The sequence below is a fragment of the Stenotrophomonas sp. 86428_Sma genome (genome assembly GCF_056481585.1).
The window spans coordinates 1,222,440-1,676,249 of the sequence record NZ_CM151156.1 but is presented as its reverse complement, the minus strand read 5'-3'; the positions used below and the strand labels follow the sequence as shown (position 1 = coordinate 1,676,249).

Annotated in this window: 417 protein-coding genes, 4 tRNA genes and 1 pseudogene (2 of these 422 running past the window's edge); 195 read left to right on the top strand and 227 right to left on the bottom strand. The window is 64.5% G+C overall.

The window, feature by feature from the left end; translation table 11 throughout:
* Positions 1-421, bottom strand: partial view of a helix-turn-helix transcriptional regulator gene (locus ACZK3J_RS07600; protein ID WP_478476715.1) — the beginning only. Its footprint begins 548 nt before the window's first position; the window shows 421 of its 969 coding nt (coding positions 1-421); its start codon is at positions 419-421; its stop codon lies beyond the left edge, outside the window.
* 80 nt (positions 422-501) lie between these two features.
* On the opposite strand from ACZK3J_RS07600, the gene ACZK3J_RS07595 reads away from it, so the two are divergent.
* Both ACZK3J_RS07595 and miaB read left to right on the top strand, forming a co-directional pair.
* On the top strand, positions 502-1,122 hold the full coding sequence (locus tag ACZK3J_RS07595) for a glutathione S-transferase family protein (RefSeq protein WP_012510589.1): 621 nt from the start codon (positions 502-504) through the stop codon (positions 1,120-1,122).
* Positions 1,123-1,323: 201 nt separating this feature from the next.
* Positions 1,324-2,742, top strand: a complete 1,419-nt coding sequence (gene miaB / locus ACZK3J_RS07590) for a tRNA (N6-isopentenyl adenosine(37)-C2)-methylthiotransferase MiaB (protein WP_049463570.1) — start codon at positions 1,324-1,326, stop codon at positions 2,740-2,742.
* A 79-nt stretch (positions 2,743-2,821) separates the two neighbouring features.
* On the opposite strand, the gene ACZK3J_RS07585 is transcribed toward miaB, so the two are convergent.
* The 3 genes from ACZK3J_RS07585 to ACZK3J_RS07575 form a co-directional block, all read right to left on the bottom strand.
* The gene (locus ACZK3J_RS07585) at positions 2,822-3,934 is read right to left on the bottom strand and encodes an ABC transporter permease (protein ID WP_049463571.1); all 1,113 of its coding nucleotides are present in this window, start codon (positions 3,932-3,934) and stop codon (positions 2,822-2,824) included.
* Positions 3,931-4,809: an ABC transporter ATP-binding protein gene (locus ACZK3J_RS07580; protein ID WP_478476713.1), complete on the bottom strand. Its 879-nt coding sequence runs from the start codon at positions 4,807-4,809 to the stop codon at positions 3,931-3,933. Before ACZK3J_RS07580 ends, ACZK3J_RS07585 begins: the two co-directional genes overlap by 4 nt.
* A 65-nt stretch (positions 4,810-4,874) precedes the next feature.
* A complete protein-coding gene (locus ACZK3J_RS07575; protein WP_277779016.1) occupies positions 4,875-5,831 on the bottom strand; it encodes an HlyD family secretion protein in 957 nt (318 codons plus the stop codon).
* Positions 5,832-6,314: 483 nt separating this feature from the next.
* Between ACZK3J_RS07575 and ACZK3J_RS07570 the strand changes: the two genes are divergently transcribed.
* The 7 genes from ACZK3J_RS07570 to ACZK3J_RS07540 all read left to right on the top strand — a co-directional run bounded on the left by ACZK3J_RS07570 (position 6,315) and on the right by ACZK3J_RS07540 (position 12,242).
* Entirely contained in the window at positions 6,315-7,301 is a 987-nt protein-coding gene (locus tag ACZK3J_RS07570; protein ID WP_478476712.1) for a PhoH family protein, read from the top strand.
* A complete protein-coding gene (gene ybeY / locus ACZK3J_RS07565; protein WP_005408831.1) occupies positions 7,298-7,783 on the top strand; it encodes an rRNA maturation RNase YbeY in 486 nt (161 codons plus the stop codon). The genes ACZK3J_RS07570 and ybeY overlap by 4 nt, the downstream gene beginning before the upstream one ends.
* A 62-nt stretch (positions 7,784-7,845) precedes the next feature.
* The gene (locus ACZK3J_RS07560; RefSeq protein WP_478476710.1) at positions 7,846-8,433 is read left to right on the top strand and encodes a hypothetical protein; all 588 of its coding nucleotides are present in this window, start codon (positions 7,846-7,848) and stop codon (positions 8,431-8,433) included.
* Complete coding sequence (locus tag ACZK3J_RS07555; protein WP_478476709.1) at positions 8,433-9,020, top strand: hypothetical protein; 588 nt, start codon at positions 8,433-8,435, stop codon at positions 9,018-9,020. The genes ACZK3J_RS07560 and ACZK3J_RS07555 overlap by 1 nt, the downstream gene beginning before the upstream one ends.
* A 64-nt stretch (positions 9,021-9,084) precedes the next feature.
* Positions 9,085-9,966, top strand: a complete 882-nt coding sequence (locus tag ACZK3J_RS07550) for an HlyC/CorC family transporter (RefSeq protein ID WP_478476707.1) — start codon at positions 9,085-9,087, stop codon at positions 9,964-9,966.
* On the top strand, positions 9,963-11,213 hold the full coding sequence (locus ACZK3J_RS07545) for a lipoprotein N-acyltransferase Lnb domain-containing protein (protein ID WP_049463575.1): 1,251 nt from the start codon (positions 9,963-9,965) through the stop codon (positions 11,211-11,213). The genes ACZK3J_RS07550 and ACZK3J_RS07545 overlap by 4 nt, the downstream gene beginning before the upstream one ends.
* Before the next feature lie 6 nt (positions 11,214-11,219).
* Complete coding sequence (locus ACZK3J_RS07540) at positions 11,220-12,242, top strand: magnesium and cobalt transport protein CorA (RefSeq protein ID WP_012510579.1); 1,023 nt, start codon at positions 11,220-11,222, stop codon at positions 12,240-12,242.
* Positions 12,243-12,382: 140 nt separating this feature from the next.
* Here the strand turns inward: ACZK3J_RS07540 and ACZK3J_RS07535 are convergent, their stop codons facing one another.
* The 4 genes from ACZK3J_RS07535 to ACZK3J_RS07520 form a co-directional block, all read right to left on the bottom strand.
* Positions 12,383-13,747: an NAD-dependent succinate-semialdehyde dehydrogenase gene (locus tag ACZK3J_RS07535; RefSeq protein ID WP_478476705.1), complete on the bottom strand. Its 1,365-nt coding sequence runs from the start codon at positions 13,745-13,747 to the stop codon at positions 12,383-12,385.
* An 84-nt stretch (positions 13,748-13,831) separates the two neighbouring features.
* Positions 13,832-14,674, bottom strand: coding sequence for an ABC transporter permease subunit (locus tag ACZK3J_RS07530; RefSeq protein WP_008267688.1), 843 nt, complete (start codon positions 14,672-14,674; stop codon positions 13,832-13,834).
* Entirely contained in the window at positions 14,671-15,603 is a 933-nt protein-coding gene (locus tag ACZK3J_RS07525; protein WP_049399899.1) for an ABC transporter permease subunit, read from the bottom strand. Before ACZK3J_RS07525 ends, ACZK3J_RS07530 begins: the two co-directional genes overlap by 4 nt.
* Positions 15,600-16,736: an ABC transporter ATP-binding protein gene (locus ACZK3J_RS07520; RefSeq protein WP_032130239.1), complete on the bottom strand. Its 1,137-nt coding sequence runs from the start codon at positions 16,734-16,736 to the stop codon at positions 15,600-15,602. Before ACZK3J_RS07520 ends, ACZK3J_RS07525 begins: the two co-directional genes overlap by 4 nt.
* A gap of 273 nt (positions 16,737-17,009) precedes the next feature.
* Here ACZK3J_RS07520 and ACZK3J_RS07515 point away from each other — a divergent pair, with 273 nt between their 5' ends.
* Complete coding sequence (locus ACZK3J_RS07515; RefSeq protein WP_100437537.1) at positions 17,010-18,410, top strand: flavin-containing monooxygenase; 1,401 nt, start codon at positions 17,010-17,012, stop codon at positions 18,408-18,410.
* Positions 18,411-18,449: 39 nt separating this feature from the next.
* On the opposite strand, the gene ACZK3J_RS07510 is transcribed toward ACZK3J_RS07515, so the two are convergent.
* The 3 genes from ACZK3J_RS07510 to ACZK3J_RS07500 form a co-directional block, all read right to left on the bottom strand.
* The gene (locus ACZK3J_RS07510) at positions 18,450-19,559 is read right to left on the bottom strand and encodes a polyamine ABC transporter substrate-binding protein (protein ID WP_004151739.1); all 1,110 of its coding nucleotides are present in this window, start codon (positions 19,557-19,559) and stop codon (positions 18,450-18,452) included.
* 91 nt (positions 19,560-19,650) lie between these two features.
* Complete coding sequence (locus ACZK3J_RS07505; protein ID WP_049423285.1) at positions 19,651-21,048, bottom strand: glutamine synthetase family protein; 1,398 nt, start codon at positions 21,046-21,048, stop codon at positions 19,651-19,653.
* On the bottom strand, positions 21,045-21,806 hold the full coding sequence (locus ACZK3J_RS07500; RefSeq protein WP_478476704.1) for a gamma-glutamyl-gamma-aminobutyrate hydrolase family protein: 762 nt from the start codon (positions 21,804-21,806) through the stop codon (positions 21,045-21,047). Before ACZK3J_RS07500 ends, ACZK3J_RS07505 begins: the two co-directional genes overlap by 4 nt.
* Before the next feature lie 161 nt (positions 21,807-21,967).
* Between ACZK3J_RS07500 and ACZK3J_RS07495 the strand changes: the two genes are divergently transcribed.
* Complete coding sequence (locus ACZK3J_RS07495; RefSeq protein ID WP_478476702.1) at positions 21,968-23,245, top strand: NAD(P)/FAD-dependent oxidoreductase; 1,278 nt, start codon at positions 21,968-21,970, stop codon at positions 23,243-23,245.
* A 188-nt stretch (positions 23,246-23,433) separates the two neighbouring features.
* Positions 23,434-25,062: an MASE1 domain-containing protein gene (locus ACZK3J_RS07490; RefSeq protein ID WP_180845030.1), complete on the top strand. Its 1,629-nt coding sequence runs from the start codon at positions 23,434-23,436 to the stop codon at positions 25,060-25,062.
* A 159-nt stretch (positions 25,063-25,221) separates the two neighbouring features.
* On the opposite strand, the gene ACZK3J_RS07485 is transcribed toward ACZK3J_RS07490, so the two are convergent.
* On the bottom strand, positions 25,222-25,680 hold the full coding sequence (locus ACZK3J_RS07485) for a hypothetical protein (protein WP_262220668.1): 459 nt from the start codon (positions 25,678-25,680) through the stop codon (positions 25,222-25,224).
* Between the two features lie 517 nt (positions 25,681-26,197).
* Here ACZK3J_RS07485 and ACZK3J_RS07480 point away from each other — a divergent pair.
* The 3 genes from ACZK3J_RS07480 to ACZK3J_RS07470 all read left to right on the top strand — a co-directional run bounded on the left by ACZK3J_RS07480 (position 26,198) and on the right by ACZK3J_RS07470 (position 29,737).
* The gene (locus ACZK3J_RS07480) at positions 26,198-27,751 is read left to right on the top strand and encodes an MASE1 domain-containing protein (RefSeq protein ID WP_134951120.1); all 1,554 of its coding nucleotides are present in this window, start codon (positions 26,198-26,200) and stop codon (positions 27,749-27,751) included.
* Positions 27,752-27,846: 95 nt separating this feature from the next.
* A complete protein-coding gene (locus ACZK3J_RS07475; RefSeq protein ID WP_032127881.1) occupies positions 27,847-29,190 on the top strand; it encodes a diguanylate cyclase in 1,344 nt (447 codons plus the stop codon).
* 85 nt (positions 29,191-29,275) lie between these two features.
* Entirely contained in the window at positions 29,276-29,737 is a 462-nt protein-coding gene (locus ACZK3J_RS07470) for a bacteriohemerythrin (RefSeq protein WP_004151683.1), read from the top strand.
* On the opposite strand, the gene ACZK3J_RS07465 is transcribed toward ACZK3J_RS07470, so the two are convergent.
* Complete coding sequence (locus tag ACZK3J_RS07465) at positions 29,718-31,019, bottom strand: MFS transporter (protein ID WP_478476700.1); 1,302 nt, start codon at positions 31,017-31,019, stop codon at positions 29,718-29,720. The genes ACZK3J_RS07470 and ACZK3J_RS07465 overlap by 20 nt on opposite strands.
* Before the next feature lie 147 nt (positions 31,020-31,166).
* On the opposite strand from ACZK3J_RS07465, the gene ACZK3J_RS07460 reads away from it, so the two are divergent.
* Positions 31,167-31,808, top strand: coding sequence for a hypothetical protein (locus ACZK3J_RS07460; protein ID WP_478476698.1), 642 nt, complete (start codon positions 31,167-31,169; stop codon positions 31,806-31,808).
* A gap of 229 nt (positions 31,809-32,037) precedes the next feature.
* Here the strand turns inward: ACZK3J_RS07460 and ACZK3J_RS07455 are convergent, their stop codons facing one another.
* Positions 32,038-33,534 carry an aldehyde dehydrogenase gene (locus ACZK3J_RS07455; protein ID WP_478476696.1) on the bottom strand — a complete coding sequence of 499 codons (1,497 nt, stop codon included), beginning with the start codon at positions 33,532-33,534 and terminating at the stop codon, positions 32,038-32,040.
* 104 nt (positions 33,535-33,638) lie between these two features.
* Here ACZK3J_RS07455 and aptA point away from each other — a divergent pair, with 104 nt between their 5' ends.
* The 7 genes from aptA (at position 33,639) to ACZK3J_RS07420 (ending at position 42,234) form a co-directional block, all read left to right on the top strand.
* Positions 33,639-34,991: an omega-aminotransferase AptA gene (gene aptA / locus ACZK3J_RS07450; protein ID WP_049463588.1), complete on the top strand. Its 1,353-nt coding sequence runs from the start codon at positions 33,639-33,641 to the stop codon at positions 34,989-34,991.
* A 63-nt stretch (positions 34,992-35,054) separates the two neighbouring features.
* Positions 35,055-35,933: a plasmid replication/partition related protein gene (locus ACZK3J_RS07445; RefSeq protein ID WP_032127886.1), complete on the top strand. Its 879-nt coding sequence runs from the start codon at positions 35,055-35,057 to the stop codon at positions 35,931-35,933.
* 118 nt (positions 35,934-36,051) lie between these two features.
* A complete protein-coding gene (locus ACZK3J_RS07440) occupies positions 36,052-37,338 on the top strand; it encodes a DUF445 domain-containing protein (RefSeq protein ID WP_049463589.1) in 1,287 nt (428 codons plus the stop codon).
* Between the two features lie 291 nt (positions 37,339-37,629).
* Positions 37,630-39,855, top strand: a complete 2,226-nt coding sequence (locus ACZK3J_RS07435; RefSeq protein ID WP_032969404.1) for a TonB-dependent siderophore receptor — start codon at positions 37,630-37,632, stop codon at positions 39,853-39,855.
* A 107-nt stretch (positions 39,856-39,962) separates the two neighbouring features.
* Complete coding sequence (locus tag ACZK3J_RS07430) at positions 39,963-40,277, top strand: DUF3649 domain-containing protein (protein ID WP_032127889.1); 315 nt, start codon at positions 39,963-39,965, stop codon at positions 40,275-40,277.
* Entirely contained in the window at positions 40,274-41,908 is a 1,635-nt protein-coding gene (locus ACZK3J_RS07425) for a PepSY-associated TM helix domain-containing protein (RefSeq protein WP_049463591.1), read from the top strand. Before ACZK3J_RS07430 ends, ACZK3J_RS07425 begins: the two co-directional genes overlap by 4 nt.
* Positions 41,905-42,234 carry a DUF3325 domain-containing protein gene (locus ACZK3J_RS07420; RefSeq protein ID WP_049463592.1) on the top strand — a complete coding sequence of 110 codons (330 nt, stop codon included), beginning with the start codon at positions 41,905-41,907 and terminating at the stop codon, positions 42,232-42,234. Before ACZK3J_RS07425 ends, ACZK3J_RS07420 begins: the two co-directional genes overlap by 4 nt.
* 155 nt (positions 42,235-42,389) lie before the next feature.
* Here the strand turns inward: ACZK3J_RS07420 and rlmKL are convergent, their stop codons facing one another.
* Both rlmKL and ACZK3J_RS07410 read right to left on the bottom strand, forming a co-directional pair.
* Positions 42,390-44,528, bottom strand: a complete 2,139-nt coding sequence (gene rlmKL / locus ACZK3J_RS07415) for a bifunctional 23S rRNA (guanine(2069)-N(7))-methyltransferase RlmK/23S rRNA (guanine(2445)-N(2))-methyltransferase RlmL (protein ID WP_049463593.1) — start codon at positions 44,526-44,528, stop codon at positions 42,390-42,392.
* Between the two features lie 145 nt (positions 44,529-44,673).
* Entirely contained in the window at positions 44,674-45,201 is a 528-nt protein-coding gene (locus ACZK3J_RS07410; RefSeq protein ID WP_049463594.1) for an alpha/beta hydrolase, read from the bottom strand.
* A 72-nt stretch (positions 45,202-45,273) separates the two neighbouring features.
* Between ACZK3J_RS07410 and ACZK3J_RS07405 the strand changes: the two genes are divergently transcribed.
* Positions 45,274-45,840: an N-acetylmuramoyl-L-alanine amidase gene (locus ACZK3J_RS07405; RefSeq protein ID WP_049463595.1), complete on the top strand. Its 567-nt coding sequence runs from the start codon at positions 45,274-45,276 to the stop codon at positions 45,838-45,840.
* A 316-nt stretch (positions 45,841-46,156) separates the two neighbouring features.
* Here ACZK3J_RS07405 and ACZK3J_RS07400 read toward each other — a convergent pair whose 3' ends face one another.
* The 3 genes from ACZK3J_RS07400 to ACZK3J_RS07390 form a co-directional block, all read right to left on the bottom strand.
* Positions 46,157-47,059: a sulfurtransferase gene (locus ACZK3J_RS07400; RefSeq protein ID WP_049421594.1), complete on the bottom strand. Its 903-nt coding sequence runs from the start codon at positions 47,057-47,059 to the stop codon at positions 46,157-46,159.
* Positions 47,056-47,859 (bottom strand): CoA pyrophosphatase, encoded by an 804-nt coding sequence (locus ACZK3J_RS07395; protein ID WP_100437536.1) that lies wholly within the window; start codon positions 47,857-47,859, stop codon positions 47,056-47,058. Before ACZK3J_RS07395 ends, ACZK3J_RS07400 begins: the two co-directional genes overlap by 4 nt.
* Positions 47,860-47,995: 136 nt before the next feature.
* Positions 47,996-48,697, bottom strand: coding sequence for an FKBP-type peptidyl-prolyl cis-trans isomerase N-terminal domain-containing protein (locus tag ACZK3J_RS07390; RefSeq protein WP_032127896.1), 702 nt, complete (start codon positions 48,695-48,697; stop codon positions 47,996-47,998).
* A 167-nt stretch (positions 48,698-48,864) separates the two neighbouring features.
* Here ACZK3J_RS07390 and ACZK3J_RS07385 point away from each other — a divergent pair, with 167 nt between their 5' ends.
* Genes ACZK3J_RS07385 through nth form a run of 3 tightly spaced genes read left to right on the top strand, consistent with a single transcriptional unit; the run spans position 48,865 to position 50,697 of the window.
* Positions 48,865-49,647, top strand: a complete 783-nt coding sequence (locus ACZK3J_RS07385) for an enoyl-CoA hydratase/isomerase family protein (protein ID WP_049463597.1) — start codon at positions 48,865-48,867, stop codon at positions 49,645-49,647.
* A 4-nt stretch (positions 49,648-49,651) separates the two neighbouring features.
* Positions 49,652-50,005: a hypothetical protein gene (locus ACZK3J_RS07380; protein WP_049399879.1), complete on the top strand. Its 354-nt coding sequence runs from the start codon at positions 49,652-49,654 to the stop codon at positions 50,003-50,005.
* Entirely contained in the window at positions 50,005-50,697 is a 693-nt protein-coding gene (nth, locus tag ACZK3J_RS07375) for an endonuclease III (protein ID WP_478476694.1), read from the top strand. The genes ACZK3J_RS07380 and nth overlap by 1 nt, the downstream gene beginning before the upstream one ends.
* A gap of 81 nt (positions 50,698-50,778) precedes the next feature.
* Here the strand turns inward: nth and ACZK3J_RS07370 are convergent, their stop codons facing one another.
* The gene (locus tag ACZK3J_RS07370; RefSeq protein ID WP_032127900.1) at positions 50,779-52,011 is read right to left on the bottom strand and encodes a porin; all 1,233 of its coding nucleotides are present in this window, start codon (positions 52,009-52,011) and stop codon (positions 50,779-50,781) included.
* 552 nt (positions 52,012-52,563) lie between these two features.
* Here ACZK3J_RS07370 and pstS (ACZK3J_RS07365) point away from each other — a divergent pair.
* The 11 genes from pstS (ACZK3J_RS07365) (at position 52,564) to rnt (ending at position 62,241) form a co-directional block, all read left to right on the top strand.
* Complete coding sequence (pstS, locus tag ACZK3J_RS07365; RefSeq protein ID WP_049463600.1) at positions 52,564-53,580, top strand: phosphate ABC transporter substrate-binding protein PstS; 1,017 nt, start codon at positions 52,564-52,566, stop codon at positions 53,578-53,580.
* Positions 53,581-53,989: 409 nt separating this feature from the next.
* Positions 53,990-55,078, top strand: a complete 1,089-nt coding sequence (pstS, locus tag ACZK3J_RS07360) for a phosphate ABC transporter substrate-binding protein PstS (RefSeq protein WP_478476692.1) — start codon at positions 53,990-53,992, stop codon at positions 55,076-55,078.
* Between the two features lie 82 nt (positions 55,079-55,160).
* Complete coding sequence (gene pstC / locus ACZK3J_RS07355; protein ID WP_049421601.1) at positions 55,161-56,129, top strand: phosphate ABC transporter permease subunit PstC; 969 nt, start codon at positions 55,161-55,163, stop codon at positions 56,127-56,129.
* Positions 56,129-56,992, top strand: a complete 864-nt coding sequence (gene pstA, locus ACZK3J_RS07350; protein WP_032127902.1) for a phosphate ABC transporter permease PstA — start codon at positions 56,129-56,131, stop codon at positions 56,990-56,992. The genes pstC and pstA overlap by 1 nt, the downstream gene beginning before the upstream one ends.
* 19 nt (positions 56,993-57,011) lie before the next feature.
* Positions 57,012-57,842: a phosphate ABC transporter ATP-binding protein PstB gene (pstB, locus tag ACZK3J_RS07345; RefSeq protein ID WP_005408788.1), complete on the top strand. Its 831-nt coding sequence runs from the start codon at positions 57,012-57,014 to the stop codon at positions 57,840-57,842.
* Between the two features lie 97 nt (positions 57,843-57,939).
* Positions 57,940-58,647, top strand: a complete 708-nt coding sequence (gene phoU, locus ACZK3J_RS07340) for a phosphate signaling complex protein PhoU (protein WP_008265615.1) — start codon at positions 57,940-57,942, stop codon at positions 58,645-58,647.
* 259 nt (positions 58,648-58,906) lie between these two features.
* On the top strand, positions 58,907-59,263 hold the full coding sequence (locus ACZK3J_RS07335) for an HvfA family oxazolone/thioamide-modified RiPP metallophore (protein ID WP_032127903.1): 357 nt from the start codon (positions 58,907-58,909) through the stop codon (positions 59,261-59,263).
* Positions 59,250-60,125, top strand: a complete 876-nt coding sequence (locus ACZK3J_RS07330; protein ID WP_478476690.1) for an HvfB family MNIO-type RiPP peptide maturase — start codon at positions 59,250-59,252, stop codon at positions 60,123-60,125. The genes ACZK3J_RS07335 and ACZK3J_RS07330 overlap by 14 nt, the downstream gene beginning before the upstream one ends.
* The gene (locus tag ACZK3J_RS07325) at positions 60,118-60,873 is read left to right on the top strand and encodes an HvfC family RiPP maturation protein (protein ID WP_478476688.1); all 756 of its coding nucleotides are present in this window, start codon (positions 60,118-60,120) and stop codon (positions 60,871-60,873) included. Before ACZK3J_RS07330 ends, ACZK3J_RS07325 begins: the two co-directional genes overlap by 8 nt.
* Positions 60,874-60,899: 26 nt before the next feature.
* On the top strand, positions 60,900-61,421 hold the full coding sequence (locus ACZK3J_RS07320; RefSeq protein ID WP_317216878.1) for an HvfX family Cu-binding RiPP maturation protein: 522 nt from the start codon (positions 60,900-60,902) through the stop codon (positions 61,419-61,421).
* Between the two features lie 169 nt (positions 61,422-61,590).
* Positions 61,591-62,241 (top strand): ribonuclease T, encoded by a 651-nt coding sequence (rnt, locus tag ACZK3J_RS07315; protein ID WP_414577569.1) that lies wholly within the window; start codon positions 61,591-61,593, stop codon positions 62,239-62,241.
* A gap of 95 nt (positions 62,242-62,336) precedes the next feature.
* Here the strand turns inward: rnt and ACZK3J_RS07310 are convergent, their stop codons facing one another.
* From ACZK3J_RS07310 to ACZK3J_RS07300, 3 genes are all read right to left on the bottom strand, one after another.
* Positions 62,337-65,363 (bottom strand): two-component regulator propeller domain-containing protein, encoded by a 3,027-nt coding sequence (locus ACZK3J_RS07310; RefSeq protein ID WP_478476686.1) that lies wholly within the window; start codon positions 65,361-65,363, stop codon positions 62,337-62,339.
* A gap of 177 nt (positions 65,364-65,540) precedes the next feature.
* A complete protein-coding gene (locus tag ACZK3J_RS07305) occupies positions 65,541-66,950 on the bottom strand; it encodes an ATP-binding protein (protein WP_478476685.1) in 1,410 nt (469 codons plus the stop codon).
* Positions 66,951-66,956: 6 nt separating this feature from the next.
* Positions 66,957-67,685, bottom strand: coding sequence for a response regulator (locus ACZK3J_RS07300; RefSeq protein WP_005408779.1), 729 nt, complete (start codon positions 67,683-67,685; stop codon positions 66,957-66,959).
* Positions 67,686-67,889: 204 nt separating this feature from the next.
* On the opposite strand from ACZK3J_RS07300, the gene ACZK3J_RS07295 reads away from it, so the two are divergent.
* From ACZK3J_RS07295 to ACZK3J_RS07285, 3 genes are read left to right on the top strand one after another with little or no spacing between them, the layout of a single operon-like run.
* Complete coding sequence (locus ACZK3J_RS07295; RefSeq protein WP_032127909.1) at positions 67,890-69,131, top strand: efflux RND transporter periplasmic adaptor subunit; 1,242 nt, start codon at positions 67,890-67,892, stop codon at positions 69,129-69,131.
* Positions 69,128-71,086 (top strand): MacB family efflux pump subunit, encoded by a 1,959-nt coding sequence (locus tag ACZK3J_RS07290; RefSeq protein WP_032127910.1) that lies wholly within the window; start codon positions 69,128-69,130, stop codon positions 71,084-71,086. Before ACZK3J_RS07295 ends, ACZK3J_RS07290 begins: the two co-directional genes overlap by 4 nt.
* On the top strand, positions 71,083-72,522 hold the full coding sequence (locus ACZK3J_RS07285; RefSeq protein WP_049463608.1) for an efflux transporter outer membrane subunit: 1,440 nt from the start codon (positions 71,083-71,085) through the stop codon (positions 72,520-72,522). Before ACZK3J_RS07290 ends, ACZK3J_RS07285 begins: the two co-directional genes overlap by 4 nt.
* 159 nt (positions 72,523-72,681) lie before the next feature.
* Here the strand turns inward: ACZK3J_RS07285 and rlmB are convergent, their stop codons facing one another.
* The 3 genes from rlmB to rnr form a co-directional block, all read right to left on the bottom strand.
* Positions 72,682-73,425, bottom strand: a complete 744-nt coding sequence (gene rlmB, locus ACZK3J_RS07280) for a 23S rRNA (guanosine(2251)-2'-O)-methyltransferase RlmB (RefSeq protein ID WP_005408775.1) — start codon at positions 73,423-73,425, stop codon at positions 72,682-72,684.
* Between the two features lie 93 nt (positions 73,426-73,518).
* Positions 73,519-74,013, bottom strand: coding sequence for a GFA family protein (locus ACZK3J_RS07275; protein ID WP_049463609.1), 495 nt, complete (start codon positions 74,011-74,013; stop codon positions 73,519-73,521).
* Positions 74,014-74,117: 104 nt separating this feature from the next.
* Positions 74,118-76,583, bottom strand: coding sequence for a ribonuclease R (gene rnr / locus ACZK3J_RS07270; protein WP_478476684.1), 2,466 nt, complete (start codon positions 76,581-76,583; stop codon positions 74,118-74,120).
* Between the two features lie 128 nt (positions 76,584-76,711).
* Here rnr and ACZK3J_RS07265 point away from each other — a divergent pair.
* Together ACZK3J_RS07265 and ACZK3J_RS07260 are read left to right on the top strand one after the other, a co-directional pair.
* Positions 76,712-76,796: transfer RNA gene (locus ACZK3J_RS07265), tRNA-Leu, on the top strand.
* A gap of 164 nt (positions 76,797-76,960) precedes the next feature.
* Positions 76,961-77,045: transfer RNA gene (locus tag ACZK3J_RS07260), tRNA-Leu, on the top strand.
* Positions 77,046-77,123: 78 nt separating this feature from the next.
* Here the strand turns inward: ACZK3J_RS07260 and ACZK3J_RS07255 are convergent.
* Positions 77,124-77,870 (bottom strand): sulfite exporter TauE/SafE family protein, encoded by a 747-nt coding sequence (locus ACZK3J_RS07255; RefSeq protein WP_107433349.1) that lies wholly within the window; start codon positions 77,868-77,870, stop codon positions 77,124-77,126.
* A 99-nt stretch (positions 77,871-77,969) separates the two neighbouring features.
* Between ACZK3J_RS07255 and ACZK3J_RS07250 the strand changes: the two genes are divergently transcribed.
* The 3 genes from ACZK3J_RS07250 to ACZK3J_RS07240 all read left to right on the top strand — a co-directional run bounded on the left by ACZK3J_RS07250 (position 77,970) and on the right by ACZK3J_RS07240 (position 79,607).
* Positions 77,970-78,869: a LysR family transcriptional regulator gene (locus ACZK3J_RS07250; protein ID WP_121503834.1), complete on the top strand. Its 900-nt coding sequence runs from the start codon at positions 77,970-77,972 to the stop codon at positions 78,867-78,869.
* 50 nt (positions 78,870-78,919) lie between these two features.
* Positions 78,920-79,004, top strand: a tRNA-Leu gene (locus ACZK3J_RS07245).
* Positions 79,005-79,328: 324 nt separating this feature from the next.
* Positions 79,329-79,607: a hypothetical protein gene (locus tag ACZK3J_RS07240; RefSeq protein WP_049461950.1), complete on the top strand. Its 279-nt coding sequence runs from the start codon at positions 79,329-79,331 to the stop codon at positions 79,605-79,607.
* A 110-nt stretch (positions 79,608-79,717) separates the two neighbouring features.
* On the opposite strand, the gene emrB is transcribed toward ACZK3J_RS07240, so the two are convergent.
* Genes emrB through emrR form a run of 4 tightly spaced genes read right to left on the bottom strand, consistent with a single transcriptional unit; the run spans position 79,718 to position 84,435 of the window.
* Complete coding sequence (gene emrB / locus ACZK3J_RS07235; protein ID WP_032127920.1) at positions 79,718-81,304, bottom strand: multidrug efflux MFS transporter permease subunit EmrB; 1,587 nt, start codon at positions 81,302-81,304, stop codon at positions 79,718-79,720.
* Between the two features lie 7 nt (positions 81,305-81,311).
* Positions 81,312-82,490, bottom strand: coding sequence for a multidrug efflux MFS transporter periplasmic adaptor subunit EmrA (gene emrA, locus ACZK3J_RS07230; protein WP_049399501.1), 1,179 nt, complete (start codon positions 82,488-82,490; stop codon positions 81,312-81,314).
* Between the two features lie 11 nt (positions 82,491-82,501).
* On the bottom strand, positions 82,502-83,995 hold the full coding sequence (emrC, locus tag ACZK3J_RS07225) for a multidrug efflux transporter outer membrane subunit EmrC (protein WP_197655897.1): 1,494 nt from the start codon (positions 83,993-83,995) through the stop codon (positions 82,502-82,504).
* Positions 83,992-84,435: a multidrug efflux system transcriptional regulator EmrR gene (emrR, locus tag ACZK3J_RS07220; protein ID WP_099523437.1), complete on the bottom strand. Its 444-nt coding sequence runs from the start codon at positions 84,433-84,435 to the stop codon at positions 83,992-83,994. Before emrR ends, emrC begins: the two co-directional genes overlap by 4 nt.
* Positions 84,436-84,607: 172 nt before the next feature.
* On the opposite strand from emrR, the gene ACZK3J_RS07215 reads away from it, so the two are divergent.
* Both ACZK3J_RS07215 and parC read left to right on the top strand, forming a co-directional pair.
* Entirely contained in the window at positions 84,608-85,489 is an 882-nt protein-coding gene (locus ACZK3J_RS07215) for a helix-turn-helix domain-containing protein (protein ID WP_005408765.1), read from the top strand.
* Between the two features lie 60 nt (positions 85,490-85,549).
* Positions 85,550-87,793, top strand: a complete 2,244-nt coding sequence (parC, locus tag ACZK3J_RS07210) for a DNA topoisomerase IV subunit A (protein ID WP_478476682.1) — start codon at positions 85,550-85,552, stop codon at positions 87,791-87,793.
* 503 nt (positions 87,794-88,296) lie between these two features.
* Here parC and bfr read toward each other — a convergent pair.
* Positions 88,297-88,785, bottom strand: a complete 489-nt coding sequence (gene bfr / locus ACZK3J_RS07205; protein WP_004151115.1) for a bacterioferritin — start codon at positions 88,783-88,785, stop codon at positions 88,297-88,299.
* A gap of 123 nt (positions 88,786-88,908) precedes the next feature.
* On the opposite strand from bfr, the gene ACZK3J_RS07200 reads away from it, so the two are divergent.
* Positions 88,909-91,236 (top strand): penicillin acylase family protein, encoded by a 2,328-nt coding sequence (locus ACZK3J_RS07200; RefSeq protein ID WP_478476680.1) that lies wholly within the window; start codon positions 88,909-88,911, stop codon positions 91,234-91,236.
* Between the two features lie 82 nt (positions 91,237-91,318).
* On the opposite strand, the gene ACZK3J_RS07195 is transcribed toward ACZK3J_RS07200, so the two are convergent.
* Together ACZK3J_RS07195 and asnB are read right to left on the bottom strand one after the other, a co-directional pair.
* Positions 91,319-92,704: a cation:proton antiporter domain-containing protein gene (locus ACZK3J_RS07195; RefSeq protein ID WP_478476678.1), complete on the bottom strand. Its 1,386-nt coding sequence runs from the start codon at positions 92,702-92,704 to the stop codon at positions 91,319-91,321.
* Between the two features lie 101 nt (positions 92,705-92,805).
* Positions 92,806-94,497 (bottom strand): asparagine synthase B, encoded by a 1,692-nt coding sequence (gene asnB, locus ACZK3J_RS07190; protein WP_414577134.1) that lies wholly within the window; start codon positions 94,495-94,497, stop codon positions 92,806-92,808.
* Between the two features lie 339 nt (positions 94,498-94,836).
* Here asnB and ACZK3J_RS07185 point away from each other — a divergent pair, with 339 nt between their 5' ends.
* Positions 94,837-95,715, top strand: a complete 879-nt coding sequence (locus tag ACZK3J_RS07185; protein ID WP_478476966.1) for a tetratricopeptide repeat protein — start codon at positions 94,837-94,839, stop codon at positions 95,713-95,715.
* A gap of 66 nt (positions 95,716-95,781) precedes the next feature.
* Here ACZK3J_RS07185 and dapE read toward each other — a convergent pair whose 3' ends face one another.
* From dapE to map (ACZK3J_RS07155), 6 genes are read right to left on the bottom strand one after another with little or no spacing between them, the layout of a single operon-like run.
* Complete coding sequence (gene dapE, locus ACZK3J_RS07180) at positions 95,782-96,918, bottom strand: succinyl-diaminopimelate desuccinylase (protein WP_049463635.1); 1,137 nt, start codon at positions 96,916-96,918, stop codon at positions 95,782-95,784.
* Positions 96,915-97,286: an arsenate reductase gene (locus tag ACZK3J_RS07175; RefSeq protein WP_012510522.1), complete on the bottom strand. Its 372-nt coding sequence runs from the start codon at positions 97,284-97,286 to the stop codon at positions 96,915-96,917. Before ACZK3J_RS07175 ends, dapE begins: the two co-directional genes overlap by 4 nt.
* Before the next feature lie 31 nt (positions 97,287-97,317).
* Entirely contained in the window at positions 97,318-98,187 is an 870-nt protein-coding gene (locus ACZK3J_RS07170; protein ID WP_478476676.1) for a hypothetical protein, read from the bottom strand.
* A gap of 2 nt (positions 98,188-98,189) precedes the next feature.
* Positions 98,190-99,269: a 2,3,4,5-tetrahydropyridine-2,6-dicarboxylate N-succinyltransferase gene (gene dapD, locus ACZK3J_RS07165; protein ID WP_032127931.1), complete on the bottom strand. Its 1,080-nt coding sequence runs from the start codon at positions 99,267-99,269 to the stop codon at positions 98,190-98,192.
* The gene (locus tag ACZK3J_RS07160) at positions 99,269-101,878 is read right to left on the bottom strand and encodes a [protein-PII] uridylyltransferase (RefSeq protein ID WP_478057913.1); all 2,610 of its coding nucleotides are present in this window, start codon (positions 101,876-101,878) and stop codon (positions 99,269-99,271) included. Before ACZK3J_RS07160 ends, dapD begins: the two co-directional genes overlap by 1 nt.
* Before the next feature lie 20 nt (positions 101,879-101,898).
* Entirely contained in the window at positions 101,899-102,741 is an 843-nt protein-coding gene (gene map / locus ACZK3J_RS07155; protein WP_080355365.1) for a type I methionyl aminopeptidase, read from the bottom strand.
* 173 nt (positions 102,742-102,914) lie between these two features.
* Between map (ACZK3J_RS07155) and ACZK3J_RS07150 the strand changes: the two genes are divergently transcribed.
* From ACZK3J_RS07150 to ACZK3J_RS07035, 24 genes are all read left to right on the top strand, one after another.
* The gene (locus ACZK3J_RS07150; protein ID WP_032127934.1) at positions 102,915-103,445 is read left to right on the top strand and encodes a Csu type fimbrial protein; all 531 of its coding nucleotides are present in this window, start codon (positions 102,915-102,917) and stop codon (positions 103,443-103,445) included.
* Entirely contained in the window at positions 103,445-104,194 is a 750-nt protein-coding gene (locus ACZK3J_RS07145) for a fimbrial biogenesis chaperone (protein ID WP_049399527.1), read from the top strand. Before ACZK3J_RS07150 ends, ACZK3J_RS07145 begins: the two co-directional genes overlap by 1 nt.
* Positions 104,195-104,201: 7 nt before the next feature.
* Positions 104,202-106,580 carry a fimbria/pilus outer membrane usher protein gene (locus ACZK3J_RS07140; protein WP_478476674.1) on the top strand — a complete coding sequence of 793 codons (2,379 nt, stop codon included), beginning with the start codon at positions 104,202-104,204 and terminating at the stop codon, positions 106,578-106,580.
* Positions 106,577-107,614: a Csu type fimbrial protein gene (locus ACZK3J_RS07135; RefSeq protein WP_121503843.1), complete on the top strand. Its 1,038-nt coding sequence runs from the start codon at positions 106,577-106,579 to the stop codon at positions 107,612-107,614. Before ACZK3J_RS07140 ends, ACZK3J_RS07135 begins: the two co-directional genes overlap by 4 nt.
* 290 nt (positions 107,615-107,904) lie before the next feature.
* Positions 107,905-108,123 (top strand): hypothetical protein, encoded by a 219-nt coding sequence (locus tag ACZK3J_RS07130; protein ID WP_049463630.1) that lies wholly within the window; start codon positions 107,905-107,907, stop codon positions 108,121-108,123.
* Positions 108,123-108,821, top strand: coding sequence for a fimbrial biogenesis chaperone (locus tag ACZK3J_RS07125; RefSeq protein ID WP_197655699.1), 699 nt, complete (start codon positions 108,123-108,125; stop codon positions 108,819-108,821). Before ACZK3J_RS07130 ends, ACZK3J_RS07125 begins: the two co-directional genes overlap by 1 nt.
* A gap of 219 nt (positions 108,822-109,040) precedes the next feature.
* Positions 109,041-109,847 (top strand): 30S ribosomal protein S2, encoded by an 807-nt coding sequence (gene rpsB, locus ACZK3J_RS07120; RefSeq protein ID WP_005408748.1) that lies wholly within the window; start codon positions 109,041-109,043, stop codon positions 109,845-109,847.
* 126 nt (positions 109,848-109,973) lie between these two features.
* Positions 109,974-110,849, top strand: a complete 876-nt coding sequence (gene tsf, locus ACZK3J_RS07115; protein WP_032127939.1) for a translation elongation factor Ts — start codon at positions 109,974-109,976, stop codon at positions 110,847-110,849.
* Between the two features lie 258 nt (positions 110,850-111,107).
* Positions 111,108-112,646, top strand: a complete 1,539-nt coding sequence (locus ACZK3J_RS07110; RefSeq protein WP_049463627.1) for a GGDEF domain-containing protein — start codon at positions 111,108-111,110, stop codon at positions 112,644-112,646.
* A 121-nt stretch (positions 112,647-112,767) separates the two neighbouring features.
* Positions 112,768-113,496 carry a UMP kinase gene (pyrH, locus tag ACZK3J_RS07105; RefSeq protein WP_032127941.1) on the top strand — a complete coding sequence of 243 codons (729 nt, stop codon included), beginning with the start codon at positions 112,768-112,770 and terminating at the stop codon, positions 113,494-113,496.
* A gap of 96 nt (positions 113,497-113,592) precedes the next feature.
* Entirely contained in the window at positions 113,593-114,147 is a 555-nt protein-coding gene (gene frr / locus ACZK3J_RS07100; RefSeq protein ID WP_032127942.1) for a ribosome recycling factor, read from the top strand.
* A 5-nt stretch (positions 114,148-114,152) separates the two neighbouring features.
* Positions 114,153-114,920, top strand: a complete 768-nt coding sequence (gene uppS / locus ACZK3J_RS07095; RefSeq protein WP_478476672.1) for a polyprenyl diphosphate synthase — start codon at positions 114,153-114,155, stop codon at positions 114,918-114,920.
* Complete coding sequence (locus tag ACZK3J_RS07090; RefSeq protein WP_010486331.1) at positions 114,917-115,753, top strand: phosphatidate cytidylyltransferase; 837 nt, start codon at positions 114,917-114,919, stop codon at positions 115,751-115,753. The genes uppS and ACZK3J_RS07090 overlap by 4 nt, the downstream gene beginning before the upstream one ends.
* A gap of 2 nt (positions 115,754-115,755) precedes the next feature.
* Positions 115,756-116,946, top strand: coding sequence for a 1-deoxy-D-xylulose-5-phosphate reductoisomerase (locus ACZK3J_RS07085; protein WP_049399539.1), 1,191 nt, complete (start codon positions 115,756-115,758; stop codon positions 116,944-116,946).
* 55 nt (positions 116,947-117,001) lie between these two features.
* Positions 117,002-118,360, top strand: coding sequence for an RIP metalloprotease RseP (rseP, locus tag ACZK3J_RS07080; RefSeq protein ID WP_032127946.1), 1,359 nt, complete (start codon positions 117,002-117,004; stop codon positions 118,358-118,360).
* A 74-nt stretch (positions 118,361-118,434) separates the two neighbouring features.
* The gene (gene bamA, locus ACZK3J_RS07075) at positions 118,435-120,798 is read left to right on the top strand and encodes an outer membrane protein assembly factor BamA (RefSeq protein WP_134951416.1); all 2,364 of its coding nucleotides are present in this window, start codon (positions 118,435-118,437) and stop codon (positions 120,796-120,798) included.
* Positions 120,799-121,232: 434 nt separating this feature from the next.
* Entirely contained in the window at positions 121,233-122,255 is a 1,023-nt protein-coding gene (lpxD, locus tag ACZK3J_RS07070) for a UDP-3-O-(3-hydroxymyristoyl)glucosamine N-acyltransferase (RefSeq protein WP_049455670.1), read from the top strand.
* A complete protein-coding gene (fabZ, locus tag ACZK3J_RS07065; RefSeq protein ID WP_032128326.1) occupies positions 122,252-122,710 on the top strand; it encodes a 3-hydroxyacyl-ACP dehydratase FabZ in 459 nt (152 codons plus the stop codon). Before lpxD ends, fabZ begins: the two co-directional genes overlap by 4 nt.
* 16 nt (positions 122,711-122,726) lie before the next feature.
* Entirely contained in the window at positions 122,727-123,518 is a 792-nt protein-coding gene (gene lpxA, locus ACZK3J_RS07060; protein WP_032128327.1) for an acyl-ACP--UDP-N-acetylglucosamine O-acyltransferase, read from the top strand.
* A 53-nt stretch (positions 123,519-123,571) separates the two neighbouring features.
* Positions 123,572-124,774, top strand: coding sequence for a lipid-A-disaccharide synthase (gene lpxB, locus ACZK3J_RS07055; RefSeq protein ID WP_100437555.1), 1,203 nt, complete (start codon positions 123,572-123,574; stop codon positions 124,772-124,774).
* Positions 124,771-125,439 (top strand): ribonuclease HII, encoded by a 669-nt coding sequence (locus ACZK3J_RS07050; RefSeq protein WP_049461544.1) that lies wholly within the window; start codon positions 124,771-124,773, stop codon positions 125,437-125,439. Before lpxB ends, ACZK3J_RS07050 begins: the two co-directional genes overlap by 4 nt.
* Before the next feature lie 218 nt (positions 125,440-125,657).
* Entirely contained in the window at positions 125,658-129,251 is a 3,594-nt protein-coding gene (gene dnaE, locus ACZK3J_RS07045; protein WP_049461545.1) for a DNA polymerase III subunit alpha, read from the top strand.
* Positions 129,252-129,315: 64 nt separating this feature from the next.
* On the top strand, positions 129,316-130,185 hold the full coding sequence (locus ACZK3J_RS07040; RefSeq protein ID WP_049461546.1) for a hypothetical protein: 870 nt from the start codon (positions 129,316-129,318) through the stop codon (positions 130,183-130,185).
* A 113-nt stretch (positions 130,186-130,298) separates the two neighbouring features.
* Positions 130,299-131,258, top strand: coding sequence for an acetyl-CoA carboxylase carboxyltransferase subunit alpha (locus ACZK3J_RS07035; RefSeq protein WP_032128332.1), 960 nt, complete (start codon positions 130,299-130,301; stop codon positions 131,256-131,258).
* A gap of 140 nt (positions 131,259-131,398) precedes the next feature.
* Here ACZK3J_RS07035 and ACZK3J_RS07030 read toward each other — a convergent pair whose 3' ends face one another.
* On the bottom strand, positions 131,399-131,854 hold the full coding sequence (locus ACZK3J_RS07030; protein ID WP_032128333.1) for a CopD family protein: 456 nt from the start codon (positions 131,852-131,854) through the stop codon (positions 131,399-131,401).
* Between the two features lie 149 nt (positions 131,855-132,003).
* Here ACZK3J_RS07030 and ACZK3J_RS07025 point away from each other — a divergent pair, with 149 nt between their 5' ends.
* A complete protein-coding gene (locus ACZK3J_RS07025) occupies positions 132,004-132,594 on the top strand; it encodes a class I SAM-dependent DNA methyltransferase (protein ID WP_478476670.1) in 591 nt (196 codons plus the stop codon).
* Between the two features lie 93 nt (positions 132,595-132,687).
* Positions 132,688-133,995: a polyhydroxyalkanoate depolymerase gene (locus ACZK3J_RS07020; protein ID WP_478476668.1), complete on the top strand. Its 1,308-nt coding sequence runs from the start codon at positions 132,688-132,690 to the stop codon at positions 133,993-133,995.
* A gap of 214 nt (positions 133,996-134,209) precedes the next feature.
* Here ACZK3J_RS07020 and ACZK3J_RS07015 read toward each other — a convergent pair whose 3' ends face one another.
* Both ACZK3J_RS07015 and ACZK3J_RS07010 read right to left on the bottom strand, forming a co-directional pair.
* Positions 134,210-135,199: a sensor domain-containing protein gene (locus ACZK3J_RS07015; protein ID WP_478476666.1), complete on the bottom strand. Its 990-nt coding sequence runs from the start codon at positions 135,197-135,199 to the stop codon at positions 134,210-134,212.
* Positions 135,196-135,561, bottom strand: coding sequence for a PadR family transcriptional regulator (locus ACZK3J_RS07010; RefSeq protein ID WP_032128337.1), 366 nt, complete (start codon positions 135,559-135,561; stop codon positions 135,196-135,198). The genes ACZK3J_RS07015 and ACZK3J_RS07010 overlap by 4 nt, the downstream gene beginning before the upstream one ends.
* 136 nt (positions 135,562-135,697) lie before the next feature.
* Here ACZK3J_RS07010 and ACZK3J_RS07005 point away from each other — a divergent pair, with 136 nt between their 5' ends.
* Complete coding sequence (locus tag ACZK3J_RS07005; RefSeq protein ID WP_478476665.1) at positions 135,698-136,600, top strand: peptidylprolyl isomerase; 903 nt, start codon at positions 135,698-135,700, stop codon at positions 136,598-136,600.
* Positions 136,601-137,184: 584 nt separating this feature from the next.
* Here the strand turns inward: ACZK3J_RS07005 and ACZK3J_RS07000 are convergent.
* Complete coding sequence (locus ACZK3J_RS07000; protein WP_049461770.1) at positions 137,185-138,057, bottom strand: DMT family transporter; 873 nt, start codon at positions 138,055-138,057, stop codon at positions 137,185-137,187.
* 115 nt (positions 138,058-138,172) lie between these two features.
* Between ACZK3J_RS07000 and ACZK3J_RS06995 the strand changes: the two genes are divergently transcribed.
* Positions 138,173-139,117, top strand: a complete 945-nt coding sequence (locus ACZK3J_RS06995) for a LysR substrate-binding domain-containing protein (protein ID WP_478476664.1) — start codon at positions 138,173-138,175, stop codon at positions 139,115-139,117.
* A 68-nt stretch (positions 139,118-139,185) separates the two neighbouring features.
* Positions 139,186-139,479 (top strand): hypothetical protein, encoded by a 294-nt coding sequence (locus tag ACZK3J_RS06990; protein WP_005415831.1) that lies wholly within the window; start codon positions 139,186-139,188, stop codon positions 139,477-139,479.
* A 31-nt stretch (positions 139,480-139,510) separates the two neighbouring features.
* Here the strand turns inward: ACZK3J_RS06990 and ACZK3J_RS06985 are convergent, their stop codons facing one another.
* The gene (locus tag ACZK3J_RS06985) at positions 139,511-140,290 is read right to left on the bottom strand and encodes a DUF4349 domain-containing protein (RefSeq protein ID WP_177179510.1); all 780 of its coding nucleotides are present in this window, start codon (positions 140,288-140,290) and stop codon (positions 139,511-139,513) included.
* 32 nt (positions 140,291-140,322) lie between these two features.
* Entirely contained in the window at positions 140,323-140,679 is a 357-nt protein-coding gene (locus tag ACZK3J_RS06980; RefSeq protein WP_046983156.1) for a GFA family protein, read from the bottom strand.
* A gap of 113 nt (positions 140,680-140,792) precedes the next feature.
* On the opposite strand from ACZK3J_RS06980, the gene ACZK3J_RS06975 reads away from it, so the two are divergent.
* Positions 140,793-142,601 carry a DUF885 domain-containing protein gene (locus tag ACZK3J_RS06975; protein WP_049461768.1) on the top strand — a complete coding sequence of 603 codons (1,809 nt, stop codon included), beginning with the start codon at positions 140,793-140,795 and terminating at the stop codon, positions 142,599-142,601.
* A 141-nt stretch (positions 142,602-142,742) separates the two neighbouring features.
* Here ACZK3J_RS06975 and agp read toward each other — a convergent pair whose 3' ends face one another.
* The 3 genes from agp to ACZK3J_RS06960 all read right to left on the bottom strand — a co-directional run bounded on the left by agp (position 142,743) and on the right by ACZK3J_RS06960 (position 147,608).
* Positions 142,743-143,972, bottom strand: coding sequence for a bifunctional glucose-1-phosphatase/inositol phosphatase (gene agp / locus ACZK3J_RS06970; protein ID WP_478476662.1), 1,230 nt, complete (start codon positions 143,970-143,972; stop codon positions 142,743-142,745).
* 44 nt (positions 143,973-144,016) lie between these two features.
* Positions 144,017-145,849, bottom strand: coding sequence for a multidrug efflux ABC transporter SmrA (gene smrA / locus ACZK3J_RS06965; RefSeq protein ID WP_180844846.1), 1,833 nt, complete (start codon positions 145,847-145,849; stop codon positions 144,017-144,019).
* A 199-nt stretch (positions 145,850-146,048) separates the two neighbouring features.
* Positions 146,049-147,608, bottom strand: coding sequence for a serine hydrolase (locus ACZK3J_RS06960; protein WP_478476660.1), 1,560 nt, complete (start codon positions 147,606-147,608; stop codon positions 146,049-146,051).
* Between the two features lie 110 nt (positions 147,609-147,718).
* On the opposite strand from ACZK3J_RS06960, the gene ACZK3J_RS06955 reads away from it, so the two are divergent.
* The 3 genes from ACZK3J_RS06955 to ACZK3J_RS06945 are packed head-to-tail and all read left to right on the top strand — an operon-like array spanning position 147,719 to position 149,971.
* On the top strand, positions 147,719-148,162 hold the full coding sequence (locus tag ACZK3J_RS06955) for a VOC family protein (RefSeq protein ID WP_049461764.1): 444 nt from the start codon (positions 147,719-147,721) through the stop codon (positions 148,160-148,162).
* Positions 148,159-148,989, top strand: coding sequence for a DUF72 domain-containing protein (locus tag ACZK3J_RS06950; protein WP_478476658.1), 831 nt, complete (start codon positions 148,159-148,161; stop codon positions 148,987-148,989). Before ACZK3J_RS06955 ends, ACZK3J_RS06950 begins: the two co-directional genes overlap by 4 nt.
* A 34-nt stretch (positions 148,990-149,023) precedes the next feature.
* Entirely contained in the window at positions 149,024-149,971 is a 948-nt protein-coding gene (locus ACZK3J_RS06945) for a DMT family transporter (protein ID WP_012479593.1), read from the top strand.
* A 45-nt stretch (positions 149,972-150,016) separates the two neighbouring features.
* On the opposite strand, the gene ACZK3J_RS06940 is transcribed toward ACZK3J_RS06945, so the two are convergent.
* The 6 genes and pseudogenes from ACZK3J_RS06940 to ACZK3J_RS06915 form a co-directional block, all read right to left on the bottom strand.
* Complete coding sequence (locus tag ACZK3J_RS06940; protein ID WP_134951490.1) at positions 150,017-151,177, bottom strand: AAA family ATPase; 1,161 nt, start codon at positions 151,175-151,177, stop codon at positions 150,017-150,019.
* A 117-nt stretch (positions 151,178-151,294) separates the two neighbouring features.
* Complete coding sequence (locus tag ACZK3J_RS06935) at positions 151,295-152,365, bottom strand: sensor domain-containing diguanylate cyclase (RefSeq protein WP_049424582.1); 1,071 nt, start codon at positions 152,363-152,365, stop codon at positions 151,295-151,297.
* A 144-nt stretch (positions 152,366-152,509) separates the two neighbouring features.
* Entirely contained in the window at positions 152,510-153,232 is a 723-nt protein-coding gene (locus ACZK3J_RS06930) for a pseudouridine synthase (protein WP_478476657.1), read from the bottom strand.
* A gap of 34 nt (positions 153,233-153,266) precedes the next feature.
* Positions 153,267-154,931, bottom strand: coding sequence for a sensor domain-containing diguanylate cyclase (locus ACZK3J_RS06925; RefSeq protein WP_478476655.1), 1,665 nt, complete (start codon positions 154,929-154,931; stop codon positions 153,267-153,269).
* A gap of 109 nt (positions 154,932-155,040) precedes the next feature.
* A pseudogene (locus ACZK3J_RS06920) lies at positions 155,041-157,464 on the bottom strand (putative bifunctional diguanylate cyclase/phosphodiesterase).
* 227 nt (positions 157,465-157,691) lie between these two features.
* Positions 157,692-159,638, bottom strand: a complete 1,947-nt coding sequence (locus ACZK3J_RS06915) for a DEAD/DEAH box helicase (RefSeq protein ID WP_032128355.1) — start codon at positions 159,636-159,638, stop codon at positions 157,692-157,694.
* A 266-nt stretch (positions 159,639-159,904) separates the two neighbouring features.
* Here ACZK3J_RS06915 and ACZK3J_RS06910 point away from each other — a divergent pair, with 266 nt between their 5' ends.
* The gene (locus ACZK3J_RS06910; protein WP_010486399.1) at positions 159,905-160,126 is read left to right on the top strand and encodes an RNA-binding S4 domain-containing protein; all 222 of its coding nucleotides are present in this window, start codon (positions 159,905-159,907) and stop codon (positions 160,124-160,126) included.
* A 25-nt stretch (positions 160,127-160,151) separates the two neighbouring features.
* Here the strand turns inward: ACZK3J_RS06910 and ubiM are convergent, their stop codons facing one another.
* From ubiM to ACZK3J_RS06890, 4 genes are all read right to left on the bottom strand, one after another.
* On the bottom strand, positions 160,152-161,330 hold the full coding sequence (ubiM, locus tag ACZK3J_RS06905) for a 5-demethoxyubiquinol-8 5-hydroxylase UbiM (RefSeq protein WP_049461759.1): 1,179 nt from the start codon (positions 161,328-161,330) through the stop codon (positions 160,152-160,154).
* 80 nt (positions 161,331-161,410) lie between these two features.
* Entirely contained in the window at positions 161,411-161,800 is a 390-nt protein-coding gene (locus ACZK3J_RS06900; RefSeq protein ID WP_032128357.1) for an MAPEG family protein, read from the bottom strand.
* 11 nt (positions 161,801-161,811) lie between these two features.
* Positions 161,812-162,357 (bottom strand): DUF4019 domain-containing protein, encoded by a 546-nt coding sequence (locus ACZK3J_RS06895; RefSeq protein ID WP_032128358.1) that lies wholly within the window; start codon positions 162,355-162,357, stop codon positions 161,812-161,814.
* A gap of 58 nt (positions 162,358-162,415) precedes the next feature.
* Positions 162,416-163,579: a COG3904 family protein gene (locus ACZK3J_RS06890; RefSeq protein WP_049461758.1), complete on the bottom strand. Its 1,164-nt coding sequence runs from the start codon at positions 163,577-163,579 to the stop codon at positions 162,416-162,418.
* Between the two features lie 409 nt (positions 163,580-163,988).
* Between ACZK3J_RS06890 and ACZK3J_RS06885 the strand changes: the two genes are divergently transcribed.
* From ACZK3J_RS06885 to ACZK3J_RS06875, 3 genes are all read left to right on the top strand, one after another.
* The gene (locus tag ACZK3J_RS06885; RefSeq protein ID WP_049462404.1) at positions 163,989-165,467 is read left to right on the top strand and encodes a DNA-3-methyladenine glycosylase 2; all 1,479 of its coding nucleotides are present in this window, start codon (positions 163,989-163,991) and stop codon (positions 165,465-165,467) included.
* On the top strand, positions 165,464-165,955 hold the full coding sequence (locus ACZK3J_RS06880) for a methylated-DNA--[protein]-cysteine S-methyltransferase (RefSeq protein WP_049462403.1): 492 nt from the start codon (positions 165,464-165,466) through the stop codon (positions 165,953-165,955). The genes ACZK3J_RS06885 and ACZK3J_RS06880 overlap by 4 nt, the downstream gene beginning before the upstream one ends.
* Before the next feature lie 422 nt (positions 165,956-166,377).
* Positions 166,378-167,628, top strand: coding sequence for an alkaline phosphatase family protein (locus ACZK3J_RS06875; protein WP_049462401.1), 1,251 nt, complete (start codon positions 166,378-166,380; stop codon positions 167,626-167,628).
* 150 nt (positions 167,629-167,778) lie between these two features.
* Here the strand turns inward: ACZK3J_RS06875 and ACZK3J_RS06870 are convergent, their stop codons facing one another.
* Positions 167,779-167,958: a 30S ribosomal protein THX gene (locus ACZK3J_RS06870; RefSeq protein WP_004150462.1), complete on the bottom strand. Its 180-nt coding sequence runs from the start codon at positions 167,956-167,958 to the stop codon at positions 167,779-167,781.
* A 110-nt stretch (positions 167,959-168,068) separates the two neighbouring features.
* Entirely contained in the window at positions 168,069-168,482 is a 414-nt protein-coding gene (locus tag ACZK3J_RS06865; RefSeq protein WP_008264835.1) for a MerC domain-containing protein, read from the bottom strand.
* A gap of 136 nt (positions 168,483-168,618) precedes the next feature.
* Between ACZK3J_RS06865 and ACZK3J_RS06860 the strand changes: the two genes are divergently transcribed.
* The 5 genes from ACZK3J_RS06860 (at position 168,619) to ACZK3J_RS06840 (ending at position 175,192) form a co-directional block, all read left to right on the top strand.
* On the top strand, positions 168,619-170,823 hold the full coding sequence (locus ACZK3J_RS06860; RefSeq protein ID WP_478476653.1) for a TonB-dependent receptor: 2,205 nt from the start codon (positions 168,619-168,621) through the stop codon (positions 170,821-170,823).
* A 229-nt stretch (positions 170,824-171,052) separates the two neighbouring features.
* Positions 171,053-171,619 carry a TetR/AcrR family transcriptional regulator gene (locus ACZK3J_RS06855; protein WP_010483118.1) on the top strand — a complete coding sequence of 189 codons (567 nt, stop codon included), beginning with the start codon at positions 171,053-171,055 and terminating at the stop codon, positions 171,617-171,619.
* Positions 171,619-173,292, top strand: a complete 1,674-nt coding sequence (locus tag ACZK3J_RS06850; protein ID WP_414577155.1) for an MFS transporter — start codon at positions 171,619-171,621, stop codon at positions 173,290-173,292. The genes ACZK3J_RS06855 and ACZK3J_RS06850 overlap by 1 nt, the downstream gene beginning before the upstream one ends.
* A gap of 10 nt (positions 173,293-173,302) precedes the next feature.
* Positions 173,303-174,463, top strand: a complete 1,161-nt coding sequence (locus ACZK3J_RS06845; RefSeq protein WP_134951719.1) for an HlyD family secretion protein — start codon at positions 173,303-173,305, stop codon at positions 174,461-174,463.
* A gap of 75 nt (positions 174,464-174,538) precedes the next feature.
* Entirely contained in the window at positions 174,539-175,192 is a 654-nt protein-coding gene (locus ACZK3J_RS06840) for a hypothetical protein (RefSeq protein ID WP_134951720.1), read from the top strand.
* Between the two features lie 32 nt (positions 175,193-175,224).
* Here ACZK3J_RS06840 and ACZK3J_RS06835 read toward each other — a convergent pair whose 3' ends face one another.
* From ACZK3J_RS06835 to creB, 7 genes are all read right to left on the bottom strand, one after another.
* Positions 175,225-175,716, bottom strand: a complete 492-nt coding sequence (locus ACZK3J_RS06835; protein ID WP_004150412.1) for a Fur family transcriptional regulator — start codon at positions 175,714-175,716, stop codon at positions 175,225-175,227.
* Positions 175,717-175,750: 34 nt separating this feature from the next.
* On the bottom strand, positions 175,751-177,154 hold the full coding sequence (gene gltX / locus ACZK3J_RS06830) for a glutamate--tRNA ligase (protein WP_049462392.1): 1,404 nt from the start codon (positions 177,152-177,154) through the stop codon (positions 175,751-175,753).
* Between the two features lie 153 nt (positions 177,155-177,307).
* A complete protein-coding gene (locus ACZK3J_RS06825) occupies positions 177,308-178,885 on the bottom strand; it encodes a M20/M25/M40 family metallo-hydrolase (protein ID WP_134951721.1) in 1,578 nt (525 codons plus the stop codon).
* Positions 178,886-179,027: 142 nt separating this feature from the next.
* Positions 179,028-179,438 (bottom strand): hypothetical protein, encoded by a 411-nt coding sequence (locus ACZK3J_RS06820; protein ID WP_049399601.1) that lies wholly within the window; start codon positions 179,436-179,438, stop codon positions 179,028-179,030.
* Positions 179,439-179,448: 10 nt separating this feature from the next.
* Complete coding sequence (gene creD / locus ACZK3J_RS06815; RefSeq protein ID WP_032130265.1) at positions 179,449-180,768, bottom strand: cell envelope integrity protein CreD; 1,320 nt, start codon at positions 180,766-180,768, stop codon at positions 179,449-179,451.
* A gap of 81 nt (positions 180,769-180,849) precedes the next feature.
* Positions 180,850-182,310 (bottom strand): two-component system sensor histidine kinase CreC, encoded by a 1,461-nt coding sequence (gene creC, locus ACZK3J_RS06810; protein WP_478476652.1) that lies wholly within the window; start codon positions 182,308-182,310, stop codon positions 180,850-180,852.
* A 3-nt stretch (positions 182,311-182,313) separates the two neighbouring features.
* Entirely contained in the window at positions 182,314-183,039 is a 726-nt protein-coding gene (creB, locus tag ACZK3J_RS06805; RefSeq protein WP_277778625.1) for a two-component system response regulator CreB, read from the bottom strand.
* A 35-nt stretch (positions 183,040-183,074) separates the two neighbouring features.
* On the opposite strand from creB, the gene ACZK3J_RS06800 reads away from it, so the two are divergent.
* The 4 genes from ACZK3J_RS06800 (at position 183,075) to ACZK3J_RS06785 (ending at position 188,848) form a co-directional block, all read left to right on the top strand.
* Positions 183,075-183,932, top strand: coding sequence for a 23S rRNA (adenine(2030)-N(6))-methyltransferase RlmJ (locus ACZK3J_RS06800; RefSeq protein ID WP_014036453.1), 858 nt, complete (start codon positions 183,075-183,077; stop codon positions 183,930-183,932).
* 95 nt (positions 183,933-184,027) lie between these two features.
* Entirely contained in the window at positions 184,028-184,573 is a 546-nt protein-coding gene (locus ACZK3J_RS06795) for a GNAT family N-acetyltransferase (protein ID WP_004150340.1), read from the top strand.
* Positions 184,574-184,721: 148 nt separating this feature from the next.
* Complete coding sequence (gene mfd, locus ACZK3J_RS06790; protein WP_478476651.1) at positions 184,722-188,186, top strand: transcription-repair coupling factor; 3,465 nt, start codon at positions 184,722-184,724, stop codon at positions 188,184-188,186.
* A 44-nt stretch (positions 188,187-188,230) separates the two neighbouring features.
* Positions 188,231-188,848: an HD-GYP domain-containing protein gene (locus ACZK3J_RS06785; protein ID WP_032127517.1), complete on the top strand. Its 618-nt coding sequence runs from the start codon at positions 188,231-188,233 to the stop codon at positions 188,846-188,848.
* A 92-nt stretch (positions 188,849-188,940) separates the two neighbouring features.
* Here the strand turns inward: ACZK3J_RS06785 and ACZK3J_RS06780 are convergent, their stop codons facing one another.
* Positions 188,941-191,034, bottom strand: coding sequence for a M13 family metallopeptidase (locus ACZK3J_RS06780; protein ID WP_197614945.1), 2,094 nt, complete (start codon positions 191,032-191,034; stop codon positions 188,941-188,943).
* 388 nt (positions 191,035-191,422) lie between these two features.
* Between ACZK3J_RS06780 and ACZK3J_RS06775 the strand changes: the two genes are divergently transcribed.
* On the top strand, positions 191,423-192,247 hold the full coding sequence (locus ACZK3J_RS06775) for an IS110 family transposase (protein ID WP_478476650.1): 825 nt from the start codon (positions 191,423-191,425) through the stop codon (positions 192,245-192,247).
* Positions 192,196-193,101, top strand: coding sequence for an IS110 family transposase (locus ACZK3J_RS06770; protein WP_478476030.1), 906 nt, complete (start codon positions 192,196-192,198; stop codon positions 193,099-193,101). The genes ACZK3J_RS06775 and ACZK3J_RS06770 overlap by 52 nt, the downstream gene beginning before the upstream one ends.
* A 61-nt stretch (positions 193,102-193,162) precedes the next feature.
* Here ACZK3J_RS06770 and gpmA read toward each other — a convergent pair whose 3' ends face one another.
* A complete protein-coding gene (gene gpmA / locus ACZK3J_RS06765; RefSeq protein WP_004150217.1) occupies positions 193,163-193,912 on the bottom strand; it encodes a 2,3-diphosphoglycerate-dependent phosphoglycerate mutase in 750 nt (249 codons plus the stop codon).
* Positions 193,913-194,006: 94 nt separating this feature from the next.
* Between gpmA and nfi the strand changes: the two genes are divergently transcribed.
* Entirely contained in the window at positions 194,007-194,690 is a 684-nt protein-coding gene (gene nfi / locus ACZK3J_RS06760) for a deoxyribonuclease V (RefSeq protein WP_478476648.1), read from the top strand.
* 124 nt (positions 194,691-194,814) lie between these two features.
* Here nfi and ACZK3J_RS06755 read toward each other — a convergent pair whose 3' ends face one another.
* Both ACZK3J_RS06755 and ACZK3J_RS06750 read right to left on the bottom strand, forming a co-directional pair.
* Positions 194,815-195,795, bottom strand: coding sequence for a cation diffusion facilitator family transporter (locus ACZK3J_RS06755; RefSeq protein WP_032127521.1), 981 nt, complete (start codon positions 195,793-195,795; stop codon positions 194,815-194,817).
* Positions 195,796-195,975: 180 nt separating this feature from the next.
* Positions 195,976-198,225, bottom strand: coding sequence for a TonB-dependent siderophore receptor (locus ACZK3J_RS06750; protein ID WP_478476647.1), 2,250 nt, complete (start codon positions 198,223-198,225; stop codon positions 195,976-195,978).
* A 289-nt stretch (positions 198,226-198,514) separates the two neighbouring features.
* On the opposite strand from ACZK3J_RS06750, the gene ACZK3J_RS06745 reads away from it, so the two are divergent.
* Positions 198,515-199,930: a GGDEF domain-containing protein gene (locus ACZK3J_RS06745; RefSeq protein WP_032127652.1), complete on the top strand. Its 1,416-nt coding sequence runs from the start codon at positions 198,515-198,517 to the stop codon at positions 199,928-199,930.
* Positions 199,931-200,025: 95 nt separating this feature from the next.
* Here the strand turns inward: ACZK3J_RS06745 and ACZK3J_RS06740 are convergent, their stop codons facing one another.
* The gene (locus tag ACZK3J_RS06740) at positions 200,026-201,243 is read right to left on the bottom strand and encodes an MFS transporter (RefSeq protein ID WP_478476645.1); all 1,218 of its coding nucleotides are present in this window, start codon (positions 201,241-201,243) and stop codon (positions 200,026-200,028) included.
* A 77-nt stretch (positions 201,244-201,320) separates the two neighbouring features.
* On the opposite strand from ACZK3J_RS06740, the gene ACZK3J_RS06735 reads away from it, so the two are divergent.
* From ACZK3J_RS06735 to map (ACZK3J_RS06665), 15 genes are all read left to right on the top strand, one after another.
* Positions 201,321-201,770 (top strand): winged helix-turn-helix transcriptional regulator, encoded by a 450-nt coding sequence (locus ACZK3J_RS06735; protein WP_049399611.1) that lies wholly within the window; start codon positions 201,321-201,323, stop codon positions 201,768-201,770.
* A gap of 73 nt (positions 201,771-201,843) precedes the next feature.
* A complete protein-coding gene (locus tag ACZK3J_RS06730; protein WP_478476644.1) occupies positions 201,844-202,971 on the top strand; it encodes a metallophosphoesterase in 1,128 nt (375 codons plus the stop codon).
* A gap of 134 nt (positions 202,972-203,105) precedes the next feature.
* Complete coding sequence (locus tag ACZK3J_RS06725; RefSeq protein ID WP_008265770.1) at positions 203,106-203,789, top strand: response regulator; 684 nt, start codon at positions 203,106-203,108, stop codon at positions 203,787-203,789.
* Positions 203,786-205,165, top strand: a complete 1,380-nt coding sequence (locus tag ACZK3J_RS06720) for a sensor histidine kinase (RefSeq protein WP_005412674.1) — start codon at positions 203,786-203,788, stop codon at positions 205,163-205,165. The genes ACZK3J_RS06725 and ACZK3J_RS06720 overlap by 4 nt, the downstream gene beginning before the upstream one ends.
* Before the next feature lie 79 nt (positions 205,166-205,244).
* A complete protein-coding gene (locus tag ACZK3J_RS06715; protein ID WP_010483180.1) occupies positions 205,245-206,081 on the top strand; it encodes an alpha/beta hydrolase in 837 nt (278 codons plus the stop codon).
* A gap of 1 nt (position 206,082) precedes the next feature.
* Positions 206,083-206,442, top strand: a complete 360-nt coding sequence (locus ACZK3J_RS06710) for an EamA family transporter (protein WP_012479558.1) — start codon at positions 206,083-206,085, stop codon at positions 206,440-206,442.
* Positions 206,439-206,837, top strand: coding sequence for a DMT family transporter (locus tag ACZK3J_RS06705; protein ID WP_049424527.1), 399 nt, complete (start codon positions 206,439-206,441; stop codon positions 206,835-206,837). Before ACZK3J_RS06710 ends, ACZK3J_RS06705 begins: the two co-directional genes overlap by 4 nt.
* 10 nt (positions 206,838-206,847) lie before the next feature.
* Positions 206,848-208,050, top strand: coding sequence for a DegT/DnrJ/EryC1/StrS family aminotransferase (locus tag ACZK3J_RS06700; protein WP_478476643.1), 1,203 nt, complete (start codon positions 206,848-206,850; stop codon positions 208,048-208,050).
* Between the two features lie 174 nt (positions 208,051-208,224).
* Positions 208,225-208,941 carry an MtnX-like HAD-IB family phosphatase gene (locus tag ACZK3J_RS06695; protein WP_478476642.1) on the top strand — a complete coding sequence of 239 codons (717 nt, stop codon included), beginning with the start codon at positions 208,225-208,227 and terminating at the stop codon, positions 208,939-208,941.
* A gap of 62 nt (positions 208,942-209,003) precedes the next feature.
* Positions 209,004-210,404 carry an aspartate aminotransferase family protein gene (locus ACZK3J_RS06690; protein ID WP_414577360.1) on the top strand — a complete coding sequence of 467 codons (1,401 nt, stop codon included), beginning with the start codon at positions 209,004-209,006 and terminating at the stop codon, positions 210,402-210,404.
* 28 nt (positions 210,405-210,432) lie between these two features.
* Positions 210,433-211,497, top strand: coding sequence for a GNAT family N-acetyltransferase (locus ACZK3J_RS06685; protein WP_478476641.1), 1,065 nt, complete (start codon positions 210,433-210,435; stop codon positions 211,495-211,497).
* A 3-nt stretch (positions 211,498-211,500) separates the two neighbouring features.
* The gene (locus tag ACZK3J_RS06680) at positions 211,501-212,385 is read left to right on the top strand and encodes a hypothetical protein (RefSeq protein WP_049462372.1); all 885 of its coding nucleotides are present in this window, start codon (positions 211,501-211,503) and stop codon (positions 212,383-212,385) included.
* Between the two features lie 206 nt (positions 212,386-212,591).
* Complete coding sequence (locus ACZK3J_RS06675) at positions 212,592-212,951, top strand: bleomycin resistance protein (protein ID WP_049462370.1); 360 nt, start codon at positions 212,592-212,594, stop codon at positions 212,949-212,951.
* A gap of 68 nt (positions 212,952-213,019) precedes the next feature.
* Positions 213,020-213,232: a ParD-like family protein gene (locus ACZK3J_RS06670; RefSeq protein ID WP_005412680.1), complete on the top strand. Its 213-nt coding sequence runs from the start codon at positions 213,020-213,022 to the stop codon at positions 213,230-213,232.
* A gap of 10 nt (positions 213,233-213,242) precedes the next feature.
* Positions 213,243-214,025 carry a type I methionyl aminopeptidase gene (map, locus tag ACZK3J_RS06665; protein ID WP_197655800.1) on the top strand — a complete coding sequence of 261 codons (783 nt, stop codon included), beginning with the start codon at positions 213,243-213,245 and terminating at the stop codon, positions 214,023-214,025.
* On the opposite strand, the gene ACZK3J_RS06660 is transcribed toward map (ACZK3J_RS06665), so the two are convergent.
* Positions 214,022-214,690 (bottom strand): hypothetical protein, encoded by a 669-nt coding sequence (locus ACZK3J_RS06660; protein WP_032127534.1) that lies wholly within the window; start codon positions 214,688-214,690, stop codon positions 214,022-214,024. The genes map (ACZK3J_RS06665) and ACZK3J_RS06660 overlap by 4 nt on opposite strands.
* Before the next feature lie 175 nt (positions 214,691-214,865).
* Positions 214,866-215,486: a LysE/ArgO family amino acid transporter gene (locus ACZK3J_RS06655; protein ID WP_032127535.1), complete on the bottom strand. Its 621-nt coding sequence runs from the start codon at positions 215,484-215,486 to the stop codon at positions 214,866-214,868.
* 106 nt (positions 215,487-215,592) lie between these two features.
* Between ACZK3J_RS06655 and ACZK3J_RS06650 the strand changes: the two genes are divergently transcribed.
* The 5 genes from ACZK3J_RS06650 to ACZK3J_RS06630 all read left to right on the top strand — a co-directional run bounded on the left by ACZK3J_RS06650 (position 215,593) and on the right by ACZK3J_RS06630 (position 221,267).
* Complete coding sequence (locus tag ACZK3J_RS06650; protein ID WP_478476639.1) at positions 215,593-216,486, top strand: LysR family transcriptional regulator ArgP; 894 nt, start codon at positions 215,593-215,595, stop codon at positions 216,484-216,486.
* Positions 216,487-216,564: 78 nt separating this feature from the next.
* Complete coding sequence (locus ACZK3J_RS06645) at positions 216,565-217,965, top strand: TolC family protein (RefSeq protein ID WP_149908606.1); 1,401 nt, start codon at positions 216,565-216,567, stop codon at positions 217,963-217,965.
* Entirely contained in the window at positions 217,958-218,971 is a 1,014-nt protein-coding gene (locus ACZK3J_RS06640) for an HlyD family secretion protein (RefSeq protein WP_032127538.1), read from the top strand. Before ACZK3J_RS06645 ends, ACZK3J_RS06640 begins: the two co-directional genes overlap by 8 nt.
* Positions 218,956-220,143 carry an ABC transporter permease gene (locus ACZK3J_RS06635; protein ID WP_478476637.1) on the top strand — a complete coding sequence of 396 codons (1,188 nt, stop codon included), beginning with the start codon at positions 218,956-218,958 and terminating at the stop codon, positions 220,141-220,143. Before ACZK3J_RS06640 ends, ACZK3J_RS06635 begins: the two co-directional genes overlap by 16 nt.
* Positions 220,140-221,267, top strand: a complete 1,128-nt coding sequence (locus tag ACZK3J_RS06630) for an ABC transporter permease (RefSeq protein ID WP_478476635.1) — start codon at positions 220,140-220,142, stop codon at positions 221,265-221,267. The genes ACZK3J_RS06635 and ACZK3J_RS06630 overlap by 4 nt, the downstream gene beginning before the upstream one ends.
* 127 nt (positions 221,268-221,394) lie before the next feature.
* Here ACZK3J_RS06630 and ACZK3J_RS06625 read toward each other — a convergent pair whose 3' ends face one another.
* Both ACZK3J_RS06625 and ACZK3J_RS06620 read right to left on the bottom strand, forming a co-directional pair.
* Positions 221,395-221,763: a glycine zipper 2TM domain-containing protein gene (locus tag ACZK3J_RS06625; protein WP_032127541.1), complete on the bottom strand. Its 369-nt coding sequence runs from the start codon at positions 221,761-221,763 to the stop codon at positions 221,395-221,397.
* 166 nt (positions 221,764-221,929) lie between these two features.
* Positions 221,930-224,152, bottom strand: a complete 2,223-nt coding sequence (locus ACZK3J_RS06620) for a methyl-accepting chemotaxis protein (protein ID WP_478476633.1) — start codon at positions 224,150-224,152, stop codon at positions 221,930-221,932.
* 280 nt (positions 224,153-224,432) lie between these two features.
* Between ACZK3J_RS06620 and ACZK3J_RS06615 the strand changes: the two genes are divergently transcribed.
* Complete coding sequence (locus ACZK3J_RS06615; protein ID WP_049462356.1) at positions 224,433-224,825, top strand: barstar family protein; 393 nt, start codon at positions 224,433-224,435, stop codon at positions 224,823-224,825.
* A gap of 28 nt (positions 224,826-224,853) precedes the next feature.
* Here the strand turns inward: ACZK3J_RS06615 and ACZK3J_RS06610 are convergent, their stop codons facing one another.
* Both ACZK3J_RS06610 and ACZK3J_RS06605 read right to left on the bottom strand, forming a co-directional pair.
* Positions 224,854-225,846, bottom strand: a complete 993-nt coding sequence (locus ACZK3J_RS06610; protein WP_478476632.1) for a glycosyltransferase — start codon at positions 225,844-225,846, stop codon at positions 224,854-224,856.
* On the bottom strand, positions 225,846-227,123 hold the full coding sequence (locus ACZK3J_RS06605) for an O-antigen ligase family protein (RefSeq protein WP_032127545.1): 1,278 nt from the start codon (positions 227,121-227,123) through the stop codon (positions 225,846-225,848). Before ACZK3J_RS06605 ends, ACZK3J_RS06610 begins: the two co-directional genes overlap by 1 nt.
* 809 nt (positions 227,124-227,932) lie before the next feature.
* On the opposite strand from ACZK3J_RS06605, the gene ACZK3J_RS06600 reads away from it, so the two are divergent.
* From ACZK3J_RS06600 to ACZK3J_RS06585, 4 genes are all read left to right on the top strand, one after another.
* On the top strand, positions 227,933-228,346 hold the full coding sequence (locus ACZK3J_RS06600; RefSeq protein ID WP_478476631.1) for a hypothetical protein: 414 nt from the start codon (positions 227,933-227,935) through the stop codon (positions 228,344-228,346).
* Positions 228,346-230,784: a YadA-like family protein gene (locus tag ACZK3J_RS06595; protein WP_478476630.1), complete on the top strand. Its 2,439-nt coding sequence runs from the start codon at positions 228,346-228,348 to the stop codon at positions 230,782-230,784. Before ACZK3J_RS06600 ends, ACZK3J_RS06595 begins: the two co-directional genes overlap by 1 nt.
* An 85-nt stretch (positions 230,785-230,869) precedes the next feature.
* Positions 230,870-231,412 (top strand): hypothetical protein, encoded by a 543-nt coding sequence (locus tag ACZK3J_RS06590; protein WP_478476628.1) that lies wholly within the window; start codon positions 230,870-230,872, stop codon positions 231,410-231,412.
* A 266-nt stretch (positions 231,413-231,678) separates the two neighbouring features.
* Positions 231,679-232,802 (top strand): IS3 family transposase gene (locus tag ACZK3J_RS06585; protein ID WP_197635070.1). Its coding sequence is split into 2 segments (ribosomal slippage): positions 231,679-231,955 and positions 231,955-232,802, totalling 1,125 coding nucleotides; the frame shifts between segments, so codons are not numbered across the junction.
* A gap of 565 nt (positions 232,803-233,367) precedes the next feature.
* On the opposite strand, the gene mobF (ACZK3J_RS06580) is transcribed toward ACZK3J_RS06585, so the two are convergent.
* The 9 genes from mobF (ACZK3J_RS06580) to ACZK3J_RS06540 form a co-directional block, all read right to left on the bottom strand.
* Positions 233,368-236,085, bottom strand: a complete 2,718-nt coding sequence (gene mobF / locus ACZK3J_RS06580) for a MobF family relaxase (protein WP_478476627.1) — start codon at positions 236,083-236,085, stop codon at positions 233,368-233,370.
* Between the two features lie 83 nt (positions 236,086-236,168).
* Positions 236,169-238,025, bottom strand: coding sequence for a helicase HerA-like domain-containing protein (locus ACZK3J_RS06575; RefSeq protein WP_478476625.1), 1,857 nt, complete (start codon positions 238,023-238,025; stop codon positions 236,169-236,171).
* Positions 238,026-238,194: 169 nt separating this feature from the next.
* A complete protein-coding gene (locus ACZK3J_RS06570; protein ID WP_478476624.1) occupies positions 238,195-239,130 on the bottom strand; it encodes a murein L,D-transpeptidase catalytic domain family protein in 936 nt (311 codons plus the stop codon).
* A gap of 132 nt (positions 239,131-239,262) precedes the next feature.
* Positions 239,263-239,865: a hypothetical protein gene (locus ACZK3J_RS06565; RefSeq protein WP_478476622.1), complete on the bottom strand. Its 603-nt coding sequence runs from the start codon at positions 239,863-239,865 to the stop codon at positions 239,263-239,265.
* A gap of 94 nt (positions 239,866-239,959) precedes the next feature.
* The gene (locus tag ACZK3J_RS06560) at positions 239,960-242,932 is read right to left on the bottom strand and encodes a type IV secretory system conjugative DNA transfer family protein (RefSeq protein WP_478476621.1); all 2,973 of its coding nucleotides are present in this window, start codon (positions 242,930-242,932) and stop codon (positions 239,960-239,962) included.
* A gap of 12 nt (positions 242,933-242,944) precedes the next feature.
* The gene (locus ACZK3J_RS06555; RefSeq protein WP_478476619.1) at positions 242,945-243,463 is read right to left on the bottom strand and encodes a hypothetical protein; all 519 of its coding nucleotides are present in this window, start codon (positions 243,461-243,463) and stop codon (positions 242,945-242,947) included.
* A gap of 78 nt (positions 243,464-243,541) precedes the next feature.
* Positions 243,542-244,345 carry a hypothetical protein gene (locus tag ACZK3J_RS06550; protein ID WP_478476618.1) on the bottom strand — a complete coding sequence of 268 codons (804 nt, stop codon included), beginning with the start codon at positions 244,343-244,345 and terminating at the stop codon, positions 243,542-243,544.
* Entirely contained in the window at positions 244,345-245,049 is a 705-nt protein-coding gene (locus tag ACZK3J_RS06545; RefSeq protein ID WP_478476616.1) for a hypothetical protein, read from the bottom strand. The genes ACZK3J_RS06550 and ACZK3J_RS06545 overlap by 1 nt, the downstream gene beginning before the upstream one ends.
* 18 nt (positions 245,050-245,067) lie before the next feature.
* The gene (locus tag ACZK3J_RS06540; protein ID WP_478476614.1) at positions 245,068-245,490 is read right to left on the bottom strand and encodes a hypothetical protein; all 423 of its coding nucleotides are present in this window, start codon (positions 245,488-245,490) and stop codon (positions 245,068-245,070) included.
* A gap of 525 nt (positions 245,491-246,015) precedes the next feature.
* Here ACZK3J_RS06540 and ACZK3J_RS06535 point away from each other — a divergent pair.
* Positions 246,016-247,131, top strand: a complete 1,116-nt coding sequence (locus ACZK3J_RS06535; protein ID WP_478476612.1) for a hypothetical protein — start codon at positions 246,016-246,018, stop codon at positions 247,129-247,131.
* A gap of 28 nt (positions 247,132-247,159) precedes the next feature.
* Here ACZK3J_RS06535 and ACZK3J_RS06530 read toward each other — a convergent pair whose 3' ends face one another.
* The 6 genes from ACZK3J_RS06530 to ACZK3J_RS06505 form a co-directional block, all read right to left on the bottom strand.
* Entirely contained in the window at positions 247,160-247,711 is a 552-nt protein-coding gene (locus ACZK3J_RS06530) for a hypothetical protein (RefSeq protein WP_478476610.1), read from the bottom strand.
* Entirely contained in the window at positions 247,708-248,295 is a 588-nt protein-coding gene (locus ACZK3J_RS06525; protein ID WP_478476608.1) for a nucleotide-binding protein, read from the bottom strand. The genes ACZK3J_RS06530 and ACZK3J_RS06525 overlap by 4 nt, the downstream gene beginning before the upstream one ends.
* Positions 248,296-248,412: 117 nt before the next feature.
* Entirely contained in the window at positions 248,413-248,961 is a 549-nt protein-coding gene (locus ACZK3J_RS06520; RefSeq protein WP_478476606.1) for a hypothetical protein, read from the bottom strand.
* Positions 248,962-249,392: 431 nt separating this feature from the next.
* Positions 249,393-249,608 carry a hypothetical protein gene (locus ACZK3J_RS06515; RefSeq protein ID WP_478476605.1) on the bottom strand — a complete coding sequence of 72 codons (216 nt, stop codon included), beginning with the start codon at positions 249,606-249,608 and terminating at the stop codon, positions 249,393-249,395.
* 7 nt (positions 249,609-249,615) lie between these two features.
* Positions 249,616-249,837: a hypothetical protein gene (locus tag ACZK3J_RS06510; RefSeq protein ID WP_478476603.1), complete on the bottom strand. Its 222-nt coding sequence runs from the start codon at positions 249,835-249,837 to the stop codon at positions 249,616-249,618.
* Between the two features lie 140 nt (positions 249,838-249,977).
* Positions 249,978-250,619 (bottom strand): hypothetical protein, encoded by a 642-nt coding sequence (locus ACZK3J_RS06505; protein ID WP_478476601.1) that lies wholly within the window; start codon positions 250,617-250,619, stop codon positions 249,978-249,980.
* A gap of 176 nt (positions 250,620-250,795) precedes the next feature.
* Between ACZK3J_RS06505 and ACZK3J_RS06500 the strand changes: the two genes are divergently transcribed.
* Entirely contained in the window at positions 250,796-251,074 is a 279-nt protein-coding gene (locus ACZK3J_RS06500) for a hypothetical protein (protein ID WP_165710289.1), read from the top strand.
* Between the two features lie 253 nt (positions 251,075-251,327).
* Here ACZK3J_RS06500 and ACZK3J_RS06495 read toward each other — a convergent pair whose 3' ends face one another.
* The 7 genes from ACZK3J_RS06495 to ACZK3J_RS06465 form a co-directional block, all read right to left on the bottom strand.
* Positions 251,328-251,681 (bottom strand): hypothetical protein, encoded by a 354-nt coding sequence (locus ACZK3J_RS06495; RefSeq protein ID WP_478476599.1) that lies wholly within the window; start codon positions 251,679-251,681, stop codon positions 251,328-251,330.
* Between the two features lie 544 nt (positions 251,682-252,225).
* Positions 252,226-252,735, bottom strand: coding sequence for a hypothetical protein (locus ACZK3J_RS06490; protein ID WP_478476598.1), 510 nt, complete (start codon positions 252,733-252,735; stop codon positions 252,226-252,228).
* 484 nt (positions 252,736-253,219) lie between these two features.
* Entirely contained in the window at positions 253,220-253,450 is a 231-nt protein-coding gene (locus ACZK3J_RS06485; protein WP_329768700.1) for a hypothetical protein, read from the bottom strand.
* 300 nt (positions 253,451-253,750) lie between these two features.
* Positions 253,751-254,266 carry a Csu type fimbrial protein gene (locus ACZK3J_RS06480; RefSeq protein ID WP_478476597.1) on the bottom strand — a complete coding sequence of 172 codons (516 nt, stop codon included), beginning with the start codon at positions 254,264-254,266 and terminating at the stop codon, positions 253,751-253,753.
* Between the two features lie 93 nt (positions 254,267-254,359).
* Entirely contained in the window at positions 254,360-256,615 is a 2,256-nt protein-coding gene (locus tag ACZK3J_RS06475; RefSeq protein WP_478476596.1) for a fimbria/pilus outer membrane usher protein, read from the bottom strand.
* The gene (locus ACZK3J_RS06470) at positions 256,612-257,250 is read right to left on the bottom strand and encodes a fimbrial biogenesis chaperone (RefSeq protein WP_242885310.1); all 639 of its coding nucleotides are present in this window, start codon (positions 257,248-257,250) and stop codon (positions 256,612-256,614) included. The genes ACZK3J_RS06475 and ACZK3J_RS06470 overlap by 4 nt, the downstream gene beginning before the upstream one ends.
* 132 nt (positions 257,251-257,382) lie before the next feature.
* On the bottom strand, positions 257,383-258,063 hold the full coding sequence (locus tag ACZK3J_RS06465) for an SPOR domain-containing protein (protein ID WP_242885320.1): 681 nt from the start codon (positions 258,061-258,063) through the stop codon (positions 257,383-257,385).
* 138 nt (positions 258,064-258,201) lie between these two features.
* On the opposite strand from ACZK3J_RS06465, the gene ACZK3J_RS06460 reads away from it, so the two are divergent.
* On the top strand, positions 258,202-258,657 hold the full coding sequence (locus tag ACZK3J_RS06460) for a hypothetical protein (protein WP_242885311.1): 456 nt from the start codon (positions 258,202-258,204) through the stop codon (positions 258,655-258,657).
* Between the two features lie 84 nt (positions 258,658-258,741).
* Positions 258,742-259,200, top strand: a complete 459-nt coding sequence (locus ACZK3J_RS06455) for a hypothetical protein (protein WP_242885312.1) — start codon at positions 258,742-258,744, stop codon at positions 259,198-259,200.
* A gap of 87 nt (positions 259,201-259,287) precedes the next feature.
* Here ACZK3J_RS06455 and ACZK3J_RS06450 read toward each other — a convergent pair whose 3' ends face one another.
* The 4 genes from ACZK3J_RS06450 to ACZK3J_RS06435 form a co-directional block, all read right to left on the bottom strand.
* Positions 259,288-260,646: a hypothetical protein gene (locus ACZK3J_RS06450; protein WP_459018331.1), complete on the bottom strand. Its 1,359-nt coding sequence runs from the start codon at positions 260,644-260,646 to the stop codon at positions 259,288-259,290.
* A gap of 78 nt (positions 260,647-260,724) precedes the next feature.
* Positions 260,725-261,483 (bottom strand): hypothetical protein, encoded by a 759-nt coding sequence (locus ACZK3J_RS06445; RefSeq protein WP_478476594.1) that lies wholly within the window; start codon positions 261,481-261,483, stop codon positions 260,725-260,727.
* A 42-nt stretch (positions 261,484-261,525) separates the two neighbouring features.
* On the bottom strand, positions 261,526-262,473 hold the full coding sequence (locus ACZK3J_RS06440) for an SOS response-associated peptidase family protein (RefSeq protein ID WP_100451091.1): 948 nt from the start codon (positions 262,471-262,473) through the stop codon (positions 261,526-261,528).
* A complete protein-coding gene (locus tag ACZK3J_RS06435; protein WP_005408616.1) occupies positions 262,473-262,685 on the bottom strand; it encodes a hypothetical protein in 213 nt (70 codons plus the stop codon). Before ACZK3J_RS06435 ends, ACZK3J_RS06440 begins: the two co-directional genes overlap by 1 nt.
* A 134-nt stretch (positions 262,686-262,819) precedes the next feature.
* Between ACZK3J_RS06435 and ACZK3J_RS06430 the strand changes: the two genes are divergently transcribed.
* Together ACZK3J_RS06430 and ACZK3J_RS06425 are read left to right on the top strand one after the other, a co-directional pair.
* Entirely contained in the window at positions 262,820-263,266 is a 447-nt protein-coding gene (locus tag ACZK3J_RS06430; RefSeq protein ID WP_050550406.1) for a LexA family protein, read from the top strand.
* A 1-nt stretch (position 263,267) separates the two neighbouring features.
* Positions 263,268-264,530 (top strand): Y-family DNA polymerase, encoded by a 1,263-nt coding sequence (locus tag ACZK3J_RS06425; RefSeq protein ID WP_164076421.1) that lies wholly within the window; start codon positions 263,268-263,270, stop codon positions 264,528-264,530.
* A gap of 46 nt (positions 264,531-264,576) precedes the next feature.
* On the opposite strand, the gene ACZK3J_RS06420 is transcribed toward ACZK3J_RS06425, so the two are convergent.
* The 3 genes from ACZK3J_RS06420 to ACZK3J_RS06410 form a co-directional block, all read right to left on the bottom strand.
* A complete protein-coding gene (locus tag ACZK3J_RS06420) occupies positions 264,577-265,005 on the bottom strand; it encodes an H-NS family nucleoid-associated regulatory protein (RefSeq protein ID WP_164076422.1) in 429 nt (142 codons plus the stop codon).
* A 117-nt stretch (positions 265,006-265,122) separates the two neighbouring features.
* Positions 265,123-265,479 carry a hypothetical protein gene (locus ACZK3J_RS06415; protein ID WP_164076423.1) on the bottom strand — a complete coding sequence of 119 codons (357 nt, stop codon included), beginning with the start codon at positions 265,477-265,479 and terminating at the stop codon, positions 265,123-265,125.
* A 71-nt stretch (positions 265,480-265,550) separates the two neighbouring features.
* Positions 265,551-266,564 (bottom strand): ArdC family protein, encoded by a 1,014-nt coding sequence (locus tag ACZK3J_RS06410; RefSeq protein ID WP_478476591.1) that lies wholly within the window; start codon positions 266,562-266,564, stop codon positions 265,551-265,553.
* 781 nt (positions 266,565-267,345) lie between these two features.
* On the opposite strand from ACZK3J_RS06410, the gene ACZK3J_RS06405 reads away from it, so the two are divergent.
* Positions 267,346-267,879 carry a type 4 pilus major pilin gene (locus ACZK3J_RS06405; protein ID WP_313216937.1) on the top strand — a complete coding sequence of 178 codons (534 nt, stop codon included), beginning with the start codon at positions 267,346-267,348 and terminating at the stop codon, positions 267,877-267,879.
* Here the strand turns inward: ACZK3J_RS06405 and ACZK3J_RS06400 are convergent.
* The 3 genes from ACZK3J_RS06400 to ACZK3J_RS06390 all read right to left on the bottom strand — a co-directional run bounded on the left by ACZK3J_RS06400 (position 267,876) and on the right by ACZK3J_RS06390 (position 272,920).
* Positions 267,876-269,741 (bottom strand): DNA primase family protein, encoded by a 1,866-nt coding sequence (locus tag ACZK3J_RS06400; protein ID WP_478476590.1) that lies wholly within the window; start codon positions 269,739-269,741, stop codon positions 267,876-267,878. The two genes, ACZK3J_RS06405 and ACZK3J_RS06400, sit on opposite strands and share 4 nt — an antisense overlap.
* 688 nt (positions 269,742-270,429) lie before the next feature.
* Positions 270,430-271,197, bottom strand: coding sequence for a helix-turn-helix transcriptional regulator (locus ACZK3J_RS06395; RefSeq protein WP_164076427.1), 768 nt, complete (start codon positions 271,195-271,197; stop codon positions 270,430-270,432).
* Positions 271,190-272,920, bottom strand: a complete 1,731-nt coding sequence (locus tag ACZK3J_RS06390) for a tyrosine-type recombinase/integrase (protein ID WP_128990629.1) — start codon at positions 272,918-272,920, stop codon at positions 271,190-271,192. The genes ACZK3J_RS06395 and ACZK3J_RS06390 overlap by 8 nt, the downstream gene beginning before the upstream one ends.
* A gap of 177 nt (positions 272,921-273,097) precedes the next feature.
* On the opposite strand from ACZK3J_RS06390, the gene mutS reads away from it, so the two are divergent.
* The 3 genes from mutS to ACZK3J_RS06375 all read left to right on the top strand — a co-directional run bounded on the left by mutS (position 273,098) and on the right by ACZK3J_RS06375 (position 278,269).
* The gene (gene mutS, locus ACZK3J_RS06385) at positions 273,098-275,713 is read left to right on the top strand and encodes a DNA mismatch repair protein MutS (RefSeq protein ID WP_478476588.1); all 2,616 of its coding nucleotides are present in this window, start codon (positions 273,098-273,100) and stop codon (positions 275,711-275,713) included.
* 195 nt (positions 275,714-275,908) lie between these two features.
* Complete coding sequence (locus tag ACZK3J_RS06380; RefSeq protein ID WP_134951510.1) at positions 275,909-277,552, top strand: catalase; 1,644 nt, start codon at positions 275,909-275,911, stop codon at positions 277,550-277,552.
* A gap of 108 nt (positions 277,553-277,660) precedes the next feature.
* Positions 277,661-278,269, top strand: a complete 609-nt coding sequence (locus ACZK3J_RS06375; RefSeq protein ID WP_134951509.1) for a DUF937 domain-containing protein — start codon at positions 277,661-277,663, stop codon at positions 278,267-278,269.
* Positions 278,270-278,341: 72 nt separating this feature from the next.
* Here ACZK3J_RS06375 and ACZK3J_RS06370 read toward each other — a convergent pair whose 3' ends face one another.
* The 3 genes from ACZK3J_RS06370 to ACZK3J_RS06360 all read right to left on the bottom strand — a co-directional run bounded on the left by ACZK3J_RS06370 (position 278,342) and on the right by ACZK3J_RS06360 (position 280,299).
* The gene (locus ACZK3J_RS06370) at positions 278,342-279,529 is read right to left on the bottom strand and encodes a glycoside hydrolase family 5 protein (RefSeq protein WP_134951508.1); all 1,188 of its coding nucleotides are present in this window, start codon (positions 279,527-279,529) and stop codon (positions 278,342-278,344) included.
* 113 nt (positions 279,530-279,642) lie between these two features.
* Positions 279,643-280,050 carry an RNA-binding S4 domain-containing protein gene (locus ACZK3J_RS06365; protein ID WP_004149153.1) on the bottom strand — a complete coding sequence of 136 codons (408 nt, stop codon included), beginning with the start codon at positions 280,048-280,050 and terminating at the stop codon, positions 279,643-279,645.
* 9 nt (positions 280,051-280,059) lie between these two features.
* Complete coding sequence (locus ACZK3J_RS06360) at positions 280,060-280,299, bottom strand: hypothetical protein (RefSeq protein ID WP_134951507.1); 240 nt, start codon at positions 280,297-280,299, stop codon at positions 280,060-280,062.
* Between the two features lie 62 nt (positions 280,300-280,361).
* On the opposite strand from ACZK3J_RS06360, the gene ACZK3J_RS06355 reads away from it, so the two are divergent.
* Positions 280,362-281,822 (top strand): MATE family efflux transporter, encoded by a 1,461-nt coding sequence (locus ACZK3J_RS06355; protein WP_478476585.1) that lies wholly within the window; start codon positions 280,362-280,364, stop codon positions 281,820-281,822.
* A gap of 69 nt (positions 281,823-281,891) precedes the next feature.
* Here the strand turns inward: ACZK3J_RS06355 and ACZK3J_RS06350 are convergent, their stop codons facing one another.
* The 11 genes from ACZK3J_RS06350 to ffh form a co-directional block, all read right to left on the bottom strand.
* On the bottom strand, positions 281,892-282,302 hold the full coding sequence (locus ACZK3J_RS06350) for a DUF1801 domain-containing protein (protein WP_032127552.1): 411 nt from the start codon (positions 282,300-282,302) through the stop codon (positions 281,892-281,894).
* A gap of 38 nt (positions 282,303-282,340) precedes the next feature.
* On the bottom strand, positions 282,341-282,775 hold the full coding sequence (locus ACZK3J_RS06345; protein WP_125894519.1) for a DUF1801 domain-containing protein: 435 nt from the start codon (positions 282,773-282,775) through the stop codon (positions 282,341-282,343).
* A 79-nt stretch (positions 282,776-282,854) separates the two neighbouring features.
* Positions 282,855-283,235 (bottom strand): DUF6404 family protein, encoded by a 381-nt coding sequence (locus tag ACZK3J_RS06340; RefSeq protein ID WP_049462347.1) that lies wholly within the window; start codon positions 283,233-283,235, stop codon positions 282,855-282,857.
* Between the two features lie 82 nt (positions 283,236-283,317).
* A complete protein-coding gene (rplS, locus tag ACZK3J_RS06335) occupies positions 283,318-283,719 on the bottom strand; it encodes a 50S ribosomal protein L19 (RefSeq protein WP_005408597.1) in 402 nt (133 codons plus the stop codon).
* Between the two features lie 154 nt (positions 283,720-283,873).
* Positions 283,874-284,632, bottom strand: a complete 759-nt coding sequence (gene trmD, locus ACZK3J_RS06330) for a tRNA (guanosine(37)-N1)-methyltransferase TrmD (RefSeq protein ID WP_049462346.1) — start codon at positions 284,630-284,632, stop codon at positions 283,874-283,876.
* A gap of 8 nt (positions 284,633-284,640) precedes the next feature.
* The gene (rimM, locus tag ACZK3J_RS06325) at positions 284,641-285,153 is read right to left on the bottom strand and encodes a ribosome maturation factor RimM (protein ID WP_010483256.1); all 513 of its coding nucleotides are present in this window, start codon (positions 285,151-285,153) and stop codon (positions 284,641-284,643) included.
* A 44-nt stretch (positions 285,154-285,197) separates the two neighbouring features.
* On the bottom strand, positions 285,198-285,458 hold the full coding sequence (rpsP, locus tag ACZK3J_RS06320) for a 30S ribosomal protein S16 (RefSeq protein ID WP_005415733.1): 261 nt from the start codon (positions 285,456-285,458) through the stop codon (positions 285,198-285,200).
* A 131-nt stretch (positions 285,459-285,589) separates the two neighbouring features.
* Complete coding sequence (locus tag ACZK3J_RS06315; RefSeq protein ID WP_149908598.1) at positions 285,590-286,372, bottom strand: aminotransferase class IV family protein; 783 nt, start codon at positions 286,370-286,372, stop codon at positions 285,590-285,592.
* Complete coding sequence (locus ACZK3J_RS06310) at positions 286,369-287,445, bottom strand: NAD(P)H-dependent flavin oxidoreductase (protein WP_049398965.1); 1,077 nt, start codon at positions 287,443-287,445, stop codon at positions 286,369-286,371. Before ACZK3J_RS06310 ends, ACZK3J_RS06315 begins: the two co-directional genes overlap by 4 nt.
* Before the next feature lie 122 nt (positions 287,446-287,567).
* Positions 287,568-288,473, bottom strand: coding sequence for an IS110 family transposase (locus tag ACZK3J_RS06305; RefSeq protein WP_478453963.1), 906 nt, complete (start codon positions 288,471-288,473; stop codon positions 287,568-287,570).
* Between the two features lie 322 nt (positions 288,474-288,795).
* The gene (ffh, locus tag ACZK3J_RS06300; RefSeq protein ID WP_478476584.1) at positions 288,796-290,163 is read right to left on the bottom strand and encodes a signal recognition particle protein; all 1,368 of its coding nucleotides are present in this window, start codon (positions 290,161-290,163) and stop codon (positions 288,796-288,798) included.
* 122 nt (positions 290,164-290,285) lie between these two features.
* Between ffh and ACZK3J_RS06295 the strand changes: the two genes are divergently transcribed.
* A complete protein-coding gene (locus ACZK3J_RS06295; protein ID WP_012510433.1) occupies positions 290,286-291,080 on the top strand; it encodes a cytochrome C assembly family protein in 795 nt (264 codons plus the stop codon).
* A 90-nt stretch (positions 291,081-291,170) separates the two neighbouring features.
* Here the strand turns inward: ACZK3J_RS06295 and ACZK3J_RS06290 are convergent, their stop codons facing one another.
* The 4 genes from ACZK3J_RS06290 to radA form a co-directional block, all read right to left on the bottom strand.
* Positions 291,171-291,635 carry a YqhG/Tai3 family protein gene (locus tag ACZK3J_RS06290; RefSeq protein WP_049462406.1) on the bottom strand — a complete coding sequence of 155 codons (465 nt, stop codon included), beginning with the start codon at positions 291,633-291,635 and terminating at the stop codon, positions 291,171-291,173.
* A gap of 92 nt (positions 291,636-291,727) precedes the next feature.
* A complete protein-coding gene (locus ACZK3J_RS06285; protein WP_049462344.1) occupies positions 291,728-294,034 on the bottom strand; it encodes a tetratricopeptide repeat protein in 2,307 nt (768 codons plus the stop codon).
* A gap of 48 nt (positions 294,035-294,082) precedes the next feature.
* Positions 294,083-295,939: an ATP-binding protein gene (locus ACZK3J_RS06280; protein ID WP_049462343.1), complete on the bottom strand. Its 1,857-nt coding sequence runs from the start codon at positions 295,937-295,939 to the stop codon at positions 294,083-294,085.
* Positions 295,940-296,088: 149 nt separating this feature from the next.
* Positions 296,089-297,465 carry a DNA repair protein RadA gene (gene radA, locus ACZK3J_RS06275; protein ID WP_149909388.1) on the bottom strand — a complete coding sequence of 459 codons (1,377 nt, stop codon included), beginning with the start codon at positions 297,463-297,465 and terminating at the stop codon, positions 296,089-296,091.
* A gap of 149 nt (positions 297,466-297,614) precedes the next feature.
* On the opposite strand from radA, the gene ACZK3J_RS06270 reads away from it, so the two are divergent.
* The gene (locus tag ACZK3J_RS06270; protein ID WP_478476583.1) at positions 297,615-299,675 is read left to right on the top strand and encodes a putative bifunctional diguanylate cyclase/phosphodiesterase; all 2,061 of its coding nucleotides are present in this window, start codon (positions 297,615-297,617) and stop codon (positions 299,673-299,675) included.
* Positions 299,676-299,783: 108 nt separating this feature from the next.
* On the opposite strand, the gene ACZK3J_RS06265 is transcribed toward ACZK3J_RS06270, so the two are convergent.
* The 5 genes from ACZK3J_RS06265 to cyoA form a co-directional block, all read right to left on the bottom strand.
* Positions 299,784-301,018, bottom strand: a protein-coding gene (locus tag ACZK3J_RS06265; protein ID WP_478476581.1) for an IS3 family transposase whose coding sequence is annotated in 2 segments (ribosomal slippage) — positions 299,784-300,667 and positions 300,667-301,018 — 1,236 coding nt in all. Because the reading frame shifts where the segments join, the coding sequence is not laid out codon by codon here.
* A 111-nt stretch (positions 301,019-301,129) separates the two neighbouring features.
* A complete protein-coding gene (cyoD, locus tag ACZK3J_RS06260) occupies positions 301,130-301,471 on the bottom strand; it encodes a cytochrome o ubiquinol oxidase subunit IV (RefSeq protein ID WP_005408584.1) in 342 nt (113 codons plus the stop codon).
* Positions 301,471-302,109 carry a cytochrome o ubiquinol oxidase subunit III gene (gene cyoC / locus ACZK3J_RS06255; protein ID WP_012510428.1) on the bottom strand — a complete coding sequence of 213 codons (639 nt, stop codon included), beginning with the start codon at positions 302,107-302,109 and terminating at the stop codon, positions 301,471-301,473. The genes cyoD and cyoC overlap by 1 nt, the downstream gene beginning before the upstream one ends.
* Positions 302,106-304,103: a cytochrome o ubiquinol oxidase subunit I gene (gene cyoB / locus ACZK3J_RS06250; RefSeq protein WP_049462341.1), complete on the bottom strand. Its 1,998-nt coding sequence runs from the start codon at positions 304,101-304,103 to the stop codon at positions 302,106-302,108. The genes cyoC and cyoB overlap by 4 nt, the downstream gene beginning before the upstream one ends.
* Positions 304,104-304,105: 2 nt before the next feature.
* Positions 304,106-305,146 (bottom strand): ubiquinol oxidase subunit II, encoded by a 1,041-nt coding sequence (cyoA, locus tag ACZK3J_RS06245; protein WP_478476579.1) that lies wholly within the window; start codon positions 305,144-305,146, stop codon positions 304,106-304,108.
* Between the two features lie 352 nt (positions 305,147-305,498).
* On the opposite strand from cyoA, the gene ACZK3J_RS06240 reads away from it, so the two are divergent.
* The 5 genes from ACZK3J_RS06240 to ACZK3J_RS06220 all read left to right on the top strand — a co-directional run bounded on the left by ACZK3J_RS06240 (position 305,499) and on the right by ACZK3J_RS06220 (position 311,055).
* The gene (locus tag ACZK3J_RS06240; RefSeq protein ID WP_279911920.1) at positions 305,499-306,134 is read left to right on the top strand and encodes a GyrI-like domain-containing protein; all 636 of its coding nucleotides are present in this window, start codon (positions 305,499-305,501) and stop codon (positions 306,132-306,134) included.
* Between the two features lie 213 nt (positions 306,135-306,347).
* A complete protein-coding gene (locus tag ACZK3J_RS06235) occupies positions 306,348-307,604 on the top strand; it encodes a tyrosine-type recombinase/integrase (protein ID WP_024957459.1) in 1,257 nt (418 codons plus the stop codon).
* Positions 307,605-307,796: 192 nt separating this feature from the next.
* Positions 307,797-308,558 carry a M15 family metallopeptidase gene (locus tag ACZK3J_RS06230; RefSeq protein ID WP_024957458.1) on the top strand — a complete coding sequence of 254 codons (762 nt, stop codon included), beginning with the start codon at positions 307,797-307,799 and terminating at the stop codon, positions 308,556-308,558.
* Between the two features lie 65 nt (positions 308,559-308,623).
* Positions 308,624-310,441: a YadA-like family protein gene (locus ACZK3J_RS06225; RefSeq protein WP_130519067.1), complete on the top strand. Its 1,818-nt coding sequence runs from the start codon at positions 308,624-308,626 to the stop codon at positions 310,439-310,441.
* A gap of 131 nt (positions 310,442-310,572) precedes the next feature.
* Positions 310,573-311,055: a GIY-YIG nuclease family protein gene (locus ACZK3J_RS06220; RefSeq protein ID WP_024957456.1), complete on the top strand. Its 483-nt coding sequence runs from the start codon at positions 310,573-310,575 to the stop codon at positions 311,053-311,055.
* Between the two features lie 95 nt (positions 311,056-311,150).
* On the opposite strand, the gene mobF (ACZK3J_RS06215) is transcribed toward ACZK3J_RS06220, so the two are convergent.
* The 11 genes from mobF (ACZK3J_RS06215) to ACZK3J_RS06165 form a co-directional block, all read right to left on the bottom strand.
* On the bottom strand, positions 311,151-314,078 hold the full coding sequence (gene mobF / locus ACZK3J_RS06215) for a MobF family relaxase (protein WP_136191679.1): 2,928 nt from the start codon (positions 314,076-314,078) through the stop codon (positions 311,151-311,153).
* 62 nt (positions 314,079-314,140) lie between these two features.
* Positions 314,141-316,051, bottom strand: coding sequence for a type IV secretion system DNA-binding domain-containing protein (locus ACZK3J_RS06210; RefSeq protein WP_024957454.1), 1,911 nt, complete (start codon positions 316,049-316,051; stop codon positions 314,141-314,143).
* A complete protein-coding gene (locus ACZK3J_RS06205) occupies positions 316,029-317,048 on the bottom strand; it encodes an ankyrin repeat domain-containing protein (protein ID WP_149500864.1) in 1,020 nt (339 codons plus the stop codon). Before ACZK3J_RS06205 ends, ACZK3J_RS06210 begins: the two co-directional genes overlap by 23 nt.
* 195 nt (positions 317,049-317,243) lie before the next feature.
* Positions 317,244-317,366, bottom strand: coding sequence for a hypothetical protein (locus tag ACZK3J_RS06200; protein WP_255313069.1), 123 nt, complete (start codon positions 317,364-317,366; stop codon positions 317,244-317,246).
* 270 nt (positions 317,367-317,636) lie between these two features.
* Positions 317,637-318,167, bottom strand: a complete 531-nt coding sequence (locus tag ACZK3J_RS06195; protein ID WP_049419277.1) for a hypothetical protein — start codon at positions 318,165-318,167, stop codon at positions 317,637-317,639.
* 85 nt (positions 318,168-318,252) lie between these two features.
* Positions 318,253-318,867, bottom strand: coding sequence for a TraM recognition domain-containing protein (locus tag ACZK3J_RS06190; RefSeq protein WP_478476964.1), 615 nt, complete (start codon positions 318,865-318,867; stop codon positions 318,253-318,255).
* Positions 318,868-319,676: 809 nt separating this feature from the next.
* Complete coding sequence (locus ACZK3J_RS06185; RefSeq protein ID WP_478476574.1) at positions 319,677-321,266, bottom strand: hypothetical protein; 1,590 nt, start codon at positions 321,264-321,266, stop codon at positions 319,677-319,679.
* A 2-nt stretch (positions 321,267-321,268) separates the two neighbouring features.
* On the bottom strand, positions 321,269-321,763 hold the full coding sequence (locus tag ACZK3J_RS06180) for a hypothetical protein (RefSeq protein ID WP_024957450.1): 495 nt from the start codon (positions 321,761-321,763) through the stop codon (positions 321,269-321,271).
* Between the two features lie 64 nt (positions 321,764-321,827).
* Positions 321,828-322,976: a hypothetical protein gene (locus tag ACZK3J_RS06175; protein WP_049419281.1), complete on the bottom strand. Its 1,149-nt coding sequence runs from the start codon at positions 322,974-322,976 to the stop codon at positions 321,828-321,830.
* Positions 322,977-323,042: 66 nt separating this feature from the next.
* Positions 323,043-323,651: a hypothetical protein gene (locus ACZK3J_RS06170; RefSeq protein ID WP_049419283.1), complete on the bottom strand. Its 609-nt coding sequence runs from the start codon at positions 323,649-323,651 to the stop codon at positions 323,043-323,045.
* 34 nt (positions 323,652-323,685) lie between these two features.
* A complete protein-coding gene (locus ACZK3J_RS06165; protein ID WP_130519073.1) occupies positions 323,686-324,018 on the bottom strand; it encodes a hypothetical protein in 333 nt (110 codons plus the stop codon).
* A 1,085-nt stretch (positions 324,019-325,103) separates the two neighbouring features.
* Between ACZK3J_RS06165 and ACZK3J_RS06160 the strand changes: the two genes are divergently transcribed.
* Positions 325,104-326,153: a hypothetical protein gene (locus ACZK3J_RS06160; RefSeq protein ID WP_478476573.1), complete on the top strand. Its 1,050-nt coding sequence runs from the start codon at positions 325,104-325,106 to the stop codon at positions 326,151-326,153.
* A gap of 21 nt (positions 326,154-326,174) precedes the next feature.
* Here the strand turns inward: ACZK3J_RS06160 and ACZK3J_RS06155 are convergent, their stop codons facing one another.
* The 11 genes from ACZK3J_RS06155 to ACZK3J_RS06105 all read right to left on the bottom strand — a co-directional run bounded on the left by ACZK3J_RS06155 (position 326,175) and on the right by ACZK3J_RS06105 (position 332,147).
* Entirely contained in the window at positions 326,175-326,723 is a 549-nt protein-coding gene (locus ACZK3J_RS06155) for a hypothetical protein (RefSeq protein ID WP_425524961.1), read from the bottom strand.
* 25 nt (positions 326,724-326,748) lie between these two features.
* Positions 326,749-326,871 (bottom strand): (2Fe-2S)-binding protein, encoded by a 123-nt coding sequence (locus tag ACZK3J_RS06150; protein ID WP_425524960.1) that lies wholly within the window; start codon positions 326,869-326,871, stop codon positions 326,749-326,751.
* A 264-nt stretch (positions 326,872-327,135) separates the two neighbouring features.
* Entirely contained in the window at positions 327,136-328,044 is a 909-nt protein-coding gene (locus ACZK3J_RS06145; protein WP_049419290.1) for a toll/interleukin-1 receptor domain-containing protein, read from the bottom strand.
* Positions 328,045-328,555: 511 nt separating this feature from the next.
* Positions 328,556-328,771 (bottom strand): hypothetical protein, encoded by a 216-nt coding sequence (locus ACZK3J_RS06140; RefSeq protein ID WP_024957697.1) that lies wholly within the window; start codon positions 328,769-328,771, stop codon positions 328,556-328,558.
* Positions 328,758-328,976, bottom strand: coding sequence for a hypothetical protein (locus ACZK3J_RS06135; RefSeq protein WP_024957698.1), 219 nt, complete (start codon positions 328,974-328,976; stop codon positions 328,758-328,760). Before ACZK3J_RS06135 ends, ACZK3J_RS06140 begins: the two co-directional genes overlap by 14 nt.
* A gap of 338 nt (positions 328,977-329,314) precedes the next feature.
* Positions 329,315-329,539, bottom strand: a complete 225-nt coding sequence (locus tag ACZK3J_RS06130; protein WP_139726877.1) for a hypothetical protein — start codon at positions 329,537-329,539, stop codon at positions 329,315-329,317.
* A 320-nt stretch (positions 329,540-329,859) separates the two neighbouring features.
* Entirely contained in the window at positions 329,860-330,414 is a 555-nt protein-coding gene (locus tag ACZK3J_RS06125; protein WP_139726876.1) for a hypothetical protein, read from the bottom strand.
* 11 nt (positions 330,415-330,425) lie between these two features.
* Complete coding sequence (locus tag ACZK3J_RS06120; protein WP_139726875.1) at positions 330,426-331,013, bottom strand: ParA family protein; 588 nt, start codon at positions 331,011-331,013, stop codon at positions 330,426-330,428.
* 197 nt (positions 331,014-331,210) lie between these two features.
* Positions 331,211-331,681, bottom strand: coding sequence for a hypothetical protein (locus ACZK3J_RS06115; protein WP_139726874.1), 471 nt, complete (start codon positions 331,679-331,681; stop codon positions 331,211-331,213).
* Positions 331,678-331,923, bottom strand: coding sequence for a hypothetical protein (locus ACZK3J_RS06110; RefSeq protein ID WP_139726873.1), 246 nt, complete (start codon positions 331,921-331,923; stop codon positions 331,678-331,680). The genes ACZK3J_RS06115 and ACZK3J_RS06110 overlap by 4 nt, the downstream gene beginning before the upstream one ends.
* Positions 331,920-332,147: a hypothetical protein gene (locus ACZK3J_RS06105; RefSeq protein ID WP_139726872.1), complete on the bottom strand. Its 228-nt coding sequence runs from the start codon at positions 332,145-332,147 to the stop codon at positions 331,920-331,922. The genes ACZK3J_RS06110 and ACZK3J_RS06105 overlap by 4 nt, the downstream gene beginning before the upstream one ends.
* A 120-nt stretch (positions 332,148-332,267) precedes the next feature.
* Between ACZK3J_RS06105 and ACZK3J_RS06100 the strand changes: the two genes are divergently transcribed.
* Complete coding sequence (locus ACZK3J_RS06100) at positions 332,268-334,196, top strand: type 4 pilus major pilin (RefSeq protein WP_478476569.1); 1,929 nt, start codon at positions 332,268-332,270, stop codon at positions 334,194-334,196.
* Positions 334,197-334,235: 39 nt separating this feature from the next.
* Here ACZK3J_RS06100 and ACZK3J_RS06095 read toward each other — a convergent pair whose 3' ends face one another.
* From ACZK3J_RS06095 to ACZK3J_RS06080, 4 genes are all read right to left on the bottom strand, one after another.
* Entirely contained in the window at positions 334,236-336,188 is a 1,953-nt protein-coding gene (locus ACZK3J_RS06095; protein ID WP_114618598.1) for an ATP-binding protein, read from the bottom strand.
* A 119-nt stretch (positions 336,189-336,307) separates the two neighbouring features.
* Entirely contained in the window at positions 336,308-336,802 is a 495-nt protein-coding gene (locus ACZK3J_RS06090) for a hypothetical protein (RefSeq protein ID WP_478476567.1), read from the bottom strand.
* Between the two features lie 74 nt (positions 336,803-336,876).
* Complete coding sequence (locus ACZK3J_RS06085) at positions 336,877-337,260, bottom strand: hypothetical protein (RefSeq protein ID WP_114618597.1); 384 nt, start codon at positions 337,258-337,260, stop codon at positions 336,877-336,879.
* A gap of 1 nt (position 337,261) precedes the next feature.
* Positions 337,262-338,080, bottom strand: coding sequence for a hypothetical protein (locus ACZK3J_RS06080; protein WP_197593394.1), 819 nt, complete (start codon positions 338,078-338,080; stop codon positions 337,262-337,264).
* 106 nt (positions 338,081-338,186) lie between these two features.
* Here ACZK3J_RS06080 and ACZK3J_RS06075 point away from each other — a divergent pair, with 106 nt between their 5' ends.
* The 3 genes from ACZK3J_RS06075 to ACZK3J_RS06065 all read left to right on the top strand — a co-directional run bounded on the left by ACZK3J_RS06075 (position 338,187) and on the right by ACZK3J_RS06065 (position 341,620).
* On the top strand, positions 338,187-338,573 hold the full coding sequence (locus tag ACZK3J_RS06075; RefSeq protein ID WP_024958708.1) for a helix-turn-helix domain-containing protein: 387 nt from the start codon (positions 338,187-338,189) through the stop codon (positions 338,571-338,573).
* Complete coding sequence (locus tag ACZK3J_RS06070; protein WP_136191685.1) at positions 338,567-338,878, top strand: hypothetical protein; 312 nt, start codon at positions 338,567-338,569, stop codon at positions 338,876-338,878. The genes ACZK3J_RS06075 and ACZK3J_RS06070 overlap by 7 nt, the downstream gene beginning before the upstream one ends.
* A 135-nt stretch (positions 338,879-339,013) precedes the next feature.
* Positions 339,014-341,620, top strand: coding sequence for an AAA family ATPase (locus ACZK3J_RS06065; protein WP_329754820.1), 2,607 nt, complete (start codon positions 339,014-339,016; stop codon positions 341,618-341,620).
* 13 nt (positions 341,621-341,633) lie between these two features.
* Here ACZK3J_RS06065 and ACZK3J_RS06060 read toward each other — a convergent pair whose 3' ends face one another.
* From ACZK3J_RS06060 to ACZK3J_RS06030, 7 genes are all read right to left on the bottom strand, one after another.
* Entirely contained in the window at positions 341,634-341,960 is a 327-nt protein-coding gene (locus ACZK3J_RS06060; protein ID WP_114618594.1) for a hypothetical protein, read from the bottom strand.
* Positions 341,960-342,145 (bottom strand): hypothetical protein, encoded by a 186-nt coding sequence (locus ACZK3J_RS06055; RefSeq protein WP_114618593.1) that lies wholly within the window; start codon positions 342,143-342,145, stop codon positions 341,960-341,962. The genes ACZK3J_RS06060 and ACZK3J_RS06055 overlap by 1 nt, the downstream gene beginning before the upstream one ends.
* Positions 342,117-342,434 (bottom strand): hypothetical protein, encoded by a 318-nt coding sequence (locus ACZK3J_RS06050; RefSeq protein ID WP_478476565.1) that lies wholly within the window; start codon positions 342,432-342,434, stop codon positions 342,117-342,119. The genes ACZK3J_RS06055 and ACZK3J_RS06050 overlap by 29 nt, the downstream gene beginning before the upstream one ends.
* 477 nt (positions 342,435-342,911) lie before the next feature.
* Positions 342,912-343,286: a hypothetical protein gene (locus ACZK3J_RS06045; protein ID WP_197593398.1), complete on the bottom strand. Its 375-nt coding sequence runs from the start codon at positions 343,284-343,286 to the stop codon at positions 342,912-342,914.
* Positions 343,283-343,522, bottom strand: a complete 240-nt coding sequence (locus ACZK3J_RS06040) for a hypothetical protein (RefSeq protein WP_114618590.1) — start codon at positions 343,520-343,522, stop codon at positions 343,283-343,285. Before ACZK3J_RS06040 ends, ACZK3J_RS06045 begins: the two co-directional genes overlap by 4 nt.
* 40 nt (positions 343,523-343,562) lie before the next feature.
* Entirely contained in the window at positions 343,563-343,703 is a 141-nt protein-coding gene (locus ACZK3J_RS06035; RefSeq protein WP_162792537.1) for a hypothetical protein, read from the bottom strand.
* A gap of 858 nt (positions 343,704-344,561) precedes the next feature.
* Positions 344,562-344,948, bottom strand: coding sequence for an H-NS family nucleoid-associated regulatory protein (locus tag ACZK3J_RS06030; protein WP_114618589.1), 387 nt, complete (start codon positions 344,946-344,948; stop codon positions 344,562-344,564).
* 348 nt (positions 344,949-345,296) lie between these two features.
* On the opposite strand from ACZK3J_RS06030, the gene ACZK3J_RS06025 reads away from it, so the two are divergent.
* Both ACZK3J_RS06025 and ACZK3J_RS06020 read left to right on the top strand, forming a co-directional pair.
* Positions 345,297-346,274, top strand: a complete 978-nt coding sequence (locus ACZK3J_RS06025) for a HEPN domain-containing protein (protein WP_114618588.1) — start codon at positions 345,297-345,299, stop codon at positions 346,272-346,274.
* A gap of 149 nt (positions 346,275-346,423) precedes the next feature.
* On the top strand, positions 346,424-347,362 hold the full coding sequence (locus tag ACZK3J_RS06020) for an HNH endonuclease (RefSeq protein WP_114618587.1): 939 nt from the start codon (positions 346,424-346,426) through the stop codon (positions 347,360-347,362).
* 56 nt (positions 347,363-347,418) lie between these two features.
* Here the strand turns inward: ACZK3J_RS06020 and ACZK3J_RS06015 are convergent, their stop codons facing one another.
* On the bottom strand, positions 347,419-347,946 hold the full coding sequence (locus tag ACZK3J_RS06015) for a hypothetical protein (RefSeq protein ID WP_143579325.1): 528 nt from the start codon (positions 347,944-347,946) through the stop codon (positions 347,419-347,421).
* Positions 347,947-348,199: 253 nt separating this feature from the next.
* Here ACZK3J_RS06015 and ACZK3J_RS06010 point away from each other — a divergent pair, with 253 nt between their 5' ends.
* Together ACZK3J_RS06010 and ACZK3J_RS06005 are read left to right on the top strand one after the other, a co-directional pair.
* Complete coding sequence (locus ACZK3J_RS06010) at positions 348,200-348,583, top strand: hypothetical protein (protein ID WP_235648845.1); 384 nt, start codon at positions 348,200-348,202, stop codon at positions 348,581-348,583.
* An 18-nt stretch (positions 348,584-348,601) separates the two neighbouring features.
* Entirely contained in the window at positions 348,602-349,033 is a 432-nt protein-coding gene (locus ACZK3J_RS06005) for a hypothetical protein (protein WP_478476562.1), read from the top strand.
* Here the strand turns inward: ACZK3J_RS06005 and ACZK3J_RS06000 are convergent.
* The 3 genes from ACZK3J_RS06000 to ACZK3J_RS05990 all read right to left on the bottom strand — a co-directional run bounded on the left by ACZK3J_RS06000 (position 349,030) and on the right by ACZK3J_RS05990 (position 352,508).
* Entirely contained in the window at positions 349,030-351,231 is a 2,202-nt protein-coding gene (locus ACZK3J_RS06000) for a fimbria/pilus outer membrane usher protein (RefSeq protein WP_197594878.1), read from the bottom strand. The two genes, ACZK3J_RS06005 and ACZK3J_RS06000, sit on opposite strands and share 4 nt — an antisense overlap.
* Positions 351,232-351,240: 9 nt before the next feature.
* Positions 351,241-351,894, bottom strand: a complete 654-nt coding sequence (locus ACZK3J_RS05995; RefSeq protein WP_197596049.1) for a fimbrial biogenesis chaperone — start codon at positions 351,892-351,894, stop codon at positions 351,241-351,243.
* 116 nt (positions 351,895-352,010) lie between these two features.
* Positions 352,011-352,508, bottom strand: coding sequence for a Csu type fimbrial protein (locus ACZK3J_RS05990; RefSeq protein ID WP_080281884.1), 498 nt, complete (start codon positions 352,506-352,508; stop codon positions 352,011-352,013).
* Between the two features lie 268 nt (positions 352,509-352,776).
* Between ACZK3J_RS05990 and ACZK3J_RS05985 the strand changes: the two genes are divergently transcribed.
* Both ACZK3J_RS05985 and ACZK3J_RS05980 read left to right on the top strand, forming a co-directional pair.
* Positions 352,777-353,133 carry an HNH endonuclease gene (locus tag ACZK3J_RS05985; protein WP_032960326.1) on the top strand — a complete coding sequence of 119 codons (357 nt, stop codon included), beginning with the start codon at positions 352,777-352,779 and terminating at the stop codon, positions 353,131-353,133.
* Between the two features lie 34 nt (positions 353,134-353,167).
* Positions 353,168-354,145: a hypothetical protein gene (locus ACZK3J_RS05980; RefSeq protein ID WP_197599482.1), complete on the top strand. Its 978-nt coding sequence runs from the start codon at positions 353,168-353,170 to the stop codon at positions 354,143-354,145.
* Positions 354,146-354,274: 129 nt separating this feature from the next.
* Here ACZK3J_RS05980 and ACZK3J_RS05975 read toward each other — a convergent pair whose 3' ends face one another.
* The 25 genes from ACZK3J_RS05975 to ACZK3J_RS05855 all read right to left on the bottom strand — a co-directional run bounded on the left by ACZK3J_RS05975 (position 354,275) and on the right by ACZK3J_RS05855 (position 376,933).
* Positions 354,275-354,733, bottom strand: a complete 459-nt coding sequence (locus ACZK3J_RS05975; protein WP_149500840.1) for a hypothetical protein — start codon at positions 354,731-354,733, stop codon at positions 354,275-354,277.
* Positions 354,730-355,188, bottom strand: a complete 459-nt coding sequence (locus tag ACZK3J_RS05970) for a hypothetical protein (protein ID WP_032960331.1) — start codon at positions 355,186-355,188, stop codon at positions 354,730-354,732. Before ACZK3J_RS05970 ends, ACZK3J_RS05975 begins: the two co-directional genes overlap by 4 nt.
* Before the next feature lie 2 nt (positions 355,189-355,190).
* The gene (locus tag ACZK3J_RS05965) at positions 355,191-355,571 is read right to left on the bottom strand and encodes a hypothetical protein (RefSeq protein ID WP_032960332.1); all 381 of its coding nucleotides are present in this window, start codon (positions 355,569-355,571) and stop codon (positions 355,191-355,193) included.
* A 210-nt stretch (positions 355,572-355,781) separates the two neighbouring features.
* Entirely contained in the window at positions 355,782-356,039 is a 258-nt protein-coding gene (locus ACZK3J_RS05960; protein WP_032960334.1) for a hypothetical protein, read from the bottom strand.
* Between the two features lie 75 nt (positions 356,040-356,114).
* Complete coding sequence (locus ACZK3J_RS05955; protein WP_478476559.1) at positions 356,115-358,760, bottom strand: DEAD/DEAH box helicase; 2,646 nt, start codon at positions 358,758-358,760, stop codon at positions 356,115-356,117.
* 2 nt (positions 358,761-358,762) lie between these two features.
* Positions 358,763-360,418 carry a site-specific DNA-methyltransferase gene (locus ACZK3J_RS05950; RefSeq protein WP_197697521.1) on the bottom strand — a complete coding sequence of 552 codons (1,656 nt, stop codon included), beginning with the start codon at positions 360,416-360,418 and terminating at the stop codon, positions 358,763-358,765.
* Between the two features lie 127 nt (positions 360,419-360,545).
* Positions 360,546-361,028, bottom strand: a complete 483-nt coding sequence (locus ACZK3J_RS05945; protein ID WP_024957521.1) for a hypothetical protein — start codon at positions 361,026-361,028, stop codon at positions 360,546-360,548.
* Positions 361,025-361,408 carry a hypothetical protein gene (locus ACZK3J_RS05940; RefSeq protein ID WP_024957520.1) on the bottom strand — a complete coding sequence of 128 codons (384 nt, stop codon included), beginning with the start codon at positions 361,406-361,408 and terminating at the stop codon, positions 361,025-361,027. The genes ACZK3J_RS05945 and ACZK3J_RS05940 overlap by 4 nt, the downstream gene beginning before the upstream one ends.
* Complete coding sequence (locus ACZK3J_RS05935) at positions 361,405-361,719, bottom strand: hypothetical protein (protein ID WP_024957519.1); 315 nt, start codon at positions 361,717-361,719, stop codon at positions 361,405-361,407. The genes ACZK3J_RS05940 and ACZK3J_RS05935 overlap by 4 nt, the downstream gene beginning before the upstream one ends.
* Entirely contained in the window at positions 361,716-362,036 is a 321-nt protein-coding gene (locus tag ACZK3J_RS05930; protein ID WP_024957518.1) for a hypothetical protein, read from the bottom strand. Before ACZK3J_RS05930 ends, ACZK3J_RS05935 begins: the two co-directional genes overlap by 4 nt.
* 295 nt (positions 362,037-362,331) lie before the next feature.
* Positions 362,332-362,916 carry a hypothetical protein gene (locus ACZK3J_RS05925; protein ID WP_024957517.1) on the bottom strand — a complete coding sequence of 195 codons (585 nt, stop codon included), beginning with the start codon at positions 362,914-362,916 and terminating at the stop codon, positions 362,332-362,334.
* Positions 362,917-363,022: 106 nt separating this feature from the next.
* Positions 363,023-364,882 (bottom strand): ankyrin repeat domain-containing protein, encoded by a 1,860-nt coding sequence (locus ACZK3J_RS05920; protein WP_077684467.1) that lies wholly within the window; start codon positions 364,880-364,882, stop codon positions 363,023-363,025.
* 360 nt (positions 364,883-365,242) lie between these two features.
* A complete protein-coding gene (locus tag ACZK3J_RS05915) occupies positions 365,243-366,256 on the bottom strand; it encodes an ArdC family protein (RefSeq protein ID WP_111196844.1) in 1,014 nt (337 codons plus the stop codon).
* A gap of 66 nt (positions 366,257-366,322) precedes the next feature.
* Positions 366,323-366,568: a hypothetical protein gene (locus ACZK3J_RS05910; protein WP_040008462.1), complete on the bottom strand. Its 246-nt coding sequence runs from the start codon at positions 366,566-366,568 to the stop codon at positions 366,323-366,325.
* Positions 366,569-366,630: 62 nt separating this feature from the next.
* The gene (locus ACZK3J_RS05905) at positions 366,631-368,280 is read right to left on the bottom strand and encodes a DNA primase family protein (RefSeq protein WP_008265409.1); all 1,650 of its coding nucleotides are present in this window, start codon (positions 368,278-368,280) and stop codon (positions 366,631-366,633) included.
* A 46-nt stretch (positions 368,281-368,326) separates the two neighbouring features.
* Positions 368,327-368,497: a ribbon-helix-helix protein, CopG family gene (locus ACZK3J_RS05900; protein WP_140222693.1), complete on the bottom strand. Its 171-nt coding sequence runs from the start codon at positions 368,495-368,497 to the stop codon at positions 368,327-368,329.
* Positions 368,498-368,996: 499 nt separating this feature from the next.
* Positions 368,997-369,659: an N-6 DNA methylase gene (locus ACZK3J_RS05895; RefSeq protein ID WP_136191691.1), complete on the bottom strand. Its 663-nt coding sequence runs from the start codon at positions 369,657-369,659 to the stop codon at positions 368,997-368,999.
* The gene (locus ACZK3J_RS05890) at positions 369,652-370,323 is read right to left on the bottom strand and encodes a DNA N-6-adenine-methyltransferase (RefSeq protein WP_024957511.1); all 672 of its coding nucleotides are present in this window, start codon (positions 370,321-370,323) and stop codon (positions 369,652-369,654) included. Before ACZK3J_RS05890 ends, ACZK3J_RS05895 begins: the two co-directional genes overlap by 8 nt.
* 125 nt (positions 370,324-370,448) lie before the next feature.
* Entirely contained in the window at positions 370,449-370,697 is a 249-nt protein-coding gene (locus ACZK3J_RS05885; RefSeq protein ID WP_024957510.1) for a hypothetical protein, read from the bottom strand.
* A gap of 210 nt (positions 370,698-370,907) precedes the next feature.
* Positions 370,908-371,879: a hypothetical protein gene (locus tag ACZK3J_RS05880; protein ID WP_024957509.1), complete on the bottom strand. Its 972-nt coding sequence runs from the start codon at positions 371,877-371,879 to the stop codon at positions 370,908-370,910.
* A 38-nt stretch (positions 371,880-371,917) separates the two neighbouring features.
* A complete protein-coding gene (locus ACZK3J_RS05875; protein WP_478476556.1) occupies positions 371,918-372,361 on the bottom strand; it encodes a hypothetical protein in 444 nt (147 codons plus the stop codon).
* A complete protein-coding gene (locus ACZK3J_RS05870) occupies positions 372,343-372,687 on the bottom strand; it encodes a hypothetical protein (protein WP_478476554.1) in 345 nt (114 codons plus the stop codon). The genes ACZK3J_RS05875 and ACZK3J_RS05870 overlap by 19 nt, the downstream gene beginning before the upstream one ends.
* Positions 372,688-372,834: 147 nt before the next feature.
* Positions 372,835-372,910: transfer RNA gene (locus ACZK3J_RS05865), tRNA-Thr, on the bottom strand.
* A gap of 50 nt (positions 372,911-372,960) precedes the next feature.
* Entirely contained in the window at positions 372,961-373,965 is a 1,005-nt protein-coding gene (locus tag ACZK3J_RS05860) for a 2-hydroxyacid dehydrogenase (protein WP_197655788.1), read from the bottom strand.
* Positions 373,966-374,062: 97 nt separating this feature from the next.
* A complete protein-coding gene (locus tag ACZK3J_RS05855) occupies positions 374,063-376,933 on the bottom strand; it encodes an autotransporter family protein (RefSeq protein ID WP_478476552.1) in 2,871 nt (956 codons plus the stop codon).
* Between the two features lie 286 nt (positions 376,934-377,219).
* Between ACZK3J_RS05855 and ACZK3J_RS05850 the strand changes: the two genes are divergently transcribed.
* The 5 genes from ACZK3J_RS05850 to ACZK3J_RS05830 are packed head-to-tail and all read left to right on the top strand — an operon-like array spanning position 377,220 to position 383,193.
* Entirely contained in the window at positions 377,220-377,699 is a 480-nt protein-coding gene (locus ACZK3J_RS05850) for an RNA polymerase sigma factor (RefSeq protein ID WP_229301228.1), read from the top strand.
* Positions 377,696-378,664, top strand: a complete 969-nt coding sequence (locus ACZK3J_RS05845; RefSeq protein ID WP_478476550.1) for a FecR family protein — start codon at positions 377,696-377,698, stop codon at positions 378,662-378,664. Before ACZK3J_RS05850 ends, ACZK3J_RS05845 begins: the two co-directional genes overlap by 4 nt.
* Positions 378,665-378,675: 11 nt before the next feature.
* Complete coding sequence (locus ACZK3J_RS05840; RefSeq protein ID WP_478476549.1) at positions 378,676-381,474, top strand: TonB-dependent receptor plug domain-containing protein; 2,799 nt, start codon at positions 378,676-378,678, stop codon at positions 381,472-381,474.
* Positions 381,475-381,520: 46 nt separating this feature from the next.
* The gene (locus tag ACZK3J_RS05835) at positions 381,521-382,477 is read left to right on the top strand and encodes a hypothetical protein (protein WP_478476547.1); all 957 of its coding nucleotides are present in this window, start codon (positions 381,521-381,523) and stop codon (positions 382,475-382,477) included.
* Positions 382,474-383,193: a hypothetical protein gene (locus tag ACZK3J_RS05830; RefSeq protein WP_149909383.1), complete on the top strand. Its 720-nt coding sequence runs from the start codon at positions 382,474-382,476 to the stop codon at positions 383,191-383,193. Before ACZK3J_RS05835 ends, ACZK3J_RS05830 begins: the two co-directional genes overlap by 4 nt.
* Before the next feature lie 82 nt (positions 383,194-383,275).
* On the opposite strand, the gene ACZK3J_RS05825 is transcribed toward ACZK3J_RS05830, so the two are convergent.
* From ACZK3J_RS05825 to murJ, 7 genes are all read right to left on the bottom strand, one after another.
* The gene (locus tag ACZK3J_RS05825) at positions 383,276-383,941 is read right to left on the bottom strand and encodes a lysoplasmalogenase (protein ID WP_478476545.1); all 666 of its coding nucleotides are present in this window, start codon (positions 383,939-383,941) and stop codon (positions 383,276-383,278) included.
* On the bottom strand, positions 383,938-385,821 hold the full coding sequence (locus ACZK3J_RS05820; protein ID WP_478476543.1) for a M61 family metallopeptidase: 1,884 nt from the start codon (positions 385,819-385,821) through the stop codon (positions 383,938-383,940). The genes ACZK3J_RS05825 and ACZK3J_RS05820 overlap by 4 nt, the downstream gene beginning before the upstream one ends.
* 201 nt (positions 385,822-386,022) lie before the next feature.
* On the bottom strand, positions 386,023-386,973 hold the full coding sequence (ispH, locus tag ACZK3J_RS05815; RefSeq protein ID WP_032127579.1) for a 4-hydroxy-3-methylbut-2-enyl diphosphate reductase: 951 nt from the start codon (positions 386,971-386,973) through the stop codon (positions 386,023-386,025).
* Between the two features lie 27 nt (positions 386,974-387,000).
* On the bottom strand, positions 387,001-387,525 hold the full coding sequence (lspA, locus tag ACZK3J_RS05810) for a signal peptidase II (protein WP_032127580.1): 525 nt from the start codon (positions 387,523-387,525) through the stop codon (positions 387,001-387,003).
* Complete coding sequence (gene ileS, locus ACZK3J_RS05805; RefSeq protein ID WP_478476541.1) at positions 387,525-390,356, bottom strand: isoleucine--tRNA ligase; 2,832 nt, start codon at positions 390,354-390,356, stop codon at positions 387,525-387,527. The genes lspA and ileS overlap by 1 nt, the downstream gene beginning before the upstream one ends.
* Positions 390,353-391,300: a bifunctional riboflavin kinase/FAD synthetase gene (locus tag ACZK3J_RS05800; RefSeq protein ID WP_032127582.1), complete on the bottom strand. Its 948-nt coding sequence runs from the start codon at positions 391,298-391,300 to the stop codon at positions 390,353-390,355. The genes ileS and ACZK3J_RS05800 overlap by 4 nt, the downstream gene beginning before the upstream one ends.
* 75 nt (positions 391,301-391,375) lie before the next feature.
* The gene (murJ, locus tag ACZK3J_RS05795) at positions 391,376-392,980 is read right to left on the bottom strand and encodes a murein biosynthesis integral membrane protein MurJ (RefSeq protein ID WP_049462332.1); all 1,605 of its coding nucleotides are present in this window, start codon (positions 392,978-392,980) and stop codon (positions 391,376-391,378) included.
* 117 nt (positions 392,981-393,097) lie between these two features.
* On the opposite strand from murJ, the gene rpsT reads away from it, so the two are divergent.
* A complete protein-coding gene (gene rpsT / locus ACZK3J_RS05790) occupies positions 393,098-393,367 on the top strand; it encodes a 30S ribosomal protein S20 (RefSeq protein ID WP_005408560.1) in 270 nt (89 codons plus the stop codon).
* Between the two features lie 206 nt (positions 393,368-393,573).
* On the opposite strand, the gene cgtA is transcribed toward rpsT, so the two are convergent.
* The 3 genes from cgtA to rplU all read right to left on the bottom strand — a co-directional run bounded on the left by cgtA (position 393,574) and on the right by rplU (position 395,394).
* Complete coding sequence (gene cgtA / locus ACZK3J_RS05785) at positions 393,574-394,626, bottom strand: Obg family GTPase CgtA (RefSeq protein WP_049398916.1); 1,053 nt, start codon at positions 394,624-394,626, stop codon at positions 393,574-393,576.
* 177 nt (positions 394,627-394,803) lie between these two features.
* On the bottom strand, positions 394,804-395,067 hold the full coding sequence (gene rpmA / locus ACZK3J_RS05780; RefSeq protein WP_005415704.1) for a 50S ribosomal protein L27: 264 nt from the start codon (positions 395,065-395,067) through the stop codon (positions 394,804-394,806).
* Between the two features lie 18 nt (positions 395,068-395,085).
* Entirely contained in the window at positions 395,086-395,394 is a 309-nt protein-coding gene (gene rplU / locus ACZK3J_RS05775; protein ID WP_005408557.1) for a 50S ribosomal protein L21, read from the bottom strand.
* 339 nt (positions 395,395-395,733) lie between these two features.
* On the opposite strand from rplU, the gene uvrA reads away from it, so the two are divergent.
* The 3 genes from uvrA (at position 395,734) to ACZK3J_RS05760 (ending at position 399,958) form a co-directional block, all read left to right on the top strand.
* The gene (uvrA, locus tag ACZK3J_RS05770; protein ID WP_478476540.1) at positions 395,734-398,727 is read left to right on the top strand and encodes an excinuclease ABC subunit UvrA; all 2,994 of its coding nucleotides are present in this window, start codon (positions 395,734-395,736) and stop codon (positions 398,725-398,727) included.
* Positions 398,727-399,134: an acyl-CoA thioesterase gene (locus ACZK3J_RS05765; protein WP_006424673.1), complete on the top strand. Its 408-nt coding sequence runs from the start codon at positions 398,727-398,729 to the stop codon at positions 399,132-399,134. The genes uvrA and ACZK3J_RS05765 overlap by 1 nt, the downstream gene beginning before the upstream one ends.
* Before the next feature lie 98 nt (positions 399,135-399,232).
* Entirely contained in the window at positions 399,233-399,958 is a 726-nt protein-coding gene (locus ACZK3J_RS05760) for a hypothetical protein (protein WP_049462330.1), read from the top strand.
* Between the two features lie 241 nt (positions 399,959-400,199).
* On the opposite strand, the gene ACZK3J_RS05755 is transcribed toward ACZK3J_RS05760, so the two are convergent.
* A complete protein-coding gene (locus ACZK3J_RS05755) occupies positions 400,200-400,646 on the bottom strand; it encodes a copper chaperone PCu(A)C (protein ID WP_478469419.1) in 447 nt (148 codons plus the stop codon).
* Between the two features lie 34 nt (positions 400,647-400,680).
* Here ACZK3J_RS05755 and ACZK3J_RS05750 point away from each other — a divergent pair, with 34 nt between their 5' ends.
* From ACZK3J_RS05750 to ACZK3J_RS05735, 4 genes are all read left to right on the top strand, one after another.
* Positions 400,681-401,457: an enoyl-CoA hydratase/isomerase family protein gene (locus ACZK3J_RS05750; RefSeq protein WP_032127589.1), complete on the top strand. Its 777-nt coding sequence runs from the start codon at positions 400,681-400,683 to the stop codon at positions 401,455-401,457.
* 127 nt (positions 401,458-401,584) lie between these two features.
* Entirely contained in the window at positions 401,585-402,505 is a 921-nt protein-coding gene (tesB, locus tag ACZK3J_RS05745) for an acyl-CoA thioesterase II (protein WP_004148214.1), read from the top strand.
* Positions 402,506-402,509: 4 nt separating this feature from the next.
* Entirely contained in the window at positions 402,510-403,019 is a 510-nt protein-coding gene (locus ACZK3J_RS05740; protein ID WP_032127591.1) for a pathogenicity-like protein, read from the top strand.
* Positions 403,020-403,182: 163 nt separating this feature from the next.
* Positions 403,183-404,400 (top strand): RNA polymerase sigma factor, encoded by a 1,218-nt coding sequence (locus tag ACZK3J_RS05735; RefSeq protein ID WP_478476538.1) that lies wholly within the window; start codon positions 403,183-403,185, stop codon positions 404,398-404,400.
* Between the two features lie 51 nt (positions 404,401-404,451).
* Here the strand turns inward: ACZK3J_RS05735 and ACZK3J_RS05730 are convergent, their stop codons facing one another.
* On the bottom strand, positions 404,452-405,015 hold the full coding sequence (locus tag ACZK3J_RS05730; RefSeq protein ID WP_049461453.1) for an EF-hand domain-containing protein: 564 nt from the start codon (positions 405,013-405,015) through the stop codon (positions 404,452-404,454).
* A 156-nt stretch (positions 405,016-405,171) separates the two neighbouring features.
* On the opposite strand from ACZK3J_RS05730, the gene ACZK3J_RS05725 reads away from it, so the two are divergent.
* Positions 405,172-405,927 (top strand): arginyltransferase, encoded by a 756-nt coding sequence (locus tag ACZK3J_RS05725; RefSeq protein ID WP_014036368.1) that lies wholly within the window; start codon positions 405,172-405,174, stop codon positions 405,925-405,927.
* A gap of 38 nt (positions 405,928-405,965) precedes the next feature.
* Positions 405,966-407,171, top strand: a complete 1,206-nt coding sequence (locus tag ACZK3J_RS05720; RefSeq protein ID WP_478476536.1) for an endonuclease/exonuclease/phosphatase family protein — start codon at positions 405,966-405,968, stop codon at positions 407,169-407,171.
* A gap of 71 nt (positions 407,172-407,242) precedes the next feature.
* Here ACZK3J_RS05720 and purT read toward each other — a convergent pair whose 3' ends face one another.
* A complete protein-coding gene (gene purT, locus ACZK3J_RS05715; protein WP_149909373.1) occupies positions 407,243-408,430 on the bottom strand; it encodes a formate-dependent phosphoribosylglycinamide formyltransferase in 1,188 nt (395 codons plus the stop codon).
* 137 nt (positions 408,431-408,567) lie between these two features.
* Between purT and ACZK3J_RS05710 the strand changes: the two genes are divergently transcribed.
* Genes ACZK3J_RS05710 through ACZK3J_RS05690 form a run of 5 tightly spaced genes read left to right on the top strand, consistent with a single transcriptional unit; the run spans position 408,568 to position 411,266 of the window.
* Entirely contained in the window at positions 408,568-409,449 is an 882-nt protein-coding gene (locus ACZK3J_RS05710; protein WP_478476534.1) for an SPFH domain-containing protein, read from the top strand.
* Between the two features lie 45 nt (positions 409,450-409,494).
* Positions 409,495-409,674, top strand: coding sequence for a type II toxin-antitoxin system antitoxin (locus ACZK3J_RS05705; protein ID WP_049398902.1), 180 nt, complete (start codon positions 409,495-409,497; stop codon positions 409,672-409,674).
* A complete protein-coding gene (locus ACZK3J_RS05700) occupies positions 409,671-409,850 on the top strand; it encodes a DUF4177 domain-containing protein (RefSeq protein ID WP_032127598.1) in 180 nt (59 codons plus the stop codon). Before ACZK3J_RS05705 ends, ACZK3J_RS05700 begins: the two co-directional genes overlap by 4 nt.
* 3 nt (positions 409,851-409,853) lie before the next feature.
* Positions 409,854-410,447, top strand: a complete 594-nt coding sequence (locus ACZK3J_RS05695) for a PH domain-containing protein (protein ID WP_032127599.1) — start codon at positions 409,854-409,856, stop codon at positions 410,445-410,447.
* Between the two features lie 9 nt (positions 410,448-410,456).
* A complete protein-coding gene (locus ACZK3J_RS05690) occupies positions 410,457-411,266 on the top strand; it encodes a M15 family metallopeptidase (protein WP_149909372.1) in 810 nt (269 codons plus the stop codon).
* Between the two features lie 511 nt (positions 411,267-411,777).
* Here ACZK3J_RS05690 and ACZK3J_RS05685 read toward each other — a convergent pair.
* From ACZK3J_RS05685 to ACZK3J_RS05670, 4 genes are all read right to left on the bottom strand, one after another.
* Entirely contained in the window at positions 411,778-412,149 is a 372-nt protein-coding gene (locus ACZK3J_RS05685) for a DUF423 domain-containing protein (RefSeq protein ID WP_019659313.1), read from the bottom strand.
* 104 nt (positions 412,150-412,253) lie between these two features.
* Positions 412,254-413,327: a polyketide cyclase gene (locus tag ACZK3J_RS05680; protein ID WP_032127602.1), complete on the bottom strand. Its 1,074-nt coding sequence runs from the start codon at positions 413,325-413,327 to the stop codon at positions 412,254-412,256.
* Between the two features lie 234 nt (positions 413,328-413,561).
* Positions 413,562-414,203 carry a response regulator gene (locus tag ACZK3J_RS05675; protein WP_006424175.1) on the bottom strand — a complete coding sequence of 214 codons (642 nt, stop codon included), beginning with the start codon at positions 414,201-414,203 and terminating at the stop codon, positions 413,562-413,564.
* Positions 414,203-415,405, bottom strand: a complete 1,203-nt coding sequence (locus ACZK3J_RS05670) for a sensor histidine kinase (RefSeq protein ID WP_478476533.1) — start codon at positions 415,403-415,405, stop codon at positions 414,203-414,205. Before ACZK3J_RS05670 ends, ACZK3J_RS05675 begins: the two co-directional genes overlap by 1 nt.
* Before the next feature lie 153 nt (positions 415,406-415,558).
* Between ACZK3J_RS05670 and ACZK3J_RS05665 the strand changes: the two genes are divergently transcribed.
* The 5 genes from ACZK3J_RS05665 to ACZK3J_RS05645 are packed head-to-tail and all read left to right on the top strand — an operon-like array spanning position 415,559 to position 418,583.
* Positions 415,559-416,155, top strand: coding sequence for a GNAT family N-acetyltransferase (locus ACZK3J_RS05665; protein ID WP_032127604.1), 597 nt, complete (start codon positions 415,559-415,561; stop codon positions 416,153-416,155).
* Positions 416,101-416,949, top strand: a complete 849-nt coding sequence (minC, locus tag ACZK3J_RS05660; protein WP_149909370.1) for a septum site-determining protein MinC — start codon at positions 416,101-416,103, stop codon at positions 416,947-416,949. The genes ACZK3J_RS05665 and minC overlap by 55 nt, the downstream gene beginning before the upstream one ends.
* Before the next feature lie 35 nt (positions 416,950-416,984).
* On the top strand, positions 416,985-417,794 hold the full coding sequence (gene minD, locus ACZK3J_RS05655) for a septum site-determining protein MinD (RefSeq protein WP_010483375.1): 810 nt from the start codon (positions 416,985-416,987) through the stop codon (positions 417,792-417,794).
* 2 nt (positions 417,795-417,796) lie between these two features.
* Complete coding sequence (minE, locus tag ACZK3J_RS05650) at positions 417,797-418,057, top strand: cell division topological specificity factor MinE (protein ID WP_004148073.1); 261 nt, start codon at positions 417,797-417,799, stop codon at positions 418,055-418,057.
* 46 nt (positions 418,058-418,103) lie between these two features.
* Complete coding sequence (locus tag ACZK3J_RS05645) at positions 418,104-418,583, top strand: hypothetical protein (RefSeq protein WP_049398895.1); 480 nt, start codon at positions 418,104-418,106, stop codon at positions 418,581-418,583.
* 226 nt (positions 418,584-418,809) lie between these two features.
* Here ACZK3J_RS05645 and ACZK3J_RS05640 read toward each other — a convergent pair whose 3' ends face one another.
* The 3 genes from ACZK3J_RS05640 to ACZK3J_RS05630 all read right to left on the bottom strand — a co-directional run bounded on the left by ACZK3J_RS05640 (position 418,810) and on the right by ACZK3J_RS05630 (position 424,453).
* Complete coding sequence (locus tag ACZK3J_RS05640; protein ID WP_032127606.1) at positions 418,810-420,054, bottom strand: DUF819 family protein; 1,245 nt, start codon at positions 420,052-420,054, stop codon at positions 418,810-418,812.
* Between the two features lie 141 nt (positions 420,055-420,195).
* Positions 420,196-422,274: a prolyl oligopeptidase family serine peptidase gene (locus ACZK3J_RS05635; protein WP_107433615.1), complete on the bottom strand. Its 2,079-nt coding sequence runs from the start codon at positions 422,272-422,274 to the stop codon at positions 420,196-420,198.
* A gap of 214 nt (positions 422,275-422,488) precedes the next feature.
* Entirely contained in the window at positions 422,489-424,453 is a 1,965-nt protein-coding gene (locus ACZK3J_RS05630) for an OPT family oligopeptide transporter (protein ID WP_032127608.1), read from the bottom strand.
* A 200-nt stretch (positions 424,454-424,653) separates the two neighbouring features.
* On the opposite strand from ACZK3J_RS05630, the gene ACZK3J_RS05625 reads away from it, so the two are divergent.
* Both ACZK3J_RS05625 and ACZK3J_RS05620 read left to right on the top strand, forming a co-directional pair.
* The gene (locus ACZK3J_RS05625) at positions 424,654-425,802 is read left to right on the top strand and encodes an acetyltransferase domain-containing protein (protein ID WP_197655883.1); all 1,149 of its coding nucleotides are present in this window, start codon (positions 424,654-424,656) and stop codon (positions 425,800-425,802) included.
* A 79-nt stretch (positions 425,803-425,881) separates the two neighbouring features.
* The gene (locus tag ACZK3J_RS05620; RefSeq protein WP_032127610.1) at positions 425,882-427,636 is read left to right on the top strand and encodes a peptide MFS transporter; all 1,755 of its coding nucleotides are present in this window, start codon (positions 425,882-425,884) and stop codon (positions 427,634-427,636) included.
* Between the two features lie 58 nt (positions 427,637-427,694).
* On the opposite strand, the gene ACZK3J_RS05615 is transcribed toward ACZK3J_RS05620, so the two are convergent.
* Complete coding sequence (locus ACZK3J_RS05615) at positions 427,695-429,677, bottom strand: alpha/beta hydrolase family protein (protein WP_197655882.1); 1,983 nt, start codon at positions 429,675-429,677, stop codon at positions 427,695-427,697.
* 167 nt (positions 429,678-429,844) lie between these two features.
* A complete protein-coding gene (locus ACZK3J_RS05610) occupies positions 429,845-430,480 on the bottom strand; it encodes a LysE/ArgO family amino acid transporter (protein WP_005408523.1) in 636 nt (211 codons plus the stop codon).
* Positions 430,481-430,618: 138 nt separating this feature from the next.
* Here ACZK3J_RS05610 and ACZK3J_RS05605 point away from each other — a divergent pair, with 138 nt between their 5' ends.
* The 13 genes from ACZK3J_RS05605 (at position 430,619) to ACZK3J_RS05545 (ending at position 445,070) form a co-directional block, all read left to right on the top strand.
* Positions 430,619-431,524, top strand: a complete 906-nt coding sequence (locus ACZK3J_RS05605) for a LysR family transcriptional regulator ArgP (protein ID WP_010483397.1) — start codon at positions 430,619-430,621, stop codon at positions 431,522-431,524.
* A 182-nt stretch (positions 431,525-431,706) separates the two neighbouring features.
* Entirely contained in the window at positions 431,707-432,153 is a 447-nt protein-coding gene (locus ACZK3J_RS05600; RefSeq protein ID WP_088431600.1) for a GNAT family N-acetyltransferase, read from the top strand.
* 229 nt (positions 432,154-432,382) lie between these two features.
* Positions 432,383-434,083 (top strand): malate dehydrogenase (quinone), encoded by a 1,701-nt coding sequence (gene mqo / locus ACZK3J_RS05595; protein WP_121503932.1) that lies wholly within the window; start codon positions 432,383-432,385, stop codon positions 434,081-434,083.
* Between the two features lie 268 nt (positions 434,084-434,351).
* Positions 434,352-436,559, top strand: a complete 2,208-nt coding sequence (locus tag ACZK3J_RS05590) for a TonB-dependent siderophore receptor (protein ID WP_197655880.1) — start codon at positions 434,352-434,354, stop codon at positions 436,557-436,559.
* Between the two features lie 222 nt (positions 436,560-436,781).
* Positions 436,782-438,425: a malonate decarboxylase subunit alpha gene (gene mdcA / locus ACZK3J_RS05585; RefSeq protein WP_197655879.1), complete on the top strand. Its 1,644-nt coding sequence runs from the start codon at positions 436,782-436,784 to the stop codon at positions 438,423-438,425.
* 10 nt (positions 438,426-438,435) lie between these two features.
* Positions 438,436-438,756: a malonate decarboxylase acyl carrier protein gene (gene mdcC, locus ACZK3J_RS05580; RefSeq protein ID WP_197655878.1), complete on the top strand. Its 321-nt coding sequence runs from the start codon at positions 438,436-438,438 to the stop codon at positions 438,754-438,756.
* Positions 438,753-439,661 (top strand): biotin-independent malonate decarboxylase subunit beta, encoded by a 909-nt coding sequence (locus ACZK3J_RS05575; protein ID WP_197655877.1) that lies wholly within the window; start codon positions 438,753-438,755, stop codon positions 439,659-439,661. Before mdcC ends, ACZK3J_RS05575 begins: the two co-directional genes overlap by 4 nt.
* A 2-nt stretch (positions 439,662-439,663) precedes the next feature.
* On the top strand, positions 439,664-440,368 hold the full coding sequence (gene mdcE / locus ACZK3J_RS05570; protein WP_100437554.1) for a biotin-independent malonate decarboxylase subunit gamma: 705 nt from the start codon (positions 439,664-439,666) through the stop codon (positions 440,366-440,368).
* A complete protein-coding gene (gene mdcG / locus ACZK3J_RS05565) occupies positions 440,361-441,002 on the top strand; it encodes a malonate decarboxylase holo-[acyl-carrier-protein] synthase (protein WP_197655876.1) in 642 nt (213 codons plus the stop codon). Before mdcE ends, mdcG begins: the two co-directional genes overlap by 8 nt.
* Positions 440,999-441,856: a triphosphoribosyl-dephospho-CoA synthase MdcB gene (gene mdcB, locus ACZK3J_RS05560; protein ID WP_317217504.1), complete on the top strand. Its 858-nt coding sequence runs from the start codon at positions 440,999-441,001 to the stop codon at positions 441,854-441,856. Before mdcG ends, mdcB begins: the two co-directional genes overlap by 4 nt.
* Positions 441,853-442,773, top strand: coding sequence for a malonate decarboxylase subunit epsilon (mdcH, locus tag ACZK3J_RS05555; protein WP_197655874.1), 921 nt, complete (start codon positions 441,853-441,855; stop codon positions 442,771-442,773). Before mdcB ends, mdcH begins: the two co-directional genes overlap by 4 nt.
* 104 nt (positions 442,774-442,877) lie before the next feature.
* The gene (locus tag ACZK3J_RS05550; RefSeq protein WP_032127621.1) at positions 442,878-444,245 is read left to right on the top strand and encodes an SLC13 family permease; all 1,368 of its coding nucleotides are present in this window, start codon (positions 442,878-442,880) and stop codon (positions 444,243-444,245) included.
* Between the two features lie 105 nt (positions 444,246-444,350).
* A complete protein-coding gene (locus ACZK3J_RS05545) occupies positions 444,351-445,070 on the top strand; it encodes a GntR family transcriptional regulator (protein WP_012510388.1) in 720 nt (239 codons plus the stop codon).
* 148 nt (positions 445,071-445,218) lie between these two features.
* On the opposite strand, the gene ACZK3J_RS05540 is transcribed toward ACZK3J_RS05545, so the two are convergent.
* Positions 445,219-445,551 carry a hypothetical protein gene (locus ACZK3J_RS05540; protein ID WP_414576680.1) on the bottom strand — a complete coding sequence of 111 codons (333 nt, stop codon included), beginning with the start codon at positions 445,549-445,551 and terminating at the stop codon, positions 445,219-445,221.
* Between the two features lie 152 nt (positions 445,552-445,703).
* On the opposite strand from ACZK3J_RS05540, the gene ACZK3J_RS05535 reads away from it, so the two are divergent.
* Entirely contained in the window at positions 445,704-446,651 is a 948-nt protein-coding gene (locus tag ACZK3J_RS05535) for a nucleoside hydrolase (RefSeq protein ID WP_100437526.1), read from the top strand.
* A gap of 4 nt (positions 446,652-446,655) precedes the next feature.
* On the opposite strand, the gene ACZK3J_RS05530 is transcribed toward ACZK3J_RS05535, so the two are convergent.
* The 8 genes from ACZK3J_RS05530 to ACZK3J_RS05495 form a co-directional block, all read right to left on the bottom strand.
* The gene (locus tag ACZK3J_RS05530) at positions 446,656-447,915 is read right to left on the bottom strand and encodes an MFS transporter (RefSeq protein WP_149908831.1); all 1,260 of its coding nucleotides are present in this window, start codon (positions 447,913-447,915) and stop codon (positions 446,656-446,658) included.
* Between the two features lie 77 nt (positions 447,916-447,992).
* On the bottom strand, positions 447,993-449,006 hold the full coding sequence (locus ACZK3J_RS05525) for a hypothetical protein (RefSeq protein WP_414576704.1): 1,014 nt from the start codon (positions 449,004-449,006) through the stop codon (positions 447,993-447,995).
* Positions 449,007-449,103: 97 nt separating this feature from the next.
* Positions 449,104-449,514, bottom strand: coding sequence for a hypothetical protein (locus ACZK3J_RS05520; protein WP_414576678.1), 411 nt, complete (start codon positions 449,512-449,514; stop codon positions 449,104-449,106).
* A 27-nt stretch (positions 449,515-449,541) separates the two neighbouring features.
* Positions 449,542-450,678 carry a metallophosphoesterase gene (locus tag ACZK3J_RS05515; protein ID WP_414576676.1) on the bottom strand — a complete coding sequence of 379 codons (1,137 nt, stop codon included), beginning with the start codon at positions 450,676-450,678 and terminating at the stop codon, positions 449,542-449,544.
* A gap of 134 nt (positions 450,679-450,812) precedes the next feature.
* Positions 450,813-452,351, bottom strand: coding sequence for a TerC family protein (locus tag ACZK3J_RS05510; RefSeq protein WP_180837924.1), 1,539 nt, complete (start codon positions 452,349-452,351; stop codon positions 450,813-450,815).
* Between the two features lie 43 nt (positions 452,352-452,394).
* Entirely contained in the window at positions 452,395-452,619 is a 225-nt protein-coding gene (locus ACZK3J_RS05505) for a helix-turn-helix domain-containing protein (RefSeq protein ID WP_032127628.1), read from the bottom strand.
* On the bottom strand, positions 452,619-453,086 hold the full coding sequence (locus ACZK3J_RS05500) for a DUF2975 domain-containing protein (RefSeq protein ID WP_032127655.1): 468 nt from the start codon (positions 453,084-453,086) through the stop codon (positions 452,619-452,621). The genes ACZK3J_RS05505 and ACZK3J_RS05500 overlap by 1 nt, the downstream gene beginning before the upstream one ends.
* Before the next feature lie 182 nt (positions 453,087-453,268).
* On the bottom strand, positions 453,269-453,810 hold the 3' portion of the coding sequence (locus tag ACZK3J_RS05495) for an NMCC_0638 family (lipo)protein (RefSeq protein ID WP_049398870.1). 40 nt of this gene lie beyond the right edge of the window; the window shows 542 of its 582 coding nt (coding positions 41-582); its start codon lies off the right edge, out of view — the gene reads right to left on this strand; it ends in the stop codon at positions 453,269-453,271.

Sequence of the window (453,810 nt, the reverse complement as noted above, 5' to 3'; positions counted from 1 at the left end):
CGAGCACGCGCGCATCGGTGGACGGAAGATCAGACAGGGTGGCCGTCGCTGCATGCACCTCGCCGGCCTGCTGGCGACGACGGGTCGGCACCAGCGGGTCGAGCTTGGACAGCAGGCCGCGCGCGGTGTCGTCAATGCCGGCGACGGTGGCCGAGGCCGCGCGCAGGGCGATGGCCAGGGTGGTCGCCTCTTCTTCATCCAACAGCATGGGAAGTACGGGTGCCCCTGCCCCCAGCTGGTAGCCGCCGCCAACCCCGGATGAGGCCTGCACCGGATAGCCCAGTTCGCGCAGGCGCTCGATGTCACGGCGGATGCTGCGCCGGTCCACGCCCATGCGCTCGGCCAACTCGGCCCCGGACCACTGGCGACGGGCCTGCAGCAGGGCGATCAGGCGCAACAGTCGATGGGCGGTATGGCGCATGAAGGATCGAGGACAGAAGTCGTCCGCAATAGTGCCCCAGGATGAGCTCCAGTTCACCACCCACCGCAAGGAGCAACGCCATGACATCCCGCCAGATCACCCTGTACCACGCCGCCCGTTCACGCTCGAGCGGCGCCGTGGCCCTGCTCGAAGCGCTGGGTGCCGACTACCGCATGCAGGTGCTGGACCTGAAGGCCGGCGCCAACCTGGCCCCGGCCTACCTGGCCATCAACCCGATGGGTAAGGTGCCGGCCATCGTCCACAACGGCGCACTGGTGACCGAGCAGGTGGCGATTTACCTGTACCTGGCCGACCTGTACCCGGAAGCCGGGCTGGCCCCGCCGATCGGCGACGCCCTGCGCGGCCCCTACCTGCGCTGGATGGCCTTCTACGGCGCCTGTTTCGAGCCGGCGATGATCGACAAGGCAATGCACCGCGAGCCGCCGCCGCGCCTGATGTCGCCCTACAACGACGCGGAGACGGTGCTGCAGGTGATCGAAGCCCAGCTGGCACAGGGGCCGTACCTGCTCGGCGAGACGATGAGCGCCGCCGACGTGCTGTGGGGCAATGCGCTGGCCTGGACCACCGCCTTTGGCCTGGTGCAGCCGGCGCCGGCAACGGCTGATTACATTGCACGGATGAGTGCGATGACCGCTTTCGACCGTTCGCGGCAGATCGATGCGGAGCTGGCAGCGGCCTGAGGCGTGCCGACGGGCGCGGCCGGGCGCTACCGGGGGGCGGACCCTGAATTCCAGTAGATCCACGCCATGCGTGGATGACCCGCCCGCCGTGCCTGCGGGACGGAAAGCAGCCAGGCATGGCCTGGCTCTACTGGGCCGGCGCACGCGCTGGGATGCGGGTAGAATTGCCCGCTTTCCCGCCACCCGAATGGATTAAGCGCCATGACCGGGACGCCAGACGTCTTTCCGCCCGCCACGCCGGGCGGTACCCCGCTCGTTGCCCTGCCCACCGGTCCGCGCAAGCCCGACCAGGTGAAAGGCAAGCTGTACATCAAGACCCACGGTTGCCAGATGAACGAGTACGACTCGGCCAAGATGGCCGACGTGCTTGCCGCCAGCGATGGCCTGGAACTGACCGACAGCCCGGACGACGCCGACGTCATCCTGGTCAATACCTGCTCCATCCGCGAGAAAGCGCAGGAGAAGGTATTCAGCCAGCTGGGCGTATGGAAGGGCCTGAAGAACAAGGGCCGCGAGGTCATCATCGGCGTGGGCGGCTGCGTCGCTTCGCAGGAAGGCGAGGCAATCATCAAGCGCGCGCCGTTCGTCGACCTGGTGTTCGGCCCGCAGACCCTGCACCGCCTGCCGGAACTGATCCGTGCACGGCGCGAGCAGAAGCGCCCGCAGGTGGACATCAGCTTCCCCGAGATCGAGAAGTTCGACCGCCTGCCCGAGCCACGCGCCGAAGGTGCTTCGGCCTTCGTCTCGATCATGGAAGGTTGTTCCAAGTACTGCTCGTTCTGCGTGGTGCCCTACACCCGCGGTACCGAAGTCAGCCGCCCGTTCGAGGACGTGGTGGTGGAGGTGGCGCAGCTGGCTGCACAGGGCGTGCGTGAGATCAACCTGCTCGGCCAGAACGTCAACGCCTACCGTGGGCCCTATGGGGACGGCGAGTTTGCCGACCTCGGCCTGCTGATCCGCACCATCGCCGAGATCGACGGCGTCGGCCGCATCCGCTTCACCACCTCGCACCCGCTGGAGTTCAGCGATTCGCTGATCGATGCGTTCCGCGACGTGCCGCAGCTGGCCAACTTCCTGCACCTGCCGGTGCAGGCCGGCAGCGACCGCGTACTGTCGGCGATGAAGCGCGGCTACACCGCACTGGAATTCAAGTCGAAGATCCGCAAGCTGCGCGCGGTGCGCCCGGACATCTCGATCAGCTCGGACTTCATCGTCGGCTTCCCCGGCGAGACCGATGCCGATTTCGAGAAGACCATGAAGCTGATCGAGGACATCGGCTTCGACCACAGCTTCTCCTTCATCTATTCGCGTCGCCCGGGTACGCCGGCTGCGGACCTGGAGGACACGATCAGCGATGCCGAGAAGCACGCGCGCCTGTCGCGCCTGCAGGAGCGCATCAATGCGCACGCTGCCGGCATTTCCGAAAAGATGGTCGGTACCGTGCAGACCGTGCTGGTGGAAGGCCCTTCGCGCAAGAACCCGAACGAGCTGACCGGCAAGACCGAGAACATGCGTTCGGTGAACTTCCCGGCGCCGGCACGATTGATCGGCCAGTTCGTGGACGTGGTGATCACCGAAGCGCTGACCAATTCGCTGCGCGCGCGCGTGGTGGCGGAATAAGGCTAGGGTGTGCCGACCAACGGTCGGCACCCACCGGAGTTGATGCCGGCCAGCGGCCGGCACTACCGGATGGCATGCCTCAATCCAATCGCTTGCGGAAACGCAGGATCGCCAGCGTCATCATCACCACGATGAAGGCCAGCAGCGCCAGTGCATCGCGCCACAGCTCCCACAGCGAGGCGCCGCGCAGCATGATGCCGCGCACCAGGCGCAGGAAGTGGGTCAGCGGCAACACCTCGGCCAGCCACTGCACCGGCCGCGGCATGCCGGCGAACGGGAACATGAAGCCCGACAGCAGGATCGACGGCAGGAACAGGAACAACGTCATCTGCATCGCCTGGAACTGCGAGCGCGCGCGCGTTGAGATCAGCAGGCCCAGCGCCAGGTTGGCCAGCACCAGCAGCACCGCGGCCAGATAGATGTCCAGCAGGCTGCCGCGGATCGGCACCTGGAACAGCCAGGTGCCCAGCACCAATACCAGCGTGGTCTGCAGCAGACCGATAGCCGCATAGGGCAGCACCTTGCCGACCATCAGTTCGCTGCGCGACACCGGTGTGGCGATCAGCAGTTCCATGTTGCCGCGCTCGCGTTCGCGCACCACCGCTACGGCCGTGAACATCACCAGGGTCATGGTCAGGATCACCCCGATCAGGCCCGGCACGATGTTCACCGCCGAACGCCGCTGCGGGTTGTAGAAACTGGTCACGCTGATCGGACCACCAGCGATGCTGCCTTCGCGCAGCGGCCGCGTGTTGCTGGCCGGGCGCGTATCCAGCGGCACCTGTGCCAGCTGGATCGCTGCGCTCTGTACAACGGTGTCGCTGCCATCGACGAGTACCTGCACTGCCTCACGGCCATCGAAACGGCGCCGCTCGAAGTCGGCCGGCACCACGATGCCGACACTGATTTCGCCACGGCGCAGCGCCTGCATCAGTTGATCGGGCGTGTACGCCTCGCTGCGCGGCGTGATCACGCCGGTGGCGACCATGTCCTGCACCAGCGCGCGTGACGCCGCGCTGTTGGCCTGGTCGGCGACACCGGCGTTGAGATGGCGCAGGTTGAGATTGATCGCGTAGCCGAACAGCAGCAGCTGCATCACCGGAATGCCGACGATCATCGCCAGCGTGATGCGGTCGCGGCGCAGCTGCCGCAGCTCCTTGAGCATGATCGCCCACAGGCGGCGCAGGTTCATGCCGCCGGCTCCCGGCCACGGCCGCGGGTGGCCGCCACGAACACGTCTTCCAGGTTCGGTGCCACCGCCTCGATGCGGGCCTGCGGATCGGCGCTGGCCAGCGCGCGCCGCAATGCGGCGGCGTCCGCGACATCCTCGCTGCACAATACTCGCAGCTGGGTGCCGATCTGCGCCACGCTCAGCACGCCGGGCAGCTCAGACAATGCACGGCTGGCCTGGCGCGGCTGCGTCGAGGTGACCTGCAGCGTGCGGCCGTCCAGCCGTGCACACAGTTCGGCCGGCGTGCCGTCGGCGACCAGCGCGCCTCGATCAAGGATCGCCAGCCGGTGGCAACGCTCGGCCTCGTCCATGTAGTGGGTCGACACCAGCACCGTCGTACCGGCATCGGCCAGCTCGAACAGGGCTTCCCAGAAATCGCGGCGCGATTCCGGATCGACCGCACTGGTCGGCTCGTCCAGGAACAGCAGTTCGGGCGAATGCACCACGGCACCGGCCAGGGCCAGGCGCTGCTTCTGGCCACCACTGAGCGTGCCAGCCAGTTGTGGCTGGCGGTCCTGCAGCCGGTATTGCTGCAGCAGTTCGTCGACCCGCTGCCGGGCCTGTGCGCGCGGCAGGTCCTGGATGGCGGCGAGGAACTCCAGGTTCTCGCGCACCGACAGATCTTCGTACAACGAGAAGCGCTGGGTCATGTAGCCGATGCGTCGGCGCAGCGCTTCGGCCTGCTCGGGAACCGCCAACCCCAGCACCTCGATCTGCCCTGCGCTGGGTTCCAGCAGGCCGCACAGCATGCGGATGGTGGTCGACTTGCCAGACCCGTTCGGGCCCAGAAAACCGTATACCTGTCCGCGCGGTACGGTCAGGTCGACGTTGTCCACGGCCAGAAGATCGCCGAAGCGGCGCGTCAGCCCGCGTGCGTGGACCGCGATGTCCTCGCCGGTATTCAGAAGCGCACCTGTACCGGCAGCCCGGCCGGAAGCTTCTGCATGTCGGCGGCCGCGTCCACTTCAATCTCGGCCAGATAGCTCAGCCGTTCGACGTCATCGCCGGTCAGTGCGTAGTACGGCGTGAACGATGGTTCGCTACGGATCGCACGTACATGCCCCTTCAGCACGGTGTTGCCGCCTTCCAGCTGTATCTGCGCGGCCTGCCCGACCTTCACCTGCAGACGCAGCGGTTGCGGCAGGTAGACGCGCGCATAGGGGCGCTCGCCGACCAGCATCACTGCCAGCGGCGCACCGATCGGTGCCTGGTCACCCTGCCGGTAGGGCAATGCATCGACTACCCCGTCGCGCGGTGCACGCAACTGCAGCTTCTGCAGGTTCACGCTCTGTACCACCTGCTGTGCCCGTGCGGCATCGGCAGCCGCCTGGCCCTGGGCGATATCCTGCACACGGCTGCCGTGCACCCGCTCCAGCCAGGCCTGCTCGGCAGCACGCACGCTGGCTTCGGCATTGCCGGCGGCGGCGCGTGCTCGATCCAGTTCAGCGGCGGCAATCAAGCGCTGCTGTGCCAACGGCTGGACCCGTCGGTAATAGGCACTTGCTTCGGCAGCCTGTGCGCGCAACGCGGCCAGTTGTGCCTGGGCCTGAGCGATCTGCTCCTGGCGTGGGCCGATCTGCAGTTCTTCCAGCTGCGCCTGCGCACGCGCCGTATCAGCCTGCGCTGCGGCGAACTGCGCGCCTCCCCGCGCCGGGTCCAGCTGCATCAGCACGGTCCCGGCCTTGACCTGCTGGCCCTCGCGCACCTCCACCGTGGCGATCACTTCGGCCGCCGGTGCCGGCACCGTGATCCGGTCCCACTCCAGCGTGCCCAGCGCAGTCGGCGTTGACTGCCCACACCCCACCAGCAGGCCGATGCCCGCCAGTCCGATTCCACGCATCCCGTTGCCGATGCCCATGCCATCCCCTCCTGCGACGGCGACACGGTGCCATGTGCCCCGTGCACCCTCAATGATTCCAATCAGCCCTGACGGTTTTTTCACCACGCCTGGGCAAGCCTTTTGCTGCAAGGCTCCGCACCACCTATCCACAGGTTGATTCGGCATCATTCCACAACCGTTGTGGAAATCCGGCAGGACCCGGCGCTGTTGCTCGCCCGGCAACGAAACCTGCACTGCCATCACGATGAATGCCCCCCGCGCAGGCCACCCGTGGCAGTGCTGCCGTAGCGACCGGCGACCATGACGCTTTTTTCACCAGGACCTCATGGGCCTTGTGGCACAAGCATTGCGAAGGTCTATCCACAGGTTTCCGCGTGCCCCGTCCACACCGGGTGTGGAAAACGCTGTATCGACCGTCTGCTGGCCGTGTGCCCCGCACGCGCGCTACCCTTGTCCTCCCTGAATACACTGCGGTGGAAGGCGTCCGCCCCACCCCAAGCAATGAAAAGCATCGATCATCGAGACTTCACCCTGTCGCCGGAAGACAACGAGCGACTGGCCAACCTGTGCGGCCCCTTCGACGGGCACCTGCGCCAGATCGAGCTGAAGCTCGGCGTGGAGATCGCAAATCGTGGCTTCGTGTTCCGCATCAGCGGCCCCAACGAAGCCATCGTCGAGGCGCAGAAGCTGGTTGAAGCGCTGTACGCCGAAGCCGGCGAAACGACCTTCGACAACCACGCCATCCACCTGCGCCTGGCGCAGGCCAATGTCGAACAGATCGCCGAGCGCTCCTACGAAGCACAGGACGTGGCGATCAAGGTCAAGCGCGGCACGGTGCGCGGCCGCGGCGCCAACCAGGGCCGCTACCTGCACCAGATCGCCACCCACGACATCAACTTCGGCATCGGCCCGGCCGGTACCGGCAAGACCTTCCTGGCCGTAGCCAGCGCGGTCGAAGCCCTGAACGAATCGCGGGTGCAGCGCCTGATCTTGGTGCGCCCGGCGGTGGAGGCCGGCGAGAAGCTGGGCTTCCTGCCCGGCGACCTGAGCCAGAAGGTCGATCCCTACCTGCGACCGCTGTACGACGCCCTGTACGAGATGATGGGCGTGGAAAAGGTGGTCAAGCTGCTGGAGAAGAACGTCATCGAGATCGCGCCGCTGGCCTACATGCGCGGCCGCACGCTCAACGATGCGTTCGTGATCCTGGACGAAGCACAGAACACCACCATCGAGCAGATGAAGATGTTCCTGACCCGCCTGGGCTACGGCTCCACTGCGGTGGTCACCGGTGACCTGACCCAGACCGACCTGCCCAAGCACGTGAAGTCCGGCCTGCGCGACGCCATCGACGTGCTGCGTGAGGTCGAGGGCGTCAGCTTCACCTTCTTCGAATCCCGTGACGTGGTCCGCCACCCGCTGGTCGCGCGCATCGTGAGCGCGTACGACCGCCGCGACCTGAATCAGATCCAACCTGGAGCAACTCCATGACCCGTGGTCCCGTGCGATTGGACGTCGCCGTCAGCTATGCCCTGCCGCGCGCCGGCCTGCCGGCGGCAGTGAGCTTCCGCAAGTGGGTGGCCGCCGCGTTGAAGGGCCGCATCCGCGAGGCCGATCTGGCCATCCGCGTGGTCGATGCCAAGGAAGGACAGTCGTTGAACCGCCATTACCGCGGCAAGGATTACGCCACCAACGTGCTCAGCTTCCCGGCCGAAGTGCCCGAAGGCCTGCCCAAGGGCGTCAAGTTCCCGCTGCTGGGTGACCTGGTGATCTGTGCTCCGGTCGTGGCACGGGAGGCCGACGAACAGGGCAAGGCACTCAATGCCCATTACGCGCATCTGACCGTGCACGGCGTGCTGCACCTGCTCGGCTGGGACCACGAGGACGACAAGGAAGCCGAGGCGATGGAGCAGCTGGAGCGGGAGATCCTGGCCGAGCTGGGCATCGACGATCCATACGCGGGCGAGCGCTGAGCGGGCCACCGCCCGTCGCCAGGAACACGAGAGGAACAAGGATGACCTCGGGAAACGGCTCAATGATGTTTGTGATCGGCGCCACCTTGTTCGCCATGCTGCTGGTGCTGGGTGCCTATACCGTGCGCCGCATCAGCGCCCACGAACCCAGCGGCAGGCACTGGCTGCTGCGCAGCCTGGCCCTGCTCTCGCCCGTGTGCCTGCTGACCGGGCTGGCGATCGGCATGATCGGCCCGCACCTCAGCGGACGGTTGGAACCGGCCCATCTCCCCGGTCTGCTTGAAACGTCGATGGTGCTGACGCTGGTGGGTGCACTGACCCTTCCGCTCCTGTGGCGGATGATCGTGCACCGCCGCCTGGGCCGCTCCGTGAACGCACTCCCGTTCTTCCACGCCAGCCGTACCTCGCTGCTGGTGCTGTTCGTGCTGGCTGTGATCTACATGAAAGTGGGCAGGACCGCCGCAGCGGAACTGATGCCCTGGCTGACCAGCCCGGGCCTGTGGCCGGCGGTGGCGCGCATCGCGGGGCAATCGATGCAGGTCGCCATGCTTGCGGTCGTGCTGACCCTCTCACTGATGCTCGTGCGGCGGGCGATGACCGGTTTCCTGCGCCTTCTCACCGGGCTGTTCCGGCGCTCGCCGGGGCTATGATGGCGGCCCTTCGCCTGCGGAAACCGACCGTGTCACTGCGCTGCTGCCTGCCCCTGCTCTGTGCCCTCGCCGCTCCCGCCGCCTTCGCCACCAGCCTGGACCTGCCGGCCCTGATCGAATGCCGCCAGGGCGTGGCCGAGCAGGCCGCGCTGGCGCCGCTGCTGGCCGATCCGCTGAAGGCCGTGGCCCAGGGCCTGCAGCCGCTGCCGCAGGGCAACCAGTTCATGAGCGAGTTCCGGCTGGCCGGCCCGATCACCGTCTTCGGCCAACAGACCGAGCGGGTGGCGGTGGCCGGCGCCAGCATCATGGCGGTGCTCGACCAGGCCGACCCACGCCCGCTGGCCAAACGGCTGGAATTGGAGACCGGTTACGACCAGGACGGCAAGTTCATGGCCGGCCGCGAACTGGTCAGCCGCGACGTGACCGACCCGAAGACCGGCGAGGCCCAGATCGAGTCGATCATCCTCAGCGTCTCCACCGTGGCCTCCCACCCCGGCAAGACCCTGGCCGGCTGCACCTACAGCCTGGACCTGCCCGAGGAGGAGCCGGCCCCGGCCGCCCCAACCCCGGCCACCGGCAGTCACTGACAGGCCGTCACATCCTGCTAGACTTGGGTCAACGCCCGGCCTGCCGGGTGCCTTTTTTCCAGAGATGTCAGAAGACGACAGTAGTAGCTCCCCTGCGGAGCACAGTGAAAAGAAGCGCGGCTGGCTTGAACGCCTGACCTCCGCCTTCTCCGGCGAACCCCATACCCGCGACGAGCTGGTCGCTGTCCTGCACACCGCGCAGGAAGAGGGTCTGATCGCCGCCGATACCCTGAAGATGATGGAAGGCGCCATTTCGGTGGTCGAGCTGACCGTGGGCGACGTGATGATTTCGCGCTCGCAGATGGTCTCGCTGCCAGTTGAAGCGCCCTTCCTGGAACTGATGAAGCAGGTGGTCGAATCCGGCCATTCGCGCTTCCCGGTGCACGGCGAGAACAAGGACGACATCCTTGGCATCCTGTTGGCAAAGGACCTGCTGCGCGGCGTGGTTGCCGACAACGGCCCGGCAAACGTGCGCGAGCTGCTGCGCCCGGCGGTGCTGATCCCGGAAGCGAAGAAGCTCAACGTGCTGCTGAAGGAATTCCGCCTGTCGCGCAACCACATGGCCATCGTGGTGGACGAGTACGGCGGTGTCGCCGGCCTGGTCACCATCGAGGACGTGCTGGAACAGATCGTCGGCGAGATCGACGACGAACATGACGAGGCCGAGGATCCGTCCGCGCAGATCGCCATCCAGTCCGACGGCCAGTACGTGGTCGACGCGCTGACCCCGATCGGCGACTTCAACGAGCGCTTCGGCGCGACGTTCTCCGACGAGGACTACGACACCATCGGCGGCCTGGTCACCGAGGCCGTGGGCCATCTGCCGGAAGTCGGTGACGAGCTGGCGCTGGATCGCTTCATGTTCCGCGTGGCCCGCGCCGATGCGCGCCGGGTACAGGCCTTCCACGTGACCGTGCTGCCGCCAGACGCGCAGGACGACGCTTGAAGCGCCACGGCCTGATCCTCATGGTGTGGCTGGCACTGTGCGTGCTGGCCATGGCCCTGCCGCTGGCCGCCTTCGCGCAGCCGGTCGCAGCCACACCTGCCGTACCCGCGACCAACGCTGAAGCCCCTGCCCCGCGCATCGGCGTGGTGACCATGCAGCCGGGCACCGTGTTCTTCGAACGCTTCGGCCACGACGCCATCGTCGTGGTCGATCCGGTCAGCGGCGAGGCAACCTCGTACAACTTCGGCTACTTCGATCCGTCCGAGGACGATTTCATCAGCCGCTTCGCACGCGGCGACATGATGTATTACCTGGTGGCGCTGCCGTTGCAGCAGGACCTGTCCTACTACGACGAGACCGGCCGTGGCGCCAGCGTGCAGTGGCTGGACCTGCGCCCGGACCAGGCGCGTGCGCTGGCCGCCGACCTGGCCGAGCGGGCCAAGCCGGAAAACGCGCGCTACCACTACGATTACTACACCGCCAACTGCGCCACGATGGTGCGCGACACGGTGGACAAGGCATTGGGTGGCGGCCTGCAGTCGCAGCTGTCGGGGCGCTCGCGCGGCAACACCTACCGCAGTGAATCGGTCCGCCTGGCGTCGCCGGCACCGTGGATGTGGCTGGGCTTCGATGTCGGCCTTGGGCCGTTCGCCGACCAGCCGCTGTCGCGCTGGCAGGAAGCCTTCGTGCCGATGCGCCTGGCCGATGCGCTGCGCCAGGCACGCAACAGCGATGGCCGTCCGCTGGTGCAGTCCGAACAGGAACTGCTGCCGCACCGTATCGATGCGGAGCCGAAGGAATTCGCGCGCCGCTGGTGGCCATGGCTGCTGCTCGGGCTGATCGTGGCCGGCGGCGTGCTGGCGCTGCGCAACCGCCCGCGCCTGCTGGCCGGGCTGGCCCTGCCGTTCTGGCTGCTGTGCGCCCTGTTTGGTGGCGTGCTGGTGTTCCTGTGGGGCTTCAGCATCCACTACGCCGCGTGGGCCAATCGCAACCTGCTGTTGCTTTCGCCGCTGGCCGTGCTGCTGTTGCCGGGTGCAATCGCCCTGCTGCGCCGTCGCGTGCCGGGCCGCATGTTCAGGATCGTGTTGTGGCTGCTGGCGGTACAGGCGGTGGCCGCGCTGGTACTGCACTGGCTGAGCCTGCAGGCCCAGTACAACGTGCAGTGGATCGTGCTGCTGCTGCCCGTCCACGTCGCGCTGGCATGGGTGCTGGGGCGTACTCCTCACTTGTCCAAAACACAGCCCTGACGCACGATGGCGGGCATGTCATTGCCCGCCTCTGCTGCCGCGCCCGCCTCGGCCAACCCCGCCTGCGTCATCAACTGCGTCCACTACGATGACGAGGGCAAACGCCACGACATCACCCTGGACGCCATCAGCGATGTCATTGCCAGTGGCAACGGCTTCGTCTGGGTCGGCCTGTACGACCCCAATGATGATGTGCTGTTGAAACTGCAGGAAGAGTTCTGCCTGCACGACCTGGCCATCGAGGATGCGCGCAACGCGCACCAGCGGCCCAAGGTCGAGACCTACGGCAATTCGATGTTCGTGGTGGTGACCACCGCGCAGATGGTCGACGAGCGCATCCAGTACGGCGAAACCCATGCCTTCCTCGGCCCGCGCTTCCTGGTGACGGTACGCCATGGCGCGTCGCTGTCCTATGCCCCGGTGCGTGCGCGGGTGGAACGCGAGCCGCAGCTGCTGAAGATGGGCCCGTCGTACTGCCTGTACGCGGTGACCGACTTCGTGGTCGACAACTACCTGCCCATCGTGCACCGCTTCCGCGACACCCTGGAGCTGCTGGAGAAGGACATCTTCGCCGACACCTACAAGCGCAGCACGGTGGTGCGGCTGTACGAGCTCAAGCGCGAGCTGAACAAGATGCGGATGGCGGTGGCGCCGCTGCAGGATGTGCTGGCGCAGCTGCGCCGCTACCAGGGCGAGCTGATCCCCGACGAAGTGAAGCTGTACATCCGCGACGTGCACGACCACGCGGTACGCATCAGCGATGTGATCGACACGCTGCGCGAGATGCTGGGCACCGCACTGAGCGTGAACCTGTCGCTGGTGACGCTGGCGCAGGGCGAGACGGTCAAGCGGCTGGGTGCATGGGCCGCGCTGCTGGCGGCGCCGACGCTGATCACCAGCTGGTACGGCATGAACTTCAGCCACATGCCGGAGCTGAGCGAGCCGTGGTCGTACCCGCTGATGATCGTGGGCGTGGGCGGTGTGTGCGTGGGCTTGTACCGGTTGTTCAAGCGCGCGAAGTGGTTGTGAGGGGTATCGACCAACGGTCGATACCCACCGGACCGGTAGGCCACGACCGTTGGTCGTGGCGCATGGCCCGCTTCTGGTAGTGCCGGCCGCTGGCCGGCAACCAGGCAATGCCGGCCAGCGGCCGGCACTACCGTTCGGCATCAAGCCACGTAGACGGTCTTGATGTTCATGAACTCATGGATGCCGTGGTCGGCCAGCTCCCGGCCGAAACCGGACTGTTTGCTGCCGCCGAACGGAAGCCGCGCGTCGCTCTTGACGATGGCGTTGACGAACGCGGCACCGCATTCCATGCGCTGCGCGAAACGTTCGCCGCGCACCGGATCGCGCGTCCACACGCTGCCGCCCAGGCCGAAGCGGGTGTCGTTGGCCACGCGCAGTGCCTCGGCCTCGTCAGCGACACGGATCACCGCAGCCACCGGCCCGAACAGCTCCTCGTCGTAGGCCGGCATGCCCGGGCCGACCTGATCGAGCACGGTGGCCGGATAGCCGGCATGTGTACCCGCAATCGGCTCACCACCCAGCAGTACCCGCGCACCCTTGGCCACGCTGGCCTGCACCTGCTTGTGCAGTTCGTCACGCAGATCGGCACGGGCCATCGGCGCCAGCGTGGTACCGCGCTCGTTCGGATCACCGTACTGGCGCTCGGCCGCGGCTTCCACGAAGCGCCGGGTGAACTCATCGGCCACCGCCTCGACCACGATGAAGCGCTTGGCCGCGATGCAGGTCTGCCCGCTGTTATCGAAGCGCGACTTCACCGCCGCCGCCACGGTCTTGTCGAGGTCGGCATCGTCGAGCACCACGAAGGCATCGCTGCCACCCAGCTCCATCACCGACTTCTTCAGCTGGCTGCCCGCGTTGGACGCGATCGAGCGCCCCGCCCGCTCGCTGCCGGTCAGTGTCACCGCCTTCACCCGTGCGTCGCGCAGCACCTCGGCCGCCTGGTCGTTGTCGATGTGCAGTACATCGAACACGCCGTCAGGCAGGCCACCGTCACGGCATACCGCCAGGATCAGGTCGGCGCACTGCGGCACGTTGCTGGCGTGCTTGAGCAGGGCCACGTTGCCTGCCATGAACGCCGGGGCGAGGAAGCGGAACACCTGCCAGATCGGGAAGTTCCACGGCATCACCGCGAACACACAGCCGATCGGCTCGTAGCGCACATAGCTGCGCTGGGCTTCGGTGTCGATCAGCTGCGGCTTGAGATAGTCGGCGGCGTGGTCGGCGTAGAACTCGCAGGCCGCCGCGCACTTGTCGACCTCGGCCAACGCCTCTGCCTTGAGCTTGCCCATCTCGTGGGTCATCGCCTGCTGCAGATCGTCGCGGCGCGCACGCAGTTGGCCAGCGATCTGCTTGAGGATCGCCCCCCGCTCCTGCAGCGAGCGCTCGGCCCAACCGGGGAATGCATCGGCGGCGGCCTGCAGGCGCTGCTCGACGTCGGCAGCACCCATCAGTTCATGGCGGTAGGTCACCTGGCCGGTGGCCGGGTCGACAATCTCGACGGTCATGGGGGGGTCTCCATCTGGTAGACCCCCATTGTGCGCCGCCGGCCGTGAGCCGGATGTTGCCGACGCTGTCGACAGACCGTGTGCTCAGCCGTTGTCCTGCCGCGCCAGCTGCAGGTCGCGCTGGCGCCGTTTCTCGGCGCGGGCGTTGATGTACCAGCCGATCACCGCGGCGATCGACACCGCCGACACCAGCAGGGTGGCCAACGCGTTGATCTTCGGGCTGATGCCCATGCGCACCGAGGCGAACACCTTCATCGGCAGCGTAGTCGAGCCCGGTGTGGCGACGAAGCTGGCCACCACCACGTCATCCAGCGACAGGGTGAACGCCAGCAGCCAACCGGCCACCAGCGCCGGCGCGATGATCGGCAGGGTGATGCGCCCGAACACGGTCAGCCGGCTCGCGCCCAGGTCCATCGCGGCTTCTTCCAGCGACAGGTCCATTTCCTGCAGGCGCGAGGACACCACCACGGTGACGAAGCACAGGGTGAAGGTGACGTGGGCGATCCAGATGGTGGTCAGGCCACGCGCCGGGAAGCCGGGAATCGCGCCCATCGAGGCCAGCAGCGCCATCAGCGAGAAGCCCAGGATCACATCCGGCATCACCAGCGGCGCGGTCACCAGCGCGCCGAACAGCGGCTTGCCACGGAAGCGCTTGAAGCGCGTCATCACCATCGCCGCCAGCGTGCCCAGCACAGTGGCGGTACAGGCGGTCCAGAACGCCACCACCAGACTGGTCCACATCGCATCCATCAGCGCGCGGTCGGCGAACAGGTCGCTGTAGGCACGGGTGGAGAACCCGGCCCAGACCATCGCCAGCCGCGAGCTGTTGAACGAATAGAACATCAACAACAGGATCGGCAGGTACAGGAAGGCGAAGCCGAGCAGCAGCACGCCCAGCCCGAGGCCCTTTGCGCTACGCGGGCTCATGCCTGCTTCCCTTCCAGCAGGCGCTGCTGGGAACGGTTGAACAGCAGGATCGGCACCAGCAGCAACAGGATCATCGCCACCGCCATCGCCGAGGCGCCCGGCCAGTTGCGGTTGTTGAAGAACTCGTTCCACAGCTGGCGGCCCACCATCAGCGTCTCCGAGCCACCCAGCATTTCCGGGATCACGAATTCACCAATGGCCGGAATCATCACCAGCATGCAGCCGGCGATGATGCCCGCCTTGGACAACGGCAGGGTGATGCGCAGGAACGCCTGCCACGGCTTGGCACCAAGGTCGTAGGCGGCTTCCAGCAGGCGGTGGTCATGCTTGACCAGATTGGCGTACAGCGGCAGCACCATGAACGGCAGATAGCAGTAGACGATGCCGATATAGGCGGCGGTCGGGGTGTCGATCAGCTGCAGTTTCGGCAGGCCCATCGACGTCATCAGCGTCTGCAGGCCGGTGAACTGCAGGAACTGGTCGAGCAGGCCGTTGCGGTCCAGGATCGCCTTCCATGCATACACGCGGATCAGGAACGAGGTCCACGACGGCAGCACCACCAGCATCATTGCCACGTTGCGTGCGGCGGGCGACAGGCGGGCGATGGCATAGGCCATCGGGTAGCCGATCAGCAGGGTCAGGAAAGTAGAGATCGCCGCGATCTTGATCGAGCTCAGGAACGCCTGCGCATAGATCGAGTCGCGGAACAGCGCCAGGTAGTTTTCCAGGTTCAGCTTCAGCGAGAAGCCGCCGTCCGCATACTGCAGCAGCCAGGTGTACGGCGGCGAGCCGACCCGGCTGAGCGAGAAGCTGATCATCAGCACGATCAGGAACGGCACTGCGAAGAACAGCAGCAGCCACAGGTACGGAATGCCGATCACCGTGGCACGCAGCCCCGGCAGCCAGCGCTTCAGGCCGGCGACGCTCATGAGGTCAGCACCACGCCGTCGTTGTCGCGCCAGTGCACCCACACCTCGTCGCCCCAGGTGAGGCCATCACTGGCCCAGCGCTGCGAGTTGGCGAAGTTGGCCAGTACCTTGGCACCGCTGGGCAGGCGCACGTGGTACACCGAGTGGCTGCCGAAGTAGGCAATGTCCTCGATCACGCCCTGCGCCTTGTTGGTGTGCCCTTCCGGCTCGTCCTTGCCGATCATCACCTTTTCCGGGCGCAGCGCGAACGCGACCGGCTGCCCTTCATAGCCGGTGATGCCATGGGCGATGTAGATCGGCGCCGGGAACAGCGGCGAGCGCACGGTCACGTACTCGGGAAGGTCCTCGTCGATCACCCCGTCGAACAGGTTGACCGAACCGATGAACTCGGCGACGAAGCGGTTGGCCGGCTGCTCGTAGACCTCGTCCGGCTTGCCGACCTGCTGGATCCAGCCGGCATCCATCACCGCGATGCGGGTGGCCATGGTCATCGCTTCTTCCTGGTCGTGGGTGACCATCACGCAGGTCACACCCGACGATTCGATGATGCTGACCAGTTCCAGCTGCATCTGCGAGCGCAGTTTCTTGTCCAGCGCGCCCATCGGCTCGTCCAGCAACAGCAGCTTCGGCCCTTTGGCCAGCGACCGCGCCAGCGCCACGCGCTGCTGTTGGCCGCCGGACAGCTGATGCGGCTTGCGCTTGCCCAGGTGCCCCATCTGCACCAGGTCCAGCATCTCGCCGACGCGCTTGCTGATCGCATCCTTGCCCAGGCCATCCTGCTTCAGGCCGAAGGCAATGTTCTGCTCGACCGTCATGTGCGGGAACAGGGCATAGGACTGGAACATCATGTTGACCGGCCGCTGGTACGGCGGCAGCGCGTCCAGGCGCTGGCCGTCGAGGGTGATGCTGCCCTTGGTGGGCGTCTCGAAGCCACCCAGGCAGCGCAGCAGGGTCGATTTGCCACTGCCGGAGCCACCGAGCAGGGCAAAGATCTCGCCCTTGCGCACGTCCAGATTGACGTCGTCAACGGCGACGAAACCGTCGAATTCCTTGCGCAGGTCACGAATGGAGAGATAGCCGGGCGCACCGGTCGTGTCGACGACGGTGGCTACCGGCTGGGCTTCAACGGGCATGGGGGCTCCGGGAGCGGGCGGTGGACAGCGGCCGCCATTCTAACGGCCGGGGGGCCCAGGGGATATGACGGCGGCAGGCGGAAGCGGCCGCTGGCCAGCCCCGGGGGCCCTGGGAGTGTCGGTTTTCCCCCACCATGGTGGCCTGTCCGCGCAAAGGCCCGGGCTCCCCTGGACGACCCTGCGGTCGTCCCGGCCAGACACCACAGGCGACGCCTCGATCTGCAACGTTTTTCAGAACCGGATCTGTTGATGGCCCGGGGCATTCCCCGCGCAATGGCCCGGATCAAGCCCCTGCATGGACCCACCCTGGTGACTTCCCCGGACCGCCCCTCCCCTTTCCCGCCCCGCCTGCCGGGCTCCCTGCCTGCAACGCTGCCGCTGGTCATCATCGGCGCCGGCCAGGCCGGGCTGTCCCTCAGCGCGCTCCTGCAGGAAGCCGGCGTCGAGCATCGCGTGCTGGAGGCCGAAACCGTGGGCGCCAGCTGGCAGCGGCGCTGGGATTCGTTCCAGACCAACACCGCCAACGCGACGATGGCCCTGCACGGCCATGCCTATGCGGGTGACGACCCGGAAGGTTTCATGGGGGCCCCGGAGGTGATCCGGCGGCTGCGCGACTATGCCGACGAACGTTCGTTGCCGATCAGCGAAGGTTGTGCGGTTCAGCGGGTCACGCCCGAATCGGGTGGCTATGCCATCGAAACCAGCCACGGATTGATCCGGGCTGGGGCGGTTGTGGTCGCCACCGGCGAGTACCGCCGCGCGCGGATGCCCCGGGTCCCGTTCGCGCCCGCGCGGGGTCTGACGGTGCTGCACTCCGGCGACTACCGCAGCCCCCGCCAGCTGCCCGACGGCGGCGTGCTGGTCATCGGTGGCGGCCAGTCCGGCGCGCAGATCGCCCAGGACCTGCGCGACAGCAGTCGCAGCGTGCACTGGTCACTGGCCCAGCGGCATTCGCATACCCGCCGGCTGCGCGGCAAGGACTCGATGACCTGGTGGGACATGGCCGGGCGTATCCACCAGCATGTGAGTGAAGCGGCCGCCGTCCTGGCCGGAGAACCGGATGCACTGCGCAAGGCCCGTACCGCCGAATTCCCGCTGATTTCCGGCAAGGGGCGTGCCGGCCTTGGCAGCTCGATCAGCCTGCTGGCGATGCACCGCGCAGGCATCAGGCTGCTGGGTCGGTTGCAGGGCTTCGATGGAAACGTCGCCCGCTTCGCCGATGTGCGCCCGCAGCTGCGCACCGCGATCGAGGCGACACGGACCGAATATGCCTATCTCGATTCGCTGGCCAGCGCGTACTACGCCACGCGGCCCGAACCGCGCACCGACGATGCCCGCTACATTCCCGAAGAGGTCTATCTGCACTGGGAGCCGGACGCCGCCCCGCGTGAACTGGATCTGCAGGCCGCAGGCATCCGCTCGGTGGTGCTGGCCACCGGCTTCGTTGCCGAATGGCCGTGGCTGGACGTGCAGGGCGTGCTGGACGCACATGGCTATCCGCTCGGCGAGTTCGGCGTTTCACCGCATCCGGGGCTGTTCTTCATCGGCATGCACAACCTGCAGCGGATGAGTTCGTCGTTCCTGTGCAACGGCGGTCGCGATGCACGTGACCTGTTGCCGGCGATCCTACGGCACCTTGACCAGGGCGGCGGTACCGCGCCCGGCCAAGGATGAAGCAATCCGCCGGGCATGGCCCGGCGGCGCCAGACCGGCTTAACGGCCGGTCTTCACCTCGGTCCACAGCCGGGTGTAGAGCTTGTCGGTTTCCGGCGTGTTGATCGAATAGGTGAACATCTTCTCGGCCACGTCGGCCGGCGGGTAGATGGTCGGGTCGGTACGGATCGCCTCATCCACCAGCGGGGTCGCGGTCGGCACCGGGTTGGCGTAGTGGATGAAGTTGGTGTTGGCCGCGGCAACCTTCGGCTGCAGCAGGTAGTTGATGAACGCGTACGCGGCTTCCGGATGCTTGGCATCCTTCGGGATCGCCAGCATGTCGAACCACTGCGGGGCGCCTTCCTTCGGGATCGAGTAGGCCACGTGCACGCCATTGCTGGCTTCCTCGGCGCGGTCGCGGGCCTGGATGATGTCACCCGACCAGCCCACCACCAGGCAGGTGCCGCCATTGGCCAGCGAACCCACGTACTGCGAGGAGTGGAAGTTCTGCACGTACGGGCGGATCGACTTCAGCAGGTCGGCCGCCTTCTGCAGCTCGGCCGGGTCACCGCTGTGCGGGTCCAGGCCCAGGTAATGCAGCGCGATCGGAATCATGTCCGCCGGCGTGTCCAGGATGGTCACGCCGCAGTCCTTCATCTTGCTGATGTTCTCCGGCTTGAACACCAGGTCCCAGCTGTTGGCGATGTCGGTGCTGCCGCCGAAGCGCTGCTTCAGCATCTCCACGTTGTAGCCGATGCCGGTGGTGCCGATCATGTACGGCACGCCGTACTGGTTGCCCGGGTCCTGGGTGGCGATGCGCTTCATCACCGCCGGATCGAGGTTGGCCAGGTTCGGGATCTTGCTCTTGTCCAGCGGCAGGAACACGCCGGCCTGGATCTGGCGACCGAAGAAGTTCAGGGTCGGCACCACCACGTCGTAGCCGCTGTTGCCGGCCAGCAGCTTGGTCTCGACCATCTCGTCGCTGTCGAACACATCGTAGGTCACCTTGATGCCGCTCTCCTTCTCGAAGGTCGGGATGGTGTCCTCGGCGATGTAATCGCTGTAGTTGTAGACGTTCAGGACCTGGCTGTCCTGCGCGCCGCCGTTGCCACCGCTGCAGGCGGCGAGCATGGCGGAGGCCAGGCCGAGCGTGAGGATACGCAGCTTCATCGGGTGCTCCAGAATGCGGAAAGGGGGGCCGGCGGGGCCGGCGACGGGTGCCAGCCTACCCCCCGGCGGCGGATTTTTCTATTCCAGATGCTCAGACGTTCAGCAGCAGGAACTCGCGCTCCCACGAGCTGATGACGCGGAAGAAGGTCTCATATTCCTTGCGCTTGACCGAGATGTAGGCGCGGCAGAAGCGCTCGCCCAGCAGCGCCTGCAGCTCGCTGCACTGCTCCAGCCCGTCCAGCGCTTCGCCCAGCGAGCGCGGCAGGTTGTAGCCCAGTTCCTTGGCACTGCCGGTCACCGGTGCATCCGGTGCCAGCCGCTCGCGGATGCCCAGCAGGCCGCAGGCCAGGGTCGCCGCCATCGCCAGGTACGGGTTGGCATCGGAACCGGCGAAGCGGCTTTCCACGCGCATGTTCTCCGGCGTGTCCAGCGGCACGCGCAGCCCGCAGGTGCGGTTGTCATAGCCCCAGTGCACGTTGCTCGGCGAGACCTCGCCGAACACCAGCCGGCGATAGGAATTCACGTTCGGCGCAAAGAAGGCCATCGCCTGCGGCACGTATTTCTGCAGGCCGCCCAGGTAGTGGCCGAACACCGGGCTGAACTCGCCCTCGGCATGGGTCTCGCCGGCGAACACGTTGCTGCCATCGCTCACCCGCACCAGGCTCTGGTGGATGTGCATGGCGCTGCCCGGCTCGTTTTCCATCGGCTTGGCCAGGAACGTGGCATACACCCCGTGGCGCATCGCCGCTTCGCGCATGGTGCGCTTGAACAGGAATACCTGGTCGGCCAGGTCCATCGCATCGGCATGGGTGAAGTTGACCTCCAGCTGCGCGGCGCCGGATTCGTGGATCAGCGTGTCCACGTCCAGCTTCATCGCATCAGCGTAGTCGTACATCAGGTCGAGGATCGGGTCGAATTCGTTGACCGCATCGATCGAGTACGACTGCCGCGCGGTTTCCGGACGCCCGGAGCGGCCGGCCGGTGGCAGCAGCGGGAAGTCCGGGTCGGTGTTCTTCTGCACCAGGAAGAACTCCAGCTCCGGCGCCACCACCGGGCGCAGGCCCAGCTCGGCGTAGGCCGCCAGCACGCGGCGCAGCACGTTGCGCGGTGCCAGCTCGTGCGGCTCACCGCTCTTGGTGTAGCAATCGTGGATGACCTGCGCGGTGGCATCGGCCGCCCACGGCACCATGCGTACGGTGTCCGGATCGGGGCGCAGCATCATGTCCGAGTCCGACGGCGAGGTCAGGTCGTAGTAATCGTCAGGGAATTCGCCGGTGACGGTGGTGGCGAAGATGCCCTCGGGCAGCCGCGTACCGTAGTCGTGCGAGAACTTGTCGGCAGGAATGATCTTGCCGCGCGCGTTGCCGGTGATGTCCGGCACCAGGCACTCGACCTCGGTGATGCGCCGCTCCTTCAGCCAACGCAGCAGACTGCTTTCCTGCGGTGCGGGGGGCGTAGCCGTCTTGCGCGGGCGCGTTCGGGAACTCATCGGGAATCCAGTCGGTTCTGTTGGTGCTGCCGGCAAGCTTGGCCGAACGCACGGAAAATAGCGTGATAGAACGGCGAATCCATGACACGCCACTCCGGGTGCCACTGTACGCCGAGCACGAAATCATGGTGCAGGCTGCGTGCCGCCTCGACCAGGCCATCATCGGCCACGGCTTCGACCTGCAGCCCCTGCGCCAGGCGGGCGATACCCTGCCCGTGTACCGAATTGACCTGCGTCCGGTCACTGCCGCTCCACCGCGCCAACCAGCCATCAGCGGCCAGGGTGACCGCGTGGGCCGGCCCGTACTGCACCTCCACCGGCGCCTGCGGGTCTTCGCGGTGGTCGGCCAGGCCAGGCACCGCATGCACCTGCGGATGCAGGCTGCCACCCAGCGCGACGTTCAGTTCCTGGAAGCCGCGACAGATCGCCAGCACCGGCAGGTCCAGCGCCAGCGCTTCGCGCAGCAGCGCGAACGCATTGGCATCACGGGCCGGGTCATGCGGATTGCCCGGCCAGCTGCGGCCGCCCTCGTAGTGCTGCGGTTCGATGTTGCTGACCGCGCCGGTCAACAGCAGGCCATCGAGCCCCTGCAGCCATTCGCCAGCCGGCAAAGGAGGCTGCAGGCTCGGCAACACAACCGGGGTCACCTCGGCCGCCTCGGCCAGCGCGCGCACGTACTTCTCGCCGGCCACCGCAAAGCGGTGATGGCCGAGCAGGGTGCTGTCGGTGGGCAGGCCCACCCAGGGCAGGCGGCGCATGGGAAAACTCCTTGGCGTGCCGACACGTTACCCGTCGCCCGGCGAACGCGGCAAGTCGTCGCCGTCACACCATGGCCGTCACGCATCGGCGAAACTAAGGACGTGAACGCTGATCGCCCTCCCCCGCTCCACCCGTCCGTACTGCGCCCGCAAGGCCTGCGATGAGCGCCGCCTTCCCGCCCAGCTGGTATGCCGCCAGCCTGCCCGAGCCGCCCCCACTTCCCTCGCTGCAGGGGAATGTGCAGGCCGATGTCGCAGTGCTTGGCGCGGGCTACACCGGCCTGACCGCAGCACTGGAACTGGCTACGCGTGGCCAGCGCGTGGTGGTGCTGGACGCGCAGCGGATCGGTTGGGGCGCGTCCGGTCGCAACGGTGGCCAGGCGCTGGTGGGCTATGGCTGCGAGGTGGACGAGCTGGAGCGCCAGCTCGGCCACGACGACGCGCGCCACCTGTTCGACTGGTCGCGTGACGCGGTGCAGGCGATGCGCACCCGCATCGATCGCCACGGCATCGACTGCCATTGGGTGGAAGGCCATGCCAGCGTCGCCATCCGCGAACGGCATGAGCGTGAACTTCTGGCCAACTGCGAGCACCTGCAGCGCCACTACGACTACCCGATGCAATGGTGGGACCGTGATGCCCTGCGCGCACAGCTGGACAGCCCGCGCTACCGCGCCGCGATGTTCGATCCGCTCAGCGCGCACCTGCAACCGCTGGCGTATGCACGCGGCCTGGCCGATGCGGCGCGCGCGGCCGGCGTGGTGATCCACGAGAACTCCGCGGTGACCCGCGTGCAGCGGGGACCACAGCCTTCCCTGCATACCGCTCAGGGCAGCGTGCGCGCTGCGCATCTGGTGGTGGCCGGCAACGCCTGGCTGCAGGGCCTGCTGCCCGAGCTGGAACGGCGGATCATGCCGGTGGGCACCTATATCGGCGCCAGCCAGCCGCTGGGTGCTGAACGCGCCCGGGCCCTGATCGGCAACAACATGGCCGTGGCCGACACCGCATGGGCTCTGGACTACTTCCGCCTCAGCCACGACCACCGCCTGCTGTTCGGCGGCCGCGCCAGCTACTCGGCCCTGCCCCCACCGGGCCTGCGCGGGGTGATGCAGCGGCGCATGCACCAGGTGTTCCCGCAGCTGGCCGACGTGGCACTGGACCAGGTCTGGGGTGGTTATGTGGACATTACCCGCAACCGCGCCCCGCATTGGGGCCGGCTGGACGGCAACCTGTACTTCGCGCAGGGGTTCTCCGGCCATGGGGTGGCCGCCGCCGGGCTGGCCGGCGAGGTGATCGCCGCCGCCATTGCCGGCCAGAGCGAGCGCCTGGACGTGTTCCAGCGCCTGCGGCATGCGCCCTTCCCCGGTGGCCGGCTGCTGCGCACGCCGCTGCTGGTGGCGGCGATGTCGTGGTACAAGCTGCGGGATGCGTTGTGGTGAACATCCGGCATTTACGCGTGTATGGAACGTTTTGAAGAACACATCGAAGCGCTCATCGTGCAGCACGCGTCACAGATTTTCACGCAACATCTGTGATGGACGGTTCCTCAGTTTCCTAAATGCGTAGCTGCGCAATTGCATAATCGTTCGCAGACCGATACCGTCCTGAAAACCGGGCCCCGCGGCGAATGGATGCTGACAGGGGACACGTAGGAGAAGGGGACGCGCGATTGGACTGGTGGAAAGAAGGATTGTTGCTGAAGGTGCGCATTCGTCCGGCTGGCCTGATGCTGGCCTTGATCTATGCAGTTGCTTATTGGGCAACCCGACAGTTGTCGCTTGATCAATTCTATTTACCAGCCGGCATCCGGGTGGCAGCCGTGCTGCTGTGCCCGCCGCGACTTTGGCCCTATCTGCTGTTGGGCGAATATGCGTACTTTGCACAATCCCGTGTGCCGATGATCGAGAAGTACGGCCTGACGTGGGTCATCGTTGCCTCCGCGTTCCTCATGCCAGCGGTGATGTTGATTGTGAAGCTGCAACGGCGGCTGATGGCAGAGTCGCAGACGATCGGCCTTTTGCTGGTTGCCGCCGCTTCCAGTGTCGTTATCACTCTGCTCAACCTGAGCTTTTCCCATCTGCTTTGGCCAACGCCCCCATCCACGCCCTTCCTGACCAATGCGGCTCGCTACAGTGTGGGTGACTTCATCGGCATTCTGACGGTGGTCCCCATCGCCATGCTGTGGGCGCGACAGGACGTGGAGCAGCAGTGGAGCGGGCTAAGAAAAGTCCCGATGCTGGCATCACTTTCATTGATGCTGCTGATCGGGATAGCTGCGACTCAACTGCCCACAGAGTGGATTGCATTGAAGGCAACGTTCCTGCTGCTGTTGGCACTCCCAGCGACCACGCTTACCTGCCTGTACGGCTGGAAGGGCGCTGCCCTTGCAGTTCCGGCAATCAACATGGTTATCGGTCTGACCACGCCCAACACCCATCCAACCGCATTCGATCCAGCGGCCTTCATCACTCAGCAGATCATGGCGATCAGCGGCATCGCATTGCTACTGCTCGGGTCACGCATTACCCACTTCTACCACCGCTACAGACTGCGCGAGATGGGAGAAAGGGACGCTATCCATCTTGCCAGGAGCTCGCAATTAGCCAGCGAGATGGAGCTGCGTGAACGCGCCCTGCATCTTCGCAAGCTCGGCGACGGCATCGATACTTCGCTGGTTGAACTGGCCAACTGGCTCATGGCCCAGGGACATCACGCAGTGGCCAGCAGCCTTTTGCATACCTCAAATGTCCATTCGCGGCTGTTTCGCGAACAGACAAGCATGGTCTATCCCTCGGGCTTGGAGCACCTTGGGCTGTACGTGGCCTTGCAGGCTGGTGGCATCCGTGAGTCATGGAAGCTGACGGAGCGCGTTCTTCGCCCGGATCTGAAAGGTGACCCCTGTAACCTGAGCGTGGAACTGCAGCTGGCTGCCTACCGGACACTCATTGATGCGGTCTCCATTCTTCTCAAGCATGAAGGTGGTCAAATTCGCATTCGTGCCAGATGCGGCAGAATGGGCTCAAGGCGCGGAATCCTCATGGTCGTGTCACTACTGGATCCGCATGGGCGCCTTTCCCAGCAGACAACCATGACCGCGTTCGAGCGACTGACCGGGCGAACCCTCGCCTATGACGGGACCGTTGACTGCTATCGCAACCGGGTCAGGATTCTGTTCCTCGACCGCGAAACCAATCTTGAGGCCACGCCCAGCAATCCACCGCCGTACAACTGTCCCTCACCTTCTGCGCTGCAGTAGTGCATTTCACAGTTAAGCGACCGGATCGAGCCAAAACAGTGAAATGGCATCAGGATGTCTCACACCACCCTGTTCCAGGATGTCACGGGCACCCGGCGAGCACCGGGCGCCCATGCAATCCGATGCTGAGGCTCGCCGATATCCCGGCAACAAGCCCTATCAAGGTGCCTCTACCGCCCACAACGTATCAGCTCCGCTCGCATATCTGACGAGCGTGAATGCAGCAGCCCGATAGATAACCGTTCTGGTGCCCTTACTGGGAACAGGCAGGCGCTGTTCCGGCAACGATACCTTTGCGGATGGATCACCTGCAGGCAGTACCCAGAACGTTCCGGCAGCATTGCCGATCACAATGTGCACGCGCCCCGCGAGATCATTCACCTGGAAATAGTCCATGCCATCGCGCTCGAACCCGTAGACCAGCCAACCGGGATCCACGCTCAGGTTTTCCGCCAGCGGAATCGACTGGCCGAGTCCTCGGGCAGCCATCTTGACTCCATGGTCATCACCCGGGGCTAAAGCAAAAACGGACAACGGCACCAACATCAACGCACCAGCAAATGCATGAATTCGTGAATTTCTCACACTGACCTCCAGGTTGGATGCAATTTGCATCATGAAGGATGCTACCCAATTCCATCAGCATATACCGGGGCGCACTCCGTAGTGTCTGTCGGACATAATCCGCTGGGGCCATGCAAACCCATGCCCCAGTTGCGTCCGAAGCCGCCGATACCTGTCCCAAAACATTTGCAATCGAGCTAGCGCCCCAAGCCTGCCGTGCTGTAGGTCGCTATCGATGGCGACCACGGTGCCCCCCGTGTCGGTGAACATCCGGGTGCGTTCGCAGGCATGCTGCTCGCGGCGATAGCACGCCGAACAACATCAACCGCCAAGTATGGTTGGTACAGCGGCTGAAACGCGATCAGAGCGTCGCCACACTGGTTGTGGATGATTCACCGTCCGCACGTGGCCAAGCCGCCACGCTACTGCGCGTTTAAGGTCACGATTTATGAGAAGCGGCCGATGGCAGCTCAGAGGGGGGCCAGACACCTCGATTGCACCTATCTCCAACTGCCGATAGTGTCTGCGGAAGTAGCCAGCCATTATTGGCTGGGAGACGAGAGGTTCGGACTTGGACCGATTCAATAAGGCAATTGAACTGAGCTTCCGGATCCGTCCGGTCGGTCTTGTGCTGGCCGCCGTCTATGCTGCCAGCTGCCTCATATCGCGTCAGTTCTCGCTCGATCAGTTCTTCCTGCCCGCAGGCATCCGGGCAGCAGCACTGCTGATCGTCCCGCCCCGCTTGTGGCCCTACCTGTTGCTGGGCGAATACATCTACTTCGCGACGCTGCGCATCCCCATGATTGATGCCTACGGCTTGGCGTGGGTCATCCTGGCGTCAACACTGTTGATGCCGATGGCGATGCTGGTGGTCCACCTTCACCTCAGGAGAATACCGTCCGAGGCCGCCACCGGTCTCTGGCTGCTGTCGTTGTCGATCTGCACGGCACTGTTCGTCCCGGGTCTCAACCTAAGCATTTCATATGTCCTCTGGTCGAACCCTCCGCCGAGCAACCTGCTGGACGCGGTCGACCGAACGCTCTTTGGTCACTTCGCGGCCATCATTACCCTGCTCCCGCTGGCCTTCCTTTGGGCGCAGCGGCACGCGGATCCCAGGTGGAGCACCCGCTTTGTTGCGCCTACAGCTGCGGCGATCCTGGCGATGCTGATACTGGGGTTGGGCATGCAGCTGACAGACAGTAGCGCACATACCACCCGCACACACCTTGTCCTGCTGGCGGCTCTACCTGCCATCGCCCTGACCTTCATGCATGGCTGGCGCGGCGCTGCCATCGCGATTCCGCTGTTGAATCTCCCACTTCACGGCGCTACGCCCAGTACCGGCCTGCCCTCCTCTTTCGACCTCGGTACGTTCGCCACCCAGCAGAACATGGCGGTGATGAGTGTCGCGCTGCTCGCGCTCGGGTCCAGCATCAGCTACCACCATCAGCGCGCCCGGTCCCGCGGCCTGGCCGAAGAAACGACGCTGCGCCTGGCACGCAGTTCCCACCAGACCAGCGAACGTGAGCTGCGTGAACGGGCCGCCCATCTGAAGCGTCTGGGCGACGGCATGGACAGCTCGCTCGTTGAAATGGTCAGCTGGCTCAAATCGCAGGGCCATCATGCCGTGGCGAACAGCCTGCAACACGCGTCATCCGTGCACTCACGTCTGTTCCGCGAGCAGGCCAGCATGGTCTACCCCACTGGATTGGAACAGGTCGGGTTGTACATCGCGCTGCAAGCAGGCGGCGCATGCGAGATCTGGAACAACACGCATCGCGTCATTCCGCCCAGGCTGGCGGGTAACCCCTGCCTGCTGACTGTGGATCTGCAACTGGCCATCTACCGCTCCTTGATCGAGGCGGTGTCACTGCTGCTGGAGCTGGAGACTGGGCAGGTCTGCGTGCGTGCCCGAAGTGGCCAGGCGGGCGGACGTCGCGGCATCGTTGCTATCGTGAGCCTGCTCGACCGTGGTTGCACGCTATCGGCACGCACCACCGACCAGGCCGTCGAGCGTCTGGCCGGACGGATGCTTGCCTACGGCGGAACGGTCCACTGCCGAGGCAATCGCCTGCGACTGGTCCTGCATGAATCGATCACCCACGCGTCGCCAGCGGCGGCCTGATACGGAATCTTGCCCGGCCCACAGCGTTCGCCTCTAAAGTTACGCCCGAAACCGCCGCTATCCGTGCCGAGCCCTCCTTCGTGAGCCACCGCATCATGCCCGTCCTGCCGCAGGCCGCCGTCGATGGCGACCTGGCCGATCCGCTGCCGCAGCGGATCCTGCTGGTCGAAAACTCCCGCGCCTTCACCGGCATGCTGCGCGAGGCCATCGAGCAGCGCCTGGAACTGCCGGTGGTGATCGCCTCCACCCTGGCCGAGGCCGATCGTCTGCTGAGCGAGGGTGGCGGCTGGTTCCTGGTGCTGACCGGGTTGGTGCTGGCCGACGGCGACCGCGATGCGGTGGTCGAGTTCTTCCTCAAGCGCGACCTGCCGACCGTGGTGGTCAGCGGCGTGTACGACGAGGACCTGCGCAAGCGCGTGCTGCAGCAGCAGATCATCGACTACGTACTGAAGAATACCCCCGGCAGCATCGACTACCTGGTGTGGCTGGTGCAGCGGCTGGAACGCAACCGCCGCATCGCGGCGCTGGTGGTGGACGATTCCCCGTCCGCGCGCGGCTATGCCGCCGCCCTGCTGCGCATGTATGGCCATGAGGTGCACGAAGCGGCCGATGGCAACGAGGGCCTGGCCGCGATCGAGGCGCATCCGGCGATCCGCCTGGCGGTGGTCGACCAGGAAATGCCCGGCATGCAGGGCGTGGAATTCACCCGCCGCCTGCGCACCCTGCGCTCGCGCGACAAGGTGGCGGTGATCGGTATCTCCGGCAACACCGACGCCTCGCTGATCCCGCGCTTCCTGAAGAACGGTGCCAATGACTTCCTGCGCAAGCCATTCTCGCGCGAGGAATTCTTCTGCCGGGTCTCGCAGAACGTGGACCAGCTGGAACTGATCGGCACCCTGCAGGATCTGGCCACCCGAGACTTCCTTACCGGCCTGCCCAACCGCCGCTGCTTCCTGGAACAGAGCCAGCGCCAGTTGCCGCAGCTGCAGCTGCATGGCCAGTGCGTGGCGGTGGCGATGATCGACATCGATCACTTCAAGCACATCAACGACACCCACGGCCACGAGGCCGGCGATGATGCGCTGCGCGCGGTGGCCGGTGCGGTGGCCGCGCATGCACGCAGCCAGGACCTGATCGCACGCTTCGGTGGCGAGGAGTTCTGCCTGCTGGTGCCGGACATGGAACAGGACGAGGCACTGCAGTACTTCGAGGAACTGCGACAGCGCATCGCCGCACTGGAAGTGGACATCGGCACCGCGACGCTTCGCATGACCGTCAGCATCGGCCTGTGCTGCCTGCGCCCGCAGCGTGATGCACTGCATCGGCTGATCTCCGAGGCCGATCGCCAGCTGTACCTGGCCAAGGCCGGTGGCCGCAACCGGGTCAGCTGCACCACGGTGGCCAGCCCGCTGCGCCCGCGCGAGCCTGCGCTACCCTGACCGGCCCGCTTTGATCCAGATCAACGCCGCACCCGCGCGGCGGCTCTACAGTCGGCCCCGACATACGCATGAAGGGGAGCCGGGGATGGCACTACTGGTCTGGCAGGACGATCTGAACATCGGCATCGATGTGATCGACCAACAACACCGCCGCATCATCGAGATGCTCAACCACCTGCACGTGGCCCAGGCCAGCATGCAGCGTGCGGCGGTGGGTGAAGTGATCGACGAGGTGGTGGACTACACCATGTCGCACTTCGCGTTCGAAGAAGAGTTGATGGAAGAAGCGGGCTACCCGTTCTGCGCCGCGCACAAGCGCGTGCATGAGGTCTTCATCAAGCGGGTATCGGAATACCGCATGCGCTTCCAGGCCGGCGAGGACATCAGCGACGAACTGCGCACCATGCTCTCACGCTGGCTGTTCAATCACATCCGCGGTGATGACCAGGCCTATGCCGAACAGGTCAAGGCGCACCTGAACCAGTTCGCCCGCGAGCACCAAGGGGGCGGTTGGCTGGGGCGTACGCTCAAGCGCTTCTTTGGTTGAGCCTCAGGGCGCGCCGGTGTAGTGCCACCAGCGCGCACAGGGTCGCCACCGCAGTCAGGCACAGGTAGTAACCCACCGCGACCAGGCCGAAGCGTTCGGCCAGCCAGGTGGCCAGGTACGGCGCCGGTGCCGCGCCAAGGATGCCGGCCAGGTTGAAAGTCAGCGACGCGCCGGTATAGCGCACCTCCACCGGGTAGATCTCGGCCAGGAAGGTGCCGCAGGGGCCGTAGGTCAGGCCCATCAGGAACAGGCCCAGGCACAGGAAGCCAGTGACCAGCCACAGGCTGTGCGGCTGGAACAGCGGCGCGAACAGCACACCGAAACCGACGATCAGTACGCTTGCGACGATCATCGTGCGTCGCGTGCCCCAACGGTCGCCATAGCGCGCCGACAGCGGGATACCCAGCGCGAAGAACAGCATGCCGGCCATCTGCATCAGCAGGAACTGCTCGCGGCTGTAGCCCAGCACCGCGGTGCCATGGCCGAGACTGAACACCGTCATCAGGTAGAACAGCACGAAGGTGGCGAACGCGCCCAGGGTACCCAGCAGCATCGGTACCGGATGGTCACGCAGCACCGTCCACATCGGCAGCCGCACCGGCGCCTTGCGCTCCAGCGCCTTCTTGAAATCGGGCGTCTCGTGGATGTTCAGGCGCACCCACAGGCCGAGGCCGACCAGCAACGCGCTGGCCACAAACGGGATACGCCAGCCCCACTGCAGGAAGTCATCCTGGCTCAGGCAGCGGCCGAGCACCAGGAAAATGCCGGCCGACAGCAGGAAGCCGAGCGGCGCACCCAGCTGCGGGAACATGCCGTACCAGGCACGTTTGCCCGGCGGTGCGTTCTCGGTGGCCAGCAGCACTGCCCCACCCCACTCGCCGCCCAGCCCCAGGCCCTGGCCGAAGCGGCACAGCGCCAGCAACGCGGGGGCCCATAAGCCAATCTGCGCGTGGGTTGGCAGCAAACCGATCAGCACCGTGGACAGGCCCATGGTCAGCAGCGCGGCCACCAGCGTGGCCTTGCGGCCGATACGGTCACCGAAGTGGCCGAACACTGCCGAGCCCACCGGACGAGCGATGAACGCGACCGCGAAGGTCGCCAGTGACTGCATCAGCGCCGCCTGTTCGCTGCTGTCCGGGAAGAACAGGTGTGGGAACACCAGCACCGCGGCCGTGGCGTAGATGTAGAAATCGAAGAATTCGATGGTGGTGCCGATCAGGCTGGCCAGCAGGACTCGACTGGGGGAATTCACGGACGGCGCGGCAGCGGTGATCGTCGACATCGGCAACACGGGTAACGGCGGATCGCCCGATTCTGCCACGGGCCGGTGGCCGCACGGGGCGATGGTTTCAGCCGACACCGATGCCAACGGAATTTTTCGGGCCACCCGCTAGGCTGCGCCACCGGTCCCTGCATGGATGCTTTGCCGATGACTGCAGTCGCGCTGTCGTGGTCCGATTCGCCGAAGCTGCCGCGCATGGCGGCATGGCTGATGGTGCTGCTGGTGCATGGGTTGATGGCAGTGTGGCTGCTGGGCAGCGGCAGGATCATGCTGCGCAGTAACGACGACGCAAGGATCTCGCTGCGCTGGCTGCCGCCGGAACCGCCGACGCTGGCGCCTCAACAGCCTACCCTGCGCTCCGCACAGGTGACGCGTCCGGCCGCTTCGGCGATGCCACGTCCTGCCCCGGCTGCCCAGACAGATTCCACCCTACCAGCCGCAGAGGAAACGGCCGTTGCGGCGCCGCTGATCCTGGGCCTCCCGGCGGGCAGCATCGACGGTGGCGACGGCATCAGTGCTGCGGGTGTCGCTCCGCGCCTTATTGGTCGCCGCGAGATACACCCGGCATTCGCGCCGCGCCGCAATTACTTCCGGATCCGCCGGCAGATGACGCCGGAGCAGATCGTGCATGGCGTGGCGCAACTGCTGGGTTTGTGGCCACCGGGGTACATCGTCGACCCGTGTGAGCTGGGCCGGCAGGACATGGATTACTTCCAGAATGCCGTCGAAGAAGCCGACCGGGATCTGCTGCGTGCAGCGGTGCTGCAGGTGAGTACCCGCTGCCGGTAGCTCGACAGCTGTCTGCCTTCTGTAGAGTCGAGCTATGCTTGACTGCTCTTCGCGAGAAGCAGCCGAGCATGGCTCGGCTCTACCGAAGAACGAGAAGCAGCCGAGCATGGCTCGGCTCTACCGAAGAACGAGAAGCAGCCGAGCATGGCTCGGCTCTACCGAAGAACGAAAAGCAGTCGAGCATGGCTCGACTCTACAAAGAGCGAACAGCGGTCAAGCAGCCACGTCGTTACAACTGGATCCAGGTGGCCTTGATCTCGCTGTACTTGTCGAAGGCGTGCAGCGATTTGTCCCGGCCGTTGCCGGACTGCTTGTAACCACCAAACGGTGCGGTCATGTCACCGCCATCCCAGCCGTTCACCCAGACGCTGCCGGCGCGCAGCTGGCGCGCAACCCGATGCGCGCGGCCCAGATCGCGTGTCCAGAGACCGGCGGCCAGTCCGTAGCGGCTGTCGTTGGCCACGCGCACGGCTTCGGCCTCGTCGTCGAAACCGAGCACCGCCAGCACCGGCCCGAACACTTCCTCGCGCGCCAAGGCCTGCCCCGGGCGCACCTGGTCGAACACCGTGGGCTGCACATAGCTGCCGCCGGCCTCCACCTCGGCACGATGCCCGCCCAGCAGCAGGCGGGCACCTTCAGCTTCGGCGCGTGCGATATCCCGCATCACCTTGTCCAGATGCGCGGCGTCCACCAGCGCGCCCATCGGCGCGTCGGCGTCCAGCGGATGCTGCGGCTGCATGTGCTGGCCATAAGCAACCACCTGGTGCACGAAATCCTCACGGATCGAGCGCTGCACCAGCAAGCGCGACCCGGCGGTACAGACTTCGCCCTGGTTGAAGAAGATGCCCTGCGCCACGGCCTTGGCCGCCGCGTCCAGATCGGGAGCGTCGGCGAACACCACGTGCGGGCTCTTGCCGCCGCATTCCAGCCAGACCCGCTTGAGGTTGGATCGCCCGGAATACTCCAGCAGCTTCGCGCCGGTGGCAGTGGAACCGGTGAACGCCAGCACATCCACGTCCATGTGCAGGGCCAGCGGTTCGCCAACGCGCGCGCCATGGCCCGGCAGCACGTTCAGCACGCCCTCCGGCAGGCCCGCCTCGGCGGCCAGCGCCGCCAGCCGCAGCGCACTCAGCGGCGACCGCTCGGACGGCTTGAGCACGACCGAGTTGCCCATCGCCAGCGCCGGCGCGATCTTCCAGCAGGCCATCAGCAACGGGAAATTCCACGGCACGATGGCCGCCACCACGCCAGCGGCTTCGCGGGTGACCAGTCCGAGTTCGTGCGGGCCAGTCGGCGCGATCTCGCCATACAGTTTGTCCACCGCTTCGGCGGTCCAGCTCAGGCAGCGCACCACACCGGGCAGGTCGATACGGCGCGCGTCATGCACCGGCTTGCCCATGTCCAGGGTTTCCAGCAGCGCCAGCTCATCGGCGTGCTTCTCCACCAGCGCGGCCAGCGCCAGCAACACGCGCTTGCGATGCGCCGGGCTCGCCTGCGACCAGTGGCCCGCCTCGAAGCTGCGCCGCGCGGCCAGTACCGCGCGTTCGACATCCTGCGCGTCGCAGTCGGCAACCGCGCCCAGCACGCGACCATCGATCGGGCTGATGCAGTCGAAGCGGGCGCCGCTGGCGGCATCGACATAACGGCCATCGATGAAGGCCTGGCCCGGCATCGAGAGCTGAAGGGACAGCGCCCGCCAGTGGCTGCGGTCGGGGAAATCGGCCATGGGAAGCTCCAGCGGTCAACGAGCTTTGGTTATACCGGGACCGCCGCGACTCCACCGTGACGCGGCTGCGCTACATTCGTCGCATCGGACCCGATGGAGCTGGCATGAAGCGTCCCGAAAGCGAGCTGCACGACCTGGCCACCCAGCGCCCCGAGTCACTGGACGCGTACTGGATGCCGTTCACCGCCAACCGCCAGTACAAGGCCGCGCCGCGCATGCTGGTACGCGCCGAAGGCATGCACTACGAGGACGTCGACGGCCGCCAGATCCTCGACGGCACCGCCGGCCTGTGGTGCTGCAACGCCGGCCACGCCCGCCCGCGCATCGTCGAGGCCATCGTCGAGCAGGCACGCACGCTCGACTATTCGCCGGCCTTCCAGATGGGCTCGCCGCCGGCCTTCGCACTGGCGCAGCGGCTGGCCGCACTGGCGCCTGCCCCGCTCAACCATGTGTTCTTCACCAGCTCCGGCTCCGAGGCGGTGGATACCGCGATGAAGATCGCGCTGGCCTATCACCGCCAGCGTGGCGAGGGCCAGCGCACCCGCTTCATCAGCCGCGAGAAGGCTTACCACGGGGTCGGTTTCGGCGGCATGGCGCTGGGTGGGCTGCCCAACAACCGCAGGGCGTTCGGCCTGCAGCTGGGCGGCGTGGACTACCTGCGGCATACCCTGGACCTGCCGCGCAATGCGTTCAGCAAGGGCCTGCCACGCCAGGGCGCCGAGCTGGCCGACGACCTGGAACGGCTGATCGCCCTGCACGACGCCTCGACCATCGCGGCAGTGTTCGTCGAGCCCATTGCCGGTTCGGCCGGGGTGATCCTGCCCGCGCCCGGCTACCTCCAGCGCCTGCGCGAGCTGTGCGACCACCACGGCATCCTGCTGGTGTTCGACGAGGTCATCACCGGTTTCGGCCGGGTCGGCATGCCCTTCGCCGCGCAGCGCTTCGGGGTCACCCCGGACCTGCTGACCTTCGCCAAGGCGGTCAGCAACGGCGCGGTACCGCTGGGTGGCGTGCTGGCCAGCGACGCCGTGCATGCAACCCTGATGCAGGCACCGCCGCAGGCCATCGAGCTGTTCCATGGCTATACCCATTCCGGCCATCCGCTGGCCTGCGCCGCAGCGCTGGCCACGCTGGAGGTCTATGCCGAGGAGCGCCTGTTCGAGCGTGCCATCGAGCTGGGCGAATACTGGCAGGAACGGCTGCACGCGCTGCAGGGCCTGCCCAACGTGATCGACATCCGCAACTTCGGGCTGGTCGGCGCGGTCGAGCTGGCGCCGCGCCGCGATGCCCCCGGCAGCCGTGGCTACGAGGTGTTCCGGCGCTGCTTCCAGGACGGCCGGCTTCTGGTGCGCTGTACCGGCGACATCATCGCGCTGTCGCCACCTCTGATCGTGGACAAGGCGCAGATCGACCAGATCACCAGCACCCTGGGCGAGATGATCCGGGCCACCGCCTGAGCCCGGGCCGGCGGTGGCGAGCGGGTACAATGGGCGGTTCCGCTCCTGCTCGCTGCCGTGCCCATGGATATCGTCGTCAAAGAAGAACTCAAGGCCTACATCGACCCGCTGACCGCGGACGAACATGACGCGCTGGAGCGCAGCATCCTGGCCGAAGGCTGCCGCGATGCGCTGGTGCTGTGGGGTGATGTGCTGGTCGATGGCCACAACCGTTTCGGCATCTGCCAGAAGCATGGCCTGCCCTTCAATACCGTGCAGAACACCCGCTTCCAGAGCATGGAAGACGTACACCTGTGGATGATCGAGCAGCACCTGGGCCGCCGCAGCGTGTCCGACTTCCAGCGCGGCGTGCTGGCGCTGCGCAAGCGCGACATCCTGGCCGCCCGCAAGCAGATCGAGCAGGCGCAGCTGCAACGCGAGAGCGACGGCACCGCCGAAGCCATCGAGGACGCGGGTGAGGACAGCCCGCCGTGGGAACCGGCACCGAAGATCAGCCGCGCCGAGCTGGCCCGCGAGGCCAAGCTGAGCACCAGCCAGGTCGGCATGATCGAACGCATCCACGCCCAGGCCGCGGCCGAGGTGGTGGAAGCGGTGAAGGCCGGCGTGATCTCGATCAGCGCTGCTGCTGCCGTGGCCGACCTGCCGGAAGACGAGCAGCGCGCCGCTGCCGCCGGTGGCAAGGATGAGCTGAAGCAGGCCGCCAAGCGCGTGCGCGAGTCCAAGCGCAAGCCGCGCGCACCGAAGCCGGAAGCAGCCGAGATGGACTTCGAGGAAGCGGACGAAGAGCAGATCGCCAGCCGCGACGCCGAGGTGCTGTCGGCACTGGAGCAGCTGGGCGAGGATGCCCCGGCGCTGCGCCGCCGCGTGGTCGCGCTGACCCGCGAGAACGACACCCTGCGCGCGCAGCTGGCGGCGTTGCGCAAGCAGCTCGAAGCGCTCTGAACCAACGGGTAGTGCCGGCCGCGGGCCGGCAACCCCATGGACGTTCCGGGTGCGTTGCGGATGCCGGCCAGCGGCCGGCACTACCAGATGCTCATGCCGTGCCGGTTAGACTTCCGGCATGACGTCTGCCAACGATCCGCGCCGCGCACAGCTGCGGCGCCTGAAAGCCCTCGCGCTGGGACTGCTGCTGTTGATGCTGGCCGGTTTCGCGGTCAGCCACTGGCAGGGCGAGCGCGGCATCTGGGCCTGGGTCTCGGCCTTCTGCGAAGCAGCGGCCGTAGGCGCACTGGCCGACTGGTTCGCGGTCGTCGCGCTGTTCCGGCGGCCGATGGGCCTGCCGATCCCGCATACGGCAATCATCCCACGCAGCAAGGAACGCATCGGCGACAGCCTGGCCCTGTTCGTGCGCGACCAGTTCCTTGAACCACAGGTCCTCTTGGCAAAGCTGCAGGTATTCGACCCGGCCAGCCGTCTCGGCAGTTGGCTGGCCGACCCTGCACGTTCGCGGATGCTGGCCGACATGGCCCGCGGCTGGGCCCTGCAGGCACTGGACTTCTTCGACGAAACCGCGGTGCGTCGGCAGCTGCACGCCTTCGTGGTGCAGCAGCTGCGGCAGTGGAATGCCGCCGCCACCGCCGGTGAGCTGCTGGCCCTGCTGACCGCCGATGGGCGCCACCAGCGCGTGCTGGACGAGGGCCTGCAGCGCTTGGGGCGCTGGCTGGAGCAGCCGGAAGTGAAGGAGCGCGCCTCGCAGCTGATCGTGCGTTACATCCAGCGCGAGTGGCCGACGCTGTCGAGCACGGTGAACTGGGTCAAGCCGATCGACGAGATCGGCGATAGCCTGGCCGAGCGACTGGCGCGGGCGGTGCTGGAAGAACTGCAGCAGGTGCTGGCCGAGCCGCAGCATCCGCTGCGCCAGGACTACGAGAGCTGGCTGCAGAACTACGTGCAGCGCCTGCGCGAGGACCCGGCCCTGGCCGAGCGCATCGAACAGCTCAAACAGGAAATGATCGATCACCCCGCCCTGCAGGAGTACGTGCAGGGGCTGTGGGCGCGCATCCATGCCAGCCTGCGTGCCGACCTGCAGCGTGAGGATTCGGCGCTGGTCGGGCACCTGCAGCGCAGCCTCGCGTCACTGGGCAGCAGCCTGCAGGCCGACCCGGCCCTGCGCGACGCGCTGAACCAGCATCTTCTGGAGGGCGCCCAGCGCCTCACCGGCCGCCTGCGCGAAGGCGTGACCGCGCACATCGCGCAGACCGTGAAGAGCTGGGACGAACGGCATCTGGTCGAACAGCTGGAACTGAGCGTGGGCCGCGACCTGCAGTTCATCCGCTTCAACGGCACCCTGGTGGGCGGCCTGATCGGCCTGCTGCTGCACGCCGCGACGGTGGTGTTCAGGTTCTAGGCCCCCATCCGGCAGTCGATCCACGCTCTGCGTGGAGACGGAATTCGTCACGCTTGATTAACGAAATGCGAATGCCTATCATTTGCCGATCGGTTGTACGCTTAGCCAAGCGGGGCACGGAAGCACGCACCCACCCGCCCCTTCGCCCGTGTACATCCCCCGACTACCGGGTCGCCCGCACCAAGCGGGTGGCGCACCGTCGATGGGACTCGCTGGGCGACGTGCGCGAAGCGCATGGCTGCTGTGTCTGCGCATTCCATCGCCTGTTTCGTCCTGCATGGAATCGCACCGATGGCAATGCCGTTGAACCACCCTCGTCCCACTCTGCTGGCCCTGGCCGTGACCGCACTGATGATCGCCCCGCTGGCCCATGCCGACGGCACTGCCGATCCTTCCGCGCGCACACTGGATACGGTCCAGGTCACCGCTGACGGCGATATCGTCGACAGCTATACGGTCAAGCGTGCCAGCACGGCCACCAAGCTCGGCCTGTCGCTGCGCCAGACGCCGCAGTCGATGACCGTGGTCACCCGCCAGCGCCTGGATGACATGGGCTTGTTCTCGCTGTCCGATGTGATGGGCCAGGTCACCGGCGTGGCGGTATCGGTTACCGACAGTGAGCGCATCAACTACGTCTCGCGCGGCTACAACATCACCAATTTCCAGGTCGATGGGATGCTCAATACCTTCGGTGGGTACATCAAGACCAACACCGACAGCGTGATCTATGACCGCATCGAAGTGGTGCGCGGCGCAACCGGCCTGACCACCGGTGCCGGCGATCCCTCGGGCACCATCAACTTCGTGCGCAAGCGTCCTACCGACAGCTTCCAGATGAGCGCCAACCTGACCCTCGGGCGTTGGGGCAACCAGCGCCTGGAGGCCGATCTCGGTGGCCCGGTTGCGCTCGACGGCCGCATCCGCGCGCGCGTGGTGGCGGCCAAACAACAGAGTGACTCGTTCCGCGATGTCTACAAACTGGACAAGGACGTGTTCTACGGCATCGTCCAGGCCGACATCACCGACACGACCCTGCTCGAGGCCGGCTACGAATACCAGTCGCCGCGCACCACAGGCGTGACCTGGGGCGTGGTGCCGTACTGGGGGTCCGATGGCCAGCCCGCCAACCTGCCGCGCTCGACCAACCTGTCCGCCCGCTGGAGCAGTTGGCCGATCATCGAAAAGAGCGCATTCGCACGCCTTGAGCAGCAGTTGGGCAACGGCTGGACCGCCAAGGCCGCCTATACCCGCTCCAAGCGCGAAACCGACGGTGCGGTGTGGTACGGGGCCTCCGGCTACCCGAATGCCGATGGCAGCGGCATCAGCGCCTTCGTCGGCAGCTTCGGCGAGAACGGCGACATGCAGGTGTTCGACTTCAACGTTGGCGGTCCGTTCCGGCTGTTCGGCCGGGAACACGAGCTGGTGCTCGGTTTCGGCCAATCGGTGCGCAAGGGTGAAGTGCCTGCCACCGACACTGCTGCCTACCCGGACAGCTACACCCGTGTACCGGATTGGCATCGCTGGAACGGCGACGTCGCGCCGCTGCAGGTCACCCGCCTGGGCTATCTGGCTTCTGAAGACGAACTGCGCCAGCGCGCGGCCTATCTGGCGACGCGCCTGCAGCTGGCCGATCCGTTGACCGCGGTGCTCGGCGCGCGCTACGGCAGCTGGGAAACGCGCACCTGGAACTACACCCATGACGCCGCCGGTCGCCTGACCGATACGCGTCGCGGCGGCTACAAGCCGGACGACTCGCTCACTCCGTATGCCGGCTTCATCTACGACTTCAACCGCTACTTCAGCGGCTACGTCAGCTACACCGACATCTTCCAGCCGCAGAACTACCGTGACCGGGACAACAACTACCTCGAACCGGTGGTCGGTGACATGTGGGAGGCCGGCGTCAAGGCCGAGTTCTTCGACGGTCTGCTGAATGCTTCCGCGGCCGTGTTCAAGGGCCAGAAGGACAACGTTGCCGAGCTCGACGACTCGGTGCCGGAAAACTCGCTGCCGGGTGGGGTCAGTGCCTACCGCTCCACCGGCAAGGGCAACAAGGTCAAGGGCTGGGAGATCGAAGCACAAGGCAGCCTTGGTGAGAACTGGAACCTGGCGGCCGGCTTCACCCACACCGTCAGCCGCAATGCGCAGGGCGTGCGCCAGAACACCGTCGTCCCGGTCGATCTGTTCCGCCTCAACGCCAGCTGGCGACCGGGCGGTGCTGAAGGCCGCTTCTGGCTGGGCGGTGGCGCCACCTGGCAGAGCGGAATCTGGAGCCTGAGCAACAAGCCGCGTGCGGATTTCCTGACCAGCGGCAAGCGCGACCGCGTGGCAATCGAACAGGGCGACATCTACCTGCTCAATCTGTCGGCGGGCTATCGCTTCAACGAGAACTTCACCGCGCAGGTAAACGTGAACAACCTGCTGGACAAGAAGTATTACAACCGCGTCGGTTTCTATGACGGCGTGTTCTGGGGCGAACCGCGCAATGTGACGATGACACTGCGCTGGAAGCTCTGACCCTCGATGGATGGCACCGGTTCTGCGACGGGTGCCCGGCCACGGATGGCCAACCCCGGCGCGCTGCGGTGCGCCGGTTCCTTTTCACTGAAACCTGCAGGAACGCCGTGGACCGCTCGCCCGCAACCGCCAGCCCCCGCACCTTCTTCTCCAACCCGCGCTGGGGCGTGCTGTCACGCTCGCTGGCGGCGATCTTCGGCGGCTACGCGCTGGCTTCCGTGACCAGCGTGTTCTGCGCGGTGGCGCTGCCCGGCGCTCGAGGCCAGACCGTGCTGACCGGCATGCTGCTGGCCATTCTGGTGGCCGCCTGCGCGGCGCTGTGGGCGTTCGCCACGCGCAGTGCGCTGCGTGCGTGGGTCGGCATCCTCGCCCCCACCCTGCTGATGGCAGTCATCGCGCGCATGCTGGGGGCCTGGGCATGAAGAACGGATTCCGCCAGTCGATGGCCTGGCTGCACACCTGGACCGGCCTGCTGGTCGGCTGGCTGCTGCTGCTGATTTTCATGGCCGGCACGGCCAGCTACTACCGCGAGGAAATCAGCCGCTGGATGCGCCCGGAACTGCCCTCCAGCAACGTCAGCATCGACGTCGCCGCGCAGCGCGCAGTGGACTACCTGCAGGCCAATGCCACGCAGGCCGAGAACTGGTTCGTCACGCTGCCGCAGCCGCGCAACCCGGCCATGCAGATGTTCTGGCGGCTGCCGCCGGAGCTGGCCGATCCCAGCCGTGGCCGTCGCGGTGGCTTCGGCGATGCCACACTGGACCCGAACACCGGGCAGGCACTGAAGGCCCGCGAGACCCGAGGCGGTGATTTCTTCTACCGCCTGCATTTCGACCTGCACTACATCCCGGTGCTGTGGGCGCGCTATCTGGTCGGCTTCTGCGCGATGTTCATGCTGGTGGCAATCATCACCGGCGTCATCACCCACAAGAAAATCTTCAAGGACTTCTTCACCTTCCGCAAGGACAAGGGCCTGCGGTCCTGGCTCGATTTCCACAACGTCAGCGCGGTGATGGCCCTGCCCTACCACGCGATGATCACCTACACCGGCATCGTCACGCTGATGATCATGTACCTGCCGTGGGGCGTGAAGGTGGCCTACCCGCAGGACGAGGATGCCTTCTACAGCGAGGCCTTCGGTGGCATGCCGGAGGTGACTGTACCTGCCGAAGGCCGCGCCACGCCGCTGCCGATCGCGCAGCTGCTGGACAGCGCGCGAGCGCATTGGCACGGCGTGGAAGTGGCCGGCTTCACCGTGTCCAACCCGGGCGCGGCCAATGCGGTGATCGACATCCGCCAGCGTGACGGCAAGCGCCTGTCCACCGACACCCCGGCCGTGCGCTACGACATGGTCAACGGCACGCTGCTGGAAGAAACACCGCCTTCCGGTGGCGCCACCGCCACCCGCGGCGTGCTGTACGGCCTGCACCTGGCGCGCTTCGCCGACTGGGGCCTGCGTGCACTGTTCTTCCTGTCCGGACTGGTCGGCTGCCTGATGGTGGCCAGCGGCGTGGTGCTGTGGGCAGTGAAGGAACGGCCCAAGCACGCCAAGAGTGGCCGCATCGGCTTCGGCCTGCGCCTGGTCGATGCGTTGAACATCGGTACCGTGGCCGGCCTGCCGATCGCCTTTGCAGCGTACTTCTGGGGCAACCGCCTGCTGCCGCTGGACATCGCCGAACGCTCCAGCGCCGAGGCCAACGTGTTCTTCTACGCCTGGGGCGCGGCACTGCTGGCCGCCTTCATCTGGCCGAAGCGGATGATGTGGGCCTGGCAGCTGTACCTGGGCGCAGCCGCGTTCGCGCTGGTGCCGGTGGTCAATGCGCTGACCACGCATGCGCACCTGGGCATCACCCTGCGCAACGGCGACTGGGTGCTGGCGGGCTTCGATCTGTCGATGATCGCGTTCGGCGCGATGCTGGCGCTGTGCGGCTGGCGCATGCAGCGCTGGACGCCACCGCTGTCTGCAGCCGAGAAGAAGAAGCGTGCCGCCGCGGCGGCACCCAAGGCCGCGGTGGACGCTGCGGAAACCGCCGAAGCGGAGGCCAGCGCATGATGCTGCTGGCGTTGACCCTGTCGTTCTCTGCGTTCACCGCGTTGTCGCTGGCGATGGAGAAGCACCAGCACGATCTGCACGGCAAGGCTGCAGCCACCCCGGCACGGCGCACGCAGTGGCGGGTGCTGGGCTGGGTACTGCTGGCGGTAGCGTTCGCACTGTGCGTGGTCGACCACGGCTGGGCGATGGGCCCGGTGCTGTGGCTGGGCGTGATGACCGTCGGCGGCGTGGCGTTGTCGTTCGGGTTGTACCCGTACCGGCCGAAATGGATCGCGCCGCTGGCGATCGCGCTGCCCGTGGCCGGGCTGCTGGTGGCGTTGCTGTAACCGCCATCCACGCATGGCGTGGATCTACTGAACAGCCATCCACGCATGGCGTGGATGTACCGGCCAGATATGGGGAGTGCCGGCCGCTGGCCGGCATCCCATGAACCCTCTGCGGATCTGACACCGTTGCCGGCCAGCGGCCGGCATTACCGGACTTACCCCAACCGCTTCAGTTCCCACGCGCGGTGGATGCGCGCGTTGCGCTCGAAATCCGGGCCGATGGTGCGTGCGGTGATCTCGCGGCACTGGGCGAATTCGGCGATGGCGTTTTCTTCCAGCTTGAAGCGACGGAAGTTGTTGGAGAAGTACAGCACGCCACCCGGCGCCAGCCGCGCCACCGCTGCACGCAGCAGTTTCAGCTGCTCGCGCTGCACGTCGAAGTCGTCGGCACGCGCGGAGTTGGAGAACGTCGGCGGATCGCAGAAGATCACGTCGTACTGGCCGCGGTCGCCTTCCAGCCAGGCCATCGCATCAGCCTGCACCAGCAGGTGCTGGTTGCCGCCCTGCCCGTTCAACGCCAGGTTGTCGTAGCACCACTGCAGGTAGGTCGCCGACAAGTCGACGCTGGTGGTGCTGGCCGCACCGGCCACGGCGGCCTGCACGCTGGCCACGCCGGTGTAGCAGAACAGGTTGAGGAAGCGCTTGCCACGCGCCTGCTCGGCCATCATCCGGCGCAGCGGGCGGTGGTCGAGGAACAGGCCGGTATCGAGGTAGTCGAACAGGTTCACCTGCAGCAGCGCATTGTTCTCGCGCACCACGATGAATTCATCACGCTGTTCGAAACGGCCGTACTTGCTGCCGCCCTTGCCGCGCTCACGCGACTTCATCGAGACCTGCTCCGGCGGCACGCCGAACACTTCCCGTGCAGCGGCCAGCAGTTCGTTGCGGCGACGACGCACGTCGTTTTCCGGAATCGCGGCCGGCGCGGCATATTCCTGCACGTGCAGGAAGGTACGGCGCTGGCCACCGTCTTCCTCGTAGACATCGATGGCCGCCGCGTATTCCGGCAGGTCGGCGTCATAGGCGCGGAAGCAGGTGATGTCCTCGCGGGCGCGCCAGCTCTTGAACTTCTTCAGGTTCTTGCGCAGGCGGTTGGCCACCATCTGCGCGCCTTCGCTGAGTTCGCGCGGCTGCGCCGGGTCACGGCCCGGCACGGCGATCGGGTCGCAGACGATCAGCGCGCATTCCAGCGCACCGTTGAACATCTGGTACTTCTTGCCCGCACGCAGGCCGGTGGCAAAGGCCAGTTCGTCGTTGCCGCACAGCAGGCTGGCGCGCCACTGCGGCACCGCCTTCTGCAGGGCATTGCCCAGTGCGCGGTACAGCGCCGGGTCGGCGGCCAGGCGTTCGTCATACGGCGGGTTGCAGACCACCGCACCGATCTCCTGCTCCGGTGCGGCCAGGTCGGCGACGTCGGCGCGGGTGAAGCGGATCGCGTGGGCGACACCGGCCACCTCGGCATTCTCGCGTGCCGCCTGGATCGCGGTCGGGTCGATGTCGCTGCCGTGGATGACCGGCTTCAGCGCGGCCAGGCCAGCCGCTTCGCGGTCACGCGCCTCGCTCTGGATGCTCTTCCAGGCGGCCTTGTCGAAGCCCAGCCAGCGGCTCGGCGGCAGGCTGCCGTGGCGCATCAAGCCGGGCGCGACGTCGGCGGCCATCAGCGCGCCTTCGATCAGCAGCGTGCCGCTGCCGCACATCGGGTCCAGCAGGCCGCCACCGGCGGCGTGCAGCCGCGGCCACTGCGCGCGCAGCAGCAGCGCGGCGGCCAGATTTTCCTTCAGCGGTGCCTCGTGAGCGGCGCCGCGCCAGCCACGGCGATGCAACGGGCCGCCGCCGAGGTCGATCGACAGCGAGGCACGGCCTTTGCGCAGTGACAGGTTGACGCGCACATCCGGCAGGTCGGTGTTGACCGACGGGCGCTCCAGGCCTTCATCACGCATGCGGTCAACGATGGCGTCCTTGATCCGCTGCGCGGCAAAGCGGGCATGGGTGATCTTGTCGCCCGACACGTGCGCGTCCACCGCCAGGGTCATCTCCGGCTTGATGTGCTCGTGCCACGGCAGCGCACGCACGCCGTCATACAGGGCCTGCTCGTCCGGGCAGTCGAACTCGTCGATCGGCCACAGCACGCGGCTGGCCAGGCGCGACCACATCACGATCCGCAGCGCCTGCTCCAGTTCGCCCTCGGCGTTGACGCCGGCAATGGTGGCAGTGGCCTTGCCAAGGCCCAGGGCCGACAGTTCATCGGCAAGCAGGTATTCCAGGCCCTTGGCGCAGGAGACGAAGAATTTCACAGGATCGGTTCGCAGGTGGTCGGGCGCGGCACAGGGGCCGGGCCAGTCGGAAAGGAGGGCCGTAGGCACGGCCGGCAGGCCCGCGCCGGGGGCGGCGGGGCTGCCATTGTAGTCAATGCGGGCGGGCGCGCCGTGCGCCCGGGCTTCACAGTTGCCGCAGCAAGCGCTCGAAGGCCTGCGCGGAGGCCTCCACGTGGTGCTCCAGGCGGTGGCCGTCGTCGACCAGCAGCAGCTGCGCCGAACGCGCCTGGGCCCAGGCGATCACTCCAGCGGCCGGCACCACGTCGTCATGCCAGGCCTGGACCACGGTGGTCGGCACGGCGGCGGCGTCCAGCGCCGGCATCGGGCCCATCGTGGTCGGCGGCACCATCAGGAACAGGCCGGCGACCGGGACCTGCAGCGAGGCGATGGCGGAGATGTAGGCGCCCAGGCTGGAACCGGCCAGCACCACCGGACCCTGCCGGGCGGCGATGGCGGTGCGTTCGACCAGGCGCTGCAGGCGGGTGCGCACGTCTCCCACCCGGCTGACCTCGCTCATCGCATCGAGGTCGGTGTAGTCCGGACGCTCATGGGTCCAGCCCAGGCGCTGCGCCACGTCGGCCAGCGCGGTGACCTTGGTCGCCTCCGGGCCGCTCTCGAAACCGTGGGACAGGATGCAGTGGCCGCGGCTCATGCGCGCGCTCCATGGGAGCGGACCGACGAGGAAAGGGAAGGAAGGTTCATGCCGCAATGCTAGCATCGCCGGATGCCCAACCCGCTCCTGCCCGGCCTGCAGCTGCAGCCCCTGCCCTACGAAGACCGTCTGCCACTGCGCGACCCGGCCACGCTGGAGATGGTGGTGATCCACTGCACCGAGCTGCCCGATCTGGCGATGGCCCGTGAGTACGGCGAGCGCGTGCTGTATGACAGCGGCGCCGGCAACAGCGGCCACTTCTACATCGACCGCGATGGCAGCGTGGTGCAGTACGTGGCGCCGGAGCGCGTGGCCCACCACGTGCGCGGCATGAACGCACACACGCTGGGCATCGAGCTGGTCAACACCGGCCGCTACCCGCACTGGTTCGACAGCCGCCAGCAGGCGATGGACGAGCCCTACACCGAGGCGCAGCTGCAGGCGCTGGAGCAGCTGTTGCTGGCGCTGGTGGCGCGCTATCCGTCGCTGCGGCGGATTGCCGGGCACGACCAGCTGGATCTGGAGCAGGTGCCGGCCAGCGATGACCCGGCGCTGATGGTGGCACGCAAGCGTGATCCGGGGCCGTTGTTCCCGTGGGCGCGGATCCTGGCGAAGGTGCCGTTGCAGCCGGTTGGGTAAGCGGCAGGGCTGCGCCCTGCACCCGCAGAAGCAACATCAACGTCAAGAGCTGGCATTCCGCAGGATGGCGGGGTGGGTCCGGTTGCGAGGGACGCCGTAAACCCGTCCATGGGGCCTGGCCGCGGCATCCATGCCGCGGACACCCTCGCAACCGGACCCACCCCGCCTTCGACAGATCTCTGCTGCTGTTGGTGGGTGTCGACCTTGATCGACACGGGGTCGGATCCCGTTGCTACGCAACGGGCTCTGACCCGGATTTTCAGTTGATGGGGTCAGAGCCGTTTTTCGTTGGAAAACGGATCCGACCCCGCGCGCCTCAGGCGCCGGTCGCCACCGGGCGGCTGCTGTCGCTGACCCAGCCGCTCCAGGAATCGGCGTAGATGCGTGCGCCGGACAGACCGGCCGCTTCCATCGCCAGCAACAGGTGGCAGGCGGTCACGCCGGAGCCGCACATCAGCACCACCTGCTGCGGATCACGGTTGCCGATCACGCCCTGCAGTTCGGCGCGCAGTTCCTGTGCATCACGCAGGCGGCCGTCGGCGACGTTCAACGCAAACGGACGGTTGACCGCGCCGGGCACGTGGCCGGCGACCGGGTCCAGCGGCTCCACTTCGCCGCGGAAGCGCTCACCCGCGCGTGCATCGACCAGCCAACCGGGTGCATGCTTCAAGCGTGCAGTGATTTCATCGGCATTGGCGATCTGGGTGGTGTCGAAACGGCCCGGGTAAACCGGCAGCGCGGTCACCTCATCCTGCCCCGTCGCCAAGGGATGCCCTGCGCCTTGCCATGCGGCGATGCCACCATCAAGCACGGCCACCTTGCTGTGCCCGATCAGGCGCAGCAGCCACCACAGGCGCGAGGCGGCCATGCTGCCATCGCTGCCGTCGTAGACCACCACCTGGGTGTCGGGACCGATGCCCCACTGGCCCAGTTTCGCGGCGAAGGCATCGCTGTCCGGCAGCGGGTGACGGCCGTGGCCGCTGCGGGTCAGATCCGACAGGTCCCGATTGAGGTCGGCATACACCGCGCCCGGAACATGGCCCGCCAGATACTGGCCGTTACCCGCCTGCGGATCGGCCAGCGAGGAACGTGCATCGACCACGCGTACGGCGGTACTGGCAGTAGCACGTGCGTCGACCACGCGAACGCCCTCGCCCAATGCAGCGGCCAGGGTGGCGACATCGACCAGGGTGGTCCACGGCGGATCGATCGGCTTCATTGCACTTGCTCCAGGCGGCGACGCAGGTTGTAGAGGATGGCGGCGGTGGCGCCCCAGATGCGCTGGCCGGGCCAGCCATATTCGAGGACGTGGCGGACGCGGCCGCGATGATTGATTTCGACCTGGCGCAGATTGTCTGCGGCCATCAGGTAGGCCAGCGGCACTTCAAACACTTCGGCCACTTCACTGGGCTGTGGCACCGGCACGAAATCCGGATCGACCACGGCCACCACCGGCGTGACCCGGTAGCCGGTGATCGTCACGAAGGGATCGAGATAGCCCAGCGCCTGCACCTGGCCGGGCGCCAATGCGATTTCCTCCTGGCTCTCGCGCAGTGCAGCGGCCAACGCATCGCGGTCATCGGGTTCGGTGCGGCCACCGGGGAAACCGACCTGGCCACCATGGGTACGCAGGGTTTCGGTGCGACGGGTGAGAATGACCTGTGCGCCGTTGGCGCGCGGCACGATGCCGGCCAGTACGGCGGCTTCCACCGGGGGCCCGGGCGGCAGCAGATCGATCAGTTCACTGCGGTTCCAGCCGTCGCCGGCCGGCGGCTCGGCCAGTGGATGCAGCGCGCGCATCAGGCGCTCGTGATCAGCCAGCGAGCCGCGCAGTGATTGCTGCAGCTGTTCACGCAGAGGTTGCACGCGATGCAGGATGCGGCTGCGTTCCTCGTTGCTCATCGACGACCACCGCGCGATCTCATCGATATGCCGCCCGCAGCCGGTGCATTGCCGGTGCGGATCCAGCGTGCACACTCCGATGCAGGGACTTGCGACAACACGCGCCGTTTTTTCCATTGTTTGCACCCGGCAACAGTAGCGCGATCGGGCTGAATTTGCGCGGGGTCAATATGCAGTGCACGGCAGCGTCGCGCTCCGCGCAAACAAAAACGCGCCGGTGGGATCACCGGCGCGTTTCGTTTACCGCTTCGATTTACTTGACGCTGACCAGCTTGATCTCGAACTGCACAGCCACGTTCGGCGGGAACGGGGTGCGCGGGTCGGCACCGTAGGCCTGGTCCGGCGGCAGGGTGACTTCCCACTTCGAGCCAGCCGGCATCTGCAGCAGGGTCTCGCGCATGGCCTTCATTTCGACTTCGCTGACCTTGATCGACGGAATCTGCTGGGCCGGGCGGGCTTCGGTCGGGCGCTGGCCGTACGGGAACGGACCGGCCACTTCCAGCTGCACGGTGCTGGCCTGGGTCGGCTTCGCGCCCTTGCCGGCTTCGATCACGCGGTACTGGACGCCGCTCGGCAGGGACTGCACGCCGGCCTTGGCCTTGTTCGCCGCGATGAACTGATCGCTCTTGGTCTTGTTTTCGGCAGCAGCCTTTTCGTACTCGGCCTTGGCAGCCTGGGCACGGCCCTGCTCGCGCTTCTGGAACGCTTCAACGGCCGGCTTCAGCTGGTCGGCGGTGATCGCCGGCTGCTTCTTGGCGTAGGCGTCCTGCAGACCCTTCACCACCGAGTTGATGTCCAGCTGCTCACCACGACCGGTCAGCTCCGCCAGGTTGTTGCCGTAGTCGTAACCGAAGTAGTAGCTCAGCTTGCCCTTTTCGGACGAGACGTCCTGGGCGAAGGCATTGCCCGTCAGGGCCAGGGCCGCGACGGCGACCGCGATAGAACGCAACTTCATCAAACAGTTCTCCAGGGGTGGTAACTCAGGGACGTTCTGCGCCGCCCTGAGGCGACGGGTTAGGATAACGGGCACAACGTGTAACCGCTACTCACGATGCAGGCTAAGACCCGTCTGCGTTGGCGGAGTTCAATCTCACTTTTTTTTAACGTTTCAGGAGTTTCCCCGTGGCCGATGCCCTGATCGCTGTCGCCGACGACGGCGCCATCCGCACCGTGACCGTCCAGCGCCCGGACAAGCTCAACGCCTTGAATGCCGCGACCCTGCAGGCGCTGACCGAGGCGTTCAGCGCTGCCGCCGCCGACCCGGACGTGCGCGTGGTGGTGCTGACTGGTGCCGGTCCGAAGGCTTTCGTGGCCGGGGCCGACATCGCCGAGATGAACACACTCAGTGCGGTTCAGGGACGTGATTTCTCCCTGCTCGGCCAGGCCCTGATGCGCCAGATCGAGCGCATGCCCAAGCCGGTGATCGCACGCGTGAACGGCTTCGCCCTGGGCGGCGGGCTGGAGCTGGCCATGGCCTGCCACCTGCGCATCGCTGCCGATACGGCCAAGGTCGGGCAGCCGGAGATCAATCTCGGCCTGATTCCCGGCTTCGGCGGCAGCCAGCGCCTGCTGCGCCTGTGCGGCCGCGCCGCCACCCTGGAGCTGTGCCTGCTGGGTGCACCGATCAACGCCGCGCGTGCGCTGGAACTGGGCATCGTCAACGAGGTGGTGCCCACCGATGCGCTGGACAACCGTGTACAGGACATCGCGCGCCAGCTGGCACGCTCGGCCCCGCTGGCCCTGCGTGGCCTGCTCGACGCGGTACACGTGGGTGGCGAATGCAGCCTGGAGACTGGGCTGGAGTACGAAAGCGCGCAGTTCGGCCTGCTGTTCGCCACCGAAGACATGCGCGAAGGCACCAGCGCCTTCCTGCAGCGCCGCCCGCCGGCCTTCCAGAACCGCTGACGCCATGGCATCCCGACCCAACCCCGCGCAGCTGTTCGCCCGGGTCCAGGCAGACGATCTCGATGGCGCCCTGCAGGCCGGTCTCATGGACTACGTTGCCCGTGCCGGCGACGAACAGCTGCTGCCCGGCCACCCGGACCTTCCACGACGCCTGCAGCAGGCCCAGCAGCAGCTGCACGCGGCCTGGGCCGCACGCGAACGCTACCGTGCCCGTGCCGTGCGCCTGGCGCGCCGCGAGGCCGAACGCGATGCGCGACGCACGCCAGCCCCGGCGCCGGACGTGAAGCCCGCCCTGCCCCCGGCCGCCGCCGCGATTCTCGCCCGGGCCAAGGCCCGCGCCACCGGCAAGGAGCAGTAATGGCCGCTGCGAAGAAGACCCCGCGCGCGCCGGCGCGACGCGGTGGCAGCATGCCGCGCGCCGACGTGGTGGAGATGTTCACCCGCCTGCGCGAACTCAATCCGCACCCGAAGACCGAACTGGAGTACAGCTCACCGTTCGAACTGCTGGTGGCGGTCGCGCTGTCGGCGCAGGCCACCGACGTGGGCGTCAACAAGGCCACGCGCCGCCTGTTCCCGGTGGCCAATACCCCGGCAAAGATCCTCGCGCTTGGCGAGGACGGGCTGAGGCAGTACATCGCCACCATCGGTCTGTTCAACGCCAAGGCGAAGAACGTGATCGCCACCTGCGCGATCCTGCTGGAGAAGCACGGCGGTGAAGTGCCGCGCGATCGCGATGAACTGGAAGCGCTGCCGGGCGTGGGCCGCAAGACCGCCAACGTGGTGCTCAACACTGCGTTCGGTGAGCCGGTGATGGCGGTGGACACGCATATCTTCCGCGTCTCCAACCGCACCGGCCTGGCCCCGGGCAAGAACGTGCGCGAAGTGGAAGACAAACTGGTGAAGGTGATTCCGGCCGAGTTCCTGCTCGACGCGCATCACTGGCTGATCCTGCACGGACGTTATGTGTGCAAGGCGCGCAAGCCGGATTGCCCCGGCTGCGTGATCGCCGACCTGTGCCGGTTCAAGGAAAAGACCACGGCCGAGGCGTGAACGCGTTCGTGGTGTGACAAAACAAGGACGGCGGGCACAGGGCCCGCCGTCTTTGCTTGTAGACAAGAGTGCTTCAGGACATCAGAACGACAGGTCGCCCCAGACGCCGAACTCCTTGGTCTTGTCGTTCTTCTTGTCGCTGGCGTTGGCCAGGTGCGTGTACTTGTACACGGTCGACAGCTTGAGGTTCTTCATGACCGGGAACTCGACGCCGACGTTCCAGTACTTGTCGCTCAGGGTCGGGTCCAGCGTCTTGCTGACGTCGGTGTCATCGTAACGACCGAACACGTTGATGCCGCCGTCGGTGACGCGCACGCTGCCCCACACCGACCAGCCGCTGGTCTTGTCGGTGGCAACGGTCATCACGTTGTTGAGGTTCTTGGCCTGGAAGTACTCGCCACCGACGCGGAAGTCGCTGCTGGCGTAGGCCACCATCGCATTGGCGCGGGTGTAGGTGTTCTCGGCGCTCTGGATGTCGGTTTCCTTGCCCAGCTTGCCACTGTAGCCACCGACGGCAACCACGAAGTTCTCGTTCGGGGTATAGGCCGCGCGGCCTTCCACGTCCATGCCCTTGCTGCGGGTCGGGTTCTTGTAACCGGCGCCGGACACGACCGAGACCGCGTAGTTGAAGTTGTTGCCCAGGTTGCCGAAGCCATGCAGACCCCAGTCGGACGAGTTGCCGTACTTCAGGCGATCGGTCAGGGTGTTCTCGACATAACGCATGCCGTAGAACTTCTCGACGTACGGAATCCACGGCATGTCGGCGGCACCGACGCGCAGGTTGAAGGCCGGGTCGAAGCTACCCTGCACGTAGGCCTTCTTGACGAACAGTTCGGTGTTGCCGATGGCCGAGCTGTACTGGAAGTCGGTGGTCAGGTTGGCCGACCAGATGTCGTTGAACTTGTGGTCGACGGTCAGGTAGAAGCGCTTGACGTCCAGACCGGTGCCGCTGGCGGCGGTGTCCTTGCCGTTGCTGGTCTTGTCGATGTTGGTCAGGTCGAAGAACATGCGACCGCCGATCTTGTTGTCATTGACCAGCTTGGCCAGCTTGTCGACGCTGGTCTGGGTCTTCTGCGCACCTTCCAGGGCCTGGGCCTGGGTGATGTTCACTTCGGACTGCGCATCGGACTGTGCCTGCAGCGCCTGCGAATCGTTCTGCAACTGCTGGACCTGGGCCTGCAGGGCAGCGATCTGCGCCTGCAGCTGCTGCAGCTGTGCCTGGGATACGCCCGTGCTGGCGGGAGCTGCGAAGGCGTCGGCGGAAACCAGACCGAGGCTTGCAACGACCGCGGCGGCGAGCAAATGGGAACGCATTTTGGATTTCTCCAGAGGGTTGGAATGGCTTGGGCAGAACGCCACGCCGGCAGGCCGGTCAAGCGTTTTGCGAACATTCCGTTAAAACCATGACAGCCGAATGACAACCTGAGCACCAACCACAGATTTCTTCGTGCGGTCATGCGTACGACTCATTTGCCGCCACATGCTTGTCGATCCCTTGCGGCATATGGCGTCACGTATCAGCGTCCCGGCCCGGGCCGACCGCCGCGCAGCGCTCACCTGCATTGATGGTTTCGTGTGGATGACGCGGCATCACTGCGGAATGCCAGGCCGGGATGGCATTGACGACCACACCGGGCAGTCCATCAGCGACATGTAGAACGTGATCGCAACCGGGCCACGTCCGTCTCCGGCGCATGGTCATCACGTTGCCCGCAGCACTCAGAACCTTCACGCCCCTGGCTGTGCGGGCGCCGGGCAGCGCTGTAACGGTTGCGTCATACAACGGTCCCTGCGCTGTCATCGAACCGTTATGGAATGTGCGCCGGGCGGGTAACCCCGCATCCCAATCAACCCAGGAGCCACCCCGTGATCCACGCCTTCAAGTCGCGCGTTGCCGTTGCCGTCTTCGCAGCGTCGTCCGTGTTCGCCGCCAACGCCGCTGAAATCACCGGCGCGGGCGCCTCGTTCATCTACCCGGTGATGTCGAAGTGGTCGGCCGACTACAACGCCGCCACCAGCAACAAGGTCAACTACCAGTCGATCGGCTCCGGCGGTGGTATCGCCCAGATCAAGGCCAAGACCGTTGATTTCGGCTCATCCGACGCCCCGCTGAAGCCGGAAGAACTGGCTGCTGCCGGCCTGGCGCAGTTCCCGTCGGTGATCGGCGGCGTGGTGCCGGTGGTCAACGTGGCCGGCATCGCCCCGGGCGCGCTGAAGCTGGACGGCACCGTGCTGGCCAACATCTTCCTGGGCAAGATCAAGACCTGGAACGACCCGGCCATCGCCGCGCTGAACCCGGGCGTGACCCTGCCGAGCGCCAAGATCACCGTCGTGCACCGTTCTGATGGTTCGGGCACCACCTTCAACTTCGTCAACTACCTGTCCAAGGTCAGCCCGGAGTGGAAGAGCTCGGTCGGTGAAGGCACCTCGGTCCAGTGGCCGGCCGGCATCGGCGGCAAGGGCAACGAGGGCGTTGCTGCCTACGTGAAGCAGATCAAGGGCGGCATCGGCTACGTCGAACTGTCCTACGCGCTGCAGAACAAGCTGTCGTACACCGCGATGAAGAATGCCGCCGGCCGCTTCGTGCAGCCGAGCGACGCGTCGTTCGCCGCCGCTGCTGCCAGCGCCGACTGGGCCAGCGCCAAGGACTTCTACCTGGTGATGACCAACGCCCCGGGCGCCGAGTCCTGGCCGATCACCGCCACCAACTTCATCCTGGTGCACAAGAAGCCGAAGAACCCTGCCAACGGCAAGGCCACCCAGGAGTTCTTCCGCTGGGTCTACAAGAGCGGCGACGCCCAGGCCCGCCAGCTGGACTACGTGCCGCTGCCGGACAGCCTGGTCCGCCAGATCGAGACCTACTGGTCGCAGAACCTGAAGTAAGCAAGCGCGTTCCCCCGCAGGAACGGGATCGGCGGGTCCTCTCTCCCCCGCCGATCCCACCCCGGGCGCGAGATCCTCGAGATCTCGCGCCTTTCTCGTTTGCGGCGCACGGGCGTGTAGAGTCGAGCTTGCTCGACTGCTCGCGGTGGACATCAGTCGAGCAAGCTCGACTCTACGAAGGGCCAAAGGCAGTCGAGCAAGCTCGACGCTGCACGGCCAACCGGCGGTCATATCGGTGCGCAGATCCGGGGTCTCCGGGGGTCTCCCGGACCGTGGCCAACCCCGTGAAACCCTTGTCAGAACGTGATCCAGGACACCTCTGTCATGGTCGTAATACGGCTGTAACAAAAACATCATTTCATAGCCGCATCCGCCGACGCCGTCGGCTCTACCCCGCTATGGAGTGACCATGAAACTGCACTCGGCCGGCCTCGCCGCCCTTTCCCTGGCCATCGCCCTGGGCCTGTCGGCCTGCGGTGGCGACAAGCAGGCCGCGCAGCAGCCGGCTGCCGACGGTGCCGCCGCCCCGGCCGCTGCCGGTGCCAAGGTGACCGCCGAAGTGTCCGGCGCGGGCGCGTCCTTCATCTTCCCGCTGGTCTCCAAGTGGTCGGCTGACTACAACACCAGCACCGGCGCCAAGATCAACTACCAGTCGATCGGCTCCGGTGGCGGCATCGCCCAGATCAAGGCCGGCACCGTCGACTTCGGCTCCTCCGACAAGCCGCTGAGCAGCGAAGAGCTGGCCCAGGCCGGCCTGGCCCAGTTCCCGTCCGCCATCGGCGGCGTGGTGCCGGTGGTCAACATCGAAGGCCTGGAAACCGGCAAGCTGCGCCTGAGCGGCGCCCTGCTGGCCGACATCTTCCTGGGCAAGGTCAAGACCTGGAACGACCCGGCCATCGTCGCCGCCAACCCGGGCCTGAAGCTGCCGGACGGCAAGATCACCCTGGTCCACCGTTCGGACGGTTCGGGCACCACCTTCAACTTCTCCAACTACCTGTCCAAGGTCAGCCCGGAGTGGAAGAGCAAGGTCGGCGAAGGCACCTCGGTGCAGTGGCCGGACGGCGTCGGTGGCAAGGGCAATGAAGGCGTCGCTTCCTACGTGAAGCAGATCAAGGGCTCGATCGGCTACGTCGAACTGGCCTACGCGCTGCAGAACGGCATGCCGTACACCGCCATGCAGAACGCGGCCGGCAACTGGGTCGAGCCGAGCGCGGAAACCTTCGCCGCTGCGGCCGCCAGCGCCGACTGGGCCAGCGCCAAGGACTTCAACCTGGTCATCACCAACGCCCCGGGCGAGCAGGCGTGGCCGATCACCGCCACCAACTTCATGCTGATGCAGAAGCAGCCGAAGGATGCCAAGCGCAACCAGGACACCCTGGCCTTCTTCAAGTGGGCCTTCGAAAACGGCCAGGCCCAGGCCAACGAGCTGCACTACGTGCCGCTGCCGGCCGAACTGGTCAAGCAGATCGAGGCCTACTGGGCGACCGACCTGAAGTGATGGACACGACGGTGCCCGCCCCGCGCGGGCACCGCTTCTTCCACGCCGTGCCGCCCCGCCCCTTCCTGGCCCTGCCGTCCCCATGAATGCCATCGCCCAGCCTGTAGCCGCCCCGTCCACGCGTGATGCGCGTGATGCCCGCAACGACAAACTGTTCCGATGGGTGCTGGTCGGCACCGTCATCTTCGTCCTGATCGCCCTGGCCTGCGCCGCGCTGTCGATGCTGTGGGGCGGCCGCCATGCCCTGCAGATGCAGGGCCTGAGCTTCTTCTTCTCCGCCGACTGGAATCCGGTCGAAAACAAGTTCGGCGCCCTCGCTCCGATCTACGGCACCCTGGTCACCGCGCTCATCGCGATGGTCATCGCCGTGCCGGTCAGCTTCGGCATCGCCTTCTTCCTCACCGAAGTCGCGCCGCGCTGGCTGCGTGGCCCGGTCGGTACCGCCATCGAACTGCTGGCGGGCATTCCTTCGATCATCTACGGCATGTGGGGCCTGTTCGTGCTGGTGCCGGTGATGACCGAGTACGTCACTCCGTTCCTCAACGAAACCCTGGGCGAGATGCCGATCATCGGCCCGCTGTTCCAGGGCCCGCCGCTGGGCATCGGCATGCTCACCGCCGGTTTCGTGCTGGCCATCATGGTCATCCCGTTCATCTCCTCGGTGATGCGCGAAGTATTCCTGACCGTGCCGACCCGCCTGAAGGAATCGGCCTATGCACTGGGCTCCACCAAGTGGGAAGTGAGCTGGGACATCGTCCTGCCCTACACCCGCTCGGCGGTGATCGGTGGCATCTTCCTCGGCCTCGGCCGCGCCTTGGGCGAGACGATGGCGGTGGCCTTCGTGATCGGCAACAGCGTGCGTCTGTCGCCGTCGCTGCTGGAACCGGGCACCACCATCGCCGCGCTGATCGCCAACGATTTCGGCGAAGCCACTGAAACCTACCGCTCGGCCCTGCTGCTGCTCGGCTTCGTCCTCTTCATCGTCACCTTCGTGGTGCTGGCCATCGCCCGCCTGATGCTGATGCGCCTGTCCCGCAAGGAGGGCAACTGATGTCCACCACCGCTGATTCGCTGTACCTGCGCCGTCGCATCGGCAACGTCGTTGCGATCACCGCCTCCTGCGCCACCGCCCTGTTCGGCCTGTTCTTCCTGGGCTGGATCCTGTTCACCCTGGCCTCCAAGGGCCTGGCCGGCATCAACTGGGATCTGTTCACCAAGATGACGCCGCCGCCGATGCAGGAAGGCGGTCTCGCCAACGCCTTCTTCGGCAGTGCGGTGATGTGTGCGCTGGCGATCGGCATCGGCACCCCGCTGGGCGTGCTGGCCGGCACCTGGCTGGCCGAGTACGGCAACGCCCGCAAGGCCGGCACCGTGGTCCGCTTCGTCAACGACATCCTGCTGTCGGCCCCATCCATCGTGCTTGGCCTGTTCGTCTACACGCTGTACGTGATGCAGACCGGCGGCAACTTCTCGGCGTTCGCCGGTGCACTGTCGCTGGCCTTCATCGTGCTGCCGGTGGTGGTGCGCACCACCGACGAAATGCTGCGCCTGGTGCCCTCGCAGATGCGCGAAGCGGCCCTGTCGCTGGGCATCCCGCAGTGGAAGGTGATCGTGCAGGTGCTGTATCGCAGTGCGTCGGCCGGCATCATCACCGGCATCCTGCTGGCGCTGGCCCGCATCTCCGGCGAGACCGCACCGCTGCTGTTCACTGCCTTCGGCAACCAGTACTGGAACAACAACATCTTCCAGCCGATGGCCTCGGTGCCGGTAGTGATGAACCAGTTCGCCGGCAGCCCGTATGAATCCTGGCAGGTGCTGGCCTGGGCCGGTGCCCTGGTGCTGACTGTCTTCGTGTTGCTGGTCAGCCTTGCCGCCCGCGGCATCCTGCTGCGCAACCGTATCTCCCATGACTGACCTTTCCGTGGATAACGCCATGAACGACCTTTCCAACGCCGTGCCGATGCAGCGCATCGCCGTGCCGTCCTCGCACGAGAGCCTGCACACGCCGTCGCCGGTGAAGCTGGCTGCGCGTGGACTGGACTTCTACTACGACAAGTTCCATGCCCTGAAGGGCATCAACCTGGAGATCCCGGAAAAGCGCGTGACCGCGCTGATCGGTCCCTCCGGCTGCGGCAAGTCGACCCTGCTGCGCATCTTCAACCGCATCTACGCGCTGTACCCGAAGCTGGAGGCGCGTGGTGAAGTGCTGCTGGACGGCGAGAACATCCTGTCGCCGAAGTACCCGATGAACCGCCTGCGCAGCAAGGTCGGCATGGTGTTCCAGAAGCCGGTGCCGTTCCCGATGACCATCTTCGAGAACGTGGCCTACGGCATCCGGCACCACGAGAAGCTGAGCAAGGCCGACATGGCCGACCGCGTCGAGCAGGCGCTGCGCCAAGGCGCGCTGTGGGACGAAGTGAAGGACAAGCTGGGGCAGAGCGCACTGGGCCTGTCCGGTGGCCAGCAGCAGCGTCTGTGCATCGCCCGCGCCGTGGCCCTGCGCCCGTCGGTGCTGCTGCTGGACGAGCCGACCTCGGCGCTGGATCCGATCTCGACCAGCCGCATCGAGCAGCTGGTGGAAGAGCTCAAGCACGAGTACACCATCGTCATCGTCACCCACAACATGCAGCAGGCCGCGCGCGTGTCCGACTACACCGCCTTCATGTACCTGGGCGACCTGATCGAGCACGACCGCACCGAAGTGATCTTCTCGCAGCCGTCGCAGCGGCAGACCGAGGATTACATCACCGGTCGCTTCGGCTGAAACGGCAGTCGACAGACAGACAATGTCAGTCGAGCATGGCTCGACTCTACAAATCACGCCAGCCAGGCATGGCCTGGCTCTACCCGGATTGCAGACCATGAATCTTCCCAACGACCACATCGTCAAGAGCTACGACGAAGAACAGCAGCGGCTGGTGGCCGAAATCGTGCGCATGGGCGAGATGGCCGTCGCTCAGCTCGAAGCGGCGATGGACGTGATCGAGAAGCGCGACGAGAACGCCGCCCATCGCATCATCGCCAACGACGAAGCGATCGATGCGCTGGAGCAGCAGATCAGCCATGACGTGATGCGCCTGGCGCTGCGTGGGCCGATGGCGCGCGACCTGCGCGAGATCCTGGCCGGCCTGCGCATCCCGGCCGACATCGAGCGCATCGGCGACTATGCGGCCAACGTTGCCAAGCGTTCGATCGCGCTGGGCAAAGTGCCGCCGCTGCCACAGATCCAGGGCCTGCGGGCGCTGGGTCGCCTGGCCGCGCAGCAGGTGCGCCGCGCCATTGCCGCCTACCGCGACAACGATGCCGACGCTGCGCTGGCGCTGCGCGAGGACGACGCCCGCCTGGACGCGCAGTACACCGCGCTGTTCCGCGAGCTGCTGACCTACATGATGGAAGACCCGCGCAACATCACCCCCTGCACGCACCTGCTTTTCATGGCCAAGAACCTGGAGCGCGTGGGCGACCACGCCACCAACATCGCCGAGAACGTGTGGTTCCTGGTGCACGGTGAGCAGCCGCTGCCGCCGCGTGAAAAACGCGACGAAACCTCCAGCACCGGCCAGCCCTGACGCTGCACTGCAACACCGGAGTTGACTCCAAGGTGGCCGCTGTCCTGGTGACAGCGGCCTTCTTGTTTCTGGGCATTCCGGCAATTCATCCACGCATGGCGTGGATCTACCGGAAACCGTGTTCCCCTTCTGTAACAAACCTCACGAAAATTTGAGGTCTTGGCGAGGATTCGTTGAGTAGGATCGCTGCACCATCGCTTCCACCGGCATCCCTGCCGGCGACCCGGGCAACCGCCCACACCACCCAGGAGCACCACCGATGAGCAGTTCCAACAAGACCCTGTCCCTGCTGACTGCTACCGCCCTGGCCGCCGGCCTGGGCATGACCGCCAGTGCCTCGGCCCTGAGCATGAGCGACCTGGCCCAGGGCTATCTGGTCGCTGGCCAGGCCGCCAAGGCCAGCACCGATGCCAAGGCAGCGGACACCAAGATGGCCGCGGACGCGACCAAGCACGCCGAAGGCAAATGTGGTGCCGACGGCAAGAGTGCCGAAGGCAAGTGCGGCGCCGACAAGGGCAAGGCCGCCGGTGCTGCGGCAGGCGCCAAGGCCAAGAGCGGCGACAAGAAGTCGGCCGAGGGCAAGTGCGGCGAAGGCAAGTGCGGTGCCAAGCACTGACGTCCGCGCCAGCGCCGTCCACCAGCGGTCGCCGCTTAGTGCGGCGGCCGCCGGGTTGGGGCTGCGCCGGGCGCTGCTGCAGGATCTGCGCGATGCGCCGGCCGGTGACTTCGACTTCCTCGAATGCGCGCCGGAGAACTGGATCCATGTCGGTGGTCCCGCCGGGGATGCACTGGCCGAACTGGCGCAGCGCCATCCGTTGAGCTGCCACGGCCTGTCGCTGTCGCTGGGCGGCAGCGCGCCACTGGATACGCAGCTGCTGGAACAGGTCGGCCAGTTCCTGGAAAAGCACCGCGTGCCGCTGTACAGCGAGCACCTGAGCTACTGCAGCGACGACGGCCACCTGTACGACCTGCTGCCGATTCCGTTCACCGACGAAGCCGTACGCCATACCGCCGCACGCATCACCCACGTGCAGGACCTGCTGGGTCGCCGCATCGCGGTGGAGAACGTGTCCTACTACCTGGCGCCGGAGCCGGCGATGGACGAACTGGCCTTCACCAACGCCGTGCTCGCCGAGGCCGACTGCGACCTGCTGCTGGACGTCAACAACGTCTACGTCAACGCCTGCAACCACGGCTACGACGCCGACACCTTCATTGCCGGGCTGCCCGCAGATCGCATCGTCTGCCTGCACGTGGCCGGGCACCTGGACGAGGCACCGGACCTGAAGATCGATACCCATGGCAGTGCGGTGATCGACCCGGTCTGGGCGCTGCTGGCACACACCTATGCGCGCATCGGCCCGCGCCCCACCCTGCTTGAGCGCGATTTCAACTTCCCGCCCTACGCCGAACTGCAGGGCGAGCTGCAGACCATCCGCCGCCTGCAGGCGACGCACGGGGGGACCGCACATGACTGACGCTCGCGGCACCCTGCGCGCGCAGCAGCATGCGTTCACTGCCCATCTGCGCGATCCGCAGGGCGTGCCACCGCCGGCTGGGTTGGAGGCACGCCGGGTCACGGTGTACCAACGGCTGCTGTTCAACAATCTGCTCGGCCTGTTGAGCAACGGCTTCCCGGTCTGCGTGCGCCTGCTCGGCGAGCCCGCCTGGAGCGACCTGGTGCGCCACTACTTCGCCACCCATCGCTGCCAGACACCGCTGTTCACCGAACTGGCCGCCGAATTCGTGCAGTGGCTGCGGGCACAGCCGCAGCTGCCGCACCCGGCGTTGGCCGAACTCGCTCATTACGAGTGGGTGGAGACCGCGCTGTACCAGTTGCAGGCCGAGCCGCTGCCGGCACCCGGCGACATCGATCCGCTGCAGGTACCGCTGCAGCGCTCACCCCTGGCGTGGCCGCTGCTGTACCAGTGGCCGGTGCACCGACTGGGTGCCGAGGATGCACCAATGCAGCCGCCCACCGAGCCGACCGGCCTGCTGGTGCGCCGTGAGGCTGACGGCGAAGTGCGCTTCGCCGCACTCAGCCCGCTGGCGGTATACCTGCTGTCCAGCATCGGCGAACAACCCGGCCTCGATGGACATGCCTATCTGCGGCAATTGGCCGCCGCGCACGGCCTGGCTGAGGAGGCGCTGGCCGAACCCGGTGCTGCACTGCTGCAGCAGTTCCTGCAGGCCGGCGTGATCGGCCCGCTCACAGTCCCTGGCTGACGCCCCTTCCCCCCGGAGAACCACCGATGAACCTTCCGACCCTGGCCGCCGCACGCGGCCAGCTGGACCGTCTCGCCCCCTGGTTGGCGCCGCTTGGCCTGCGCCTGCTGCTGGCCTGGGAATACTTCGAATCCGGCCGCGAAAAGCTGCGCGGCCAGAACTGGTTCGCCGACCTGCAGGACGCTTTCCCGTTCCCGTTCGACCAGCTGCCGGCCACCCTGAACTGGCAGCTTGCCACCTGGTTCGAGCTGATTGGCGCGGCCTGCCTGCTGGTTGGCTTCGGCACCCGGTTTGCCGCCGCCAGTCTGCTGGTGCTGACCGTAGTGGCCACTTATGCGGTGCATTGGCCGATGGAATGGAACTCGCTGGCCGACCTGGCCATGGGCTACGCGATCACTGACCAGGGCTTCGGCAACTTCAAGCTGCCGGTGCTGTTCATGGCCATGTTGCTGCCGCTGATCTTCACCGGCGCCGGCAGGCTGAGCGTGGATGCGTGGTTGGCGCGGTGGTCTCCCTCGGCCACGCCTGCACGGCCAGCAGTCCGGTAATCGCCAACCCTGGTCGGCGCACCGTGTGCCAACCAGGGTTGGCAGCTACCGGAATGCTGAGCGCGCGGTGCCCCGGTAGGTGTCGACCTTGGTCGACACACGCCCGCGCAGGGAACGCATGCACCGAAGGCTGGCCGGGCGCTCAGGGTCGCTCTGCTAGAATTCACGCATGACTGACCCCACCCCCGCACCTGCCGCCGCTCCCGATTCCGCAGTCCCCCAGGCGCAGCGCGCGATGTCACAACGCTTCCGCGGCTTCCTGCCGGTGGTGGTGGACGTGGAAACCGGCGGCTTCGACAGCCAGCGCAACGCGCTGCTGGAGATCGCCGCGGTGCCGATCGAGATGGACGAGAACGGCCTGCTCTACCCCGGCCAGACCGCCAGTGCCCACGTGGTGCCGGCCGAGGGCCTGGAGATCGACCCGAAGTCGCTGGAAGTGACCGGCATCATCCTCGACCACCCGTTCCGGCTGGCCAAGGAAGAGAAGGCGGCGCTGGACCACATCTTCAGCCCGGTACGCGCGGCCATGAAGAAGTACGGCTGCCAGCGCGCGATCCTGGTCGGCCACAACGCGCATTTCGACCTCGGCTTCGTCAATGCAGCGGTGGCGCGCACCGGCCACAAGCGCAACCCGTTCCATCCGTTCAGCGTGTTCGACACGGTGACCCTGGCCGGCATCGCCTACGGTCAGACCGTGCTGGCGCGTGCGGCCACCGCCGCCGGGCTGGGCTGGGATGCCAACGAGGCACACAGCGCGGTGTATGACACCGAGCAGACCGCGCGGTTGTTCTGCACCATCGCCAACGCCTGGCCGCGGTAAGCCAGCCAACGGCGCAACCGCATCCACGCAGTGCGGACCAACGGTCCGCACCCACCACTCACCGGACGGTAGATCCACGTCATGCGTGGATGCGATCAACCAATACTCGTACGATCGCGGCCGTCGCTCTTGGCGCGGTACAACGCGCGATCTGCGCGCTGGTACAGCAGTGCCGGGGTGCGGTCGTCGGCATCCAGCTCCACCAGCCCTGCGCTGAAGGTCACGCGCAGTCCGTCCACGCCGGCCCAGTCGGGGTGGTCATGGAACAGGCCGCGCAGGCGCGCGCACAGCTGTGCGGCTTCCTCCAGGCGGGTGTCGTTGAGCAGCAGCGCAAACTCTTCGCCGCCGGTGCGCGCCGGCAGGTCCGAGTCGCGACTGGCGGCGGCGATCAACCGCGCCACCTGCACCAGCACGGCATCGCCGATGCTGTGGCTGTGGCGGTCGTTGACGTCCTTGAAGTGGTCGATATCCAGCACCACCAGGCACAGCGGATGACCGCTGCGCTGCGAACGCGCGAAGTCACGCGCCAGCGTTTCATCGAAAGCACGGCGGTTGGCCAGGCCAGTCAGTGCATCCTCGCGGGCCTGCCGTTCGAATGCCTCGGCCTGGCGTGCGAGGCGCTCGGCCAGTTCGGTCTTTTCCTGGTTCAGCGCCTGCAGGTGCACGGTCTTGGCCTGCAGGTCGAAGGTCGCCTCGTCCACGCGCCGTGCCAGGCGCAGGTTGCTGGCCTTCAGCTGCTGCAGCAGCAGCCGGTACAGCGCCACCAGCGCGGCCAGCAGCAACAGGCCACCCAGCACCTGCACGCTGCGTCGCTGCCACCAGAACGGCTCCACGGTGAAGCTCCATACCGCTTCCTGCTGGCCCCAGCTGCCACCCGGATGGGCAGCGGCCACGTGCAGGATGTAGTCGCCCGGCGGCAGGCCAACGAACTCCACGCTACGCTGCGGGCCGCGTTCGACCCACCCCGTATCCAGGCCGTCCAACCGCGTGCGGTAGCGGATCCGGTCAGACATCAGGTAGCTCAGGCCGACATAACTCACCGCCAAGCGGCGGCCGCCGGGAATGTAGTTGCGGTCCGGGCCTTCCCAATGCACCGGTGCGCCATCCACCTGCACGCTTTCAATCGCTGCCGGCGGTGAAAGACGCTCGCGGAAACGCTGCAGGCGTTGCGGATCGACGGTGCTCAGGCCTCCGGCGGTGACCACCCAGAACGTGCCGTCCTGGCGCAGGATCGCCGATGGCCCGGAGCTGCCGTTGGCCTGCGCGTTGGCCATGCCGTCAATCTCGTTGTAGCGCTCCACCATCACCCGGGGTGCGCGGCCATCGGCCACGGCGTTGAGGGTGGCCATGTCGGTGCGCAGCACGCCGCGGTTGCTGCTGATCCACACGTTGCCAAGGCGATCCGGCACCAGTTGGAACACCGCATCCACCGGCATGCCCTGCTCCAGCCCCACCCGTGCCAGCGTGCCGTTGCGCCAGCGGTACAGGCCACGGTCGCTGCTGATCCACATCGCGTCACCCAGCTGATGGAAGCCGAACACGCTGCGGCCACCGCCCATCGGCGCGAGGTCGATCGACTGCACGTGATCGCCGCGCAGTACGCGGATGCCCTCGATGGTGCCGATCCACAGGTTGCCCTGGTGATCGTGCTCAAGCGCGGTGATCAGGCCGCTGGGCATGCCCGCAACGCTTGATACCTGCACGCGGTCGCCGTCGATGCGGACCACGCCCTTCTGGGTGCCGGCCCAGACCACGCCCTGCGGGTCCACGCTGATCGCGCGGATGTTGCCGCCCGGCATGCCATCGGCGGCGGCATAGTTGTGCCGCAGCCGGCCATCGGGGCCAAGACGGTAGACGCCATCACCGAACGTTCCGACCCACAGGTCACCGTCCGGGCCCTGCGCCAGGCTGAGCACCGAAGGTGCCTTGCCGCCGCGGTTGTGCAGCGGCATCGCGCGGAAGCGGCCATCAGCAGTCTGCAGGTCGAGGCCGCTGGCACTGCCGACCCACAGCTGGCGATCGCGGTCCTCGAACACGGTGCGCACATAGTCGCCACTGAGGCCATCGCGCTCGGTGTAGCTGCTGAACAGTGTTTCGCGCAGGCGGTACAGGCCACCGTTGGCACCCACCCAGATGCTGCCCTCGGCATCCTCGCGCAGGCTGACCACGCGCCCACCCGGCAGATTCAGGCCCGCCGGCAGGCGCTCCAGGCCATGCGCTGAGATCCGCAGCAGGCCCTGGTTCTCGGTGCCCAGCCACAGGTCACCATGGCGATCCTGCAGCATCGAGGTCAGGTGCAGCTGCCCCGGCAGGCGGTGCATCAGCACCAGCTGATCATCCTCCACCCGGTACAGGCGCTCGCCGGCGACGATCCACAGCGCGCCATCCGGAGCGCGGTACGGCCACGACAGGCCACTGCCGGCGCCCAGCCCCCACGTCGCTGGCGCGCGCTTGAGCACGCCATCGTTGTCGCGCAGCACCAGTCCATCCAACGTGCCGACCCAGACCCGGTCCTGCGCATCGACCACCAGCTTGGTGAAGCTCATCGCCATCGGCAGGTCGGCGGCCGGAGCGTGGTAGACGATGCCGGTGTCCGGCGTCAGATAGCCGATGCCCTTGCCTTCATACAGCAGCCACAGGCGGCCCTGGCTGTCCATCTGCATGGACTGGATCAGGACCTGCGGGGTATCGGCCTGGTGCTCCCATACACGCCACTGGCCATCGTTGCCGCGATGGCTGACATTGCCCCGCGAATCACTGATCCACAGCCCACCCTGGCGGTCGACGAACAGCGCGCCGATGCCGTTGTCGCGCAGGCCCGGGCGGGTACTGCGGTCGAACACGGTGAAATCCAGCCCGTTGTAACGCACCAGGCCTTCCCAGGTGGCGAACCAGAGGTGGCCTTCGGGGGTCTGCGCGATGTCGCGCAGCGAGTTGTGCGGCAGGCCGTTGCGCGACGTCCATACATCAATGGCGTAGTCGCGCAGTGGCGGAGCCCCCTCCTGCGCTGCCACCGGCAGTGCAAGGGCCAGCAGCAGCCACAGCAGGCCCTGTCGCAGCCATCGACCGATATCTGATCCGCAGCGCTCCACCCAGCGCCCCATGTCCCCCTGTCCGGCCATCAGTGCAGCGGCGGCGGCCAGGCAGGGCTGCCGGGCCTGGCAGCATGCGGGAACTGCCGGGCAGCGCGGGACGGCATGCCGGCGGGAACGGGCTGGCTCATGGGGGGGGAACTGGGAAGATGCGCAGATGATAGGCCAAACCCGGCCAAGGGCGTCACCATCGCCAGCCGCGAAGGCTCAGCCCGCGCGGCCCGGCGGCGTCACCTGTGCACTGGCCGGCCACTGCACTACCGCCTCCAGCCCGCCTTCGACGCGGTTGCGCAGCCACAGCCGCGCCCCGTCTTTCCCAGCCAGGGCGCGGGCGATGGTGAGGCCCAGACCGGCGCCGCCGGTTTCGCGCGAACGCGAGGTTTCCACCCGCACGAACGGGTCGAACACGGCTTCCAGCTGATCCTCGGCCAGGCCCGGGCCGTCATCGGCCACCACCACGGTGATCGCGCCACCACTACGCTCGACCCGTACCCGCACCCGGTAGGCATACATCACCGCGTTGTCCACCAGGTTGGAAAACAGGCGATGCATGGCCAGCGGACGCAACATCAACACCGCTCCGCTGCCACCTTCAAAGACGACATCTCCGCCGCCCTCGGCCGTGTCTTCAACGATGCTCTCCAGCAGCGAATCCAGGTCCAGTGCGGCGCGCTGCTCGGCGCTCTCCGCGCTGCGCGCCAGCTCCAGGCCTTCGCGCACCAACGCCTGCATCGCGGCCAGATCGCCGATCAGGCGCTCACGCAGCACCTCGTCGCTGACATTCTCCAGGCGCAGGCGCAGCCGGGTCAGCGGGGTCTGCAGGTCATGGGTGATCGCCGCCAGCATCTGCGTGCGCTCGGCCAGGTGCCGCTGCAGGCGATGCTGCATGGCGTTGAAGGCTTCGGCGGCGCGCTGCATTTCGCGCGGGCCGCGCAGCGGCAGTGGATCGCGCTGCAGGTCGTCGCCCAGGTCTTCGGCGGCTGCGGCCAGTTCCTGCAGCGGCGCGCTGGCCATGCGCGCGACGATATAGGCCAGCACCGCAATCGCGAGCACCAGCAGGGTCAGGAACCACGGGTCCACGGCGAGGATCCCGTTGTGTGCCACCGCCGGCGAATCCAGCGCCAGCTTCAGCAGCGTGCCGTCGTTGAGGGTCACGTCGACCGCACGGCACTTGGGCGGGATGAACGCCGGATCACGTTCGCGCGGATGCTTTCGATGCCCCGGTGGCGGCGGGGGCAGCAGGTCCTGCAGCTTGGGAATGCAGGAGCGGAACGAAGCGAAGTGCACATGCGCGCGTGCGACCGGCCCGGGCCGGTCATCGAGTACTTCCATCAACGCGGTATCGGCCCGCCCCAGGCGTGCGCCGGGTTGCAGCGCACGCACGCTCGGCCCACCGATTTCGAGCAGGCGCTCGCGCAGTTCGGGGTTGCCGTCGAGCAGGTTGACGTAGCCCTGGAGGCGGTCGGCGATGCGGTTCAGGTTCTGCCGCTCGAACTCCTGCTGGCGCTTGGAGGTGGCCAGCATGGTCGCGCCGATCGCGGCCACGCTCATGCCCAGCAGCAGGATCACGAACAACCGCCCGACCATCGAGGACAGGAAATGGCGCAGGCGCTTCATCGCGGCTTATTCCAGGTTCACCGAGGAGGCCAGTACATAGCCTTCGTTGCGAACGGTCTTGATCAGTCCGTCCGGGCCACCGTCGTCACCCAGCTTGTTGCGCAGCCGGCTGACCTGCAGATCAATGGCGCGGTCCTGTGCCTCGTAGTTGCGGCCGCTGCTGAGCGCGACCAGCTGCTCGCGCGACAGCACCTTGTTGGCGTGGGCGATGAACACCCGCAGCAGGCGGAACTCGGCGCCGGACAGCACCACCACGCGATCGTCCGGATCGACCAGGTGGCGATGCTCCAGATCGAACACCCAGCGCGAGAAGCGCGCACGGCGCACCGCCAGCGGCTCCAGGTTCGCCGGCAGCGCCTCGGTCCGGCGCAGCACGTTGCGGATGCGTGCCAGCAGCTCGCGCGGTTCGAACGGCTTGGCCAGGTAGTCGTCGGCGCCCATTTCCAGGCCCAGCACGCGGTCGATCGGCTCGGCACGCGCGGTCAGCATGATCACCGGTGTGTTCGAGCGCGCGCGCAGGTCGCGGCACAGGGTCAGGCCATCCTCGCGCGGCAGGTTGAGGTCGAGCACGATCAGGTCCACGTGTTCGCGGTCCAGCAGCTGGCGCATGGCGGTGCCGTCTGCGGCCGTGCTCACCTGGTAGCCGGCCCGGCCGAGCTGTTCGGCCAGCAGGGTGCGGATGTCGTTGTCGTCGTCGACGATCAGCAGTCGATGCATCGTGTTTTCAGTCTCCATGTCGCGATCATCCCGTGTCGGCAGCTGAACCGCATCCGGGGCAATGCGTACCAGTGTATCCAGCCATGGGCGGGATACCTGTGGTTACGCGTATTCACCGACAGTGTTACATAGAGACATACCCCGAGGATTGAGCCGCCCATCGCCCGGTCTTCACAATGCCCACCAACGCCGCCACCGCGGCCCCGAGAGTGAAGCCACGACGTGACGTTCCGCCTGCTGCCCGCGACCCGCCGGGGTCGCCTGATACTGATCGCCCTGCTCGCCCTTGCCGTTGCCGCAGCCGCCTGGTGGCTGCTGCGCAAGCCCGCCGCCCCGGCGGTGGCGACCACGCCGGTCAGCCGCGGTGACATCGAGCAGACGGTGGAAGCCACTGGCGTGATCGACGCCTACAAGCTGGTCAGCGTCGGTGCCCAGGCCTCGGGCCAGATCAAGTCGCTGAAGGTGCAGCTAGGCGACACCGTGAAGGAAGGCGACCTGATCGCCGAGATCGACGCCACCACCCAGCAGAACCAGGTGCTCAATGCGCAGGCCTCGCTGGACCAGGTCACCGCCCAGCGCGCCGTGCAGCAGGCCACCCTGCGCCAGGCCGAACTGGAATTCGCGCGCCAGCAGCAGATGCTGGCCGCCGAGGCCACCTCGCGCCAGGAATACGATGCCGCCGAGGCGCAGCTGAAGACCGCCCGTGCCCAGCTGCAGTCCTACGAGGCGCAGATCAAGGGCCGCGAAACCGAGCTGGGCACCGCCCGCGCCAACCTGGCCTACACCCGCATCACCGCGCCGATGGACGGCACCGTGGTGGCGGTGGTGGCCGAGGAAGGTCGCACCGTGAACGCCAACCAGACCGCACCGACCATCGTCATGCTGGCACGGCTGGACGTGGTCACCGTCAATGCCGAGATCTCCGAGGCCGACGTGGTCAAGATCAAGGCCGGCATGCCGGTGTACTTCACCACGCTGGGCGACCCGGACCGCAAGTACCACGCCACGCTGCGCCAGATCAATCCGGCGCCGGCCTCGATCGCCAACGAGAGTTCGTCCAGTTCCAGCAGTTCGTCCAGTTCCAGTTCCAGCAGCGCGGTCTACTACAACGCGTTGTTCGACGTGGAGAATCCGGATGGCACCCTGCGCATCGACATGACCGCACAGGTCTCGGTATTGCTGAAGCAGGCCAAGGGCGTGCTGATGGTGCCGGCAGTGGCACTGGGGCCGAAGCGCCGTGGCGACGAGCGCATGGTGCGGGTGCTGGACGACAAGGGCCAGCCGCAGCCGCGCAAGGTTACCGTGGGCATCAACAACGGCGCCTCGGCCGAGATCCTGTCGGGACTGAAGGAAGGCGAGCGCGTGGTGGTCGGCGAAGCCGGTGCGGCCGGTGCCAGCGCCGGCGGCGGCAACCGCGGCGGCATGCAGATGCGGGTCGGTGGCCCGGGCATGGGGCGCCGATGAGCACGACGGCGCCGCTGCTGCGCCTGCGCGACCTGCGACGCGAATTCCCGGCCGGCGACGATGTGATCGCCGTGCTGCGCGACGTCAACCTGGACATCCACGCCGGTGAGATGGTGGCCATCGTCGGCCAGTCCGGCTCGGGCAAGTCGACGCTGATGAACATCCTCGGCTGCCTCGATCGTCCCACCCGTGGCAGCTACCAGGTGGCCGGCCGCGAAACCGGGAAGATGGAGCCGGACGAGCTGGCCGAACTGCGCCGCGAGCATTTCGGCTTCATCTTCCAGCGCTACCACCTGTTGGGCGACCTCGATGCGCGCGGCAACGTGGAAGTGCCGGCGGTGTACGCCGGCAGCCCCGGCCCGGTGCGCAACGCGCGTGCCGAGCAGCTGCTGCAGCGGCTGGGCCTGAGCGACCGCATGCACCACAAGCCGGGCCAGCTGTCCGGCGGCCAGCAGCAGCGCGTGTCGATCGCCCGTGCCCTGATGAACGGCGGCGAGGTGATCCTGGCCGACGAACCGACCGGCGCGCTGGACACCAAATCCGGCGAGGAAGTGATGGCGATCCTCGGCGAGCTGCACGCCGAAGGCCACACCATCATCATCGTCACCCACGACATGAGCGTGGCCGAACACGCGCAGCGCATCATCGAGATCCGCGACGGCGAGATCATCGCCGACCGCGCCAACCCGAATGCACCGACCTACCGCGCGCAGCGCGAGGCCAGCACCGGCGTCGCCCGCGGCAACAGCTGGCGAGCCGCGCGCGACCGCTTCACCGAAGCATTCCGCATGGCGTTGCTGGCGATGAATGCACATCGGCTGCGCACCTTCCTGACCATGCTTGGCATCATCATCGGCATCGCCTCGGTGGTCTCGGTGGTGGCGCTGGGCAACGGCTCGCAGCAGCAGATCCTGCAGAACATCAGCGCGCTCGGCACCAACACCATCGATGTCTACCCCGGCCGTGGTTTCGGCGACATGCGCTCGGCCCGCGTGCAGACGCTCAAAGCCAGTGATGCCGATGCGCTGGCCCGGCAGAGCTACGTCGACAGCTCCACGCCCAGCGTGTCGACCTCGGTCACCGCGCGTTACCGCAACCAGTCCTCCACCGCCCAGGTCAGCGGCGTCGGCGAGCAGTTCTTCCGGGTCAAGGGCGTGACCCTGCTCAGCGGCAGCTTCTTCGATGCCGATGCAGTGAAGGGCCTCGGCCAGGTGGCGGTGATCGACGAGAACACCCAGACCCAGTTCTTCCCCGATGTCGATCCGATCGGCCAGGTGATCCTGCTCGGCAACGTGCCGGCGCGCGTGGTCGGCGTGGCCAAGCGCCAGAGCTTCGGGTTCGGCGGCAGCACCAGCCTGAGCGTGTGGCTGCCGTACACCACGGTGATGTCGCGCATGCTCGGCCAGAGCCACGTGTCCAGCATCACCGTGCGCGTGGACGACGCCACGCCGATGGATGCCGCACAGGAAGCGATCACCCGACTGTTGACCATGCGCCATGGCACCGAGGACTTCTTCCTCAGCAACAGCGCCGAGATCCGCCAGACCATCGAGCAGACCACGCGCACGATGACCCTGCTGATCGGCGCCATCGCCGCCATCGCACTGCTGGTCGGTGGTATCGGCGTGATGAACATCATGCTGGTGTCGGTGACCGAGCGTACCCGCGAGATCGGCGTGCGCATGGCCGTCGGTGCACGGCAGAGTGATATCCGCCAGCAGTTCCTGATCGAAGCAGTGCTGGTGTGCCTGCTCGGCGGCGTGCTCGGCATCGGCCTGGCCCTGCTGCTGGGCTCGATGATCGGCCGCTTCGCCAGCGACTTCCAGGTGCTGTTCTCCACCGCCTCGATCGTCGCCGCCTTCGCCTGCTCGACCTTGATCGGCGTGGCGTTCGGCTTCCTGCCCGCGCGTAACGCCGCGCAGCTCGACCCGGTGGAGGCCCTGGCCCGCGAATGAAGATGATGACCCGACTGCCCTTCCCTGCCCCCTCGCGCCTGCTGCTGGCGGGCGCTGTACTGCTCGCCCTGTCCGGCTGCGCATCGATGGGCCGCTATCCGGTGCAGGCCCCCGACGTGGCGGCGACCTACGGTCGTGGCGACGCCACCCTCAATGCGCCGGCCGACGATCCGCGCAGCAGCCTGGATACTCCGGGCCGCGACATCCGCCAGGACACTTGGTGGACCGGTTTCGGCGATGAACGTCTCGACCGTCTGGTGGCGCAGGCGCTGGCCGCCAACAGCGATCTTGCCGCCGCTGGCCTGGCCGTGCAGCGTTCGCGTCTGCAGGCCGGCCTGGCCAGCAACGCGTTGTGGCCGCAGCCTTCGTCTTCAGGTGTGAGTGGTAGCGCCAGCCGCGCCACCGACCAGGCCGACGACTGGCGCCGCAGCTATTCCACCGGCGTCTCGCTGGGCTGGGAAGTGGACCTGTGGGGCCGCCTGCGCACCCAGCGCGACATCGCCCGCTGGGAAGCCGAGGCCAGCGAGGAAGACCGGCAGAACACCGCGCTGCTGGTGATCAGCGACACCATCAACCAATACTGGAACCTGGCCTATCTCAACCAGTCCATCGCCACCGGCCAGGCCAACCTGGAGCGGCTGGAACGTACCCGCGAACTGGTCCAGGCCCGCTTCGACGCCGGTGCAGTATCGCGCCTGGAAGTACGCCAGGCACTGCAGAACCTGCAGTCGCAGCGTTCCTCGCAGAGTGCGCTGGAACAGCAGCGGGTGGAGGCCCGCAATGCACTGACCGTGCTGCTGGACGGCACGCCCTGGCCGCAGCAGGACGAACCGCAGGACCTGCTCGGCGCACGCAGCCCCAGCATCGCGGAGGGCCTGCCGACCGACCTGCTCGGTCGCCGTCCCGACCTGCGCGCGGCCGAACTGCGCCTGCGCAACAGCCTGAAGACCATCAAGGTGACCGCTACCCAGTACTACCCGGCGCTGAGCCTGACCGGCAGCCTCGGCTCCAGTGCAACGTCGCTGGGTGACGTGCTGCGCAACCCGGTGGCCACGCTGGGCGCCGGCCTGTCGCTTCCGTTCCTCAACCTGCAGCGCGCGCAGCTGGATACCGATATCGCCGGCACCGCCTACCAGATCGCCGCGACCAATTTCCGCAAGACGCTGTATACCGCGCTCTCGGAAGTGGACAACGCGCTGTCGGCACGCGAGCAGCTGGCGCGCCAGGTGGCGGCCTCGCAGGCTTCGTACGACGAAGCGGTGGAAGTGGAACGGGCGCAGGAAGTGCGCTACCGCGTGGGTGCCACCGACCTGCGCACCTGGCTGGAAGCGCAGCAGACCCGGCGCGATGCCGAGCTGTCGCTGGCGCGCGTGCGCCAGGGCCAGCTGAACAACGATGTGACCTTGTTCAAGGCACTGGGCGGCAGCGCGGGGTGAGGCGGCAAGAGCGCCAACCAAGGTTGGCGACTACCGGTAGGTGTCGACCTTGGTCGACACGGCCGATCCACGCCATGCGTGAATCGGATCGCCGGTAGCGCCGGGCCATGCCCGGCGAAGCAATCCGCCGGGCATGGCCCAGCGCTACCGGAAAGCCGATCAACCGCGCTGGCGCACGGCCTCGAACAGGCTGACACCGGCAGCGACGGAGACGTTCAGGCTCTCGATCTCGCCCGGCATCGGGATCTTGACCAGGCCATCGCAGTTCTCGCGGGTCAGGCGGCGCAGGCCATCGGCTTCACCGCCCAGCACCAGGGCGATGTTGCCCTTCAGGTCCAGCTGGTACAGCGAGGCGGTGGCTTCGCCGGCCAGGCCGTAAATCCACACGCCCTGCTTCTGCAGGTCCTTCAGGCAGCGCGACAGGTTGGTCACCGCCACCACCGGGATCAGATCGGCGGCACCGGCCGAGGTCTTGCGCACGGTGGCATTGACCGTGGCCGACTTGTCCTTGGGGATGATCACTGCAGTGGCGCCGGCGGCAGCGGCCGAGCGCAGGCAGGCGCCCAGGTTGTGCGGGTCCTGCACCTCGTCCAGCACCAGCAGCAGGGCCTTGCCCTCGGCTGCAGTGACCAGGCCTTCCAGCTCGTTCTCGCTGTAGGTGCGGGCGGCGGCATAGCGCGCGGCCACGCCCTGGTGGCGTACCGAACCGCCGACACCGTCCAGCGCCTGGCTGTTCACCTTGCGCACGTCGATGCCCTTGCGGCGGGCGTTTTCCTCGATCTCGGTCAGGCGCGGGTTCTTCGCACCGGCCTCGACCAGCACTTCGCGGACGTTCTCGGCGTCGTTCTCGATGGAGGAGGCGACGGCGTTGACGCCGACAATCCACTGGCTGTTCTTGCTCATGCGGGCGGGGACCGGAAAGGGGGTGGCTATGGTAGAGCATCGGCGCCGACCGCGCTGCGCGCTCGCCGGGCACGGCCCGGCGCTACCCGCCGCTCAGCCTTCGGCGGAGCGGCTGCGCGGCGGCCAGTGCGGGGTGTCGTGGTCGGGGTGCTGGTGGGACACGATGGTGGCCAGGAACTCCAGCGCCGCGATGTCTTCCTCGGTACGCCGCGCCGGCAGGCTGGACAAACTGTCGACGAACGGCAGCTTGCGCTCCACCCCGTACTGGATGGTCGGTGGCAGGCGTTCCGGCTCGTCGAAGGCACCGGCGGCCACGGCCACGCCATCCGGGGCTTCGTAGGTCAGGGGCGTTCCGCAGTCGGCGCAGAAGCCACGCCGCACCACGTTGGACGACTGGAAATAGCGTGGCTGGCCGCGGGTCCAGCTGAACTGCACGCCGCGCACCGACACCAGCGGCGCATAGTAGGCACCGAAGGCCTTCTGGCACATCCGGCAATGGCAGATCGAGCTGTCGGTCAGCTCGCCTCGCGCCTGGAAGCGGATCGCGCCGCACTGGCAGCCGCCGCTGTATTCGGGTTGGCCCTGCATTGTGAGTTCCTCCGAAACGTCGTGCCAACCAACGGTTGGCACCTACCGGGTGAGGTGGGTGCCGACCGGGTGAGGTGGGTGCCGACCGTTGGTCGGCACACCTTTCAATACTGCTTCTTGGTGCGCTTGGCCGGCTTGCCACGCTCGGGCAGCGGCGGCAGACCATCGCCTTCATCCTCACCCTTGTGCTCGACCAGGCGGAAGTCGATCTTGCGCTCTTCCATGCTGGCCTTCAGCACCAGGATGCGCACGCGATCCCCCAGCCGGTAGCTGCTGCCACGGCGCTCGCCGGTCAGCGTCTTGCGGGTCGCGTCGAACTTGTAATAGTCCTGCGGCAGCTGGGTCACATGGACCAGGCCCTGCACCTTTGACTCGTCCAGTTCCACGAACAGGCCGAAGCTGGTCACGCCACTGATCACACCGTCGAACTGCCCGCCTACGTGCTTTTCCATCCACGCGGCGCGGTAGCGCTCGTCGACCTCGCGCTCGGCCTCATCGGCACGGCGCTCACGCTCGGAGCACTGCAGCGCCAGCGCAGCCATTTCGCGTGCGTTGTAGGTGAACTTGTCCAGCGGCTTGCCGGACAGCGCGTGCTTGATCGCGCGGTGCACCAGCAGGTCAGGGTAGCGACGGATCGGCGAGGTGAAGTGCGCGTACGCCTCCAGCGCCAGGCCGAAGTGACCGTGATTCTCCGGGCTGTAGATCGCCAGACTCTGGCTGCGCAGCAGCACCGATTCCAGCAACGTGGCATCAGGACGATCCCGGATCTTCTTCAGCAGCTTGGTGTAATCGCCCGGACGCACCTTGGACCACGGCGGCAGGCTCAGCTTGAACTCCTTGAGGAATTCCAGCAGGTCGGCGTACTTGGTTTCCGGCGGCTTCTCGTGGATGCGGTACGGGGCCGGCACGTGGCGCGACAGCAGGTACCTGGCCGCCTCGACGTTGGCCGCGATCATGCATTCCTCGATCAGCTTGTGTGCGTCGTTGCGCACCAGCATGCCGGCCTGGGTGACTTCACCGCGGTTGTCCAGCACGAAGCGCACTTCGCTGCTTTCGAACTCGATGGCGCCGCGCTTGGCACGTGCTTTGGACAGCACCTTGTACAGCTGGTGCAGGCGCTGCACCTGCGGCAGCAGGTCGCCCATCCAGGCCTTGGTATCGGCATCGTCCTCGCCCACCGCCTTCCACACCTGGGTGTAGGTCAGGCGCGCGTGCGAGTTCATCACCGCCTCGTAGAAGCGCGAATGCGTGACCAGGCCGTCGCGGTCGATCTGCATGTCGCAGACAAAGCACATGCGGTCGACCTTCGGCATCAGCGAGCAGATGCCGTTGGACAGCGTCTCCGGCAGCATCGGCACCACGAAGCCCGGGAAGTACACCGAGGTGGCGCGCTTCTGCGCCTCCTCATCCAGGGGCGTGCCGGGGCGCACGTAGTTCGAGACATCGGCGATCGCCACCACCAGGCGGAAACCCTCGGCATTCGGCTCGCAATACACCGCGTCGTCGAAGTCCTTCGCATCCTCGCCGTCAATGGTGACCAGCGGCGTGCTGCGCAGGTCGACGCGGTCGCCGATCATCGCCGGCTCGACCACCAGCGGCACCGAGGCGGCTTCGTCCAGCACCTCCTGCGGGAACTCGAACGGCAGCTCGTGGCCGTGGATGGCGGTCTCCACCACCAGCGAAGCGGTCAGCTTGTCGCCGAGCACGGCGATGATGCGGCCGATCGGCGGGCGGCGGCTGTCCGGCGCCTGGGTCAGTTCACAGACCACCAGCTGGCCATCGCGCGCACCACCGGTCTGGTCCGGCGGCACCTGCACGTTGCGCTGCACGCGCTTGTCGTCGGGCACCACGTAGTTGATGCCCATCTCGATGCTGAAGCGGCCGATCAGGCGGGTCATGCCGCGCTCGAGCACGCGGGCGATGCTGCCTTCGCGACGGCCACGATGGTCGATGCCGGTCACACGGGCCAGCACCTTGTCGCCGTGCATGACCTTGCGCATTTCATACGGCGGCAGGAACAGGTCGTCACCGCCCTCGACCGGGCGCAGGAAACCGAACCCTTCCGGGTTGGCAATCACCACGCCGGTGACCAGATTCAGGGTCTGGATCGGGGCGAAACCGCCGCGACGGTTCTGCACCAACTGGCCGTCGCGGACCATGGCACCGAGCCGGCGCGACAGCGCCTCGGCCCGGTCCGGCGCGGTCAGGCCCAGGCGCGCGCCCAGTTCTTCGGCGGTCTGCGGCCCTTCGCAGCGCTCCAGCAGGGCCAGGATGGCCTCGCGGCTGGCGATGGGCTGTTCGTACTTCTCGGCTTCGCGGGCGGCATAGGGATCGTCGATCACCTTGCCGGTCGGCGGCAGCTTGCGGCCCGGGGCCGGGCCCGGAGCGGCGGCATCGGCGCTGCGGACCTTGCGACCACGCGGTGGTGCGCCGCCTTCATTCAATTCGGGGAACCAGCCCGGCAACGGCTTGCCCGGCTTGGTGGTGCGGGCCGTGCCCGCCTTGGCGCCCTTCTTCGGGGCCTGGCTGCGGGAGATGCTCCCGCCCTTGCTTGGTTTTTTGGTAGTCATCGCCCTACATGGTAGCCGCTGACGGCGTGCAGAACGGGTCAGCGGCTGTCTTGAAGGCCTTGCATGAAAAATATTCAGGAAGTCGTTGACAGCCTGCGGATTCATCTTCACAATTGCGCCTCTGGAACGCCCAGGTGGCGGAATTGGTAGACGCACTAGTTTCAGGTACTAGCGGGTAAAACCGTGGAGGTTCGAGTCCTCTCCTGGGCACCAACGAAAAAACTCCTCGCTTCGGCGGGGATTTTTTTTTGCCTGTAATCCGGCCCTGAGGCTCGACTCTTACTCCTCCAGGAAGGAACTCCGACCCGGTATCGGCAATGATCTTCACAAGGGTGTTGACACCCCCGTAACAACACCCCATAATCTCGCTCCTCGACGCCCAGGTGGCGGAATTGGTAGACGCACTAGTTTCAGGTACTAGCGGGTAAAACCGTGGAGGTTCGAGTCCTCTCCTGGGCACCACGTCGAGAATGAGAAAAACCCGCGAAAGCGGGTTTTTTCATGCCCGTGATTCGGCATCGCCGCGACCGGCGGCCGGCATCACAACAGCGGCCGCAGCACCAGCTCCAGCCCGAGCAGCAGCAGGAAACCCAGGAAGCAGGCGCGGAACACCCGCGCACTGATGCGCTGCCGGATCACCTGCCCCAGCCACATGCCCAGCAATGCCGGCAGCACCGCCAGCGTACTCAGCCCCAGCTGCTGGATGCCGAATGCGCCGTGCAGCACCAGGCCAGTGGTCAGCGAAATCGTCGACACAGTGAACGCCAGTCCCAGCGCCTGCACCAGCTCCTCGCGCTGCAACCCCAGCGACTGCAGGTACGGCACCGCCGGCATCACGAACACGCCGGTGGCGCCGGTCACCACACCCGACAACGCCCCCACCAGCGGCCCCAGCCATCGCTCGCGCCGCTGCGGCACGCGGAACACCGGCGCAAGCAGGGCATAGGCCGCATAAACCACCAGCGCAACGCCCAGCGCAACACGCGACCAGGTGCGATCGACCCGCACCAGCAGCGCCGCCGAACCCAGCGTCACCACCACCACGGCCAGCATCATCGGCCACAGGCGCCGCACGATGTGGCCCAGTGAGGGGCCGGACAACAGCTGCCACGCATTGGTGACGAAGGTGGGGATGAACAGCATCGATGCCGCCGCCACCGGCGACAGCGCGCCACCGAGCAGACCCATCGCCACTGTCGGCAACCCCATGCCGGTCACGCCCTTGACCACACCGGCCAGCACGAACACCACCACCAGCAGCACGTAGAAGTACATCGATTCATTCATGCCTTCATTGGATCGGCCGGCCGCTCGGCGCACAATGCGGTCTTCCCGGCCTCGCCTTCGGCTGATCCGAAGGCGCAGGCGTTGCGATGAGGGCATCACATGCGGATGGATATCGCCGACCTGCGCCTGTTCCTGGCCATTGCCGAGGCGGGCAGCATCACGGCCGGTGCCGCGCAGGCAAACCTGGCACTGGGCTCAGCCAGTGAGCGCCTGCGCACGATCGAAGCCGATGCCGGTACCCCGCTGTTGAACCGGCACCCACGCGGCGTCAGCCTGACCGAAGCCGGTGCCGCGCTCGCCCACCATGCACGCTTGATCCTGCAGCAGCAGGCACAGCTGCGCGGTGAACTGCAGGCGTTCGCGCACGGTGCGCGCGGCACCCTGCATCTGTATGCCAACACCGCAGCGCTGACCAACTACCTGCCTTCGCGGCTCGCACCATGGCTGGCCGAACGCCCGCGCCTGCACGTGGAACTGCTGGAGCGCACCAGCCCTGAAGTCGTGCGTGCGATCAGTGCTGGCCAGGCCGAGGCCGGCATCATCAGCGATGCCGTCGACGCTGCCGGCCTGCAGCAGCATGTGGTCGCCGAAGATCCGCTGGTGATGCTGCTGCCCGCAGACCACCGCTTCGCATCGCGGCGCAGCGTGGCCTTCACCGATGTTGCCGGCGAGACCTTCGTCGCACTGGCCGATGGCAATGCACTGCAGACCTACATCGAGGACCAGGCGCGCGACATCGGGCGGCGCCTGGATGTACGCATCCGCATGAAGACCTTCGAAGGCGTATGCATCATGGTCGGCCACGGCATTGGTGTCGGCATCGTGCCGCGGACCATCGCCCGCCAGCATCGGCGCAGCACGCATACCGTCGCCGTACCGCTCGCCGATGCATGGGCACAGCGCCGCCTGTGCGCCTGTTTTGCCGAATGGGCGCAGTTGTCATCGGCAATGCGCAGCCTGCTGCTTCACCTGGGCGTGCAGCCGCAGAAAAAGGTGTGAAATGTTGTTGACACATCCTCTGCCGTACCGCACAATTCATCTCCTGAGTCGCCCAGGTGGCGGAATTGGTAGACGCACTAGTTTCAGGTACTAGCGGGTAAAACCGTGGAGGTTCGAGTCCTCTCCTGGGCACCATGACTCAAGATGATGAAACCCGCGAAAGCGGGTTTTTTCGTTTCCGGGGTTTGGCGAGCCTGGCATCGCATCTACCGCTGGAACTGTCGTATCTCGCACCACCCGGCAGTCGCCTGCTGCTGCATATCTCCTCCCGGCGCGTCGTTACCAGACCTTGAACGGCCCCCTTTTGGGTCGAGTTTCACGTTAGCCGTTCAATTCGTACTTTTCCTAGTCGAGATTTACCCGATTCCTTTTCGGTGGAAGGCAGATTTACAGAAGCCGGTTGCAGGTGTATCGCCACGACCTGACCAGCGCCCTCCCCCTTCCCCAAAGGACGCACCCATGCAGCGCAGCATCATCTGCCCTCACTGCCATACCGGCTCGAACCACGGCGTACGCGTATGCGTGGGATGCCAGGCCGAGGTCCACTACGGCGCATCGAAGGAGGCCGTAATGCTGGTCTTTGTTGCCGCCATCATCTGCGGCGCACTGGTCGGCAGCCGATTGCAGGCCACTGCTGGCTGGCTCACATGCGGCGCCGTACTTGTGGCGGGAATGTGGGCCATCACCCGATTGTTCTGCGATCGGGTGGTGTTCAAGCGCGTCTATCGCACCCGCTGAACCTGCGCCGCGGCACGATCCCAACGGCAGGGCCCGTGCGACCCGCGGTGCACAAACAAAAACCCCGCCTTGCGGCGGGGTCAAAATACAGCACGTGTTTCCAGGGAGTTTCAGTGTCCGCCACCGGCGGCCGCACCTGCGCCTGCGCCAAACGGCGGTTTGGCCAGCCACAGGAACGCGATGATCGCCAGGAAGATCCAGCCCAGCAGGAAGAAGATGTCGTTGAAGCCCATCTGCGATGCCTGGTGGTTGATCATGTTGTTCAGTACCGCTGCGCCATGTTGCAGGTCGCCCTGCCCCATCGCTGTCACCTGGTCCTGCATGCCCGGCTGATAGACCGAGATGTGCTCGGTCAGGTCGGCGTGGTGCACCTGGGTGCGCCGCGCCCACAGCCACGTCGTCAGCGACGCCGCGAAGCTGCCACCCAGCGTGCGCAGGAAGGTGGCCAGGCCTGAGCCCGCCGCGATCTCGCGCCCATCCAGGTCCGACAGCAGGATCTGCAGCACCGGCATGAAGAACAGCGCGACGCCGATGCCCATGATCAGCTGCACACCCGCCACATGGTTGTAGTCCACCTGCAGGTTGAAGTTCGAACGCAGGAAGCTGGTCATCGACAACACAATGAACGCAATCGTAGCCAGCATGCGCATGTCGAAGCGCGATGCATACTTGCCCACGAACGGGGTCATGATCACCGGCAGGATGCCGATCGGCGCTGTCGCCAGGCCCGCCCAGATCGCGGTGTAGCCCATGTCACGCTGCAACCACTGCGGAATCAGCAACGCCACGCTGAAGAACGCCGCGTAGGCCACCACCATCGCCAGCGTACCGGCGCGGAAGTTGCGATGCCGGAACAGCTTCAGGTCGACGATCGGATCCTTGTCGGTCAGTTCCCAGATCAGGAACACCGTCAGCGTGACCACGGCCACACACGCCAGCACCACGATCTTCATCGACGAGAACCAGTCCTCGTCGTTGCCCAGGTCGAGCACCAGCTGCAGCGCACCGACACCGATCACCAGGGTGACCAGGCCGACGTAGTCCATCTTCGGCTTCTCGATGTGCTCCGGGCGCCCCTTCAGCTGGTTGCCCACCACCAGCGCAGCGAAGATGCCCAGCGGCACATTGATCAGGAAGATCCATTCCCAGCTGTAGTTGTCGGTGATCCAACCGCCGAGGATGGGCCCGCAGATCGGCGCCACCACCGTGATCATCGCCAGCAGCGCCAGCGCCTGCCCGCGTTTCTCCCGTGGATAGATCGAGACCAGCAACGACTGCGTGATCGGGTACATCGGGCCGGCCACGAAACCCTGCAGCGCACGCGACAGCACCAGCATGCCCATGCTCTGCGCCAGGCCGCACAGCAGCGAGGTGATGACGAAGGCCAGCGTGGCCCAGACGAACAGCTTGCGTTCGCCGAAGCGGCGGCTGAGCCAGCCGGTCAGCGGCAGCGCGATGGCCGTGCTGACCGCGAACGAGGTGATGACCCAGGTCGCCTGCTGCGAACTGGCGCCGAGGTTACCGGCGATGGTCGGCAGCGAGACGTTGGCGATGGTGGTGTCGAGCACCTGCATGAACGACGCCATCGCCAGGCCCACGGTGCACAGGGCGACGCTGGGCGGCAGGAACCCGGAGGCCGCACCCGGCGCCGCCGGGGCACCCGGAGCACCGGGCGCGGCTGGAGCTTGTGCGGACATGGCGACCTCAGCCCACCTTCGCCTGCTGCGGCAGGTTGCCCTGGATGATCGTGTGGATCACCTCGTCGGCATCATGCAGCTGCTTGGCATACACGTCGGTGTCGAACACCGTGCCCTTGGCCGGGGTGCTCGGCAGCACTTCGCCCTTCTGGTCGCGCAGGCTCACTTCGGCCTTCATCGACAGGCCGATGCGCAGCGGGTGTTCGGCCAGCTGCTTGGCATCGATGGCGATGCGTACCGGCACGCGCTGAACGATCTTGATCCAGTTGCCGCTGGCATTCTGCGCCGGCAGCAGCGAGAACGCCGAGCCGGTGCCCAGGCCCAGGCTCTGGACGCGGCCCTTGTACTTCACGTCACCGGCGTACAGGTCCGACTTCAGCTCAACTTCCTGGCCCAGGCGCATGTGGCGCAGCTGGGTTTCCTTGAAGTTGGCCTCGACCCACATCTGCTCGGTCGGCACCACCGCCATCAGGGCATTGCCCGGCTGCACGCGCTGGCCAACCTGCACCGAACGACGGGCGACGTAACCGGTGACCGGCGCGACGATGCCGGCGCGGGCATTGTTGAGGAAGGCCTGGCGCAGCTGCGCGGCGGCCGCCTGCACGTCCGGCTGGGTGGCGATCACGGTGTCGTCGACCAGCGCGCGGTTGCGCTCGACGGTCTCGCGCGAACCGGCCACGGCGGCTTCGGCAGCGGCCAGCTCGTCACGGGCATGGGCCAGTTCTTCATTGGAAATGGCGCCGGTGGCGGCCAGATCCTTGCGGCGGGCGAAATCGTCGCGCACGCGCTTCAGGGTCACCTGGCGGGCGTTCAAATCCGCCTGTGCGCCTTCCACGCTGCGGTACAGGCCACGGGTCTGGCGCACGGTCTTGGCCAGGTTGGCTTCGGCCTGCTGCAGCGCCACCGACGTGTCGGACGGGTCCAGCTGCACCAGCAGCTGGCCGCGCTCCACGCGCATGCCGTCATCGGCGTTGATGGCGACCACGGTACCGGCCACCAGCGGGGTGATCTGCACCTGGTTGCCCTGCACGTAGGCGTCGTCGGTCTCTTCGAACCAACGGCCGAACATGAAGTACCACAGCGCCAGTGCGGCAAGCAGCAGCACGACGATCACGAACAGGCCGCGCAGCAGGTTGCCGCGGCGGTTGGGGGCGGCCGGGGCCGCAGTGTCTTGGGTCTGGCTCATGGCGGAAGTCTTCAGGAATGCGAGGAATCGGAATGGGAGGCGATCGGTGCGCGGTCGGCGTCAGAGGGCTGGAAACCACCGCCCAGCGCCTTGCTCAGGCGCACCGAGGTCTGCACCTGCTGCGACTGCAGGCCGGCCAGCTGCTGCTGCGACTGCAGCAGGGTGGACTGCGCGGTCAGCACGTCCAGGTAGCTGCCGATGCCGGCGCGGTAGCGCTGCTGGGCCAGGTCGAAGGCCGAACGTGCGGTATCCACCGCCTGCTGCTGCGAATGCGCCTGCTGTGCCAGCGAACGCACCGCGTTGACCTGGTCGGCCACGTCGCGCAGTGCATCGAGCACGGTCTGGTTGTAGTTGGCCACCGCCAGGTCGTACTGCGCATCGGTGTTGGCCAGGTTGGCGCGCAGCTTGCCGCCTTCGAAGATCGGCAGGCTCAGCGCCGGTCCGATGTAGGCGAAGGTCGAACTGCTTTTCAGCAGATCGCCCACGTTCGGTGCGACGACGCCAGCCAGTGCGGTCAGGTTGAAGCTCGGGTAGAACTTGGTCCTGGCGACCTTGATCTGCTTGTCGGCCGCTTCCACGCGCCAGCGCGCGGCAACGATGTCCGGGCGACGACCCAACAGTTCGCTGGGCAGCACGCCCGGCAGCTGCAGCGCCATCGGATTCAACGCCTGCGGGCGCTGGATCGACAGGCCACGGTCCGGACCCTTGCCGACCAGCGCGGCCAGCGCGGTGCGGGCCGCATCGATGCGCTGCTGCGCGGCCTGCACCTGCTGCTGCGCGGCGGGCACGCGGGCCTCGGCCTGGCGCACCTGCAGATCACTGTCGATGCCGGCGCTGCGGCGTTGGCGGGTCAGTTCCAGCGACTTCTGCGAGCGGCCCAGCTCTTCTTCGGCCACGTCATTGAGCTGCCATGCATACGCCAGGTCGGCATAGGCCTGGGTGATGCCGGTGGACAGGTTCAGGCGTGCAGCCTGGGCTTCGACAGTGGCGGCATGGGCGCCGTCCACGGCCGCTTCCCAGGCAGCGCGCTTGCCGCCCCACAGGTCCACGCCATAGCTGAAATCAAACGCGACCTGGCTGCTGCCAGCGTAATGGCCACCCATCTCGCTGCCGGCCATCGACTCGGGCAGGCGCAGACCGGTGTAACCACCGGACACCGACAGGCTGGGGAGGCGATCGGCACGCGCGGTACCGACCTGCGACTGCGCCTGGCGCAGGCGCGCATCGGCAGCGTCCAGGCTCGGGTGGCCGGCCAGGCCCTCGGCGACCAGCGCGTCCAGCTGCGCATCGCCCAGCGCCTTCCACCAGTCCTGCGCCGGGAAGCCGGTGGCGCTGAGGTCGGTGTCGGCCAGGGTGCGTTCGCTGTGCAGGCTGTCCACGTCAAGCATGTGGCCCTGCGGGTTGAGGCCACGACTGCTGGCGCAGGCGGCCAGGGCCAGGGCCAGCGCTGACACCAGCAGCGCGCGCCCGGACCGGCGGAGAGTGGAATGCGGGATCGGGTTCATGGGGTCGTCAGGGAATCGCGGATTCGGGTAAGGAGGGACAGCAGCAGCGTGCGCTCGTCGGCGGAAAGATCACGCAGGGCGTAATCCATCACCGCGTCGCCACGCAGCTTCAACCGCGCCCACAATGCACGGCCTTCATCGGTCAGCACGATCTGCAGCGCACGCCGGTCCTGCGCATGCGGTTCGCGGCGGACGCAGCCCAGCGACTCCAGCTTGTCCAGCAGGCGGGTGACTGCGCTGGGTACCTGGTCGATGGCCTGGGCCAGTTCGTTGGCCGTACACGGGGCCATGTGCGAGAGCACCTTCAACCCGATGTAGTGGGTGAAGCCGATACCCAGGTCTTCTTCAGCCATGGACGCGTCGAGTTGCCGGACCAGGCCGTCGCGCACCTGGCGCAGCAGCAGGCCGAAGCTGGGGGGAGTGGTTGCAGGACAGATCATGGGGGAGCATTCTCTTCCAAAAAAAATATTTCTCAATGGAAATATTCGATCTGGCATCGAATGCTGTGTTGCAGCAGTGGGCTGGATCAATGAAGGCGCCTACCTTAATGATCTGGTCAGGTGGCCCGGTAGTACAATTCAGCCAATGGATGACACATTTCAGCCAGCGGACATGATGAACAAGGCAGAAATTCCCGCTCCCAAGCGCCTGCTCAGGGACGACGCACTGGATTGGTTCGAGCGCAACGATGGCCCACCGGTGGTCGCTTTCCGCTTCGACAGCCCGCAGGGGCTGGTCCGGGAAGTGGACTGGCACCACCATCAGCGCGCCCAGCTGATCTGTGTCGAGCGTGGCCTGCTGACCACCCGCACCTCGCACGGGACGTGGTCGCTGGCGCCGGGTTCGGCCGGCTGGATGCCGCCGCTGGAGCCGCATACGGTGACCCTGGACGGTCCGCTGCGCGGCTGGGGCATGGCGCTGGCCGCGCCGGCCTGCGCCACCCTCCCCGCCGATCCCTGCGTACTGGGCCTGTCCAAGCTGGCGCAGGCGCTGGCCGACCGCATCTGCGAATGGCCGCTGGGCTATGACACCACACCCGAGCGCCAGCACATCATCGAGGTGCTGCTGGACGAGATCCGCACCGCGCCGCGCCAGCGCATGCACCTGCCGATGCCGCACGACCGGCGCCTGCTGAAGATCGCCTCGCAGCTGCTGGCCGACCCCTCCGACGAGCGCAGCCTGGCCGAATGGGCGCATTGGGCCGGCCTGTCGCCGCGCAGCCTGACCCGTCACTTCCGCGACGAGACCACGCTCAGCTTCGCCCAGTGGCGGCAACAGGCCCGCCTGTCCGAAGCCCTGCGCCAGCTGACCGATGGCCGCAGCGTGGCCGACATCGCCCATGCACTGGGCTTCAGCAGCGCCAGTGCCTTCGTCACCGTGTTCCGCCGCCACTTCGGGCTGCCACCGGGGCGTTATCTGGCGCGGGCCGGGCATGGCCTCGAAACCGGGCTGGACCCTGCACGTGGCTTGGCATCCCCCGCCGCATCCGGATAATCACAGGATTGCGAGCGGCGACCGCCGTCGCCGCCTCCCGACAACAGGTAACAACGCCGCATGACCGAACTTGCCCGCCCCGTGTTCCACGGATTCGAACAACTGCCGCTGCGCGAGTACGCCGAACGCGCCTACCTCGACTACTCGATGTACGTGGTCCTGGACCGCGCCCTGCCGTTCATCGGCGACGGCCTGAAGCCGGTGCAGCGCCGCATCATCTATTCGATGAGCGAGCTGGGCCTGAATGCCGCGTCCAAGCCGAAGAAGTCCGCGCGCACCGTCGGTGACGTCATCGGTAAGTACCACCCGCATGGCGACAGAGCGTGCTACGAGGCGCTGGTACTGATGGCACAGCCGTTCTCGTACCGCTACCCGCTGATCGAGGGCCAGGGCAACTTCGGCTCCAGCGACGACCCGAAGTCGTTCGCGGCGATGCGTTACACCGAATCCAAGCTGACCCCGATTGCCGAAGTGCTGCTGGGCGAACTGGGCCAGGGCACCACCGACTGGGCACCGAACTTCGACGGCACCCTGCAGGAACCGACCTGGATGCCGGCACGGCTGCCGCACCTGCTGCTGAACGGCACCACCGGCATCGCCGTGGGCATGGCCACCGACGTGCCGCCGCACAATCTCAACGAGATCGTCAGCGCATTGCTGCACCTGCTGGACAACCCCGATGCCAGCGTGCGCGACCTGTGCGAGCACGTGCAGGGCCCGGACTATCCGTCCAGCGCCGAGATCATCACCGCGGCCAACGATCTGCGGAACATCTACGAAACCGGCAACGGCAGCGTGCGCGCACGTGCGACCTTCAACAAGGAAGCCAACAACATCGTGGTGACGGCGCTGCCGTTCCAGGTGTCGCCGTCGAAGGTGATCGAGCAGATCGCCGCGCAGATGCGCGCCAAGAAGCTGCCGTGGCTGGAAGACATCCGCGACGAATCCGACCACGCCAACCCGGTGCGCGTGGTGCTGGTGCCACGTTCCAACCGCGTCGACGCCGACCAGCTGATGGGCCACCTGTTCGCGACAACGGACCTGGAGCGCAGCTACCGCGTCAACCTCAACGTGATCGGGCTGGACGGCCGTCCGCAGGTGAAGAACCTGAAGATGCTGCTCAGCGAATGGCTGACCTTCCGCAGCAACACCGTCACCCGCCGCCTGCAGCACCGCCTGCAGAAGGTCGAGCGCCGCCTGCACCTGCTGGAAGGCCTGCTGGTCGCCTTCCTCAACCTGGACGAGGTGATCCACATCATCCGTACCGAGGACGAACCGAAGGCGGCGCTGATCGCGCGCTTCGGCCTGTCCGAGGAACAGGCCGAGTACATCCTGGAAACCAAGCTGAAGCAGCTGGCCCGCCTGGAAGAGATGAAGATCCGCGGCGAGCAGGACGAGCTGGCCAAGGAACGCGAGAAGATCCTCGGCATCCTCGACAGCAAGGCCAAGCTGAAGAAGCTGATCCGCGACGAACTGACGGCCGACGCCAAGAAGTTCGGCGACGCGCGCCGTTCGCCGCTGGTGCAGCGCCAGGCCGCGCAGGCCATCGACGAGACCGAGCTGGTGCCGAGCGAGCCGATGACCGTCGTGCTGTCGGAGAAGGGCTGGATCCGTGCCGCCAAGGGCCACGACGTCGATGCGTCCGCCCTGTCCTATCGCGATGGTGACGCCCTGCAGGGCGCGGTGCGTGCGCGCAGCACCCAGCAGGTCGCGTTCCTCGACAGCGAAGGTCGCGCCTACTCGACGCCGGTGCACACCCTGCCCTCCGCGCGTGGCAACGGTGAGCCGCTGACCGGCCGCTTCTCGCCGGCAGCGGGCACCAGCTTCGTGACCCTGGCCAGCGCCGAGCCGGACACCCGCTTCGTGCTGGCCTCCACCCACGGCTACGGCTTCGTCACCCGCTTCGAGAACCTGATCGGCCGCAACAAGGCCGGCAAGGCGATGCTGAACCTGTCAGCCGGTTCGACCGTGCTGACCCCGTCGGTGGTGGCCAACGTCGCCACCGACCGCATCGTGGCGGTGACCAGTTCGGGCAACCTGCTGGCGATCGCCGCCAACGACCTGCCGGAACTGGACAAGGGCAAGGGCAACAAGATCATCGAGATCCCCAAGGCCAAGCTCGCCACCGAACGCGTGGTCGCCATCGTGGCCATCAGCCCGGGGCAGACCCTGCAGGTGCGCAGTGGCCAGCGCACGATGGGCCTGAAGTTCAACGAGCTTGACGCCTACCTCGGCGCCCGCGCCACCCGCGGCCACCTGCTGCCGCGCGGCTGGCAGAAGGTGGAAGGGTTGTCGGTGGAATAAGGGCTTGGGCCCTGCCCCTGGTGGGTGTCAACCTTGGTTGAGGTGGGTGTCAACCTTGGTTGACACGCATTACCCCGGCAAACGCCAACCTCGGTTGGCGTTTTTGATCCCAATGGGGTCAGAGCCGTTTTCGTTGAAAACGGATCCGACCCCGGACACGAAAAAGCCGGGGAATTCCCCGGCTTTTTCGTTGTCGGCTGGCGGGCGGTGGAGCAGCTGGCTGGCGAAGGCTGGCTGGCGGTGCTCCGATGCTGGCGGGCGACAGAACGCTGTGCTTCTTCTGGTAGAGCCGACCGCTGGTCGGCTGTCTTTTGAAGAGCAGCCGACCAGCGGTCGGCTCTACCGGGCGGTGGAGCGGCTGGCTGGCGAAGGCTGGCTGGCGATGCTCCGGTGCTGGCGGGCGACAGAACGCTGTGCTTCTTCTGGTAGAGCCGACCGCTGGTCGGCTGTCTTTTGAAGAGCAGCCGACCAGCGGTCGGCTCTACCCAAAGCGGGGCGCCGGCTCAGTGCGCCGGGGCGCCGTTGCCGTCGATCTTGCTCAGCTGGTACAGCTCCAGGCCGATGCGCTTGATCAGGCCCAGCTGCTGCTCCAGCCACCAGGCGTGGTCTTCCTCGGTGTCCTTCAGCTGCGCCAGCAGCATGTCGCGGCTCACGTAGTCACCCTTCTCTTCGCACAGCTTCATGCCGGCGGCGAGATTGTTCCGGACTGCGTATTCAGTATCCAGATCCTTCTGCAGCATCTCTTCCACGGTCTTGCCCGGCTCGGTGGCATGCGGGCGCATGTCCGGGTCGCCGCCGAGGAACAGGATCCGGCGCAGCAGCGCGTCGGCGTGCTGGGTTTCCTCTTCCATCTCGTGGTTCAGGCGTTCGTACAGCGCGAACAGGCCCTGGTCCTCGTAGCGGCGGGAATGGATGAAGTACTGGTCGCGGGCAGCAAGCTCGCCGCGCAGCAGTTCCTTCAGGCAGGCGATGACGTCCGGGTTGCCTTTCATGGGGGGCTCCTGTGAATCGATGTGGCATAGGGTGCCGCATTTCAAAATGCGGTGATCTAATCGGAATCAGTCGCAGTTGCGCCTGCGGCTACAATCGGCCCACGAGTTCGGAAAGGACGTGCGATGCGACGTACATGGCGTTGGGTGCTGGGTGTGTTGGTCGCCATCGTGCTGGTCACCGCACTGGCCCTGTGGCTGCTGCTGCGCGGAAGCCTGGCCGACCTGGACGGCGAGCATGCGCTGCCGGGCCTGGCCAAGCCGGTCACCATCGAGCGCGATGCGCTGGGGGTGGTAACCATCACTGCCGGCAGTCAGGCCGACGCGATGCGCGCACTCGGCCATGTGCATGCGCAGGAACGCTATTTCGAGATGGACCTGATGCGCCGCAGTGCCGCCGGCGAGCTGTCGGCATTGTTCGGGCCGAAGGCCATTGAAGCTGACAAGCGCATGCGCGTGCACCGCCTGCGCGCCCGCACCGAGGCGCATCTGGATACCGCGCTGGGCGACAACGGCGCGGTCGTGCGCGCCTATGTGGATGGCGTCAACGAAGGCCTTACCGATCTCTCCGTGCGGCCATGGGCCTACCTGCTGCTGCGGCAGTCACCGCAACCGTGGCAGGCCAGCGACAGCGTGCTGGCCGGGCTGGCCATGTACGCCGACCTGCAGGACCCGAACAACCAGACCGAGCTTGCCCTCAGCCGCATCCGTGCGGTGGTGCCGCCGGCGCTGTACGCGCTGATTGCCCACGACGGCACCGAATGGGATGCACCGCTGTTTGGCGAAGCCACCGGCAATGCGATTCTGCCCGATGCCAGCCAGCTCGATCTGCGCACATTGAAGGGAAAGCCGGGCACCGAGCAGGAGGAGGCGGACGTCATCGGCAGCAACAACTTCGCGGTGGCCGGCGCACTCACCGCCGACGGCCGCGCGATCGTTGCCGACGACATGCACCTGGGCCTGCGTGCGCCGGGGCTGTGGTTCCGGGTGCGCCTGCGCTATCCGGACCCGCAGGCTGCCGGCGGCCAGGTCGACGTCACTGGCTTCTCGCTCCCTGGCCTGCCGGCGGTGATCGTCGGCAGCAACGGCCACGTCGCCTGGGGCTTCACCAACAGCTACATCGACACGGCGGACTACCGCACGGAACCGGCCAACGCCACGGTGACCGTGCACGAAGAACGCATTGCGGTGGCCGGCCAGGCCGACGTGCTGTTCCCGGTACGCGAAACCGCCTGGGGGCCGATCCTGCACACCCATGCCGATGGCAGTGGCGATGCCCTGCGCTGGGTCGCACACCTGCCCGGCGCCGTACGCCTGGATTTCGCTGATCTGGCCCGCGCCGGTGACCTGGACGGTGCACTGCACTTCGCCGACCGCGCCGGCATTCCCGCGCAGAACCTGGTGGTCGGCGACCGCAGCGGACGCATCGCCTGGCGCCTGATCGGCGCCCGCCCCGACCGAGGCCCCGGCTGTGCGCCGGCCGGCTTCACGGCCGCCAGCAACCAGGACTGCGCACCGTGGCCGATCCGCAGCGATGCCTCGCCGGCATTGATCGATCCCCCCAACCATCGCCTGTGGACCGCCAACGGTCGCGTCCTCGACTGCGAGGCGCTGGCCAGCGTCGGCAACGGTGGCTATGACCTCGGCGCGCGTGCGCAGCAGATCCGCGACCTGCTCGCCATCCAGGACCGCTTCGACGAACACGACCTGCTGGCGATCCAGCTCGATGATCGCGCCGTGTTTCTGCAGCGCTGGTGGGCGTTGCTGCATGACGTCATCGAACGCAGTGACGACCCAGCACTGAAGCGCTTGAAGGCGGTCAGCCATCAATGGGGCGGCCGGGCCTCGGCCGGCTCGGTCAGCTACCGGGTGGTGCGCGCGTTCCGCACGCAGGTGATGGATACCCTGTCCGATGCACTGCTGGCGCCGGCCAACGCGCAGCTGGGCGATGACTATCTGGACCCGCGCCTGGCACAACTGGAAGGCGTTGCCTGGCCGATGCTGCAGCAACGCCCCGCCAACCTGCTGCCACCGGCCTACGACAGCTGGGACGCGCTGCTGCTTGATGCCGCACGCCGCACCGAGAGCGAGCTGGCCAAGCAGGGCCCACTGGCCCAGCGCACCTGGGGAGAGCGCAACACCGCGGCGCTCTGCCATCCCATCGCGCGTGCATTGCCGGACATCGCCAAGCGCTGGCTGTGCATGCCCGCCGACCCGCTGCCCGGCGACCGTGACATGCCGCGTGTGCAGACGCCGAACTTCGGCGCCTCCGAACGCATGGTGGTCTCGCCCGGCCACGAGGCCGACGGCATCGTGCACATGCCCGGCGGCCAGAGCGGGCACCCGCTTTCGCCGTACTGGGGCGCCGGCCACGAGGACTGGGTGCATGGACGGCCGACGCCCTTCCTGCCCGGCAAGGCACAGCACGTGATGACACTGGTGCCGGCGCGGTAGTGCCGGCCGCTGGCCGGCAACCTCTTGCTGCTGGGCACACCTGCGTGGATGCCGGCCAGCGGCCGGCACCACCGTTCAACGCTCAAGCCCTGCGACGCTCGATCAGGTTCAGCAGCGGCCCGGTCATCGCCGTGGTCACCAGCGCCATGATCACCAGCACCGCGAACAGCCGATCGCCGAGCAGGCCCAGCTCGTAGCCCAGGTTGAGCACGATCAGCTCCATCAGACCACGCGTGTTCATCAGCGCCCCCAACCGCCACGCTTCGCGCGTGGGCATGCCCGCGCTGCGAGCGGCACTGAATGTGCCCAGCAGCTTGCCGGCCGTGGCCACCGCGATCACCACCACGCACAACACGATATCGCTGGCCTGCAGCGCATCGGCGCGCATGCGCAGGCCGGTCATGGCGAAGAACAGTGGCAGCAGCAGGGTCACCGCGAACGGTTCGACGCGGGCCATCAACAGGTCGCGCAGCTGCGCGTTGGACGATACCGCGACGCCCGCAGCGAATGCACCGAACAACGCGTGGATGCCCAGCATCTCGGTGACCAGCGCACTCGCCAGTGACAGCAGCAGGATACCCAGCAACCAACGTCCCTCACGGCCCGGCGCGATCTGCTGGCGGGCAAACCACGGCTTCACCAGCCCCAGCATCAGCGCCACGAACACGACCACGCACAGCAGGTTGAGGCTGGCCGGCAACCAGCCGCTGGCCTGGGCGGCGGCGACGATCAAGGCCAGCAGGCACCAGGCGGTGGCATCGCCCAATGCCGCGCAGGCGATCGCGGTCTGGCCCAATGGCGTCTGTGTGATCCCACGATCGGCAAGGATGCGCAGCAACACGGGGAACGCGGTGATGCTCATGGAGATGCCGACGAACAATGCGAATGCAGTAAAGCCCACACCCTGCGGACCGTGCTGCGGATACAGCCAGATCGCCAGCGCCACGCCGAGCACGAACGGCACTGCAATACCGGCATGGCTGACCGTGAAGGCGAAGCGCCGGCGGCCACGCAGCGCCGCCAGGTCCAGCTCGGCACCGGCTACCAGCAGGAACATCAGCACGCCCAGCTGGCTGAGCATGCCCAGCGGACCCAGCGAGCTGGCCGGGAACAACGCACCATGCAGCTGCGGCAGCAGGCTGCCGAGCACCAGCGGCCCCATCATCAGGCCAGCGGCCATCTCGCCGATCACCGCCGGTTGTCCAAAGCGCTTGAGCAGCGCACCCGCGCCCTTGGCCACCAGCAGCAGCACCAGCAGCTGCAGCAGGAACAGGCCCAGCGGTGAGGCAAGGTGCTGCGCCCAGCTGCCTTCGGCGGCGGTGGCGCGGGCAACCGCCTCGGGCGCCGCCGGCCCGGCATACCGCGCCAGCAGTACGCCAGCCAGCAACGGCACCCCGGCCCAGGCCAGATAACGCCATCCCCATTTCGTGGGCGGCACGTCGCCACCTGCCTGTACGTCCATGAACATTCCCCAATGCGCAGGGGGCGATGATACGAAAAAGGGGACGGAGGGGATTAAGTCGTTTGTGGCAAAAACGACTTAATCCCCTCCGTCCCCTTTTTGGGGGCTTAGGCCAGTGCCTGTTCGTGCACCCCGGCGATCGCGCGGCCCGAGGGGTCCGCCGCCACGGCGAAGCTGGCGTCCCAGGCAATGGCGGCCGGCGACGAACAGGCGATCGACTTGCCGCCCGGCACGGTCTCGGCCGCCGCGCGGCTCGGGAAGAACTGCTCGAACAGGTGGCGGTAGTAGTACGCCTCCTTGGTCTGCGGCGGGTTGTGCGGGAAGCGCTTGTCGGCCGCTGCCAGTACGCGGTCGCTCACCTGTGCTTCGGCATGTGCCTTCAACCCATCGATCCAGCCGTAGCCAACGCCATCACTGAACTGTTCCTTCTGCCGCCACAGGATGCTGTCCGGCAGGTAGCCGTCGAATGCCTCGCGCAGCACCGCCTTCTCGATGCGACGGCCACCAAAGCCGGCACCGACCATCTTGTGCGCAGCATCGAAGCGCATCGCCACATCGAGGAACTCACGGTCGAGGAACGGCACGCGCGGCTCCACGCCCCAGGCCATCATCGACTTGTTGGCGCGCAGGCAGTCGTAGTTGTGCAGCGCGTCCAGCTTGCGCACCAGCTCGTCGTGGAATTCACGTGCATCCGGCGCCTTGTGGAAGTACAGGTAGCCACCAAAGATCTCATCGCTGCCCTCGCCGGACAGCACCATTTTCACGCCCATCGCCTTGATCCGCCGTGCCAGCAGGAACATCGGCGTCGAGGCGCGGATGGTGGTGACGTCGTAGGTTTCGATGTGGCGGATCACTTCCGGCAGCGCGTCGAGGCCTTCCTCGAAGGTGTATTCGAAGCCGTGATGCACGGTGCCAAGAGCCTCGGCAGCGATCGCCGCAGCAGCAAGATCCGGCGAACCCTTCAAGCCGATCGCGAACGAATGCAGGCGCGGCCACCAGGCTTCGGTCTGCCCGCCATCCTCGATGCGGCGACGCGCATAGCGTGCGGCAACGGCCGCCACCAGCGACGAGTCCAGGCCACCGGACAGCAGCACCCCATACGGCACGTCGCTCATCAGCTGGCGCTCCACCGCATGCTCGAAGGCCTGGCGCAGTTCGGCCAGGTCGGCCTGGCGGCCCTGCACGTCGGCGTAGTCGCGCCACGGCTGCTGGTAATAGCGCACCAGCTCACCGCTGGCACTGTCGAAGTAGTGACCCGGCGGGAACTGTGCGACGTCGGCACAGGTGTCGACCAGCGCCTTCATTTCCGAGGCCACGCGCAGGCGCCCCTGGGCATCGTGGCCCCAGTACAGCGGCACCACGCCCACCGGGTCACGCGCCACCAGCACGCGCCCGCTGTCGCGGTCCCACAGCGCGAAGGCGAAGATGCCGTTGAGCTGTTCCAGCCACTGCGCCGGCGAACTGCCCTGGCGATACAGCGCGTTGATCACCTCGCAGTCCGAGCCGGTCTGGAAGTCGTAGGCGGTGGTCAGCGCCGCCTTCAATGCCTGGTGGTTGTAGATCTCGCCGTTCACAGCGAGCGCCAGCTGGCCATCGGCCGACAGCAGCGGCTGCGAACCACCGGCCGGGTCGACGATGGCCAGCCGCTCATGGACCAGCAGCGCACCTTCGTCGAGGTACACGCCGCTCCAGTCCGGGCCACGGTGGCGCTGGCGCTGCGACAGTTCCAGCGCATGGCGGCGCAGGGCGGGAAGATCGTCACCGGCCTGCAGGCCGAAGATTCCGAAGATCGAACACATGGGAGAGCTCCTGTTGGGGGATTTCACGGGTGGGAGGGTGTTCGACCGGCCATCCAGGCCCGGGTGGGGCTGCGCCCGGGCACAAAAAAACCCGCATCGGCTGATGCGGGTTTTCTGGTGTCCGGGCGTGTGTTGCTGTCTATCTACCCAGGGCGCAGTCCCGCATCGGCCGCGCACGATTATTCGCGCGCAGATTATTGCGGTTGTTGTTATTGACGGCGGTGGCCAGGCGGATCGACATGGCATCGACCCTACCCCGGTTTCCGGCACGGCGCAACCGTTGCGTTGGCAACCACTCCCCGGCGCGCATAATGGCCCGCCATGAAACGTGTAATGGAAATGCAACACCGCACTGGACGCAACGCGGCGCTGGCCGCCCTGCTCTGCCTGGGCCTGGCGGCCTGCCAGACCCTGCCTCCGCCCTCCACGCTGCCGCTGGCGCAGCAGCAGGCACTGGAGCAACGCGGCACCGACGGCAGCTTCGACGGAGCCTGGGACACCGCGCAGACCTTCGAACGTTTCAACGATCCGCGCGCCGTTACCTACTACGAGCGTGCTGCCGCGATCACGCCCTGGACCTTCCACAACACCAAAGCGGAAGAAGCACTGGGCCGGATCTGGATCTCCGCCAGGCTGCAGCATGCCGACAGCCCCCACATCAACCCTGCACCTGTCCTGCGCGCGTCCTGGCGACGTGGCGAACGCGCCTATCTGGCGGCTGCCAACCACGGCAATCCCTATGCGTTCTACGGGCTCGCCAAGGCCTACCGCCAGCGAGGCGACGCGCAGCAGGCGCTGCGCTGGGACCTGCGCGGAATGATCTACGAGCGCTACCCGAGTTCGTCGTCGCGACTGCCGGATGCGGTGGCCGCACAGGGTGACACCGTGCATCCGCTGGTGGCGCAGATCCAGCGTCGTGCCGAGCACGGCGACGCCGAAGCGCAGGTCGACCTGGGCGCGCTGCTGGAGAAAGGCATGGGACTGCCGCGCGATCCGGCGCGTGCGCTGCAGCTGTACCAGCGCGCCGGCGAGCAGGGCAATGTGTTCGGCCAGTACTTCGCCGGGCTGCTGCTGGGCCGCGGTGCGCCGGGCGTGGAGAAGGACACCGACGCAGCGGCGCACTGGTTCGCCAGGGCCGAAGCGCAGCACTTCTACATGGCCGCGCCGAGTTACTGGAAAAAAGCGGTCGAGCCGCCGTTCTTCATTTTTTCGGAGTAGAGAAGCGGCCCCGGCGGGAGGGGTGCCGACCAACGGTCGGCACCCACCCTCGCGGGATTCATTCCGTCATGGGGTTCCCACCAGCAGCCGTTCCACCAGGCGCTGGTACAGCCCCGGCAACGCTTCCAGATCGTCCACGCGTACGTTCTCATCCACCTGGTGGATGCTGGCGTTGACCGGCCCCACTTCGATGCACTGCGCACCCAGTGGCGCGATGAAGCGTGCATCTGACGTGCCGCCGCCGGTGCTTTCTTCCGGCGCACGGCCGATGTGCTCGGCCAGCACCGCACGCGCGGTGGCGCGCAGCGTGCCTTCCGGGGTGTAGAACGGCTCGCCGCTGCGGTGCCACTTCAGCGTGTACTGCAGGCCATGGCGGTCCAGCAATGCGGTGATCTCCGCCTCCAGCTTCGGTGCATCCCAGTGCGGGTTGTAGCGGATGTTGAAATCCACCTCCAGCTCGCCGGGAATCACGTTGTTGGCACCGGTGCCGGCATGGATGTTGGAGACCTGCAGGCTGGTCGGCGGGAAACTCTCGTAGCCGTCATCCCAGCGCCGCGCGCTCAGTTCGGCCAGGGCCGGAGCAGCCTGGTGAATCGGGTTGCGCGCCTTATCCGGGTACGCCACGTGGCCCTGTACGCCCTGCACGCGCAGCTTGGCCGACAGGCTGCCACGACGCCCCACGCGCAGCAGGTCACCCAGCGTCGCGGTCGACGACGGTTCACCGGTAATGCACCAGTCGATGCGTTGGCCGCGCTCGGCGAACAGCCGTGCAACGTGACGCACACCATCGATGGCATCGCCTTCCTCGTCGCTGGTCAGCAGTACCGCCAGCGTGCCAGGGTGATCGGGATGTGCGGCGACGAACTGCTCGGCGGCGACCACGAACGCCGCCACGCTGCCCTTCATGTCGGCGGCGCCACGGCCGTACAGCACGCCGTCACGGATCTGCGGCGTGAACGGGTCGCTGGCCCAGGCCTCGCGCGGGCCCGTCGGCACCACGTCGGTATGGCCCAGCAGCACCAGCACCGGCGCGCCCTGGCCATGGGTCGCCCACAGGTTGTCGACCTCGCCCAGGCGCAGGTGATCGCACTGGAACCCGGCCTGCTTCAGGCGTGCCGCCAGCAGTGTCTGGCAGCCAGCATCATCCGGCGTCACCGAGGGTCGTGCGATCAGTTCGCAGGTCAGGTCGAGGACCGCACTCATGCGTCACCCACGCCGAAGCGGGCCTTGAAACCGTTGTCGCTGAAGCCCTGGCTGACCGTGCCATCGGCCGTGACCACCAGCGGGCGCTTGATCAGCTGCGGGTATTCACGCAGCAGCAGCTTCCATTCGGCCTCGGAGTCGGCGGCCTTGCGGTTGTCCGGCAGCTGCCGCCAGGTGGTGGACGACTTGTTGACCATCGCGGCCAGGCCACCCAGCTGCGCCGCCCATGCCAGCAGCGTTTCCGGGCTGGGCTTGTTGTCGCGGTAGTCGACGAAGGTGTACGGCACGCCGAAGCGGTCCAGCCACTTGGTCGCCTTCTTGCAGGTATCGCAGTTCTTCAAACCGTAGACAGTGGTGCTCATGGCCATCTGTGATGCTGGAAAACAGAGGGCCAGAATCTCACAACAGGCGCTCGGACACGACCCGGAACGGTACCCTTGGCAGCCGGAAGGCCAGCCCTTCCTGCAGCGCCAAGCCCATCGCCTGCAGCCGCGGACACTGCTGCTCACCGATCAGGCGCAGGGGCTGCAGGCTGTCGATCTCCACCGGCAGCGCGATGCGGGTGCTGGCCCAGCGGCCGTCGCAGGTACGGGCGATGGCCTCGTCCTGGCAGGTGAGGAAACGCAGCAGGGCCTGGTGGCCGTCCAAGGCCGCCGACCACGCCGCTCCATCCTCCCAGCCTGCAGCGGCCTGCCACTGCAGGTGCAACCTCGGCGCACTGCCCTGCCCGCCTTCGATCAGGGTGTGCCCATCGCCATCGGTGCGCACCACATGCTCGAAGCGTGTGGACAGTTGCGGCTGCATGGCATCGCTGAAAACGCGCGCGCCGGCGACGAAGGCCAGCTGGTCCATCACGTTGCGGTCGAACAGCACCACCGGCGTCCCGTCCGGATCGTCGTCACGACGCAGGTACCAGCGCCAGTTGCTCTGCCGTGGCGACGGCATCAGGGAACGCAGCGGCCCGGCCAGCGCGGGCCCGAAGTGCCCGTGCCGGTAGCTGAGGATGGTGTAAGGCGTGCGTCCGGCATGGACCACGTAATGATGGCCCGGCGGTGGCATTGGTGCGTGACGCACGTCGACCCACCAGCTCACGTAGACCACATCGCGCACGTCACTGACCAGCGCCGGCATCGGCCAGCGCCGCGACAGTGCACGGCGCAGCCGGGTCCAGCGCGGGGCGTGCAGCAGGCGCGGCAGCATCCGCCCGACCAGGGTGTCGGACGGATGCCGGTAGATCGCGGACTGCGCCAGATCCTCCGGCGCAGTCACCTTCAGTCGGCCAGGCCGCGCAGCAGGTCGTTGACGCTGGTCTTGCTGCGGGTCTTGGCATCAACCTGCTTGACGATCACCGCGCAGTACAGCGAGTGGGTACCGTCCTTGCTCGGCAGCGAGCCGGACACCACCACGCTGTACGGCGGGATGTAACCGTAGGTGATTTCGCCGGTGGCACGGTTGTAGATGCGGGTGCTCTGGCTGAGGAACACGCCCATGCCGATCACGCTGTGGTGGCCAACCACCACGCCTTCCACCACTTCCGAGCGCGCACCGATGAAGCAGTGGTCCTCGATGATGGTCGGGCTGGCCTGCAGCGGCTCCAGCACGCCGCCGATGCCGGCGCCGCCGGACAGGTGGCAGTGCTGGCCGATCTGCGCGCAGGAACCGACGGTGGCCCAGGTATCGACCATGGTGCCTTCGCCGACGTAGGCGCCGATGTTGGTGAAGCTCGGCATCAGCACCACGTCCTTGCCGAAGTAGGTGCCGCGGCGGGCGATCGCGCCCGGCACCACGCGCACGCCACCACGGCGGAACTTCGCCTCGTCATAGCCGGCGAAGCGCGATTCGACCTTGTCCCAGAACGGCGCCGGACGGGCGTCGACCACGGCCATGTCATTGACACGGAAGTACAACAGCACGGCCTTCTTCAGCCACTCGTTGACCTTCCAGCCACCCTGGCCGTCCGGCTCGGCAACACGGAACTCACCGCTCTCCAGGCCGTCAATCACGCGGTTGACCAGCGGCTTGGTCGAGCCTTCCAGCTCGTGCAGGGTCAAGGTAGCGCGGCGCTCGAAGGCACTCTCGATGCCGAACTTCAGCTCTTCCACGCCCGGGGCCGACGGCTTGCGCAGCGACTTGCGGGCGATGGTTTCGGCGCGGACCGCTTCGGCACTCTTGGCCGGCGCCGGCTTCTTCACAGCACGCTTCACCGCAGCCGCTTTCTTCGCCGGGGCCGTCACCGCAGCGGCCTTCTTCGGCGCAGGGGTCTTCTTCGCGGCCGGTGCGGCAGCAGCAGGTTTCCGGGCCGCTGCGCTCTTGGGGGTCGCGGCGGTCTTCTTGGCGGGCTTGGTGGCCATCAGGCGGGGTCTCCGGCGTTTCGATCAGGGTCCAGGCAGGCCAGCATCGCGTCATGCAGCTGCTGCCGGGCAGGTTCAGTCAGGGGGAGGTCGTGTTCGTCACTGATCACGAAGGTGTCTTCGGCGCGTTCGCCGAACGTGGCAATGCGCGCATCATGCACGCGCAGGCCCTGATTGCGCAGCACGAACGCCACATCGGCCAGCAGGCCGGGGCGGTCGGGGGCGACCAGGGCGAAACGGGTTGCGCCCGGCTCATCGCGGAATTCGATGCGCGGGGCGAAGCGGAAGTGCCGCAGCTGCCGTGGCACCACCCGGCGTGACGGCCGCAGGCGCGACAGGTCACCACTGAGTGCCTCGCGCAGCGCCGCTTCCAGGTTGGCACTGCTGCCATCGGCGAAGGTATCGGCCGGGTTCACTTCGAAGGTATCGAAGATGGTATCGGCCGGACCGTCCAGCACGCGTGCGCGGTGGATGCCGTAGCCCTTGCGGTCCAGCGTCATCACGATCGCGGCGAACAGGCCGTCGCGGTCCGGCGAATGCACGAAGACTTCCAGCGCGGGGTCGTCGACACTGATCCGGCGTACCTTCACCAGCGCCTGGCCCTGCTTCACCGGCACCAGCGCGGCAGCCTGCCAGGCCAGCTGCTCCGGGCGCAGGCGGATGAAGCCTTCGTCGGGCATCACCGCGAACTGGCGATCGATGGTGGCATCGTCGTAACCCCGCTCGCGCACCAGCGCGCGCACGCTGTCACGCGCTTCGGCCACGCGCTCGGCCGCCGGCACCGGGTGTTCCAGCCCCTCGCGCAGCGCGCGCCGGGTGGCGAAGTACAGGTCGGCCAGCAGGCGGTCCTTCCATGCATTCCACAGCTTGGGGCTGGTGCCGGCGATGTCGGCGCAGGTCAGCAGGTACAGGTAGTCCAGGCGGTCGCGGCTGCCGACCAGGGTGGCAAAGCGGTGGATCACTTCCGGATCGGCGATGTCCTGCTTCTGCGCGGTCACCGACATGCGCAGGTGCTGTTCGACCAGCCACGCCACCAGTTCGGTGTCGGACGTGCTCAGCGCATGCGCCTGGCAGAACGCGCGCGCGTCCACCGCGCCCAGTTCCGAGTGGTCGCCGCCACGGCCCTTGGCGATGTCATGGAACAGGCCGGCCAGCAGCAGTAGTTCCGGCTTGCGCAGGCGCGGCCACACTTCGTGCGCGATCGAGAAGCGCTCGTCGGCACGGCTGCTGGCAAACAGGCCGATGTTGCGCAGGACCATCAGCGTGTGCTGGTCGACGGTGTAGACATGGAACAGGTCGAACTGCATGCGCCCGCTGACCTGGGCGAACGCGGGAATCCACTGGCCAAGCACGCCCAACCGTGCCATGCGCGAGAGCGTATCGACCGGGCGCTGGCCGCGCAGCAGCGCCAGGAACTGCTCGCGTGCATCGGCATCAGCCTGGTCGTAGGCCGGCAGCAGCGGCAGCGCTTCGGCCAGCGCACGCGCGGTCAGCGAATGCAGGCCGCGCACCTGCGGATTGTTGGCCCAGCTGGCGAACAGCGCGAACACCTGGCCGATGTCGCCGCGCGGCCAGTCGGCTTCGTTGGCCGCCAGGTAACCACGGCGCAGGGAAAAACCCACGGTCAGCGGCTCCGGCTGCGCCTCGCCATCGAACTGTTCCTCGAAGCGCTGCAGCAGGCGGTCGCTGATCCGGCGCACGACCAGCGCGGCGCGGTAGAAGCCCTGCATCATCTTCTCGACACCGAGGTTCTCGGCATCGTCTTCAAAGCCCAGGCGTGCCGCCAAGGTCTTCTGGTAATCAAAACGCAGGCGCTCTTCCGGGCGACGCGCGACCAGATGCAGGCCAAAGCGCAGCCGCGCCAGCACCGCACGTTCGCGCTTCAGTGCTGCCGCTTCGTCTGCGCCCAGATGGCCGAGCCCGACCAGCGCCTCCAGGTCACGCACGCCGAACGCACGCAGTGCCATCCAGCCCAGCGTGTTGAGATCGCGCAGCCCACCGGGGCCATCCTTCAGATCCGGCTCCAGGTTGTCGGCGGTGTCGCCGAAGCGCTGGTGTCGGTTGCGCAGCTCTTCCAGCTTGGCCAGGAAGAAGGTGCGCGCCGGCCACAGTTCACGATCGTCGACGGCCTCGCGCAGCGCGCGGCGCGCCACATCATCGGCCAGGATCGGGCGCGCCTCGATCAGCGCGGTCAGCACGGTCTGGTCCGCTGCCGCCTCGCGGCACTGCGATGCAGAACGCACCGCATGGCTGACGGCCAATCCGCAGTCCCACAGCAGCGCGAACAGGCGCGCCAGCGCCGCCTCATGGGCCAGCTGTGCCGGCGGATCGCCGAACACCAGCAGGTCGATGTCCGAACGCGGAAACAGTTCACCGCGGCCATAGCCGCCGACCGCGAACAGCGACAGCCCGCTGTCGGCCGGCAGGCAGCGCTGCCAGGCCAGGCGGATCAGATGGTCGGCAGCGCGCGCGCGCAGTGCCAGCAGGCGCTCGATGTTGTCGCCCTGGTCGAAGCGGCGGTACAGGCGCGCGTCGGCCTGCTGCAGCGCCTGGCGCGCGGCAGCAGCCCAGTCCGGGTCGTTGAGCGACGCGGCCGGCGTGTCCAGCAGCGAACTCGCCGGCAGCATCGTCAGGAGACCTGCGACTCGCCCGGCGACAGGGTCAGCACGTCCACGCCGGTCTCGGTGACCGCGATCATGTGCTCCCACTGTGCCGACAGCTTGCGGTCCTTGGTCACCACGGTCCAGCCATCCGGCAGCACCTTGTTGTAGCGGGTGCCCTCGTTGATCATCGGCTCGATGGTGAAGGTCATGCCAGGCTGCAGCACCAGGCCCTGGCCCGGGCGGCCGTAATGCACCACCTGCGGCTCATCGTGGTAGACCTTGCCGATGCCGTGGCCGCAGTACTCGCGCACCACGCTGAAACGCTCGCCTTCGGCATAGCTCTGGATGGCATGGCCGATGTCGCCCAGGGTCGCGCCCGGACGCACCGCGCGGATGCCGCGCCACATGGCTTCGTAGGTGGTTTCCACCAGGCGGCGGGCCATCACCGACGGGGTGCCGACGAAGTACATGCGGCTGGTGTCGCCGTGCCAGCCATCCTTGATGACGGTGACGTCGATGTTGATGATGTCGCCATCCTTGAGCACCTTCCCTTCGCTGGGGATGCCATGGCAGATGACGTTGTTGACCGAGGTGCACACGGTCTTCGGGAAGCCGCGGTAGCCGACGTTGGCCGGAACGGCGCCCTGCACGTTCACGATGTGGTCGTGGCAGATGCGGTCCAGTTCCTCGGTGGTGACACCGGGCTTGACGTGGGGGGTGACGATGTCGAGCACTTCGCTGGCCATGCGGCCGGCGATTCGCATCATCTCGATTTCCTGCGGGGTTTTCAGATTCACGCTCATGGCCCCCATTATCGCCGATCCGGCCACAATCTGAACGAACGCCACCCAACTGGCGATCCGGGCCATGCACGGTTCCGGCAAGGAAAGTGAAAGCGTGATCGCCGCCCCCCTTTCGTCTCCCTGTTTATCACGGAATACAGACACTTACGCCTCCTAAGCTGGGGTCACCGTCGCCGAAGCGGTGCCGAACGTGCCGCCTTCGCCTTGTTCAACGGACCTTCGGGTCAGGGAGGTTGTCCATGCGATCCGCGCTTCGTTCCCCGCTTGCCTGGGCCTTGGCCGGGGTCCTGCTGTCCGGCCCGGCCCTGGCCGCAGACACCACCACCTTCAATGTCACCCTGGTGGTGACCAAGGCCTGCACGATCACGGCTGCTGCCGCCACCAACGTTGACTTCGGCACGGCGGCCTCGACCACCGCGACCCCCACCTTGGGTCAGGGCACGGTGACCGCCCAGTGCTCGGCACTGACCCCGTACACGATTTCACTGAATGCGGGTGCCAATGCCAGCACCGCGAATGACGTCACCACTCGCCGGATGAAGAACACCAACGCCGCGGTGACCGCCAACAACTACGTCGGCTACCAGCTCTACCAGGACGCCGCGCACACCCTGGTCTGGGGTGCCACCTCCGGCACCAACACCCAGGCTGGCATCGGCACCGGCCTGGCCGTGCCCTACATCGTCTACGGCCAGATCCTGAACCTGAGCACCAACAACCCGGCGACCGGCAACTACCTGGATACGGTTACCGCCACGATCACCTATTGATGGAGCACGCCCGCATGGCCGGACCCCGCCCGTGGCGCGCCACCGGCGTGGCGCTGCTCGTCCTGAGCCTGGTATTCGCCGCCCCGGTCGAAGCCACCAGCCTGCAGGTCGCCCCGACCAGCCTGCAGCTGGAAGCGCGCCAGCGTGCCGGCGAGCTTTGGCTGACCAACAGTGGCACCTCGCCGGTGAAGCTGCAGGTTCGGGTGTTCCGCTGGGTGCAGCAGGACGGCCAGGAGCAACTGTTGCCCACCGATGAACTGGTGGTCACCCCGCCGATGCAGGAACTGGCTGCCGGGCAGCAGCAGCTGGTCCGGGTGATGCGTCCGGACAGGACGCCACCGCCGGCACAGCAGTACTACAGGCTGATTGTCGACGAGGTGCCCGACCTGGCCACCCGCGCCGACGGCATGCAGTTCGTGCTGCGCTATTCGATACCGGTGTTCGTGCAGCCCGCCGCCGGCAAGCTTGCGCCGCAGCTGCAGGCCCGCCTGGTGCAGTTGCCCGATGGCCGCAACGGCGTCGAGGTGGCCAACGCAGGCAACAGCTATGCGCAGATCGCCGATCTTGCGCTGGGCAGCCCCACGCGCCCACGCATCGTGCATCCCGGACTGCTGGGTTACGTGCTGCCCGGGCAGGTGATGCGCTGGCCGATCGAGCGCACGGCGATCGACCGCGACAACGACCAGATCACGGCCAAGCTCAATGGCGAGTCGGAACAGACGCCGCTGTCGCCCCCATCGGCTCGCTGAGGCGTTGATGGGCGCGCTGCTTGCTGCCCTGGCTCCTGCGGCGACCCAAGCCGCCGATGTGTCCGGTGCAGCGGCTACCGCCACCGCCGATGTATCAGGCATCTCCGCCGATGCGATGCTGCCACCGCCCACACGGTTGACCGCCAACCAGACGCTGTACCTCGACGTTTCGCTCAACAGCACCCCACGCGGACTGCTGCCTTTCATCGAGAACCGTGGCCGCCTGCAGGCCAGCCCCGACGTACTGCGCCAGCTCGGCTTCAACGCCCACGGCGATGCACCGGTGTACCTGGACCAGATCAGCGGCGCGGTGGTGCGCTATGACGCACGCCTGCAGACCCTGGCGCTGGACGTGCCACTGGACCAGCTGACCCTGCCAACCACCGTGCTCAGCCGCCCGCAGACACGCGCGCCCGCAGGCAGTGCCTCACCCGGACTGCTGCTCAACTACGACGTGTATGGCAGCCGGGTGGATACGCTGGGCAACCTCAGCCTGAGCTCCGAACTGCGCCTGTTCGGCGTCGGCAACGGCACCTTCGAAAACACCGCGGTCAGCAGGCGCTACCAGCAGCCTGGCGACCGTCGCTGGCGTGGTGAGAGCGTGCGCCTGGATACGCGCTGGAGCCTGGATTTCCCCGACCAGGCGATGACGCTGGAGGTCGGCGATTTCTACAGCGGCTTCGTCGACTGGACCCGTCCGGTGCGCCTGGGTGGCCTGCAGATCGGTCGCAACTACGGCCTGCAGCCCTATCGCGTGCTGACCCCCACGCCCAGTTTCCTCGGCCAGGCGGTGGTGCCGTCCACGGTCGAGCTGTACGTCGATGGCCTGCGCCAGTACAGCGGCCAGGTCCCGGTCGGCCCGTTCCAGCTGGCCGCACAGCCGGGGATCAGCGGCACCGGCAGCGCACAGGTGGTGGTGACCGATGCGTTCGGCCGCATGCAGACCCTGGATTTCAGCTTTTATGGCACCCAGCAGCTGCTGGCCAAGGGCCTGTCGGACTGGTCCGCCGGCATCGGCCACCTGCGTGAGGGCTTCGGCCAACGCTCCTTCGGCTACGACGACCGCACCGTGGCCAGTGCCAGCTGGCGCGGTGGCATCAGTGACACGTTCACCGGCGAGGCTCATGCCGAAGGCGGTGGTGGCCTGGCCCAGGCCGGCATCGGCGGCTGGTGGCTGCTGGGTGGCGCCGGCGTGTTCAACGCCGCCTATGCGCACAGCAGCTACCAGGGCCTGCAGGGCGGCCAGTGGGCGCTGGGTTACAGCTGGAACAACCGCCGCCTCAACGTCAACCTGCGCAGCGTGCGCAGCCACGGCGACTACCGCGACCTGGGCGCACTGCAGGGCAACCTGCCGCCGAGCATCAGCGAACAGGCCACGGTCGGCGCCGACCTGCTGCGGCTGGGCACGCTCAGCGCCAGCTACCTGCGCCTGCGCTACCCCGATGGCGAAGACAACCGCTACGCCAGCCTGTTCTGGTCGCGGACCTGGAGCCAGCGCTGGTCAGCCTACCTCTCGGTGAACCAGAACCTGGACCAGAGTGATGACCGCAGCATCTATCTGTCGGTAACCGCCAGCCTGGGCAACAACCGCCAGGCCAGCCTGTCCAGCCAGCGCAATGGCGACAGCCAGACGTGGGTGGCCGACGTCACCCAGCCGGTGCCCGGCGATGGCAGTGCAGGCGGCATCGGTTGGCGCGCGCAGGTGCGCCACGGCGAGGACGGCAGTGGCGGCCTGGCCGAAGTCGGCATCCTCAATGACGTCGGCCGCTACTCCTTCGGGGCCTCGCGCCAGGGCGGGCTCAACTATGCCTACGGCAGCGCCAGTGGCAGCCTGGTCTGGATGGGCGGGCACGCGTTTGCCACCCGCGAGGTCTCCGATGCATTCGCGGTGATCAGCACCAATGGTGTCGGTGGCGTGCCGGTGCGGCTGGAGAACCGCCTGATCGGCGTCACCGATGATCGTGGCCTGTTGCTGGTCAGCCCGCTGCTGTCCTGGCAGCGCAACCGGGTCTCGATCGACACCCTGGACCTGCCCGAGGACATGCGTGCCGACCGCATCGAGGACTGGGTGACGCCGCGCCAGCGCGCTGGGACCCACGTGACATTCCAGTTGCGCTCGCGGCCCTCTCTGAGCCTGACGCTGCAGAGCATGGACGGGCAGCCGCTGGAAGTGGGCAGCGAAGTGCAGTTGCCCGGCGGACGCCAGGCCACGGTGGGCTATGACGGCCTGCTGTATCTGGAAGACGTCGCTGCCGGCAGCGTGCTGTACATCACCACCAGCCGCGGCCAGTGCCGGGTGAAGGTACCCGAGCCGCCCAAGGTAGTGGCGTCCGGCGCCCGGCCGAAGCCGGCACCGCTGCCGTGCATCCCGGAGGTGGCGCCATGAGAGTGCTGCTGCTCGGCATGCTGCTGTTCGCCGGCCTGCTCGCGGCACTACCGGCCCAGGCGACAGCGGTCTGCACGGCAACCGCGAACCCGACCCTGCCGTTCGGCAACATCAACAGCAACGCTCCCGGCCCTACGGCGGCGACGCTGAACATCACGGTGACCTGCACCACCGCCGCACTGAGCCTGCTGGCCACCACCGGCGTCCGCGTCTGCGTGGGTGTCGGCGCAGGCAGTGGCGGCGGCAGCAGCTCCACCTTCCGCACGATGTCCACTTCCACCAGCGACACCATGAATTTCCAGCTCTACAACAACGCCAGCTACGGCCAGGTCACCGGCCTGGTGCCACGCGGCACGCCGCCGGCGCAGGAACTGACCATGAGCTACAACGTGCCGCTGCTGACCGGCGGCAGCGGTGCGCAGTCCGTGCAGCTGTTCGCGCAGATCCCCGCCAACCAGATCCTCGCTTCGGGTGCTTACAGCAGCACCTTCAGTGGCGCCAACGTGGTGCTCACCTGGGCCTGGAATGAAGTCCTGCTCGGCAACGCCACCGTGCCGGCCGCCTGCAACGGCGGCGCAACCGGCACCAACAGCGCCAGTGCGGCCTTCAGCTTCACTGCCACTGCCAACGTGCTGCCGCAATGCGGCAGCTACGTCACCACCAACATGGACTTCGGCAACGTCACCGGCAGCATTCCCGCCAACATCGACCGGACCGCCACGCTCACGCTGACCTGCCTGAAGAACACCGCCTACCAGATCAGCCTCAACAACGGCCAGAACAACCCCGCCGCCTCCACCACCCGGCGCATGGCCACCACCATTGGCAGCGGCACCTACTACCTCCCCTATGAGCTGTACCGCGACGCCGCGCGCAGCCTGCGCTGGGGCAATACCCTCAACGTCGATACCGTTGGCGGCACCGGAAGTGGCAGCGCGCAGCAGCTGACCATCCATGGCCGGGTGCCGCCGGTCACCGGCCAGCCCCCGGCCGGTACCTACAACGATCTGGTGCAGGTGACGATCACTTACTGACCTGTGTGCCGACCAACGGTCGGCATCCACCGGGATGGATTGGAATGGTCGGCACCCACCGGGGTGGGTTTGGAATGGTCGGCACCCACCGGCGTGGGTTTGGAATCGTCGGCATCCACCGGGATGGGTTTCGGTAGATCCACGCCATGCGTGGATGCGCACATCACTCCTGCGGCAGGACCAGTCGACTGGCAGTCGACCCTACAGATTCGGCCGATCCGGCCGATACCGCGCAACGGGTCCTACAGTACGGTGGATGGCAGGTGGTTCGCGCACTTCTGATCGGGGCGATGCTGGTCGCCAGTACGCCCGCGTGGGCCGATCCCGGCAGCACCTCCCTGCAGATCCGGCTGACTGTGGTCGAGGGCTGCAGCAGTGATGCCGGCAACACCCGATGCTCGGCACCGCACCGGCGCAGCGACGCGCCCGAGCTTCCGCAACAGATCCGCGACCTCGCGCCGCCGGCCGACAGCGACGACGCGGCGCCTGCCGTGACCCTCATCTACTGATGCGCATCCTGCTGAGCCTGCTGGCACTGCTGCTGGCACTGCCCGCTGCGGCGCTGGACCTGGTGCCCACCACCCTGCAGCTGCCCGCCGAAGGGGGGCACGGCGAGCTGTGGCTGTACAACCCCGGGCCCGGCCGCTGGCAGGGCGAGGTTCGGATCCTGGCCTGGGAACAGCAGGTCGATGCGGAAAAGCTGCGGCCCAGCGACCAGATCCTGGCCAGCCCCGCCCGGCTCGACCTCCCGCCCGGCACCCGTCAACGCATCTGGCTGCTGCCTCGGGAGACGTCGCCCGTTGCCGTCGAGCAGGCCTACCGGGTGATCCTGAGCCCCAGCGGACAGGGCCTGCCTCGCTACTCGCTGCCCTTGTTCCGGGGGCATGCGACGCCCCTGGCGCGGCCGGACCTGCATGCCGGGATCGAGCCCGGCACGTCGCAGCCTCTTCTGCGACTGCGCAACGCAGGTTCCGTTCACGCCCGCCTGCACGATCTTGCGTTTGTCGCCGGCGATGGACGCCGCACCCTGCTGCTGCCGGGACTGGCCGGCTACCTGCTGGCGGGCCGGGAACGCCGCTGGGCCCTCCCCGTCCATGCCGACGGCTATGCCGGTGGCCATTTCCAGGCCCGGCTGCAGGACGGCCGCGTGGTCGATCTGACCGCGCCGTACCCGGCAATTGCAGCGAGCGCTCCCAGCGGGCTATAATCGACCGGATTCCTGCCGCCTGCGTGCGCGGGAGACCGTCCACACCGGACGTCACCGGTGAATCCACACCTGCTGCCCCCATCCGTGCCGGGGTGCTCCGCAAGGAGTTCGGCCACGGAGGCAACAGGGAAGCCCAACCCCGGAACCATCCGCGCTTCCACGCGTCCCGCATACCTATCCCGCGGGCGGAATCGCCGGTTCCATATCAGGAGTATTGCAATGCCCCAGGTCACCATGCGTCAGATGCTGGAAGCCGGCGTCCACTTCGGCCACCAGACCCGCTACTGGAACCCGAAGATGGCTCCGTACATCTTCGGCGCCCGCGGCAAGATCCACATCATCAACCTGGAAAAGACCGTCCCGCTGTTCAACGATGCGATGAACTTCATCTCGTCGGTTGCCCAGAAGCGCGGCACCGTCCTGTTCCTGGGCACCAAGCGCAGCGCCCGCGAAACCATCAAGGAAGAAGCCGAGCGTTGTGGCATGCCGTTCATGAACCAGCGTTGGCTGGGCGGCACCCTGACCAACTTCCGTACCGTCAAGCAGTCGGTTGCCCGCCTGAAGGAACTGGAAGCCGGTGAAACCGACGGCACCTTCGAGAAGCTGGTCAAGCACGAAGTGCTGGGCCTGCGTCGCGAGCGCGACAAGCTGGAAGCCTCGCTGGGCGGCATCAAGGACATGAACCGTCTGCCGGACGCCATCTTCGTGATCGACATCGGCCACGAAGACATCGCGATCAAGGAAGCCAAGAAGCTGGGCATCCCGGTCATCGCCGTGGTCGACACCAACTACAACCCGGAACTGGTGGACTACGCCATCCCGGGCAACGACGACGCCATCCGCGCTGTGCAGCTGTACGCCCGCGCCGCTGCCGACGCCGTGCTGGAAGGCAAGGCTGCTGCGCCGCACGCTGCTTCGGTGCGTGAGGAAGAGTTCGCCGAAGCCGCTGCTGAAGGCGAAGAGAAGCCGGCCCGCCGCGCCCCGGCCAAGAAGGCTGCCAAGAAGGGCGACGACGCCCAGGCCTGATCCAGGCCCCGGGGTGGACGCCCGGCGTCCACCCTCCCTGCGCGCAGCCTTTGGCGCGTGACAGGACCGTGTCACACGGGCCGGCCACCATGCCGGCCCAACCCCTTTCTTTCGTGAGGTAATCCCGTGGAAATCACTGCTTCCCTGGTCAAGGAACTGCGCGAGCGCACCGGCGCCGGCATGATGGAATGCAAGAAGGCTCTCACCGAAGCCAACGGCGACATCAACGCTGCTGCTGAAGCCATGCGCAAGTCCGGCGCTGCCAAGGCCGACAAGAAGGCTGACCGCGTGGCCGCCGAAGGCCGTCTGGGCCTGGCCCAGGATGGCGGCAAGGCCGTGCTGGTCGAAGTCAACTCGGAAACCGACTTCGTCGCCAACGATGACAACTTCAAGTCCTTCGTCAATGCCGTCGCCGCTGCCGCCCTGGCATCGGGCGCCAACGACGTCGAAGCCGTGAAGGCTGCCAAGCTGGCCGATGGCCGCACCGTTGAAGAAGCCCGCGCCACCGCCGTGCAGACCCTGGGTGAAAACATCCAGATCCGTCGCATGGTGAAGGTTGATGGCAACAACACCATCGGCGCCTACGTCCACACCAACGGCAAGGTTGGCGTGCTGGTCGACCTGGTCGGCGGCGACGTCGAGCTGGCCCGTGGCCTGGCCATGCACGTGGCAGCCCTGAAGCCGCCGCACAACAAGGCTGCGGACGTCCCGGCCGAGTTCGTCGAGAAGGAAAAGGAAATCGAGCTGGCCAAGATGTCCGAAAAGGACAAGGCCAAGCCGGCCGAGATCCTGGAAAAGATCATCAGCGGCAAGATCAACAAGATCGTCAGCGACGTGACCCTGTACGGCCAGACCTACGTGCTGGGCGACACCACCGTCGAGCAGGTGGTCAAGGCCGCTGGCGCCGACGTGGCTGGCTTCAAGCTGCTGATCGTCGGCGAAGGCATCGAGAAGGTGGTGGAAGACTACGCCGCTGAAGTTGCCAAGGCGATGCAGGTCTGATTCCAGCCTTCCGGCTGTGAAGCGACCAGAAGGAGCCGCGGGAAACCGCGGCTCTTTTTTTATGTATGGGCCAAGGGATGAACCCATGCCCCATCGGCGGGTGTGCACCGTTGGTGCGCACAACCGGCACCTTTGCGTTGCGCGCGAATCAAGCCGATACTCGGCGCAGGGAATCCACAGTCACATAGCAGGAACGAAAATCGCGGACTGTGATGCATTCCTAGGTATTCTTGTCCCAATGGAATTGAACGACCCGACATGCCTCCCGAGCTGACAGCTGCCCTGGCGCTCTGCCGCAACCTGCCCTCGCCACCCGGTATTGCCCTGCGCATCATCGAGCTGGCCCAGGACCCGGAAGCGGACATCGCCACCGCCGCCGACATCATCGCCATCGACATGGCGCTGAGCGCTCGCATGCTGCGCATCGCCAATTCGCCGCTGTACGCCAGCCGCCGCCGCATCGAGAACCTCGGCCAGGCGCTGACCATGCTCGGCCTGAATGCCACGATCAGCCTCGCCCTCGGCTTCACCGTCACCCAGGGCCTGACCGCTGGCGGCGGTGCCGACCACGACCTGCGCCAGCGCGCGTGGAAGCGCAGCATTCTCAGCGCCCTGGCCGCCAGCCAGCTGGGCCAGGCACGCGGCCTGCGCCGGCTGGAGGAACTGATGCTGGCCGGGCTGCTGCAGGACCTGGGCGTGCTGTGCCTGGCCCAGGCCGAATCGGAGCGCTACCTGCCACTGCTGCGCGAAGCCCGTGACAATACCGATCTGGTCGCACGCGAGCGCGAGGAACTGGGCTGCAGCCACGCCGATGTCGGCGCCTGGGTGGCCGAACAGTGGGGCCTGCCGCGCTACCTGGTGGAAAGCATCAGCCACAGCGAGGACGACGACGCTGCCGATTCGCCGTTCCAGGCCTGCGTGCAGCTGTCCGGCGCTGTTGCCGACATCTGGCTGGACGAAGACGCCGATGCCGCCCGCGAACGCGCTCTGCACCAGGTGCATGACCGGCTGGAGCTCGACAGCGCCCGTTTCGATCAGGTGCTGACCCGCATCAGCGATGCCCTTCCGGATATCGCCAGCCTGTTCGAGGCCGGCCTGAACTCGCCCTCGCGGGTCCGGGAGCTGATCGACCACGCGCAGGAACTGGCCACCCTGCGCAACCTGCGCGAGCTGCAGGATGCCGATCAGGCACGCCGCCGCGCCGACGAATTCGAGGCGCGGGCCAAGCGCCTGGCCGACCAGGCCCACCGCGACGCCCTGACCGGCGTGCTCAACCGCCGCCAGCTGGAGGCGGTGCTGGAACAGGAGTTCCTGCGCGCCGGGCGCCAGGGCTGGCCGCTGTCGGTGGCCTTCATCGACCTGGACGACTTCAAGAAAATCAATGATGCCCACGGCCACCTGACCGGCGACGAGGTGCTGCGCGCCTTTGCCGGCAAGCTGCAGGGCCAGCTGCGCAACAGCGACACCGTGGCCCGCTTCGGTGGCGAGGAATTCGTCGCGCTGCTGCCCAACACCAGTGAATCGGTGGCGCTGGACGTGATCCGGCGTGTGCTGGCCAACATCGTCGCCACGCCGATGGCCGAGCTGGAGGGAGGCCCGCTGTTCGTCACCTTCTCCGCCGGCGTGGCCACCCAGGGCGGCTACGAACGCTTTGCCGACGTGCAGGACCTGCTGCGCGCAGCCGACGATGTGCTGTACCGCTCGAAGAACCTGGGCCGCAACCGGGTGATCGCCCGCTCCCCCGGCGCCCTCGGCCACGACGAGCTTTCAGCCACCGCCGGCGCCGAGCTGGGCTGAACGGGACGCCCCGCGTGAGCGGGGCGGACGGCAGGATTTCGCGCCGCAGTGCACAAAACACTTTGGCCCAACGCGGCATGCGCGTAGAATCGCCCGCGATTTCCACGCACCCGAGGTCCCCATGTCCAAGCTCGCCTATCGCCGCATCCTTCTGAAACTGTCCGGGGAGGCGCTGATGGGAGATGAGGACTACGGCATCGACCCGAAGATCATCAATCGCCTGGCCCGTGAGGTCATCGAAGCCCAGCAGGCCGGTGCCGAAGTGGCGCTGGTGATCGGCGGCGGCAACATCTTCCGCGGCGCCGGCCTGGCCGCTGGCGGCATGGACCGGGTCACCGGCGACCAGATGGGCATGCTGGCCACGGTCATCAATGCCCTGGCCATGCAGGACGCTCTGGAAAAGCTGGGCGCCAAGGCCCGCGTGATGAGCGCGATCAAGATCAACGACGTGTGCGAGGACTACATCCGCCGCCGCGCCATCCGCCACCTGGAAAAGGGCCGCCTGGTGATTTTCGCCGCCGGCGTCGGCAGCCCGTTCTTCACCACCGACTCCGGCGCCGCGCTGCGTGCGATCGAGATCGGTGCCGACCTGCTGCTGAAGGCCACCAAGGTCGATGGCGTGTACGACAAGGACCCGAACAAGCACAGCGACGCGGTCCGTTTCGACAGCCTGAGCTACGACGAAGTGATCCGCCGCGGCCTGGAAGTGATGGATACCGCGGCCTTCGCACTGGCCCGCGACAGCGACCTGCCGATGCGCGTGTTCGACATGGGCCAGCCGGGCGAGCTGCTGAAGATCCTCAGCGGCGCGAACATCGGCACCCTGGTCCAGGGCCGCGACCCGGCCTGAGCCTGAGCGCCAGGCGAGCTCCGGGTCGATTCTGGCCCGGCAGCGTCCCGTATTCGCCTATAATCGCCCGATTCCAGTTACACCCAGGACCGGGCGATGCTCAACGACATCAAGAACAACGCGCAGACGCGCATGGCCAAGAGCATCGACGCTCTGAAGCACACCCTCACCTCGATCCGCACCGGCCGCGCCACCCCGGCCCTGCTGGACCGCGTCACGGTCAGCGCCTATGGCAACGCCAGCACCCCGCTGAACCAGGTCGCATCGATCTCCAACGCCGACGCCCACTCGCTGCTGGTCACGCCGTTCGACAAGAGCATGATCAAGGAGATCGAAAAGGGTCTCTACAACGCCGAGTTCACCCCGAACACCCTGGGCACCGCGATCCGCATCAACATGCCGCCGCCGACCGAAGAGCGCCGCAAGGAGCTGGCCAAGCAGGTGCAGAAGGAAGGCGAAGGCGCCAAGATCGCGATCCGCAACATCCGTCAGGACGCGAACAAGGAAATCGCCAAGCTGGTCAAGGACAAGGCGATCAGCGAAGACGAGAAGAAGCGCGGTGAGGACGACATCCAGAAGTTGACCGACACCAACATCAAGGACGTCGACAAGGTCGTTGCCGACAAGGAAAAAGAACTGCTGTCGGTCTGAAGTCGATGCCTTCAGTCCCGCCTCCGTTGCCGGCCGCCCTGCCCCGCCACATTGCCATCATCATGGATGGCAATGGGCGCTGGGCACAGCAGCGCCGTCGTCCGCGCGTGATCGGCCACCGCGCCGGCGCGCGTGCGGTCAACCGCACCATCGAGCGCTGCCTTGAGCTGGGCATTCCGGCGCTGACCCTGTTCGCGTTTTCCAGCGAGAACTGGGGCCGGCCGCAGGAAGAAGTCGATGCGTTGATGAAGCTGTTCCTCGGCGCGCTCGACCGCGAAGTGGACGAGCTGCATCGGCGTGGCGTGCGCGTGCGCTTCATCGGCGAGCGCGAACGCTTCGGTGCCGGGCTGGTCAGCCGCATGCAGCTGGCCGAGCAGCGCACCGCAGACAACATCACCCTGACCCTGTCGATCGCCGCCAGCTACGGTGGCCGCCAGGACATCGCCCGTGCCGCGCGCGCGCTGGCCGCTGAAGTCGCCGCCGGCCGCCTGCTGCCCGAACAGATCGACGAATCGCTGCTGGGCAGCCAGGTCGCCCTGGCCGACCTGCCGCCACCGGACCTGTTCATCCGCACCGGTGGCGACACCCGCATCAGCAACTTCCTGCTGTGGCAGCTGGCGTACACCGAGCTGTGGTTCACCGAGGCACTGTGGCCAGACTTTGATCCCGCCCTGCTGCAGCAGGCGCTGGACGCCTACGGCAGCCGTGAGCGTCGTTTCGGCCTGACCAGCGCCCAGATCGCCGCACTGGCCACCGAGACTTCCAGCCCATGACCAAGACCCGAGTCCTTGCCGCGCTGATCATGGCGCCGGTCGCCATTGCCGCGATCCTGCTGCTGCCGACCCAATGGCTGGCAGCGGCGGCCGCTGCGGTGCTGCTGATCGGCCTGTGGGAGTGGCTGAAGCTGGCCGGCATCGAAGACACCCTGGCGCGCACCGTGCTGCTGGTACTGAACCTGCTGCTGATGGTGCTGCTGGTGTGGGCCGATGGCAGCACGCTGGTGCTGTTCCAGATCACCACATTGGCCGGTGTTGCCTGGTGGCTGGCGGCGCTGGTCTGGCTGCGCTTCTTCAATTTCGGCGCGCAACCGTCGGCACCCTCGCGCATCGTGAAGATGCTGGCCGGTACGCTGGCCATCGTTCCGGCCTGGGCCGCGCTGGTGCTGATCCATGCCGGCGGCGATCCGCCGGGCAAGCAGGGCCACCTGTGGCTGCTGGCTGCGCTGGCACTGGTCTGGGCGGCCGATTCGGGCGCCTATTTCGCCGGCCGTCACTTCGGCAAGCACAAGCTGGCCCCGCGCATCAGCCCCAACAAGACCTGGGAAGGCCTGTTCGGCGGCCTGCTGGCCGGTGTCGCCGTGGCCGTCGGCCTGGGCTGGCTGGCCGGCATCGATACCGCACACCTGCCGGGCCTGCTGATCACTTCGGTGGTGGCCGTGTTCGCCTCGGTGCTGGGTGATCTGTTCGAAAGCCTGATCAAGCGCCACGCGGGCGCCAAGGACTCGGGCCACCTGATTCCGGGCCATGGTGGCGTACTCGACCGTGTCGACGGCGTTCTGGCTGCAGTGCCGGTGTTCGCACTCGGCAAGGAAATCTTCGGGTTCTGACCATGAATGCTGTCGCAGACCTGCGCCGGGTCGCCGTATTCGGCGCCACCGGCTCGATCGGTGCCTCCACGCTGGATGTGATCGCCCGCCACCCGCAGCGCTACCAGGCCACCGTGCTGGCCGCCGGTCGTCAGGTGCAGGCGTTGCTGGCACTGTGCCGCCAGCACCGGCCCGCGCACGCGGTGATCGCCGACGAATCGCTGTTCGCTGAGCTGCGCGATGGCCTGCGCGATGCTGGACTGGCCACCGAGGCGCATGCCGGCCATGCCGCGCTGGACCAGCTGGCCGCCAGCGATGCCTGCGACACCGTGGTCGCCGCCATCGTCGGTGCGGCCGGGCTGTCTTCCACCCTGGCCGCCGCCGCCGCGGGCAAGCGCATCCTGCTGGCCAACAAGGAATCGCTGGTGCTGGCCGGTGAGCTGCTGACCCGCACCGCTGAACGCGCCGGCGCCGAGATCATCCCGATCGACAGCGAACACAGCGCGATCTTCCAGTGCCTGCGCTCGCGCGATGCCAGCGTCGATGGTGCCGGCGTGCGCCGCATCCTGCTGACTGCCTCCGGCGGCCCGTTCCGTGGCCGCAGCCGCGCCGAACTGGCCCAGGTCACCCCGGCCCAGGCCGTTGCCCACCCGAAGTGGTCGATGGGGCCGAAGATCTCGGTCGATTCGGCGACGTTGATGAACAAGGGCCTGGAAGTGATCGAGGCCCACCACCTGTTCGGCATCCCCGGTGAGCGCATCGAAGTGCTGGTGCACCCGCAGAGCCTGGTCCACTCGCTGGTCGAGTTCGTGGACGGCTCGACTCTGGCGCAGATGGGCCTGCCGGACATGCGCACCACACTGGCCGTTGGCCTGGGCTGGCCACAACGCATCGAATCGGGCGTATCCGGGCTGGATCTGCTGGCCCAGGGCCGGCTCGATTTCGAGGCCCCGGACACCGACGCCTTCCCCTGCCTGGCCCTGGCCTGGCAGGCGATGCAGGCCGGCGGCACCGCCCCGGCGGTGCTGAACGCTGCCAATGAAGAGGCGGTTTCAGCGTTTCTTCAGGGCCGGATCGGTTTCCTGACCATCCCGGAGCTGGTTGCTAACGCTCTTTCAACACTGCCGACCCAGCCAGCCGATACACTGGAGGTCCTGTTGTCCGCCGACCAGCGGGCACGCCAGCTGACCCTGAACGCCATCGACGCCGCCTGAACGACCGCCTCGCCCAGCATGACGACGCCGCCCCTGCCCGCCACTGTGAGCCTGCATGACTGACTTCATCGGATCGGTCTGGTGGATGATTGTCAGCCTCGGGCTGCTGGTCACGTTCCACGAGTTCGGGCATTACTGGGTCGGGCGCCTGTGCGGGGTCAAGATCCTGCGCTTCTCGGTCGGCTTCGGCCGGCCGCTGTGGTCGCGCCGGGACAGGCACGGCACCGAGTTCGCCATCGCCGCCATCCCGCTGGGTGGCTATGTGAAGTTCCTGGACGAGCGCGAGGTCGAAGTGCACCCGCACGAGCGCGGCCAGGCCTTCAACCACAAGACCGTCTGGCAGCGCATCGCCATCGTCGCCGCCGGACCGATCGCCAACCTGCTGCTGTGCATCCTGCTGCTGTGGGCGATGTTCGTGATCGGCAAGCAGGATTATTCGCCGACCATCGGCCGTGTCAGCGGCATCGCCGCCAGCGCCGGCCTGACCAGCGGCGACCGCGTGCTGCGCGTGGACGAGCGCCCGGTGGTCACCCTCGGCGAGGCCAGCATGGCGCTGACCGCCGCCGCGATGGACCGCCGCGACGTGAAGCTGGAAGTGCTGGACCCGGCCGACCAGGTGCGCGTGCGCAGCCTGCCGCTGTCGCAGCTGCCCCCCGGCTTCGATGAACGGCGCGTGCCGATCCTGGCTGGCCTGTACTGGCAGTCGTGGCTGCAACCGGCGCTGGTCGAGTCGCTCACCGCGGACTCCGTGGTGGCCGGGCAGCTGCAGCCGGGCGATCTGATCGTAGCGATCGACGGCCAGCGCATCGACGGCGCCGACCAGGTCATCGGCGAGATCCAGACGCTGGGCCGCGCCGGCGGCCCGGGCATGATCGAGGTCCTGCGGGGCGGCGAGCGCCTGGCGCTGGAAGTCACCCCGCGCCAGGGCAAGGATTCAAAGGGCGAGCCGATCTGGCAGATCGGCGTGCAGTTCCCGACCTCGTTCAGCCCTCCCTACGACACCCTGCTGCGCTATGGCCCGCTCGACGCGGTCACCGTGGCCGTGCGCGAAACCGGCCGCCTGGCGGCCGATTCGCTGGGCATGATGGGCCGCATCGTCACCGGCAAAGCCTCGCTGCAGAACGTTTCCGGGCCCGTCACCATCGCCCGGGTAGCCAACATCTCGGCCAAACGCGGCCTGGACTGGTTCCTGCAGTTCCTTGCCCTGCTGTCACTCAGCCTGTGCATCATCAACCTGTTGCCGATCCCGATCTTGGACGGCGGCCACCTGCTGTATTACCTTATCGAGTTGGTCAAGGGCAGCCCGCTGAGCGAGCGTGCCATCGCCGCCGGCCAGTACATCGGCCTGGCGTTGCTGGCCGGGCTGATGGGGTTGGCGTTCTACAACGACATCCTCGGCCTGGTCCCGCGATGAACTTTTCCACGTTGTTGCCGTCTACAGCGTCGGCATCCCGCACCAATGAAATCGACCTTCCTACCGGACGTGACATGACGCGACTCCCCAATCGCCGCCTGCTGGCCCTCGCCCTCGCCGCCGTCACCGGCGCTCCCGCCCTGGCCCAGGCAGCCGAGCCCTTCACTGTCAGCGACATCCGCGTGGATGGCCTGCAGCGCATCAGCTCGGGCACGGTATTCACCTACCTGCCGGTGGAGCGTGGCGAGACGGTCACCGACAACAAGGTCGGCGAGACCATCCGCGCCCTGTACAAGACCGGCTTCTTCGAAGACGTGCAGCTGGACCGCCAGGGCAGCATCCTGGTGGTGACCGTCAAGGAACGCCCGGCGATCAACAAGCTGACCGTGACCGGCAACAAGGACATCAAGTCCGAGCAGCTGCTCAAGGGCCTGTCCGACATCGGCCTGACCGAGGGCGGCACCTTCGATCGCCTGAGCCTGGACCGCGTGACCCAGGAACTGCGCCGCCAGTACAACGACCGCGGCAAGTACAACGTCGAGATCACCCCGACGGTGAGCCCGCTGGACCGCAACCGCGTGGACATCGCGATCGCCATCAAGGAAGGCAAGGCGGCCAAGATCCGTCACGTCAACCTGGTCGGCACCGAGAAGTTCGAGAGCAAGGACATCCTGGAGACCTGGGAGTCCAAGGAGCACAACTGGGCATCGTGGTACCGCCGTGACGACCAGTACTCCAAGGAAAAGCTGTCCGGCGACCTGGAAAAGCTCAATTCCTGGTACCTCGACCGCGGCTATGTCGACTTCAGCATTGATTCGACCCAGGTGTCGATCAGCCCCGACAAGCGCGACATGTTCCTCACCGCCGGCGTGACCGAAGGTGCGCAGTACAAGATCTCCGAGATCAAGGTCAGCGGCGACACGATCCTTCCGCAGGAGGACGTCGAGCGCATGGTGATCCAGAAGTCCGGCGACACGTTCTCGCGTGCGCTGCTGGAATTCAGCTCGGACACCATCACCAACTCGCTGTCCAACATCGGCTACGCGTTCGCCAAGGTGAACCCGATCCCGACCACCAACCGCCCCGACCAGACCGTGGCGATCAACATGCAGGTCGTGCCCGGCCCGCGCGTGTCGGTGCGTCGCATCCTGTTCCGTGGCAACACGCGTACGTCCGACGAAGTGATGCGTCGCGAAATGCGCCAGTTCGAGAACAGCTGGTACTCGCAGGCCGCGATCGACCGCTCCAAGATCCGCCTGCAGCGCCTGGGCTACTTCGAGTCGGTGGACGTTGAAACCCCGGCCGTGAGCGGCAGCAACGACCAGGTCGACGTCGTCTACAACGTCAAGGAAACCACGTCCGGCAGCTTCGTGTTCGGCCTGGGCTACTCGCAGTCCTACGGCATGACCACCTCGGTGCAGCTGTCGCAGAACAACTTCCTCGGCGGCGGCAACCGCGTGTCGGTCGAAGCCTCGCGCAGCAGCTACCTGCAGCGCTACGGCTTCAGCTACACCAACCCGTACTTCACCGATGACGGCGTGTCGCTGGGCTACAACCTGTCCTGGCGCGAACTGGACTACTCCGACTTCAACACCGCGCAGTACAACAGCACCAATGGTTCGGCGCAGGTGGTGTTCGGCGTGCCGATCACCGAGACCGATACCGTCTCGCTGATGTTCGGCATCGACAGCAACCAGATCACCACCTACCAGGGCTCGACCCCGCAGTCGATCATCGACTACATCAACGCCGTCGGTAGGCGCACGTTCCATGCCTGGCGCACCGAGCTGGGCTGGGCGCGTGACTCGCGCAACGACTACTTCATGCCGACCCGCGGTACCTACCAGCGCATCGGCCTGGAAACCACGCTGCCGGGTTCGACCATCGAGTACTACAAGCTGAACTACCAGATCAGCAAGTACTGGCCGATCATGCCGTCGCTGGTGATCAACACCCGTGCCGAAGTGGGCTACGGCGATGCCTATGGCAACGACTACACCCGCACGCTGACCAACCCGGACGGCACCACCCGTACGGTGACCGCCAGCGGCCTGCCGTTCTTCGAGAACTTCTACGCCGGCGGTACCAACTCGGTGCGCGGCTTCGAAGACAACACCCTCGGCCCGCGCGAAGTCACCAACGGCTACCCGGAAGGCCAGCCGCTGGGTGGTTCGCTGAAGACCGTCGGTTCGGTCGAAGCCTACTTCCCGCGCCTGTTCGACAGCCCGTCGGCACGCGTGTCCGCCTTCGTCGACTTCGGTAACGTCTACAACGGCACCAAGAACTTCAAGGCCAACGAACTGCGCGTGTCCACCGGTGTGGCCCTGCTGTGGCGCGCCCCGGTCGGCCCGATCTCGATCAGCTACGCCTTCCCGCTGAAGAAGGAAGACGATGACAAGATCGAACGTCTGCAATTCACGTTCGGTGGCCAGTTCTGAGGAACGTCGTTCCTCAGAACTGATCCACCTCCGGTGAATTGCCCGCGCATTTCACCTATCCCCCGCGCCGCTGGCGCGCCCCCCTTAACAGAAGGGGGGCTCTCCACCAGACGGGATGCGAAGCGCCGGGCTCTGCCCGGCGTTTTCGTTTGGCCTGGATGCCGGAAGCGCCCGCTCTGCTTTTGATCTTTTCTGTTTTTCCGTGGCTGGCACTCGCGCCACGCCCTCGGAGGTCGGACGGGGTGGGGCTGCGGGGGTGTGAGCCGCATGGATGCGGCGACCAAGGCTACATGGACGTACTTGCGCCGCCCCCCGCAGCCCCGCCCCGTCCGACCCAGCCCATGACACTGGCTCTGCCGGCCGCGAGGGGCCCTGCCGTTGGCTGCATGACCGCCCCGCATGACCGCAATGCCGTCACACGTTAAACTCCCGCCGTGAATACTCCCACCTACACCGCCCAGCAACTCGCCGAGCAGTTCGGCCTGCAGGTCCATGGCGACCCCGCCACCGCCATCCATGGCGTGGCCACCCTCGCCCATGCCGGTCCTGGCCAGCTGACCTTCCTCGCCAACCCGCGCTACCGCGCCCAGCTGGCCGACAGCCAGGCCTCGCTGGTGGTCCTGCGTGCCGACGACGCCGAGGCCGCCCCCGGCGCCGCGCTCGTGGCCAAGGACCCGTACACCACCTTCGCCAAGATCGCCGCGCTGTTCGACATCGCGCCGACGCGCCCGCCGGGCATCCACCCCAGCGCCGTCATCGATCCCAGCGCGCAGGTCGCCGCCAGCGCGCATATCGGCCCGTTCGTCTCCGTCGGCGCCCGCAGCGTGGTCGGCGAAAACTGCATCATCGGCACCGGCAGCGTGATCGGCGAAGACTGCAGCCTGGACAACGGCTGCGAGCTGATCGCGCGGGTCACCCTGGTCACCCGGGTCAAGCTCGGCAAGCGGGTTCGTGTGCACCCCGGTGCCGTGCTCGGCGCCGATGGCTTCGGCCTGGCCATGGACGCCGGCAAATGGATCAAGGTGCCGCAGCTCGGCGGCGTGCGCATCGGCGATGACTGCGAGATCGGCGCCAACACCTGCGTCGACCGCGGTGCGCTGGAAGACACCGTGCTGGACGAAGACGTGCGCCTGGACAACCTGGTGCAGATCGCGCACAACGTGCAGATCGGTGCGCACTCGGCCATCGCCGGCTGCACCGGCATCGCCGGCAGCGCCAGGATCGGCCGTTACTGCCTGCTCGGCGGCCACGTTGGCGTGGTCGGCCACCTCGAGATCTGCGACAAGGTCGTGATCACCGGCAAGTCGGTGGTCCGCAATTCCATCCATGAGCCCGGCGAGTACTCGTCCGGCACCCCGTTGACCGACAACCGCACGTGGCGCAAGAACGCCGCGCGCTTCAAGCAGCTGGACGCATTGGCTCGCCGCGTCCTGGCTGCTGGCAAGGAGAAAGAATGAACGACACGCTGCAGCTTCCGATCGACGTCTGCCAGATCCAGGAACTGCTCCCGCACCGCTACCCGTTCCTGCTGGTGGACCGGGTGCTTGAGCTCGACATCGACGCCAAGCGCATCCTTGCGCAGAAGAACGTCAGCATCAACGAGCCGTTCTTCCAGGGCCACTTCCCGGGCCGCCCGATCATGCCCGGCGTACTGATCATCGAAGCGCTGGCGCAGGCCGGTGGCGTGATGACCCAGCTCACGCTCGGCCGTGACTCGCAGTCCAAGCTGTTCTACATGGTCAAGGTGGAAAACGCCCGCTTCAACAAGCAGGTCGTTCCCGGCGACGTGCTGATGCTGGATGTGCAGATGAAGCGCCTGATCCGCAACATGGGCTGGTACTACGGCGAAGCCAAGGTCAACGGTGAAGTCGTTGCCTCGGCCGAAGTCATGTGCGCCGGCGCCAAGGGCTGATCCACTGGAGGCAGGAATGACTGACAACGCACCGCGGATCCACCCGACCGCCGTCATCGACCCGGCCGCGCGCCTGGCCGATGACGTCCAGGTGGGCGCGTTCACCCTGATCGGGGCCGATGTGGAAATCGGTGCCGGCACGGTGATCGGCCCCCACTGCAGCATCCACGGCCCGACGAAGATCGGCCGCGACAACCGCTTCATCGGCCACGCAGCCGTCGGTGGCGAACCGCAGGACAAGAAGTATGCAGGGGAGCGCACCGAGCTGGTGATCGGCGACCGCAATGTGTTCCGCGAGTTCGTCACGCTGAACCGTGGCACCGGCGGCGGCGGCGGCATCACCACCATCGGCGACGACAACTGGATGCTGGCCTACACGCACGTGGCGCATGACTGCCATGTCGGCAACTTCTGCGTGTTCTCCAACAACACCACCCTGGCCGGCCACGTGACCGTGGGTGACTACGTGATCATCAGCGGCTTCGCCGGGGCCCACCAGTTCTGCCGGATCGGCGCGCATGCCTTCCTCGGCATGGGCGCGCTGACCAATGGCGATGTTCCGCCGTTCACCATGGTCGGCACCGATTCGTTGGGCCGCCCGCGCGGCATCAACAGCGAAGGCCTGAAGCGCCGCGGCTTCGACGCCGAGCGCATTTCCGCCATCAAGCGTGCCTACCGCACGCTGTACGTGGCGGGCCTGCCACTGGCCGAAGCCAAGGTGCAGCTGACCGAACAGGCGCGCGACAGCGATGACGTGAAGGCCATGCTGGACTTCATCGAGCACGCCGAGAGGCCCTTGCTGCGATGAGCAGCACGACCGGCCAGGCGCCGGCCGGCGCCGCCGTGATTCCGCTGGCCTCGATGGCCGGCAGCGTCCCCGCGCAGCGGGTGCTCAGCGAGCGCCCGTTGCGGATCGCGCTGGTGGCCGGTGAGGCCTCCGGTGATCTGCTGGGTGCGGGACTGGTGCGCGAACTGAAGGCACGCTTTCCGAATGCCGAGTTCGCCGGCATCGGTGGCGATGCCATGCGCAGCGCCGGCTGCCTGACCTGGCACGATGCCAGCGAGCTGGCGGTGATGGGCCTGACCGAAGTACTGCGCCATCTGCCACGCCTGCTCAAACTGCGTTCCGCGTTCCGCCAGCGTGCGCTGGAATGGCAGCCGGACGTGTTCATCGGCATCGACGCGCCCGACTTCAACCTGGGCATCGAACGCTGGCTGAAGCAGCGCGGCGTGCGCACCGTGCATTACGTGAGCCCCTCGGTCTGGGCCTGGCGCGAGAAGCGCGCCGAGAAGATCGGCAGCAGCGCCGACCTGGTGCTGTGCCTGTTCCCGATGGAACCGCCCATCTATGCCAAGCACGGCATCGACGCGCGTTTCGTTGGCCATCCGATGGCCGATGACATCCCCCTGCAGGGCAACCGCGAGGAAGCGCGCGCCGCGCTTGGCCTGCCGACGTCGGCCAAGGTGCTGGCGGTGTTGCCAGGCAGCCGCCTGGGCGAAATCTCGCGCCTCGGTGAACCCTTCTTCGAAGCCGCCTGGCAGGTCTCCGAGCGCATCCCCGGCCTGCACGTGGTGGTGCCTGCCGCCAACCCCGCATGCAAGCGGCTGATCGAGGAGCAGCTGTCGCGCTCGGCGCTGCCGGTCGCGTACTCGCATGTGCTCGACGGCCAGGCGCGCAACGCCATGATCGCGGCCGACGTGGTGGTGCTGGCGTCCGGTACCGCGACCCTGGAGGCGATGCTGGTGAAGCGGCCGATGGTGGTCGGCTACCGTGTCAACGAGCTGACCTACCGTCTGGTCAAGGCATTCGGCCTGATCAAGGTCGACCGCTTCGCCCTGCCCAACATCCTGGCCGGCCAGGACCTGGCACCGGAGCTGATGCAGCATGACTGCACGCCGGACAAGCTGGCTGCGGCCATCCAGCAATGGTTCGACCACCCGCAGCGGGTGACCGACCTGCAGGACACCTATGCCCGCCTGCATGAGCGCCTGCGCCGCAATGCGTCGGCACGTGCCGCCGACGCCGTCGGCGAGCTGCTGATGCGCGACCAGGCCCAGGCATGAGCCGCCGCCATGCCGCAGCGGCCAGCCTGACCCTGTTCGATGGCGCGGCGGTGGTCGAGCCGGAGCGCCTGGTCGCCGGCGTCGACGAAGCCGGTCGTGGCCCGCTGGCCGGGCCGGTCGCGGTGGCGGCCGTGGTGTTCGACCCGGCACGGCCGCGCATCAACGGCCTGGACGATTCCAAGCAGCTGACCGCGGCGCGCCGCGAGCAGCTGCATGACCGCATCATCGAGCGCGCCCTGGCCTGGCATGTGGTGCTGGTGGACGTGGACACCATCGACCGTCTGAACATCTACCAGGCCACCCTGCAGGGCATGCGCGACGTGGTCGCAGCGGTCGCCCACGTGGCCGGCTTCGCGCGCATCGATGGCAACGTGGTGCCCAAGGGGCTGGTACTGCCGGCGCAGGCGCTGGTCGGCGGCGATGGCATCGACCGCGCGATCATGGCCGCCTCGATCCTGGCCAAGGTCTCGCGCGACCGCTACATGCAGGAGGTGCATGCCCGCCATCCGCAGTACGGCTTCGAGCAGCACAAGGGCTACGGCACCCCGGCCCACCTGGCCGCCCTGCGCGAGCACGGCCCCTGCGTGGAGCACCGGCGCAGCTTCGCCCCGGTGCGCGAGTGCCTGGAAACAGCGCCAGCCCCCGCGATCACAGCCATCGCTTGAACAACGGCTGCCGGGTATCGTCCGGCGCTTTCACGGCAATGTGAACGCCTCCGCTGGCGCCGGGCCATGCCCGGCGACATTCGCGCAATCGGCGCACCGTCAAGTCCTTGTCGCTTCCCCCTGCCCTCGCTACCCTGACCGGGCACTCCAGCGCATCCCGACCCCGGCGACGATCTTCCGTCAGCACCCGGGGCCCGCGCGCTCCAACCTGGTCCGGCATGTCCAACTCCCGCTTCGTACATCTCCACGTCCACACCGAGTTCTCGCTGGCGGACTCGACCATCCGCGTGCCGGCCAAGCCCGACCAGGCGGACCCGAAGAAGGCCAAGCAGGCCAACCTGCTGTCGCGCTCGGTCGAGCTCGGCCTGCCCGCGCTGGCGGTGACCGACCTCAACAACCTGTTCGCCCTGGTCAAGTTCTACAAGGCCGCCGAAGGCGTGGGCATCAAGCCGATCGCCGGCGCCGATGTACTGATCGCCGAGGAAGGCCAGGACCCGTGGCGGATGACCCTGCTGTGCCGCGACCGTGAGGGCTACCTGAGCCTGTCGCGGCTGCTGACCCGCGCCTGGATGGAAGGCCATCGCCCGGAAGGCGGCGTGGCAATCCACCCGGACTGGCTGAAGGCCGGCAACGCCAACCTGTTCGCACTCGCTGGCCGGCAGAGCCTGGCCGGGCGCCTGGCGTTGGACGGCAAGCATGAACTGGCCGAGCAGCAGCTGGCCGACTGGCAACGCGTGTTCGGCGACGGTCTGCACCTGGAGCTGACCCGCACCGGCCGCGAGGGCGAAGAAACCTTCAACCAGTTCGCGCTGATGGCCGCCGGCCAGCGTGGCCTGCCGGTGGTGGCCAGCAACGACGTGCGCTTCCTGTCGCCGACGGATTTCAGCGCGCACGAAGCGCGCGTATGCATTTCCACCGGCCGCGTGCTGGACGACCCCAAGCGCCCGCGCGAATACAGCGACCAGCAGTACCTGAAGTCGGCCGAGGAGATGTGCGCGCTGTTCGCCGACATCCCCGATGCGATCGACAACACGCTGGCGCTGGCCGAGCGCTGCAACATCGAGATGCGGCTGGGCACCTACTTCCTGCCCAACTACCCGGTGCCGGACGACGAGACCCTGGACACCTGGATCCAGAAGATGTCGCGCGATGGCCTGGAAGAGCGCCTGGAGAAGAATCCACTGGCGCCGGGCAAGACCCGCGAAGAGTATTTCGAGCGCCTGGAGTTCGAGCTCAACACCATCATCAAGATGGGCTTCCCGGGCTACTTCCTGATCGTGGCCGACTTCATCCAGTGGGGCAAGAACCAGGGCATTCCGATCGGCCCGGGCCGTGGTTCGGGTGCCGGTTCGCTGGTGGCGTGGGCGCTGAAGATCACCGATCTGGACCCGCTGCCGTACAACCTGCTGTTCGAGCGATTCCTCAATCCCGAACGCGTGTCGATGCCCGACTTCGACATCGACTTCTGCATGGACCGCCGCGACGAGGTGATCGACTACGTCGCGCGCAAGTACGGGCGCGAGCGCGTCAGCCAGATCATCACCTACGGCACCATGGCCGCCAAGGCGGTGGTGCGCGACTCCGGCCGCGTGCTCGGTTTCCCGTACGGCCTGGTCGACGGTGTCTCCAAGCTGATCCCGAACATCCTCGGCATCCACCTGAAGGATGCGCTGGGCAAGGGCAAGGAAGGCCCGGGCTCGGAAATGGCCTCGGCCGAACTGATCCAGCGCTACGAGACCGAGGACGATGTCCGCGACCTGATCGATCTGGCGCTGCAGCTGGAAGACCTGACCCGCAACGCCGGCAAGCACGCCGGTGGCGTGGTGATCGGGCCGGAGCCGCTTAGCGAGTTCTGCCCGCTGTACGCCGAACACGACGAGAACGGCCTCGGCAAGAACCCGGTCACCCAGTTCGACAAGAACGACGTGGAAGAAGTGGGCCTGGTGAAGTTCGACTTCCTCGGCCTGCGCACGCTGACCATCATCGACTGGGCGGTGAAGGCGATCAACAAGCGCCATGAGCGCGCCGGCATTCCGCCGGTGGACATCGCCGCGATCCCGCTGGACGACACGCCCACCTACAAGGACATCTTCGCCAACGGCAATACCGGCGCGGTGTTTCAGTTCGAATCCTCGGGCATGCGCCGCCTGCTGAAGGACGCGCGCCCCGACCGTTTCGAAGACCTGATCGCGCTGGTGTCGCTGTACCGCCCCGGCCCGATGGACCTGATTCCGTCCTTCAACGCGCGTAAGCACGGCCAGGAAGAAATCATCTATCCCGATCCGCGCACCGAAGCGATCCTGAAGGACACCTACGGCATCATGGTGTACCAGGAGCAGGTGATGCAGATGGCGCAGATCGTCGGCGGCTACTCGCTGGGCGGCGCCGACCTGCTGCGCCGCGCGATGGGCAAGAAGGTGCCGGCCGAAATGGCCAAGCACCGCGAGATCTTCCGCGAAGGTGCGGCCAAGGACGGTGTGGACGAAGCCAAGGCCGATGCGATCTTCGACCTGATGGAGAAGTTCGCCGGTTACGGCTTCAACAAGTCGCACGCCGCTGCCTATGCACTGGTCAGCTACCAGACCGCGTGGCTGAAGCGCCACTACCCGGCTGAGTTCATGGCGGCCACGCTGTCCTCGGACCTGGACAATACCGAGAAGGTGGTCGGCTTCCTGGACGAAGTGCGCAACCTCGGCCTGACCGTGCTGCCGCCGAAGGTGAACCACTCGGCCTTCATGTTCGAAGCCGTCACCCCGGACACCATCCAGTACGGTCTGGGCGCGATCAAGGGCGTCGGCCAGGGTGCCTGCGAAGCGGTGGTGGACGAGCGCCTGAAGGGTGGCGACTACAAGGACCTGCTCGACTTCTGCACCCGCGTCGGATCGGCCAAGCTCAACCGGCGCACGCTGGAAGCGATGATCAACTGCGGCGCACTGGATGAGCTCGGGCATAACCGCGCCTCGCTGATGCTGCAGCTGCCGGAAGTGATCAAGGCCACCGACCAGATGGCGCGCGAACGTGCGTCCGGGCAGAACTCGCTGTTCGGCGGCCCCGACCCGAGCGCGACCACGATCCAGCTGGACCTGCCCGAAGCCGAGGAATGGCCGCTGCTGCAGCGCCTGAACGGCGAGCGCGACACGCTGGGCTTCTACCTCAGCGGCCACCCGTTCGATCCCTGGCGCGACGATGTGCGCGACCTGGTCGGCAACGACCTGGGCTCGGTGGAGAAGATCTGGAGCGCCAACAGCGGTGGCGGTGGCGGCGGCGGCGAGAAGCGCTGGCGCCCGGAAGTACAGACCGTGCTGGCCGGCCAGGTGGTCGGCGTGCGCCGCAAGGGCGAGAGCCAGATCTTCATCCAGCTCGAGGATGGCCGCGGCCGCGTCGAGTGCAGCGCATTCTCCGACGCGATGGCCGAGTTCGGCCACCTGATGACCAAGGACCGCATCCTGGTGGTCAAAGGTGGCCTGCGCGAGGACGAGTTCAACGGCGGCTTCGCGCTGCGCATCCGCCAGTGCTGGGACTTCGACGAAGTCTGCGCCAACTACGCCACCCGGCTCTCGCTGCGCCTGGACCTGCGCCAGCAGCGCCCGGTCTGGGAGCGCATCGACGCCCTGCTCGACCGCCATCGCCCCGGCCGCACGCCGCTGCGCCTGGACCTGCTGCTGAAGGGGCCGCACGGCGGCGTCGCCGGCATGCTCGATGTGTCCGGGCAGAGCGCGGTACGCATCGATTCCAAGCTGATGGAGGCGCTGCGCGCCGACCCGGCCGTGCGCACCCTGAAGGTGCGCTACAGCCCGCCGTGGGCCAGCTGAAGCTGGCTCCCTGGTTTTGCTGAACCCCCTGCTTTCCCGTTCCATGTATCAAGGACGATTGCCGATGAAGACCCTGCTGTTCCCGTTCGCCGCCGCGCTGGCCCTGGCCGCCTGTTCGCCCTCGAAGGTCGAGTTCCAGATCGACAACCCGACCGACACGCCGCTGGCACTGAGCATCGATGGCAAGGACCTGCCGGTGGCCGCACAGGGCTCGCGCCCGATTTCGCTGGCCGTCGGCGAACATCGCCTGCACACCGAAAAGCTCGGCGACGTGCGCTTCATCGTCTACGTCGACGGTCGTGGTGGCCTGATCAACCCGACCCTGAGCGAGTACGTGATCGCCCGCGAGATCTACGTCACCGACGAGAGCAAGCTGAAGAACTTCGGCACCGGCAAGGCCGGCATCGAGCTGGGCGGCGTCGACTTCGAAGGCCCGTTCGAGAAGCGCCACGACCTGTTCATCGACAAGACCTGGACCTACGGCGTGCGCGAACCGTTCCCCAAGGAAAAGGTGGTCGCCCACGTCGATTCCAGCGGCGGCCAGATCGTGGCCAAGGTGTTCACTGCGCCAGACTTCATCGCTTACGTGGAAGAAGGCATGGGAGAGCCCGGTGCGTTCAAGCGCGAGCAGCCGGCCGGCTACGTGGCCCCGGCGTTCAGCCTGGAACCGGCCCCGGCCAGCCTGCCGGCGCTGGTGCCGGCCTTCGAGGCGCATGCCGCGCCGCTGCGTGAGGTCTATGCGCGCTGGCTGAAGGCCACCACCGCCGATGAACAGAAGGCCCTGCGCAAGCAGGACTTCGCCGCGCAGATGGCCTTCACCTCGGCCACCGCCACCCTGGGCAGCGGGCTGGGCCGGGAGGCCAACGAGGCCTACAACGACTTCGTTTCCCAGCGCAGCCAGCTGATGGGCCGCAGCGCCCTGGTGGTGCCCTGAGCTGACTGGCGCCCCCTGCCCGGCTGCGCTACCGTCGCCTTCCAGACGAAGGCGTACGGGTGGTTTGCACGCATTCGGCTAGAATTCCCCTCTTCTTTACACGACGGCTTCCGATGAATCCGAACTACCTCGACTTCGAGCAACCCATCGCCGACCTGGAAGCCAAGATCCAGGAACTGCGCAACGCCAGTGCCGGGCCGGCGGTCAATGTCGAGGCGGAAGTGCACGCGCTGCAGGACAAGCTGCGCATGCGCACCGCGCAGATCTTCCGCAACCTGACCTCGTGGCAGGTGCTGCAGCTGGCCCGTCATCCGTCGCGCCCGTACACCGCAGACTACCTCCGCGTCATGTTCGATGAGTTCCAGGAGCTGGCCGGCGACCGTGCCTTCGCCGACGACAAGGCCATCATGGGTGGCCTGGCACGCATCAACGGCCGTGCGGTGATGGTGATCGGCCACCAGAAGGGCCGTGACACCAAGGAAAAGATCAAGCGCAACTTCGGCATGCCCAAGCCGGAGGGCTACCGCAAGGCCCTGCGCCTGATGAAGATGGCCGAGCGCTTCGGCCTGCCGGTGCTGACCCTGATCGACACCGCCGGCGCCTGGCCGGGCATCGACGCCGAATCGCGCGGCCAGTCCGAAGCGATCGCGCGCAACCTGATCGAGATGGCCGAACTGAAGGTGCCGATCATCTGCACCGTGATCGGTGAAGGCGGCTCCGGCGGCGCGCTGGCGCTGGGCGTGGGCGACCGCACGGTGATGCTGGAGTACTCGGTGTACTCGACCATCACCCCGGAAGGCTGCGCCTCGATCCTGTGGAAGGATGCCGGCAAGGCCAAGGATGCCGCCGAACAGCTGGGCCTGACCGCCCCGCGCCTGAAGAGCCTGGGCCTGGTCGACAAGGTCGTGCGCGAGCCGACCGGCGGCGCCCACCGCAACCCGACGCAGATGGCCAAGCGCCTGAAGGCGGTGCTGCTGAACGAGCTGGACGCGCTGGACAAGCTGTCCACCGAGCAGCTGCTGGAACAGCGCTACGCCCGCCTGCGCAGCTACGGCACGTACGAAGCGGCCTAAGCCCGGTAGTGCCGGCCGCTGGCCGGCAACACGCAGGTGATTGCAGAAACGAAAGAGCCGGGCAATCGCCCGGCTCTTTCGTTTGCGCCCTGGCGGCATCCACGCATGGCGTGGATCTACCGGGTGCAGATGACCCCGCGTCAGAACGGCTTGGCCAGCACCAGCCACACGATCGGAATGAACGCCAGCAACGGGATCTCGTTGATCCAGCGCAGCGCGCGCGACGACGGCAGCGCCCTGCCCTTGGCCACGCCCTTGAGCAGGCGCCCGATCCAGCTGAAGTACACCAGCAGCAGCACCACCAGCCCCAGCTTGGCATGCAGCCAACCGGCGCCGCCCGAGGCAACCATCGTCGGGAAATCCGGAATGACCTTGTAGCCCAGCCACAGCACCAGGCCCAGCAGGAATGCCAACCCGAACATCGAGTGGCCGAAACGGTACAGGCGCAGGCCCATCAGCTGCAGGCGCTCGGTCACCGCCGGCTGGCCAGCGGTCTCGGCCAGGTTCACCAGGATGCGCGGCAGATAGAACACCGTCGCCATCCACGCCACCACGAACACGATGTGGAAGGTCTTGACCCAGTAGTAGCTCTGCATGCGCTCGCTCCGGCGGCTGGCGTAGGTTGGCGCCCATTCTCGCATGCCGTGGCCGGGCCACCCCACGCGCCAGCGCCGCGACACATCGACGCATGGCACGCCGCAACGCCGTACGATAAGCGCCGTTTTCCCCGATCGCGCACCGCCCCATGGACAAGACCTACGACGCCGCCTACTTCCAACGCTGGTACCGCCGCGCCGACATCGGCGGCAGCGCCCGCCTGGCACGCAAGGTGGCATTGGCTGTGGCCAGCGCCGAGTACTACCTGGAGCGACCGATCCGCAGCGTGCTGGATATCGGCTGCGGCGAAGGCGCCTGGCGCGCGCCGCTGCTGAAGCTGCGTCCGAAGGTCGAATACCTCGGCTTCGACAGCAGCGAGTACGCTGTGCGCCGCTACGGCCGCACCCGCAACCTGCACCTGGCCCGCTTAGGTGATTTCGCCTGGCTGCGGCCCTGCGCCCCGGTCGACCTGCTGATCTGCTCGGACGTGATGCACTACGTGCCCGACCGTGAGCTGCGTGCCGGACTGGCCGGCGTGGCGGAGCTGACCGGCGGCGTGGCCTTCCTGGAGACCTTCGCCGCCGAGGACGCGTTCGAGGGCGACCACGAGGGTTTCCAGGCCCGCCCGGCGCGCTGGTACCGGCGGACGCTGGCCCGGCACGGTCTGCAGCCGGTAGGGTCGCATTGCTGGCTCGGTCCCGCTCTGGCAGGCGATGCGGCCGCGCTGGAACGGATGTGAATCCGGATTCATTATTTTCAGCCAACTTAACCTGCGGGACACCCGGATGGGATATGCTGCGCGGCAACATATGACCATACATATTCGGTCGTCATGCTCTATCAACTGCACGAACTGACCCGCAACCTGCTCGCCCCCTGGGTGCACCAGGCCCAGGCCAACGCCAGGTTCTTCGCCAACCAGGGCCACTGGTGGTCGCAGATGCCCGGCGCTGATCGCCTGGCGGCGGTCAATGAACTCTTCCATCGCATCGGCAAGGATTACGAGAAGCCCGAGTGGGGCATCAACGAAATCGACGTCGAGGGCGAGCGCGTGCCGATCGTCGTGCACGAGGAAGTGAGCAAGCCGTTCTGCAAGCTGCTGCGCTTCAAGCGCCACAGCAATGAAGCCGACCAGCTGCACACCATGCTCAACCAGCCGTTCGTGCTGGTGGTGGCGCCGCTGTCCGGCCACCACGCCACGCTGCTGCGCGACACCGTGCGCACGCTGCTGCGCGACCACCGCGTGTACGTCACCGACTGGATGGACGCGCGCATGGTGCCGTCCAGCGAAGGCGAGTTCGGCCTGGATGACTACATCGCCTACATCCAGGAATTCATCCGCCACCTCGGCGTGGAGCGCCTGCACGTGGTGAGTGTGTGCCAGCCGACCGTACCGGTGCTGGCCGCGGTTTCGCTGATGGCCAGCCGTGGCGAGCCGACGCCGCGCACGCTGGTGATGATGGGTGGCCCGATCGATGCACGCTGCAGCCCGACCGCAGTGAACAACCTGGCCACTCAGAACCCGCTGTCGTGGTTCGAGAACAACGTCATCCACACCGTGCCGGCCAGCTATCCCGGCGCCGGCCGTCGCGTGTACCCGGGCTTCCTGCAGCACGCCGGTTTCCTGTCGATGAACCCGAGCCGCCACTTCAGCTCGCACTGGGATTTCTACACCGACCTGGTCAAGGGCGACCTGGAAGACGCCGACGCGCACCGTCGTTTCTACGACGAGTACAACGCGGTGCTGGACATGCCGGCCAAGTACTACCTGGATACCATCCGCGTGGTGTTCCAGGACTTCCTGCTGCCGCGTGGCGAGTGGGTGGTCAACGGCGAGAAGGTCGATCCGTCGGCGATCCGCGACACCGCGCTGCTGAGCATCGAGGGTGAGCTGGACGACATCGCCGGCCTCGGCCAGACCGAAGCGGCGCAGGCGCTGTGCACTGGCATCGGCGCGGACCGTCGCGAGCATTTCATCGTTGAAGGCGCCGGCCACTACGGCATCTTCAGCGGCCGTCGCTGGCGCGAAGTGGTGTACCCGAAGGTGCGCGATTTCTTCGCCGCGCATGCCGAAGCACCGGCGGCGAAGGTCACGAAGAAGAAGAGCAACGTCACCCCGTTGCGGCGAAAGGCGGGGTAACTCGCCCAGGGTGGGTGCCGACCTTGGTCGGTACGCCCTGGTAGATGCCAACCTTGGTTGGCGCTCTACCCTGAATCCCGGTATCTGAAGGATTGTGCCAACCAAGGTTGGCACCTACCAAAGCGAATTCCGCCAAGCGCCCCTGCACTGATGGATCGTGCCAACCAAGGTTGGCACCTACCAGAGCGAAGCCTACCGAAGCGTGGATTCCCGCTTACAGCCGCACGAGCAGGTTCTTGGCGATCAGCCCGTGCAGTTTGCCGATGCCGCGTGCCAGATGCATCGTCAGCAGCAGCAGCAGCGCCCCCGCCGCGGCAACCGCGATTGCCACCAGCGGCGAGGCCGCCATCGGCAGCACGTTCACGTCGTTGACGTACACGCCGGGGATGTCGCCACTGAAGATCGCCGCGACCGGCGCCCAGATCAGGCTCAGCGACAGCGACAGCAACGTCACCGCGATGGTGAAGTAGATGACGCCCAGCGGCAGCATCAGCACGAAGTACAGCAGGGTCAGCCAGGTGCGGCCGTCGGTGAACATGTCCCCGATGCGCTGCAGCCAGGTGCGGCTGCGGTCGGTGTAGCGCGGACGACGCGGCATGCGCTCGCCCAGCAGCGCTTCCACCAGCCGCCCTTCCAGCAGCGCCAGCCCGCGCACCGAGCCGAAGAACAGCACGGTCAGCGGGATGCCGATGATCAGGATCAGCAGGCCCAGCGACAGCGACAGGCCAGTCACCACCCAGGTGAAGAAGAAGATGCCGGTGGCCAGCGACAGCAGCATGTAGAACAGCGCACCGTAGGTATGCGGATCCGTCACCACGCCGAAGAAGCGCGCCAGCAGCGAACGCGGCACCGGTACCGGCGGGGGTGCGGCCGGCTCGACACCACTGGCTTCCGCCGCCGCACGCAGCACCGGCGCGGTATCCGCACGCGGTGTACGCAGCGCGCGATTCACCGTCACTTCGGTCTCGCGGTAGATTTCGGCTACCTCGTCCGGCGCGCCATAGCTGCCGGCAACGTCGGCGATCACCTCGGCCTCGCTGCGGCCGGGCTGCGCGGCCAGTTCCGAGCGCAGGTATTCCTCGGCGTCGTACAGCGCGTCCTGCACCATCGCCGGGTCGGCGCCTTCCAGCGCCGCGCGCAGCTGCGCCAGGTACTGCGGGATGGTCGTGGGCAGGGCTCGGCCTGCCAGGCTCGGGTCGTTCATTGTGGTACCCCCTCCAACACGGAATCGACGGAATCGCGTGTGGCCTGCCAGGCTTGGCGCCATTGCGCCAGCACCTCGCGGCCACGTTCATTGATGCGGTAGTAGCGCCGCGGCGGCCCGCTGCTGGACGGCTCCACATGGCTTTCCAGCAGGCCGGCGCCCTCCAGATTGCGCAGCACCGGGTACAGCGCGCTCTGCTTGCCGCTCAGCACGCCCTCGCCCACCCGCTCCAGCTCCTTGGCGATCAAGTAGCCGTACAGCGGCTCCCCGGCCCGGGCCAGCACCGCCAGCAGGGCCAGCGACACCGTTCCGGCGCTGAGCTCCTTCTGGAACTTCTTCAGCTGGACATCGTCCTCGGACATGACCGGCCCTCCACTACGTTGAAGTCCACAGTAGTGCGAAGTTCGGTATAGCGAATGTGTCGTTAGTCACTCTGCCGGTTGGCGTGGCCGGGCCGCTCGCGCAGAATCGAAGCCTCGTTCATGTTCCGGGGTTCCCATGCCGCACCGCCGTCGCCTTGCCCTGACCGCCCTCGCCCTGTCCTGCCTGCTGCCCACCATGGCCAGTTCGGCCACGCCCTACCGCAGCCCGCAGCAGATTCTTGATGCTTCGGCGGCCAGCGACTGGCGCACCCCAGACCCGGCCAACCTGCTTTACATGGACCTGCCGGCCGGGCGGGTGATCATCGAGCTGGCGCCGCAGTTTGCCCCGCGCCATGTCGCCAACATCCAGACCTTCGCCCACGAGCACTTCTGGGACGGCACCAGCATCTACCGCTCGCAGGACAACTTCGTGGTGCAGTTCGGCGATGCCGACGCCGATGACGCGGCCAAGGCCAAGCCGTTCGGCAGTGCCGCGCGCAAGCTGCCGGCCGAGTTCGAGCGCGCCAGCGCCGGCCTGAAGGTCAGCGTGCTGCCGGACCGCGATGGCTGGGCCGCGCAGACCGGATTCGTCGACGGCTTGCCGGTCGGCCAGGACCCGCAGGCCGGCAAGGCCTGGCTGGCGCACTGCTACGGCATGCTGGGCGCCGGCCGCAACAACGAGGAAGACAGCAGCATCGGCGCCGAACTCTATGTGGTGACCGGCCAGTCGCCGCGCCAGCTGGACCGCAACATCACCCTGGTCGGTCGCGTGTTGAAGGGCATGGAACTGCTCAGTGCAACCCCGCGCGGCCCGGCGCCGATGGGTTTCTATGCCGACCCGAAGCTGCGCACGCCGATCGTGTCTATCCGCCGTGCCAGCGATGTGCCGGTGGCCGAGCGCACGCCGATCCAGGTACTGCGTACTGATTCAAAGACGTTCGCCGATACGGTCGAAGCGCGACGCAATCGTGTGGACGATTTCTACAAGCGCCCGGCGGGGCATATCGACCTGTGCAATATTCCGGTGCCGGTGAAGTAACGCCGTCGCGGGTTCTGCGCGTGGCGCGTGCTGAAGGTGCTTCATCGTTCATGGGCGTCACTTTTCTTTTCGCGCGAAAAGAAAAGTAACCAAAAGAAACGCGCCGCCAGGTCGCGAGCCGCCGTGCTTCGCACGCCGGTCCCCTGCGCTTCTCGGTGAATCAGGGGGCGGCGCGAGGAAGTCAGCCGACTAGCAGTCGGCTCTACAGGACATCGGCACCTCTTCGCCCCTGATTCCCCTGCGATGCTCGGCTCGCTCAAGGCGGACTGGAAGGTCAAGATCAACCGCAAAGGCATCCACGCATGGCGTGGATCTACTGGGTGCAGCTGTGGCCTTTGATCTGGGTCCGCCTTGAGCGAGCCGAGCACCGCAGGTCCGGCGAGGGCGAAGAGGCGCGGGTGTCTGAGCGCAGCGAGTTCCCGCGCCGTCCCTCGACGGGCCGAGGAGCGCAGGGCACCGATGCGCAACGCGCATCGGCTCGTGACCGGCGGAACGTTTCTTTTGGTTACTTTTCTTTGCGTACAAAGAAAAGTAACGCCCATGAACGATGAAGCGCCTTCAGCACGCGCCACGTGCAAAACACCTCAACCCTTCTGACTCACCGCCACGCTCCCCAGGATCAACGCACCGGCAATCAGCATCTGCACCGTCACCGCTTCCCCGAGGAACAACCACGCAAACGCCGCGCCGAACAGCGGAATCAGATAGGTCACGGTCGACGCACGCGACGGGCCGATACGGCCGATCAAACGATAGAACATCAGGAACGCCAGCCCGGTGCAGGCCACGCCAAGCGCGATCGCTGCGCCCCAGGCCTTGGCCGGAATCGCCGCCTGCGGCCAATGGCTGACCGCCATCGGCAGCATCCACAGCGAGGCACACGACAGCGTTGCCGCCGCCGCGGCCGCCGACGGCAGGCCGGTCATGTGCCGCTTCACCAGGTTCACGCCCAGGCCGTACAGCAACGAAGCCGCCGCACCGGCCAGCACCGCGGTGCCGATGCTCAGGCCGGAGACCTTGGCCGTGGCCAGCACCACCACGCCGGCGAAGCCGACCAGCAGCGCGCCCGCACGGCGCATGCCGATCTTCTCGCCGAAGAACAGGAACGCGATCAGCGCGGCGAACAGCACCGTCATCGCATTGCAGATCGCACCGATCGCGGCCGGCGCCTGCTCTGCGGCATAGGCGAACAGCACGAACGGCAGCGCCGAGTTGATCAGGCCGATCGGTGCCAGCCACAGCCAGCGCCGCGGCGGGAACTGTGCGCGGGCGCGCCACAGGAACGGCAGCAGCACCAGCGCGCCCAGCACCAGCCGCACCTCGACCAGCGCGAACGGGCCGAACGACGGCACCGCCACCCGCATGAACAGGAACGAGCAGCCCCAGATGGCGCCCAGCAGGGTCAATTCCAGCGGCGTGCGCCAGTCGCGCTCGGCCACCTGTGGGACCGCATTCATGCCCTGCCTCCGTCCATCGTCTGTTCCTCGCCAAGGCAGACAGGATCGGGCGCAGACGCCCGCCGCACAAGCGCGTAGTATCGCTGCCAGCCACAAGTATGGTTTGAGGCTGGACATGCAGCTACGCCCTTCCCTGCTCCCCGCACTGGCCGTGTTCGCGGTTGCAGCGCGCCACCAGAACTTCGCCCAGGCCGCCCAGGAGCTGCACCTGACCGCCAGCGCGGTCAGCCACCACGTGCGCCGGCTGGAGGAGGTGCTGGAAACCCGGCTGTTCCTGCGCCACGCCCGCGGCGTGCGCCTGACTGCCGAGGGCCGGCAGCTGGCCGACGCCGCCAGCGCCGCCTTCTCCGATGTCGCGGCCGTCGCCCATCACCTGCAGCCGGATGCCGACAGCGTGCCGCTGCGGATCACCACGCTGCGCTCGCTGTCCTACTGCTGGCTGCTGCCACGGCTGCCACGCTTCACCCAGGCCCATCCGCACATCCGCATCGAACTGCACACGGGCAGCGGTCTGGACCGCTACGACGACAACGGTCCGGAGGTCGGCATCCGCTATGGCCTGGGCCAGTGGCCGGGCCTGCGTGCACAGCACCTGATGGATGACTACCTGTTCCCGGTCGCCTCACCGGCGCTGGCCGGGGTCGAAACGCTGGTCGATCCGGCGCGCATCGCCGACCTGCCGCTGCTGACCGATCTGTCGCCGCAGGGCTGGCGTGACTGGTTCCGCCATGCCGGCGTGCGCCCACCCTCGCCACTGCCGCCGATGCACACCTTCGCCGACAGTACCGATGCGATGCGTGCCGCGGTGTACGGCATGGGCGCGGTGCTGGCACGTACCCACATCGCGCAGCCCTACGTGCAGCGCTACGAAGTGGTACGCCTGCCCGGCCCGGCACTGAAAGCGCGCTATGCGTATCACGTGGTGCACGCCGAAGGGCAACCGCCGAGCCACGCCGCGCGCCTGTTCATTGACTGGTTGCTGGAGCAGGCGCAGGACGAACGCACGCCGATTCCCGCGTTGCCGGAAAGCCTGCTCGGGCGCCCGGCCACACGCGCCTGACTGCGCCCTCACCCGTTCTTTGCTTCACGCTGGCTAGGCTGCAGGCAACCCCACACCGTATCGACGCCATGGCCATGCTGCGACTGCGCATCACCGGAACCGAAGACGACGCCCGTGCCATCAGCGACCTGCTGCTCGGCCTGGACGGCATCGAACATGTCGAGGAAACCGACGACCTGATGCCGCACATGGACGACGACGATTCCAGTTCGGCCGGGCTGTCCGATGACATCGGCCCGGGCATCCACGAACTGGAGGTGGAAGTCGGCAACGAAAGCACCGCGCAGAAGGTGCGCGATGCCGTGCAGGAACTGGCACTGGAGCTGGACGTGTTCGTCGAGTACGAGACCGACGAGGGCTGATGCCGGCGGGTTGCCGGCATCAACCTTCACCTCAGAGGCTGGGCGGCAGCCTGCGGCGGCGGCGACGCCACCACGCCCGCACACCCCAGGCCGCGATCAACGCCAGCACCGCTACCGGCAACAACGCGGCGGCAGCGCGGATCAGGAACGCCACGCTGGTGCTGAGGATGCTGCCCGATTCACTCAGCGCTTCGCCGATCTCGCTGCGGCTGCGCTGGCCCGAGGTGGTGTCGAAGTGCATCGTCACCAGCTGGGTATCGATGCGCCGGCGCTGCTGCGCAGAATCCTTGTTGGCCTGCTCGACGCCCGCTTCGATCTCCGACAGGCGCGTGGTGATCGCCATCAGGTCTTCGATCTTCAGGTCCTTGCGGTCCTGGTAGGACAGCAGCCGCGCATGTTCCTTCTCCAACCGCGCCTTGGTCAGTGCGGTGTCGGCGACCTGCTGCGCGAGATCTTCGGCGCGCGTGTTACGCGACTGCAGCGTGCCCCCCTCACCGGCCATCGCGATCAGTGGCTCGGTGCCCTTCGGCGCGATGCGTACCTTGACCTCACCGCTGGGTTGCTCGCCACTGCGTTGATCGACCTGCAGCACCGCGCAGTCACCGAACTTCGCGCTCTGGCAGGCCTGCGCCACCTGCTGGATGCGCACAGCGATCTGCGCCGCTTCCAGCTGGATCTGCACGTCATGCTCGTAGGCCAGGAACGCACCTTCCGGCGAAGCGACAGCAGCATCGGCAGCGGCCGCACCCGCCTCCTGCGCCCTCTCGCCGTTCTTGGCACAGGCCGCCAGCGCCAGCAGCAGCACCGGCATTGCCACCACACGCGTCCACGCGCGCAGCGGCGTCACAGTGCCGCTCCGTCGTAGGACATCACCGCCAGCGTGGCCAGGTCCACCTGCGGTACGCAGCGCACGTTCACCGCCACCATCGGCGTACCGGTGCGCGGGTCCACCGCTTCGCTGTAGGGAGCGACGCCGCACTCGCGGCAGTGGTGATGATCGATGTGGGCTTTGTTGAAGTGGTAGGTGGCCACATCCGCGGGATTGGTGCTCAGCTGGAACGCCTCGCGCGGGGCAAACCACAGCAGGCTGCCGCGGCGACGGCACATCGAGCAGTTGCAGTCGATGACGTCGCTGATCGGCGCCTCGGCCTGTACGGTGAATGCGATCCTGCCGCAATGGCAGCTTCCCTGGTATTCCATGTCCTGCGCTCCGCTGGAGGGTCCTTGTCAGTGCCCATGGTAATCCTATGGCACGGGGACAAAGCAGCCCCGGAGGCCTATGCTCGGGAATTGACCCCAGTACAGGAACGCCGATGCGCCCGCATCTTCTTGCCCTCGCCCTGGTCGCCGCCCTGGCCGGTTGCCAGCCGGCCGACGCCCCGACCAACGCTTCCACCCCGGCCGCCAGCCAGCAGGCCGGCGACGCGGCGGTCGATGCCGCCTTCGCCGATCTTTCCAAGCGCGCCCTGGACACCTGGATGCAGCTGTCGCCGGTCAGCGCCACCCAGATCGGTGACCACCGCTACGACAGCGAACTGGATGACCTCAGTGCCGCCGGCCAGCAGAAGACCCTGGCCGCCTACAAGGCGCTGCTGGGCGAGCTGGACAAGATCGAGGTGGCCAAGCTCGGCCGCGAAAACCAGGTGGACGCGGCGATCCTGCGCAACCAGCTGCAGTCCGAGATCTGGAATGCCGAGGTCATGCAGTCCGGCAAGTGGGACCCGCAGCTGTACAACGGCGTGGCCGGCAGCGCGATCTACGGCCTGATGGCCCGTGAGTTCGCACCGCTGCCCGAGCGCCTGAAGTCGGCCACCGCGCGCATGGAGAAGCTGCCGGCGATCTTCGCCCAGGCCCGCGAGAACCTGGATCCGGCCCGCGTGCCGAAGATCCATGCCGAGACGGTGGCCAAGCAGAACAAGGGCATCCTCAGCATCGTCGATACCTTCATCACCCCGCACATCGGCGAACTGCCGCAGGCCGACCAGCAGCGCCTGCAGGCCGCCATCGATGGCCTGAAGAAGGCGGTGGACGAACAGCAGACCTGGCTGGACAAGACCCTGGTGCCGAACGCCAAGGGCGACTTCCGCATCGGTGCGGAAAAGTACGACCAGAAGCTGAAGTTCGCGCTGAACTCGTCGCTGTCGCGCCAGGAGATCGGCGAGCGAGCACGCGCCGAACTCAAGCGCGTGCGCGAAGACATGTACGGCATCGCGCAGACCGTGCTGAAGGACAAGCCGGGCGCACCGGAGATGCCGGCACAGCCGACCGACGAGCAGCAGCAGAAGGCGATCGAGGCCGCGCTGGAGCTGGCCTACGCCGACAAGCCGGCGCGCGACAAGGTGGTCGACGATGCCAAGGCCGCACTGGAGCAGTCCACCGCGTTCGTGCGCGAGCACGACCTGATGACCCTGCCCGACGCGCCGGTGGACATCATCCTGATGCCGGAATTCCAGCGCGGCGTGGCCGTGGCCTACTGCGATTCGCCGGGCCCGCTGGACAAGAACCTGAAGACCTTCTACGCCGTCTCGCCGATTCCGGACGACTGGAACGACAAGCAGGTCGACTCGTTCCTGCGTGAGTACAACTCGCGCATGATCCACCTGCTGAGCATCCACGAAGGCACCCCGGGCCACTACCTGGAAGGCTGGCATTCGGCCAAGTTCCCCTCCACCCTGCGTGCGGTGCTGCGTTCGGGCCTGTTCGCCGAAGGCTGGGCGGTCTACACCGAGCGCATGATGCAGGAGCAGGGTTACCTCAACAACGACCCGCTGTTCCACCTGGTGCAGCTGAAGTTCTACCTGCGCACGATCTCCAACGCGATCCTCGACCAGGGCGTTCACGTGGACAACTGGGATCGCGAGAAGGCGATGCACCTGATGACCCACGATGCCTTCCAGCAGGAAAGCGAAGCCTCGGGCAAGTGGGTGCGCGCGCAGCTGACCTCGGCACAGCTGCCGACCTACTTCGTCGGTGCGCAGGAACACTTCGACACCCGCAAGGCGATGCAGGACAAGCTGGGTGACAAGTTCAACCTCAAGGCCTACCACGACCAGATGCTGTCCTACGGCGCCCCGCCGGTGCGTTTCGCACGCCAGCTGATGCTGGACCAGCCGATCGAGTGATCGCGCCGGTGTGAGCGGAAGCAGAACGGCCCGGGGAAACCCGGGCCGTTTTCTGTTCGGCGTCCCGGGATGGACCCATCCACGCATGGCGTGGATCTACTACCCGCCTGCCAGTAGATCCACGCCATGCGTGGATGGCATTCAATTCACCGCGCGATGCAGCACGCGCTCGAACTGCACGTCACTGCATCCATTCTGCCCACACCCGGGAAGCGCGAGCTCCACCCGAACGGGTGGCTGTACATCGCTCAACGGCAGCGCATCTCGCAGTTGCGCGGTGGTCGGGTAGACGTAGGCCAGGCGGAAGCGCTCGCCACCGCTTTGGCGGTCGCGCCAGCGCTCGAACTGCAGCAGGCCGCCGATCGGTGTCTTCTCATACTGGCCCCGCAACGTGTAGTCCGTGATTCCCAGCGCCGCCAGCACGGAACCGATGTTGGAATCGTGGCCGACCAGCAGGCTCACCTTCGGTGACGCCGGATCTTCGAACAGCCCGTTTATTCTTGCCAAAAGCGGCTCGGCCACGTCCCGCGCCACCTCGGGTGTTCCGAACAGGATGTCCTGGTAGCGGTTGCGGATCTGCGCCAGCGCCTGCCATTTGGCCTCCGTGTTCAATCGGCCCCAGCCTTCGCGGGGGATGCCACTTCCCTGGTAGTGCTCCATCAACAAGGCATCGACCAACCCGCTTGCCAGGGCCAGCGAACCGGAAGTACGCGGTTCTTTGCCCGGCTCTGCGCTGAAAATGGAATCGGCCGGCGTCAGGTGGCATTCGCTGCGGCCTGCGCACGCAGCCGACTGCGGGTAGCGGGTGATCGCCTCCACCGCCGCCAACGCCGGTGCCAGATCCGATGCGGCCTGCGCCTGTTGCATCGCCGACAACGCGCGTTCGCGGAAGGCCGCATCACCGTTGTGGATCACCGGATTGAACAACGGATCCATCGTGCCCAGCGGCATGCGCTGTTCCACCGTCACGTGGCAGCCCGGGAACGCACCGGCAACGAAAAACTGCGCGGTGGCCTGGGTGCGCTGCAGGCTGTTGGCGTGCGCGTGGAAGTCGCTCGGCTGCGGGCAGCCCGTTGCCGGCAGCAACTTTGCCTGCCGCAGCCACTGGCCGATGTAACGGCCCATGTAGATCTCCAGCACGCCGCCCTTGTTGGTCAGCTCGCCGGCGCCTACGTCCCAGCTCGGCCAGCGCTCCGGAGTCGCATTGGCCAACGCGCCCGATGCCACCACCGGTGCGCGCAGGTTGTGGCGGCTGAGAAGGATGACCTGCTCGAGGGCTTCGCCTTCCACTGATGGCGATGCAGCGGCTGCGGCAGTGGCGACCAGTGCCAGTGCCAGCGCCAGCAGCAGGGGGCGTAGAGAACGAATCATGCGGGTCTCCGACCCCAAGGGATGCATCCACGCATGGCGTGGATCTACTGGTCTGCAGCCACAAAACCACCGGTCTGCCGCGCCCACAAGCGCGCGTACAGGCCACCGGCCGCGATGAGCTCGGCATGGGTGCCGGTCTCGACAATGCGGCCCTGGTCCATCACCACCAGCCGGTCCATGCGTGCGATGGTCGACAGCCGGTGCGCGATCGCGATCACCGTCTTGCCGCCCATCAGCTGGTCCAGGCTGTCCTGGATCGCCGCTTCCACTTCCGAGTCCAGTGCCGAAGTCGCCTCATCCAGCACCAGGATCGGTGCGTCCTTCAGCAGCACGCGGGCGATGGCGATGCGCTGGCGCTGACCACCGGACAGCTTCACGCCGCGCTCGCCCACGTGCGCGTCATAGCCACGCCGGCCCTGCCCGTCCACCAGCGTATCGATGAAGGCTGCGGCGCGCGCCTTGGCCACGGCGGCATGCAGCTGCTCGTCAGTGGCATCGGGGCGGCCATACAGCAGGTTGTCGCGGATCGAGCGATGCAGCAGCGAGGTGTCCTGGGTGACCACGCCGATCTGCTGGCGCAGGCTCTCCTGGGTGACATGGGCGATGTCCTGATCGTCGATCAGGATGCGGCCGCTTTCCAGGTCGTACAGGCGCAGCAGCACGTTGACCAGGGTCGACTTGCCGGCACCGGAAGGACCGACCAGGCCGATCTTCTCGCCCGGCTTCACCACCAGGTCCAGTCCGGCAATCACACCGCCCTTCTTGCCGTAGTGGAAGTGGATGTCCTGGAAGTGCACGCCACCACGGGTCACCTGCAACGGCACCGCATCCTCGCGGTCCTGCACGGTCAGCGGCTGGGCAATGGTGGTGATGCCATCCTGCACCGTACCGATGTCCTCGAAGATGCCGTTGATGGTCCACATGATCCAGCCGGACATGTTGTGGATGCGGATCACCAGGCCGGTCGCCAGCGTGATCGCGCCAACAGTGATGTGGCCACCGTTCCACAGCCACAGCGCGAGCCCACAGGTACCGGCAATCAGGAAACCGTTGACGATGGCGATGGTCAGGTCCATGCCGGTGGTGATGCGGGTCTGCGCACGGTGCTTGACCGCCAGTTCCTGGATCGACTCGGCCACATAGGCCTGCTCGCGTCCGCCATGGGCGAACAGCTTCAACGTGGGAATGTTGGTGTAGCCATCAACGATGCGGCCCATCGCCTTGGAACGCGCTTCGGAGGCGATCCATGCGCGTTCCTTCGCGCGCGGAACGAAGTAGGCCAGGATCACTGCATAGGCCAGCAGCCACAGGATCAGCGGCACCATCAGCCGCCAGTCGGCCTGCGCGAACAGGTACAGCGCGGTGCCGGTGTAGACCACGATGTACCACAGCGAGTCGACCATCTGCACTGCCGATTCGCGCAGCGAGGTACCGGTCTGCATCACCCGGTTGGCCACGCTGCCGGCGAAGTCGTTCTGGAAGAAGTTCAGGCTCTGCCGCACCACGTAGTTGTGCATCAGCCAGCGCGAGCGGTTGCTCAGGCCAGGCACGATGGCCTGGTTGACCAGCAGGTTGTGCAGGCCGACCAGGATTGGCCGCGCGATGACCGTGATGAACAGCATCCAGCCCAGCTCATTGGCATGGCGCTTGAAGAAATCGGCCCCCGGCTGCTCGGCGACCATGTCGACGATGCGGCCCAGGTAATCGAACATCGCCACTTCCACCAGCGCCAGCAGCAGGCCGGCGATCAGGGTGGCCAGCAGCACCGGCCACACCGGGCGCAGGTAGTGCAGGTAGAACGGCAGCACCTTGCGCGGCGGCATGCGCCCGTCCACGGGAGGGAACACCGGAATCAGGGATTCAAACCAACGGAACATCGCATTCCCTCGCCATCAATAGCCGGCGGAGTATCCCACGCCGCGTGTGTACGCCAGCCGATGATCACCGCGGTTCCGGTAGTGCCGGCCGCTGGCCGGCCCCCTCGCGACGCTTCCGGGGATCATCAGGTTGCCGGCCAGCGGCCGGCACTACCGATGGGATTCGTCAAACGGCAGCGCCGGGCCACGCCCGGCGACGTCATTTCACCGGGGTGAACAGCAGGTCCTGGAAATCGAAGCTGAAATCGGTCAGGTCGGAGATCGACTGCATGCGCACCTCGCGCACCTTGCCGTCCGGATCCAGGCTGAAGTTCACGAACGCGTCGGCGTTGAGCGAACGGTCGTCCCAGCGCGCGATGAAGGTGTCATGCTGCCAATGCTCCAGGCGCCCGCTCAGCTGCGCGGTCTTCATGAAGCGCAGGCGCAGGCCCTTGCCCTCGGCACTGACCTGCATGTCGCCATACCAGCGGTCGCGGAACGTGCCGGTGTAGCCGGCCAGTGCCAGCGCTGGCTTGCTGCCCTTGTCGCGCGCGCTCTGGTGCTTGGCCCAGGCCTCGTCGGCCTTGTCCTGGCCCTTGGCCACGGCCTTGGCATAGGCGTCCACCCAGTCGTGCTTCTCACCGCCCAGGTAAGCATCAAGCACGCTCAGGGTGATCGCGTTGAACGCCGCGCCTACTTCCTGGTTGGTCAGCACCACCACGCCCAGCTTCTCGCCTGGCACCAGGGTCAAACGCGAGACCATGCCCGGCCAGCCACCGGTATGCCAGACCAGTTTCTGGCCGCGGTAGTCGCTCAGGCTCCAGCCTTCGCCGTAGCCGGCAAAGTTGGCCCGCGCCGGCGCCAGCTCCGGCACGCTCGGCGCCGGAATCGACTGCGGCGTGATCATCCGCCACATCTGCTGCTGGCTCTTGTCGCTGAACAGCGCGGTGCCATCGGCCAGCTTGCCTTCGGCCAGCTGCACCTGCATCCAGCGCGCCATGTCGTGCGCACTGGAATAGATGCCACCGGCGCCGGCATTGTTCGACCAGGTCAGCGGTGCAACGGTACGCAGGTCCTTGAAATCGTACTTGGCGTGGCCGACCGCGGCCTTGTCGCCCGGCTTCAGGTGATCGGCGTTGTAGCGTGTACCGGCCATGCCCACCTTGTCGAAGATGCGGGTCTGCAGGAACTGCTGGTAGCTCATGCCGGAGACATGCTCGATCACCTGCTGGGCAACCGCATACAGGATGTTGTCGTACGCATAGCTCTCGCGGAAACCGCCCTTCAGCGGCACCTTGCCCAGCCGCTCCACCACTTCGGCATTGCTGTAGGAGGTGGTCGGCCAGAACAGCAGGTCACCTGCGCCCAGGCTCAGCCCGCTGCGATGCGACAGCAGGTCGCGGATCGTCATCTGCCCGGTCACGAACGGGTCGGACATGCGGAACGACGGCAGGTGGTCGATCACCTTGTCGTCCATCTTCAGTTTGCCGTCCTCGGCCAGCAGGTTCAGTGAGGTGGCGGTGAACGCCTTGGTGTTGGAAGCAATGGCGAACAGCGTATCGGCCTGCACCGGTTCCGGCTTGCCCTGCTCGCGCACGCCCCAGCCGCGTTCCAGCACCACCTCGCCATCCTTGACCACTGCCACAGCAATGCCGGGCACGTCGAACTGCGCGCGCACGCGCTCGACGGTCGCATCCAGGTCCTGCAGCTGCGCCGGGGTGGCAGCACTCGCCATGGTCGTGCACGCCAGCAGCACGGCTCCTCCAATCCAGGGTTTCATCCAGCACGATCTCCGAACAGGGGTGGCGGCCATGTGCAGGCCGTCACCGGGGTTTCGCGCGATGGTAACGGTCTACGGCGCACCCTGCCCTGTGCCATAGGAGGGGTGTCATGGGCGGGAACGGCCAACCGAGCAACGGCTCCACCATCATTCCATGCCTGCGCTATCGCGACGCGCAGGCCGCCATCGACTGGCTGCAGCGCGCCTTCGGCTTCCATGCCCAGGCCGTCTACGCCGATGGCGATACGGTCTTCCATGCACAGCTGACCTTCGGCACCGGCATGATCATGCTCGGCTCGGCCGACAAGGAAAGCGAGTGGAGCCAGCATGCGGCGATGCCTGATGAGGTCGGCGGCCGCCAGACCCAGAACGCCTGCGTGATCGTCACCGATGCCGATGCGCACTATGCACGGGCCAAGGCCGCCGGTGCCCGCATTGTCATCGACATCGCCGACCAGGACTATGGCGGACGCGGCTACGCCTGCGCCGACCCGGAAGGCTATCTGTGGTGGTTCGGCAGCTACGACCCGTGGCGCGCGGACCACGGCCAGTGACCGCGACCGCCCGGCAGGCGGAGATCCGCTGCGGCATTGGTGGCTGGGTGTTTCCCGAATGGCGCGGCGGCGTTTTCTACCCGGTTGGCCTGCCGCAGCGTGAAGAACTGGCCCATGCCAGCCGTGCCCTGCGTTGCATCGAAATCAACGGCACCTTCTACCGCACGCCAACAGCGGCGCAGTGCGCGCAGTGGGCCGCACAGACACCCGACGGTTTCCGGTTTTCGATGAAGGCACCACGCTACCTGGTGCAGCGCCGCGACCTCTCCAGCACGGTGGAAGCGGCCGCGCCCTTCCTGCAGGCGGCGATTGCACTCGGTGACCGGCTCGGCCCGTTGCTGTGGCAGTTCGATCCGCGCCATCCGGCCGATGCCGATGCATTGGGTGCCCTGATGGCGCAGCTGCCGAAGCAACTGGAAGGGGTGACGCTGCAGCATGCGCTGGAGGTCCGCAACGCCGAGGCACATGGCCCGGCACTGGTTGCTGCCGCCCGTCGACACGGCGTGGCGCTGGTGATCGAGGACAGCGACGAGGCGCCACTACACGGCGATGTCAGTGCCGGCTTCGTCTACGCCAGGATCAAGCGCAGCCAGGCCCGCTTGAACGAGGGCCTGCCGGCGCCCGTGCAACAGCGCTGGGCCGAACGCGCACGCCGCTGGTCACGCGGCGAACCGGTGGATGACCTGCCCTGCCTGGCCGCGCCAGCTCCGGAAACCCCGCGCGAGGTCTACCTGCTGTGCATCGGCGCGGGCAAGGCACGCAACCCGGCGGCGGCGATGGCCCTGCAGCGGCGGATTGACCAGGGCAGCGATCCCGCACGCGGGTAGCGCTGCGACGTTCGCCTTGCCTCACAATAGGCGGATGAGCACACCCGACACCCGCAAAGCGCTGTGGCAGATCCACTTCTGTGTCCTGCTGTGGGGCGTCACCGCCATCCTCGGCAAGCTGATCACCCTGCCCGCATTGCCGCTGGTGTGGTGGCGCATGCTGCTGGTGACGGCGATGCTGGCCCTGCTGCCGCGGGTCTGGCGCGGGCTGCGCACCCTGCCCCTGCGGCTGGTGGCCGGTTACGCCGGCATCGGTGCGCTGGTCGCCCTGCACTGGCTGACCTTCTACGGCGCGGTGAAACTGGCCAATGCCTCGGTGGCCGCCACCTGCATTGCACTGGCCCCGGTGTTCACCTCGATCATCGAACCCTGGGTCGCCAAGCGGCCGTTCCAGCTACGTGAACTGGCGTTCGGCCTGGCGGTGCTGCCGGGTGTTGCGCTGGTGGTCGGTGGCGTGCCCGATGGCATGCGCCTGGGTGTCTTGATCGGCGCGATATCGGCGCTGCTGGTGGCGGTGTTCGGCTCGCTCAACAAGCGCATGGTCAGCCACGCCGATCCGCTCACAGTCACCGCACTGGAGCTGGGTGCCGGCACCCTCACCCTGACCCTGCTGGCACCGCTGATGCCCTACCTGCTGCCAGCACTGGCCAGCCCGCTGTGGGTGGTCCCGAATCTGCACGACGGCATCCTGCTGCTGGTGCTGGCCGGGTTCTGCACGCTGCTGCCGTTCGCCCTGGCCCTGGTCGCGCTGCGCCACCTGAGCGCCTATACGGTGCAGTTGGTGACCAACCTGGAACCGGTCTATGCGGTGGTGCTGGCGGTGGTGCTGCTGCGCGAGCAGCACGAGGTCACGCCGTGGTTCTACCTGGGCGTGGCGATCATTGTCGGCGCGGTGTTCCTGCATCCGCTGCTGAACCGCCGCAAGCCGGTGCAGCACCCGGAAATCCTTGGCACGGCCGAGGCACGCAACATCGCCGATTGAGTGCATCCGCGCATGGCGTGGATCTGCCGGATCCGGATCGATGTCTCAACGCTGCGGCCAATGCCAGGCCGGCGCATCCAGCAGGCCCTGCCCGCTCAGCAGCGTGCGGCCCTGTTCCTTGTGCAGATGCAGCGAGTGGCAGCCCGGCGCCTGCTCCAACGCCGCGATCAGCCGGCTGGCGTGTGACACCACCCACACCTGGCTGCGCGCACTGGCGGCGATGATCAGCCGCGCCAGCGCCGGCAGCAGGTCCGGATGCAGGCTGGTCTCCGGCTCGTTCAGCACCAGCAGCGGCGGTGGCCGCGGCGTGTGCAGTGCCGCGGCCAGCAGCAGGAAGCGCAGCGTGCCGTCGGACAGCTCGGCCATCGACAACGGCCGCAGCAGCCCCGGCTGGTGGAAGCGCAGGGCGAGTCGACCGTCCAGTTCCTCGAACCCCACCGTGGCGCCCGGGAACGCATCCTCCACGCTGCGCGCCAGTGCGCCCGGATCACCGATCTCGAGGATGGTCACCCAGGCCGCCGCCAGATCGCGACCGTCGTGATGCAGCACCGGCGTGCGCGTGGCCATCGCCGGTTGCCGTGCCGGGGCATCGGCGTCGCTGCGGAAATGGTCGTAGAAGCGCCAGCGACGGATGTACTCGCGCAGGGCGATGGTTTCCGGCATGCGCTGCGGATCGCCAACCTGGGTGAACAGACTGTCGAACAGCGACAACCGGTCATCGACCAGATCCCAACCGCGCGCATGGCGTTGCCGCACCATTGCCCCACGTCGGTCGACCAGCAGGTTGGCGCTGCGCAGGAACGGCCCGGCCCAGATCGCCTCGGCCTTGATCTGCGGGTCCAGTGCGAAGGCCGAACGGCTGGGCGGTGGGTAGCCCAGGTCAATGGCATAGCCGAACTCGTCGGTGGTGAAGCCCAGTTTCAATCCCACCGATTCCTGACGTGGGCCGCCCTGCAAGGGGATTTCGCCGGCAGCAACCCGACGGTCCATTTTTTCCGGCCCCGCCCACAGCGCCGAACCGAGCCCACCTTCGCGGGCCAGAACCGCCGCGACGCCGCCCTGCGCGGTCTCTGCCAGCAGGCGCAGCGCGCGGTACAGGCTGGACTTGCCACTGCCATTGTCGCCGGTCACCACATTCAACTGCTGCAGCGGCAGTATCAGCCCGTGCAGCGAGCGATAGTGGGCGATGGCCAGGGTCTGCAGCATGGTTGTGTCCGTGGGAACAGGAACGGCATGGTGCAGCACGTGGATCGCAGGGAATGCGACGCGCACGGCGTTCGAATGGATTTTTCATCCACGCGTGGCGTGGATCTACCTGGAGCTTCAGCCCGCCCGTTCCACCCGGTTGCGACCATTGCCCTTGGCCCGGTACAGCGCCTTGTCGGCGCGCGCCAGCATGTCATCCACGCTTTCACCTGGCTGGTGCTGGGCAACACCGATGCTGACCGTGACCGGGAATCCAAGCGGCAGGTCAGCCACGGCCAGGCGCAGGAACTCGCATTGCAGTTCGGCCGTGTGCAGGTCGGTGCCCGGCATTACCGCCACGAACTCCTCGCCGCCGTAGCGCGCAGCCATGCCGCGGCCGGCGAAGTGCGAGCGCAGCAGCACGCCCAGCTCGGCCAGCACCCGGTCGCCTGTAGCGTGGCCCTGGAAATCATTGATGTGCTTGAAATGATCGATGTCGAGCAACGCAACGCAGGCGACGCCCGGTTGCCCATCGATCTCCACCACCGCCTCTTCCAGTGCCGCCGCCATTGCGCGGCGGTTGGGCAGGCCGGTCAGCGCATCGGTGCGGCTCTGCTCGGCCAGGTCGGCATTCTGCGCCAGCAGCACGTCCTGGTACTCCGCCAACAGGCGCTCGTAGTCATCGCGCTCCAGCATGTGCTTCTGGATGTCGAGCGCGAAACGGCGCAGCTCCATCACCAGCATCACCTGCCGTGACAGCGCGGCCAGTGCCTCGGCCTTGTCGCTGGGCAGGTGCTGCGGATGTGCATCGAACACGCACAGCGTGCCCAGAGGCAGGCCATCGGAACTGATCAGTGGCGCACCGGCGTAGAAGCGGATGTGCGGGTCGCCGGTCACTACCGGGTTGTCGTGGAAGCGGATGTCCTGCAACGCGTCCTCGACCACCATGATTTCCTGCGGCTGCAGGATGGCGTGGCCACACATCGATTCGCTGCGCAGGTTCTCCGCCGCGTCGATGCCCTGGATCGACTTGAACCACTGCCGTTCGACGTCGATCAGGGTCACCGCCGCCATCGAGGTACCGCAGACCGCCTTGGCGATCGCGACCAGGTCGTCGAAGGATTTCTCACGCTGCGAATCCAGGATCCGGTAGCGGTACAGCGCCTCGAGCCGCAGGGCTTCGTTGGCAGGCTTGTCGGGCTTGATCATGCAGCGTCACGTTCCGGCAGGTCACTGCGGAGTCTAGCTGATGCCGGTGCGCAATCCGCACAACGGGGAGTGCCGGCCGCTGGCCGGCATCCCGCGCTCATTCGATGCCTGGTGCAGCCGGCCAGCGGCCGGCGCTACCGCGCGTTACCAGTTCAGCTGCTTCGGCAGCAGGCCCTGCAGCTCCTGCTCGGTCAGGTTGCGCCACTGGCCCGGCTTCAGCGCACCGATCTTGATGTTGTCGATGCGCACGCGGCGCAGCTGGGTCACGCGATAGCCGAATTCGGCGGCCATCAGGCGGATCTGCCGGTTCAGTCCCTGCTGCAGGGTGATGCGGAATCCGAACTTGGCGATGCGCGAGGTCTTGCACGGCAGCGTCATCTGGTCGTGGATGCGCACGCCGCGCGCCATGCCACGCAGGAACTCGTCGGTGACCGGCTTGTTCACCGCCACCAGGTACTCCTTCTGGTGGCCGTTCTCGGCACGCAGGATCTGGTTGACGATGTCGCCGTTGCTGGTCATCAGGATCAGTCCCTCGGACTCCTTGTCCAGGCGCCCGATCGGGAAGATGCGCTGTTCGTGGCCGACGAAGTCGACGATGTTGCCCTTGACCGAGGTTTCGGTGGTGCAGGTGACGCCCACCGGCTTGTTCAGCGCGATGTAGACGTGGCGGCGGGCGCCGGGCTTGCGTGCCACGCGCGCGCGCAGCGGCTGGCCGTCGACCAGCACCTGGTCTTCCTCGCCCACCACCGCACCGGTGCCGGCCGCGTGGCCGTTGACGGTGACGCGGCGGGCGGCGATCAGGCGATCGGCCTCGCGGCGGGAGCAGAAGCCGGTGTCGGCGATATGTTTGTTGAGTCGGGTGGTCATCGGTCCATTATCCGGCATCGCCGCCCGCTGCGCTTCATGCCGGGGCCGGCGGATCGAGCTCTTCGCCGTCGAACACCCGGTTGCGACCCGCCCGCTTGGCCACGTACATGGCATGGTCGGCCCGCCGCAGCAGCGCGGCCAGGTCATCCTCACCCGGCCGCCACTGCGCCAGTCCGATGCTGGCGGTCACTTCCAGGCCCGGCACCTGCAGGGCCTGGCCGGCTTCGGTGATGCGCTGGCGCAGGCGGTCCAGGCGCGCTGACGCCGCCTCGCGCGGCATGCCCGGCATCAGCAGCAGGAACTCCTCGCCGCCCATCCGCACCACTTCGTCCTGGCTGCGGACTGCCGTGCGCAGGGCACGCGCTACCGCCACCAGCACCTGGTCGCCCACCGCGTGGCCATGGCGGTCGTTGATGTCCTTGAACAGGTCGATGTCGAGGAAGCCGATCACCAGCGGGCCACGCTCACGGTCGACCTGTGCCAGGTGACGGGCCAGCTGCTGCAGGCCGGCCCGGCGGTTGGGCAGCCCGGTCAGGCCATCGGTTTCGGCCAGCTGGCGCAGTTCATCGCGCTGCTGGCGCAGCCGGCCCAACCGCTGGTTCATGGCATAGGCGGCCATCATCAGCAGCCAGGTCACCGACAGCTGCAGTGCTTCCACCCGGTACTCCAGCAGCCACCCCGCACTGCTGGCATCGGCTGCGATCATCACCAGCAGTGGCACCAGCGCCGCCAGGCCCGCCAACGCCCAGCAGTCACCGCGCAACCAGGCACGCATGCCAGCGGCCAGTGACAACAGGCAACCGAGGATGAAGGTCAGCTGCAGGCTCTGCGCGACCAGCGCCAGGGTGTCCCAGCGCAGCCACGGCACCAGCGCGGCCAGTCCCATCAGGCCCCACAGCACAGCCTGCTGTGCCGGCCGCGAGCGCGGCAGCAAGCGGTCCCCGCCGTTGAGGCGCCACAGAGCGGGCAGTACCAGCGCCTGGGTCGCGGCGGTCAGCGCCAGCAGCCACCATGCGCCGCGCTCGCCCACCGGCAGCCACGGTTCGGGATAACCGCTCAAGCCGCCAAGAACCGCCTGCCACACCACCACCACGATCGTCACGCCGATGTAGACCAGGAAGCTGCGGTCACGGGTGGTCAGGTAGGCCATCAATGCCGACAGCGCCAGCGCGATCGCCACCGCGATGCAGGCCGCGCGCACCAGCAGGCGGGCGGTATCGTTCTGCTGGACCGGACTGGGCGCCCCCAGCCGCAAGGTCGGCACCCAGCGCGCTTTCAGCGGCGCCTGCCACGACACCAGGAACGGCTCATGGCTGCCTGCCGCTGGCACCGCCACCAGGCCGATGCCGGCACGGAAGCGCGAATCACGGGTGCGCGCATCGTGCATGTTGCCGCAGATCTCGCGGTCACCATGCTGTACGCGGACTTCGCCAGCGAACACGTTGAACACATCCAGCGCCTGGGGTTGCCCCGACCAGCCCCCGGGCGGCGCCGGTACCTCTACCTGCTCGCGCGGCCCGGCCAGCATCGCGGGCGTACAGCCACGATGGGGTGTCGGTTCGTCCGTCGGTGCGCCAACCAGCAGGAAATCCCGGCCCGCCTCGGCCAGGCGCGCGTGCACCAGACCGGGAAGCAACACTCCCATCAGCAGGACGACCAGCAGCGCCCCTGTTTCGTACCGCCACTGCCTGACGCCCACGCCACATCCTGTTCCTGCTTACGTCCGCGCCCACTGCGCGTCGCCCCTGGCGCGCATTATCGCAGCCGGGCACGCCGCGCATGTGTAGACCAAAGTCGCCGTGCGCCGTTCAGCCAGCGGCCGGAGGCCCCTTCACCGCCACCAGGCGGACCGGCCTCAGGTCACTCAGGGTCATCCGTTCCAGCGGCTGCGGCCGCTCGATCGCGTAGCCCTGCAGGCCCTGCACACCGAGCCGGGTCAGTGCGCCAGCCACCTCGGCGGTTTCCACCCATTCGGCCACCACCTCCATCTGCAGTTCCCGCCCGAGCTCGCTGATCGCCCGCACCGTGGCGTGGCTGACCGGGTCGGTGTCCATGTCACGCACGAAGGTGCCGTCGATCTTCAGGATGTCCGCAGGCAGCTGGCGCAGATAGCCGAACGAGGACAGGCCGGAGCCGAAGTCATCCAGTGCCATCCGGCAACCACGCGCTTTGACCGCATCGATGAAAGCGCGCGCCTGGCTGAGGTTGCTGATCGCCGCGGTCTCGGTGATCTCGAAACACAGTTTCGAGGCCAGCGCGCGGTTGCGCTCGAGCAGGTCTCAGACGAAGGCGAGGAATCCCGGCTCGGCGATCGACTGCGCCGAAACGTTGACGTTGCACAGGCCCAGTTGGCGCACGTGTGCCGGGCAGACCTGCAGGTGGCGGAACAGCAGCCCGAGCACGTGCCGGTCCAGCGCCACCGCCATGCCGTATCGCTCCACCGCCGGCATGAACTGGCCGGGCAGATGCAGGCTGCCATCGGTACCACGCATGCGCACCAGCACCTCGTAATGCAGGTAGGACGGATCGCCCACGCGGGCAATGCGCTGCGCGTACAGCAGCATGCGATTCTCCGCCATGGCCAAGCTGACACCCTGCAGACGCTCGGCCTCCTGCCGCCGCTCCTCCAGCGCCATGCGGTTCTCGTTGAAGCAGTGCACGCGGTTGCGACCGGCCTGCTTGGCGGCATAGCAGGCGCTGTCGGCAGCGCTCATCAGCCAGTTCACATCGGGAGCGTCGGCACTGACCTCGACCACGCCGATGCTGCAGCTCAACTGCGGGCTCCCCTCGCTGATCGGGAACGTGGCCTGGCCCAGGTTGCGGATCACCCGCTGCAGTACCCGCTTGGCTTCATCCTGGCCGGCGTGGGCGAGAAACACCGCGAACTCATCGGCCCCCAGGCGGCCGACCCAATCGCCATCACGCACCGCCGCAACCAGATAGTCGGCGAAACCGCGCAGCATCTGGTCGCCGGCGGCATGACCGAAGCTGTCGTTGACCAGCTTGAAGTGGTCCAGGTTGATGTAGCACAGCGCATGCGTACCACCGTCGGTCCGGACCTGCAGCAGCGCGCGTTCCAGCAGGCGTTCGATCTCGCGGCGGTTGATCAGGCCGGTCAGCGGATCGTGGCTGGCGTGATGCTCGATCTCGCGCGCCAGTGCATGGTTCTGGCTGACATCCTCGATGATCGCGAACACCGACAATCCTCCGCCCGAGCTGCGAACCGCGGTACCGCTCCAGCGTCCCCAGACGAGGCTGCCATCGCGCCGGCGGAAACGCAGCTCGCTCGGCCGCAGCTGCCGGTCCCAGTCGATGCGGCCGACACCATCGAGGACCAGTTCCCCCTCCATCAGCAGATCACCCAGCAGCATCTGCAGCAGCACATCACGCCGGTAGTCGAGGATATCCGCCATCGCCTGGTTGGCCTCGACCACGCGGCCATCGGTGTCGAGCTTCAGCATGCCGACATTGGCCTGGTAGAACGCCGCGCGGAAGCGGCTCTCGTGCTCGGTCAGATCCTTGCCGACACGACGCGCCAGCGCCACTGCCATCAGGCTGATCACCAGCACCGACAGGCCGCCAACCATCAGCGTGGCGATCCGGACCATGGTGGCCATCCTCAGCAGCGCCTGCGAGAACGCCTGGGCCTGCACCTGCAGGCGGCGGTCGAGATCCCGCAGCTGCTGCAGGTAGCGATTGCGGTCGGCCACGGGCAGTTCACCTGCCGCATGCCTCCGTTGCAGCTCGGCGACCAGGGCCTGCACAGCCTCCAGATCACCATCGGTCTGCCGCCACAGTGCAGTGGCTTCGCGGAATGCTCCCAGGTCACGGGCATAGCGGAACGAGAACACCAGGCGCGGAATATCGGCGCGCGCGTTGCCGCCCTGCAGGAAACCCTGCCGGGCCTTCTCCTCGTCCGGTACCGCCTGTTCCAGCGCCAGCCGGGCCTGCAGATCCCCCAACGGAATCCGCAGGGCCTGGCGCGCGTCATCCAGGTCCTGTGCATCGCCACGCGCCAGGTAGCGGCTCAGCGCAGCGGTCGCATCCTGCTGCCCCCGCGACCAGTAGCCCTGGCCGGCAATCCAGGCCGTCGAGGCCGCCTGCAGTTCCTGGATCAACGCGGACAGCGCGACCAACCCGATCGCCATGCCCGTCAACAACGCAAAGCGCAATCCCAGGCCACGGGTCATCGGCACCCGCCGGCTCTGCTGGTCCGTGCCACTTCTACCCATCCCGGATCCCCCCGAATGTGCTGCGGTGACAACCTCCCTTGGAACCGACCCAGCCTATGACCGGCAATGTGTTTGCCATGCGAAAAGGGGACGGAGGGGATTAAGTCGTTTTCGGCATAAGCGCACTGCCGGGCATAAACGACTTAATCCCCTCCGTCCCCTTTTCCAGGCCCATAACGGACAACGCCAGCCCGGAGGCTGGCGTTGTTCAGGACCGCAGGTGCGGCTTAGAAGCTGCGCGGGCCGCGCGGCTTGAAGCCGTCACGACGCGGCGGGCGGCTGTCGCGGTCACCGCCGCGGTCGCCACCGTGGCCACCCGGACCGCCCGGGCCACCGCGACGCGGGCCACCCGGGCCGCCCGGACCACGCTTGTCGAAGCGCGGCTTGAACGGACGCGGGGCCGGGTTGGTGTCTTCACCCGGGGCCAGCGCACGCATCTGCAGCTGCTGGCCGGACACCCACACCTTCTGCAGGTGCGACAGCACGTCCGGCGGCATCTGTGCCGGCAGGTCCAGCAGCGAGAAGTCGTCGTGGATGTCGATGCGGCCGATGAAGCGGCTTTCCAGGCCAGCTTCGTTGGCAATGGCGCCAACGATGTTGGCCGGCTTCACGCCGTGCTGGTGGCCGACCGAAATGCGGTAGGTCTCCATGCCCTGCTCCGGCGCACCACGCGGCGGAACCTCACGGCGCGGACGCTGCTCGAAGCCACCTTCGGCGTCGTCGCGGCGCGGGCCACGCTCGAAGCGCGGACCACGCTCGTTGCGGTCGAAGCGATCGCCACGTTCCGGGCGGTCACCACGGTCGAAGCGTTCGCGCGGTGCGCGCTCTTCACGCGGGGCACGCACCGGCGGCTGCAGCAGGAACGGGGTGTCACCCTGCAGCATCTTGGCCAGCGCGGCAGCCACTTCAATGGCCGGCACGTTCTGCTCGTTCTCGAAACGCTCCAGCAGCTGGCGGTAGAAGTCCAGGCCACCGGCGCCGAGGGTTTCGCTGATGCGCGAGGTGAACTTGTTGATGCGGGTGTCGTTGACCGCTTCCACGCTCGGCAGCTGCATCTCTTCGATCGGCTGGCGGGTAGCGCGCTCGATCTGGCGCAGCATGCCCTTCTCGCGCGGGGTGGCGAACAGGATCGCCTCGCCGCTGCGGCCGGCACGACCGGTACGGCCGATGCGGTGCACGTAGCTTTCGGTGTCGTACGGGATGTCGTAGTTCAGCACGTGGCTGATGCGCTCCACGTCCAGGCCGCGGGCAGCCACGTCGGTGGCGACCAGGATGTCCAGCTTGCCTTCCTTCAGCATGGCGATGGTGCGCTCACGCTGGGCCTGCTGCATGTCACCGTTGATGGCGGCAGCGGCCAGGCCACGGGCCTGCAGCTTGCTGGCCAGTTCCTCGGTGCCGGCCTTGGTGCGCGCGAAGATGATCATCGCGTCGAACGGCTCGACTTCCAGGATGCGGGTCAGCGCGTCCAGCTTGTGCATGCCGCTCACCCACCAGTAACGCTGGCGGATGTTGGCCGAGGTGGTGGTCTTGGCCGCGATGGTCACTTCCACCGGGTCCTGCAGGTAGGTCTGCGCGATGCGGCGGATCTGCGGCGGCATGGTGGCCGAGAACAGGGCCACCTGGCGCTGCTCCGGCAGCTTCTTCAGCACGGCTTCGACGTCGTCGATGAAGCCCATGCGCAGCATTTCATCGGCTTCGTCCAGCACCAGCGTCTTCAGCTCGGACAGGTCCAGGGTGCTGCGGTCCAGGTGGTCGATCACGCGGCCGGGGGTACCGACCACGATGTGCACGCCGCGGCGCAGGGCCGACAGCTGCTGGCCGTACGGCTGGCCGCCGTACACCGGCAGCACGCGGAAGCCCGGGATCTTCGACGAATAGGACTGGAACGCCTCGGCAACCTGGATGGCCAGTTCGCGGGTCGGCGCCAGGATCAGGGCCTGCGGCTTGATCTGCTGCAGATCGATGTTGGACAGTACCGGCAGCGCGAACGCTGCGGTCTTGCCGGTGCCGGTCTGGGCCTGGCCCAGCACGTCGCGACCTTCCAGCATCGCCGGGATGGTGGCGGCCTGGATCGGCGACGGGGTTTCGTAGCCGATGGCGGTGACCGCCTGCATCACGGGCTCGGACAGGCCGAGCTGCGCGAACTGCAGCGGCGCTTGGGAATCTTGGGACATGGGGAACTCCGAAGACACTGCCGTCTTCCTGGCAGTGCGATAAAAAAGGTGATGGTCCGCGCTTTGGGCGCCCTTCTTATCGCGTGCCCTGGCGCTGCTCGGTTGGAGGAGATTTCACTCGCTCAGAGCGGAATCATACCGCATTGATCCTGAACAAGGCGTACAGCTTGCCGTGCGCGTACCGTCATGACCCAAGCTGGCGCACAATACGCGCCCTCTTCACCGGCCCGGCCGCTGGCTGCGCCCTTCCCCAGGAACCCCGCTCCATGCAGATTCTCGAATTCGACCTCGACGGTGACTACGTCGAACTCAAGCAGCTGCTCAAGCTGGCCGACCTGGTCACCAGCGGCGGCGAGGCAAAGATGGTCATCGGTGACGGCCAGGTGCGGGTCGACGGCGAAGTCGAACTGCGCAAGGCCTGCAAAATCCGCGCAGGCCAGGTGGTCGAGTTCGCCGACAGCCAGATCCGGGTGCTGGCCGCCGGCTGATCTGAACGGGCTGATCTGAACCGGTTCAGGCCACGCGCTGGGTCAGGTGCGAGGCGATCAGCTGCCTGAACGGTGCCACGCCCTGTGCCAGACGCAGGCCCGCCGCGCGCAGCAGCCGCGCCGGGCGGCGATCGTCGGTATACAGGCTGGCGATGGCATTGGTGGCCTCGTACAGCGGCCGCGACGCCAGCCGGTGACCCCGCTGGTAGCTGGCCAGCATGCCGGCGGCGGCAATGTCGGCACCACGTCGCTGCTGCGCGACGATGCCCTGTGCAAGCCGCTGTGCGCTGGCCAGTCCCAGGTTGAAGCCATGCGCGGTGACCGGGTGCATGCCGACGGCGGCATCGCCGATCAGCGCCGAACGCTCGCCGACGAAACGGTGCGCGTACACACCCACCAGCGGATACGCCTGCGGCGTGGCCACTGGCTGCATGCGGCCAAGACGGTGTTCGAAGCAGGCACCGATGGCCTCACCGAAGGCCACCTCGTCCATCGCCAGCAGTTCTTCAATCTGCCGCGGTGGCAGCGTGATCACTGCTGATGCCTGGCCTTCGTTGAGCGGCAGCAACGCCATCGTGCGGCCGTAGCCGAACCATTCCCAGGCAGTGTGGTGATGATCACGCTCAACCTGCATGCGGCACACCAGCATCGACTTGCCGAAGTCGCGCATCTGCGCGCCGATGCCGAGCATGCGGCGGGTTGCGGAGAAGCGGCTGTCAGCGGCGACCAGCAGGCGCGCATGAAGTTGGATGCCGTCATCGAGTTTGACCACGTGGCCCTGCGCATCGGCCTGCACGCCCAGCACCTTGCGCCCGTCGAACAGCTCCAGGCCGTCCTGCCCCTGCACGGCATCCCATGCAGCGCGGCGGATCAGATGGTTGGGTACCAGCCAGCCCAGCGGCTGGCCGTCGACCTGGCTGCTGGCGAAGGTCAGCGCGAACGGCGAGCCGCCGTTCATCACCTTGGCATCGCGCAGTTCAGCGACTTCAGCCTGCGGCAGGCGCTGCCACAGCCCCAGCTGCTCCATGCTCTGCCGCGAGGCATGGGTCAGCGCGATCTCACGGCCATCGAAGGCGGCCTCGGCAAGGGCCTGGCGCGGTTGAACTTCGACCAGCCCGACCTGCAGGCCGCTACCGGCCAGCGCACGCGCGAAACACAGCCCCGCCGGTCCGGCGCCGACCACCACCACGTCCATCCTGCGCATGCGCGCCTCCTGCCGTTGATTCAGTCCGCGCCAGCATAGCGCCGCGCACCTGACCGGCCTTGATCTGGATCAGGCCGGGATCACAACAACGCGAACACCAGCGCCAGGATCGACAGCAGCGACACTGCCCAGACCAGGCTGCGCACGTAGGGCACGCCCGCGGCATACAGCGGCAGGTAGACCACGCGCGCCCAGAAGTAGGCCTGCGCCGCCAGCGCCGTGGTGTCGTTGCCGCGCCCGGCCACGACCACTGCGATGGCGGCGGCAGCGAAGAACGGGAACGTCTCCAGGAAGTTGGCCTGCGCACGCTGCAGGCGCCCGGCCAGCGGGCTGAGTGGCCTGGCTTCGCCATCACGCGCCGAGGCATTCCACTTCATCCCACGCTCGCGGGTGACCACGGTGGAGGTAGCGAAGATGTAGACAAAGCCCAGCAGCACCGACCAGGCCAGCATCGTCAGTTCAGTTGCCATCGATCATCTCCTCAGGGTGCCGACGCACGCAGGCTGTAACCGGCCAGGCGCCACACCTGGTCCTCGTCGAAACGGAACGAGACGAGCTCGCGTACCGGCTGCGCGCTGTTGGCGAAACGGGTCGGGAAGCTGACGTTGATGTACAGCCCCTCCGGCACCGCGGCACCGGCGCTGTACTTGACCCGGGTGATGGTCGGCTGGCCACGCCCGGCCAGCGCGCCCAGGCGCGTGCGCTCGGCAGTCAACTGACTGACGAAGGCGGCCTTCGGTACTGCACGGCGCGCGACGGCCGAAGCGCCATCCCACAACTCGCCTGCGCGGTTGGCATCGACCAGCTGCGCCGCCTTCACTGCGGCCGCGCCCATTTCCGCATCCTGCTTCTGCACCTGCGCCTGCTGCGCGGCAGTCAACGCCGGAGCGCCGGCCGTGGCCGGTTTCGCAGCCGCCGGCGATGCCGGTGCGGGGCGCGCGGGTGCCGGTGCAGGCGTGGCCGGCGCGGGTGCCTGCGCCAATGCGGTCAGGGGCAGCAGGGACAGCAGCAGGAGCACGCGCTTCATGGACACCGCCGGTTCTCGGGAAAGAACCGCAGTCTACGCCAGCGCGGTGAGCTGTTCGTCAGCGTGCGTGGGCGCTGCCTTCCACCGCTGCGGCATCGGCCTGCGCGGCAGGCGTGCCGGTGTCTGCTGGCGCCTGTTCGGCCACCGGCGGCGGCTCCGAAGGCGCAGGCGGCAGCGTTGCCACATCGATCTCCGACAGCGGGCTTTCTTCCGGGCACACCGCATCGGGGAAGCCGAAGCGCTGCTTCAACGCCTGGCCGCAGCTGTTGATCGATTCCATGTCGGCGCCTTCGTGCTTGCACTGCTGGTCGAAGGCGATCAGGAACGCGTCCTTGCGCTGCACGAAGTCGTCACCACAGGCACGCATCTGCTTGATCCGTTCCAGATCGTCCTGCACCGCGTTGGTGCCATCCAGGCCGTACTGGCGCAGTTCGTCCGGCGTCAGCAGGCGCAGGCTGCGATTGGGCACCGTCATCATCAGGTCGGCCACGCCCACCGCCACGCCGTTGCGCTGCAGATAGTCCTTCACGTTGTCGTAGACCTCGTGCAGCTCGCGGTTGAGCTCAGCGCGCGAGGTGGCCTTGGAACTGATGCGCATCATGCGGTGGATGCCGACCTTGCCCGACAGCAGCCGGTTGTCACCGGCGGCCAGCACGAACACGCAGGCGCTGTGGCAGATCGAGCCCTCGCGCACCCAGATGGTCCAGCCCGATTCACCGATGCTGTCACCGGCGACGATCGCCGATTCCACCTGGCCGCCGCTGGAGTCCAGATCGAGGATGCGCTTGTGGATCTTCTGTTCATCGGCGACCACGGCAAGTCGCCACATCATTTCGGCGAAGCCCGGATTGATCTTGCCGGCGTAACGCACACGCATCAGGCCACGCTCGGCACACGGCGCCAGGGCCTGGGAAATCTGCTCGCGCTGCAGGCCCTCCAGCTCGACGCCATCGCCCGCATCACCGGCATACTCGGTGCTGCAGCTGACCCAGGCGCGGCCATTCTCCAACTGCGCCTGCGGCCAAGGCCGATCCGCCCGGCTGCGCGGCGGCGCCGGCGGTGGCGGTGCGTCAGCCGCATTGATCGACACCATGTTCTCGCCATCACTGGCCGGCGCCCGCGCCGCCTTGTCGGCAGCGGTCACATTGCCCGGATTCTCCAACTGACTGCAGCCCGCCAGGGCCAGGCACAACAGGGGCAACCAGCGGAATTTGGCGGACATCGGGCAACCGGGATTGATGGGAGCAAGAGCCACAGTCTACCCGTCCAGGCCGCGCATTCAGCGCGTGGCACTGAACCCCTTCTGACCCTTGGGAAAAAGCGTGTCGACCAAGGTCGACACCCACCAACAGCATTGCGGAATGCCGTACCAACAGGTCGCAGGAACCTGTCGAAGGCGGGGTGGGTCCGGTTGCAGGGGCGTGAGCGCCATGGATGGCGCGACCGAGCTTACAGGGACGTACTTGCAGCGCCCCCTGCAACCGGACCCACCCCGCCCACCCGCAGGAAGCCCGCTGTTGCTGTTGCTCTGGCCTCGGCGGGTGCAGGGCTGCAAGCCCTGCCAGCCCCCCTCCAGCATCCATGTCCGAATCCGGCGAGTATCCCCGCCCTCACACGCCTAGACTGGCGCCATGGACACCGCCCTTGCCCTCGACACCGCCGCCTGCGACCGCGCCCGCCTGGCCCGCGACGCACGCTTCGACGGCGTGTTCTACACCGCCGTGCGCAGCACCGGCATCTATTGCCGCCCCGTGTGCCCGGCACCGCCACCGAAGCCACGCAACATCACCTACTACCCGACTGCGGCCGCTGCTGCGGCAGCCGGTTACCGCCCGTGCCTGCGCTGCCGCCCCGAGCTGGCACCGCAGGCGCAGCAGGCACTGGCCGGGCAGACCGTGCAGCGCGCACTGGCCCTGATCCATGGTGGCTTCCTGCAGGAACAGCCGGTAGCCGACCTCGCAGAGAAGATCGGACTCAGCGCGCGCCAGCTGCAGCGCCTGTTCGTCGAACATCTGGGCGCAACGCCAGGGCAGATCCACGCCACCCATCGCCTGCTGCTGGCCAAGCAGCTGTTGACCGAGACCACGCTGCCGGTGACCGACGTCGCGCTGGCCGCCGGCTACAACAGCCTGCGCCGTTTCAATACCGCCTTCCTGCAGGGCTGTGGCATGGCACCGACGGCACTGCGTCGCCAGCACCAGCCGCTGGCCGCCGACGATGGCTGCCTGGTACTGCGTCTGGCATACCGGCCACCACTGGATTTCCCACGCATGCTGGCCTTCCTGCGCAAGCGCAGCCTGCCCGGCATCGAGCTGATCGGCGAAGACAGCTACCAGCGCGTGCTCGGCACACCCGAGCGCCCCACCCTGCTGCGCGTCACTGCCGACCCCAAGCGCCCGGAACTGCGCCTGCAGCTGGGCGCGGTCGATCCGCGCCTGATCCCGGACATCGTGCGCCGCGTACGTCGCGTGTTCGATCTGGACGCCGACCTGCAGCAGGTACACGCCGCGCTCGGCGAAGAGCCGCTGCTGGCGCGCGGCATTGCCGAACGTCCCGGGCTGCGCGTACCGGGCGGCTGGGATGGCTTCGAAGTGGGCGTGCGCGCGGTGCTCGGCCAACAGGTCAGCGTGGCCGCGGCCACCACCTTCGCGCGGCGGCTGGTGGATGCCTATGGCGCGCACCTGCCGGGCATGCCGCCGGAGTTCGATCGCCAGTTCCCGGCCCCCGAGCTGCTGGCCGAAGCACCACTGGAATCGATCGGCCTGCCACGCAGCCGCGCCGCCACCGTGCGTGCGCTTGCCGCCGCCTGCGCCAGCGGCGCGCTCGACTTCGGCCCGGGCCAAGCGCTGGAAGAGTTCGTTTCCCGCTGCGTGGCACTACCCGGCATCGGTCCGTGGACCGCGCAGTACATCGCCTTGCGCGGGCTCGGCCAGCCCGATGCCTTCCCGGCCGGCGATCTTGTGTTGCAGCAGGTCCTCGGCCACGCACAGGGCCAGCGCCTGAGCGAACGTGCGACCGAAGCGCGCTCGCAACCCTGGCGGCCGTGGCGCGCCTATGCCGTGCTGCACCTGTGGCACCTGTCCGGCACTTTCGTTGGAGAACCGACATGACCCTGTTGTTCGATCGTTTCGACAGCCCGATCGGCGTGCTGACCATCGCCGGTGACGAGCGTGGCCTGTCCCATGTGCTGTTCCCGGAAAACCGCCACCCGGCACGCGGCCGCGACGACTGGCACTACGCGCCGGATGCGCTGCCGGAAGCGCGCGAGCAGCTGCTGCAGTTCCTGCACGGTGAACGCAGCAGCTTCGACCTGGAGCTGGCGCCACGCGGCACGCCGTTCCAGCTGCGTGTGTGGCAGGCGCTGGCGTTGATCCCGTTCGGCCAGACCTGGAGCTACCTGCAGCTGGCGCAGCACCTGGGCCACCCCAGTGCGACCCGCGCCGTCGGCGCTGCCAATGGGCGCAATCCGCTGCCGATCATCCTGCCCTGCCATCGTGTAATCGGCAGCAACGGCGCGCTGACCGGCTTTGGTGGCGGACTGGAAACCAAGGCCGCGCTGCTGCGACTGGAACAACGCCAGGCCCCGCTGTTCGCCTGAGAGGGCTGGCCGGGCTGCGCCCGGCACCCGCAGAGGCTAGAGCAACAGCAACAGCGGGCTTCCTGCGCGGAGGCGGGGTGGGTCCGGTTGCAGGGGACGCTGCAAGTACGTCCCTGTAAGCTCGGTCGCGCCATCCATGGCGCTCACGCCCCTGCAACCGGACCCACCCCGCCTTCGACAGGTTCCTGCGATCTGTCGGGACGGCGCACTACACGGCTGCTGGTAGGTGTCGACCTTGGTCGACACGGTAGATCCACGCCATGCGTGGATGGAAGCATCGGGAACATGTCTGGAGAAAAGCCTCCTTCTTGTTGAAGGGGGCGCGCCGACAGGCGCGGGGATAAGGAAAAATGCGCGGACACGCTGCGCCCTTCGGCGCAGCGTGTCTTGGGCGCGTCATTGCACCGGCTTATCATGGGCGGATGACTTCCGTACGCCTGACCTGCGCGCTGGCGCTGCTGCTGCCATTGGCCGCCTGCACCACCGCGCCCGCCCCTTCCGCCTCCGCTCCCACCGCTGTCGCTGCGGCTGCGCCGCCGAAGCTGCTGCTGATCTCCATCGACGGCCTGCGCGCCGATGCGCTGGACCGCGGTCTGACCCCGAACCTGCAGCGCCTGATCGACGGCGGCGTGCGTGCACGCTGGATGACCCCGTCCTATCCGTCGCTGACCTTCCCCAACCACTACACCATCGTCACCGGCCTGCGCCCGGACCACCACGGCATCGTCAACAACAGCATGGACGATGAAGCCCTAGGCCGGTTCGAGCTGAGCAACCGTGAGGCGGTCACCACCAGCGGCTGGTGGGGCGGCGAACCGATCTGGGTCGGCGCTGAGAACGCCGGGGTTCGTTCGGCCACCACCTCGTGGCCAGGCAGTGAATCGGAAATCCGCGGTGTGCGCCCCAGCCAGTGGCGCGTCTACGACGGCAAGGAACCACTGGAGCAGCGCGCCGGCATCGTGCTCGATTGGCTTGCACAGACCGATGCCGATGCACCCCGCCTGACCACGCTGTACATGGAACATGTGGACAAGGCCGGCCACAACTACGGCCCCGAATCGAAGCAGTATGCCGACGCCATCGTGCGCGCCGACCAGATCGTCGGCCAGGTGCTCGATGGACTGCAGCAGCGCGGCCTGGCCGCGACCACCAACGTGATTGTGGTCTCCGACCATGGCATGGCCAGCGTCCCGGTCGGCCAGGTGATCGCCACCGAATCAATGGCCGCCCCGGCCATCGCGCGCAATGTCAGCCAGGGCCAGTCGGTGGGCTTCGCGCCGGTAGCTGGCCATGAGGCCGCCGCCGAGCGCGCACTGCTCGGTCGTCACGCGCACTACGAGTGCTGGAAGAAAGAGAACCTGCCGCCGCGCCTGCACTACGGCACCCACCCGCGCATTCCCGCCATTGTCTGCATGATGGATGAAGGCTGGGATGCCCTGCACCAGGAGAAGATCGCCAAGCGCGACCATCAGGATCGTGGCTCGCATGGCTACGACAATGCCCTGCCCTCCATGCGCGCGGTATTCGTGGCCAGCGGCCCGTCGTTCCGCCAGGGCCTGGTGATCGATGGCTTCGACAATGTCGACGTCTACCCGCTGCTGGCCGACCTGCTGCAGGTGCCGGCCGCGCCGAACGATGGCAATCCGGAAACGTTGAAGAAAACCCTGCGCTGACGCTCCTGTAGAGCCGAGCCCATGCTCGGCTGGCCGAATGCAGCCGAGCATGGGCTCGGCTCTACATAGAATCGTGTGCCGGCGTGCGCGCGGGCACAAAAAAACGCGGCGCCAGGCGCCGCGTTTTTCGTTGAACCGGTCCAGGCCGGATCAGGCCTTGGCGACGGCCTTCTTCGCCACAGCCTTCTTCGCCGGAGCCTTGGCCACGGTCTTCTTGGCAACCGGAGCGGCGGCGCCTACGGCGACCTTGCTCGCGGTGTGCGAACGGGCGTTGCCGTAGCTGGCGTTGTAGCGCTTGCCCTTGGCGGTCTTGCGGTCACCCTTACCCATGTCTTCAACTCCTCAAATGTGAAATCTGGTTACCCCGTACTGACACGGGTTCGGCGGGGCCGCCTTGCTGGGCGCCCCCGCGCACGATCGAAAATCCTATCACGGAGCGCCTAGTGCGCGCAGCTGGCGTCGTGCACGTGACCGTGGTTGAGGCGCAGGTTGACCAGATGGGCGACCCCCACCAGCAGGCCGCCGATGGTCATCACCACCGCGTGTGGCACCGCATTGTGGTGCAGCGGGTCGTACAGCACGCCGGCCCACAACGCCACCAGGCCGGGAATCAGGAAGCCCAGCGCACGCAGCGCACCATGCCGGCGGTAGCCCCAGACCAGGCTGAACAATCCGAGCAGGGTGACGAACACCACCAGCGCCTGTTCCACCCCATCGCTCAGCCAGAACGACAGGCCCAGCGACGGCGCCGCCGCCAGCAGCACGGGGATCACCGCACAGTGCACCGCGCACAGCATCGAACCAGTGGCGCCGAAACGGTCGAGCAGGTGGCGCAGGCGTGAGGACAGGGACATGACTTCCAGCAGGGTCGGCGAATCGTTATGGAATAATATAACATCTGCTCCCGACCCGCACGGTTTTCCTCCCCCTGTCCCGCTGACGGGATACGTGCGCCCAGCGATTGATACACTGTAACAAAGGACCCGCTCCATGCCCGCCCACACCCCGCGGTTGAAGCCGCATTCCCTCGCTCTGGCCCTCGCCGCCCTGCTGCCTTCGGTTGCCTTTGCCGCCGGCGATGACAGCGCTCAGCGTGACCGCCACCTGACTGAACTGTCGTCGGTGCAGGTCACCGGGTCGCCACTGCAGGGCGATGCCGAATCGCTGGCGCGCCCGGTGGAGGTACTGGCCGGCGAACGCCTGGACGAGCAGAAGGCCGGCACCCTCGGCGATACCGTGGCCAAGCTGCCGGGCGTGCAGAGCACGTTCTTCGGCCCTGGCGTCGGCCGCCCGATCATCCGCGGCCAGGAAGGCCCGCGCGTGGCTGTGCTGTCCAATGGCATGGGCAACATGGATGCCTCCACCGTCAGCGCCGACCATGCCACCAGCATCGAGCCGTTCCTGGCCGACCAGATCGAAGTGCTGAAGGGCCCGGCCACGCTGCTGTTCGGCAGTGGTGCCATCGGTGGCGCGGTCAATGTGGTGGATGGCCGCATCGCCCGCGAGCTGCCGGAGCGCCCGCTCAGCGGCCGCGCCGAGCTGCGCGGCAATTCGGTGAACAACGAGCGCAGCGGCATGTTCCGCCTCGATGGCGTCAGCGGCAATGTCGTGCTGCATGTGGACGGCCTGGTGCGCAATGGCGACGACTACCGCATTCCCGGCTATGCAGTGATCGACAGCCTTGAAGACCATCACGATCACGACCATGACCACGCGGGCGAAGAAGGCGAAGAACCGCGCCGCGGCCGCCTCGACAACAGCTCCATCCGCACCCGCGCCGGCGGCGTCGGCGCGACCTGGCTGGGCGACGGCGGCTACTTCGGCGTATCGGCCAGCACCTATCGCACCAACTACGGCATTCCCAATGGCGCGCACGTGCATGCCGATGGCGATGATCATGGCCATGACCACGGCCACGACCATGGCGATGAAGAGGAAGGCGGCGACGAGCATGACGTGCGCATCGACATGGTGCAGAACCGCTTCGAGACCAAGGCCGGCATCTACAACCCGGTCTCGTTCCTGAAGAACATCAATGCACGCGTGGCCTACACCGACTACGAGCACGTGGAGCTGGAAGCCGGCACGCCGTCCACCCGCTTCACCAACCGTGGCATCGAGGCGCGCCTGGAAGCGGTGCAGCAGCAGATCGGCGGCTGGGACGGCGCGTTCGGCCTGCAGTTCGGCAACAGTGATTTCGGTGCCAAGGGCGAAGAGGCGTTCGTTCCGGATACCGGCACGAAGAACATCGGCCTGTTCGTACTGCAGGAAAAGCAGTTCGGCCCGTTCAAGCTGGAACTGGGCGGCCGCCACGACCAGGTCAAGCTGGACCCGACCGGTGACTACCGCCGCCGCACCTTCGGCGCCACCAACCTGTCTGCGGCCGGCATCTGGAAGCTCAACGATGCCGTTGACCTGCGCATCGGCGTGGACAGCTCCGAGCGTGCACCGACCAACGAAGAGCTGTATGCCGCCGGCGCACACATCGCCACCCGCTCGCTGGAAATCGGTGACGCCAACCTGAAGACCGAGCGCGGCCAGCGCGTGGAACTGGGCATCCACACCCACAGCGAACGCCTGGACTTCTCGGCGTCGGTCTACCAGACCAAATTCAAGGACTTCATCTACCTGGCCGACACCGGCGTTACCGAGGGTCTGCCGGTCCGCGCCTGGACGCAACAGGATGCGGTGTTCCGCGGTGCCGAAGCCGAAGCGCTGGTGCACCTGTTCGAAGGCGGCGCCGGTGACTGGGATCTGCGCGTGTTCGGCGACTACGTGAAGGCCAAGCTGGATGGCAACGGCAGCCGCAACCTCGACATCGCCGTGCCGCATGGCGACCACAACCACAACTACAGCGTGGAGCTGGCCAACACCGGCTACCTGCCGCGCATCGCCCCGGCCCGCGTCGGCGCCGACCTGCGCTGGTCGAAGGACGGCTGGCGCGCCTCGGTCGGTGCGGTCCGCTACAGCCGCCAGAAGGATGTCGCCCAGAACGAAGCGCCGAGCGACGGCTACACCCTGGTCGACGCGCATCTGGCCTACCGCTGGGATCGCAACGCGAGCAACAGCTACGAGGTGTTCCTGGATGGCAGCAACCTGACCAACCGCGAAGTGCGTCCGCATACCTCGCTGCTGCGTGATTACTCGCCGCTGCCGGGCCGTGGTGTCGCATTCGGCATCCGCGCGTTCTTCTGATCGCGTAGTGGAGTCGGATCCCATTCCAGAGGAATGGGTTCTGACCCCAGCCTCAGCCCACGCATGGCGTGGATCCAATGCAAGCAGATCCGATGGGGGCCTTCTGGCCCCCATCTCTTTGTGCAGCATCCATCACGCATTCGTCACAAAGATGTGCGTACCACAACAAGCGGACAATCCCGTCACTCAAAGTCTCGCCAATCGGACACTTTTGTCCGAAAATAATTCCATGACTGCCCAACGTGCCGATGCTGCTGCCCGCCGTGCCCTCATCCTCGACGCCGCCGATCATGTGTTCGGCCAACACGGTGTCACCGCCCCGCTGGACCTGGTGGTCGAACGCGCCCAGGTGGGCCGCGCCACCCTGTACCGCAACTTCCCCGACCGCACCGCGCTGATCCAGGCACTGCTGCAACGTACGGTCGACCGTATCCGGCGCCAGGTCGAGCAGCTCGGCGACCGCGACGATGCCCTGTTCGAGGTGTTCGAGGGCATGGCCCAGCGCATCATCGATTCGCCGGCATTGGCCGATTACTGGCGGGCGGTGGATTCGGACGTGCCAGCCATGCGCACCGCGCGCGAGACCGTGCGCGATCTGCTGGAAGCACCGATCGCCCGTGCCAAGGCCGCCGGACTGTGCCGTGCCGACCTGGAGAAGACGGACATTTCACTGATCTCGGGCATGCTGGGCGCAGCCCTGCGCGGCAAGACCCGCGACGAGCGCGCCCACCTGGCCGGGCGTGCCCTGCAGCTGCTGCGCGGGGGTCTCCAGGGAGCAACCAGCGAGGCCCGCTGATGGTCCAGCCGTATCTGAAGCCGGTTCCGGATTGGGAGGAGCACGAGAAGCCGACCATGCCCGGTTCGGCGTCGATGCCCTGGCACCCACCGTATCGACGCGTGGCCTATGCACTGGTGTCGCTGCTGGTGGCGATCACCGGTGGCCTTGGCAATGCACTGGTCACCGCCAACCTGCCCTTCCTGCAGGGCCAGCTGGCACTGACGCCGACCCAGGGCAGCTGGCTGGTGGCGGCCTATGCAATGGTCAACGTCACGGCCAACCTGCTGGCCTTCAAGTTCCGCCAGCAGTACGGCATCCGCCTGTTCGCCGAGATCGGCCTGGGCCTGTACGCAGCACTGGCGGTGCTGCACCTGTTCGTTGGCAGCTTCGAGACCACGATGCTGACCCGTGCCGCCAGCGGCTTCGCTGGCGCCGCCTGTTCGACACTGGGCACGCTGTACATGCTGCAGGCGCTGCCACGACGGTTCACCGGCAATCTGCTGGTGGTTGGCGTGGGCCTCTCGCAGCTGGCGGTGCCGATCGCCTGGATCGTCTCGCCGGGCCTGGTCGATACCGGCCAGTGGCACCAGCTCTACTCGTTTGAAGCCGGGCTGGCCCTGTGCGCGTTCGCGGCAGTGGTGGTGCTGAAGCTGCCGCCCGGTATCCAGGTGAAAACCTTCGAGCCGCTGGACTTCCTCACCTTCGCCCTGCTTGCGCCGGCTGTCGCGCTGCTGGTGATCGTACTGGCGCAGGGCTACACCCGCTGGTGGCTCAACACGCCATGGCTGGGTTGGGCGCTGGTCGCCTCGATCGTGCTCTCCACCACTGCCTTCATCATCGAACACTACCGGCGCAATCCACTGCTGCAGATCCGCTGGCTGTCGAAGCTGCCGGTGCTGCACTTCATCGTCGGCGCGTTCCTGATCCGCTTCCTGACCACCGAGCAGTCCTACGGCGTGGTCAACCTGATGCGCACGCTGGGCATGGGCCCGGACCAGATGCGCCCGCTGTTCGTGGTGATACTCGCAGGTGTGGTCACCGGCATCGCCGGCGCTTCGTTGACCTTCGGCCCGAAGCGGCTGATTCCGCAGCTGCTGATGGCGATCCTGCTGTTGGGCGCAGCCGCCTTCTTCGACCAGCACCGCACCAGCCTGGACCGGCCGCACGACTTCTACGTCAGCCAGTTCCTGGCCTCGGTCGGTGCCGGCATGTTCATGGGCCCGTTGATCATGCTCGGCATCTCCGCCGCGCTGAAGCAGGGTGTGGACCACATGATCACCTTCCTGGTGACGCTGTCGATCACACAGACGCTGGGCGGCCTGGCCGGTTCGGCGGTGCTGGGTACCTTCCAGCTGCACCGCGAGCAGCTGTACTCCAGTGCATTGACCAGCCAGCTCGACCCGGCCGACCCGGTGGTGGCACAACGCCTGCGCCTCCAGCAGCAGTTGTACAGCGCACAGATCACCGACCCGGTGCTGCGCAGCGCGCAGGGCAGCGCGCAGCTGGCGCAGACCACGCGCCGCGAAGCCAACGTGCGTGGCTTCAATGATGTGTTCACGCTGAGCGGCTGGCTGGCGATCGGCTTCCTGGGCTGGTTGCTGCTGCTGTCGCTGCGCACCGCCGTGCTCAAGCAATGGCGCAAGCGCCACCCCACTTCCCCCGCTGCGGCCACGCCGGCCGCGCCCCGCTGAGTCCTCCTCCATGCCTCCCGTCCCGCCCCGCCCCGACGACATCGACGCCGACAACGTCACTCCACCGCCGCCGACCGATGCGGCGCCTGCGCCCACGCCCGCGACACCGGCTGCCGCGCCGAAGTACCTCAAGCCCAGCGCGCGCAGCGTGGTGGTGATGGTGGTGGTGGCCTTGCTGGGCATTGCGCTGATCCTGCGCGCCTGGCACCTGTGGCCGTTCACCAGCAGCGTGATGGTGACCGACAACGCCTATGTGCGCGGGCAGATCACGGTGATGGCGCCACAGGTGAACGGCTACGTGACCGAAGTGCTGGTGAAGGACTTCCAGCACGTGAGGGAGGGCGAGCCGCTGCTGCGCATCGATGACCGCATCTACACGCAGCGTGTCGCCCAGGCGCAGGCAACGCTGGACAGCGCACGTGCGGCACTGGCCAACTCGGACCAGTCGCAGGCGCAGAACCGTGCGCAGATCGCCTCCGCACACGCCACATTGTCGGCCGGCCAGGCGGAGCTGCAACGCTCGCGCAACGAGCTGAAGCGCTACGAGGAACTGGCCGCGCAGCAACTGGTGTCGGTCAACGACCGCGACAAGTTCCGCACCACCCAGGCCTCAGCACAGGCCAGCGTGCAGCAGTCGCAGGCGCAGATCCGCATCGCCGAGGAAACGCTGGTGTCGACCCAGGTGGCGCGCAAGAGCCTGGAGGCCCAGGTGGAAAGTGCACAGGCACAACTGGAACTGGCGCGCATCGACCTGGCCAACACGGTGATCCACGCACCGCGCGACGGCCAGATCAGCGAAGCCAGCGTGCGCGTGGGCCAGTACGTCGCCGCCGGTTCGCAGCTGCTGTTCCTGGTGCCTGACGCGCTATGGGTGGTGGCCAACTACAAGGAAGGCCAGACCTGGGGCATGGCGATCGGTCAGCCGGCCACGTTCTCGGTGGACGCGTTCCAGGGCCAGGTGCTGCGCGGCCGCGTGCAGGAGATCGCACCCGCCACAGGTTCGGAGTTCAGCGTGCTGCGCCCGGACAACGCCAGCGGCAACTTCACCAAGGTGGTGCAGCGGCTGCCGGTGCGGATATCGATCAATGAAGGTCAGACGCTGGCCGCACAGCTGCGGCCCGGCATGTCGGTGATCGTGCGGGTAGATACCCGGTCCAAGCCGATGGACTAGGGTGCAGGCTGCTGACTGCCTTCACCCCATTGATCCGCTACCGTTGCGGATCTGGATCAGGATCGCTGGAAGACGATGAAATTTACGACACTGGCCAGGCGGGCGGCCAAGGACACGCTGGAAGCGGAAGATCTGATCGCCTTCGTGCAGGAGCACGGCGCCGAAGGTGGCAAGGAAATTGAGCGGCTGCGGATACTGCACGGTTGGCCGGATGATGGCCTGCTGGGCGATGGTAGCCGGGTCGTACCGTTCGGCGGCTGGGCCAAGGCCTGCACCGCCTGGGGACGCCAGGGCGTGGAAGGCCTGCGCGATATGCTGGGGGACCCCCAGCTGGCAGTGTTCGCGCTCGGCACACTGGCCGATGTGAGTGGCCCCGCCGCCATTGCCGTCCTGCTGGACTTTGCCGAACGCGCTGACTGGTCGCGTGCGGGCACACCGCGTGATCTGCCCTGCCAGGCGCTTTACTGCCTCAATACCGCGCTTTCAGGGAAGACCGGCGTTGAGGTTACACCCGGCATGCAGGCGTCGATGCTGCGTATCGCCAAGCTCATCTGGGACGCCAGGGTGCCCAATGTGCATTTCCTGGCGCAGGCACTGTATTTCGTGCGCCATGCCGACCCGGTACCAGCGCTCGCCTGGGTCGAGCAGTTGCGGGTGGACGACCCTGTACTGGTCGACGCACAGCGCAGCGTCCTGAAGCGTCTGAAAGAGCACGCCGCCCGGGACTGAGCGTGCGGCTCAGTCCGGGTATGCGCCGCGACTCAGCCCGCGCAGCGCGCGCAGAGCCCGTGCACTTCCAGGGTCTGCGCCTGCGGCTGGAAGCCCAGCTCCTTGGCGCGCTTCTCCAACTGGGTGACGATCTCGCGGTCTTCCAGCTCCACCGCGCTGTGGCAGCTGTTGCAGATCAGGAACGGCACCGAGTGCGCGGCACTGCTGGGATGGTGGCAGGCCACGAAGGCATTGACCGATTCCAGCTTGTGCACGAAGCCATTGGCCATCAGGAAGTCCAGCGCACGGTAAACGGTGGGCGGGGCATCAGCGCCCACGCCCTTGCCGTTGCGCACCCATTCCAGCAGTTCATAGGCCTTGACCGGCTTGCCGGCCTCGGCGATCAGCTTCAGCACATTGGCGCGGATCGGGGTCAGGCGCAGCCCGCGTTCGCGCGAGACACGCTCGACCACCGCCACGAAATCCGATGCGTCGTGGACGTGGTGGTGCGGGGCGGTACAGGCAGTGGCGGTCTTGGCGGGCATGCGTGTTCTCCGGTTCGGGCCTGGCAAGGATGCCTCAGGCCGTTGCTACCTTGGTGATGGCCACATCAATGCGTTTCAAGGCCTGCTCGCGGCCGGCCAGGTAAACGGTATGGGAAATGTCAGGACTGACCTGGGTGCCGGTGATGGCCACGCGCAGCGGCTGGGCCACCTTGCCCATGCCGATTTCCAACGCTGCGGCCGCGTCGTGCAGGGCGACGCCCACCGACTCGGCGGTCCATTCCGGCAGGGCGGCCAGCAGCTCGCGGGCCTTGCCCAGCGCCACTTCGGCACCGGCCTTGAAGTGCTTGGCCACCGCCGCTTCGTCGTACTCGGTCAGCGGCTGGTACCAGACCACCGCCTTCTCGGCCATTTCCTTCAGGGTCTGCACGCGTTCACGCAGGGCGATCACCACGTCCTCCGGGGCGGGACCGGCAGCCACGTCCAGGCCCAGCTTCTGCAGCTGGTAGACCAGGTGCGGCACGATCGCGGACACATCCTCGGTCTTCAGGAAGTGCTGGTTGACCCAGCCCAGCTTGGCCATGTCCAGGCGCGAGGCCTTGGAATTGCAGTCCTTCACGTCGAACAGGTCGATCAGCTCCTGGCGGCTGAACAGCTCCTGGTCACCGTGCGACCAGCCCAGGCGGGCCAGGTAGCTCAGCAGCGCGTCCGGCAGGTAGCCGGCGTCCTTGTACTGCATCACGTCGGCCGCGCCGGTGCGCTTGGACAGCTTGGCGCCCTGCTCGTCCAGGATCATCGGCATGTGGCCGAACCTCGGCACCGGCGCGCCGATGCCTTCGTACAGGTTGATCTGGCGCGGGGTGTTGTTGATGTGGTCGTCGCCGCGGATGACCTCGGTGATGCCCATGTCCCAGTCGTCCACCACCACCGCGAAGTTGTAGGTGGGGTAGCCGTCCGGGCGGAAGATGACCATGTCATCCAGCTCGCTGTTGGCGATCTCGATGCGGCCCTTGATCAGGTCGTCGAACACCACCGTGCCTTGCAGCGGGTTCTTGAAGCGGATGACGCGGTTCGGGTCGTCCTTGCGCGGCAGGCCCAGTTCGCGTGCAGCGCCGTTGTAGCGCGGCTTTTCCTGCCTGGCCATGGCGGCCTCGCGCATCGCATCCAGCTCTTCGCGGGTCTCATAGGCGTAGTACGCCTTGCCGTCGGCCACCAGCTGCTCGGCCACTTCCAGGTAACGGGCGACGCGGTCGGTCTGGTAGATCGGGCCTTCGTCATAGTCCAGGCCCAGCCACTCCATCGCCTCCAGGATCGCGTCGATCGCGCCCTGGGTGCTGCGTTCACGGTCGGTGTCCTCGATGCGCAGCACGAACTCGCCGCCACGGTGGCGGGCCTCCAGCCAGCAGTACAGCGCGGTGCGGGCACCGCCGATGTGCAGGTAACCGGTGGGGCTGGGGGCGAAGCGGGTGCGGCAGGTCATGGACGGCTCGAGGAACGGGAATCCCCCGATTTTACCAGCCCGCCGCCCCCGACGGAAAAAGGGGACGGAGGGGATTAAGTCGCGATTGCCCAGCCGCTGGGCCTGCAACCGGGAAACGGAGGGGAGAAACGACTTAATCCCCTCCGTCCCCTTTTACGGTTCTACCTTGCGCGGGAAGGACTGCTCGCGCATCGCGGCGTTATAGGCGAACGAGGCGACGATGGCTGCGGCCTGCTTCAGGTCTTCCGGTTCGGCGTGGTCCCAGGTGTCCAGGTGGCTGTGATGGACATTGGTGAAGTAGTCCAGCCGGTCCTGGATGAACTGGAAGCCCGGCAGGCCGATGCGGTCGAAGCTGATGTGGTCGGTGCTGCCGGTGTTGCGGGTGGCCACGGTGGTAGCGCCCACGTCATGGAACGGGGCCAGCCAGGCTTCGAAGATCGGCATCGCCGCCAGGTTTTCCTGTGCATAGATGCCACGGAAGCGGCCAGAGCCGTTGTCCATGTTGAAGTAGACCTGGAATTTGCCGTAGTCGCGGGTCTTCTGCAGCGCGCCGGTTGGTTCGCGCAGCGAGGCCGGCAGCGCCTTCTGCGCCGGGTCGGTGGGTTCCGGGAAACGGCCGAAGTGCTTGGCCACATAGGCCTGCGAGCCGATCAGGCCCTGTTCCTCGCCGCTCCACAGCGCCACGCGGATGGTGCGCTTGGGCTTGGCGCCGGTGGCCTTGAGGATGCGCATCGCTTCCATCATCACCGCCACGCCGGCCGCGTTGTCGGCCGCACCGGTACCACTGTGCCAGGAATCCAGGTGTGCGCCGATCATCACCACTTCATCGGGCTTGCTGCTGCCACGGATCTCGGCCAGCGTGTTGTAGCCGGGCTGGTCGGCCTCGTCGGTGAAGCGCGCAGCCACATCCACGCGCAGGCGCACGGTCTGCTTGGCCTCCAGCGCGCGCACCAGCGGATTGAAGTGCTCGCTGATCATCGCCAGCTCGGGAATGCCCACCGACTCACCCGCCTTGCGCGAGCCGCCGCCGGCAACGCGGATGATGCCGTTGTCCCAGCTGCTGATGCTGATCGAGGCCAGCGCGCCTTCTTCCACGAAGAACGCATTGACCCTGGTCGCCAGCTGCTGGCGTTCCTGGTATTCCTTGACCCGCTTCGCACGCTCGGCGGTGGCGTCCTTGTCCTTGGGCAGGGTGAACTCCTGCAGGCCCTCCAGCGAGGTGGCGTCGTGGCGGTGCGAATCCGCCTCGGTGCCGCGCTTGTACTCGCGCGCCTCGCCCAGCAGCAGGATCTTGCCGCGCAGCTTGCCGCGGTACTTCTCGATGTCCTCGGGCTTCTTGATCTCGACCTGCACCAGTTCGCCTTCGACCGGACCCTGGGTACCCGGTGTCCAGGCCTTCGGCAGCGCGTGCAGCGGCTGGATGCGGTCACCCAGCATTTCCACGCTGGCCGAAGTGAACTCCCAGCCGCGCCCGAAGTCGTCGAAGGCTTCGTCGTGGACGTTGTCCAGCTTCCATTCGTTGAACTTGCCGCGGGTCCAGGCATTGGCGCGGCCCATCGCCGGCGAGTTGGTCAGGCGCGGGCCGATGCGTTCGGTGAGGTAGCTGAAGGTGTCCATCACCTGCGAACGATGGAAGGCCTCCTGGCGGATGCGGCTGACCATGTCCAGGTCCACCGGCTCGCGCTGCTGCGCGCCTGCATTGCCACCCATCGCCAGCGCTGCGGCCAGCATGCCCCACTTCAACACATCGCACCCCTGCCCTTCGGCTCGATCATCAACCCATCGAGTCTAGCCAGCAGGGGCGCGCCGATACCGTCCCATCGGTCATGGACAGCGACAGTAGATCCAGGCCATGCGTGGATGAACAACCGAATCACCCACTCCATCCCAGCCACAACTGCGCCCGTTCCGGCAGCAGCAGCAACCAGTGCCGCCGGTCGATGCTGCTGCAGCCGTACACCGCCGCATGCGCGGGCCAGTCCTCGGGCAGGCCGCCGATGCCGATCTCGGCCAGCGCCTCCGCCCCGGCCTTCCATGGCCGGTAGCGCGGCACCCGGCCAGCCAGCGCGCCGCGTCCCTGCCGCGCGCCGTGCAGCCAGGCCAGTCCCTGGCCCTGCAATCCCTCGCAGGTCACCGCTGCCAGCTGGAAGCGGACCAGACCGGGGGCGATCCGTGCCCCGGGCAGGGCCGCCAGCACGCCATGTGCCTGCAGCAGTGCATCCACTTCCAGCAGGGCCGGAATGCCCTGCCGTGCCCGTTGCCGCAATCCCTGGCGCCAGCTCATGGCGTACTCCTTACTTCAGTTCCGCGCCAAGCGCGTACCAGTCGACCCGGCGGGTCACCCACATCGCCAGCGCCAGGATCACGAACAGCAGCAGCGAACCCATCAGCAGCGCGTTGTTCTCCGACACCAGCAGGCCATACAGCGCGCCATACAACACGGTCAGCAGCGCAGCGAAGCCGAGGCCGCGCTTCCAGTGGCCCAGCACGTTGGCCAGGTACACCGCCTGCAGGCCGATACAGGCCACCGCAGAAACCAGGTAGGCCTTCCAGAACGCGATGTGCTCGGACAGGCTGATCAGCAGCAGGAAGAAGATCGCCAGCGCCAGGCCCACCATGAGGTACTGCAGCGGGTGGATGCGCAGTGACCTGATCAGCTCGAACAGGATGAAGCCGACGAAGGTGAGCAGCACGAACAGCACGCCGTATTTCGAGGCACGGTCGGCCTGGGTGTAGGCATCGACCGGATCAACCAGCGACACCGTCACCGCCTGCGACTCGACCGCACCATCATTGCGCAGCTGTCGTTGTGCATCGGAGGCCAGCGAGGACACCGCCCAGCGCGCATCGAAGCCCTGTGCGTCGACACGGCGCTCGTTGGGCAGGAACGCACCGCTGAACGACGGATGCGGCCAGCTCGAACGCAGTGCGATCTTGGTGTCATCGCCCACCGGCACCACCGACAGCATGCGGCTGCCATCCAGGCGCAGCTCGAGTTCGACGGTGCTGGCAGCCAGCGTACCGCCCTGTTCCGCGGCGAAACCGGCCACCGGCGCATGCAGGCCTCGCCCCACCTCGCTGGCCGCACCAACCCCCGGCAGCAGGCGCAGCTGCTTGCCATCCACGCGCAGGTTCGGCGTACCGACCAGACCACGCACATCGGAAATGCCCACCGCCACATACGGCTGGCCGTAGCTGCGGCCGGCCTTCACCGGATAGTCGTCTGCAGCGAACGTCGCCTTCATCTGGCCGTTCCAGCTGTATACCGGCACCTTGAACAGGCCGACCTCACGCTGGCTCGGCAGCATCTCGCCGCCCACCTCCAGCGACGCCGGCATCTGCAGCCAGTGCCCCTCGGTGACCTGCACCTCGGTCTTCTTGACGCCCAGCGGGTCGACCAGTTCAACCTGCTTGCGTTCCACCCACGGCACCACCCGCACCGGGCCCACCAGCTGCTGTGCACCGGCGCGGCTGTCGGCCACCCGTGAGAAGGCCTCGTCGCGGTACGCGCTACGTTCGTTGATGACCCCGCGGATCATCGTCAGCGGCACCAGCAGCAGCAGGATCAGCCCGCCGACAATGGCGAACCGCAGCAGCATCTTCAGGGATTTCATGGTCCATCCTCGTTGGAGAGGGCTGCAGGATGGACCGCCGCAGTGAGCAGGGTTTGTGGCGAATTTGAAGCGAGTGTGAAGTCAGCGGCGCGGGCGCTGGCCCGGCGCACTCAACGGCAGCCACAGGCTGGCCACGGTGCCGCCGCCCTCGCGGATATCCACGCTGGCACGCCCATCATGCAGGCGCGCGACCTCCTGCACGAAGGGCAGGCCCAGGCCGGAGCTGCGACGCCCGCTGCCGGGCCGCGCCAGCGAATAGAAGCGTTCGAACACCCGCTCACGCGCGTAGTCGGGAATGCCGGCGCCACGGTCGGCCACCTGCAGGCGCACACCCTGCCCGTCCACCTCGGCCTGCAGCGCGATCTCCGCGCCGGCTGGCGAGAAGGCAATCGCGTTGTCGATCAGGTTGTGCAGTGCCTGCCCCAGCAGGTAGCCGTCGCCTTGCACCCGCAGGTCGGGCACGTTGCCGATGCGGACCTGCACGCCGGCCGCCTGCGCACGCACCTGTGCGGCGGCCGCCGCATCGGCCAGCAATGCCGGCAGCGCGATCGGATCGCGGGTCTGCAGCCAGCCGTGCTGTTCCACTTCGGCCAGCGCCAGCAGCTTGTCGATGGTCTCGGTCAGCCGCTCCTGCTGGTCGACGATGCTGCGCGCGAAATGCACGCGATCGGCTTCCGGCAGCGGCTCCTGCAGCAGTTCGGCGGCACCGCGGATCGCCGCCAGCGGGCTCTTCATCTCGTGCGTCAGCGACTGCACGTACTGCTCGACGTAGGCCTTGCCCTCCAGCTTGCGGCGCATCGTTTCCAGCGCCTGGCCGAGATCGCCGATCTCGTCGCGACGGCGCCGTGGTGGTGGCACCGGTTCGCCCGCGCTGACCGCGCGTGCATAGCGGCTGAGCTGACCGAGGCCCGTGGTCAGCCACATCGTCACCAGCACGCCGACCAGCGCCGACAGCCCAATCAGCCACGCACCGCGCTCGATGATGGCGCGCTGGCTGGCGGCGATGAACGGATCGATGCTGCGGTTGGGCTGGGCCAGGCTGAGCACGCCGATCAGCGTGCGGCCGTCGGCCGGGTCGTACACCGGCGCCGCCACATGCATCACCGTATCGCCTTCCTCGCCCGGAATCTCGGGGCTGGAACGTGCGCCGTACTCACCGCGCAGGGTGCGGTAGACATCATTCCAGCGCGAGTTGTCGCGGCCGAGATCACGGCCCAGCGAATCGTAGATGACGATGCCCTTGGCGTCGGTGATGGTCACCCGGTAATCCAGCGAGCGCTTGGGGAAACGCCAGACCATCGCCTTCAGGTCGCGCTGCCGCGCCTTGGCCAGGTTGCGGGTGAAGCTGCCGCTGCGGATGGTGCCGTCCTTGACGTCGGCGGCGGCCATCTCGGCCAGCACGTTGGCCGCATCGACCAGGGTCGATTCCATCGCCTGGCGCACACCGGGCTTCACCTCGTTGACGAACACGCGCATCACGAAGAACGCGGCGATGCCGGTGATCAGGAAGAAGCCGAGGAACAGCTTCAGCACCAGGCGCATCGGCTAGACCTCCAGCGCGTAGCCGAGGCCACGGTGGGTACGGATCGGATCGTCGCTGGCACCGGCCGCACGCAGCTTGGCGCGCAGCGTCTTGACGTGGGTATCGACGGTGCGGTCGGCACTGTCGGCACTGCTGTCCCAGCCCCGGTCCATCAGCTGGGCGCGGCTGAGGATGGCGCCGGGACGCTGCAGCAGCGCCTCCAGCAGCGCATATTCGTAGCGGGTCAGGTCCAATGCCTGGCCACGGAAACGGATGCGCCGGCCCTCGCGGTCGATGGCGAACGCGCCATGCTCCTGCCAGCCCGCATCGGCGCTGGGCGCTGCGACGACCGGCGCCGCACGGCGCAGGCGTGCACGCACCCGCGCCACCAGCTCGCGCGGCGAGAACGGCTTGGTCATGTAATCGTCGGCGCCCAGTTCCAGGCCGAGCACCCGGTCCACTTCGTCGTTGCGGGCGGTCAGGAAGATCACCGGCAGCTGCGCCACCGGCCCGGCCTGCGCGCGCAGGCGCCGGCATACCTCGAAGCCGCCCAGGTCGGGCAGGCCCACGTCCAGCACCACCACGTCGATATCCCCGGCCTGCAGCCGCTGCAGGGCCTCGCCGCCCAGCAGGCAGTGGCTGGCGGCATAGCCCTCGCTGCGCAGCGCATAGAGCACGGTTTCGGCGATGGCGGCTTCGTCCTCGACTACCAGGACATGGGCAACAGGAGCTGTCATGGCGCGCAGCATAGCCGCTGCGGCCGCCGCCCCGTACACTGCCGCCCATGAACTATCGCCACGCCTTCCATGCCGGCAACCACGCCGATGTGCTCAAGCACATCGTGCAGCTGGCCCTGATCGACAGCTTCAAGCGCAAGGACAGCCCGTTCTTCGTGCTCGACACCCACGGCGGCGCCGGCCGCTACCTGCTGGCCAGCGAAGAGAGCCGCAAGACCCTCGAGGCTGAATCCGGGATCATGCGGCTGATGGCCCAGCCCAAGCTGCCGGAGGTGGTCGAGCGCTATCTGAAGGCGGTGCAGGCCGACAATCCGGTGGGCGCCCTGACCAACTACCCGGGCTCGCCGCTGCTGAGCGCGCAGGCGATGCGCGCGCAGGACCGCATGGCGGTCTGTGAGCTGCAGGAAGCCGAAACGGCCACGCTGAAGGCCCTGTTCGCCCATGACAGCCGCGTCGACGTGCGGGCGGGCGATGGCTATGCGCTGCTGCGCTCGCTGCTGCCGCCGAAGTTCAACGGCAGCAAGATCGGCCGTGGCCTGGTGCTGATCGACCCGCCCTACGAGGCCCAGGACGCCGAATACCAGGCGGTCCTGGCCGCGCTGGGCGAGACCCTGGCGCGCTGGCCGCAGGCCACGTGTGCCGTCTGGTTCCCGATCAAGCAGCGCCGCACCATCCTGCACTTCCTGCGCAAGGCCACCGCCCTGCCGGTGAAATCGGCGATGACGATCGAGTTCCTGGTGCGCCCGGACGACTCACCGCTGCGCCTCAACGGCAGCGGCATGCTGCTGCTCAACCCGCCCTGGCAGTTCGACCGGGTGGTCGGCCCGGCCCTGCCGGCGCTGCGCCAGCACCTGGGTGAACCCGGCGCCAGCACCCGCCTGGATTGGCTCAAAGCACCCGAATAACGGCCTTCACGAGGCTGTACCGCCGTGAGCCTTTCGTTCACGGAATGCAGCCCCGGTGATGCCACAATCGATGGACCACCAAGGAATCACCCGGTATGGCCACTCGCAACCGCATGCCGCCCTGGCATGAGATCTTCAAGGCTCCCAGCGGCCACGAGCTGCTGATCCGCCCCATCCGCCCGGAAGATGGCGCACCGCTGCAAGCGGCGTTCAGCCTGTTCGGGCCGGAAGAAATCCGTGATCGTTTCCTGCAGGCGGTGACCGAGCTGTCGCCGGAAACCACCCAGCGCCTGACCCACCCGAATCCCAAGACCGAGATCACCCTGGTCGCTGCCGAATCCCTGCCCGCTGGCGAAGCGGTGGTCGGCGCGGTCGCCCGGGCCTCGATCATCCCCGGTACCCGTGAAGCCGAGTACGCGATCCTGATCAGCCGCTTCCTGATCGGCCAGGGCCTCGGCCGGCAGCTGATGCGCAAGTTGGTGAAGTGGGGCCGCGGCAAGTACCTGGACCGCCTGTACGGCGACGTTGCCGCCGAGAACGAGCCGATGAAGCAGCTGGCCGCCTCGCTGGGCTTCAAGCCGGTGCCGCACCCGACCGGTGCCGAAGGCCTGGTGCGGATGGTGCTGGAGCTGGACAACTGACGGATGCGCCGGGCGTGCCCGGCGCGTCATTCCGGTAGTGCCGGCCGCTGGCCGGCATTGCGTTCCCCCAACGGCACATGAGGCTGCCGGCAACGGGCCGGCACGATGCACCGGGACCGGATCGGGCTTCTGCTAAAATCCGGGGTCCATGTCGCGTACCTCATACCCCGCCCCGCCGCTGCCGCGCGCCGGCCAGCTCCGCGCCTGGTGGCGCGCCCCCGCCTCGCCCACCGCACTGGCCTGGTACCTGGCCCAGGCATCGCGCGTGCACGACGCTCCGCTGCTGGTGATCGCCCGTGACAACCACGGCGCAAACCAGCTTGAAGCCGATCTGCAGACCCTGCTGGGCGGTGACCCGGCCCTGCCGGTGGTCGCCTTCCCGGACTGGGAAACCCTGCCCTACGACCGCTTCAGCCCGCATCCGGACATCATCTCGCAGCGCCTGGCTGCCCTGCACCGCCTGCCCACGCTGAAGCGTGGCCTGGTGATCGTGCCGGTGCAGACCCTGCTGCAGCAGCTGGCCCCGCGCAGCTACGTCATTGGTGGCAGCTTCGACCTGAAGGTCGGCCAGCGCCTGGATCTGGAAGCCGAGAAGCGCCGCCTGGAAAGCGCCGGCTACCGCAACGTGCCGCAGGTGATGGACCCGGGTGACTTCGCCGTGCGCGGCGGCCTGCTCGACGTGTTCCCGATGGGCGCCGACGAGCCGCTGCGGGTGGAACTGCTGGACGAGGACATCGATTCGATCCGTGCCTTCGATCCGGAAAGCCAGCGTTCGCTGGACAAGGTCGAGGCCGTGCACATGCTGCCGGGCCGCGAAGTGCCCATGGACGAGGCCAGCATCGCCCGCGTGCTGTCCACGCTGCGCGAGCGCTTCGATGTCGATACCCGGCGCAGCGCGCTGTACCAGGATCTGAAGTCCGGGCTGGCCCCGGCCGGCGTCGAGTACTACCTGCCGCTGTTCTTCGAGCGCACCGCAACCCTGTTCGACTACCTGCCCAGCGGCAGCCTGCCGGTGGTCTGTGCCGGTGCCGGCGAAGCCGCCGAGGCGTTCTGGGCGCAGACCGGCGAGCGTTATGAGCAGCGCCGCCACGATGTGGAACGGCCGCTGCTGCCGCCGTCGGCGCTGTACCTGTCGCCGGAGCTGCTGCGCGAGCGCCTGAACGATGCCCCGCGCATCGAGGTATGGGCCGCCGACCACGCACGCATCGCCGACGCGCACGCGCTGGGCGACCAGCCGCTGCCCCCGCTGCCGGTGGCCGCACGCGAAGCCCCCGCCGGCGATGCGCTGAAATCCTTCCTCGGCCATTATCCGGGCCGGGTACTGATCGCCGCCGATTCGCCCGGCCGCCGCGAGGCACTGCTGGAAGTGCTGCAGGCCGCCGAGCTGAAGCCGCCGGTGGTGGCCGACCTGCCCAGCTTCCTCGCTAGCGATGCGCGCTTCGCGATCGCGGTGGCGCCGCTGGAAGATGGCTTCGCGCTGGACGACCCGCGCATCGCGGTGCTGACCGAGCGCCAGCTGTTCCCCGAGCGCGCCGGCAGCACCCGCCGCACGCGCCGTGCCGACCGCGAGCCGGAGGCGATCATCCGCGACCTCGGCGAGCTGACCGAGGGTGCGCCGATCGTGCACGAGGACCATGGCGTCGGCCGCTACCGTGGCCTGATCGCGATGGACGTCGGCGGCATGCCCGGCGAGTTCCTGGAAATCGAATACGCCAAGGGCGACCGCCTGTATGTGCCGGTCGCCCAGCTGCACCTGATCAGCCGCTACTCCGGTGCTTCGGCGGAAACCGCGCCGCTGCATTCGCTGGGCGGCGAACAGTGGAGCAAGGCCAAGCGCAAGGCCGCCGAGAAGGTGCGCGACGTGGCTGCAGAGCTGCTGGAGATCCAGGCCCGCCGCCAGGCCCGTGCTGGTCTGGCGCTGCAGGTAGACCGCGCGATGTACGAACCGTTCGCGGCCGGTTTCCCGTTCGAGGAAACGCCGGACCAGCTGGCCGCGATCGACGCCACCCTGCGCGACCTGGCCAGCAGCCAGCCGATGGACCGCGTGGTCTGCGGCGACGTAGGCTTCGGCAAGACCGAGGTGGCGGTGCGTGCGGCATTCGCCGCCGCCAGTGCCGGCAAGCAGGTGGCCGTGCTGGTGCCGACCACGCTGCTGGCCGAACAGCATTACCGCAACTTCCGCGATCGCTTCGCCGATTACCCGCTGAAGGTCGAGGTGCTGTCGCGCTTCAAGACCACCAAGGAAATCAAGGCCGAGCTGGAAAAGGTCGCCGCCGGCACCATCGACGTCATCGTCGGTACCCATCGCCTGCTGCAGCCGGACGTGAAGTTCAAGGACCTGGGAATGGTCATCGTCGACGAGGAGCAGCGTTTCGGCGTACGCCAGAAGGAAGCGCTGAAGGCGCTTCGCGCCAACGTGCACCTGCTGACCCTGACCGCCACGCCGATTCCGCGCACGCTCAACATGGCCATGGCCGGCCTGCGCGACCTGTCGATCATCGCAACGCCGCCGCCGAACCGGCTGGCGGTGCAGACCTTCATCACCCAGTGGGACAATGCGCTGCTGCGCGAAGCCTTCCAGCGCGAGCTGGCGCGTGGTGGCCAGCTTTACTTCCTGCACAACGACGTGGAAAGCATCGGCCGCATGCAGCGCGAGCTGTCCGAGCTGGTGCCGGAGGCGCGCATCGGCATCGCCCACGGGCAGATGCCCGAGCGCGAGCTGGAAAAGGTGATGCTTGATTTCCAGAAGCAGCGCTTCAACGTGCTGCTGTCGACCACGATCATCGAATCGGGCATCGACATCCCCAACGCCAACACCATCATCATCAACCGCGCCGATCGCTTCGGCCTGGCCCAGCTGCACCAGCTGCGTGGCCGCGTCGGTCGTTCGCACCACCGCGCCTACGCCTACCTGGTGGCGCCCGACCGCCGCTCGATCACCCCGGATGCGGAAAAGCGCCTGGAAGCGATCTCGTCGATGGACGAGCTCGGTGCCGGCTTCACCCTGGCCACGCACGATCTGGAAATCCGCGGTGCCGGTGAACTGCTGGGCGAGGACCAGAGCGGGCAGATGGCCGAGGTCGGCTTCAGCCTCTACACCGAGCTGCTGGAGCGCGCGGTGCGCAGCATCAAGCAGGGCAAGCTGCCCGACCTGGATGCCGGCGAGGAAGTGCGCGGTGCCGAAGTCGAGCTGCATGTGCCGGCGCTGATTCCGGAAGACTACCTGCCGGACGTGCACACCCGCCTGACCCTGTACAAGCGCATTTCCAGCGCGCGCGACAGTGATGCGCTGCGCGAACTGCAGGTGGAGATGATCGACCGCTTCGGCCTGCTGCCGGATGCGGCCAAGCACCTGTTCGCCATCGCCGAGCTGAAGCTGAAGGCCAACACCCTCGGCATCCGCAAGCTGGACCTGGGCGAGAACGGTGGCCGCATCGTGTTTGAGTCCAAGCCGAACATCGACCCGATGGCGGTGATCCAGCTGATCCAGAAACAACCCAATCTCTACGCCATGGAAGGGCCTGACAAGCTGCGCATCAAGCACCCGCTGCCGTTGCCGGAAGACCGCTTCAATGCGGCCCGCGCCCTTCTGACCACCCTCGCCCCGGGTTGATCGCCCCCGAATACCCCGCACCGGTCCCCACCCGGTGCGGGCGGATGACCATGTTTCCTGACGCCGTACCCGCCCCCGACCTGCTGCACGCGCAGGCCTGCCTGATCGATGCCCTCTCGATGTCGCTGCAGATGCGCGACGCCTACACCCGCCACCACTGCGACCGCGTCGGACTGCTCGCGCAGCGCCTTGCCACGCACTGCGATCTCGATGACGATGCCTGCTCGCAGATCGGCCTGGCCGCGCGCTTCCATGACATCGGCAAGATCGGCATTCCCGACGATGTACTGCTGACACCGCGCCGGCACACCGACGAGGAACGCGCGATCATGCGCGAGCATCCGGTGCGCGGCGAACACATCTTCCTGGCCACCGGCCGCAGCGATGCGGCACCGGTCGCGCGGCTGATCCGCGCCCACCATGAAGCGTTCGATGGCAGCGGCTATCCCGACGGCCTGCGTGGCGAGAGCATTCCGCTGGGCTCACGCATCGTCACCGTTGCGGATGCCTACGATGCCATGACCAGCGTACGCCCCTACCGCGCGGCGATGGAACGCGAGACTGCGTTGCGCATCATCGACGAGCAGTCCGGCGGCCTGATCGATCCCTATGTGCTGCAGCGCTTCCATCGCATGCTGGCACAGGAACCAGCGCTGGCCTGAGATCCGCCGGGCATGGCCCGGCGCTACCGATCAGACAAACAGAAGGCCCGGCATTCGCCGGGCCTTCTGCATCACGCATCACGTGCGATCGATTACCAGATCACCACGCGCTTGTCGTCGGCACGCACCATCGCGTCGCCGGCCTTGCACTGGAACGCAGCGGCATACGACGGCATGTTCGACGGCGCGCCGTTGGCACGGAAGTTGGCCGGCGCGTGCGGGTCGGTGTTCAGGCGGACGCGCAGCTCACCGTCGGTGAAGTTGCGGCGCCACACGGTGGCCCAGTTCATGAAGAAGCGCTGGTCCTGGCTGTGACCATCGACTTCGACATTCGCCTTCGGATCTTCCTTCAGCGCCATCTGCAACGCGTCGTAGGCCACGGTCAGGCCACCGAGGTCACCGATGTTTTCGCCCAGGGTCAGCTTGCCCTTGACGAACACGCCCGGCACCGACTCGTAGCCATCGAACTGCGCGACCAGCTGGTCGGTACGTTCGGTGAAGGCCTTGCGGTCGGCGTCGGTCCACCAGTTGTCGAAGTTGCCGTTGGCGGCGAACTGGCTGCCCGAGTCATCGTAGCCGTGCATCATTTCGTGGCCGATGACCGCACCGATGCCGCCGTAGTTCAGCGCCGGATCGGCCTTGGCGTCGAAGAACGGCGCCTGCAGGATCGCCGCCGGGAACACGATCTCGTTCTTGGTGGCGTTGTAGTAGGCATTGACGGTCTGCGGGGTCATGCCCCACTCGGTCTTGTCCACCGGCTTGCCGATCTTGTCCAGCATGTAGCGGTAGTTGAACGCGCGCGCGGCCTGCATGTTGCCCAGGTAGCTGTCACCGTTGGTCTGCAGGCCCGTCCACTCGCGCCACTTGTCCGGGTAGCCGATCTTCGGGGTGAAGCTGGCCCACTTCTCCAGCGCCTTCTTCTTGGTCTCTTCGCCCATCCACGGCAGCTGCTCCAGGCGCGCCTTCAGCGCCACCGAGAGGTTCTCCACCAGGTGCTGCATGGCCACCTTGGACTCGGCCGGGAACACGGCGTCGACGTACAGCTGGCCCAAGGCTTCACCCATGCCGCCGTTGACCGACTCCAGCACGCGCTTCCAGCGCGGCTGCATTTCCTTCTGGCCACGCAGGGTGGTGCCATAGAAATCGAAGTTGGCCTTCTCGAACTGGCTGCTCAGGTACGGCGAGGCGTCGTCGATGGTGTGGAAGCGCAGATAGGCCTGCCAGGTGCTGGCCGGCACATCGGCGAGCATCTTGTCCATTTCACCGAAGAAGCCCGGCTGCGCCAGCGAGAACTTCTGCGCGGCCGGCACCTTCAGGGTGTCGAACAGCGCGGTCCAGCTGAAGTTCGGGGTCAGCTTGTCGGCGTCAGCCGCGCTGAGCGGGTTGTAGCGCTTGGCCGGGTCACGCATTTCGATGCGCGACATCGAGGCCTTGGCCAGACGGGTTTCGAAGGCCATCACGGCCTTGGCCTGCTCGGCAGCCTGCGCCGCGTCCACGCCGGACAGCGTCAGCACCTGCGCGATGTAGGCCACGTAGGCGTCGCGGATCTTGGCCTGCGCGTCATCGAAGTAGTAGCCCTTCTCCGGCAGGCCCAGGCCGCCCTGGCCGACATAGGCGATGACGTTGGCCGAATCCTTGTAGTCGGCATTGGCGAACAGCGAGAACAGCACGCCCTTGCCCTCGGCCTGGCTGTCGCGCAGGTACTGGGTGATGGCGGCGGTATCGTTCAGCGCGGTGATCTTGTCCAGCTGCGGCTGCAGCGGCGCCAGGCCGGCGGCTTCGATCTTGGCTTCATCGTTGCCGGTCTTCCAGATGTCGCCGATCTTGGCTTCCACCGAGCCGGCCTTGGCCTGGCTGGCCGCGGCCTGCTGCACCAGTGCGTGCTGCACTTCCAACGAGCGCTCGCGCAGGATCTCGAAGCTGCCCCAGGTGGTCTGGTCGCCCGGCACCGGGTTGGCCTTCAGCCACTTGCTGTTGACGAAGCCATTGAGGTCGGTACAGGCCGAGATGGACGGATCCAGGTCGGCGCTGTTGAGCGAGATCAGCGGCGTCTTGATCTGCGACAGGTCGAAGGCCGGCTTGGCGTCGGCGCTGGCCGCCGGCGCGGTTTCATTCTTGCCACAGGCCGCCAGCGAGGCAGCGATGGCGATGGTCAGGCCCAGCGGGACCAGGTTGCGGACGTTCATGAGGCTCTCCTGCGGGTAATTTCACAGGGTAGCCGGGGAGGCCTGCGGTGGGACCGGCCAAAGGTCACAGGACGCGCTTATGTAGAGTCGAGCCATGCTCGACTGCTCTCCGTTCCGGGTTTATTGTCCTTGCGGCAAGAGGCCAACAGCAGTCGAGCATGGCTTGTATGTTCCTCCCGGCTCCTACGCGGTATGTAGGAGCCAGGGTGGAGGGACCGTCAAGCATGCATCTGCGGATACTAGCCGACAGACGAGTCGAGCGATCCCCATCCCGCACACGAACGTCGATAAAGGATCGTACGGCCCCCAAAGGGGATCGTCGATGTAGGCAAGCTAACGTCGGTGCGGTACCACCCCAGCCCCTTAAAGATAGCTGGGAGCCGTACAAATGTCTGATTCTCTCGATATTGGCGTGGACGTGGACTCCAAGGAGTTCGTACCGGCAGTGGCCGACCGCAAGGCCGGCGACAGGATCGCCAACACCCGGGCCGGCATAGCCCAGTGGCTCAACACCTTGCCCCAGCGATGCCGGATTGGCATGGAGGCGACGGGGCGGTACTACGAGTTGTTGGCTCGGATGGCTGGCCAGGCAGGCCACGTTGTCTATGTGATCAATCCACGTCTGATCAAGCACTACGGCCGGGCGACGGGCTCGCGTGGCAAGACGGACGCCATGGACGCCGAAGCGATCGCCCGGTACGTGAAGAAGGAGAACGATCGCCTGCGTGAATACGTACCGCGTACCGACGAGCAGCAGCAGATGCACGATTTGCTGCGCAAGCGGCAGACGCTGGTAAAGACACGCGCGCGCCTGGAGCAATCCTTCGGGGTAAGCAAAAGTGCTCCCGGGGAGCTGTCAGATCTGTTCTGCGCTCTGGCTTGTATGTTCCTCCCGGCTCCTACGCGGTATGTAGGAGCCAGGGTGGAGGGACCGTCAAGCATGCATCTGCGGATACTAGCCGACAGACGAGTCGAGCGATCCCCATCCCGCACACGAACGTCGATAAAGGATCGTACGGCCCCCAAAGGGGATCGTCGATGTAGGCAAGCTAACGTCGGTGCGGTACCACCCCAGCCCCTTAAAGATAGCTGGGAGCCGTACAAATGTCTGATTCTCTCGATATTGGCGTGGACGTGGACTCCAAGGAGTTCGTACCGGCAGTGGCCGACCGCAAGGCCGGCGACAGGATCGCCAACACCCGGGCCGGCATAGCCCAGTGGCTCAACACCTTGCCCCAGCGATGCCGGATTGGCATGGAGGCGACGGGGCGGTACTACGAGTTGTTGGCTCGGATGGCTGGCCAGGCAGGCCACGTTGTCTATGTGATCAATCCACGTCTGATCAAGCACTACGGCCGGGCGACGGGCTCGCGTGGCAAGACGGACGCCATGGACGCCGAAGCGATCGCCCGGTACGTGAAGAAGGAGAACGATCGCCTGCGTGAATACGTACCGCGTACCGACGAGCAGCAGCAGATGCACGATTTGCTGCGCAAGCGGCAGACGCTGGTAAAGACACGCGCGCGCCTGGAGCAATCCTTCGGGGTAAGCAAAAGTGCTCCCGGGGAGCTGTCAGATCTGTTCTGCGCTCTGGCTGGGACGCTGTCCGAGCTGGAAAGCGAACTGCAGCGCTTGGGTCGCGATGGAGAGCATGGCACGCTCTACAAGCGCCTGTTGACCATCCCTGGTGTCGGCCCTGCCGTCGCCGCTCACCTGATCTACTACATGACGCGCTGGCCGTTGGCCAACGCCAACGCGTGGATCGCCTGCACCGGCCTGGATCCCCGGCCCAACGAGTCTGGCGGCAGAACGGGACGGCGTCGGCTGTCCAAACAGGGCGCGCCAGTGCTGCGCCAGATGCTCTACATGGCCGCCATGGGGCTCAAGCGGTGTCGTCGGGGGCAACCGCTCTACGACGAGCTGTCAAAACGCGGTCACCCCAGCACCGCCGTCTTCAACATCCTGGCCAGAAAGCTGGCCAGGATCGCCTGGGGCGTCTTCAAAAGCGGCCGGGACTTCGATCCGGCCATGCTGAAGGTGGGTCAAGCCTGCTTCCAGCAGGCTTGACCACGAACATAGGATCTCGACTCTACAAAAAGCGAAGGCCGGCTTGCGCCGGCCTTCTGTTTTATTTCGCCTTGCCCTGGTTGGCCACGGCTTCAGCGGCCTTGCGCGCTGCTTCCGGGTCGCCCAGGTAGCGGAACGACTTCACCGTCAGGTCGTCGTTCAGTTCGAACAGCAGCGGGATGCCGGTCGGGATGTTCAGCTCGAGGATTTCCTCGCGCGAGACGTTGTTGAGGTACTTGTACAGCGCGCGCAGCGAATTGCCGTGGGCGGTGACCAGCACGGTCTTGCCGTCCTTCAGCTGCGGCGCGATGGCGTCATGCCAGTACGGCAGCACGCGGTCCAGCGTGGTGGCCAGCGATTCGGTGCCCGGCAGCGCGTTGCGGTCCAGGCCAGCGTAGCGGCGGTCATGGATCGGGTGGCCCGGATCCTCCAGGTCCATGGCCGGCGGCGGGATATCGTACGAACGACGCCACACCTTGACCTGGTCCTCGCCGTGCTTGGCGGCGGTCTCGGCCTTGTCCAGGCCCTGCAGGCCGCCGTAATGGCGTTCGTTGAGGCGCCAGGACTTGTTCACCGGCAGCCAGTCCTGTTCCAGCTCGGCCAGTGCACCCTGCAGGGTGTGGATGGCACGCTTGAGCACGGAGGTGTGGGCAACGTCGAACTGCAGGCCTTCCTCGCGCATCAGGCGACCCGCGGCGGCCGCTTCCCGGCGCCCCTGCTCGGTCAGGTCGACATCGACCCAGCCGGTGAAGCGGTTGTCCAGGTTCCACTGGCTCTGGCCATGGCGCAACAGTACGAGTTTACGGGTCACTGCAGGGTCTCCAACGCGAGGAAAGGCAGGCCGCCATTGTAGCCCCGGGCGCCGCTCACCGGGCCGTGGCACCGCGCATGCGATGCTGTGACCAATGAATACGGTGATCGACCCCGGGCGCTGGGAAGGCAGCGTCGCCGCGGCACGCAAGCAGCAGCTCCAGCTGGCTGGCCGCGTGGAGCGCCAGGACCGCCTGCCACGCAACGTGCGCTGGCTGGCCGGGCTGGATGTCGGCTTCGAGGACGATGGCGCCATCACCCGCGCCGCGGCGGTACTGCTGGACGTAGAGACGCTGCAGCCCGTGGCGCAGGAGATCGCGCGCATCCCCACGGTGATGCCCTATATCCCCGGCCTGCTCAGCTTCCGCGAGCTGCCGGCATTGCTGGCCGCACTCGCGCTGCTGCCACGCACGCCGGACCTGGTGTTCGTCGATGGCCATGGCATCAGCCACCCGCGCCGGCTGGGGGTGGCCGCTCACCTCGGTGTGGTCACCGACCTGCCAAGCATCGGCGTGGCCAAGTCGAAACTGGTGGGCCGGTTCGTCGAACCGGGTGCCGAGGCCGGCGCGCATACGCCGCTGCTGGATGGCGATGAGCAACTGGGCTGGGTGCTGCGCAGCAAGCTGCGCTGCAAGCCGCTGTTCGTGGCCGGTGGCCATCGGGTCAGTGCGGATACCGCGCTGGACTGGGTACAGCGCACGCTGCGCGGGTACCGGCTGCCGGAACCGACCCGGCTGGCGGATCGGCTGGCCTCGCGGCGGGATAGAGTCGACTGTTAGTCGACTGCTCTTCGGCAAGGTCGCGAAAAAGCCCGCGCTGCGCGCGATAGTCGACTAACAGTCGACTCTACCAAGCCGGCTTCATCCAGGCGGCTTGACCCGATCGACGCCCCTGCATCCTCGTTCAGCGATGCACGTGGCCGCGATGGCCCTGCGCGTCCTCGCCGTGGTCATGGCCTTCATGGCCCTCGTGCTCGCCGCCCTTGGCCGGCGCCGGCTCACCACAGGCTTCGCCGCAGTGGTCCGCTTCGATCTGCAGTGTCACGTGCTCGATGCCGAAGTCATCGTGCAGGCGCCCGCCCAGATCACGACGCAGCGCATCGGCATCGGTGCCGTCGCGCATCACGATGTGCGCGGTCAGCGCCGGGGTGCTGGAGGCCAGCGCCCACACATGCAGGTCATGCACGTCCAGTACCGCAGCGTGGCCGGACAGGCTGTCGCGCACCTTGGCCACGTCCATGCCCTTGGGCACGCCTTCCAGCAGCACGTTGATCGCTTCGCGCATCAGTACATAGGTGCGCGGCAGTACCCACAGACCGATCAGCACCGCCAGGATCGGGTCGATCGGCTTCCAGCCGGTCCACTTGATCAACAGCGCGCCAGCAATCACGGCCACCGAGCCGAGCATGTCTGCCCACACTTCCAGGTAGGCACCCTTCACGTTGAGGCTCTCGCCGCTGCCGGCCTGCAGCAGGCGCATCGAGATCAGGTTGATGACCAGGCCCGCCGCGGCAATCACCAGCATGCCCGACGAGGCAATCTCCTGCGGCTCGCGGAAACGTCCAATGGCCTCCCACAGGATATAGCCGGCGACCACGAACAGCATCGCGCCATTGATCATCGCGCCCAGCGCTTCCAGGCGTGCATAGCCGTAGGTGCGGCGCGCGTCCGGCGGGCGCCGGCTCAGCCGCACCGCGACCAGCGCGATCATCAGCGCTAAAGCGTCGGTAGCCATGTGCGCCGCGTCGGACAGCAGCGCCAGGCTGTTGGTCCAGAACGCGCCCACCACCTCGACGACGAGGAAGGTGGAGGTCAGGCCGAGCGCCCACCACAAGGGTTTCTCGTGGCGGATCTCGGATGGCAGGTGATCGTGGTCGTGGCCCATGGCAACAGCTCCTTTGCGATGGGAGGCAGGCTACGCCGGAGGGCGTTGGGAAACTATCACGGTGTTTATAACATTGCAGGCCACGCGGTCCCTCACCGGGCATGGCCCGGCGCTACCGGAGCGCGGCCGGCAACGCCAGGCCACGCCTGGCGGACGCAGCGGACCGACGTCCGCCTGCGGTCAGAACCCGAAGCGCAGGCTGGCCCAGTACGCGCGACCCGGCTCGTTGTAGGTCGCCGCGCCGGCATCGCTGCTGTTGGCCTCGCGGAAAAGGCGCTTGTCGGCCAGGTTGTTGACGCCGAAACCGAAGCTGACCGTCTCGGTCACCTTGTAGCGCGCGCTCACGCCCCAGATGTTGTACGCACCACGGTCCTGCAGCGCGATCGACGGATCGCAGGTGCCGGTGCAGCGCGGATCATTGTTGATGTTGGTGGTGGCCGGCTTCTGCTTGCCGTAGAAGGTGCCGGTCAGCAGCACCGACAGCTTGTCGGTGGCCTGCCAGTCCAGCATCGTGTTGACGGTGTACTTCGGAATTACCGACAGCGGCTGGCCGGTGCTCTTGTTCTCGTTCTCCACCATGTAGGTGAAGTTGTTGCTCCACTTCAGGCGGTTGCCCTGCTCGCCCAGCAGCGGGACCACCAGGTTGCCTTCCAGACCCTGCACGATCGCCTTGGGTGCGTTCTCCCAGCGGAAGATGCGGCCCTTGGTGTCGGCGGTCAGCCCGATCTGGTTGTACCCGGCCTGGATCTTGTCCTTGTAGTCGTTGTGGAAGTAGGTCAACGACGCTTGCCAGCCGCTCTGCGGTGCCCACTCGATACCCAGTTCCTTGTTCAGGCTGGTTTCCGCCTTCAGGTCCGAGTTGCCGCGCATGTAGCAGCCGGCGCCCAGGCTCGGCAGTGCATTCGGGCAGCCATTGCCCCGGGTGTAATACAGATAGTCCGGATTCGACTGGTACAGGTTCGGCGCCTTGAATGCACGGGCGATACCGCCCTTCACCACCCAGTCGCTGTTGATGCGGAACTGCGCATTGAGGCTGGGGCTGGTGTTGTTGCCGAACTGGCTGTGGTGGTCGAAGCGCAGGCCCGGGGTGACGATCCAGCGCTCGCCCAGGTAGATGTTGTCTTCCACGAACACGGCGGTGGTCTGCGCGTCGGACTTGCCGCGTGCGCGATCGGCCGACAGCCCCGGGATGCCGCCGCCGCTGCTGCTGGACTGGCTCATCGAGTACGGGTCGGTCAGGCGGCTGTCCAGGTATTCAAAGCCCAGCGTCCAGATGTTCTCGGCACCACCCAGCGTGGTCGGGAAACTGACTTCGCCGTCCAGCTGGTAGTTGCGCAGGCGCGAGGTCGACCAGTCGGTGCCGTTGAAGCTGCCCTCCGAGCCACCGGCCAGGCCTTCGTTGATGCGCGAGTTGTTCACCGCCTCCACTGCAGCCGTTACCCGCGAGGTCACATCACCCCAGCGGCCGCGATGGGTGATCGCGCCGGTGTTGCGATACATGCGGTTGGTCTCGGCCTGCTGCTCGGCCAACGCCCCCAGATCGATCGGTGTCGAGGTACCGGTGGTGCTGACCGCGCGGTCGCCAGCATAGATGTTGCCCTGGCGACTGGTGCCGGCTTCGAATTCGACCACCTGGTTGGCGGTCACGTCCCAGCGCAGCAGCGCGTTGACATCGCGGTTCTTGACGCCCTCGCGACCGGCCGGCGGCACCGCGTTCGGATTCGTCGCGAAGTCACGATTGAGTTCCAGCGAATCGGCGTCGGTCTTGTTGAGATTGCCGTACAGGCGGAACGACAGGGTGTCGGTCATCGGCCCGCTCAGCTGCAGGCCGACGCGCTCGCTGCCGCCTTCGGCGCTGTGCTCGGGCACCAGGCCATACAGGTCGACCGCGCCGGTCAGGTCGCCGGTCGGGCGCTTGGTGATGATGTTGACCACGCCACCGGAAGCACCCGAGCCATAACGTGCCGCTGCAGGGCCACGCAGCACTTCGATGCGCTCGATCATTTCCGCCGGCACCCAGTTGGTATCGCCGCGGGTATTGCGCTCACCGCTGCGGCCCATGCGCACGGCATCACGCGCACCGATGCGCTTGCCGTCGACCAGGATCAGGGTGTTTTCCGGGCCCATGCCACGCAGATCGATCTGGCGGTTGTTGCCGTACTGGCCCGAGGCACTGTTGCCGGTCAGGTTGACGCCGGGCATGGTGCGCAGCAGCTCGGCGATGTCGTTGGCCGGCGGGCGCCTGGCGATGTCCTCTGCGGTGATGGTGGAGGTACCCAGGGCCTGGCGCGCGATCTGCGAGGCGGTGACGTGCACCGTGTCGATATCGGTGGCGTCGGTTTCGGCGTGGGCGGTCAGAGCGCTGCCGGCCAGCAGGGCGGCAACGGCAAGCGCCAGCGGGCGCGGCGAAAGGACAACGGCAGGGGACATGATCAGGACCTTCTGGCAGGGCTACGGGGCCTCTGGCAAAGGGCTTGAGGCAACGACGAGGGGGAGGCGGAGCAGTCCTGCAGCAGGCACCTGCAGCCCGTTCCGTGCGCGCACTCTACCATCAATGCGATTGATTCTCAAATGCGTTCACTCATTGCCGCAGCGGCGCCGATGTGGTTTGCGCACCGTGCAACCCTGCACCGCGCGTAAACTGGCCGGCTAACCCGCCATCAACCGTATGCCGCCGCGGCCGATACCCGTGGTTTGCCGTACGCAGTCAGAGATCGACGTGGAACCACCCCAATTGGACGATGCCAGCCAGCCGCTGGCCGAGGCCTGGCAGCAGTGTCTGCTGCAGGCCGGCCCTGCCGCCACCGCGCTGCTCAGGGCCGCTGCTACCGATGCCCCACCCGCGCTGGCCCAGCGCTTTTACGAAGTACTGCTGCAGGACACCCGTGCGCGCCGTTTCCTGTCCCACGACCAGGTCAAGCAGCGCCTGCAGCCGGCCATGCAGCGCTGGCTGGCGCAGCTGCTGACCACTGATGCCAGCGGCATCGCCAACACCGTGGCCTCGCAGCGGATCATCGGCGACGTGCACGCCCGCGTCGGCATTCCGGTCGACCTGGTTACCCGCGGTGCGCGCGTGCTCAAGCACGAACTGTTCGTGCGCCTGCGCGACGATGCACCGGACAGCGACACCGCATTTGCCGCCATCGACTGCCTCAGCGCGATCATGGACATCGCCATGGAAGGCATGACCCTGGCCTACACCCACGCGCGCGAGCGCTCCACCCGTGCCGACGCCGCCTACCGGCTGTTCTCGCTGGTACAGAACGTCGGTACCGAACGCGAGCGCCAGCGCGCACTGCTGCTGGACTGGGAAAACGCCCTGCTCTACGCGTTGGCCGGCCACGTGCAGGCCAGCGACAACGCCAGCCTGGCCACCTCGGAGTTCGGCCTGTGGTTCACCCACAAGGGCATCCCCAGCTTCGGCGAAAGCAGCGAAACGCAGCAGGTGGGCCAGTTGATGGCCCGCATTGATGGCCACCTGCAGCGCGCGAGCGGCGATGCTCCGGCGCAGCGACTGGCGGTGCTGCCGGCCATCCGCGAGGACCTGGCCGCCATCCGCACCCTGATGACACTGCTGTTCGAGCGCATCGGCGAACTGGATGCCGGCAGCGACGCGCTGACCAACCTGCTCAACCGTCGCTTCCTGCCCACCGTGCTGCGCCGGGAAATCGAGCTGGCCACACGCAACCGCACACCATTCTCGCTGCTGCTGCTCGACCTGGATCACTTCAAGGCGATCAACGATGGCCACGGCCACGATGCCGGCGACCGCGCGTTGCAGCACGTCGCCGGCCTGCTCGGCCAGCTCACGCGCGGCAGCGACTACCTGTTCCGCTATGGCGGCGAAGAATTCGTGGTGGTACTGGTGGCTGCCAGCGAATCGCAGGCGACCGTGATCGCCGAGAGCCTGCGGCGGCAGATCGCACAGTCGCCGGTGGCACTGGCCAACGGCCAGGTGCTGGCACTGACCGCCAGCATCGGCGTGGCCGGCCACGACGGCCATCCGGACTACGAGCGGCTGATGGCCCGTGCCGACGCGGCAATGTACGAGGCCAAGCGCAGCGGCCGCAACCGCGTGGTGGTGGCCAGTGCGGACCTGCAGGAAGCGCCGGGACGGCGCGCACTGCAGCGATGACGGCAGGACAGGTAGAGTCGACCGCGGGTCGACTATCGCGCGCACCGCGGGGTTTTTCGCACGCAGGGCGAAGAGCAGTCGACTGACAGTCGACTCTACTGACAGCCGGCACTACCGATACGGCCGCCGGCCGCTGCTTTCACCGCCACCACCCGCCACGCTGCCCACCAGAGCAGCGCCAGCAACGCGATGCCCGCCCCCAACAGGCATACCGCCGGCCAGCCATGGCGCGCCTGCATCCACGGCCCGGCCGCTGCACCGGCACCACTGCCCACCGCATAGAACAGCATGTACAAAGCCACCAGGCGTCCATGCTGTTCAGCCGGCGCGCGCAGCAGCGATGCCTGGTTTGATACGTGCAGTGCCTGTCCACCCAGGTCGAGCACAATCACGCCCAACAGCAGCAACGACAGCGACTGCGGCAGGCCCAGCAAGGGCCACCACGCAACCAGCATCAACAACAGCGCACCGACGCTGACCGGATGCGCGAAACCACGGTCCATCCAGTGCCCTACCCGCGCCGCCAGCAGCGCACCGATCACCCCGGCCAGGCCCAGTGCACCGATGGCGGCGGTCGACCAATGCAGCGGTGGCGCCGAGAGCGGCAAGGGTGCCGCCGCCCAGAACACATTGAGGCCGGCAAACAGCAGCAGTGCCAGCGGCCCACGCTCGCGCAGCGTTCGATCGCGGCGCAGCATGCCCAGCATCGAGCCCAGCAGCTCGCGCCAGCGTGGGGGAACCGACGGCACCGGTACTGCGGGCAGGCGCCGCCACAGCAGCGCCGCCAACCCCGCCATCACCATCGCTGACAACAGGTAGACCATCTGCCAGCCAAAGGCCGCCGCCACCGTACCGGACACCACGCGCGCCAGCAGCAGGCCGATGAACACGCCGCCCTGCACCACACCGACCACGCGACCTCGCTGCTCGGGCGGTGCCAGCATGGCGGTATAGGCGATCAGGCCCTGGGTCAGCGCCGTGCCCAGCAAGCCGGCCAGCAGCATGCCCGACAACAGCCAGCCCGCCGTGCGTGACGCTGCCAGCCACAGCAGCGCCAGCACCAATGCGATCAACTGCAGCCGCAGCAGGCGTCGCCGGTCACCACGGTCCGCCAGCGGCAGCAGGCCAAGCAACGCCAGCACGCTACCGGCCTGGGTAGCAGCCAGCACCGCGCCAGCCACGGCCCGGTCCAGCGCAAAGGCGCGTGCAAGCTGATCCAGCAGCGGCTGCGCGTAATAGACGTTGGCAACGCTGGCACCTGCGGCAACCGCGAGCAGGACCAGCAGCGGGCGGGGAAGCGATATGGCACTCATGATGTGGTTGCAATTTGAAACTTGATGCAGACTACTGCCATTGGTTTTAAACTGCAACCACATCAGAGAGGTCCACCATGCACGCCGACAGCCCCTGCCCCGTCGCCCGCAGCGCCGATCTGCTCGGTGACCGTTGGGCGCTGCTGGTCATCCGTGATGCCTTCGATGGCGTCACCCGTTTCGGTGATTTCCAGCGCAGCCTCGGCGCGGCCCGCAACATCCTCAGCGACCGCCTGCGCCGGCTGGTAGAGGCCGGCGTCCTGCAGCTGCAGCCGGCCTCCGATGGATCGGCCTACCAGGAATACGTGCTCACCGCCGCTGGCCAGGAACTGTTCCCGCTGCTGGTCGCGCTGCGCCAATGGGGTGAACGCCATCGCTTCGAGGCCGGTGAAGCCCATTCACAGCTGATCGAATCGGCGACGCGGCGGCCGCTGCCCTACATGCAGCCGCGCGGGCGCGACGGCCAGCCACTTCAGCCCACCGCCACCCGCGTGCGCAAGCTCAGGGACGGCGGGCGCGACACCTGATCCGCCCATTCGCGCACACCGACGAACACCCGCGCCGGTTAGCATCGGGTCTTTCCGCCACTGGATGCCGCCGATGTCGCGCGATCGCCCTTCCCTGCTGACCACCCTGCTGTTGCCGCTGCTGGCCTGCGCCACAGCAACCACGCAGGCCCGCGAGGTTGCCGCGCCCGCCGACCACGTGCAGGCCGATGGCCCCTATGTGTTCCGCCAGGGCGACCAGCTGCAGGCCAAATGGATCTGCGACGACAAGGTCGAGTCGCACACGCTTGCCACGCAGGCCGCAGGTGCCGACATCGCCCCGCGCTGCGGCTACGAGCACACGGTGCACGTGGCTGCCCCGAATGCGCCTTCGGTTTCCGTGCTGCCGGCCGTGCCGCGCATCGTTGCGCTGTCCGACATCCATGGCCAGTACGGGTTGCTGGTGCGCCTGCTGCGCGCCCACCAGGTCATCGATGCCCAGGATCGCTGGGCGCTGGGCAAGGACACGCTGGTCATCGCCGGCGATGTGTTCGACCGTGGCCCGCAGGTGACCGAGGCCTTCTGGCTGCTGTATGGCCTGCAGCAGCAGGCGGCCGCCGCCGGCGGCGCGGTGCACTTCGTGCTCGGCAACCACGAAACCATGGTGCTGTACGACGACCTGCGCTACGTCAACCCGAAGTACCTGCGCAGCGCGCAGCTGCTCGGCCGCAGCTACCCGCAGCTGTACGGTGCCGATTCGGTGATCGGGCAGTGGCTGCGCACCCGCCCGGTGCTGCTGAAGATCGGCGACACCCTGTTCCTGCACGGCGGTATTTCGCCCGAGGCAGTGCAGCTGGCGCTGGACCCGGCGCGCACCAATGCGGCCTACCAGGCGTCACTGGGCCTGCCCAAGGCCGAAGTAAAGGCCGACCCGGCCACCGCACCGCTGTATGACGGCAAGACCAGCCCGATCTGGTACCGCGGCTACTTTGATGGCCGCCTCGACACCGCGGGGGTGCAGACCGTACTCGACCGCCTGCAGCTCAAACGCATCGTGGTCGGCCACACCTCGATGCCACACGTCAGCAGCTTCCATGGCGACCGCGTGATCGCCATCGACAGCAGCATCAAGAACGGCGAGAACGGCGAACTGCTGTTCATCGAAAATGGCAGGCTCAGCCGTGGCCTGCTGGATGGCTCGCGGGTGCCGTTGGCGCCGGGTGAGCCGGGCCTGCAGGACTGAATGAAGGGACAGCGCGACGGCACCGGGCGGCGGCGGCGCGCTCCACCTTCACCCAGTTTGCGGCTACCCTCGGCAGCCGAGAGAGGCCCACCCCGTCCATCCGGTGGGCCTGACCGTTACAGGAGCCCCCGCGCATGCGCGTTCTGATTGCTGAAGACGACCCGGATATCGCCTCCGGCCTGTGCGCCTCGCTGCGCCGGCAGGGGCACGTGGTTGACCACGTCGACAACGGCGCGCACGCCGACGCGGCACTGGGCTCGACCCAGTACGCATTGCTGGTGCTGGACCTGGGCCTGCCTCAGCTGGATGGCCGCGATGTGCTGCAGCGCCTGCGTCAGCGCGGCGATGGCCTGGCGGTGCTGGTGGTGACCGCCCGCGACGGCCTGGCCGAACGCGTGCGCGTGCTCGACCTGGGCGCCGACGATTACCTGGTCAAGCCGTTCGCGCTGGACGAATTCGAAGCGCGCGTGCGCGCACAGCTGCGCCGCGTGACCAGCAATGGCAACCCGGACCTGCGCATCGGACGCCTGCGCCTGGACCTGGCCGGGCACCGGGTGTGGATCGACGACCAGTCGCTGGAACTGACCGCGCGCGAGTTCGGCCTGCTGTCGGCTCTGGCAGTCCGCGCCGAGCGCATCGTGTCGCGCGCGCAGCTGGTGGAGGCGCTGTGCGACTGGGGCCAGGACCTTACCGACAACGGCCTGGACATCGCCCTGCACCGCCTGCGCCGCAAGCTGCAGCCCGGCGGAATGGGCATCCGCACCGTGCGCGGGCTGGGCTACATGCTGGAAGACGCGCAGGACGACAGCGCCCCGTGATCAGTGGACCACCCAGCCTGCGCCGGCGCCTGCTCGCCTTCCTGGCGTTGCCGATGCTGGGCCTGCTCACCTTCAACACGATCCTGGCCTACTACGTTGCGCTGGACTATTCCAACCGCATCCACGACCGCAACCTGATCGACGACACGCATTCGTTCGCGCAGATGCTGAGCACCATGCCGGTGACCAGCGACCTGTCTCCGCAGGCGCGCTTCCTGATCGAGTACGACCCCGACGGCCATCGCTACTTCAACGTCGACAGCAGCCGCATGGGTACGCTCAGCGGCAATGCAGACTTCAGCCCGTACGCCCCTTCGCAGGACTGCACCGGTGTGCATCCGGCGCTGTACGACGGCAACCTCAATGGCCAGCAGGTGCGCATGGCCACCGTCTGCACGCAGGCGATGAACGATCCGCAGGACCAGCTGGCGGTGACCGTGGCCGAGAGCATGGCCGACCGCCGGCAGCGTGCGCGCGAGATCCTGATGATCATCATCCCGCTGATGACCATGCTGGCGCTGGGTACCGCAGCGCTGGTCTGGTTCGGCGTGACCTATGGCCTGCGCATCCTGACCCCGCTGAGGACCCGCCTGGCCCAGCGCCGCGGCGAACTGGCGCCGATCTCCGATGCCGACGTGCCCGAGGAGATCCAGCCACTGATCAGCACCATCGATGATCTGTTTGCCCGCCAGGCGGAAATGATCACCCTGCAGAACCGTTTCATCGCTGATGCCGCGCACCAGCTGCGTTCGCCGCTGGCGGGCATGGCCCTGCATGTGGACCAGGCACTGGCACATGGCGACCCCGATACAGTGCGCGAGGCGCTGCAGCACATCCGCCGGCTCAACCAGCGCACCGCCCGGGTCAGCACCCAGCTGCTGGCACTGAGCCGGGCGCAGACCGTGCCCGATACCGTGGAGGCACTGGACCTGTGCGAGCTGGTACCGCAGTGGGTCGGCATGCGCGTACCGGAGGCGATCCGCGATGGCATCGATCTGGGCTACCGCGGCAGTCCCCATCCGCTGCGTGTACTCGGCAACGGCGCCATGCTGCAGGAAGCGCTGGACAACCTGATCGACAACGCCCTGCGTTATGCCGGCCGCAATGCAACCGTCACGGTGGGCGTGCACGCGCTGGACGACAATGATGTCGAACTGTATGTGGAAGACAACGGCCCTGGCGTGCCCGACGACGTGATGCCACGGCTGGGCGAGCGCTTCTTCCGGGCGCCGGGCACCGCTGCCAGCGGCACCGGCCTCGGCCTGGCTATCGCGCACGAGGCGGTGGAGCACTTCGGCGGCCGCCTGAGCTTCCTGAACCGCCCAGGTGGCGGACTGAAGGTCGCCATCACGCTGCCGCTGCTGAAGGCGCCCTGACCCGGCCCGGGGCGCTGAAAGGCTGGCGAAAATCGCGCTTGCGATCCTGCCATCCCCACTGCCGTCCCGGAGCCGCCAGGTGACCGAATCGCACGACTTCTTCCTCCCCGGTGGCCCACAGGGCGTGCTGCTGGTCCATGGCCTGACCGGCACCCCGGCGGAAATGCGCATGCTGGGCAAAGGGCTGAACAACGCCGGTTTCACCGTGCACGGTGTGCAGCTGCCCGGCCATTGCGGCAGCGTGGATGACCTGCTGGCGACCACCTGGGAACAGTGGTACCAGGGCGTGGAAGATGCGGCGGCAACCCTGCGCGGCAAGGTCGACCAGCTGTTCGTCGGCGGCCTGTCGATGGGCGCGGTGCTGTCGCTGGCACTGGCTGCACGTCGCCCCGAGTGGGTGTCCGGGGTTGGCGTGTACGGCGCCACCTTCCGCTATGACGGCTGGAACATCCCCGCCGTGGCCCGCTTCTCGTTCCTGCTGCCGTGGTTCAAGCGCTTCAACATCGGCCGCGACCGCATGTTCATGGAAGAACCGCCGTACGGCCTGCGTGACGAGCGCCTGCGTGCGCAGGTCAGCGCCGCCATGCTGTCCGGCGACAGCGCCGCCGCCGGCCTGCCGGGCAACCCCTGGCACGCCCTGGCCGAAATGCGCGCCCTGAGCAACTGGACCCGCCGCCACCTGCACCAGGTCACCGCGCCGTGCCTGGTGATGCACGCCCGCGAGGACGACGTGGCCAGCATGGGCAACGCCGAGCTGGTGATGTCGCGGGTCAGCGGCCCGAAGGAACTGGTGGTGCTGGAAGACAGTTACCACATGATCACCATCGACCGCGAACGCCGCGATGTGATCCGCCGCAGCGCGCGCTTCTTCACCGAAATCGGTGAACGCACTGGCGTGCTCAAGGCGGTGGCCTGACATGGGGGCACTTGCCACGCTGCTGTGGCTGGCCAATGTCGTGCTCGATACCGGTGGCCAGCTCGCCTTCAAGGCCGCCGCCAGCGACCCGCAGGAGGGCGAAGGACTGCAGCGCTGGAAACACATGCTCAGCCGTCCCTGGCTGTGGATCGGCATCGCCTGCTACGTGCTTGAGTTCGTCGCCTGGATCGCGTTCCTGTCGCTGGTGCCGCTGTCCAAGGGCGTGCTGCTGGGCTCGATCAACATCGTCGCGCTGATGATCGCCGGCCGTTTCCTGTTCCGCGAGAAACTCACGCCGCTGCGGGTGACCGGCATGCTGCTGGTCACCGCCGGCGTAGCCGTGGTGGGGGCCGGCTCATGAGGCGCCTGTATGTGATCGGCTTCCCGCTGCTGATGGCTTTCGACACGCTGGCCCAGCTGTGCTTCAAGTACGCCGGTGACGCCGCGTTGCCGGTCGAGGCCAACACCGCCTGGCTGCTGCGCGTGCTGTCGCAGCCGTGGGTTTACGGCGCCATCCTCGGCTACGTGGGTGCATTCTTCACCTGGATGAGCCTGCTGCGCCATGCGCCGATCGGTCCCGCCTTTGCTGCCTCGCACCTGGAAGTGATCAGCGTGCTGCTGCTGTCGGCGTGGCTGTTGAACGAGCCGCTGACCCTCCACCATCTGCTCGGTGCGGTACTGATCGTGGCCGGCATCGTCTGCCTCGGCCGCGCCGAGGCGGACGACCCGCACAGCCCTGCCGAAACCACGACGTGAGCGCGCTGCGATGAGCCTGTTCGCGCGCGAACTGCCACCAACCGCCGGCCTGCCGATGCAGGCCAGCGATTTCCTTCCCGGTGGCGGCGACCTGCGTGACATCCTGGCCAGCCAACTCGGCACACCGCCGCTGCAGCTGACCTGTTCCGGCACGCACGCGCTGCTGATCGCCCTGCGCACGCTGCGCAAGCGTGCGCCAAAGCGCGACACCGTGATCATGCCGGCCTATAGCTGCCCGCTGGTGCCGATCGCGGTGCACAGCCTGGGCCTGCGCGTGCAGTTGTGCGATACCCGGCGCGGTCATTTCGACTTCGACCCCGGCCAGCTCAAGCGGCTGGCCGATGCGCGCACGCTGGCGATCCTGCCCACCCACCTGGGCGGGCGCATTGCCGATGTCGAGCTGGCCTGCGAAGTCGCCCGCAACGCCAGCACCTGGGTGATCGAAGATGCCGCGCAGGCACTCGGCGCACGGGTCGGCAACAGCAGTGTCGGCATGCGCGGCGATATCGGATTCTTCAGCCTGGCCGCCGGCAAGGGCCTGAGCCTGCATGAAGGCGGCCTGCTGGTCAGCCGCGATGACGAACTGCGTGCTGCGCTGGCCGAACATGCCGTCCAGCACGTTCGCTCCAGCCTGCGCTGGGAGCTGCTGCGGAGCGTGCAGTTGCTGGGCCTTGCTGCCTGCTATCGCCCTTCGCTGCTGTCACTGGTGTATGGCAATCCACTGCGCAATGCGCTTCAGCGTGGCGATCTGGAAGATGCGGTCGGTGACATTTTCCCGCTGGATATCCCGCAGCACCGGGTCAGCCAGTGGCGGCAGAACATCGGCGCGCATGCCGCGCGGCGCTTGCCGGCATTCCTTCAGGCCGGTCGGCTGCGTGCGTTGCAGCTGCGGGTGCAGCTGGCACAGCTGCCTGCCGTTGAGGTGGTCGATGGGCTGGCCGGTAGCGGTGGCACCTGGCCACTGTTGATGCTGCTGCTGCCCAGCCAACGCGCCCGCGATGCAGTACTGAAGGACTTGTGGCCACGCGGGCTTGGCGCCAGCCGCATGTTCATCCATGCCCTGCCCGGCTATGCCTACCTGCGCGGCATCGTGCCGCAGGACGACATGCCCAACGCACGCGACTTCGCCGCACGCATGCTGACCCTCGGCAACAGCGCCTGGCAGACCCGTGAAGAGACCGCCGAAATACTGCGGGCACTGGCCCGCGCGTGACCCCAGGACGCACGGATGGAGTGCGCCCCACGCATTCATCCATGCACCTTCCTGAACGCTTTCCGCGCCCTGCAATGCAGGCTTTCAACAGGAAAGGAACGAGAAAGGCTGCCTACCTACATTGAGCCTGGCCCGGCATCGCGCCGGACGTTCCTTTCATCGACGGACCTGCCCATGCACTGGAGCATCCTGTGTGACTTCGACGGCACCATCAGCCTCGAAGATGTCATCGACTCGCTGCTGGAGAAATACGGCCAGCTGGGCTGGCAGGAACTGGAAGACCAGTGGAAGGCGGGAAAGATCGGCTCGCGCGAATGCATGCAGGGCCAGGTCAGGCTGCTGAAACTGGACCCGGCCACGCTCGACGCCCACCTGGACCAGGTGCAGATCGATCCGGGCTTTGCCGCCTTTGTCAGCCGTGCCGAACAGCTGGGCGTGCCGCTGCGCATCGTCAGTGACGGCCTGGACCATGCGATCCACCGCATCCTCGCCAACCACGGCCTGTCGCGACTGCCGGTGGTGGCCAACCACCTGCGCTGGTGCGATGACCACTGGGAACTGGAATCGCCCTACCAGGCCGAAGGCTGCCGCAGCGGCACCTGCAAGTGCACCTGCGCTGCGCAGGCGCGCGCCAACGAAGCACCGCGTGTGCTGATGATCGGCGATGGCAGTTCGGATTTCTGCGTCTCCGAAGATGCCGACTTCGTGTTCGCCAAGCGTCGCCTGATCACCCATTGCACCCATGCCGGCATCGAGCATGCCGCCATCGATACCTTCCACGATGCAATCGCACTGCTGCCGCACTTGCTCGATGGCAGCCTGCTGCAGCCACGTCGTATCGACGCCAGCCCGCAGCCCGCCGTACTGCCCCTGCTGCTGGCCACCGCCTGAGCACTCCCTTCCAAGCACGCCCCCGCTACCTCTTTCGAACGTCCTTCACGGAACCGAACTGCATGAACATTTTTGACAAGAACGCCGACGCCGCCGCCTCCGACGCGCAGCTGCTAGCCGACGAAGCCCGTTACAGCTCCTTCGGCGATACCGTCCACTACGTCGACCCGCCGAAGATCTTCCAGCGCGGCGAAGGCAGCTACATGTTCGACGGTGCGGGCGTGCCCTACCTCGACCTGCAGATGTGGTACTCGGCCTGCAACTTCGGCTACAGCAACAAGCGTCTGAACGATGCGCTGAAGGACCAGATCGACACCCTGCCGCAGGTCGCCAGCCAGTACCTGCACCCGACCCGCGTGCAGCTGGCCAAGACCATTGCCGTGGACATGCACGAGAAGTTCGGCCTCGACGGCCGCGTGCACTTCAACGTCGGCGGCGCGCAGGCCATTGAAGACTCGCTGAAGATCGTGCGCAACGCGCGCGGCGGCAAGAGCCTGATGTTTGCCTTCGAAGGCGGCTACCACGGCCGTACCCTGGGTGCGTCGTCGATCACCTCCAGCTACCGCTACCGCCGCCGCTACGGCCACTTCGGCGAGCGCGCGATGTTCATTCCGTTCCCGTACCCCTTCCGTCGCCCGAAGGGCATGACCCCGGACGAGTACTCCGACCACTGCGTGTGGCAGTTCGAGCGCCTGTTCGAAAGCGAATACAACGGCGTGTGGGATCCCAAGGTCGGTCAGGCGGAGTACGCCGCATTCTATGTCGAACCGATCCAGGGCACCGGCGGCTACGTCATCCCGCCGCGCAACTTCTTCACCGGCCTCAAGCGCGTGCTGGACAAGTACGGCATCCTGATGGTCGTCGATGAAATCCAGATGGGCTTCTGGCGCACCGGCAAGCTGTGGGCCATCGAGCACTTCGGCGTGACCCCGGACGTGCTGGTGTTCGGCAAGGCGCTGACCAACGGCCTGAACCCGCTGTCGGGCCTGTGGGCGCGCGAAGAGCTGATCAACCCGACCGTGTTCCCGCCGGGCTCCACCCACTCCACCTTCAACTCCAACCCGCTGGGCACCCGCCTGGGCCTGGAAGTGCTGAAGCTGGGCAAGGAAATGGATTACGAGCGCACCGTGCCGGAAAAGGGCGCGTACTTCCTCGATGGCCTGCGTAGCCTGCAGAAGCGCCACCCGGAAATCGGCGACGTCGACGGCCTGGGCCTGGCCCTGCGCGCGGAAATCTGCCAGACCGACGGCTACACCCCGAACAAGGAACTGCTGGACCGCATGGTCGACATCGGTCTGGCCGGTGACCTGCTGCACGACGGCAAGCGCATGGGCCTCGTGCTCGACGTGGGTGGCTGGTACAAGAACGTGATCACCTTCGCGCCGTCGCTGGACATCAGCTACGAAGAAATCGACCTGGCGATCACCCTGCTCGACCAGGCGCTGACCAAGGCCAAGGGCTGAGGTCGATGCGCTGCCGGTTCCCGTGCCGATGGAAATGACGTCACGCGCATCCAGCACCGCGCTGGAACCGGCCGCGCTGCTGGAGGGCTTCCTGGCCCACCCGCCACTCGGATTCGAGGCAGGCCGCCTTCCCAGCGGCCTGCCGACCTTCCGTGCGCCGCTGGACCTGACCACCACGATGGATGACGACCTGCGCGGCAAGCTGCTTGGCCTGCCGCTGTCGCGCCTGTGGCGGCCCTGGATCACCTGGAAGACCCGCTTCGTCGGCGCCACCAGCACCGAGTACACCCCGCTGCCCGCGCACGTCGCACCAGAGGCATTGGCCGAGGACGTGACGCGTCACGCGATCGGCGATACGCGCCTTCTGGTGGTCAAGGACCTGGCGATCGATTCGCCGCTGCTGGACGACGCGGCCAACGCACACAGCGGTGCCTTCCTGCAGGCATTGCTGGCACGCGGCTTCGTCGAACTGGAAGGCATGCCGCTGGCCTGGGTGGCGATCGATTTCGATTCGATCGATGGCTATCTCGGCCGCCTGTCGTCTTCGCGCCGCAAGAACATCCGGCGCAAGCTGCGCTCGCGCGACGACCTGCAGATCGACTGCATCGCCACCGGCGATCCGGCCCTGGCCGACCCGCAGCTGCAGGCCGAACTGTATGCCTTGTACCTGGGCGTGTACGCGCAGAGCGCGGTGCATTTCGACCAGCTCGACCTGCCTTACTTCCAGCAGCTTCTGGCCGACAGCCAGGGCCAGGGACGGATGTTCCTGTACCGCCACCAGGGCCAGCTGATCGGCTGGAACCTGTGTTACGTGCATGCGGGCAAGCTGGTGGACAAGTACATCGGCCTGGCCTATCCGCAGTCCCGCGAGCACAACCTGTACGCGGTGAGCTGGATGCACAACCTCGAATACGCGCTGCAGCACAGCCTGAGCCACTACGTGGCCGGCTGGACCGATTCGCGGATCAAGGCCGAACTGGGTGCCAGCTTCACCTCCACCCGGCATGCGATCCACGCCCGTTCCCCGCTGCTGCGTGCAGCCCTGCGCAGGCTGGCCCCGTACCTGCAGGGCGAACCGGACGGAGGCGGCTGAGCGATGCCATTGCGTTCCCCGCTGATCCTGGACCTGGACGGTGGCGTGCTACCGCTGCCAGAGGCGCAGACCCTGGCCCTGCCGCAATGGCACGATCCACTGCGCTTCGCCTGCCGCAATGCCACCCTGAACCGTTTCGCCACTGAAGTGCTGGCACCGTTGCCGGCCCAGCTCGGCACGGTAATGCTCGGCAGTGGCGACTTCCACCACCTCAGCCTGCCGCTGCTGCAGCGCATGCGCACGCAGGCGCCGTTCCAGCTGGTGGTGCTGGACAACCATCCGGACAACATGCGCTTCCCGCTCGGCATGCACTGCGGGTCGTGGGTGAACGCCGCCAGCAAGCTGCCGCAGATCTCGCACATCCACGTGCTCGGCATCACCTCCAGCGACATCGGCCTCGGCCATGCCTGGGAGAACCACTGGCGCCCGCTGATCGGCGGTCGCCTGACCTACTGGTGCATGGACGTGGACGTGGGCTGGGGGCATCGCCTCGGCATGGGCCACGCCTTCCGCCGTTTCGAGCATCCCGAAGCGCTGGTGGCCGCGTTCGCCGCCGAGCAGGCGAAGTCACCGCAACCAACCTACCTGTCGATCGACAAAGATGTGTTCGCCGAGGACGTCGCCCGCAGCAACTGGGACCAGGGCCGCTTCCAGCTGGAACACGCACTGGTGGTGATCGAAGCGCTGCGCGCCGGCGGCCTGGTCGGCAGTGACATCACCGGCGAAGTGTCGCTGGCCAACTACCAGAGCCGCTTCAAGCGCTGGCTGTCGTCGCTGGATGGCCAGCCTGACGTCAGCGCCGAGGATCTACCGCTATGGCAGGCGCGGCACCAGCAGGTGAACCGCGAACTGCTGGCGGCGATGGCCGCCGTGCCGACCGCCTGCTGACCGCGTCGGTAATGCCGGCCGTTGGCCAGCGTGGCTTCGGTAGTGCCGGCCGCTGGCCGGCAATGCCAACCAAGGTTGGCAACTACCAGACCCAGGCAGAGTCGGTCGTGCCGGCCGCTGGCCGGCATCCTCGTGAGCCCGGGAACAATGAGGATGCCGGCCAGCGGCCGGCACTACACTGGACGCCTGCCCCAGGAGCCCTCGCCATGGCCCAGACCGTCATCCCCCAGCTGCGCATGCGCCACGCCGACTCCACCCTGCCGTTCTACGTGCAGGGACTGGGCTTCGTGGTTGACTGGGAACACCGCTTCGAACCCGGTTTTCCGCTGTTCGCCCAGCTCACCCGCGACGGCCAGACGATCTTCCTCACCGAACACAGCGGCGACTGCGAGGTCGGCGGCGCGGTGTACTTCATCGTCGAGGACGTCGACGCCCTGCACCGCGCCTTCAGCGCCGCAGGCGTCCCCATCGAACAGCCGCCGCATGACACCGAATGGGGCAGCCGCGAGATGCTGCTGGTCGACCCCGACGGCAACCGTCTGCGCTTCGCCACCGACGCGAGCTGAACCGGGCGGCCTTGAGCCGGATATACGAAGCATATACGCTTCGTATACCCCCTCCTTCAGGACCGCCCATGGGCATCGTCAACATCGATGACACCCTGCACGACCAGCTGCGCCGTGCCTGTACCGTCTCCAGCCGCTCGATCAACGCCCAGGCCAACTTCTGGATCCGGGTCGGCATGCTGTGCGAGCTGAACCCCACGCTGAGCTTCCAGGACATCGTCGCCAGCGAGCTGCGCGCGGCCGGCGTGCAGCCCCCGTTGCTGCCGCCGGGCCAGGTCTGAGCCGATGGGCATCATCAAGCGCCCCGACGAGATCGCGCTGATGGCCGAATCCGGCCGCCTGCTGGCGGAGGTGTTCGCCGCACTCGACCAGCTGCCGCTGCAGGGCCGAAGCACCATGGAGATCAACGATTTCGTCGAACGCATGATTGTTGATGAGCTGCAGGCGAGGCCGGCCAGCAAGGGCCAGTACGGCTTCCCGTACGTGCTCAACACCTCGATCGACAACGTTGTCTGCCACGGCGTACCCAGCACCACCGACGTGCTGCGCAACGGCCAGATCGTCAACCTCGACATCACCCTGGAGAAGAACGGCTACATCGCCGACTCCAGCACCACCTACCGGGTCGGTGAGGTCGACTACACCGCGCGCAGGCTGGTGCAGACCACCTACCAGGCGATGTGGAAAGGCATTGCCGCCGTGCGTCCTGGTGCGCGCCTGGGCGACATCGGCCACGCCATCGCCCGCCACGCGCGCAGCCACGGCTACAGCGTGGTGAAGGAATACTGCGGCCACGGCATCGGCCAGGAGATGCACGAGGAACCGCAGATCCTGCACTACGGCCATCCCAACACCGGCATGGTGCTGGAAGAAGGCATGGTGTTCACCATCGAACCGATGCTCAACCAGGGCAAGCCGGCCATCCGCCAGCAGCCGGACGAATGGCCGGTGTACACCCGCGACGGCAAGCTGTCGGCACAGTTCGAGCATACGGTGGCGGTCACCCGCACCGGCGTGCGGGTACTGACCCTGCGCCCCGGCGAGACGCCGTTATGCGCGGTGGATGCCGCCTAGAGTGGCCGTTGCTGCATCCCGGCACCCTCGTGCACGGCGCGCTTCCGCGCCGTCAGGGGTTCGCGTACCCGCTGTGCCACATAGCCGACGCTGGCTGCGAGAATGAAGGTGTAACCAAGGAGTTCGGTGGTCTCCTCGATGGTGTTCTTGAACACGCGGATGTACTGGTCACCCAGCAGTCCGGTCCACAACGACGTCATGCCGATCAGACGCGAATAGAACAGCAGCAGAACCAGGCCGATCGTCATCACGGTACCCGGCCGGGATACGAGAAAACGCACCAGCGCCGGCATGGCCCGGCGCCAGTCGCGGCTGGCCCAGGCCAGTGAGCCGATGATCAGCACGGCCACCGGGTACTTCCAGAAGCCGTGTGCGATCAGGTCCAGCGCCTCATCCATTTCACGCAGGAGCATGCAGGCGAACAGCGCGGCCGCCAGAACGGCAAAGGCCCGATCATCGGCACGTCGCAATGCAAGCCGGACGAAGGCAGCCACGCTGGCGACCAGGAAGCCTTCCTGGGTCAGTTCGACCAACGACCACTCGCCGACTGCATTGCCCAGCCAATGGATGTCGAGCCAGGCCAACGCAGGCGGAAGCGCCATCATCAGGCCGAACAGGAAGGTGCGCCCCAGGTGGGACAGGAGCAGCTGTAGATTGTCTTTCATGCAACACCGATGCCGCGCCGTGGCGGTCGTACAACGAGAACACAGGCGACCGGGGGGCTGCCGAACGACGGCATGCGCGGCGGGGTCGCGACCAGGCGCGCATTATCCGCGCTGTATCCGGCCACGTGAACCGTACCGGTGGAACACATACGCAACACCGGCGTACGTCACGCACTCATGGCGATAAAGGACGCAGCAGCAACAACGTCGCCAGGCAGAACATGAAGATCGCCACGCCTGCATCCAGCACACGCCAGGCGCCCGGCCTGCGGAACACCGGCTGCAACAGGCGCGCGCCATAGCCCAGCGTGCAGAACCAGACCACACTGGCAATGCAGGCACCGGCGGCGAAGGCCCAGCGCAGATCGCCCGGGTAACGCGTGGACAGACTGCCCAGCAGCACCACGGTATCCAGATAGACGTGCGGGTTGAGCAGGGTGAAGGCCAGGCAGGTCAGCAGTACCTGCCGTCCGCTGCCGCCCTGCGCCTCGGCGGCGGCCAGCGCACTGCCACCGCGCCATGCGCGCAGCCCCGCCTGCAGGCCATACCAGAGCAGGAAGCCCGCACCACCGAAGCGCAGCACCTGCAGCAGCAGCGGCCACTGCAGCACCAGCGCGCCCATGCCGCCGACGCCGGCCAGGATCAGCACGATGTCCGCGCCGGCACAGGCCAGCACCACCCTGCCCACATGGCGCTGCTGCAGGCCCTGGCGCAGCACGAAGGCGTTCTGCGCACCGATGGCGATGATCAGGCCGGCACCTGCGAACAGGCCGGCGGCGGTAGCGGCGATCCACATCAGGACAGGCCAGGCAGCGAGGGGACGCGCAGGGTGCGGCCGCTGACCCTGTTTAGACAATCTGATTTTTCTTTATCCTGTGCAGGAAAACTGAAGAGGCACCGGCATGGATCTGGTACATCCGCAACTGGCCGCGTTTGCTGCGGTGCTGGAAGAAGGCAGCTTCGACGCCGCAGCACGCCGCCTGTCGATCAGCCCGTCGGCCCTGTCGCAACGGATCAAGGCGCTGGAGGACAGGCTCGGCCAGGTACTGGTGGTACGTCAGGCACCGTGCCGGCCCACCGCCGCAGGCGAAGCGCTGCTGCGCCGGGTCCGGCCGATGCAGGCGCTGGAGGCCGAGGCATTGGCCGAACTGCTGCCCGAACGCGGCAGCGATGCCGCGCGCACGCCGATCCCGTTGGCGGTCAACGATGACTCGCTCGATACCTGGTTCGTACCGGCCATCGCCGAACTGCACCAGCGCCATGGCTACCTGTTCGACCTGCGCATGGATGACCAGGACCATACCCTGCAGCTGCTGCGCGATGGCAGCGTGCTCGGCGCGGTCACTGCCGAAAGCCTGCCGGTGAAGGGCTGCAACGTGCATCCGCTCGGCGCCATGCGTTACCACGCCATCGCCTCGCCCGGCTTCGCCCGCCAGTACTTCCGCGACGGCATGCAGGCCACGGCCCTGGCGCGCGCACCGATGCTGGTGTTCAACCGCAAGGATGAACTGCAGTGGCGCTTCGTGCGGCGCCTGACCCGCGCGCGACTGCAGCCGCCGCTACACTACCTGCCCTCCTCCACCGGTTTCGTCGAAGCCGCCGCGTGCGGACTCGGCTGGGGCATGGCCCCGGAAACCCTGGTCGCGCCCGCCGTGCGCGCCGGCCGCGTGGTGGTACTGGAACCCCGCCGCTGGCTCGATGTGCCGCTGTACTGGCAGCATGCTGCCGTGCGTTCAAGCACGCTGCAGCACATCACCCAGGCGCTGCGCACTGCAGCCAGCGGCACCCTTCGTTGAGGACAATCCAATGACCGCAGACCCGGGCTTCACGCCGCGCGCACTACCGTTTGCGCACTTCTTCACCATTGGGACGGCATGGGCGTGATCGGCCGACGTACAAGGATGCACGGCGCGAAGGCCGCGCTGGCGCTGGCAGCCTGCCTGCCCCTGGCTGTGCCGGCGCAGAGCCTCACCGATGCACCCGCATTGGACTGGGAACAGGCACGCCAGCGCCTGGAGCAGGTCTCCGATGCACTGGCCGCCGCTGATGCAGCGGTGCGCAACAAGCAGGACCTGCAGGACGCCACCCGCCTGCTGCGCCTGCCGGAGATCACCGGCGAAGTGCGCCGGCTGCAGTTCCAGAAGACCCTCACCCTGCCACTGGGCTCGCTGGCGCCGGTGGCCGAGGCCTTTGGCATCGACTCGCCCCTGTCGTTCACCGAACGCGACTGGCGTACCCGCCCGGTGGTGACCGCGGTGCTGCCGCTGTACACCGGCGGCGTGATTCCGGCTGCGCAACGTGCGGCCAGCGCCGCCCACGAACAGGCCAGTGCCGAGCGCGAGGCTCAGCGCCAATCGCTGACCGTACAGCTGGCCCAGGCTTATTTCGGCCAACGCCTGGCCGAGCAGGCAGTGGATGTGCGCCGCGACGTACGCGATGGCCTGAACCGCCACCTGTCCGACGCAGAGAAGCTGGAACGCGAGGGCTTCGCCACCCGCGCCCAGCGCCTGCAGGCCACCGTGGCCCGCGACAAGGCCGAGCGCGAATACCAGAAAACGGTGAACGACCTGGCCACGCTGAAGGCGGCGCTGGCCACGCTGCTGCGCAGTGGTGGCGAGGTACAGCCGGTGTCGCCGCTGTTCGTGCAGCGCGTGCCATTGGAACCGGTCGCCAGCTTCGAGCGCACTGCGCAGGCGCGCCAGCCGCAGATCGCACGCCTGCGGGCGATGGTGGCGCAGGCCGAACAGGGCGTGCGCGTGCAGCAGGCCAAGCTGAAGCCACAGATCTTCGCCTTCGGCCAGTACGACTTTCGCCGCCGTGACGAGATGTTGACCGATCCGGACTGGGCATTCGGCATCGGCCTGAAGTACACCTTCCTGTCGCCGAACTCGCGGCCGGCGCAGATCAGCGCCGCGCGTGCGCAGCAGGAACAGGCCGAAGCAGGCCTGCGCGAGGCCGAGAACCAGGTCGCGCTGGGCGTGCGCAAGGCCTGGAACGAGCTGGAAACCGCGCGCCAGCAGTACGTGCTGCTCGACAGCAGCATCGCCCAGGCACAGGAAAACCTGCGCCTGCAGGAGCTGGCGTTCCGCGAAGGCCAAGCGACTTCGCTGGATGTGATCGACGCGCGGCTCGGCCTGGGCGGCGCCCGCGTCGAGCGCGCACAGGCCGCCTACCAATACGATATTGCGCTGGCACAGTTGCTGGAGGTCAGTGGACAGATGGACCGTTTCGAAGAGTTCCGGCGGCGTGCGGACGAGGTGATCGACCATGAGTGATGTGCTGCACGACGATGCAACGACGCCCCCGGCCAAGCGCCGCCTGGGCCCGATCCTGATAGTGGTGCTGCTGGTCGTGGTGGTGCTCGGCCTGTGGCTGGCCTGGCGCAGCCCCGCCGACCAGATTCAGGGCATGGCCGATGCGGACACGATCAACGTGGCCGCCAAGATCACCGCGCGCGTGGCCGAACTGAAGGTGCGCGAGGGCGACCGCGTGCAGCCCGGGCAGGTGCTGTTCCTGCTCGACAGCCCCGAAGTGGCCGCCAAGGAACAGCAGGCGCACGGCGCATTGGCCGCCGCACAGGCGGTGGCCGACAAGGCCGACGAAGGTGCGCGCAGCGAGGACATCCGCGCCGCCGAAGCGAACTGGAAGCGGGCTGAAGCCGGTGCGACGCTGGCTGAAGCGACCTACCAGCGCGTGCAGAACCTGTTCAACGAAGGGGTGATGACCCGGCAGAAGCGCGATGAAGCGCATGCCCAGGCCACCAGCTCGCGCGAACTGGCCCGTGCCGCCCGCGCGCAGTACGACATGGCCTTGGCCGGCGCACGCGAGCAGGACAAGCGTGCCGCGCAGGGCCAGGTGCAACAGGCACAGGGCGCGGTGGCCGAAGTCAACGCCGCGCGCGTCGAAGTGGAAGGGCGCGCGCCGGTGGCCGGCGAGATCAACAAGCGTATGGCCGACCCGGGCGAACTGGTGCCAGCGGGCTATCCGGTGTTCACCCTGGTCGACATCGACCGCATGTGGGTGGCGATGAACCTGCGCGAATCGCAGATGCAGGGCCTGAAGGTCGGCAGCAAGCTGCAGGGCAGCGTGCCGGCGCTTGGCCAGGACGGCGAGTTCGAGGTTTATTTCATCAATCCGGCCGGTGACTATGCGACCTGGCGGACCACCCGCCAGTCGTCCGGCTACGACGTCCGCAGCTTCGAGGTGCGGGTGCGCCCGGTACGCCGCATCGAGGGCTTCCGCCCCGGCATGAGCGTGCTGTTCGCATGGCCCCAGCACTGAGCCCCGACAGCAGCAGCTTCGCCGCCAGCTGGCGGCGCGAGCTGCGGTCGCTGCGCGGCAACCGCGCCGACCTGCTGCTGGTCACCCTGCTGCCGCTGCTGATGCTGGCCGTGATGGCGTGGATGTTCACGCCCTCGGTGATGCGCGACATCCCGATCGCCGTGGTCGACCTCGACCACAGCAGCGACAGCCGCCTGCTGCTGCGCATGCTCGATGCCAGCCCCGGCGTGCGCATCGCCAGCCAGCCTGCGGACATGCAAGATGCACGTTCGCAGCTGCGTCGGCTGGATGTATTCGCCATCGTACTGGTGCCGCGCGATGTCACCCGGCAGGCGTTGCGTGGACGCCAGGGCACGGTGTTCGCCTACTACAACGCCACCTACATGACCACCGGCCAGTCCGCGGCGCGCGATATCGGCGACGCGGTCTCGGCCTGGAACGCACGCCTGCTGCGCGAGCGCATCGGCCTGCAGGTCGGCCCGGGCAAGCTGCGTGCGGCACCGATCGCGGTGCAGTCGGACATCCTGTACAACCCGGCGCGCAGCTACGAGCTGTTCCTGCTGCCGCTGATCTTCCCGGCGGTGTTGTCGCTGGTGCTGGCACTTGCGGTGGCCGGCAGCCTCGGCCGCGAGATCCGCGACGGCACCCTGCCCGCCTGGCTCGGCCGCACACCGTGGCCGGCGATTGCCGGCAAGATCGCGCCGTACGTCCTGCTGTTCTCGCTGTATGGCGCGCTCGGCATCGGTTACCTGGCCTGGCTGCGCGGCGACGGTGTGGCCGGGAGCGTGCTCCTGCTGCTGCTCGCACAACCTCTGTTCTACCTGGCTACTGCCGCCTACGCGTTGTTCTTCGTCGGCGTCACCCGCGACATGGGTACCGCGCTGTCAGCGGTCGGCCTCAGCATCGGTACTGCACTGGCATTTTCCAGCGCCACCTTCCCGGTGCTGGACGGGCCGCTATTCACCCGCGTCTGGCATCAGCTGCTGCCGCTCAGCGCCTATATCAAGCTGCAGACCCAGCAACAGTTCATCGGTTCGCCGCTGCAGGTTTCGGTATGGCCGCTGGCCACGTTGCTGCTGATGTCAGTGGTGGCTGGCGGCATCGGTGGGCTGCGCCTGATCGCCTTCGCGCGTACGCCCGAAGCCGCGCAAGCGGCGGGGGCCGACGCATGAGCGCACTGTGGCGCAGCCTGCGGCAGACCCTGATGGCGGTGCTGTGCGACCGCTATGCGATCGTGGTGATGGTCGGCGCGGTAATCCTGTACTCGTTCTTCTACCCGGCCGCGTATCGCCACCAGGTGGCCGGCAACCTGCCGGTACTGGTGGTGGACGAAGACCACAGCGCGACCAGCCGCGAGCTGCTGCGGAAGCTCGATGCACTCCGTGTTGCGCGCGTGGTCGGGCAACCGGCAGACATCGACAGCGCGCGCCAGCAGCTGGAAGCCGGCCACGCCGAAGGCATCGTGCTGATCCCGGCCAACCTGGAGCGCAACATCCTGCGCGGCCACCCGGCCAAGCTGGTGCTGCTCGGCAACGGCGCCTACCTGGGCCGTGCCAGTTGGGTGCTGGGCAGCGTGGCCGATGCACTGGGCGCGTTCGGACGTGATGCCGTGGTCGGCCAGGCCGCCTTCATGGGCGCACCGCAGGCACCACCGGTCACGCTGGTGCAGCGCCCGCTGTACAACACCCAGGAAGGCTATGGCAGCGCCATCGTGCCGGGCGTGGCCGAGCTGATCGTGCACCAGACCCTGCTGATGGGCATCGGCGTCCTGCTCGGCGGCCGTCGTCTCGCGCTCGGCCGCCGCCTGCGCTTCGACCTGCCGACGTTGGCCGGCATGGCACTGGGCTTCGCCCTGATCGGCCTGTTCGGCCTGTTCTACTACGCCGGCTTCACCGCCTGGGTGCAGGACTATCCGCGCGGCGGCAACCCATTGGGCCAGCTGCTCGGCGGCACCTTGTTCATCGCCGCCACCGTGGCCTTCGGCCTGTTCGTCGGCAGTTTCTTCCGCACCCGCGAACGCGCCTTCCAGTACATCATCGCCACCTCGATCCCGCTGTTCTTCCTGGCCAACCTGTCGTGGCCGGCAGTGATGACGCCACCACCGCTGGTCTGGCTGGCGCAGCTTCTGCCGACCACCTCGGGCATCAACCTGATGGTGCGCCTGAACCAGATGGACGCCCGCCTGACCGAAGTCAGCCACGAACTGATCACCCTCACCGCCCTGCTGCTGCTCTACGGCAGCCTCGCCAGCTGGCGCCTCCTCGCAAAAAAGGGGACGGAGGGGATTAAGTCGTAAACGGCCGGTTTGGGCGATTGCGACTTAATCCCCTCCGTCCCCTTTTTCCGTAACGACGAACGCCGGCGCTGGGCCGGCGTTCGAGTACTGCGGTGTGGAAGGGGAAGCGGGATCTGGCTGCAATCGATCAGCGGTAGACGCGTTCGCAGCGACGTTCCACCACGCGGTCGCCGTTCTTCTGCTGGCTGTTGCCCTGGATCTGGCGACCGGCTGCACCACCTGCAACGGCGCCTGCCACGGTGGCCAGCTTCTTGCCGTTGCCGCCACCTACCTGGTTGCCGAGCAGGCCACCGATCACGGCGCCGGTAGCGGTACCCGTGATGCGGTTCGGATCGCGCGAGTTGCGCTGCACTTCCACGTTCTTGCAGACCACGCGGCTGCCGTCGTTGAACTTGCGTCCCTCATCGCGCGGGCCATAGGTCTGCGCGCCGGCCACCGACGAAGCTGCCAGCAGGGTGCCCAGCACAAGCAATCGGGTCGAGGTCTTCATGGCCATCTCCTGAGTTCCGGTATGGCGCCAGTGTCCTCCCGCGGTTGGCAACCGGAAGTGAAATGCGTGTGTCCGCCACTTCATCGGCCATCGCACGTTCAGGAAGAAAATCCGCGCCCATCGCGACCAGCCGTCGCGATGGGCGCCGTCTCCCTGCCGGCCTTGCCCTCTTCTAGAACTCTTCCCAGCCACCCGCATTGGCAGCCAGCGTTGGTTCGATGCGTGGCGACAGCGATGCCGGACGGCGCACCGGGGTAACCGATGCCGCCACGGCTGCCAGCGCCGGGCGCACCGCGGCGGCGGCGGTCACCGCCCCCGTGCGGAACACCGAAACCGCCTCGGCCAGCAGGTTGGCCTGCTCCTCCATCGAGCGCGCTGCAGCACTGGCTTCTTCGACCAGCGCCGCATTCTGCTGCGTGGTCTCATCCATCTGCACCACCGCCTGGTTGACCTGTTCGATGCCCGAGCTCTGCTCCTGGGAGGCAGCAGAGATATCGGCCATGATGTCGGTCACGCGCTGCACCGAGGCCACGATCTCGCCCATCGTGGTGCCCGCCTGGCGGACCAGCGCCGAGCCGTCGGCGACCTTGCCGACCGAATCCTCGATCAGCCCCTTGATCTCCTTGGCCGCACCCGCCGAGCGCTGCGCCAGCGTACGCACTTCGCTGGCCACCACTGCAAAGCCCCTGCCCTGCTCGCCGGCACGCGCAGCTTCGACCGCCGCATTCAGCGCGAGGATATTGGTCTGGAAGGCGATGCCATCGATGACCGAGATGATTTCGGCGATCTTCTTCGACGATGCCTCGATGGCCGACATCGTGGTGACCACCTGGCCCACCACTTCACCGCCCTGGGAGGCAACACCATGCGCGCCGATGGCCAATTGGTTGGCCTGCCGTGCATGCTCGGCATTCTGCTTCACGGTGGAGGTCAGTTCCTCCATCGATGCTGCCGTTTCTTCCAGGTTTGCCGCCTGCTGTTCGGTACGCCGTGACAGGTCAGTGTTGCCCGAGGCGATCTCACCTGCCGCAAGGTTGATGCTGGATGCACTGGCCTGGATGCGACCGACGATCTGCTTGAGCTGATCGACCGTGGCATTGCAGTCATCACGCATGCGCGCGAACACACCGTGGAAATCGCCCTGCATGCGCACGGTCAGGTCACCGCGCGAGATGGCCTGCAGCAGGGTCGAGACCTGCACCAGATTCTCGTCGGTGGTCTGCATCAGGCGATTCAGCCCCGCCACCATGTCGCGGAAATCGTAGGCGAAGCGATCCTCGTCACCACGCAGGCTGAAGTCACCTGCCGCAGCGGCGGTTGCCAAGCGGCGGATCTCGCTGTTGATCGCCGACAGGCTGGACTTGGTTTCGTCCATCGCCTGGGTGATCGCCGCCTTCTCGCCGGGCAGCGGGTCCATGTCCACCGACAGATCGCCGCGTGCGTAGTGTTTCATCACCTCGATCAGCCGGTTCTGTACCTGCACGTGCGATCCAACCAGCGCATTGGTCTCATGCACCATGCGCCCGTAGTCACCGGGGAACGCGCTCTCGTCCATGCGGTAGCTGAGGCTGCCGGCATCGTGCTGGCGGGCCAGCTCCCCCTGTGCCGCCATCACCGACTGCAGCTGCGCCTGCATGCGCTGCATCGACTTCAGCAGCTGGGTCACCTCGTCGTTGCCGGTGGCGTCGATGCTGCTGTCCAGGCGGCCACTGGCGATGCCGTCAGCCAGCTTCACCGCTCCTTCCAGCGGGCGGGTCAGGCTGCGGGTGATCGCCCAGGCCGCCAATGTCCCCAGCAACAGGCTCAGTGCCCCGAACGCGATCGACAGCGTGCCGGTCCACGATTCGGTTGCGCGGTACTCTTCGCGGCTGCGTTCGGTCAGTGTTTCCTGGTGGCGCAGCAGGGCCGAAATGGATTCATTCCAGGCCGTTGCCAATCCGTGCTCGGCCAGCAGCTCCTTCGCTGCACCATCGAAATCCCCCGCCTTCATGCGCTCATGCAATTGCTGGGTTGATGCATCGGTGGCCTTGCGGGCCGCCTCGATGCGCGCGACCAGGGTATCGCCGGTAGCGTCACGCGGAATCTTGATGTACTTGGCCCAGATACCGTCATAGGTCCGCGACAACTCCTGGGCACGCTGGTAATCCTTGTCGAACTCGTCACCCCGCTTGATCACCATCAGGCGACGATGCATCAGCACCGCGTTGTTGGTATCAAGCATGTCATTCAACAGGCGCATCTTCACCATGTTGACGTCCACCACTTTCTCGAACTGGGCGGATTTCAGCTGATTCCCATACAGCACCAGGCCGACGATGGCCATGATGAACAGCAGCAGCAGACCGAAGCCGGCGCCAAGCCGGGATCCCACACGGAGATTACGTAAGGCAAGCATCTCAATTCCCTTGATCGTGGCCGTACGTTCGATGGCGGCGCAGCGGAGGGAAACTTTACGGGACTTTATATATGGACCGATCCAAATATATGGAACTGTGCAGGCAGTCAGAAAATGCGGCGACCGATAATGGCGCCATATCATTATCGAATACCGCTGCCACGCCAGCGCCGATGAAAATCACGCAGGATTAACACCATAATAACGCCCCCCCCATCCAGGGCGGTCCGGATTATCTGCGCCGGACACAACCGTCGCCCAGGAGCGCTACAGTCTGCAGATGACACGGATCCTGCACATCGAAGGCGCGTCCATCAACGACATCGCCAGCCTCTACGTGGAAATCAATCGTGTATTCATGGCCGACGAAGACTGGCAGCTGGGCGCAAGCCTGGACGCGCTTGATGACCTGCTGCACGGGGGCTACGGCGCGCTCGCCGGTCATGCCACCGCCACGGTGGTGTGGCGCGACATCGCCCACAGCCGCGAGGCACTGGGCCGCGAGACCACACGCGCCTGGCTGCAGTCGAAACTCGATCAAGGCGGCAGGTTCAACGGTCCGGCCATCCACGCTCAGTTGACGGCACTGTCACTTGGCCAGGGACAGACCTACTTCGAGATCGTCATGGAGATCTTCGGCAGCCATCCGCAGATCACCCTGGTGCCAGGCTGAGCACTCTGCAGCAACCAGCCGCATCAACTCAAAGCTTGGCCAGGGCCTCGCCCAGCCGGCGTGGGAACGCCACTTCGCTGGCCAGGTGCCATGCGCGTGCATTGGCGCCCAGCCGGGTCCACTCGGCCTCATCCATCGCCAGCGCACGCTCGACGGCCTGTTCCAGCGCCTTCTCATCCACATGCCAGGTCCTGGACAGATGGCAGGGCTCGCCCTCGTGCGCGTCAACCAGGATGCCGCGGCTGTCGTCGATCATCTGGTTCATCGGCGCGCCATCGCAGGTGATCACCACCGCCCCGCAGCTCATCGCTTCCACCAGGTAATGGCCCCAGCCTTCGGTCTGCGACAGGCACAGGTGAAACGCATGTTCGTTCTGCAGGCGCTGCACCTCCTGGTCGGGCAGGCGCTCGCGGACGATCCGCAGGTTCGCGGCCCCGCCCTCATCTTCGTCCGAAGGGCCGCCGCGCAGGATGGTCAGCAAGGGCCACTCCGGATGGCGCTTCCAGACCTCGACCAGCGTTGCCGTGCCCTTCATGCGGCTGGTACCGGCCGCATGCAGGAAAGTGCGCGGCCTGCGCGGCACCGCCGGGTCGTAGCGGTCACGGCTGCAGAAACCGACTTCCAGCGCGCGCATGCCCAGCGCCTTGAAGATGCGCGTGGCGTCTTCGGTCTTGGTCAACAACGCATCGAACCGCGGCAGGATCCGCAGGCTGCGTGCGGACACCCATTCCGGATTCGGAATCAACAGATTGACCTCGGCCAGTCCGAAGCTTGCCGGCCGGACATGCTCCAGCGAGATGTTGATGTCGAACCGGGCCGGCGTGCGCCCCAGGCTCAGCCACGAGGCCAGCAGCCTGCGCAGGCGCATCCCGCGGAGTTTCCAGGCCCCCCCATTGCGCACCGCGTCCAGACGGCTGACCGTCACCGTGTGCCCGAGCTGCTGCAACGAGCGCTCGATCACCTGGATGTCATGGGACAGGCCACGCTGGTTGTCGGCGGCCAGCAGGTGGATATGCGCCATCAGGAGGGACTCCCTGGCCGGCGCAGGTCGCGCGCAGGCAAGGCGGTCGCCAGCATGAAGCCCAGCACCAGGTAGAAATAGAACGAATGCGGCATCGCCCGGTAGAACACGTTGTCCGTGAACGCCGACAGCGCATAGACGATGACCACGGCAAGTCCGGCGGTGGCGATCATCGCGGTGATGTCGTCGGCGTGGCCGAGGCGCCGCACGAAATGAATGCCGGGCAGGATGAAGACCAGCAGCATGATCAGCAGCAACGGCACGCCACCGGTCACCGCCGCTTCCAGGTACTCGTTGTGCGGGTGGTTGTAGCGGAAGATCGACTCGGACACCTCGCCGCGGGCGATGCCCTCACGTGCGTAGGTACCGAACTGGTTCAGGCCCACCCCCGCCACGGGATGCTCGGCGAAGGCGTCGACCGCCACGCCCCACATGGCGATGCGCTCGCGGACCGAGCCGACCTCGTTTTCCTGGTTGAAACCGGAGATCTCGCCACTGACCTCACCGAAGCGCTGGATCACCTCATGGTTCAGCACCGAGGTGGCACCGACCACGCCAATGACCAGGGCACCGACGAAGGCCAGTGCCCCCCGCCAGCGCCGGGTGCGCCGGACGTGCACCGCAATCACCATCAGCATGGCGGGAATGAACGCCAGGATCGGCCCGCGGCTCTGCGCCAGGATCGAACCGTAGACGCCGACGGCGATGGCCACGCCGTGCAGCCAGCGTTCGGCCGGATGCACATTGGGCTGGATCAACCGGATGACCGAGAACAACGCCATGCACAGCGTCACCATGGTGAACTCGATGGCCGTCCATTCGCCGCCACTGAAACCGTGCGCGCGTTCAAGGCCCATCACGTGGTGCTGCACGATGCACGACCCGCCGAAGACCAGGGTGGACACGGCGAAGATCTTCCAGATCAGGCGCCAGTCCAGCGCAGTGGCGAACACGGCAGCGGTGCCCAGGTAGAGCAGTGTCTGCGCCGGCAGATCCAGCTCGTTCCAGCGCAGCCCGTGCCAGAGGATGCTGTAGAAGGCATAGGCCAGGCGCAGGAAGCAGACGATCACGATGAACCGGGCGATGCGGTAGCGCAGGCGGACATCGGGCTGGCGGCGGATCAGAACCACGCCGGTGACCAGCAGGGCCAGCAGCAGCACCGCCTTCAGCAAGGTGTAGGGTGCGGAGCCGGCAAGCGGAACGATGGCGACCAGGATGCTCAGCAGGACGGTACGCCAGGTGTAACGAGGTTCGGCGGCCATGCAGGCTGCAGTCATGCTTGTTCTTTCCATCAACGCCCGCCCGGGGGATAAGTCGCCCCGGTTTCCATGGAGGCCGCTTGGCGGAAATCGCCGGGGCTGACACTACCGTGGGCCCCTGGGGAAATCAACCAAAGTGCCGGCGCAGGGGCGCAGGCGTTGGCACACGGACAGCCCCCGGGCCCAGCACGGGTGCCGCGGATCATCGACCGCCCCAGGTCGCTACACTAATGTCCTCTCCGGCCATGCCTGCGCGTGGCCACGCCCCGACGCCCTGCCAAGACGCGAAACGCCCCAAGTGACTGATACAAAAGACAACACCAGCAACGCCAAGGCGTCCAAGGAACACACCCCGCTGATGAAGCAGTTCTAGCGTAAGCTTTTCGGATCACCGCAACCTCTTGTTTTTATTTATTTTTCCAAGCCCATCAAGGCTGCAAGCAATTTTTGGCTACCTTCTGGCTACCTTCTGCTGAGCCAGCTCTGCCGCCCTTGCCCTCATCGATCTATCAGGCAGTGCCTGGATCCGACCATGCGGAACACGGACTTCTTTTCCCCATTGCTGCTGGCATTCTCATCCAAATAAATTAAAAACCGCACGCACTTGCGCTAATCAAAATTAGTGTTATGTGTATAAGTGTCCGATTGAAAGAGGCACCTCCTTCCTCGACGTAAATTGGACATTGAGAGACGGTCGTGTCTCCAGCCCCCTCGAAAGAGGGGGCTTTTTTATGCGCGAGATATTTTTAATACCCTCCCCCTTGCGCAAGCCAAATCTCCTGTTATTTGTGGATAGGTAGAACCATATTTTAAAAGGAGGCCCGCCAATGCAAATCTTTAAAACATTAATTTCGCTATCGCTATTTTTTTTAGCAACAAGCGCTATCGCAGCATCAGACAAAGAGAACCTCGACCTCATCAAGCAATTGGCAATTCAGCCAATAGCCCTAGTTGAAGGGAATTTTTGCCACATTCGCGGCGCAGTCTGGCTCGACAAGCCTATTGCCAATGCAGAAGTTGAGATCCTGGATGGCAGTCGAATCTGGAAGACAAAAACCAATTCAAACGGGATTTATTCAGCCTCAATTCCATTTGAAGGCGATGACAAAGCATTACTCGAAAGACCAACCACCTTCCCCATTCCTGCAGATGCCTCACAGGTAAACATCCTAAAACCTACATTTTTATGTAGCAAATCCACCACAACCAACATCATGGCAAAGCCCAAAGGAGCAAATTAATGAAAAGCAGATTAAACAAATCCAGGTTAGCAATTGCGGCGATAGCCCTGCTTTCATCGGGCCTTGCCAACGCATCGCTAATTCAAATTGGCGATGGAGCCGCTGCGGCAGCACAAGGCGATGTTGCCATTGGTGATTTAGCTAGCGCTACTACAGGCATGTTCCAGAGAATGACCTGGAACGGCAGCTCTTGGGACATTGAAAACGTCACTGCGACAGCTGTATCTATTGGCAAGCAATCAAAAGCAATTGCAGGCGGTGTCGCAATAGGCGAGCAGTCTGAAGCAGCAAGCGCATCAGTTTCAATCGGCAGTAAAGCTATAGCAACCCAGCAAGGGGGTGTGGCTATAGGTGAAAATGCACAAGCGAAAGACCATAACACAGTAGCGATTGGACCCAATGCGAAAGCCACGGCTAACGGTGCAGTCGCTATCGGAGCAAACACAATCGCCGATCAATACGACACCGTTGCAGTAGGAGGCGGGTTGCCAGAGGGAAAAAGAATTGTAGGTGTCGCCAAGGGTGTTGGCGACTATGATGCTGTAAACGTAAAACAGCTAAATGAAACCGTCGCAGCAGGAACTGGCAGCAAACGAATTGTGGTCAATGGACCCGAAACTGGTGGCGCTGCGCGGGCTATTGGCAGCTATGACATTGCCATTGGAACAAATGCGGAAACTCAATTTGATGGCAGCGAGTATGGACCTAACATCGCTGTCGGAAGGAATTCAAAGGCATATTACGGAAGCACTGTTATTGGCGACAATGCCTCCGCAGGCCGAAAAGGCGTAGCTATCGGCAATGGTGCTTATGCAGGCGGCGTTAATGACGGCGGTGGAGTGGCGATTGGGCGAGACTCTAGAGTTGAAAGCAATGGTGTAATTGGCGGCAACGGCGTGGCTATTGGCCCAAACACAATAGTAACTGGCGGAGCAACTGCGGCAATCGGCCCAGGAGCAAGAGCCGATGCACCGGACTCAATCGCCATCGGCGGTTCAACAGGAGGAAGAGCTAACACAGTCGCGTTTGGAAATCGCCAATTAACAGGCGTTAACGCGGGAACAGCTGATACAGATGCTGTAAACCTAAAACAATTGAACGATGCTCTTGCTGGCATTCCTACAACCCCTGGCGCAGGCAACCCCTATTTTGCAGCGAAGGGTGATCCATCTAAAAATGATCCGGCGTTAGCAATAGGCGACAACTCCGTAGCAGGCGGACCATCAGCACGTGCTGCTGGCAATCAGTCATCGGCATACGGTTCAAATGCGAATGCCAATGGTGAGGGATCTACTGCCGCAGGCAATCAGGCTAACGCATACGCAGATCAATCAACTGCAGTTGGAGCGTTCTCTTCCGCGACAGCAAAATGCACAGCAGTTGGCTACGGTGCTGAGTGCTCTGAAGATGGAACTGTATCCTTTGGCCGATCAGGCGACGATAAACGCCTCAAAAATGTTGCAGCCGGAATAGAGGACACTGACGCGGCAAATACAGGGCAAGTTAGAGCGGTAGATTTGCGAGTGCGTCAAACACAAACCGCAGTATCCAGGCAAGCCGTGTGGTTCGGTGGTGGAGCTTCTTATGATCCCACTACTGGCGTATGGACCAACCCAAATTTTGCGATGCCGAGCGGTCCTAGCTTTAACAACGTCAATGACGCTCTTGTCTACCTAGACAATCGCATCGGCAATGGAAACTCCCCTGGAACCGGACCTCAAGGCCCTGCTGGTGCAGACGGCGCAGATGGCAGGAGCGCCTATGAAGTTGCCGTAGGCAATGGTTACAAAGGCACTGAAAAAGAATGGCTGGCCTCGCTCAAAGGCGCTGACGGTAAAGATGGTGTCGGCGGTGGTAGCAGCAGTAAATCTGTCGCAGGCAAGAACATCGAAGTCAGCGATAACCAGGACGGCACTCAAACAGTTGCGGTGGCTGACAACGTAGTCCTCAGTGAAAACGGCAGCGTCAAAGTCGGCGCAATAACCGTGGACGCCAAAGGCGTCTCAATTGAAGGCGGTGCATCCATGACCCGTGACGGCATCAATGCTGGCAACCAGCGCGTCACGAGCGTAGCAGCAGGCCGCATAGAGAAAGGTTCGACGGATGCGGTGAACGGTGGCCAGATCTATGACATGCAGACCGCTCTTAATGATCGCTGGGACGAAACTAACAGGCGCATTGATCGCCAGGACCGCCGCATAGACGCAATGGGAGCTCAAGTAGCGGCCATGTCGATGATGGCAGCAGCGAACGTTCCAGCTGCCGTGGGTGAAGTCCAGGCTTCAGCAGGCATCGGCTTTAGCGGTAATGAAGGTGCATTGGCTATCGGCTGGAGAGCTCGTATTACTGAACGCACAAGCGTTTCAGGTGGGTTCTCGTATAGCGCAAGAGGTAAGGCGATGGGTGGCGTCGGAGTGTCAATCAACTTGGGACGCTAAAGAATGTGTCGGCAGAAAAGGAGGTGATCTGTATCTCGGCAAGGGCTCTTAGGGGCCCTTGTTCGTTGAAGGAGCTTGCAAAAAAATGATGAATCAGATTAAATCAAGCTCAACTTTAAAGAGCGATGAAGTAATGAGTATAAATTTCGACAAAGACGCTGTAACTGTGTTGCTAAGCATTGCCACAATCCTTATAGCCCTATCGCAAATGAAGATTGCGAGCTCAAAAGCTAGACTGGATTTGTATAACAAGCGCTTTGCCATCTACACCACAGCATTGGAATATTTTCAGGCGTTGTGGGAAAAGTCTGACACCCCGCTCAAGGCTTGTGAAGCCACCATGATCAAAGCCTTCCGTGAATCAAAGTTCTTATTCAAGCAGTCAGACGGGATTTACGAAACACTAGAAAGGATTAAAGATGCCGGAGCCATGGCCACCTATCTAAAAGAAGACATCTCTAAGATTGAGAGTGGAATAGTGACGGATGATCGAATTTTGACAAGCAGCCGCGAAAACAGATCTGATGCCCTTCAACGCTTTGAAGACAATTTGAAGCTACTTGAACAGCAGCTTGAAAAATACCTTGGATTCAAGACTGCCAGCGGTTGGACATTTCTGCCCTGGTGAACATCAAAAGTAGCAAAGGGACCTAAGGGTCCCTTTTTTTCGCCCAGCGAAATTGCTTGCCAGATTTCAAATTCACCTTATGTATGAACTATCAAACATACATAAGGAGACTCATGAACTGGAAGCGAGATCAAAAGTATCACATAAGATCACGAACACTCTATGCGTTAGTCTTTGAAAACGGGCACGTTTACATCGGCCAAACCGTTGACCTGGCGACGTCCCCCCGAGATTGAGTAGCGAAGCGGTTTGGAGTCCAATCCTCAATGACAAGGAGATTGGACGTGAAGAAGCGTTTTTCCGAAGAGCAGATCATCGGCTTCCTACGCGAAGCCGAGGCCGGCATGCCCATTAAGGACCTCTGCCGCCAGCACGGCTTCAGCGAGGCCTCGTACTACCTGTGGCGCAGCAAGTTCGGCGGCATGAGCGTGCCCGACGCCAAGCGGCTCAAGGACCTGGAGGCGGAGAACACACGCCTGAAGAAGCTACTGGCAGAACAGGTCTTCGAGAACGACGTCATCAAGGATGCGTTGCGAAAAAAGTGGTGACCGCACCGGCGCGCAGGCTGCTGGTGCGGAGCATGGTCGAGAAGGGGTTGAGCGAGCGGCGGGCGCTGAAGGTGGTGCGGATGAGCGCTAGCGCGCTGCGCTATGAGCCTCGGGCCGACCACAACGTTGAGCTGCGCGAGCAGATCGCCGCGCTGGCGCATCGGCACAGACGCTACGGGGTGGGCATGATCCATTTGAAACTGCGACAGAAAGGGCTGGTCGTGAACTACAAGCGAGTGGAGCGCTTGTATCAGGAAGCGGGCCTGCAGGTGCGTCGCAGAAAGCGTAAGAAGGTGCCGGTAGGCGAGCGCCAGCCCCTCCTGCGGCCGTCCGCTGCCAATGAGGTGTGGTCGATGGACTTCGTGTTCGACCGCACCGCGGAAGGCCGGGTGATCAAGTGCCTGACCATCGTAGACGACGCCACCCACGAGGCTGTTGCCATCGAAGTGGAGCGGGCAATTTCCGGGCAAGGTGTGTCCAGGGTGCTGGACAGACTGGCCATGCAGCGCGGCTTGCCACGAGTGATCAGGACAGACAACGGCAAGGAGTTTTGCGGTAAGGCGATGGTGGCCTGGGCTCACGACAAGGGAGTTGCCCTGCGTCTGATCGAGCCGGGCAAACCGAACCAGAATGCTTACGTGGAGTCTTTCAACGGGCGTTTACGCGATGAATGCCTCAACGAGCACTGGTTCCCGACATTGCTTCATGCCCGTACCAGCATCGAAAGCTGGCGGCGCGACTACAACGAAGAAAGGCCCAAAAGAGCGCTTGGCGGACTAACACCCGCCCAGCACGCCGCGCAGTTGGCGGCGAAGAAAGATACCATCAGCACTGGATTCTAAACCCGCCCACTACTCAGGTCGGGGGGACGTCGCTGGATCAACGTCAGAAGCAGCACAGAAGTTTAAGGGGAGGCTGGGAAGGCAAGCCCTTTGACGTAGTAAACCTCGGATCCGTCAACGCGACAGAGGCTCAAGCTTCAGAATACGAATATGCATGGCGGATCAATGCCGCGAAAGCAGGTTGGAAGATCTATGCGAAACCTCCTGGCATTACATGTGATCCCTGGAAGAGAGCAACGCGGCAGAGACTGCATTTGGCCGTATCGTTGTCGTGGCAGATACCGCGCAGAAGATTCCCTTTTTTTAAGCTAGCCGCCTTGATAGCGGCGATATCAATGGGAGCGTCCTTGCTCCTGACTTTGGCTTTATGATTTCAAGCACCAAGCCCAAACACGTTGATAGTCTTTCTTGCCCTCTGAGAATTATCAATCCTTTGTCCATCCCTCTTCGCCTCCAAACCACTAAACGCTTCAATAGAACTCCGCAACTGACTAAGAGCAATGTGATTTTTATCAATCTGCTTTGCGTCCTTTAAAACACCCTCAGTAGTAGCATTTGCCTTCAGTCACTCCATCCCCATGCGCTCATGAATTCGCTCAATAGTTTCGGTGTCGCCATACATCGTATATTTACCCTTTGTAAGCCGAGTAAAAGCAACTAGCGCACTGTGATTATCCATCATACCTAGATTAGCAAGATGGAAAATATCTTCCTTACCCTGCCCCTGGCTATCATGCACAGTGACGGCATAGTTGTGTCGAATATTATTGAATGAATCAGTATTGAATTTTACTAACTTCCCATCTTTTGCAGGAGTTTCGGACTTCAATCTTACAATCATGTCGTAGCCGCCAGAATCGCCTTTTTCAACACTCAACAGAGTTCCTGCATCCCCGTTGACGACTCCCAAGCCCTTCTCATCATTTTTTGTAAAAGCAACTCGATCCCCCGGCGACAAGTCAATAGAGTATTTATCCTTCTTGTTTACGATTGAAACATTGACCGATGAAGAATCAACAAGGCCAGCGGAAACCATAGCTGATCTGATCTTTTCGTTTAGTTCCTTAACGTCCATCCGAGTGCTGCCAAGCACGAGCCTTTGATCAATGCTTGCACTAGAAGACATATAGTCATCAACAAGAGCGCTTATAGATTGATCGCGCGTATCGTAATCATCAATACACCCCCTTGTCTCAAGCGCTTCAAAAATGGCCTTGCCATGCAATATTGTTTCACTCCTAGACTTTTCGCCTTTCTTGTTGTGCTGTATTTTTCCATCAGCTCCTCTTGTGTAGAAGAGCCCTGCAATTGCGCGATCCTCAGCGTTTTTTTGCCTTCTAATTTCAGTCAGCTGAACATCGTCTACAGCCACCTTTGCTAGTGCCATCCCGGAACCAGCCCCGATTGGTTGAAGCTGCATTTCATCGCCCTGGAGAATAACTTTGGACCCTCCTTTTTGAGCATATGAAAGGAGACGCCTGGTTTGATCAGCATCTATCATTCCCGCCTCATCAATCACCAGCACATCTTTATCAGTTAACTTCATCAAGTTTCTGTCTAGCAGTGAAAGAGTTTTGGTAACTGACTTACATGGCATCCCGCTTTCAGCTTCTAGCTTTGAAGCAGCCATATTGGATACGCAAACGCCCACCATGTTGCGGCCATCCGCTTTGAACACTTCACTGTAAATGTCACTGACAGTAGTCTTCCCAGTGCCCGCGCCACCTGTAAACACCGCCACACCACCTGATTTTGAGGTCACGTGGATCACACTATTGCGCTGCTCGTCAGTAACAGTGAATTTCTTTCTCGACTCATATGATGCTATAGCGCCCTCAACGTTGACTTGAGGAATTTTTTGATGATCCTCATCCTGCCTGGCCATAACGCCGTTGATTATTTCTCTCTCCCACTCAACCATCCAGCCTGCGGCATATCTCACCTCCGTATTACGCCGAGAAAGCGATTCCCCGGCGTCGGCAGAAGCAATCTTCTCAGGCGCGATCTCAACCAGCCGCATGCGAGATTTAAATTCCTCCGCTTTCTCGATCACATCAGAAAAGCGCACCTTCCCCATATTCTCCTTTGCAATGGCTTCAATAAGATGGCACTCAGTGAACACTGAATCTGTTTTATGAAGACGCTTTAATATTTCAGCATCCTCATCAATTCGCATGTTTTTATCAGCGGTAGACTTTAATTGCTGTATAGACGGCACCAGCTCTGCGCGCTCCTGTTTGATCTTGTTGAAGGTGTCAGTCCACATGGCCTGCAGTTCATCGAATGCGGGTTCATCCTTATGTTGCCGGGTTGCAAGGCAAGCTGCTTGACGATCAACCCCGTGCTCTAATTCATATTTTAGAATTTCGGTGCGACGGGACGAATTAAGCTCAATCAATTCGCGACTAATACCTGATATCTCAAAGGACACGTTCCCTGTCTCCTCACCTAGGGCATCGACCTCTCGCAGCTGCTCAATTCCATAATTAAGCTCACGCAAATTCATTGCGAGCTCGCTCTTGTAGACTTGATCGGCAGCTTTTTGATGCCTGTATATTTCCTGAGAATCAAAGGTTCCATACTTGCCATCAACACCCTTTGTAATACCAAAACAAAGATTATGAGTATGGATGCCACAATCTAAATTTCGATTTCCCATGTGATCCGCTTGCATGATGATCACACCTTCGGTCCCGATCACATTTACACCCTGCTTCCCCCTGCGAGTTTCAATTTTGCTCTCCAGGAATTTCATCGCAACATCGTTTGCTCGCCGATGTGCCTGGAGTATTTCCAGCTTTTCATCATCATTGCCAAGTGCGAATGCGATGGACACGCTTTTAGGAGGCGTCGTGACTAGGTCAAAGCCGACCCTATGCCCTCCCTCAGACTTCATAATTACATTCCCATTCTTATCCAGCTTGGGCTTCCCAGTCTTTCGATCAATCTTTTCAACTTCTCTGGGCTTCTCTCCAGCGTTCTTGCAAAGCGGCTCCCCGGTGTAGGGGTGGAACCCTTCCGCGAGCTTTAACATCGCCTGCTTGTCAACGGGCTTTCCTTCAAGTCCTAAGTCAGCAGCCAATCTGCCTGACCATCGCTGGACAGCATCTGCATTCTCATCATAGTAATAAGATGCAAGACCATCTGACGCTGCGTGTGAATTTGCCCTCTCGGCTGCATTCTTCATTCCTTGCGACAGTTCCTCCACCGCAAGCAAGTAGTCAACCACTGCCTCGCCATTTTGTTTTTGCCCACGGGCATTGATACGAGCAATAGAAATCATCTTTATCTCCCAAAGCGCCGTTGTCGAAGCGGCAAAGCGACCACTTCAGTAAAAGGCAAATGACGTTTTTGGCAAGAACCGAATCAGTCTTTAGACTTGTATATCCGGGACGCCTCTCTGGCTAATACATCAGCAATTGAAAGGCCAATGTCCGTCCCTTCCCCATCCACATTTGCTGGAACGGTTGTGCTGACCACCCTAGGCGCTGATCGAGGCCCAATAGTCCAGCGGGCTGGAACTTGTCCTGGACGTTGATTAGCGATCTGGTTGCCGGGAAAATTGAGCAACAAGGGATCACCGCCCATCTGAACAATGGCGCGAATGCCCCACCCACTAGGCCCGTATGCCTTTCCCTTCCTGAAGCCCAATCGATCTGTCAGCTCAGGCGAGGACACGATGGCTCTTGTTTCTTCGTGCACGGTTGCGTTGTCGTCATACGTCCTCCAGGCCACTTTGTGCTTACCCAGTGTTGAGGCCAGGTAGTCCCGCGTGTCTCCGGCCTGGACTTCACAAATAATTTTTGTTGCGACTGTGCTAGAGAACGTCTTAGCAACTTCTCTTGAATACACAGCTTCCATTTGACTGAAGTCTTGATAGCAGAGAACTGCACACACGCCCTTTGAACGCCCCAGGGTGAGGAGCTGATCGATGTTCAAACGCCCGATGCTGGGCAGCTCATCAAGGATGAAACCCAGGAACCTGCCCTCCTCGTTGTCAGGGAGCTGGGCTGAAATGATCGAAGGAACAGCGACGTTGATCATTGCCGCTATGTAAGCCTTTGTAAGGCTTGGATCTGGGCCAGCCTGGACGATGACTTGCTTGCGACCCCTGTAGCCATCCTTGACCCAATCTGTCATAGCGAACATGCGATCTGTGCGTGTAGGCCACGCTAGTGCAAGGTCATCAATGACCCGCGTGTATCCCGCCAGCGTAGCCAGCACAGAGGCAGTGGATTGGCTCTCCTCGTTCGCGATCAAAGGCGCGGCTTTTGCGTAATGCTCCTTGAGCATGGACAACATTGCAGGAGCGCTCTGGGACACGGCATTCGCTAGATCCGTCCAGTTCCACTCTGTCCCCCTCGTATTTTGAAGAGACCGCAATGCTCCTGTGAGCAATTGCTGAGCCGCAATGGTCCAGAACTTGCCGTTGCCGCTTTCTTCAGGGATGAGGCTAGCTGCGAACGCAGCAGCCTGCGTAGGTGAGCGCACATCACGTGCAACATCCCAGACGTATGACCGCTTATCGAACGGGCTAACAATTATGGGGCGATGACCAACGCCGAAATCGCCCTTAGCTGTGAAGTCCCCTTTTACGTCATAGATGAAGCACTTCAAGTTGCGTTGAAGCATCTGCCTGATCAACGCCATCAAGATGACTGTCTTACCACTACCCACGCTACCCGCGATCAGCAGATGCCTCGCCCATCGTTTCTTGGGCAAGATCAGCGCTGGGTGGAGAGCCAGGGGGAAGTTGTCAGCTTCAATCTGCTTCTTCTTGAGGCTTCTTGCCCTGGCCTCGCGCAATGCTTCTTTGCCGTCTAGCAAGCTAGGACCTGAGAGATGCCACGTGTTTGAGCGAGGAGTCAGGCCTTTAGCAAAAGACCAGCAAGCACAAGCAATGGAGAGTGCTAGTGGGATCCCTACCCTCAGAATGACTTGAAAGGTGTCATGGACCTGCTCAAGGTATTCAGAAGCTGCAGCACCGGCTGAGACACCCAACGTTGCCCAGTTGAATGCCACAGCGAGCGCACCTGTGGCATGTAGTGTCCATGGCCCTAGATTAGCTCCTGGAAGCTTCAGACCGATCCAGAGAAGAGATGGCCATGTGGCGAGGAACGTAGCTCCACCGGCAATCAGTGCCTGATCCCAGCGCCTGACAAGAACACTAGGAGCTACATGCGGGGGAACACGACCAAAAGCGTCAAAGACCTTCTCATTCACAATTACTTCTTCTTTTTCTGAGCTGACGCCCAGCTTGACAAAATGAAGCTAATTGCCGCTGAAATTGTGTATCCATTCTTTAAGGCATAACCTCTGACTGCCGCCTCAGTCTCGGGGGAAACTTTGGACTGCATAAGAACGGAACGTATTTGCTTGTAATTATTTGTCTTCATGCAGACAACCTAAGGCCATGCCGGGATCTGTCAATTAGGCATGCGCCCTCCGTGTTGATGATAGGCGCGGGTATAAATTCACTCTCAGGCAGGGCCCAGCTTAAAAAGCTAGAAGAGGCTGATGGCTCATTAAAAATAAGGCTTGTCGCGAACAGCCCAAAGCTTTCTTCAAAGCGACGTGTAGCCTCAGCAAGTAATCGAGCACGCCTTTTTTCAGCGCAAGCGCTAACAAGTGTCTGTAGCTCATCATCCTGGCCATCGATGTATAGATAGGCGTTGCTCAGACCCGCCTCTTCCAGCTTGTCCATGGTTCTCTGATTGACAGCAGGGCAACCTTGACTCCTGCCAACATAATCGTCACGAACGTAGTTAGATGGGTGCAATACAACCGCACGGTCTCTCGCCTTGCTGTTGAACTTTGCAAATAGACCGTCCAGCCGCCTACTCCACCCATTTTTGCCCTGGTATTTTTCAGCTATGCGGTATAGCCCAAGACTCGTCATATTGGAATCTGGGATATTAGAGAATTTAGCCGCCCTACCCTTTGCTGATACGTCAGAGCCTGACCCGTGGGCAACGTAGTCCCTCGTGATTAACACGGGATTGTCCAGGTCACTCACATCAAAAGCCCAAAGCCGTTTGCTGCGTGCTGGCATGCTCATATCCACAACAAGCAACTTGTCAATCTGCTGACCGTCTTCCGTGGCGCAAGTCATAGCGTCTAGCGCACGCTTTGCCACACCTCGATCAATTTCAGGAGCAATATTTACAAGTGCAAGATCCTCCGACTTCTGGAAAATGGCATTCACAAGATCTTGGGAAGCCATCTGATTGTAAAAGGGATCATTGATAGTGATTGTGCTGGAAAAAGAAGCAAATGGCATCGCCATCAATGCGGCAGCCAATACTCTTAGATATCTTTCTTTGATCATGTCGTGTCCTCCAATTTTTAAAAGATAAAGGGATAGATACTTACCTACCCATACATCCATAAAATCAGAGAACTAGATTTGGTCAAGGTAGTGGACGTAAAAAAAGCCCCACAAATGCGGGGCTTTTAGTTCTCACTGTATTTGCTGCTTAAGCTTAACTTGTGGAACATCCTTTTGCCTATGTTGTTCTCTATGCCAATCCTCAACCTGCCCCAGTGTGGGCTGACCACTGCCCAGGTGTGCCTGCATGTAAGCATCTTCTTTTTTCTGATGTGCTTTCCAGTAATCACTTTCGCTTTGCGCTGTAGCAGCATAGTCTTCTCTTCCGTGGGAGGTTCTTATACGCGCCCTGTTTTCATTCCTATTCTTCCATTCGTCTTCCACTTCACTCAATTGAAAGGGAAGGCTGTCGCCCTCTTGCTCTCTGCGAGCTGACAACAACTGACTAAAGCTTTTGCGCTGTGAGTTCTGAACTTCCATGGTCTCCTTCATCTGCCCCTGAAGCTTTTCGATATCTTCAGGGCTCGCCCGGTTAATTTCGCCAAAGAATTTTTCTTTAGCACGTTCAACTGAAGCACTAAGCTCTGAGCTCTTCTCAGTCCAGGCCTTGTATTCTTCTTTCATGAACGCACTCGGCCGATCTGACTTTAGATGTTCATCACGCTCCTTACGCACATCCTGAAAAGCTGCCTGAGCTTTAAATAGTTTATTGCCGTGCTTTACCTCATCATTCATATTCCCTCCGATTGTTGAAATTAAATTCTATGATTCTATGATTACCTACAATTAAATTTACGCAAGAGGAGGGGCAGACCACCTCCTCTGTCGATCAGGCCACGTTATCCTTGCGCAGCTCATCTGGCCCTACATACTGAAGTTTCACAAGGTCAATTCTTTTACCGCCAGCGCGACGCAATGAAACAATCGCCTTACCCCTCGTTAGCAATGAATTGAACTCTTGATCTTCAAACACATCAACAGTTTCCAGGACTCCACCCACTGGAACAGTTATATCGGTGAGCATTGAGTTCTCATCAAGCTGTCGAGTCTTGTTTCCTACCCACTTTCCACCCACGTATTGCATCGGAGCTGTAGGAGCGCGAACAATTAGCTTTCCAAAGCCACGCTTCAACAGGCTTTCCATGCCTGCGCGGTTTGGATGATCAGGATCATTCAACGGACTAAGCGCATAGTTCTTTAAAGCGCCCGAGTAATCAATTCCGTTTGAGCGCTGCTTGAAGGTGATCAAATCCGCCTTACCAAGCCTTGTCTTCACATATTCATACGTCCCGCTTGATGCCTCCATGCAGAAGAACGACTGGAATGTGTTTGCAAACTTACGAGCAGTGTTTTCGTCATTAAACCTATCCACAAAACTCTCATATGACTGAGTGGCACAAATGAAAGCAGCTTCAAGCGACCTTGAAATGTCGATTAACTGCAACTCAGCATCACCTACAACGCCCTGGGCTTCATCATAGAAGAATGCAACACGCGACTGCCCCATGGCTTTCCAATCCGCTTTCTTCATCCCACCACGCTTCTTTATTTCATCATAGACACATTGCTTCGCAAAGGCGGTAATAGCCAAACCAGCACGACCGTGAATTGTTTCAGGCAAGTCAATGCCCACATTTTTCCAGTAGAGGCATGATCTAACATCCTCCCCCTTCTCAAGCATCTTCCAGTGAACGCCATTTTTCCCAGTTAAATATTTGCCTCTGGACAACGGCTGAATTCGATCATTTACGTTAGACATCCAGGAAGAACGTTGTTCGCCAGCGTTGGGCCACGTATTTGTAAAATATGCAATTGTTCCATCCAGCAATGTGCCCTTTCCTAATTCAGGGTGTATCGACTCAGGCATCCTCTGGATACGCTCATCTGATGCTCCGTAACCTAGTTCTGACAAAGCAAACAACATGTCCTCAGATGCAACTGGCACTCCATCTACAACACGAACTTGATTACCCATCACGACTATCTTTGAAAGAGTATCAATGTTCCACAGCCACTTACGTTCTGTAAGTGCTTTTGAAGCCCAGTATTTAGAACGCTCCATAGCAAGCTCTTCCTTTGATCTCGCCTCGCTCGCGTCAGCACCAATTTTCTCTAATCGAATGGCTTCAAGCCCGTAATAGAGAGCGGCATCCTCGTTTTCACGCGAAATAGTGAATGAATATTCCAGCATCGCAAGCTCATGGTCACGCAGGGCTTCATGAAGGACGGTCACATTGTCTATATAGTCCATTGCACCGTTATCCCAAATTGGGTCTGAACTTGATCTTTTGTTAGAAACCTTGATTGCCTTTAGTGCGTTGTAAACGCCCTGGGCATCAAGACCCTGCATCGGTGCGTAATCGACGCCCGTTCCGATCCTTAGATCTATGTAAGCCGATACTTCACCAGCAAGAGCACCCTTCGCGCATGCAATAAAGGCAGAACCCATTTTATTTTCAGTCCACTGCTTGATCCAAGGCCGCAGCGTAGATGATGTTTTACCCACACCTGTAGCTCCGAAAACTAAGATATGCGACGAAACATCGACTGCTGAAAGAACCATCTCTTGACCTTCGTCAGGGGCATTGGGGTGATGTTTAGCTGTCAACCAACCTTCCGCATAACCGCAAACCATAGTCGGGGATTTATCAGCGTAAGCCTCCTTTGCCTGCAGAATTCGTGGTTCTACGTGAACTGTGCTCAGCTTGCCCATTCGACCCAACTTGAATGTAATGCCAAGCGCCTCTAGTTCCTTAGCTCTTGAGTTGTAATTGCTCTCAGTATGAATCATGGGATACATACTTGCCATGAAGAAAAATGCGAAAGGCAACATAGATGTGGGCAGAATTGCCACGGAAAGAACCATGACAAGCGTGAACACAAGGGCAAGCTTGGCGCTATAGCGAACACGTGCCCAGAACCCGCCTATAACTGACGCTTTATATTTTGAGTCCAGCATATTAGATGCAAGCATCAAAACAAACGCGACTCCCATCACGATTGCGGAGAGGGTGGCGAGACTCAAAGACGCAGTTACTACTGACTGAATTCCACCTGCTCTGATAGATCCCAGGAGATTCAAGCTCTCAAGCTGACGCGCCCCGTTTGCTGCCATAGCTGCCAATGCAGCGGGCCCCACAAGCAAGACAAAGAAGCTCTTAACAGAATCAATTATTCCCTCACCCTGGGCAATGGTGATGAGGAATGGGGTGGCCAGAAGCATCACTAGCAATGAGAGTAGAGGGCTAACTAGTGAGACAAGGTAAGCCAAGGCCCCAATTACGGGCAACGCTCCATACATTAGGGGGGTAGCTGTCGAATCCCCTCCCCTTACAATGTCATCAGGGCGCAAATACCCCTCAATTGGATCACCATTTTTTGTCGTAGTATTACGAGCTGCCTTATCGCGCAAGTCCGCAGGTATGAGCGGCCAAAACTGACTGAATTTCTGTATGTCCATTCCTTCAGGGACTGTCCAGATCCCGTCAATTAGCTCAGCCCCCATACGTTTAACAAGTTCCTCGCGTTCTGGCTCAACAACCAGCTGATTTGAGGGAATGCGATCAGGCACGTCATGTCGGCCCGTGATTAGATCCGCCACCTTGTAAGCCTCTTCAAGCATGCGGGCGTGAGAGTGAGAAGGAACAATGTTTTGAACGCTCCCTTTATCCTCATCCACTGAACTGACAGGAGGTTGCACAGGTTCAAGGGGCGCAGCTTCTGCTATCAACAGTGATTCCTTCTTTTCTTTTTTTGATAAGAGCAGTTCGGTTCTATCAAGCAATTTGTAAAGTAAACTCATTTATTCCTCCTATTAGTATTTTGACTGGCATGATTTAGCCAGCGACATTGTTGCTGGATTTTTCTTGTCTGCAGTTCCGTCCATCAAGCTTCTCGCTAGCGCTTCACAGCTTTGCGCTGTGGGTGCAACCTGCCCGCCATTTGAAGCCATCACTCGCATCCCATCGGCCTTATTTCCTTTCAAAGCGATCACTCCAGCTGCGGTTAGGCAAAGCGCGAACGTGATGAGAGCCGTTGCGATGAATTGAGCTTTTCCCGCATAGCGCTCTTCTGCATAGCGAGTAGGAGCCACGAGCCTGCTCCCCTCTTCCCATTGCTTCAGACCAAGCTCGGTTCTGGGAGGACGACGATCAATGACCAAGTGGTAGTAGCTTGACCGCAGATCTGGGTGAACATCTTCTAGTCCCTTTGCTTCAACAGGGCCCAGCAACAAGGTTCCCCAAAATGCAGAAAAGCGACTCCCGAAACGTGGCCGGAAGTCGCTTTTGTATTGAGTGAAAATTAGTGAAAGCGCTTTATCTAAAACTGACATTTTAATCCTCCAATTTTTCTGGTAAGTGTTTTACCTATCCAGAAATAGCAGAGAATTGGAACTACGCAAGCCCAGCAATTAAAGATCCAACTCTTTTATCTGATCAATCCTGCTTTGCCATGGCTTCCCCGCTTTCACCCTATCAACTTCAGCTTTAATTTCCGCCTCTGTTGCCGGGGGTGGTTGATGCCGTTGAATAACGCGAGGCGCGGCAACTACAGCAGGCTGTCGGTCAACCTTAGCTTCATTATTATTATTTCGCGCCGATCTAACTTGAGGCGCAGCAGCAGGTGCCGGGGCAATTGTTTGAGCAGGAACAGCGTTTTGAACGCTACTTTTATCCTCATCCATTGAACTGACAGGAGGTTGCACAGTTTCAAGGTGCGCAGCTTCTTCTATCAAAGGAAGGTCCTGGGGGATTGCTTCCTCTAAATGATCAACGGGCTTCCTCTCCTCTTCCTGGACTTGCCCTGGCAATGCTGGCACTTGATTAATAGCCGGGGGAATATATAGGCCCTGAGATGGCGCCATAGCGACAGCAGGCGCGGCTGCGGCCTTTTCATCACCCTTGAATTTCAGGGCAAGCACTCCAGCACAAACAAGCAATGCGGCTCCCACGCATATATATGGACTTTTCTTACGAGCCTTATTCAGATTTATGTTTGGCAATCGTTTGACAGCTTCATCAGCTACAGCTGTTGTCTGTTTAATTATTCGCTGACTTGCTTCAGCGACCTTCTTCGCTACTGGCTCAACTTGCTCCATCACGGGTTCTGGGATGATACGTTTCGACGCAGGGGAGGACTCACCCTCCACGTTATTATCCAATCCGAAACTCGCTTCCAGCCTACGCAGTTCTCTTTCACGTTGAAGGTCGCTCATCACCTACCTCCCTTTGTCAGTGAAGTGATCACGAGCTTGTGCGAGGTGCTACGTCCGCACTGGTTGTCTACCAGATGCCTATCAAGAGCTCCCCGCTTATCAAGCTCACCAAGAAGCGAAAGACAGGCCGGGTTGGTTCCTTCGATGCGAATATCAAGCTGACCCTTTGACCCCTTGAAGAGGTTTGAGAGCTTTTCCATTGTCTCTACTGTCTTAGCGTCCATCACTAAAAGATCAGATGCTTCGTATTCGATTTCAATTGACTTCATTGCCTCCTGCTGCCTTCCCGATCTGTCTGTGTGGTGTTCCGTTTCGACCTTAGCTTTCATGCCCGCTCTCCTGGCAGCCTCTTCAACCTGTCTTGCCTGGGCAAGCTGCTGCTGAACTGATTGAACTCCGGCTCCTACTGCTGCTGCGGCACATGCGCGCAGATCTAGGCCACCTGAAAGCAAGCTCATCACTGCTCCAGCCGCACAGCCTTTCGCTGCGTCAGCTGTGAGTCTCTTGCCATCTACCCTCCGCTGCTTCTGTTCGTGAACCTCTACAGGGGGCAGATCAGTTGGCGAGCCAACTTGTTCTGTTGTGTGCTGCCCCGTGAGCCGTTCCTTCTTATCCCTCATCCAATCCTTGATTCCAGCATTAGCAATGCAGGTCAGTGACAAAGAAATTGAAAGGCCAAGTAGTGTTGCTTTGTATAGTTTCATTTTTTCCTCCAGTGGTAGTTAAATTTGTTTTCCATCGCCCGGATAGAATCCAGTGCCAGGCCCTTGGGGCATGTTGCGCCCAGAACTCGTAGCTGCCGCTTTACTGCCATCAAACAATTTAGAAAGCTCCTTTACGAGAAGCTGCAGGAACTCTTCATTCCTCGCTAGAGATGTTGAAGCTTCACTCCTCTGCAACTCCAGATGATTATTGGCTTGCGCTGCGAGGTCCCTTCTTGAGCGGGCTGTCTCCTGCCTTATCTCAGTAAGCAGTTCATCAAGCCCTTTCCTCGCCAGCATCATTTGATCCAACAACTTCTCTCTATCGAACTTTTCTAAAACAGCCTCTCTCGCAAACTCAGAGAATGACTCCCCCTTCGCTGTCAACTCAGTCGTGACGCGGGAGTAGTCTTTGGGCTGCATGTAAATTTTTATAGCTCTCATGTATTAAATCCTCCATTTACCCTATTACAATCAATAGCCCAGATTCCGAATTGCGCAAGGCCTTCGGGAAAACGTTGGCATCAAAGGGAATTAAGGAGTGGCAACGCCAAGCAAGGGCCTTTGATGTGCACCCGTGGCAAAGCTTTAGATTCCAATAGCTTTGGAAATAAAAAGGGCCCCTTGAGGGGCCGCTTTTCAGAAACACTTCAGTGCGAGAAGTGTATTATTAGTTTGCTCTTGTCGATGATCCATCAGACAAGAACACAGGCAAACCAAACGACAACCTCCGGTGGCCCCAAGAAAAACTAAAAGCCATCCTCTTGCGCACATGGGAACCCCTGCTATCAATGAATGTGTAACTCAGTTGATAGCTTAGGAGGAAAACAAAATGTGCCATGCCATTGCTTACGCCCTCACCCTTGATGATGGCTTTCTAAAATCATCATGGGGCGCTTGTAGTTTTTTTGTTTGCCATTCAGCGCTCAATGGAAAACGCGGTCTTCAGGGAAAGCAGGTGGTGCTTCTATGACCTTCGCAACATCGCTTTCATCGGTAGTAGCTGAAAGTATTTTGAAAGCCGCCGCTCCTTCGAACGTTCAAACTGCCCCATGGAAGCGCAGGCTTGTCAACATGGATGAGGGCCGCGCCTGCCGCTTCTGTCTAGCTGATGGGAATGCTGCGGGCGTGCGCCTGGTCAACTCGTTCTTGCTCGCACCAGCGCTCGGCGGGCAGGCTGTTGATGTGAACCGGATCGTCACTTGCCTGAGCTGTGCGAAGGCGCGAAGCAACCGTGACGTGCTGTCCTGGGACTCGTTCCTCAGGCGAGGAACTGAGGAGTCCAGGGCCTCTGTGCTTCTACAGAGAGACGCTGTGCTCACTGTTGCCCGCAACCATCTGACTGCTACAAGAGCCGGTGCGAGCAAGGCTCAGGTTCTCGTCTGCTTGCGGCAAAGGTGGCAACAACCGCGTGTGAAGCTCTTCGCTCATCACAGTGCTGAGCGTGGCTATGTAGGCTGGGCTGTGAGCAGCGGCGAAGAGCAAGCCCATGGCGAAGCTGCCGCGATACTTCGCTTCGGCTTCCATGCTCAGCCAGTAGTGAGCACCAATGGCGTCGTCGTGATGGAACTGGCGGAGACGATGTTCCTTGATGCTGTGTGGGCACTGATCGAGAATGGAGCACTGGTTGACCCGCTATCTCTTGATGATGCTGTCCTTGTAGACCCGCACAACTGGCAGCACTGGTGGCGCTACAGCTTTCATAGCATTGATGACCTCGTGCGCCGCAGGCCCCGCCTCAGCGGCAACAACTCACGCACAAAAGGGACGCTGGCCTACTCGCTCGCACGCTTGCGTGATCGTCTCCCTGATGACCTCAAACACCTGAGCGCACGGCGCACGGCCATTGCCGCACCCTCTCCTCCACGCAAGCTTTCCACCAAGCCTTCTGCGATCAGTGAAAGGCAGGCGTATCGCAAACGTGTTGAACAAGAGAGAGAGCGCCTGTGGCGCACTGCGCGCGATGACATTGAGGCTTACAAAGAGAGTGTGGTCAGGGGAAACGCGCACCCGGCGACAGCACTAGAGCTACTAGAGATGGAGTTCCACGTCCTAGACCTATTTGATGCGATCAAGCAGTGGTGACATGAAGAGGCCCCGCAAGGGGCCTTCATCATTGCTTCAAGCCTACGCGCCGGATCAGCGTTCTAACTTGCTTTCGCTCTTCAGCTTGCGGATCTTCTGCAGGACTCACAACGAGCATCTTGTCATCTCTCTTGAGGGCCATCGCGCCATAGTCTGCCAGGGCAATGAGCGCTGTCGTGAAAGGGAAGTCCTCGCCGTCAGCGGCACCAAAAATTTCTTGAATGCTCTGCCTCAGCATTGGCGGCAGCGTAACCATACTCCTGTGATTGCGCTTCCCCTGTCGAGTTCGGTAGTCAGGCAGCGCCGCACCTCTCTCTAGAACTAGATGGACCTTCCTGCCTGCCTTTGAACGCGGCGCGTTGGAGTCATCAAGATCAAAGAATGTAGACCGCCCTGGCTGATCCCCAGCTGCAAGCAGGAGGCTGTCATCAGCGGTCTGAAGTCTGCTCTGTGCTTCTTCAATGCTTGTGAGCTCTTGCTGCTTGATGCGAGGCTGACGCGGAGCGTGGACTTGTTGGGCAACCACGCTCAAGTCACGTGTCCCAGCTCGTGAGCCGGTCTTCTTCAAGTGGATTGTCATGCGGCCACCTTCGATAATTTCAGCCTGTCCTGGACAGCCAGAGCAATGGACTCTATTTCGCTTCTAGCACCGCCAATGTGACGACCGCTCATGTCAAATACGGTCCGGCCCTCGGCATAGTAGGCGGCGAAAGCCGCCCTCTCCCTCATGACAAACGCATCGCGCATAGCGGGGCTGGATAACCGTTCTCTGTGCTCAGCGCGCAGCGGGTTGAACCTATTCGCGATGACCAAGTATGGCTTCTGGTGCTTCTGTAGCAGAGCAATGGTCCGTAGAAATACTACGAATGACACGCCATCCAGGAGCGTGGGAACTAGATAGATATCGGCTTCTGGGAGGTGTTCGTTATCTGGGATCTTAGGAGGCAAGTCCAGGATCTCTACATCAAATCCTCTGCTGCGGCTCCTGCCGACAGTGAAAGGCGTCTCGTCTGCCAAAGCGGCCCAGGCTAAGGCGGAGCCTTGTGGGTCACAGTCGGACACAAGCACGCGCAGCGCTGGATCTTGAGCGAAGAAACCGGCGAGGTTTAGCGTAGTCGTGGTTCTGCCGACACCTCCTTTAGCATTGAAAACACAAATTCTCATGAAAGACTCCTTATATCTGGATAGGTAACTAACAATCCAGAATTAGCATAAGTCTTTATTTGCGCAAGTCTTAAATGGAAAAGCCCCGCAGGTGCGGGGCTTTGACTGTCATGTTGCTCATCGTGCCGCAATTATGTATGAGGTTCGTTCAACTTCATCGTTGTGCCTCCTAGGCCTTTCGAGGCTTGCACTTTCCACTCTTGTTGCAAATATATTGTGATCACGACTTATACGAACATCACACTTGAGCGCAGCGAACCAAGCTGCGAGGGAAGGAGGCAACCTTTTATCGCAGACCTCAGCTACAGTTTTACCGGGATCATCAGTGACGATAATCCGGTTTGGACCCAGTGTTCCCTTTCGATACGTCTTGCCCATTGCAAGCGCTGGACTCGCCCCATTTGTCAAAAGAATTTCGACCATTTCATTGAATTTCGCAGATCGCACAGGATCTTTGTAATTAATTGAATAGAGCCTTGCCGCAACATGTAGTGCTGTGATCCCAGACCCTGGGAGCTGACCATTGAGCCACAATCCTGGATACGCCCCAGCCGCCAAGCCAGCGGTTGTGATGCCCTGGACAAGTGTCCTGAATGCCTCTACGTCCTCTGCTTGAATTGCAGAAATAAGGCTCTCAGTCGTCTGTAAAAGCATATTTGTTGTCATGTTGTTCTCCTGTATTATTGAATGATAGTCAAAGAGCCGTAATTAAAAGCCCCATCGATCTTGCTGCTTGCGAGCCCGAGCTTCAGCTCTAGCTTGCATCTCATCGTGCTTTGCTTGCCGCATCGCCTGACGCTCTAAGCGGGCTCTACGCTTTGCCTTTGTCGCAAGACAAATTGACGGATCAAATGATTTAGACGAACCTTTTTCGGATTTCCGAAAAGCCGCAAGTAGGCCAGAGTGATCAAATGAGCCTGAAATTGAATTTACACGCATGTTTTTCTCCTGTTTGATTTAGTAAAAAGGTATTTGTTTGTATACCTTTAAATACATGCAAACAGAACAGCGACACTTGTCAATAGATTGCCAGCAATTTATTTTAAGCAATAAAAAAGCCCCCAATTGATGGGGGCCTGCTATTGTTTGACTGCACATTATCGCTGAGCCAACAGCTCTGCCTGATTACGCCTTTCAGCATCTAAAGCATCCAGCTTCTGCAGCTCCGGGATGGTTTGGCTTGCTACTGACATTTGATTTACTAGCGCCATCTGTTGATCGACCCCCTTTAATGCTCCGGCAGCAAGGAAAGCCACAATGCAAACAAACACTAAAACAATGGCACCATACAACATATGTTCAGATGTATTCATAAGCCCCTCACTGCTTGCCGATGATTTGCTTTGACTTAGCGGCAAAGGCTTGAGCGTCAAGAATGAATTCATCTCGATCCTCTGCGTATTTTTCATCAGAGCAGCGCTGATGTAGCCGCGCAAGGTTTGCCACTAGGATAAGTGCAGCCCCGCCGATAATTAAGAATAATTCAAATGCCATAAAATTCTCCTGTTTTTGTTTGGTCAGCTTAAGTGGATAGGAAGTCACCTATCCATATATTAAAATTAGCCCAGCACAGGGAATTGTCAAGCCTGTAACACGCAAATCATTTAATTTATTTAGATTAATTTATACCGAACAACAAAAAGGGCCCCAATAAAGAGGGCCCTTAGATCACAAATCAATTGTCAATCCATCCGAAGTGAACTGCGCTTTTGATTGTTTTCCTTCAAAGCGAGGCTCTCATCATCAGAGCTTTTTGGCACCTGGCTAATTAGCTTACGTTCCCTTCCCATGATTTCATCATACTCGCCAGGCTGTAGCTTTGCCGACACGCCAGGGAACTCATCTCTATAATTTTCGCCTTCCTCCTCTCTCCCCCGGATTTGCGCTTTATCAATAAAACTGTCGTCATAATCGCGAACGACGATCCAATCCTCTTCATACCAATTCTTCAACTCCCGCAAGTCACCAACAGTTGCCTCGGTGTAATCCGCTCCATACCCAATTTCAACGTCATATCCAAGCTTACCTGAATCGAACTCAATTACATTGACTCCTATTTCCACATCCTTGAATGACCCTTCCATATCCTCGTAGTCTTCAATATTCTTATGTTGATCTATGATTGCTGAAATCAGCCCAGCCTCAACCGTGTCGGCGTAACTGACATACCAGTCATTATCACCTTTTACAGCATCCAAGCCCCCCGTCTCGACCAACCGCCCCATAATTGCATCCTTATTATTCCACACGTATTCAAAAACATCACGCGCCGGGTCGTCCATCCTTTCGGTTAAATTCAATACTTTATCTTGTAAATTTTTCATATTTTTCTCCTGGTTGGTTGTTTGTGGGTAGCAAATAAGCTATCCATAAATTCAAATTAACCCCGAGGCATTAATTGTCAAGTATTTCCGCATGATATTTATCAACACTTTCCGCCTATTGATTTATTTACATAAAAGAGCAATAATGCAGGCCCAACTCAAACAAGGACTGTTTTATGCCAGACTTTAAACGTGTTGATGCGTCTGACTTCTCTGATACACATCGCATCACCAACTCAACGCTCGTTGATAGAGAACTTGAAAAGCTGGGAGGCGGCGGATTTGAAGGGGCTGGTTTTTTGGATGCAGTTCGTCGCCACCTTGGCCTAAGCAACAAGGTTGAGCGTATGGATGCGGCAAAGAGCATCAAGGCTTACAATGAAATTGTTGATTCACTGAATTCAATTCCAAAGCCCCGCACAAAAGAAGCCTTGATGAAAAAACTTGGTATGTGAGCTAACGTGCTTAATGTAAAAAAAAGGCCCCCTCTCGGGGGCTTTCTTTTTTGGATTTATTCAAAACCTGATTTTGCTTTAAAGCTTTTGCTTCTCTTCTTCAATCTGATCCGCAAGAACACTCTCACGCAGCATCTGCCGCACGTATTGAGAGACAGTTAGCCCCCTAAGATCCGCCACTCTCTTGAGCTCTATGAGAAACCAACGCTCAACACGGATGGGTGGAACCTGGCTTGAAAGCGCACGTTCCGGGTCAGATCGACGCGACATGCTGGACCTCGCTGATGAGATTGAACGCTGCTGAGCTCCCGACAAACACTGTTGCAAGGCCGCAGGCAAAGGCCAATGGTGGGCGTCCTGGCATGGTCCCTACACTCATAACAACGTGTTTAGCGAGGCAGAGTGCGAATGCACATACAGCAAAAGCAGAGAGCACGTTGAACACATCACGGCTTGCAAAATAGATCACCGCTACGGCGAGTGATGCTCCTATCAAGACATAGCGATTTCCGGCTTCAAGAACACTTGGATATAGCTTTACAAGAAGCCAAGCCATGCTGATGCCCGCTAACACGTGATATGACGCGACTAGGATGCCTTCAAACATATGTCCTCCCCTGGATTGATTGCTATACATCCAGTTAAAGGCAATTCTTGTTTTGCGCAAGAGTCTATTTGAACCACATCACTGCAAGCGTGATCGCTACGCAAAGCCATCCGATACCGACCCAAGGGTTGTGGGTCGATGCGGCTCTTTCGTAAGGGTTTCTTTCCATCACAACCGCCCTGGCGGCGTTCTCCGCCCCATTGCGGGGCCGGTGTTCTTCTCTAGCTCGCGTCTTTCTTTGCGCTCATCCCAGCGTCTCTGGATCCATTCTGCCCGCTCCTTGGTCCGCTTTCTATCGTCTTCATAGACGACGCGGGAAGCCCCTGGATCCCATATGTATTGTGGTAGGTCATCCTCATCCATCAGAGCCTCCCAGGACCCCTAGGCGAGCCTTTAGCTGGGGCTGTATGTTGGTTCAAGCGCTGAAGAAGCCGAGCATCCCAACGCTGTTGGATCCGTTCCCTGCGTCCCCCCGATACCTTCATCTGGTAGCCGCCCCCCTCAAGCGGCACGGTCGTTAAGCGATATTCCTCCCTGGAAGACATTACCCTCTCCCTATCATAAGATTGATTAGGTTTTTATCTAATTGCGCTGGAAGAGTCCCCATGCGGTCAAGCACAAAAGACCCGAGCATTGGCGCGAATCCAAATAAGTCATTTTTAATAATGTAACTACTGAAGAATGGGAAGAGATCGGCACGCAACTCTTCAACGTTTCTGTAGCCCGACCGCTCAGCGCAACGCTTTTCTGTGCTCATGTGGGGGAATTGAACAAACTCCCACCTGCCCACGTCTTCCACAAAGATATAGTGAGCGCAGGATCCAGGAAGATTCACAAAAGCCATAATTGCCCTACTGCCCTTGTTGTAGCACTGACCCCTGTCGTAAGGATAGAACGTAATTTGCCCCTTTGACTTTAAGCTCTCGTGCTCAGCAAGAGCCGCAGCTTCAATCTCCTCCTTAGTTTTTGGCCTTTCCAAATTGGCTGGCGGCATAGAAATCGGTTCAATCAAACTCTTGCCCACCCATCTCTCAGCTAATTTTTTCATTGACATGGTTTATTTCTCCTATTTTGATTGTTGGTTGCACCCCCGTGCCTTGAATTATTTTACTTACCCCTTACAGGGAACTATCAAAGCCTCCCAGGACGCCTGGGCGAGCCTTTAGCTGGCGCTGTATGTTGGTTCAAACGCTGAAGAAGTCGAGCATCCCATCGTTGCTGGATCCGTTCGCGGCGATCAGCTAAAGATTCCACACTCCCAAGAGTGAGCAAGCCCCTACCAGCCATATGCCACATACTCCTCAACATCACTGCTTGTTGCTGGATCCGTTCGCGGCGATCAGCTAAAGATTCCACACTCCTAAGAGTGAGCAAGCCCCTACCAGCCATTTGCCACATACTCCTCAACATCACTGCTTGCGTGTAGTCGTCCAAGTGGCTCTCGGACAGCGCATCATCAAACACATACACCAAAGTGGTTAGATCTTTCATAATTTACTCCTACTGTTTGCACCCCCGTGCTTAAAATTGTTTTTAAATTAGCCCACTGCCAGCAGCATGCTTCCAGAGATGAAAGCTAGAACAGTGGTCGCCACCATTGCCACAAGTGCGATCAGCCCGCCAATGGCGAAGAAGAATGCACCAGCAGGGCTACCAGCGTGGGTCCTACTGAAGCCAGCCTTGCGATAGCAGAAGCGGGCAAACAGGAACAGCAAGGTCAGCTGGGTGAGATAGACGGCGATGAAGATTGCGAGATTGAAAGCGCTCATGATGAATTCCTCATTTCCCTGTTATTTCGCTGATTGAGTGAGACATGCTTTCCATTGTTACCTGGGCAACTGGAATGAAGTGATTTGCCAAGGCCATACCTGTCACCAGGATTGCGACATTGAAAAATGCTTTAATTGGTCTTGTCATTTAATCCTCCCTATTTTTACGTTTAGTAGCATCTTTTACTTGCTATACATCATATTTAGCATGAATCCAACAAGAGTCAATAACCCTACATATGACATTTGCAAATAAGAAAGGGCCCCTATTGGGGCCCTTATTACCATCAAACATACGCATCAGTAGTTGAAGGTGATTTCCACGTTGGCGCGGTAAATATCAGGCTTTGGGATGTTTAAGCTTCTACGGCCCGTTGCGTCAGTGTTGGGAAGGAATCGGAAGGAATGCTCATCTAAGCCGCCTGTTGCCACTCCGCTCAAGGCCTCACCATTTGCAACAGTGGACCAGGGCGTGCCTCCATTGTATGGGTCAGCAGTAAACAGATAGGCGGGAACCTTTTCACCCGTTGTATCGCCTGTGAGCTCGACAAATCCACCCGACGCGACACCTGCTTCAATCGTATAGGCTGCGCCCTGGTTACATTCGACGTTGATATAGCCCTCGGGCGAGGTTAAGACAAAGCTTCCGCCCTGATTATCAATTCGGCCTGTTAGCGACTGTTCGGTCAAGCTAAAGATGCAAGATGATTCAACATCAAGCGATAACTGCAGCTGATCATTGAGAGTGGCGGCGCTAGCAGAACCAGCTAATGCCATTGACACTAACATGGCGGCACCAATTAAAATTTTACGCATATTTTTATATCTCCTATATTTTTGGGAAGGTCGAAAGGCCGAATTAGCCCATCTCTTTTATTTATAGCCCCAACCTGGAGTTGCGCAAGTCAATTACAGACAAATCAGTTCAATTCTATTTTTAATACTGGGCAGAACAGCTGGCAGTTGAGCTTGACAGGCTCCTCCAGTTGGAAATTCAACTGAAATACTCTGACCGGGCCTAGGATCCATTAGCACCGCGACACCCTCATGACCGACGATCACCCTTTCGGTGTTTGTGACGGCAGCAGCAGAAGACGGGACAGGCTTCCCATTCGCCGTAAGCTGTATTTCAACCATGCTCATGCTGGCCACATCAAACTTGACCTTTGCTCCGCCGTAGCGGCGTGCGGTATAAGGCATGGCATTCGTCTCTATGCCGACTTCAAATGGAATGGCCGTGGTGTCAATGGACACCCTGGACTGAGCGAGCGGTCGGACGTTCGGTAGGACCGCAATGCCCCGCTTATTAGTGCTCACACTGAAGCCGCCCGAGCCCGCTACTGGCACACCCTGTTGCCCTGGGACCTCAACGACCGCGAATGAACCTGTTGAGTAGCGTTGGGCTGTGACACCGCCCTCCCCGATCCATAATGATCCGCGCGCGCGAGTGCGGAGCTCTGTGCCACGCTCGTCATCAGTGATAGAACCACGAACGTCCAGGCGTTTTGTTGCCGTAGAAGCCTCAACATGGCTGCGTGTGCCTCTTTCCCTGTCCTCTACTGAAGCTGACCACCTGACCCGCTGATTTGAGATATCTGCCTGACCTTGAGCGTTTGCCCGAACAGTCAGATCAGGCGACTGCCTCGCGGAGATTGAGGCTGAGGTGCTGCCGAAGTTGTGGCGGAACGACACGTAGACCGCATCTTCTTTTGTTTCAAAGTCCCTTCCCACGCCAAACCCGATTTCGCTCCTGTTGCTCCTGTATCGCCCTGCAAGGTCGACTCGTTGACGACTGGCACCAGTGGAGTAGTCAATGCGAGCGGCAGCGAGAGAGAGTGACCAAGGCTTGCCTAGTGGATTCAGCGAAAGACTTCCCGTTGTCGTTGTAGAAAGCGTGGAACCAGCAGCCTTGTTGGCTTGTGATAGCTGCCAGTAGTTCTCGCTGTAGCGAGTGTGTCCCACTTGCGCCGCCCAGTTGCGAGCTCTGTATTCGTAAGAGACAGATATGGCGGTTCCGTCGCCCTTTGCTGTGTTGCTTGTAGCTGCTTCAACAGCAACAGAGCCTGCCGTGCCCAGGATGATTCGATTTGAAAGGCCAACGTTCGTGTTCGTGCCGTCCGTCTGCAAAGTTGCGCCTGCGGTCCAATAATTGCTTACGCCTTGTTCGATTTTGGCAGTGACAGCGGGCGTCCTGTATGTATCGCTATCGACACGCACAACCCCCGCTGCAATGTCCCATTCTCTTTGGCCCTTGGGCAGGTTTGAGTTCGTCATGTAGAAGCGCTGGCTAACTACTTCTTCTCTTCCGAACTCATCGCGGATAACAACCCGAACATCATTTGATCCTGGCGATACTGGCACACGACCTAGATCCCAAGGGCCTGCGGCCACATTGCGGGAGCCCATCTTGTCGTTGTTGACGAATATTTCTGCAGCACTGCGTGTGTCCGCCACACCGCCTATCAGCGGAACCGGCATGAATTCTTGATCGCGGCGAAGCATTCGGTCTGATGCGACGCGAACGCCCGCAAGATTGACAGTGCTAGTCATTGCAGAGCGAGGAGTGAACACATCGCCTACTTGGACAGCAACTCCACGCTTCAAATTATCGATGTTCCAGGTGCTGATGCCGCGTCTGTAGTCAGTCAGATTTTTCGTTGTGTTCAACTGCCCAGTCGTAATCAAGGTGCCGGGGCCCACGCCAACACGGGCATCATGAGCACCGCTCACCGCGTAGGATCCAGAGTCATTCGTGCGGGTAGCAATGTCGTAGTTAAGCAGCACTCCTTTGGGCTGCGCATCTACTTCTTTCACCCTCGCTCCGCGAGCTCCTGAGAGGTTCTGACGCGTCATCAACGATGCTGGAGCAGAAATTTTGAACGCCTGTTCTGCTTCATCGAAGGCCACTGAAAGACCCAGATCATCTGAAGAAATGAGGCCTGTCTTTCCTTCCAATGGCAGCGTCAGGTTCGGCAGTAATCGCCAATCTTCAACTGATAAGTAGATCGATGAGTTCTTTGCTTTGATCAGCCGCGCAGGTAGAACCTCTCTCCCTGAGAGGACTACTGATGCGAGAACATCCGCTGTGTCTTGTGGCTCGTTTGCGTTTGCGTAGATGGGAAGGCAAGCAAGAGCCAAGGCGAGGGCCATGGCTCGATACTTCATCTAACCGCCAAGTCCTGAGTTACGCCATTCACAACGACACTGATTGAACTAGGCGGAGAATTTGCCTTCAAAGGAAGCCTTAGCGCTTCCGTTGGCAATACGTAACCCACAAGCCCGTTTTTGTTCTCACGCCCAGCTGTCAGATTAGTAAGCTGCGCTGTTGCGCTTCCGGTGTTGTGAATAACCAGACTCCCTGCCTGCCAGCTTGCCGAAAGCTGAGGTTGCGCGCCCTTAGGTCGCCAGAACCAAGGGGAGTCGATTTTCACGGTCTGATGCAGGCCTGGGAGCTTTGCTACTTCAGGATCTAATATTTCTTGAACTCGGATGCGGTATGCCTGCTCACTAGCAGACGGGTTTGATTTTAGATAGCGGATGACCTGACGCTTACCCGGCTGGATTGTGATAAGGCTTGGGGCAAAGCGGATATCTTCTGTTTTACGCCTCTCCTGCTTACCGTTTTCTACTGTCCAGGCATCTGCAAAGACTTGGTAGGTTTTTGGCGTCGCGTCCGTGTTAGTGATCGACAGAACACCAATCTTTTGGCTTGGACTGTAGATAGCAACAACAGGTGACACCTCTACAGCATGTGAAGCAAGCGGGAGTGCCAGTGTTGCCGCAAGCAGTAATTTACGCATCGTCCGTTTCTCCAATTGTATTGAAAGGTATACCTTTTATACAAACAGAGAATTGGAATTGCGCAAGAGCCAACTAATCACTCAAACAAAAAGGGCCCAATCGGGCCCTTTCAGGTGGAAATATGAATTTAATTAGAGACTATAGACAATACAACCCTTTAACTGGGGCGTTGACGCTATCGTTCCGGACCCTTCGCACAACAGTGTAACCACTTGATCCCTATTCAATCGAACCGCCTGCGCAGCAGGAATATCCCGCGCGTAAACATCCTCGAAACGACCACCCCCAACGAGAATTACAAGAGGTTGATCCCCGACCCCTGAACGGATTGAACGTATCTGACCGGTCACAAGAATTTGTCTGTGCTTGTATTTCTGATCAGCCCTTACTTCGTTTTCAGAATAAGCCTGAAAGAGCTCAACGGGCGTCGCCTTCATCACTGCTGGTTGAGCCGCTGGGCTGATTGTCGAACCAAGTGTAATGATCTGCGCCTTAACATCACTACGCAGCGTCAGCCCCTTTGCTTTCGCATCCTCGGCTTGCTGCCACGTTGAAAAAGGCCCTAGGCGCACTCTCCAGGCGGGCCGACCATTAATGACCGTTGGTTCGCTAAAACTAGGGATCTTGGATCTTTTCACATACGCCATTACGGCGTCAGCATCCCCCTGGTTAGCGTAGGCCCCAAAAGTCACAGCAAAGGCATGAGACGATCCATCCGCAATCCTTGAAGCGCTCTGACCTTGAGCTGCGTTAGCTAGGGGCAAAGTTGCAAGGCACGCAGCAACCAAAACCCCCTTAAAAATATGATTCATCTTCAAGCCCCAGTCCATTGAGTCGAAGATGATACCGCGACGGGGCGAACCCAGGCCAGCACAATAATTTTCAAACTATCGACTCCTCGCGGTTGAATCGGTGTAGGTTACGACTCGCCAACAACCAGAGAGGGTGTTATGCGAGCTATCATTTGTTTTTGCATTGCAACAGCATCCGTATCATTCGCCGCTAATGCTAAGCCCAGTCCGGGATGCCAGGAAGCGATTAGGCAGGCCAAGCAGGTGCAAATCGTCTGGAATTCAGCTTCCCAGGAACTGCCAGCAACGGAGCACGTAGACACGTCTGCAGGCCGACTTGAGCTGGCAGCAGGCAAGGATGGCTTCACTGCCCTGTCGCTCAATGGCAAGCCTGTCCAAGTTCCGTCCAATGCCGTTGGAACGCTGGCCTATGGGCAGGTCTATGACCTGGGCAATCAGATCTTGGTGGCAGCGTTTGTGGAGCGCTCTGACGACAGCAGTGCGGTTCCGAGCGAAGTCCAGTTGCTGTTGTCAGGCGATGGGAGCGTGCTGGACAGCGCAGTTCACTCAGGGACGGCTCCCAGTAAGGACTTCTGCTCGCGAGCGGATAGCTGAGGGCCGCACAAGGCTGCTGGTCACACCTATAATTGCGTAGGGGTCAGCAGGCCCACTGTTCCTTAAAGATGAAAAGGAAGTCTCTTGAATATTGCGAAATTCCTCCTCATAGCTGCTGCGCTTGCTCCTGGCATTGCAATGGCAAAGCCGAGCTACTTGAAGTGCGAGCTTGTGAGCGCTCCCAAGTATCAGAAGTTCACTTCGCAGCGCCAAAAAGATGCGTTCTTAGCTGGCATTTTTGAAAAAGGAATAGCGGGCTTCGTCGTTCCACCATCTGCGACGTGGAAAATTGACCTCGATGCGGGTCAGGTCGAGGATCTTGAGAACGGGCCGCGTTGGGCAGTGAAGGACCTCAAGGTAACGGAGGGGTTCATTGAAGGAAAAACACAGTTCGGAAGTGAATTCCTACTGGGCCGCGTTACGGGCCAGCTGTCGTATATCAAATACTCTGGAATAGAGAGCTTTGTCCTGGAAGGGATCACCGTCCCCACCTACGGCGTTTGGGTCTATCAATGTAGCGCCACTGGCGAAAGAGTTGTGTAGCGTGATATCCAGATAGAAAAAAAGGGGGCCTTGGGCCCCTTTTTTATTTGTTTAGCGCGCAGGTCATCTAGCCCACAGAATTAGCTTTTACGACGCTGTTACCGCAGCTTGCCCCGCTTCGTCCTCAGCCTCATGCTCAGGCTCAACGCGAGGCTCAATGACCGGCCAATTTTTCAGAGAGTAATCTCGATGTGTTCCAGCATACTTGATTACGTCAAAAACAATGCGCTTGAACGCCTCGTAGCACTGGAAGAACCCGTCAAGGTGGGTCTGCGTTGCATCGGTGGTAGGATCTAGAAGCCCGCCGTGCGCCGCTTTGTTCCGAACCTTGTCCCATGCATCAAGCATGTCCTTAGTCAAAATTCCATCCGCAATTAGTCGGCGGAATGAAACCTTCAGCTTAGGCAACTTGCTGTTCTTCAGCGAACTCTTGAGGACACCCAATGCCCTGTCGTCTATCTCAAGATCGCTCGCAGAAATCTTGGCAATGGCGTCTTCAAGAAGAGCTGAAAATTCGTCGTCAATGTCACTGTCAAGATGATAGAACGTGCTGATAAGGCCTTCAATGGATGAAGCGATAACCTGGACACTGTTCTCCATGTCATTTTGATACGTCTTTAAAATGCGATGGAAATAGTGATACAGGACCTCTTGAACATCTCTAGTTGTCGCATCGGACTTGGCGTTAATCCACAGAATCAGAAACGCGTTCCAGTGCCCGCGATAGATCCATTCCCTGGGGATGAACTCAAGCAGTCGACTCCCTTGAGGGCGCAGCCCATGGGGCAGAATGGTTACTTCTTCTTTATCGCCCTTGATATGCCAGCTGCAGCAAGGCACGGGAGATTGTCCAGCGAGCAGGCTGACACCAGTCAAAAATGAGCGGCTATTTTTTTCAAAGTCAGGCGCGAGCGAATTGAACCGAAGCTCTACATTGCCATGATGGTCTTTGATCGCCTTCCACGTCCAACCTTCCAGCTCACACTCGAAATCATTATCATGCGGACGAAATGGAAGCATTAGCTCGCCAGTGAAATACCACCCACAGTATTCCTTGCAATTCTTGTTTGCATGAACTGAGCGCACAGTCTTCAACTCGCTTAGTTTGGCGGAAATTCTTAAGCTATGACCATGGCTTCGGTTGATGAGTTGACGCTCAGAAATCCACTCATACCCGTTGTGATCTTGGCCCTTGATTGAATACAGCCCATCGTCTCCAATGAGCTTCCCAGAAATGTAATTATTGAGAAGAGCGTAGCGGTCGTAAGGACCTTCTGTGCTTTGGCACACAAGAACAAACTCAAGCTCCCCATCCTTGTTCTGAGAGACGATGCCAACACCTTTGAAGGTGATCGGATCGTCGTCAACGCATTGAGTCACTTGACAGTCAACGAGCTCCACACGAAATTCGCCGGACTGCAATTGGTCTCTAACTTGTTCAAACACATTGCCCCCTAGTAGTCCTTTATTGTGTAGTGTGATACCCAAATAGGAAAAAAGGGACCAAGGCCCCTTTTCTCTTCTTCAATCTTTGTGCCATCCTGCCCAGCGGAACGTTTCTGCGATCTTCGATCCACACGCTCCATTACGCCAAGGATCTTTGGGATTCTTAGTTACGCACTGAACCCTCTTAAGCGCCCCATCATCGATGTTCCAGATGACGCGTAGGCTATACGGGATCTTGTCAGCTGAAGCATCAATAGACGTGTCAAGCTCTGTAATGTAGACAATGTTTCCAGATTCTTCCACCCGCATCGTGCTGGCAGTAACCTTTACGGCGTTGACAGCAGCCTGATCTCCACCGGATCGCGCAGAGACATTGTCCTTGATCTGTTGGATGTAATGCCCTTCCATCAACTTTATGGTCTCTGGCGTCACAGTGGCATCGAGCTTGTCGGGTGGAAGTAGCTCTACTGTGGCGTTGACGATAGGCAAGCGATCTTCCGCCGCACTCTGCGGCGATGTGATAGGTGCTGCCGCCCTGGCTTCTACATGCTGCGGCTGGGTTACATAACCCAGGTAGGCTCCGCCCAAGATCATGACAACCCATGCGATGACTCGACTCTTGATCATGATCAAAGCGGCAAGAATCAAGGGAATGAGACTGTAGCCCAACCAGTGCGCGTAGCTGAGCGTAAGCATGTAGAACCCGGATCCGAGTGGCGTAAACCCATGCGCAATTCCAGCAGCCACGTAAGCAACGAACGGACCAAACATAAGGAGCGCAAGATAGTTCAATGTGCGAACCGGCATGCGCCGCTTCCTTGCCATCGTATCGTCCATGTGTCCCCACCCCTGTTTTATTATTGACGTGGCGATCTTACTTCATGCCGCAAGCCGATGCTCATAGTAGGGATGACGGCGATCATCAAAGATAGCGAACATCGCTTCCAGGTTGTTGGGATCAGGCGTTAGCCAAGCGTCAGCGAATTCCGGCTTGATGTTGATGATTGTTCGATCATGGCCCGCAGCAGCAACCTCAGGCTCAGGTTCATCTGTGATCGCAGCGAACGAATAAAGGTCAGGTTCGACGCCCGTGGGATCGACCCAGTGTGACCACAAGCATGCGATATACATGGTTTCGCCAGTGCTGGGATTGAACTGGACCTCATGCGATGTGCCATCAGGCCCCTCCACCATTTCATAAAATTGCTCTGCCAGCATGAGCCCATGGGTATGGCCGAATTGCCTACGCCAGAACCGGGTAAGGTTGTCGCGCCGCGCATTGTAGGTGCCGCTTACCTTGCCGTTTGTTGTCCTGTCCACTGACGGATCATGCCCAGCTGGACGGCAGTGATAGCGCATCGGCCTGACAATTTTTCTGCCGTTCTCAACGATGAGAACTGGGGCATACCAATCGGGCCAAATCCTGTTGTCCTTTTCAGGATTGACAGTTGATCGTATGGCGTCTGCAATCCACCGCTTCATCTGTTTGACCTTGTTTGTGCCAACCCGCACGTCTGTCAGCGCGGCCTTCGTCTCTTTGACAGCTAGCTTTCGTTCTGCGTCAGCCACTCTCTTGGACTGCTTGAACATCTCTTGTTCGCTAGCTGCAATGACCTCTGCGTTATAGCTTCTGATGAGGTCATGGATCTGCTTTTCCTCAGGCGTTTTAGGGTCTTTGAAGGAGAGATCCATGCCCTTGGGAATTTTCCACTTCACGCCCTCGGCTCGTCGCAAGTATATTTGGACGAACGCGGCGATATCGATATCAGCGCCAAAATGGCGCACATAAGTGTCGTAGTCAGCCCACACTTCTGCTGAATAACACATCACTCGCTCCTGAGGTTGTGCCGGGCGAGCATCGCATCAATGCGCCCCGCTACTTCGTCTGAGTGCTGCCCAGCCTCGTCCTCAATCAGATCAGCCTGGCCCGCAAATGCAGGCCAGAAGTCAGCTGGGTCAGGGTATGCCTGGATCATGCCGGGAAGGGCTTCTTCCAACGCATTCAGCTTTTCTAGCAGTTCAGCTAGTGGGAGGGCCATGGGCAATCCTACCGAGTCGTTAGTGAAATTACTAATTCGGAGCTAGACTGCCGCTCCCGGTGCCCTTTGTCGCAGCCGGTGAGTCAGCGATACGTGAGAGTCCAGCCATGTCTACCAGCCCCTACCCTCCACCAATGCCTCCAGGCCTCCTGGGAGCTGCGGATGCCTATGCTCCATGCCTTCCTCTACCTCTCATGCCGGTGCGCGTTACATGCGGGTTCCCGAGCCCTGCAGAAGACTTCTTCGGCACTCAGGATTTGTTGGACCTCAACACCCGTTGCGTAGACAACCCCGTGGCTACCTTCTTCGTTGAGGCCGACACCGGCACTTCCATGATCGAGTTCGGCATCTTTCCGGGTGACACCCTGGTCGTGGATCGCAGCAAGACGCCACGACACGGCGATATCGCGATGGTGCTGTGGGAGGGCGGGTTCACGGTGAAGCAGTTGCGCCGCGTGCGTGGCCGCTTTGAACTTCACTCTGGCAATCCGGAGAACGCTCCAATTATGGTTCCAGAGGATGTGGAACTTGATGTGTGGGGCGTAGTGACGTGGAGCCTGCGAAAGCAGCTGAGGCGCTGACATGCTAGGCCTTGTGGATGGCAACAACTTCTATGCCAGTTGCGAACGTATCTTCAATCCTTCGTTGCGCGGCAAACCTGTCGTTGTCTTGAGCAACAACGATGGCTGCGCGATTGCACGCAGCAGTGAGGCCAAAGCACTGGGCATCAGGATGGGTCAACCCATACATGAAGTTGAGCCACGACTTCGACGCCAACTCAAAGTTCAGTCTGCCAATTTCGCGCTCTACGGTGACATTAGCGGACGCATCGTGAGCATTCTGCAGGACCTGTTTCCGCAGGTAGAGGTCTATAGCATCGATGAGAGCTTCATATCCTTAGATGGCATTGCGCCGCGTGACAGAGAGCGCATTGCGAAAGAGGCCAGGGCAAGAATTATGAAATGGACTGGAATCCCGTGTTGCGTTGGCATCGGGCCGACAAAGACATTGACGAAGCTATCGAACAAGCGGGCAAAGAGCACAGCTGATGGTGTGATCACGACACTACCTGGTGCTGCTGCACTCGATGCTTTTGCTGTTGAAGATGTGTGGGGAGTCGGACGGAAGCTCACGGCCAAATTGGGAGCGGACGGCATCATGTCTGCAGGAGATCTGGTGCGCGCTGATCCAGAGACTCTGCGCTCGCGCTATGGCGTCACGCTTGCCAGGACGCAACGGGAGCTTCAGGGGGTCATGTGTTCTGATCTGCTCGAAGAAGAGCCTGATCGACAGCAGATTGTGGTGAGCAGATCATTCGGCAAGGAAGTGATTGAGCTAGCTGATCTACAGCAGGCAGTTGCCACGTTCGCCATCAGAGCGATGGAAAAGCTTCGCAATCGATCACTGAAGGCTGCTGGCGTATGGGTCTGGATGAATACAAATCCCTTCAAGCAAGACGCAGCGCAGTATCACCCTAGCAAGGCGTTCAACTTCATCGCGCCCACCGCTGACACTCGTGAAGTGCTGATGGTGGCGCAAGCCCTGGTCAAGGCAATGCATCGTCCTGGCTACCGCTACAAGAAAGCGGGCGTTGGCTTGCTTGATCTTACAGCCAGCGATCAGGTGCAGGCGGACCTCTTCGCAAGGCCTGATCCGCGCTCAGCAAAGATGATGGAAGTCCTGGACGCTGCCAACCGCAAGTTCGGACGGGGTGCAATGACCTTCGCGTCAGCTGCAAAAATGCGTCGAGGAAGCGAATTTGCGGTGCCTGTTTGGGCAATGAATCAAAAGCACCTGTCACCGGCATATACCACCCGCTGGGACCAGCTTCTTAAAGTCAAATAATAAAAAAAGCCCGCCAGTGGCGGGCTCTAAGTGAAGCAAACTGATTTTAGGCAGCAGGCCACTTCTGGCCTGGATTGGCATCACGCCACTTCTTGGCCTCATCCGACTTTTCCCACTCCGCAAAGGTCGTGGGAGTGCGGCCACGGCCACTCCAGGTGTCACCGCTGGGCAGCTTGAACTTTGCCGCGACAGGGCCACGGGTGCCAGCAGAGGCGTTGGAAGAACCAGCCTTGCGGCCCGGACGTGAGGCACCGCCGCCAACGAAACGGGCAATTTCGTTCTTCTGGCGTGCATCGAAGTAATCGGCGAAGTCAGACAGCAGGCTCACGATGTTTGCGTGTGCGCTTTCAGCTTCCGCCTGAAGCTCCTGCTTTTCCTGAGCTTCAATCTTCTGGAGTTCTTCCAGCAACTTCTTCTTTTGAGCAGCCAGGTTATCCAGCTTCTTGCCCTGAGCTTCAGCCTTCTGTGCAGACATTGAATTGCCCCTTGAGGAATTAATTACGATTAAACCACACCTGCATCGTAAAAGGTCGCAAAGGGGAAATCAATAGGCCAAGCGTTGTTTTTGGCCCGGAAAGATGCAATTTAACGATCAATTCAGGCGAAGGGTTTCAAGAGAACGCCTCTCGTCCTCGTCTACTAGCTCCAGCGCTAAAAGATAGAGGCCCGCTGGCTGAATTTTGATGACCGTCGATCCAGGCATGTAGAAGATAAGGCCCGCATCGTCAGCGGCTTCCAGAGCGGCGGCACACTGCTCTTCATCTTGACCTGTTTCCTCCATGACGTATCCCAGCAGGGTCAGTGGAGGTGGAGAACGACGCATCAAATAGTCGAACTTGCGCCACTCTGTGATTGTCTTATGACAAGCACGCAAAACCGCACCTGGACTGATCGAGGGAAGGGCCTCAAGACCATTACCCTCGAAATCGAATGAAAGCTGACGAACCATATTGCCTCCCTGGATAACCGTATTTAAACGTATACCATCAGGCTAATTTGGATTGGCAACGTGTCAACCAGCTATATAGCCAACTCCACACCTCTGCCCCTGGACTTTTGCTTTGCGATCAAAGCTGGCGGCGGGCTGTCTATTTCAGCCGTTTTCTCAAGCGGTTTTGTAGGCTCGTGCTCAAACTTTGCAACACCCAAGTGACCGGCTATAGCCTCAGCGTCTTTTGCCGCCAATAGAACTTCTCGGGGATGTTCTTTCAGGATCTTGATCCACGACGCTATATAAGCTACGTGCTGCCCTGGATCGTGACCTATACCAAGACGCTCGCCAATCATCATTGACGCCATTTCCGCGCGCAGTTCTTCTTTTGCGTAGCTCTCGCTTCCGAACGCTCCTGTTAAATCGCGGTCAAGTCTGGATTTGTGGCCGGTCCAGTGCCCCAGCTCATGCAGTGCGGTAGCGTAGAAGTTATCAGTTGACTTGAAGGCCTCTCTAGGTGGCAAATGGATGCTATCGCGATGCGGGGAATAGAAAGCTCTATCGCCACCATCGTGGCGAATTATTGCGCCTGACTCTCTTAGGAGTTCATCGCACTGAGCATGGCGCTCAGCCTCCTGTGGCAGTTGACGAACAGGTGCTGCGGGCATTCCCTCAATCTGATTTCCATTAAAGACTGAGAAAAGGATGGGGATCATCCGCTTTTTCTGAGCAGGATCGGCATCCTCCTCTTTGTCTACGGCCTCAATCCACTTGACGCACGTTGTTGATTTTTCCCCTTTGCGGACATGGCAACCCAGATCCGCAGCTTGCTTAAATGTGAGCCAGCGGTCGTCTGTGTATCCATTAGCACCCTGCATCATCAGCAACATCATGGCATTTGCGCCTGAGTATCCTTTGCCTGTGATTGCGTTGTAAGGCATTCCCTCACCTGGTGGCCGTGATACTCCGGCCCTCCAAGGTCTGATCCAAGGGGCAGTTCCTTCTTGAAGCGCCGCGATGACGCGATCAGCATATACCTGGGCGTAGTCATCATATTTCGTTGCCGTGCTGCCCCGTGGCTTAGATTTCTTTTTAGAAGCCATGCGGATCCGCCATCGCAATCAAGACGCCGCTACTGATCAGTTCTTGAATTTCATGGAGAGATACAAGGCGAACGCCATCAGCGACACCTGTATAAATGGAGGCGGTGTATCCAGATCCTGCGGGACGCAGCAAGTAGCATTCGCTAGCAGCCAGAGCATCAGCTGCGCTTATTGCATCCTCTTCATATGCCTCTTGATTACATTTCATTAAATATCCACTGCCAAATACCTAGTAATAACTATGAGACCTTTTTTTGAATTGGCAACAGTGTATTGACAAATTCAACATAGCAATCATATTTAATTCAGTTTCCTCAACTTATGGTGCTCAACTTTAAAATTGAAGAAATTATGAAGTCACCTGCTTTTTTTACGCTTTGTAGAGTGCTGTTTCGGGTGCGACCGAAACATCCAAACAACACATGTAAAGCCCCTCCCAGGAGGGGCTCGTCTTATCATTTGACGAAAACTAGTATTGAGGCTATTCGTAATGTATGGACATATCAAACATTTATGAAGCACTGATTTATGGAATAGCTTTTGGGCTACTTCATTTCTCGCTCGTATGGTTTTTCATAAATTCATTCGATGACAAGCGCCTACTTGTATTCACGGCCACCATGTCAGTCATTAGCGCGGTTGCGGGGGTTGCCGCCTGGTTGATGAGACCACTGGCATTTAGCGACTCCCTACTGGACACGCACATAGTGACCTGGTTTGTCGTCTTGGGGATCTGTGTGCTTACTGCAACGATAAGTCGCTACAGACAGCTGAGCGTGAAATGAAGCAATCAGGCAATTCACTGATTGAATTCTTGCTTGTAACAAGCGTAATTTTAGTAGTGACCGCGAGCATTCTGGCTCTAGCAGGTCAAACAGACAAAAGGCGGGTCAATGAGGAGCTAAGTGACTTAGCGTCTCTGACAGCCAGTGCAGAGCGATCCTTGGGAATGCCACAAGGTCACTATGAAGGTCTTCCTGGCAAGCTGATCGATGAAAAGCTTGTGCCCGCAAAAATGGTGGACTCAGCAGGCCACTTGCAGAGCAGATGGGGACCCGTGGACCTGGTTCCTATCGATGTAGGCGCGAAGCGCCTTGCGGGCTACAGCATCACTTACGAGAACGTTCCATCGCCTGCCTGCCCGCTACTTGTCAAAGGTGGGCCAAAGGACAAACGTTCGATCAGGATTGATGGCGTCGAAGTGGGCACGTTTGGCACCATCAATGCATCTGCGCTTGCGCAAGCATGTTCCAAGGAAACTGTGAATATCACCTTTGAACATCATCTCAATGAGCCGGGCAAGCGTTCGCTTTAGGTCCATTGCCCGGCCTCTGCGTCTGTGAGCTTTTCATACTGCTTTGAGCCCAGGATTTCTAGCGCGCATTTTGCTTCATCGCAAGCACCCGAAGGCTGATAGCAGATCATTCCAGATTGAACCATCGCTTCCCAGAATGCCGATTTATTCAGCACTTCTGACGGCTTCATGAGCGATAGCTCCACCCTCTTCTGACTCCACGCCTGATATGAAGAGAAGACCACGCCGCGCTCAACTTCTGCTTTGTCACTAGAAGAGACTTGCTCTGTCGTTGCCCACTCTCTAATCTGCTCAGTAGCACGGCCACAGATCATCACTTCATAGAAGTCCGCCTGCTTGCCTCCAACCCTGCGATTTGATTTATGAGCGGGGTTGACCAGCCCAGCTTCTGACATACCGCGCCAGAACTGGCGTGGTGTAAGGATTTCACCTGGTTGATAGCCCTGAAGTCCGCACCAGGCTTCATAGCCTGCGTAGATTTCAGTCAGTTGAACCCAGTGTCCAGGCTCAGAGACAACACGCATTTCATCTGCCCACGCACGGACACTGTCAGAGCCGTTGCGAGCTCGCTTTTTAGCGGCTCTGGCAGCTTCAGGTAGCTCATGATCAGACAGCGGACGACCGCGAGCTACAACACGCCTTGCACCTTCAAGCATCCAGTCTAGGACTAGCTTGCCTTCAGTCTCAAGGATGGTCTTCTGGAAGTCAGGGATGCGCTCACTCTCGGGGATGACAACGTTCCATTGCACGACCGTAAGACGACGCCACACACCATCGGATTTGTCGCGAACGAAAGGAGCACTGTTGCTTGTAATCAGCCACTTCGCTTTAGAGTGATAGCTAGCGAGGGCTTTTTCATTTTTACGATCTATGCCGATGCCATTGCCTGAAACAAGCGTTTTGAAGCGCCCTTCTGCCCAACGCTCACACTCCACCTCATCAACGAGGATCAGGCTTGCGCCTACGAGCGGCTCAAGACTGAAGCGATCACCCAAGGCCTCTAGGCTCAAGCGAACAGACTGCCGGTGCATCGCTTCAACGAGCTCTGCCAGCGTAGATTTACCTGACCCGGCTGCGCCATACCACCACGCAGCTTTTGAATAATTGCCTGGCAACAGCGTCATTCCACATTGTTCCTGCACTAATTCGCGAACCTCAGGATCAGGCAATGCACGTTCCAGGAACTGCGCAAACTTTGACGTTTTTGGCAGTGCCGTAGTGTTGTAGGGGCGGTGTCCTGAAGCGCCACACTGGATGCGAACTGCATGTGTCATTCCCAGGCAAGGATCAGGCTTCAGGGCCTGAAATCCTGCGGGCAGGACTTCAATGTAGTAGTCAGCGCAAGGAACGATGGCTCGTTTGTCGCTCTGGACAGGCAGGGGATTGAGGCTTCTCAAGTCCACGGTTGCATGTTCCCAACATGAAGCTGCTCTTTTTTGGCTCACAGCGTGTTTTGCATTGTTTTTCAGCCATTGGGAGGCTACGCCGATCCCTACATCAGTGCTTACAGCCTTCCAATAAGTTCCATCCCATTTGTGAATTATTGCCCCTGACGCTTCAGTTGACTGGCAAGCCCACTTGCCAATTTTTCCTGATGTGATTTGGCCTCCAAAAATATACTCAAGCGAAGGCGGTTTGACCTTACCTCGTGAATCGACTTCGTGCGCAGCAACCCACTCTTTTTCGATCTTTTCCCTTTGCTTGATTCTAGCCTCTTCCAAGGAGGCTGTGTTTGCGTCGTTCTCCAAGGCAACAGCCGCACTGGCTGGCGCGCCGCGCACGCGTGAATAACGCCTACTTGGCTCAAAGTGTCCTGAGGTGTTGACAGAACTCCCAACTGATGGAATATTATCTATACGCATGTTTTCTCCTTAAATCCTTCGCCCTGCCAGGCGGGGGATTTTTTTATTGGTTGTTTGGCAATGCGGCGTCTAATATGCGCCTAATTTTGTCACTTGTAGAAATAGTTGACCGCTGCGCTTCAGCCTGAAGTCGAAGTGCCAACGCACGTTCTAGCCGCAGATTGATATGAACATCCTTTCGAACTGGAATTTTTGCTACGCCAGCGGAATTCTCTTTGTTATTTTTCACAAAATCTCCCGTATTACAGTTGGAATACTTCCAATAAAACATAAATCTAGATTTCGTCAATAGGTTCTTTTATTCTGGAAAAGATGCCTGCTGGCCTTGCAAGCCTAAAAACAGAAGACCAGCAGAAGACCAGCAACAAAGACCAGCAGCTGAAACCATTGGTATATAAGGGTTTTTAAACAAATATCATCCTCTGCTGGCCTGCTGGTCTTAGAAATGCATATTTCTCACTGCGCATATTTGTTCTATATGCATGCACATAGGAAAAGTTGAATCAAAGGCCAGCAGGCCAGCAAGGCCAGCAGCAACCTCGCAAACCTTTATGGGGCAAGGCTTTCGGCCTGCTGGTCTTCCTGCTGGTCTTCTGCTGGTCTTCGTTTTGCGAGCTAGAAGACCAGCAGAGAAAGACAACAAAAAAGCCCCCATTTAGGGGGCCTTTTATTACCAACACGAAAACGGCTAAAGCCTGTAAGGCCCTTTAATGCCAATGGATTTGGGTGTATTAACATCCAAAAACCGCTCTTCATCAGCGGCTCTTTGAACCGCCCTTTCCGCCTCAATCGCGGCGATGAGGGAGTTCAACTCAAACTGAGCGACTTCAGCGTAGGGTTGTCTATGTGCATCGCTCTTCCAGGGGAGAGACAAGGCGGTAAGCAATGAAACTTCAATCACATCTTCAAGATCAATTTCCTGCAATTGCTCTTCAGGCAGAACCCAAAGATGACCTGCTATCCGCCCATCAAGAATTAACCAGGGGTGGATTTCCGAAACACCTTCAAGACCATTGAAAGAAAGGACGCCAAGCCTTCTTGCCTTTTCCCTAGCCTTTGCAAGAGCATCCTCAGCCATTTTCAATTCAATCGTTGCCTGGATGCGATCAACATCACGCAAGACGGATTCAACCTCGCTCCTTTTCCCTCTCGTTATCGAGGATCCTTCTCGCGATTTTAAGAAGCGATCAAGGGACTGCAGGGTAAAGCCCATGTGCTGATTTACAGCCGTGGTGCCAGGACGCGAAGGATTTTTGACCGGCTCAGGCCCTTCCCCTGCCCTCACCCATGCCCTTAGGGTGGTGTAATGGACACCCAAATAAAAGGCTGCAGCTTTGGTGCTGACCTTTGCTCTAACCCCGCTTTTAGCTTCCTCTATTTCCTCTTGCCACTGCGCCTTGTCAGGCGGCGGCGACACGGATACGGGATCACGCGACAGTGGGAATACATTACTCATCCACTCCACCCTTTTCCTTTTCAGGCAGCAAAGGCCAGTCAACTGGCTTCAACTGATTGTAGAAGGTAGGTGCGCTGGAAGCCATTAGCTGCTCAACACGAGACAGAGCCTCTTGCAGCTCATACCACTCCGGCTCTTGGTATCGAATAGTAGAAGCCGATCCGGCGTCAGGGTCCGTTGGATCTTTTGGAGCAAGGTGATTAAAGAGCCTGCTTACGATGCGATCAGGGATCTGAAGCTTACCTGCGTAGCGGCCTAGCGTCCTGCGTAAGTCGTGGGGCGTTGGGCCGAATTCAACAGACAGCTTCTCGCCCAGCCCTTTCATAATGGCCTTGCTGTCCTTGTAATGCCCTTCTGCGGCCCGCGCACTGCGTGCTGGGTATACCCACCGGGCGCGGGGGTCATCCGCCTCCAAGCGCCTCTCAAAGCGGTGACGCATAAGGGCTGTGGAGAACGGGCCCAGCGGCATGTTGTGATCGCGCCTGTTTTTTGTCTGAGCAAAGAATACTTGCGCCCCCTCCTTCCCTGTCATCGGATTTACTGACGTGCGCCCTTCTTTGCGGGCTTTGGGATCCATAGCATCAAGCCACACCCATGAGGTCGTTTCACGCTCGCTTTCTGGCACGCGGTCGAACCATGCCAATTCTGCGGTTTCATTTCTGCGAGCGCCCAAGAAGAGGGTTGAAAGCAGGTAATAGACTCCGCTCTCGTTCTGGCCTCGCTGAGCCAAGCGCCTGCTCCAGAGGTATTCAATGGCTGCGCCAAGCGTTCCATCCGCCTCACCCAGCGGATTGCGAACCCTGGCTTTAACGTAGTAGCTGTGAAGAGCCCTGGCATCCCGCATCCGCCCCTCTTCCCAAAGGACCTGAAAATCATTTCCAAAAATTATTGGATTGCGCCCTGCTTTTTTAGCCTGCCGCTTTTCCTTATCGATCACGTAGCGAACAGCGCGCGATGCTGCAGCAAAGGTTTGTTCTGCGGCACTTACGCCTGCCGCCTTAATTCGAACCCGCATGGCTTCGCTAGTGACCCCTAGCTTATCCAACTCTTCTTTGGTCAAATTCACCCGCCCCACCTTCTCCATATGGGCTTTTATTTCAGGCGTAAGCCGATTTGAGTGAAGCGCGGCAGAGAGCCAAGTTGCATTGAATGCCTTTAAAACATCTTCTTCTGTGATGTGCCTTATTTGCTTGCTGCCAAAATTGACCTCATCACGATCCAGGCGCGCGATTGTATTATTGAGCATCTTGATAGTGCCCTCCGCCGCAGGGGGCGTGCGACGAATAAGCATGTCGCGATAGAGGGTTATAGCCCCATTGACCGTCAATTGCCTCATTTCTTCAATGGTGGTCTCTGCGCGCTCATTGACCTTGGGGTGGGCACCCGTTTCCTTGGACTCCTGGAATTTATGGCGGGCCAGCCTATGGGCTTCTTCAAGGGACAGATCCCGAGTGTCCCCCACGGTGAAGCGCATCACCTTGCCGTTGATCTTGCGCTGGACCTCGTAGCTGGCCTTTGTCTTGCCCACATAGACGCCAAAGCCCGTGGGAGCCTCCTTGCTCGCGTCGAGGAACCTCCAGGCCTTCCCCTCAGGGTTAGGCTCAAGGACAGCGTAGCCGCCTCTGGCGGAGACTACTGGACTGCCGCTCTTGTCTAGCGCTGGACGCATAGTGCTGCGAAGCTGTCGCAGCTGCTCTTCATTGAACTTCAAGCGAAGTGCCATCTAGTGTTCCTCCTGGATCTGGCTGCCGCTGGAGCCCCGCACGGCCCCGGTAGCCAAATTCTGCCACCTTTTTGTGCCCTGCAGTGATTTGGCTACCCCTTGGCTACCTTTTACCCTTCCAAAGCCATCTACAGCCTTCCACTTACTCGCACATCCGCCCTTGTCGAACCGCTATAAATGACTGATATTGCTACAAAACCCAAGAAATCGAAGGCATCCGAAGACCATACACCTTTGATGAAGCAGTTCTTCGCGGCCAAGTCCGATTACCCGGACCTGCTGCTGTTCTTCCGCATGGGTGACTTCTACGAACTGTTCTATGACGACGCCCGCAAGGCGGCGCGCCTGCTCGACATCACCCTGACCCAGCGCGGCAGCTCCGGCGGCGCACCGATCCCGATGGCCGGCGTGCCTGTACATGCCTATGAAGGCTACCTGGCACGGCTGGTGGCGCTGGGCGAGTCGGTGGCGATCTGCGAGCAGATCGGTGACCCGGCGCTGGCCAAGGGCCTGGTCGAGCGCAAGGTGGTGCGCATCGTCACCCCCGGCACGGTCACCGACGAGGCGCTGCTGGATGAACGCCGCGACACCCTGCTGATGGCCCTGTCGCGCAGCAAGCAGGGCTACGGCCTGGCCTGGGCCGACCTGGCCGGCGGCCGCTTCCTGGTCAACGAGGTGGAAACCGACGACGCGCTGGAAGCCGAACTGGCGCGGCTGGAGCCGGCCGAGCTGCTGGTGCCCGACGAGGAGAACTGGCCGGAGTTCCTGCGCCAGCGCACCGGCGTGCGTCGCCGCGCGCCGTGGCTGTTCGATGCCGACAGCGGCCGCCGCCAGCTGCTGAATTTCTTCAAGCTGCATGACCTGAGCGGCTTCGGCATCGACGACAAGCCGCGCGCCACCGCTGCGGCCGGTGCCCTGCTTGGCTATGTCGAGGAAACCCAGAAGCAGCGCCTGCCGCACCTGACCTCGATCGCGATGGAAACCGCCGGCGAGGCGATCGCGATGAACGCCGCTACCCGCCGCCATCTGGAACTGGATACGCGTGTTGATGGCGACACCCGCAATACGCTGCTGGGTGTGCTCGACAGCACGGTGACGCCGATGGGCGGGCGCCTGCTGCGGCGCTGGCTGCACCGCCCGCTGCGCCTGCGCGAGGTGCTGGTACAGCGCCACCATGCGGTGGAAACCCTGATCGATCGCGGCAGCGATGCGGACATCCGCGAGCAGTTCCGCCGCCTCGGTGACCTGGAACGCATCCTCACCCGTGTCGCGCTGCGTTCGGCGCGGCCGCGCGATTTCTCCACCCTGCGCGACGGCCTGGGCCTGCTGCCGGCGGTGCGCGAGGTGCTGGCACCACTGGATTCGCCGCGCCTGCAGACGCTGCATGCGGCGCTGGGCGAACACGACGAGTGCGCGCAGCTGCTGGCCAGCGCCATCGCCGAAATGCCGCCGCTGAAACTGAGCGACGGCGGCGTGCTGGCCGATGGCTTCGACGAAGAGCTGGACGAACTGCGCCGCCTGTCCACCCACGCCGACCAGTTCCTGGTCGACCTGGAACAGCGCGAGCGCGAAAGCAGCGGCATTCCCACCCTGAAGGTGGGCTACAACCGCGTGCACGGCTACTACATCGAGATCAGCAAGGGCCAGTCCGACCGCGCGCCGGTGCACTACACCCGCCGCCAGACGCTGACCAATGCCGAGCGCTACATCACCGAAGAACTGAAGGCGTTCGAAGACAAGGTGCTGTCCGCGCGTGACCGCTCGCTGTCGCGCGAGAGGTACCTGTACGAGCAGCTGCTGGACACCCTCGGCGGCCAACTGGAACCGCTGAAGCAATGCGCCGCCGCGCTGAGCGAACTGGATGTGCTGGCGGCCTTCGCCGAACGCGCGCAGGCGCTGGACTGGGCGCGCCCGGAGCTGCAGGCCGAGCCGTGCCTGAAGATCGAGCGTGGCCGCCACCCGGTGGTCGAGGCGGTGCGCGAGCAGCCGTTCGAACCCAATGATCTGGATCTGCATCCGGACCGTCGCATGCTGGTCATCACCGGCCCGAACATGGGCGGTAAATCGACCTACATGCGGCAGAACGCGCTGATCGTACTGCTGGCCCACATCGGCAGCTTCGTGCCGGCCAGCCGTGCGCTGATCGGCCCGATCGACCGCATCCTGACCCGCATCGGCGCCGGTGACGACCTTGCCCGCGGGCAGTCGACCTTCATGGTCGAGATGGCCGAAACCAGCTACATCCTGCATCACGCCACCGCCCATTCGCTGGTGCTGATGGATGAGATCGGCCGTGGCACGTCCACCTACGATGGCCTGGCGCTGGCCGACGCGGTGGCCCGTCACCTGGCCTACCAGAACCGCTGCTACACGCTGTTCGCCACCCACTACTTCGAGCTGACCGCGCTGGCCGACGAGCAGCACGAGGGTGGCCGCAGCGGCATCGCCAACGTGCACCTGGATGCCGTCGAGCACGGTGAGGCGCTGGTGTTCATGCACGCGGTAAAGGATGGCCCGGCGAACCGCAGCTTCGGCCTGCAGGTGGCGGCACTGGCCGGCCTGCCGCGCGCCACCGTGGCACAGGCACGGCGTCGCCTGGCCGAGCTGGAACAGCGCGGTGGTGAAAGCCATGCCGCCGAGTTGGCGCCGCAGGCGTTGGATGCACCGCAGCAGTTCGGCCTGTTCGCGGCACCGTCGAGCAAGGCGCAGGACGCGCTGGCGGCGATCGACCCGGACGAACTGACGCCGAAGCAGGCGCTGGAAGCCCTGTACCGGTTGAAGGCACTGCTGTAGCCGCAGCGCACGCCCATGGCCTCCCGCTCGCCTTGCGGGAGGCCTGTTGAAAGACTGTGCAAATCCGATTCTTCGTTTCAATTGACAGAACCTATCAATCTGAACGGATCATTCGATTATTCATTTCATCTGGCCATAGCTAAAGTCGAGTGAAGATGTTTCTCCCACGTCTTCACCGCCACCAGGAGCCAGCCGATGAGCCAGTCCGACAACAACAACGCCAAGTGCCCGTATCACACCGCCCCGTCGCCGGAGCAGGGCGCCCAGCAGCAGCGCGAGCTGAGCACCACGCCCAAGCAGAAGCACGGCGATGATCCGGTCACGCCGATGACCACGGCCTTCGGCGCACCGGTGGTGGACAACCAGAACAGCAAGACCGCCGGCCCGCGTGGCCCGCTGCTGATGGAAGACGTCTGGCTGCTGGAAAAGCTGGCCAACCTCAACCGCGAGATCATTCCCGAGCGCCGCATGCACGCGAAGGGCTCGGGCGCGTTCGGCACCTTCACCGTCACCCACGACATCAGCAAGTACACCCGCGCCAAGCTGTTCGAAAAGGTCGGCAAGCAGACCGAGATGTTCGCCCGCTTTACCACGGTGGCCGGCGAGCGTGGCGCCGCCGACGCCGAGCGTGACATCCGCGGCTTCGCGCTGAAGTTCTACACCGAAGAAGGCAACTGGGACCTGGTCGGCAACAACACCCCGGTGTTCTTCCTGCGCGACCCGCGCAAGTTCGCCGACCTCAACAAGGCCGTGAAGCGCGACCCGCATACCAACCTGCGCAGCGCGCGCAACAACTGGGACTTCTGGACGCTGCTGCCCGAAGCCCTGCTGCAGGTGACCGTGGTGATGAGCGACCGCGGCATTCCGCGCAGCTTCCGCCACATGCACGGCTTCGGCTCGCATACCTACAGCTTCACCAATGCCGACAGCGAACGCTTCTGGGTGAAGTTCCACTTCGTCAGCCAGCAGGGCATCGAATCGCTGACCGACGCGCAGGCGCAGATCCTGGTCGGCCATGACCGCGAAAGCCACGGCCGCGACCTGTTCGCCGCGATCGAGAAGGGCGACTTCCCGAAGTGGAAGCTGTTCATCCAGGTCATGCCGGAGCTGGACGCGGAAACCTACCGCGTGCATCCGTTCGACCTGACCAAGGTGTGGCCGAAGAGCGACTACCCGCTGATCGAAGTGGGCCAGTTCGAACTGAACCGCAACCCGGTCAACTGGTACCAGGACGTGGAGCAGTCGGCGTTCGCGCCGAGCAACCTGGTGCCGGGCATCGGCCCGTCGCCGGACAAGATGCTGCAGGCGCGCCTGTTCGCCTATTCCGATGCGCAGCGCTACCGCCTGGGCGTGAACCATCACCAGATTCCGGTGAACGCCGCGCGCTGCCCGGTGCACAGCAACCACCGCGATGGTGCGATGCGCGTAGACGGCAACTACGGCGGCCTGCCGCACTACGAGCCGAACAGCTACGGCCAGTGGCAGGAGCAGCCGCAGTACCGCGAGCCGCCGATGAAGATCCGGGGCGACGCCGACTTCTGGAATTTCCGTGAGGACGACGCCGACTACTTCAGCCAGCCCGGTGCGCTGTTCCGCAGCTACAACCAGGCACAGAAGGACCGCCTGTTCGCCAACACCGCCCGTGCCCTGGGCGATGCGCCGGACTTCATCAAGCAGCGCCACATCGACAACTGCAGCAAGGCCGACCCGGCCTACGGTGCCGGTGTTGCCGCGGCGCTGAAGGCGCTGGCCAGCCAGCCGTCGGATCCGTTCAAGCCGGCGCAGCCGGAAGCGGACTTCCCCACCGCCACCCCGGGCGCCGAAGACATCGAGCTCTGATCGCCCTGCCCCGTGTACGGCACGCCGCCTCCCCGTGAGGCGGCGTCGCCGTTTTAACGGTCCGCGTCGTACCTTCTGCACGCCCAACCCCAATCAAGGATTCCGCAGATGAGCCTGACCGATGAACTTCTCGCCAAATTGCAGGGCGCCCCGCTGCAGCAGGTGTCGCAGCAGCTCGGCATCAGCAATACCCAGGCTTCCGGCGCGATCAGTGCCGCGCTGCCGGTACTGATGGGCGCGCTGGGCAACAACGCCTCGCAGCCACAGGGCGCGCAGGCACTGCTCGGCGCCTTGCAGAACAACCACAGCGGCCTGGACCTGGGCGGCGTGCTCGGTTCGGTGCTGGGCGGCGGTGGCGCCAGCGGTGGCGCTGCCAGCGATGGCGCCGGCATCCTCGGCCACATCTTCGGCGGCAGCCAGCAGAAGGTGGAAACCGGCCTGGCCCAGGCCACCCAACTCGACAGCGGCCGCACCAGCCAGCTGCTGCAGATCCTCGCGCCGATCGTGATGGCCTTCCTCGCCCAGCGCCTGGGTGGCGGCCAGGCCGATGCCAGCTCGCTCAGCCAGGCCCTCGGCCAGGAAAAGCAGCAGGTGCAGCAGCAGGGCGGTCTTGCCGGTGGCCTGCTCGGCAGCCTGCTGGACCAGGATGGTGATGGTCAGCTGGGCGTGGGCGATCTGCTCAAGCTGGGCGGCAATCTGCTCGGCGGCAAGCGCTGAGGGAAAGCCTGGCCGGACATGGGCCGGCGCTACCGGCATCGCCATGGGTAGCGCCGGGCCAGGCCCGGCGGCTTACCGGTTGCCCGCCTTCAAACGCTGCAGGATCGGTGCGAACAAGGGCGCCTGCATCGAACGCGGCGGCTCGACATGGCCGCCCTTTTCCTGCGCCTGCCAGTACGACCACGGCAGCGGCTTGTCGCCCAGTTCGTAGTCCATGCCGTCCCAGCCATCCTCGCGGAAGGCGTAGAAGGCCCAGTGCACCTTGTCCTGCTCCAGCACCTGCAGCACATCCTGCAGGTAGCGGCTGCAATCCGGCCACCGCCGCATGCAGCCGAATTCGGCCACCACCATGCGGTTGGCACCGACGCCATGCGAGGCGGCCCACGTCATCGGCTGCTGCAGGTAACGGCGTACACGCGCCGCATCCCAATGCTCGCTGCCTGCACCGAACGGCACCTGCGCCGGATAGCGCCAGGGTTTGGCACGCGTCTGGTTCGGTGCACTGGTTGCTGCATACGGCTCGTACATGTGCACGCTGTACAGCAGCTTCGAATCCGCCAGCGGTGCCGGCCAGTAGTTGAAACCGTCGGCGGCGGCATACCAGCCCGCATCCAGCATCAGCGGCATCGCGGTGTCGACCTCGCGGATGCTGGCGATCAGTTCCGAGTAGAAGCGGCGCAGATCGCGTGGGCCGTCCTGCACACCGGCATACCACCGCTGCATCGCCTCAGTGGACGCATGCTCGGCCAGGCCTGCACCGTACTCGGGCACCGGCTCATTGATGAGGTTGTAGGCGGCCAAGGCAGGATGACCCTTCAGCGCCGTGGCCAGGTCATGCCAGAAGCGACGGGCCGGCACATGGTTGTCAAACGACTGCCACAGGCGCTGGTCGACCACATCGCCGTTGTGCTGCTTCCAGCGCAGCAACGGCAGCGACAGCGGCGTCAGCACCACTTTCAGTCCGGCCGCATCGGCGTCATCCAGCACCCGCCGCAGCGTGGCCAGGTCGGCCGGAACCAGTCCGCGATAGTCATCGGCGTTGCCGATGAGGAAGTCACGACCGCCCTGCCCCTTCCACTTGTCCGGCACCAGCCGCACCCAGGTCGCACCGGTCGCACGCAGCGCCTCGAAGTATTTCCGGTCCGGAGGCGACATGTTCATGCTGTTGCCACCGCGTTGCGGAACGTCCCAGAAGGTGATGTCGGCAGCGTGCAGTGGCCCCGCAGCAAGCAGGGACAGGCATAACAGCAGACGACGCATGGGCAGGCCTTCGATAGGTGAAAGACCAGCCTGCCCAGCGCAATCCGAACGTACCGTGACCGGCGCCTTGTTTCGCACCGCGATAGGAACAATCCGTTGGAATCAGGATTTCGCTAGAGCGCGTCGATGTCACCCAACGCCCGGATCAAACGCCGCGCGCGCTTGTCCGGCTTGTGTTCCGGCGGCTGGAAACCATCGCGTGCCGCAATGCGCAGTGCACGCTGTTCGGCACGGCGCGCCTTCGAAGCCTCGCTCTCGGCATACAGCTGCTGTGCCGTTGGCGCCGGCCCGCGCTGGTCGCTCAGGCCCAGCACCTGGATCTCGAAATGCTCCTCGCCACGATCCACCTGCAGCTGCTCACCCACGCGCACCGCGCGCGAGGACTTCGGGCGCTGCCCGGCCACGCTGACCTTGCCGGTCTCGATGGCCTGCTTGGCCAGGCTGCGGGTCTTGAAGAAACGGGCCGCCCACAACCAGATGTCCAGGCGGACACTGGGCGACAACGGGGAAAGCTCAGGCATCGGTGCGGACTACTCCGGTGGCTTGTTCAGGGGGCGCGGGTTATCGGGGTCGGTGCGGCAACCGCTGCCCCCGATCAGGGTGGGAACGCCGGCGGAAAGATCCTGGCGCTGGCTGCCGACCAGGCACTCGGGGCGGTCGGTTGGCCGCACCTGGGTATCGCCCAGCCGGTCACCTGTCGAACATGCGGCCAGTGCGGCGCCGATCAAGGCCAACGCCATGCTCCATTTCACCTGCAGTCGTTGATGCATTGCCACATCCTGCAAACCGGCTTGGTACTAGTGTGCGCCTCCCGGGATTCGATCACCACTCCATGGCCAAAGCGCCGCTTGACCTGACCTCCGGCCCGATCGGCCGCAATCTTCTGCTGTTTTCACTGCCGATCCTGGCAGGCAACATCGCGCAGTCGCTGAACGGTTCGGTGAATGCGGTCTGGGTCGGGCGCTTCCTCGGCGAGGCGGCACTGACCGCCACCGCGAACGCCAACAACATCATGTTCTTCCTGATCGGCTCGGTGTTCGGCTTCGGCATGGCCTCGACCATCCTGATCGGCCAGGCAATCGGCGCGCGCGACATCGCGCAGGCGCGGCGCGTGGTTGGCACCAGCGCTACCTTCTTCATTGGCCTGTCGGTGATCATCGCCATCGCCGGCTGGTTCATGGCCCATCCGCTGCTGGCGGCGATGGGTACACCGGCCGCTTCGCTGCCGCTGGCCGAGGCCTACCTGCAGATCATCTTCCTGGCGATGCCGACGCTGTACGCGTTCGCCTTCCTCACCGCCGCGCTGCGCGGTGCCGGTGATTCACGCACGCCGTTCCGTTTCCTGATGGTGTCGGTGGCGCTGGACATCGTGCTGAACCCGGTGCTGATCTTCGGCATGGGGCCGTTCCCGGCGCTGGGCATTGCCGGTTCGGCCTGGGCCACGCTGGTCGCGCAGACGCTGTCGCTGGCCGGCCTGCTGCTGTACATGCGGCACAAGCGCCACACCCTGTGGCTGGGCCGCGCCGACATGCGCCTGTTCAAGCTCGACCTGACCATCCTCAAGGCGCTGGTGCTCAAGGGCGTGCCGATGGGCCTGCAGATGGTGCTGATCTCGCTGTCGGTGATCCTGCTGATGACCATGGTCAACCAGTACGGCACCGACACCGGCGCCGGTTACGGCGCTGCCCTGCAGCTGTGGAACTACCTGCAGATGCCGGCGATGGCGATCGGTGCGGCGTGTTCTTCGATGGCGGCACAGAACGTCGGTGCGCAGCGCTGGGATCGCGTGCGCGGCACCGCGCGCCAGGGCGTGCTGTTCAACTTCCTGTTGACCGGCGCGCTGATCCTGCCGCTGGTGGTGTTCGATCGCCAGCTGCTGGCACTGTTCCTGCCACCGGCCAGCCAGGCGCTGGACATCGCCCGCCATCTCAACCACGTGGTGATCGGCTCGTTCCTGTTCTTCGGCGTCAGCTTCGTGATCTCCGGCGTGGTGCGCTCCACCGGCGCGGTGATTCCGCCGCTGCTGATCCTGGCCGGTTCGCTGTGGGGCGTACGCGTGCCGTTCGCCGAACTGCTGCAGCCGTACTGGGGCGCCGATGCGATCTGGTGGAGCTTCCCGGTCAGCTCGCTGGTGTCGATGCTGCTGTCGCTGGCCTATTACCGCTGGGGCGGCTGGCGCAAGGCGAAGATGATGGGCAAGCCCTCGCACGCCGAAGAACTGGCCACGCCGTCGGAGATTCCGGCCTGCCCGCCGTCGCCGGTGGCCGACCCGGATGCCGCGCCACTGCGGTAGTGCCGGCCGCTGGCCGGCAACCTCAAGCCCCTCCGGAAGCATCGCGCAACAGCCGGCCAGCGGCCGGCTCTACCGTTTCTTCTTTTTGGCAGCGTTGAACGTGGCCGCCGCGCGCAGCAGTGCCTTCAACGCCGCGGCATCCGGCATCGCGCCTTCATGGATGTCGATCGCACGTCGCGTGTTGCCGTCCAGGCTGGCGTTGAACAGGCCCTTCGGATCGGCCAACGCCGCACCGTTGGCAAAGGTCAGCTTCACCGCCTGTTTGTAGGTTTCGCCGGTGCACAGGATGCCGTTGTGCTCCCACACCGGCGTGCCGCGCCACTTCCAGGTTTCCTGCACGTCCGGCAGCGCCTCATGGATCAAGGCACGCACGCGTGCCAGCGCCTCGCCACGCCAGTCGCCCAGCTCGGCGATGCGTGCATCGATCAGTTCAGCGGCCGGGGTTCCGGCATCGGCAGGGTTCGGTGCATGCGTGGCCATCAGCGGTTCTCGTCGGCAGGGAGATCGGAACGATGCACTTACATGCGCTCGCCGGGCAATGCCGCGGCCTGGCGCACCCAGTCGAGGAACTGCGCCTCATCCAACGCACCCTCCTGCTGGATGTGCAGGTAGCGCGTATCGGCACTCCTGGACGGCTCGGGCGGCACCGGCTTCAGCGCAGCGCCACGGAAGAACGCCACCTTGATGTAGCGGGTGAAGCAGTGGAAGCTGAGAAACCAGCCTTCGCCCGGCGCAACCGCATACATCGGCGAATTCCACTTCACTGCCTTGTGCACACCGGGTACAGCTTGTTCGATCAGCGCGTCCAGCTGTGCTCCGATCGGCCGCTTCCAGTCCGGCATCGCCGCGATATAGGCCTGCACCGGCGCATCGCCTTCGCCCTTGGCGATCTGCGGGTTGCCGCCTGACAACAGCGCGGGCGCGGTGGAAGGTGCGGTTCGCTTGGCAGGCATCGCACAGCACGTCCATCGGGATGAAACCGCAGCCTAGCGCGGCCTGTCCCCAACGGTCACGGCGCAGTGCGCCATCGGCTCAGTCCGCTTGCCGCGCCCGGAACTGCTGCCAGTCCGGCAGCTTGCGGTGGCGGCGCAGCGAACGCATCAGCGCCGCCATCACAATGCCGAACAGCGCACCGGCCACCAGGCCGGCCGCCAGCAGCAGGGCCAGCGGGCGCTCACTGCCCTGCCACAGCATCAGCCACATCAGCGCGGTCCAGAACAGCCCGAACAGCAGGCCCTGCACCAGCGCATTGGTGCCGAAGCCGGCCAGGATCGGCGGTGGCAGTGCGATGCCCATGCGCCACAGAAGGCGATGCAGCAGCGGTGCCGACTGCACGCGCGCCAGCCCCTTGCCGTCGAGGAAGCGCAGCGCCGACTGGATCACGGCGGGATAGCGCGGATTGATGTCGTTCATCCCCTGATCGTGGCCGAAGCGATGCCGGAAACGCAAACGGCCACCCGAAGGTGGCCGTCGCGGCAACAACCGAAGTTGTTTATCAGGCCTTTTCGGCCAGACGGGCAGCCTTGGCGGCAGCAGCGGCAGCCAGGTCTTCCTTGATGCGGGCAGCCTTGCCTTCCAGGCCACGCAGGTAGTACAGCTTGCCGGCGCGGACCTTACCACGACGCTTCACTTCGACCGAGTCGATGATCGCGCTGTGGGTCTGGAAAACGCGCTCGACGCCGTAGCCGTGCGAGATCTTGCGGACGGTGAACGAGGAGTTCAGGCCGGCGTTCTTGGTGGCGATGACAACGCCTTCGTAGGCCTGCACGCGCTCGCGGCTGCCTTCCTTCACCTTCACGTTGACGACAACGGTGTCGCCCTGGCTGAACTTCGGCAGTTCACGGGTGATCTGGGCGGATTCGAATTCCGCGACGATGGACTTGTTCAGCTTGCTCATGGGTTACACCGATTCTTGTTCGGGTGGGCGTGTCGTATCGACAACGTAGGCTCATGCAGTCACCGGACTGTGCTGCACGTTTGTTTTGGGTACTGCGCACGCCGGCCGGGGCCGACGGGAATTGGCCATGATAGCCGATAACGCCAGCCCTGCGCTAGGGGCTGGCCTTGTGTTTCTGGGCCTGACGGGCCTGCTCCAGCAGCTTGCGGTCGGCCTTGCCCAGCGCCTGTTCATCCAGCAGGTCCGGGCGCCGCTGGGCGGTACGGACCAGCGACTGCTGGCGGCGCCAGGCCGCGATGGCCGCGTGGTTGCCCGAACGCAGCACGTCCGGCACGTCACCCAGCGGGTGCTGGGCCGGCTGGCTGTAATGCGGGCAGTCGAGCAGGCCGAGGTCGCCCTCGAAGCTGTCCTGCGCCGCCGATTCCGCGTCGTTCAGGGCACCGTCCTGCAGGCGGGCCACGGCGTCGATGATCACCGCCGCGCCCAGCTCGCCACCGGACAGCACGTAGTCGCCGAGGGAAATCTCCTCGTCGACATTGGCCTCCAGGAAACGCTCGTCGATGCCCTCGTAGCGGCCACAGAGCAGGACCATGCGCGGCAGTGCCGCCAGTTCCCGCACCTTGGCCTGGGTCAACGGCGCTCCCTGCGGGCTGAGATGGATCACCCGCGCCGGGGTCGGATCGGCATCACGGATCGCCTGCAGGCAGGCCTGCAGCGGCTCGATCAGCATCACCATGCCGGGGCCACCGCCGAACGGACGGTCGTCCACCCGGCGGTAGTTGCCTTCGGCGTAATCACGGGGATTCCAGCCATGCAGGCTGAACAGGCCCTTCTCCTGCGCGCGCCCGACCACGCCCAGTCCAGCGGACTGGGCGAGGAACTCGGGGAACAGGGTGATGACGTCGAAACGCATGCTCACACTCAGAACTCGGGATCCCAGTCGACCACGACCAGGTTGGCCTCGAAGTCGACCGACTTGACGAAGTCCGGCTGCACGAACGGAATCATCCGTTCGCGGTCACCACGGACCACCACCACGTCGTTGGCGCCGGTGCTGAACAGGTGCGAGACCTGGCCCAGGGCAACGCCCTCGGTGGTCTTCACGTCCAGGCCTTCCAGGTCCACCCAGTAATACTCATCGGGCTTCGGCGGCGGCAACGCACTGCGGGCCACGTAGATCTCGGTGCCGTGCATCGCTTCAACAGTATCGCGGTCCTCGACGCCGGGGAAACGGGCGACCAGGTGCTTGCCGCTGTCGCGGCCGCGTACACCTTCAATCGTGGTTTCCACGCCGGACGGGCTGCGCACGATCCACGGCTGGTAACGGAAAATGGCGGAACGTGGCTCGGTCCAGGACTCGAGCTTGATCTCGCCGCGCACACCAAAAGCGCCGACAACCCTGCCCAGCAGGATGCGGCGCTCGATATCTTTCATCTGCTTCAACCAAGAGGGCCACGCCGAAGCGTGGCCCGTCAGGATCAGGCCGCAGCGGCCTGGGACTTGGTCGCTTCCTTGATCAGGTTGCGGACCTTGTCGGTCGGCTGGGCGCCGTTCTTGACCCAATGGTCAACGCGGGCCAGGTCCAGCTCGATGCGCTTCTCGGCGCCCTGGGCGACCGGGTTGTAGAAGCCAACGCGCTCGATGTTGCGGCCGTCGCGCGCGCTGCGCACGTCGGTGACGATGATGTGGTAGAACGGACGCTTCTTGGCGCCGCCGCGGGTCAGTCGAATCTTGACCATGGTGTTTTTCCTATTGCCCAGTCGCCAGGATGGCGAGGTAAGCGGGCGATTATAGCGGCAGAGCCCGGCCGAGCCAACCCCGGGGTGAATCCGCCTCCACGGCAGCGCCGGGCCATGCCCGGCGGGGGTTTTCACCCCAATCTGTCCCAAGCCACCGCCGCCAGCACTGCCCTGCCCTGTTCAGCCAGTGCCTGCGAACCCGGCAGGTCATGCCCGTCGATGGCGTCCAGCGCCCATAGGCCGCTGGCGTTGCAGGCAAAAGCGGCCTTCACGCTATCCAGTTCAGCCAGTGCCAACGGCCGCGTCAGCTGTGCCCCCGGCCAATGCTGCTTCAACAACGTCTCGGCAGTACCGCGCAGGGCCGGCGCCTGTGGCCAAAGCAGGCGCTCACCATCGTGCACGGCCAGGTTCCAGGTGCTGCCTTCACTCATCACGCCATCGGCGGTCACGAACAGCACATCGTCGAACCCTTCCGCCATCGCCGCACGGCGCTCGGCAAACAGGCCGAAGGTGCCGACGTGCTTGATCTGCGGCAGCTCGCGCTGCCACATCACGCTGCGCACCCGCTTCGGTGCGGTCAGCGCCACCGGCGCGGACACCGCCACCAGCACGTCCACCGGTACGGCCGCCAGCGGATTGCGGAAATCGAAGCGGCGCGAGTACACCGTCACCCGCAGCGAGGCATCGGCCAGGCCAGCCTGCTGCAGCGCCTGCGCCATCCAGCCCTGCACCTGCGCCGCATCCAGTTCGCTGCCGAACAGTTCGCGCGTGGCCTGCGACAGCCGCGCCAGATGCAGGTCCAGTCCCTGCACGGCGTGACCGCGCACCTGCAGCGAGGTGAAGTGGCCATAGTTGACCAGCGCAGGCAGCAGATCCTCCACCTGCACCGGTTGGCCGTTGCAGGTCACGGTCATCGCAGCAGCGCCTGCGCCTGTTCCCACATGCCGCGCAATACGTCGGCGGCCGGCTGTGCCGGGGCCATCCACGCCGACTGCCCGGCCCAGGCCTGCATCGCCGCCAGACGATTTTCCTGCACGGCCTGCCTGCGCATCGGCGCGGTCAGGCCGCGCTGCACCGGGTACGGGCGTGGCGCCGGTGCGCCTTCCGCAGCGGCGGCGCGCACATAGGGGGTCGCCAGGCCACGGCCCAGGCGGCCGCTGAAGGCGCGGGTCGGCCAGGTATCTTCGGGTTCGCTGGCCGCCAATCCATCGGCCCACGCTGAAGCGATCGCCGCTTCGGGCGTGCGCAGGAAGGCAGTGCCGATCTGCACGGCACTGGCCCCCAAGGTGAGTGCGGCAGCAATGCCACGGCCATCGGCGATGCCACCGGCGGCGATCACCGGAATCTGCAGGTGATCGGCCAGGCGCGGCAACAACGCAAACAGGCCGACCAACTGACGCTCGGCCATCGCCGGATCGAACGCGCCGCGATGGCCACCGGCTTCCACGCCCTGTGCCACCACCGCGTCGGCACCGGCGTCCTGTGCCGCACGCGCTTCGGACAAGGTGGTCGCACAGGCGATCCAGGCAATGCCGGCATCCTTCAACTGCTGTACGTGGCGCGGCAGCAGCACGCCCATGATGGTCGAGGCCACCGCCGGGCGCGCCGCCAGCAGTGCGGCGAACTGTTCTTCGAAGTCGGCGGGCGTGGCATCGGCGGCGCTGGCCGGCACGTCCGGACCCCACTGCGCGAGGAAGGCGCGGCTGGCGGCTTCAGCGGCGACATCACGGGTCGGTGCCGGGTCCGGCACCCACAGGTTCACCTGTGCGGGGCCCGTCGAGGCAGCGCGGAAGTCATCCATCCAGTGGCCGATATCGGCCGATGACGACAGCACTGCGCCCATCGCCCCCATGCTGCCGGCATTGGCCAGCGCAGCCGACAACGGCACCGGGCAGGCGCCGGCCATCGGGGCCAGCAGGATCGGAACGGATACGCCAAAGCGCCGGCAGAACGCCTCGACGCGGGAAGATACAGCGGAACTCTGCATGACGGCCCATCGTTTCGGACAGGCCCCCATGGTGCGCGCAGGACGGGGGTGGCGTCGAGCTTGCTCGACTCTACCTCGACCGGGGCACCGACAGAAAAGCAGTCGAGATCCTATGTTCGTGGTCAAGCCTGCTGGAAGCAGGCTTGACCCACCTTCAGCATCGCCGGATCGAAGTCCCGGCCGCTTTTGAAGACACCCCAGGCGATCCTGGCCAGCTTTCTGGCCAGGATGTTGAAGACGGCGGTGCTGGGGTGACCGCGTTTTGACAGCTCGTCGTAGAGCGGTTGCCCCCGACGACACCGCTTGAGCCCCATGGCGGCCATGTAGAGCATCTGGCGCAGCACTGGCGCGCCCTGTTTGGACAGCCGACGCCGTCCCGTTCTGCCGCCAGACTCGTTGGGCCGGGGATCCAGGCCGGTGCAGGCGATCCACGCGTTGGCGTTGGCCAACGGCCAGCGCGTCATGTAGTAGATCAGGTGAGCGGCGACGGCAGGGCCGATACCAGGGATGGTCAACAGGCGCTTGTAGAGCGTGCCATGCTCTCCATCGCGACCCAAGCGCTGCAGTTCGCTTTCCAGCTCGGACAGCGTCCCAGCCAGAGCGCAGAACAGATCTGACAGCTCCCCGGGGGCACTTTTGCTTACCCCGAAGGATTGCTCCAGGCGCGCGCGTGTCTTTACCAGCGTCTGCCGCTTGCGCAGCAAATCGTGCATCTGCTGCTGCTCGTCGGTACGCGGTACGTATTCACGCAGGCGATCGTTCTCCTTCTTCACGTACCGGGCGATCGCTTCGGCGTCCATGGCGTCCGTCTTGCCACGCGAGCCCGTCGCCCGGCCGTAGTGCTTGATCAGACGTGGATTGATCACATAGACAACGTGGCCTGCCTGGCCAGCCATCCGAGCCAACAACTCGTAGTACCGCCCCGTCGCCTCCATGCCAATCCGGCATCGCTGGGGCAAGGTGTTGAGCCACTGGGCTATGCCGGCCCGGGTGTTGGCGATCCTGTCGCCGGCCTTGCGGTCGGCCACTGCCGGTACGAACTCCTTGGAGTCCACGTCCACGCCAATATCGAGAGAATCAGACATTTGTACGGCTCCCAGCTATCCTTAAGGGGCTGGGGTGGTACCGCACCGACGTTAGCTTGCCTACATCGACGACCCCCTTTGGGGGCCGTACGATCCTTTATCGACGTTCGTGTGCGGGATGGGGATCGCTCGACTCGTCTGTCGGCTAGTATCCGCAGATGCATGCTCGACGGTCCCTCCACCCTGGCTCCTACATACCGCGTAGGAGCCGGGAGGAACATACAAGCATGGCTCGACTCTACAAAAAAAGCCGGTGTTCAACGCATCAACGGAACGGCATGCCGCGGCCGCCCATGGCGCCCATCATGCTGCGCAACATGCCCTTCATGCCGCCGCCGGCCATCTTGCTCATCATCTTTTCCATCTGCATGTACTGCTTCATCAGCTTGTTGACGTCGGCCGGGGTCACGCCCGAGCCCTTGGCGATGCGCGCGCGGCGCGAGCCGTTGAGCAGGTTCGGGTTGCGCCGTTCCTTCTTGGTCATCGAGCTGATGATGGCGATCATGCGCGGCACTTCCTTGCCCTGGCTGACCTGCTGCTTCAGATGGTCGGGGATGTTGCCCAAGCCCGGCAGCTTGTCCATCAGGCCGCCGATGCCGCCCATGTTCTGCATCTGCTCCAGCTGGTCGCGCATGTCGTTCAGGTCGAACTTCTTGCCCTTGGCGACCTTCTCGGCCAGCTTGGCGGCCTTGTCCTTGTCGACCTGCTGCTCGACCTGCTCGACCAGCGACAGCACGTCGCCCATGTCCAGGATGCGGCTGGCGATGCGGTCCGGGTGGAAGACGTCCAGGCCCTCCGGCTTCTCGCTGACACCGACGAACTTGATCGGCTTGCCGGTGATGTAGCGCACGCTCAGCGCGGCACCGCCACGGGCGTCACCGTCGGTCTTGGTCAGCACCACGCCGGTCAGCGGCAGCGCATCACCGAAGGCCTTGGCGGTGTTGGCCGCGTCCTGGCCGGTCATGGCGTCGACCACGAACAGGGTTTCGGCCGGATTCACCGCCGCGTGCAGGGCCTTGATCTCGGCCATCATTGCTTCGTCGATGGCCAGGCGGCCGGCGGTATCGACCAGCAGCACGTCGACGAACGACTTGCGTGCATCGTCGATGGCGGCGCGGACGATGGCTTCCGGCTTCTGGTCGGCGCTGGACGGGAAGAACAGCACGCCGACCTGCTCGGCCAGGGTCTTCAGCTGCTCGATCGCGGCCGGACGGTAGACGTCGGCCGAGACCACCATCACCTTCTTCTTGCGCTTTTCCTTCAGGTGCTTGGCCAGCTTGCCCACCGTGGTGGTCTTGCCGGCGCCCTGCAGGCCCGCCATCAGGATGATGGCCGGGGCCGGAACATTGAGGTTCAGGTCGCTGGCTTCGGCGCCCATCACCGCGGTCAGCTCGTCGCGCACGACCTTGATCAGGGCCTGGCCCGGGGTCAGCGACTTCAGCACTTCCTGGCCGACCGCGCGCACCTTGATGCGCTCGATCAGGGCCTGCACCACCGGCAGCGCAACGTCGGCTTCGAGCAGCGCGATGCGGACCTCACGGGTGGCCTCGCGGATGTTCTCCTCGGTCAGGCGGCCGCGGCCACGCAGGCGCTCGATGGTGCCGGAAAGGCGCTGGGTCAGTGACTCGAACATGCGGCGCAACCTGTCTGAAAGCGGGGGACAATAAGGCAGACAGTATAACGGGTCCGCTCCCCTCCCCGGACTGCGACCACAGGGCCGTCGCCACCACCGCAGGGGTATGCGAAACTGCAACGATGTTAATCGTTCTCATCGCCGCCCTGCTCTACCTGGCCGCCAGCGCCCTGCTGGTGCGTGCGCTTGGCCGCGATGAAAGCACCGGCTCCCCCGCCTGGCTGTGGCCCGCCCTGCCGGCGATGCTGCTGCACGGCGGCTACCACGTGATGGTGGCGATGCGCACCAACGGCGGGCCCGACATGCACTTCTTCGCCGCGCTGTCGCTGGTCGGCCTGGGCATGGCCTGGCTGACCTCGCTGGTCGGCGCGCGCGGGCGCATGTCGGCACTGGGCGTGGTGGTGTTCCCGCTGGCCGCGGTACTGCTGCTGGCCTACCACGGCTACGGCCACGAACCGAGCAAGGTGCTGGGCTGGCGCCTGGCCAGCCACGCCTGGCTGGCGCTGCTGGCCTACGCCACGCTGAGCATCGCCGCGCTGCTGGCGATCATGCTGTGGCTGCAGGAACGCGCCCTGCGCCGCCGCGAGTTCCGGCCGTGGCTGCGCGCCCTGCCGCCGCTGGCCGATCTGGAATCGCTGCTGTTCCGGGTGATCACCGTCGGCTTCGCGCTGCTGACCCTGACCCTGGTCACCGGCGTGCTGTTCGTCGACGACCTGCTGGCGCAGAAGCTGGTGCACAAGACCGTGCTGAGCGTGCTGTCGTGGATCGTGTTCGGCGTGCTGCTGATCGGCCGTCGCCGCTACGGCTGGCGCGGCATGAAGGCGGTGCACTGGACGCTGGCGGCGATGCTGTTGCTGCTGCTGGCCTTCTTCGGCAGCCAGTTCGCGATCGAACTGGTGTTCGGGCATTCGCGATAGCGGTGTGCCGGCCAACGGTCGGCACCCACCCGGGTAGTGCCGGCCGCTGCCCGGCAACAGGACCGCACTATGCGTGGATGCCGTAGACGGTCAAGGCACCGGCTGGGCCAGGATCTTCCGTACCGAGCGACCGCTGTTGGTGAGGATGTCATCCACCTGCCAGCAGCCCTGCCCCTGGCGCACCATCGGCAACCGGGTCACGTAGGCCTTCTTCCATACCGAATAGCGCATCTCGACCTGGCCGGACGTCGCCGAGACCTCTTTCCAGATGTAGCGCACCGGACTCTCGATGTCGCCATCCTGCGCATCCAGCCACGGATCGGAATCGATGGTGCAGATGCCTTCCTCGCGCGTCTGGCAGGCGCGCTCGCCACGCAGGGCCTTGCCGAAGGCCGGGCTGACCAGCGCCGGCGGCGGTTCCAGCAGATCGCCATTGCCGGTGGTTGCCTCGTAGAAGGCACGGGCGACAGCCACTGGTTCCTGGCAGGCCGGTGCGGCCTGCACGGCGGGGGCCAGCAGCAGCCCGGCGATCATGAACATCCCTGTCTTTCGCATGTACTTCTCCTTGATGTAGTGCCGGCCGCTGGCCGGCAACACAGGATATCCCGGCGCTGCCGGCCAGCGGCCGGCACTACCCGATACCAGGCTTACAAGCCGTAACGCTCGATCACGTCCAGGTGCGGCTGGCGATCCTGGTCGCAGGCTTCGGCCAGCCGCAGCCAGCAATGCGGATGCTGCCACTTCGCGGTTTCCTGCTGCAGGAAGCGGTGCAGCGCCAGCGGTGCATGGTCCTGCGGCTGGGCGACGGTGAACAGCAGGCCCGGCAGCGTGCCCTCCTCCTCGTCCGGATCGGTCACGGTGTAGTCCGGGCGGCTGTGCGACCACACCTGCCAGCCCTGCGCCTCGGCCGCTGCGACAAAGGCATTCCACGCGTCTTCGCCCGGGTGCGCGCCGTCGATCAGCCAGCTGCGGGCGAAGCCGCCGCGCTCCAGCACATGCACCTGCGCATAGGTGGGGATGAAATGCTCGCGCGCTTCCTCCTCCTCCGGCGCCGGGTGCACCAGCGCAGCATCGAACACCACCCAGTCGCCCACCTGCTGGGCGCGGTTGGCCGGTGCGTTCTCGACGATACGTGCGGTGACCGGGCCACTGCGGCGCGCGTAGTACTCCATCGGCTCGCCGTTCTCTTCGCTGCGGATGATCACCCAGCCCCACGGCTCCTCGACCACGCCGTCCTGGCTGGACAGCTCCATGCCGATCGCAGCCGCCGAGCGGCGCACCGCATCCCAGTCGCGTGCCGCGCTGGCCGCGCTCATGTGGTCCCAGTGTGCGGCGTTGGGTTCTTCCAGCAGCTCCACCAGCTGCGCATAGCAGGCCTGCGCCTCGCTGAAGCGACCGGTTTCCATGTACATCCGCGCCAGCGTACCGCGTGCGCCATGCGAGCCCGGCGAGGCCGCCAGCAGCGCCTGCGCGGCCTGCTCCAGTGCCGGCCAGTCGGACACGCGACGGGCGCGCTGCACCTCGCACCAGTGCGCGAACACCGGCACGCTGCCGCGATAGGCATCAGCCAGCTGGCGCAGGCCTTCGTCGTCGCCCTGCTCGGTCAGCCAGCGCATCAGCGTGTAGGCGGCCGGGCCATCATCCTGCGTGTGTGCGCGCACGAAGCGCCACAGCAATGCGCGCGCTTCCGTCTGCGCCCCACAGGCGCTCAGCGCGGAGGCAGCCATCTCGGCCAGCGCCTCGTCATCTGGCAGCTGCGCCTGTGCCTGCAGCAGCCACTGCGCCTCACGTTCGGGATCGCGCGACTGGTTCTGCTCTCCCTGCTCGTTCAGCCAAACCAGTAGTTCAGCGGCTGGCACCGGCAGCGGCGCCACATCCGGCAATGCATCGATGCGTGCCGCCAGGCCGGCCACCAGCGCAGCCGCCCCACGGTCCTGGCGCAGCTGTGCCAGATGGGTACGCGCCAGCTCCAGCTGGCGCAGCGCCACCCAGCGTGCGCCACGCTGCAGGGCCAGCTCCAGGCTCAGCGCAGCGACTTCGATCAGCAGGCGGTGCGAGCCAACCTCGGCAAAGTGTTCGATGATGGTGTTGAAGCGCGTGCCCAGATCCCAGGTATTGCGTGCGGGATCGCGCCGGCACAGCGCTGCGGCGGTGTTCGCCCACAGCCGCCAGTAGGTAGGCGTCAGCTCGCTCCACGGCACCAGCTGCTGCAGGGCCTCTTCGTCGCGGTCCAGCTGGGCCAGCGCCCAAGCCTTGGACAGGCGGCGCGGCACCGTGCAGTTGGCCGGCTCGTACTCGCCGGACGCCGCCACTTCGGCCTCGCGCTTCTCGATCAGCAGCAGCGCTTCTTCGGCGCGGCCCATGCCCAGCAGGATCTTGATCTGCATCTCCGGGAAGCTGTCGAACACTTCCTTGCCGCAGGCCTCGATCGCGTCGGACTGCACCTGCAGGTAATCCAGTGCCTCCTGGCCGCGGCCATCATCAAGCAGTGCATCGGCCTTTTCGCAGCTCAGGCACTGGAAGCAGGCCCAGCTCGGGTCGATGCGACCCAGTGTTTCATCGCACACCTCGATGCGCTCGGGCACCCAGCCGGGGCCATCGATGTTGCCGTAGCAGGCGGCAAGATCCTGGGTCACGCAGATCGACTGCGGGCATTCCAGGGTGTCCTCGCGATGCGCACGCTCGAACAGCGCCACGGCTTCGCCCAGCGCGCTCTCGCCTTCGACGCGGTTGCCGACGCGGTTGCGCAGCGCCCAGTGGCCGACGTAGACGTCGACCCACGGGTTGTCCAGCGCCTTGCCCAGCGCACGCGCTTCGGGCAGCAGCGCGTCGACGCGGTCGACACGCAGTTCACTCACCTCGTCGGCGAGGCGGTTCAGCAGGTGCGCATTCTGCGCCTGGCCGGCCTGGCGCAGGTCACCCTGCAGTTTTTCGACCCAGTTCCAGATGTCCATGGGGTAAGTACTCCTGTCTAGCGAAGGCTGGATGAGAGGATGCGGTGCTCAGCGCAGCATCTGCTGCAGGGCACCGGCGATATCGGTGAAGGCGCCGTTGAGATCCGGGCCGGGCGTGGCGGTCGCGCGGGCCAGTGGACGGCCCTGCGCGGCGACGATGATCTTCAGTGAGCGCAGCAGGCGCGCTGCGGCTTCGGCCTGCGGGTGGCCGTCGCGCTGGGCGCGCAGCAGCGCCTGCACCGCGGGGTTGTCGAGGTTGAGGTACAACCGCGATGGCGCACGCGATTCGATGCGCGCGGTGAACTGACGCGCCAGCCGCAGCGCCGCCATTGAAACGCGCTTGTCGTTCTCATCGTCTTCCAGGCGCTGCTTCAGCTCGGCTTCGCGGTCGGGCACCACCACCACCGGCAGCGACTCGGGACTGAAGCGTGCCGGCAGCAATTGTTCGCCGTCACCCAGCTGCTCGCGCAGCCATGCCAGCTGCGCCTCGTCGAGGCTGTCATCGCTGCGGAACAGCGCCCGGTTGCCCTGCTCGGTGCCGAGCTCGACCAGACGCAGTCCTTTGGCCTGGGCCCAGCGGCGCAGGAACGGCACTACTGCATAGCGATGGCCATGCGCGACCGGCACGCCCATCGCGCGGAACAGCATTTCCTCGAAGCCGCCGCCGTTGTCGAGGATCACATGCACGGCACCGCGTGCGGGCAGCGCACTGGCAGGCAGATCGCCCTGCGAGGTCGGCACGCGCACGTGCTCCAGCAACAGGTCGAACAGGCGGTCATCGCACAGCGCCGCGCCCAGCAGCGCCTCGTTGTGGCGGCTCAATACACGTCGCCACGCTTCCGGCTGCTGCCGCGCGACGTCGGCCAGGCCATCAATCAGCGCCTCCAGCAACGCATGCTGCACGGCGCGGTACTGGTCGTCGCGCTGCAGGTCTTCGCGGCTGGCGGTGGGCGTGAGCCGCGAGGATTCGATCACCCCGCCGATGAAGCCCGCCCACGGCGGCAGCAGGTCACGCGCATCGTCGTCCAGCAGCATGCCGCGCACGAACACCGACAGGTTGCGGTTGTCACTGGTGCCGTAGGTGGCACCGTCCTGCACCCACAGCAGGCCGGTGGCATCGCTGTTGCCATCGGCACGCAGCGGCACGGTGACGATCGGCTCGAAATCATGTTCGAAACGCGCCGCGAACTGCAGCGCCTGGCGACGCGCCTGCACCGGATGCAGGGCCACATCGCCCTGGCCGCGCCACGGCGGCGGCTCGGGGTTGAGCGCCTCGCCTGCAGCACCGATGAAGATCGGCTCGGACAGCAGCGCGCAGTAGCGACCCAGCACTTCGTGCAGGCGCGCTTCGTTGGCCAGCGGCAGGAAGTCCGGATGCAGCTCCAGTTCCACCTCGGTACCGACCGCGCGTGCCGGCACTTCGCTGACGGTGTACTGCTCGGCGTTGCTGGACACGTACAGATGGCCCAGTTCCGGCGTCTGGTACGAGGTGGTGCGCACGCTGACCCGGCGCGCCAGCACGAAGGCCGACAGGAAGCCGAGGCCGAACATGCCGATCAGGCCCTCATCGTCCTCGCCGCCCTGGCGCAGGCCGCGGGTGTAGCCGACGCCGACGGTGGCCAGGTAATCGTGGATCTCCTGGCGGGTCAGGCCGGCGCCGGTATCGATGATGCGCAGCACGCCGGCACCGGCATCGACCTGCACCGAAATGCGCGATGGCACTTCGATGCCGGGCTGTTCGATGCGGCGGCGGATGATCGAGTCGTGCGCGTTCTGCACCAGCTCACGCAGCGCCACCACCGGGGTGGAATAGAGGTGCTTGCCCAGCACCGTCATCAGTCCATTGAGATCGACCCCGGCGCGACGGATTTCGGCGTTGGGGGCGGTGAGCGCGGTGTCCTGCATGTAATCGTTTACTCCTGGGCACGGAAAGACGCCAGAGGGCGCCTTCGTCGAGCGGGAAAAACTAGCACAGGCAGGCTGACCGTTGCCGTGTCGGCTGCCGTATTCCGCGCGCATATCCCGCCGGGCGTGGCCCGGCGGCACCGCGGCGATCATGCCGCGTCGATGGCCTCGGACAGGCGTTCCACCGCGATCACTTCCATGCCCTTCACCGAACCGCCCTTGGGCGCGTTGGCCTTGGGCACGATGGCGCGCTTGAAACCATGGGTGGCGGCCTCGCGCAGGCGGTCCTCGCCATTGGGCACCGGGCGGATCTCGCCGGACAGGCCAACCTCGCCAAACGCAATCGTCTTTTCCGCCAGCGGCCGGTCCTGCAGCGAGGACAGCACCGCCAGCAGCACCGGCAGGTCGGCAGCGGTCTCCTGCACGCGGATGCCACCGACCACGTTGACGAACACGTCCTGGTCGCCGACCAGCACGCCGCCGTGGCGATGCAGCACCGCCAGCAGCATGGCCAGCCGGTTCTGCTCCAGGCCGACCGCGACACGACGCGGGTTCGACAGCGGCGACGCATCCACCAGCGCCTGCACTTCAACCAGCAGCGGCCGGGTGCCCTCGCGGGTGACCATCACGCAGCTGCCGGGTTGGTGGGTACTGCCGCCGGACAGGAAGATCGCCGACGGATTGGAGACTTCCTTCAGGCCCTTGTCGCCCATCGCGAACACGCCCAGCTCGTTGACCGCACCGAAGCGGTTCTTGAACGCGCGCAGCAGGCGGAAGCGGCTGCCACTCTCGCCTTCGAAGTACAGCACCGCATCGACCATGTGTTCGAGCACGCGCGGGCCGGCGATACCGCCCTCCTTGGTCACGTGGCCGACCAGGAACACGGCGGTGCCGGTCTCCTTGGCGAAACGCACCAGCCGCGCCGCGCTCTCGCGCACCTGGCTGACCGAGCCGGGCGCGGCGGTCAGGCTCTCGGTCCACAGGGTCTGCACGGAGTCGGCCACGATCAGCCGCGGGCCGGCCTTGGACGCATGCTGCAGGATCGACTCGACGCCGGTCTCGGCCAGCGCATTGACACCATCCAGCGGCAATTCCAGCCGGTGTGCGCGGCCGGCCACCTGGGCCAGCGACTCCTCGCCCGTGACGTACAGCACCGGCAGCTCGGCCGCCATCTTCGCCACCGCCTGCAGCAGCAGGGTCGACTTGCCGATGCCCGGGTCACCACCGACCAGTACCACCGCGCCCTCGACCAGGCCACCGCCCAGCACGCGATCGAACTCGCCGATGCCGGTCGAGACACGGCGATGCTCGGTCTGCTCCACGTCCTTCAGGGCGGTGATCTTCGGCGGGTCGATCTTGCCGGCCCAGCCGGCCCGGCGCGACGCGGGCGCCTTGGCCGCCGCCGCGCTCTCCAGCACGATTTCCGACAGCGAGTTCCAGGCGTTGCACTCGGTGCACTGGCCCTGCCACTTGCTGAATTCGGCGCCGCATTCACTGCAGACGTAGGCGGTGCGGGCTTTTGCCATCGGATGATTTCCAGCAACGGGAACAGGCGTGGCAGGATAGCCGAGCCGGGTCGCAGGTGCTGCGACCGCTCAAGTCCCGCCCACCCGCGCCGATAGCTGTCGCGGGCGTGCGCCTTGCGGGCGCCCCTCCCTCCCCCTCTGGATTCAACATGACTGGCAGTTACAGTCAGAGCCTGGTCGCCATCTCCCTGCTGGTGGCCATTCTTGCTTCGTACACGGCGCTGGACATGGCCGGCCGCCTGGCCACGGCCGAGGGCCGCGTGGCCCGCTGGTGGCTGGCCGGCGGCGCGGCGGCGATGGGCCTGGGTATCTGGTCGATGCATTTCATCGGCATGCTGGCCTTCGACCTGCCGATCCCGGTCGGCTACGACCTCGGCATCACCCTGTATTCGCTTGCAGTGTCGATCGGCGCTTCGGCCTATGCGCTGTGGCTGGTGTCACGACCCAGCCTGCCCTGGCGACGACTGCTGGCCGGCGCCGTGCTGATGGGCCTGGGCATTGCCACCATGCACTACCTCGGCATGGCCGCGATGCGCATGCAGCCGGGTATCGACTATCACCCGGGCTGGTTCGCCGCCTCCATTGCAGTAGCCATCGGTGCCGCCGGCGCGGCGCTGTGGATCGCCTTCCGCCTGCGTTCCGAGCAGCGCCACACCATGCGCCTGCGCGCACTGGCCTCGCTGGTGATGGGCCTGGCCATCGTCGGCATGCATTACACCGGCATGGCCGCCGCACGCTTCCCCGAAGGCAGCATCTGCGGCGCGGTCGGCAGCGGCGGCATCGACACGCGCTGGCTGGCAGTGCTGGTGATCGTCACCACTGTAGCCACCCTGGGTATCGCCCTGGTCGCCTCGCTGTTCGATCGGCAGATGCGCGTGCGTACCGGGCTGCTGGCCGATTCACTGGCACACGCCAACGACAAGCTGATCCAGGCCGCCCTGCATGACCCGCTGACCCAGCTGCCCAACCGCATGCTGCTGCAGGACCGCATCGAACAGGCCATCGAGAAGGCGCGCCGCCGCGGCCGCGCAGTGGCGGTGATGTTCTGCGACCTGGACGGCTTCAAGGCGGTCAACGATGCCTACGGCCACCAATTGGGCGACCGCCTGCTGGTGGCGGTGGCACAGCGCATCGGCGGCCTGCTGCGGCCGCAGGACACGTTCGCGCGCCTCGGCGGCGACGAGTTCGTGATCGTGCTGGCCATCGACACCCCGGACGATGCGGTGGTGGTGGCCGAACGCATCATCGCCGCTGCCGGCGAACCATTCACCCTGGATGCCGCCGAACTGCAGGTCAGCGCCAGTCTCGGCATCGCCCTGTACCCGGATGACGCCAGCAACGAGCGCGAACTGATGGCGCACGCCGATGCGGCGATGTACCACACCAAGGAAACAGGCCGGAACGGCTATACCTTCTTCACCCCGTCGATGCAGCTCAGCGCCAACCGCCAGCTGCGCCTGCTGCAGGATCTGCGCAAGGCGATCGCGCATGACGAGCTGCTGCTGCACTACCAGCCGAAGTTCCCGGCCGCTGGCGCACCAGCTACCGGCGCCGAGGCCCTGCTGCGCTGGCAGCACCCGGAACTGGGCCTGCTGGCGCCGGATGTGTTCATTCCCATCGCCGAGCGCAGTGGCCTGAACCTGCCGATCGGCGACTGGGTACTGGACCGTGCCTGTGCACAGCTGCGTGCATGGCACGAGGCCGGGCATACCGGATGGTCGATGGCGGTGAACCTGTCGCCGCTGCAGTTCTCCTCGCCGGCCCTGCTGGACAGCGTGCGCGAGGTGCTGCAGCGGCACCGGATCGAGCCGGCGCGGTTGACCCTGGAGATCACCGAGACCACGGCGATGAAGGATGTCGACGCCAGCCTGGCGATTCTCAACGATCTGACCGCGATGGGCGTGCATATCGCCATCGACGATTTCGGCACCGGCTACTCCAGCCTGCTGTACCTGAAGCGGATGCCGGCCACCGAACTGAAGATCGACCGTGCGTTCGTGCATGACCTGGAACGCAACGACGAGGATGCCGCCATCGTGTCGTCGATCATCGCGCTGGGCCGCACCCTGCAGCTGCAGGTGGTGGCCGAAGGCGTGGAGACGCAGGCGCAGCGCGAATACCTGAGCGAACTGGGCTGCGACCAGCTGCAGGGCTATCACCTGGGCCGGCCTATGGATGCCGAAGAGTTCCTGCGCCGGGTGGCGGGGTAGAGCCGGCCGGCTTCCCGCGATTGCCGGCCAGCGGCCGGCACTACCCATATCCGCAGATGACTCGTCCTGCCATAGGTTGACACCGATGGGTGGATGGTCCGGCCGCCGTCAGGCGGCCAAAGACGCCCGATGCATCGCATCGGGCGTCTGCATTTTAAGGGACAGGTGGGGGCGCTCAGCGTTGTAGATGTCTACGGCCTCAGCCACCATCTGGCGGGCTTGCCCCAGGTCCCGTGGGCGATGAAGCAGGAACTCGCACTTGAGGATCCCGTTGACTCGCTCTGCCAGAGCGTTCTGATAGCAGTCGTAGCCGTCGGTCATCGAGCAGGTCAGGCCGTGCCGCGCATGGATCTTCTGGTAGTAATCCGAGCAGTACTGGATTCCACGATCAGAGTGATGGATCAGCTTCTGCGGTGTCTTTCTCCCTTTCAGCGCCATCTCCAGCGCCTGAGCTACCTGCTCTGTCTGTAGCGTTTCATGCACGCTCCAGCCCACGATCTTGTGCGACCAGGCATCGGTGACCAGGCTCAGATACACGAACTTCCCCTGCGTCGGCAGATAGGTGATGTCCGCCACCCACACCTGCTCGCTACCGGTTGGTATTACGCATCCTTGGCCAGGTTTGAGCAGATTCGGATGCCTGCGAAAGCGATGATGGCTGTCGGTAGTCTTGTGATAAGCCCGACGTTTCGGTACCAGCAGGCGCGCTTCCCGAAGTACGTCAAACAACCGGTCACGCCCCATGGTGATTCCCGCCGCCTGCAGCTTCGGTCCGATCAAATGGTGCAACTTGCGCGTCCCGATCCGTGGCTGCCGCACGCGGCAATCGCTCACCAGCGCCAGTGCTTTGGTCTCGCTGGCGCGTCGTCGTTGATGCCGGCACCCCGCTTGATAGAACGCCTGTCGACTGATGCCGAAATGGCGGCAAGCCCTTGCCACGCTTACGCCTTTGAGGCGCCCTTGCGTGAGGACTTGCCTGAAGGCTTTTTTACGATGCGCACCCCGTAATCCTCTTTGAGGACATCCACGATGGCTTCGAAAAGCTGTGCTTTCTCGTTGGCCTCCCGCAACTGGACCTGCAGGGCCTTGATCTGTTGTTCCGGCGTCAGCGGCGTGGCCGGTCCACTTTTGGGAGAAGTCGTCATGGGGGCAGATGATGCACCACCTGACCAATCCTGCCGACCATGGCGGCGAAGCCACTTCAGAACCGTGCTGCTACCTTGGATACCGTATCGCTCCTGAGCCTTCTTATAGGTCAGTTCTCCACGCTCGACCTGATCGACCACGGACAACTTGAAGGCCAGCGAGTAATCCCGCTGACTGCGCCTGATTGTTGATTTCATTGAACATTCCTTTTCCAGAGGGAAAAGGTGTCAACCCAATTCAGGACGGGTCAAGACAAACAAAAAGGCCGCCCGAGGGCGGCCTTTCTGCGTGGCAACGTCGCGAGGACGTCAGTGCATCATGTGCACGTTCATGTTGTGCATGACCCACAGGGTACCGACCACGATGATGCCGATCACCACCACGGTGAAGGCCGCAGCGTTGACGTTCCAGCGGCTTTCCGAAGAGCGGTCCAGGTGCAGGAAGAACACCAGGTGGACCAGCATCTGCAGCACCGCGGTGATCGCGATCACCACACCGTTGACGGTGCGCGAGAAGTCGCCCGACATCACCATCCAGAACGGGATGACGGTCAGCACCACCGCCAGCACGAAGCCGATCAGGTACGACTTCACGGTGCCATGGCTTTCGCCGCCGGTGCCGTGGTCGTGTGCATGGTTGTCATGTGCCATTACAGGGCTCCATTGAGGTAGACGACGGAGAACACGCCGATCCAGATCAGGTCCAGGAAGTGCCAGAACAGGCTCAGGCACGCCATGCGGGTCTTGTTGGTCGGGGTCAGGCCGTACTTCTTCAGCTGCACGAACATCACCAGCAGCCACAGCAGGCCGGCGCTGACGTGCAGGCCGTGGGTACCGACCAGGGCGAAGAACGCCGACAGGAAGGCACTGCGGTCCGGACCGTAGCCCTGATGGATCAGGTGCTGGAACTCCCACACTTCCATGCACATGAAGCCGAAGCCCAGCAGCCAGGTGATGCCCAGCCACAGGTACATCTGGCCCATCTGCTTGCGGTGCATGGCAATCATGCCCAGGCCGAAGGTCAGCGAGGAGGTCAGCAGCAGCGCGGTTTCCCATGCAACGAACGGCAGTTCGAACAGGTCCTTCGCGGTCGGGCCACCATCGGTACCGCCGGCCAGCACCACATAGGTGGCGAACAGCGAGGCGAAGATGAGGCAGTCGCTCATCAGGTACACCCAGAAACCGAAGACGGTGTTGCCGCCGGTGTCGTGGTGCTCGTGGTCGTCATGGCCATGGGCCGCCGCTTGCGCGGCGTGCCCGTGGCTCAGGGTCGAGGTATTGGTGCTCATGCCTTCAGCTCCGACTTCACCAGGCCCTGGTTTTCCAGGTGCTTGCGGTGTTCGTTCTCGATGCGTTCCACCTCGGCGGCCGGGACCCAGTAGTCCACGTCCTGGTCGAAGGTGCGGTAGATGAACGTGGCGATCATGCCGACGAAGCCGACGATGGCCAGCCACCAGATGTGCCAGATCATCGCGAAGCCGAACACCAGGCTGAAGGCACCGATGACAACGCCCGTGCCGGTGTTGCGCGGCATGTGGATGTCGGTGTACTTGGCCGGCTTCGGCCAGGCTTCACCACGCTGCTTGCGCTCCCAGAAATCGTCCAGCTCGGTGACTTCCGGCAGGCTACCGAAGTTGTAGAAGGCCGGCGGCGAAGAGGTTTCCCACTCCAGCGTACGGGCATCCCACGGGTCGCCGGTCAGGTCGGCGGTCTTCTTGCGGTCGCGGATCGACACGGCCACCTGGATGATCTGGCACAGGATGCCGGCACCCACGATGAAGGCACCTGCGGCAGCGACCAGCAGCAGCGGCTCGTAGGCCGGGTTGACGGTGCTCTGCAGACGACGGGTCATGCCCATGAAGCCCAGCACGTACATCGGCATGAAGGTCACGTAGAAGCCGATGAACCAGCACCAGAACGCGCACTTGCCCCAGAACTCATTGAGGCGGAAGCCGAACATCTTCGGCCACCAGTAGGTGATGCCGGCGAACATGCCGAACACCACGCCGCCGATGATGACGTTGTGGAAGTGGGCGATCAGGAACAGGCTGTTGTGCAGCACGAAGTCGATGGCCGGGATCGCCAGCATCACGCCGGTCATGCCGCCGATGGTGAAGGTGACCATGAAGCCGATGGTCCACAGCACGGGCGTGGTGAACTGCACGCGACCGCGGAACATGGTGAACAGCCAGTTGAAGATCTTCACGCCGGTCGGGATCGAGATGATCATCGTCGTGATGCCGAAGAAGGCATTGACGTTGGCACCCGAGCCCATGGTGAAGAAGTGGTGCAGCCACACGATGAACGACAGCACGCCGATGCAGGCGGTGGCGTAGACCATGCCCTTGTAGCCGAACAGCGCCTTGCGCGAGAAGGTCGCGATGACTTCGGAGAACACACCGAACGCCGGCAGGACCAGGATGTACACCTCCGGGTGACCCCAGATCCAGATCAGGTTGATGTACAGCATGGCGTTGCCGCCACCGTCATTGGTGAAGAAGTGCGTACCCAGGTAACGGTCCAGGGTCAGCAGCACCAGGGTGATGGTCAGCACCGGGAAGGCAGCGACGATCAGCACGTTGGTCACCAGGGCGGTCCAGGTGAACACCGGCATCTGCATCAGCTTCATGCTGGGGGTACGCATCTTCAGGATGGTGATGAAGAAGTTGATACCGCTCAGCGTGGTACCCAGGCCTGCGACCTGTAGACCCCAGATGTAGTAGTCCATGCCGACGCTTGGACTGTATTCGATGCCCGACAACGGCGGGAACGCCAGCCAGCCGGTGGCAGCGAACTCACCGATCCACAGCGACAGCATGATCAGCACCGCGCCGGACACGAACAGCCAGAAGCTGAGCGAGTTGACGAACGGGAACGCGACGTCGCGCGCACCGATCTGCAGCGGCACGGCCAGGTTCATCAGGCCGGTGATCAGCGGCATCGCCACGAAGAAGATCATGATCACGCCGTGCGCGGTGAAGATCTGGTCGTAGTGGTGCGGCGGCAGGTAACCCTCGGACCCGCCGACGGCGAGCGCCTGCTGGGTACGCATCATGATGGCGTCGGAGAAACCGCGCAGCAGCATGACGAAGGCGACGATGAGGTACATCACGCCGATCTTCTTGTGATCCACCGAAGTGAACCACTCCTTCCACAGATAGCCCCACAGCTTGAACTTGGTGATCAGGGCCATGACGCCCAGGCCACCCAGCACCGCGCCGACCAGGGTGGTCAGCACGATCGGATCGTGGGGGATCGACTCAATTGAGAGTTTACCCAACATGTTCATTCTCCCGAGCCCGCATGGCCGGCGTGGCCTGCGTGTTCGTGTTCGTTGGCATCCAGGTTTTCACCCGATTCCTTGGAATCATGCGCGTCACTGGGGGCATGGCCCTCGTGCGCTTCATGGCTGGCGGCATCGGCAGCGGCGGCACCGGCGTGTTCGTGCTTCATGCCGTAATGCTTGTTGTCGCCCATGTGCTTGGCGATGACCCAGTCGAACAGGCCTTCTTCGGTCTTGCCGAAGTAGGTGACCGGATACCACTCGGCGTTGCGTGCTTCACCCAGCGCCTTGAACGAGGCCTTGTCCAGGGTCTGCTCGCCGGCGCGGACCTGGTCCAGCCACTGGCGGTATTCGGCATCGGTGACCGAGTAGGCGGTGAAGTGCATCTTGGCGAAGCCCGCGCCGCTGTAGTGCGAGGACATGCCCGGGAATTCACCGGTCTCGTTGGCGATCAGGTGGAGCTTGGTCTCCATCGCAGCCATCGAGTAGATCATGCTGCCCAGGTGCGGGATGAAGAAGGCATTCATCACCGAATCGGACGTGATCTTGAAGTTCAACGGCGTGTTGACCGGGAACTTGATTTCGTTGACGACCGCCACCTTCTCTTCCGGATAGATGAACAGCCACTTCCAGTCCAGCGAGATCGCCTCGATGGTGACCGGCTTGACGTCCGATTCCAGCGGACGATACGGGTCCAGCGCGTGCGACGAACGCCAGGTCAGGACCGCCAGCACCAGCACGATCATGCAGGGAATGGACCACACCACCACCTCGATCGCCGTCGAGTGGGACCACTTCGGCTCGTAACGGGCCTTGGTGTTGGAGGCGCGATACTTCCACGCGAAGGTCAGGGTCATGATGATGACCGGGATGACGACCAGCAGCATGAGCACGGTGGCCGTGATCAGCAGGGTCTTCTCATCCTGGCCGATCTGGCCCTTCGGACTGAGGATGGCCACCGCATCGCAACCGGTGAGCATCACCAGCAACGACAGCAGCAGGCCCGGGCGCAACCAGCGCCCAAGGGTTTTCAACGGAATCATCGGTCGATCCAATTGCGAGGGAATGCCGTTCCCCGTCCTGCCTGTTCCGGCCAAAGCCGGTCCCACCGGTCCGGAAGACAGGCAGGGAGGTGGGGTCGAGTCAGCCTTTCAATTTTAGGCCGTCACCCACCATTTAAGAAAGGCATTGACAATGATCGAGCGCAGGAAAGGCCCGCTTCTGGCTGCGACACGTTGTCGCACCGCGCAACCGCGGCGGGCAGAACACCCGGGGGCGGCATCCTAGCATCGGGCGATGGCGGCTGCTCCGCCCGTGTTCGGCAAAGTCATCTGAACCTGTTCAGGCGTGCTGGCGGGTGCCCGGCGTGGGATGCTCGGCGCAGGAGGAAGGCCCGTGGACAAGATCGACTTCAAGAAGCGCGATCGCGCGTTGTACCTGCCCCCGGCGGGCCGGTTCGTGACGGTAGACGTACCGCCCCTGCCCTACCTGATGGTCGACGGCCACGGTGATCCGAATACCGCCCCCGCGTATGTGCAGGCGGTGCAGTGGCTGTACGCGGTGAGCTATGCACTGAAGTTCGCACTGAAGTCCGGGGGCCAGGACTACGTGGTGCCACCGCTGGAAGCCCTGTGGACCGCCGAGGATCCGTCGAGCTTTGTGGCTCGCCGCAAGGATGAGTGGAGGTGGACGGTGATGATCCGCACGCCGGACGGGATCAGTCCAGCGCAGTTGGAGGCTGCCATCGCCAAGGCGGCGAAGAAACTGGGCGACGTTCCGGCCAGCCTTCGCCACGAAGTTCTTGAAGAAGGCCTCTGCCTGCAGACCCTGCATGTAGGCGCTTACGATGACGAGGGTCCGGCCCTGGCCCATCTGCACGACGAACTGATGCCTTCGCTGGGCTACGCCTTTGCCGGCCCCCATCATGAGATCTACCTGAGCGACCCGCGCAGGATCGACGCTGCGCGGTTGAAGACCGTGCTGCGGCAGCCGGTGCGCGCGCTTGAGCCTGATAAGGGTTCGCGCTCATGACACAAGAGCCGTGATTGCTTCAAATGCCCAAACAAAAAGCCCCGACCAAGGCCGGGGCTTTTCATGCAACTGGTGCCGGAAACAGGAGTCGAACCTGCGACCTACGCATTACGAATGCGAACGATTCTCATTTTAGTCATTTAAAAACAATGACTTATTGAACTCAAGGGAAAACCTTGGGAAAATCCATTCTTCTAATCAAGGACTGAACGAATGGCCCGTCCCAAAAAAACCGCCCGCACAAAGGGCGTCTACGACCGCGGTTCGGCGTTCCAAGTGAAGATCAAGCGCAAGGATGCAGCGGGCAACCTGCACGCCATCAACCGCACTTTCCCTTACAGCGAAGCGACCCGAGCCAAGGCCCTCGCCCAGGCCGAGGCGTTCGCTTCTGCAGAGCGCGCCGCGCTCCACGAAGAGAAGCAACCCGCCTCCAACCTGATGAGCAGCCAGAGCCTGGGGGTCTGGATCGAGCGCTACATCGCCGAGGTGCTCTCACTCAAGGCCAAGGATGGCAAGAAGAAGGGGAGCGACAACGATGCGCGCCTCTTGCGCCTGCTCGCCAAGCGCTTCCCCGCCACCTTCAGCAAGCCGGTGGACAAGCTCACGCCCCAGGACTTCGGCCTCGCCAACGGCGGCATGGCCCGGTCTTTGGAAGATGACTACTACCTCGCCCCGGCCACCATCACTCGCCAACTCGCCGTTCTCTCCAGCGTCTTCACGGCAGCGATCAAGCGCTGGGGCTTCAAGATGGACAACCCCATCCACGCCACGCTCAAGCCCAAGGTGAGGAACGAGCGCGAGCGGGTGGTCACTGATAAGGAGTGGGCGGACATCCTGACCGCCCTTGCCCCCATGTCCGCGGCCACCCGGGGCGCCATTGCCTTCCTGCGCTGGACCGCGGCCCGCCGCAGCGAAGCCATCAAGCTGCGCTGGGAAGATTTGGACTACAGCAAGCAGCGCCCCGAGGCCACGTTCCGGGACACCAAGAACCCCAAGGGTGGCAAGCCCATCCATCGGACCATCTTCCTCACTCCTGAAGCGGTTGCGGTGCTGGACACCCTGACCAAGGAGCTCCACGCCGCCAAGCTGCGCAAGGATCGCATCCCGCCCTCTCCCCAGAACCCGCCCGCCGTGCGCCCCAGCTCCGGTTTTGTCTTCAGCTTGGACGAGGGCAAGACCTCGATTGCCTCGGACACGCTCACCCAGGCCTGGGGACGCGCCCGCGAACAAGCGGGGGTGACCGACGCCACCCTGCACGACCTGCGCCACACCCGCATCACCGAGCTGGCCAACTTGCTGCCCATGCACCAGGTCATGCAACTCTCGGGGCACAAGACCACCCAGATGCTGACCCGTTACTACAACCCTGACATGCAAGATTTGGGCGAGCTTTTTGAGGTCACGAAAGCAGCGGCTGAAAAAGCCCAGCGGGACTACTTGAAAAAGACGAGGAAGAAAAAAGGCAGTTGACTTCGCCTTGGTGTGTGCTATGGCTTTCAACGGGACGGGGTTTCTTACTCCTTTTTCCCTGCCCCACTAAGCCCCCGAGCTGCAGGCCTCCTCCCCCGGTTGTTCGGGGGCTTTTTTTGTTTTCGCCCGCTTGCGCTTTTCCGAAAATCCACTACCCCTGAAAGCATCCATTGTTCTTTCTGGGAGGAAAGCATGCAGCCCCGCTTCACCATCGCCGCCGTTCTGGCTTGCCTGGCCTTGGCCGGGTGTTCGACCGTTCAACCCAAATCCAAACCCAAGCCCAGCAGCCCCTGGGTTTTCCAAACCCCGAAGCCGCACGGCGCCATTTACCGATTCTTCCACCCGAAAAGCGAAAGGACGTGGAAAGGGGTTTCCCCAGCGCTGCGGGAAAAGGTCGAAGCCGTCCAAGCCCAACTGGCCGCGGAAGGGTTTGATGTGCGGCCCGTGGAAGGGTATCGAAGCCCCGAGCGCCAGGCGGCCCTGCTTGCCTCCGGGTCTGGCGTGACCAGCGTTGGGGCATTCTCCAGCTGCCACAACTTCGGACTGGCCTTGGATGCCGCCGTGTTCGTCAATGGGGAGCCCAGCTGGAACTTGGACGATGCCCATGTGATGGCCGGCTATCAACGCTTTGGGGAGCTGGCGGAGATCGTGGGGCTGAACTGGGGCGGCCGATGGACCAGCCCGAAAGACTATCCGCACGTCGAGATGAAAGCCGAGTGCGGCCAAGCCAAGTGGGCCTACCGGCAGGGGCGCAAGCCGGGCGCGTTTCCTTCGGTGACCGGAGAGCCCTCTTCGGAAGTGCTGGCCCGTGCGCTGGCGCCGGCTTGGTGCCCTGCGGGGATGGAAACGTCGTGTCTGGCGTGGGGCAATGAAAACCGGATGACCTGGAACTGGACGCTCCCGGCTCGGGTTTGTGTCGGCACCTTCCCTAACACCTTGAAAAAGATCGCCTGATCGCCTTGCGGAAATGCAATCGCCTGCTATGGATGAAGTATCAATCCATACTCGGGAGGGTTTTCATGTCTTCGCTTCGCATTTCGATCTTAACGGCTTTGATGGGGGCCTCGTTGTTTGCCTCCCCATCGTTTGCTCAAACCGCCACGGGAACCGGGGCCACGGCTTCGGAACCCAACTCGACGGCGACCGGGGAATACGCCCAAGCCTCAGCCCCGAATGCCACTGCAACGGGGGCCTATGCCAATGCCTCCGGGAACGGGGCCATCGCCACGGGCGTTCAAGCCAACGCCTCCGCAGACAACTCGACGGCGACCGGGGAATACGCCCAAGCCTCAGCCCCGAATGCCACTGCAACGGGCGCCTATGCCAATGCCTCCGGGAACGGGGCCGTCGCCACGGGTGTTCAAGCCAATGCCTCCGCAGACAACGCGGTGGCGTCGGGGACGAATGCCCAAGCGTCCGGCGCGAACTCCATTGCGACGGGCCAAGCCGCAAATGCCGCGGCGGTGAGCGCCGTCGCGGTAGGCACGCTGAGCTACGCGGGGGGCGAAGCGTCCATAGCCCTGGGCGCGCAATCCGCGGCTACCGGAGCCCATTCCTTGGCGGTTGGTGTCCAGTCACAAGCCAGTGGGGATCTTTCCATGTCCTTTGGCTACTTCAGCCGTTCGCGGGGCAATGCATCGATTGCTCAAGGCATCTTGGCAGAGGCAAACGCTGACCATGCAGTCGCCATAGGCAGTTCTGCCGTTGCCGATGCATTTCAGTCACTTGCACTAGGCGTTGGGGCTGAGGCCCGAGCGCAGGATTGCGTCGCTTTGGGTTCTCATAGCCGTTGCTGGGCCAGCGACGAAGTCAGCGTGGGATCCACTTTTGAGGACGGAGGCCAGAGCACCCGCCGAATCACGAACGTTCGGGCCGGCACCTCAGACACCGACGTCGCAAACCTCGGTCAGGTCCGTCAGGCGGCCCAAGCGTTGGGCGGCGGCGCCACGTTCGTCAACGGCAACTTTGTCGCGCCCATTTATCAGTTCCGCAGCGGTGCCACGCATCAAACTGTGGGAGCCGCTTTGGACGACCTAGATGGACGGGTGACTTTCCTTGAACAAAACCCAGGCAGCGGTTCGGGCACGCCCGGCCCGCGCGGCGCAGATGGGTTAAGCGCCTACGAGGTGGCGTTGGCCAACGGCTTCCAAGGCAATGAACAAGATTGGCTGGCAAGCCTGAAAGGGGAGCCAGGGGTCCAAGGACCTGCCGGCACCGATGGGGTGGATGGAACCGCCGGGACCGGCGCGGGCTCGACTGTAAGGGCGGGCAAGAACGTCGAGGTGACCGACAACACGGACGGCACCCAAACCGTGGCGGTCAGCGACAACGTGCAACTGTCTGACGCGGGCTCCGTCCAGGTCGGCACCACCACGCTCAACGGCCAAGGCGTGACGATTCAAGGCGGCCCTTCGGTGACGACTGCGGGCGTCAACGCGGGCAATCAGCGCGTGACCGGCGTGGCTCCGGGGCGCATCGAACGCGGGTCCACGGATGCTGTGAACGGTGGGCAGGTCTACGAAATGCAGCAGGTGTGGGATGACCGCTGGGTCGATACGGACCGCCGTTTGCGGCACCAGGATCGCCGCGTCAACGGCTTGGGCGCACAACTCGGCGCGATGAGCCAGATGGCCACCGCTGCGGCCCAGAACGGGGGCACGGCCGTTGGCCAGGTGAACCTGAACGTGGGCGTGGGATTCTCGGGGGGCAGTGCTGCAATGGCCGTGGGCTGGGGTGCTCGGGTGTCTGAGCGCACCAGTATTTCTGCTGGCCTGTCCTTTGGCTCTGGCAACAAGCCGGTGGCCGGCTTCGGGTTGAGCATCAACTTGGGGCGCTAAACGATTGCGTGGTGGAAAAGGAGGTGATCGTATCTCGGCAAGGGCCCTTCGGGGCCTTTGTTCGTGGCGAGCCTTGACGAATCGGATCTTTCTTTTATGGGTATGTAGGTATACCCATCTTGGGAGGACCTTTGAACTGGAAACGCAATCAGAAATACCTGTCCCGCCCACGCCATCTCTACGGCTTGTTCTTTGACAACGGGTGCTGCTACGTGGGGCAGACCGTCGACTTAAACCAACGCGAGCAGCAGCACCGCAGCGCTCGTGGGGGCTGGCAGGGGCGCCGATTCTCGTTCGTGCCGCTGTCGAGCATGACGGGCACCCAGGCCGATGCGGAGGCTCACGAATACGCTTGGCGTTACAAAGCCTTTCAGCATGGCTGGCGAATCTATAGCAAGCCACCGGGCATTCTTATCCGCGATCCCCGCAGGCGCACCACTGGTTACATGAAGTCCTTGGCGGCGGGGTATGCGTGGCCCGAGGCGGTTCCGCGCCGCTCGGCGGGGGCTCCGTCGTCCCTGGCTTGGGGGTTCTTCAAATGGCTGTTCCTCTACCCCTTCCTTTTCGGCGTGGCGGTGATAGTGCTGCAGGCCGTGGTCATGGCCACCCTGTAAAGCAAGGGCCCCGGCGGAAGCCGCGGGCCGCCCCTCCAAGCAAAAGCGGTTTGGAGAGAAAAGCACATGGGCGGCATGGCCGCCCAGCCTGCTGCTCACAACGAGAAGCCCTGCGTGTGTTTCGGGGACTGCGCCGGCAGCTTGGGAGACGCCTTGCGCGCCCGCCGCAACGGCTCCAGCACTTCCAGCAGCCAACGGGCCTTGCGCTCGCCCTCGCTCCTCTGCGGTTTTGGGCGTTCCGCGTGCTCCTTCAGCAGCGCGTCGAGCTTGCCTTGGATGCGCGTTCGCTGAGCGGCTGGGCGTTGAGCGGTGGGGCGTGCAGCTGCCCCAAGGCGCTGGACAACCGGCCGTTGCGGATCGTCTTTTAGCCCCGCGTCCAGAACGGTCGCCTTCAATCGCTCCAACCCCAAGCGGGTGTTGAGTTGCTCCACGTCATCGTAGGTGCCATACAGCTTGTAGCTCCCTTTAGTCAAACGGGTAAAGGCCACCAGCGAACTGGCGTTGTCCATCATCCCAAGGTTCATAAGGTGGAACACTTCGCGCTTGCCCTGCCCTTGGCTCTTGTGGACGGTCACCGCGTAGTCGTGGACCACCGCCTTGTGCTCGTGCGTGTTCCACACCACCTTGCGCCCATTCTCCTTTGGGTTCTCCGAACGCAAGGTGCCGACGATATCGTAGCCGCCAGAGCGCGACGCTTTGATGGATTGGATGGTGGCCTGGGTGCCATTGACCACACCCAAGTCCTTGCGTTTGGCTGTGAACATCACCCGATCTCCCTCTACCAAGGCCAGATCGAACTTTCGTCCATTGACGCGCCCCTCCACCACCACCTCATCCGTGCCGATCTCGCCGCGTTCTTTGAGGCCTTTTCGAATCCCTGCGTTGAGAGCGCCGACCTCGGCCCGGCTGTGGGCCAGCACCAGCTTGTCGTCCAGCGCCGCTGGATTCTTGAAGTAGTCGTTCACCAGGCGCTCGATGCATTTCTCCTGCGAGTGGGCTTCCACGATGGAGTCCATCAGGCGCTCCTTCTGCTCATCGCCCAGCTCCAAGGTTTCGCGCCGGCTGCGGGTGCCCTTTTTCAGATCGACCACTTCACCGTTCTCGTTTTTGGCGTAGAACCCCATCGCCGTCTCGCGGTCCTCCTGCCGCGCCTGTCGGCGAATCTCGGTCAACTTCACATCGCCCACCGCTTGCTTGGTGAGCTGAAAACCGGACCCGGCCCCGATGGGCTGCAGTTGCTCGGCGTCGCCTTGAAGGATGACCTTGGATTTCGCCTTCTCTGCGTAGGCCAACAAGGCTCGGGTGTCCCGCGTGTCCACCATGCCGGCTTCGTCAATGACCAGCACGTCGTTGGGCTGGAGTTCGCGCTTGCCTTCGGCCAAGTCGTGAAGCATCTGTGCCATGGAGGTTGAGGGCATCCCTGATTCCACTTCCAACTTCTGGGCGGCTTTGTTCGACACGCACACCCCCAGCAGCACCATCCCCTCAGATTCCAGCGCTTCCTTGTAGAGCTCGGAAATCGTGGTCTTGCCGGTGCCTGCTAAGCCGCTCAAGTTTGCCACCCCGCCACTGCCGCGACAGATGTGGTTCACGGCCACCAACTGCTCTTGCGAGAGCTGGAAGCCCTTGGCTTTCTGGTAGTCCTCAATGACGCGATCCACCGTGGCCTGCGAAGCATGGTGCTGGGTCTCGTTGGCCCGGCGGTTGGCGATGTCCACCACCGCTTGCTCCGCTTGCAACATCCATGGCGCGCAGAACCGGTCTTCCGTGTGCTTGCGGGCCAGTGTCTGCCCCCGGTCTTCGTCTGCCAAGCGCTCGGCGTTGACCAGCACCAGCCCATTGTCTTGCTTGAACTGCTCAATGCGGGCATGGAGTCCGGCCGCGTCCAACTTGCCGGCGTATTCCATTCCCAGCACCCGCACCAAATCAATGTCGTTGAACACGGCTTCGTTCTCGTGGAGCAGTTCCAGCAGCTCGGCGTCGCTCTTGTGTTCCACCTTGTTCAGGTTCCCCCGCGCTGCTTTCAACGTCTCCGGCGTCAGCTCGAAGTCCTTCAAAGCCTCCTGCCAGTGCTCGACCAACTCCGTGTAAGTGGGCTCGTTCTTGTGCTTCCGCGTGGCCTTGTTCGCCTGTTGGGTGCTGACCCCATGCTGCTCCGCGTATTCGAGCAGGGCCTTCCGGCGCTTGCTGAAGTGGTCGATGACGTCCTGGTCGATGCCCGCAAGGCGTGCGTAGGATCGGTTGGTCTCCTTGCCGTCGTCGTCCAGTTCTCGGACGTGCTCGACCTGATAGCCCAACCCTTGAAGGTTCTTGTAGAGCTCCAGCTTGTAGATTTCATCCATGGCCCGGGCATGGCGATAGATTTCGACGGCATCGAAGGTCGATTCCTTGCCATCGGCTCCCAGCGCCACCCCATAAACGAGATGGTGGGTGTGCAGATCCATGTCGAGGTCACGCCCGGCGAAGTGCTGGTGGCTTGACCACACCAGGCCCTTCACGCCGATCACGTCCTTGCCGCCCTTTCCCCGTCGAGTCTCAACCATCTGTTCCAGCCGGTTCATCGCTTCTGTAGAGGCGGCTTGGTGCGCCTTGAGCACGGCATCGCGCCGTTCTGGCGACTCCATTGCAAAGAGAATCCCAACGTCCTTGGGCGCCGACACCGTGACGTCGTAGCCGACCCGGTGGCCGCCGACCACCACGACCTCGGGCTTGCCTTGGGCGTCCAGGACGGGATCCCCGTTCTTGTCCACCTTTGGCCGCACCTTGCCTTTCTGGCCTGCGTTCTGGCAAAGCGCCCTCCCTGTCTGGGGGTCGAATCCTTCGGCCAGCTTGCTCATGCTCTCCCGTGTTACCGCCGTGGACAAGAGATTGAGGTGCGCGGCCATCTTGCCGCCCCAGGCCATGGTGCCCTGCGCGTTCCCGTCTTTGTCGAGGTAATACTCGGTGAGCATCAGATACTCGACCACCGCCGCGCCGGACTTGCTGTCCGTGCCTTGAGCGGTCAATGCGGTGACGTTGAACATGGAGTTCTCCAGGAATGGGTATCCCTTCAGATCTACCAAAACCCAGCGACTCCACAACCCCACTACTTGCGGAAGATGGCTTCCAGTTCGTCGTCTGAAACGGCGCGGAGCTTCGGCGGCGTGGCACCACGTTTTCGCAGCTCCGCGGCGGCCTGGTCGGCGGTCATCTTCAAGACCCGCTGGACCTCTGCAGCGCTCTGCGCGTCGCTCGGTGGCATGGGCTTTTGCTCCACCGGGCGCGCCCCCTGTTGGGTCCACGCGGCGCGTTCCTGGCCGTCGCGCGCGTGCGGGTAGCTGACGCCCGGCCAGTCCAGCAAGAGTGGGTCCCGGCTTGTCTGCACAATGGCCCGGATGCCCCAACTCTCGGAGCCATAGGCGCTGCCATTGCGTGGGCCCAAGTCGTCAGTGAGCCGCCCCGGCGGAACAACGGCTTTCGACTCCTCGTGGACGGTCGCCTTGTCATCATGCGTGCGCCACGCCACGGTGCGCTTGCCCAGGTTCCGGGAGACTTTTTCCCGGGTCTCGCCGATTTGGAGATGGCAAATAATGTGTGTGCCGACCAACCCTGAAAAGGCTTGCGCGGTCTTGTCCCCATAGACCCTCTCGACCTGTGACCAATCCTGCACGGCCATGCAGGCCACCACGCCTTTTGAGCGTCCCAAGGCCAGCAACAGCTCGATGTTGAGCTTGCCGGCGGAGGTAAGCTCATCGAAGAAGAACCCCAGGAATCGCCCGGTTTCGTCATCTGGCAGCGAGGGGCCGATGATTTCCGGCACCGCGACGTTGATCATGGCGGAGATGTAGGCCTTGGTTAGCACCTCATCAGGACCTGATTGAACAATGACCTGCTTGCATCCCGTGTAGTCGTCCTTGATCCAGTCCAGCATGGAGAACATCTGCCCAGGCGTGCGCTCGGGCCATGCCAAGGCTAGGCGCTCGATAACCGCGGTGCCGTTGGCGAGCACGGCGATACAGCTGCTGGTGGTGTTCGAATCGGGATTGGAAATGAGAGCGGCGGCTCGGGGGTAGTAGAGCGACAGTGCTTTAGCCATCGGTTCAGCGGGACGGGCAACCAACGCGGCCAACTCTGCCCACCCCCAGTTCTTGCCCTTCGTGGCCTGGAGTTCGCGCACGCACCCTTCCAGCAAGGCTTGCGCCGCAGACGCCCAGAATGCGCCGCTGCCCTCCTCCGGGGGGATGATGCTTTGGGAGAACGCGGCGGCTTGGGCTTGCGTCGCTACGTCCCGGCCCACGTCCCAGATCCAGCTTCGCTTGTCGAAGGGGCAGACGATCACCGGGCGCTCGAAGATCGACGTAAAGTCTCCTTTGATGTCGTAGATGAAAGCCTTCTTGTCGAGCCGAACAACCTGTTCCAGCAGGTGCTTCAGGATGACTGACTTGCCCATTCCCACGGCTCCATAGATGAACATGTGACGGGCCAGCAGCTTCTTGCTGACCACCCAAGCCGGATGTAGTGACAACGCATGCCGCTCGCCCCTCTGCTCCTTCTTTGTAAGCGAACGACGCCGGGCTTCAGTCAGGGCCTCTTTCCCCTGCAACAGTTGAGCGCCGGACACATGCCAGGTATTTGAGCGCGGGATGAGCCCACGCCGCGTCGCCCAAATCGACGCCCACCCTGCCAAGCCCGCCGCAACGCCGACCCGTGCCAACGTGCCAAACGTTGCCTGCTCCTTGGCCACCTCCCAGAATGCGGCGGCAGGCTCTCGGAATGAGATCGTGCCGGTGGCAAGGTTCCCCAGCGCCGCCAGGCTGCCAGTCAGTGCCTGACCGAAGTTCATCAGTGAATGTGATGATGGGATTTGCCAGCCCAGCCAGAGAGCCGCGGGATAGGTCAGCGCCGCGACGCATGCCCCAGACAGCAGGGCCTGGGGCCAATAGCGGACGGCCCGGCTTGGCTCGATGCTCGACGGGACCGTCCAGCTCCAGCAGTCATAAACCGTGGACTTGCTCACGTGCCTTCTCCCGGTGAGCGTCGCCCGGCTTGCGCCCCTCACGATCCAACTGCCCAGGGTCCGCGCCTGCGGCCATGAGCTCCAGGCAGCACTGCGCGCGTTTGTGTTGGGCCGCCACATGCAGGGGAGTCTCCCCGCGGGGGTTCCCCAACGCTGGATCCGCGCCGGCCTCAATCAACCGACGAACGATGCCGGGGTGGCCGTGGCGCGCGGCGAGGTGTAGCGGCGTCTCGCCGTTGGCGTCGGGCACATTGGGCTCGGCCTGCATGCGCAAACAGGCCTCCACCCCATCCAGGTTGCCGGTCGTTGCGCTCTCGCAAAGCCACGTCTGCCAAGGGGCTCCGTATAGCCCCAAGTGCGGGGCGTGCGCATGGGCTGCTGCCAGCACCTGGCTACCATGCATGGTGTTCAGCGCTTCTCCATAGGTCGCCTTGACGTGGTCCGCCGCCAACCGGGCTTGGGCATCGGGGACCTCAAACCGCCGGAGCAGTTGGGCGATGTCCAGAGGCGGCTGAGACGGCACCGGCAGTTCAGGCAGGACTCGGAGGGCCTGGAGCTGCTTCGCTGCGGAACGGTTCGACTGGACCTGGTCGATGGATTCCCTCAGCTCTCTCAACAGCCCCTCCCGCTGCTCGGCCGGGAGCAAGGCGTAAGCGGTGGCCAGGGGCTTGTGGCCCAGCACGCCGGCATGGATGGCTGCGTCGAGCGGGTGAGCGGATAGGTCCGGATCGACCTGAAGCAACGCAGCGTGGCCGCCCTGCCCCAGCTCCAGGGAAATGCGGTTGGAGAAACGGCTGGGGGTCAGCACCCAGTCAAAGCCCGCGTCGGTCTGGGTGTCCAACCCGGAAACCTGGGCTTCTCGGCAAAACCGCGTGGCCAGGTCCAACACTTCCCGCGCATCGGCGGCAGCGGCGGCCTCGTGATGCTTCCCGTAGAACTGGGCCAGCGTCAGGGGGTGCAGAATGGGATGAAGCAACGGCTCGTGGGGACGATTCAAGAAATCGCCCCCACCTGGGTTGCCTGCTGGATTGTCGTGTTGGGGTTCCATCCCCTTTGCATACCGTCTTTTTCGGTTTTGGCAATCAGCAAGCGATCTTGAGGATGAAAGCCGCGCCAACCAAAACCCCGGTTTGTAGGAAAAGCGAAACGGTGTGCAGATCCATCTGCTCCAAATCCCCCCTCAACCAGGCCATCAAGCCAGCAACCCCGCCACGTTGGCGGCCACGTAGCTCACCACCGAAAACGAAAGCAAGGTGATCAGCAGGTTCCCCACGTTGTCCACGGCGAACTCGTAAGCATCGGCAAAAATATACATAAGGGCCTCCCCCGGTTGTGTTTGACTGATTACAGTCAACCACATCCCATAAAACTGGCAACCCTAAAAATCTCGATTGATCGACACTTTTGATGTTTAGTCAAACCTTTTTTTCTCTCTTCCCCAGATGATCAACCCCCACCCCGCTTCTTGCTTTGAGCCGCTTTTTCCGTTTGCTTTTATGGGTAGATCGATCCACTCACAAACAAGGGAACGTGCCCAACAAAAAGGGCCCCGAAGGGCCCTGGATGCGACACGGGGAATGGACCGTCATTGACGGTAGATGTTCTTCTGGACTTGGGCCTCGTGCTTGTCCCAGTCGAAGCCCGCCTCATAGCGCTTCATGAAGTCCGCTTCCTTCTTCGCGCTGGCGGCGTAGTGCGCGTAGCCCAACTTACCAGGCCCCATGGTTTGCTGCCGCTGGGCCGCAGTCAGCATGGGGATGTTTTCCCCCAAGGATTGCCCTCCGTCCTTCTGCTGGCGCTTCTGTCGCCATTCGTCCACGGTGCTGAACACCACTTGGGCGTGCTTGTCTTTGGGCGCGTCTTCAGCGCGCTGCTGCACCTGTGCGTGCAACCGCTCACGCGCGTCGGTGATCTCGTCGGGCTTGGCTTGCTTGGCCCAGTCCAACACGGCTTGTTGCTTCTCCTGGATATCGGCCTGGTCCTTCGCCAGCGACTGGTCGAAGGCTGCTTTCTTCTGCGGTTGGTGGTCGTTTGGACGCTCTCCGGCCAGCTTGGCTCGCCGTTTATCGCGAGCGCCCAGCAGGTCGTTCAAGGCATCGAGGTGGGCATTGCTCATAAAGTCCTCCTTCAAGGAAATGGGTGGTTAGGTCAGCATTGATCGATTTTGGGAAAGGGCAAGGGTTGCCTTGCCCTTTTGGGGCTCAGTCGTTGGGCATCATCTCGGCCAAGTCCGTGCGGCTCACGCCTGCTCGGCAGAGCGAGACAATCGCATTGCCACGTGCAGCGGTCAGGGCCGGGTATTCCTCTTCCAGGAAGAGCGGCAGGACCTCCCGCTTGCCCCCTGTGGGCATGTCGATGTCCCGTGCCAGCTCCTCTTGGCCCACCGTGTCTTCAGCCCCGACGCGCCATTTGCGCCCCGTCGCCGGATCCACGCGAAGCGCGCTCAAGCGGCCTGCGCCCTGCATCAGCATTTGCTCGTAGGCCGCTGCGTAGGGGTGGTTCGGATCGTTGAGAACGCTGTGGCGGAAGTTGGTCAAGCCACCCGAGAAATCGATGCCACGCGTCGGCTCCTTGAAGGTGGTCAACTGAGCCTTGCCCAGCCGCTTCATCAAGTAGTTGCGTGTGACAAACGAGTGGTTGAGCGCGACGACCGATTGCATGGTGTTGGCCAGCAAATCGGCTTCGTTCTCCGACCCGTAGGTGTTGATAAGGCTGTCGTGGCCCTGCACCGCGATCACCGGCATCAACCCCAGGCTTCGGGAGGTGCTGAAGAGCAGCACATCGTCCGAAGTCAGCAGCAAATGCGCCTCGTCCATCATCAGCAGCACGTCGGTTTGGCCCGGCAGCATTTCGCGCCACTTGTCGCCGTGCGCCCCGCGTGCCCGAATGCCGTTCATGACACGCTGCTTGAGCAACCGCTGCATCATGTCGCCCGCTTCGCCGAACTGGGTGGGGGGCAGGAACAAGCCCACGAACTTCCCGTAAAGCGCCTGAGAGACGTCCACTTCCCCACGTTCGACGGAATGCCACGGGATGTCATCTGCCGTCCGGAGCTTTTCACCCCGAAGCAGTTTTTCGATGAGCCCCCGCGAGTTCAACGTGAAGGACTGGCGCTGCTCTTTATGCATTGCAGGAACGCCCAGCAATGCCCATTCCAGCGAGCTTTGCAGCTGGGACATGGGACGCAGCAAGTCGGGATGGACGGTCTCGGACCGGGTGGCCAAGCGGTTGTGGTAGTCCCGGGAGTAGGCGGCATAGGCCTCCCGCTCTTCGTCAGTGCTAGACGTATCCGGGCGCTCCAACCCCAACCAGTTCACCAACTCCAGCACGCGAGCGCTGGCAATCTCCCCGCCACGCGGCGTCGGCACCACCTGCTCAACCATCGCCAACAGCTTGGCATGGTGGAATGGGGTGTAGAACCAGTTCCGGGAAGCCTCCGCCACAATCGCGTAAGTGCCCATTTGCTCTTCCACGCGAGCCAGCGCCGCTTCCAGGTCTTCCAACCCCAAGCCACGCTTCTCCAACTCCTCCCGCTCCAGCAGCATAATCAACCGGGCGTGCTCCAACCCTTCCAGCTTGGCGATGCAGAAGTCTCGGTAGGCCTGCTCGTGCTCGCATGCGGCCTTCAGGATGATGCCGGTGTGGAAGAGGAACGCGTCGCCGCCGTCGCTCCAGAGCTTGGACTTCTCATCGACCTTGCCACCGGTCGCGCCGCGAAGGGCCTTGGTGATTTGGTCGGGCTCCAGGCCCTCGTAGGGGGCCACCGACATGCCTGCGCGCACGACGATATCAAACGCGTCCTTGCCCAAATCGGAGATGATCGCGCCGTCCTTCGCGTCGAGGATGAGTGCTCCCCCCCGCTGCGCTTCGCATCAAGAACGGTCTCGCCCGCGGCGCTCCCCTTCAGTTCATTCCGCAGTCCTACGGCCAATGCGGACTCGCGATAGCGACGGGCCAACGGCCGCAGCACGCTGAAGGACTTGCCCGAACCGATACGCCCGTAGACGATCAGGCCTTGGGTCAGGTCGCGCCAGGACAGCATCATCACCGTGCCCTTGTCCGGCGCAAAGCCATGGCCGCGGTCGTTCAGGTGACCAGACGCTCGACCCACCTTCAAAAGCGGGGTCTTGTCGCGCAACGCTTCGGCAGCCTGCTGCTCGCGGGCCTTCACGTGGGACTTGGACAGGGCCCCCTGGGTCGCCAGGTTGTTGTCCAAGTTCTGCAGATAGAGGCGAGCGGCCGTTTGAACGAAGTTGCCTTCCGTGAACTGCAGGGCATACATGGCCGCAATCACAAACGCCACGGCCACGCCTATTCCGTCCGGGAGAAGGGAGCCAACCCCAACAAGGGCCAAGATCACCACCATCCACTTCATCATCTGAATGAAGCGCTCGGCGGTCCCCCCCAGCACGCCCCGGTGGGGATGCGAGGCCGCACTCAGGAAGGCCGCAAACAACAGCAGGCCAGGAATGGTCAAGATCAGAAGAACGATGCCCGCCATTTTGGCAAAGCCCGCAGCGACCGCCATCATCCCCGCTCCCGTGTTCATCGGGTCAACCGCTGCTTGCCCCATGCTGGCCGCGTCCACGTGGAGCGCGGACGACAACGCCGCCGAAGCGGTTGCAATCAGCACGGGCAGCACCATCAGGGCCAGGCCCTTGAAGGCTTCCTTCATCCCTTCCGCTTGCTTCAACGCAACAAAGTAAGGAATGGCAGCCAGCAGCACCACGTAACTAAAAACGCCAATGAGCGAGCCCAAGAAGTATTGAACCGCACCAATCAGCGGGAAGGCCAGATACATCAGCGAGGTTGCAGTGCTGTCGCCGCCCAGCGCCATGTCGTCCCCCAGCACGAAGCCTTCGGCACGACGTCCTTCCTTGGTGATGATCATGCGGGCCTGGGTGTTGCGCAGATCCTCCGGAACCTTCGGCCACCACGGATGGAACTGGTCCAGATCCAGTTCTTCGGGCACAACCAGTGCCATCTCTTTCTCGTCGAAAACCGCGCCCGCTTGGACCGCCATATCTACATCCTCTGGGGGAACGTCCAGCACGCGGCTCTTCACGCGGTCGCTCACGTCAAAGCGCCCGACCAAGTTTTCGTAGCGGTCATTGCCGTCCAGAATGATTTGCTCCAGCGTGCTCGACGCTTGATCGTCCTTCTTGAACAGCTTGCGGCCAATACCGACCGTCCAATCCATCAGCGATAGCAACATGCTCAGTGCCTCCCGTTGTTGTTGTTGTTGGTTTGAGATAGCGCCTGACACGCCACGATTTCCTGAGGCGTGATGGTGCCGCTCGTCCATTTCTTTTTGCACTCGTTCAACGACAACGAGGGCGCGAGTTGGATCGCCGCCGGCGAAGGGCGTGTTCCTTTCACTTTGTTGACGACCAATGCCCCAAAGCAAAGGGCCACGCACGCGGCCGAGGTGACAAGAAAGCCGGCTTTGGACACATGTTTTTCGCTGGCGTGCCGAACCTGGCTGGCGCGCAGGGCGTCCATCCTCCAGGCATCAAAGTCCCCATCGTTTGCCACCGGCATCTTCCGGTCCGCCCGCAGGTAGTAATACGAGGTCAGGACGTTCTCTCGGCAATCGGAGAGCCCAAATCTTTCTGGGTTACCAATGAAAAATCGCCCATGCAGGTTGAGCCACTTCGATCCGAAGTGGAGCTTTCCGGGCTTTCGATACTGCGTAAACAACCACCCAAACATTTTTCCTCCCATCTTTCATGGATACACATTCTTTCTAGCAAGGCTTTCGATAAGCGCAAGCACCTCACCTGATCTTTTCTGCCCACGCGTCGATATCGCTGTTGGCTTGGTCCTGCCAATCGTTTTTCGGCTCGGGTTTAGCAACAGGCTTGGGGGCCGGCTTGGGCTTTGCAGCTGGTTTCGAAACCGGCACCGGCTTTGACGCCGGGGCAGTTGCCGGGGTCTGGGCCTTAGGTGGCTCTGCCAGCACCGGGGCTTCCACAACCGGGGCAGCGACCGCGGCCTTCTCTTCCACCGGGGCAGTCACGGGCTTGGGCTCCTCGACCTGGGGCGGCGCGGATACAACCGGAGCAACTGGCACGGCGACGGGGGCCGGGGCAGTCACTGCTGCAGCCGGTTTGTCTTGGAGCGGAACGGTTTCGCTGGAGCGGTGAGTGGTCCACCACGCCAACGCCCCACCCAGCACAAGGACGGCCACGCCCGACCCAGCCAGAAGTTGCCAGCCCTTCTTGTTGCTGGCCTTCGCCGACGCCTCACCGGCCGGATTGGCCTTGAGGGCTTCCGGTTTCACCGGGGCCCGGGTCGACGTCGCCTTGGGGGCCGGTGCCGGGGCTTGAGCTGACTTGCTCGGTTCGGGGTTCGGAACAGACGGGGCCACCAGCTCGGCCGGCACTGGAGCGGCAGGCGTTGCGTCCACGGCTTCACTGACGGCAGGCGCAGGAGCGCTGACCGGCTCTTTGATGACAGGCGCGGGGCCTGCTTCTGGTTCTGCTGTCGGCTCGGGAACCACCTCCTCAACAACCGGCTCGGGCGCTTCGGGAGCGGAATCGGTTTGAACGGGCTCGGGCTCAACCACCCGCGGCTCGGGCTGGGCAGTCGCTTCTTGCTCGGCCAACGCCTGGGCGCGCTCGACTTCCAGGCGCGCGTTCTCTGCGGCTTCGGCTTCCTTGCGCGCCTTGGCCTCTTCCGCACGCCGGGCCAACGCTTCTTGCGCCTCTCGCCCCTTCTCAGCGGCGACCGAGGCCGCTTGCTTGGTTTTGTCTGCCAAGGCTTTGCCAAAACTTGCAGCCAGCCGGCCTGCGGTTTTCAAGTTTTCTTTTGTCGCATCGCTGACGAGCTTCTCCGCGTCCGTGGGGGCGGTGGTCTTGGCTTGTGCTGCTTTGGCGAGCAGCTCGCGCTGCTTGCGTTGTTTGATGAGTTCTTCGGGTGTCATGGTTCCTCCCAGGCGCTTGAAAAAGATTTGAGCCAGGGGGCTTTCGCCCCCCAGCTCTCGGTTGGCTTAGCGAACGTCGGGGATCGGCGAAACCGTGATGGCGTAATCGCCCCGGCCGCACTGGTCATCGACCGTGGCGTTCTGAAGCGCACCGCGCTTTGCCAGCTCAACGACCGGCACCTGGCACACGGCGGCATCGGCACCACTGAAGCCAACCGTCAGCTTTTCTTTGCTCGCCTTGAGCAACGCGGCCAGCTTGTCCAGCGTGGCGCCGGTCTTGGCACTCACCGGCTGCATGTCAGCGGCCGGGTAACGGATGACCAGCTTGTCCAGGGCTTCGGCCTGGCCGTCCTTGGTTTCGACGGTCTTGGTATGCACCTGAGCATCCAGGCCAGCTGCCTTGGCTTCGGCTTCCAGTTCGCGGAACTCCTTGAGCTGGGCTTGATAGGACGCAATGCCTCCGACAATCGCCCCAGCAGCGCACACCGTCAGGGCCTTGTCTTTCTTGCCGGTCAGCAGGGCGATGCCTGCACCGGCAGCGCAGCCAATCCCGCCGGCCTTGAACAGGCGCAGCTTGTTGGTCTTTTGGGGTTCGGGCCGGGTGCTGTCCTGGGCAAACGAAAGCCCCGGAGCCAGCAACGCGGCGATGGTGAGAGTGAGGATGAAACGCTTCATGGGTATGCCTCCTTATGAGGTAGTGGGGAAAGGGTTAGAGTTTTGGAGGCAGGAACGCCGAGGTAGCAGCAGAAGCTCGACTGGGTTCGGCAGCCGGTTGCTTGGAGAGGGTTTCGGCGTCGGGTTCTTGCTGCGCCAGGAACTGGGAAAACGCTTGAAGGGTTTTCACCACCAGTTCTTCATTGGCCTGGAGCGCCGCGCTCTGCTCTGCTCGCAAGTCCGCCAGCGCGCTTTCTAGGGCAAGGGCATTCCGCGTTTCGGATTCGCGGACCGTGGCTCGGATGTCGCCCAACGCATCGGACGCTTCAAGCCCCTGAACCACGCCCCGGTTTTTCTCCAGGACCGCCAGGCGCAAATACTTGTTCAAGGAAACGCCTTGTTCTTTCGCGCAATACCGCGCGCTCTCCAACTCATCGGGAGCGATGCTGAAAGATTTGGTTAGAAGCGACGGACGACCCACTTAACCCCCTGCAATGAAAATCCACACCCATGGATTAGCAAAGGATTTAAGAAGCGCAAGTGGGCTAAGCCGTTTTTCTTCTGTTTTTCTGGGGTTCCGGCCATTTTTCAGCCGAACGGTTGGCCAAGTTGTTAGCCAAGACTGAAAACAAGGCGCAGCAAGGCCTGGACGGGTGGAAAGGCGCAGCGTTTCTAGCCAAGCCGGAAAAACACTTCAGTGCGACTTGTGTATGGCCTACTCCCTTCACCCTTCGGAAAACCTTGAACGGTGAATGGGCAGCCAACCTCTTCCCTCGCAGTCCTCCCCAAGTTTTTGCTCCCCCGCTCTTGCCCTTCCGCTTTTCCCCGGTAGAAGTTTAGGAAAGCCCCAATCCTCAACCCAACCGGAGCCCCCTATGCCCCTCACTCCCGCCACGCCCAGCCGCTCAAAAAAGTTTTCGCCAGCCCCCGTAGCCTGCCTCCCCACCCATCCAGCTCCCCACCTCTCCACCGACGCCGCACCCCCTGTCTCAGAAATCGGGGACCGCCGTTTCCCCCACGCCCCAGCCCTGTCCCAGTTCGTTTTAGTCAAGCGGAGGCCAGCATGGGATCGCGTGAGTGGTTGGGTTCAGTCACGCTGCTCGGGTGTTCTGAAAGCCCTGCCTCCATCTGTTTTAGTCAACTTTGCTCGGGGGTTCTGGAGGACGACTGCAGGGGCTATTGGTTTTGGTTCGGGTGCCTGGAAAGCGTTGACCCCATCCGTTTTAGTCAAGCGAGTGGCCTCGGTTGAAGTTCACTGCCCCCCGGTATTCGATCAGCGGTTGGGGGGCCAGTGCTGGTCTGGAAATGTTTCGGGCAAGCGGGCTCTGGGTTTTGGATCGGCGGTCGCTGGGGAGGTTCGACAGGCTCGGCAAAGCGTTTTAGTCAAATCTTTTTCAAACTCCTGCAACGCCCCACTGCCCCTGTTCTGCGATCCGGTTGCTGGGCCTGCGTTGAACGGCTGGGGGGTGTTCCGTGTTTGAGCTGCCCCCCTTCTTGGATGCCATTGCCCGAGCCGATGCCCCGATGGAAGGCAAGGCCAACGGGTGGCAACGCAAAGCAGGACTGGCAGAGTTCGGTAACGCCTGCGCCTTCTGCTCCGGTCCACTGGACCTGTCCTCTCCCAAGTCCTGGACGGCTACGTCGCTGGTGCCCGCGCAACTGGGAGGCCCCGTCGGTGTCGTGGAGAACTGGGTGCCTGCCTGCCGCCCTTGCGCAGCTTCCAAGGGCCTGCGAGACATCGTGAGCTGGAAAGAGTGGAAAGCGTCGGCGCCCCCTGGCCGTGTGGCCATGCTGCTGGATAGGCGTCGTTCGGCGTTGCTCTACGCGGAGAATCACTTCACCCCCCTATCGCGTCACTCGAAGCGTGAGCGCGTGCTCTCCTGCCTGGCCGCGCGTTTCGCCAAGCCCCGCTTCCGCGTCTATGCCTGGTTGGGTGAGGTGGATGGAGAGCGCGTGGGCTTGGTGGGCTGGAGCACCCGGGCTGGGGATCCGTCCGCTGTTGGTGAAGCCCTGCTGGCGTTACGAATGAGGGACGGGGCCGAGGTGCTGGCAGAGGGCCAGGTGACGCTTCTGCGGGTGCCGGTAGACGCGTTCCTGAGGGCCGTGTGGTCGCTGATTGAAGACCACGGGATCGTCGTGCAGCTGGACGTGCCAGGCGGCGGCCCGCTCGATGCAAACGACTGGAGAGAGTGCTGGCGCCACCGAGTGATGGACCCTGTCAGTAACCACAAGCGCGTTCCGATGGCCGGCGGCCCGTCGCTGCCTCATGCTCCCAAAGTGCTGTCCACCAACCCGGATTCCGTTCGCCGGCTGGCCCAGCTGCAGGCCGCAAAACGTGCTGACCGGTTGGATGAAGCAGAGCTGGCGTATCGCGAGGCTATGGCCCGGAAGAACAAATACCTGGAGCGGGTAAAGCGCGGCCTGGAGGCCCCGATGCCGCTGGACGAATACCGGGCGTGGAGCGATGAGGTTAGATATCTACAGACTGTCTGGGCGCGATTGGTAAACGAGAGCACGGGCTAACGCTCGGCGCGAAATGCTGGCCTATGCACCAATGAGGTATTCGTTGCCCTTGATCTTCTGCAGGTAGGCCCACGTCCCAGACAGCGCCAGATTCGAGGGGGTTGTTTGCAAGCGGAAGGCGCGATCACGGTAGGCATCACCCGAGTCGCAGTAGGCGGTGATGAAGTCGTAGCCCTCCTTCCCATGGAAGCGGAACCGATCCCCTTCTACACACTTCAGCAAGGCCTCGGGGAAGCATTCCAGCACCTTGCGCCTCCCGAACTTGACGGTCAGCGTCGGCGGCCCGTCCTCGTCAAACACCACCTCGTATGAGCTTGCTTCGATTTTAAGGAGCTCGGACAGGTGATGGATGGTTCCATAGCCGTCGTTCTCCACCTCACCACACATGATCGCCATGCGAGCCACGGCCGGGAAATGCTCCCAGCGCCAGTTCTGAATCCTGTGGGGATAGGGGAACCAACGCTTCTCCAAGCACTCGGGCACTAGCGCGTGAAGTTTCTTAGCGTTGAACCGTGGGATCCTCGAAACAATGGAGTCGGCTTGGGCGATCAGACCGCGGATCTGCTCCACGTCGAGGCTCTCCCCTTTCAGCCGCTCATCTGGGATGCCGTGTGCCTTGAACGCCTCTTGCGAGGAAGGTCTGGCCACCTCCTGGTAGCCGGTATACACGGCAGCAGGATGCGCGTTGCCGTCCTGCCCCTTCTCGACCAGCACGCACATGATGTGAATGATCGGGTCGTCTCGCGTCACGCCAGTTGTGTCGCACTCGACCAGGAGCACGGGGAAATCGATGGGCTTGTTCCTTGCCATTGCCAACCTCCCCTGACGGCACCTGATTTGCGCGCTTGTGCTCACATCCTACTACGTGTTGACCAGGTGCCGCCTCTCCTACTCCCCCAAGCCTGGGCTGGCGGTTCGCCAGAGCCGGCCTCTCACGATGAGGTAACGGCCGTAGGAAGTGTTTAGCGCCACCTCACCGCTTTCAGAAAGAAGGCCTTCTTCCGATCGGCGGTATAGGTGGCACCGCGTTGTGCAGGTCTCTCACAAGCTCCTGAAAGTTACCATTGAAATCCGGACCATTCGAAAGGTTGACGTAGAAACGCCCCCTAAGATTAGTTGGCATGTGCGCGGCATCCCTGGGATCGCGAATCACTGGAATGAACCTCATGGACAATGGATCGTTGGCGAGGTCCGCTGCGGTTACAAGGTGTTCGTAGCCGACACCACCCACCCTACCGTTCGCACGATTCATGTAGTTCTCGGTGCAAACGACAATCACGCGATCGCATGCTGCCGACTGCTCCATGAAGTGAGGCAGATTCTGGCCGAACCTCAAGTGGGTCCTATCAGATATCGCATCGATTCCGTTCATCCTTAAGGCGTTGACCAAGTTCCGCACCCATTCGATGTGCTCGGGGGAGTCCCACGAATACGAAACAAATACCTTAGGGGGTGGGGTCTGATCGTTCTCAAGCAGCCCGTATCGAAGCAGGACATCATAGAGATCAGCATCTTTAACAGCCCAGTGTGTCCGGGTGTGCTCCCAGCTTCTATCTGCGGCGACATCAAGCGCGGCAAACATCTCGCGAAGAGCCAACGCGGGAATAGGGCTCACACTCGCATCGAAAGACCACGTAATACGCACGCCACCATATCGAACTTGTATATCGTCAATCTTGCCAACACGGGCAGGAAGGCCGGCCTCGCGACCACGGTCTTCATAAGCAAAGAGCGCAGGAATGCCTTTCAAATATTGGATAGTTTGTTGATCTAGGGCGCCGAACCGATCAATAAGAGGCTGTGCCGTGTATTCCAGGAACCTGGCTAGCTCAAGAACGAACTCGTCCTGATCCCAGGTGCCCTCCTGGTAGACCATCAGCAAGTTATACATGCAAGATCCTAACAACTTCCAAACATTGAGTATGCCTGCAACTCGGCCTTAGGAAACGATCGGCACACGCTGGGCGCCCCGAGCGCACCTGCGCCGGTCCCAGCCGCTAGAAGGTTAGTGGTTGGTGCAGATGCTTCCCGCTGAGTGCTCAGGCGCCCTCTCAAGGCTGCTCAGTTCTAGGCACCGGTCCACCAACTGCCTCATCGCCTCGCCCAGCGAGATCCCGGCCACCCGGGCATCCTCCACTAGGCGCTTGGCCACCTCTTCGGTCACCTTTGGGTCCGGCAGAATCGCGCCGTAGCGCCTCCCATCCGGCCCATGCTGGGCACGGGCTCGGGGCCCGAACGGCTGGCGGATGTCGGCATGGGCGGCCACCAGGGCAGCCAATGCACTGCTGGCCGTGAGCCCCTGCTGGCGAGCGAGAGCCCGGAATGCGGCCGCCTTGGCCGGGGCAATGCGAACCGTGGGCAGCCGGCGCGGGGCCGGCTGCTTGGGTCGGATGGCGTAGGGGTTACGAACCACGAGCGATCTCCTGCAAAACGCTATTGCTCCTCTTTTTTAAATCTTCTTTGTGGAGCTTGAGAAGCTCTCGCATATCTAGGACATGCGCATCGCTTTCAATCAGAACGTTGGATGCATCGACGTAGATCAGCTCTTTCTTCGGTCCAGACAACCGGCGCGGGGCCGGTTGCTTGGATTGGATGGCATAGAGCTTAGGCATCTTCATCCTCGCCCTCCTGTCCGTAGGCCCAAACAAAACGCGTTTCATCCACGATGCGCATGTTGCGCCAGCCCAGTTTCTGCTCCAGATCTTCCATGCCGGCTTCGGCTTCGGCGAGTGTCGAGTATTCCGCGTTGTCGATGGGCTCCCAGTTGCTGCTCCAGCTGTTGGTGGAGTAGTCAGCTTCGATGGTGAAAGTGTTTTTTTGCATGGCGGTTACCTTTTTGGCCTTTTCGGTCAGCGGTATTGCTTTCCTGTAAATCCAGGTTACGACAGGCCCTGAAAATGTAAACTCAAAAACAACACATTTATTTGACTAAAGTGTAGAACTGACGGGCAACCGCAGAAAACACACAAACCCTGAAACGCCTCACGTTTCCAGCCAAGCACCGGGCCCGGCGGAAGCCGAGGCCCCACCCGCCTTTCCTCCACAACGCTTTTGCTCTAGCCGCTTTTGCCGTTGCTCTTTCCACCCGCCGCCAGCCATAAAAAAGGCGACCCATGGCCGCCTGTCTTTCACTGCCACCCGAGGGATGGCGTAGGACCTGCTCATAGCTCTGCAGCGATTTCCTCGTGATCCAACGCTTCGGAAACCTCGGCCAGGGTGGCATACCCGCGGAGACTGGATTGGTGTTTCCCGTCCGAGAGTTCCCAGCGCGGCATGGCTTCGCAGTTGTTGGCGGCTTCCATTTTGACGTGGAGCCCAGCTTCGGAGAGTCGCAGTCCCAAACGGGCGGCGCGGTTTTCGAGGGTTTGGCGGCGAGGGGTTTTCATGATGAATCCTTGTTTGGTTTTCAGGTCAGCGGTATTGCCTCCCTACAAATCCAGGTTACGACAGGGCATAAAAATGTAAACTCAAAAACAACACATTTGTTTGACTAAAGTGCAGAACTGACGGGCAACCGCAAAAGACACCAAAACCCTGAAACACCTCACACTTCCAGCCAAGCACGGGCCCGGCGGAAGCCGAGGCCCCTCCCGCCTTTTCTCCACAACGCTTTTGCTCTAGCCGCTTTTGCCGTTGCTCTTTCCACCCGCCGCCAGCCATAAAAAAGGCGGCCCATGGCCGCCTGTCGTTCACTACCAACCCAGGGCTACCGTTGTTTCCTCGCCCGCCCCACGATGGCTTTCCGAACCTGTCTCCGCATTGGATCCAGGTCATCGGTTGCCGTGGTCACGACGAGGCGACGCTTGCTCTTTTTGAGCTCCTGGCAAGCCCAGGAAGCCAGCGCAATGAGCGCGGTGGTGAGAATCGGCTGTTCTTCCCCGGTGACGTCCTGAATCTGCTCCCGGAGCTTGGGCGGCACGGTGACCATCGTTCGCTCCACACGCGCCCCGTTCTCGTCGCGGTAGTCGAACATGGTGGAGTCGCGTCCCACGTCCAGATGAACCCTCTGGCCGTCCCGCAGGTAGGGCCGCTCCTCCGAGTAGTCGAAATAGGTTCTCCGCCCAGGCGCGTCCCCTGCAGCCACCATCAGCTCTGCCAGCTGCTCCTCGGAAAACTGGTCCAGATCAATGAGCGGCGCATACGTGCGTTGCGGCTTGGCGTGGACCACTTTCGCGGCTTTGGACAGGTCTTTGCGGGCTTTGGCAACGGCGTTCTTGGCGGGGGTCTTCTTGGCAGCCATGAGGTCCGGCAGGGGCAGCATTGGGAGCTCCATCATGCCTGCCCCCGGCCCGGGTTGGCCAACCTTTTTTGGATAGCCTGACCTACCCGCAAAATGTCTTCTCGGGCCTTGTCCACCCCAGCTCCTCGCATGGAGAACACGGTTTCCCCCAGTTCGTAATAGCTGGCCAGTGCTGCGCGTTCGGGAATGACGATGGCGCCTGCCAGGCTGGGATCTTCCAGCCGGCGGCGGTGCTCCGCCCGCTTGAGGTTGACCCGATTGGCGACCGGCAGGAAGGGCTTGCCCTGACGTCGCAGCGTGTCGATGGTCCGCAGGTAGACGACGTAACTGCCCCCGTCGAGCAGCGTTGGGACGATGTAGAGGTCCGCGTCCGGCAGCTGGTCTTTCACTGGGGCGCTGGGCGGCAGGTCTTGAATCTCCAGGTCGAAGCCTGGGGATGAGGCACGGCTCACGGTGAACGGCGTTTCCCCGTCGCTCATCGCTGACCACGCCACGGAACCGCATTGCGGGTCGCGGTCGTTGACGAGCACGCGGGATTGGCCGGCAAACGCGGCGGCGAGGTTGAGCGAGAGCGTGGTGCGCCCCACACCCCCTTTGAAGCAACAGACAACGAGACGCATGAGATGGGCTCCTTTTATGGGTAGGTCGTGCAACACACTACGATGCAAACCTATTCCCGCAAGAGCCATGCAGCGAGGGGGTTTCAGCGGTGCAGACGTCTTACGTTCAGCGACCCTGGGGCCCGGCGGAAGCCGTGGCCCACCCTGCCGTTGTCTCCACCCCGCCTTTCGGCGGCGAGTAGCCGCCGGCACGCGCTTCAAACCTCTTCAGCGACCGGTTGCTGAGTCTTGATGAACGCTGGGTGGTAGCGGTGAAGGTGGGTGTTCATCAAATTTGCGGTATGGCGTGCGAACCATGCCTGCATGGCCGGGCAAAGAACGCCCCCGCAGACCTCCGCCAGCGTTTGGCCGTCTGACACCTGACGCCGCTCCAGCTTCCCCTTGTGCCCCCGTCGCACGACGAAACGCTCCCCAATCCGGACCAGCGGGTTGGCCCCGGCGTCCATGAGCGCTTCGACCATCGCGGCATAGCGCGCCGCAAGGATCCGGTCCGACTGGATGGCTTTGGAATACATGACGCTCGCGACGGCCAACGCGGTGATGCCAGGATCACCGGCCACGCCAGCGTCAAGGTCGGGCGTCCCCTTGAGTGTGTGGAGCCACCCATAGAAGGCCAGCGGGTCGTTGGTTTGGATGGCCCTGATGAGGCTTTCGGTCCCGGCACTCATTGCCCACCTCCCAGAACCCCGATGAGCACCAGGGCCACCAGCACGTAGAACGGCACCAGCACGATGTTCCACCATGCCTTGGAAACCTCTTGCAGCACGCTTCCTTGGCGATGCTCCGCCGGCAGTTGATAGAAGCGCACCAGGGCGCGCCCGGCGGAGATGGGGTTGGCGACCAGGTCCCGGTAGAACACCGCGGTGCTCAGGACACCGACAAACAGCAGGGCCATGTTCAAAATGCTCATACGAAGCGCTCCTCTTCCTTCTTCCAACGCCGCTCATGGCGGGCGCGGGTGGCCAAGCGCTGGATCCTGCGGTGTTTGTCGGCCAGTTGGTTCAGGCCATTGGTGCGGTCCAGGAACCGCGCGGCGGTGTGGAGTTGGAAATGCGCCAGGTCGGTGCTGGCAGGCTCGACGGGATGAATCTTCATGTCTTCACTCTCTTTTTGTGGATAGGTCGGTTTACCCATTAAACCGCTCCTACACACGATCCAACCACATCGCCAACCGATGTCAACCCATTGATTTGAAAGATTTTTGACTAAAATCAAGAACTGCCGTCGGGGCTTGTCAAAACGCGGTTGTGTCGCATGCTGAAGTGCATGACACCGCATGCCCGCCCTCGCCGCCGTTCTTCCGCTCCAGGCTTTGGCCTGGTCGAGTTGCTGCTCGCATTGGGTGTTGCCACGGCCATGGGCGCCGCCGCGTTCTGGGTCTACCCCCGCGTTACTACTCGGGTCAATGTGGCGTCGGACGTCGAGAACGTTCGGGACCTGGCCAGCCGCGTTGATCGGTCCCATGGCGTCATTGGCTCGTTCCGCGGCGTCAGCACGTTGAACGTGCTTGAAGATGGGCTTGCCCCCGCCGACTTCCGCCAAGGCAGCGCAGTGACCATGAGCAACGCGTGGGGCGGCGCAGTGACCGTGTCCCCGGCCACGGTGCGCTTGGCGGGGGATGCCTTCACCGTGGGGCTGTCTGGGCTTCCTGCGCGGGCCTGCGTGCCGTTCGTCTCCGCCATCGCGGACGACGTGAACGTGCGGGACGTGATCGTGGGCAACACCAGTGTTTTGCTGAGCAACCGAGGGAGCCTGGACGTCCCCGGCTTAGGATTGGCGTGCGGGGTCGATGGGGCCGTGGTCGAGATCGTCTATTACTCGGGCATGGTGGCTGGGTCGTCGGTCGCCGTGGTACCCACGCTTCCCCTGCCCTCCACGCCCGCCGTCCCTGGCCCTTCAACGCCGACCCCGGCGGGGCCCGTCACTGGTGCGCCCAGCGTGAGCGATGCGGTGCCGGGCGTTCCTGGGAACGTGTCGCCAAGCCCTGCAGTTGCTCCTTTCCCGGCTCTTCCACCGCTTCCTGTTGCGCCCAGCGTTCCGGTGCCTCAGCCGCTCCCAACGCCGGTCCCCACCCCGGCTCCGCCGGCCTTGGTGCCGTGCCGGCAATCGGAAAGCTCGGCGGCCCGGGCGAGCTGTCCGGCGGGCACGTGGGGCACAGAGACGGTGCGCACGCGCCAGGTCTGCGCTCCCGGCGACGTGTATCCAAACTCAGACGCTGCATGGGAGCATCCCGAGGCCTGGGTTCAATCCCAGAGCGTGGTGGCCGTGACGGCGAGGGATTGCCAGGCCTGCCCTGGAGCCGCCCAAGAGCAACGGGATCAATGGCTGCCCACTTCGCAAGCCTGCCCGTCAGGCCAAACCGGCACGCATACCTGGGAGCGGCAGCAGGTCAGATCGCGGGACGTGTTCACCCACTGCCCGTTTGGCACCACGACCCTGCCCGGGCCCACTTACGGCGGCTGGTCCCACTGGGTGGATACCGGGGCTCGTCGCTACGAGGTCAACACGTGCAAGCCCACGGCCGCTCGCTGCAGCGATGGGAGCTTGCAGGTTGTGGCGTGGCACTCGGCCGATGGGCAGGACGTGCCGCCGCCCTCGGGTTCGAGTGGCATTTCTTACTGGTATCCCGACGCCGTGGTGCGCCTGACAGCAGCGGAGAAAGCAAAGCTCGACTGGGCCATCAACCACGTGCCCATCCACCGGGTCGAGACGCCTGCACCGATGCCCGGCAACTGGCCCGCCAACGTGAGCGAGTCGGCTTTCTATGAAGAGCAATGCAACGCGCTTTCGGACGCTGGGAACATCCGTTATGCCTACTCCTACGATTTTGAGTGCGTCTCCAACATGGGCATGCACTACTGCGACTACAACTGGACCAGCGGCGGCACCTCTTTGGCCGTGTGCCGCCAGGCCTGCGCGTCCGATCTGGTCGGCAAGAGCAACAACCCCTATCGCTGGGAGTGGCCTGAGTCCTCGGTGGTGGCTTCGACGCCCTACACCACCTGCACGGGCCAGCCTGGATGCACGCCCAACGGCGGTTTTGGCACCCAGCAAGGCCTGCCGGCGTGCAACGAGCACAACGTGGGCCAGACCATCGCTTTCAACTGGTATCGCCAGTTCTACAACCCCGTGCGGGTGGATTACCAGTCGCTGACGCTGACGTGCAGGGGACCTGTGAGCTAGCGGCCAGAGGCAATCGTCGGACACGCACGGAACAGTGCACTACTCAGCTGGGGGCACGAACGATGCTTGGCTGGGCGTCCCCATGACCTTCTGGACAAGCTCGTAACCAGAGACCTCCTCATAACGGGAGGGTATTCTTGCTTTGAGCCCATGAAGGCGCCGATTCGCCGTCAATGCGAGCTGGTTGTAAGTGGTCGCCGTGACGCGTCCACGCTGGGCTCCGTTGTATTCCCGGTTAGTGACGGTCGAGATATTGGATGCGACCGAATGACCGACCACGAAGGCATGGAAGAAGGGAACCCCTTCGATGCCTCCGCTGGAGACAAGCTCATCGACATACTCAGCCGCTTGATTCATCTCTTTGCGACCGATTTCAGAGCGCCCTTTCTTTAGCTCAATGAGTAGGACATCGCGCATCATCACCAGCTGATCCCTGGCAGTATCGAAAGTCTCCGTCCCAACAACAGAGAGTGTCGCATCGGATAGGACGACAATGTCAGGGCGTTTCGCTGCATTGGCAAACGCCTGTCCACCCTTTCTGACTTTGAACAAGCTGGTGGCGACGGTGCGCAGGGTATTGTTCGACGCATACTCCGAGCTATCGAACTCAGGACCAAACAGCCAACGCGCCTGCGTCACGAGCGGGTGGAGGGTGTGCAGCTCGTCAGCCTCCGGGTCGCCGCTGAGCTTCTCCATGGCCGCAATGATGGACAACCGACTGTCGATCTCGTCCAGAACGGTAAGTGCATCCTCCACCGTCCACTGCCCCAGCAACCTGTCGAGCCCGTCGATGTCGTGCTCACCCAGCTGCATCAGTTTGTCGAGGAAGCTTGAACCGCTTCGTGCCTTTTGAATCTTTATGACTGCCTTGACGACCTTGTTGAGCGTTTCAGGCGGTATGCCTGGTTGGTCATGCACCACCGCCTTCGTGAACTGCGCCACTTCAAGCATGGAACGCCTAGGCAGCGTGCGCAGATCCTCTCGATTCTTGTAGAGTGCGTCCTCTGAGTTTTCTTCAATCAAGTGGGCCGATAACTTTTCGACCATTTCCTGCGCATACCCGTTGGCCGCTTCGAAAAGGCGATCGGTGCGCTCGGTATTCTTGAACTTCGACCAGTCTGGTTCGACTTCGGACAGCCACTCTGCCCCACACTCGATCACGATGGCATAGCGCTTCGCAAAGCGCACCCGCCCATCCAGAACGGCCATTGGCCCAACGGTCCAACTCGGCAGCCCCACCAACCGATTGCTCACCCAGAATGCCACGCCTTGGTAACGCGTGGATTTGGCCGTGCGCGTTGTGTCCACCACATACGCGGTGACGCCAAAGCCTGGTTCAACCTGAATCTTGCGCTCTTCTAGAAGGCCCTCATGCTCAGACAGAGGGACGGACTGGCCGTTCACCGAAACGATGAACTGCGGATCGTGTAGGAAACGTCCCGACAAGACCGTTCTGATCCGATCTGGATCCGGGCGGTGGCGTTCAACCTCTACCAACAACCGGGTGCCATGGCCGGAACGGGTGCCTGTTTCATGGCTCTGGATGTAGAACGGGGACGGCTGATTTCGAGTGCCGATCACGAAGGTTGAGAGAACGCCGTTCGTCCAAGTTTCGACCGTGTAATGATCAGAGAAGCACAGAAGGCCATGGCGACCAATGCCGTTGCGCCCGAAGGCCATGCGCACCCAATCGCGACGCCCCGACGGAAACTGGACGTTCGCCCCTTGGCTTCGATGCCGGTTGTATCCCAAGGTCATCCAGCGCTTGCGAAACTGATCCTCGGTCATTCCATGGCCATCATCTTCCACCGACAGCAAGCCACCTGTTTCCTCCGGGATGATCACGGCAACCTTAGCCGCTCCCGCATCCCATGTGTTGGCCACCAACTCGGTTAGCGCTACATCTGGGTCATAGCCAATCCGCCCGAGTGACCGCAGCACGTAGTCTTCTTCAAAGAGAGCTTCGTTGGCTGCTTTGCCCTTCTTAGCCATGGGGATGTCCGCTAAATGCTTGATTGGTAATGGTTGCAAGACTATGCCGCCTTCTGCCGACTTTGGCAAAAAAGCTAAGCCCTACCCATCTCACCTGCCGCGACGCCAGCGGGCGCGTGTTAGCTGGGGAGTGCGGTTCTATCCCACGCGCGCTTGACCCACCCCAACACGACGGCCAGCACGCCGATCAGGAACACGCCATACAGCCACGCGCCGTAGAACGCCATCGTGGCCACCTCTCCATACACGGGATGCTCTGCATACTTGAACCCCAGAACGGCGGCCGCCACCACCGTCACCACGCCCAATCCGCCCCCGAGCAGCGCCCCTTTCAGGAAGCCGTGCTTCCGAAAATACGGCATCCGCCCCGTTCGGACGTGCCAGTCCCAGAGCCGCTGAGCCCGGAGATGGAGCGCCAGGCAAAATGCCAAAAACGCGAAGACGAGCGCACCGGGCACACAACAGACCACGCCGATTAAGAAGTCGCGCTTCATCACCTCCAGGCCGGCCGCCAGCCCAACCAGGCCCAACGGGCCCAAGATGACGCTAGGGAGGATCAGCGCGGATGGGCCCGGCGGCGCATACACAACTTGCTGCGGCGGATAGCGGTTCATATGGTCCTCCCCTGTTGGATGGCTGCACGCTTGATCGAGACCGGCGTGCAGTCAAGCGGTGGACTGCCGCCCGTTTAGCCCGCGGACGTCCCTTCGTCCTTCACCTCGACCGGCTGCCAGCCCTCGCCTTGCGGGCGGAACACTGCACGCAGCTTCGGCTTGAGGGTGCTCGGCTCATCCTTGGTGGGCTGGCCGCCGATGTAACCCAGGGCCTTTACCGACCCGCCGATCAAGCACTCTTGATCCCCATTCGGCTTCTTCTCGCAGTCGAGATCCAAGCCGCCCGCGTCGGTCACTTCAAACCGCCAAGAGCGCTGGAGGGTTGCCTGCCTCCCCTGCTCGGTGAAAAAGCCTTCCACGACCTTCACCCCATCCTCCTTTGAGGGGCCCTTGTCGCCAGAGCAGGCGGTCAGGGTCAAAAGTGCCGCTGCTGCGGCCACGATCAGTGCGTGCTTCATGTCATGCGTCCTTGTCTTTGGAAGGGGTGATGCCGATGATCTGGTTCTTGTAGCCGATCTCGAGGCGGTCGATTTGGAGAACGATGTCGGGCAGGCCGTTGGGCTTCAACCTGCCCTCCACGACCTTGAAAAAGATTCGGTCTCCCGTGGCGTCGCGCCCCACCCGTCGCAGCTCGGCCGCGTCTTCCGGCTTCAATCGCAACGCGGCGTGGTAGCGCCCGCCATGCTCGACCCCGACCACCGCACTGCCCTTGCCCAACGGCGAAGGGCCGATAACGGCCGTCGGAAGAAAGTCAGGCGAGCGGGGATACCAGTCGTGGTTCATGACCAGCACGTAGGCGTGGAGAATGTTGGTCTTGGGGTCGATCTCCACGTCGATGTAGGGCCGCAGGTAGAACGCATCGGTAGAGGCGATCTGCCGCGCCTTGGCCTCAAACGCAGAGGCCGGATCGCCTTGCAGGCCTACGCGTTTGAACTGGTGCCCCCATGAGCCAATGCAGTGGGTTCGCATCGCCGGTGCCAGGGCAGCGCCGGCCTTGGCCTGGGCAAAGAGGTTGTCTTCGCACATGCCGAAACCGGCCGACGCGGTGGCCGCCAAGCCCCACCGGATCCGGGTGTAGCCGTCGAGCACTGGAGGGTCGCCGTCGTCCCAGTAAGTGCCTGCCGGCTCCAGGTAACGCTTGGTCGCCGGGGCCGAGGCGGCGTCCTTGCCCGCCTGCATCAACCCCTTGCCAATCCTTCCCCAAATGCCGTCCTGGGCGGTGGCCGTCCCGCTGGCCAACGCCAGGCACACGGCCACGGCTGCAATCGCTTGCTTCATGCATCCCCCTGATCCCGGCCACCATGGCCTTATTTGCCATTTTGGCAAATGCGGTGCAGCATGGGAAGCGGCAGACTTGGGGATTGTTCCCGGTTCGTGATCGCCCATGCCTGCCCCTCTCGCCCCAGCTCACACGTTTGGCCGCCGCTTGCGCGAGGCCCGGCTGGCCAAGGGCCTGACGCAAGCACAGTTGGGGGCCGTGCTTGGGTTGGACGAGGAAAACTCCGCCGCTCCCAGGGTTTCTCGTTACGAGAGAGGAGATCGCGTGCCGGATCCTGCAACGATGGAAAAGCTGGCCCAAGCACTTGGCATGCCGGTCGCCTATTTCCATGCCACAAATGATCTAGTGGCAGAGACGTTGCTGGTGATGTCGCGGCTTGAACCCGAACAGCAGCGAGAGCTGCTGACGAAGGTGAGGGATTACGCCCAGAGCCGTGGCGTGGCCATCCTCCCGAGTAGCGACAACGATCTCAGGGAAGAGAAGACATGCTGAAACGACTTCGACGCTGGTGGCTGCAGCGGGATGCGCCAAGCCCGATGGCACCGGAGCAGTTGCAGGCGCTGATGGACATCAACCTGCTAGAAATCCAGTTGGCGGCATTGGACGCCCTCAAGTCCTCGACGCCAGCCGCGGAAGCGGCCAGACTGCGATCCCATGCTTGGCTCGCGTCGATGCGTGGGCAAGGCCCGGTCGGGACGCCGAACTGGAGCGAACTGCGGGCTGAAGCGCGAGCACTGAACCGTGATCTGGCAGCCGCCCTGGCTGCCGCCCAGATCGATGCCCCCTCAGAGGCCTGATCCCTACCGTTCGGGAAAACCATTTCCCCATCCCCTACGACCATCACCGACTTGCCTCCAAATGTGACCCGCGTCACTATTGCGGAAGGGGAACGGAGCCTTCCTGGCTCTGGCCATTCACAGGGGAAGTGACCGATGGCGAACAAGAATGGGGCCGCTGCGCCTACGACTCTGGAAGAGTGGTTGAATGGCCGCCCAAGCTGGCTGCGCATGGCCGCTTCCACGGTGATCCAGCACCGCCGCATGCCGAACGAAGAGGAGATGGAGGCGCTGGCGGATCACTGCCTGGCCGAGGCAGCCAAGAAGCTGGATGCTCCCCACCCGGCGTTGGCACCGGGAACCATCTTGGGGACACCCACCGCCGCTGAGCTTCGCATCGACTCGGTCTCCTCCATCCGCGGCGTCAATGCCCTTGGCGAGGACGCGGCATTGGACCTCAGCCAAGGCCAGATGACCGTGGTCTACGGACCCAACGGGGCCGGCAAATCGGGCTACGCCCGTTTAATGAAGCACGTTTGCGGCGCGCGGGCCAGGGGTTCTATCCACGGCAACGTGTTCCAGCAAAACCCCGCTGCTGCCTCTGCCCTCATCAAAGTCACGGCGACGCGATCCGACGGCACCACATCGCCTGCTGAACTCACTTGGCAAGCAACCGACGGCCCCCATGCGACGTTGAAAGCGGTGCCGGTGTTCGACTCAGCCACGGCGCTGGAGTTCGGCGACAGCGCCACCACCGCCACCCACCTTCCCCGGGCCATGCGGTTCGTCGGGATGCTCATCAAGATCTCCGATGACCTGGCCACCCAGTTGAAGGCCCGCGGAGCCAAGCTCACCAGCAAACTGCCCATCATCCCGGAAGACCACGCGCAGAGCAGCGCTGCAACGGTCCTCCGGAAGTTGACGGCGAAACTGACCGAAGAGGAGATCAACCAGCGTTGCGCTTTCCCCGCTGCACTGAACGATGAGCGTTTGGCGCTAGAGACCGCCCTGGCCCAGGCGAACCCTGAAGTGGCCCACGCCAAGGCCGTCGGAGAGCTAGAACGCTTGTCGCAGATGGCCACAAGCGTCTCGGCGTTGAGGGAGAGCTTGAGCGACGAGAAGGCCCAAGCCCTCTTGGATGCCCGCAGCAATGCAGAGGTCAAGCGCCAGGCCGCCACCGCCTATGCCACGGCATTCCTCAACGGGTTGCCTCTCAAGGGCATCGGAGACGCCGTGTGGCGAACCCTTTGGGACGCTGCAAAAGCGTATTCGACAGGTCTTGCCTACCGTGACCACCCTTTCCCCCACGTTGGGGACGAATCCCGTTGTGTCCTCTGCCAGCAACCGTTGGGAGACGACGGCAAGGCCCGCTTGGCCAGCTTCGAGAGCTATCTCAACGACACCCTGCAGACAGAAGCCAAGAGCGCGGAAGACGCGCTGACGGCGCTGAAGAAGGCATTGCCCAGTCCTCTCACCGATGTCGCCTGGCAGGCCCAGTGCGCTGCTATTGGCTTGGAAGCCCCTCAAGCCACTGAGCTGCTTGAGGCCATCCATGCGAGGTTGAAAGCCATGGCCGGGGCCACGACGGCTTCGGCGGTGGAGTGGTCGGTGTGGACCAACGCCTACGATCAGAAGGTCAAAACAACCACCGCTGATCGCGACGCGCTGGCGGGCTTGCTGGACCCGACGGGGCGGAAGGAGAAGGAAACCCGCCTAGCAGAGCTGAAAGCACAACAGTGGCTGTCGGAGCAGCGCGATGCGGTATGGGCGGACGTGATCCGCCTCAAACGCGTGGGAACGGTGGAAGCCGCTGTCCGGTCCACCTCAACCAGCCAGTTGACGACCAAAAGCAATGACATCGGCGAATCGGAGTTGGCCAAGGGCTACTGCGACCGCTTCAATGCCGAGTTGCGGGCGCTGGGGGGCCATTCGCTTCCTGTCCGCATGTCGTATCGCTCCCAAGGCAAAGGCGCGTTCACCTTCTACGTGGAGCTGAAGGACGCGCAAGGCGCCCAGAAGAATCGGGAGATCCTGAGCGAGGGTGAGCAACGCATCGTGGCATTGGCGGCCTTCCTGGCCGATGCGACGGGCCTTGAACGGGGCATGCCCGTGATCTTCGACGACCCCATCTCCTCCCTGGATCAACGCTTTGAGGAGGCGGTCGCCAAACGCTTGGTGGATCTGGCCGAGCATCGCCAGGTGATCGTGTTCACGCATCGGCTGTCTTTGATGGTCCTGCTGCAGAGTGCCGCCAAGCAGCGGGCCAACCTCGATCAGTCTACGGTCAAGGTCGCGGTTGAATCGATCGCCCGCGATGGAAGCAGGACCGGCATGCCGGCGCAGATCAATACGTTCTCTCTGAAGCCACAATCCGGCTTGAACCAAATGATCAGCAGCATCGGACAGCTTAAGAAGCTTGATCCGCCACTAAAAGAACTTGCCCTGAAGGCCGCCTGCAGCAACTTCCGAATCTTGGTTGAGCGCTCCGTAGAGGACGAACTTTGTTCGGGCATCATCAACCGCTATCAGCGCGAGATCAACACGCGCAACAAGCTACAGCGGCTCAGCGCAATCACTCCGACAGACTGCGCACTGATCGACGGCATGATGACCAAGTATTCTGCGTTTGAGCACTCTCAATCCATTGATACACCAACGTGGCTTCCAGAGCCGGACGAGCTCCTTAAGGACGTGCAAGACATGCTCGAGTGGTGCAAGAAGTTCAGTAAGCGAGCGGAAGCGGCGGCGAAACCCAAGGCGTAGGCCGGGCCACCCTTTACTGCGGGCTCACGGTCATCAGAAGCGCCGCTTGCCAGCGCTTCCCACAGTAGGTGGCAGCTTGATGCAACTCGTGCGCGCGAAGAAACGCATGCAGCCACTCTTCGGCGTCCTTGACGCCCGTCAGTTCCCGAATCACCACCCCGGCCAAGCAATCCCCAGGGACGGCAAAAAGGTCGTCGTTCAGATCGCTGCTGGACAGAGGGGTATGGAAATCGGCCCCCTCTTGGAACGCCTGAAGCAGGTGCTGCCGGGCAAGAGGATCCCGGCGTGCCGCCCATGCGAGGCGAACGAGCTCCGACGATGGCCAGGGTGCGGGGGTCATCAGAACTCGTAACCGTCTGGCACGCCCGAGGGGATGCCCTGCATGGGGCCGGAGTAGCCCACCTGCTGAACCAGGTTCTGGGCGGTTTGCGACATGCGATCCAGGCGTTCCGGGACTTGGTCCAGGGCGAACAGAACCATGCCAAAAACGGCGATGTTAAGCAGTTTGTTGAAAAGTTTTCGCACGAGCGAGGTCCTCCGTGGTTGTCAGGGGTTCGGGTTTAAAAAAAAGCTGGTGGTGTTGGGCGATGCCGAACAGGCAAAGCGCCCAGGTGGCCGCAATCGCTGCAGGAGCCAGGCAGAGCGACACGCCGATGGCAATGTCCGACAGCTTGGCCTTGGGGTCGGTCACCATCTCCCATCCCAGCTTGGCCGCTCCCATGCCCGACATGGCGTCGAACAGGAATCGCAGGAGCGCTGAGGTGGTGGCGATGGAAGACCGGGCGGGCGCTTGGGTTTGGCTGCGAGTATTCATCAGAGCGCATCCGGTCGATCAGCAATGGCCAATCCGGCGACCAATCCAGCCAAGAGGCAAAAAGCAAAGAACGTCAACATGGGGTTTCCTTTGGTTAAAGAGCATCGGCGCTCTTCTCTGATCTCAAAGTAAAAGAAAACCAACTTTTCGCAATAGATAGACCCTGTATTTTTCTAACTAAAATGCAAAACTGACGGGCATTGGCAGAAAATGCCAAAACCTTGAAACACCTCATATTTCCACTGCCCGCCAAGCGCCGGGCCCGGCGGAAACCCCGCCCCCCGCCCTTCCCCCAATGCGCTTTTGCTTCATGCCGCTTTTGACGTTGCCTTTTTCTCTTCAAGAACTCAAAAGAACGCGGCCTGGGCCGCGCCTGAAAAGCCCCCTTCGGGGAGGAAAGACCCAGCGCCGAGGCTTCCGCCCCAGCGTCCGCGTGGCTGTCCTTGGCCCCATGCCCGCAAAAGGCAGTCCGATTCGTCAGGCGCTGGCTTGGATGCATCGCCAGACCAACTGGCGAACGGCTTCTGGCTGACGAATGCCGATTCGGTTGGCGTCGATGAGCAGGGCCATGGCGACCTGGGGAGCCACCTGCACACTGGGGAGCGCGGTTTTGTAGCGCTCTCGCCCCTTCGCCGCCTCTCCGGTCCAAGGCGTGGGGCGTCGAGGGGAAAACGGTTCTCGAATCTGGGCGTGTTGCTCGATGAGCTGGGCCAGTGCAGCGCGCATGCTCAGGCCTTGCGCGGCGGCCAGGGCTTGAAACGCGGCTTTGCTGGGCGCGTCAATCCACGTTTCATGGATGGTCTCCACAAGTGAAATGTTGTTCCGCTTGGGTTGTAGCGTGTAGCGGCTCATCCGCTCCTCCTCTTCTCCTTCAGGTCTGCTCTTACATACAACCCCGAATCCATAAAAACGAGGGCCATCTCGCCAAACGAAACGCCCGCCGGAAACTCTTGACTCCAGACCACAATCCCATCTTTGAGGTAGCTGTATTCCTGGCGAGTCACTACGCCAAAGCCATCTTCTGAGTCGCACATGTATTTGACCCGGTGGCGGTAACCGGCGTTCTCGATTTCAATCAACTCTTTCATTCGAACCCTGCTTGTGAGGGCCAGAGGACGTAGCGCCTTGTCATGCGGTCCTCCGGCTGGGCTTGGCCATCCATCCTTGGGCGGCCGCTTCTTCAGCGGTCAGCAACGCGGAAGTGCCCAGGAAACGCGTGAGCTGGTAATGGCCGATGGTGTGCGGATACCGCTGGAGGTGGGCGTGCATGGCTTTGTCGAAGTAGCACGTGGACCCCGAGCGGCGTTGATAGGCGAAATAGCGGCGGCGACGCGTTGCTGGGGGCTTCATGCCGAACCCCCGCAATCGTCGCAACGCTGCATTTCTGCCGGATACGTTGAGAAGGGGTAGGCCCCTTTCTGCCCCACTTCCCCGCAGCACCCACACTGCATGAGCCCCCGAGCCGTTTGGCAAATCGCGGCCTCCGGGCCTTGCCAAACCACGCCGACAACGACGGCTTCCCAGGAGCTGCCGCTCCGGGCAACCACAGTGAGCCTGTCGCCGTTCCGAACATTCGGGGCGGGCACCCGGGCGCCCCATTCGCCCGACTTGAGTTGGAGGGGCCTGGCGTGGTGGTGGGCCATTAGAAGACCCCCCGATAACCAAGGGCAACAAAGCCTGACCGGCCAATAGCGCAAGCAATCATTAGAAAACCTTTGAAGAGGGGGCATTCCCTCACCACCCACTCAAACTAAGCCCCCTCAAAAAAATCGCAATACTTTCACCCTGCGTTTTATCGACTAAATATCAAAACTGCCGGAAGGGCCGCGAATCGCTGAAAAACCCTGAAACGCCTCACATTTCCCGCTCAGCACCGGGCCCGGCGGAAGCCGAGGCTCCACCTGCCTTTCTCCCAATGCGCTTTTGCTTTATGCCGCGTTTGACGTTGCCTTTTCTCTCCAAGAGCTCAAAAGAACGCGGCCGGGACCGCGCCTGAAAAGCCCCCTCCGGGGAGGTTAGGACATGGGCCGGGGCTTCCGCCCCAGCCTGCGCGTGGCTGCCATTCACTGAACGCCCACAAAAAAAGCCCCGGTTTGCCGGGGCTCTGTCTGCAACGCCCAATGGCAATCAGGCCTTGAACGGGTGCGCCGGCCATTCCTGGTCCGGGTGTTTCTTTTTCCACGCTTTACCTTCAGCAGTTTCGGCCCATGCAAGGAATGCCTTCGGCTGACGTCCAGTGCCAGCCCACGTGGTCCCATCCGGGATCTGGAACTTCGGGGCGCGACTGATGCCGGTGCTTGCGGAAGACGGCTTGCGTGGCTCAAGCAGCGCCTTCAGATCGTTCTTCTGCTTTGTCGTGTAATGCTGCCCGAACTGCTGCAAGGTCTCGTAGACTCCTGCAAAGCTGGCCCCGGCTTCGGCCGCAAGCGCATCGCCTTCGGCCTTTTCCATTTCGGCCAGCAAAGCCTCGGCCTCGGCCTTTTTCTTTCGGATTTGTTCAAGCGTCAGTGCCATGGCTTTCCCTTGGGGTTGGTCAAACCTTGATCCTGCCGTTTCGTAGAACCACTGTAAACCCTCAACGACTCAAACCCGGCTTGCACCGTTTTCGGACCCCAGATGGAGCGGCGTCATCCCTGCATGGTTGAGGCTCTCTCGCCAAGTGCTGCCCCGCCATGAGGGGGACCACCAAACTCAGGTGAGGGGCAGGCCCCATCGGGGCAACGTCGCTGAGGAACAACCCGCGAACACCGGCGATGCTTGCCCCTCTCAATCGCTGCGGCTTTCTTTCACCGGATTCACGCGTCTCAGAGCCCGCGTGGCGCCGTTTATACTGCACATCTACTTAAGCCCTAAGGGGGCGACATGGAACGGTCGAGAAAAGATGAGCTGAACGAGTGGAAGTGGCCCACTCGCCCAACCAACGAAGAAGAGTTCGACGCCATGATGACGTCTCTCGACAGTCGCTTTTCGGCGATGGGCATCGAACCCTGCCATCGAGGAATGAGAGCCTCCCAGCAAATATCCTGGACCTTGAAGCTGGATGGCACTCCAATCCTCGGCGGACCACCGGACAGGGGTCCCCCCTTCGGTCCGCGCGACCTACTTGCCAAGGTCCATGACTGGTATTCGGATCACTACGGCGACGCGATGAAGATCGACTTCTCACCGGGAAGCTTCCTGGTTGTCGTCAACGGCAACCTCTGGAAGGTTCGTCTTCCGATGATCATGGGCGAAGGGACGCTCGTGTTTGATCGCGACCTATCCATAGCCCAGAAGGGCGGTGTTGGCAGGGGTCCGGCAATCCACAACGTGTTGTGCTCGGTGGAGGGACTGACACAACCGATGGCCAACAAGTTATCGGACCCGGAGCTTGCGTTTTTCTTCCACGCATTTGTGCATGGTTGGCAAGCAATCATGACTCTGGATTCACTCGGCGGGCATGCACTGTTCTCTGAAGCAAAAGCAGATTTCAGGCACAGCGTCGATGCCATCGCCAGCCGACGCGAGTATGGAAAAGCGCGCTGGGAGGCGGCTCAATGCGCTGAGAAGTTGCTGAAAGGCCTTCTTGCCCGCGAGGGACACTCGTATCCAAAGGATGCCGGAAAGGGGCATGACCACGTCCACCTTGGCAAGCTGCTGGAGGAAAAGCTCAGCATTCGTATCAGCGAAGAGATTCTAACGGCATTGAAGACGTCACCGGCCGTTCGATACGGGGAAGAGGCCAGCACATTAGAGCAAGCGATGGCGTCCCATAGCGCTCTGCTGGCATTGCTAAGGACGCTTGGGCCACACCACTTCGTCGAGACCAGCGATGGCGATTCAACCAATGGAATCGGCTAGCACCGTCTGCTCTACGCTTGCAGGCTGCGTCTCACTCCGCCGGGATAACGGCAGACACGGCATGAAGGACGTAGCGAGATAGCGCCCCAAGCGCTTGAACGGCCCGTCTTGGAGCGTGGACTACTGCATTCGGCCAGCAAAGGAATGGCATGGACAACGGCAACGACAAACAACGGATCGCCGAATGGCGCGCAAAGCGACGCCGGCAGCGCTTCGAGCAGGAACTGGAGCGAAATCGCACGCGGCAGTTCGGCGGGCATTTCTTTCTCGAGGACGATGAAGGGGAAGGCATCGATCCTGCTGACGCCGCTGCGGACGCAGAGGAGCTGGCCTTAGCCCAGCAAAAGTTGGTGCGCGCACAGGCCCCGCCTCGCCTGACGAGCAGCGAGCTCAGGCTGGCGTTGTGGTCATGGGATTTGGACGCGCTGCGCCAGTTGTGGAGTGAGCGGGAGCAAAAGCTGACCTACCTGGAGGACGCCGCTCGGTTGCTTGCACACATTCGTCACCGATCCGGGATTGACCCCGTCCTTCGTGCCCCGGCGCAGATGATGAAGAACGACGCGGTCGAAGCACTCAGGGGGACGCTGGAAGAGTCCGGCCGCCTGATTCCGAGCTCTGCACCCGCCTCACTCGCTCCGCCAGACGTCGAGGTGGATGGCAAGCGCGTCGAGCAGGTGCTGCGAGTCATCCGGGATGGGCAGGCCGAGTTCAGGAAGCGATTGATCGAGCATTACGGGGCCGTGTGCATGGTCACAGGCACGGCGCACGCGGCCGTGATCGATGCTGCGCACATCACGCCCTACAACGGCACGTCCACCAATGCGCTCAGCAACGGGCTGCTGCTTCGGAAGGACATCCACGCCCTGTTCGATGCTGGTTTGCTTGTGGTGTCTCCGAGCCTGGTCATCTCCGTCTCCAGCACCCTTTCTGATGCCTGCTACCGCGATCTGCATGGGCGGCCGCTGAGACTTCTAGCCCCGTCCAAGATCTCTACGAACGCTCTGCGGTCCCGGATGCTTGGCAAGGCAGCGGACGAGATCAGCCTTTCAGGCGTTACCCTCGGGAACAAAAATGAATCTCGCATCTGATCCGCTGGAAGCCGTTCGCTGGGCGAATCATGAGGGGGCAACTTACCAAGGAGTGCTCACTCCTCACCCTCCCACGGATCATCCTCAAGCTCCGACCAACGACCATCCCCTCCCGCCTCAAGGCGCTTGCGTTCAGCTGCACGCTCTGCTTCTTCCTGCTTCAGCCAAGCACGGGCGGCCTCGCCGCCCTCAATCAGTGCCATCAAACGGCGGTTTTGCCGTTCGTATTCACCCTGCTTAAGCAATCCGGCGGCATAGTCCTGCTCGAGTGATTCAAGCTCTGAACCGAACTCCAATGCACTTCTTACTTGATCCGCCTCTTCAGCCTCTCGCCGCGTCGTGTGCTTGAGTAGAGAGAGCATCGGATCTCCTAAATCTTCACCAGGGGCACAAGCTGCCACCTGATCCAAATCGACACCAGCAATTCGGTTAATTTGACCAAGTTCAATGAGCTTTTCCTCAAGCAACAGAACTGATCGGTGGTGGTTCCGTGATATCTCCAGCAATCCCTTGCCGCCAGAGTATGCCCTGGCAACGATCACCTCCTCCGCCTCTGTCCACGGACTATCATCTCGAGTGCCCATCCCCGTCACCTGCTTTACCCCGGTCGATCTTCGGGATTCTAATCGATAGGGGCTGCACTAGAAGCCAAGCGCTGCCCCACCTCTTTCCTGCGGGGTCAAAACCTCCGAAGCTGGACAGGTCATCAGGGTGATTCCACCACACCTTATAGACCGACCGCGGGGGTGTCGGCAGGATCCGGCACTCACTAAGCGCCTGTCGGCCACCGTGCACCATTGGGCAGCGCATTCCCTACAGAGCCAGTATGCTGCACGCATGGCCCTCTACAAAATCGCAGATCATCTCGAAAAGGCGAAGGCCTTCCTCACCCAAGGCGAGGAGTCCTCGCTGATTTATGCCGCACTTGAGCTTCGATTCTGTCTGGAATCCGTGGCTTATCAAAATCTGGCCGCCTACGGCGACGACATTTCAGCCGAGTTGGCTAGAGAGTGGCGACCCGATCAAATCATCAAAATGCTGGCCGCGTTCGATCCAAACTCTGATCAAACGGCCAGCTTCTCTATCTCGGTGACGCCGCTGCCCGAAGACCTCGATTTCGCCTCAAGTGACTTAAGAGCTGCCTTCAACGACAGCGATTTCCTGCCGATAGGCGAGGCCAAACGCATTCCTTGGAGCAAGTTTCGTAGCTACTACAACTAGTTGGGCAGCTTTCTCCATTTGCGCAAGGATCTGACGAACGCACGGCCGAAGATCGAAAGGCTCCGGGCTCTCATCGCGGAGCTGGAAGAGGTTGCGAGCTCGACGCTGATCGCTGCCGGCAAGCATCTCGCGACGGGCAAATGCGTCGACTGCGGCCATGTGCTGATTCTCGGTCCGGCTGAGCAAGCGGGCGACAAGCCCGTTTTCTGCCCGAGCACCAAGTGCAACTCAAGCTATTTGGCCATCAGGGGGGACCGGGAGCGGCGGGTGCAGAAGGTCGAAGCCCTGGGGCTGCGCTGCGAATGCGAGGCCATCGTTCCTATCTTGCCAGAGAGGCTCCTCAAGCCTGCGGTTTGCCCGGATTGTGGGTCGACCGTTTGCGCAGTCATTGCTTCGAAGGCAAGGGTGCTAGGGGCGCCGCACGGTCGCGAGGGAGATCTGAGCAGCTAGTTGCACCTTAACTCCGCCACTTCGTCCAGGCCCGGCAGTGGCGACGGCAACACGGCTTTGCACACGCCCGAAACCTCGACGGCCATCCCCGGCTCAGGGTGTTCTAGGTAAAGGGCTCCGTCGTAGCCGACCATGGCTTGTTCGTTCGGCGTGGACGCGACGGTGCCCGGCGCGATGATCGGAGCTGTCAGGATGAAGGCCCGGGCGTTCTGCGTCAGCACGGGGAAGGTCACCCGCACACCGCCTTGCCGGGGGGCCACGGCTTGTTTCTCCGTCTCCCCGATCTCCACGCCCACCGGCAGCTCCTTGTCCTTGAGGCTGACGGTGGTGGGTAGCAGGGAGGGAACGTCGGTCACCAGCACGCGGCCTTGCTTGTTGGTCTGGCCGACCGGCGCTCCGTTGACCCGCACCGGCACGCCCGCCTGGCCCGGCACGTCCACGACCGCGAAGCTGGCGTAGGCAGGCCTTCCGAAGGCCACACCGCGATGGTCCAGGAACACGGAGCCAGAGAAGTTGGCCGCCACCTGGGTTTGCCCGTCGTAGCGGTCCAGCATGATCCGGGCGTCGCCGTAACGGGTCATCGCGTCGGCCGTGGCCCGGGTGCTGCCCAGTTCGCCCTCGGTGTGCTCTGCAGCCAAGCGAAGGCCGCCCTCGGTGCGGTAGGTCGCTCGGGTGGTCAGGGCATCCTGGCCTGGGGCCTGGCGGGCCCGCACGCCCACGCTGGCCTTGCTGCCGAAGCGGTAGGTGTAGCTGGCGGACACTTGAAGATCGTCGCCTTGAAGGTCTCGGAGCACGTTGGCGGACACCTGGCCCGCGGTGCCCAGGTTCGCGCTCACGCTCAGGGAGGCGAAGGCTAGGCTGGAGCGCCCCGTGTCGATGGCGCTGTAGGTGCCGCGCAAGGTGAAGCGGCGATCCGGACGGTAGGAAACGCTGGCTTGGGTGCGCGACGCGATGGGCAGCGCGGTCTCGCTCTGCAGTCGCCAGAACCCGTCGTTTTCCTCGTGTTCCAATCGCACGCCAAACGTGGGCCCTTTGTAGCCGTAGGCAACAGCCCAGCGCGTCCCGCCGTCGCTTGAGCGACCCACCTCGCCGTCGAGCACGCCCCAGGTGCCCGGGGCCCAGGTGGAACCCACGGTGACGTTGCCCTTGCCCTTCTCGTCCACCTGGCCACCGGCTCGGATGGTCCAGCGGTCGTTGACGCCCCTGGCCCAGGAAGCGCTGACGCCGGCCGTGCCGTAGCGGTTTTCGTCTTCGCGGACCTGGCCGGCGGCGATTTCCCACGCGGAGAGGCCCCGACGCAGCAGGGTCGGGGCGACGTAGAGCCGTGCAGTGGAAACGGCGGTTTCCCGGCCGTAGGCGTCCCGCACGACCACGGCCGTTTGGCTGGCTCCCAAGGCCACGTTTCGACTGTCCACGGTGAAGGGGCCGGCCTTGACGTCTTGGCGCGTGATTTCCGCCTGGTTGGACAGGACCTTGACCTGCCCCGGATCCAACGCGATGCCCCCCAAGGTCGGGACGGGCCACGTCGGCGTGAGCGGATCCAGGGCTGCCGGGTCCTTCGCGAGGCGAATGCCCCCCAGCGCCACGGAGCCGATGCGGGGGATGGCGTAGACATCGCCGGCTTGCCAGGTCCGTTGGCGCTTCAAGTCGTCTTTCTGCCAGGCCGTCATGCCGCGGCGCATGCCAAACCCGCTGGGGGAATGGTTGAGCTGCCCGGTGGTGGAGACCACGCCCCAACGCCCTCCGGTGCGCGCGTCCAGTGCCAAGGACGTGGCTTGTTGGCCGCCTGCGATCTGGGTGGCGAGGTTGTAGTTGACCAGCACGCCCCCGATGGCCGGCGAGACCTGGGAAACCGGGGTGCCTCGTCGGGTGAGCTGCTGGGCTGGCTTGCGGTCGGCGGGGATGGTGAGCCGGACCGTGGCGTTCTCGGGGTTGTAAGCCACCGAGACGCCCAAGGCTTGGTCAGTCAGGTCCTGCCCCTCTTCGCCCGGGCGAAGGGTCACGCCGAGCTGCTGCCAAGTCGTGGCTTCCGCGACCCAAGCCCCGTTCTGCTGCCAGAGCAACACGGGGTCTTTGGCGGGCTGGCCGTTGGCCAGGATGGGCGCTGCAAGCACGGGTTCCACCCCGTCTGGGATGGCCGCGTGCGCGGTGCCGATGGACAGGGCCAGCGCGAGGCCCAGGACGCTTCCCCGCCGCATGCGTTGCCCTTAGTCTGCGGGGACGGTAGCGGGGGACCCGTTGACCGTGATCGAGAGCGAGGCGGCTTTCAAGCCGGGCTTGAGCTCAACCAGCTTGTTCTGACCAGGGAGCACCCACCCCAGCGCCCCTTCGCGCCATGCCGGCATGCCTTGAGGACCGACGGCGGTCAGGCGCGCGGCGGTGGGCCCGGTGTTGGTCAGCAGCAGGCCGTCGGCGGTGAAGCGGGCCTTGAGCACCGGAAGACCGGCCTTGGCATCCTCAAACCCCACCGGCAGGTTCTGGTGAATCAACAACTGCACGCGGCCCGCCGTGGACGGCTGGGGCAACTGGCGCAGCAGCACGCGGTAGTAGCCCGGCGTGCCGACGCCTTGAGTGCGCACCAACCGCACGGCCCGGCGGGACCCAGGCGGGATTTCGACAATGGACGGTGCCGCGAGCACCGCGGTGGCGGGGCTGGTCACGTCCTGCCCGGCGTCTTGGGACCAGTCCAGCACCGTTACTTGGAAACGCTCGGGGGTTTTCCCATGGTTTTCCAAGGTCAACGCGCCCGATTTTTCCCCAGCCGGCGCCACGATGCTCGTGGGAAACAACGACACATTTCCCGCCCACGCAGGCACGGCGAACAATGAGCACAACGAAACGGCCAACAAACGCTTCAACATCACTCCTCCAAACCGATCACCTCCTTTGATCCAACCAAAACATTTAAAGTTGTCAACCCACCCCCAAAAGAAAACCCCCGGGGATTTCCGGGGGCTTTAAGGGAAACGGTTGAGGATCAATAAGTCAGGGTCACGGCGATGGTATCGGAGAAGGTCCCGCCGGGCACCTTGTTCAAATCATAGAAGGCATAACCGATGCCGATCATCTGCTGCTCACCGGTTCCCACGCCCTCCCACGCATCGGCCCCACTGCCCCACGCTTGGCTGGCACCAGGGTCTTTAAACAGCCCGTAGGCCACGAAGTTCCCGGCCCCATCGGACACAGCACGGTGATTGGGTCGCGCGATGGCCGCCCCGTAGTTCAACCCATCGCCAGGCACGATGCTGAAGGCGGTGCCTTGGTTGCAGCGAACCATCAACGCACCATTGGAATAGCCCTGCGTGCCGGACGCCAAGCCGTTGTATTCACCGCCGCCCAGCTGGGTCACGAGCAGGCTGCACTCGTTGTTCACGGTCGCAGAAATCATCAGGTCTTCGGTGACGTCAGCGGCGGACGCCGAAGCGGCAGAAAACGCGGCCATCAAGGCCAGAGAAAAAGAAAGGGTCTTGCGCATGAAAAATCCTCCTCGGATTTAGGGAAAGGGAAAGTGGCCCGGATTGGGCTTGCTTCACCAATACTCGATAAATCCATTTCCGCAAGAGGATCGGGCAGCAAGATTTGGAGGCGCCAACCCAAGCGCTTGCACCGAACGCACGAGTAAGCTAAAAAGCAACCGCCGGTCGCAGAAGCGTCGGTGTTGTGCCCGCATGCCAGTAGGCTCCGGGTGCCCGAGGTCCACCCAATGGGGGCGCGGGAATCTTTTTTCGATTCCGGAGCCATCCATGACGACCAAGCGCCTCAAATCCATCCGCACATCCGCCTTCCATGCCCAGTCTGGCCGCTGCTTCTATTGCGGTCTGCCGATGTGGCTCGAAGCTCCATCAGAACTGGGACTGAAGTCCCGCAAGGCTCAAGCCTTTCAGTGCACCGCCGAACACCTGCTGGCCCAGCAAGACGGGGGCCGAGACGTGTCCGGGAACGTGGTGGCCGCACATGCCCGATGCAACCAGTGCAGGCATAAGCGGAAGGGGCCAGCCCCTTCCCCCGATGCTTTCCGCGCGCTCGTGATGAGGCGCGTCAACGCGGGGAAGTGGTGGCCCCAAAACCAGAAGTTCTGGCAACATCAGTCGACCCAGTAGGGGCGATGCCTTGCCCCACTGCAAGGAGGCTTTGATGTTGATTCGGGGGGCAGAACCCGTCAGTTGCTTTGGGCTAGCCGGCTGCGATGAGAACGCGGGCACCTATGCCCTGGGATGGTGCCTGGAGCAGTCCGCAGCGCTTCGTGCGGAGCTCTTCGGTGCCATGGGGCTTGATCCGTTGGCACAGGTGGCGCTTTCCAGCCAAGACTTCGGCATGAAGGATCGCGGGTTCACTGATTTGGAGGTTCTTTCAGGCACGGCCTTTCATCTGGTGTTTGAAGCCAAGCGACACTGGCAGGTGGCCACGCATGCGCAACTTGCCCGGTATGTCCATCGCTTGGCCGACTCGAATGTGCAGCACAAGCGGCTCATCTCGGTCAGCGCGGCTCGGAAGGATTGGGCCGTTAGGCACCTTCCCGCGGACGTCAAGGGCATCCCCGTCGATCACCTCTCCTGGTCTGAAATCCGTGCCATGGCGAAGCGGGCTCATGCTGCGACCAGAAACCAAATCGAACGCTTGTGGCTGGACCAGCTCGCCTTGCACCTATCGGAATACGGAATGACCTCCAACGCGTTTGACTCGCTCGCCTATGTGGTTTCGCTAAGCCGAGACTTGATGCCCAGCTCTCAAGAGCTGACCTGGATCGATGTCGTCACCAAGCAGGGCAAGTATTTCCATCCCATCGGTGGCAATGGCTGGCCCACTGTCCCGCCGGCCTACATCGGCTTCCGCTACCTATCGCAGTTCCGAAGTGTCCACTTCATCGAGCGCGTAGACACGGTTGATCGGCTTCAGGACGTAGACCGGCATTGGCCGGAAACCGATTCTCCGCACTTCGTCTACACCCTTGGCCCCGCGATGCGTCCAGCGACGGTGTTGCCACTGGGGAACATCTACTACACCGCCCGGCACCGGGTCGCGTTGGATCTGCTTCTTAGCGGCAAAGCAGCCACGTATGAGGAGGCGGTTGCGCTCACCAAGGACCGCCAAGCCCAGCGAGGCGAGGCCTGACACCAGGCAAAAAAATAGGCCGGGGATGAGCCAGCAGAAGGATTCCGAGGAACAAGGGATGGGCAGAAGTATGCCCAGCCTCATTCGCAGTGGTAGAGACCCTTGGCCGAAATCCCGTCTGCCTCGATGTCAGGCGTGCGTGGGAAGCTTGACCAGTCCCATCCAGTCCGACTGCGCCGTGGAAGCGCTCGCCATCAGGGGCCCGTGCCCTGGGATGACCTTGAGCTGGTCCACGCCGGCCTGGTCTTGGGGGAAGAACGGGCCGTCTGGGCTGAATATGAAATGGTCTCCCTGCAGCGCGCCGCAGATTTGACAGTGGTTGGCCACGTAGGTCTGGTTGGCCGTCTGCGAGCAGTTGGGCTTGAGCCAGGGGGCCGCGGCCCTGACCCGGGCCATCGTGCCCACGTCCAGCTCGCTGACGTATTTCAGCAGCGATGGGCCGCCTTCCTCGGGATACTCCTCGTCCTCGTTGTCGAGGAACCCAGGCACCCAAATGGCGGTCACCACGATCGACTCCGAGCACTTCCAACAAGTGAACTTGCCCTGCAGCAGGGCGTAGCTGGTGGCCGTGATATTGAGATCGGTCATGGGGACTCGTCCACGTATGCACCGCGATCCCAGGAGCGGTAGCGCCAGGGCAACACTTCCTCCAAGAAGGTGACACGGGGGCTGGGGAGGTTCTTCAGCCCGCCGATGGCGGATTGAATGCCCTTGGCATTGGACTCTGGGACAAAGAGCCAGGGCCTGGCACTCCAATCCAGCGGCACACCGCTGTCCCGAGCCAGGGCTGCCCTGACCCCAGGCCAATGCTCGTCCCACGCCCGCAGACGGGCCAGCAGCGACGGCGCGCGTGCGGCGTAGGTGATTTCGCAGAGGTAGGCCGCCTGCTCCTTGAAGCTGACCGCGACGGCGTCGCAATACCAGTGCGGGCCGCTGGTATCCGGGTTCGCGCCTTCGTTGAGTTGGATGCAGCACTGGCTGTTGACGAACAGCGCTCGGTCGGCGCGCAGATAGTCCAGCACCACACCTTCGAAGTGATCCATCGCTATTTGGGCTCCATTGCGGTTCGCAGCTCTTCCAGCCGCTCGGCTATCTTGGCGCCGGAGAGCTTGCAGCCCCCAGCGCCGCAGACGTCTTTGACCATAACCAAGGAAACGACCGAGGCACGCAGGAGGTCTTTCTTGTTGCGCTCCAGCGCCTGCCATTCGTCTGGCAACGCAGTGAGCGCGGCCGGGGCTTCTTTGCCGGACAGGTATTGGAGGCAGTTTAACGGTGCCCAGGCCAGGCCGATCTCGTTGACCAGCAGGCTGCGCAGCTCGCGTTCGCCGGCCTTGCCTTCTGCCAGGTTCAGCACCGCGTGCGCGGCGACGATGGCCTTCTGCTGGGGGGACAACTTCGCGCTGGGCCAGTTTGTGGTGCGGACCATTTCCTTGCTCTCGACATTCTGGGCATTGCCAACTTAGACGCTCGCCGTATCGCAGCTTGAGACCTTAGCGGAGAACAGCCAACGGGAGGCTACCTGATCCGCCATGCGCTTCAGCCTTCGATCCATATCTGGGTTTTAACCAAGGCATCGCGGGCTCGTATAGCGGGCGATCAACGATCCGAGAATCAGCCCGTGCGATAAGCATCCCGTTTACATCCTTCGCCCGGGTCCATCCTTACCGCCCCCAAGCTCTCTCTTCATCTTGTCGCCCACGGCTCTGTCAAAAACTTGCGCGGCCTTGCTGTAGCGCCCCTTAGCCTGATTCACCAGCTTCCGCTTGAAAGGTGTAGGACTCTCCTTCGCGACCCTTTCAGCTTCTTCAAGCTCTTTTCCAGCCTTATCCATGCTTCCTTTAGCCAAGCGCACTCTGGCTTCAATCTTTCGTTGTTCGATCTCGTCTTCGGTCACACACCCTCCTTGCACTGTATGGTCAAGCGGCCTTCCGGTGTTCGTAATACGGGGGTGAACCCCACTCACACCTGATCATTTAGAGATCGCTGCTTTAAGTTGCTCGGTGATGCTGTTGCCCTTCTCGTCCCGCAGCTGGGCCATGAGGTAGACACCTCGGCCGTTGCTCTTAGCGGCCCATAGCTCGCCGATCATGCGCTTCTCCTTCTCGGAGTCCGCGGAGTAACGGTCACCACCCTTGTATTCAACGACGAGCAGTCGACCATCTTTAAGCCGCGCCACGAAGTCCGGGTAGGTGCGCTGCTTGGACGTCGGCATCCAGAACTGGCTCTTGTCCACCAGGTTGCGGACCCAAAACTCCACCTCGTCCAGCTGATCGATGGCCTGGGCGCAGAGGAACTCCTCGCCCACCTTGCCCCCGGCGGTCTTCCATTGAAGATCGCCCACGAAGGGGTAGTAGTGCTTGCGGAAGCGATATGTGCCGCCTTGGTAGTAAGAATGCGCTGGATACTGGGTCATGTCCGCCGGATAGGTGAACATGGCATCGGGCTCGTCGCTGACCACGATCTCTGCGTCGGCACCAAACAGGGCCTGCTGGAAGCCATCCTTGAGTGCTTCTGCCTTGGCGATCTGGAGCTGTTCGCCGAGCTTCCGTCGGAGCACGAACTGGCCATTGAGCAGTTGGGATAACGAGAAGCCGCGATCTTCGGACAGCCCGCCGATGGACCGGCGCAACCACTCCCGCAGCACGGGCTGCTTGACCGCTGGATCGCGGATCTTCTGGTCCAGCCAGCCCACCAGGTCCGCCTGTGTGCGGTCCTTGGCGAAGCCTGGCAAGTAGGTGTTCACGTCGTCATCAATCGGCGTGTAGCTGACCTTCTCTTCCACCAAATCGACTTCAAAGGTCTTGCTATCTGCATTGAACTTGAGGCTTGTCAAGTCCGGGGGATAGGCCAGCAAGTCCCAGGTGAAGCCCGGCGGCGTGGCGCCGCTCTCCACGAACTCCAGCTCGCCCTGCTCCATGACCCCAAGCCGGGGCACGCTGAACACTGCGCCGTTCTGGCTGGGGGCTTTGACGGCCTTGGAAGCGATCTGGTGGCGCTCGATGGTTGCCGTGGCCTCCTCCCGCTCCTTGGTTGGCACAGCCTTGGTGATCGCTTCCACGGTGGACTCGTCCACCTCGCCCGTGATCTCCACCGAGCCGCCCTTGCCTTCCTCGTTCGGAGTGAAAACAACGCTGGTCTGGTCCCGAGCAGGGATACCAGTAAGATCCGGTTGTTTGCTCACGGCAATGGTGGTCTTGGGCGTCACGGGAACCGGATTGACCTTGCCGCCTCGCAAGTCCAAGCCGGGCCCAGGTGTGGGATCCGGCAGCACCGCGCCCACGGCCTCCAGAGGGTTGAAGCCGATGTCGATGAGCGACTTGGTGAGCTCTGCGGCAGCCAGATTGAACGCCGCAGTGGTGACATGGGCGTAGGCCTTGTTCATGACCTCCTGCTTGCGGCGGGTGGCATACGGCATGCGCAGCACGCGGCCCAGCAGCTGCTGGATGTCCTTGTCGCTCTTGACCTGGGCCACCGAGCAGAAGACGTAGGCAAAGGAGCAATCCCACCCTTCCTTGAGCGCTTGCTTGGTGATGATGACCTCGATGGGGCAATCCTTGGCGAACAGGTCCACGCCGTCGATCTCGCGCTGATCGCCCGTGGCGATGGCAATCGCCTTCTCGGGCACCTTCTCGTTGTCGATGAGGTGCTTCTTGACCTCCTCGACCGTGGCAGTGCCCTTGGCGTTCTCAGCCTGAATCAGCAGGATGGGACGGATGTAATCCGGCTCGCCCAGCGCGGTCTTGCCCAACTCGTTGCGGCGGGCCACAGCGCTGCCCACGGCGACTTCCCATTGCCCGACGTGCTCCTTGAGCACGACTGGGAACTTGATCATGTCCGCGCCCTTGAGCTCAAAGGCACTGACGCTGACCAGCACATTGCTTTTACTGGCTTCCGGGGTTGCGGTGAGCTCCACCACTACCTTGGCACCCAGGCGCTCGTAGACCTGATAGGACAGGGGCGTGTTGGCATTGTGGGCTTCGTCGGTGATGACCAACGGACCGTGAAGTTTCAGCAGATTGGCAAAGGACGCGATGGCCTTTCCCGCCTTGTTCTGCTCCAAGTAGGGCAAATCGGACACGCTGCCGGCGAAGTGAGGCTCCAGATCTTCGTGGTGCTCGTAAACCTTGCGGCCTTCCTGGTTCTCCACGCGCAGCGCGGCCATCGTCGAAATGACCACGCAGACCTTGGTTCCCAGATCAGCAGGGCGGATGTGGGTGAAGTCTTCCACGTCGAACACCGCGACCTTGCCCCCAAACGCCTCGTCCAGCTCCTGGCGATAGGGGTGGCGGGGGTTCTTGAAGGCTTCCAGCGTCTGGGTCTTGATCTGGGTGGTGGGCACCATCCACATGACCAGCGGGAACTCGCGCTCGAGGTAGGCGTCGCCTGCCGCCTGGATGATGTGCGCGCCCATAACCGTTTTGCCGCCGCCAGTGGGGATGCGAAGGCAGACGTAGGGCGAGGCTTCCATACCCGGCATGGGCTTGTAGTGGGCGATCAGACCGGCATCCACGTTCTTCTCAAACGCGGATGCGGGGCCGGTCAGCCTGGCGTCTTCTAGGAACTGGGCCAGGCTGCACAAGGCCCGCTGCTGATACACCTTGAGAGAAAGAGCCATGCTTAGCGTGCCTTGATGTCGTAGGGGGTTTGCTTGAAGGTGATCTGGAGCTCTTCCAGCCGCTCCTTGGGCAAGTCGCAGGACTCGCCGTAGATCACCTTGGGCCCGTCAAATGGCTGCAGGCCTTTCACCACCCGCTTGGTCAGCACGTTGCCGCCGGTCTTGCTCTCGTCGCCCAAGATGCCATTGAACAGCAGGTAATAGCCGATCCCATGGTGCTCACCCAGGAACGGTTGCTTCGAGGCACGTGTGGAGCGTGCGGTGCCCGTTTCGGCAAACCAGACGTGGGCGGCCAAGTGTTCGAACTTGATGCCCTCGCGGATGTGACCTTGGTCATCGAATACGGGCACGCCGAGCTTGTAGAAGCGAAAGCCACCGCCACCTTTCCAACCGACTTCTTTCGAAATACCTGATTGCTCACCTTCCACAACGGATACAAGCCTCGCTTGGCAATGGCTTCGCGCCTGGTCACCTCGCTCAATACCAACAAACCTGCGATTGAGCTTCAAAGCAACTGCTGCTGTCGTCCCGCTTCCAAGAAAACTATCGAGAACAAGGTCCCCAGGTTTAGTCGTTAACTCAATGCAACGACGCAGGAGCCGCTCGGGCTTTTTACCTTTCTTAAATGTCACGCCGCCCTCGCCAGCAATGCCCTCCCACGAGATATCACTCCAGATATTCGTAAGCATTGAGGAGGCGACAGGCTCTCCATCAATCTCAACAACGTTCTTGCTGTAGAAAAGGATTTGCTGACCGTCCAAGATGTAGACCGTATCGAGCGATTCGCCCCGCTCCAGCTTTAGAACTTCACCAGGTCGAGTGAGAGACTCTTTCTTTAGATCAACGATTGCCTGACCCGCACCGGAGTCGCTAATGGATGCCAAGCGGCAGACTTGGCTTGAGTTCTTCAGAACCCACTTGTCGAAGTGCTGGAGAATAGACTTAGGGTGTTTGATCCTTGCGTTCCGCGGCACCTCAGCATATTTATCGGCAAGAGACGAAAACCTCCATTCACTCTCAGGCAAATCCCGGTTCTCCAGCCAAAGGTTGTAGGCATAGTCAACACCGCGTGGAATGCGGGCACTTACGTCTTCAAACTTCTCTTTGTCCTTCGCATACCAAAGAATGTATTCCGATGCTTTGAATACACCAGGATTGACAGTGCTAAATGCAGAAGGCGAGCGGGCAGCGATAGTTATCCTGTTGACGAAGTTGGACCGGCCAAAAATCTCATCCAGCATCACCTTCGCATAGTCAACCTCGTTATCGTCCAGATGAAGAAAAAGAGATCCCTTCTCTGAAACAAGCTCGTGGATGAGTTCGAGCCTGGCATACATCATTGACAACCAAATCGAATGCTCGAAGTTGTCGTCGTATTTCGGGAACATCGCTCCGGTATTGAACGGCGGGTCTATGTAGACGCAACCAACCTGGCCAGCGTAGTAAGGCAGCAACGCCTTCAACGCATCCAGGTTGTCGCCCTCGATCAGCATGTTGGGGGAGTCCACCTCCCCATAGGACAAGCTGACCACCGGCTCCAGGAGGCGGTAAGGCGTCAGGGCGGAACGGGTTAGGTCCTCGTCACGGTCGGACCAGTTGAGCAGCGGCATCGAATACATCCCCTCGAACAGGCTCCAAGTATCGTTCAGCGGGTGCATTTCGGCCAATGCTCCAAAGCCTAACGGCGGCTAAGCCATTGATCGAAATAACCTTCCCGTGATCGGGGCCTGATCGCGAACTATATGCTGGGCCACTTAGCGACCAGCGGGCCAAGAAGCATCTCGGCTACGGACGGCTGAGGCCCACCTTCCCGCAGTAGCGATAGACGGCGGAACTGCTCACCCCGAGTTCCCGCGCCAGGTGAGCCCGGCTGACCTCCTTCAAGCGAGCCCGAACCTGGTCCAGGGCCAGCCCGCGCAAGGTGCGGTGCTCTGGCCCTTTCAGGACACGCCCCAAGCGAAGGGCTCGGCGGTCCAGGCCGATGGTGGCCGGCGACAAGCCCAAGCGCTGGGCCACCTCGGCCGAGGTCAGCCCGGCTCGGACCAGCCGCTGCACCTGCTGGCGACGCTCAGCGAGCTCGCGGGCTTGGCGGTCCCGGAACGCCTGCCGTCCGGAGCCCGCCAGGCGGTGCCGCCGGACGAAGCGGTTCACGGCCTGGTGGGTGACGCCCAGGCGTTGGGCCAGGGCGCGCTGGCTCACCCCTTCGTCCAGCCAGGATTGAACCTGGGCCGGGGAGCGGCCGCCGAGGAAGCCTTTGCGCGGACTCATCGATCCATCGCCGCCAGGTCGCCTTGAATCTCGGAGGGTGACACACCAAGCGCCTGGGCGATGGCCCCAAGCGTCAGGCCTGCGGTCATGCCGGCGCCAATCGCATACCGCCGCTGACGTTCATAGGCTTGGCGACGAGCCTCCGGGTCGATGGGCATGGCATCGGACGGGTCTACCCGTCGGGCGTGCTCGATTTGATCCCGCTCACCACACGTTTGGCGGTGCGCGGCCAGGGCGTCGTCCACGTCCATGCTGAAAGGCGTGTTGCGTTGGGCAGCGTCGTAGATGGCTTGGATCTCCGCAGGCATGGGGAGCAGCTCGATGCCGTCAGGCCCGGGAAGAACGCCTGGGGCAAACAAGGTGGAAGGCTCGCGGTTCATCGGCCCACCCAGTAGCCCAGCCCCGCGCTAAGCAAGGTGGCCGCGTATAGAGCGGCGTCCTCAGCGCTGGAAATGTTGAGGGCCATTACCACCGCCCCGAATGCGAGCGTGAGGACGCAACCCGCGAAGATCCCCCCAAAAATCGCGAAATCCACGTAGAGCGATGCGTCGCGCTTCCCGGCGCAGAATAGGGCCAGCGATTGCTTTACGGTCGGGTAAGTCAACGCGATCATAAAAGAGAGAAACGCCGCCGAGCAGAGAAACACAGCAAGGACCAGCATGGAAAGGACCAGCATCGTCAACGCACTCATCCGCGCGACCTCCCCTTGCCCCAGAAAAAGGCCAGCAGACAGAGCACCGCGACCGTGCCGAGGACAAACAGGCCTCCCCCGGTGGCGAGCTGGTGCCAGACGCTGAAGGTGGCTTGGGCCAAGAACGCGGCGATGACCACCATCCCAACTCCAAACAGCCCGCCATGGATCACGACGCGGCCGTGCGTGCGAGCGTCTCGCTCACCGCCCCTCACCCGTTGCCAAGCTGCCTTGGCATCGCCAAAGCGCTTAAACGTCCAGAGAGGGACCAGGACCATGAGACTCAGCAGGGTCAGCAGAAGGATCGCGCTCACCATGGGCGGCCTCCCGCGCGACTCCTCAGCGGGCGCGCCTGGAAGGTGAGAGGCTGGCCCCACTGGCTGGGCTTCAGATTCCAAGCCATTGGGAGCTCGACCTTCGCGTGCAACCGGGCGTCATTCGGCAATGCTCCTGCAACCCCGGAACATTCCATGCCATCTAGGATCTGTCTCGCTGTATCCCCCGAAATGAGAGCAACTTTGTCAAAAGGAAGCTCAAAAAGTTCTCGGGGCAAAGAGCCCATGCCGTCCCAGACAAAGACCCCAACCGGAACAAAAATAATATAGATTGCCATCAGCGCTGCCCTCCAACGGCTACATTTTCTCTGCCCGCACCGATGACTACGGATACGGAAGCTGCCTCAAGCTCTGTAATCACTGGCTGCGCGGTCCCTTCGGAGCGGAGAAAAACTTGATCCCCCACCTCAAAAGCCCCCTGCTCGTCGCCCTGCATGTAGAACGGCAGAATGCGGCCAGCGATGCGCAGCGCACATACGCTGTCATCCACACCGTTGTTTCGCGTGTCGCGGCATGGGACGCGCTCATACGTCACTCGGAGCGTGTAGTAGCGCTGCGCCTCGTCAATCACCCACAGCGTGACGCTTTCGCGTGTTGCGGGGTTCTTCTTCAAGATTGAGTTGTAAGCCGCGTATGGGCCACGGCCCGGCGCTTCCATGGGTTCGAAGGACTGAACCCCGGTGGCGGTTTCCGTGGGGGACGCCTCCCAGGCGTGTGTGACCCTTACTGCGATGGTGTGCGGCGTGATCACGGTGGCATTCACCCCGACGGCAACGGCGACCGAATCGCTACGGGGCTCGGCGGCGCTGGCGGCAAGGGGGAGCAGGCTGGCAAGGGCCAGAGAAAGAATCAACGCGCGCATGAGGCCTCCTTTTTTGAATGGGTTGCACTACCCATAACAAACGGTTTGGTTTGCGCAAGGGGATCGGGAAAAGAAAAGGCGGCTTTCGCCGCCCTTTCCCTTGGCCTTAGAAGCGCGCTCGCAAGCGAGGGGCTTCCAGGGTTTGGCCGTCCTGCCCATGGGCCTTCATGGCCGCACCGACCTGCCGTTGGGCGTCGGCCCCAAACCCGCCTTCCGGTGGCTTCCAAGCATTGGCAGCGGGAAGAAGCTCGTCCAAGAGCTTGGATCGGTTGTGGGCTCGCAGCTCGTTCTCAGCGTTGTTCAAGAACGACTTGGTCTCTCGGTTGCTCGCAAAATCGATGGGCTTCATGCCAGGCTCGTTTCGAAAGCCGTTGACATGGTTGTCAAAGCCTTGCTCGCCGACGAGCTTACACCCCTTGTCCCAGTCCGCCCCTGCGAACACCAGTTCTCGGCAGAGTTCCGTCTTTCCCTGCTTCGCCGCTTCATGGAGGACGCTGTAGCCGGCATAGTTGTTGTAGGCCCAGCCCTCGTCTCCGTCGATGTTGAACGTTCGGTTCCGACTGACCAGTTCTTCGTTGGGATCCACCTGCTCCAGCAGACGTTTGGCGTCGCCGGCCTCAACGAGGGCCACAATGTTGAGCACGCGGTCTTGCTCCTCCTTCGTCTGCTCCGCCTTTTCCGCGGCCTGCTCTTCCGCTTCGGCATCCCAATACCGAGCCTCGTGGTAGTAATCCCGGCTCGCATAAGGGGTTTCCCCCCTGTCGTTCTCTACGTGGTGCTGGGGAACGCCTCGCCCCACCCCATCGACCAACTCTTCCATCGCGCGCTCGTCCGCGGTATGGGCAGGAATGTTTCCCTCCATGTCTTTTGCGTCAACCTGGGCCCCGGCCAACACCAACGCCTGCACCATCTCCCCCGTTTTGACGTAATGAAGCGCGGTTCGGCCCAGCGCATCGGTGTCCCTCACACTACCGCCCTGCCCCAACGCAGCGACAAGCTCGCTGGGCGTCTCGGCCAGGAAAATCGGGTCGGTCGCCGCATCGACGCGCTCACGCGGCGAAAAATCGTCTCGGTGGTTCCGAATACTTTCTCGATAAAGCATAGGATCATGTTTTAGCGCTGGCTCGCCATTCGAGTTCAGCAGGGAGGGATCGGCCTTGGCATCCAGCAAGCGCAGCACAACGCTTGGGTCGCTGGCCAGGTGGAGCGGGGTGTCTCCCCCGTCCGTCCGCAGATTCACGTCGGCGCCGGCATCGATAAGCATGTGGCAATCGCCTTCAAGCCCTCGCTTCGCAGCAACATGCAGAGCGGATTGCCCTTGGCTTAGGGCATTGACATCCGCTCCGGCCTTCGCCAACAGCGCCAAACCTTCCGCAGTAGGTTTTTCGGACCAAGCGGGTTCCCTTTGGTATGTGCTCAACAGGCGATCAAAAGGCGAACGCCCTTGTTTGTCCAACGCGTGAACATCCGCCCCAGCCGAGATAAGCAGTTCCATCTGCCACGGCTCCTGACATTTATGCAAGGCGGAATCGCCGCGCGCGTCGCGATACCCTTTCACATCGGCGCCGTCTTCGATGGCCTGCCTTACCTCGTCCTCGAAGCGACCCTTCGTCTTCAGACCAGCGAAGGCCAAAGTGCTCCCCAACCGATCCGTTGCCTCATCGTTGAACGATGGGGGCGCACTCTGCGATCCCAACCGGGTCCGACTAGAAGATGGGATCGCCCCTTGGGCCTGCAGAGCGCTCTGTTGACCCGACCGGGTCTGATTGGAAGATGGGATCATCTGAGGACGTTCACCGGGTGAAACTTTTACCGGCTCCACCGAAGCCACTGGCCGCTGGCTTGAATCATCCAAGCGCTCCCGGACCGGGGGTTCAGGCGGCTCAGAAGAAGCCACGCCTGGTAGTTCCGTGTCCTTTTGACGGATGAAGGGTCGAAGTAGATTTGAAAAGACGTTGCCAGCCATGGTTCCTCCGCTTGGTGAGTGATACTCATGTCTTAACAAAGAAAGGGGGATGCGCAAGGGGCCGCAAAGAGAAAAGGGGCGGCTTTCGCCACCCCTCTCAACCCAGCGTAAGAAGCTCAAGAAAAAACATGGTGCCTAGTTAGTGATTTCTCAGGTCGGTTAACTAAGCATTCTTTCCACCCCGGCGACAGCAACCACCGGAAACCACCGATACAGCAAGGATAACCACCCAACCACCTTCTAACCGCTCACCCTGGAAAAGTTCTCAGTTAGAAGTAGAGGAATCGGACCACAGCCGGGTCTTCCCCCAGCACATTCATTTCTAACTCGAAACCTCAAAAGGTCAACCCCCTACCTGCGCTAAGCAACCTGGCGTTCCTTGCGTCGCGATGGGGTCCTTCGACCGGCTTCCGTCTTTCGCCCCTGCTCCATGTCCTGCTCCTTCTTGACCTGCGGCAGCGGCTCGCGTTCAAACGCCGGGATGTCCAAAAAGGTCATGACCTTCTCCGCTTGGCTGGCTGCGCGGAACAGGGTCCTGGGGTCATCGGCCAGGGCTTTCATCCAGGACTGCAGGTAGGCGGCGTGTTGCTCTTCGTGCTCCTTGCCCAGGGCAATACCCAGGCGCTCGGAAATGAACAAACTGGACAGCTCTGCAACCAGCTCCTCTTTGGCGTAGTCCTGGCTGCCGAATCGCCCGGTCTGGTCTCGGTCGAGGCGGTGCTTCGCTCCAGTCCAATGGGCCAGTTCGTGGAGCAGCGTGGCCTGATAGCTGACGTCATCTCTGAAAGTGTGGTGCTTCGGCAGGTGGATTGAATCGGCAGCGACGCTATAGAACGCCCGGTTGCCACCGTCGTGGTGAACCTTCGGCTGGTGACGGTCCAGCAGCTCCCGCACACGCAAGTTACGGATCGACTCGGGCATGACGAAGGGCGGCGGGGGCTCCGGCATGCCGTCGATCTGGCTGGCATTGAACACCGTGGCGACGAACACCGATGGTCCCTGGTATCCGCTCTTCTCTTCGCCTTCGGTCAACGGCTCGGCCCCGTCTTTGGCTTTGCCGGCCTTGCTGAAATCCCAGTAAGCGATCTGCTGGCCCTTTTCGCCGCGCTTGACTTGGGCCCCAATGCTTTCTGCCTGCCGGTAGGTCAGCCAGCGATTGTCGTTGTAGCCATGGGCCATCTGCGCCCCGAGAAGGATCAGTGTGTTCGAGCCCCTATAGGACTTGCCCGAGGTTGGATTCCACGGCCCGTTGATCGAGCCGTTCTTCGGGGCGTCGGGGTCGTTCCAGGGTCGGCGCCAGGGGATGGTGCCCTGCTTCATGAGGTCGAGCATTCGCTCGGCGGTGGCTTGGATGAGATCGGAATACTTGGACATGGGTGGTTGCCTCAAATCTTTTTCAACCTCCTGCGCCTCTCAACAGGTGGTTGTGGGTAGATGGGGTCAGAACTCGATATGAAGGGTCAGACTCTTGCGGTGATACAACGCTCGCCGCACCAGCTCGGCGATTTCGTCCTCGCTGCGCAATCCCTGGTCGCCGTCTTTTCCCAGACGGACGTGGAGACCAAACCCGCTTTGCACGAGCAAGTATTGCGGGTCCGCTTCCGGTGTCTCTGGGCTCTCTAGATCGGCAGCGGTGATAGCTTCTTCGTGGAAAGCGTCTTCGGGAATGTGGTCGGGCGATGGCATGGGGGCTCCGTCTTGGTTTGGATACCCCTTTGCAATAGCGCACCATCGCCGGTTGTAAAGGCCTACGCGGCTTCAGCCATCGGTGCGCCCGACAGGAGGGCGATGGCTTCCATGGCCTCTTTGCTCAGAGGGTCACCCAACGGAACCTCCTCGTCCGGGATGGCCTGGGGAGCCCCGCCCTCCAGGCGCGGCTTCAATCCCCCCACGCGCAGGTTGACCCAGCGCTCGGCCTTCGATCCCTTCGTCGCCTTCTTCTGCTTCTGCTGGAGCCCCGGCATCCGTTCGCGCACCCGCTTCCAAAGCTCTTCAGCACCCACCGGCTTGCGGCCCAGCTCATCCAGAACGTAGTTTCGGTAGTCTGCATAGATGTCGTTCTTGTCGGTCCACGTGCCTTCTTCTTCGATGACCATGCGCTCGGCGAAATAAGATGCCGTGGTGTCCGTCTCTTGCCGGGTCTGCTCGGCCAGCGCTTTGACGGCCTCGGGCATTTCCTCGGGCAGGCCGCCACGCTCAATGAGGCGCATGGCCCCCTCCAGCAGCCAGTCGATGATCACGGCCATTTCCGCCGGGTCCTCGGTCAGCTTCTTGTGGAAGTCCGGATCGCGGTCCTTGTCGTTCTCGGCCAGGCGCACATTGAACGGGATCATGCAAATCTTTCGCCAGAAGCCGTGTTCGTGACTCGTCACCGAGAACATGGCGTTCAGTGCCAGGAAGAGCGTGCCGCGCGGCACCGTGGTGTAGGCATCTTTGCCCTTGTTCTCCGCTGACATGGGATCGCGCGAGATAAGCGCCTTCAAGACCTGCTGGATGGGATCGGAGAGGACCTTGGGCGCCTCTGTCGCCAGATAAAGAGTCTTGGAAGCGAGAGGTGCCATGGCGAACTGCCCATCCAGCTTGTCGATGCGGACCGCAGTGTTCTTGGGGTGGATGGCTCGCAGGACGTGAAGCAAGGTGCTCTTGCCGTTGCTGCCGCTTCCCAGCAACAGGAAGGCTTTTTCCAGGCACATCGGCATGACCGACGACGCCATGGCTTCTTGAAGCAACCCTCGCACGGCCATGTCCGGCATGAAGCGATCCAGATATTTGGCCCACCGCGACTTGGGGTCCAACGGCTTGGGGGTGTAGCGGCCGGACCTCACCTGGTCGAGGTTGAGCTTCGCTGGGACCAAGGAAGTGATCCCGTGTTTGGGGTCGGCCGGCAGGTATTCGATGTAGGCCTTCTTGTTGGCGTCCTTGAGGATCTCCAGGTAACCGCCCTTCAGCGGCACGATGGCCCGATGCTGGCTTTCAGGCAACTTCATGCCAGGCAAGCGGATCATTTCGAGAATGGCCGTCTTGACGCAGCTGGTCGCGCTGCTCTGCTTGGCGTCCTCCGGGGCGTGCTTGCGCATCCAGTCCAACGCGTGGGCTTCTACTTCCCGGGTGGCTTGCGGGGCCCAGATGCCTTCGGACTCATTCCACTGATACAGCGAAAAATCGATCTCGCCGTTGTCCATCTTGCCGCCAATGCGGAAACAGTTGGCGCGGCGCATATCGTCGGCATAAGCCAGCTCAAACGAGAGGTCTTCCCCAATAACGCCCAGGTCATCCGTGGCGTCGTTGGGATTGGCATCGGCCCCAAAGGCCTTGCCCTTTTTCTTCGGAGCCTGATCAACGGCGTCGCCATTGGCCTCCCCGCCCTTGACAGGGCCAGTCTTCGACTTACTCTTCATGTTGTAATCCCTAGTAGTAAACGCCCCGGTTCGCACCCGGGGTTTTTTATGCCGCTTGACTGGGGCGATGCACCCACTCTTGAAGCGCCTGACGCATGGCCTCGGAAGGGGTTTGCCCACGGGCCACCGCCGTCTCCTCCACCAACGCCTTAAAACTTTTGCTGACCCGGGCCTTCAACAACTCATCCCGTGCGGTCTTTTCGCGTTTCGTCTTCACTGCCTGCTCCGTTTCTTGATTTGTGGTCCTGTTGTGGCCACAAATCCATCTAAGCAGGCTTTACGGAACTGGCAAGGGCTCGCGCCAACGGATGTTCGTTTCTGCTTTCGATGCTCCAGAAACACTTGAAAGTGTGAAATACCTCAAGCATCAGCCTGGGAGGTAGCAAGTGCTTGTTACCCACTTGTTACCCTTCAAACCCTTATGTTTACTGGGGGTAACAGGTGGTAACAAGGTAACAAGTGGTTTAAGAGATCCACGCAAGAAAAATCCACTCACCGCTCACAACATCCATGCATACACCCATCGGGAGCTCGCGATCCACCCGTTACCCTGTTACCCCTTGTTACCTCCTTATGGGACAAGGCTTTCACGGGTAACAAGGGGGTAACAGGTGCTTGTTACCTGTTAGGAAAAACAAGAGCAAAAGCGGCTTGAAGCAAGAGCCGGCGGCTGCTCGCCGCCGAGTCTTGAAGAGGGAAAGGCGGGCCTCCGGCCTCTACTCGTAGAGGTGGAAGTGGGACCAAAACCCGGGGCGCCTGGGACCGGTCAGTTCGTTCCCCACCGTGACTTTGACCGCCCCAAGCGGCAGGAAATGAAACGTTTGATTCGCGTGGATCTGCAAAGCCGTCATCGCTGCGCACAACGGATCGATGTCACCCGCCAGCACCAGGATTTTTTCGCTTGGAAGGTGTTTCAGTTGACTCCTGATCGCGGCAAGGGCAAGCGAACCCGCGCCGCAACAGCTGTCGTAGACCTTGGCTCCGCTCCCACCAGGCCGATGCCTGGTGGCAAGGGCTTGAACCAGATCGAGAAGATCGCCGGGAGTGAAAGACTGACCCAGCCCTTCTCCACCCTTCCTGGCCAGCAGCTCGGCATGGACCCGTCCCAGGACATCGTCAAACGGCCTGCTTGCGAAGACCGCTTTGATGTAAGCGTTGATGGCTGCTACCACTTCAGGCGCTTCTTCGACATTTTTTTTCAAGGGTCCAAAAGCAAGGACTTTGGTGTCGAGGTGACCCTTGGTGTCTGCGTGGATATGTGCCATTGACATCAGTGCGTGCTGAACGAACGTTTCGAATGCAACCCGCGGATTCCACGGCTTGCCAGGAGTGGAAGGAATGGCGCGGATGGCCTTCACAAGCGCAGTGACCTCATTCATTGTTAGCCGCCCCCACGTCAGCGCCCGCCACCCGGCTCACGTGGGCCATGTCGAGGTAGGTTCCGCGAATCAGGCCAGACTCCACTCCCCGCTTGAGCCTGCGCGCGGCTGCAGCACCGTAGCCGATGAACACCGATCCCGCCGGGCAACTCGTGCCCAGGGTCCCATCCGGGCGGCAGAACGACAGACGCCCCTTCGTGAACACCACCGCTGAAACGCTGGGGTGGTTGAGCACCGACTCCTGCATCCAGCTCGTTTCCATCCGCGCCAGCACAAGGGCAATCCCGTTGCCATGCTCGGCGGCCTTCTCCATCCAGCGGTGCTGGCTGGTCGGGCTGTTCTTGTGCCCGCCGTAGGGCGGATTCATCCACACAAACGCCGACTTTGGCCAGGGCGTCTTGAGCCCGTCGTCGCTGGGCTTCAGCATCCGGGTGGCCGTGCGCCAGGGCATGCCCTGCTGCGGGATGCAGGGATCCAGGTCAAACGGACCCAGGCCGTGGACGATCTCCGGCGGGGTGAGCCAGGTTTCGGTCGTGATGCCTTCCGGCGCCCGGTCGTAACCAACGTTGTTGGCGACGGCGAGCGAAAGCCTGGTCTGCTTGGGCTTCTTCGCGGGCTTCTTCGGCTTGGTCGAAACAGGGAGGGGGCGAGCAACAACGTTCATGGGAAATCTCCAGGTTTGAGTTTTTTGGGGCAAAGCTCCGCCAGCACGGCTGGTCGGCCGCGTTTCGCGAAAAGGGTTGAGGGGTTGGGCCAGACCTGGCCCCGGGCTACCGCTGCGCTGCTGGCTTAGCCGTTGGCGGCGTCTTGGACGTCGAGGAAGGCGTCCAGCGTTGCCAGCTGCAGGGTGAGCACCTGGCCGGAGGGCACGCCCCGCAGGTCGCGGTTGGGCACGTTGACCGACGTGCTGGTGTCGGCGGCAAGCACGCCCAACGCGTGGGGCAGAACGTCGGCCAGGGCGTCCGCGAGGGCCTGCGAGGTCACGTTAGAGAACTGGTTCAAGAGCGAGGGGTCGAGCGAGAGGATGAGCGGTTGCATGACTGTCTCCGTGCTGGTGTGGCTCCATTTTCCAGTCACGATCCGCGCGCTTCGATGCCCTAAGAGGGCCTCCCCTCTTGGACCTGAATCCTCATTCATCCAGCCACGCTGGGGCGGCGGCGGAAGCCGCTGCCTCCCCGCTTTTATCTCTCCACGACCGAGCCGGCGGGCAGCCGGCGAGACAGGGGCGTTGCGCCCCTGAAGGGCCGTCTAAAAGGGCGTTCCCTTTCTGCTCGGGGCAGGGGCCGGAAGCGAGACGTCCAGCAGTTCCGCCCTTGCTTCGTTACGAGCCGTGAGCGCCATCTTCGCGTCCTTCATTCGCTCTGCTTCGCGCGCTTTCAGCACCATGGCTGGCGCGGCCTGCGGGTCCTCTTCGGCATCGAATGCAGCCCGGGCTTCCGATGCGTCTTTGATGGCCAGGGATTCCTCCCACGCCATGAAGTCGGAAACGGCACCCAGCCAGTCCTTGTGGCATTGGAGCAACGCGCCTTTCAGTGCGGGCTGTGCCCAAGGCATGCCGAACGCTTCGGCCAGTCCGCACTTCTCGACCTCGAGTTTGAAGTAGTTGTGTTGATCAACCTCAGCGATGCTCTTGCCTCGGAAGAACATCCGAATGTGATCCTTCGCGCCCAAGGTTTGACCAGGTCTTACCGACGCCACCACCCGCTCGCCTCGCTCATCGACCCCAATCGTGAGCAGGAGGTCGCCATTGAGCTGCTCTCGAAACGTCGCCAAGCCTTCCGGCAACGTTCGCGTGGCCCCCAAGAGATGGCCTGGCTCCCTCGCGTCCCGCCATGGGCGCCCTGCCGGACGCGTTTTCTCGTCCTCGAGGGCGTCGAGAAGGTCCACCAACGATATGGCTGCGTGGGTGCGTGCCTGCCCCGGCTTGTCCACCACCACGCCCACCTTGCGAGCCCACGCGTTGAAGGCTTCGTAAGTCATGTTCAGCAGGCCCGCGGCCTCGGCTGCGGTCCATGTGTCCATCCACACCGCCTCCCGCTTGCCAGCCCCCAGTTCCTGGCGTTGCTTCTTCTCATCGGCCAGCTCTTTGTCCAGAGCGCGCAGCAACTTTCCCCAGGTTACCCCCCACCCGCCCGCGAACGTGTCATCCACGTGCCCGTAGCGGTCAGCATAGCGACGGATCAGCGCCGCTTCGGTCTTTGCTTTCGAATCAAACGACATACGGGGCAACCACTAGGATCGGTGGGGACTGTAGATGCTTAGAAGCGGAACGGCGTGCGAGTGATTGGGTCCGCCGCGGGCGGCAGACCGTCGTCCAAGCCTTGAGCACGGGCTTGGTTGCGGACCTCCCTCCACGCCGCCTGGAACGCGGACTGAGCCGCCTCCATCGCGTCATCGAATGGCTCGCGCGCCGCAACGCTGGTCCAAGGCTCCAGCAGCGCCTCGGCCAGGGGGGCCTCCCAGATTTCGCCCTCTGCCAGGGCCCTGTCGCGCTCCTCGATGGGCAGCAGTTGCACATGGCCCACCAAACGCCCGTTCTGCCGCACCCAGGGCTGAAGCTCGGCGAAGCAGTCGGCGGGCGTTGCGGTCAGCGCAGGGCGCGGCAAGGGCTGCCCCAGCACGGCCAGCACCTCGCCCCAAAACTCCGCTGCATCGAAGGTGGCCAACGCAAAAGCCAGGGACGTCATGTCGGCCAGTGCCATGTGCTTGGCCCGGTCAGGAACCCGCCCCCCTTGCGCGGCACGATGGGGTTGGCACGGGTGACCGTGTGCCGGGCTGGGTGGGCCTTTGGGGTGGCCTGCCCGGCCGCGTCGGTGTCTGTGAGCCCGTCGAGCGCCTCGGCGAGCGCGGTCACCGGCACCAGCCAACTACCGCCCAGTTTGCGCAGGCCGGGAACGATGACGCCGGCCGCCAGTTGCTCGCGGGTTTGCTCGTAGCCGCCGGCCCCCGTTCGGTTGAGCACGCGCGCCACGTCTTCGACCGACAAGAGCGGCTTGTCGGGGAACATGGTGCGCAAGATGTGCAGCATTCCGTTCATGGGCTGGGGAAAAAGTGGGGAAAAACGATCCCTGGAAATCCCTGTTTTTCCCGGGGTGGACTGGGGGTGGCAAGAAAAAGGGGCTGGACGGATACCCGGCCAACCCCTTGATTTTACTGCTTTTTGCAACCTTGAAACTGGTGCCGGAAATAGGAATCGAACCTACGACCTACGCATTACGAATGCGCCGCTCTACCAACTGAGCTATTCCGGCGGAGCCCGCGATTTTACGGGCTGGGCGCCCCGGCGGTCAATCCATCCGGCTCAGCCCGCCTCTACCCGGTTGGCGCACACCCGCCCGGCCACGAAATCCTGCAGATTCCCCAGCGTGATCGCCGAGATCTCCTGCAGCGCCTCCACGGTGAAGAAGCCCTGGTGGCCGGTCACCAGCACATTCGGGAAGGTCATCAGGCGCTGGAAGGCCTCGTCGTCGATGATCTCGCCAGACAGGTCCTGGAAGAACAGCGCGCTTTCCTGCTCGTACACGTCGATGGCCAGATGACCCAGCCGGCGCGACTTCAGCGCGCGGATCACCGCATGGGTATCGACCAGTGCGCCGCGCGACGTATTGACCAGCATCGCGCCCGGCTTCATCCGGGCCAGTGATGCATCATTGATCAGGTGATGGGTCTCAGGCGTCAGCGGGCAATGCAGCGACACGATGTCGGTACGCGCCAGCAGTTCATCCATCTCCACCATCTCGCCCACATCCGCAAAGCCTGCCGACGGATACGGATCGTGCCCCACCACGGTGCAGCCCATGCCCTTGAAGATGCGTGCGGTGGCCAGGCCGATCCTGCCGGTGCCGACGATGCCGACCGTGCGGCCATGCAGGGTGCGCCCAAGCAGGCCATCCAGCATGAAATTGCCCTCGCGCACGCGGTTGTAAGCGCGGTGGGTCTGACGGTTGAGGGTCATCACCAGTGCCAGTGCATGCTCGGCCACCGCTTCTGGCGAATAGGCCGGCACGCGGGCAACAAACAGGCCAAGCACCTTTGCCGCTACAAGATCTACATTGTTGAAGCCCGCGCAGCGCAGCAGCACTGCCCGCACACCCACTGCATGCAGGGCGTGCAGCACCGGTGCTTCAAGTCGATCATTGACGAACACACAGACCGCCGCGCAATCCTGCGCCAGTGCAGCCGTATGCACATCCAAGGCCACATCGAAGTACACGAACGCAAAGCCGTCCCCAGCCGCATCGCGCTGGTTCGCCTCATCAAGGAAACGACGGTCGTAGGGACGGGCACTGAAGACGGCGATCTGCATGGACGGGCCTGGGTGGAATGGCAGACCGACCATACCGCAGCAGCACCCGCGTTGGGATGGCACCGGCGATGCCGTCATCGCCGGTGCCGGGTGCCACTTAGAACTTGTAGCCCAGGCCCAGCATCACGCCGTTCTGGATCTGCCCGTCGCGGCGCTCACCCACGTAATCGGCCATGATGGACAGCCGCTCGCTGGCACGGCTGGTCACACCCAGGTTCCAGGCCAGCACCTGCTCGCCCACCGCCTGGCTGCTGGCGCCGAACACCAGATCCGGTGCCGCGGCGAAGCCGGTGCTGTAGCGGGCCTGCGAATCGCCCAGTTCCTTCTGCCAGACCACCCGCGCGCGCGGGGTGATGCGCTCGCCGTTGTTGCCTTCGAAGGTCTTGAACAGCTGCAGGCCCGCACCCACGCGGATGCTCTCCAGGCTGCCGCTGCGGCCAACCAGCGCACCGGCGCCCTGCCCTTCGTTGAAGCGGGTGGCCGAGGTGCGCGCGTAGTCCACCACCGGCAGCAACGGCTGGATCACCAGGCCCTTGGCGGTGGTGAAGGAGAACGCATGTTCCACCCGTGCGGAGATCGCATCGTTGCTGTACTTGGCGCGCAGTGGCTGCTGCAGGCCATCGATGCCGCTGATGCTGCGACGCGTATCGTGGCGCAGATCGGTGTAGCGCACGGCCGCCGACAGATAGCCGCGCGCGTACGTCGCATCGAGGTAGCCGCCCACGTCCAGCGCACGCACGTCACCAGTGAAACCAGAGCCATCGCTGGCCTTGGTCGACATGTCCGCCGCGGCCACGCTGACGCCCAGGGTCACGCGGTCATCGGCCACGCGGGTATCGGCACCGACCACGATGCCACCGATGGTGTGGCTCAGGCCGGCCACGCCACCGTCGGCATCGAGGCGGCCATGGCTGGCGAAACCACGCGCCCAGATGCCATGGCTGCGTCCAGCATCAGCGCTGCCCGCAACGCTGCCCGACGCCGGCTCGACCAGGTGCATCGCCAGCTGGTTGAACAGGCTGCCATGGCGCATGCCCGGCTGGGAGGAGACCGACTGCGCCACCTGCGAGGCCAGGCCATCGGCATCACCGCCGCTGCGCATGGCCGACTGGTGCTGCTGCACGACGTTGCCGATACTGCCCACCAGCGCGGTGTCGGCCAGTCGCAGGCTGGCGTGCGCATCACCGCGCAGGGCACCGGCCTGTTGTGCGATCACATCGCGGTCGGCGAACTGCAGTGCGCCCAGCAGCGATCTCAGTCCCTTGTCCTGGCGATCGGAGGCGGTCGCCAGCGCGCGGCCCAGGCCGTCGCCGGACGTACCGTTGGCAAACAGGCCCAGCTGGTCAAAGCCCGGGTTGGCGGTCAGCCACAGGCCATCGGCCGTCTGCTTCACGTTGAAGCTGAGCAGTGAATTGTGGCGCGGGCGGAACACTTCACCACTGATGCTGGCGCTGTAACCGGTGTCGCCCAGGCGCACGGCCTCTTCGAAGCCGCCCTGATAGATCGGGCCCTCCACCAGGTCACGACGGAAGTCTTGGCCGTAGTAGCCCTGCGCCACGTTCAGTTCGAGGAAGGCACCCTTGGAGATCACCAGTGCCCCCTCTGTCTGCTCGTCATCGAAGAACGTGCCCACGCGCAGGCGGCCGGCGGCCGTGCCGCCATTCTCAGTAACGTCGAACAGCACCTTGCCGCCCGGCATGATGTTGACGTAGCCATGGGTGACCAGGTCGCCGCCGCGCGGCATCAGCGTGCCGAACACGCGCAGGCGGTTGAAGCCGTCTTCGCGGTAGGAAGGACCGGTGCCGTCCAGCAAAGCAGCGCGGTCCATCGCAGTACCCGCCACGTCGCCATGGCCAACCAGCATGCCTGCGCCGAGCACCCGCACTTCCGAAGCGCGCAGCGCACCGCCTTCCAGCGCGATGGTGCCATTGTCGACCAGCATGAAGTCCGCGCCTGTCGTCGCGGACGTGCGCCATGTGGCGCCGTTGCTCACCCGGATCACGCCCATGGCGTTGTCCAGCGTGGAGACATCCAGATCAGCCAGCCGCAGCTTGGACAGCAGCAGGTCCTGGATGTCCGGATCACTGAGGTAGCCCTGCACCGACAGCGCGCCGATGCCCTGCGGACCGCGGCTTGATGCGTTGTAGATGCTCTGTGCGACATTGATGTAGGTGGATCGCCAGTCGGTATTCCAGCGCGCGAAATCATCATCGACGAACGCCTGCAACTGGCGTCCGGTACGCAGGTAACCGGGGTTGATGTCGCCGACCACGTTGGCGGTGACGTTCAAGGTGTCACCCGGATCGCGGTATCCGTTCGCGGTGATGATCTTGTTGCTGTAGATATCCTGGCCGGGGAACGACTCCAGCTTGCTGCCACTGCCATCGGGATCGAAGGTGACCGAGGCACCAGTGCTGCGCGCCGGATCGCGGAACACCAGCAACCCGTTCGGTTGCACCACTTCATACATGGCCTTGTGCAGCAGCCCGGCATCCATGCCGCCGCCGTAGTTGCCGGTATAGATCTGGGTCATGCGCGGCGACGGTGTGTAGATCACCTTGCCGCCGCTGCTGGCCGCGTGGATCTGCACCGAGTCGATGAGCGGCAGATCGCCGGCCAGATAGCGTTCGACGCCACCAGACTGCATGATCGAGCAGGATGAAATGCAATTGCCGGACACGATGGTGTTCAGTCCGGAGGTGCGGATGATGCCCTGCAGCCACTCGCCGGCGATCAACGCACCACCATTGGACGTACGCAGCACCACCTCACGGACCGGCCGGCCTTCGGCCTGCGCCTTGGCCAGCAGTGCCGGCAGGGATACCACGTCGGCGTAGGTCACATCGCCACTCAGGAAGATGCGATCGCCCTGCACGTGATAATTCATTGCCATGACGTCATCCACCACGGATATGGCGCCAACGCCCATCAGCCCGGCCAGGGCCAGGCTCAACTTCGAATACTTCATGCGTTCTCTCTCTCCACCCGCAACACGCGGGTAGAACGATCAACGCCGCAGCGGGGCGATCTCCCCCAGTGGAACGGATCCTGAAAAATGAATACATTCACAATAAGAATCCGATCGATGCACACTCTTCCCCATCCGGTCATCGTCGCGTAAAACTCGATGACGCATTCGCCACCGACAGTCGAGGCCAGCCCTGTCCACCCCGTCTCCCCTGATCCATCGCGCGCCGGAGCCGCCCGCACCTGCGGATGCCTTCATCGCGTTCGTACGCGAAGAGCGCGCACCGCTGTGCGCGTTCCTGCGCACGCGGGGGGTCGGGCCTGAGGATGCGGAGGATATCGCGCAGGACTGCATGGAGCGGCTGATCCGCTATCGCGCACAGGGCCCGGACGAACTGCGCCTGCTGCTGTATCGTATCGCCCGCAACCGCCTGGCAGACCGCGGACGCTCGCCGCAGTCGCGGCCGCATCTGCCGCTGGCCGAACACGATGGCAGCGACGAACCGTCCAGTTCCTCGCCCGATCCATTGCGCCAGGCCGAGTCAGGGCAGATGCTGTCCCTGCTGCGGCAGGCCCTGTTCAAGCTGCCCGAACGCGCACGCGAGGTCTATCTGCTCAACCGCATCACCGGCATGAGCTACACCCAGATCGCGCGGCATTGTGGAATTACTGCCAAGACCGTGGAAAAACATATCGCCCGGGCCCTGCAGGGCCTGCGTCAGGAGTTGGGATCGGATCCGCTGCACAACGACAGGGACGGCCAATGAGTGGCACCCCGCACAGGGATGATGCACAGCTGTTTGAACGCGCCAGCGCCTGGGTAGCCCGCCTGGAAGCCCCGGACTGCACATCGGCCGAACGCGAAACGTTCGAGGACTGGCTGGCCGAAGATCCGGCCCACGTCAAAGCCTGGGTGCAGGCCGAAACCCTGTTCCAGCAGGGTGCGGAGCTTGCGGCTGACCCCTGGCTGCGCACCGCCGCGGCACGGGCGGCGCGTCCGCCACGCCGGCGCTGGTTGCCGGGCGTGGCCGCTGCCGCCGGTATCTGCATGGCGATCGGCATCGGCTGGATGGTTGCCGTCGACGGCAACCCGACGCCACAGGTCTACGCCAATGATTCGCACCAGGCACAGCAGCAGACGCTGGCCGATGGCAGCGTCGCCATGCTGGATGCCGGCACCACCCTCCGCGCCCGCTTCGGCTGGCGTCATCGTGATCTGGTGCTGGAGCGGGGTCGGCTGCAACTGCAGGTCGCTCCGTCGAACAAGGCGCTGCAGCTGCACGCCGGCGGCAGTACGATCCGCGACATCGGCACGACCTTCCAGGTGGAACGCCTGCGCGACGGCCTGGTCGAGGTCGCGCTGCTGGAAGGTGCCGTGGAAGTCAGCAACGGCGCAGCGCAGCACACGCTGGCACCCGGCCAACAGCTGCAGGTATTGCCCTCCGGCCGTATCCAGCCGGGCCCTGCCCTCTCGTCCAACGCAGCCGCTGAAGGCTGGCTGCGTGGGCAACTGGTGTTCGATGCCACGCCACTGTCGATCGTGGTCGAGCGCATGAACCGTTATGGCCGCACGCCACTGGTGATCGTCGATCCGGAGATCACCGACCTGGCTGTAAGCGGCACCTTCCGCGCCGGTGATGCACAGGAGCTGCTGTCGGCGCTGGAACTGGGTTGGTCCGTGGCTGGCCAGACGCGTCCGGATGGCGCGCTGGAACTGCGCCGCACCTACTGAGGAGACCGGCAGTGAAGGCAGGTCCGGGTGCGCTGCAGTGGGGGCTGCTCCGCGCCCTGCTATGCCTTGCACTGGGTGTTGCCGCACTACCGATGGCCGATGCCGGCGAGCCCGCCGGCACGCTGGAGATCGACGTGGGCGCTGGCCCACTGGTGCCGGCACTGCAGCAATGGGCCCGGCAGAGTGGCACCGCCCTGCTGTTCGACGCACGTGAACTGGATGATCTGCGCACCGGCGGCAGCCGTGACCAACGCGATACCGGGGCCTCCCTGAAGCAGCTGGTCGCCGGCCTGCCGGTGAACATCCTGCGCACTTCATCCGGTGCCTTTGTCGTGCGGCGCGTCCATCCCGAGCCCCCTGCCACGCCGCCGAAAGCGGTCGCAGCCCCGCGCCTGCCGCGCCCGGCTCCCAAGTCCGCCGACACGCCACACCAGGTGGAACTGGCGCCCATCCATGTCACCGGCAGCCGGCTGCCGCGCTCTTCGGTGCAGACCACACTGCCGGTCACCACCATCGATCGCGACGATATCCTGCGCAGCGGCTACGGCAATCTGTTCGACCTGCTGCGGCACCTGCCCGGCATGAACGGCCATCCGGCCATGAGCACCTCGCGCGGCGGCGATTCGCAGTACCTGCCGGTGGGCGCAGCGGCCACCACCAGTCTCGACGGCATGGGCCCGCGGGCGACGCTGTTCCTGGTCAACGGCCGGCGCCTGCCGCGCTATCCGATGGTGTCGCTGGAACAGGGTGGGCTCACCGACCTCGGCGGCATTCCGCTGAGCTTCGTCGACCGCATCGAACTGGTACGCGGTGGTGCCTCGGCCATCTATGGGGCCGACGCCATGTCCGGCGTGGTCAACATCATCCTGCGCGACCAGGCCGATGGGCCCGAAGCCATGCTGCAGACCGGGCTCAGCAGCCGCGGCGATGCGGCCCAGTACCGCCTGCAGGCCGCCACGGGCGGCGCGCGTGGCAACGGGGACCGCTGGTTTGCCGGACTCGATCTGCACCGTGTCGAACATGTCGCCGGTGACCAGCGTGACTGGCACGCGGAAACCTCGCTGTATCCGATCGGCGCGATCTTCGGCAACTGGTACGTGCCCGCCCGGCGCTGCGAGCCGCCCCTGAAGCGGCGCGAGGATGGCTGCTGGTTTGACAGCGCGCGGCCGCGGTCGCTGCAGCCCGCCTCGGATACCGCGTCGGCCTTCCTGCACTACCGGCATGAACGTGGTGAGGGACGCTATGCCTATGTCGAGGCGCGGGCCAGTCACAACCGCCAGCGCTTCGATCTGGGCCCGACCGCCGTTGCGGTGGTCTCGCGCGGAATCACCTTCAACAGTGTGCTGCGTGAGGCCGGCAACGTGCGCCCCAGCGTCCGCGCCACCGATGCCGACCTTACCTTCGGCATCGGCCGCGACCAGGGCCGGCGCAGCTGGGAGGCGGGCATCAGCGCGCAGCGCAGCGACGTGACCTTGTCCACTGCAGGCACCGTGCGCACGACACGCCTGCTTGAAGCAACGCAGGCGCGCAGGTTCACTCCCGGTTTCGACGCGCCGCCGGCGGCCGAGGCGGACACGCTGTTTCCGTCCATCCGCAACCGCGGCAGCACCGCACAATGGCAGGGCTGGTGGGGCGTGCAGCGTGAGCTGATGGCAATGCCCGGCGGCAATGCGCAGCTGGCCACCGGCATCGACCTGCGCCATGAACGCTGGACCTCGCGCCCGGACGCACTGCTGAGCCAGGGCGACCTTGCGCTGGGCCTGCCACAGCAGCGGCGCCGCCTGTCGCGACAAAGCAATGGCGTCTACGCCGAGCTGGGCCTGCCGCTGGCCCCCACGCTGCGCGCGGACCTGGCTGCACGCTGGGACCGCGACGGCGGCTTCATGGCGTTCTCGCCTCGTGCCGGGCTGCGCTGGAGCCCGACGCCGCACTGGTCGTTCCTGCTGGCCAGCGGGCGCGGCTATCGTGCACCGAGCCTGTTCGAGCAACGGCGGCCTCCCGGCTACTTCGGCTCGATCACGCTTCCGGTGTCCAGTGCCCTTCCGGAATGTGCGATCGCCACGCGTGGTGGCGGCTGCAGCGTCACGGCCAACGTGGTTGAGAACGATGCACTGAAGGCCGAACGATCACGCAGCCATTCGCTGGCAGCCACGTGGACGCCCGACGACACGTTCTCGCTGTCGCTGACCCACAACATCGTGGAACTGCGCAACGAGATCCTCGCCCTGCAGCCGAGCGATGCAGTGTGGAACCGCAGCACGTGGGAACTGGATGAAGACGGCCACCTGGGCAGCCTGCGCCTGTCGTTCGACAACATCGGCCGCACCACCTCCCGCAACTGGGTGCTGCGTGGCGAGTACCGCATCGACAGCGGCAGCAACGGCCAATGGTTGTTTTCGCTCGATGCGCTGAAGCAGCAGGAACTGCTTCGCCGCCGTGACCATGAGGCCGCCGTGGACCTGCGTGGTCATGTGACACCCGAGCTGGCTGCGGTGTTGAACGTGCAATGGCAGAACAGCAACTGGGACATCGCGCTACGCGGCAACCAGATCGGGCGCACGCGTGCCTGGCTGCCGGGGGCGGAGTGCCCGCAGAAGCAGGTCGACCGGAACCACTGCATGAACCCACGGCAGCTGCGCTGGAACCTGCACCTCGCACGCCGGCTGGGGCCGCGCATCGTTGCAGCGCTGGACGTGCACAACGTGCTGGACACACAACCGGTGAACTATCTGGTCGGCAACGGCGGGCAGATGCCCGGGCTGGACGATCCGCTCGGCCGCTACTACCTGCTTACCCTGCAGTTCCGCTGAAGCGTAGTAATCTACGCGCCCTGTTCCACCGCGGTCCCCTTCCCCCATGAAAGCCTATCTCTGGTTCTGGGGCGCGTTCCTGCTGTTCTTCGCGTTGCCTTTTCCCTGCATTCTCTATTTCGGCACTTCGTGGCCGGTGGCGCTGGTCGACCGCAGCGCACCGTGGCTGGCACTGTTGCTGCTCGCACTGTCGATGGTCCTGTGGCTGACGCTGCTGTTCGCCTTCCTGCACTACCTGTTGCTGGGGCCGCCACGCGCACTGCACCGGGCGCAGTCGATCCTGGCCGACGGTGAACCGCGCAGTGCGCTGATCGAGCAGGCCGAACAGACCGGCGTGCAGGTGCGTGGGTTCGCGCAATGGAAACTGCAGTTGTCCTTCAAGAACCTGTCCGGTACGCCGGTCCGCGAACAGATGCTGGTGGTCGACAGCAAACCCCAGCTGCATCGCTTCGAGGCCGGCAGGCACATTGATGCGCGCCTGGGCCGGACGCCCGGGGCATTCCCCAACATCGTGCTGGACGGTGCCCAGCCCGAACTGAATGTCGCCAGCCTGTGGCGGCGCGGCATCGGTGCAGCACTCGGCATCGCCATCGTTGCCGCTGCCTATGTGTGGGCCTACCAGCTGCAGAGCGAGGGGCTGGGCTGGACCTTCCTGTCGTTCGGTCACCCGCTGCTGGTGTGCCCGCTGGTGCTGTGTGGCTATGCGCTGGGCCTGCGCCTGCTCGGCCGCCTGCTGCACGCCGATGCCCGCGGCGATGCGCTGAAGTATCGCGGCATCGGCGTGGAGGCCAGGGTGTTGAAGGTGCGTCAGACCGGCACCTACCTCAACGAACAGCCGCAGGTGGAGTTCCAGCTGGAATACATCGACCGCGAAGGCAACGTGCAGCAGGCCCGCGTGCGCCGCTTCATCCCGCTGATTGAACTGGCCAACATCCCGCGCGAGCATGTGACGCTGCTGTACGACCCGGATGACCACAGCAACGTGCGCCTGGAGGGAGTATGAAACAGCCGCCCTCAACCCGCACCGTGTTCCTGGTACTGCTGCTGGTTCTGGCGGGCGTGGCCGTTGCCGGAGGCGCCCTGCAGACCATCAGCGAAACGCTGGGGCATTCGGTACAGCCGGACCGGTTGCCTGCCTCCGTCTCGTCCCAGTCGCCGCGCGAGCAATCCGCATCGCTTGTGCCGTCCCCGGCGCCCTTCCCCGCCGCGAGCACCGCTGGAGCGCCCGAGCGCAACAACCGCCTGTTCGATGCGGACTACCTGCTGGCTGCCCGTCAGGCACTGGAGCAGATGCCAGCGCTGGCCGGCCAGCGGCTGACGGTCTTCCACAGCATCCACTTCTACGACGATGGCCGCATCAACCTCGATCTGGTCGATCCGCAACAGCCGGGCCACGTCGACAGCTATCACTTTGAACGTGGCCAATGGCGCAAGGGTAATCCGGTGAACCCGCAGCAGTTTGCGCCGACCATCAGCCTGCAGCGCAGCAGCACATCCCTGGCCAGCATCGATTTCGAGACTGTTCCGCGCGTGGCGCAGGCGCTGCAGGAACAGCGCAATGCGCTGCAGAACCCCGCATCTGAAGTCGGCCACGTCTACGTGATCGTGCGCAAAGCCGGCAAGCTGGTATGGCTGCCGGACGAAGTCGCCGGTGACCGCGAATCCGTGCGCCTGCAGTTCGATGCGCAGGGCGCCCTGCGCGGCGTGAGCCGCCGGTAGGCCACACAAAAAAGGGACGGAGGGGATTAAGTCGTATGTGCCTTGGTGCGGTTTGCGACTTAATCCCCTCCGTCCCCTTTTTCTATTTCACCGAGCGCGCGATGGCGTACTGCGCGGCGTAGTACGTGGACAGCACCAGCAGGCTGGCCAGCGGCAGGCCGCCGGCGAAGCGGTCCCAGGCCAGCAGTGAATCGCTGGCGACGAACAGCAACGCACCGGCGGCGGCCCAACGGGCACTGGCGGCCTCCATGGCGTCAGGCTGTGGCCGGCGCCACTGGCGTGCCAGTGCCAGCACCGCCATCGAGGCCAGCACCACCACGTACGCCAGCACTGGAATGCGCATCGGTGCGGGCAGGTGCGGCCACAGGCCAAGTACATTGAGCACGGCGAACGCCGCCAGCAGGACGCTGGAGGCAAGCAGGCCGCGTCCGGCACGCAAGCCATCGCGGAATGCGACGATGTAGCAGAGGTGCGCCAACAGGAACGCGACCAGTCCCGGTACGAACGCATCCATCGGCAGCATCAGTGCGATATCGCCCACGCACGAGAGCAGCATGCCGGCCAGCACCGCACGCCGATAGAACGGCTGCGCGGGATCGTGCACGCGCCAGGCGATGGCAGCGATCAGCAGCGTGGTCGTCGGCTTGGCCAGCCAGTGCAGCCAACGCCCGTCACCGTGCAGGAACGCGCCGATGATGGCGAGGACCGCCATCAGCAGGATCACGCCATCGCGGGCACGCGGTTTCATCGCGCCTTCCACAGGTCCGCCAGGCGGTCAGGCTTGCCGGCGATGCGCTCCAGCGCCGGGTACTGCAGGCCACCGTGGTAGGCGATGCTCATCGTTTCGATGCGATCGAACTGCTTCACCAGCAACACGATCGGCGCCTTGTCCTTTGCTGCGGCCCCCACTGCATCCTTCAAGCGCTGGCTGCTGTACTCGCGTCCGCCAACCGCGATCACCTTCATGCCCGGCGCCAGTCCTGCATTGAACGCCGGGCTGTCCCAGATCACGTCGCCGACCACGCCGCTGTCGAGCACGGTCGCGCCCAGCGAGTACGCCAGCAGCGCCGCCTTGGCGCGCTTTTCCTGCGCCTTGTAGGCGTCGTTCGGAGTATCGCGGTAGACCAGCTTCCAGCCCGCCAGTTCCAGGCCACCGGTCAACGAACCGTGGCCATCCAGGCGACCGCGCAGGAACGTCGCCCAGTCGTACGGCGCGATGCCGTTCAAGGTCGCGACCACGTCGTCGAAGGTGTAGGGATTGACGTCCCAGTCGCCGTTGCCGACCCCGAAGAAGGCGCGCGCAAAATCATCCAGGCTGCGCCGGTTGCTGCTCAGTTCGCGCAGCTTGCCCTCCACTTCCAGCCACAGCATCTGGCCGCCGGAGTAGTAGTCCTCGCTCATCTGGTAGTTGCGGTAGGGCAACGTGCGGCGCTGGGCGATGGTCGGGTCGTTGGTGGTGTCCTGCAGCGGCCGCCAGGCCAGGCCCGGGCGACCACGGTCATAGGTCGCGGCCACGTTGGCCAGCATGTCGCGCGCCTGTGTGGTCGACCACAGGCCCGAACGCGCCGCCAGCACCTGGCCCCAGAACTGGGTCTGGCCCTCATACACCCACAGCAGGCTGTCGCCCATCGGCACGTTGAAGTTGGCGGTGGCCAGATCGGCGCCGCGGCGGTACTTGCCGTTCCAGGAATGGGTGTACTCGTGCGGCAGCAGGTCGCGCATCCACGCGTTGCTGTCCCATTCGGTGAAGTAGCCCGGATCGGCGCTGTTCTCGCTGGAGCGGTGATGCTCCAGGCCGATGCCGCCGAGACGGTCGGTCAACGCCAGCAGAAACTCATAGTGGTTGTAGTGGCGCGCACCGTAGAGCTTGTCGGCCTGCTGCACCAGCGCGCGGTGCATCGCGATCTGTGCCTCGCTCGGCTTCAGCGACTTGGCTTCGTCGGCAAACACGTTGAGGTGCACTGGCACCTTCGCGCCCGGGTCGAGATCGATGCGCTGGTAGTGCTCGCCGGCGAACAAGGGCGAATCAACCAGATGGTCATACGAGATCGGCTTGAAGACGACGGTATCGCCATCGCGTCGCGCGGTTTCCAGGGCAGTGGCGAACGACCAGCCCTTGGGCAGGGTCACGCTGGCCTGCGTCTGCAGGTTGCGCGCATCGACGCCGGCCGGATACAGCGAATTGGCGTTCCACTGCAGGTTGAGCATTTCCGGGGTCATCACCACCCGGCCCTGGCTGCCGCCCTGCGAGGACAGGAAATCGAAGTGGGCGACGATCTCGCTCACGCCCTCGGGCACGTTCACCTTGAACGCATAGACGTTGAACTGGTCGCGCTGCCAGGCCAGCGGCTCGCCGTTGGCGGTCACGCGCAGGCCGGCCAGCTTGTCGATCGGACCGGTGGGCGAATGGTTGCCGGGAATCCACTGCGGGTACAGCAGGGTCATCGGGCCGGGCTTGGCCGGCACCGTGGCGGTCACCTTGAAGATGCGGCGCGCGAGGTCGCGTGCATCCACGTCGATGCGCAGCAGGCCAGGGGCCGCGGCATCGCCCGGCGGCGAGGTCTGCGCCAGCGCGGGCGTGGCCGCCAGCGCGAACAGCAATGACATGGCCAGGGCTCGGGTCTTCATCGGGCAGGTTCCAACAACGGAGAATCTTCCGATGCTAGGCCTGTGCGATGCAGGGCCCCATGGCCAAAGGTCATGGGCGCGCGCCCATTCGTGCATGCACAGAAGCGTGCGAACCAAGGTTCGCACCCACCTTGCGCTGGTTCGCACCCACCAGAGCAGTTTCAGTAGATCCACGCCATGCGTGGATGAGGCGCTTCCCGGTCAGTCGACCAGGCGCAGGCGCAGTTCCTTCGGCAGCGCGAACACCATCGATTCCGGTTCGCCGTCCAGCTCGCCCACGCCGTTGGCACCCAGCTCGGCCAGCCGCGCCAGCACGCCATCGACCAGTACCTGCGGCGCCGAGGCACCTGCGGTCACGCCGATGTGCTGCTTGCCAACCACCCACTGCGGGTCGATCTCGTGCGCGCCGTCGATCAGGTACGACTCCACACCCTCACGACGGGCCAGCTCGCTCAAGCGGTTGGAGTTGGAACTGTTCGGCGAGCCGACCACCAGCACCAGGTCGCAGCGCTTGGCCAGATCGCGCACGGCGTCCTGGCGGTTCTGCGTGGCGTAGCAGATGTCGTCGTTCTTCGGGCCCTGCATCGCCGGGAAGCGCTCACGCAATGCATCGATGATGCCGCGCGTATCGTCCACCGACAGCGTGGTCTGGGTGGTATAGGCGAAGTTTTCCGGCTGGTTGATGTGCAGCGTGGCAACCTGCTCGACATCCTCGACCAGATAGATCTGGCCGGTGCCGGCTTCGCGGTTCCACTGGCCCATGGTGCCCTCCACTTCCGGGTGACCGGCGTGGCCGATCAGCACCACGTCACGGCCGGCACGGCAGTGGCGGGCCACTTCGAAGTGGACCTTGGTCACCAGCGGACAGGTGGCGTCGAACACCTTCAGGCCACGACGCTCGGCCTCCTGGCGCACGGCCTGGGACACGCCATGCGCGCTGAAAATGACCGTGTTGTTGTCCGGCACTTCATCGAGTTCCTCGACGAAGATCGCACCGCGCTGCTTCAGGTCGTCGACCACGAAGCGGTTGTGCACCACTTCATGGCGGACATAGATGGGCGCGCCCAGCGTTTCGATCGCGCGCTTGACGATCTCGATCGCACGATCGACGCCGGCACAGAATCCACGCGGGTTGGCGAGCAGCACATCCATCAGTTCAGTCTCCCGGCAGCGGCCGGCTTACGGTTTCGGGTTGGCATTATCCGCCTTTTTGGCGGACTTGCCGTCGAACAGGCCAAACAGGGCGATGCCGATGGCACCCACCACGATGGCCGAATCGGCGATGTTGAACGAGGGCCAGGTGTAGCTGCCCACGTACCACTGGATGAAGTCGACCACATGGCCATGCACCTGGCGGTCGATCACGTTGCCGATCGCGCCGCCGATGATCAGCGCGTACGGCACCGCGGCCTTCCAGTTGCCGCGGGCAGTGCTACGCAGCCACCAGGCCATCAGGCCGCTGATGACGATCGCCAACACGGTGAAGAAGTGTTTCTGCCAGCCACCGGCGTCGCTCAGGAAACTGAACGCGGCACCAGTGTTGTAGGTGCGGTACCAGTTCCAGAAGCCGTCGATGACCACCACCGGCTGGAACTCCGGCAGGCTCGACAACACCCAGGCCTTGGACCACTGATCCAGGCCGATGATGGCCACCGACAGCAGCAGCCAGACCAGGGCGTTCGGATGCGGACGGGGCGCGGCCATCAGAACCAGCTCCGCAGTTCGCCGGCACCGGTGATGTTGCTCACGCAGCGGCCGCACAGTTCCGGGTGGTCGGCGTTGCTGCCGACGTCGGCGCGGTGGTGCCAGCAGCGCACGCACTTGGCCTTGGTGGTCGGCTGGGCGCTGACGAACACCTCGTCGGTGGTCGCCGGGCGCACCTGCACGTCGCCACTGATGAACAGGAAACGCAGTTCATCGGCCAGCGGCTGCCAGCGCGCGGCCTGCTCTTCGCTGGCGGCGATCGTGATTTCCGCTTCCAGCGCGGCACCGATCGCGCCGTTGGCACGCATCGGCTCGAGCACCTTGGCCACCTGCTCGCGCACGGCCAGCAGCTGATCGAAGTCGGCGGCGTTGAGCTGGGCATCAGCCGGCAGCGGCGCCAGGCCGTCGTACCAGGTGGTGAACAGCACATGGCCGGCATGCTCGCCCGGCAGATAGCCCCACAGCTCGTCGGCAGTGAAGGTCAGGATCGGCGCCACCCAGCGGGTGAACGCTTCGGCGATGTGGTACATCGCGCTCTGTGCCGAACGGCGACCGTGCGAATCGGTCGGCATCGTGTACAGGCGGTCCTTGGTCACGTCCAGGTACAGCGAGCCCAGGTCCACGCTGCAGAAATTCAGCAGCAGCTGCACGATCTCGGCCATGTTGTAGCCGTCGTAGGCCGCCTTGATCTTCTCCTGCAGCTCCCACGCGCGATGCACGATCCAGCGGTCCAGCGCGACCATCTGCTCGAGCGGCTGCAGGTGCTGGGCCGGATCGAAACCGTCCAGGTTGCCGAGCAGGAAGCGTGCGGTGTTGCGCAGGCGACGATAGGCGTCGGCGTTGCGCTTGAGGATCTCCTGCGACAGCGACATCTCGTTGCTGTAGTCGGCCGAGGCGATCCACAGGCGCAGGATGTCCGCGCCCAGCTTGTTCATGATGTCCTGCGGCTCGATGCCGTTACCCAGCGACTTGGACATCTTGCGGCCGTGCTCGTCCACGGTGAAGCCGTGGGTCAGGCACTGCTTGTACGGCGCGCGCTTGTCGATCGCCACGCCGGTCAGCAGCGAGGACTGGAACCAGCCGCGGTGCTGGTCGGAACCTTCCAGGTACAGGTCGGCCGGCTTGCCGAAGCCACGCGTCGCAAGCACGCCTTCATGGGTCACGCCCGAGTCGAACCAGACGTCGAGGATGTCGGTGACCTTCTCGTAGTCGGCCGCTTCGGCGCCCAGCAGTTCAGCAGCATCCAGCGAATACCACACGTCGATGCCCTCGGCCTCGACGCGGTCGGCGACCTGCTGCATCAGCTCCACCGAACGCGGGTGGATCTCGCCGGTCTGGCGATGGGTGAACAGTGCGATCGGCACGCCCCAGGTGCGCTGGCGCGAGATGGTCCAGTCCGGACGACCGTCGACCATGCTCTGGATGCGCGCCTTGCCCCAGGTCGGGAACCAGCCGACGGTATCGATGGCGGCCAGCGCATCGTTGCGCAGGTTGGCCTTGTCCATCGAGATGAACCACTGCGGGGTGGCGCGGAACACCACCGGCGTCTTGTGGCGCCAGCAGTGCGGGTAGCTGTGGCGGATCGGGTGGAAGGCCAGCAGCGAACCGTTGTCGCGCAGCACGCTGACGATGGCCTCCTGCGCCTTCCACAGGTGCTGGCCGGCCAGCACCACGTCACCGGCCGGCGGGGTCGATTCCAGGTACACGCCACGGCCGTCGATCGGGGTGACCTGGCCGGCGTTGTACTTGTCCAGCAGGCCGTACTTCTGGCTGACCACGAAGTCTTCCTGGCCGTGGCCGGGGGCGGTGTGCACCGCACCGGTACCGTCCTCGTCGGAGACGTGGTCGCCGTTGAGCACCAGGATCTCGCGCTCCGAGTAGAACGGGTGCGCCAGCAGCTGGTTCTCCAGCGCAGCACCGGTGGTTTCACCGTGCAGCACCACGTTTTCGACGCCATAGCGCTGCAGCGCGCGCTCGGCCAGGGCCGCGGCCAGCACCAGCCAACGGCGCTTGCCGTTGTGCGCCGGGCCTTCGGCCAGCACGTAGTTGATCTCCGCGCCCAGCGACACCGCCAGCGAAGCCGGCAGCGTCCACGGGGTGGTGGTCCAGATCGGTACGGCCACTTCCACATCGGCCGGCACGCTCACACCGAACGCCTGGCCGATGGCCTGCGCATCGCGCGCGGCGTAGGCAACGTCGATCGCCGGCGATTCCTTTTCCTGGTATTCGATCTCGGCCTCGGCCAGCGCCGAGCCACAGTCGAAGCACCAGTACACCGGCTTGGCGCCACGCACCAGGTGGCCATTGGCCACGACCTTGGCCAGCGCACGGATCTCGTTGGCTTCGAAGTCGAAGCTCAGGGTCTTGTACGGGTTGTCCCAGTCGCCGGTCACGCCCAGGCGCTTGAAGTCCACGCGCTGGATGTTGATCTGCTCTTCGGCGAACTCGCGGCACTTCTGGCGGAATTCGACGGCGTCGAGCTTGGTGCCGACCTTGCCCCACTTCTTCTCGACCGCGATCTCGATCGGCAGGCCGTGGCAGTCCCAGCCCGGCACGTAGGGCGCGTCGAAGCCGGCCAGGTAGCGCGACTTGACGATGATGTCCTTCAGGATCTTGTTGACCGCGTGGCCGAGATGGATGCGGCCGTTGGCGTACGGCGGGCCGTCGTGCAGCACGAACAGCGGGCGGCCGGCGGCGTTTTCGCGCAGCTGCTGGTAGAGCCCCTGCTCTTCCCACCGCGCCAGAATGCCCGGCTCGCGCTTGGGCAGGTCGCCGCGCATCGGGAATTCGGTGGCTGGCAGGTTCAGGGTGGTCTTGTAGTCCTGGCTCACGCAGTGGCTCGCAATCTATGTTCGGAAAGGATGGCGCGCGCCTGTTCGGCATCGCGGTGCATCTGGTCGGTCAGCGCCGCCAGATCATTGAATTTCTCTTCGTCGCGCAGCTTGGCGACGAACTCCACGTCGATGTGGCGCCCGTACAGGTCGCCCTGGAAATCAAACAGGTGCGCTTCCAGCAGCGGCTCCACGCCGTCCACCGTCGGCCGCGTGCCGAAGCTGGACACCGACGGCCACGGCTGGTCGAACACGCCGTGCACCCAGGTCGCGTAGATGCCCGACAGCGCCGGGGTCTTCGGGAACCGCAGGTTGGCGGTGGGGAAGCCCAGCGTGCGGCCGAGCTGGCGCCCACGCACCACCCGCCCGCTGATCGCGTAGGGACGGCCGAGCAGATCGCCGGCACGGGCGAAATCGCCGTCCTGCAGCAGCTGGCGGATGCGGGTGCTGGAGATGCGCTCGCCGTGCAGATCGACCGCTTCGATCTCGCCGGCGCTGAAGCCCAGCTCGGCGCCGAGCTGCTGCAGCAGGGCCAGGTCGCCGCGGCGGCGGTTGCCGAAGCAGAACTCCGGGCCGATCCAGACCTCACGCGCACTCAGGCGATTGACCAGCAACTGGCGCACGAAGGTCTCGGCCGGCATCGCCGCCATCGCCGCGTCGAAACGCAACAGGCCGATCGCATCGACGCCGAGCTCGCGCAGGATCTCGACCTTGCTGCGCGCCAGGGTCAGCCGCGGCGGCGGCGTGCCCTGGGCGAAGAATTCACGCGGCAGCGGCTCGAACGCCACGGCCACCGCGGCCACGCCCAAGGCGCGCGCGCGGGCAACCGCGTGGCGGACCAGCGCACGATGGCCCAGGTGGAGGCCGTCGAATGCACCGATACAGACCACGCTTCCGTTGGGGAACAGCTCCCCGCCCTCGACGCTTCTGAACAGCCTGCTCATCAACTCTCGTTCCGGCCCGACCGGGGCCGCTGCTTCAATGGTGTAACCCTGAAGTATAGCCGCCACGGGCCGCGATCAATGCCCACGCAGGTCGCGCGGGCGGAAGCCCATCGCCAGCATGGCCACCGCATAGGTCGCGCCACCGCCGCCGACCAGCAGCATCAGGCCACCGATACGGTGCCATTTGTCCATGACGGTGAAGTCGGGAACCCAGTGCAGCAGGGCCAACAGCACGCCGACCATGGCCGCACAGGCCAGCAGCAGCCGCACCAGGTAGCCGCCCCAGCCCGGCCGGCGCTGGTAGACATCGGTCTTGCCCAGCCAGTACCAGAGCAGGCCCAGGTTCAGGTAACTGGACAGTGCGCTGGCGATGCCCAGCGCCAGGTGCAGGCCCGGCTGCTTGCCGATGGCCGCCATCACGCCCTGCGCCTTCAGCTCGTCCGGCACCATGACCTGGTAGAGCACGGCCAGCAGGGCGAAGTTGAACACCATGTTGGCCACCAGCGCGGCCACACCGGCACGGACCGGGGTCTTGGTGTCCTGGCGGGCATAGAACGCCGGCAGCACCACCTTCAGCAGGGCGAACGCCGGCAGGCCGAAACTCAGGCCGTACACCGACAGCGCGGTCATGCGGGTATCGAAGGCGGTGAACTGGCGGTACTGGAACAGAGTGGCGATCAGCGGCTCGGCCAGCAGCAGCAGGCCCAGCATGGCCGGCACCGAGATCAGCAGGGTCATCCGCAGGCCCCAGTCCAGCGAGCGCGAGAAACCCTCGCGGTCGGTGCTGACGTGATGGCGGGCCAGCGCCGGCAGGATCACCGTGCCCAGCGCCACGCCGAACACACCCAGCGGCAGCTCCAGGAAGCGATCGGCCAGCGACAGCCACGACTGCGAGCCGTCGGTCAGCTTGGCCGCGATGAGGGTATCCAGCAACAGGTTGATCTGCGCCACCGACGAACCGAACAGGGTCGGCACCATCAGCGTCAGCACCTTGCGCACGCCCGGATGGCGCCAGCCCCAGCGCGGCAGGGTCAGCAGGTTGATGCCCTTCAGCGAGGGCAGCTGGAACAGCAGCTGCAGGATGCCGGCGGCGAGTACCGCCCAGCCCAGCGCCAGGATCTGTTTTTCCGGGGTGCCGCCCAGCCGCGGCGCCAGCCATAGCGCACCGGCGATCATGCACAGGTTGAGGATGACCGGGGTCAGCGCCGGCATCGCGAAACGCTGGAAGCTGTTCAGCGCGCCACCGGCCAGCGCGGTCAACGAGACGAACAACAGGAACGGGAAGGTCAGGCGGAACAGGTCGACCAGCAGGGTCTGCTTGACCGGGTCGGTATCAGCACCACTCGAGAATGCGACCGCCAGCTGCGGCGCGAAGATCAGCGCCAGCGCGGTGACCAGCATCAGCACGCCGCCCAGGGTGCCGGCGGTGCGGGCCATCAGTTCACGCAGCTCGGCATGGCTGCGGGTTTCCTTCACTTCCGTGAACACCGGCACGAAAGCGGTGGCGAAAGAGCCTTCGGCGAACAACCGGCGCAGGAAATTGGGTACCCTGAAGGCAACCCAGAACGCATCGGTAACCGCATTGGTGCCGAACGTGGTGGTGATCACCTGGTCACGGACAAGTCCGAGTACCCGCGAGACCATGGTCATGCTGCTGAACGACAGCAGGCCTCGCAACATCTTCGGTGAACTCACTCAGCGTCCCTCTTGACAATCGACTTGACGTGCATTTCTCGGGCCATCATACTAGCTAGCTTGCTGTTCCCATAACACCGATTTTTTCAGGAAACCACCACCGTGGCCAATATCAAGTCCGCCAAGAAGCGCGCCAAGCAGACCGTCGTGCGCAACGCGCGCAACGTGGCTCAGCGCTCGATGCTGCGCACCGCTGTCAAGAAAGTGATCAAGGCGCTGGACGCCAACGATGCCGCCGGCGCCGAAGCCGCCTTCGCCGTTGCCCAGCCGATCCTGGATCGCTTCAGCGCGCGTGGCCTGATCCACAAGAACAAGGCTGCTCGCCACAAGAGCCGCCTGAACGACCGCATCAAGGCCCTCAAGGCCGCCTGATCCGGCGTTGCCGCCCTGCCCCTTCGGGGGTCGGGCAGCAGACAAGAACCCGGCCCCGGCCGGGTTTTTTGTTGCCTGCGATCCACGCGATCCGGTAGTGCCGGCCGCTGGCCGGCAACCCATCGACGTTGCCGGCCAGCGGCCGGCACTACCACAACAAAAAAACCCGGCCGAAGCCGGGTTTTTCGCATGGAACCACAACAGCATTACTGCGCGTTGCGGGCTTCCAGCTCGTCTTCCTTCTGGCGATCGAAGAAGGCCATGATCCGGCTCATGATCGGGAAGGTACCTTCGCGGCCCAGCGCGGAAACCAGGAACCACGGCTCCTTCCAGCCCAGCTCGGCGACGATCTGTTCGGCCGCAGCCTTCGCTTCGTCTTCGAACATCAGGTCGGCCTTGTTCAGCACCAGCCAGCGCGGCTTCTGCAGCAGCTCCGGATCATGCTTTTCCAGTTCGCGCTCGATCGCGCGCACCTGCTCGACCGGGGAAATGCCTTCCACACCGCCTTCCATCGGCGAGATGTCCACCAGGTGCAGCAGCAGGCGGGTGCGCTGCAGGTGGCGCAGGAACTGCGCACCCAGGCCGGCACCGTCGGCAGCGCCTTCGATCAGGCCGGGAATGTCGGCAATCACGAAGCTGCGGTAGTTCTCCACCTTCACCACACCCAGGTTCGGGTACAGCGTGGTGAACGGGTAATCGGCCACCTTCGGCGTCGCCGCCGAAACGGCACGGATCAGGGTGCTCTTGCCAGCGTTGGGGAAGCCCAGCAGGCCGACGTCGGCCAGCAGCTTCAGCTCCAGCTTCAGCGTGCGCTCTTCGCCCGGCTCGCCCGGCAGCGCCTGGCGCGGCGAGCGGTTGGTCGAGCTCTTGAAGTGCATGTTGCCCAGGCCACCACGACCGCCCTGCGCCACCAGCAGGCGATCACCATGCCGGGTCAGGTCGCCGATGATTTCATCGGTGGCGACGTTGATCACCACGGTGCCGACCGGCACGGTGATGGTCAGGTCTTCGCCGCCCTTGCCATAGGCCTGGCGGCCCATGCCGTTCTCGCCACGCTGCGCCTTGAAGATGCGGTCATGGCGGAAGTCGACCAGGGTGTTCAGGTTTTCGTCGGCGCGGATGTACACGCTGCCGCCCGCACCGCCGTCGCCGCCGTCCGGGCCGCCGAGCGGAATGAACTTCTCGCGACGGAAGCCAATGCAGCCGTTGCCGCCGTTGCCGGCGAACACTTCGATTTCTGCTTCGTCTACCAGTTTCATTGTTTCGATGCCTGCGATGGGCGCGGCCTGCCTGCCGTCGCCTTGAATGTTATGCCAGCCACTGGCCGGCACCCCGGCCTAGCCGGTCTTGCTTTCACTCTAACGAAAAGCCCCGCCGAAGCGGGGCTCTTCATGCAGCACCCCCATGCCGAGGCACGGGTGCCGGCGATGCCTGGATCAGGCGTCGGCCGAGACGATGCTGACGGTGCGACGCTTCTTGGCGCCCTTGACCGAGAACTCCACCTTGCCGTCCACGAGGGCGAACAGGGTGTGGTCACGGCCCAGGCCAACGCCCGAACCCGGGTGGAACTGGGTGCCGCGCTGACGCACGATGATGTTGCCGGCTTCGATGGCCTGGCCGCCGAAGATCTTGACGCCCAGGTACTTCGGGTTGGAGTCGCGACCGTTGCGCGAGGAGCCTACGCCCTTTTTATGTGCCATGACTGCTTCTCCTGATGCTTAGCCGGCGATGCCGGTGATCTCGATTTCGGTGTAGTACTGACGGTGACCCTGACGCTTCATGTGGTGCTTGCGGCGACGGAACTTGATGATCCGGACCTTGTCAGCACGACCCTGGGACAGGACCTTGGCGGTGACGGCAGCGCCCTTCAGCGCATCGCCCAGCTTCACGCCGTCGCTGTCACCCAGCATCAGGATGTTGTCAAACTTGATCTCGCTGCCGACTTCGACTTCGAGCTTTTCAATGCGGAGCTTTTCGCCCTGCGCCACGCGGTATTGCTTACCGCCGGTGACCAGTACTGCGTACATGACCAGGCCTTCCTCTGTAGTTATTGTGGTCTGAGCTGCCGCCATCGAGGGCGGACAGGAGCGGAATTGTACGCAGATCAGCGGGCGCGGGTCAAGTCAACCCCTGAACGGCCTGGAAACCGGGCCCTGTAGAGCCGGGCCATGCTCGGCTGAACGGTTCGGGGTCCCGGCAGCCGAGCATGGCTCGGCTCTGCACAAAGCTGTCGGCCGGTCTCATCAGGTGAGACATCGGGCTGGCATTGTCGCCCATTGCCCCCATCTGGTCACCTCGGTAGGCTGACCGATTGCCGTTCCCTGCTGGCCCGGCACCCAGCCAACGCCCCCACAACCGGATCCCCCATGGCGATGGATTTCATCCGCATCCGCGGCGCGCGGACGCACAATCTGAAGAACCTCGACCTCGACCTGCCCCGCGACAAGCTGATCGTGATCACCGGCCTGTCCGGTTCGGGCAAGTCCTCGCTGGCGTTCGACACCATCTATGCAGAAGGCCAGCGCCGCTACGTCGAGTCGCTGTCGGCCTATGCGCGCCAGTTCCTGAGCGTGATGGAAAAGCCGGACCTGGACCACATCGAAGGCCTGTCCCCGGCCATCTCGATCGAGCAGAAGTCGACCTCGCACAACCCGCGTTCGACGGTCGGCACCATCACCGAGATCTACGACTACCTGCGCCTGCTGTACGCCCGCGTCGGCACCCCGCGCTGCCCGGACCACGGCTACCCGCTGGAAGCGCAGACGGTCAGCCAGATGGTCGACCAGGTGCTGACGCTGGACCCGGAACAGCGCTACATGCTGCTGGCGCCGGTCATCCGCGACCGCAAGGGCGAACACGCACAGGTGTTCGACCAGCTGCGTGCGCAGGGCTTCGTGCGTGTGCGCGTGGACGGCGAGCTGTATGAAATCGATGCGGTGCCGCCGCTGGCGCTGCGCCAGAAGCACACCATCGAGGCGGTGATCGACCGCTTCCGCCCGCGCGAGGACATCAAGCAACGCCTGGCCGAGAGCTTCGAGACCGCACTGAAGCTGGGCGATGGCATGGCCTCGGTGCAGAGCCTGGACACCGCCGACGCCACGCCGGCACTGTTCTCCTCCAAGTACTCCTGCCCGGTCTGCGACTACTCGCTGCCGGAGCTGGAACCGCGCCTGTTCTCGTTCAACGCACCGATGGGCGCCTGCCCCGGCTGCGATGGCCTGGGCATCGCCGAGTTCTTCGACCCTTCGCGCGTGGTGGTGCATCCGGAGCTGTCGCTGGCCGCCGGTGCGGTGCGCGGCTGGGACCGCCGCAACGCCTACTATTTCCAGCTGATCGCCTCGCTGGCCAAGCACTACAAGTTCGACGTGGACGCCGCCTGGAACTCGCTGCCGGCCAAGGTGCAGCAGGCCGTGCTGTACGGCAGCGGCGACGAGACGATCACCTTCACCTACTTCACCGAAGCTGGTGGCCGCACCCAGCGCAAGCATCGCTTCGAGGGAATCATTCCCAACCTCGAACGCCGCTACAAGGAAACCGAGTCGCCGGCGGTGCGCGAGGAGCTGTCCAAGTACATCAGCGAACAGCCGTGCCCGGAATGCCATGGTGCGCGCCTGAACAAGGCGGCGCGCAACGTGTTCGTGGCCGATCGCCCGCTGCCGGAGCTGGTGGTGCTGCCGATCGACGAGGCACTGAAGTTCTTCAGTGAACTGAGCCTGCCGGGCTGGCGTGGCGAGATCGCCGCGAAGATCGTCAAGGAGATCGGCGAACGCCTCGGCTTCCTGGTCGATGTCGGCCTGGATTACCTGACCCTGGAGCGCAAGGCCGACACCCTGTCCGGTGGCGAGGCACAGCGCATCCGCCTGGCCAGCCAGATCGGCGCCGGCCTGGTCGGTGTGATGTACGTGCTCGACGAGCCGTCGATCGGCCTGCACCAGCGCGACAACGAACGCCTGCTCGGCACCCTCACCCGCCTGCGTGACCTGGGCAATACGGTGATCGTGGTCGAACATGACGAGGATGCGATCCGGCTGGCCGACTACGTGCTGGACATCGGCCCGGGCGCGGGCGTGCACGGCGGCGAGATCGTCGGCCAGGGCACCCTGCAGGACATCCTGGAGGCACCGCGTTCGCTGACCGGCCAGTACCTGTCGGGCAAGCGCGCGATCGAGATTCCGGCGCGCCGGCACACGCCGAACCCGAAGATGACCCTGCACCTGCGCGGGGCGACCGGCAACAACCTGAAGGGCGTGGACCTGGCGATTCCGTCGGGCCTGCTGACCTGCGTGACCGGTGTATCCGGCTCGGGCAAGTCGACCCTGATCAACGACACCCTGTTCTCGCTGGCCGCCAACGAGATCAACGGCGCCTCGCACCCGATCGCTCCGTACAAGGAGATCGATGGCCTGGACCTGTTCGACAAGGTGGTGGACATCGACCAGTCGCCGATCGGCCGCACCCCGCGCTCGAACCCGGCCACCTACACCGGCCTGTTCACGCCGCTGCGCGAACTGTTCGCACAGGTGCCCGAAGCGCGTGCGCGTGGCTATTCGCCGGGCCGTTTCAGCTTCAACGTGCGCGGCGGCCGCTGCGAAGCCTGCCAGGGTGACGGTCTGATCAAGATCGAGATGCACTTTCTGCCGGACGTGTACGTGCCCTGCGACGTCTGCCATGGCAAGCGCTACAACCGCGAGACGCTGGAGATCCTGTACAAGGGCTTCAACATCAACGACGTGCTGGAAATGACCGTCGAGGATGCGCTGAAGCTGTTCGAGCCGGTGCCGTCGATTGCGCGCAAGCTGGAAACCCTGGTCGACGTCGGCCTGAGCTACATCAAGCTGGGCCAGAGCGCGACCACGCTGTCCGGTGGTGAAGCGCAGCGCGTGAAGCTGTCCAAGGAACTGTCGCGCCGCGATACCGGCCGCACCCTGTACATCCTCGACGAGCCGACCACCGGCCTGCACTTCCACGACATCGAAGCGCTGCTGGGCGTGCTGCACAAGCTGCGCGACGAAGGCAATACGGTGGTGGTGATCGAGCACAACCTGGACGTGATCAAGACCGCCGACTGGATCGTCGATCTGGGTCCGGAAGGCGGCCATCGCGGTGGCACCATCCTGGTCACCGGCACGCCGGAAGACGTGGCGGCCTGCCCGCAGTCCTACACCGGCCAGTTCCTTGCACGCATGCTGCCCTCCACCCGCGCACGCCCCGAGCAGCCGGCCGCCGTGGCCAACAAGCCCGACGCCCGCCCGCCGCGCAAGGTGAAGCCTGAAAAGCCGGCCAAGGTGGCCAAGAAGGCGGTAGCCGCCAAGAGCACCGGCAAGGCCAGCAAGAGCACGACGAAGAAGAAGGACGCCTGATGAGCAGCGAACACAAGATCCTGGCCCGCATTCCGATCAGCGTGCGCTGGCGTGACATGGACAGCATGGGCCATGTGAACAACGCCAAGTACATCTCCTACCTGGAAGAAGCGCGCGTGCGCTGGATGCTGGGTGTGGACGGTGTGTCGATGACCGACCGCATCGCACCCGTGGTGGCCGCGACCAACGTCAACTACCGGCTGCCCATCGTGTGGCCCAACGACATCCTGGTCGAGCTGTTCGTCGAGCGCCTGGGCAACAGCAGCGTGACCATCGGCCACCGCATCGTCGACCAGCAGGACGAATCGAAGCTCTATTCGGACGGCAACGTGGTGGTGGTCTGGATGGACACCCAGACCGGCAAGAGCGCGCCGCTGCCGGAAGCGATCCGCAGCGCGTCGACCTGACGCGCCTGTGGTAGTGCCGGCCGCTGGCCGGCAACCTCCAGATGTATCGCGGATGCCGGCCAGCGGCCGGCACTACCGATCCAATTCAAAGGACTGACATGATCCACCAGACTGAACTGCGCGACCTGCTGCCCGGCATGGTCGCCTTCCCCACCGATGTCTTCCCCGCCGACCAGGCCTGGCTCGGCCAGCACCTGCTGCCGCTGCTGAAGATCGACCTCGGCGTGCTGCGCCCGGAACTGGCCGGCCAGGTGGCAACGATGCTGTGCCCGATCGAGCCGTATGACGGCTGCATCGGCGAGACCACAGAAGAACACCACAACGATTTCACCGGCACCAACTGGATCGCCTTCGAACTGACCGCCGGCAACGAGATGCGCTTCCTCGGCAACGCGGGCTATTTCATCGGTGATGCGGTGCAGGACAAGGATGCGCAGGAACACATCGCGCAGATGCGCGAGAGCTACGCCAAGGCCCGCGATTACCATGCCACGCATGGCCGTCTCGCCTGCTACTCGCGCTACGGCAAGGGTGAGGCCAGCGAGCGCGATTATCTGGATACGCTGGGTGGACAGATTTCCTGCGGCAACTGGATCGAGACGGCTGACATCCCGAACGCCTTCACCCTGGAATTCACCGACGCCGCCAACGACCGGCATGCACCGGACGATGCGGAACTGGCAATCATCCGCCGCGATGGCAACGCGTTCTTCGCGGTGGCCGAAGTGGCCGGCTACAACTGGTGCGCCACCGGCGCCGATGCGATCGTGATGCTGTACGAGCCGGAAAGCCGCACGGTGCTGTTCTCGTACGACTGGTCGTAAGCCCCCTGGTAGTGCCGGCCGCTGGCCGGCATTTCGCGTCCTGCCGGCCAGCGGCCGGCACTACCGGATATTCCGTTCGCGCCCAGCGTCCTCGACGCTACGGCAGCCATCCCAATCGTCGCTTCATCCGTAGAGTCGAGCTTGCTCGACTGCTGCAGGCCGGGGCCGTCGAGCAAGCTCGACGCTACGACGGCCATCCCAACCCCTTGCGTCAGCAGCAGCGTGCCGTTTCCCCGCGCGCTTACGGCGCGGCCTTGCGCACCACCAACGTCGCGCTCGCTTCGCCACCGCCTTCCAGCTGCAGCCGCAACGGCAGCGCCTGCCCTTCCTTCAACGCGCCCTTGCCCTGCATCAGCATCAGGTGCAGGCCACCGGGCTTGAGCTCGGCGCGCGCACCCGGCGCCAGCGGCAGACGCTCGATCGCGCGCATCCGGCTGACCCCATCCGTGATCGTGGTTTCGTGCAGCGACACATCATTGAAGCTGCTGCTGGTCGCGCCAGTGATCGCCACCGCCTTGCTGCAGCCGTTGTGGATCACGCCGTAGCCGGCGGTCATCGGCATCGCCGGATTCGGTGGCAACCGCGCCCAGCCCTGCTCCACCGTGACGCAGTCCGGTTCCGCCGCCGAGACCGATGCTGCGGCCGCACACAGAACCAACAGTACGCCAACGAATGGTTTGGTTATCATCGCCCAGGTTCCTTCTTCGCAACGAGACCGCAGCATGACGACGCTCATCGAGGTGATCAACCATGGCCCCATCCGCGAACTGCGCCTGGCGCGGCCGCCGGTCAACGCACTGGACACCGAACTGTGCCGGCAGTTGATCCATGCCATCGAGCTGGCCATGGCCGAAGACGCGCACGGCATCGTGCTGTCGGGCAGCGAGCGCATCTTCACCGGCGGTATGGACGTGCCGCACCTGCTCTCGCATGGTGATGACAAGCACAAGTTGTTGGACACCTGGAACGCCTTCTTTGGCGCCGTGCGCACGCTGGCCGAGAGCCGCATCCCGGTGGTCGCGGCGATCACCGGCCACGCACCGGCGGGCGGCTGCGTGCTGGCCCTGTGCTGCGACTACCGGGTGATGGCGCGCAGCGCCGATCCGTCGCGGCCGTATGCCATCGGCCTGAACGAAGTGCAGGTGGGCCTGATCGCGCCGGAGGGCATCCAGCGCCTGCTGCGCCGTGCGGTGGGCGTGCACCGCGCCGGCGTCCTGCTGACCACCGGTTCGCTGGTGCCGGCCGAACAGGCGCTGCAGATCGGCCTGGTCGATGAACTGGCCGAAGGCGACCTGGTGGTGGCGCGCGCCATCGCCTGGCTGCAGAACCTGCTCAAGCAGCCGCGCCAGCCGATGCTGCTGACCCGCGCCATTGCCCGTGCCGACCTGCACGAAGCCCTGCACCCGGACCTGATCCAGCTCGACCGCTTCGTCGAGGCCTGGTTCGCCCCGGATGCGCAGAATGCCCTGCAGGCGCTGGTCGCCCGGCTGGGCAAGTAACCGATAGTGCCGGCCGCTGGCCGGCAACCGCAGGTGCCCCAGGAGGATCATGAGGTTGCCGGCCAGCGGCCGGCACTACCAATGATGGACTGGCCTGCAACGGTATAATCGGGGCCTCTTCATTGCTGTGGCCGCCCCCTTGAACGACACGCCCGAACCCGTCGTCTCCGAGCTGATCGACCTGCTCACCCTGGAGCGGCTGGAGGACAACCTGTTCCGCGGGCAGAGCCGCGACATCGGCACCAAGTACGTGTTCGGCGGCCAGGTGCTGGGCCAGGCGCTGGCTGCGGCGCAGGCCACAGTCGACAACGGGCGCCACGTGCACTCGCTGCACGCCTACTTCCTGCGCGCCGGCAACATCGACCACCCCATCGTCTACGACGTGGACCGTACCCGCGACGGCGGCAGTTTCTCGGTGCGCCGCGTCACTGCGATCCAGCACGGCAAGGTGATCTTCTTCTGCGCGGCCTCGTTCCAGCAGGCCGAGACCGGCGCCGAGCACCAGCACAAGATGCCCGAAGTGCCGCAGCCGGAAGACATCGAACCGAACCGTCCGCTGCCGGCCGAAGTGCTGGAGCGGCTGCCAATCAAGGTGCAGCGCTGGCTGTCACGCGGCGGCCCGTTCGAGTTCCGCCACGTCTACCCGCGTGACGAACTCAACCCGCCCAAGCGCCCGCCCTACCACCAGGTGTGGCTGCGCCTGAGCGAGCCGGTCGGCGATGCCCCGGAGCTGCACCAGGCACTGCTGGCCTATGCCTCCGACTTCCACCTGCTGGGCACCGCCACGTTCCCGCACGGCATCAGCTACTACCACCCGCACGTGCAGATGGCCTCGCTCGACCACGCGATCTGGTTCCACCGGCCGTTCCGTGCCGACGACTGGCTGCTGTACTCGCTGGACAGCCCCAGCGCGCAGGATTCGCGCGGCCTGGCCCGCGGCCAGTTCTTCACCCGCAATGGCGTGCTGGTGGCCAGCACCGCGCAGGAAGGCCTGATCCGCGTGGTTCCCGACCAGGCCGCGGCCGCCGCCGTGCCGGCCAAGGACTGATCCGATGCGCCAGATCTTCAGCAGCCAGCGTGTGGAAACCGTTGAAGGCGTCGCCGAGCTCCTGCGCGGGCATGGCATCGACGTCAAGGTGACCAATGGGCGCTCGTACAAGACCCGTCGCCGCGGCCAGTTCAGCTATACCGACCTGGGCAACGCCAACGCCTACCCGGCGGTGTGGATCGTGCGCGCCGACGACCAGCCGCGCGCGCGTGAAATCCTGCGCGAGGCTCGGCTGCTCGACACCACCCGCCGCGACCATCCGACCGCCGAATTCGCCTTCCGCGACACCGCAGAGACGACCGGCGGCGGCCGTGGCTGGGCCTGGCGCATCCGCATCGCCCTGCTGGTGGTGATCGCCGGCGTGGCGCTGGTGATCGGCCTGCGCCATCGCGGCGCCCCGGCGCCGGTCGCACCGGCCCCTGCCCCGCAGACCCAGCCGCAGCAGGCGCAACCGGCTCCGCAGGCCGCACCGGAAGAGGAAGAAATCCGGGTCCGCATCCAGCCCTCGAAGTGACACACGGGTAGTGCCGGCCGCTGGCCGGCAACCGCAAAAAGGGGACGGAGGGGATTAAGTCGTTTGTGCACAAACGACTTAATCCCCTCCGTCCCCTTTTTTCTGGTCACATCGGGCGCGCGGCTCCGTCATGGGACACAATCCCAGCAGGAGAGCCGCCGCCATGACGACGTTCGCCGCATCGATCGACCAGACCCTGGAACGCGAACTGCCCGCCGCCGCCAGCGGTTGCCAGCATGCCTACGGCCGCATCGTGCTGGCCTGCCAGAACACGGTCACCGCCATCGCCCTGGCCATCACCCGCGACCGCCAGGCCAGCGAGGACATCGCCCAGGAGGCCTTCGTGAAGGGCTGGCAGCAGCTGCACCAGCTGCGCAGTTCGACCAGCTTCCTGCCCTGGCTGCGGCAGATCACCCGCAACCTGGCCCGCGACTGGCTACGCGCCCAGCGCGGACGACCGCTGACCGGCGAGGCCGCCGAGGTGGCGATGGGCATGGCCGCCGACCCGGCCCCGGGCGCGGCCGACCGCCTGCAGCGGGTGGAAGAAGAGATCGCCGCCGAGGACATCATTTCCGCGTTGCCGGCCGACAGCCGCGAAGTGCTGTTGCTGTACTACCGCGAAGGCCAGCGTTCGCAGCAGGTGGCCGACCTGCTCGGGCTCAGTGATGCCGCCGTACGCAAGCGCCTGTCGCGCGCACGCGCCCTGGTGCGCGACGGCCTGCTGCAGCGCTTCGGCGAATTCGCGCGCAGCAGCGCCCCGAGCGCGGCATTCGCCACTGCCGTGGTGTCGATGGTGCTGGTGGCCGCGCCCGGCACGGCCAGTGCTGCGGTGCTGCTCGGCACCGGTGTCGGCATCGGCGGCAGCAAGCTTGGCCTTGGCGGCGCCAGTGTTGCCGGAGGCACCGCGATGGGCTCATTGACTGCCACGCTGGGCCAGCTGCACGTGCTGCCGGCCGAAAGCTGGGGGGCGGTGATCGGCGGCGTGGTCGGTGGTGCGATCGGCAGCTATCTCGGCGGCCGCTTCCTGATGTCGTACACCGAAACGGCGTCCGAGCGCCGCGACGTGCGCCGCTTCCTCTACCTCAACATCATCACCGGCATGTTCTGGTGCCTGGCGATCCTGCTGGCTGTGATGCTGCAGGCGCCGGTCTGGGCGCAGCTGACGGTGCTGGCGGTAGGCCTGGGCGTGGTCAACTACCAGTGCCTGGTGCCGCTGCAGCGGGTGATGGCACCGATGATCGCGCGCGATTCGGCCCGCCGCGGACGCACCGGCATCAACTGGAAGTTCGAATCGATGTACGGCCGCACCGGCATCATCGCCATGAACCTGATGGTCATCGCGCTGGTGGTGTACTCACTGATGCGCAGCGGCCGCCTGTAACGGACAACGCCGGCAGTGCGCCGGCGTTGTCGTCATTCACTGCGTTGAACCTCAGCGCTGCGGCTTCGGCGCCTCGCCATCGCGCGGACCGCCGTGGCGCGGGCCACCGTGCATCGGGCCCTTGGCCGCGTCGAACTCGGCCTTGCTCAGCTGGCCATCCTTGTTGGTGTCAGCGGCAGCGAACCAGGCGTCACGGCGCTGCTTCATGCGCAGCTCGCGGTCGGCCTTGTCCAGGTAGCCATCCTTGTTGAGATCGAGCTGGTCGAAGCGCGCGGCCAGGCGCGGGTCGGCCTTGGCTTCCTCGCGGCTGATGCGGCCGTCCTTGTTGACGTCCAGCTTGGCCCAGCGCTCACCGCCGTGGCCACCACGGCGACCATGCTGCCAGCGCGGCAGCTCATCGCGCGATAGCTTGCCGTCCTTGTTCTTGTCCAGCTCGTCGAACTTCGCGGCCAGGCGCGGGTTGGCAGCGGCCTCGCTGCGGTCGATCACGCCGTCGCCGTTGGTGTCCAGCTTGGCCGGGCGCTGCGCCGGCGTGGTCGGGGTGTCGGCGGCCAGCGCGATACCGGAAGCGGAGGTGCCGAGCAGCAGGGCCAGCAGCAGGGGGGTACGGATCATGAGGTCACTCCTGGGGATGGGAACAGCGTCGGGGTGATCACTTCACCCTCGGGGAACAACAACGCCCGGGCGCGACATCGGTTGACGCCACCGCCGGTTCCATTCATCCGGCGGACAGTCGCCGCCACTGCGACAGGCTGGGGCTATGCTGTGCCCATGGCGATACATGGCGACAGAGACGACGAACTGCGACTTTTCCAGACCGGCGAGCACCCCTGCGGGTACTGGTCGGACCGGGTGGCGCGCGACCTGGTGTTGGACCCGCACGATCGCCGCCTTGGCGGCCTGTACCCGCTGGCACTGAGCTGGGGCTTCCGCCGCAGCGGCGACCTGGTCTACCGGCCACATTGCGCGCACTGCCAGGCCTGCGTGGCGGTGCGCATCCCGGTGGCGCGCTTCGCCCCGGACCGCAGCCAGCGCCGTTGTGCCGCCCGCAATGACGACCTGGAGGTGCGGATCACCGCCGCCACCGCCCGCGACGACCTGTTCGCGCTGTACCACCGCTACCTCACCCACCGCCACGCCAATGGCGGCATGGACGACCACGGCCCGCACGAGTTCGAGCAGTTCCTGATCGGCAGCTGGTCGCATACCCGTTTCATGGAGATGCGCCTGCCCGGCCACGACGGCCAGCCCAGCCAGCTGCTGGGGGTGGCGGTGACCGACGTCACCGAGCATGGCCTGTCGGCGGTCTACACCTTCTTCGACCCGGACCACGCCGCACGCGGGCTGGGCACCTTCGCGATCCTGCAGCAGATCGAATGGGCGCGCCGCGAGGGCCTGCCGCACGTCTATCTGGGCTACTGGATCCGCGGCCACCAGAAGATGGACTACAAGCGCCGCTTCCATCCGCTGGAGGCCTACGACGGTCGCCGCTGGCACGATTTCGACAAGGATCTGGACGGGCGCTGACAAACCGCTGACACCGGGCCGGGTGCACAATACGGCCCATGAACGCCAAACCCCTGATCCTCGCCCTGGCCCTGCTCTGCGGCGCCACCGCCCCCGCCTTCGCCACGTCCCCTGCGATGACCGAAAAGCCGTCCGGCGCGCTGCGCCTGGCCACCTACAACACCTCGCTGTACTCCGATGACGCCGGTGGCCTGATCAAGGAACTGGAAGGCGACAGCGAGCACGCACGCAAGATCGCCGCGGTGCTGCAACAGGTGCGCCCCGACCTGGTGCTGCTGAACGAATTCGACTTCGACGATGCGCATCGCGCCGCCGACCTGTTCCAGAAGCGCTACCTGGACGTCGCCCAGCCCGGTGGCGGCAAGCCGCTGCACTTCGCCTACCGCTACCTGGCGCCGGTCAATACCGGCGTGCCCAGCGGCCTGGACCTGGACAACAACGGCGTGGTCGGCGGCGAAGGCCGCAGCCGCGGCAACGACGCCTGGGGCTACGGCCTGCACCCGGGCCAGTACGGCATGCTGGTGCTGTCGCGCTACCCGATCGATGAAGCCAAGGTGCGCAGCTTCCAGCTGCTGAAGTGGAGCGCGATGCCGGGTGCGATCCGTCCGGTCGATCCGCGCACCGGCAAGAGCTTCTACAACGACCACGTGTGGTCGCAGCTGCGGCTGTCGTCGAAGTCGCATTGGGACGTGCCGGTGAAGACCCCGGCCGGCGTGGTGCACGCGCTGGTCTCGCACCCGACCCCGCCGGTATTCGACGGCCCGGAAAAGCGCAACGCCGCGCGCAACCATGACGAACTGCGCCTGTGGCAGGAATACCTGTCCAACGGTGACAAGCCGTGGCTGTGCGACGACAAGGGCCAGTGCGGTGGCCTGGCGCAGGACGCGCGCTTCGTGATCCTGGGCGACCTCAACAACGACCCGGTCGATGGTGATGGCCGCCATGAGGCGATCGTCGAACTGATCGAGAACGCCCGCGTGCTGCGCTACCCCACCCCGCGCAGCGTCGGCGGCGAGCAGACCAGCCAGGCCTATGCGGCCAAGGGCATCGAGCGCAAGGGCGCACCGTTCCACGCCACCGGCGATTTCGGCCCGAAGTCCGGCACCATGCGCCTGGACTACGTGCTGCCCTCGACCGGTTTCGAGTACATCGGCAGCGGCGTGTTCTGGCCGGCCAATGAAAGCCCGGAAGCGAAGATCGCCGATGGCAGCGACCACCACCTGGTGTGGGTGGATGTGAAATAGCAAAAAGGGGACGGAGGGGATTAAGTCGTTTGTGCCACAAACGACTTAATCCCCTCCGTCCCCTTTTTGCTTTACGGGCGCAGTTCGACGCCGATGGCGTCGGCGGCATCACGCGCGATGGTGCGCGCTTCGTCGATGGTTTCCGCGCGCGCCAGGGTCACGCCGACGCGGCGATGGCCATGCACGCTGGGCTTGCCGAACAGGCGCACGGCGGTGTCCGGCACCTGCAGCGCGGCGGCGACGTTGTTGAAGTACGGCACGCCCTCGCCATGCGCCAGCAGCGCGCACGAGGCCGACGGGCCGCTCTGGCGGATCACCGGGATCGGCAGGCCGAGGATGGCGCGCGCGTGCAGCGCGAACTCGCTCAGTTCCTGCGAAACAAGCGTCACCAGGCCGGTGTCGTGCGGGCGCGGCGACACTTCGCTGAACCACACCTCGTCGCCCTTCACGAACAGCTCGACGCCGAACAGGCCCCAGCCACCGAGGTCATCGGTGATCGCACGCGAGATCTCTTCGGCACGCGCCAGTGCCGCGCTCGACATCGGCTGCGGCTGCCAGCTTTCGCGGTAATCGCCGTCCTTCTGCAGATGGCCGATCGGCGCGCAGAACGAGGTGCCACCGGCATGGCGCACGGTCAGCAGGGTGATCTCGTAGTCGAAGTCGATGAAGCCCTCGACGATGCAGCGACCGGCACCGGCGCGGCCACCGGTCTGTGCGTACTCCCACGCCGGGGCGATGTCCGCCTCGCTGCGCAGCGTGCTCTGGCCCTTGCCCGAGGACGACATCACCGGCTTGACCACGCACGGCAGGCCGATGGCGGCCACAGCGGCGCGGTATTCGGCCTCGGTATCAACGAAGCGGTACGGCGAGGTCGGCAGGCCCAGGGTTTCGGCGGCCAGGCGGCGGATGCCTTCGCGGTCCATGGTCAGGCGCGCGGCGCGCGCGGTCGGGATCACCCGCAGGCCCTGCTCCTGTTCCAGCTGGACCAGGGTTTCGGTGTGAATGGCCTCGATCTCCGGCACCACCAGGTGCGGCTGCTCCTGGGCGATCAGGGCACGCAGGGCCATCGCATCGAGCATGTCGATCACGTGCGAGCGGTGCGCGACCTGCATGGCCGGGGCATCGGCATAGCGGTCGGCGGCGATCACTTCCACGCCCAGCCGCTGCAGCTCGATGGCCACCTCCTTGCCGAGTTCGCCCGAACCCAGCAGCAGCACGCGGGTGGCGGAGGGGGACAACGGAGTTCCAAGCTTGGCCATGGCGGTTCCAGCAGCGATGTGAAGGCGGGTGGGCATTCTAGCTGGCCGACCGTCCCGGCCACGGCATCCGACGAACGGTAGTCGACAAGTGATATCACTTTGATATCTTCATTCCGAACCCTCAAGGACGTACCGCCATGAAAGAGAAGTCGCTGTCTTCGCTCAACGGCCTCGGCACGCTGGCCGGCGCCCTGCTTGTCGCCCTCGCCGGCGGCGCCCTGTTCGTACTGGGGGTAGCAGCCAAGGCCAGCACCGGTTCCCCCAACCTGCTGCTGATGTTGGCAGGCATCCTGATGGCGGCGCTGGCGATCTTCGCCCTGGCCGGCCTGTACACGGTCCAGCCCAACCAGGCGGCGGTGCTGAGCCTGTTCGGCAAATACGTGGGCACCGTGAAGGACAACGGCCTGCGCTGGAACAACCCCTTCTATGCCAAGCGCCGGGTCAGCCAGCGCGTGCGCAACTTCGAGAGCGGCAAGCTGAAGATCAACGAGCTGGACGGCAGCCCGATCGAGATCGCGGCGGTCATCGTCTGGCAGGTGGTCGATGCCTCCGAGGCGGTCTACAACGTGGACGACTACGAGAGCTTCGTGCACATCCAGTCCGAATCGGCACTGCGCGCGATGGCCACCAGCTACCCCTACGACCAGCATGAGGATGGCCAGCTGGCACTGCGCAGTCATGCCAGCGAGATTTCCCAGCACCTGAAGAACGAACTGGCCGAGCGCCTGGCCGACGCCGGCGTGCAGGTCATCGACGCACGCATCAGCCACCTCGCCTACGCCGCCGAAATCGCCCAGGCGATGCTGCAGCGGCAGCAGGCCAACGCGGTGATCGCCGCACGCACGCGCATCGTTGCCGGTGCGGTCGGCATGGTCGAGATGGCCCTGGCCGAACTGCAGAAGAACGGCGTGGTGCAGCTGGACGAGGAACGCAAGGCGCACATGGTCAGCAACCTGCTGACCGTGCTGTGCTCGGACCGCGGCACCCAGCCGATCGTCAATGCAGGCTCGCTGTATTGAGCCACACTCGCAACGGGGCGCCCCACCGCCCCGCCAGGAGCCCCCATGAGTGAGAAGAAAGCCTACCCGCTGCGCATCAACGCCGACGTCCTGGCTGCGGCGCAGCGCTGGGCTGATGACGAACTGCGCAGCCTCAACGCTCAGATCGAATACGTGCTGCGCGACGCGCTGCGCAAGGCAGGACGCCTGCCCAAACCCAAGGCATCGCCGGAGGACAAGGAATGAGCAAGCGCTGGAGCTACCAGACGATCGAGGTCAAGACCTCCATGATGGGCGTACTCAAGGCCGAGGATGTCCAGGCCGAGCTGAGCCGGCAGGGCCAGCTGGGCTGGGAGCTGGTCAACATCATCATCCCGGCGCCGATGCGCCCGGCGATGCTGGTGTTCAAGAAGGAGGCCTGAACCATGGGCGGCAGTGACCCGAAACCCTTTGACGTGGCCGAGAGTTCGCCGCTGCGCGTGCTGTGGATCGTGCTGCCGCTGCTGGCTGCCTTCGTGGCCTGCCTGTATGCGCAGCTGTACAAGGCACCGGCGAACGCACCCTGGATCGAAGTAACGCTGTCGCCGCCCTGGTTCCGGATGGGCGGCAGTGCGGCATGGAGCCTGATCGTCATCGCTGTACTCGCTGTCGGGCTGGGGGCCGCATTCTTCCGCCGCCGGGTGGAGCTGGCCGGCAACGTGCTGGACGTGCGCTCGACGATGTACCGGCGGCGCGTGCCGGTGGCGCAGCTGCGGCTGGACCAGGCCGAGGTGGTCGACCTGCAGCGTGACCGCCGCTATGGCATCCGTGTCAAAACCAATGGCTATTCAATGCCGGGCTTCTACTCGGGCCACTTCCGCCTGCAGGGAGGCGGCAAGGGCTTCGCCCTGGTCACCGACCGTGCGCGTGTCCTCGCCCTGCCGGTCAGTGATGGCAGCACGCTGCTGCTCAGCGTGGACCGGCCGCAGGCGCTGCTCGATGCGCTGCGCAAGGTGGCCGCGTCGGCACCACGGCAGTAAGCTGAGGCGATGCAACGACGCCCGCCCCTGCTGATCAATACCGAGGCCATCGAACTGTGGCCTGCCGACCTGCTGCGCGCGCGCAGCAACCTGGATGCACGCCTGCTGTCGCAGGCGCAGTGGGTGCTGCGGCGCAAGCGTGATGGCCGCTATCTGGCGGCGGTACTGCCGCACGGCGTGCATTCGATGGTGCCGCGCCTGCCGCGCGAGCCCAGGGTCGAGGATGCACTGGCGCTGCTGGACACCGCGGCTGCACGGCCCTTCGGCGCCGGACTGGAAGATCAGTGGCTGCCGCTGGCCGGGTTGCAGCAGCGCCTGCAGCAGCTTGGCCTGGACCCGCAGCGCTACGCCGACGACAGCGGCCTGCCGCTGGAACCCGAACCCTGCCTGCTGCATTTTGCCGGCCGCGATCGCTTCGCCCGCCCGCTGTGGCTGCGCCGTGGCGCCGCGCAGGGCTGGCGGCGGATGCGACTGCATGCGGCACAGGATGGCATTGCGCTGGACGCCATCTCCGGCTTCCGCAGCCATGCCTACCAGTTGGGCATCTTCGAACGGAAGCTGGCGCGCGGCTTGAGCGTGGCGGAGATCCTGAAGGTCAATGCCGCCCCGGGTTTCAGTGAACACCACAGCGGCCATGCGCTGGACATCGGTACACCGGGCGACGCCCCGGCTGAAGAATCGTTCGAAGCCACCGACGCGTTTGCGTGGCTGCAGGCGAATGCCGGTGGGCATGGCTTCCAGCTGAGCTACCCGCGCGACAACCCGCACGGCATCGTCTACGAACCGTGGCACTGGTGCTGGAAACCGGCCAACGGCTGAGCCCCTCGTGGCGGCTGCACGGCGAACTTCATGGAGCTGTCCGGGCGGGTAGGCTGGGCAGGGGACGCCGTGAATCCGTCCCTGGAGGCTTAGCCGCGCCATCCATGGCGCGGATACCCCAGCCCAGCCCACCCGCCCGGCCTCTGACAGTTTCCGTGTGCGTCCGCCACGGAATGGAACAAGAGAGCAAAGACAAAAGCGGGTCGCTTCGCTCGAAGCCTCTATAACGGATCAGCGCGCGGCTGTTGGGTCCGCCTTCAAGCGAGCCGAGCACCGCAGGTCCGACGAGGGCGAAGAGGTGCTTGCGATTCTGTAGAGCCGAGCCATGCTCGGCTGCTCTCCGCACCGTTCCTCGACGGACCGAGGAGCACAGGGTACCGATGCGCAGCATCGGCTCGCGGCCGGCGGCGCGTTTCTTTTGGTTACTTTTCTTTTCGCGCGAAAAGAAAAGTAACGCCCATGAACCCTTAGGATCGCATCGGCATGGATCGAAGCGACAGCCCTGCGACCGTCACCGCCTCAACGCATTGATCGCCAGCAACACCCATCCGGCCATCATGCTGGTGCCACCGATCGGTGCCATCCGCGTCGGCCACTGCCACAACGCACCGCCCACCAGGCTGCCGGAAAACAACAGCACGCCCAGCAGCAGCACGTACAACGCCAGGTGCGCGATCGCGCCCTGCGCGCGCGGCCCGAGCGCCACCAGTACCGCGCCATGCGCGAACGCATAGAGCGCCGCCATGTTCAGGTGCTGCTGCGCCAGCGGGTCGGCCACACCGTGCGAGGCATAGGCCGACAGGCCGATAGAGGCGGCGGCCAGCAGCGCCCCCAGGCAGGCCAGCAGTGATGGCTTACGTGCGCGACGTTCGAGATTGAACATGTGGGCTCCTTGCGCAGCGCCCTTGCCGGGCGCCAGATGAAAAAAAAACGCGCCGCAATGAGCGGCGCGTTTTCGTGTCCAACACTACATGGGTCAGCCGAGGCTTACTTGACGGCCCAGTAGATGTCGTAGGTCGCTTCCGGGGTGAACGACTTGTCCAGACCGTCCTTCCAGGTTTCGTACGGGCGATCGACCACTTCCGAACCGTTGGTCACAGCCCAGGCACGCAGGCCGTTGCGGGCCACGTCCAGACCCGCCATGTGGCCGGTGTAGGCGGCATGCGCCGAACGGTGCGGGGCCACGTGCACGTACTTGACCGGAGCGCCGCCGTCGATCTTGACGGTCAGCTCTTCAGCGGTGGCACCTTCAGCACCCTTCTTCTTCACCGGCTGGGCGATGTCGAAGGCGTACTTCTCCTGACCGAAATCGGTGGTGATGATGCGGAACGGACCGGCGGCTTCAAGGCCATTGGCCTCCATCACGCGCTTGATCCACTCCTGGTTGTCCTTGATGGACTTGGTGATCGTGTCCTGACCGCGGTCCACGTTACCGGCGTTGACGACCAGCAGGTCTTCAGCCGGCACATTGACGATGGCCAGATCGGTCAGCGGGGCTTCCGGGGTGCGGTAGTCCACGTTCGGGACGCTGGCCAGCATGTTGGCCATACGCGACAGACCCATCTTGATGTCGTCGCCGATCTGGCGGCTGACATACAGGCCGGCATAACGGCCGAACAGGTCGAAGCCGTACTTCACCGAGTAGTCCTGGGTGATCTTGACGTTGCGGCCACCCTTGCCGGTCGGCTCCAGCGTGAAGGTGGTGATCTTGTCGTGACCCTTGGTGGCGTCATCGATGGCGATCGCAACACGCTTGTTCTCTTCGGCTTCGGTGATCTTCCAGGAGCCGGTGCCCAGGTCCTTGGAGGTGAAGTCGAGAGTGGCACCGACGCCGGAGGCCGGGCCGGACAGCTTCAGTTCAACGGCGGGATCGCGCAGTACCAGCGGGTTCCAGTCCTTGAAGCGGCGCAGGCTGCTGACCGTGTCGTACACGATCGTCATCTTGCGGTTGGTCTCGATGCTTTCGGTGATGTGACGCTCGCCCGGCAGACATACGCCAATGATGACGAACAGGCCAGCCACGATCCCCAAGGCGATCAGGAACTCGATAATACGGGTCATTCAGAGAGTCTCCGGGGCCGATCCCACGGCCGGGTTGATTGAAGCGAAGCGCCAATCCTAGCAGGCTTCGCGGGCATTGTTTATCGGGATTGGCGCACCGGTTTCCCTGCCGGCTGCGTATTTGTATGGACAAAGAATTCGAAGGGTACCGCATACCGATACCCGTGAAGTAGGGGGCAACCCCACCCGAGGGCCATGACTGGACCTCAAGTCATTGTCCTGAAAAGGTTTTCCTCAGACCAGCTGGAGTTCGAACGCCTTCAGTACGGCGCGCGTACGGTCGCGCACGCCCAGCTTGGACAGGATGTTGGACACGTGGTTCTTGATGGTGCCTTCGGCCACACCCAGCGAGTTGGCGATCTCCTTGTTGGAGAAGCCACTGGCCATCAGGCGCAGGATCTCGGTCTCGCGGTCGGTCAACGGGTCCGGGCGGTCCAGGCTGACGAACTCGTTGCGCATGTGCTCCAGGCCGGACAGCAGGCGCTGGGTCACGGCCGGCTGCACCAGCGAACCGCCGTCGGCCACGGTGCGGATGGCACCGACCAGCTGCGCCAGGGTCACGTCCTTGAGCAGGTAGCCCTTGGCTCCGGCCTTGAGCCCGGCCAGCACCAGCTGGTCGTCGTCGAAGGTGGTGAGGATGATGGTCGGCGGCAGCTGCTCCTGGCGCGACAGCACCTGCAGCGCCTCCAGCCCGGACATCACCGGCATGCGCATGTCCATCAGCACCACGTCGGGGCGCACCTGCGGTATCAGTTCGACCGCCTGCCGGCCATCGCCGGCCTCGGCCACCACCTCGATACCGTCGTCGAGCGCCAGCAGGGAGCGGATTCCCTGCCGCACCAGGGTTTGGTCGTCGACCAGGCAGACGCGAATCATCAACGCACTCCTTCAGGAACCTTGGTAAGGGCGGCCACCAGCACCGTTGCCGGCACCGTCGCCCGCAGCCGGAAGCCTTCACCGGGAAGGGTTTCGACCTGCAGCTGGCCACCACATTGTTGCAGGCGCTCGCGCATGCCGCGCAAGCCATTGCCCACATTGACCATATCCGCGCCGACGCCGTCGTCGCGGGCCTCCACCACCACCCGGTCGGGGGCTTCACGGTACACCTTGATCCACAGGTGGCGGGCGCCGGCATGGCGCACCGCGTTGGTGATGATCTCCTGGGTACAGCGCAGCAGCACGTGGGCCCGCTGCGGGTCCTCCACGTTCAGCGGATCCTCGATCTCCAGCTGGATGTCCAGCGAGGGCACGTTCTCGGTCAGCGGGCGCAGCGCCGCCGCCAGATCGATGGCGCCGGTCTCGCGCAGCTGGCTGACCACCTCACGCACGTTGCCCAGCAGCAGCTTGGCCAAGGCATGCGAGCGCTTCACATGTTCCAGCGCCTGGCCCTCGGCCAGGTGACCGGCCACTTCGAGGTTCAGGGTCAGTGCGGTCAGCTGATGCCCCAGAAGATCGTGCAGCTCACGCGAAATGCGGGTTCGCTCGTTGACGCGGGCGCTTTCGGCCAGCAGGGCACGAGTGGCACGCAGCTCCGAATTGAGCCTGCGCTGCTCGTCGCGGGCCTGGGTCTGCTGTCTCGCGACAAGGCTGGTCACGAAGATGAACATGGAAAAGCCGCCATACAGCAGCGATTGCATCACGGCTTCGAACAGCGGGAAGTTCAGCAGTATGTAATAGACCGGGGCCACCGCCAGCTGGCTGACCAGCAGCCACAGCACGCACAGACGCGCCGACAGCATCCACGGAATGACGCCGGCAGCCACCATCATCAGGATGCTGCCCAGGCCCGAACCACTGAGGAAACTGACGCCCAGCGCCGAAACCGTCAGCAGCAGCAGCAGGCCGCGGTCCAGCCAGGTGGTATGACTGTCGCTGTCACTGCGCAGGAGGCGGGTCAGCCAGTAGTACGCGGCGCCGAAGGACAGGTAGGCGACGAACAACAGGATCGCCCAGCTGCCCATATCGCTGCGGCTGTGCAGGTTCTCGAATTGCGAGTACGCCAGTGGCAGGCCGACCATGACCCAGGTAAACAGGCCGGCCAGACGGAGGACGCGGGTATGGCTGAGGACTCCCAACATGCCAGCACTCTACGGGCCCGGCCCGCGTCGCGCACTCCCACGGAAGTCATGCATCCGAGGTCCCCTGTTCATGCCGCAGCCCACCCCGGGCATGCAATAATCGTGCGCAGGGTCCAATTTGACGGACCAACCGCGTTACCCCACGGAGTCACAATGTCGATTGTCATCCGCGACGTGCGCGAGCACGAGCTCGATTCCGTCCTGGCTTTGAACAACAACGCTGGCCTGGCCATCCTTCCCCTGGATGCGGCCCGCCTGCGCCTGTTCTACGAAACCGCTGAGTATTTCCGCGTCGCCGAGCGCGACGGCAACCTGGCCGGCTTCCTGATCGGCTTCGGCAGCGACAGCCAGCACGACAGCAGCAACTTCGCCTGGTTCAAGCAGCAGCTGGACACCCCGTTCTTCTATATCGACCGCATCGTGGTCGCCAGCCGCCGTCGTGGCGGTGGCGTCGGCCGTGCGTTCTATGCCGACGCGCAGAGCTTTGCCGAGCTGCGCTACCCGCAGATGACCTGCGAAGTCTTCCTCGACCATGGCGCCGATGCCGCCCTGCTCTTCCACGGCAGCTTCGGCTTCCGCGAGCTGGGCCAGAACACCATGCCGCAGGTCGACGTGCGCGCCAGCATGCTGGCCAAGGAACTGTGCAGCTACCCGTGGGTCCAGGAGACCTACGGCGGCAAGCTGCCTGATGTGGCATGGACACGTGCCCGGCATCTGCCGGCGCAGGCACAGCGGCCGACGGGGACCTGAGCGTGGCGGTGAATTTCGATTACGAACAGGCCGGTGAACTGAAGATCGGCCAGGTGGGCATCGCCAACCTGCGCATCCGTACCCTTGATGTCGAACGCCTCGTGCAGGAAATGCGCGAACGCGTCACCCGTGCGCCGAAACTGTTCGGCCGCGCCGCGGTGATCCTCGACTTCGGCGGCCTGAGCCAGGTGCCGGACGTGGCCACCGCGCAGGCGCTGGTCGATGGCCTGCGCAGTGCCGGCGTGCTGCCGGTGGCGCTGGCCTATGGCACCAGCGCAGTCGACCTGCTCTCGCAGCAGCTCGGGCTGCCACTGCTGGCCAAGTTCCGCGCCCAGTACGAGCGTGCCGAGGCCGAGCCGGCCCCGCCGCCGCCGCCCGCGCCGGAACCGCGTCGCGCAGCCCGTGCCGAACCGAAGCCGGCACCGGCCACGCCGGTGGCCAAGGTTGCCGACGCCGCCTCACCGCAGCCGGGCCGCATGCAGCTGGGCAACGTGCGTTCGGGCCAGCAGCTGTACGCTGAAAACTGCGACCTGACCGTGATGGCCACCGTCGGCGCCGGCGCCGAGGTCATCGCCGATGGCAGCATCCACATCTACGGCACCCTGCGCGGCCGTGCGCTGGCAGGGGCACAGGGCAACACCGCGGCACGCATCTTCTGCCGTGATTTCCATGCGGAACTGGTCGCCATTGCAGGCCACTACAAGGTACTGGACGATGTCCCGGACTCCCTGCGCGGCAAGGCCGTGCAGGTGTGGCTGGAACAGGACCAGATCAAGATCGCTGCGCTGGACTGACGCAGCACCCAAACAGAATCATCAGGAGAAGTCCTTTGGCTGAAATCATCGTAGTCACCTCCGGCAAGGGCGGCGTCGGCAAGACCACTTCCAGCGCGAGCCTGGCCTGCGGCCTGGCACGGCGCGGCAAGAAGGTGGCGGTGATCGACTTCGACGTCGGCCTGCGCAACCTCGACCTGATCATGGGCTGCGAACGCCGCGTGGTGTACGACTTCGTCAACGTCGTGCACGGCGAAGCGACCCTCAAGCAGGCCCTGATCAAGGACAAGCGCTTCGAGAACCTGTACGTGCTGGCCGCCTCGCAGACCCGCGACAAGGACGCACTGACCCAGGAAGGCGTGGGCAAGGTCCTGAAGGACCTGGCCGCCGACGGCTTCGATTACATCATCTGCGACTCCCCGGCCGGCATCGAGAAGGGCGCCTTCCTGGCGATGTACTTCGCCGACCGTGCGGTGGTGGTGGTGAACCCGGAAGTGTCGTCGGTGCGCGACTCGGACCGCATCATCGGCCTGCTCGACTCGAAGACCCACAAGGCCGAGTCCGGCCAGGACGTGCCGGCCTTCCTGCTGCTGACCCGCTACACCCCGCTGCGCGTGGAAAGCGGCGAGATGCTCAGCATCGCCGACGTCGAGGAAGTGCTCGGCCTGAAGGCGATTGGCGTGATCCCCGAGTCGGGTGACGTGCTCAACGCCTCCAACAAGGGCGAGCCGGTCATCCTGGATGTCGAGTCCGCAGCCGGCCAGGCCTACGACGACGCCGTCGCGCGCATCCTCGGCGAAGAACGCCCGATGCGCTTCACCAACGTCGAGAAGAAGGGCTTCTTCAGCAAGCTGTTCGGAGGGTAAGCATGGGCCTGTTTGATTTCCTCAAAGCGAAGAAGACCACCGCCGAAACCGCCAAGAACCGCCTGCAGATCATCATCGCGCAGGAGCGCAGCAACCGCGGCGGCCCCGATTACCTGCCGCTGCTGCAGCGCGAGCTGCTGGAAGTGATCAAGAAGTACGTGAACATCGACGTCGATGCAGTGAAGGTCGACCTGGTGAAGGATGGCCAGCACGATGTGCTGGACATCTCCGTGGCGCTGCCTGAAGGCCCGGACAAACCCTGAAGCTCTGCCCCGCCCGTGCCTGCACGAGCGGGGCTGCCTGACCCGCATGACCGATACAACAACCGCCGTGGACATCACCTGCGTGGGCGACATCGCCTTCGCTGATGCGCAGTGCCTGCTCGCCGCGCATGGCCTGCAGCTGCACCACGTCGCGGCCGGTGAACCGATTCCCGGCAGCTACTGGGGCGAGCCCGAGGCCGGCATCATCGCCAGCAACGTGTACGTGCGCGATGACACGCCCGTGCACTCGATGCTGCACGAAGCCTGCCATCTGATCGTGCTGCCGCCGGAGCGGCGTGCGCAGGTGCATACCGACGCCACCGACTCGGTGGCCGAGGAAGATGCCACCTGCTACCTGCAGATCGTGCTGGCCGGGCAGCTGCCTGGCGTTGGCAGTGCGCGGTTGATGGCCGACATGGATGCCTGGGGGTATACGTATCGGCTGGGGTCTACGAAAGCGTGGTTTGAAGAGGACGCCGAAGACGCGAAAGCGTGGCTGGTCGAACGCGGGTTGCCGGTGGCGTAAAGCCGCGGGCGCGGTTGGCCACGGGCGCGTGGCGACGCGCCGGACCTTGCGGCGCCCCTCTTTTCACTCGGCGCGGTTCGAGCAGGACGCCGAAGACGCGAAGGCGTGGTTGATCGAACGCGGATTGCCGGTGGCGTAACGCATCGGTAGTGCCGGCCGTTGGCCGGCAACCTCATGAACCCGTGCAGCATTACCTGGTTGCCGGCCAGCGGCCGGCACTACCCCATCAGCCCTGCCCTGCCAGCGCGCGCAGGGTAATGCCGACGATGTAGGCCAGGTAGGTGCCGGTGGCGTAGCCCATCGTGCCCAGCAACACGCCCACCGGCGCCAGGGCCGGATGGAACGCTGCAGCCACCACCGGCGCCGAAGCCGGGCCACCGATGTTCGACTGCGAACCGATCGCGAAATAGAAGAACGGCACCTTCAGCAGCTTGCCCAGGCACCACAGCAGCGCGATGTGCACGGCAATCCAGATCAGGCCGAGCAGGAACAGCCACGGGCGGTCCAGCAGCGCCAGCAGATCCATCTGCATGCCGATGCAGGCAATCAGGAAGTACAGCAGCAGCGAACCCAGCCGCGAGGCGCCCGCACCTTCCAGCGTGCGTGCACGGGTGAAGCTCAGGCTCAGGCCCAGCGTGGTCGACAGCACCACCACCCACACGAACGGCGCATCCAGGCTGAACTGCGAGGCCCAGCTGACATTGGCCTTGAACCATGCTGCCAGCGGCGCACCGATCGCGTGTGACAGACCCACGCCGCCGAAGGCCACTGCCACGATCAGCATCAGGTCGGTGAGGCTGGGAACGCGCTCATGCTCGGCCTGGAAGCGCGCGATGCGCTCCTTCAGCTCATCGATGGCCGACGTGTCGGCACCGCTGCGCGCGTCGATCTTCGCTGCGCGCCCGGCCAGGAAGATCAGCGCGGCCATCCACACGTAACCGACACCGACATCGACCACCGCGAACTGGCCGAACGTGGTGGCGTTGACGTCGAACACTTCGCGCATCGCCAGCATGTTGGCACCGCCGCCGATCCAGCTGCCGGCCAGTGCGGCCATGCCGGCCCAGGTGTCACCGGCCACCGTTTCCGGATGCAGCGCGCGCATCACCAGGAAAGCCACCACCGCACCCAGCATGATGCTGGCGGACGCACCCAGGTACATCAGCACCAGCTTCGGGCCGAGCCGCAGGATGCCTTTGATGTCCACCGCCAGGGTCAGCAGGATCAACGCTGCCGGCAGCAGGATGTCGCGTGCGATCGGGTTGTAGAGCTTGGTGTTCTGACCGTCGATCAGGCCGACGGTGTTGTAGATGCCGGGAATCAGGTAGCACAGCAGCAGTGCCGGCACGAAGGTGTAGAAGCGTTTCCACAGGCCCTGCTCGCGCGAGGCGGTCCAGAACACGGCGCCGAGGGTGGCGGCGATCAAACCGAAGACGACGATGTCGTTCTGGATCAGGGCGGTCGAGGGCATGCAGGCGCTCTGGGTAGAGCCGGCCGCTGGCCGGCTGCTGTGGGCGGCAGATCAGGAAGGTGTGCCGACCAACGGTCGGCACCCACCGGTACAGCAGATGGCGAAACAAAAGCGCCGCCCCGAAGGGCGGCGCTGCAGTCATCAGTTGCCGATGTGCTGCTTCAGCCAGGCATTGACGGTGTCATGCCACAGGATGCTGTTGTTCGGCTTCAGCACCCAGTGGTTTTCATCCGGGAAGTACAGGAACTTCGATTCGATGCCCTGGCGCTGGGCGGCGGTGAACGCGGCCAGGCCCTGCTCGACCGGAATACGGAAGTCCTGCTGGCCGTGGATGACCAGGATCGGCTTCTTCCAGTCCGCCACGTGGTTGACCGGGTTGAACTTCTCGTAGTTCGCCGCCTTCTGGTACGGCGTACCGCCCTGCTCCCACTCGGTGAACCACAGTTCTTCGGTGGCGTAGCCCATCATGCGCTGGTCGAACACGCCGTCATGGTTGACCAGGCACTTGAACGGGCCGTTCCAGTTGCCGGCGATCCAGTTGACCATGAAGCCGCCGTAGCTGGCGCCCAGCGCACAGGCCTTGTCACCGTTGAGGAAGGAATACTTCTTCAGCGCCGCGTCCCAGCCCTTCTGCAGGTCTTCCAGCGGACGGTCGCCCCAGTGCTGGCTGATCGCATCGGTGAAGGCCTGGCCATAGCCGGTGGAACCGTGGAAGTCGATCATCACCACGGCGTAGCCCTGGCCTGCATAGGTCTGCGGGTTCCAGCGGTAGCTCCAGCCATTGCCGAAGCTGCCCTGCGGGCCGCCGTGGATCAGGAACGCGACCGGGTACGACTTGCCTTCCTGGTAGTTGTGCGGCTTGACCACATAGCCGTGCACGGTGTCGTTGTTCCAGCCCTTGAACTCGAACTGTTCGTAGTCACCGAAGCTGACGTCCTTGAGCACGTCGCCAGCGGCCGGGGTCAGCGCGCGCAGCTCGCCGATGGCTTCGCCGGCGGCCGGCAGCAGGCCGACCAGCACTTGGTCGTTGCTCTTCAGGCTGTTGCGGGTGATCGCCACGCTGGTGCCGGCGACGTCCACCGAGGTAACGCTGCCGTCGCCGATCAGCTTGGTGGCCTTGCCGCTGGCCACGTCGATCTGGAACAGCGGGTGCTCGCCGAGGTCATCGGCGGTGGTGTAGATGCTGGAGCCGTCGGCGGACAGGGTGATGCCGCCCGCCGAGCGATCCCACTGCGGCGCGATCTCACGGCTCTTGCCGCTGGCCAGGTCCATCGCCATCAGGCCGAAGCGGTCGGCCTCGAAGCCCGGGCGCTTCATCGCACGGTAGAACAGGGTCTTGCCGTCGGCACTGAACACCGGGCCGGCATCCCAGGCCGGATTGGAGGCGGTCAGGTTGACTGGCGCCTGCTTGCCCGCAGCGTCGAAGCGGTACAGGTCGAAGTTGGTCGACCACGGCTCCTGCTTGCCGGCCACGCGGATGCTGGCCACCACGCTGGCGCCATCCGGCGACCACGCGAAATCGTCATTGCCACCGAACGGCTTGGACGGTGCATCGCCGTCGATGGTCGCGCTCAGCGCCGAGGCGCCCTTGACCGCCCCGGCCTTGGCTGCCGGCAGCGGTGCCACGAACAGGGTGTTGCGGCGGCCGTCGTTCCAGGTATCCCAGTGGCGCACGAACAGCGAATCCCACACCTGGCCGCTGGCCTTGGCGTCCTTCTTTTCCTTCAGCTTCTTCTCGGTGCATGCCAGATCCGAGGCACAGGCCTGGAACACGCCGGCACTGAACAGCACGCGGTCGTCCTGCGGTGACACGTGGTAGCTGTCAACGTCCACCGGGAAGTCGGTCAGCTGACGCGGGGTGCCGCCGTTGATCGGCTGCGCGTACAGCTGCTGGCTGCCGTTCTTGGCACTGAGGAAATAAACGGTCTGGCCATCGGCCGACAGCGACGCGGAATTGACGCTCCAGCCAGCCGGGGTGATCTGCTTCGGCGGAGCGGCGTCACGCGTGCGCAGGTTGCGCGCGAACAGCGCGGTGGAGGCCTTCAGGTTGGCGTCCACGCTGCGCTTGGCGAACACCACAGTGCCACCGTCCGTGGTCAGTACCGGCGCGGAGACGCGGTCCATGGCCACCATGTCGCGGACTTCCAGGCCACGGGCAGCGGCAACGCTGGGCAGGGCAGCCAGCAGGCTCAGTGGCAGCAGGGCATGACGCAGTTTCATCGAGGTCTCCGCAGGACGGCAAAAAACCGATGGTAGGCCCGTGCGGCCGGGGCTGCCAAGGCCATCGGTCATGGCTGCGCGCGGGGTTGGCCCCGCCGCCAGAAAAAGCAAACCGCGCCGTAGCGCGGTTTGCGGTAGTGCCGGCCGCTGGCCGGCAACCAGGGGTATCACGGGATTCCGGGATTGCCGGCCAGCGGCCGGCACTACCCATCCCTTACGCCTTGGTGTACTTGCCGGTGCGGTAGATCAGCCAGCCCACCAGGAACAGCACGGCCAGGCCGATCCACTGCGCGCCCGGCAGGTGGAACGGCACGGCCAGCACGTCGGCGCGGCTGCTGACCACGATCGGAATCGCGATGGCGATGCCCATCAGTGCCTCACCGGTGATCAGGCCCGCAGCGAACAGCACACCCGGCTTGTGCACGCGGTCGCGGCCTTCTTCGTCATCGGCGCGCACCTTGTGGAAGCGCTCGACCAGGTGGGCGATCAGGCCGCCGAGGAAGATCGGCACCATCAGCTCCAGCGGCAGGTAGATGCCGATGGCGGCGGCCAGCACCGGCACGCGGAAGCGTGCGTTGCGCGACTTCAGCCAGCTGTCGAAGGCAATGATGGCGGCACCGACCACGGCACCGATGCCGATGAAGGTCCAGGGCAGTTCGCCACCGAACAGGCCCTTGGCCACCGAGGCCATCAGGTTGGCCTGCGGCGCAGCCAGCGCGTTCGGGTGCAGCTCGGACTTCACGCCGATGCCGTAGGCGGTGGCCAGCAGGTTCAGCACCGGGGCCATGATCAGCGCGCACGAGAAGGCACCGATGCCCAGCATCAGCTGCTGCTTCCACGGGGTGGCACCTACGATATAGCCGGCCTTGAGGTCCTGCAGGTTGTCACCGCCAACCGCTGCGGCGCAGCACACCACCGCGCCGATCATGATCGCCGCCACCGCGCCCAGCGGCGCACCGCCGGCACCGACCGGCTTGAGGCCATCGGCGCCCAACAGCACCACCAGCACGGCCGAGGCGAACAGGATGGTGGAGATGGTGATGCCCGACACCGGGTTGTTGGACGAACCGATCAAGCCGGCCAGGTAGGCCGAGACCGACACGAACAGGAAGCCGGCAACGATCATGATGATGGTCATGGGGATCGACACGTGCCACTGGCCCACGATGGCCTGGTACAGGGCCAGCAGCGGCAGCACGAAGACCACCAGGGCCACCAGCATCCACTTCATCGGCAGGTCGCGCTCGGTGTGCGCCAGCACCGGGCCACCGCTCTTGCGGGCGGCGGCAAAGCCGCTCTTGACGCCATTGAGCAGCGACTTGCGCAGCGAGATCAGGGTCCAGATGCCACCGATCAGCATTGCGCCGACACCCAGGTAGCGCATCTTCGCGCCCCAGATGGCGAACGCCGCTTCGGTGGAGGATGCCGTGGCGACCGACGCGGCCAGTGCCGGATCGGTGTTCATGAAGAACGCCTGGTAGATCGGAATGGCGATGTGCCAGGTCAGGATCGAGCCGGACACGACCACGATGCCGACGTTGAGGCCGACGATGTAGCCCACGCCCAGCAGTGCCGGCGACAGGTTGGTACCGATGAAGGCGGTGACCTTGGAGCTGCCGACGTAGGCCGAGGTGGCCCAGGCGTCGGGAATCAGGCGCATGCCGCTTTCCGCGGCCAGCTTGACGAAGGCACCGATGACTGCCGACAGGCCGAGGATCTTCAGGCCCGGGCCCGGGTTCTCACCGGCCTTGAGCACTTCGGCCGCGGCCTTGCCTTCCGGGAACGGAAGCGGGTCTTCAACGATCATCGAACGGCGCAGCGGCACCGAGAACAGCACGCCCAGCAGGCCACCGAGGCCGGCGATGCCCAGCACCCACCAGTACTTGAAGTCCGGCCAGTAGCCCATGATCACCAGCGCCGGGATGGTGAAGATCACACCGGCGGCGATCGACGAACCGGCCGAGGCGCCGGTCTGCACGATGTTGTTTTCAAGGATGGAGCCACCGCCCAGCAGGCGCAGCACGCCCATGGAAATCACCGCGGCGGGAATGGCGGTGGCGATGGTCAGGCCTGCGAACAGACCGAGGTAGGCGTTTGCGGCCGACAGCACCACCGCCAGCACGATGGCCAGGGCCACTGCGCGGAAGGTGAGCTGCTTGGGCGCAGCGTCGTGGTTCATGGAAGCCCCTGCTGGCAAAAAATCCCTGCCACGCTAGCGTTCAGGGCAGATCAAGTCCAGCGTGCCAAAGGATGGGGGCGTGTGCTGCAGCGCAATGGGCCCGTACGTGGACCGGCAATCGACCGACCCGGCAAAGTCCGGCTGGGCGCGGAGCAAATGATATGTTATATCTTAATGCTACCTTGCTGTTACTGCATCGCATGCCCCCTTCCCCCTCCCCTCGCCTGGCCTCCATCGACCAGCTGCGCGGCACCGTGATGTTGTTGATGTTGCTGGACCACGTGCGCGAGACCTTCTTCCTGCAGCATCAGGTAAGCGACCCGATGGACGCATCGACGGTCTCCCCTGCGCTGTTCGCCTGCCGTCTGCTGGCCCACCTGTGTGCGCCCGTGTTCGTCCTGTTGACCGGGCTGTCGGCCTGGTTGTACGGCCAGCGCCAGGCGGATCCGCGCCGGGCCACCGCCACGTTCCTGCTCAAGCGCGGGCTGTTCCTGGTCGTGCTGGAACTGACCCTGGTGAACTTCGCCTGGACCTTCCAGTTGCCGCCGGACACGTTGTACCTGCAGGTGATCTGGGCCATCGGCCTGAGCATGATCGCGCTGGCCGGCCTGCTGTGGCTGCCGCGCCCGGCCCTGCTGGTGCTGGCAGTCGCGCTGGTGGCCGGGCACAACCTGTTGGACGGCGTGCGAGTGGAAGGCCACGGTCTGCTGGCGATGCTGTGGAAAGTGCTGCACCAGCGCGACTGGATCGAGACCGGCGCGCTGCGCCTGCGCACTTCCTACCCGGTGCTGCCGTGGATCGGGGTAATCGCGCTGGGCTACCTGATGGGGCCGTGGTTCGCCCGCGACCGCGACCCGGCGCAACGCCAGCGCTGGCTGCTGTGCGCAGGCGTCGGCGCGCTGGCCCTGTTCGCCCTGCTGCGGTTCGCCAACCAGTACGGGGATGCACCGTGGCAGTACCAGACCAGCACGCTGCGCACCTGGATGAGCGTGTTCAACATCACCAAGTACCCGCCGTCGCTGCAGTTCCTGCTGTTGACGCTGGGCGTGGGATTGTTGCTGCTGCGCCTGTACGAATGGCCGCCACTGGCGCGTGCGCTGCGCCCGCTGGCCGATGTCGGCGCCGCGCCGATGTTCTTCTACCTGCTGCACCTGTATGTGCTGAAGGGGCTGTACCTGGCCGCGCTGGCGATCTGGGGGCCGACACACGGTGATCTGTACGCACTGGATTCGGTGGCCGGCCTGCTGCTGGTGGCCTGTGCGCTGGCGGTGGTGCTGTACCCGCCGACACGGGCGTTCGCGCGGTTCAAGGCACGAAGGCGCGATCTGGCGTGGCTGCGGTACCTGTGATCGCCCAGGCCAGTCCGGCAATCCACGCATGGCGTGGATCTACTGAAAGCGGATCGGGCCACAGGCCTATAATTCCGCGATGAATTCCACCGCTATCGCTTCCGACGATTTCCTGGGCCATCCCAAGGGCGTCTACGTCTGCTTCTTCACCGAAATGTGGGAGCGCTTCTCCTTCTATGGCATGAAGGCGCTGCTGCTGCTGTACCTGACCAAGTACCACCTGTTCGGCGACAAGGCCGGCCTGGACCTGCTCGGTGCCTATGGCGGCCTGGTGTACTGCATCCCGGTGTTCGGCGGCATGCTGGCCGACCGCTGGCTGGGCATGCGCCGGGCGGTGCTGTTCGGCGGCATCCTGCTGGTGCTCGGCCACCTCGGCATGGCCTTCGAGGGCCACGCCGCCTATCGGGTCAACGGCGAAGTGGTGCGCGACACCTCGGCACTGGCGGTGACCTACCTGTCGCTGGCGCTGATCATCATGGGCGTCGGCTTCCTCAAGCCGAACATCTCCACCATCGTCGGCAAGCTGTACGCCAAGGACGATCCGCGCCGTGATTCGGGCTTCTCGCTGTTCTACGCCGGCATCAACCTCGGCGCGCTGTTCTCGTCGCTGGTGTGCGGCTTCCTCGGCGAGGCCTATGGCTGGAAGTACGGTTTCGGTGCGGCCGGCATCGGCATGCTGGCCGGCCTGGCGATGTTCCTGTGGGGCCAGAAGTACCTGCAGGGCCACGCCGAGCCGCCGCAGCCGGCCGCGCTGAAGCAGAAGGTGCTGGGCCTGCCGCGCGAATGGCTCATCTATCTGTGCGCGATGCTCGGTGTATTGCCGGTGGCGTGGCTGATGTGGGCGGCCGGCAACGGCGCGTTCGCGCTGGGCGGTGAAATCAGCCTGGCACTGATGCTGATGCTGGTGGTGCTGGGCGGCGTGCTGGTCTGGTTCGCCTGGTTCACCGGCAGCAAGTGCACGCCGGTGCAGCGCCAGCAGATGGTCGCGCTGATGGTGTTGATCTTCATGGCACTGGTGTTCTTCACGATGTACGAGCAGTCGTATGGCTCCTGGGTGACCTTCACCGACCGCCTGCTGACCAAGGACATCGTGCCCTCGCTGGTGATCACCGGCGGTACCCCGCTGCCGTGGTCGATCATCTCGCTGCTGCTGGCGCCGCTGGGCTTCGTGGTCAGCGCGCGGCTGTCCGAGCGCCGTCCGGGCTCATCTGCGCCGCGAACGTTCTTCGCCGCCATCGTCGTGCTGATGCTGGTGCTGCTGGTGCGCGACTGCCTGGTGATTCCGCAGACCGCCGGCTCGCTGACCTACCTCGGCGGCCTGTTCCTGGTGCTGCTGGCGCCGGCCTTCGCCGCACTGTGGACGTGGATGGACCGCCGCGGCTGGGAACCGGGCAAGCCGGTCAAATCGGCCTGGGGCCTGGTGATCGGCGCGCTGTCGTTCGTGCCGCTGGCATTGGCCGCACAGCAGGTCGGCGCCACCGGCGAGATGGCCAGCGTGTGGTGGCTGGTGCTGGCCTACTTCCTGCTGGCCAGCGGTGAGATGTGCCTGTCGCCGGTCGGCCTGTCGGCAGTGACCCAGCTGGCCGTGCCGCGGGTGATGAGCCTGATGATGGGCACCTGGTTCCTGGCCACCGCATTCTCGGAAACGCTGGCCGCGCTGTTCGGCAAGCTGGCCGCGATCGAGGTGCCGGAGGGCGAATCGCTGGACATGGTGGCCGCTGCCGGCGCCTATGCGCACCTGTTCTGGCTGCTGATGTGGATCGGCCTGGGCTGTGCGCTGGCCGCCTTCATCGCCGCGCCGCTGCTGAAGAAGATGATGCACGGGGTCAAGTAAGCCTGATGCAGGCGAACTCCGGGGGCGGCGGATCGATCATCCGCCGCCCCCGGCTTGTTCAGGGCGCGCTGCTCTTCTCCGCAGGTGCGGCCTGCCCGGCCACCTGGCCGCCCAGGCTGCGCGAGAGGAAGGCCAGCAACCTGCTGTAGTACGCACGTTGGTTGGCAGGGGAATAGAAACCATGCCCTTCATTCTTGACGTACAGGGTTTCCACCGGCGTGCCGGCCTTCTTCAACGCAGCTTCCATGCGTTCGCTGTGCACGATCGGCGCACGTTGATCCTGGCCACCCGCGGCCAGGAATACCGGCACCCGCACCTGCGCGGCCAGATTCACCGGGGAACGCTCTGCAAGATCCTTGGGCGATCCCAGCCAGTTCCGCAGGTAGGCCAGGCCTGACTCATCGCTCTGGATGTCTCCGCGGGCGTACATCAACGGCAGGTCGTAGATGCCGACATAGCCGGCCGCGCACTGGTACAGGCCCGGTTCGCGCACCGCCCCCATCATCGCCGCATAGGCACCGTAACTGGCCCCATAGATACAGATGCGGTTCTTGTCGGCCACGCCCTGTTCGATCGCCCAGCGCGTGGCATCGGTGACGTCATCCTGCATCGACAGCCCCCATTGCTTTCGCGCGGCCTGCATGTGGGCCCGGCCATAGCCGGAAGAGCCGCGGAAATTCACCTGCAGTACCGCGTAACCTGCCGCCGCCAGCATCTGTGTCTCGGTGTCATAGGCGCCCTGGTCGGCAACACCGATCGGACCTCCGTGCGGCACCACCACCATCGGCAGCGCACGGGCCTCGCGGCCATGCGGGACGGTAAGGAAGCCATGCAGCGGACGCCCATCACGGGCCGTCAGGCTGATCGGACGCACCTCCGCCGCCAGCGCGGGGTCGATCCAGTCACTGCGGCTGATCAGGTGCCGTGCACTCTTGCCAACCGTGTCATAGAGATAGAAATCGCCCGGATTGCTGCCTGACCAGGTTTCCACCAGCACCGTCTTGCCATCGCGCGTGCTGGAGGTGATGTAGACCGCTCCGCCCAGGCCGGCTTCGAGGCTGCGGTACAGGCGAGCGTCGTCCGAGGCGTCATCGAAGAATGCCGTTCGCGGCGCACTGCCAAGGAACAGGGCCCCGACTGGCACGCGGCTGCCGGGGCGCCGGATGATGCGCGCCGGGTCGGCACTCCCATCGCGCAGCACGGTGCGTCGTTCATTGCTCTGGGGGTCCCAGCTGACAATGGCATCAGGTCCATCTGCCTGCTCGACCTGCAGGTACGCCAGGCGACCATCGGCCGAGAAGCCGAGCGGCGCCTCGATGCGCTTGCTCAGGGATTCATCATTGAGCAGGACCCAGTCGCTGTTGCTGCCCGTGCGGTAGTAGAGCTTCTGCGTGCCATCGGTAACGACAGCGCGTGCGAAACGCACCTCGCCCTGCTCATCGGTCGTGAAGTCCGCATCGGGAATGGGAGCGCGCGCCACGGCGTTGCGGCGACCGGTGATCACGTCCATGCGCTCGACCTGCGCATGCGAACTGCCGACCAGCGGGATCACCGTCACCAGCGCGTTGCGGTCATCGTCCTTGAGCTCATCACTGAGGTAGGCGGCCACCAGGCCTGCCGGCTTGACCTTGATGTTGGTGCCCAGGCTCTGGTCGGCAACCCGGTACCCCACCAGCAGCTCGCCGCCCTTGCCGTTGGCATTGATACCGAACAGTTCACCGGTCGGCGTCGGCCGGTCCAGCACGCCCAACTTTTGTGCCATGCCCACCAGCAGCCGCTCGTTGCTGACCCAGTCGAAGGTGTGCGCGTGATCGTTGCGGGGCGGGCGGAAGCTGCCGACCATCTTCATGTCGGCAATGCGGTAGATCGCCAATGCGGTTCCCGCCTCCAGCGGAACCGTCGCGGCGATGTACTCGCCCCCTGGTGAAATCTTGATGTCGGTAAACGACTCCTGCCGCAGATAGCGATCCAGGTCCAGCGTTGCGGCCGATGCCCCACCCACAACCGCGCCCAACAGTACAGCCAGCACAATCCTGCGCATCCTTCCCCCATGGAAAACCGGACACCCTGTCCGGATGCACGATTCTAGGCACGTGACCGTTTGCCGCGCCACATCGGCAGAAAAAACGACGGCACCGTTGCCGGTGCCGTCGTTACCACTACCTTGGAGAGAGAGTCAGGACGTGGGTTCGGGGGGCGTGCGCCGGGTCAGTGGACCCCGCGCACCGCCAACGTAAGGGCCAGGATGCTGAGGATCACGGCGATGGTGCCGTCGAGCACGCGCCAGGTACTGGGCTTGGTGAACAGCGGCGCCAGCAGGCGTGCGCCCAGGCCCTGCGCGGTCAGCCACAGGCAGCTGGCAGTCACCACACCGGCGGCGAAGGCCATGCGGGCGTTGCCGAAGTTCTCGGCGATCGAGCCGATCACCATCATGTCCAGCCAGAAGTGCGGGTTGATCAGCGAGAAGCCGACCGCGGCCATCAGCACCGCGCGGCGGCTGCCGTCGTCGCTGTCAGCCTCGCCCATGCCGCCGCCACCGGCAATCGCACGGCGTGCCGACTTCATGGCGTACCAGGCCAGGAACGCGACGCCGGTCCACAGCACGGCGGTGGTCAGCCACGGCAGCGCCGAAGTGAGCGTGCGCAGGCCGGCCACGCTGGCAAAGATGAAGATCGCATCGATGGCCGCACAGGTGGCAACCACCGGCACGATGTGCTTGCGCAGGATGCCCTGGCGCAGAATGAAGGCGCTCTGGGCCCCGACCACGGCGAACAGGCCGATGCCGGTAGCTGCACCAGAGAACCAGGCACCGAGGCCGGTGCTGGCGGAGATGACCGAGAACATGGGATTCAGTGCCTTTGCTTGCTTGGGGGGACGGTGCCTCGCGAAGGCGGACAGCACCGGAACGGGCGCCATTGTCGCGCCGCAACATGAAAAAGACGAGCTAAACTTCCTAAACCAACATTAGCGGAACTTAATTCGATGCGTATCGACCATGCCCAGCTGCGCGCCCTCGCCGCAGTGATCCGCGAAGGCAGCTTCGACCGCGCCGCGCAGTCGCTGAATGTCACGCCCTCGGCCATCTCGCAGCGGGTCAAGGCACTGGAGGACCGGGTCGGTCGCCTGCTGGTCAAGCGCGGCACCCCGGCCACCGCCACCGCCGAGGGCCAGGTGCTGGTGCAGCTGGCCGAGCAGACCGCCCTGCTCGAGCACGACGCCCTGCACCGGATGGGCCTGGCCGATGAGGACCTGCCGCAGGCCAGCATTCCGGTGGCGGTGAACCACGACAGCCTGGAAACCTGGTTCCCGCAGGCCGCCTCGCAGTTCGCACAGAGCACCGGCACCACCCTGGACCTGCGCGTGGAGGACCAGGACCACACCGTCGAACTGCTGCGCCAGGGCACGGTGCTGGGTGCGGTGACCACGCTGGACGAGCCGGTGCAGGGCTGCCAGATCCACGCGCTGGGCAGCATCCGTTACGCCGCCACCTGTACCCCCGAATTCCGCGAACGCCATTTTGCCAAGGGCGTGACCGCGCAGGCGCTGGCGCAGGCGCCGGTGCTGGTGTTCAACCGCAAGGACGAAATGCAGTCGCGCTTTGCCCGGCGCATGGCCGGCGACGACCTGCCCAGCACCGCGCCGACCTGGTGGATTCCCTCCACCCGCGCCTTCGTGCAGGCCAATCTGGGCGGCATGGGCTGGACCATGAACCCATTGCCGCTGGTCAAACGGCACCTGGACGCCGGCCGCCTGGTCTACGTACGCCAGCGCGCGTGGGAGGACGTGCCGCTGTACTGGCAGCACTGGAAGGGTGACGTCCAGACCATGGCCCTGCTGACCCGCGCCGTGCTGGATGCCTCCTCAGCGCTGGTGCGGCGCAAGCGCTGAGGCAGCGCCGCAAAAAGGGGACGGAGGGGATTAAGTCGTTTAAGGCCCAAACGACATTCTGGGCAAAGACGACTTAATCCCCTCCGTCCCCTTTTTGCTCCATCCAATCTCCACGAAGTCTCCACACCGGGTCGATGCGTGATGCGGATACTGGTCGGCCGATCACTGCAAGGATGCCCTGCATGCCTGTATTCGTCCGCGATGCGCGCCCCGAAGATGCCGCCGCCTGCATCGACCTGCGCGGGCGCACCCGCGAAAACGCCTTCAGCGCCGCGCAGTTGGCAGAGCTGGGCATCACCGAGGACAGCTGGGCGGCCGGCATCGCCCAGGGCGATTCGATCGGCCGCGTCGCCTGGGAGGGCGAGCGCATGGCCGGCTACTGCTTCGCCGACCGCGACAGCGGCGAGGTGCTGGTGCTGGCCCTGCTGCCCGAGTATGAAGGCCGCGGCATCGGTCGGCAGCTGTTGCAGGACGTGGTCAGCCTGACCCGCGATGCCGGCCACCAACGCCTGTTCCTGGCCTGTTCGGCCGACCCACGCTCGCGCTCGCATGGCTTCTACCGGCGCCTGGGCTGGCGCCCGACCGGGCAGGTCGACGAGGCCGGTGACGAGATTCTTGAGCTGGTCTGAGTGAAGCTGTCGCCAGGGATGGCCTGACGCTGGCAAGGCTTCGTTCGCCGGGTATCACCCGGCGCTAGCGGGTGAGGATGGCGCGAAACGCCGGATGCTGCGTTGCATCAAAAACAGACCGGATCCGGTTAGAATCGCGGATGGATGGCGCAAGGCGTTGTTTCTTCACGCCCTTTCCCTGCCCCACGCGCATCCTGACCCCTTCCCCTCCGCCAACGATCCCGCCCCCATGAAGAAATTTGGCAAGGCCCTGCTCGCCCTGCTCGTGCTGCTGTTGCTGGCCGCCGCGCTGTTCCTGTACTGGCCGCTGACCCAGCGCTCGGTGCCCGCCGCCAGCAACGACAAGCCCGTCGACGTTGTGCTGGTCGGCGCCGGCATCATGAGCATCACCCTGGCCACCTACCTGCAGGAACTGCAGCCGGACTGGAACATCCAGGTCTACGAACGCCTCGACGGCGTCGCCGGTGAAAGCTCCGACGGCTGGAACAACGCCGGCACGGGCCACTCGGCCTTCGCCGAACTGAACTACACCCCCGAACTGCCCGACGGCAGCATCGAGACCAAGCGCGCGGTCGGCATCGCCGAATCGTTCGAGGTCTCGCGCCAGTTCTGGTCGCACCAGGTGAAGGAAGGCCGCCTGAGCCAGCCCAGCGACTTCATCAACCCGACCCCGCACATGAGCTTCGTCTGGGGCGATGACAACATCGCCTACCTGCACAAGCGCCAGCAGGCCCTGGTGAAGAATCCGCTGTTCTACGGCATGCAGTACTCCGAGGATCCGGCACAGATCAAGCAGTGGGCACCGCTGCTGATGGAAGGCCGTGACCCGAAGCAGAAGGTCGCCGCGACCTGGATGCCGCTGGGCACCGACGTCAACTTCGGAGTGATCACCCGCCAGCTGACCACCGGCCTGCAGCGCAGCCCGAACTTCAGCCTGCACCTGAACCACGAAGTGAGCGCACTGCGGCAGAACGCTGACAAGAGCTGGAACGTGACGGTAAAGGACCTCAAGGCCGGAACCGAGTCCACCACCCACGCCCGCTTCGTGTTCATCGGTGCCGGTGGCGCCGCGCTGAAGCTGCTGCAGATGTCCGGCATTCCGGAATCGAAGGACTACGCCGGCTTCCCGGTCGGTGGCCAGTTCCTCGCCTTCCAGGGCCAGGACGTGACCTCGCGCCACGGTGTGAAGGCCTACGGCATGGCCGAAACCGGTTCGCCGCCGATGTCGGTGCCGCACCTGGATGCGCGCAAGCTGGACGGCAAGCCGGTGGTCCTGTTCGGGCCGTTCGCGCTGTACAGCACCAAGTTCCTCAAGCACGGCTCGTGGTGGGACCTGTACTCCTCGGTCACCCACAACAACGTTGGCCCGATGCTGGAAGTGGGCAAGGACAACCTGGACCTGGTGCAGTACCTGATGGCCCAGGCACGCCTGAACGATGCTGATCGCCAGGCCGAACTGGTCAAGTACTTCCCCAATGCCAAGCCGGGCGACTGGAAGCTGGTCACCGCCGGCCAGCGCGTGCAGATCATCAAGCGTGATCCGCTGAAGGGCCCGGTGCTGCAGTTCGGTACCGAGATCGTGACCGACAAGGACCACACCATCGCCGCCCTGCTCGGTGCCTCGCCGGGTGCATCGACCTCGCCGCCGATCATGCTGGACCTGATGGCCAAGGCCTTCCCGGACCAGATGAAGGCCGGCTGGGAAACCCGCCTGCGCGAGATCGTGCCGTCGTACGGGCGCAAGCTCAACGACAACGCCGCGCTGGTCAACGAGATCCGCACGCTGACCAGCCAGACCCTGCGCCTGCCGTACCTGGAGGTGCCGGTGGATGCGGACGCGGCATCGCCCGCTCCTGCGGTGGTGCCGGCAGCGGTTCCGGCACCAGCCAAGGAAAAGCGCAACGCCAACGAGGAACTGCAGGCGCTGTAAGCCTGGCAGATTCCCTGCAGCAGACACGGACGGCCACCTTCGGGTGGCCGTTCGCGTTTGGGCCGCTCCCTGCTGCAGAAAGCGATGCCCGGCGCCGGGAATCCTATGCACAATGACGCGAATTGTAATGTTGTTAAGAATTATTTACATTTGCGCCCTGCGCAGTGACCGCGCCCCTCCCAGATGGACCTGATGTGCCCGAAGCCGCCGCCCCGGGTGCTGGACGACTGTTGCCGCCCCCTTCCCGTCTCCGAGCTTCGAACCCACCATGTCCCTGACGTTCCGTAACCGCCTGCCCCGCCGCGCGCTGCTGCCGGCTGCCCTGCTCTCTTCGCTCGCGCTGGTCGCGTCTCCGGCGTTCGCCGAGGCCGCCGCCGATGCATCCGACGCCAAGACCCTGGACCGGGTCAGCGTCCGTGCCGAGCAGTCCGCTCCGCCATCCAGCACCACCCGCCTGGCGATCACACTGCAGGAAACCCCGCAGTCGGCCACTGCGATCAGCCTGAAGCGCCTGCAGGACGAATCGCTGTTCAGCATCAACGACGTGATGCGCAACGTCACCGGCGTCAGCGTGTCCTTCTATGACACCCAGCGCCCGCTGTACTACGCACGCGGCTTCGCCATCACCGACTTCCAGGTCGATGGCATTCCCACCTACAGCGGTTCCACCAACCAGGAATACGACACCGCTTTCTACGACCGCATCGAAGTGATCCGCGGTGCCAACGGCCTGCTCAGCGGCGCCGGCGTGCCGTCGGCCACGGTGAATCTGCTGCGCAAGCGGCCGGGCAAGGAGTTCGATGCCTCGTTCGCGGTCAGCGCCGGCAGCTGGGACTATCGGCGCATGGAGGCGGACGTGACCGCGCCGCTGACCGATGACGGCCGTTTCCGCAGCCGCGTGGTCGCCGCCTATACCGATCGTGGCCTGTATTACGACCGCTACGACGAGAACAAGATGGCCGGCATGGCGGTGCTGGAAGGCGACGTCACCGACAGCACCACGATCACCCTCGGTTACCAGAGCCAGGACAACAATCCGACCGGCTCGACCTGGGGCACCGTGCCGTTCTTCGACAACCAGGGCAATTTTGCGCACCTGCCGCGCTCGACCAACCTGTCGCCGAAGTGGAGCTACTGGAAGCGCGAGAGCAACACTGCCTTCGCCAACCTGGAACAGCGCTTCGGCGACAACTGGCTGCTGAAGATCAACACCGCCTACACCCGCGGCAACGTGCAGAATGTGCGCCTGTACGGCACCGGCAACCCGGACCCGGTGACCGGCTCGGGCATCTTCCTGCGCGCGGCCGCCGGTGATTCGAAGGACACCCGGCGCAACGTCGATGCTTACCTGACCGGCAGCTTCGATCTGTTCGGCCGCGACCACGACCTCACTGTGGGGGCCCAGTGGTCGGACCTGGAAGGCACGACGAATACCCTGGCACTGAACTTCCCGGCCGACTGGGCAACGTGTGTCAGCGCCACGGGTGCACGCGAACGCTGCTACTACATTCCCAACGTGTACAGCTGGAACGGCGATATCTCCGAGGTCACCTACCGCCGTACCGGCGCGCGCCGCGTGGCCAAGACCACGCAGAGTGGCATCTACCTGGCCACCCGCCTGCGCCTGGCCGATCCGCTGTCGCTGATTGCCGGCGCACGCCTGAGCCGCTGGGAAACCCTCAGCCGCTCCTACAACGCCGCAGGCGCCTACACCGGCACCAGCGGTGCATACAAGGTGAGTGATGAAGTCACCCCGTACGTGGGCCTGGTCTACGACATCACGCCGAACGTCTCGGCGTACGCCAGCTACACCGAGATCTTCAACCCGCAGAACTTCAAGGACCGCAACGAGAACCTGCTGGCGCCAGTACAGGGCTCGAACCTGGAAGCGGGCATCAAGACGCAGTGGTTCGATGGCCGCCTGACCGCCAATGCCGCCGTGTTCGAAGCCAAGCAGGACAACTACGCGGTGCGTGACATGGGCGTGCCGGAGGGTTCGCTGAGCGATGGCACCTCCGCCTACGTCGGCGTCAACGGCACCAAGGCGCGCGGTTGGGAGATGGACGTCAATGGCGAGATCCTGCCGGGCTGGATGGTCAATGCCGGCTACACCCACGTCAAGGTCACCCGCGCCGCCACCGATCTGCTGTACGCCAACCCGCCGAAGGATCTGTTGCAGCTCAACACCCAGCTGCAGCTGCGCGGTGCGCTGGAACGCCTGAGCGTTGGCGGTGGCGTGCAGTGGCAGAGCAAGGTGCAGGGCTACAACATCGCCTACCCGCTGGGCGGCACGGTGACGGTGAACCAGCCGGCCTACATGCTGGTGCAGTTCAACGCCAACTACCGCATCAGCGACAACTGGACGGCAACGCTGAGCGTGCGCAACGCACTGGACAAGACCTACTGGGCGAATCTGGACTACAACAACTACGGCGAACCGCGCTTCGTGTCGGCCAGCCTGCGCTGGAAGTTCTGAGCCACCAGAAACGGTAGTGCCGGCCGCTGGCCGGCTCCAAGCGATGCATCGATGACGCGGAGCCGGCCAGCGGCCGGCACTACCCCGATCGATGCGGGTCATCCTCCATTTCAATCTGAATGGGCCCGCCTTCGCGCGGGCCCTTCTTTTTGCTGCAGTGCGGGTTGCATGCCCGACTGTAATTATGCCGTAATTACATCGACACCAATCGGAAGCCGGTCGATGAACCCGAGCTGGGATACGTTGGAACGCAGCCGCCAGGCCCGCCTGGAACGTGCCGCACAGTGGGCCCGGGGACGTGAGGTCGCCGCCACCGACGTGGGCGAGCTGCTGCACGCGCTGCTGGAGCCGGGCGACAAGGTCTGCCTGGAAGGCAACAACCAGAAGCAGGCCGACTTCCTCGCCCAGTGCCTGGCTGACCTCGATCCCGCGCGGGTGCATGACCTGCACATGGTGCAGTCGGTGCTGTCGCTGCCCTCGCACCTGGATGTGTTCGAACGCGGCATCGCCTCGAAGCTGGACTTCTCGTTCTCCGGCCCGCAATCGGTGCGGCTGGCCAACCTGGTGGCCGAAGGGCGCATCCAGATCGGTGCCATCCACACCTACCTGGAACTGTTCGGCCGCTACTTCATCGACCTCACGCCCCGCGTAGCGATGGTCGCCGCGCAGGCGGCCGACCGCCACGGCAACCTCTATACCGGCCCCAACACCGAAGACACCCCGGTGATCGTCGAAGCAACCGCGTTCGGTGGCGGCATCGTCATCGCCCAGGTCAACGAGATCGTCGACACCCTGCCCCGCGTCGATATCCCTGCTGACTGGGTCAACTTCGTAGTGCAGGCCCCGAAGCCGAACCACATCGAGCCGCTGTTCACCCGCGACCCGGCGCAGATCTCCGAGATCCAGGTGCTGATGGCGATGATGGCGATCAAGGGCATCTACGCCGAGTACGGCGTCAACCGCCTCAACCATGGCATCGGCTTCGACACCGCGGCCATCGAGCTGCTGCTGCCGACCTACGCCGAATCGCTCGGGCTGAAGGGAAAGATCTGCCAGCACTGGGCCCTCAATCCACACCCCGCACTGATTCCGGCGATCGAATCGGGCTTCGTCAAATCGGTGCATTCGTTCGGTTCCGAACTGGGCATGGAGAAGTACATCGCCGCACGCAGCGATGTGTTCTTCACCGGTGCCGATGGCTCGATGCGCTCCAACCGCGCGTTCTCTCAGACCGCCGGCCTGTATGCCTGCGACATGTTCATCGGTTCCACCCTGCAGATCGACCTGCAGGGCAACAGCTCCACCGCCACCCGCGACCGCATCGCCGGCTTCGGTGGCGCACCGAACATGGGCTCCGATGCACGTGGCCGCCGCCATGCCAGCGAGGCCTGGGTCAAGGCCGGCCAGCAGGCCGCACGCCCCGGTGAGATGCCGCGTGGCCGCAAGCTGGTGGTGCAGATGGTGGAAACCTTCCGCGAACACATGGCACCGGCCTTCGTCGATCGGCTGGACGCCTGGGAGCTGGCCGAGCGCGCGGACATGCCGCTGCCACCGGTGATGATCTATGGCGACGACGTCAGCCATGTACTGACCGAAGAAGGCATCGCCAACCTGCTGCTGTGCCGCACCCCTGAAGAGCGCGAACAGGCGATCCGCGGCGTGTCCGGCTATACCGCCGTGGGCATGGGGCGCGACCGCGCGATGGTGGAGAACCTGCGCGACCGCGGCGTGATCCGCCGTCCCGATGACCTCGGCATCTCCGTGCGCGATGCCAGCCGTGACCTGCTTGCGGCGCGTTCGGTGAAGGACCTGGTGCGCTGGTCCGGCGGCCTGTACGACCCGCCCAAGCGCTTCCGCAACTGGTAAGGGGCTGAGCATGGAAACCCTCGACTATCGATTCGAAGGACACACGGCGGTGCAGTTTCCGCGCGATGCAGTGCTGGTCGGCGTACTGGCCTCGGGCAACCTGGAAATCCTGCTGGAACCGGCCGCACTGGACGGCGCGATGACGGTGCGCATCATCACCGCCGCGCAGGGCTTTGGCCGCGTATGGGAGGCGGTGATCGGTGATTTCGCACAGCGCCATCCGCTGCGCGATGTACGCGTCTCGATCAATGATGCCGGTGCGACCCCGGCGGTGGTCAGCCTGCGCCTGGGCCAGGCGGTGGAAACCCTGCTTGCTGGAGATCCACGATGAGCCGGACGCAGCGCCACAGTTACTACGAAGCCGATGCACGCGAGCGCATCGCCGGCCTGGCCGACGCCGGCTCGTTCCGCGAATTCCTCGGCCCGGCGCGGCGGATGATCAGCCCGCACCTGGCACAGCTCGACCAGCCCGCGGCGTTCGACGACGGCATCGTTGTCGGCGAAGCCACACTGCGCGGCCGACGCGTGCTGCTGGCCGCACAGCAGGGTGAATTCATGGGCGGCGGCGTGGGCGAGGTGCACGGCGCCAAGTTGACCGGGCTGCTGCACCGTGCAGCAGAAACCCGACCTGACGGTGTGCTGCTGCTGCTCGATACCGGCGGCGTGCGCCTGCACGAAGCCAACGCGGGGTTGATCGCCATTTCCGAGATCATGCGCGCCACGCTGGATGCGCGCGCTGCAGGCGTCCCTGTGGTGGCGCTGATCGGCAGCGGCAACGGCGCATTCGGTGGCATGGGCATCGTCGCCCGCTGCTGCAGCACGGTGGTCATGTCCGAGGAAGGCCGGCTGTCACTGTCCGGGCCGGAAGTAATCGAGACCGTGCGTGGTGTGGAAGAGTTCGATTCCCGCGATCGCGCGCTGGTCTGGCGCATAACGGGAGGCAAGCACCGCTACCTGATCGACCAGGCACAGGTGCTGGTGCCCGATGCCATCGAGGCGTTCGCGCAGGCTGCCAGTAATGCGCTGCAGCCCGATACCAGCAGCACCGATCCAGATACTGCACTGGCCGCGCTGCAGGAACGCCATGCGGCACTGAAGGCGCGCGTGCAGGCCTGGGGCGATTGCCGCGATGGCCTGGAGATCTGGGCGCGGCTGGGTATCACTGCCCCCGAGCGACTGCCGCTGCTCGACACCGATGCGTTCCTCATCGCCACCGCCGACCGGAGCCTGCCATGAGCATGCCGCTGCAGACCCTGCTCGATGCCCTGTTCCCGCATGGGCATGCCATTGCGGTGAACGATTCGGTGCTGACCGGCAGCGCCACCACCGAGGATGGCGAGGTGACCGTGATCGGTACCGCCGACAAACTCGAAGTCGGCGTGGACCACGCATTGGCACTGGCCGAAACCGTGCTTGCCAGTACCGCCGCGCTTCCACAGCGACCGATCGTGATGCTGGTGGACACCGCTGGCCAGCGCCTGGCGCGGCGCGACGAACTGCTTGGCATCAACGGCTACTTCGCTCACTTGGCGCAGACGCTGGATCTGGCACGCCGACGCGGTGCGCGGCTGGTGACCCTGGTCTATGGCGAGTCGGTCAGCGGCGGCTTTCTGTCGTTCGGCCTGATGGCCGACCACATCCACGCCCTGCCCGATGCACAGGTGCGGGTGATGGACCTGCGCGCGATGGCGCGGGTGACCAAGCAACCGCTGGAGAAACTGCAGGCACTCAGCCAGACCTCGCCGGTGTTCGCGCCGGGCGTGGAGAACTACGTGGCGATGGGTGCGGTGGAATCGCTGTGGGAGGGGGATCTTGCCCAGCACTTGCTGCAGGCGCTGCGCACGCCCGCCGAAGGCGACCTGCGTGCCGCACGCGGCGCACAGCGCGGCGGTCGTACCCTGGCGGCAGGGGTTTCGACTGCGGTGGCCCACGGCGATGCCTGAGCGGCCCGCCCGCCACACGCTGGCCTGGCTGTCGGCCGATGCCGACTGGCGGGCTGACGTGACTGCACAGAAACCACGCCTGGCAGCGTGGTTCGCGCAGGGCCTGCCGGCCATGGTGGCGCGCTGTGCGGCGGACGACCCCGACCCTCGGCTGCGCCTGGGGGTACCGCTACCGCCAAGCGAAGGCAAGCAACGGCTGGCGCTGCGCGTGGCCCTGCAGGACGTCCAGCAGCTGCAGCCTCCCCCTCCCTTGGATCACGTTCTCGCCGGCGGCGTTCCGGCGGATTGGCAGGCGGCGTTGCAGGCAATGCTGCGGCTTGCACCGGCCCGCGTGTTCGGCGCCTTCGCATGGCAGCACCTCACCGGACTGCCCTATGTGCACCCGCGCTCGGACATCGACCTGCTGTGGCAGGTGGATGACGCGCGCCAGGCCGACCTGCTGGTCGAACGCCTGCAGCACTGGGAAAGCGCCTATGGGCATCGCGTGGATGGCGAACTGTGCCTGGTGGATGGTGGCGCGGTGAACTGGCGCGAATACGCCGGTCGCAGCCGCGAAGTACTGGTCAAACGCATTGATGGTGCCGCTCTGGAACTGCGCGAGGCCTTGTTCAACGCCACTGGAGTTGTCGCATGAACGCCGTCGTGAAGCGCGTCGCCCGGTCCACCCCGGCGGTGGACAGCGCGCGCCTGGGGCGCCTTGCCATCGCCAGCCTGCACGCCGAACTGGCCCTTGCCCCCAAACCGGGACTGGTTACACCGTTCGATCGCGGCAGCCACCACGACATGGATGCCGGCACCTTCCTGCGCAGCCTGTTCGCGTTGCGCCACTATTTCATCGCCGTGGCCGACGCCGGTGCCGGCGCGGCGCCGTTCCAGACGCTGCGCCGGCATGGCATCGCCGCCGAGATATCGATGCTGCACGCCACTGCGGGCATCAACACCCATCGCGGTGCGATCTTCAGCCTTGGCCTGCTGGTGGCCGCGTCCGCTGCCTGCTGGGGCCGCGCGGGCCGCGTCGCCGCAGCCGAGCAGGTCTGCCAGGAAGTGCGCCGTTGGGCGCCCGAGCTCGCCGACGCACCTCTGGATGCGAACAGCCCTGGCCAGCGCGCGCGTGCACGGCACGGCGTGCAAGGTGTGCGCGAACAAGCGGCCGCCGGCTACCCGCTGCTGCGCGAAGTGGCACTGCCTGCCCTGCGCCACGCACTGGCCAGCGGCCTCCCACGCGAGGCCGCGATGTGCCAGACCCTGATGCAGCTGATCGCGTGCGTGGATGACCTCAACCTGCTGCACCGCGGCGGCGCCGACGGCCTGCGCTGGGCCCAGCGGCAGGCACGCACCTTCCTGGACGCCGGCGGCACCTTCGCGCCGGACTGGCAGGTACATCTGCGTCGCATCGGTGACGGCTTCGTCATGCGCCGGCTGAGCCCGGGCGGCAGCGCAGACCTGTTGGCCTGCAGCCTGTTCCTGCTGCAGCAGGAGCAGGCATGAGCCTGGCCCTGCTCTGCCCCGGCCAAGGCGCGCAGCACGCGGCGATGTTCGATCGCGTGCGCGATCTGGCTGCCGCGCGGCCGGTGCTCGATGCCACGAGCGAACTGCTCGGCCGCGATGTATTCGCCGCTGCGGCGGCCGACGACCACTTCGACAATGTGCGGGCGCAACCACTGCTGTGCGCAGCAAGCCTGGCGCATTGGCAGGGCCTGCGCGAGGTATTGCCAACGCCGACGGTGATCGCGGGTTACAGCATCGGCGAGCTGGCCGCACATGCCATCGCCGGCGGCGTCGATGCGGCCACCTGCCTTGCCCTGGCTGCGCAGCGCGCGCTGTTGATGGACAGTGCCAGCCCCGCCGATGCAGGCCTGCAGGCAGTGCTTGGCCTGGAACGCCATGTACTGCAGCCGCTGTGCGATCTGCACGGAGCGCACGTGGCCATCGCCAACGGGCAGGACCATTTCATCGTGGGCGGCACGCACGCCTCATTGCAGCGGCTGGCCGATGCCGCGCGGCCGCAGGGTGCGGACATCCGTCCACTGCCGGTGCACGTGCCTGCACACACACCGTTGCTGACAGCGGCGGTCGCACCGTTCGCTGCCGCACTCGACGCCTCGCCACTGCAGGCCCCACGCCTGCCGCTGCTGGCCGGCATCGATGCGCGACCGGTGCGGGATCGCGCAACGGCAGTCCACACGCTGTCGGCGCAGCTCGCGCAGACCATCGAATGGGCGCAGGTGATGCGCCAGGCCTTCGAGCGTGGCGCGCGGGTGTTCCTGCAGCTGGGCCCGGGCAACGCATTGGCGCGCATGATCGCGCCGGCCTATCCGTGTTGCGAAGTGCGCGCGGTGGAAGAGTTCCAGAGCCTTGAAGGCGCCGCGGCGTGGGTCCGCAGCGCGCTGGAGCGGCTGCAGTAACGGGTTCGAGCAGTACGTATCACGCAACACGCAGTACGTCGCCTTGCCCCGGGATGGCGGGTCTCCATCCGCGCTGTACGTGAGTCACGTGTCTGGGAGGGCGCATGAGTCCACAAATCGCAACGATCATCGGTCTGGTGATCATGTTCATCGTCGCCACCGCGATGCCGATCAACATGGGTGCCGTCGCCTTCGCGCTGGCCTTCATCATCGGCGGGCTGTGGGTCGACATGGGCGGCAAGGAGGTCCTGGCCGGCTTTCCCGGCGATCTGTTCCTGACCCTGGTCGGCATCACCTATCTGTTCGCCATCGCGCAGAAGAACGGCACCATCGACCTGCTGGTGCACTGGGCAGTGAAAGCCGTTCGCGGCCATATCGTGGCCATTCCGTGGGTGATGTTCGTGATCACCGCGGTCCTCACTGCGTTCGGTGCACTGGGCCCAGCGGCGGTCGCGATCATCGGCCCGGTCGCGCTGCGCTTTGCCAAGCAGTACAACATCAATCCACTGATGATGGGCCTGCTGGTCATCCATGGTGCGCAGGCGGGCGGCTTCTCGCCGATCAGCGTGTACGGCAGCATCACCAATGGCGTGGTGCAGAAAGCCGGGCTGGAAGTGACCGAGATGGCGGTGTTCCTGACCAGTCTGGGCTTCAACTTCATGATGGCGACGATCTGCTTCTTCGCCTTTGGTGGCATCGCCCTGCTGCGCCGTGGCTCGATCACCGCAGCAGGAACACTCGGCAATGCCGAGCTGGCGATGGCCGGTGGCCCGCAGGCGTCGTCGCGCCAGTTCGCGATCGAAGGTCATGGCGCGCTGGTCGCGGCAGGCGGCGGCACGCTCAGCAATGATCCGGTGGCACTGGATGCGGTGAACCTGACCCGCGAGCGGTTGTTCACCCTGATCGGCCTGCTCGGCCTGGGCGTGGCCGCGCTGATCTACAACCTCAACGTCGGCCTGGTCTCGATCACCGTGGCGGTGGCGCTGGCGCTGTTGTCCCCGCAGAGCCAGAAGGGTGCGGTCGATGGCATCAGCTGGTCCACCGTGCTGCTGATCTGCGGCGTGGTGACCTACATCGGCGTGCTGGAACATGCCGGCGCGGTGGACTTCATCGGCAACGGTGTGTCCGACATCGGCATCCCGCTGCTCGGTGCGCTGCTGGTCTGCTACGTCGGCGGCATCGTCTCCGCATTCGCTTCGTCGGCAGCGGTACTCGGCGCGACGATCCCATTGGCGGTGCCGTTCCTGATGCAGGGCCACCTCAGCGCCGCCGGCGTGATCTGCGCGCTGGCGGTGTCATCCACCATCGTCGATGTCAGCCCGTTCTCGACCAATGGCGCACTGGTGGTGGCCTCGGCAGCGAAGGAAGAGCGCGAGACCCTGTTCCGCCGCTTCCTGGTCTACAGCGGCCTGGTGGTGGCACTGGGGCCGTTGCTGGCCTGGCTGGTGTTCGTGGTGCCAGGCTGGATGTAACGACCCAACGGTAGTGCCGGCCGCTGGCCGGCACTCTCATGAAGCCATCCAGCAATCATGGGTTGCCGGCCAGCGGCCGGCACTACCTGGCGGTACACTTCCACCATGGCCATTGCCCCTGCCCCGCGGTCACCGAAGAAGCGCGCACCCCTGTACGAAGAGGTGGCCGAACACGTGCGCGAGCGCATCTACGATTACCGGCTGCCGCCGGGAGAATGGATCGACGAGCCCGCGCTGTGCGAAGAACTGGGCATCAGCCGCACGCCCCTGCGCGAGGCGCTGAAGCTGCTGGCCGCCGAAGGCCTGGTGCAGATCGATGCCGGTCGTGGCAGCCGGGTCACCCGGTTGACGCTGGAAGACCTCAACCAGCTGTTCCCGGTGATGGCGATGCTGGAAGGCCGCTGCGCGCATGAGGCGGTGAAGCACATCGACGACGCCGGCGTGCAGCAGCTGGAAGACCTGCATGCAGCGATGGAAGCAGCGGCGGCCGAGGGCAACATCGCCGAGTACTACCGCAACAACTACCTGATCCACGAAACCGTGCAGCACTACGCGGGCAACCCGTGGCTGATCCGCATCACCCACGACCTGCACCGCATCCTGAAAATGCACCGTGGCCGCCAGCTGTTGACGCCGGGCCGCACCGCGCAGTCGTTGGCCGAACACCGCGAGTTGATGGAGTGCTTCCGCCGCCGCGACGCGCAGGCTGCCGAACGCACCATGGAACGCCATCTGCTGAGCCAGGGCCAGGCGCTGGCCGCCTATGTGGCGGCAGGCGGGCTGCTGAACGTACCGGCGCCGTTGCCGACCGAAGGCGGCGGCTGAGCTGTTGAGGTTGCCGGCCAGCGGCCGGCACTACCGGCCGCAGCCAACCGCTGTTCTGTAGAGTCGAGCCATGCTCGACTGCCTTTCGATCAGGCACCGAGGCGTTGGAGCGAAGTGCAGTCGAGCATGGCTCGACTCTACAGAGACCTCAATCGCTGCAGCTGCCACCACCACCGTCACTGCTGCCGCCGTCGCTTCCACAGTCGGAGCTGCTGTAGCTGTGATGACTGTGGCTGTCCCCGGAATAGCCGCCGGAGAAATCGGCGGGCCCACCGCCACTGCCATCGCTCCGCGCGGGTGAGCCATCGGCCGTGGCCACCGCCATGCACAGGATCGCACCGACCAGCGGCAGCAGCCAGACCAGCAGCAGCTGCACCGCCCGCCCCCCGGCCGACAGGCCATCGCGCCTGACGATCACCACGGTAGCCACCACGTTCAGGCCCAGCACCAGCAGGACCAGCAGAAGGGCAACGATCAGCATTCGGCGACTCCGTGCCTGGACTGGGGGGCATTATGGCCTGCCCCCCCGGCAATGGCCCTGCCTGTCATGAAGATGGGACAATGTAGGGCGCGCCGGCCTGCCTCCGGGCCGCCGGCGCCCCCCGCACCACACGGAAGAAGAAGAACAACAACATGCTGAAAGTCATTTTCGATACCGACCCGGGCGTCGACGACGCCCTGGCCCTGCTGTACCTGCACAAGCACGCCCAGATCGACCTGATCGGCGTCACCACCACCTTCGGCAATGCCTCGGTGGAGTCGACCACGCACAACGCGCTGTACCTGAAGCAGGCCTGGGGCTTTGCCGCTCCGGTCGCGCGCGGTGCCGGTGGCCCGCTGCAGCCGGAAGCCACCCCGGAAGCCTGGCCGGTGCACATCCATGGCCAAAACGGCCTGGGCAACCACCCGGTGCCGGCCAGCCTGGACGTGGCCGCCGATGCGCGCCCGGCCCATCAGCTGATCATCGACCTGGTCCGCGCCCATCCGGGCGAGGTGACCCTGGTCGCGGTCGGCCGCATGACCAACCTGGCCCTGGCCCTGCAGCAGGCCCCGGACATCGCCGGCCTGGTGCGCGGCGTGGTGATCATGGGTGGCGCTTTCCACGTCAACGGCAACATCACCCCGGCCGCCGAGGCCAACATCTGGGGCGATGCCGAAGCCGCCGACGTGGTGTTCACCGCCAGCTGGCCGGTCACCGCCATCGGTCTGGACGTGACCACCCGCGTGGAAATGGACCGTGACGGCCTGGACAAGCTGGCTGCCATCGGCGGTACCGACGCCGAGCTGGTGCGTGCGCTGTCGCAGGACTACGTGGACTTCTACCTGCAGGCCGGCCACAAGGGCATGGTCGTGCACGACTGCTGCGCGTGCATCGCGCTGACCCGCCCGGAGCTGTTCCAGTTCGAGCGCGCCAGCGTGCGCGTGGCCACCGACGGTGTCGCCCGCGGCATGACCATTCCCAAGCCGGAAGGCCTGGCGTTCGGTCCCAGCGTGTGGGATGGCCACGTGGTGCAGTCGATTGCCATCGGCGTGGATGCGGCCGCGGTACTGGCCGACATCGAGCAGACCCTGAAGGTCTGACCCGCTAGCGCCTGGCCCTGCCCGGGACCGTCTCGGGCAGGGTCCACAGCACCGGCAGCACCAGCACCGCCACCAGCGCGATCATCGCGCCCGGCGCCGCTGCCCAGCCGCTGCGCTCCACCCACCATTGCGCCAGCCATGGCGTTGCGCCGCCGAAGAAGGCGGTGGCCATGGTCACCCCCAGTGCCAGCCCGCTGACCCGGCCTTCGCCGGGGAACTGCTCGGCCGTGGCCGGGGCCGCGACCGCGCTCACGCCACCGGCCACGCAGGCCAGCAGCACCGCCGCCAGCCCGATGCCCAGCGCCGTCGCCTCCGCCATCCACGCGAACAGGGACAACGGCAGCAGCGCCGCCAGCAGAGTCAGACCCAGCAGCATCGGCCGTCGTCCGACGCGGTCGGACAATGCGCCGCACAGCGGCGTGATCGCAATGACCGCCACTGCCGCAATCGTCGACAGCCACAGTGCATCACCTTCGTCATGACCCTGCGCATGCAGGAATGCCGGCACATAGGTGATGCCGACGTAGTAAGTGATCGATCCCAGCGCCGAAATCGCAAACGTGCGCGCTACCGCCAGCGGGTGGTTACGCAATACGTGGCGAAGCGGCGTAGCCGGAATACTGCCCTCGCGACGCTGGCGTTCGAACTCCGGCGATTCGTGCATGCCCGAGCGCGCGACCAGGATCACCAGTGCCAGCGCGGCACCGAAGAAGAACGGAATGCGCCAGCCCCAGCTGTCCAGCTGCGCGGTGGGCAACAGCGCCACGGTCAGCGCGGAGATCGCTACCGCCAGTAGCGCGCCCACTTCACTGGCTGCCGATGCCAGCGAGGTCACCAGGCCACGTCGCCGCACCGGCGCGCTTTCCAGTAGATACGCCACCACGCCGGTGTACTCACCGCCCACCGAAAACGCCATCACGCAGCGCAGTACCAACAGCAGCACGCCCGCCGTAGTGCCCGCCGTGGCCGCTGTCGGCAGCAGCGCGGTGGCCAGCATCGCCGCTGCCATCAAGGCCATCGATGCCAGCAGCATCCAGCGCCGGCCCAGGCGATCCCCCAGGTGGCCGAAGCACAGTGCGCCCAGCGGGCGCATCAGGTAGGACACCGCAAAGCCGGCCAGGGTGACCAGCAGCGCCTGCTCGCCACCACCGAAGAACACCCGCGACAGCACCGTGGCGAAGTACAGATACAAGGTGAAGTCGTACCACTCCACCACCGTGGACAGGCCGGCCACCCACATCGAGCGCTGCCGCTCGGCAGTCATTGCGTGTTCGCCTTCAACAGCCTCGATCCCGGTTGCGCAGGTTCGGGGAGGATGTCACGGCCGGGGTGAAATACCGGTCATCGGCTATCCGTCGCCTGCATGTACTGGGTTTCATGGCCGGTGAATCGCTCACCGTCAAAGCCGAAGCAGAAGCGTCCTTCCTCGAACACGCGGTAGACCAGCAACGCACCATCAAGGCAGAACTGCTGCTGGTCCACACCCGTTTCCAGGGTCCCGTAGCCGGCGGCGTCTCCGCCCTTCCCCGCCGGGCCGGTGAAGGCATCGATCGGCAATGGCGTGGCGCGTCCGGTGCGGGTGTCGACCAGCACCAGCGTGCGCTGGAAGTACTCGGGACGATCATCGACCTGTACCAGCAGATAGTGCTGGTTGAAATTGGGCTTCTGATGCTGGAGAGCTTCTTCAATGGCGGCCCGGTGCCGCGCATCGCAGAAGTCGACCGGACTGTAGCGGTAGCTGCAACCGTCGTGGTCGTAGGGCAGGTTCATGCCGGAATAGCTCACGCCTGCCTGGCTGCCCGCGTCATCTCCCGGCTCCGGCGTGCTGCACAGCAGCCACGAGCGCTGCGCATCTTCAGGATCAGCCATCAGCTTCGGTTCGCGGCCCGCTTCGTAAGCCGCGCCACCCGGGAAGTCCTGCCCCAGGTGCTGGCGGGCGATTGAACGCGCCTTCTCCAACGGCAAGGCAATCCTGGCCCCACGGAACGAGACGAACGTCATCGTCGGCAGGATCACCTCTTCCACCGGCAATCCTTTCCATTGCCCACCCGTGCAGAACGTGGCGATCTCATTCTCTTCGTCCACCTTGCAGGGCTTCGGCGCATTCGTGGCCAGCCAGGGATGTGCCGGACGCTCGGTCTGCTGATCGATGTACCAGCCGTCCAGCGCACAGGTCGGCAGCGCATCGAGCAGCGGAGAGAGGTCTTCTGCCATGGCCGGGGCGGCAAGCGGTGTGCCCGCTGCGGGTGCTCCGGTCGGCGCATCGGTTGTGCGCTGGCATGCCGCCAGCGCGAGTAGACCAACCAGCAGCGCGACGTGGCGCGGACGCCGGATTGAATGATGCGCTCCCTGCATTGCGTGTTTCCTGGTTTCAGAACCCAGTGCAGATGATCGCCGATCCGGGGCCGGCTGGGACGCGGGGTGCTGCGCGACCTCCACACATGGCGTGGAGCTACCCGGTGTGCTGGCTTGCCGCCCTGTAAGCGGCGTAGGCATCGAGGATCTTCTGCATCCGGGCCTGCTGCTTCGCGCCCATCGGCACCCGCTGCACGCGCTTCAGCAGCGTCTTCCACATATATCCGGAACGGAAGAAGTACGGGCGCACCTCAAGGAAGGTCAGCACGACATCCACCGTGTTCGGATCCTGCTCAGCCAGTTGCTTCAGTGCATTGGCGTAGCCACCCGGGAACGCAAGCTGTTCATAGCGCTGGTTGTATTCCGCGCAGGCTGCAGTGTGCCGCTGCACTTCTTCCGGGCCACGCCAGCGCGCGCCAGCGGCTTCGCGGATGGCTTGGCGCAGCCGATTGATCTCGTCCGCATTGGCGCGGATCAGACGTTCCATGGGTGCGCGGGGATGGGACATGGTGCCTTCCCTGTGGTTTGTCAGGGGTCACGGGGCGCGGCGCAGGGTGATCAGGGTGATTTCCGAAGGAACGCCGATGCGTGCCGGGAAACCGGCCCACAGGCCAGCACCATTGCTCACGTACAGTGTCATGCCATCCACCTCGTAACGCCCCGACACATAACCGCCATTGGCGCGCTTCACCAGCTGGTCCATGCCAATGATCTGGCCGCCATGTGTATGCCCGGACAGCTGCAGCTTCACCCCACGCGCGGCAGCCTCGCGTGCGTTGCGCGGGCGATGGTCGAGCAGGATCACCGGCGCGCCCGGATCGGCGCCAGCCAGCGCGGCCTCCAGGTCCGGCAGCGGCAGACCGTAGCGTGCGGCCACCGGGTCGGTGACACCGGCGATGGTCAGCGCCGCGTCACCGCGTCGTACCTGCAGATGACTGTTCTCCAGCACCTGCATGTGCAGCGCGCGGAACGCCTGCATCCAGTCCTGGTACTGCGCGTAGTACTCGTGGTTGCCGGTGATGGCAATGACGCCATCCGGCGCCTGCAGGTCGGCCAACGGACGCGCGTCCTCGCGACGGGCCTCGACACTGCCGTCGATCAGATCGCCAGTGATCACGATCAGGTCCGGCGTCAGTGCGTTGCTGTCGTCCACCACCCTGCGCACCCACTCACCGGTCAGCAGGCGGCTGGCATGGATGTCGGTCAACTGCAGCACGCGATAGCCATCGAACGCGGCCGGCAAGCCGGCGATGCTCACCTCGATCTGCCGAGGCTTGGGGACGGCCATGCCCTGGCTGACGCCATAGCCACTGACCAGCAGCGCCAGCACACCCGCCGCCGGGCGCAGCTTCGGCGCGCGCAACGCCGATACAGCACGTGGCCTGCGCAGGATGCGCGACACCAACAGGCCCGCGTCCAGCACCAGCAGGAACAGCGCCAGCAGCAGTACGGCAGTCGAACCCGTGGCCAACGAGGCGATGGCCAGCTTCGGTATCTCCGGCGAGGCCATCGTGCCCCAGAACATGGCGACGATGCGCAGCTGCACGGCAACGCTCACCAGCAGCAGCGACAGCACGACCTTCATCCAGATGGGCATGCGCAGTGGCCAGAACAGGCGCCAGGCCACATACAGGCCCATCAACAAACCGATCGTACTCAGCACTGCAACCATCCTGGAAAGAAAGCGGGCCCGCCATGGTGACGGTTGCCGGCAGTGTTGTGTAGAGCCGGGCCCGTACCCGGCTGCTCAGGAAGCAGTCGAGCATGGCTCGACTCTACAGAGGGCCAGTCGAGCATGGCTCGACTCTACGAAAGCCCGATGCGTTCCACCCGCAGGCGGGCGATGCGACGCTTCTCCATTGCCAGTACGGTGATGCGTACATCCGCAATCTCCACCGTGTCACCGATGTCCGGCAGGCGCCCCAGACGCTCCAGCACCAGACCGGAGATGGTCATGTAGTCGGCACTGCGCGGCAGCGAGACACCGGCCAGACGCTGCAGGTCGTCCAGGGTCAGCGCACCGTCGGCCTCCCACTGGTTCTCGCCCTGCGCCTCCACGCCATAGCGCTCGTCCTGGGTGTCGACCAGGTCACCGGCAATGGCCGCCAGCAGATCGTTGGCGGTCACCAGGCCTTCCACACTGCCGTACTCGTCCACCGCTACCGCCAACGGCACCGGGTGCTGGCGGATCAGTTCCAGCGCCTGCAGTGCGCTGGCGCTGGACAGCACGTACTGCGGCTCGCGCAGGTTGCCCTCCAGCTGCAGCGGCCTGCCCTGCAGCAGGTCGGCCAGAAGGTCGCGGCTCTGCACCACGCCGCGCAGGCTGTCCAGGTCGCCATCACCCACCAGCAGGCGGGTGTGCGGCGATGCCACCAGGCGTGCCACCACATCCTCCTGCCCACGTGCCAGGTCGATCCACTGCACGTCGGCACGCACGGTCATCACGCTCGACACCGGGCGATCAGCCAGGCCCAGCACGCTGCGGATCATCTCGTGCTCGGCCGGCTGCAACCGCTCTTCGGCATCGACGTGTTCGTCAGCGTTTTCGTCGTCGTGGCCATTGGCCGGGCGCGCGCCCAGCATGCGCAGCACGGCGTCGGCGGTACGCTGGCGGAAGGGCTGGCGGCGCTCGTTGCGCTCACGATTGAAGCGCACCCACTGGTTGAAGGCTTCAACCAGGATCGAGAAGGCGATCGCCGCGTACAGATAACCCTTCGGGATCTTGTAGCCCAGGCCTTCGGCCACCAGGCTGAAACCGATCATCAACAGGAAGCCCAGGCACAGCACCACCACCGTAGGATGCTTGTTGACGAAACGGGTCAGTGGCTTGCTGGCCACCAGCATCAGCACCATCGCGATGGTCACCGCGGCATACATCACGCCCAGGTTGTCGACCATACCAACTGCGGTGATCACCGAGTCCAGCGAGAACACCGCATCGAGCACCACGATCTGAGCCACCACCATCGCGAAGCTGGCGTAGACCTTCTTGCCATCCTCGTGATGCTCGCGGCCCTCCAACCGCTCGTGCAGTTCCATCGTGCCCTTGAACAGCAGGAACAGACCACCGCCCAGCAGGATCAGGTCACGCCCGGAGAAGCTGTGGTCGAACAGCGTGAGCAGCGGTTCGGTCAACTTCATGATCCATGCCAGCGCGGCCAGCAGCACCAGCCGCATCAGCAGGGCCAGCGCCAGGCCGATCACCCGCGCGCGGTCACGCTGGTGCGGCGGCAGTTTGTCGGCCAGGATCGCGATGAACACCAGGTTGTCGATGCCGAGAACGATCTCCAGCACGACCAGGGTTGCAAGGCCCATCCATATCGAGGGGTCAGCCAACCATTCCATTTCAGGTCCGTTTCGTCAGTAGGTAAGGGAAAAGGGGAAACACTCAGTCAGCCTCCTGCGCCTGCGCCGGGTCATGCCCGAGCAGGTCACCGGGCGTGCACTGCAGCTCACGGCAGATCGCATCAAGTGTGGAAAAGCGGATGGCGCGCGCCTTGCCGGTTTTCAGGATCGACAGGTTGGCCAGGGTGATGTCGATGCGCCCGGCCAGCTCGGACAGGGTCATGCCCCGTTCCTGCAGCATGCGGTCCAGGGTGATGACGATCGCCATCAGATGACACCATCAAGATCGTCGCGCATCGCTGCACCCACCGCGAACACGCGGGCCAGCACGAACAGCATCAGCACCGCGACCAGGCCGGTGATCGACATGCCGCCGCCCACCTCCATCCAGGTGAAGTCCGGGCCCATCCAGGCGGCGTAGGCGCCGATCAGGATCGACAGCACCTCCATCGACAGCATCAGCCAGGCCATGCGCTGCAGGCGCTGTGCATTGGCGTGGGTGAACGGCCGCTCGCGCGCCGCCGACTTCAACAGCCGCAGCAGGTGGCGCAGGAACATCAGGCACAGCACCAGCAGCGCGACGATCGCGCCCAGGCCCAGGCAGAAATGCAGGAACAGGTCGCTGCCATGCACGGCAGCGGCATCAGCGTCGTGGATGCTGTCGAGCAGCCAGCTGCGGTCGTGGGCGACCAGCGGCACGGCCAGCAGTGCGGCCAGGATGCCCAGCCAGCACATCGCCCGCACCGCCTGTACGGCGGCCTGGGCCAGGGTGAACAAGCCTCGCGCGGGTCTGGCGCGGGCGGGACGAGCGGTCAAGCGGCCTCCGGCATTGGGGTGGCCTCGCCACCCCGGGTGGATTTATCGATAAACGATATACCACTTGCCGCGTGAAAGGCTGAATCGCGAGCGTGGGCCCTTCAGGGCCCAGGCGCGCCCTGCGCCAGCATCGCTTCGCCCGGGGCCGCCGAGGCCATCGCCTGCACGCCGGCTTCGGCCGCCTGCCGTGTGACCAGGCGGAATCGCACCTGCAGCTTGCCCTGCCCCGGCGTGGCCCAGCCGTACTGGATGGCCACCTGATCGGCCGACAGCGGCCCACGCCCTGGCAGCGACCGCACCTGCAACGGCTTCGGTGCGGCCTGCACCAACCGGGCGAATCCCTTCTGCACGACCGCCGCGTCGGCCTTTTCGGCGTAGACCGTACACGTGCCATCGTCAGCCCAGCTCACCGCATAGCGGCCACTGGCCAGAGGCACCATCCAGGCCACGCCCGATTGCCCCTGCAACAGCGTCGCGGCTTCGGCGGGCTGCAACGGCGACAGCCCATTGGATTCCATCAGCGACTGCAACCGCGCCGGGGCACCGATGTGCTGCATGCAGGCGGTGTCGAACAGCTCGCTGAAGGGATCCTGCGCTGGGGCCTTGGCCTTTGCAGTACGCGCGGGTTGCGCCACCGCCAGGG

Bases quoted from the DNA above. Each gene is read 5' to 3' on its own strand.
- pstA (WP_032127902.1), top strand. From the start codon at position 56,129: ATGTCCACCACCGCTGATTCGCTGTACCTGCGCCGTCGCATCGGCAAC.
- ACZK3J_RS05690 (WP_149909372.1), top strand. From the start codon at position 410,457: ATGCAACGACGCCCGCCCCTGCTGATCAATACCGAGGCCATCGAACTG.
- ACZK3J_RS05600 (WP_088431600.1), top strand. From the start codon at position 431,707: ATGCCTGTATTCGTCCGCGATGCGCGCCCCGAAGATGCCGCCGCCTGC.
- ACZK3J_RS06020 (WP_114618587.1), top strand. From the start codon at position 346,424: ATGGACAACGGCAACGACAAACAACGGATCGCCGAATGGCGCGCAAAG.
- ACZK3J_RS06350 (WP_032127552.1), bottom strand. From the start codon at position 282,302: ATGGCCACGCATGCACCGAACCCTGCCGATGCCGGAACCCCGGCCGCT.
- ACZK3J_RS07025 (WP_478476670.1), top strand. From the start codon at position 132,004: ATGGACAAGACCTACGACGCCGCCTACTTCCAACGCTGGTACCGCCGC.
- ACZK3J_RS05590 (WP_197655880.1), top strand. From the start codon at position 434,352: ATGTCCCTGACGTTCCGTAACCGCCTGCCCCGCCGCGCGCTGCTGCCG.
- ACZK3J_RS07035 (WP_032128332.1), top strand. From the start codon at position 130,299: ATGAATCCGAACTACCTCGACTTCGAGCAACCCATCGCCGACCTGGAA.
- ACZK3J_RS06310 (WP_049398965.1), bottom strand. From the start codon at position 287,445: ATGCAGAGTTCCGCTGTATCTTCCCGCGTCGAGGCGTTCTGCCGGCGC.
- ACZK3J_RS05675 (WP_006424175.1), bottom strand. From the start codon at position 414,203: ATGATTCGCGTCTGCCTGGTCGACGACCAAACCCTGGTGCGGCAGGGA.
- mdcB (WP_317217504.1), top strand. From the start codon at position 440,999: ATGAACGCCGTCGTGAAGCGCGTCGCCCGGTCCACCCCGGCGGTGGAC.
- ACZK3J_RS07460 (WP_478476698.1), top strand. From the start codon at position 31,167: ATGACTGCAGTCGCGCTGTCGTGGTCCGATTCGCCGAAGCTGCCGCGC.
- ACZK3J_RS06280 (WP_049462343.1), bottom strand. From the start codon at position 295,939: ATGCAGGACACCGCGCTCACCGCCCCCAACGCCGAAATCCGTCGCGCC.
- murJ (WP_049462332.1), bottom strand. From the start codon at position 392,980: ATGTTGCGAGGCCTGCTGTCGTTCAGCAGCATGACCATGGTCTCGCGG.
- ACZK3J_RS06230 (WP_024957458.1), top strand. From the start codon at position 307,797: ATGCAGCCCCGCTTCACCATCGCCGCCGTTCTGGCTTGCCTGGCCTTG.
- ACZK3J_RS06270 (WP_478476583.1), top strand. From the start codon at position 297,615: ATGACTGGCAGTTACAGTCAGAGCCTGGTCGCCATCTCCCTGCTGGTG.
- ACZK3J_RS06440 (WP_100451091.1), bottom strand. From the start codon at position 262,473: ATGTGTTATTCAGCAGAAGTGTGGGCTGACTACGACACTTATGTGCGC.
- ACZK3J_RS06295 (WP_012510433.1), top strand. From the start codon at position 290,286: ATGTTAATCGTTCTCATCGCCGCCCTGCTCTACCTGGCCGCCAGCGCC.
- lpxA (WP_032128327.1), top strand. From the start codon at position 122,727: ATGACTGACAACGCACCGCGGATCCACCCGACCGCCGTCATCGACCCG.
- bamA (WP_134951416.1), top strand. From the start codon at position 118,435: ATGACGCGACTCCCCAATCGCCGCCTGCTGGCCCTCGCCCTCGCCGCC.
- ACZK3J_RS06500 (WP_165710289.1), top strand. From the start codon at position 250,796: ATGCCAGACTTTAAACGTGTTGATGCGTCTGACTTCTCTGATACACAT.
- ACZK3J_RS06650 (WP_478476639.1), top strand. From the start codon at position 215,593: ATGGATCTGGTACATCCGCAACTGGCCGCGTTTGCTGCGGTGCTGGAA.
- ACZK3J_RS06600 (WP_478476631.1), top strand. From the start codon at position 227,933: ATGCAAATCTTTAAAACATTAATTTCGCTATCGCTATTTTTTTTAGCA.
- ACZK3J_RS07175 (WP_012510522.1), bottom strand. From the start codon at position 97,286: ATGGCCATGAGCACCACTGTCTACGGTTTGAAGAACTGCGATACCTGC.
- ACZK3J_RS06355 (WP_478476585.1), top strand. From the start codon at position 280,362: ATGGCCAAAGCGCCGCTTGACCTGACCTCCGGCCCGATCGGCCGCAAT.
- ACZK3J_RS06480 (WP_478476597.1), bottom strand. From the start codon at position 254,266: ATGCGTAAAATTTTAATTGGTGCCGCCATGTTAGTGTCAATGGCATTA.
- ACZK3J_RS06195 (WP_049419277.1), bottom strand. From the start codon at position 318,167: ATGAGCAATGCCCACCTCGATGCCTTGAACGACCTGCTGGGCGCTCGC.
- ACZK3J_RS06870 (WP_004150462.1), bottom strand. From the start codon at position 167,958: ATGGGTAAGGGTGACCGCAAGACCGCCAAGGGCAAGCGCTACAACGCC.
- ACZK3J_RS05630 (WP_032127608.1), bottom strand. From the start codon at position 424,453: ATGAACCACGACGCTGCGCCCAAGCAGCTCACCTTCCGCGCAGTGGCC.
- ACZK3J_RS06785 (WP_032127517.1), top strand. From the start codon at position 188,231: ATGACCATGTTTCCTGACGCCGTACCCGCCCCCGACCTGCTGCACGCG.
- ACZK3J_RS07135 (WP_121503843.1), top strand. From the start codon at position 106,577: ATGAGAGTGCTGCTGCTCGGCATGCTGCTGTTCGCCGGCCTGCTCGCG.
- pstS (WP_478476692.1), top strand. From the start codon at position 53,990: ATGAAACTGCACTCGGCCGGCCTCGCCGCCCTTTCCCTGGCCATCGCC.
- ACZK3J_RS06525 (WP_478476608.1), bottom strand. From the start codon at position 248,295: ATGAGAATTTGTGTTTTCAATGCTAAAGGAGGTGTCGGCAGAACCACG.
- fabZ (WP_032128326.1), top strand. From the start codon at position 122,252: ATGAACGACACGCTGCAGCTTCCGATCGACGTCTGCCAGATCCAGGAA.
- ACZK3J_RS07320 (WP_317216878.1), top strand. From the start codon at position 60,900: ATGAACCTTCCGACCCTGGCCGCCGCACGCGGCCAGCTGGACCGTCTC.
- ACZK3J_RS07370 (WP_032127900.1), bottom strand. From the start codon at position 52,011: ATGCGTTCCCATTTGCTCGCCGCCGCGGTCGTTGCAAGCCTCGGTCTG.
- ACZK3J_RS06605 (WP_032127545.1), bottom strand. From the start codon at position 227,123: ATGACTGCAGCCTGCATGGCCGCCGAACCTCGTTACACCTGGCGTACC.
- ACZK3J_RS07335 (WP_032127903.1), top strand. From the start codon at position 58,907: ATGAGCAGTTCCAACAAGACCCTGTCCCTGCTGACTGCTACCGCCCTG.
- ACZK3J_RS05670 (WP_478476533.1), bottom strand. From the start codon at position 415,405: ATGTTGGGAGTCCTCAGCCATACCCGCGTCCTCCGTCTGGCCGGCCTG.
- ACZK3J_RS07390 (WP_032127896.1), bottom strand. From the start codon at position 48,697: ATGAAGTTGCGTTCTATCGCGGTCGCCGTCGCGGCCCTGGCCCTGACG.
- ACZK3J_RS06855 (WP_010483118.1), top strand. From the start codon at position 171,053: ATGACTGCCCAACGTGCCGATGCTGCTGCCCGCCGTGCCCTCATCCTC.
- ACZK3J_RS06060 (WP_114618594.1), bottom strand. From the start codon at position 341,960: ATGACCCCCGCACCCTGGCCATCGTCGGAGCTCGTTCGCCTCGCATGG.
- ACZK3J_RS06545 (WP_478476616.1), bottom strand. From the start codon at position 245,049: ATGAAACTATACAAAGCAACACTACTTGGCCTTTCAATTTCTTTGTCA.
- ACZK3J_RS06710 (WP_012479558.1), top strand. From the start codon at position 206,083: ATGGGGGCACTTGCCACGCTGCTGTGGCTGGCCAATGTCGTGCTCGAT.
- ACZK3J_RS07215 (WP_005408765.1), top strand. From the start codon at position 84,608: ATGATGAACAAGGCAGAAATTCCCGCTCCCAAGCGCCTGCTCAGGGAC.
- ACZK3J_RS06185 (WP_478476574.1), bottom strand. From the start codon at position 321,266: ATGTTGCTATCGCTGATGGATTGGACGGTCGGTATTGGCCGCAAGCTG.
- ACZK3J_RS07405 (WP_049463595.1), top strand. From the start codon at position 45,274: ATGCCCAACCCGCTCCTGCCCGGCCTGCAGCTGCAGCCCCTGCCCTAC.
- ybeY (WP_005408831.1), top strand. From the start codon at position 7,298: ATGACCCGTGGTCCCGTGCGATTGGACGTCGCCGTCAGCTATGCCCTG.
- ACZK3J_RS06145 (WP_049419290.1), bottom strand. From the start codon at position 328,044: ATGTATAACTTGCTGATGGTCTACCAGGAGGGCACCTGGGATCAGGAC.
- ACZK3J_RS06700 (WP_478476643.1), top strand. From the start codon at position 206,848: ATGAGCCTGTTCGCGCGCGAACTGCCACCAACCGCCGGCCTGCCGATG.
- ACZK3J_RS06825 (WP_134951721.1), bottom strand. From the start codon at position 178,885: ATGCTGGCCGCAGCGCTGGCGATGGGTGGCAATGCAGGCGCGCAGCAG.
- ACZK3J_RS06845 (WP_134951719.1), top strand. From the start codon at position 173,303: ATGCCTCCCGTCCCGCCCCGCCCCGACGACATCGACGCCGACAACGTC.
- ACZK3J_RS06200 (WP_255313069.1), bottom strand. From the start codon at position 317,366: ATGTATATTTTTGCCGATGCTTACGAGTTCGCCGTGGACAACGTGGGG.
- ACZK3J_RS06875 (WP_049462401.1), top strand. From the start codon at position 166,378: ATGACTTCCGTACGCCTGACCTGCGCGCTGGCGCTGCTGCTGCCATTG.
- mdcE (WP_100437554.1), top strand. From the start codon at position 439,664: ATGCCGCTGCAGACCCTGCTCGATGCCCTGTTCCCGCATGGGCATGCC.
- ACZK3J_RS05550 (WP_032127621.1), top strand. From the start codon at position 442,878: ATGAGTCCACAAATCGCAACGATCATCGGTCTGGTGATCATGTTCATC.
- ACZK3J_RS05545 (WP_012510388.1), top strand. From the start codon at position 444,351: ATGGCCATTGCCCCTGCCCCGCGGTCACCGAAGAAGCGCGCACCCCTG.
- ACZK3J_RS06395 (WP_164076427.1), bottom strand. From the start codon at position 271,197: ATGAGTAATGTATTCCCACTGTCGCGTGATCCCGTATCCGTGTCGCCG.
- ACZK3J_RS05990 (WP_080281884.1), bottom strand. From the start codon at position 352,508: ATGCGCAAGACCCTTTCTTTTTCTCTGGCCTTGATGGCCGCGTTTTCT.
- ACZK3J_RS06375 (WP_134951509.1), top strand. From the start codon at position 277,661: ATGAGCCTGACCGATGAACTTCTCGCCAAATTGCAGGGCGCCCCGCTG.
- ispH (WP_032127579.1), bottom strand. From the start codon at position 386,973: ATGGATGTGCTGCTCGCCAACCCGCGTGGATTCTGTGCCGGCGTCGAT.
- ACZK3J_RS06360 (WP_134951507.1), bottom strand. From the start codon at position 280,299: ATGCATCAACGACTGCAGGTGAAATGGAGCATGGCGTTGGCCTTGATC.
- ACZK3J_RS06105 (WP_139726872.1), bottom strand. From the start codon at position 332,147: ATGGGTAAACCGACCTATCCACAAAAAGAGAGTGAAGACATGAAGATT.
- creD (WP_032130265.1), bottom strand. From the start codon at position 180,768: ATGAAATCCCTGAAGATGCTGCTGCGGTTCGCCATTGTCGGCGGGCTG.
- bfr (WP_004151115.1), bottom strand. From the start codon at position 88,785: ATGAAAGGCAACCCGGACGTCATCGCCTGCCTGAAGGAACTGCTGCGC.
- ACZK3J_RS05720 (WP_478476536.1), top strand. From the start codon at position 405,966: ATGAACGCCAAACCCCTGATCCTCGCCCTGGCCCTGCTCTGCGGCGCC.
- ACZK3J_RS06850 (WP_414577155.1), top strand. From the start codon at position 171,619: ATGGTCCAGCCGTATCTGAAGCCGGTTCCGGATTGGGAGGAGCACGAG.
- ACZK3J_RS05710 (WP_478476534.1), top strand. From the start codon at position 408,568: ATGAAAGAGAAGTCGCTGTCTTCGCTCAACGGCCTCGGCACGCTGGCC.
- ACZK3J_RS05945 (WP_024957521.1), bottom strand. From the start codon at position 361,028: ATGAGTCCGCGCAAAGGCTTCCTCGGCGGCCGCTCCCCGGCCCAGGTT.
- ACZK3J_RS06435 (WP_005408616.1), bottom strand. From the start codon at position 262,685: ATGGCCCTCCCACTAGCTGAACTGCTAGAAAAGCTGAATGCGTTGGAA.
- minE (WP_004148073.1), top strand. From the start codon at position 417,797: ATGGGCCTGTTTGATTTCCTCAAAGCGAAGAAGACCACCGCCGAAACC.
- ACZK3J_RS07505 (WP_049423285.1), bottom strand. From the start codon at position 21,048: ATGAGTTCCCGAACGCGCCCGCGCAAGACGGCTACGCCCCCCGCACCG.
- map (WP_080355365.1), bottom strand. From the start codon at position 102,741: ATGGCCCGGATCGCCAGTTGGGTGGCGTTCGTTCAGATTGTGGCCGGA.
- ACZK3J_RS05505 (WP_032127628.1), bottom strand. From the start codon at position 452,619: ATGGCGATCGTCATCACCCTGGACCGCATGCTGCAGGAACGGGGCATG.
- rplS (WP_005408597.1), bottom strand. From the start codon at position 283,719: ATGAGCAAGCTGAACAAGTCCATCGTCGCGGAATTCGAATCCGCCCAG.
- ACZK3J_RS07435 (WP_032969404.1), top strand. From the start codon at position 37,630: ATGGCAATGCCGTTGAACCACCCTCGTCCCACTCTGCTGGCCCTGGCC.
- trmD (WP_049462346.1), bottom strand. From the start codon at position 284,632: ATGCGTTTCGACGTCATCACCCTGTTCCCCGAGTTCCTCGCCCAGTCC.
- ACZK3J_RS07130 (WP_049463630.1), top strand. From the start codon at position 107,905: ATGCTGGTCGCCAGTACGCCCGCGTGGGCCGATCCCGGCAGCACCTCC.
- ACZK3J_RS07475 (WP_032127881.1), top strand. From the start codon at position 27,847: ATGCCCGTCCTGCCGCAGGCCGCCGTCGATGGCGACCTGGCCGATCCG.
- ACZK3J_RS05725 (WP_014036368.1), top strand. From the start codon at position 405,172: ATGGCGATACATGGCGACAGAGACGACGAACTGCGACTTTTCCAGACC.
- ACZK3J_RS06040 (WP_114618590.1), bottom strand. From the start codon at position 343,522: ATGAAAGAGTTGATTGAAATCGAGAACGCCGGTTACCGCCACCGGGTC.
- lspA (WP_032127580.1), bottom strand. From the start codon at position 387,525: ATGGCCGCGCCCCGTCCGCATCCGAACGCCCTGGTCTGGCTGCTGCTG.
- ACZK3J_RS05855 (WP_478476552.1), bottom strand. From the start codon at position 376,933: ATGAAGTATTCGAAGTTGAGCCTGGCCCTGGCCGGGCTGATGGGCGTT.
- ACZK3J_RS05705 (WP_049398902.1), top strand. From the start codon at position 409,495: ATGAGTGAGAAGAAAGCCTACCCGCTGCGCATCAACGCCGACGTCCTG.
- ACZK3J_RS05735 (WP_478476538.1), top strand. From the start codon at position 403,183: ATGACGACGTTCGCCGCATCGATCGACCAGACCCTGGAACGCGAACTG.
- ACZK3J_RS05920 (WP_077684467.1), bottom strand. From the start codon at position 364,882: ATGGCTGGCAACGTCTTTTCAAATCTACTTCGACCCTTCATCCGTCAA.
- ACZK3J_RS06635 (WP_478476637.1), top strand. From the start codon at position 218,956: ATGGCCCCAGCACTGAGCCCCGACAGCAGCAGCTTCGCCGCCAGCTGG.
- ACZK3J_RS07455 (WP_478476696.1), bottom strand. From the start codon at position 33,534: ATGGCCGATTTCCCCGACCGCAGCCACTGGCGGGCGCTGTCCCTTCAG.
- ACZK3J_RS07495 (WP_478476702.1), top strand. From the start codon at position 21,968: ATGAGCGCCGCCTTCCCGCCCAGCTGGTATGCCGCCAGCCTGCCCGAG.
- ACZK3J_RS07290 (WP_032127910.1), top strand. From the start codon at position 69,128: ATGAGCACGACGGCGCCGCTGCTGCGCCTGCGCGACCTGCGACGCGAA.
- ACZK3J_RS07485 (WP_262220668.1), bottom strand. From the start codon at position 25,680: ATGATGCAAATTGCATCCAACCTGGAGGTCAGTGTGAGAAATTCACGA.
- ACZK3J_RS05925 (WP_024957517.1), bottom strand. From the start codon at position 362,916: ATGCGCGCGTTGATTCTTTCTCTGGCCCTTGCCAGCCTGCTCCCCCTT.
- ACZK3J_RS07400 (WP_049421594.1), bottom strand. From the start codon at position 47,059: ATGAAGCCGATCGATCCGCCGTGGACCACCCTGGTCGATGTCGCCACC.
- ACZK3J_RS07395 (WP_100437536.1), bottom strand. From the start codon at position 47,859: ATGGAAAAAACGGCGCGTGTTGTCGCAAGTCCCTGCATCGGAGTGTGC.
- nth (WP_478476694.1), top strand. From the start codon at position 50,005: ATGGCCGCTGCGAAGAAGACCCCGCGCGCGCCGGCGCGACGCGGTGGC.
- ACZK3J_RS06430 (WP_050550406.1), top strand. From the start codon at position 262,820: ATGCCTCCAGGCCTCCTGGGAGCTGCGGATGCCTATGCTCCATGCCTT.
- ACZK3J_RS07535 (WP_478476705.1), bottom strand. From the start codon at position 13,747: ATGACCGTCGAGATTGTCGACCCGGCCACCGGCCAGGTGACCTACCGC.
- mfd (WP_478476651.1), top strand. From the start codon at position 184,722: ATGTCGCGTACCTCATACCCCGCCCCGCCGCTGCCGCGCGCCGGCCAG.
- ACZK3J_RS06010 (WP_235648845.1), top strand. From the start codon at position 348,200: ATGGCCCTCTACAAAATCGCAGATCATCTCGAAAAGGCGAAGGCCTTC.
- ACZK3J_RS06070 (WP_136191685.1), top strand. From the start codon at position 338,567: ATGCTGAAACGACTTCGACGCTGGTGGCTGCAGCGGGATGCGCCAAGC.
- ACZK3J_RS05535 (WP_100437526.1), top strand. From the start codon at position 445,704: ATGCTGAAAGTCATTTTCGATACCGACCCGGGCGTCGACGACGCCCTG.
- ACZK3J_RS06400 (WP_478476590.1), bottom strand. From the start codon at position 269,741: ATGCGTATAGATAATATTCCATCAGTTGGGAGTTCTGTCAACACCTCA.
- ACZK3J_RS06595 (WP_478476630.1), top strand. From the start codon at position 228,346: ATGAAAAGCAGATTAAACAAATCCAGGTTAGCAATTGCGGCGATAGCC.
- ACZK3J_RS05530 (WP_149908831.1), bottom strand. From the start codon at position 447,915: ATGACTGCCGAGCGGCAGCGCTCGATGTGGGTGGCCGGCCTGTCCACG.
- creB (WP_277778625.1), bottom strand. From the start codon at position 183,039: ATGCTGCGCGCCATGACAGCTCCTGTTGCCCATGTCCTGGTAGTCGAG.
- ACZK3J_RS06915 (WP_032128355.1), bottom strand. From the start codon at position 159,638: ATGTCCCAAGATTCCCAAGCGCCGCTGCAGTTCGCGCAGCTCGGCCTG.
- ACZK3J_RS06460 (WP_242885311.1), top strand. From the start codon at position 258,202: ATGCGAGCTATCATTTGTTTTTGCATTGCAACAGCATCCGTATCATTC.
- ACZK3J_RS06125 (WP_139726876.1), bottom strand. From the start codon at position 330,414: ATGCTGCCCCTGCCGGACCTCATGGCTGCCAAGAAGACCCCCGCCAAG.
- ACZK3J_RS07425 (WP_049463591.1), top strand. From the start codon at position 40,274: ATGAAGAACGGATTCCGCCAGTCGATGGCCTGGCTGCACACCTGGACC.
- emrA (WP_049399501.1), bottom strand. From the start codon at position 82,490: ATGAGCCAGACCCAAGACACTGCGGCCCCGGCCGCCCCCAACCGCCGC.
- ACZK3J_RS06985 (WP_177179510.1), bottom strand. From the start codon at position 140,290: ATGCCGGTGCTGCTGCTGGCGCTGGCGGCCTGTGCCAAGAACGGCGAG.
- dnaE (WP_049461545.1), top strand. From the start codon at position 125,658: ATGTCCAACTCCCGCTTCGTACATCTCCACGTCCACACCGAGTTCTCG.
- dapD (WP_032127931.1), bottom strand. From the start codon at position 99,269: ATGGCCACCAAGCCCGCCAAGAAGACCGCCGCGACCCCCAAGAGCGCA.
- ACZK3J_RS05765 (WP_006424673.1), top strand. From the start codon at position 398,727: ATGAGCAGCGAACACAAGATCCTGGCCCGCATTCCGATCAGCGTGCGC.
- rlmB (WP_005408775.1), bottom strand. From the start codon at position 73,425: ATGAGCAAGAACAGCCAGTGGATTGTCGGCGTCAACGCCGTCGCCTCC.
- ACZK3J_RS05965 (WP_032960332.1), bottom strand. From the start codon at position 355,571: ATGGTCCGCACCACAAACTGGCCCAGCGCGAAGTTGTCCCCCCAGCAG.
- ACZK3J_RS05985 (WP_032960326.1), top strand. From the start codon at position 352,777: ATGACGACCAAGCGCCTCAAATCCATCCGCACATCCGCCTTCCATGCC.
- ACZK3J_RS07525 (WP_049399899.1), bottom strand. From the start codon at position 15,603: ATGAGCGTCGCCGGCCTGAAGCGCTGGCTGCCGGGGCTGCGTGCCACG.
- ACZK3J_RS05910 (WP_040008462.1), bottom strand. From the start codon at position 366,568: ATGCCATCGCCCGACCACATTCCCGAAGACGCTTTCCACGAAGAAGCT.
- ACZK3J_RS06425 (WP_164076421.1), top strand. From the start codon at position 263,268: ATGCTAGGCCTTGTGGATGGCAACAACTTCTATGCCAGTTGCGAACGT.
- ACZK3J_RS05620 (WP_032127610.1), top strand. From the start codon at position 425,882: ATGAATTCCACCGCTATCGCTTCCGACGATTTCCTGGGCCATCCCAAG.
- ACZK3J_RS06465 (WP_242885320.1), bottom strand. From the start codon at position 258,063: ATGAATCATATTTTTAAGGGGGTTTTGGTTGCTGCGTGCCTTGCAACT.
- ACZK3J_RS06740 (WP_478476645.1), bottom strand. From the start codon at position 201,243: ATGAGTGCCATATCGCTTCCCCGCCCGCTGCTGGTCCTGCTCGCGGTT.
- ACZK3J_RS06345 (WP_125894519.1), bottom strand. From the start codon at position 282,775: ATGCCTGCCAAGCGAACCGCACCTTCCACCGCGCCCGCGCTGTTGTCA.
- ACZK3J_RS06560 (WP_478476621.1), bottom strand. From the start codon at position 242,932: ATGAGTTTACTTTACAAATTGCTTGATAGAACCGAACTGCTCTTATCA.
- ACZK3J_RS07470 (WP_004151683.1), top strand. From the start codon at position 29,276: ATGGCACTACTGGTCTGGCAGGACGATCTGAACATCGGCATCGATGTG.
- purT (WP_149909373.1), bottom strand. From the start codon at position 408,430: ATGGCCAAGCTTGGAACTCCGTTGTCCCCCTCCGCCACCCGCGTGCTG.
- ACZK3J_RS06565 (WP_478476622.1), bottom strand. From the start codon at position 239,865: ATGAATGATGAGGTAAAGCACGGCAATAAACTATTTAAAGCTCAGGCA.
- ACZK3J_RS06640 (WP_032127538.1), top strand. From the start codon at position 217,958: ATGAGTGATGTGCTGCACGACGATGCAACGACGCCCCCGGCCAAGCGC.
- ACZK3J_RS06380 (WP_134951510.1), top strand. From the start codon at position 275,909: ATGAGCCAGTCCGACAACAACAACGCCAAGTGCCCGTATCACACCGCC.
- mdcH (WP_197655874.1), top strand. From the start codon at position 441,853: ATGAGCCTGGCCCTGCTCTGCCCCGGCCAAGGCGCGCAGCACGCGGCG.
- ACZK3J_RS06550 (WP_478476618.1), bottom strand. From the start codon at position 244,345: ATGAGCGACCTTCAACGTGAAAGAGAACTGCGTAGGCTGGAAGCGAGT.
- ACZK3J_RS06405 (WP_313216937.1), top strand. From the start codon at position 267,346: ATGAAGCAATCAGGCAATTCACTGATTGAATTCTTGCTTGTAACAAGC.
- ACZK3J_RS07445 (WP_032127886.1), top strand. From the start codon at position 35,055: ATGGATATCGTCGTCAAAGAAGAACTCAAGGCCTACATCGACCCGCTG.
- ACZK3J_RS06880 (WP_049462403.1), top strand. From the start codon at position 165,464: ATGACCCTGTTGTTCGATCGTTTCGACAGCCCGATCGGCGTGCTGACC.
- pstC (WP_049421601.1), top strand. From the start codon at position 55,161: ATGAATGCCATCGCCCAGCCTGTAGCCGCCCCGTCCACGCGTGATGCG.
- ACZK3J_RS07005 (WP_478476665.1), top strand. From the start codon at position 135,698: ATGCCGCACCGCCGTCGCCTTGCCCTGACCGCCCTCGCCCTGTCCTGC.
- ACZK3J_RS05700 (WP_032127598.1), top strand. From the start codon at position 409,671: ATGAGCAAGCGCTGGAGCTACCAGACGATCGAGGTCAAGACCTCCATG.
- ACZK3J_RS06645 (WP_149908606.1), top strand. From the start codon at position 216,565: ATGGGCGTGATCGGCCGACGTACAAGGATGCACGGCGCGAAGGCCGCG.
- ACZK3J_RS06780 (WP_197614945.1), bottom strand. From the start codon at position 191,034: ATGAACGTCCGCAACCTGGTCCCGCTGGGCCTGACCATCGCCATCGCT.
- ACZK3J_RS06540 (WP_478476614.1), bottom strand. From the start codon at position 245,490: ATGAGAGCTATAAAAATTTACATGCAGCCCAAAGACTACTCCCGCGTC.
- ACZK3J_RS07550 (WP_478476707.1), top strand. From the start codon at position 9,085: ATGTCAGAAGACGACAGTAGTAGCTCCCCTGCGGAGCACAGTGAAAAG.
- ACZK3J_RS06570 (WP_478476624.1), bottom strand. From the start codon at position 239,130: ATGATCAAAGAAAGATATCTAAGAGTATTGGCTGCCGCATTGATGGCG.
- rnt (WP_414577569.1), top strand. From the start codon at position 61,591: ATGACTGACCCCACCCCCGCACCTGCCGCCGCTCCCGATTCCGCAGTC.
- ACZK3J_RS06085 (WP_114618597.1), bottom strand. From the start codon at position 337,260: ATGAAGCACGCACTGATCGTGGCCGCAGCAGCGGCACTTTTGACCCTG.
- ACZK3J_RS07150 (WP_032127934.1), top strand. From the start codon at position 102,915: ATGCGATCCGCGCTTCGTTCCCCGCTTGCCTGGGCCTTGGCCGGGGTC.
- ACZK3J_RS06045 (WP_197593398.1), bottom strand. From the start codon at position 343,286: ATGAGCCGCTACACGCTACAACCCAAGCGGAACAACATTTCACTTGTG.
- ACZK3J_RS06520 (WP_478476606.1), bottom strand. From the start codon at position 248,961: ATGACAACAAATATGCTTTTACAGACGACTGAGAGCCTTATTTCTGCA.
- ACZK3J_RS07110 (WP_049463627.1), top strand. From the start codon at position 111,108: ATGCCTCCCGAGCTGACAGCTGCCCTGGCGCTCTGCCGCAACCTGCCC.
- ACZK3J_RS05955 (WP_478476559.1), bottom strand. From the start codon at position 358,760: ATGGCTCTTTCTCTCAAGGTGTATCAGCAGCGGGCCTTGTGCAGCCTG.
- gltX (WP_049462392.1), bottom strand. From the start codon at position 177,154: ATGACCTGCCGCACCCGCTTCGCCCCCAGCCCCACCGGTTACCTGCAC.
- ACZK3J_RS05830 (WP_149909383.1), top strand. From the start codon at position 382,474: ATGAAACAGCCGCCCTCAACCCGCACCGTGTTCCTGGTACTGCTGCTG.
- ACZK3J_RS06340 (WP_049462347.1), bottom strand. From the start codon at position 283,235: ATGAACGACATCAATCCGCGCTATCCCGCCGTGATCCAGTCGGCGCTG.
- ACZK3J_RS05940 (WP_024957520.1), bottom strand. From the start codon at position 361,408: ATGAACCGCGAGCCTTCCACCTTGTTTGCCCCAGGCGTTCTTCCCGGG.
- ACZK3J_RS07300 (WP_005408779.1), bottom strand. From the start codon at position 67,685: ATGGAGACTGAAAACACGATGCATCGACTGCTGATCGTCGACGACGAC.
- ACZK3J_RS06705 (WP_049424527.1), top strand. From the start codon at position 206,439: ATGAGGCGCCTGTATGTGATCGGCTTCCCGCTGCTGATGGCTTTCGAC.
- ACZK3J_RS06865 (WP_008264835.1), bottom strand. From the start codon at position 168,482: ATGTCCCTGTCCTCACGCCTGCGCCACCTGCTCGACCGTTTCGGCGCC.
- ACZK3J_RS06625 (WP_032127541.1), bottom strand. From the start codon at position 221,763: ATGGCCATGAAGACCTCGACCCGATTGCTTGTGCTGGGCACCCTGCTG.
- ACZK3J_RS05995 (WP_197596049.1), bottom strand. From the start codon at position 351,894: ATGTTGAAGCGTTTGTTGGCCGTTTCGTTGTGCTCATTGTTCGCCGTG.
- ACZK3J_RS05540 (WP_414576680.1), bottom strand. From the start codon at position 445,551: ATGCTGATCGTTGCCCTTCTGCTGGTCCTGCTGGTGCTGGGCCTGAAC.
- ACZK3J_RS06065 (WP_329754820.1), top strand. From the start codon at position 339,014: ATGGCGAACAAGAATGGGGCCGCTGCGCCTACGACTCTGGAAGAGTGG.
- ACZK3J_RS06365 (WP_004149153.1), bottom strand. From the start codon at position 280,050: ATGCCTGAGCTTTCCCCGTTGTCGCCCAGTGTCCGCCTGGACATCTGG.
- lpxB (WP_100437555.1), top strand. From the start codon at position 123,572: ATGGCCGGCAGCGTCCCCGCGCAGCGGGTGCTCAGCGAGCGCCCGTTG.
- ACZK3J_RS07090 (WP_010486331.1), top strand. From the start codon at position 114,917: ATGACCAAGACCCGAGTCCTTGCCGCGCTGATCATGGCGCCGGTCGCC.
- ACZK3J_RS06860 (WP_478476653.1), top strand. From the start codon at position 168,619: ATGCCCGCCCACACCCCGCGGTTGAAGCCGCATTCCCTCGCTCTGGCC.
- ACZK3J_RS07420 (WP_049463592.1), top strand. From the start codon at position 41,905: ATGATGCTGCTGGCGTTGACCCTGTCGTTCTCTGCGTTCACCGCGTTG.
- ACZK3J_RS06660 (WP_032127534.1), bottom strand. From the start codon at position 214,690: ATGAAAGACAATCTACAGCTGCTCCTGTCCCACCTGGGGCGCACCTTC.
- ACZK3J_RS05760 (WP_049462330.1), top strand. From the start codon at position 399,233: ATGATCCACCAGACTGAACTGCGCGACCTGCTGCCCGGCATGGTCGCC.
- ACZK3J_RS07440 (WP_049463589.1), top strand. From the start codon at position 36,052: ATGACGTCTGCCAACGATCCGCGCCGCGCACAGCTGCGGCGCCTGAAA.
- ACZK3J_RS05825 (WP_478476545.1), bottom strand. From the start codon at position 383,941: ATGAAACCGCGTGCCCGCGATGGCGTGATCCTGCTGATGGCGGTCCTC.
- pstB (WP_005408788.1), top strand. From the start codon at position 57,012: ATGAACGACCTTTCCAACGCCGTGCCGATGCAGCGCATCGCCGTGCCG.
- ACZK3J_RS05635 (WP_107433615.1), bottom strand. From the start codon at position 422,274: ATGAAACTGCGTCATGCCCTGCTGCCACTGAGCCTGCTGGCTGCCCTG.
- ACZK3J_RS07125 (WP_197655699.1), top strand. From the start codon at position 108,123: ATGCGCATCCTGCTGAGCCTGCTGGCACTGCTGCTGGCACTGCCCGCT.
- ACZK3J_RS06315 (WP_149908598.1), bottom strand. From the start codon at position 286,372: ATGACCGTGACCTGCAACGGCCAACCGGTGCAGGTGGAGGATCTGCTG.
- ACZK3J_RS06080 (WP_197593394.1), bottom strand. From the start codon at position 338,080: ATGAAGCAAGCGATTGCAGCCGTGGCCGTGTGCCTGGCGTTGGCCAGC.
- ACZK3J_RS06730 (WP_478476644.1), top strand. From the start codon at position 201,844: ATGTCGCGCGATCGCCCTTCCCTGCTGACCACCCTGCTGTTGCCGCTG.
- ACZK3J_RS06990 (WP_005415831.1), top strand. From the start codon at position 139,186: ATGGCCATGCTGCGACTGCGCATCACCGGAACCGAAGACGACGCCCGT.
- ACZK3J_RS07585 (WP_049463571.1), bottom strand. From the start codon at position 3,934: ATGAACCTGCGCCGCCTGTGGGCGATCATGCTCAAGGAGCTGCGGCAG.
- ACZK3J_RS06225 (WP_130519067.1), top strand. From the start codon at position 308,624: ATGTCTTCGCTTCGCATTTCGATCTTAACGGCTTTGATGGGGGCCTCG.
- ACZK3J_RS06795 (WP_004150340.1), top strand. From the start codon at position 184,028: ATGGCCACTCGCAACCGCATGCCGCCCTGGCATGAGATCTTCAAGGCT.
- ACZK3J_RS06410 (WP_478476591.1), bottom strand. From the start codon at position 266,564: ATGGCTTCTAAAAAGAAATCTAAGCCACGGGGCAGCACGGCAACGAAA.
- ACZK3J_RS07410 (WP_049463594.1), bottom strand. From the start codon at position 45,201: ATGAGCCGCGGCCACTGCATCCTGTCCCACGGTTTCGAGAGCGGCCCG.
- ACZK3J_RS06695 (WP_478476642.1), top strand. From the start codon at position 208,225: ATGCACTGGAGCATCCTGTGTGACTTCGACGGCACCATCAGCCTCGAA.
- ubiM (WP_049461759.1), bottom strand. From the start codon at position 161,330: ATGCGCAGGATGGACGTGGTGGTGGTCGGCGCCGGACCGGCGGGGCTG.
- ACZK3J_RS05930 (WP_024957518.1), bottom strand. From the start codon at position 362,036: ATGGTGAGCGCGATCCTTCTGCTGACCCTGCTGAGTCTCATGGTCCTG.
- ACZK3J_RS07500 (WP_478476704.1), bottom strand. From the start codon at position 21,806: ATGCGCCGCCTGCCCTGGGTGGGCCTGCCCACCGACAGCACCCTGCTC.
- ACZK3J_RS06505 (WP_478476601.1), bottom strand. From the start codon at position 250,619: ATGAAAAATTTACAAGATAAAGTATTGAATTTAACCGAAAGGATGGAC.
- ACZK3J_RS05640 (WP_032127606.1), bottom strand. From the start codon at position 420,054: ATGCCCTCGACCGCCCTGATCCAGAACGACATCGTCGTCTTCGGTTTG.
- ACZK3J_RS05950 (WP_197697521.1), bottom strand. From the start codon at position 360,418: ATGCACCCGCTGAACGATACTTGGAGCCTGTTCGAGGGGATGTATTCG.
- ACZK3J_RS05615 (WP_197655882.1), bottom strand. From the start codon at position 429,677: ATGCGCAGGATTGTGCTGGCTGTACTGTTGGGCGCGGTTGTGGGTGGG.
- ACZK3J_RS07030 (WP_032128333.1), bottom strand. From the start codon at position 131,854: ATGCAGAGCTACTACTGGGTCAAGACCTTCCACATCGTGTTCGTGGTG.
- mutS (WP_478476588.1), top strand. From the start codon at position 273,098: ATGACTGATATTGCTACAAAACCCAAGAAATCGAAGGCATCCGAAGAC.
- ACZK3J_RS06630 (WP_478476635.1), top strand. From the start codon at position 220,140: ATGAGCGCACTGTGGCGCAGCCTGCGGCAGACCCTGATGGCGGTGCTG.
- ACZK3J_RS05645 (WP_049398895.1), top strand. From the start codon at position 418,104: ATGACCGATACAACAACCGCCGTGGACATCACCTGCGTGGGCGACATC.
- rpmA (WP_005415704.1), bottom strand. From the start codon at position 395,067: ATGGCACATAAAAAGGGCGTAGGCTCCTCGCGCAACGGTCGCGACTCC.
- ACZK3J_RS07255 (WP_107433349.1), bottom strand. From the start codon at position 77,870: ATGAATGAATCGATGTACTTCTACGTGCTGCTGGTGGTGGTGTTCGTG.
- ACZK3J_RS06900 (WP_032128357.1), bottom strand. From the start codon at position 161,800: ATGGCAACTGAACTGACGATGCTGGCCTGGTCGGTGCTGCTGGGCTTT.
- ACZK3J_RS07530 (WP_008267688.1), bottom strand. From the start codon at position 14,674: ATGAGCCCGCGTAGCGCAAAGGGCCTCGGGCTGGGCGTGCTGCTGCTC.
- cyoB (WP_049462341.1), bottom strand. From the start codon at position 304,103: ATGTTGGGTAAACTCTCAATTGAGTCGATCCCCCACGATCCGATCGTG.
- ACZK3J_RS06535 (WP_478476612.1), top strand. From the start codon at position 246,016: ATGACCTTCGCAACATCGCTTTCATCGGTAGTAGCTGAAAGTATTTTG.
- ACZK3J_RS06800 (WP_014036453.1), top strand. From the start codon at position 183,075: ATGAACTATCGCCACGCCTTCCATGCCGGCAACCACGCCGATGTGCTC.
- ACZK3J_RS06680 (WP_049462372.1), top strand. From the start codon at position 211,501: ATGCCATTGCGTTCCCCGCTGATCCTGGACCTGGACGGTGGCGTGCTA.
- ACZK3J_RS05730 (WP_049461453.1), bottom strand. From the start codon at position 405,015: ATGATCCGTACCCCCCTGCTGCTGGCCCTGCTGCTCGGCACCTCCGCT.
- ffh (WP_478476584.1), bottom strand. From the start codon at position 290,163: ATGTTCGAGTCACTGACCCAGCGCCTTTCCGGCACCATCGAGCGCCTG.
- aptA (WP_049463588.1), top strand. From the start codon at position 33,639: ATGAAGCGTCCCGAAAGCGAGCTGCACGACCTGGCCACCCAGCGCCCC.
- ACZK3J_RS06725 (WP_008265770.1), top strand. From the start codon at position 203,106: ATGCGCGTTCTGATTGCTGAAGACGACCCGGATATCGCCTCCGGCCTG.
- ACZK3J_RS06180 (WP_024957450.1), bottom strand. From the start codon at position 321,763: ATGTTTGGGTGGTTGTTTACGCAGTATCGAAAGCCCGGAAAGCTCCAC.
- ACZK3J_RS06495 (WP_478476599.1), bottom strand. From the start codon at position 251,681: ATGTTTGAAGGCATCCTAGTCGCGTCATATCACGTGTTAGCGGGCATC.
- ACZK3J_RS06675 (WP_049462370.1), top strand. From the start codon at position 212,592: ATGGCCCAGACCGTCATCCCCCAGCTGCGCATGCGCCACGCCGACTCC.
- ACZK3J_RS06890 (WP_049461758.1), bottom strand. From the start codon at position 163,579: ATGTCCGCCAAATTCCGCTGGTTGCCCCTGTTGTGCCTGGCCCTGGCG.
- ACZK3J_RS06885 (WP_049462404.1), top strand. From the start codon at position 163,989: ATGGACACCGCCCTTGCCCTCGACACCGCCGCCTGCGACCGCGCCCGC.
- ACZK3J_RS05860 (WP_197655788.1), bottom strand. From the start codon at position 373,965: ATGCAGATCGCCGTCTTCAGTGCCCGTCCCTACGACCGTCGTTTCCTT.
- mdcG (WP_197655876.1), top strand. From the start codon at position 440,361: ATGCCTGAGCGGCCCGCCCGCCACACGCTGGCCTGGCTGTCGGCCGAT.
- ACZK3J_RS05870 (WP_478476554.1), bottom strand. From the start codon at position 372,687: ATGCTGCACATCTTGCGCACCATGTTCCCCGACAAGCCGCTCTTGTCG.
- ACZK3J_RS05935 (WP_024957519.1), bottom strand. From the start codon at position 361,719: ATGAGTGCGTTGACGATGCTGGTCCTTTCCATGCTGGTCCTTGCTGTG.
- ACZK3J_RS06895 (WP_032128358.1), bottom strand. From the start codon at position 162,357: ATGAAGCGCGTGCTCCTGCTGCTGTCCCTGCTGCCCCTGACCGCATTG.
- ACZK3J_RS05890 (WP_024957511.1), bottom strand. From the start codon at position 370,323: ATGAACGTTGTTGCTCGCCCCCTCCCTGTTTCGACCAAGCCGAAGAAG.
- ACZK3J_RS06735 (WP_049399611.1), top strand. From the start codon at position 201,321: ATGCACGCCGACAGCCCCTGCCCCGTCGCCCGCAGCGCCGATCTGCTC.
- mdcC (WP_197655878.1), top strand. From the start codon at position 438,436: ATGGAAACCCTCGACTATCGATTCGAAGGACACACGGCGGTGCAGTTT.
- rseP (WP_032127946.1), top strand. From the start codon at position 117,002: ATGACTGACTTCATCGGATCGGTCTGGTGGATGATTGTCAGCCTCGGG.
- ACZK3J_RS07275 (WP_049463609.1), bottom strand. From the start codon at position 74,013: ATGCAGGGCCAACCCGAATACAGCGGCGGCTGCCAGTGCGGCGCGATC.
- ACZK3J_RS06615 (WP_049462356.1), top strand. From the start codon at position 224,433: ATGACACGGATCCTGCACATCGAAGGCGCGTCCATCAACGACATCGCC.
- ACZK3J_RS05845 (WP_478476550.1), top strand. From the start codon at position 377,696: ATGAGTGGCACCCCGCACAGGGATGATGCACAGCTGTTTGAACGCGCC.
- ACZK3J_RS06475 (WP_478476596.1), bottom strand. From the start codon at position 256,615: ATGAAGTATCGAGCCATGGCCCTCGCCTTGGCTCTTGCTTGCCTTCCC.
- ACZK3J_RS07490 (WP_180845030.1), top strand. From the start codon at position 23,434: ATGGATGCTGACAGGGGACACGTAGGAGAAGGGGACGCGCGATTGGAC.
- ACZK3J_RS07465 (WP_478476700.1), bottom strand. From the start codon at position 31,019: ATGTCGACGATCACCGCTGCCGCGCCGTCCGTGAATTCCCCCAGTCGA.
- ACZK3J_RS07010 (WP_032128337.1), bottom strand. From the start codon at position 135,561: ATGTCCGAGGACGATGTCCAGCTGAAGAAGTTCCAGAAGGAGCTCAGC.
- agp (WP_478476662.1), bottom strand. From the start codon at position 143,972: ATGATTCGTTCTCTACGCCCCCTGCTGCTGGCGCTGGCACTGGCACTG.
- ACZK3J_RS06100 (WP_478476569.1), top strand. From the start codon at position 332,268: ATGCTGAAGTGCATGACACCGCATGCCCGCCCTCGCCGCCGTTCTTCC.
- mobF (WP_478476627.1), bottom strand. From the start codon at position 236,085: ATGATTTCTATTGCTCGTATCAATGCCCGTGGGCAAAAACAAAATGGC.
- ACZK3J_RS06690 (WP_414577360.1), top strand. From the start codon at position 209,004: ATGAACATTTTTGACAAGAACGCCGACGCCGCCGCCTCCGACGCGCAG.
- ACZK3J_RS07240 (WP_049461950.1), top strand. From the start codon at position 79,329: ATGCAGCGCAGCATCATCTGCCCTCACTGCCATACCGGCTCGAACCAC.
- ACZK3J_RS05835 (WP_478476547.1), top strand. From the start codon at position 381,521: ATGAAAGCCTATCTCTGGTTCTGGGGCGCGTTCCTGCTGTTCTTCGCG.
- ACZK3J_RS06840 (WP_134951720.1), top strand. From the start codon at position 174,539: ATGAAATTTACGACACTGGCCAGGCGGGCGGCCAAGGACACGCTGGAA.
- mobF (WP_136191679.1), bottom strand. From the start codon at position 314,078: ATGTTCAACGTCACCGCATTGACCGCTCAAGGCACGGACAGCAAGTCC.
- uppS (WP_478476672.1), top strand. From the start codon at position 114,153: ATGCCTTCAGTCCCGCCTCCGTTGCCGGCCGCCCTGCCCCGCCACATT.
- rimM (WP_010483256.1), bottom strand. From the start codon at position 285,153: ATGAAAGATATCGAGCGCCGCATCCTGCTGGGCAGGGTTGTCGGCGCT.
- ACZK3J_RS07305 (WP_478476685.1), bottom strand. From the start codon at position 66,950: ATGAAGCGCCTGCGCCATTTCCTGTCCTCGATGGTCGGGCGGTTGTTC.
- ACZK3J_RS06490 (WP_478476598.1), bottom strand. From the start codon at position 252,735: ATGTCAATGAAAAAATTAGCTGAGAGATGGGTGGGCAAGAGTTTGATT.
- ACZK3J_RS05685 (WP_019659313.1), bottom strand. From the start codon at position 412,149: ATGTTCAATCTCGAACGTCGCGCACGTAAGCCATCACTGCTGGCCTGC.
- nfi (WP_478476648.1), top strand. From the start codon at position 194,007: ATGAATACGGTGATCGACCCCGGGCGCTGGGAAGGCAGCGTCGCCGCG.
- ACZK3J_RS06750 (WP_478476647.1), bottom strand. From the start codon at position 198,225: ATGTCCCCTGCCGTTGTCCTTTCGCCGCGCCCGCTGGCGCTTGCCGTT.
- ACZK3J_RS07510 (WP_004151739.1), bottom strand. From the start codon at position 19,559: ATGAAGCTGCGTATCCTCACGCTCGGCCTGGCCTCCGCCATGCTCGCC.
- ACZK3J_RS07325 (WP_478476688.1), top strand. From the start codon at position 60,118: ATGACTGACGCTCGCGGCACCCTGCGCGCGCAGCAGCATGCGTTCACT.
- ACZK3J_RS06015 (WP_143579325.1), bottom strand. From the start codon at position 347,946: ATGGGCACTCGAGATGATAGTCCGTGGACAGAGGCGGAGGAGGTGATC.
- ACZK3J_RS07575 (WP_277779016.1), bottom strand. From the start codon at position 5,831: ATGGGCATCGGCAACGGGATGCGTGGAATCGGACTGGCGGGCATCGGC.
- cgtA (WP_049398916.1), bottom strand. From the start codon at position 394,626: ATGAAACTGGTAGACGAAGCAGAAATCGAAGTGTTCGCCGGCAACGGC.
- ACZK3J_RS06115 (WP_139726874.1), bottom strand. From the start codon at position 331,681: ATGAGTGCCGGGACCGAAAGCCTCATCAGGGCCATCCAAACCAACGAC.
- ACZK3J_RS06135 (WP_024957698.1), bottom strand. From the start codon at position 328,976: ATGCAAAAAAACACTTTCACCATCGAAGCTGACTACTCCACCAACAGC.
- ACZK3J_RS05625 (WP_197655883.1), top strand. From the start codon at position 424,654: ATGCCCCCTTCCCCCTCCCCTCGCCTGGCCTCCATCGACCAGCTGCGC.
- ACZK3J_RS06190 (WP_478476964.1), bottom strand. From the start codon at position 318,867: ATGGACGAGGCGCATTTGCTGCTGACTTCGGACGATGTGCTGCTCTTC.
- ACZK3J_RS07185 (WP_478476966.1), top strand. From the start codon at position 94,837: ATGCAACACCGCACTGGACGCAACGCGGCGCTGGCCGCCCTGCTCTGC.
- ACZK3J_RS05515 (WP_414576676.1), bottom strand. From the start codon at position 450,678: ATGGTTGCAGTGCTGAGTACGATCGGTTTGTTGATGGGCCTGTATGTG.
- radA (WP_149909388.1), bottom strand. From the start codon at position 297,465: ATGGCAAAAGCCCGCACCGCCTACGTCTGCAGTGAATGCGGCGCCGAA.
- ACZK3J_RS06035 (WP_162792537.1), bottom strand. From the start codon at position 343,703: ATGCACGCCCACCTCCAGCGGTATCCGCACACCATCGGCCATTACCAG.
- rpsP (WP_005415733.1), bottom strand. From the start codon at position 285,458: ATGGTCAAGATTCGACTGACCCGCGGCGGCGCCAAGAAGCGTCCGTTC.
- ACZK3J_RS05680 (WP_032127602.1), bottom strand. From the start codon at position 413,327: ATGACCCGTATTATCGAGTTCCTGATCGCCTTGGGGATCGTGGCTGGC.
- mdcA (WP_197655879.1), top strand. From the start codon at position 436,782: ATGAACCCGAGCTGGGATACGTTGGAACGCAGCCGCCAGGCCCGCCTG.
- cyoA (WP_478476579.1), bottom strand. From the start codon at position 305,146: ATGATTCCGTTGAAAACCCTTGGGCGCTGGTTGCGCCCGGGCCTGCTG.
- creC (WP_478476652.1), bottom strand. From the start codon at position 182,310: ATGCGCCTGGTGCTGAAGCTGTTCCTCGGCTTCTTCCTGATCACCGGC.
- ACZK3J_RS07195 (WP_478476678.1), bottom strand. From the start codon at position 92,704: ATGTTCATGGACGTACAGGCAGGTGGCGACGTGCCGCCCACGAAATGG.
- uvrA (WP_478476540.1), top strand. From the start codon at position 395,734: ATGGCGATGGATTTCATCCGCATCCGCGGCGCGCGGACGCACAATCTG.
- ACZK3J_RS06390 (WP_128990629.1), bottom strand. From the start codon at position 272,920: ATGGCACTTCGCTTGAAGTTCAATGAAGAGCAGCTGCGACAGCTTCGC.
- ACZK3J_RS06515 (WP_478476605.1), bottom strand. From the start codon at position 249,608: ATGAATACATCTGAACATATGTTGTATGGTGCCATTGTTTTAGTGTTT.
- ACZK3J_RS07145 (WP_049399527.1), top strand. From the start codon at position 103,445: ATGGAGCACGCCCGCATGGCCGGACCCCGCCCGTGGCGCGCCACCGGC.
- ACZK3J_RS07540 (WP_012510579.1), top strand. From the start codon at position 11,220: ATGGCGGGCATGTCATTGCCCGCCTCTGCTGCCGCGCCCGCCTCGGCC.
- rpsB (WP_005408748.1), top strand. From the start codon at position 109,041: ATGCCCCAGGTCACCATGCGTCAGATGCTGGAAGCCGGCGTCCACTTC.
- emrC (WP_197655897.1), bottom strand. From the start codon at position 83,995: ATGAACCCGATCCCGCATTCCACTCTCCGCCGGTCCGGGCGCGCGCTG.
- ACZK3J_RS05750 (WP_032127589.1), top strand. From the start codon at position 400,681: ATGACGACGCTCATCGAGGTGATCAACCATGGCCCCATCCGCGAACTG.
- ACZK3J_RS07595 (WP_012510589.1), top strand. From the start codon at position 502: ATGACATCCCGCCAGATCACCCTGTACCACGCCGCCCGTTCACGCTCG.
- ACZK3J_RS06235 (WP_024957459.1), top strand. From the start codon at position 306,348: ATGGCCCGTCCCAAAAAAACCGCCCGCACAAAGGGCGTCTACGACCGC.
- ACZK3J_RS06955 (WP_049461764.1), top strand. From the start codon at position 147,719: ATGGGCGGGAACGGCCAACCGAGCAACGGCTCCACCATCATTCCATGC.
- ACZK3J_RS05880 (WP_024957509.1), bottom strand. From the start codon at position 371,879: ATGTCGTTTGATTCGAAAGCAAAGACCGAAGCGGCGCTGATCCGTCGC.
- ACZK3J_RS06140 (WP_024957697.1), bottom strand. From the start codon at position 328,771: ATGAAGATGCCTAAGCTCTATGCCATCCAATCCAAGCAACCGGCCCCG.
- ACZK3J_RS05915 (WP_111196844.1), bottom strand. From the start codon at position 366,256: ATGTCCAAGTATTCCGATCTCATCCAAGCCACCGCCGAGCGAATGCTC.
- ACZK3J_RS06000 (WP_197594878.1), bottom strand. From the start codon at position 351,231: ATGCGGCGGGGAAGCGTCCTGGGCCTCGCGCTGGCCCTGTCCATCGGC.
- ACZK3J_RS06420 (WP_164076422.1), bottom strand. From the start codon at position 265,005: ATGTCTGCACAGAAGGCTGAAGCTCAGGGCAAGAAGCTGGATAACCTG.
- ACZK3J_RS05820 (WP_478476543.1), bottom strand. From the start codon at position 385,821: ATGAAGACCCGAGCCCTGGCCATGTCATTGCTGTTCGCGCTGGCGGCC.
- ACZK3J_RS07515 (WP_100437537.1), top strand. From the start codon at position 17,010: ATGGCCCGGATCAAGCCCCTGCATGGACCCACCCTGGTGACTTCCCCG.
- ACZK3J_RS05695 (WP_032127599.1), top strand. From the start codon at position 409,854: ATGGGCGGCAGTGACCCGAAACCCTTTGACGTGGCCGAGAGTTCGCCG.
- ACZK3J_RS07560 (WP_478476710.1), top strand. From the start codon at position 7,846: ATGATGTTTGTGATCGGCGCCACCTTGTTCGCCATGCTGCTGGTGCTG.
- ACZK3J_RS06940 (WP_134951490.1), bottom strand. From the start codon at position 151,177: ATGCTGCAGACCCTGGCCATCGCCCACTATCGCTCGCTGCACGGGCTG.
- ACZK3J_RS05740 (WP_032127591.1), top strand. From the start codon at position 402,510: ATGCGCCAGATCTTCAGCAGCCAGCGTGTGGAAACCGTTGAAGGCGTC.
- ACZK3J_RS06485 (WP_329768700.1), bottom strand. From the start codon at position 253,450: ATGAGCGCTTTCAATCTCGCAATCTTCATCGCCGTCTATCTCACCCAG.
- ACZK3J_RS06820 (WP_049399601.1), bottom strand. From the start codon at position 179,438: ATGAGCTGGCGCCAGGGATTGCGGCAACGGGCACGGCAGGGCATTCCG.
- ACZK3J_RS05800 (WP_032127582.1), bottom strand. From the start codon at position 391,300: ATGAGCAGGCTGTTCAGAAGCGTCGAGGGCGGGGAGCTGTTCCCCAAC.
- ACZK3J_RS06980 (WP_046983156.1), bottom strand. From the start codon at position 140,679: ATGGAATACCAGGGAAGCTGCCATTGCGGCAGGATCGCATTCACCGTA.
- ACZK3J_RS05500 (WP_032127655.1), bottom strand. From the start codon at position 453,086: ATGTGCTGGCTGGGCATCCTGGCCGCACTGCTGGCCGTGCCGCTGGTC.
- ACZK3J_RS07285 (WP_049463608.1), top strand. From the start codon at position 71,083: ATGAAGATGATGACCCGACTGCCCTTCCCTGCCCCCTCGCGCCTGCTG.
- ACZK3J_RS06910 (WP_010486399.1), top strand. From the start codon at position 159,905: ATGCAGATTCTCGAATTCGACCTCGACGGTGACTACGTCGAACTCAAG.
- ACZK3J_RS06995 (WP_478476664.1), top strand. From the start codon at position 138,173: ATGCAGCTACGCCCTTCCCTGCTCCCCGCACTGGCCGTGTTCGCGGTT.
- ACZK3J_RS07140 (WP_478476674.1), top strand. From the start codon at position 104,202: ATGGGCGCGCTGCTTGCTGCCCTGGCTCCTGCGGCGACCCAAGCCGCC.
- ACZK3J_RS06555 (WP_478476619.1), bottom strand. From the start codon at position 243,463: ATGTCAGTTTTAGATAAAGCGCTTTCACTAATTTTCACTCAATACAAA.
- ACZK3J_RS06030 (WP_114618589.1), bottom strand. From the start codon at position 344,948: ATGGCACTGACGCTTGAACAAATCCGAAAGAAAAAGGCCGAGGCCGAG.
- ACZK3J_RS06685 (WP_478476641.1), top strand. From the start codon at position 210,433: ATGGAAATGACGTCACGCGCATCCAGCACCGCGCTGGAACCGGCCGCG.
- ACZK3J_RS06075 (WP_024958708.1), top strand. From the start codon at position 338,187: ATGCCTGCCCCTCTCGCCCCAGCTCACACGTTTGGCCGCCGCTTGCGC.
- ACZK3J_RS06975 (WP_049461768.1), top strand. From the start codon at position 140,793: ATGCGCCCGCATCTTCTTGCCCTCGCCCTGGTCGCCGCCCTGGCCGGT.
- ACZK3J_RS05905 (WP_008265409.1), bottom strand. From the start codon at position 368,280: ATGAAGAGTAAGTCGAAGACTGGCCCTGTCAAGGGCGGGGAGGCCAAT.
- ACZK3J_RS05520 (WP_414576678.1), bottom strand. From the start codon at position 449,514: ATGTCCCATCCCCGCGCACCCATGGAACGTCTGATCCGCGCCAATGCG.
- ACZK3J_RS05525 (WP_414576704.1), bottom strand. From the start codon at position 449,006: ATGCAGGGAGCGCATCATTCAATCCGGCGTCCGCGCCACGTCGCGCTG.
- ACZK3J_RS05885 (WP_024957510.1), bottom strand. From the start codon at position 370,697: ATGCAACCGCTCATCCTCTCGCTCGACCCCTCGCTCTTGAACCAGTTC.
- ACZK3J_RS06170 (WP_049419283.1), bottom strand. From the start codon at position 323,651: ATGAAGCGTTTCATCCTCACTCTCACCATCGCCGCGTTGCTGGCTCCG.
- ACZK3J_RS05605 (WP_010483397.1), top strand. From the start codon at position 430,619: ATGCGTATCGACCATGCCCAGCTGCGCGCCCTCGCCGCAGTGATCCGC.
- ACZK3J_RS06370 (WP_134951508.1), bottom strand. From the start codon at position 279,529: ATGCGTCGTCTGCTGTTATGCCTGTCCCTGCTTGCTGCGGGGCCACTG.
- rplU (WP_005408557.1), bottom strand. From the start codon at position 395,394: ATGTACGCAGTACTGGTCACCGGCGGTAAGCAATACCGCGTGGCGCAG.
- ACZK3J_RS06655 (WP_032127535.1), bottom strand. From the start codon at position 215,486: ATGTGGATCGCCGCTACCGCCGCCGGCCTGTTCGCAGGTGCCGGCCTG.
- ACZK3J_RS06025 (WP_114618588.1), top strand. From the start codon at position 345,297: ATGGAACGGTCGAGAAAAGATGAGCTGAACGAGTGGAAGTGGCCCACT.
- ACZK3J_RS06415 (WP_164076423.1), bottom strand. From the start codon at position 265,479: ATGGTTCGTCAGCTTTCATTCGATTTCGAGGGTAATGGTCTTGAGGCC.
- ACZK3J_RS07020 (WP_478476668.1), top strand. From the start codon at position 132,688: ATGCTCTATCAACTGCACGAACTGACCCGCAACCTGCTCGCCCCCTGG.
- dapE (WP_049463635.1), bottom strand. From the start codon at position 96,918: ATGAGTGCGGTCCTCGACCTGACCTGCGAACTGATCGCACGACCCTCG.
- ACZK3J_RS06610 (WP_478476632.1), bottom strand. From the start codon at position 225,846: ATGGCGCATATCCACCTGCTGGCCGCCGACAACCAGCGTGGCCTGTCC.
- ACZK3J_RS06110 (WP_139726873.1), bottom strand. From the start codon at position 331,923: ATGAGCATTTTGAACATGGCCCTGCTGTTTGTCGGTGTCCTGAGCACC.
- ACZK3J_RS05975 (WP_149500840.1), bottom strand. From the start codon at position 354,733: ATGACCGATCTCAATATCACGGCCACCAGCTACGCCCTGCTGCAGGGC.
- ACZK3J_RS07200 (WP_478476680.1), top strand. From the start codon at position 88,909: ATGCGACGTACATGGCGTTGGGTGCTGGGTGTGTTGGTCGCCATCGTG.
- ACZK3J_RS07050 (WP_049461544.1), top strand. From the start codon at position 124,771: ATGAGCCGCCGCCATGCCGCAGCGGCCAGCCTGACCCTGTTCGATGGC.
- ACZK3J_RS06470 (WP_242885310.1), bottom strand. From the start codon at position 257,250: ATGCGTAAATTACTGCTTGCGGCAACACTGGCACTCCCGCTTGCTTCA.
- ACZK3J_RS06775 (WP_478476650.1), top strand. From the start codon at position 191,423: ATGTCTGATTCTCTCGATATTGGCGTGGACGTGGACTCCAAGGAGTTC.
- ACZK3J_RS05875 (WP_478476556.1), bottom strand. From the start codon at position 372,361: ATGGCACTGGCCGACATGACGTCCCTGGCTTTTGCGTTGGCCACCTTC.
- ACZK3J_RS06670 (WP_005412680.1), top strand. From the start codon at position 213,020: ATGGGCATCGTCAACATCGATGACACCCTGCACGACCAGCTGCGCCGT.
- ACZK3J_RS05895 (WP_136191691.1), bottom strand. From the start codon at position 369,659: ATGAATGAGGTCACTGCGCTTGTGAAGGCCATCCGCGCCATTCCTTCC.
- ACZK3J_RS06755 (WP_032127521.1), bottom strand. From the start codon at position 195,795: ATGGGCCACGACCACGATCACCTGCCATCCGAGATCCGCCACGAGAAA.
- ACZK3J_RS07040 (WP_049461546.1), top strand. From the start codon at position 129,316: ATGAAGACCCTGCTGTTCCCGTTCGCCGCCGCGCTGGCCCTGGCCGCC.
- ACZK3J_RS05610 (WP_005408523.1), bottom strand. From the start codon at position 430,480: ATGTTCTCGGTCATCTCCGCCAGCACCGGCCTCGGTGCCTGGTTCTCT.
- ACZK3J_RS05575 (WP_197655877.1), top strand. From the start codon at position 438,753: ATGAGCCGGACGCAGCGCCACAGTTACTACGAAGCCGATGCACGCGAG.
- ACZK3J_RS06930 (WP_478476657.1), bottom strand. From the start codon at position 153,232: ATGACCACCCGACTCAACAAACATATCGCCGACACCGGCTTCTGCTCC.
- ACZK3J_RS06530 (WP_478476610.1), bottom strand. From the start codon at position 247,711: ATGACAATCCACTTGAAGAAGACCGGCTCACGAGCTGGGACACGTGAC.
- ACZK3J_RS06620 (WP_478476633.1), bottom strand. From the start codon at position 224,152: ATGCTTGCCTTACGTAATCTCCGTGTGGGATCCCGGCTTGGCGCCGGC.
- ACZK3J_RS07310 (WP_478476686.1), bottom strand. From the start codon at position 65,363: ATGGCCGGACAGGGGGACATGGGGCGCTGGGTGGAGCGCTGCGGATCA.
- ACZK3J_RS06090 (WP_478476567.1), bottom strand. From the start codon at position 336,802: ATGAACCGCTATCCGCCGCAGCAAGTTGTGTATGCGCCGCCGGGCCCA.
- ACZK3J_RS06945 (WP_012479593.1), top strand. From the start codon at position 149,024: ATGAGCACACCCGACACCCGCAAAGCGCTGTGGCAGATCCACTTCTGT.
- rnr (WP_478476684.1), bottom strand. From the start codon at position 76,583: ATGACTACCAAAAAACCAAGCAAGGGCGGGAGCATCTCCCGCAGCCAG.
- ACZK3J_RS06095 (WP_114618598.1), bottom strand. From the start codon at position 336,188: ATGGCTAAGAAGGGCAAAGCAGCCAACGAAGCTCTCTTTGAAGAAGAC.
- minC (WP_149909370.1), top strand. From the start codon at position 416,101: ATGGACACGTGCCCGGCATCTGCCGGCGCAGGCACAGCGGCCGACGGG.
- miaB (WP_049463570.1), top strand. From the start codon at position 1,324: ATGACCGGGACGCCAGACGTCTTTCCGCCCGCCACGCCGGGCGGTACC.
- cyoD (WP_005408584.1), bottom strand. From the start codon at position 301,471: ATGGCACATGACAACCATGCACACGACCACGGCACCGGCGGCGAAAGC.
- ACZK3J_RS07570 (WP_478476712.1), top strand. From the start codon at position 6,315: ATGAAAAGCATCGATCATCGAGACTTCACCCTGTCGCCGGAAGACAAC.
- ACZK3J_RS06445 (WP_478476594.1), bottom strand. From the start codon at position 261,483: ATGGACGATACGATGGCAAGGAAGCGGCGCATGCCGGTTCGCACATTG.
- frr (WP_032127942.1), top strand. From the start codon at position 113,593: ATGCTCAACGACATCAAGAACAACGCGCAGACGCGCATGGCCAAGAGC.
- ACZK3J_RS06935 (WP_049424582.1), bottom strand. From the start codon at position 152,365: ATGATCAAGCCCGACAAGCCTGCCAACGAAGCCCTGCGGCTCGAGGCG.
- smrA (WP_180844846.1), bottom strand. From the start codon at position 145,849: ATGTTCCGTTGGTTTGAATCCCTGATTCCGGTGTTCCCTCCCGTGGAC.
- pyrH (WP_032127941.1), top strand. From the start codon at position 112,768: ATGTCCAAGCTCGCCTATCGCCGCATCCTTCTGAAACTGTCCGGGGAG.
- ACZK3J_RS06175 (WP_049419281.1), bottom strand. From the start codon at position 322,976: ATGACACCCGAAGAACTCATCAAACAACGCAAGCAGCGCGAGCTGCTC.
- emrB (WP_032127920.1), bottom strand. From the start codon at position 81,304: ATGTCCGCACAAGCTCCAGCCGCGCCCGGTGCTCCGGGTGCCCCGGCG.
- ACZK3J_RS07555 (WP_478476709.1), top strand. From the start codon at position 8,433: ATGGCGGCCCTTCGCCTGCGGAAACCGACCGTGTCACTGCGCTGCTGC.
- ACZK3J_RS07250 (WP_121503834.1), top strand. From the start codon at position 77,970: ATGCGGATGGATATCGCCGACCTGCGCCTGTTCCTGGCCATTGCCGAG.
- ACZK3J_RS07380 (WP_049399879.1), top strand. From the start codon at position 49,652: ATGGCATCCCGACCCAACCCCGCGCAGCTGTTCGCCCGGGTCCAGGCA.
- phoU (WP_008265615.1), top strand. From the start codon at position 57,940: ATGAATCTTCCCAACGACCACATCGTCAAGAGCTACGACGAAGAACAG.
- ACZK3J_RS07520 (WP_032130239.1), bottom strand. From the start codon at position 16,736: ATGCCCGTTGAAGCCCAGCCGGTAGCCACCGTCGTCGACACGACCGGT.
- ACZK3J_RS05755 (WP_478469419.1), bottom strand. From the start codon at position 400,646: ATGATAACCAAACCATTCGTTGGCGTACTGTTGGTTCTGTGTGCGGCC.
- ACZK3J_RS06050 (WP_478476565.1), bottom strand. From the start codon at position 342,434: ATGAATACTCGCAGCCAAACCCAAGCGCCCGCCCGGTCTTCCATCGCC.
- ACZK3J_RS05970 (WP_032960331.1), bottom strand. From the start codon at position 355,188: ATGGATCACTTCGAAGGTGTGGTGCTGGACTATCTGCGCGCCGACCGA.
- ACZK3J_RS06290 (WP_049462406.1), bottom strand. From the start codon at position 291,635: ATGCGAAAGACAGGGATGTTCATGATCGCCGGGCTGCTGCTGGCCCCC.
- ACZK3J_RS06130 (WP_139726877.1), bottom strand. From the start codon at position 329,539: ATGAAAACCCCTCGCCGCCAAACCCTCGAAAACCGCGCCGCCCGTTTG.
- ACZK3J_RS06120 (WP_139726875.1), bottom strand. From the start codon at position 331,013: ATGCGTCTCGTTGTCTGTTGCTTCAAAGGGGGTGTGGGGCGCACCACG.
- asnB (WP_414577134.1), bottom strand. From the start codon at position 94,497: ATGTGTTCGATCTTCGGAATCTTCGGCCTGCAGGCCGGTGACGATCTT.
- ACZK3J_RS07085 (WP_049399539.1), top strand. From the start codon at position 115,756: ATGAATGCTGTCGCAGACCTGCGCCGGGTCGCCGTATTCGGCGCCACC.
- mqo (WP_121503932.1), top strand. From the start codon at position 432,383: ATGAAGAAATTTGGCAAGGCCCTGCTCGCCCTGCTCGTGCTGCTGTTG.
- ACZK3J_RS05980 (WP_197599482.1), top strand. From the start codon at position 353,168: ATGTTGATTCGGGGGGCAGAACCCGTCAGTTGCTTTGGGCTAGCCGGC.
- emrR (WP_099523437.1), bottom strand. From the start codon at position 84,435: ATGATCTGTCCTGCAACCACTCCCCCCAGCTTCGGCCTGCTGCTGCGC.
- ACZK3J_RS06285 (WP_049462344.1), bottom strand. From the start codon at position 294,034: ATGGACATCTGGAACTGGGTCGAAAAACTGCAGGGTGACCTGCGCCAG.
- ACZK3J_RS06590 (WP_478476628.1), top strand. From the start codon at position 230,870: ATGATGAATCAGATTAAATCAAGCTCAACTTTAAAGAGCGATGAAGTA.
- cyoC (WP_012510428.1), bottom strand. From the start codon at position 302,109: ATGAGCACCAATACCTCGACCCTGAGCCACGGGCACGCCGCGCAAGCG.
- ACZK3J_RS05510 (WP_180837924.1), bottom strand. From the start codon at position 452,351: ATGGAATGGTTGGCTGACCCCTCGATATGGATGGGCCTTGCAACCCTG.
- parC (WP_478476682.1), top strand. From the start codon at position 85,550: ATGACCGAACTTGCCCGCCCCGTGTTCCACGGATTCGAACAACTGCCG.
- ACZK3J_RS06835 (WP_004150412.1), bottom strand. From the start codon at position 175,716: ATGCCCGCCAAGACCGCCACTGCCTGTACCGCCCCGCACCACCACGTC.
- ACZK3J_RS05665 (WP_032127604.1), top strand. From the start codon at position 415,559: ATGTCGATTGTCATCCGCGACGTGCGCGAGCACGAGCTCGATTCCGTC.
- ACZK3J_RS07000 (WP_049461770.1), bottom strand. From the start codon at position 138,057: ATGAATGCGGTCCCACAGGTGGCCGAGCGCGACTGGCGCACGCCGCTG.
- ACZK3J_RS06960 (WP_478476660.1), bottom strand. From the start codon at position 147,608: ATGAAACCCTGGATTGGAGGAGCCGTGCTGCTGGCGTGCACGACCATG.
- ACZK3J_RS07015 (WP_478476666.1), bottom strand. From the start codon at position 135,199: ATGAACGACCCGAGCCTGGCAGGCCGAGCCCTGCCCACGACCATCCCG.